Annotated in this window: 446 protein-coding genes and 10 pseudogenes; 198 read left to right on the top strand and 258 right to left on the bottom strand. The window is 72.5% G+C overall.

Annotation, left to right across the window (positions count from 1 at the left end):
* Nucleotides 1-99 precede the first annotated feature (99 nt).
* Nucleotides 100-378 (top strand): annotated as a pseudogene (locus M6G08_RS30850) (type II toxin-antitoxin system Phd/YefM family antitoxin); the annotation flags it as partial.
* Between the two features lie 362 nt (nt 379-740).
* Here M6G08_RS30850 and M6G08_RS30845 read toward each other — a convergent pair.
* A complete protein-coding gene (locus M6G08_RS30845) occupies nt 741-1,730 on the bottom strand; it encodes an ABC transporter permease (RefSeq protein ID WP_272590413.1) in 990 nt (329 codons plus the stop codon).
* 106 nt (nt 1,731-1,836) lie between these two features.
* Here M6G08_RS30845 and M6G08_RS30840 point away from each other — a divergent pair, with 106 nt between their 5' ends.
* From M6G08_RS30840 to M6G08_RS30805, 8 genes are all read left to right on the top strand, one after another.
* On the top strand, nt 1,837-2,490 hold the full coding sequence (locus M6G08_RS30840; RefSeq protein ID WP_272590412.1) for a TetR/AcrR family transcriptional regulator: 654 nt from the start codon (nt 1,837-1,839) through the stop codon (nt 2,488-2,490).
* Between the two features lie 164 nt (nt 2,491-2,654).
* Nucleotides 2,655-2,957, top strand: coding sequence for an urease subunit gamma (locus M6G08_RS30835; protein WP_272590411.1), 303 nt, complete (start codon nt 2,655-2,657; stop codon nt 2,955-2,957).
* A gap of 14 nt (nt 2,958-2,971) precedes the next feature.
* On the top strand, nt 2,972-3,283 hold the full coding sequence (locus M6G08_RS30830; protein WP_217250446.1) for an urease subunit beta: 312 nt from the start codon (nt 2,972-2,974) through the stop codon (nt 3,281-3,283).
* Nucleotides 3,276-4,997, top strand: coding sequence for an urease subunit alpha (locus M6G08_RS30825; protein ID WP_272590410.1), 1,722 nt, complete (start codon nt 3,276-3,278; stop codon nt 4,995-4,997). Before M6G08_RS30830 ends, M6G08_RS30825 begins: the two co-directional genes overlap by 8 nt.
* 8 nt (nt 4,998-5,005) lie before the next feature.
* A complete protein-coding gene (locus M6G08_RS30820) occupies nt 5,006-5,680 on the top strand; it encodes an urease accessory protein UreF (RefSeq protein ID WP_272590409.1) in 675 nt (224 codons plus the stop codon).
* A gap of 161 nt (nt 5,681-5,841) precedes the next feature.
* The gene (gene ureG, locus M6G08_RS30815) at nt 5,842-6,516 is read left to right on the top strand and encodes an urease accessory protein UreG (protein WP_272590408.1); all 675 of its coding nucleotides are present in this window, start codon (nt 5,842-5,844) and stop codon (nt 6,514-6,516) included.
* Nucleotides 6,504-7,274, top strand: coding sequence for an urease accessory protein UreD (locus M6G08_RS30810; protein WP_272590407.1), 771 nt, complete (start codon nt 6,504-6,506; stop codon nt 7,272-7,274). The genes ureG and M6G08_RS30810 overlap by 13 nt, the downstream gene beginning before the upstream one ends.
* Nucleotides 7,275-7,401: 127 nt before the next feature.
* A complete protein-coding gene (locus tag M6G08_RS30805) occupies nt 7,402-9,015 on the top strand; it encodes an alpha/beta hydrolase (protein ID WP_272590406.1) in 1,614 nt (537 codons plus the stop codon).
* A gap of 60 nt (nt 9,016-9,075) precedes the next feature.
* Here the strand turns inward: M6G08_RS30805 and M6G08_RS30800 are convergent, their stop codons facing one another.
* Entirely contained in the window at nt 9,076-10,110 is a 1,035-nt protein-coding gene (locus tag M6G08_RS30800) for an NAD-dependent epimerase/dehydratase family protein (RefSeq protein ID WP_272590405.1), read from the bottom strand.
* Nucleotides 10,111-10,187: 77 nt separating this feature from the next.
* Entirely contained in the window at nt 10,188-10,910 is a 723-nt protein-coding gene (locus tag M6G08_RS30795) for a lysophospholipid acyltransferase family protein (protein WP_272590404.1), read from the bottom strand.
* Nucleotides 10,911-11,131: 221 nt separating this feature from the next.
* Between M6G08_RS30795 and M6G08_RS30790 the strand changes: the two genes are divergently transcribed.
* Both M6G08_RS30790 and M6G08_RS30785 read left to right on the top strand, forming a co-directional pair.
* The gene (locus M6G08_RS30790; RefSeq protein ID WP_272590403.1) at nt 11,132-12,634 is read left to right on the top strand and encodes a helix-turn-helix domain-containing protein; all 1,503 of its coding nucleotides are present in this window, start codon (nt 11,132-11,134) and stop codon (nt 12,632-12,634) included.
* Between the two features lie 271 nt (nt 12,635-12,905).
* Nucleotides 12,906-16,118, top strand: a complete 3,213-nt coding sequence (locus tag M6G08_RS30785; protein WP_272591481.1) for a M20/M25/M40 family metallo-hydrolase — start codon at nt 12,906-12,908, stop codon at nt 16,116-16,118.
* A 61-nt stretch (nt 16,119-16,179) separates the two neighbouring features.
* On the opposite strand, the gene proP is transcribed toward M6G08_RS30785, so the two are convergent.
* Complete coding sequence (proP, locus tag M6G08_RS30780; RefSeq protein WP_272590402.1) at nt 16,180-17,694, bottom strand: glycine betaine/L-proline transporter ProP; 1,515 nt, start codon at nt 17,692-17,694, stop codon at nt 16,180-16,182.
* Nucleotides 17,695-17,847: 153 nt separating this feature from the next.
* Between proP and M6G08_RS30775 the strand changes: the two genes are divergently transcribed.
* Nucleotides 17,848-18,303: an RpiB/LacA/LacB family sugar-phosphate isomerase gene (locus M6G08_RS30775; RefSeq protein WP_272590401.1), complete on the top strand. Its 456-nt coding sequence runs from the start codon at nt 17,848-17,850 to the stop codon at nt 18,301-18,303.
* A 42-nt stretch (nt 18,304-18,345) separates the two neighbouring features.
* On the opposite strand, the gene rocD is transcribed toward M6G08_RS30775, so the two are convergent.
* The 3 genes from rocD to M6G08_RS30760 all read right to left on the bottom strand — a co-directional run bounded on the left by rocD (nt 18,346) and on the right by M6G08_RS30760 (nt 21,017).
* Nucleotides 18,346-19,569: an ornithine--oxo-acid transaminase gene (rocD, locus tag M6G08_RS30770; protein WP_272590400.1), complete on the bottom strand. Its 1,224-nt coding sequence runs from the start codon at nt 19,567-19,569 to the stop codon at nt 18,346-18,348.
* Nucleotides 19,566-20,387 carry a dimethylargininase gene (gene ddaH, locus M6G08_RS30765; protein ID WP_272590399.1) on the bottom strand — a complete coding sequence of 274 codons (822 nt, stop codon included), beginning with the start codon at nt 20,385-20,387 and terminating at the stop codon, nt 19,566-19,568. The genes rocD and ddaH overlap by 4 nt, the downstream gene beginning before the upstream one ends.
* 126 nt (nt 20,388-20,513) lie before the next feature.
* Complete coding sequence (locus M6G08_RS30760; protein WP_272590398.1) at nt 20,514-21,017, bottom strand: Lrp/AsnC family transcriptional regulator; 504 nt, start codon at nt 21,015-21,017, stop codon at nt 20,514-20,516.
* Nucleotides 21,018-21,094: 77 nt separating this feature from the next.
* Between M6G08_RS30760 and M6G08_RS30755 the strand changes: the two genes are divergently transcribed.
* The 4 genes from M6G08_RS30755 to M6G08_RS30740 all read left to right on the top strand — a co-directional run bounded on the left by M6G08_RS30755 (nt 21,095) and on the right by M6G08_RS30740 (nt 25,266).
* Entirely contained in the window at nt 21,095-21,856 is a 762-nt protein-coding gene (locus M6G08_RS30755; protein WP_272590397.1) for a LytR/AlgR family response regulator transcription factor, read from the top strand.
* A 5-nt stretch (nt 21,857-21,861) separates the two neighbouring features.
* On the top strand, nt 21,862-22,257 hold the full coding sequence (locus M6G08_RS30750; RefSeq protein ID WP_272590396.1) for a hypothetical protein: 396 nt from the start codon (nt 21,862-21,864) through the stop codon (nt 22,255-22,257).
* 64 nt (nt 22,258-22,321) lie between these two features.
* Nucleotides 22,322-24,052: a sodium/solute symporter gene (locus tag M6G08_RS30745; protein ID WP_272590394.1), complete on the top strand. Its 1,731-nt coding sequence runs from the start codon at nt 22,322-22,324 to the stop codon at nt 24,050-24,052.
* Nucleotides 24,053-24,060: 8 nt separating this feature from the next.
* A complete protein-coding gene (locus M6G08_RS30740; protein ID WP_073731479.1) occupies nt 24,061-25,266 on the top strand; it encodes a sensor histidine kinase in 1,206 nt (401 codons plus the stop codon).
* Between the two features lie 27 nt (nt 25,267-25,293).
* Here the strand turns inward: M6G08_RS30740 and M6G08_RS30735 are convergent, their stop codons facing one another.
* The 6 genes from M6G08_RS30735 to M6G08_RS30710 all read right to left on the bottom strand — a co-directional run bounded on the left by M6G08_RS30735 (nt 25,294) and on the right by M6G08_RS30710 (nt 31,460).
* A complete protein-coding gene (locus M6G08_RS30735; protein ID WP_019327487.1) occupies nt 25,294-25,464 on the bottom strand; it encodes a membrane protein in 171 nt (56 codons plus the stop codon).
* Between the two features lie 13 nt (nt 25,465-25,477).
* On the bottom strand, nt 25,478-27,058 hold the full coding sequence (locus M6G08_RS30730; RefSeq protein ID WP_272590393.1) for a septum formation family protein: 1,581 nt from the start codon (nt 27,056-27,058) through the stop codon (nt 25,478-25,480).
* A 58-nt stretch (nt 27,059-27,116) separates the two neighbouring features.
* On the bottom strand, nt 27,117-28,067 hold the full coding sequence (locus M6G08_RS30725; RefSeq protein ID WP_272590392.1) for a cytochrome c oxidase assembly protein: 951 nt from the start codon (nt 28,065-28,067) through the stop codon (nt 27,117-27,119).
* A 200-nt stretch (nt 28,068-28,267) separates the two neighbouring features.
* The gene (locus M6G08_RS30720) at nt 28,268-29,293 is read right to left on the bottom strand and encodes a 6-phosphofructokinase (protein ID WP_272590391.1); all 1,026 of its coding nucleotides are present in this window, start codon (nt 29,291-29,293) and stop codon (nt 28,268-28,270) included.
* 176 nt (nt 29,294-29,469) lie between these two features.
* Nucleotides 29,470-30,198 carry a type 1 glutamine amidotransferase gene (locus M6G08_RS30715; RefSeq protein ID WP_272590389.1) on the bottom strand — a complete coding sequence of 243 codons (729 nt, stop codon included), beginning with the start codon at nt 30,196-30,198 and terminating at the stop codon, nt 29,470-29,472.
* A gap of 23 nt (nt 30,199-30,221) precedes the next feature.
* Nucleotides 30,222-31,460, bottom strand: coding sequence for a Mur ligase family protein (locus M6G08_RS30710; RefSeq protein WP_073731312.1), 1,239 nt, complete (start codon nt 31,458-31,460; stop codon nt 30,222-30,224).
* 168 nt (nt 31,461-31,628) lie between these two features.
* Between M6G08_RS30710 and def the strand changes: the two genes are divergently transcribed.
* Nucleotides 31,629-32,201 carry a peptide deformylase gene (gene def / locus M6G08_RS30705; protein WP_272590388.1) on the top strand — a complete coding sequence of 191 codons (573 nt, stop codon included), beginning with the start codon at nt 31,629-31,631 and terminating at the stop codon, nt 32,199-32,201.
* Here the strand turns inward: def and M6G08_RS30700 are convergent.
* Nucleotides 32,198-32,854, bottom strand: coding sequence for a TetR/AcrR family transcriptional regulator (locus M6G08_RS30700; protein WP_272590387.1), 657 nt, complete (start codon nt 32,852-32,854; stop codon nt 32,198-32,200). The two genes, def and M6G08_RS30700, sit on opposite strands and share 4 nt — an antisense overlap.
* Nucleotides 32,855-33,023: 169 nt before the next feature.
* Here M6G08_RS30700 and M6G08_RS30695 point away from each other — a divergent pair, with 169 nt between their 5' ends.
* Complete coding sequence (locus tag M6G08_RS30695) at nt 33,024-34,250, top strand: acyl-CoA dehydrogenase family protein (protein WP_272590386.1); 1,227 nt, start codon at nt 33,024-33,026, stop codon at nt 34,248-34,250.
* A gap of 85 nt (nt 34,251-34,335) precedes the next feature.
* Here M6G08_RS30695 and M6G08_RS30690 read toward each other — a convergent pair whose 3' ends face one another.
* The 8 genes from M6G08_RS30690 to M6G08_RS30655 all read right to left on the bottom strand — a co-directional run bounded on the left by M6G08_RS30690 (nt 34,336) and on the right by M6G08_RS30655 (nt 42,293).
* Nucleotides 34,336-34,869, bottom strand: coding sequence for a cupin domain-containing protein (locus tag M6G08_RS30690; protein WP_272590385.1), 534 nt, complete (start codon nt 34,867-34,869; stop codon nt 34,336-34,338).
* Nucleotides 34,866-36,080 carry a cytochrome P450 gene (locus M6G08_RS30685; protein ID WP_272590384.1) on the bottom strand — a complete coding sequence of 405 codons (1,215 nt, stop codon included), beginning with the start codon at nt 36,078-36,080 and terminating at the stop codon, nt 34,866-34,868. Before M6G08_RS30685 ends, M6G08_RS30690 begins: the two co-directional genes overlap by 4 nt.
* On the bottom strand, nt 36,077-37,228 hold the full coding sequence (locus M6G08_RS30680; protein WP_272591480.1) for a type III polyketide synthase: 1,152 nt from the start codon (nt 37,226-37,228) through the stop codon (nt 36,077-36,079). Before M6G08_RS30680 ends, M6G08_RS30685 begins: the two co-directional genes overlap by 4 nt.
* A 128-nt stretch (nt 37,229-37,356) precedes the next feature.
* Entirely contained in the window at nt 37,357-37,593 is a 237-nt protein-coding gene (locus tag M6G08_RS30675) for a DUF6213 family protein (protein ID WP_073731305.1), read from the bottom strand.
* A gap of 25 nt (nt 37,594-37,618) precedes the next feature.
* Complete coding sequence (locus M6G08_RS30670; protein ID WP_272590383.1) at nt 37,619-39,004, bottom strand: NADP-dependent succinic semialdehyde dehydrogenase; 1,386 nt, start codon at nt 39,002-39,004, stop codon at nt 37,619-37,621.
* A gap of 99 nt (nt 39,005-39,103) precedes the next feature.
* Nucleotides 39,104-39,562, bottom strand: a complete 459-nt coding sequence (locus M6G08_RS30665; RefSeq protein WP_272590382.1) for an NUDIX hydrolase — start codon at nt 39,560-39,562, stop codon at nt 39,104-39,106.
* The gene (locus M6G08_RS30660) at nt 39,559-41,097 is read right to left on the bottom strand and encodes an ATP-dependent DNA ligase (protein ID WP_272590380.1); all 1,539 of its coding nucleotides are present in this window, start codon (nt 41,095-41,097) and stop codon (nt 39,559-39,561) included. Before M6G08_RS30660 ends, M6G08_RS30665 begins: the two co-directional genes overlap by 4 nt.
* Before the next feature lie 230 nt (nt 41,098-41,327).
* Nucleotides 41,328-42,293, bottom strand: coding sequence for an NAD(P)/FAD-dependent oxidoreductase (locus M6G08_RS30655; RefSeq protein WP_272590379.1), 966 nt, complete (start codon nt 42,291-42,293; stop codon nt 41,328-41,330).
* Nucleotides 42,294-42,369: 76 nt separating this feature from the next.
* On the opposite strand from M6G08_RS30655, the gene M6G08_RS30650 reads away from it, so the two are divergent.
* The 6 genes from M6G08_RS30650 to M6G08_RS30625 all read left to right on the top strand — a co-directional run bounded on the left by M6G08_RS30650 (nt 42,370) and on the right by M6G08_RS30625 (nt 47,648).
* On the top strand, nt 42,370-42,942 hold the full coding sequence (locus M6G08_RS30650) for a helix-turn-helix domain-containing protein (protein ID WP_272590378.1): 573 nt from the start codon (nt 42,370-42,372) through the stop codon (nt 42,940-42,942).
* 106 nt (nt 42,943-43,048) lie between these two features.
* On the top strand, nt 43,049-44,029 hold the full coding sequence (locus M6G08_RS30645) for an NADPH:quinone oxidoreductase family protein (protein ID WP_272590377.1): 981 nt from the start codon (nt 43,049-43,051) through the stop codon (nt 44,027-44,029).
* Entirely contained in the window at nt 44,026-45,207 is a 1,182-nt protein-coding gene (locus M6G08_RS30640) for an acyl-CoA dehydrogenase family protein (protein WP_272590376.1), read from the top strand. Before M6G08_RS30645 ends, M6G08_RS30640 begins: the two co-directional genes overlap by 4 nt.
* Nucleotides 45,204-46,292, top strand: coding sequence for an acyl-CoA dehydrogenase family protein (locus M6G08_RS30635; RefSeq protein WP_272590374.1), 1,089 nt, complete (start codon nt 45,204-45,206; stop codon nt 46,290-46,292). The genes M6G08_RS30640 and M6G08_RS30635 overlap by 4 nt, the downstream gene beginning before the upstream one ends.
* Before the next feature lie 185 nt (nt 46,293-46,477).
* Nucleotides 46,478-47,341 carry a phosphatidylinositol-specific phospholipase C/glycerophosphodiester phosphodiesterase family protein gene (locus M6G08_RS30630; RefSeq protein ID WP_272590373.1) on the top strand — a complete coding sequence of 288 codons (864 nt, stop codon included), beginning with the start codon at nt 46,478-46,480 and terminating at the stop codon, nt 47,339-47,341.
* Nucleotides 47,342-47,453: 112 nt separating this feature from the next.
* Nucleotides 47,454-47,648 (top strand): hypothetical protein, encoded by a 195-nt coding sequence (locus M6G08_RS30625; RefSeq protein WP_029393786.1) that lies wholly within the window; start codon nt 47,454-47,456, stop codon nt 47,646-47,648.
* 31 nt (nt 47,649-47,679) lie between these two features.
* Here the strand turns inward: M6G08_RS30625 and M6G08_RS30620 are convergent.
* The 7 genes and pseudogenes from M6G08_RS30620 to M6G08_RS30590 form a co-directional block, all read right to left on the bottom strand.
* Nucleotides 47,680-47,796 (bottom strand): annotated as a pseudogene (locus M6G08_RS30620) (DUF779 domain-containing protein); the annotation flags it as partial.
* Between the two features lie 6 nt (nt 47,797-47,802).
* Entirely contained in the window at nt 47,803-48,033 is a 231-nt protein-coding gene (locus tag M6G08_RS30615) for a hypothetical protein (protein ID WP_272590371.1), read from the bottom strand.
* Between the two features lie 95 nt (nt 48,034-48,128).
* Complete coding sequence (locus M6G08_RS36165; protein WP_443048990.1) at nt 48,129-48,530, bottom strand: hypothetical protein; 402 nt, start codon at nt 48,528-48,530, stop codon at nt 48,129-48,131.
* A 554-nt stretch (nt 48,531-49,084) separates the two neighbouring features.
* Nucleotides 49,085-49,285 (bottom strand): hypothetical protein, encoded by a 201-nt coding sequence (locus tag M6G08_RS30605; RefSeq protein WP_272590369.1) that lies wholly within the window; start codon nt 49,283-49,285, stop codon nt 49,085-49,087.
* Entirely contained in the window at nt 49,278-49,511 is a 234-nt protein-coding gene (locus M6G08_RS30600) for a hypothetical protein (protein WP_272590368.1), read from the bottom strand. The genes M6G08_RS30605 and M6G08_RS30600 overlap by 8 nt, the downstream gene beginning before the upstream one ends.
* Nucleotides 49,508-49,675 carry a hypothetical protein gene (locus M6G08_RS30595; RefSeq protein ID WP_272590367.1) on the bottom strand — a complete coding sequence of 56 codons (168 nt, stop codon included), beginning with the start codon at nt 49,673-49,675 and terminating at the stop codon, nt 49,508-49,510. The genes M6G08_RS30600 and M6G08_RS30595 overlap by 4 nt, the downstream gene beginning before the upstream one ends.
* Nucleotides 49,672-49,878, bottom strand: a complete 207-nt coding sequence (locus M6G08_RS30590) for a hypothetical protein (protein ID WP_272590365.1) — start codon at nt 49,876-49,878, stop codon at nt 49,672-49,674. The genes M6G08_RS30595 and M6G08_RS30590 overlap by 4 nt, the downstream gene beginning before the upstream one ends.
* Before the next feature lie 171 nt (nt 49,879-50,049).
* Here M6G08_RS30590 and M6G08_RS30585 point away from each other — a divergent pair, with 171 nt between their 5' ends.
* On the top strand, nt 50,050-50,796 hold the full coding sequence (locus M6G08_RS30585; protein ID WP_272590363.1) for a DUF6879 family protein: 747 nt from the start codon (nt 50,050-50,052) through the stop codon (nt 50,794-50,796).
* A gap of 10 nt (nt 50,797-50,806) precedes the next feature.
* Complete coding sequence (locus tag M6G08_RS30580; protein WP_272590362.1) at nt 50,807-51,661, top strand: helix-turn-helix domain-containing protein; 855 nt, start codon at nt 50,807-50,809, stop codon at nt 51,659-51,661.
* A gap of 45 nt (nt 51,662-51,706) precedes the next feature.
* On the opposite strand, the gene M6G08_RS30575 is transcribed toward M6G08_RS30580, so the two are convergent.
* From M6G08_RS30575 to M6G08_RS30480, 20 genes are all read right to left on the bottom strand, one after another.
* Entirely contained in the window at nt 51,707-52,045 is a 339-nt protein-coding gene (locus M6G08_RS30575) for a hypothetical protein (RefSeq protein WP_272590361.1), read from the bottom strand.
* Nucleotides 52,046-52,062: 17 nt separating this feature from the next.
* The gene (locus tag M6G08_RS30570) at nt 52,063-52,506 is read right to left on the bottom strand and encodes a hypothetical protein (RefSeq protein ID WP_272590360.1); all 444 of its coding nucleotides are present in this window, start codon (nt 52,504-52,506) and stop codon (nt 52,063-52,065) included.
* Entirely contained in the window at nt 52,506-52,862 is a 357-nt protein-coding gene (locus M6G08_RS30565; protein ID WP_272590359.1) for a hypothetical protein, read from the bottom strand. Before M6G08_RS30565 ends, M6G08_RS30570 begins: the two co-directional genes overlap by 1 nt.
* 14 nt (nt 52,863-52,876) lie before the next feature.
* Nucleotides 52,877-53,230 (bottom strand): hypothetical protein, encoded by a 354-nt coding sequence (locus M6G08_RS30560; RefSeq protein ID WP_272590358.1) that lies wholly within the window; start codon nt 53,228-53,230, stop codon nt 52,877-52,879.
* Nucleotides 53,227-54,153, bottom strand: a complete 927-nt coding sequence (locus M6G08_RS30555; protein ID WP_272590357.1) for a LysM peptidoglycan-binding domain-containing protein — start codon at nt 54,151-54,153, stop codon at nt 53,227-53,229. Before M6G08_RS30555 ends, M6G08_RS30560 begins: the two co-directional genes overlap by 4 nt.
* 65 nt (nt 54,154-54,218) lie before the next feature.
* The gene (locus tag M6G08_RS30550; RefSeq protein ID WP_272590356.1) at nt 54,219-54,713 is read right to left on the bottom strand and encodes a hypothetical protein; all 495 of its coding nucleotides are present in this window, start codon (nt 54,711-54,713) and stop codon (nt 54,219-54,221) included.
* Nucleotides 54,714-54,722: 9 nt separating this feature from the next.
* Nucleotides 54,723-57,923, bottom strand: coding sequence for a hypothetical protein (locus M6G08_RS30545; protein WP_272590355.1), 3,201 nt, complete (start codon nt 57,921-57,923; stop codon nt 54,723-54,725).
* A gap of 2 nt (nt 57,924-57,925) precedes the next feature.
* Entirely contained in the window at nt 57,926-60,304 is a 2,379-nt protein-coding gene (locus M6G08_RS30540) for a phage tail tape measure protein (RefSeq protein WP_272590354.1), read from the bottom strand.
* Nucleotides 60,305-60,417: 113 nt separating this feature from the next.
* Nucleotides 60,418-60,585, bottom strand: coding sequence for a hypothetical protein (locus M6G08_RS30535; protein WP_272590353.1), 168 nt, complete (start codon nt 60,583-60,585; stop codon nt 60,418-60,420).
* A 32-nt stretch (nt 60,586-60,617) separates the two neighbouring features.
* Nucleotides 60,618-61,139, bottom strand: coding sequence for a DUF7426 family protein (locus tag M6G08_RS30530; protein WP_272590352.1), 522 nt, complete (start codon nt 61,137-61,139; stop codon nt 60,618-60,620).
* Between the two features lies 1 nt (nt 61,140).
* Nucleotides 61,141-61,632, bottom strand: a complete 492-nt coding sequence (locus M6G08_RS30525; protein WP_272590351.1) for a phage tail tube protein — start codon at nt 61,630-61,632, stop codon at nt 61,141-61,143.
* 10 nt (nt 61,633-61,642) lie between these two features.
* Nucleotides 61,643-62,074 carry a phage tail terminator protein gene (locus M6G08_RS30520; protein WP_272590350.1) on the bottom strand — a complete coding sequence of 144 codons (432 nt, stop codon included), beginning with the start codon at nt 62,072-62,074 and terminating at the stop codon, nt 61,643-61,645.
* Complete coding sequence (locus tag M6G08_RS30515; RefSeq protein WP_272590349.1) at nt 62,071-62,421, bottom strand: hypothetical protein; 351 nt, start codon at nt 62,419-62,421, stop codon at nt 62,071-62,073. The genes M6G08_RS30520 and M6G08_RS30515 overlap by 4 nt, the downstream gene beginning before the upstream one ends.
* A 12-nt stretch (nt 62,422-62,433) precedes the next feature.
* On the bottom strand, nt 62,434-62,709 hold the full coding sequence (locus M6G08_RS30510) for a hypothetical protein (RefSeq protein WP_272590348.1): 276 nt from the start codon (nt 62,707-62,709) through the stop codon (nt 62,434-62,436).
* Between the two features lie 38 nt (nt 62,710-62,747).
* Nucleotides 62,748-63,422, bottom strand: coding sequence for a glycoside hydrolase family 18 protein (locus tag M6G08_RS30505; protein WP_272590347.1), 675 nt, complete (start codon nt 63,420-63,422; stop codon nt 62,748-62,750).
* A complete protein-coding gene (locus tag M6G08_RS30500; RefSeq protein WP_272590346.1) occupies nt 63,422-65,275 on the bottom strand; it encodes a hypothetical protein in 1,854 nt (617 codons plus the stop codon). Before M6G08_RS30500 ends, M6G08_RS30505 begins: the two co-directional genes overlap by 1 nt.
* Nucleotides 65,276-65,296: 21 nt before the next feature.
* The gene (locus M6G08_RS30495; RefSeq protein ID WP_272590345.1) at nt 65,297-65,761 is read right to left on the bottom strand and encodes a hypothetical protein; all 465 of its coding nucleotides are present in this window, start codon (nt 65,759-65,761) and stop codon (nt 65,297-65,299) included.
* 68 nt (nt 65,762-65,829) lie between these two features.
* On the bottom strand, nt 65,830-66,207 hold the full coding sequence (locus M6G08_RS30490; RefSeq protein ID WP_272590343.1) for a hypothetical protein: 378 nt from the start codon (nt 66,205-66,207) through the stop codon (nt 65,830-65,832).
* Complete coding sequence (locus tag M6G08_RS30485; protein ID WP_272590342.1) at nt 66,204-67,115, bottom strand: major capsid protein; 912 nt, start codon at nt 67,113-67,115, stop codon at nt 66,204-66,206. The genes M6G08_RS30490 and M6G08_RS30485 overlap by 4 nt, the downstream gene beginning before the upstream one ends.
* Nucleotides 67,116-67,141: 26 nt before the next feature.
* The gene (locus tag M6G08_RS30480; RefSeq protein ID WP_272590341.1) at nt 67,142-67,921 is read right to left on the bottom strand and encodes a hypothetical protein; all 780 of its coding nucleotides are present in this window, start codon (nt 67,919-67,921) and stop codon (nt 67,142-67,144) included.
* A gap of 160 nt (nt 67,922-68,081) precedes the next feature.
* On the opposite strand from M6G08_RS30480, the gene M6G08_RS30475 reads away from it, so the two are divergent.
* Nucleotides 68,082-68,282, top strand: coding sequence for a hypothetical protein (locus M6G08_RS30475; RefSeq protein WP_272590340.1), 201 nt, complete (start codon nt 68,082-68,084; stop codon nt 68,280-68,282).
* On the opposite strand, the gene M6G08_RS30470 is transcribed toward M6G08_RS30475, so the two are convergent.
* From M6G08_RS30470 to M6G08_RS30385, 18 genes are all read right to left on the bottom strand, one after another.
* Complete coding sequence (locus M6G08_RS30470; protein ID WP_272590339.1) at nt 68,283-69,398, bottom strand: phage minor capsid protein; 1,116 nt, start codon at nt 69,396-69,398, stop codon at nt 68,283-68,285.
* A 13-nt stretch (nt 69,399-69,411) separates the two neighbouring features.
* Nucleotides 69,412-70,914 (bottom strand): phage portal protein, encoded by a 1,503-nt coding sequence (locus tag M6G08_RS30465; protein ID WP_272590338.1) that lies wholly within the window; start codon nt 70,912-70,914, stop codon nt 69,412-69,414.
* The gene (locus tag M6G08_RS30460) at nt 70,895-71,113 is read right to left on the bottom strand and encodes a hypothetical protein (RefSeq protein ID WP_272590337.1); all 219 of its coding nucleotides are present in this window, start codon (nt 71,111-71,113) and stop codon (nt 70,895-70,897) included. The genes M6G08_RS30465 and M6G08_RS30460 overlap by 20 nt, the downstream gene beginning before the upstream one ends.
* Nucleotides 71,113-72,390 (bottom strand): PBSX family phage terminase large subunit, encoded by a 1,278-nt coding sequence (locus M6G08_RS30455; RefSeq protein ID WP_272590335.1) that lies wholly within the window; start codon nt 72,388-72,390, stop codon nt 71,113-71,115. The genes M6G08_RS30460 and M6G08_RS30455 overlap by 1 nt, the downstream gene beginning before the upstream one ends.
* The gene (locus M6G08_RS30450) at nt 72,380-72,925 is read right to left on the bottom strand and encodes a helix-turn-helix domain-containing protein (RefSeq protein WP_272590334.1); all 546 of its coding nucleotides are present in this window, start codon (nt 72,923-72,925) and stop codon (nt 72,380-72,382) included. The genes M6G08_RS30455 and M6G08_RS30450 overlap by 11 nt, the downstream gene beginning before the upstream one ends.
* A gap of 73 nt (nt 72,926-72,998) precedes the next feature.
* Nucleotides 72,999-73,565 (bottom strand): hypothetical protein, encoded by a 567-nt coding sequence (locus M6G08_RS30445; protein WP_272590332.1) that lies wholly within the window; start codon nt 73,563-73,565, stop codon nt 72,999-73,001.
* A gap of 189 nt (nt 73,566-73,754) precedes the next feature.
* Nucleotides 73,755-74,120 carry a hypothetical protein gene (locus tag M6G08_RS30440; protein ID WP_272590331.1) on the bottom strand — a complete coding sequence of 122 codons (366 nt, stop codon included), beginning with the start codon at nt 74,118-74,120 and terminating at the stop codon, nt 73,755-73,757.
* A 24-nt stretch (nt 74,121-74,144) separates the two neighbouring features.
* On the bottom strand, nt 74,145-74,858 hold the full coding sequence (locus M6G08_RS30435; protein ID WP_272590330.1) for a DUF4352 domain-containing protein: 714 nt from the start codon (nt 74,856-74,858) through the stop codon (nt 74,145-74,147).
* Between the two features lie 140 nt (nt 74,859-74,998).
* The gene (locus M6G08_RS30430) at nt 74,999-75,820 is read right to left on the bottom strand and encodes a hypothetical protein (protein WP_272590329.1); all 822 of its coding nucleotides are present in this window, start codon (nt 75,818-75,820) and stop codon (nt 74,999-75,001) included.
* Nucleotides 75,817-76,398, bottom strand: coding sequence for a hypothetical protein (locus M6G08_RS30425; protein WP_272590328.1), 582 nt, complete (start codon nt 76,396-76,398; stop codon nt 75,817-75,819). The genes M6G08_RS30430 and M6G08_RS30425 overlap by 4 nt, the downstream gene beginning before the upstream one ends.
* Nucleotides 76,395-76,787 (bottom strand): hypothetical protein, encoded by a 393-nt coding sequence (locus M6G08_RS30420; protein WP_272590327.1) that lies wholly within the window; start codon nt 76,785-76,787, stop codon nt 76,395-76,397. Before M6G08_RS30420 ends, M6G08_RS30425 begins: the two co-directional genes overlap by 4 nt.
* Nucleotides 76,788-76,984: 197 nt before the next feature.
* Nucleotides 76,985-77,272, bottom strand: coding sequence for a hypothetical protein (locus tag M6G08_RS30415; RefSeq protein WP_272590326.1), 288 nt, complete (start codon nt 77,270-77,272; stop codon nt 76,985-76,987).
* 8 nt (nt 77,273-77,280) lie between these two features.
* On the bottom strand, nt 77,281-77,469 hold the full coding sequence (locus M6G08_RS30410; RefSeq protein WP_272590325.1) for a hypothetical protein: 189 nt from the start codon (nt 77,467-77,469) through the stop codon (nt 77,281-77,283).
* Nucleotides 77,469-78,317: a protein transporter Sec31 gene (locus M6G08_RS30405; protein WP_272590324.1), complete on the bottom strand. Its 849-nt coding sequence runs from the start codon at nt 78,315-78,317 to the stop codon at nt 77,469-77,471. Before M6G08_RS30405 ends, M6G08_RS30410 begins: the two co-directional genes overlap by 1 nt.
* A gap of 71 nt (nt 78,318-78,388) precedes the next feature.
* On the bottom strand, nt 78,389-78,574 hold the full coding sequence (locus tag M6G08_RS30400; RefSeq protein WP_272590323.1) for a hypothetical protein: 186 nt from the start codon (nt 78,572-78,574) through the stop codon (nt 78,389-78,391).
* Nucleotides 78,575-78,648: 74 nt separating this feature from the next.
* The gene (locus tag M6G08_RS30395; protein ID WP_272590322.1) at nt 78,649-78,840 is read right to left on the bottom strand and encodes a hypothetical protein; all 192 of its coding nucleotides are present in this window, start codon (nt 78,838-78,840) and stop codon (nt 78,649-78,651) included.
* Nucleotides 78,840-79,004, bottom strand: coding sequence for a hypothetical protein (locus M6G08_RS30390; protein ID WP_272590321.1), 165 nt, complete (start codon nt 79,002-79,004; stop codon nt 78,840-78,842). The genes M6G08_RS30395 and M6G08_RS30390 overlap by 1 nt, the downstream gene beginning before the upstream one ends.
* Nucleotides 79,001-79,279: a hypothetical protein gene (locus M6G08_RS30385; protein WP_272590320.1), complete on the bottom strand. Its 279-nt coding sequence runs from the start codon at nt 79,277-79,279 to the stop codon at nt 79,001-79,003. Before M6G08_RS30385 ends, M6G08_RS30390 begins: the two co-directional genes overlap by 4 nt.
* Nucleotides 79,280-79,449: 170 nt before the next feature.
* On the opposite strand from M6G08_RS30385, the gene M6G08_RS30380 reads away from it, so the two are divergent.
* The 3 genes from M6G08_RS30380 (at nt 79,450) to M6G08_RS30370 (ending at nt 80,237) form a co-directional block, all read left to right on the top strand.
* The gene (locus M6G08_RS30380; protein ID WP_272590319.1) at nt 79,450-79,749 is read left to right on the top strand and encodes a helix-turn-helix domain-containing protein; all 300 of its coding nucleotides are present in this window, start codon (nt 79,450-79,452) and stop codon (nt 79,747-79,749) included.
* Between the two features lie 4 nt (nt 79,750-79,753).
* The gene (locus M6G08_RS30375; protein ID WP_272590318.1) at nt 79,754-79,891 is read left to right on the top strand and encodes a hypothetical protein; all 138 of its coding nucleotides are present in this window, start codon (nt 79,754-79,756) and stop codon (nt 79,889-79,891) included.
* A 76-nt stretch (nt 79,892-79,967) separates the two neighbouring features.
* Nucleotides 79,968-80,237, top strand: a complete 270-nt coding sequence (locus tag M6G08_RS30370; RefSeq protein ID WP_272590317.1) for a hypothetical protein — start codon at nt 79,968-79,970, stop codon at nt 80,235-80,237.
* Here the strand turns inward: M6G08_RS30370 and M6G08_RS30365 are convergent.
* A complete protein-coding gene (locus tag M6G08_RS30365; RefSeq protein WP_272590316.1) occupies nt 80,234-80,380 on the bottom strand; it encodes a hypothetical protein in 147 nt (48 codons plus the stop codon). The two genes, M6G08_RS30370 and M6G08_RS30365, sit on opposite strands and share 4 nt — an antisense overlap.
* 21 nt (nt 80,381-80,401) lie before the next feature.
* Nucleotides 80,402-80,596: a hypothetical protein gene (locus M6G08_RS30360; RefSeq protein ID WP_272590315.1), complete on the bottom strand. Its 195-nt coding sequence runs from the start codon at nt 80,594-80,596 to the stop codon at nt 80,402-80,404.
* A 46-nt stretch (nt 80,597-80,642) separates the two neighbouring features.
* On the opposite strand from M6G08_RS30360, the gene M6G08_RS30355 reads away from it, so the two are divergent.
* Both M6G08_RS30355 and M6G08_RS30350 read left to right on the top strand, forming a co-directional pair.
* Nucleotides 80,643-80,981 carry a DUF6233 domain-containing protein gene (locus M6G08_RS30355; protein ID WP_272590313.1) on the top strand — a complete coding sequence of 113 codons (339 nt, stop codon included), beginning with the start codon at nt 80,643-80,645 and terminating at the stop codon, nt 80,979-80,981.
* A 52-nt stretch (nt 80,982-81,033) separates the two neighbouring features.
* Nucleotides 81,034-81,522 (top strand): hypothetical protein, encoded by a 489-nt coding sequence (locus M6G08_RS30350; RefSeq protein ID WP_272590312.1) that lies wholly within the window; start codon nt 81,034-81,036, stop codon nt 81,520-81,522.
* Here the strand turns inward: M6G08_RS30350 and M6G08_RS30345 are convergent, their stop codons facing one another.
* From M6G08_RS30345 to M6G08_RS30195, 31 genes are all read right to left on the bottom strand, one after another.
* Nucleotides 81,523-82,287, bottom strand: coding sequence for a hypothetical protein (locus M6G08_RS30345; protein WP_272590311.1), 765 nt, complete (start codon nt 82,285-82,287; stop codon nt 81,523-81,525).
* Between the two features lie 97 nt (nt 82,288-82,384).
* The gene (locus M6G08_RS30340; protein ID WP_272590310.1) at nt 82,385-82,648 is read right to left on the bottom strand and encodes a hypothetical protein; all 264 of its coding nucleotides are present in this window, start codon (nt 82,646-82,648) and stop codon (nt 82,385-82,387) included.
* Between the two features lie 2 nt (nt 82,649-82,650).
* Nucleotides 82,651-83,565 carry a hypothetical protein gene (locus M6G08_RS30335; protein ID WP_272590308.1) on the bottom strand — a complete coding sequence of 305 codons (915 nt, stop codon included), beginning with the start codon at nt 83,563-83,565 and terminating at the stop codon, nt 82,651-82,653.
* A 163-nt stretch (nt 83,566-83,728) separates the two neighbouring features.
* Nucleotides 83,729-83,953, bottom strand: coding sequence for a hypothetical protein (locus tag M6G08_RS30330; protein WP_272590307.1), 225 nt, complete (start codon nt 83,951-83,953; stop codon nt 83,729-83,731).
* Nucleotides 83,950-84,207 carry a hypothetical protein gene (locus M6G08_RS30325; RefSeq protein ID WP_272590306.1) on the bottom strand — a complete coding sequence of 86 codons (258 nt, stop codon included), beginning with the start codon at nt 84,205-84,207 and terminating at the stop codon, nt 83,950-83,952. The genes M6G08_RS30330 and M6G08_RS30325 overlap by 4 nt, the downstream gene beginning before the upstream one ends.
* Nucleotides 84,204-84,398, bottom strand: a complete 195-nt coding sequence (locus M6G08_RS30320) for a hypothetical protein (RefSeq protein ID WP_272590305.1) — start codon at nt 84,396-84,398, stop codon at nt 84,204-84,206. The genes M6G08_RS30325 and M6G08_RS30320 overlap by 4 nt, the downstream gene beginning before the upstream one ends.
* Nucleotides 84,395-84,835 (bottom strand): hypothetical protein, encoded by a 441-nt coding sequence (locus tag M6G08_RS30315; RefSeq protein WP_272590304.1) that lies wholly within the window; start codon nt 84,833-84,835, stop codon nt 84,395-84,397. Before M6G08_RS30315 ends, M6G08_RS30320 begins: the two co-directional genes overlap by 4 nt.
* Before the next feature lie 117 nt (nt 84,836-84,952).
* Nucleotides 84,953-85,192 carry a hypothetical protein gene (locus M6G08_RS30310; RefSeq protein WP_272590303.1) on the bottom strand — a complete coding sequence of 80 codons (240 nt, stop codon included), beginning with the start codon at nt 85,190-85,192 and terminating at the stop codon, nt 84,953-84,955.
* Nucleotides 85,189-85,950, bottom strand: coding sequence for a hypothetical protein (locus M6G08_RS30305; protein WP_272590302.1), 762 nt, complete (start codon nt 85,948-85,950; stop codon nt 85,189-85,191). The genes M6G08_RS30310 and M6G08_RS30305 overlap by 4 nt, the downstream gene beginning before the upstream one ends.
* Nucleotides 85,951-86,026: 76 nt before the next feature.
* Nucleotides 86,027-86,611 carry a hypothetical protein gene (locus tag M6G08_RS30300; protein WP_272590301.1) on the bottom strand — a complete coding sequence of 195 codons (585 nt, stop codon included), beginning with the start codon at nt 86,609-86,611 and terminating at the stop codon, nt 86,027-86,029.
* A 56-nt stretch (nt 86,612-86,667) separates the two neighbouring features.
* Nucleotides 86,668-88,440: an AAA family ATPase gene (locus M6G08_RS30295; RefSeq protein ID WP_272590300.1), complete on the bottom strand. Its 1,773-nt coding sequence runs from the start codon at nt 88,438-88,440 to the stop codon at nt 86,668-86,670.
* Between the two features lie 12 nt (nt 88,441-88,452).
* Complete coding sequence (locus tag M6G08_RS30290) at nt 88,453-88,761, bottom strand: hypothetical protein (RefSeq protein ID WP_272590299.1); 309 nt, start codon at nt 88,759-88,761, stop codon at nt 88,453-88,455.
* Nucleotides 88,761-89,576, bottom strand: coding sequence for a DUF2303 family protein (locus M6G08_RS30285; RefSeq protein WP_272590298.1), 816 nt, complete (start codon nt 89,574-89,576; stop codon nt 88,761-88,763). The genes M6G08_RS30290 and M6G08_RS30285 overlap by 1 nt, the downstream gene beginning before the upstream one ends.
* Before the next feature lie 3 nt (nt 89,577-89,579).
* Nucleotides 89,580-89,945 carry a YfdP family phage-associated protein gene (locus M6G08_RS30280; protein WP_272590297.1) on the bottom strand — a complete coding sequence of 122 codons (366 nt, stop codon included), beginning with the start codon at nt 89,943-89,945 and terminating at the stop codon, nt 89,580-89,582.
* Entirely contained in the window at nt 89,942-90,121 is a 180-nt protein-coding gene (locus tag M6G08_RS30275) for a hypothetical protein (RefSeq protein WP_272590296.1), read from the bottom strand. Before M6G08_RS30275 ends, M6G08_RS30280 begins: the two co-directional genes overlap by 4 nt.
* On the bottom strand, nt 90,118-90,315 hold the full coding sequence (locus M6G08_RS30270) for a transcription factor WhiB (protein ID WP_272590295.1): 198 nt from the start codon (nt 90,313-90,315) through the stop codon (nt 90,118-90,120). The genes M6G08_RS30275 and M6G08_RS30270 overlap by 4 nt, the downstream gene beginning before the upstream one ends.
* A complete protein-coding gene (locus tag M6G08_RS30265; RefSeq protein WP_272590294.1) occupies nt 90,312-90,896 on the bottom strand; it encodes a hypothetical protein in 585 nt (194 codons plus the stop codon). Before M6G08_RS30265 ends, M6G08_RS30270 begins: the two co-directional genes overlap by 4 nt.
* The gene (locus M6G08_RS30260; protein WP_272590293.1) at nt 90,893-91,513 is read right to left on the bottom strand and encodes a hypothetical protein; all 621 of its coding nucleotides are present in this window, start codon (nt 91,511-91,513) and stop codon (nt 90,893-90,895) included. The genes M6G08_RS30265 and M6G08_RS30260 overlap by 4 nt, the downstream gene beginning before the upstream one ends.
* Nucleotides 91,510-91,788, bottom strand: coding sequence for a hypothetical protein (locus tag M6G08_RS30255; protein ID WP_272590292.1), 279 nt, complete (start codon nt 91,786-91,788; stop codon nt 91,510-91,512). The genes M6G08_RS30260 and M6G08_RS30255 overlap by 4 nt, the downstream gene beginning before the upstream one ends.
* Before the next feature lie 283 nt (nt 91,789-92,071).
* On the bottom strand, nt 92,072-92,824 hold the full coding sequence (locus M6G08_RS30250) for an exonuclease domain-containing protein (RefSeq protein WP_272590291.1): 753 nt from the start codon (nt 92,822-92,824) through the stop codon (nt 92,072-92,074).
* Nucleotides 92,821-93,600 carry an ERF family protein gene (locus M6G08_RS30245; RefSeq protein WP_272590290.1) on the bottom strand — a complete coding sequence of 260 codons (780 nt, stop codon included), beginning with the start codon at nt 93,598-93,600 and terminating at the stop codon, nt 92,821-92,823. The genes M6G08_RS30250 and M6G08_RS30245 overlap by 4 nt, the downstream gene beginning before the upstream one ends.
* Nucleotides 93,597-94,646: a YqaJ viral recombinase family nuclease gene (locus M6G08_RS30240; protein ID WP_272590289.1), complete on the bottom strand. Its 1,050-nt coding sequence runs from the start codon at nt 94,644-94,646 to the stop codon at nt 93,597-93,599. Before M6G08_RS30240 ends, M6G08_RS30245 begins: the two co-directional genes overlap by 4 nt.
* On the bottom strand, nt 94,643-94,885 hold the full coding sequence (locus tag M6G08_RS30235) for a hypothetical protein (RefSeq protein ID WP_272590288.1): 243 nt from the start codon (nt 94,883-94,885) through the stop codon (nt 94,643-94,645). The genes M6G08_RS30240 and M6G08_RS30235 overlap by 4 nt, the downstream gene beginning before the upstream one ends.
* Nucleotides 94,878-95,342, bottom strand: coding sequence for a hypothetical protein (locus tag M6G08_RS30230; RefSeq protein WP_272590287.1), 465 nt, complete (start codon nt 95,340-95,342; stop codon nt 94,878-94,880). Before M6G08_RS30230 ends, M6G08_RS30235 begins: the two co-directional genes overlap by 8 nt.
* A complete protein-coding gene (locus tag M6G08_RS30225; RefSeq protein WP_272590286.1) occupies nt 95,339-95,725 on the bottom strand; it encodes a hypothetical protein in 387 nt (128 codons plus the stop codon). The genes M6G08_RS30230 and M6G08_RS30225 overlap by 4 nt, the downstream gene beginning before the upstream one ends.
* On the bottom strand, nt 95,725-95,979 hold the full coding sequence (locus M6G08_RS30220; RefSeq protein ID WP_272590285.1) for a hypothetical protein: 255 nt from the start codon (nt 95,977-95,979) through the stop codon (nt 95,725-95,727). The genes M6G08_RS30225 and M6G08_RS30220 overlap by 1 nt, the downstream gene beginning before the upstream one ends.
* Nucleotides 95,976-96,098 carry a hypothetical protein gene (locus tag M6G08_RS30215; RefSeq protein WP_272590284.1) on the bottom strand — a complete coding sequence of 41 codons (123 nt, stop codon included), beginning with the start codon at nt 96,096-96,098 and terminating at the stop codon, nt 95,976-95,978. The genes M6G08_RS30220 and M6G08_RS30215 overlap by 4 nt, the downstream gene beginning before the upstream one ends.
* Nucleotides 96,095-97,375 (bottom strand): LIM domain-containing protein, encoded by a 1,281-nt coding sequence (locus M6G08_RS30210; RefSeq protein WP_272590283.1) that lies wholly within the window; start codon nt 97,373-97,375, stop codon nt 96,095-96,097. The genes M6G08_RS30215 and M6G08_RS30210 overlap by 4 nt, the downstream gene beginning before the upstream one ends.
* A complete protein-coding gene (locus M6G08_RS30205) occupies nt 97,372-97,740 on the bottom strand; it encodes a hypothetical protein (RefSeq protein WP_272590282.1) in 369 nt (122 codons plus the stop codon). The genes M6G08_RS30210 and M6G08_RS30205 overlap by 4 nt, the downstream gene beginning before the upstream one ends.
* An 86-nt stretch (nt 97,741-97,826) precedes the next feature.
* A complete protein-coding gene (locus M6G08_RS30200) occupies nt 97,827-98,018 on the bottom strand; it encodes a hypothetical protein (protein ID WP_272590281.1) in 192 nt (63 codons plus the stop codon).
* A complete protein-coding gene (locus M6G08_RS30195) occupies nt 98,015-98,257 on the bottom strand; it encodes a helix-turn-helix domain-containing protein (RefSeq protein ID WP_272590280.1) in 243 nt (80 codons plus the stop codon). Before M6G08_RS30195 ends, M6G08_RS30200 begins: the two co-directional genes overlap by 4 nt.
* Nucleotides 98,258-98,428: 171 nt before the next feature.
* Here M6G08_RS30195 and M6G08_RS30190 point away from each other — a divergent pair, with 171 nt between their 5' ends.
* Nucleotides 98,429-98,944 carry a helix-turn-helix domain-containing protein gene (locus tag M6G08_RS30190; RefSeq protein ID WP_272590279.1) on the top strand — a complete coding sequence of 172 codons (516 nt, stop codon included), beginning with the start codon at nt 98,429-98,431 and terminating at the stop codon, nt 98,942-98,944.
* 15 nt (nt 98,945-98,959) lie between these two features.
* Entirely contained in the window at nt 98,960-99,517 is a 558-nt protein-coding gene (locus M6G08_RS30185; protein ID WP_272590278.1) for a hypothetical protein, read from the top strand.
* Here the strand turns inward: M6G08_RS30185 and M6G08_RS30180 are convergent.
* Both M6G08_RS30180 and M6G08_RS30175 read right to left on the bottom strand, forming a co-directional pair.
* Nucleotides 99,402-101,063, bottom strand: coding sequence for a recombinase family protein (locus M6G08_RS30180; protein WP_272590277.1), 1,662 nt, complete (start codon nt 101,061-101,063; stop codon nt 99,402-99,404). The two genes, M6G08_RS30185 and M6G08_RS30180, sit on opposite strands and share 116 nt — an antisense overlap.
* Before the next feature lie 41 nt (nt 101,064-101,104).
* Nucleotides 101,105-101,368: pseudogene (locus M6G08_RS30175) on the bottom strand (DUF779 domain-containing protein); the annotation flags it as partial.
* 123 nt (nt 101,369-101,491) lie between these two features.
* On the opposite strand from M6G08_RS30175, the gene M6G08_RS30170 reads away from it, so the two are divergent.
* Both M6G08_RS30170 and M6G08_RS30165 read left to right on the top strand, forming a co-directional pair.
* Nucleotides 101,492-101,965: a MarR family winged helix-turn-helix transcriptional regulator gene (locus tag M6G08_RS30170; protein WP_272590276.1), complete on the top strand. Its 474-nt coding sequence runs from the start codon at nt 101,492-101,494 to the stop codon at nt 101,963-101,965.
* A gap of 155 nt (nt 101,966-102,120) precedes the next feature.
* Nucleotides 102,121-103,713: an MFS transporter gene (locus tag M6G08_RS30165; protein WP_272590275.1), complete on the top strand. Its 1,593-nt coding sequence runs from the start codon at nt 102,121-102,123 to the stop codon at nt 103,711-103,713.
* 42 nt (nt 103,714-103,755) lie between these two features.
* Here M6G08_RS30165 and M6G08_RS30160 read toward each other — a convergent pair whose 3' ends face one another.
* The 5 genes from M6G08_RS30160 to M6G08_RS30140 form a co-directional block, all read right to left on the bottom strand.
* Nucleotides 103,756-104,145 (bottom strand): luciferase domain-containing protein, encoded by a 390-nt coding sequence (locus M6G08_RS30160; protein ID WP_272590274.1) that lies wholly within the window; start codon nt 104,143-104,145, stop codon nt 103,756-103,758.
* Between the two features lie 134 nt (nt 104,146-104,279).
* Nucleotides 104,280-105,371, bottom strand: a complete 1,092-nt coding sequence (locus tag M6G08_RS30155; protein ID WP_272590273.1) for a lytic polysaccharide monooxygenase — start codon at nt 105,369-105,371, stop codon at nt 104,280-104,282.
* Between the two features lie 173 nt (nt 105,372-105,544).
* A complete protein-coding gene (locus M6G08_RS30150; RefSeq protein WP_272590272.1) occupies nt 105,545-106,681 on the bottom strand; it encodes a glycoside hydrolase family 12 protein in 1,137 nt (378 codons plus the stop codon).
* A gap of 241 nt (nt 106,682-106,922) precedes the next feature.
* Complete coding sequence (locus tag M6G08_RS30145) at nt 106,923-107,948, bottom strand: LacI family DNA-binding transcriptional regulator (protein WP_272590271.1); 1,026 nt, start codon at nt 107,946-107,948, stop codon at nt 106,923-106,925.
* A gap of 129 nt (nt 107,949-108,077) precedes the next feature.
* The gene (locus tag M6G08_RS30140) at nt 108,078-109,163 is read right to left on the bottom strand and encodes a DNA polymerase III subunit beta family protein (RefSeq protein ID WP_272590270.1); all 1,086 of its coding nucleotides are present in this window, start codon (nt 109,161-109,163) and stop codon (nt 108,078-108,080) included.
* A gap of 102 nt (nt 109,164-109,265) precedes the next feature.
* Between M6G08_RS30140 and M6G08_RS30135 the strand changes: the two genes are divergently transcribed.
* Nucleotides 109,266-110,045, top strand: coding sequence for a YqjF family protein (locus tag M6G08_RS30135; protein WP_272590269.1), 780 nt, complete (start codon nt 109,266-109,268; stop codon nt 110,043-110,045).
* A gap of 34 nt (nt 110,046-110,079) precedes the next feature.
* On the top strand, nt 110,080-110,493 hold the full coding sequence (locus M6G08_RS30130) for an SgcJ/EcaC family oxidoreductase (RefSeq protein WP_272590268.1): 414 nt from the start codon (nt 110,080-110,082) through the stop codon (nt 110,491-110,493).
* Between the two features lie 5 nt (nt 110,494-110,498).
* Here the strand turns inward: M6G08_RS30130 and M6G08_RS30125 are convergent, their stop codons facing one another.
* Entirely contained in the window at nt 110,499-111,287 is a 789-nt protein-coding gene (locus M6G08_RS30125) for an OBAP family protein (protein WP_272590267.1), read from the bottom strand.
* 1,061 nt (nt 111,288-112,348) lie between these two features.
* Between M6G08_RS30125 and M6G08_RS35935 the strand changes: the two are divergent.
* From M6G08_RS35935 to M6G08_RS30110, 3 genes and pseudogenes are all read left to right on the top strand, one after another.
* Nucleotides 112,349-112,876 (top strand): annotated as a pseudogene (locus M6G08_RS35935) (amino acid permease); the annotation flags it as partial.
* 2 nt (nt 112,877-112,878) lie between these two features.
* Nucleotides 112,879-115,500 (top strand): RHS repeat-associated core domain-containing protein, encoded by a 2,622-nt coding sequence (locus M6G08_RS30115; protein WP_524540353.1) that lies wholly within the window; start codon nt 112,879-112,881, stop codon nt 115,498-115,500.
* Between the two features lie 5 nt (nt 115,501-115,505).
* Nucleotides 115,506-116,111: an SMI1/KNR4 family protein gene (locus M6G08_RS30110; RefSeq protein WP_272590264.1), complete on the top strand. Its 606-nt coding sequence runs from the start codon at nt 115,506-115,508 to the stop codon at nt 116,109-116,111.
* 115 nt (nt 116,112-116,226) lie between these two features.
* Here the strand turns inward: M6G08_RS30110 and M6G08_RS30105 are convergent.
* Together M6G08_RS30105 and M6G08_RS30100 are read right to left on the bottom strand one after the other, a co-directional pair.
* Nucleotides 116,227-116,980 (bottom strand): annotated as a pseudogene (locus tag M6G08_RS30105) (transposase family protein).
* Nucleotides 116,981-117,126: 146 nt separating this feature from the next.
* Complete coding sequence (locus M6G08_RS30100; RefSeq protein ID WP_272590263.1) at nt 117,127-117,951, bottom strand: MBL fold metallo-hydrolase; 825 nt, start codon at nt 117,949-117,951, stop codon at nt 117,127-117,129.
* A 161-nt stretch (nt 117,952-118,112) separates the two neighbouring features.
* Between M6G08_RS30100 and M6G08_RS30095 the strand changes: the two genes are divergently transcribed.
* Complete coding sequence (locus tag M6G08_RS30095) at nt 118,113-118,496, top strand: hypothetical protein (RefSeq protein WP_443048988.1); 384 nt, start codon at nt 118,113-118,115, stop codon at nt 118,494-118,496.
* A gap of 161 nt (nt 118,497-118,657) precedes the next feature.
* Here the strand turns inward: M6G08_RS30095 and exaC are convergent, their stop codons facing one another.
* The 5 genes from exaC to xylB form a co-directional block, all read right to left on the bottom strand.
* Nucleotides 118,658-120,181 carry an acetaldehyde dehydrogenase ExaC gene (gene exaC, locus M6G08_RS30090; RefSeq protein ID WP_272590262.1) on the bottom strand — a complete coding sequence of 508 codons (1,524 nt, stop codon included), beginning with the start codon at nt 120,179-120,181 and terminating at the stop codon, nt 118,658-118,660.
* 146 nt (nt 120,182-120,327) lie between these two features.
* A complete protein-coding gene (locus tag M6G08_RS30085) occupies nt 120,328-121,578 on the bottom strand; it encodes a GAF domain-containing protein (RefSeq protein ID WP_272590261.1) in 1,251 nt (416 codons plus the stop codon).
* A gap of 130 nt (nt 121,579-121,708) precedes the next feature.
* Entirely contained in the window at nt 121,709-122,359 is a 651-nt protein-coding gene (locus tag M6G08_RS30080; RefSeq protein WP_272590260.1) for an N-acetylmuramoyl-L-alanine amidase, read from the bottom strand.
* A gap of 303 nt (nt 122,360-122,662) precedes the next feature.
* Complete coding sequence (locus tag M6G08_RS30075) at nt 122,663-123,877, bottom strand: ROK family transcriptional regulator (RefSeq protein ID WP_272590259.1); 1,215 nt, start codon at nt 123,875-123,877, stop codon at nt 122,663-122,665.
* 144 nt (nt 123,878-124,021) lie between these two features.
* Complete coding sequence (gene xylB / locus M6G08_RS30070; RefSeq protein ID WP_272590258.1) at nt 124,022-125,467, bottom strand: xylulokinase; 1,446 nt, start codon at nt 125,465-125,467, stop codon at nt 124,022-124,024.
* Between the two features lie 172 nt (nt 125,468-125,639).
* On the opposite strand from xylB, the gene xylA reads away from it, so the two are divergent.
* Nucleotides 125,640-126,803 (top strand): xylose isomerase, encoded by a 1,164-nt coding sequence (xylA, locus tag M6G08_RS30065; protein ID WP_272590257.1) that lies wholly within the window; start codon nt 125,640-125,642, stop codon nt 126,801-126,803.
* A gap of 277 nt (nt 126,804-127,080) precedes the next feature.
* On the opposite strand, the gene M6G08_RS30060 is transcribed toward xylA, so the two are convergent.
* Both M6G08_RS30060 and M6G08_RS30055 read right to left on the bottom strand, forming a co-directional pair.
* Complete coding sequence (locus M6G08_RS30060) at nt 127,081-128,349, bottom strand: SWF or SNF family helicase (RefSeq protein WP_272590256.1); 1,269 nt, start codon at nt 128,347-128,349, stop codon at nt 127,081-127,083.
* A complete protein-coding gene (locus M6G08_RS30055; protein ID WP_443049026.1) occupies nt 128,346-131,264 on the bottom strand; it encodes an SCO1167/SCO6262 family helicase in 2,919 nt (972 codons plus the stop codon). The genes M6G08_RS30060 and M6G08_RS30055 overlap by 4 nt, the downstream gene beginning before the upstream one ends.
* Before the next feature lie 220 nt (nt 131,265-131,484).
* Between M6G08_RS30055 and M6G08_RS30050 the strand changes: the two genes are divergently transcribed.
* Complete coding sequence (locus M6G08_RS30050) at nt 131,485-131,667, top strand: tail-anchor membrane protein (RefSeq protein ID WP_073731279.1); 183 nt, start codon at nt 131,485-131,487, stop codon at nt 131,665-131,667.
* Nucleotides 131,668-131,671: 4 nt separating this feature from the next.
* Here the strand turns inward: M6G08_RS30050 and M6G08_RS30045 are convergent, their stop codons facing one another.
* The 3 genes from M6G08_RS30045 to M6G08_RS30035 all read right to left on the bottom strand — a co-directional run bounded on the left by M6G08_RS30045 (nt 131,672) and on the right by M6G08_RS30035 (nt 134,634).
* On the bottom strand, nt 131,672-133,063 hold the full coding sequence (locus M6G08_RS30045) for a tannase/feruloyl esterase family alpha/beta hydrolase (RefSeq protein WP_272590255.1): 1,392 nt from the start codon (nt 133,061-133,063) through the stop codon (nt 131,672-131,674).
* 181 nt (nt 133,064-133,244) lie between these two features.
* A complete protein-coding gene (locus M6G08_RS30040; RefSeq protein WP_272590254.1) occupies nt 133,245-134,198 on the bottom strand; it encodes a hypothetical protein in 954 nt (317 codons plus the stop codon).
* A gap of 139 nt (nt 134,199-134,337) precedes the next feature.
* Nucleotides 134,338-134,634, bottom strand: a complete 297-nt coding sequence (locus M6G08_RS30035) for a hypothetical protein (RefSeq protein ID WP_272590253.1) — start codon at nt 134,632-134,634, stop codon at nt 134,338-134,340.
* Between the two features lie 66 nt (nt 134,635-134,700).
* Between M6G08_RS30035 and M6G08_RS30030 the strand changes: the two genes are divergently transcribed.
* The gene (locus tag M6G08_RS30030) at nt 134,701-135,627 is read left to right on the top strand and encodes an oxygenase MpaB family protein (RefSeq protein WP_272590252.1); all 927 of its coding nucleotides are present in this window, start codon (nt 134,701-134,703) and stop codon (nt 135,625-135,627) included.
* Here M6G08_RS30030 and M6G08_RS30025 read toward each other — a convergent pair.
* On the bottom strand, nt 135,613-136,137 hold the full coding sequence (locus tag M6G08_RS30025) for a PadR family transcriptional regulator (RefSeq protein WP_272591478.1): 525 nt from the start codon (nt 136,135-136,137) through the stop codon (nt 135,613-135,615). The genes M6G08_RS30030 and M6G08_RS30025 overlap by 15 nt on opposite strands.
* A 123-nt stretch (nt 136,138-136,260) precedes the next feature.
* Here M6G08_RS30025 and M6G08_RS30020 point away from each other — a divergent pair, with 123 nt between their 5' ends.
* On the top strand, nt 136,261-137,016 hold the full coding sequence (locus tag M6G08_RS30020) for an alpha/beta fold hydrolase (protein WP_272590251.1): 756 nt from the start codon (nt 136,261-136,263) through the stop codon (nt 137,014-137,016).
* Between the two features lie 4 nt (nt 137,017-137,020).
* On the opposite strand, the gene M6G08_RS30015 is transcribed toward M6G08_RS30020, so the two are convergent.
* Nucleotides 137,021-137,620, bottom strand: coding sequence for a class I SAM-dependent methyltransferase (locus tag M6G08_RS30015; protein ID WP_272590250.1), 600 nt, complete (start codon nt 137,618-137,620; stop codon nt 137,021-137,023).
* A 151-nt stretch (nt 137,621-137,771) separates the two neighbouring features.
* Here M6G08_RS30015 and M6G08_RS36160 point away from each other — a divergent pair.
* Nucleotides 137,772-137,909: pseudogene (locus M6G08_RS36160) on the top strand (MHYT domain-containing protein); the annotation flags it as partial.
* A gap of 169 nt (nt 137,910-138,078) precedes the next feature.
* Complete coding sequence (locus tag M6G08_RS30005) at nt 138,079-138,639, top strand: GTP-binding protein (RefSeq protein WP_272591477.1); 561 nt, start codon at nt 138,079-138,081, stop codon at nt 138,637-138,639.
* A gap of 37 nt (nt 138,640-138,676) precedes the next feature.
* Here the strand turns inward: M6G08_RS30005 and M6G08_RS30000 are convergent, their stop codons facing one another.
* Nucleotides 138,677-139,105, bottom strand: a complete 429-nt coding sequence (locus M6G08_RS30000; RefSeq protein WP_272590249.1) for a PPOX class F420-dependent oxidoreductase — start codon at nt 139,103-139,105, stop codon at nt 138,677-138,679.
* A 107-nt stretch (nt 139,106-139,212) separates the two neighbouring features.
* Here M6G08_RS30000 and M6G08_RS29995 point away from each other — a divergent pair, with 107 nt between their 5' ends.
* A complete protein-coding gene (locus M6G08_RS29995; protein WP_272590248.1) occupies nt 139,213-139,626 on the top strand; it encodes a roadblock/LC7 domain-containing protein in 414 nt (137 codons plus the stop codon).
* Between the two features lie 139 nt (nt 139,627-139,765).
* Entirely contained in the window at nt 139,766-140,716 is a 951-nt protein-coding gene (locus tag M6G08_RS29990) for a DUF6397 family protein (RefSeq protein WP_272590247.1), read from the top strand.
* A gap of 8 nt (nt 140,717-140,724) precedes the next feature.
* Here the strand turns inward: M6G08_RS29990 and M6G08_RS29985 are convergent, their stop codons facing one another.
* The gene (locus M6G08_RS29985; RefSeq protein ID WP_272590246.1) at nt 140,725-141,594 is read right to left on the bottom strand and encodes an acyl-CoA thioesterase; all 870 of its coding nucleotides are present in this window, start codon (nt 141,592-141,594) and stop codon (nt 140,725-140,727) included.
* A 19-nt stretch (nt 141,595-141,613) separates the two neighbouring features.
* On the bottom strand, nt 141,614-144,127 hold the full coding sequence (locus M6G08_RS29980; protein WP_272590245.1) for a DEAD/DEAH box helicase: 2,514 nt from the start codon (nt 144,125-144,127) through the stop codon (nt 141,614-141,616).
* A gap of 145 nt (nt 144,128-144,272) precedes the next feature.
* On the opposite strand from M6G08_RS29980, the gene M6G08_RS29975 reads away from it, so the two are divergent.
* Complete coding sequence (locus tag M6G08_RS29975) at nt 144,273-145,067, top strand: metal-dependent hydrolase (protein ID WP_272590244.1); 795 nt, start codon at nt 144,273-144,275, stop codon at nt 145,065-145,067.
* A gap of 50 nt (nt 145,068-145,117) precedes the next feature.
* On the opposite strand, the gene M6G08_RS29970 is transcribed toward M6G08_RS29975, so the two are convergent.
* The 4 genes from M6G08_RS29970 to M6G08_RS29955 form a co-directional block, all read right to left on the bottom strand.
* On the bottom strand, nt 145,118-145,390 hold the full coding sequence (locus tag M6G08_RS29970) for a type B 50S ribosomal protein L31 (protein ID WP_272590243.1): 273 nt from the start codon (nt 145,388-145,390) through the stop codon (nt 145,118-145,120).
* A 60-nt stretch (nt 145,391-145,450) separates the two neighbouring features.
* Entirely contained in the window at nt 145,451-145,921 is a 471-nt protein-coding gene (locus M6G08_RS29965) for a DUF5709 domain-containing protein (protein ID WP_272590242.1), read from the bottom strand.
* Nucleotides 145,922-146,620: 699 nt separating this feature from the next.
* Nucleotides 146,621-148,402 carry an ABC transporter ATP-binding protein gene (locus M6G08_RS29960; RefSeq protein WP_272590241.1) on the bottom strand — a complete coding sequence of 594 codons (1,782 nt, stop codon included), beginning with the start codon at nt 148,400-148,402 and terminating at the stop codon, nt 146,621-146,623.
* Entirely contained in the window at nt 148,399-150,306 is a 1,908-nt protein-coding gene (locus M6G08_RS29955; protein WP_272590240.1) for an ABC transporter transmembrane domain-containing protein, read from the bottom strand. Before M6G08_RS29955 ends, M6G08_RS29960 begins: the two co-directional genes overlap by 4 nt.
* Nucleotides 150,307-150,488: 182 nt before the next feature.
* Here M6G08_RS29955 and M6G08_RS29950 point away from each other — a divergent pair, with 182 nt between their 5' ends.
* Nucleotides 150,489-151,247 (top strand): hypothetical protein, encoded by a 759-nt coding sequence (locus M6G08_RS29950; protein ID WP_272590239.1) that lies wholly within the window; start codon nt 150,489-150,491, stop codon nt 151,245-151,247.
* A 22-nt stretch (nt 151,248-151,269) separates the two neighbouring features.
* Here the strand turns inward: M6G08_RS29950 and M6G08_RS29945 are convergent, their stop codons facing one another.
* Nucleotides 151,270-151,731 (bottom strand): MarR family winged helix-turn-helix transcriptional regulator, encoded by a 462-nt coding sequence (locus M6G08_RS29945; protein WP_272590238.1) that lies wholly within the window; start codon nt 151,729-151,731, stop codon nt 151,270-151,272.
* 163 nt (nt 151,732-151,894) lie between these two features.
* On the opposite strand from M6G08_RS29945, the gene M6G08_RS29940 reads away from it, so the two are divergent.
* Together M6G08_RS29940 and mltG are read left to right on the top strand one after the other, a co-directional pair.
* Nucleotides 151,895-153,697: an ABC transporter ATP-binding protein gene (locus M6G08_RS29940; RefSeq protein WP_272590237.1), complete on the top strand. Its 1,803-nt coding sequence runs from the start codon at nt 151,895-151,897 to the stop codon at nt 153,695-153,697.
* A gap of 43 nt (nt 153,698-153,740) precedes the next feature.
* Nucleotides 153,741-154,607: an endolytic transglycosylase MltG gene (gene mltG / locus M6G08_RS29935; RefSeq protein ID WP_272590236.1), complete on the top strand. Its 867-nt coding sequence runs from the start codon at nt 153,741-153,743 to the stop codon at nt 154,605-154,607.
* 12 nt (nt 154,608-154,619) lie between these two features.
* Here the strand turns inward: mltG and M6G08_RS29930 are convergent, their stop codons facing one another.
* A complete protein-coding gene (locus M6G08_RS29930) occupies nt 154,620-155,699 on the bottom strand; it encodes an NAD(P)-binding domain-containing protein (RefSeq protein WP_272590235.1) in 1,080 nt (359 codons plus the stop codon).
* A gap of 55 nt (nt 155,700-155,754) precedes the next feature.
* Here M6G08_RS29930 and M6G08_RS29925 point away from each other — a divergent pair, with 55 nt between their 5' ends.
* The 6 genes from M6G08_RS29925 to M6G08_RS29900 all read left to right on the top strand — a co-directional run bounded on the left by M6G08_RS29925 (nt 155,755) and on the right by M6G08_RS29900 (nt 166,237).
* Entirely contained in the window at nt 155,755-156,180 is a 426-nt protein-coding gene (locus tag M6G08_RS29925) for a secondary thiamine-phosphate synthase enzyme YjbQ (RefSeq protein ID WP_272590234.1), read from the top strand.
* A gap of 185 nt (nt 156,181-156,365) precedes the next feature.
* On the top strand, nt 156,366-159,689 hold the full coding sequence (locus tag M6G08_RS29920) for a DUF4132 domain-containing protein (protein WP_272590233.1): 3,324 nt from the start codon (nt 156,366-156,368) through the stop codon (nt 159,687-159,689).
* Nucleotides 159,690-159,697: 8 nt separating this feature from the next.
* A complete protein-coding gene (locus tag M6G08_RS29915) occupies nt 159,698-160,795 on the top strand; it encodes an AAA family ATPase (RefSeq protein ID WP_272590232.1) in 1,098 nt (365 codons plus the stop codon).
* Nucleotides 160,792-163,125, top strand: a complete 2,334-nt coding sequence (locus tag M6G08_RS29910) for a DUF5682 family protein (protein ID WP_272590231.1) — start codon at nt 160,792-160,794, stop codon at nt 163,123-163,125. The genes M6G08_RS29915 and M6G08_RS29910 overlap by 4 nt, the downstream gene beginning before the upstream one ends.
* Nucleotides 163,122-164,282 (top strand): VWA domain-containing protein, encoded by a 1,161-nt coding sequence (locus M6G08_RS29905; protein ID WP_272590230.1) that lies wholly within the window; start codon nt 163,122-163,124, stop codon nt 164,280-164,282. Before M6G08_RS29910 ends, M6G08_RS29905 begins: the two co-directional genes overlap by 4 nt.
* On the top strand, nt 164,279-166,237 hold the full coding sequence (locus tag M6G08_RS29900; RefSeq protein WP_272590229.1) for a YehQ family protein: 1,959 nt from the start codon (nt 164,279-164,281) through the stop codon (nt 166,235-166,237). The genes M6G08_RS29905 and M6G08_RS29900 overlap by 4 nt, the downstream gene beginning before the upstream one ends.
* A gap of 113 nt (nt 166,238-166,350) precedes the next feature.
* Here M6G08_RS29900 and M6G08_RS29895 read toward each other — a convergent pair whose 3' ends face one another.
* The 3 genes from M6G08_RS29895 to M6G08_RS29885 form a co-directional block, all read right to left on the bottom strand.
* The gene (locus tag M6G08_RS29895) at nt 166,351-166,674 is read right to left on the bottom strand and encodes a putative quinol monooxygenase (protein WP_272590228.1); all 324 of its coding nucleotides are present in this window, start codon (nt 166,672-166,674) and stop codon (nt 166,351-166,353) included.
* A 164-nt stretch (nt 166,675-166,838) separates the two neighbouring features.
* Nucleotides 166,839-167,498: an alcohol dehydrogenase catalytic domain-containing protein gene (locus tag M6G08_RS29890; protein ID WP_272591476.1), complete on the bottom strand. Its 660-nt coding sequence runs from the start codon at nt 167,496-167,498 to the stop codon at nt 166,839-166,841.
* A 50-nt stretch (nt 167,499-167,548) separates the two neighbouring features.
* Entirely contained in the window at nt 167,549-167,689 is a 141-nt protein-coding gene (locus M6G08_RS29885) for a hypothetical protein (protein ID WP_272590227.1), read from the bottom strand.
* 42 nt (nt 167,690-167,731) lie between these two features.
* Here M6G08_RS29885 and M6G08_RS29880 point away from each other — a divergent pair, with 42 nt between their 5' ends.
* The gene (locus M6G08_RS29880) at nt 167,732-168,121 is read left to right on the top strand and encodes an AAA-type ATPase lid domain-containing protein (protein WP_272590226.1); all 390 of its coding nucleotides are present in this window, start codon (nt 167,732-167,734) and stop codon (nt 168,119-168,121) included.
* Between the two features lies 1 nt (nt 168,122).
* On the opposite strand, the gene M6G08_RS29875 is transcribed toward M6G08_RS29880, so the two are convergent.
* Genes M6G08_RS29875 through M6G08_RS29865 form a run of 3 tightly spaced genes read right to left on the bottom strand, consistent with a single transcriptional unit; the run spans nt 168,123 to nt 171,146 of the window.
* A complete protein-coding gene (locus M6G08_RS29875; protein ID WP_272590225.1) occupies nt 168,123-169,622 on the bottom strand; it encodes a tripartite tricarboxylate transporter permease in 1,500 nt (499 codons plus the stop codon).
* Nucleotide 169,623: 1 nt separating this feature from the next.
* On the bottom strand, nt 169,624-170,163 hold the full coding sequence (locus M6G08_RS29870; RefSeq protein ID WP_272590224.1) for a tripartite tricarboxylate transporter TctB family protein: 540 nt from the start codon (nt 170,161-170,163) through the stop codon (nt 169,624-169,626).
* Nucleotides 170,160-171,146, bottom strand: a complete 987-nt coding sequence (locus tag M6G08_RS29865; RefSeq protein WP_272590223.1) for a Bug family tripartite tricarboxylate transporter substrate binding protein — start codon at nt 171,144-171,146, stop codon at nt 170,160-170,162. The genes M6G08_RS29870 and M6G08_RS29865 overlap by 4 nt, the downstream gene beginning before the upstream one ends.
* A gap of 278 nt (nt 171,147-171,424) precedes the next feature.
* Here M6G08_RS29865 and M6G08_RS29860 point away from each other — a divergent pair, with 278 nt between their 5' ends.
* Both M6G08_RS29860 and M6G08_RS29855 read left to right on the top strand, forming a co-directional pair.
* Nucleotides 171,425-173,068 (top strand): sensor histidine kinase, encoded by a 1,644-nt coding sequence (locus M6G08_RS29860; protein ID WP_272590222.1) that lies wholly within the window; start codon nt 171,425-171,427, stop codon nt 173,066-173,068.
* Nucleotides 173,065-173,862: a response regulator gene (locus tag M6G08_RS29855; protein ID WP_272590221.1), complete on the top strand. Its 798-nt coding sequence runs from the start codon at nt 173,065-173,067 to the stop codon at nt 173,860-173,862. The genes M6G08_RS29860 and M6G08_RS29855 overlap by 4 nt, the downstream gene beginning before the upstream one ends.
* On the opposite strand, the gene M6G08_RS29850 is transcribed toward M6G08_RS29855, so the two are convergent.
* A complete protein-coding gene (locus M6G08_RS29850; protein ID WP_272590220.1) occupies nt 173,825-174,415 on the bottom strand; it encodes a TetR/AcrR family transcriptional regulator in 591 nt (196 codons plus the stop codon). The two genes, M6G08_RS29855 and M6G08_RS29850, sit on opposite strands and share 38 nt — an antisense overlap.
* A gap of 196 nt (nt 174,416-174,611) precedes the next feature.
* On the opposite strand from M6G08_RS29850, the gene M6G08_RS29845 reads away from it, so the two are divergent.
* The 4 genes from M6G08_RS29845 to M6G08_RS29830 are packed head-to-tail and all read left to right on the top strand — an operon-like array spanning nt 174,612 to nt 179,452.
* On the top strand, nt 174,612-175,190 hold the full coding sequence (locus M6G08_RS29845) for a (2Fe-2S)-binding protein (RefSeq protein ID WP_272590219.1): 579 nt from the start codon (nt 174,612-174,614) through the stop codon (nt 175,188-175,190).
* Complete coding sequence (locus tag M6G08_RS29840) at nt 175,187-176,179, top strand: FAD binding domain-containing protein (RefSeq protein ID WP_272590218.1); 993 nt, start codon at nt 175,187-175,189, stop codon at nt 176,177-176,179. The genes M6G08_RS29845 and M6G08_RS29840 overlap by 4 nt, the downstream gene beginning before the upstream one ends.
* Complete coding sequence (locus tag M6G08_RS29835) at nt 176,176-178,326, top strand: xanthine dehydrogenase family protein molybdopterin-binding subunit (protein ID WP_272590217.1); 2,151 nt, start codon at nt 176,176-176,178, stop codon at nt 178,324-178,326. Before M6G08_RS29840 ends, M6G08_RS29835 begins: the two co-directional genes overlap by 4 nt.
* The gene (locus M6G08_RS29830; protein WP_272590216.1) at nt 178,319-179,452 is read left to right on the top strand and encodes an XdhC family protein; all 1,134 of its coding nucleotides are present in this window, start codon (nt 178,319-178,321) and stop codon (nt 179,450-179,452) included. Before M6G08_RS29835 ends, M6G08_RS29830 begins: the two co-directional genes overlap by 8 nt.
* A gap of 163 nt (nt 179,453-179,615) precedes the next feature.
* Here M6G08_RS29830 and M6G08_RS29825 read toward each other — a convergent pair whose 3' ends face one another.
* The 4 genes from M6G08_RS29825 to M6G08_RS29810 are packed head-to-tail and all read right to left on the bottom strand — an operon-like array spanning nt 179,616 to nt 184,120.
* Complete coding sequence (locus tag M6G08_RS29825) at nt 179,616-181,385, bottom strand: glycoside hydrolase family 15 protein (protein ID WP_272590215.1); 1,770 nt, start codon at nt 181,383-181,385, stop codon at nt 179,616-179,618.
* A gap of 4 nt (nt 181,386-181,389) precedes the next feature.
* Entirely contained in the window at nt 181,390-182,208 is an 819-nt protein-coding gene (locus M6G08_RS29820) for a polysaccharide deacetylase family protein (protein WP_272590214.1), read from the bottom strand.
* A gap of 57 nt (nt 182,209-182,265) precedes the next feature.
* Entirely contained in the window at nt 182,266-183,222 is a 957-nt protein-coding gene (locus M6G08_RS29815) for a DMT family transporter (RefSeq protein ID WP_272590213.1), read from the bottom strand.
* Between the two features lie 43 nt (nt 183,223-183,265).
* On the bottom strand, nt 183,266-184,120 hold the full coding sequence (locus tag M6G08_RS29810) for an SDR family NAD(P)-dependent oxidoreductase (protein ID WP_272590212.1): 855 nt from the start codon (nt 184,118-184,120) through the stop codon (nt 183,266-183,268).
* Between the two features lie 252 nt (nt 184,121-184,372).
* On the opposite strand from M6G08_RS29810, the gene M6G08_RS29805 reads away from it, so the two are divergent.
* The 3 genes from M6G08_RS29805 to M6G08_RS29795 all read left to right on the top strand — a co-directional run bounded on the left by M6G08_RS29805 (nt 184,373) and on the right by M6G08_RS29795 (nt 186,535).
* Nucleotides 184,373-185,545, top strand: coding sequence for an MGDG synthase family glycosyltransferase (locus tag M6G08_RS29805; protein WP_272591475.1), 1,173 nt, complete (start codon nt 184,373-184,375; stop codon nt 185,543-185,545).
* A 101-nt stretch (nt 185,546-185,646) separates the two neighbouring features.
* The gene (locus M6G08_RS29800; RefSeq protein ID WP_272590211.1) at nt 185,647-186,057 is read left to right on the top strand and encodes a DUF2267 domain-containing protein; all 411 of its coding nucleotides are present in this window, start codon (nt 185,647-185,649) and stop codon (nt 186,055-186,057) included.
* Nucleotides 186,044-186,535: a DUF1360 domain-containing protein gene (locus tag M6G08_RS29795; RefSeq protein ID WP_272590210.1), complete on the top strand. Its 492-nt coding sequence runs from the start codon at nt 186,044-186,046 to the stop codon at nt 186,533-186,535. The genes M6G08_RS29800 and M6G08_RS29795 overlap by 14 nt, the downstream gene beginning before the upstream one ends.
* A gap of 37 nt (nt 186,536-186,572) precedes the next feature.
* Here M6G08_RS29795 and M6G08_RS29790 read toward each other — a convergent pair whose 3' ends face one another.
* Nucleotides 186,573-186,971 (bottom strand): DUF5997 family protein, encoded by a 399-nt coding sequence (locus M6G08_RS29790; RefSeq protein ID WP_272590209.1) that lies wholly within the window; start codon nt 186,969-186,971, stop codon nt 186,573-186,575.
* 58 nt (nt 186,972-187,029) lie between these two features.
* On the opposite strand from M6G08_RS29790, the gene M6G08_RS29785 reads away from it, so the two are divergent.
* Entirely contained in the window at nt 187,030-187,815 is a 786-nt protein-coding gene (locus M6G08_RS29785) for a LysR substrate-binding domain-containing protein (protein ID WP_272590208.1), read from the top strand.
* 28 nt (nt 187,816-187,843) lie between these two features.
* Here the strand turns inward: M6G08_RS29785 and M6G08_RS29780 are convergent, their stop codons facing one another.
* From M6G08_RS29780 to M6G08_RS29770, 3 genes are all read right to left on the bottom strand, one after another.
* Nucleotides 187,844-188,584 carry a DUF4142 domain-containing protein gene (locus M6G08_RS29780; protein WP_272590207.1) on the bottom strand — a complete coding sequence of 247 codons (741 nt, stop codon included), beginning with the start codon at nt 188,582-188,584 and terminating at the stop codon, nt 187,844-187,846.
* A 235-nt stretch (nt 188,585-188,819) separates the two neighbouring features.
* A complete protein-coding gene (locus M6G08_RS29775; RefSeq protein ID WP_272590206.1) occupies nt 188,820-189,515 on the bottom strand; it encodes an HAD family hydrolase in 696 nt (231 codons plus the stop codon).
* A 20-nt stretch (nt 189,516-189,535) separates the two neighbouring features.
* Nucleotides 189,536-190,012 carry an Lrp/AsnC family transcriptional regulator gene (locus M6G08_RS29770; protein ID WP_272590205.1) on the bottom strand — a complete coding sequence of 159 codons (477 nt, stop codon included), beginning with the start codon at nt 190,010-190,012 and terminating at the stop codon, nt 189,536-189,538.
* A 207-nt stretch (nt 190,013-190,219) separates the two neighbouring features.
* On the opposite strand from M6G08_RS29770, the gene M6G08_RS29765 reads away from it, so the two are divergent.
* A complete protein-coding gene (locus tag M6G08_RS29765) occupies nt 190,220-191,710 on the top strand; it encodes an FUSC family protein (protein WP_272590204.1) in 1,491 nt (496 codons plus the stop codon).
* 176 nt (nt 191,711-191,886) lie between these two features.
* Nucleotides 191,887-192,924, top strand: a complete 1,038-nt coding sequence (locus M6G08_RS29760; RefSeq protein WP_272590203.1) for a lactonase family protein — start codon at nt 191,887-191,889, stop codon at nt 192,922-192,924.
* Between the two features lie 88 nt (nt 192,925-193,012).
* On the opposite strand, the gene M6G08_RS29755 is transcribed toward M6G08_RS29760, so the two are convergent.
* From M6G08_RS29755 to M6G08_RS29735, 5 genes are all read right to left on the bottom strand, one after another.
* Nucleotides 193,013-193,936, bottom strand: a complete 924-nt coding sequence (locus M6G08_RS29755) for a sirohydrochlorin chelatase (RefSeq protein WP_272590202.1) — start codon at nt 193,934-193,936, stop codon at nt 193,013-193,015.
* Nucleotides 193,937-194,074: 138 nt separating this feature from the next.
* Complete coding sequence (locus M6G08_RS29750; RefSeq protein ID WP_272590201.1) at nt 194,075-195,061, bottom strand: N-acetylglucosamine kinase; 987 nt, start codon at nt 195,059-195,061, stop codon at nt 194,075-194,077.
* Complete coding sequence (locus tag M6G08_RS29745) at nt 195,058-195,735, bottom strand: uracil-DNA glycosylase (RefSeq protein WP_073731225.1); 678 nt, start codon at nt 195,733-195,735, stop codon at nt 195,058-195,060. Before M6G08_RS29745 ends, M6G08_RS29750 begins: the two co-directional genes overlap by 4 nt.
* A 70-nt stretch (nt 195,736-195,805) precedes the next feature.
* A complete protein-coding gene (locus tag M6G08_RS29740; protein ID WP_272590200.1) occupies nt 195,806-196,960 on the bottom strand; it encodes a WD40/YVTN/BNR-like repeat-containing protein in 1,155 nt (384 codons plus the stop codon).
* Nucleotides 196,961-197,041: 81 nt separating this feature from the next.
* Nucleotides 197,042-198,724, bottom strand: a complete 1,683-nt coding sequence (locus M6G08_RS29735) for an acyl-CoA dehydrogenase family protein (RefSeq protein WP_272590199.1) — start codon at nt 198,722-198,724, stop codon at nt 197,042-197,044.
* 118 nt (nt 198,725-198,842) lie between these two features.
* Here M6G08_RS29735 and M6G08_RS29730 point away from each other — a divergent pair, with 118 nt between their 5' ends.
* Entirely contained in the window at nt 198,843-199,607 is a 765-nt protein-coding gene (locus tag M6G08_RS29730; protein ID WP_272590198.1) for a PaaX family transcriptional regulator C-terminal domain-containing protein, read from the top strand.
* Here the strand turns inward: M6G08_RS29730 and M6G08_RS29725 are convergent.
* Nucleotides 199,594-200,397 (bottom strand): pectate lyase, encoded by an 804-nt coding sequence (locus tag M6G08_RS29725; RefSeq protein WP_272590197.1) that lies wholly within the window; start codon nt 200,395-200,397, stop codon nt 199,594-199,596. The genes M6G08_RS29730 and M6G08_RS29725 overlap by 14 nt on opposite strands.
* 197 nt (nt 200,398-200,594) lie before the next feature.
* Entirely contained in the window at nt 200,595-201,674 is a 1,080-nt protein-coding gene (locus tag M6G08_RS29720) for an NADH:flavin oxidoreductase/NADH oxidase (RefSeq protein WP_272590196.1), read from the bottom strand.
* A gap of 153 nt (nt 201,675-201,827) precedes the next feature.
* Between M6G08_RS29720 and M6G08_RS29715 the strand changes: the two genes are divergently transcribed.
* A complete protein-coding gene (locus M6G08_RS29715; protein WP_272590195.1) occupies nt 201,828-202,190 on the top strand; it encodes an ArsR/SmtB family transcription factor in 363 nt (120 codons plus the stop codon).
* 16 nt (nt 202,191-202,206) lie between these two features.
* Here the strand turns inward: M6G08_RS29715 and M6G08_RS29710 are convergent, their stop codons facing one another.
* Entirely contained in the window at nt 202,207-203,559 is a 1,353-nt protein-coding gene (locus M6G08_RS29710; RefSeq protein ID WP_272590194.1) for an FAD-dependent oxidoreductase, read from the bottom strand.
* A gap of 224 nt (nt 203,560-203,783) precedes the next feature.
* On the opposite strand from M6G08_RS29710, the gene M6G08_RS29705 reads away from it, so the two are divergent.
* On the top strand, nt 203,784-204,239 hold the full coding sequence (locus tag M6G08_RS29705) for a DUF6214 family protein (RefSeq protein WP_272590193.1): 456 nt from the start codon (nt 203,784-203,786) through the stop codon (nt 204,237-204,239).
* An 18-nt stretch (nt 204,240-204,257) separates the two neighbouring features.
* Here M6G08_RS29705 and M6G08_RS29700 read toward each other — a convergent pair whose 3' ends face one another.
* A complete protein-coding gene (locus tag M6G08_RS29700; RefSeq protein WP_272590192.1) occupies nt 204,258-204,914 on the bottom strand; it encodes a DUF305 domain-containing protein in 657 nt (218 codons plus the stop codon).
* 223 nt (nt 204,915-205,137) lie between these two features.
* Between M6G08_RS29700 and M6G08_RS29695 the strand changes: the two genes are divergently transcribed.
* A complete protein-coding gene (locus tag M6G08_RS29695) occupies nt 205,138-206,640 on the top strand; it encodes an LVIVD repeat-containing protein (protein ID WP_272590191.1) in 1,503 nt (500 codons plus the stop codon).
* Here M6G08_RS29695 and M6G08_RS29690 read toward each other — a convergent pair.
* From M6G08_RS29690 to M6G08_RS29670, 5 genes are all read right to left on the bottom strand, one after another.
* Nucleotides 206,628-207,311 (bottom strand): TetR/AcrR family transcriptional regulator, encoded by a 684-nt coding sequence (locus tag M6G08_RS29690; RefSeq protein WP_272590190.1) that lies wholly within the window; start codon nt 207,309-207,311, stop codon nt 206,628-206,630. The two genes, M6G08_RS29695 and M6G08_RS29690, sit on opposite strands and share 13 nt — an antisense overlap.
* A 175-nt stretch (nt 207,312-207,486) precedes the next feature.
* Nucleotides 207,487-208,176 carry an HAD family hydrolase gene (locus tag M6G08_RS29685; protein ID WP_272590189.1) on the bottom strand — a complete coding sequence of 230 codons (690 nt, stop codon included), beginning with the start codon at nt 208,174-208,176 and terminating at the stop codon, nt 207,487-207,489.
* A gap of 54 nt (nt 208,177-208,230) precedes the next feature.
* Nucleotides 208,231-208,902, bottom strand: a complete 672-nt coding sequence (locus M6G08_RS29680; protein ID WP_272590188.1) for a phosphatase PAP2 family protein — start codon at nt 208,900-208,902, stop codon at nt 208,231-208,233.
* Nucleotides 208,903-208,989: 87 nt separating this feature from the next.
* Nucleotides 208,990-209,925: a M56 family metallopeptidase gene (locus tag M6G08_RS29675; protein ID WP_272590187.1), complete on the bottom strand. Its 936-nt coding sequence runs from the start codon at nt 209,923-209,925 to the stop codon at nt 208,990-208,992.
* A gap of 130 nt (nt 209,926-210,055) precedes the next feature.
* Nucleotides 210,056-210,634, bottom strand: a complete 579-nt coding sequence (locus M6G08_RS29670) for a DUF5134 domain-containing protein (RefSeq protein ID WP_272590186.1) — start codon at nt 210,632-210,634, stop codon at nt 210,056-210,058.
* Between the two features lie 162 nt (nt 210,635-210,796).
* On the opposite strand from M6G08_RS29670, the gene M6G08_RS29665 reads away from it, so the two are divergent.
* Complete coding sequence (locus M6G08_RS29665; protein ID WP_272590185.1) at nt 210,797-212,485, top strand: FUSC family protein; 1,689 nt, start codon at nt 210,797-210,799, stop codon at nt 212,483-212,485.
* On the top strand, nt 212,482-213,039 hold the full coding sequence (locus M6G08_RS29660; RefSeq protein WP_073731208.1) for a MarR family winged helix-turn-helix transcriptional regulator: 558 nt from the start codon (nt 212,482-212,484) through the stop codon (nt 213,037-213,039). Before M6G08_RS29665 ends, M6G08_RS29660 begins: the two co-directional genes overlap by 4 nt.
* 138 nt (nt 213,040-213,177) lie before the next feature.
* Here M6G08_RS29660 and M6G08_RS29655 read toward each other — a convergent pair whose 3' ends face one another.
* Together M6G08_RS29655 and M6G08_RS29650 are read right to left on the bottom strand one after the other, a co-directional pair.
* Nucleotides 213,178-213,942 carry a VOC family protein gene (locus tag M6G08_RS29655; RefSeq protein ID WP_272590184.1) on the bottom strand — a complete coding sequence of 255 codons (765 nt, stop codon included), beginning with the start codon at nt 213,940-213,942 and terminating at the stop codon, nt 213,178-213,180.
* Nucleotides 213,943-214,044: 102 nt separating this feature from the next.
* Complete coding sequence (locus tag M6G08_RS29650; RefSeq protein WP_272590183.1) at nt 214,045-214,437, bottom strand: VOC family protein; 393 nt, start codon at nt 214,435-214,437, stop codon at nt 214,045-214,047.
* Nucleotides 214,438-214,546: 109 nt separating this feature from the next.
* On the opposite strand from M6G08_RS29650, the gene M6G08_RS29645 reads away from it, so the two are divergent.
* Nucleotides 214,547-215,086 carry a GNAT family N-acetyltransferase gene (locus tag M6G08_RS29645; protein WP_272590182.1) on the top strand — a complete coding sequence of 180 codons (540 nt, stop codon included), beginning with the start codon at nt 214,547-214,549 and terminating at the stop codon, nt 215,084-215,086.
* A gap of 3 nt (nt 215,087-215,089) precedes the next feature.
* Here the strand turns inward: M6G08_RS29645 and M6G08_RS29640 are convergent, their stop codons facing one another.
* Complete coding sequence (locus M6G08_RS29640; protein ID WP_272590181.1) at nt 215,090-215,773, bottom strand: glycerophosphodiester phosphodiesterase; 684 nt, start codon at nt 215,771-215,773, stop codon at nt 215,090-215,092.
* Between the two features lie 227 nt (nt 215,774-216,000).
* Here M6G08_RS29640 and M6G08_RS29635 point away from each other — a divergent pair, with 227 nt between their 5' ends.
* From M6G08_RS29635 to M6G08_RS29620, 4 genes are all read left to right on the top strand, one after another.
* Complete coding sequence (locus M6G08_RS29635) at nt 216,001-217,404, top strand: DUF6421 family protein (protein ID WP_272590180.1); 1,404 nt, start codon at nt 216,001-216,003, stop codon at nt 217,402-217,404.
* A 56-nt stretch (nt 217,405-217,460) separates the two neighbouring features.
* On the top strand, nt 217,461-218,207 hold the full coding sequence (locus M6G08_RS29630) for an SDR family NAD(P)-dependent oxidoreductase (RefSeq protein ID WP_272590179.1): 747 nt from the start codon (nt 217,461-217,463) through the stop codon (nt 218,205-218,207).
* Complete coding sequence (locus tag M6G08_RS29625; RefSeq protein ID WP_272590178.1) at nt 218,204-219,274, top strand: threonine aldolase family protein; 1,071 nt, start codon at nt 218,204-218,206, stop codon at nt 219,272-219,274. The genes M6G08_RS29630 and M6G08_RS29625 overlap by 4 nt, the downstream gene beginning before the upstream one ends.
* 81 nt (nt 219,275-219,355) lie before the next feature.
* Nucleotides 219,356-219,928, top strand: coding sequence for a transglutaminase domain-containing protein (locus tag M6G08_RS29620; protein WP_272590177.1), 573 nt, complete (start codon nt 219,356-219,358; stop codon nt 219,926-219,928).
* 25 nt (nt 219,929-219,953) lie between these two features.
* Here the strand turns inward: M6G08_RS29620 and M6G08_RS29615 are convergent, their stop codons facing one another.
* Nucleotides 219,954-220,682, bottom strand: a complete 729-nt coding sequence (locus tag M6G08_RS29615) for a lysophospholipid acyltransferase family protein (protein WP_272590176.1) — start codon at nt 220,680-220,682, stop codon at nt 219,954-219,956.
* A gap of 220 nt (nt 220,683-220,902) precedes the next feature.
* On the opposite strand from M6G08_RS29615, the gene M6G08_RS29610 reads away from it, so the two are divergent.
* The 5 genes from M6G08_RS29610 (at nt 220,903) to M6G08_RS29590 (ending at nt 225,483) form a co-directional block, all read left to right on the top strand.
* The gene (locus tag M6G08_RS29610; RefSeq protein WP_272590175.1) at nt 220,903-221,331 is read left to right on the top strand and encodes a TlpA family protein disulfide reductase; all 429 of its coding nucleotides are present in this window, start codon (nt 220,903-220,905) and stop codon (nt 221,329-221,331) included.
* A 145-nt stretch (nt 221,332-221,476) separates the two neighbouring features.
* Entirely contained in the window at nt 221,477-221,986 is a 510-nt protein-coding gene (locus M6G08_RS29605; RefSeq protein ID WP_272590174.1) for a flavin reductase family protein, read from the top strand.
* A 221-nt stretch (nt 221,987-222,207) separates the two neighbouring features.
* Nucleotides 222,208-222,996 (top strand): electron transfer flavoprotein subunit beta/FixA family protein, encoded by a 789-nt coding sequence (locus tag M6G08_RS29600; RefSeq protein WP_272590173.1) that lies wholly within the window; start codon nt 222,208-222,210, stop codon nt 222,994-222,996.
* Between the two features lie 58 nt (nt 222,997-223,054).
* Complete coding sequence (locus M6G08_RS29595) at nt 223,055-224,017, top strand: electron transfer flavoprotein subunit alpha/FixB family protein (RefSeq protein WP_272590172.1); 963 nt, start codon at nt 223,055-223,057, stop codon at nt 224,015-224,017.
* A gap of 167 nt (nt 224,018-224,184) precedes the next feature.
* Nucleotides 224,185-225,483, top strand: coding sequence for a DUF6986 family protein (locus tag M6G08_RS29590; RefSeq protein ID WP_272590171.1), 1,299 nt, complete (start codon nt 224,185-224,187; stop codon nt 225,481-225,483).
* Here the strand turns inward: M6G08_RS29590 and M6G08_RS29585 are convergent.
* Together M6G08_RS29585 and M6G08_RS29580 are read right to left on the bottom strand one after the other, a co-directional pair.
* Complete coding sequence (locus M6G08_RS29585) at nt 225,464-226,297, bottom strand: hypothetical protein (protein WP_272591474.1); 834 nt, start codon at nt 226,295-226,297, stop codon at nt 225,464-225,466. The two genes, M6G08_RS29590 and M6G08_RS29585, sit on opposite strands and share 20 nt — an antisense overlap.
* A gap of 42 nt (nt 226,298-226,339) precedes the next feature.
* A complete protein-coding gene (locus M6G08_RS29580) occupies nt 226,340-227,416 on the bottom strand; it encodes a LacI family DNA-binding transcriptional regulator (protein WP_272590170.1) in 1,077 nt (358 codons plus the stop codon).
* A 245-nt stretch (nt 227,417-227,661) separates the two neighbouring features.
* Here M6G08_RS29580 and M6G08_RS29575 point away from each other — a divergent pair, with 245 nt between their 5' ends.
* The 3 genes from M6G08_RS29575 (at nt 227,662) to M6G08_RS29565 (ending at nt 230,504) form a co-directional block, all read left to right on the top strand.
* Complete coding sequence (locus tag M6G08_RS29575; RefSeq protein ID WP_272590169.1) at nt 227,662-228,615, top strand: ROK family protein; 954 nt, start codon at nt 227,662-227,664, stop codon at nt 228,613-228,615.
* 509 nt (nt 228,616-229,124) lie between these two features.
* On the top strand, nt 229,125-229,322 hold the full coding sequence (locus M6G08_RS29570) for a hypothetical protein (protein WP_217250140.1): 198 nt from the start codon (nt 229,125-229,127) through the stop codon (nt 229,320-229,322).
* Between the two features lie 138 nt (nt 229,323-229,460).
* Complete coding sequence (locus M6G08_RS29565; RefSeq protein ID WP_272590168.1) at nt 229,461-230,504, top strand: NUDIX hydrolase; 1,044 nt, start codon at nt 229,461-229,463, stop codon at nt 230,502-230,504.
* A gap of 2 nt (nt 230,505-230,506) precedes the next feature.
* Here M6G08_RS29565 and M6G08_RS29560 read toward each other — a convergent pair whose 3' ends face one another.
* Together M6G08_RS29560 and M6G08_RS29555 are read right to left on the bottom strand one after the other, a co-directional pair.
* On the bottom strand, nt 230,507-231,211 hold the full coding sequence (locus M6G08_RS29560; protein WP_272590167.1) for an MBL fold metallo-hydrolase: 705 nt from the start codon (nt 231,209-231,211) through the stop codon (nt 230,507-230,509).
* Nucleotides 231,212-231,283: 72 nt separating this feature from the next.
* Entirely contained in the window at nt 231,284-232,639 is a 1,356-nt protein-coding gene (locus M6G08_RS29555; RefSeq protein ID WP_272590166.1) for a dipeptidase, read from the bottom strand.
* Between the two features lie 145 nt (nt 232,640-232,784).
* Here M6G08_RS29555 and M6G08_RS29550 point away from each other — a divergent pair, with 145 nt between their 5' ends.
* The 3 genes from M6G08_RS29550 to M6G08_RS29540 all read left to right on the top strand — a co-directional run bounded on the left by M6G08_RS29550 (nt 232,785) and on the right by M6G08_RS29540 (nt 236,275).
* The gene (locus tag M6G08_RS29550; RefSeq protein ID WP_272590165.1) at nt 232,785-234,098 is read left to right on the top strand and encodes a geranylgeranyl reductase family protein; all 1,314 of its coding nucleotides are present in this window, start codon (nt 232,785-232,787) and stop codon (nt 234,096-234,098) included.
* 144 nt (nt 234,099-234,242) lie between these two features.
* Entirely contained in the window at nt 234,243-235,613 is a 1,371-nt protein-coding gene (locus M6G08_RS29545; RefSeq protein ID WP_272590164.1) for a sensor histidine kinase, read from the top strand.
* Nucleotides 235,610-236,275 carry a response regulator gene (locus M6G08_RS29540; RefSeq protein WP_272590163.1) on the top strand — a complete coding sequence of 222 codons (666 nt, stop codon included), beginning with the start codon at nt 235,610-235,612 and terminating at the stop codon, nt 236,273-236,275. The genes M6G08_RS29545 and M6G08_RS29540 overlap by 4 nt, the downstream gene beginning before the upstream one ends.
* On the opposite strand, the gene M6G08_RS29535 is transcribed toward M6G08_RS29540, so the two are convergent.
* From M6G08_RS29535 to M6G08_RS29525, 3 genes are read right to left on the bottom strand one after another with little or no spacing between them, the layout of a single operon-like run.
* Nucleotides 236,236-236,520 carry a DUF6332 family protein gene (locus M6G08_RS29535; protein WP_272590162.1) on the bottom strand — a complete coding sequence of 95 codons (285 nt, stop codon included), beginning with the start codon at nt 236,518-236,520 and terminating at the stop codon, nt 236,236-236,238. The two genes, M6G08_RS29540 and M6G08_RS29535, sit on opposite strands and share 40 nt — an antisense overlap.
* Before the next feature lie 54 nt (nt 236,521-236,574).
* Nucleotides 236,575-237,315: a maleylpyruvate isomerase family mycothiol-dependent enzyme gene (locus M6G08_RS29530; RefSeq protein WP_272590161.1), complete on the bottom strand. Its 741-nt coding sequence runs from the start codon at nt 237,313-237,315 to the stop codon at nt 236,575-236,577.
* 59 nt (nt 237,316-237,374) lie between these two features.
* Entirely contained in the window at nt 237,375-238,547 is a 1,173-nt protein-coding gene (locus tag M6G08_RS29525) for an MFS transporter (protein WP_272591473.1), read from the bottom strand.
* Between the two features lie 135 nt (nt 238,548-238,682).
* Between M6G08_RS29525 and M6G08_RS29520 the strand changes: the two genes are divergently transcribed.
* Entirely contained in the window at nt 238,683-239,924 is a 1,242-nt protein-coding gene (locus M6G08_RS29520) for an ROK family protein (protein ID WP_272590160.1), read from the top strand.
* Nucleotides 239,925-240,247: 323 nt separating this feature from the next.
* On the opposite strand, the gene M6G08_RS29515 is transcribed toward M6G08_RS29520, so the two are convergent.
* Genes M6G08_RS29515 through M6G08_RS29500 form a run of 4 tightly spaced genes read right to left on the bottom strand, consistent with a single transcriptional unit; the run spans nt 240,248 to nt 244,747 of the window.
* Nucleotides 240,248-241,630: a GH1 family beta-glucosidase gene (locus M6G08_RS29515; protein WP_272590159.1), complete on the bottom strand. Its 1,383-nt coding sequence runs from the start codon at nt 241,628-241,630 to the stop codon at nt 240,248-240,250.
* Nucleotides 241,631-241,661: 31 nt separating this feature from the next.
* A complete protein-coding gene (locus M6G08_RS29510; protein ID WP_272590158.1) occupies nt 241,662-242,489 on the bottom strand; it encodes a carbohydrate ABC transporter permease in 828 nt (275 codons plus the stop codon).
* Between the two features lie 6 nt (nt 242,490-242,495).
* Nucleotides 242,496-243,449, bottom strand: a complete 954-nt coding sequence (locus M6G08_RS29505; RefSeq protein WP_272590157.1) for a carbohydrate ABC transporter permease — start codon at nt 243,447-243,449, stop codon at nt 242,496-242,498.
* 11 nt (nt 243,450-243,460) lie between these two features.
* Complete coding sequence (locus tag M6G08_RS29500; protein ID WP_272590156.1) at nt 243,461-244,747, bottom strand: ABC transporter substrate-binding protein; 1,287 nt, start codon at nt 244,745-244,747, stop codon at nt 243,461-243,463.
* A 283-nt stretch (nt 244,748-245,030) separates the two neighbouring features.
* On the opposite strand from M6G08_RS29500, the gene yicI reads away from it, so the two are divergent.
* Entirely contained in the window at nt 245,031-247,301 is a 2,271-nt protein-coding gene (gene yicI, locus M6G08_RS29495) for an alpha-xylosidase (RefSeq protein ID WP_272590155.1), read from the top strand.
* Between the two features lie 8 nt (nt 247,302-247,309).
* Here the strand turns inward: yicI and M6G08_RS29490 are convergent, their stop codons facing one another.
* The 3 genes from M6G08_RS29490 to M6G08_RS29480 form a co-directional block, all read right to left on the bottom strand.
* The gene (locus M6G08_RS29490; RefSeq protein WP_272590154.1) at nt 247,310-248,512 is read right to left on the bottom strand and encodes a cysteine desulfurase-like protein; all 1,203 of its coding nucleotides are present in this window, start codon (nt 248,510-248,512) and stop codon (nt 247,310-247,312) included.
* A 91-nt stretch (nt 248,513-248,603) separates the two neighbouring features.
* Nucleotides 248,604-249,668 (bottom strand): ABC transporter permease, encoded by a 1,065-nt coding sequence (locus M6G08_RS29485; protein WP_272590153.1) that lies wholly within the window; start codon nt 249,666-249,668, stop codon nt 248,604-248,606.
* A 112-nt stretch (nt 249,669-249,780) separates the two neighbouring features.
* Nucleotides 249,781-250,374, bottom strand: coding sequence for a Dps family protein (locus M6G08_RS29480; RefSeq protein WP_073731174.1), 594 nt, complete (start codon nt 250,372-250,374; stop codon nt 249,781-249,783).
* Between the two features lie 208 nt (nt 250,375-250,582).
* Between M6G08_RS29480 and M6G08_RS29475 the strand changes: the two genes are divergently transcribed.
* From M6G08_RS29475 to M6G08_RS29460, 4 genes and pseudogenes are all read left to right on the top strand, one after another.
* Nucleotides 250,583-251,698, top strand: a complete 1,116-nt coding sequence (locus M6G08_RS29475; RefSeq protein WP_272590152.1) for a Gfo/Idh/MocA family protein — start codon at nt 250,583-250,585, stop codon at nt 251,696-251,698.
* Nucleotides 251,695-252,624 carry a DUF6807 domain-containing protein gene (locus M6G08_RS29470; protein WP_272590151.1) on the top strand — a complete coding sequence of 310 codons (930 nt, stop codon included), beginning with the start codon at nt 251,695-251,697 and terminating at the stop codon, nt 252,622-252,624. The genes M6G08_RS29475 and M6G08_RS29470 overlap by 4 nt, the downstream gene beginning before the upstream one ends.
* Nucleotides 252,625-252,648: 24 nt before the next feature.
* Nucleotides 252,649-253,255: pseudogene (locus M6G08_RS29465) on the top strand (cupin).
* Between the two features lie 169 nt (nt 253,256-253,424).
* Nucleotides 253,425-253,877: a phospholipase gene (locus tag M6G08_RS29460; RefSeq protein ID WP_272590150.1), complete on the top strand. Its 453-nt coding sequence runs from the start codon at nt 253,425-253,427 to the stop codon at nt 253,875-253,877.
* A gap of 8 nt (nt 253,878-253,885) precedes the next feature.
* Here the strand turns inward: M6G08_RS29460 and M6G08_RS29455 are convergent, their stop codons facing one another.
* The 3 genes from M6G08_RS29455 to M6G08_RS29445 form a co-directional block, all read right to left on the bottom strand.
* The gene (locus tag M6G08_RS29455) at nt 253,886-254,569 is read right to left on the bottom strand and encodes a phosphatase PAP2 family protein (protein WP_272590149.1); all 684 of its coding nucleotides are present in this window, start codon (nt 254,567-254,569) and stop codon (nt 253,886-253,888) included.
* Nucleotides 254,570-254,707: 138 nt separating this feature from the next.
* Nucleotides 254,708-256,969: a heavy metal translocating P-type ATPase gene (locus M6G08_RS29450; RefSeq protein ID WP_272590148.1), complete on the bottom strand. Its 2,262-nt coding sequence runs from the start codon at nt 256,967-256,969 to the stop codon at nt 254,708-254,710.
* Nucleotides 256,970-257,046: 77 nt separating this feature from the next.
* Complete coding sequence (locus M6G08_RS29445) at nt 257,047-257,280, bottom strand: heavy-metal-associated domain-containing protein (protein WP_272590147.1); 234 nt, start codon at nt 257,278-257,280, stop codon at nt 257,047-257,049.
* A 193-nt stretch (nt 257,281-257,473) separates the two neighbouring features.
* On the opposite strand from M6G08_RS29445, the gene M6G08_RS29440 reads away from it, so the two are divergent.
* Nucleotides 257,474-258,442, top strand: a complete 969-nt coding sequence (locus M6G08_RS29440; RefSeq protein ID WP_272590146.1) for a DUF8832 domain-containing protein — start codon at nt 257,474-257,476, stop codon at nt 258,440-258,442.
* Nucleotides 258,443-259,137: 695 nt separating this feature from the next.
* On the opposite strand, the gene M6G08_RS29435 is transcribed toward M6G08_RS29440, so the two are convergent.
* Nucleotides 259,138-259,917, bottom strand: coding sequence for a DeoR/GlpR family DNA-binding transcription regulator (locus tag M6G08_RS29435; RefSeq protein ID WP_272590145.1), 780 nt, complete (start codon nt 259,915-259,917; stop codon nt 259,138-259,140).
* A 133-nt stretch (nt 259,918-260,050) separates the two neighbouring features.
* Between M6G08_RS29435 and M6G08_RS29430 the strand changes: the two genes are divergently transcribed.
* Together M6G08_RS29430 and M6G08_RS29425 are read left to right on the top strand one after the other, a co-directional pair.
* Complete coding sequence (locus tag M6G08_RS29430; protein ID WP_272590144.1) at nt 260,051-260,932, top strand: SIS domain-containing protein; 882 nt, start codon at nt 260,051-260,053, stop codon at nt 260,930-260,932.
* Nucleotides 260,933-260,992: 60 nt separating this feature from the next.
* On the top strand, nt 260,993-261,877 hold the full coding sequence (locus tag M6G08_RS29425) for a class II fructose-bisphosphate aldolase (RefSeq protein WP_272590143.1): 885 nt from the start codon (nt 260,993-260,995) through the stop codon (nt 261,875-261,877).
* Between the two features lie 11 nt (nt 261,878-261,888).
* Here M6G08_RS29425 and M6G08_RS29420 read toward each other — a convergent pair whose 3' ends face one another.
* A complete protein-coding gene (locus tag M6G08_RS29420) occupies nt 261,889-263,022 on the bottom strand; it encodes a methyltransferase (RefSeq protein WP_272591472.1) in 1,134 nt (377 codons plus the stop codon).
* Between the two features lie 97 nt (nt 263,023-263,119).
* Here M6G08_RS29420 and M6G08_RS29415 point away from each other — a divergent pair, with 97 nt between their 5' ends.
* Both M6G08_RS29415 and M6G08_RS29410 read left to right on the top strand, forming a co-directional pair.
* Nucleotides 263,120-263,800, top strand: a complete 681-nt coding sequence (locus tag M6G08_RS29415) for an alpha-ketoglutarate-dependent dioxygenase AlkB family protein (RefSeq protein WP_272590142.1) — start codon at nt 263,120-263,122, stop codon at nt 263,798-263,800.
* A gap of 37 nt (nt 263,801-263,837) precedes the next feature.
* Complete coding sequence (locus tag M6G08_RS29410; protein ID WP_272590141.1) at nt 263,838-265,076, top strand: ROK family protein; 1,239 nt, start codon at nt 263,838-263,840, stop codon at nt 265,074-265,076.
* An 18-nt stretch (nt 265,077-265,094) separates the two neighbouring features.
* Here the strand turns inward: M6G08_RS29410 and M6G08_RS29405 are convergent, their stop codons facing one another.
* Nucleotides 265,095-265,493 (bottom strand): VOC family protein, encoded by a 399-nt coding sequence (locus tag M6G08_RS29405; protein ID WP_272590140.1) that lies wholly within the window; start codon nt 265,491-265,493, stop codon nt 265,095-265,097.
* Between the two features lie 191 nt (nt 265,494-265,684).
* Between M6G08_RS29405 and M6G08_RS29400 the strand changes: the two genes are divergently transcribed.
* Together M6G08_RS29400 and M6G08_RS29395 are read left to right on the top strand one after the other, a co-directional pair.
* Nucleotides 265,685-265,969 (top strand): SHOCT domain-containing protein, encoded by a 285-nt coding sequence (locus tag M6G08_RS29400; protein ID WP_272590139.1) that lies wholly within the window; start codon nt 265,685-265,687, stop codon nt 265,967-265,969.
* A pseudogene (locus tag M6G08_RS29395) lies at nt 265,966-266,559 on the top strand (ABC transporter ATP-binding protein); the annotation flags it as partial. The gene M6G08_RS29400 and the pseudogene M6G08_RS29395, both read left to right, overlap by 4 nt.
* Nucleotides 266,560-267,080: 521 nt before the next feature.
* On the opposite strand, the gene M6G08_RS29390 reads toward M6G08_RS29395, so the two are convergent.
* A complete protein-coding gene (locus M6G08_RS29390) occupies nt 267,081-267,629 on the bottom strand; it encodes an ATP-binding protein (protein WP_272590138.1) in 549 nt (182 codons plus the stop codon).
* 183 nt (nt 267,630-267,812) lie between these two features.
* A complete protein-coding gene (locus tag M6G08_RS29385; protein ID WP_073731154.1) occupies nt 267,813-268,136 on the bottom strand; it encodes a hypothetical protein in 324 nt (107 codons plus the stop codon).
* Nucleotides 268,137-268,487: 351 nt separating this feature from the next.
* On the opposite strand from M6G08_RS29385, the gene cds1 reads away from it, so the two are divergent.
* The gene (gene cds1 / locus M6G08_RS29380) at nt 268,488-269,612 is read left to right on the top strand and encodes an L-cysteine desulfhydrase Cds1 (protein WP_272590137.1); all 1,125 of its coding nucleotides are present in this window, start codon (nt 268,488-268,490) and stop codon (nt 269,610-269,612) included.
* 21 nt (nt 269,613-269,633) lie between these two features.
* On the opposite strand, the gene M6G08_RS29375 is transcribed toward cds1, so the two are convergent.
* Nucleotides 269,634-270,107 carry an SRPBCC family protein gene (locus M6G08_RS29375; RefSeq protein WP_272590136.1) on the bottom strand — a complete coding sequence of 158 codons (474 nt, stop codon included), beginning with the start codon at nt 270,105-270,107 and terminating at the stop codon, nt 269,634-269,636.
* 141 nt (nt 270,108-270,248) lie between these two features.
* Nucleotides 270,249-271,076: a DeoR/GlpR family DNA-binding transcription regulator gene (locus M6G08_RS29370; protein WP_272590135.1), complete on the bottom strand. Its 828-nt coding sequence runs from the start codon at nt 271,074-271,076 to the stop codon at nt 270,249-270,251.
* Between the two features lie 288 nt (nt 271,077-271,364).
* Here M6G08_RS29370 and M6G08_RS29365 point away from each other — a divergent pair, with 288 nt between their 5' ends.
* Nucleotides 271,365-273,908 carry a hypothetical protein gene (locus M6G08_RS29365; RefSeq protein WP_443048987.1) on the top strand — a complete coding sequence of 848 codons (2,544 nt, stop codon included), beginning with the start codon at nt 271,365-271,367 and terminating at the stop codon, nt 273,906-273,908.
* On the opposite strand, the gene M6G08_RS29360 is transcribed toward M6G08_RS29365, so the two are convergent.
* The 4 genes from M6G08_RS29360 to M6G08_RS29345 form a co-directional block, all read right to left on the bottom strand.
* On the bottom strand, nt 273,875-276,316 hold the full coding sequence (locus tag M6G08_RS29360; RefSeq protein ID WP_272590134.1) for a right-handed parallel beta-helix repeat-containing protein: 2,442 nt from the start codon (nt 276,314-276,316) through the stop codon (nt 273,875-273,877). The two genes, M6G08_RS29365 and M6G08_RS29360, sit on opposite strands and share 34 nt — an antisense overlap.
* A gap of 108 nt (nt 276,317-276,424) precedes the next feature.
* Nucleotides 276,425-277,030 (bottom strand): Rv1733c family protein, encoded by a 606-nt coding sequence (locus M6G08_RS29355; protein WP_272590133.1) that lies wholly within the window; start codon nt 277,028-277,030, stop codon nt 276,425-276,427.
* Nucleotides 277,031-277,169: 139 nt separating this feature from the next.
* Complete coding sequence (locus tag M6G08_RS29350) at nt 277,170-277,997, bottom strand: MOSC domain-containing protein (RefSeq protein WP_272590132.1); 828 nt, start codon at nt 277,995-277,997, stop codon at nt 277,170-277,172.
* Between the two features lie 42 nt (nt 277,998-278,039).
* Nucleotides 278,040-278,480, bottom strand: a complete 441-nt coding sequence (locus tag M6G08_RS29345; RefSeq protein WP_272590131.1) for a DUF6643 family protein — start codon at nt 278,478-278,480, stop codon at nt 278,040-278,042.
* Nucleotides 278,481-278,776: 296 nt separating this feature from the next.
* Between M6G08_RS29345 and M6G08_RS29340 the strand changes: the two genes are divergently transcribed.
* Nucleotides 278,777-280,108 (top strand): TerD family protein, encoded by a 1,332-nt coding sequence (locus M6G08_RS29340; protein WP_272591470.1) that lies wholly within the window; start codon nt 278,777-278,779, stop codon nt 280,106-280,108.
* An 18-nt stretch (nt 280,109-280,126) separates the two neighbouring features.
* Here the strand turns inward: M6G08_RS29340 and M6G08_RS29335 are convergent, their stop codons facing one another.
* Nucleotides 280,127-281,380 (bottom strand): glycosyltransferase, encoded by a 1,254-nt coding sequence (locus tag M6G08_RS29335; RefSeq protein ID WP_272590130.1) that lies wholly within the window; start codon nt 281,378-281,380, stop codon nt 280,127-280,129.
* 39 nt (nt 281,381-281,419) lie between these two features.
* Between M6G08_RS29335 and M6G08_RS29330 the strand changes: the two genes are divergently transcribed.
* From M6G08_RS29330 to M6G08_RS29305, 6 genes are all read left to right on the top strand, one after another.
* Nucleotides 281,420-282,205: a glutamate racemase gene (locus tag M6G08_RS29330; RefSeq protein ID WP_272590129.1), complete on the top strand. Its 786-nt coding sequence runs from the start codon at nt 281,420-281,422 to the stop codon at nt 282,203-282,205.
* Between the two features lie 79 nt (nt 282,206-282,284).
* Nucleotides 282,285-282,827 (top strand): hypothetical protein, encoded by a 543-nt coding sequence (locus M6G08_RS29325; RefSeq protein ID WP_272590128.1) that lies wholly within the window; start codon nt 282,285-282,287, stop codon nt 282,825-282,827.
* An 83-nt stretch (nt 282,828-282,910) separates the two neighbouring features.
* A complete protein-coding gene (lnt, locus tag M6G08_RS29320) occupies nt 282,911-284,524 on the top strand; it encodes an apolipoprotein N-acyltransferase (RefSeq protein ID WP_272590127.1) in 1,614 nt (537 codons plus the stop codon).
* A gap of 68 nt (nt 284,525-284,592) precedes the next feature.
* Nucleotides 284,593-285,072, top strand: a complete 480-nt coding sequence (locus tag M6G08_RS29315) for an NUDIX hydrolase (protein ID WP_272590126.1) — start codon at nt 284,593-284,595, stop codon at nt 285,070-285,072.
* A 54-nt stretch (nt 285,073-285,126) separates the two neighbouring features.
* The gene (locus M6G08_RS29310) at nt 285,127-285,927 is read left to right on the top strand and encodes a 3-hydroxybutyrate dehydrogenase (protein WP_272590125.1); all 801 of its coding nucleotides are present in this window, start codon (nt 285,127-285,129) and stop codon (nt 285,925-285,927) included.
* A gap of 75 nt (nt 285,928-286,002) precedes the next feature.
* On the top strand, nt 286,003-287,973 hold the full coding sequence (locus tag M6G08_RS29305) for a helix-turn-helix domain-containing protein (protein WP_272590124.1): 1,971 nt from the start codon (nt 286,003-286,005) through the stop codon (nt 287,971-287,973).
* 42 nt (nt 287,974-288,015) lie between these two features.
* On the opposite strand, the gene M6G08_RS29300 is transcribed toward M6G08_RS29305, so the two are convergent.
* Nucleotides 288,016-289,407, bottom strand: coding sequence for an MFS transporter (locus M6G08_RS29300; protein ID WP_272590123.1), 1,392 nt, complete (start codon nt 289,405-289,407; stop codon nt 288,016-288,018).
* A 1,279-nt stretch (nt 289,408-290,686) separates the two neighbouring features.
* On the opposite strand from M6G08_RS29300, the gene M6G08_RS29295 reads away from it, so the two are divergent.
* From M6G08_RS29295 to M6G08_RS29280, 4 genes are all read left to right on the top strand, one after another.
* Nucleotides 290,687-292,882, top strand: coding sequence for a discoidin domain-containing protein (locus M6G08_RS29295; RefSeq protein WP_272590122.1), 2,196 nt, complete (start codon nt 290,687-290,689; stop codon nt 292,880-292,882).
* A 339-nt stretch (nt 292,883-293,221) separates the two neighbouring features.
* Nucleotides 293,222-295,318, top strand: a complete 2,097-nt coding sequence (locus M6G08_RS29290) for a discoidin domain-containing protein (protein ID WP_272591469.1) — start codon at nt 293,222-293,224, stop codon at nt 295,316-295,318.
* A gap of 80 nt (nt 295,319-295,398) precedes the next feature.
* Entirely contained in the window at nt 295,399-296,475 is a 1,077-nt protein-coding gene (locus M6G08_RS29285) for a DUF1996 domain-containing protein (protein WP_272590121.1), read from the top strand.
* Between the two features lie 130 nt (nt 296,476-296,605).
* Complete coding sequence (locus M6G08_RS29280; RefSeq protein ID WP_272591468.1) at nt 296,606-299,041, top strand: glycoside hydrolase family 3 C-terminal domain-containing protein; 2,436 nt, start codon at nt 296,606-296,608, stop codon at nt 299,039-299,041.
* 6 nt (nt 299,042-299,047) lie between these two features.
* On the opposite strand, the gene M6G08_RS29275 is transcribed toward M6G08_RS29280, so the two are convergent.
* Nucleotides 299,048-300,364 carry an ROK family protein gene (locus tag M6G08_RS29275; RefSeq protein WP_443049025.1) on the bottom strand — a complete coding sequence of 439 codons (1,317 nt, stop codon included), beginning with the start codon at nt 300,362-300,364 and terminating at the stop codon, nt 299,048-299,050.
* Between the two features lie 202 nt (nt 300,365-300,566).
* On the opposite strand from M6G08_RS29275, the gene M6G08_RS29270 reads away from it, so the two are divergent.
* The 4 genes from M6G08_RS29270 to M6G08_RS29255 are packed head-to-tail and all read left to right on the top strand — an operon-like array spanning nt 300,567 to nt 305,171.
* Nucleotides 300,567-301,883: an ABC transporter substrate-binding protein gene (locus tag M6G08_RS29270; RefSeq protein ID WP_272590119.1), complete on the top strand. Its 1,317-nt coding sequence runs from the start codon at nt 300,567-300,569 to the stop codon at nt 301,881-301,883.
* A 14-nt stretch (nt 301,884-301,897) separates the two neighbouring features.
* On the top strand, nt 301,898-302,890 hold the full coding sequence (locus M6G08_RS29265) for a carbohydrate ABC transporter permease (protein ID WP_272590118.1): 993 nt from the start codon (nt 301,898-301,900) through the stop codon (nt 302,888-302,890).
* Between the two features lie 28 nt (nt 302,891-302,918).
* Nucleotides 302,919-303,758: a carbohydrate ABC transporter permease gene (locus M6G08_RS29260; RefSeq protein WP_272591467.1), complete on the top strand. Its 840-nt coding sequence runs from the start codon at nt 302,919-302,921 to the stop codon at nt 303,756-303,758.
* Between the two features lie 57 nt (nt 303,759-303,815).
* Entirely contained in the window at nt 303,816-305,171 is a 1,356-nt protein-coding gene (locus tag M6G08_RS29255) for a GH1 family beta-glucosidase (RefSeq protein WP_272590117.1), read from the top strand.
* A gap of 408 nt (nt 305,172-305,579) precedes the next feature.
* Here the strand turns inward: M6G08_RS29255 and M6G08_RS36155 are convergent.
* Together M6G08_RS36155 and M6G08_RS29250 are read right to left on the bottom strand one after the other, a co-directional pair.
* Nucleotides 305,580-306,001: pseudogene (locus tag M6G08_RS36155) on the bottom strand (CocE/NonD family hydrolase C-terminal non-catalytic domain-containing protein).
* 102 nt (nt 306,002-306,103) lie between these two features.
* The gene (locus tag M6G08_RS29250) at nt 306,104-306,712 is read right to left on the bottom strand and encodes a hypothetical protein (protein WP_272590116.1); all 609 of its coding nucleotides are present in this window, start codon (nt 306,710-306,712) and stop codon (nt 306,104-306,106) included.
* A 1,076-nt stretch (nt 306,713-307,788) separates the two neighbouring features.
* Here M6G08_RS29250 and M6G08_RS29245 point away from each other — a divergent pair.
* From M6G08_RS29245 to M6G08_RS29225, 5 genes are all read left to right on the top strand, one after another.
* Nucleotides 307,789-308,679 carry an aminoglycoside phosphotransferase family protein gene (locus M6G08_RS29245; RefSeq protein WP_272591466.1) on the top strand — a complete coding sequence of 297 codons (891 nt, stop codon included), beginning with the start codon at nt 307,789-307,791 and terminating at the stop codon, nt 308,677-308,679.
* A 296-nt stretch (nt 308,680-308,975) separates the two neighbouring features.
* A complete protein-coding gene (locus tag M6G08_RS29240) occupies nt 308,976-309,326 on the top strand; it encodes a hypothetical protein (RefSeq protein ID WP_272590115.1) in 351 nt (116 codons plus the stop codon).
* A 108-nt stretch (nt 309,327-309,434) separates the two neighbouring features.
* Nucleotides 309,435-310,811 carry a CoA transferase gene (locus M6G08_RS29235; RefSeq protein ID WP_272590114.1) on the top strand — a complete coding sequence of 459 codons (1,377 nt, stop codon included), beginning with the start codon at nt 309,435-309,437 and terminating at the stop codon, nt 310,809-310,811.
* 107 nt (nt 310,812-310,918) lie between these two features.
* Complete coding sequence (locus M6G08_RS29230) at nt 310,919-311,704, top strand: dienelactone hydrolase family protein (RefSeq protein WP_272591465.1); 786 nt, start codon at nt 310,919-310,921, stop codon at nt 311,702-311,704.
* A 95-nt stretch (nt 311,705-311,799) separates the two neighbouring features.
* Entirely contained in the window at nt 311,800-312,603 is an 804-nt protein-coding gene (locus M6G08_RS29225; protein WP_272590113.1) for an aminoglycoside phosphotransferase family protein, read from the top strand.
* A gap of 64 nt (nt 312,604-312,667) precedes the next feature.
* On the opposite strand, the gene M6G08_RS29220 is transcribed toward M6G08_RS29225, so the two are convergent.
* Nucleotides 312,668-313,009 (bottom strand): hypothetical protein, encoded by a 342-nt coding sequence (locus tag M6G08_RS29220; RefSeq protein WP_272590112.1) that lies wholly within the window; start codon nt 313,007-313,009, stop codon nt 312,668-312,670.
* On the bottom strand, nt 313,006-313,626 hold the full coding sequence (locus tag M6G08_RS29215) for a DUF6232 family protein (RefSeq protein ID WP_443048986.1): 621 nt from the start codon (nt 313,624-313,626) through the stop codon (nt 313,006-313,008). The genes M6G08_RS29220 and M6G08_RS29215 overlap by 4 nt, the downstream gene beginning before the upstream one ends.
* Nucleotides 313,627-313,788: 162 nt before the next feature.
* On the opposite strand from M6G08_RS29215, the gene M6G08_RS29210 reads away from it, so the two are divergent.
* The 3 genes from M6G08_RS29210 to M6G08_RS29200 all read left to right on the top strand — a co-directional run bounded on the left by M6G08_RS29210 (nt 313,789) and on the right by M6G08_RS29200 (nt 317,069).
* Nucleotides 313,789-315,333 carry a fused MFS/spermidine synthase gene (locus M6G08_RS29210; protein WP_383141705.1) on the top strand — a complete coding sequence of 515 codons (1,545 nt, stop codon included), beginning with the start codon at nt 313,789-313,791 and terminating at the stop codon, nt 315,331-315,333.
* Between the two features lie 47 nt (nt 315,334-315,380).
* Nucleotides 315,381-315,764 (top strand): ribosomal maturation YjgA family protein, encoded by a 384-nt coding sequence (locus tag M6G08_RS29205; RefSeq protein ID WP_383141708.1) that lies wholly within the window; start codon nt 315,381-315,383, stop codon nt 315,762-315,764.
* 78 nt (nt 315,765-315,842) lie between these two features.
* Nucleotides 315,843-317,069: a TolB family protein gene (locus M6G08_RS29200; RefSeq protein ID WP_272590108.1), complete on the top strand. Its 1,227-nt coding sequence runs from the start codon at nt 315,843-315,845 to the stop codon at nt 317,067-317,069.
* 30 nt (nt 317,070-317,099) lie between these two features.
* Here M6G08_RS29200 and M6G08_RS29195 read toward each other — a convergent pair whose 3' ends face one another.
* On the bottom strand, nt 317,100-318,140 hold the full coding sequence (locus M6G08_RS29195) for a LacI family DNA-binding transcriptional regulator (protein ID WP_272590107.1): 1,041 nt from the start codon (nt 318,138-318,140) through the stop codon (nt 317,100-317,102).
* Nucleotides 318,141-318,277: 137 nt separating this feature from the next.
* On the opposite strand from M6G08_RS29195, the gene M6G08_RS29190 reads away from it, so the two are divergent.
* The 5 genes from M6G08_RS29190 to M6G08_RS29170 all read left to right on the top strand — a co-directional run bounded on the left by M6G08_RS29190 (nt 318,278) and on the right by M6G08_RS29170 (nt 324,187).
* Entirely contained in the window at nt 318,278-319,582 is a 1,305-nt protein-coding gene (locus M6G08_RS29190) for an ABC transporter substrate-binding protein (protein ID WP_272590106.1), read from the top strand.
* A 10-nt stretch (nt 319,583-319,592) separates the two neighbouring features.
* Nucleotides 319,593-320,549, top strand: coding sequence for a carbohydrate ABC transporter permease (locus M6G08_RS29185; RefSeq protein ID WP_272590105.1), 957 nt, complete (start codon nt 319,593-319,595; stop codon nt 320,547-320,549).
* Nucleotides 320,546-321,364: a carbohydrate ABC transporter permease gene (locus tag M6G08_RS29180; RefSeq protein WP_272590104.1), complete on the top strand. Its 819-nt coding sequence runs from the start codon at nt 320,546-320,548 to the stop codon at nt 321,362-321,364. Before M6G08_RS29185 ends, M6G08_RS29180 begins: the two co-directional genes overlap by 4 nt.
* Complete coding sequence (locus tag M6G08_RS29175) at nt 321,361-323,742, top strand: beta-xylosidase/alpha-l-arabinosidase (protein ID WP_272590103.1); 2,382 nt, start codon at nt 321,361-321,363, stop codon at nt 323,740-323,742. The genes M6G08_RS29180 and M6G08_RS29175 overlap by 4 nt, the downstream gene beginning before the upstream one ends.
* Before the next feature lie 85 nt (nt 323,743-323,827).
* Entirely contained in the window at nt 323,828-324,187 is a 360-nt protein-coding gene (locus M6G08_RS29170) for a DUF6463 family protein (protein WP_272590102.1), read from the top strand.
* 6 nt (nt 324,188-324,193) lie between these two features.
* Here the strand turns inward: M6G08_RS29170 and M6G08_RS29165 are convergent, their stop codons facing one another.
* The 3 genes from M6G08_RS29165 to M6G08_RS29155 form a co-directional block, all read right to left on the bottom strand.
* A complete protein-coding gene (locus tag M6G08_RS29165; RefSeq protein WP_272590101.1) occupies nt 324,194-324,766 on the bottom strand; it encodes a dihydrofolate reductase family protein in 573 nt (190 codons plus the stop codon).
* Between the two features lie 100 nt (nt 324,767-324,866).
* Entirely contained in the window at nt 324,867-325,562 is a 696-nt protein-coding gene (locus tag M6G08_RS29160) for a GOLPH3/VPS74 family protein (protein WP_272590100.1), read from the bottom strand.
* A gap of 119 nt (nt 325,563-325,681) precedes the next feature.
* Nucleotides 325,682-327,328, bottom strand: coding sequence for a PucR family transcriptional regulator (locus M6G08_RS29155; protein WP_443049024.1), 1,647 nt, complete (start codon nt 327,326-327,328; stop codon nt 325,682-325,684).
* A gap of 283 nt (nt 327,329-327,611) precedes the next feature.
* On the opposite strand from M6G08_RS29155, the gene M6G08_RS29150 reads away from it, so the two are divergent.
* From M6G08_RS29150 to M6G08_RS29135, 4 genes are all read left to right on the top strand, one after another.
* The gene (locus tag M6G08_RS29150) at nt 327,612-328,880 is read left to right on the top strand and encodes an aspartate aminotransferase family protein (RefSeq protein WP_272590098.1); all 1,269 of its coding nucleotides are present in this window, start codon (nt 327,612-327,614) and stop codon (nt 328,878-328,880) included.
* 20 nt (nt 328,881-328,900) lie between these two features.
* Entirely contained in the window at nt 328,901-330,346 is a 1,446-nt protein-coding gene (locus M6G08_RS29145; RefSeq protein WP_272590097.1) for an NAD-dependent succinate-semialdehyde dehydrogenase, read from the top strand.
* Between the two features lie 46 nt (nt 330,347-330,392).
* Nucleotides 330,393-331,838 (top strand): argininosuccinate synthase, encoded by a 1,446-nt coding sequence (gene argG, locus M6G08_RS29140; protein ID WP_272590096.1) that lies wholly within the window; start codon nt 330,393-330,395, stop codon nt 331,836-331,838.
* A 373-nt stretch (nt 331,839-332,211) separates the two neighbouring features.
* The gene (locus tag M6G08_RS29135; RefSeq protein ID WP_272590095.1) at nt 332,212-335,604 is read left to right on the top strand and encodes a CARDB domain-containing protein; all 3,393 of its coding nucleotides are present in this window, start codon (nt 332,212-332,214) and stop codon (nt 335,602-335,604) included.
* A gap of 38 nt (nt 335,605-335,642) precedes the next feature.
* Here M6G08_RS29135 and M6G08_RS29130 read toward each other — a convergent pair whose 3' ends face one another.
* Nucleotides 335,643-337,895 carry a phosphoinositide-specific phospholipase C-related protein gene (locus M6G08_RS29130; RefSeq protein ID WP_272590094.1) on the bottom strand — a complete coding sequence of 751 codons (2,253 nt, stop codon included), beginning with the start codon at nt 337,893-337,895 and terminating at the stop codon, nt 335,643-335,645.
* A gap of 352 nt (nt 337,896-338,247) precedes the next feature.
* Between M6G08_RS29130 and M6G08_RS29125 the strand changes: the two are divergent.
* Nucleotides 338,248-338,376 (top strand): annotated as a pseudogene (locus M6G08_RS29125) (acetylxylan esterase); the annotation flags it as partial.
* A 127-nt stretch (nt 338,377-338,503) separates the two neighbouring features.
* On the opposite strand, the gene M6G08_RS29120 reads toward M6G08_RS29125, so the two are convergent.
* Both M6G08_RS29120 and M6G08_RS29115 read right to left on the bottom strand, forming a co-directional pair.
* Entirely contained in the window at nt 338,504-339,958 is a 1,455-nt protein-coding gene (locus M6G08_RS29120) for a glyceraldehyde-3-phosphate dehydrogenase (protein ID WP_272590093.1), read from the bottom strand.
* A gap of 128 nt (nt 339,959-340,086) precedes the next feature.
* On the bottom strand, nt 340,087-340,419 hold the full coding sequence (locus M6G08_RS29115; protein WP_272590092.1) for a DUF2795 domain-containing protein: 333 nt from the start codon (nt 340,417-340,419) through the stop codon (nt 340,087-340,089).
* 216 nt (nt 340,420-340,635) lie between these two features.
* On the opposite strand from M6G08_RS29115, the gene M6G08_RS29110 reads away from it, so the two are divergent.
* Nucleotides 340,636-341,037 carry an SseB family protein gene (locus M6G08_RS29110; protein WP_073731113.1) on the top strand — a complete coding sequence of 134 codons (402 nt, stop codon included), beginning with the start codon at nt 340,636-340,638 and terminating at the stop codon, nt 341,035-341,037.
* Here the strand turns inward: M6G08_RS29110 and M6G08_RS29105 are convergent.
* Entirely contained in the window at nt 341,034-341,441 is a 408-nt protein-coding gene (locus tag M6G08_RS29105) for a MarR family winged helix-turn-helix transcriptional regulator (RefSeq protein WP_272590091.1), read from the bottom strand. The genes M6G08_RS29110 and M6G08_RS29105 overlap by 4 nt on opposite strands.
* A gap of 163 nt (nt 341,442-341,604) precedes the next feature.
* Between M6G08_RS29105 and M6G08_RS29100 the strand changes: the two genes are divergently transcribed.
* Nucleotides 341,605-341,892 carry an ArsR family transcriptional regulator gene (locus M6G08_RS29100; protein ID WP_272590090.1) on the top strand — a complete coding sequence of 96 codons (288 nt, stop codon included), beginning with the start codon at nt 341,605-341,607 and terminating at the stop codon, nt 341,890-341,892.
* A gap of 83 nt (nt 341,893-341,975) precedes the next feature.
* Entirely contained in the window at nt 341,976-342,812 is an 837-nt protein-coding gene (locus M6G08_RS29095) for an undecaprenyl-diphosphate phosphatase (RefSeq protein WP_272590089.1), read from the top strand.
* 30 nt (nt 342,813-342,842) lie between these two features.
* On the opposite strand, the gene M6G08_RS29090 is transcribed toward M6G08_RS29095, so the two are convergent.
* The gene (locus M6G08_RS29090) at nt 342,843-343,901 is read right to left on the bottom strand and encodes a fatty acid desaturase family protein (protein WP_272590088.1); all 1,059 of its coding nucleotides are present in this window, start codon (nt 343,899-343,901) and stop codon (nt 342,843-342,845) included.
* Between the two features lie 130 nt (nt 343,902-344,031).
* On the opposite strand from M6G08_RS29090, the gene M6G08_RS29085 reads away from it, so the two are divergent.
* Nucleotides 344,032-344,964, top strand: coding sequence for a glutaminase (locus tag M6G08_RS29085; protein WP_272591464.1), 933 nt, complete (start codon nt 344,032-344,034; stop codon nt 344,962-344,964).
* A gap of 22 nt (nt 344,965-344,986) precedes the next feature.
* On the opposite strand, the gene M6G08_RS29080 is transcribed toward M6G08_RS29085, so the two are convergent.
* The 3 genes from M6G08_RS29080 to M6G08_RS29070 all read right to left on the bottom strand — a co-directional run bounded on the left by M6G08_RS29080 (nt 344,987) and on the right by M6G08_RS29070 (nt 348,179).
* Nucleotides 344,987-346,168, bottom strand: coding sequence for a D-alanyl-D-alanine carboxypeptidase family protein (locus M6G08_RS29080; protein WP_272590087.1), 1,182 nt, complete (start codon nt 346,166-346,168; stop codon nt 344,987-344,989).
* Nucleotides 346,169-346,266: 98 nt separating this feature from the next.
* Entirely contained in the window at nt 346,267-347,406 is a 1,140-nt protein-coding gene (gene rho / locus M6G08_RS29075; RefSeq protein ID WP_272590086.1) for a transcription termination factor Rho, read from the bottom strand.
* A 362-nt stretch (nt 347,407-347,768) separates the two neighbouring features.
* Nucleotides 347,769-348,179 carry a nuclear transport factor 2 family protein gene (locus M6G08_RS29070; RefSeq protein ID WP_272590085.1) on the bottom strand — a complete coding sequence of 137 codons (411 nt, stop codon included), beginning with the start codon at nt 348,177-348,179 and terminating at the stop codon, nt 347,769-347,771.
* A 92-nt stretch (nt 348,180-348,271) separates the two neighbouring features.
* Here M6G08_RS29070 and M6G08_RS29065 point away from each other — a divergent pair, with 92 nt between their 5' ends.
* The gene (locus tag M6G08_RS29065) at nt 348,272-348,865 is read left to right on the top strand and encodes a PadR family transcriptional regulator (protein ID WP_272590084.1); all 594 of its coding nucleotides are present in this window, start codon (nt 348,272-348,274) and stop codon (nt 348,863-348,865) included.
* Between the two features lie 111 nt (nt 348,866-348,976).
* A complete protein-coding gene (locus tag M6G08_RS29060; RefSeq protein ID WP_272590083.1) occupies nt 348,977-349,702 on the top strand; it encodes a class I SAM-dependent methyltransferase in 726 nt (241 codons plus the stop codon).
* An 18-nt stretch (nt 349,703-349,720) separates the two neighbouring features.
* On the opposite strand, the gene M6G08_RS29055 is transcribed toward M6G08_RS29060, so the two are convergent.
* The 6 genes from M6G08_RS29055 to M6G08_RS29030 form a co-directional block, all read right to left on the bottom strand.
* Nucleotides 349,721-350,464, bottom strand: a complete 744-nt coding sequence (locus M6G08_RS29055) for a GntR family transcriptional regulator (RefSeq protein ID WP_272590082.1) — start codon at nt 350,462-350,464, stop codon at nt 349,721-349,723.
* Between the two features lie 200 nt (nt 350,465-350,664).
* Entirely contained in the window at nt 350,665-351,633 is a 969-nt protein-coding gene (locus M6G08_RS29050; protein ID WP_272590081.1) for an acetylxylan esterase, read from the bottom strand.
* A gap of 147 nt (nt 351,634-351,780) precedes the next feature.
* The gene (locus M6G08_RS29045) at nt 351,781-352,365 is read right to left on the bottom strand and encodes an Rv1733c family protein (RefSeq protein WP_272590080.1); all 585 of its coding nucleotides are present in this window, start codon (nt 352,363-352,365) and stop codon (nt 351,781-351,783) included.
* Nucleotides 352,366-352,479: 114 nt separating this feature from the next.
* Complete coding sequence (locus M6G08_RS29040) at nt 352,480-353,256, bottom strand: ferredoxin reductase (protein WP_272590079.1); 777 nt, start codon at nt 353,254-353,256, stop codon at nt 352,480-352,482.
* Entirely contained in the window at nt 353,249-353,854 is a 606-nt protein-coding gene (locus M6G08_RS29035) for a sulfite oxidase-like oxidoreductase (RefSeq protein ID WP_272590078.1), read from the bottom strand. Before M6G08_RS29035 ends, M6G08_RS29040 begins: the two co-directional genes overlap by 8 nt.
* Nucleotides 353,855-353,903: 49 nt before the next feature.
* Nucleotides 353,904-354,440, bottom strand: a complete 537-nt coding sequence (locus tag M6G08_RS29030; RefSeq protein WP_383141762.1) for a MarR family winged helix-turn-helix transcriptional regulator — start codon at nt 354,438-354,440, stop codon at nt 353,904-353,906.
* Nucleotides 354,441-354,543: 103 nt separating this feature from the next.
* Between M6G08_RS29030 and M6G08_RS29025 the strand changes: the two genes are divergently transcribed.
* Together M6G08_RS29025 and M6G08_RS29020 are read left to right on the top strand one after the other, a co-directional pair.
* Nucleotides 354,544-355,611 carry an ABC-2 transporter permease gene (locus M6G08_RS29025; RefSeq protein ID WP_272590077.1) on the top strand — a complete coding sequence of 356 codons (1,068 nt, stop codon included), beginning with the start codon at nt 354,544-354,546 and terminating at the stop codon, nt 355,609-355,611.
* A 172-nt stretch (nt 355,612-355,783) separates the two neighbouring features.
* Complete coding sequence (locus tag M6G08_RS29020) at nt 355,784-356,677, top strand: putative protein N(5)-glutamine methyltransferase (protein WP_272590076.1); 894 nt, start codon at nt 355,784-355,786, stop codon at nt 356,675-356,677.
* A 103-nt stretch (nt 356,678-356,780) separates the two neighbouring features.
* Here the strand turns inward: M6G08_RS29020 and M6G08_RS29015 are convergent, their stop codons facing one another.
* Complete coding sequence (locus M6G08_RS29015) at nt 356,781-358,907, bottom strand: SpoIIE family protein phosphatase (RefSeq protein ID WP_272590075.1); 2,127 nt, start codon at nt 358,905-358,907, stop codon at nt 356,781-356,783.
* A gap of 276 nt (nt 358,908-359,183) precedes the next feature.
* Here M6G08_RS29015 and M6G08_RS29010 point away from each other — a divergent pair, with 276 nt between their 5' ends.
* From M6G08_RS29010 to M6G08_RS28995, 4 genes are all read left to right on the top strand, one after another.
* Complete coding sequence (locus tag M6G08_RS29010; RefSeq protein ID WP_272590074.1) at nt 359,184-360,059, top strand: hypothetical protein; 876 nt, start codon at nt 359,184-359,186, stop codon at nt 360,057-360,059.
* Between the two features lie 83 nt (nt 360,060-360,142).
* Entirely contained in the window at nt 360,143-360,511 is a 369-nt protein-coding gene (locus M6G08_RS29005) for a hypothetical protein (RefSeq protein ID WP_272590073.1), read from the top strand.
* 63 nt (nt 360,512-360,574) lie between these two features.
* Nucleotides 360,575-362,590 (top strand): NADPH-dependent 2,4-dienoyl-CoA reductase, encoded by a 2,016-nt coding sequence (locus M6G08_RS29000; protein ID WP_272590072.1) that lies wholly within the window; start codon nt 360,575-360,577, stop codon nt 362,588-362,590.
* A gap of 31 nt (nt 362,591-362,621) precedes the next feature.
* The gene (locus M6G08_RS28995; protein ID WP_272590071.1) at nt 362,622-363,176 is read left to right on the top strand and encodes a PadR family transcriptional regulator; all 555 of its coding nucleotides are present in this window, start codon (nt 362,622-362,624) and stop codon (nt 363,174-363,176) included.
* 61 nt (nt 363,177-363,237) lie between these two features.
* On the opposite strand, the gene M6G08_RS28990 is transcribed toward M6G08_RS28995, so the two are convergent.
* Together M6G08_RS28990 and M6G08_RS28985 are read right to left on the bottom strand one after the other, a co-directional pair.
* On the bottom strand, nt 363,238-363,789 hold the full coding sequence (locus M6G08_RS28990) for a hypothetical protein (RefSeq protein WP_272590070.1): 552 nt from the start codon (nt 363,787-363,789) through the stop codon (nt 363,238-363,240).
* A 165-nt stretch (nt 363,790-363,954) separates the two neighbouring features.
* Nucleotides 363,955-364,968 (bottom strand): fibronectin type III domain-containing protein, encoded by a 1,014-nt coding sequence (locus M6G08_RS28985; protein WP_272590069.1) that lies wholly within the window; start codon nt 364,966-364,968, stop codon nt 363,955-363,957.
* Nucleotides 364,969-365,188: 220 nt separating this feature from the next.
* Between M6G08_RS28985 and M6G08_RS28980 the strand changes: the two genes are divergently transcribed.
* Nucleotides 365,189-366,031 carry a glycoside hydrolase family 75 protein gene (locus M6G08_RS28980; protein WP_272590068.1) on the top strand — a complete coding sequence of 281 codons (843 nt, stop codon included), beginning with the start codon at nt 365,189-365,191 and terminating at the stop codon, nt 366,029-366,031.
* Nucleotides 366,032-366,106: 75 nt separating this feature from the next.
* Here the strand turns inward: M6G08_RS28980 and M6G08_RS28975 are convergent, their stop codons facing one another.
* The 5 genes from M6G08_RS28975 to aztA form a co-directional block, all read right to left on the bottom strand.
* Nucleotides 366,107-366,517 (bottom strand): PTS-dependent dihydroxyacetone kinase phosphotransferase subunit DhaM, encoded by a 411-nt coding sequence (locus M6G08_RS28975; protein WP_073732022.1) that lies wholly within the window; start codon nt 366,515-366,517, stop codon nt 366,107-366,109.
* Entirely contained in the window at nt 366,510-367,109 is a 600-nt protein-coding gene (gene dhaL / locus M6G08_RS28970; protein WP_272590067.1) for a dihydroxyacetone kinase subunit DhaL, read from the bottom strand. Before dhaL ends, M6G08_RS28975 begins: the two co-directional genes overlap by 8 nt.
* A gap of 49 nt (nt 367,110-367,158) precedes the next feature.
* Nucleotides 367,159-368,151, bottom strand: coding sequence for a dihydroxyacetone kinase subunit DhaK (dhaK, locus tag M6G08_RS28965; RefSeq protein WP_272590066.1), 993 nt, complete (start codon nt 368,149-368,151; stop codon nt 367,159-367,161).
* Nucleotides 368,152-368,908: 757 nt separating this feature from the next.
* Entirely contained in the window at nt 368,909-369,040 is a 132-nt protein-coding gene (locus tag M6G08_RS28960; RefSeq protein WP_272590065.1) for a hypothetical protein, read from the bottom strand.
* A 16-nt stretch (nt 369,041-369,056) separates the two neighbouring features.
* Nucleotides 369,057-369,800: a zinc ABC transporter ATP-binding protein AztA gene (gene aztA, locus M6G08_RS28955; RefSeq protein WP_272590064.1), complete on the bottom strand. Its 744-nt coding sequence runs from the start codon at nt 369,798-369,800 to the stop codon at nt 369,057-369,059.
* A gap of 14 nt (nt 369,801-369,814) precedes the next feature.
* Here aztA and aztB point away from each other — a divergent pair, with 14 nt between their 5' ends.
* From aztB to M6G08_RS28925, 6 genes are all read left to right on the top strand, one after another.
* Nucleotides 369,815-370,672: a zinc ABC transporter permease AztB gene (gene aztB / locus M6G08_RS28950; protein WP_272590063.1), complete on the top strand. Its 858-nt coding sequence runs from the start codon at nt 369,815-369,817 to the stop codon at nt 370,670-370,672.
* A gap of 16 nt (nt 370,673-370,688) precedes the next feature.
* Nucleotides 370,689-371,924 carry a hypothetical protein gene (locus M6G08_RS28945; RefSeq protein WP_272590062.1) on the top strand — a complete coding sequence of 412 codons (1,236 nt, stop codon included), beginning with the start codon at nt 370,689-370,691 and terminating at the stop codon, nt 371,922-371,924.
* Nucleotides 371,921-372,901 carry a zinc ABC transporter substrate-binding protein AztC gene (gene aztC / locus M6G08_RS28940; protein ID WP_272590061.1) on the top strand — a complete coding sequence of 327 codons (981 nt, stop codon included), beginning with the start codon at nt 371,921-371,923 and terminating at the stop codon, nt 372,899-372,901. Before M6G08_RS28945 ends, aztC begins: the two co-directional genes overlap by 4 nt.
* A 99-nt stretch (nt 372,902-373,000) precedes the next feature.
* Nucleotides 373,001-374,212 (top strand): zinc metallochaperone AztD, encoded by a 1,212-nt coding sequence (gene aztD / locus M6G08_RS28935; protein WP_272590060.1) that lies wholly within the window; start codon nt 373,001-373,003, stop codon nt 374,210-374,212.
* 121 nt (nt 374,213-374,333) lie between these two features.
* Nucleotides 374,334-375,275 (top strand): TerC family protein, encoded by a 942-nt coding sequence (locus tag M6G08_RS28930; protein WP_272590059.1) that lies wholly within the window; start codon nt 374,334-374,336, stop codon nt 375,273-375,275.
* A gap of 105 nt (nt 375,276-375,380) precedes the next feature.
* The gene (locus M6G08_RS28925) at nt 375,381-375,590 is read left to right on the top strand and encodes a hypothetical protein (RefSeq protein WP_272590058.1); all 210 of its coding nucleotides are present in this window, start codon (nt 375,381-375,383) and stop codon (nt 375,588-375,590) included.
* 15 nt (nt 375,591-375,605) lie between these two features.
* Here the strand turns inward: M6G08_RS28925 and M6G08_RS28920 are convergent, their stop codons facing one another.
* Nucleotides 375,606-376,487: a DUF3152 domain-containing protein gene (locus tag M6G08_RS28920; RefSeq protein ID WP_272590057.1), complete on the bottom strand. Its 882-nt coding sequence runs from the start codon at nt 376,485-376,487 to the stop codon at nt 375,606-375,608.
* 113 nt (nt 376,488-376,600) lie between these two features.
* On the opposite strand from M6G08_RS28920, the gene M6G08_RS28915 reads away from it, so the two are divergent.
* The 7 genes from M6G08_RS28915 (at nt 376,601) to ctaF (ending at nt 385,797) form a co-directional block, all read left to right on the top strand.
* Nucleotides 376,601-377,290, top strand: coding sequence for a response regulator (locus tag M6G08_RS28915; RefSeq protein ID WP_272590056.1), 690 nt, complete (start codon nt 376,601-376,603; stop codon nt 377,288-377,290).
* Nucleotides 377,291-377,301: 11 nt separating this feature from the next.
* Nucleotides 377,302-378,798, top strand: a complete 1,497-nt coding sequence (locus tag M6G08_RS28910; protein WP_443048985.1) for an ATP-binding protein — start codon at nt 377,302-377,304, stop codon at nt 378,796-378,798.
* Entirely contained in the window at nt 378,795-379,403 is a 609-nt protein-coding gene (locus tag M6G08_RS28905; protein WP_272590055.1) for a hypothetical protein, read from the top strand. The genes M6G08_RS28910 and M6G08_RS28905 overlap by 4 nt, the downstream gene beginning before the upstream one ends.
* A gap of 113 nt (nt 379,404-379,516) precedes the next feature.
* Entirely contained in the window at nt 379,517-382,315 is a 2,799-nt protein-coding gene (locus tag M6G08_RS28900; RefSeq protein WP_272590054.1) for an alpha/beta hydrolase, read from the top strand.
* 107 nt (nt 382,316-382,422) lie between these two features.
* Nucleotides 382,423-383,592 (top strand): CaiB/BaiF CoA transferase family protein, encoded by a 1,170-nt coding sequence (locus M6G08_RS28895; RefSeq protein WP_272590053.1) that lies wholly within the window; start codon nt 382,423-382,425, stop codon nt 383,590-383,592.
* A gap of 58 nt (nt 383,593-383,650) precedes the next feature.
* Nucleotides 383,651-385,336, top strand: coding sequence for an aa3-type cytochrome oxidase subunit I (ctaD, locus tag M6G08_RS28890; protein WP_443048984.1), 1,686 nt, complete (start codon nt 383,651-383,653; stop codon nt 385,334-385,336).
* A complete protein-coding gene (gene ctaF, locus M6G08_RS28885) occupies nt 385,336-385,797 on the top strand; it encodes an aa3-type cytochrome oxidase subunit IV (RefSeq protein WP_272590051.1) in 462 nt (153 codons plus the stop codon). Before ctaD ends, ctaF begins: the two co-directional genes overlap by 1 nt.
* On the opposite strand, the gene qcrB is transcribed toward ctaF, so the two are convergent.
* Genes qcrB through M6G08_RS28865 form a run of 4 tightly spaced genes read right to left on the bottom strand, consistent with a single transcriptional unit; the run spans nt 385,722 to nt 388,578 of the window.
* Complete coding sequence (gene qcrB, locus M6G08_RS28880; RefSeq protein ID WP_272590050.1) at nt 385,722-387,338, bottom strand: cytochrome bc1 complex cytochrome b subunit; 1,617 nt, start codon at nt 387,336-387,338, stop codon at nt 385,722-385,724. The genes ctaF and qcrB overlap by 76 nt on opposite strands.
* 55 nt (nt 387,339-387,393) lie before the next feature.
* A complete protein-coding gene (locus M6G08_RS28875; RefSeq protein WP_272590049.1) occupies nt 387,394-387,744 on the bottom strand; it encodes a DUF8129 domain-containing protein in 351 nt (116 codons plus the stop codon).
* Between the two features lie 35 nt (nt 387,745-387,779).
* Nucleotides 387,780-388,136: a DUF6479 family protein gene (locus tag M6G08_RS28870; RefSeq protein WP_272590048.1), complete on the bottom strand. Its 357-nt coding sequence runs from the start codon at nt 388,134-388,136 to the stop codon at nt 387,780-387,782.
* Between the two features lie 37 nt (nt 388,137-388,173).
* A complete protein-coding gene (locus M6G08_RS28865) occupies nt 388,174-388,578 on the bottom strand; it encodes a ChaB family protein (protein ID WP_272590047.1) in 405 nt (134 codons plus the stop codon).
* Nucleotides 388,579-388,731: 153 nt separating this feature from the next.
* Between M6G08_RS28865 and M6G08_RS28860 the strand changes: the two genes are divergently transcribed.
* From M6G08_RS28860 to M6G08_RS28840, 5 genes are all read left to right on the top strand, one after another.
* Complete coding sequence (locus M6G08_RS28860) at nt 388,732-389,109, top strand: four-helix bundle copper-binding protein (protein ID WP_073732046.1); 378 nt, start codon at nt 388,732-388,734, stop codon at nt 389,107-389,109.
* A gap of 42 nt (nt 389,110-389,151) precedes the next feature.
* Nucleotides 389,152-390,024, top strand: a complete 873-nt coding sequence (locus M6G08_RS28855; protein WP_272590046.1) for an oxygenase MpaB family protein — start codon at nt 389,152-389,154, stop codon at nt 390,022-390,024.
* Between the two features lie 70 nt (nt 390,025-390,094).
* On the top strand, nt 390,095-392,266 hold the full coding sequence (locus tag M6G08_RS28850; RefSeq protein ID WP_272590045.1) for a serine/threonine-protein kinase: 2,172 nt from the start codon (nt 390,095-390,097) through the stop codon (nt 392,264-392,266).
* A 70-nt stretch (nt 392,267-392,336) separates the two neighbouring features.
* Entirely contained in the window at nt 392,337-393,914 is a 1,578-nt protein-coding gene (locus M6G08_RS28845; RefSeq protein ID WP_272590044.1) for a phytoene desaturase family protein, read from the top strand.
* A gap of 82 nt (nt 393,915-393,996) precedes the next feature.
* Nucleotides 393,997-394,188, top strand: a complete 192-nt coding sequence (locus M6G08_RS28840; protein ID WP_061446259.1) for a DUF2795 domain-containing protein — start codon at nt 393,997-393,999, stop codon at nt 394,186-394,188.
* 9 nt (nt 394,189-394,197) lie between these two features.
* Here M6G08_RS28840 and M6G08_RS28835 read toward each other — a convergent pair whose 3' ends face one another.
* Nucleotides 394,198-395,973: a serine hydrolase domain-containing protein gene (locus M6G08_RS28835; RefSeq protein ID WP_272590043.1), complete on the bottom strand. Its 1,776-nt coding sequence runs from the start codon at nt 395,971-395,973 to the stop codon at nt 394,198-394,200.
* Nucleotides 395,974-396,133: 160 nt separating this feature from the next.
* A complete protein-coding gene (locus M6G08_RS28830; RefSeq protein WP_272590042.1) occupies nt 396,134-398,551 on the bottom strand; it encodes a penicillin acylase family protein in 2,418 nt (805 codons plus the stop codon).
* 151 nt (nt 398,552-398,702) lie between these two features.
* Between M6G08_RS28830 and M6G08_RS28825 the strand changes: the two genes are divergently transcribed.
* The 5 genes from M6G08_RS28825 to M6G08_RS28805 all read left to right on the top strand — a co-directional run bounded on the left by M6G08_RS28825 (nt 398,703) and on the right by M6G08_RS28805 (nt 403,340).
* Nucleotides 398,703-400,208 carry an acyl-CoA synthetase gene (locus M6G08_RS28825; protein WP_272590041.1) on the top strand — a complete coding sequence of 502 codons (1,506 nt, stop codon included), beginning with the start codon at nt 398,703-398,705 and terminating at the stop codon, nt 400,206-400,208.
* Between the two features lie 89 nt (nt 400,209-400,297).
* Complete coding sequence (locus M6G08_RS28820; RefSeq protein ID WP_272590040.1) at nt 400,298-400,540, top strand: DUF397 domain-containing protein; 243 nt, start codon at nt 400,298-400,300, stop codon at nt 400,538-400,540.
* Nucleotides 400,541-400,623: 83 nt separating this feature from the next.
* Complete coding sequence (locus M6G08_RS28815; protein ID WP_272590039.1) at nt 400,624-401,529, top strand: universal stress protein; 906 nt, start codon at nt 400,624-400,626, stop codon at nt 401,527-401,529.
* Nucleotides 401,530-402,175: 646 nt separating this feature from the next.
* Complete coding sequence (locus tag M6G08_RS28810; RefSeq protein WP_272590038.1) at nt 402,176-402,784, top strand: CGNR zinc finger domain-containing protein; 609 nt, start codon at nt 402,176-402,178, stop codon at nt 402,782-402,784.
* A gap of 58 nt (nt 402,785-402,842) precedes the next feature.
* Nucleotides 402,843-403,340: a hypothetical protein gene (locus M6G08_RS28805; protein ID WP_031021076.1), complete on the top strand. Its 498-nt coding sequence runs from the start codon at nt 402,843-402,845 to the stop codon at nt 403,338-403,340.
* Between the two features lie 9 nt (nt 403,341-403,349).
* On the opposite strand, the gene M6G08_RS28800 is transcribed toward M6G08_RS28805, so the two are convergent.
* Nucleotides 403,350-405,284, bottom strand: a complete 1,935-nt coding sequence (locus tag M6G08_RS28800; RefSeq protein WP_272590037.1) for an N-acetylmuramoyl-L-alanine amidase — start codon at nt 405,282-405,284, stop codon at nt 403,350-403,352.
* A 280-nt stretch (nt 405,285-405,564) separates the two neighbouring features.
* Nucleotides 405,565-406,707 (bottom strand): aminoglycoside phosphotransferase family protein, encoded by a 1,143-nt coding sequence (locus M6G08_RS28795; RefSeq protein ID WP_272590036.1) that lies wholly within the window; start codon nt 406,705-406,707, stop codon nt 405,565-405,567.
* A gap of 286 nt (nt 406,708-406,993) precedes the next feature.
* On the opposite strand from M6G08_RS28795, the gene M6G08_RS28790 reads away from it, so the two are divergent.
* On the top strand, nt 406,994-408,502 hold the full coding sequence (locus M6G08_RS28790) for a DNA-binding protein NsdB (protein WP_272590035.1): 1,509 nt from the start codon (nt 406,994-406,996) through the stop codon (nt 408,500-408,502).
* A gap of 53 nt (nt 408,503-408,555) precedes the next feature.
* Here the strand turns inward: M6G08_RS28790 and M6G08_RS28785 are convergent, their stop codons facing one another.
* The 4 genes from M6G08_RS28785 to M6G08_RS28770 form a co-directional block, all read right to left on the bottom strand.
* A complete protein-coding gene (locus tag M6G08_RS28785; protein ID WP_272590034.1) occupies nt 408,556-409,881 on the bottom strand; it encodes a PAS domain-containing protein in 1,326 nt (441 codons plus the stop codon).
* A gap of 273 nt (nt 409,882-410,154) precedes the next feature.
* Nucleotides 410,155-411,174: a Gfo/Idh/MocA family protein gene (locus tag M6G08_RS28780; RefSeq protein ID WP_272590033.1), complete on the bottom strand. Its 1,020-nt coding sequence runs from the start codon at nt 411,172-411,174 to the stop codon at nt 410,155-410,157.
* A gap of 114 nt (nt 411,175-411,288) precedes the next feature.
* Nucleotides 411,289-412,383 (bottom strand): baeRF3 domain-containing protein, encoded by a 1,095-nt coding sequence (locus tag M6G08_RS28775; RefSeq protein ID WP_272590032.1) that lies wholly within the window; start codon nt 412,381-412,383, stop codon nt 411,289-411,291.
* A 94-nt stretch (nt 412,384-412,477) separates the two neighbouring features.
* A complete protein-coding gene (locus M6G08_RS28770; protein ID WP_272590031.1) occupies nt 412,478-414,088 on the bottom strand; it encodes an alpha/beta hydrolase in 1,611 nt (536 codons plus the stop codon).
* A gap of 231 nt (nt 414,089-414,319) precedes the next feature.
* Between M6G08_RS28770 and M6G08_RS28765 the strand changes: the two genes are divergently transcribed.
* Nucleotides 414,320-415,024 carry a chaplin gene (locus tag M6G08_RS28765; protein WP_272590030.1) on the top strand — a complete coding sequence of 235 codons (705 nt, stop codon included), beginning with the start codon at nt 414,320-414,322 and terminating at the stop codon, nt 415,022-415,024.
* Nucleotides 415,025-415,382: 358 nt separating this feature from the next.
* Here M6G08_RS28765 and M6G08_RS28760 read toward each other — a convergent pair whose 3' ends face one another.
* On the bottom strand, nt 415,383-415,868 hold the full coding sequence (locus tag M6G08_RS28760) for a nucleoside deaminase (protein WP_272590029.1): 486 nt from the start codon (nt 415,866-415,868) through the stop codon (nt 415,383-415,385).
* Between the two features lie 160 nt (nt 415,869-416,028).
* Between M6G08_RS28760 and M6G08_RS28755 the strand changes: the two genes are divergently transcribed.
* On the top strand, nt 416,029-416,994 hold the full coding sequence (locus M6G08_RS28755) for an NAD-dependent epimerase/dehydratase family protein (RefSeq protein ID WP_272590028.1): 966 nt from the start codon (nt 416,029-416,031) through the stop codon (nt 416,992-416,994).
* Nucleotides 416,995-417,024: 30 nt separating this feature from the next.
* On the opposite strand, the gene M6G08_RS28750 is transcribed toward M6G08_RS28755, so the two are convergent.
* Nucleotides 417,025-417,294 (bottom strand): GlsB/YeaQ/YmgE family stress response membrane protein, encoded by a 270-nt coding sequence (locus M6G08_RS28750; protein ID WP_272590027.1) that lies wholly within the window; start codon nt 417,292-417,294, stop codon nt 417,025-417,027.
* A gap of 138 nt (nt 417,295-417,432) precedes the next feature.
* Nucleotides 417,433-417,873 (bottom strand): SPW repeat protein, encoded by a 441-nt coding sequence (locus M6G08_RS28745; RefSeq protein WP_272590026.1) that lies wholly within the window; start codon nt 417,871-417,873, stop codon nt 417,433-417,435.
* 205 nt (nt 417,874-418,078) lie between these two features.
* On the opposite strand from M6G08_RS28745, the gene M6G08_RS28740 reads away from it, so the two are divergent.
* The 4 genes from M6G08_RS28740 (at nt 418,079) to M6G08_RS28725 (ending at nt 421,722) form a co-directional block, all read left to right on the top strand.
* Nucleotides 418,079-418,246, top strand: coding sequence for a DUF8839 family protein (locus M6G08_RS28740; protein WP_272590025.1), 168 nt, complete (start codon nt 418,079-418,081; stop codon nt 418,244-418,246).
* Nucleotides 418,247-418,361: 115 nt separating this feature from the next.
* A complete protein-coding gene (locus M6G08_RS28735; protein ID WP_272590024.1) occupies nt 418,362-419,684 on the top strand; it encodes an aldehyde dehydrogenase family protein in 1,323 nt (440 codons plus the stop codon).
* Between the two features lie 217 nt (nt 419,685-419,901).
* Nucleotides 419,902-420,792, top strand: coding sequence for a glycoside hydrolase family 19 protein (locus M6G08_RS28730; protein WP_272590023.1), 891 nt, complete (start codon nt 419,902-419,904; stop codon nt 420,790-420,792).
* Nucleotides 420,793-420,837: 45 nt separating this feature from the next.
* Complete coding sequence (locus M6G08_RS28725; RefSeq protein ID WP_272591461.1) at nt 420,838-421,722, top strand: aldo/keto reductase; 885 nt, start codon at nt 420,838-420,840, stop codon at nt 421,720-421,722.
* A 57-nt stretch (nt 421,723-421,779) separates the two neighbouring features.
* Here M6G08_RS28725 and M6G08_RS28720 read toward each other — a convergent pair whose 3' ends face one another.
* On the bottom strand, nt 421,780-422,235 hold the full coding sequence (locus M6G08_RS28720) for a pyridoxamine 5'-phosphate oxidase family protein (RefSeq protein WP_272590022.1): 456 nt from the start codon (nt 422,233-422,235) through the stop codon (nt 421,780-421,782).
* 147 nt (nt 422,236-422,382) lie between these two features.
* Between M6G08_RS28720 and M6G08_RS28715 the strand changes: the two genes are divergently transcribed.
* Together M6G08_RS28715 and M6G08_RS28710 are read left to right on the top strand one after the other, a co-directional pair.
* Nucleotides 422,383-422,775, top strand: a complete 393-nt coding sequence (locus tag M6G08_RS28715; RefSeq protein WP_272590021.1) for a VOC family protein — start codon at nt 422,383-422,385, stop codon at nt 422,773-422,775.
* Between the two features lie 45 nt (nt 422,776-422,820).
* Entirely contained in the window at nt 422,821-423,900 is a 1,080-nt protein-coding gene (locus tag M6G08_RS28710; RefSeq protein WP_272590020.1) for an adenosine deaminase, read from the top strand.
* On the opposite strand, the gene M6G08_RS28705 is transcribed toward M6G08_RS28710, so the two are convergent.
* Both M6G08_RS28705 and M6G08_RS28700 read right to left on the bottom strand, forming a co-directional pair.
* On the bottom strand, nt 423,882-424,397 hold the full coding sequence (locus M6G08_RS28705) for a mycothiol transferase (RefSeq protein ID WP_272590019.1): 516 nt from the start codon (nt 424,395-424,397) through the stop codon (nt 423,882-423,884). The genes M6G08_RS28710 and M6G08_RS28705 overlap by 19 nt on opposite strands.
* A 25-nt stretch (nt 424,398-424,422) precedes the next feature.
* A complete protein-coding gene (locus M6G08_RS28700) occupies nt 424,423-425,307 on the bottom strand; it encodes a LysR family transcriptional regulator (protein WP_272590018.1) in 885 nt (294 codons plus the stop codon).
* A gap of 145 nt (nt 425,308-425,452) precedes the next feature.
* Here M6G08_RS28700 and mgrA point away from each other — a divergent pair, with 145 nt between their 5' ends.
* Nucleotides 425,453-426,445: an L-glyceraldehyde 3-phosphate reductase gene (gene mgrA / locus M6G08_RS28695; protein WP_272590017.1), complete on the top strand. Its 993-nt coding sequence runs from the start codon at nt 425,453-425,455 to the stop codon at nt 426,443-426,445.
* 336 nt (nt 426,446-426,781) lie between these two features.
* Nucleotides 426,782-427,192, top strand: a complete 411-nt coding sequence (locus M6G08_RS28690) for a hypothetical protein (protein ID WP_272590016.1) — start codon at nt 426,782-426,784, stop codon at nt 427,190-427,192.
* 34 nt (nt 427,193-427,226) lie between these two features.
* Here the strand turns inward: M6G08_RS28690 and M6G08_RS28685 are convergent, their stop codons facing one another.
* From M6G08_RS28685 to M6G08_RS28675, 3 genes are all read right to left on the bottom strand, one after another.
* Nucleotides 427,227-428,507 carry a streptophobe family protein gene (locus M6G08_RS28685; RefSeq protein ID WP_272590015.1) on the bottom strand — a complete coding sequence of 427 codons (1,281 nt, stop codon included), beginning with the start codon at nt 428,505-428,507 and terminating at the stop codon, nt 427,227-427,229.
* 232 nt (nt 428,508-428,739) lie between these two features.
* Complete coding sequence (locus tag M6G08_RS28680; protein WP_272590014.1) at nt 428,740-429,156, bottom strand: PRC-barrel domain-containing protein; 417 nt, start codon at nt 429,154-429,156, stop codon at nt 428,740-428,742.
* Nucleotides 429,153-429,737 (bottom strand): PRC-barrel domain-containing protein, encoded by a 585-nt coding sequence (locus M6G08_RS28675; protein WP_272590013.1) that lies wholly within the window; start codon nt 429,735-429,737, stop codon nt 429,153-429,155. Before M6G08_RS28675 ends, M6G08_RS28680 begins: the two co-directional genes overlap by 4 nt.
* Nucleotides 429,738-429,894: 157 nt before the next feature.
* Here M6G08_RS28675 and M6G08_RS28670 point away from each other — a divergent pair, with 157 nt between their 5' ends.
* Nucleotides 429,895-430,350, top strand: coding sequence for an ATP-binding protein (locus tag M6G08_RS28670; protein WP_272590012.1), 456 nt, complete (start codon nt 429,895-429,897; stop codon nt 430,348-430,350).
* 16 nt (nt 430,351-430,366) lie between these two features.
* Here M6G08_RS28670 and M6G08_RS28665 read toward each other — a convergent pair whose 3' ends face one another.
* Nucleotides 430,367-431,254: an RNA polymerase sigma factor SigF gene (locus tag M6G08_RS28665; RefSeq protein ID WP_272591460.1), complete on the bottom strand. Its 888-nt coding sequence runs from the start codon at nt 431,252-431,254 to the stop codon at nt 430,367-430,369.
* A gap of 248 nt (nt 431,255-431,502) precedes the next feature.
* Here M6G08_RS28665 and M6G08_RS28660 point away from each other — a divergent pair, with 248 nt between their 5' ends.
* Nucleotides 431,503-431,943: a helix-turn-helix domain-containing protein gene (locus M6G08_RS28660; protein ID WP_272590011.1), complete on the top strand. Its 441-nt coding sequence runs from the start codon at nt 431,503-431,505 to the stop codon at nt 431,941-431,943.
* A gap of 50 nt (nt 431,944-431,993) precedes the next feature.
* On the opposite strand, the gene M6G08_RS28655 is transcribed toward M6G08_RS28660, so the two are convergent.
* Complete coding sequence (locus M6G08_RS28655) at nt 431,994-432,596, bottom strand: ClpP family protease (RefSeq protein WP_272590010.1); 603 nt, start codon at nt 432,594-432,596, stop codon at nt 431,994-431,996.
* Nucleotides 432,596-433,252 carry an ATP-dependent Clp protease proteolytic subunit gene (locus tag M6G08_RS28650; RefSeq protein WP_272590009.1) on the bottom strand — a complete coding sequence of 219 codons (657 nt, stop codon included), beginning with the start codon at nt 433,250-433,252 and terminating at the stop codon, nt 432,596-432,598. Before M6G08_RS28650 ends, M6G08_RS28655 begins: the two co-directional genes overlap by 1 nt.
* A 227-nt stretch (nt 433,253-433,479) precedes the next feature.
* On the opposite strand from M6G08_RS28650, the gene M6G08_RS28645 reads away from it, so the two are divergent.
* From M6G08_RS28645 to M6G08_RS28625, 5 genes are all read left to right on the top strand, one after another.
* Nucleotides 433,480-433,962 carry a VOC family protein gene (locus M6G08_RS28645; protein ID WP_272590008.1) on the top strand — a complete coding sequence of 161 codons (483 nt, stop codon included), beginning with the start codon at nt 433,480-433,482 and terminating at the stop codon, nt 433,960-433,962.
* A gap of 6 nt (nt 433,963-433,968) precedes the next feature.
* Nucleotides 433,969-434,760: a VOC family protein gene (locus M6G08_RS28640; protein WP_272590007.1), complete on the top strand. Its 792-nt coding sequence runs from the start codon at nt 433,969-433,971 to the stop codon at nt 434,758-434,760.
* A gap of 45 nt (nt 434,761-434,805) precedes the next feature.
* Nucleotides 434,806-435,510 carry a ribonuclease H family protein gene (locus M6G08_RS28635; RefSeq protein ID WP_272590006.1) on the top strand — a complete coding sequence of 235 codons (705 nt, stop codon included), beginning with the start codon at nt 434,806-434,808 and terminating at the stop codon, nt 435,508-435,510.
* 117 nt (nt 435,511-435,627) lie between these two features.
* Nucleotides 435,628-436,845, top strand: coding sequence for an FAD-dependent monooxygenase (locus M6G08_RS28630; protein ID WP_272590005.1), 1,218 nt, complete (start codon nt 435,628-435,630; stop codon nt 436,843-436,845).
* Between the two features lie 61 nt (nt 436,846-436,906).
* The gene (locus M6G08_RS28625) at nt 436,907-437,890 is read left to right on the top strand and encodes an aldo/keto reductase (RefSeq protein ID WP_272590004.1); all 984 of its coding nucleotides are present in this window, start codon (nt 436,907-436,909) and stop codon (nt 437,888-437,890) included.
* A 16-nt stretch (nt 437,891-437,906) separates the two neighbouring features.
* Here M6G08_RS28625 and M6G08_RS28620 read toward each other — a convergent pair whose 3' ends face one another.
* A complete protein-coding gene (locus tag M6G08_RS28620) occupies nt 437,907-438,254 on the bottom strand; it encodes a hypothetical protein (protein ID WP_272590003.1) in 348 nt (115 codons plus the stop codon).
* Nucleotides 438,255-438,410: 156 nt separating this feature from the next.
* Here M6G08_RS28620 and M6G08_RS28615 point away from each other — a divergent pair, with 156 nt between their 5' ends.
* Nucleotides 438,411-438,908, top strand: a complete 498-nt coding sequence (locus tag M6G08_RS28615; RefSeq protein WP_272590002.1) for a DUF6328 family protein — start codon at nt 438,411-438,413, stop codon at nt 438,906-438,908.
* 16 nt (nt 438,909-438,924) lie between these two features.
* Here M6G08_RS28615 and M6G08_RS28610 read toward each other — a convergent pair whose 3' ends face one another.
* From M6G08_RS28610 to M6G08_RS28580, 7 genes are all read right to left on the bottom strand, one after another.
* On the bottom strand, nt 438,925-439,350 hold the full coding sequence (locus M6G08_RS28610) for an SsgA family sporulation/cell division regulator (protein WP_272590001.1): 426 nt from the start codon (nt 439,348-439,350) through the stop codon (nt 438,925-438,927).
* Between the two features lie 109 nt (nt 439,351-439,459).
* Nucleotides 439,460-440,437, bottom strand: coding sequence for an LLM class F420-dependent oxidoreductase (locus M6G08_RS28605; RefSeq protein ID WP_272590000.1), 978 nt, complete (start codon nt 440,435-440,437; stop codon nt 439,460-439,462).
* Nucleotides 440,438-440,508: 71 nt separating this feature from the next.
* Nucleotides 440,509-442,134 carry a serine/threonine protein kinase gene (locus M6G08_RS28600; RefSeq protein WP_272589999.1) on the bottom strand — a complete coding sequence of 542 codons (1,626 nt, stop codon included), beginning with the start codon at nt 442,132-442,134 and terminating at the stop codon, nt 440,509-440,511.
* A gap of 116 nt (nt 442,135-442,250) precedes the next feature.
* Entirely contained in the window at nt 442,251-443,210 is a 960-nt protein-coding gene (locus M6G08_RS28595) for a threonine/serine dehydratase family protein (RefSeq protein WP_272589998.1), read from the bottom strand.
* 121 nt (nt 443,211-443,331) lie between these two features.
* Nucleotides 443,332-444,009, bottom strand: a complete 678-nt coding sequence (locus tag M6G08_RS28590; RefSeq protein WP_272589997.1) for an AIM24 family protein — start codon at nt 444,007-444,009, stop codon at nt 443,332-443,334.
* A 59-nt stretch (nt 444,010-444,068) separates the two neighbouring features.
* Nucleotides 444,069-445,397 (bottom strand): CAP domain-containing protein, encoded by a 1,329-nt coding sequence (locus M6G08_RS28585; RefSeq protein ID WP_272589996.1) that lies wholly within the window; start codon nt 445,395-445,397, stop codon nt 444,069-444,071.
* 103 nt (nt 445,398-445,500) lie between these two features.
* On the bottom strand, nt 445,501-448,458 hold the full coding sequence (locus tag M6G08_RS28580) for an ATP-binding protein (RefSeq protein ID WP_272589995.1): 2,958 nt from the start codon (nt 448,456-448,458) through the stop codon (nt 445,501-445,503).
* Nucleotides 448,459-448,499: the final 41 nt, after the last annotated feature.

The raw sequence follows: 448,499 nt of genomic DNA, 5'->3' as shown, positions 1-448,499 counted from the left end.
CGGCCGGTGGCCTGTGTGCGCACGCCCCTGCCCCCATCGTCCTCCCCGCCGCACGGTGGCGCAGCCGGTCGTCCGGCCCCGGACCGTGCGCTGGAGGGCATGGCCTACGGGATTCCGGTGACGCAAGCCAGGGCTGAGCCGGCGGACCTGATCGACCGAGTGGTGTACGGCGGTGAGCGGGCCGTCGTGACCCGCCACGGCAAGCCGCTCGTCGCCCTGGTCTCCGCCGCCGACCTCGAGCGCCTCAAGGCTCCTCAGGAGCAGGCCGGGGCCCAGGTGGTCGCCTCGGTCTCCCGTGCCCGCGACACCACCGCCTCCGCACCCGCGGAGCCTCGTCGCCTCGGCATCGCGGCGGAACACCGGGGGCCGAACCCGTCCTGGGGGAAGCTCGAGCACATCGCGGTACGGGGCGCCGCGGTCCGTTGCCGACGGCGGCGTTGCGCGAGGCGGGGCTGGGGTGTCCCGTGCTGGGGTCAGGTCGGGGGGTCGGGGTGGTGGTCGGCGGGGTGTGGCGTTCGTGGTCCGGTGAGGGTGTCCGCGCTGTGTGTGCGGGGCGCCGCGCGGGTACCGTGCGCGGCGCGCCGTCGGCGGCGGAGTTCCGCGAGGCGGGCCCGCGGTGTCCCGTGCCGGGAGCCGGCCGGGACACCGGGGTGGTAGTCCACGCGGCGCGGCGGGGCCTGCCGCTCGCGGTCGGCGCGCCGCCGTGCCGGACGTACGCGCGGCCCGGGTGGCCAGGCTTCTCAGGCGACCGGGGCGGGTGCCGGTGCCCGGTCCGGTGCCGGGATCGTGCCGCGCGTGCGCCGTCGCAGGGCACCGCCCACCAGGATCGCCCCCAGGCCCAGCAGCGCCCACCAGGCGAGGGTCAGCGCCGGGCCGGTGGCCGCCGCACCGTCGAAGAACGACACCGAGCGCAGCAGCGAGGCGCCCGCACCCGGCGGCAGCCACTGCCCGATCACCCCGGCCGGCTCCGGCAGCATCTCCGGTGCCGAGGAAGCCGCGGAGAAGGGGTTGCCCAGCAGCATCATCACCGCTCCGCCCAGCGCGAGACCCGCGCGGCCGAGCAGCGCCGCCAGCCCGGCGACGCCCGCGGCCACGGCCAGGGTCGACAGTCCGAACACCCCGGCCACGATCCACCAGTCCCCGGTGAGCGCACCGAGCCAGCTGTGCGCGATCGCCGCCGCGACCAGCCCGGTCAGGGCCGCCGCGCCGACCAGTGCGAGGACCGCGCGCAGGCCCCGCAGCCCCAGCAGGGTCGCCACCGCGCCCGTCGCGATCCCGGCCAGCGCCAGCGGCAGCACACTCGCGCTCAGTGCCGCGCCGCGCGGATCCGCACCGGGTGCGGGCACCACGTCGACGACCTGGACGGCGGACCCCGTGGCGGACGCCTGCCCGGTCACCGCCTGCCGCAGCGACTGCGCGACGGCCGGGCTCGCGGCGGACGCGGTGAGCAGCTTCACGCCGTCACCGCCGGTCACCACCGCGCCGTACACGGTCCGGTCCTCGACGGCGTCGCGGGCCGCGGCCTCGTCGGCGTAGCGGTGGAGCTCGAAGGCGCCCTCGCGCTGGGCGAGCCGCTGCTCGACCCGCGCCACCGCGGCCGGCGGCCCCGCCACACCGAGCGGCAGATCACGGGGCGCCGTACGGGAGGCCGGCCACGCGAAGGCCCACAGGGCCAGGGAGACCAGCACGGGGACCAGGACGATCACGGCGATCAGGCGACGCGTGTCCATGAGGACTCCTCAAAAAAGAAGGATCGTTCGTTTTTAACTGTGGTTCCACCGTGCGGCCGCCGGGCTCCCCTTGTCAAGAAGGAATGTTCGTTTTAGATTTGGTGTCATGGCTCGCGTATCCCAGGAACACCTCGACGCCCGCCGCCGGCAGATCCTCGACGGCGCCGCGCTCTGCTTCGCCCGCAACGGCTTCCACGCCACGTCGATGCAGGACGTGCTGAAGGAGGTCGACCTCTCGGCGGGGGCCGTCTACCGCTACTTCAGCGGCAAGGAGGAGCTGATCGAGGCCGTCGTCGCCGAGGTGCTGGGCGCCATCCGGGACGTGTACGAGCGGGCGGCGCAGGAGGACCCGCCGGCCATGCCCGACGAGCTCATCGCCCGCACCCTGGCGCACATGGCGCGGGAGCGGCCCGCGCTGACGGAGGACGGTCGTTGGCTGTTTCCGCGGCTCATGATCCAGGCCTGGACCGAGACGCTGCGCAACGAGACGCTGTCCGCCCTGCTCGACGAGGGCTTCGCCAAGGTCCTCGCGTCCTGGGCGAAGGTCGTCGTCCGCTATCAGGAAGCGGGCATGATGCGCGACGACGTCGACCCGGACGCGGTGGCCCGGACGCTGATGGCGACGGTGCAGGGCTTCGGGGCCCAGTACGCGCTGTTCGGCAGCTTCTCCCCGGAGGCTCTCCAGACGGGTGTGCGAGGGCTGTTGAGCATGCGGGAAGCCACCGACGGCACCGGTAATCAGTCGGTCAAGAAAGCGTGACGCGGCGGAAACACTCTAGCCCTACTCTCCACCCCGATCCACCTGCGGTTTTCGAGCACCGGCGTGTGCATTCCAGCGCATTCATGTGTGTTACATCTAGAGCCGTCGCGGTGGCCGCGGCAGCCGGACGCCCGGTCCTGGCGTCATGCCCTGTGAGGTGGTAAATGCAACTGACCCCGCACGAGCAGGAGAGACTGCTCATCCATGTGGCCGCGGACGTGGCCGAGAAGCGCCGCGCACGTGGCGTGAAGCTCAACCATCCCGAGGTGGTCGCCCTGATCACCTCGCACATCCTCGAAGGTGCCCGGGACGGCCGCACGGTCGGCGAACTCATGGCCTCCGGACGCAAGCTGATCCAGCGTGGCGAGGTCATGGACGGGATCCCCGAGATGATCCACGACGTGCAGGTCGAAGCCACTTTCCCCGACGGCACCAAGCTGGTCACCGTCCACGATCCGATCATCTGACGGGGACGGCAGCCATGATTCCCGGAGAGATCCTCTTCGCCGACGAGCCGGTCGCCTTCAACGAGGGACGCCCGAGCGTCCGCCTGACCGTGCTCAACACCGCCGACCGGCCCGTCCAGGTCGGCTCCCACTACCACTTCGCCGAGGCCAACCCCGGTCTCGACTTCGACCGCGCCGCGGCCCGCGGCAAGCGGCTGAACATCGCCGCCGGCACCGCCGTCCGCTTCGAGCCCGGTATCCCGGTCGACGTGGAGCTCGTGCCCCTCGCGGGCGCCCGCGTCGTCCTGGGGCTGCGCGGCGAGACCGGAGGTGCCCTCGATGCCTGAGCTTTCCCGTACCGCATACGCCGACCTGTTCGGCCCGACCACCGGCGACCGCGTCCGCCTCGCCGACACCGACCTCCTCGTCGAGATCGAGGAGGACCGCTCCGGCGGCCCCGGCCGCTCCGGCGACGAGGCCGTCTTCGGCGGCGGCAAGGTGCTGCGCGAGTCCATGGGCCAGTCCCGGGCCGGCCGAGCCGACGGCGCCCCCGACACCGTTGTCACCGGCGCCGTGATCATCGACCACTGGGGCGTCGTCAAGGCCGACATCGGCATCCGCGACGGCCGGATCACCGGCATCGGCAAGGCCGGCAACCCCGAGACCATGGACGGCGTCCACCCCGACCTCGTCATCGGCCCCGAGACGGAGGTCATCGCGGGCAACGGCAAGATCGTCACCGCGGGCGGCATCGACACGCACGTCCACTTCATCTCGCCGGTCGCCGTCGACGAGGCCCTCGCCTCCGGCATCACCACGCTCATCGGCGGCGGCACGGGCCCCGCCGAGGGCAGCAAGGCGACGACCGTCACCCCGGGCTCCTGGCACCTGGCACGGATGTTCGCCGCCCTGGAGTCCAGCCCCGTCAACATCGGCTTCCTGGGCAAGGGCAGCACCATGGCCAAGGAGTCCATGCGCGACCAGCTGCGCGCCGGCATCCTCGGCTTCAAGATCCACGAGGACTGGGGCGCGACTCCGGCGGTGATCTCCGCCTGCCTGGACGTGTGCGAGGAGTCCGGCGTCCAGCTCGCCGTGCACACCGACACCCTGAACGAGGCCGGCTTCGTCGGCGACACCTTCGACGCGGTCGCCGGCCGCACTCTGCACGCCTTCCACGTCGAGGGCGCCGGCGGCGGCCACGCGCCTGACATGATCACGGCCGTCTCGCTGCCCAACGTGCTGCCGGCGTCCACCAATCCGACCCGGCCGCACACCGTCAACACCGTCGAGGAGCACCTCGACATGCTGATGGTCTGCCACCACCTGAACCCGGCGGTCCCCGAGGACCTGGCCTTCGCCGAGTCCCGCATCCGGCCCAGCACCATCGCGGCCGAGGACATCCTCCACGACATGGGGGCGATCTCCATCATGGCGTCGGACGCCCAGGCCATGGGCCGCATCGGCGAGGTGATCCTGCGCACCTGGCAGACGGCGCACGTGATGAAGCGGCGCCGCGGCTTCCTCCCCGGTGACCTCCGGGCCGACAATCTGCGCGCGCGTCGCTATGTCGCCAAGTACACCATCAACGCCGCCGTCGCCCAGGGTATCGAGCACGAGGTCGGCTCCGTGGAGACCGGCAAGCTGGCCGACCTGGTGCTGTGGGACCCGAAGTTCTTCGGGGTGAAGCCGCAGCTGGTGCTCAAGGGCGGACAGATCGCGTACGCGCAGATGGGCGATGCCAACGCCTCCATCCCGACCCCGCAGCCGGTCCTGCCGCGCCCGATGTTCGGCGCCCATGGCACGGCGCCCGCCGCCAACTCGGTCGCCTTCGTGGCCGAGGCGGCCATCGAGGACGGACTGCCGGAACGCCTGGGCATCGGACGCGAGCTGGTGCCCATCCGGTCGACCCGGGGCCGCACCAAGGCGGACATGCGGCAGAACGACGCCCTGCCGCGCGTCGAGGTCGCCGCGGACTCCTTCGCGGTGACCATCGACGGCGAGCTCGTCGAACCCGCGCCCGTCGCCGAACTGCCGCTCGCGCAGCGGTACTTCCTCTTCTGAGCGGCGACGTGAGCCGCGCAGCGCTGCTCGTCCTCGCGGACGGCCGCTTCCCCGCCGGAGGGCACGCCCACTCCGGCGGGGCGGAGGCCGCCGTCCGGGCGGGACACATCACCGACGCCGCGAGCCTGGAGGAGTTCTGCCGGGGGCGGCTGCACACGAGCGGGGCCGTCGCGGCATCGCTCGCGGCGGCCGCGTCCCTCGGCGTCGACCCCGGCGAACTCGACCTGGCCGCGGACGCCCGTACACCGTCGCCCGCCCTGCGGGTGGCGGCGCGCAGACTCGGGCGGCAGCTGATGCGGGCCGCTCGCACCACCTGGCCGCATCCGGAACTCGACGCGCTGGCGCGGAGATTCCCCAAGGGCGCCCACCAGCCCGTCGTCCTCGGGCTGACCGCCCGCGCGGCCGGGCTCGGGCCGCTGGACGCGGCGTACTGCTCCGCCTACGAGGGGGTGAGCGGGCCGGCGACGGCCGTCGTGCGGCTGCTCTCCCTCGACCCGTTCGACGCGACCGGCGTACTCGCGCGGCTCGCGGCCGACCTCGACCGGGTGGCGCGGGACGCCGTTCAGGCGGGGCGGGCGGCCGTGACCGAGGGGGTCGACGTGCTGCCCGCGCGGTCGGCGCCGTTGCTGGAGACCGGGGCGGAGGCGCATGCCGCTTGGGCTGTGCGGTTGTTCGCCTCGTAGCGGCGTTCTTCTTCGCCCCCGCCGCCCTTTCCCATCCCCACCCCCAGGGGGCTCCGTCCCCTGGACCCCCGTCGGCCTGAACGGTCTCGTCCTCAAACTCCCCCAGAGGGGCCCAGGACGGGCTGAGAGGGCCGGCCCCCTACTTCGTCAGGAGCCGTATCGTGCATCTTGGTGATCACCACGCCACCCCCGCCGTCTCCGCCGACGCCCACCGGCCCGACGGGAGCCGACGGGCCCTGCGGATCGGGCTCGGCGGGCCGGTCGGGTCGGGCAAGACCGCGACCGTCGCCGCGCTCTGCCGGGCGCTGCGCGAGGAGTTGTCCCTCGCCGTCGTCACCAACGACATCTACACCCGCGAGGACGCCGAGTTCCTGCTCCGCGAGGCCGTGCTGCCGCCGGAGCGGATCAGCGCCGTCGAGACCGGCGCCTGCCCGCACACCGCGATCCGGGACGACATCTCCGCCAACCTCGAAGCGGTGGAGGACCTCGAGGAGGAGGTCGGCCCGCTGGACCTGGTCCTGGTCGAGTCCGGCGGCGACAATCTCACCGCCACCTTCTCCAAGGGCCTGGTCGACGCCCAGATCTTCGTGATCGACGTGGCCGGCGGTGACGACATCCCGCGCAAGGGCGGGCCCGGCGTCAGCACCGCCGACCTGCTGATCGTCAACAAGACCGACCTCGCGCCGTACGTCGGCTCCGACCTCGCCCGGATGGCGGCCGACGCCAAGGCGCAGCGCGGTGAACTGCCGGTGATCCTGCAGTCCCTGCGCGGCGCGGACGGTGTCCGTGACGTCGCCGACTGGGTGCGGGGCCGGATCGCCGCGTGGGCCGCGTGACCACCCCGGGCGGTGTCCGGGCGCGGGCGCGCGTTCTCGCCCGGGGCGACGGGCGGGGCGGCACCGTCCTGCCCGTCCTGGAGGGCGAGGGGCCGCTCGCGGTGCGGCGGACCCGGGGGAGCGGTGCCGAGGCCCACGTCATGCTGGTCGGCGCGATGAGCGGGCCGCTCGGCGGCGACCACTTCGAGGTGGCCGCCGAGGCGGCCCCGGGCGCCCGGCTGCGGGTCGGCTCGGCCGCCGCCACCCTCGCACTGCCCGGCCAGGGCAAGGCCGGGGCCCGCTACGACGTGCGGCTCACCGTCGGGGAGAATGCCGAACTGCGCTGGCTGCCCGAACAGTTGATCTCCGCGCGGGGCAGCGAGCTGGCCGTCGCCACCCGGGTCGACCTCGCCGCCGGCGGACGGCTGCTGCTGCGCGAGGAACAGGTGCTCGGGCGGTCCGGGGAGGAACCCGGACGGCTCAGCAGCCGTCTCACCGTACGGGTCGCCGGCCGGTGCGTCCTCGACCAGGAGCTGGCCTGCGGGCCCGGCGCCCCGGGCGGCTGGGACGGTCCGGCCGGGCTGGCGGGGCGCCGTGCCGTCGGTCAGCTGGTCGTCGTACGGCCGGAGTTCGCCGCCGAGCCGCCGCGGGCGTGCGCTTTCGCGGAGGGCGCGGCCGTGCTGCCGCTCGCCGGGCCCGCCGCGCTGGTGACGGCCGTGGCGCCGGACGGACTGCGGCTCAGGCGGCTGCTGGAGGAAGGGCTGGCCTCGCTGGGCTGAGGCCCGGCGACCGAACATTCATATCCGTTTATCGGATTGGCAAAGAAGTAGTACTGGCTCTGTTCTCAGGGAACGCACAGCCGCGAGGATCCCCGTACTTGTCGCGAACACGTACGGGGAGGCCCACTTGAGGAAGAGCAGACTGGGGCGGAGGACGGCGGCGCTCGGTTCGGCCGGAGCGCTCGTCACCGCCACGCTGATAGCCGGCGCCCTCGCGGCGCCCGCCGCGAGCGCCGCTCCGTCCGCCGGCCAGGGACACGGGAAGGGCTGGGACCGCGAGGCCTGGGGCACCGCCGTCGCCGCGGCCCGCGCCGCGAGGGCGGGTGTCGACTGGCAGGACTGCCCGGCCGACTGGAATCTGCCGAAGCCGATCCAGTGCGGGTACGTCACGGTGCCGCTCGACTACGCCAAGCCGTTCGGCAGGCAGATCGAGATCGCCGTCGACCGCATCGGCAACACCGGCACGAAGGCCGAGCGGCAGGGCGCACTCATCTACAACCCCGGCGGCCCCGGCGGCTCCGGTCTGCGCTTCCCGGCCCGCGTGACCGGCAAGAGCAAGGTGTGGGCGAAGACGGCCGAGGCCTACGACTTCGTCGGCTTCGACCCGCGCGGCGTCGGCAAGTCCACGCCCATCTCCTGCGTAGACCCGCAGGAGTTCGTCAAGGCGCCCAAGATGGACCCCGTGCCCGACTCCGAGGCCGACAAGCGCGCCCAGCGCAAGCTCGCCCGCGAGTACGCCGAGGGCTGCTACGAGCGCAGCGGCTGGATGCTGCCGCACATGACCACGCCGAACACCGCGCGCGACCTCGACGTCGTCCGCGCCGCGCTCGGCGAGAAGAAGCTCAACTACCTGGGCGTCTCCTACGGGACCTACCTCGGCGCGGTCTACGGCACGCTCTTCCCGGACCACGTGCGCCGCATGGTCGTCGACAGCGTCGTCAACCCGTCCCGCGACAAGATCTGGTACCAGGCCAACCTCGACCAGGACGTCGCCTTCGAGAAGCGCTGGAAGGACTGGCAGGACTGGGTCGCGAAGAACGACGCGACCTTCCACCTCGGCGACACCCGCGCCGAGGTCCAGGACCAGTGGCTGAAACTGCGCGCCACCGCCGAGAAGGCACCCCTCGGCGGGGTCGTCGGCCCGGCCGAGCTGATCTCCTTCTTCCAGAGCGCCCCGTACTACGACTCGGCGTGGGTGCCGATCGCGACGATCTTCAGCAAGTACGTCGCGGGTGACACCCAGGCCCTGATCGACGCCGCCGCCCCCGACCCGTCCGACACCGCGGGCAACGCCTCCGCGGAGAACGGCAACGCCGTCTACACCGCCGTCGAGTGCGCCGACGCCAAGTGGCCCACCAGCTGGCGCGAGTGGGACCGGGACAACACCCGGCTGCACCGCGACCACCCGTTCATGACCTGGGCCAACGCCTGGATGAACCTGCCGTGCGCCACCTGGCCGGTCAAGCAGCACACGCCGGTGAACGTCAAGACCGGCAAGGGACTCCCGCCGGTGCTGATCGTCCAGTCCGAGCGGGACGCGGCCACCCCGTACGCGGGCGCCGTCGAACTGCACAAGCGGTTCGAGGGCTCGCGCCTGATCACCGAGCGGGACGCCGGCTCGCACGGTGTGACCGGGCTGGTCAACCCGTGCGTCAACGACCGGGTGGACACCTACCTGCTCACCGGGAAGGTGGACGCCAGGGACGTGACCTGCGCCCCGCACGCCACGCCCGAGCCGTAAGGAACGCGACGCGCTAGGGAGGGGCGGCCGGTCCGATCCGGCCGCCCCTCCCCCCTAGCGTCAGTCCTGCCGCGCCGCCAGCCAGGCGTCCTCCGCCGCGTAGTCGAAGAGGTCGCCGTAGTTCCGGAACATCTTCGGGAACGCCTCGCGCCAGTCGCGCCCGGCCAGTCGCTCCTCGAGGAAGGCGACCGTCTCCGGCAGGGTCTCGGCGTACCGGACCACCGGGCGGTAGCCCAGCTGCCGTCGCGCCTCGGCCATGTCGCACACGACCGGCACGGGCACCGTCCACGGCGTGTCACCCACGCCGTCCGCCGCCGACGGGCCGTCCAGCAGGACGTCCTCGCTCTCCACGCCCATCACCGCGTCGATCGCCGCCGCGATCTCGGCCACCGTCGGCGCGTCGGGGTCCACGGCGTTCAGGACGCGGGTGCCGGGACGTGGCGCGGCCAGCCGGATCAGCTCGGCGATGTTGTGCACGCTCGCCGGGTGGAAGCGGCTCGCACCGCCGTGGGACAGGACGCGCCGCCGCCGTCCGTCGAGATTGCGCTTCACGAAGTACAGCTCGCGCGGGGTGCGGCAGTACGGCCCGTGGACCGCGCCCGCGCGCAGCACCGTGACCGGCAGCCGGTCGCCCGCCGCGAGCAGCTCCCGCTCCAGCGCCGCCTTGCGGGTGCTGTACGAGGTGTCGCCCGGACGGACCGTGCGCTGCTCCTCGGTCACCGGCACCGGGTACCGGGGGAAGCCGTCCGGTTCGGCCTGCGTGTCGAAGTTGCGGCCCATGTCGTCCTCGTAGACCGACACGCTGGAGATCACCACCGCGGAGCCGACCCGCCCCGCGAGCGACACCAGTTGCCGCGCATGGCCCTCCCCGAAGGCCACCATGTCCACCAGTACGTCACAGCCGTCGCCGACCGCCGCGGACAGGGCCGCGTCGTCCTCCCGGTCGGCCCGCACCACACGCACGTCCCCGGGCCGGCCCGCGTCCCGGTCGCCGCCCCGCGAGACGGCCGTCACCTCCCAGCCGTCCCGGGCCAGCGCCCCCACGGCCGCCCGTCCGATCTGTCCCGTCGCTCCGAGCACCACAGCACGTGTCATACGGCGACCGTAGGCGCACGCCCGGCCGCCCGGCCACGGGCTTCTGCCGACGGCAGACAGCGGGCTCCCGCGATGCCCTAACGGGGCGGCCGACGCGGGAACCTGGGTCCCTTCGCCGCCCTCTCGGCCTCCTCGGCCTTGACGTCGGCCGCGTACCGGTCGACGTACTCCTGGCCGGACAGCGACATGATCGCGTACAGGATCTCGTCGGTGACCGCGCGCAGCACGGCCTTCTCGCCCTCCATGCCGGCGTAGCGGGAGAAGTCCAGCGGCTCGCCGAACCGGATCACCACGGGGTGCAGCCTGGGGATCCTGCGGCCGGGGGGCTGCGCCTCGAACGTGCCGATCATCGCGCAGGGCACCACCGGCACCCCCGCCCTGAGCGCCATGACCGCCACCCCGACCTTGCCCTTGTAGAGCCGGCCGTCGTGCGAGCGGGTGCCCTCCGGATAGATGCCGAGCAGTTCGTCCTTGCCCAGGACGCCGAGGCCCTCGCGGATCGCGGCCTGCCCCGCCTCCTTGCCGGAGCGGTCGACGGGGATCTGCCCGGCGCTGCGGAAGAAGAACGCGGTCAGCCGGCCCTTGAGGCCCGGGCCGGTGAAGTACTCGGCCTTGGCGAGGAAGGTGATGCGGCGCCTGAGCACCGCGGGCATCAGGAAGTGGTCCGAGAAGGAGAGGTGGTTCCCGGCGACGATCGCCGCCCCCGACGCGGGCACGTGGTCCAGGCCCTCGATCCTGGGCCGGAAGACGACTCTCAGCAGCGGGCCCAGCAGCACGTACTTGAGCACGTAGTAGAACACGGTGTGTCTCCCACTCTCCCGGTCGGCACGGCCGCTGACGGCAGCCGCGGCACGGCCCCGCGCCGGACGTCCGCGTCCGGTGATCGATCGTAGCCCGGACCGCGCCGGCCGGACCGGGAACGTCCGGCCGGAAACGGTCCGGCCGCTCTTCGGCCAACCCGATTGACGCGGCGCGTCCCCTGCTCTGTGCTGACCGGTAGCGACCGGGGGGAGGGCGGCACATGTCCGGTGAATCGGCCGGTACCTGGGCGGAGTTCGGGCGGCGGTTGCGTTCCTTGCGCAGGGCGGCCGGGCTCACCCAACTGCAGCTCGGCCTGCGGGTGGGCTACCACCACACCGCCGTCAGCAAACTGGAGGCCGGGCTGCGGGAGCCGCCCGCCGGTCTGGTGCGCCGCCTCGACGAGGTCCTGGACACCGGCGGGGAGCTGGCCGCGATCGTCGCCGCGCCGCGCGAGGCACCGCACCGTCCGGGCCGGGTCCCGGCCGACCCGGCGCTGTTCTCGCCGCTGCCCGGAGCGGACGCCGCCGCGGCGCCGTGGGTGGCCGAGCCCCGGCTGTGGCCCGCCCGGCTGCCCGCCGAGGGGCTGGTGTGCCCGCTGCACGGCACGGCGGGGTGTCCGGTGCCCGACCCGGGGGACTTGCCGGCCCTGCTGAACGGGTCGGCGGTGTGGGACGGGCCGGCTCCGTCGAGGGGGTCGGGGCCGTGGAGCGGGGCGGGATCGCCGGGCGGTCCGGGACCATCGGGACCGGCGGACGCGTCGGGGTCACGGGGCGGGCCGGGGGCGTTGGACTGGACCGGCCGGGCGGCGGACGCCGAACTGCTGCACGCGCTCACCGCCGTACTGGCGTGGCTGATCCGTGAGGCGTTCCGGCACGGGGGCCGGGTGGCCGCCGTCGAGGGACTGCTGCGGTCCCTGGCGCGCTGGGCGGACGCGGTCAACTCCACCGGCCGGCTGCCGTACGGTCAGCTGCGGCTCGCCGCGCAGTACGCCCAGGTCGCCGGCCGGCTGCGGATGGAGCGCGGTCAGAACGCCGTGGCCATGGGGTGGTTCGGCCACGGCCTGCGCTGGGCGGACGCCGTCGGGGACGCCCCGGCCCGCGCGACGCTGCTCAGCGACATGTGCACCCTGGTCCGGCTCGACGGGGACGCCGGGGCGATGCTCGGATACGCGCAGGGCATCGGCGCCGGGGAGGCGCGGCGCCGGTGGGCGGCCACCCTCTCGGACCTCTACCAGGCCCGCGGGCACGCCCTGGCCGGTGACGCGGCCCAGTGCCGCCGTCACATCACCCTGGCCCGGCGCGGGTTCGCCCGGCTCGACCGGCGCGACCACCTGGAGGCGCCCTGGCTGGCCGGGGCCGAGGGCGCGATGCGGGTCGACTCCGCGATCGGGGGCGCGCTGCGCGACCTCGCCGTGCAGACCGGCGACCGGCGGGCCGCCCGGCGCGCGGTGGACGCCGCCGCGCGGTCCCGTGCGCAGGTGCCGCCGCGGATGCGCGGCGCCCGGCTGCTGCTCACGCTGCGCCTGGCGGACTGCTGGGCCTGTGCCGGCGACCCCGGTGCGGCCGTCGCCCTCGCCTCGCCGGTGCTGGTGGAGGCGGTGCGCTCACGCGAGTCCATGGTCACCGCCGAACTGCGCGGACTGCACAGCCGGCTCACTGGAAGGTGGGGCGACCTGCCGGAGGTCAGAGAGTACCGGGAGCGGCTGCTGGACGCGGGGGAGTGAGCGGGCGGCCACCGGCACCCCGGCCGCGGCGGCCCGGCCTCCTTCCACCGCGGCCGGGGCGGAACTTGCCGGAATTTGACAGGACGCGACCACGCCTGCGGTTCCGTTGCTTCCGACGCCCGGCGGTGTGAGGGTTCCGCCCAGCCCGCGACATGACATGCAACCGTCATTCGGTCGACGGGCGCGCCGCCACCACCCCGCGGCGGCGCGTTCGGCATGCCCGTGGCCGGGCCGGCCCGCAAGGGCCTCCCCACTCTCACAAGGAGCCATGATGCTCAGACGCACCGCGGTGGCCGGGACAGTCCTGGCCATGACCCTCGCCGGGGTGGTGGTACCGGCCTCCCTCGCCTCGGCCTCGGAGCGGTCCGCATCCCCCGCGGCCGAGTCCGCCGCCGAGCCCACCCCCGCCGCGAGAGCCGTCGCCGCCGCCGACCGGGCCGTCCGCAGCGGCCTGGACGCCCTCGTCGCGGGCGGCCCCGACGAACAGTACGACCGCCACCAGGTCACCCCCTGGGGCGAGGACCTCTACTCCGTCGCCTACGAACGCACCTACCACGGTCTGCCCGTGGTCGGCGGCGACGCCGTGGTCCTCGCCGACGGCAAGGGCAGGGTACGTGCCGTCCAGTCCGCGACCGGAGCCGCGATCGCGGTGCCCACCGAGGCCGAGGTGCGGGCCGAGGACGCGGTCGCCACCAGCCGTGAGCGGCTCGCGTCGGTCGACGAGGTCGAGTCCGAGCGGCTCGTGGTCCACGTCAGGGACGACGTCCAGACCCTCGCCTGGGAAACCGTGCTCACCGGCACCACCGAGAAGAAGAAGCCCAGCCGGCTGCACGTCTTCGTGGACGCCCGCTCGGGCGAGGTCGTCGACAGCTACGACGAGGTGCGCGCGGGCACCGGCCACAGCGAGTGGAACGGCCCCGGCCCGCTGACCATCGACACCTCCCGCACGAGTGGCGGCTACGCGCTGCGCGACACCACCCGCCCCGGCCTCCAGTGCTCCGACTACAACGGCGGCCTGTTCACCGGCCCGGACGACGACTGGGGCAACGGCGACGCCTCCAGCAGGGAGACCGGCTGCGTCGACGTCATGTTCGCCGCGCAGAAGCAGTCGGACATGCTCCGCGACTGGCTGGGCCGCAACGGCCACAACGGCAACGGCGGCAGCTGGCCCGTGCGCGTGGGCCTCAACCAGCTCAACGCCTACTGGGACGGCTCGACCGTCACCATCGGACACAACACCGCCGGCGAATGGATCGCCGGCATGGACGTCGTGGCCCACGAGTTCGGCCACGGCCTGGACTCCTACACCCCCGGCGGCGCCCGGCACGAGAGCGGCCTCGGCGAGGCGACCGGCGACATCATGGGCGCGCTGACCGAGGCGTACACCGACCAGCCGGCACCGTACGACACCCCCGACTACACCGTCGGCGAGGTGGTCGACCTCCAGGGCCGCGGCCCGATCCGCAACATGTACGACCCGCGGCAGGTGAGCAACCACCCCAACTGCTACTCCGCGTCCATCCCGAACACGGAGGAGCACGCGGCCGCCGGGCCCATGAACCACTGGTTCTACCTTCTGGCCGAGGGCTCCAGTCCCGGCGGCGGCAAGCCCTCCAGCCCCACCTGCGACGGTGGCGAGGTGACCGGCGTCGGCATCCAGAACGCCGGCAGGATCTTCTACGGCGGCATGCTGCTCAAGACCAGCGGCATGACCTACAAGCGGTACCGCACCGCCACCCTCACCGCGGCGAAGAACCTCGACACCTCCTGCGGCCTGTTCAACGCCACCAAGGCCGCCTGGAACGCCATCGACGTCCCCGCGCAGAGCGGCGACCCGGCCTGCTCCGCACAGCAGACGGACTTCTCGCTGGCGCTCAGCCCCGCCACGGGCGACGTCGACGCCGGTTCCTCGGTCGAGGCCACCGTGCGCACCACCACCGTCTCCGGCAGTGCCCAGCGGGTGACGCTGACCGCCTTGGGCGCCCCGCAGGGCGTCGGCGTCGGCTTCAGCCCGTCCACGGTCACCTCGGGCGACAGCTCCACCATGCGGATCAGCGCCTCGGCGGGCACGGCCGCCGGAACCTACTCGATCACCGTCAAGGGCACGGCGGGCACCAAGTCCCACACCGCCCAGTACACCCTCACCGTCGGCGGCGGCACCGACCCCGGCACCCCGCCCGACGTCGACGTCTCCGAGGTGCGGGCGCACCTGGCGCAGTTCGGCACCATCGCCGCGCAGAACGGCGGCAACCGCCGCGCCACCGGCCCCGGATACGACGCCTCGCTCGCCTACGTCAAGGGCAGGCTCCAGGCGGCCGGGTACACCGTCACCCAGCAGACCTGCACCTCCGGCTGCTCCGCCGGCGCCGGCGACAACCTGATCGCCGAGTGGCCGGGCGGCGACGCGAACAGCGTCCACATGTTCGGCGCCCACCTCGACGGCGTCTCGGCCGGGCCCGGCATCAACGACAACGGCTCCGGCTCCGCCGCGCTCCTGGAGGCCGCGCTCGCCCTGGCCCGCGAGAACCCGGACATGGCCAACCGCGTCCGGTTCGCCTGGTGGACCGACGAGGAGCAGGGCCTGAACGGCTCCGACTTCTACACCAGGACCCTCTCCGCCACCGAGCGCTCCAGGATCAAGGCGTACTACAACTTCGACATGGTCGGCTCCGTCAACGGCGGTTACTTCATCAACAACATCGGATCGGCGGCCTCCGCCCCGATGCGCGAGTACTGGGCCTCCCTCGGTCTCGCCCCGCAGGAGAACGTCGAGGGCCGGGGCCGCTCCGACGACTACTCCTTCCAGCGGGTCGGCATCCCCACCTCCGGCTACGCCACCGGCGCCTCGGCCCGCAAGACGGCCGCCGAGGCCGCCAAGTGGGGCGGTACCGCGGGCCGGTCCTACGACCCGTGCTACCACTCCGCCTGCGACACCACCGCCAACATCGACGCCACCGCACTGAACCGCAGCGCGGACGGCATCGCCTACACCATCTGGAAGACCTCCGTCGGCGACACGCCCGCCCCCGCGGACGACTTCTCGATCTCCGCCGACCCGTCCTCGGGCACGGTCGACCCGGGCTCCTCCGCCACGGTCACCGTCCGCACCGCCACCACCAGCGGCGACGCCCAGAACGTGCGCCTGTCGGCGTCCGGCGCCCCGACCGGGGTGAGCGTGGACTTCACGCCGGACTCGGTCACCTCGGGCCAGTTCTCGACGGCCACCGTCGAGGTCGCCGCGGGCACGGCCGCCGGCACCTACACGCTGACCCTCACCGGCACCGGCACGGTCACCCACACCACCACGTACACCCTCACCGTGTCCGGCGACGGCGGCGGCGAGACCACCTGGCGGCTGGGAGCCACCTACGCGGCCGGTGACACGGTCGCCTACGACGGCGTCCGCTACCGGTGTCTCCAGGGCCACACCGCCTACCCGGGCTGGGAGCCGCCGAACGTCCCCGCCCTGTGGCAGCGCCTGTGACGCACTGACGCAGTGACGAGGCGGTGGGGGCCACGCACCCCCACCGCCTCACCACGTCCGCTCAGAACTTCGGCGTCGGCGCCTGCGCCTCGACGATCTCCGCCGCCTCCTCGTCGGTCTGCACCGAGGGCGGGGACCCCTCCAGGGGCTGCTGCGCCGTCTCCTTCATGCAGGCCACCGCCACGATGCCGACCAGGGCCGCGGCCATGGCGTAGTACGCGGGCATCATGTCCGAGCCGGTCACGCTGATCAGAGCGGTGATGACCAGCGGCGTGGTGCCGCCGAACAGGGAGGCCGACAGGTTGTAGCCGACCGACAGGGACCCGTACCTGACGTTGGTCGGGAACATCGCCGGGAGCGCCGCCGACATCGTGCCGAGCAGGCAGACCAGGGACAGGCCGAGCATCAGCATGCCGGCCGAGACGGCGAGCAGGCTGCCCTCCTGCACCAGCACGAAGGCCGGGGCGGACAGCACGAAGAAGCCGATCATGCCGGTCATCAGCAGCGGCTTGCGGCCGAAGCGGTCGGACAGCCGGCCGATCTGGTTGATGATCAGCATCAGCAGCACCATGGTCGCGACCAGGATCATCAGGCCGTGGCTCTCGCTGTAGTGCAGCTCGTCCGACAGGTATGTCGGCATGTACGACAGCAGCATGTAGTCGGTGATGTTGTAAGCGCCGACGAGCGCGATGCACAGGATCAGCACGCGCCAGTGCGTGCGGAAGATCTTCGCGAGGTCGCCCCGCGCGGTGGTCTCCACCGCGGTCGCCGCCTCCGAGATGTGGACGTTGGAGTCCTCCAGCTTCAGGAAGGCGGGCGTGTCGTCCAGCCTCAGCCGCAGATAGATACCGACGATGCCGAGCGGCGCCGCCACCAGGAAGGGAATGCGCCAACCCCAGGCGTCCATGGTGTCGCTGCCCAGCCAGGCGGTGAGGCCGGTGACGAGGCTGGCCGCGCCGGTGTACCCGGCCAGCGTGCCCAGCTCCAGGAAGCTGCCGAAGAACCCGCGCCGCTTGTCCGGCGCGTACTCGGCGATGAAGGTGGAGGCGCCGCCGTACTCGCCGCCGGTGGAGAAGCCCTGGAGCAGGCGGAAGACGATCAGCAGGACCGGGGCCCAGAAGCCGATGGAGTCGTAGCTCGGGATGAGCCCGATGGCGGCCGTGCCGATCGCCATGAGGATCATCGTCAGCGCCAGCACCTTCTTGCGGCCGATCTTGTCGCCCATGGGCCCGAAGACCATGCCGCCGAGCGGGCGCACCAGGAACGCCACGGCGAACGTGGCGAACGAGGAGAGCAACTGCGCCGTGTCACTCCCGGACGGGAAGAAGACGCGGCCGATGGTGCCCGCCAGATAGGCGTAGATGCCGAAGTCGAACCACTCCATGGCATTGCCGAGCGAGGCCGCCTTCACGGCTCTCTTGACCGCGGCCTCGTCCGTGACCGTGATGTCCGACCGGCGCAGTCGGGGGTTCTGCCGACGCCTGATGGCCCGGAACAGGGCCGGGTGGCGGCGGACCGCCGCGGCGTCGGATTCCTGGCCGTTCTCGTTGGGGGACGTGGCGGCCTCCCTTTCCACGTGCGGACACCCCTGGCGGGGCGCCGCTCGGTCGTACGATTCTCAGCTCGTACCCGTTCCCCCGATCATCCTGGGTATGGCCGTGGCGTCAGTCATATGGTTGGGCCGATGAGGTGAGGGACGGCCCATCGGGGCCTGCTCTAGGCTTCGCACATGCGGATCGCCGTCTCCTCCGACATGGACGAACCCGTCGCCCGCCTCCTCGTCGAGGAGCTGCGCCGACGCGGACACGAGGTGCTGGCCCACGGCGCCCTGGACCCCGGGGCGGACTCCCGGTGGGCGGTGTGCTCCGAACGGGCCGCGCGCGAGGTCGCCGACGGGACCGCCGACCAGGCCGTGGTCTGCTGCTGGACCGGCACGGGCGCGTCGATCGCCGCCAACAAGGTGCCGGGCGTACGGGCTGCCCTGTGCACCGACGCCTGCACGGCGGACGGCGCCCGCCGCTGGAACGACGCCAACGTGCTCGCCCTCAGCCTGCGCCTGACCTCGGCACCGCTGCTGGGGGAGATCCTCGACGCCTGGTTCGCGGGCGCGCCCAGCACGGACGCCGAGGACCGGGACAACGTGACGCACGTGGAGCGGCTCGACCGGGGACGGACCGCTCCGTGACTCCCGTGCGCGCGCTGAGCGCACTCAGCGCACTGAGCGCAGTCAGGACGTCAGGACCTTCTCCAGGGTCTTGAGCGCGCCCTCCAGCTCCTCACCCGTGACCGTCAGCGGCGGGGCCAGCCGGATCGTCGAGCCGTGGGTGTCCTTGACGAGGACGCCCTCGCGCATCAGCCGCTCGCTGACCTCGCGGCCGGTGCCGAGCGCCGGGTCGACGTCGACGCCCGCCCACAGCCCCCGCGCCCGGAAGCCGACCACGCCCCTGCCGACCAGGGCCGCCAGGCCCTCGCGCAGCACCGCGCCCAGCTCCGCCGCCCGGCGCTGGAACTCGCCCGTCTCCAGGAGCTCCACCACCGCCGTGCCCACCGCGGCCGCCAGTGGGTTGCCGCCGAACGTCGAGCCGTGCTCACCCGGGTGCAGCACACCCAGCACCTCCCGGCTGCCGACCACCGCCGACACCGGCACGATGCCGCCGCCCAGCGCCTTGCCGAGCAGCACCACGTCCGGCACCACCGACTCGTGCTCGACGGCGAGGGTGTGCCCCGTGCGGCCCAGCCCCGACTGGATCTCGTCGGCGACGAACAGGCACCCGGCCCGGCGGGTCAGCTCCCGCACGCCCGCCAGGTAGCCGTCGTCCGGGATGTTCACCCCCGCCTCGCCCTGGATCGGCTCGATCAGCACCGCCGCCGTCGTCTCGTCGACCGCCGCCTCCAGCGCCGCCAGGTCGTTGTACGGGACGACCTTGAAACCGGGCGTGAAGGGGCCGAAGCCGGCGCGGGCCGTCTCGTCCGTCGAGAAGCTCACGATCGTCGTCGTACGGCCGTGGAAGTTGTCCGCCGCGACCACGATCGTCGCCCGGTCGGCCGGGACGCCCTTGACGTCGTAGGCCCACTTGCGGGCCACCTTGATGCCGCTCTCCACCGCCTCCGCGCCGGTGTTCATCGGCAGCACCATGTCCGTGCCGGTCAGCGCGGACAGCCGCTCGGCGAACTCCGCGAGCCGGTCGTTGTGGAAGGCACGGGAGGTGAGGGTCAGCCGGTCCAGCTGGCGGTGTGCGGCCTCGGTCAGCGCCGGGTGGCGGTGGCCGAAGTTGAGCGCCGAGTAGCCGGCCAGCATGTCCAGGTACCGGCGGCCCTCCACGTCCTCGACCCAGGCGCCCTCGGCGCGGGCCACGACGACGGGCAGCGGGTGGTAGTTGTGCGCGAGGACGGGCCCCTCGGCGCGGATCAGCTCCTGGGAGCCGCGGGTGGTGCGGGCGGGTGCGGTCATGAGCGGGCCTCCCGGATCTCCTGGGTGCAGCACTTGATGCCGCCACCGGCCTTGTGGAACTCGGACAGGTCGACGGGGACGGGGACATAGCCGCGGCCGCTGAGGCGGTCGGCGAGTTCCCCGGCCTCGGGGGCGATGAACACGTTGCGTCCGTCACTGACGGAGTTCAGCCCGAACGCCATGGCGTCCTCGCGGGTGGCGATCACCGCGTCCGGGTACAGCCGCTCCAGCACCTCCCGGCTGCCGGGCGAGAAGGCCCCCGGGTAGTACGCCACGTTCTCCTCGTCGAGGACGAACAGCGCCGTGTCCAGGTGGTAGAAGTACGGGTCCACCAGCGTCAGCGAGACCACCGGAACGCCGAAGAACTCCTGCGCCTCCCGGTGCGCCTCGGGGGTCGTGCGGAAGCCCGTGCCGGCCAGGATCCACCGCCCGGCCGGAACCAGGTCCCCCTCGCCCTCGCAGACCGCCTCCGGATGCTGGACCTCGAAGCCCTCCGTCTTGAACCACGCCTCGTAGGCCACGGACTCGCCGCGGCGCTCGGGCGCGTGGAAGCGGGAGCCGAAGACCCGGCCCTCCACCACGACCGCGCAGTTCGCGGCGAAGACCATGTCGGGCAGGCCCGGCACCGGCGCGACGGTGTCGACGGTGTGGCCGCGGGCCCGGTAGGCGTCGACCAGCGCCTGCCACTGGTCCAGAGCGCGGATGACGTCGACCGGCCGGCCGGTGCTCATCCAGGGGTTGATCGCGTACTGCACGGCGAAGTGTCTGGGTTCGCAGACCACGAAGCGCCGCCGGCGCGGCACACGGTTGTCGGCCACAGAGGGGCACCTCCGCTTCCTCACGGTGTGTGACTGGGGGTTGACACCACGGTAGGAAGCGGCGACCGCGCCCGACAAGCGACGAAGGCTGCGCGTACACGCACCATCGCTGCGTTGTTCACCAGGTCAGCGCACGTCTGCTGCGCCTTCGGGGGCGAGGAGGCCGGTTCCCGCCTCCGGACTGTCCGGGATCAGGTGGGACAGCACCATCACGCTGATCGTCTTGCGGATGAACGGCTCCGCACGGATGCGCTCCAGCACCTCCTCGAAGTGCTCCACGTCCCGCGCCCGCACGTGCAGCAGCGCGTCCGCGCCGCCCGTCACCGTCATCGCCGCCGTGATCTCGGGATAGCCGCGCACCACCTCCGCCAGCCGCCGCGGCGGCGCCGCCCCCTCGCAGTACACCTCCACGTACGCCTCGGTGCGCCAGCCCAGCGCCGAGGGCCGCACCGTCGCCGTGAACCCGGTGATCACGCCGGTCTCGCGCAGCCGGTCCACCCGGCGCTTGACCGCCGTCGAGGACAGCCCGACCTCCCCGCCGATCTCGGCGAAGGACGTCCTGGCGTTCGCCATCAGGGCGGTGACGATCTTCCGGTCGAGTTCGTCGAACGGGCTGGGCCTGCTGTTCATGCGGGCACTGTATCCAGCGGATACGTCCACGTCGGGGGCGTGTTCAGGCGTACGGATTACTCCTACACTCCACCTTCATGCTGCGCGCCCTGGCTGTCGACGACGAACGCCCCACGCTCGAGGAACTCGTGTACCTGCTGAACGCCGATCCCCGCATCGGCACGGCGGAGGGCGCGGGCGACGCGACCGAGGCGCTGCGCCGCATCAACCGGGCCCTGGAGTCGGGTCCCGACGGACCGGACGCCATCGACGTCGTCTTCCTCGACATCCAGATGCCCGGCCTCGACGGACTGGACCTCGCCCGGCTGCTGACCGGGTTCGCCCGGCCGCCGCTGGTCGTGTTCGTCACCGCGCACGAGGACTTCGCCGTCCAGGCCTTCGACCTGAAGGCCGTCGACTACGTGCTCAAACCCGTCCGCAGGGAACGGCTGGCGGAAGCGGTCCGCCGGGCCGCCGAACGGCGTGGCACCGAAGCCTCCCCGGCCCCCCGCATCCCCGTGCACGAACCCGACCCCGACCACGTCACCGTGGAGCTCGGCGGCGTCACCCGCTTCGTCCCCGTCGACGACATCACCCACGTCGAGGCCCAGGGCGACTACGCCCGCCTGCACACCGACAGGGGCAGCCACCTCGTCCGCATCCCCCTGTCCACCCTGGAGGAACGCTGGCGCGCCCGCGGCTTCGTCCGCATCCACCGCCGCCATCTCGTCGCCCTGCGCCACATCGGGGAGCTCCGCCTGGACGCCGGCAGCGTCAGCGTCCTGGTCGGCACCGAGGAACTCCAGGTCAGCCGCCGCCACGCCCGCGAACTGCGGGACCTGCTCATGCGGAGGCCGTGAGTCCCATGCCCCAGGACCCCACCGAGCGCCGCGTCACCGTCACCGGCCCGCCCAGGCGCACCCTCCCCCACGCCCGGCTTCGCTCGCGCGGGCGGTACCCCCACGCCTCGGGCTACTACCGCCCGCGCACCGAGATCGACGAGCAGACCACCCTCGGCCACACCTACGTCCGCTCCCTGATGCGCAGCCAGCTGCGCGCCGGTCTCGCCGCCCTCGCGGTCCTCGGCCTCCTGGTCGGGCCGCTGCCGCTGCTGTTCGCGGCGATGCCCGACGCCCGCCTCCTGGAGTGGGCCGTCCTCGGCTTCGGCCTGTACGCCCCGCTCGTCCTCCTCGCCCGCTGGTACGTGCGCCGCGCCGAGCGCAACGAACGCGACTTCGTGCGCCTGGTCGAGGACCGATGACCCCGCCGGACCCGGCCCTGAAGGCACCGAGGGAACCGAAGGCACCGAAGGCGATGAACGCACCGTGAACTCCAGCTACGCCATACCCGCCGTCGCCCTCGTCGTCGTGGCCACCGTCCTCGTCGGCGCCTTCGGCCTGCGCATCTCCCGCACCACCTCCGACTTCTACGTCGCCTCCCGCACCGTCGGCCCCCGCCTGAACGCCGCCGCCATCAGCGGCGAGTACCTCTCCGCCGCGTCCTTCCTCGGCATCGCGGGCCTGGTCCTCGTCCAGGGACCCGACATGCTCTGGTACCCGGTCGGCTACACCGCCGGCTACCTCGTCCTGCTCCTGTTCGTCGCCGCCCCGCTGCGCCGCTCCGGCGCCTACACGCTGCCCGACTTCGCCGAGGCCCGGCTCGCCTCCCAGGGGGTACGGCGGCTGGCGGGGGCCTTCGTCGTCGGCGTCGGCTGGCTGTACCTGCTGCCCCAGCTCCAGGGCGCCGGACTGACCCTCACCGTGCTCAGCGGGGCCCCCGACTGGCTCGGCGGGGTGATCGTCGCCGTCGTCGTCACCGCCATCGTCGCGGCCGGCGGCATGCGCAGCATCACCTTCGTCCAGGCCTTCCAGTACTGGCTCAAGCTCACCGCCCTCCTCGTCCCCGCCCTCTTCCTGGTGCTGGCCTGGCAGGGCGACGGCGCCCCCGGCCGTCCCTTCGAGGAACCCGCCACCTTCCGCGAGCAGCGCTCGGTACGGGTCGACGACACCCTCACCCTCAAGCTGGAGCGGCCGCTCACCGTCACCGTCGACGGCACCGTGGACGGCCGCGCCCACGACGGCTCCCGCGTCGACCTGCCCACCGGCACCCACCGCATCGAGGCCGGCACCCGCCTGACCTTCGCCGAGGACGCCGCCGTCCCGGCCGCCGGACGCGGCGCCGACGACGCCCTGTCGCCGTCGCGGGCCGAGAGCCGCACCGAACGCCCGCTGTACGCCACGTACGGCCTGATCCTCGCCACCTTCCTGGGCACCATGGGCCTGCCGCACGTCGTGGTCCGCTTCTACACCAGCCCGCACGGCGTCGCCGCCCGCCGCACCACCGTCGCCGTCCTCGGCCTGATCGGCGCCTTCTACCTGCTGCCGCCCGTCTACGGCGCCCTCGGCCGCATGTACGCCCCCGAACTGACCCTCACCGGCGACGCGGACGCCGCCGTCCTGCTGCTGCCCGACCGGGTGATCGGGGGAGTGGGCGGCGACCTGCTGGGCGCGCTGGTGGCGGGCGGGGCCTTCGCCGCGTTCCTGTCCACCGCGTCCGGGCTGACCATGGCGATCGCGGGCGTGCTCACCCAAGACGTGCTGCCGTCCCGGGCGGTACGGCACTTCCGGCTCGGCACGGTCCTCGCCATGGCCGTGCCGCTGGCGGCGAGCGCCCTGGTCGGCGGTCTGCCTATCGCCGACGCGGTGGGCCTCGCCTTCGCGGTGTCCGCATCGTCCTTCTGCCCGCTGCTGGTCCTCGGCATCTGGTGGCGGCGGCTGACCCCGCCCGGCGCGGCGGCCGGGATGCTGGTGGGCGGCGGCTCCGCGCTGCTCGCCGTCGCCGCCACCATGGGCGGCTTCCCGGACGGCGACGGCGCGCTGCACGCGCTGCTGGCCTGGCCCGCGCTCTGGTCGGTGCCGCTGGGCTTCCTCACCATGGTGCTGGTCTCGCTGGCCACCCCGGCGCGGGTGCCGGCCGGGACGGCGGCGATCCTGGCCCGCTTCCACCTGCCGGAGGAGCTGCGCGCGGACGAACTGCGCAAGGAGGTGTCCCCGTGAGCGGCTCCGTGAGCGGTTTCCTGGCCGGCCTGGCCGTCGCCGTGCTGCCCCTGCTGGCCGCGGGCTTCTGGCTGGGGCGCCGCACGGCCCGCCCGCAGAACCTGGGCGGGCTCGGCACCCCGGTCGAGCACGCCACCTTCCAGACCCTGCACACCGCCTCCCTGGCCACGCCCCCGCTCAGGGCCGGTCTGACCGAGGAGACGGCCGGCAAGTCCGCCCGCAAGCTGCGCTCGCTGCTCGGCACGGACGCGCTGTGCCTGACCGATCTCAAGGAGGTGCTGGTCTGGGACGGCGCGGGCGCCCACCACCGCACCGAGATCATGGAACGCCTGGCCGGCCCGCTGGAGACCGGCCGCGGCGAAGCCTTCCCGCTCACCTGTGACACCCCGGACTGCGCGGTGCGCTGGGCGGTCGTCGCCCCGCTCACCGTCGACGACCGGGTCCACGGCGCGCTGGTCGCCTGCGCGCCCCGCGAGTCCGCCGTGCTGGTCCGGGCGGCGGGCGAGGTCGCCCGCTGGGTCTCCGTCCAGCTGGAGCTGGCCGACCTCGACCAGTCCCGCACCCGGCTCATCGAGGCCGAGATCAAGGCCCTGCGCGCCCAGATCTCCCCGCACTTCATCTTCAACTCGCTCGCGGTGATCGCGTCCTTCGTCCGCACCGACCCCGAGCGCGCCCGCGAGCTGCTGCTGGAGTTCGCCGACTTCACCCGCTATTCGTTCCGCCGGCACGGCGACTTCACCACCCTCGCCGACGAGCTGCACGCCATCGACCACTACCTGGCGCTGGTGCGGGCCCGCTTCGGCGACCGCCTTGCCGTCACCCTCCAGGTCGCCCCAGAGGTGCTGCCGGTCGCCCTGCCCTTCCTGTGCCTCCAGCCGCTCGTCGAGAACGCCGTCAAGCACGGCCTGGAGGGCAAGTCCGACCGCTGCCGCATCCAGATCACCGCGCAGGACGCAGGCGCCGAGGCCCTGGTCGTCATCGAGGACGACGGCGCCGGCATGGACCCCGGCCTGCTGCGCCGCATCCTGGCACGCGAGGTGAGTCCCTCGGGCGGCATCGGGCTGTCCAACGTCGACGACCGTCTCCGCCAGGTCTACGGGGACGACCACGGCCTCGTCATCGAGACGGCCGTCGGCGCGGGCATGAAAATTACCGTCCGGCTGCCGAAATACCAGCCGGGCGTGCACTCGGCGGGCCGCGTCGGCCGCGAGTGAGACAACGCGTACGCCCCTGCGCGGGGCTCAGGCGCTGCGCGTGGCGACCATCCCCACGGTGATCAGCCCGAGCACGACCCAGCCGAACCACAGCCAGCCGTTGCTCCCGAGCGCCACCGTGTAGGCCGTCACCGCGACCAGGCCTCCGATGGTGAGCGCCCCCATCGTCTTCGTCGAACTGTCCGTGGAACCGGGCATCGCAACACCCTCCTCATGGTCCGTTCCCCTCCATGGTGCCCCCGTTCTGCCGTTGTACGGTGCAGACGACCAGATGTGACCCGGATTTCCAGGAACCCTCGGCCGTCCGGGACCCGGCCTCGTACAGGGAGGGATCGAACCCGTAGTCGCGCGGCGGCACCTCCCGCGCGCACGCCCCGTCCGCCGCCGCGGGTGCCTCGGCGAGCGTGACGCCGGCGGCCAGCCGGGTGAAACCCAGCACCTGGGCGTCGTACCGGCCGCCGCAGGACACCAGCCGGACCTCCCGCGCGGAGCGCACGTCCAGACAGTCCCGGCGCTGCATGGTCGCGGTGTCCGCGAACACCGCCCCGGGCTCCCGGTGCCGGCCCAGCGGCCCGTACACCGGCCCGTACGCCCCCAGCACCAGGCAGGCGGTGCGCCGCCGGGCGGTCTCGAACCCGTCCTCGACGGGGACGACCGCCACACTCCGCACCCCGGCCAGCCGGCCCCGCAGCTCCCGGGTCCGCTCCTCGCAGCGGGCGGGTCCCAGCTCGCGGGCCTCCCCGGCGGAGGAGGCGGGCACGAAGGCCATCACCTGCCCGTCGGGCGCCCCGCCCCGGCAGTCCGCGTCCACGGCCAGGCGCGGGGTCCCCGCGAACCGGGTGCCGCCGGGCCAGCGGGCGCGCACGCAGTCCCCGTCCTCCAGCGGCGCGACCAGCCCCACGGCGGCGCCGTACGGCGCCCCGGCCCCGTCGGTGCCCCGGTCGGCCAGTGCGTACCAGACGCCGCTCAGGGCGAGCAGCACACCGAGCCCGCCGGCCAGGGCGGCACGCGGCGCGCGCGGACGCCGCCGCCGATGTCCGCCGTTCGGGGGAAGCGGCCCGGCGACGGGCGTGGGCGCCGAGGACCAGGGCGGCTGTGATCCGGGGTCGGTCCGGGGCCGGACGTACGTCTCGGTCTGCGGGGTGACGATCCACGCCAGTTCCGCCTCCGCCTCGGCCACTGTGACGCGGGGCGGGGGACCGGCGAGCAGCCTCTCCAGCAGCGGCCCGAGCGCACCGGCCCGCACGGGAGGCACCGCCAGGTCCCGGCCGGAGGGATCGCGGCCCTCGACGGCGTGGTGGAGCGTGCGGCCCAGCGAGTTCAGACCGTCACCGTCCAGCGGGGCGGCCGTGCCGGGGCCCGTCAGCAGAATCCGGCCGTACGGCGCCCCCAGGCGGTCCGGCGCCAGCAGCACCCCCGCCGGCTCCACGGCCCGCTCGTGCCCGGCGGCCCACGCGTCGAGCACGGCGAGCCCGATCCGGGCGCACTCGGCAGGCGCCAGCGGCCCGCTCCGGGCCACCAGCTCCCTCAGAGTGACGGCACCGGGGACGTACTCCATGACGATCCACGAGACGCCCTCGTGCTCCACCACGTCATGGACGGTGACCATGTGCGGATGGACGCGCGCGGGCGGCAGGGCCCGGACGCCGCTGCGGGCGGCCCGCAGCGCGACCTCGCCGCCCAGCCGCCGATCGCGGGCGAGCCACACGCGGCCCGGCCCGCCGGCGCCCAGCGGGCGCAGCAGCAGATAGCGACCGGCCACCACCTGGCCGGAAAACGCGTGACGCGTCATACCGCTCCCCCCGGGCGGTTCCCCCGACGCGCCACATGCTACTGAACGAAGCCGCCGCTCAGCCGCCGCGTGTGTTCAGTGCGGCCAGATAGGCGTTGTACGCCTCGAGTTCCTTGTCACCGTCGCGGTCGGCGGCGCGGTCCTTGCGGCGGGCCTGCCGCTCCTCGGAGGCGTACCACTGGAACAGCAGGGCGAGCAGCACCAGCACGGACGGGACCTCGCTGAAGGCCCAGGCGATGCCGCCGGCCGCGTTCTGGTCGGACAGGGCGTCGATACCGAGCGAGGCGGGCGGGTTCTGGAACGTCTCGACCATGGGCGAGGACGCCATCATCAGCGCGATGCCGAAGAACGCGTGGAACGGCATGCCCGCGAACAGCTCCAGCATCCGCATCACATACCCCGGCCGGTGCGGGCCCGGGTCCACGCCCATGATCGGCCAGAAGAACACCAGCCCGACGGCGAGGAAGTGCACCATCATCCCGATGTGCCCGACCTTGGAGCCCATCAGGAAGTCGAAGAGCGGGGTGAAGTACAGCGCGTACAGGCTCGCGATGAACAGCGGGATGGTGAACGCGGGGTGCGTGATGATCCGCATGTAGCGGCTGTGCAGCAGCTTCAGCAGCAGCTCGCGGGGTCCCTTGCGGCCACGGCCCGCCGTGGGCAGAGCGCGCAGGGCCAGGGTGATCGGCGCGCCGAGCAGCAGCAGGATCGGCGACACCATGCTGATGATCATGTGCTGCACCATGTGCACGCTGAACATGACCATGCCGTAGTCGTTGAGCTTGGTGCACATCATCAGCACTACGCTCAGCACACCGACGACGAACGACACGGTCCGGCCGACCGGCCACTTGTCCCCGCGCCGGGTCAGCCGGACGACTCCCCAGCCGTAGAGCGCCAGTCCCAGGAGACAGGCGATGAGGAAGAAGGGGTCCGCCGACCACGCGAGACCTCGCCCCAGCGTGAACGGCGGCAGATCCATCATCATGCCGTGCCCGCTGTGATCCATCCGCCGGCTCCTGTTTCGTGGGGGTTGAGCGCGGTTGAGCGCTGTCTGTCCGAAGCAAGACTAGAACCGCCCCCGGCCACTGTTGTGACCGGGGGCGGTGAAGCGCGCCCCCAAGGGGCGCGGGGCTGTATCGATGTGCGGCTCCGCCGCGTGGGCGCGAACAACCACGTACCAGCCGCGGACGGCGTGTCACAGCAACCTCAGAGAACGCACTCCGCCTCTGCGTAACGAGCACTCGGCACCGTCTTCAACGACGCCACCGCCTCCGCGAGCGGCACCATCCGGATGTCCGTCCCGCGCAGCGCCGTCATCATCCCGAACTCCCCCCGGTGCACCGCCTCGACCGCGTGCCACCCGAACCGAGTCGCCAGCACCCGGTCGTACGCCGTGGGCGTCCCGCCCCGCTGCACGTGCCCGAGGATCACCGGCCGGGCCTCCTTGCCGAGTCGCTCCTCCAGCTCGATCGAGAGCTGGCGGGCGATCCCGGCGAAGCGCTCGTGGCCGTAGACGTCCTTGCCGCCCTCGTCGAAGTCCATCGTGCCGGGCTTCGGCTTGGCGCCCTCCGCGGCGACCACGATCGCGAACCGCTTGCCCGCCGAGAACCGCTCGCCGACCTTCGCGGTCAGCTCGTCGATGTCGAAGGGCCGCTCCGGGACGACGACGGCGTGCGCGCCGGCCGCCATGCCCGAGTGCAGCGCGATCCAGCCGGTGTGACGGCCCATGACCTCGACGATCAGCACCCGCTGGTGGGACTCGGCGGTGGTCTTCAGCCGGTCCAGGGCCTCGGTGGCGACGGTGACCGCGGTGTCGAAGCCGAAGGTCACGTCGGTGACCGCTATGTCGTTGTCGATGGTCTTCGGCACGCCCACGATCGGCAGGCCGTTGTCGGACAGCAGCCGCGCCGCCTTGAGCGTGCCCTCGCCGCCGATCGGGATGATCGCGTCCAGGCCCAGCTGCTCGACGTGGCCGCGGGCGCGCTCCACGCCGTCCCGCAGGTGCTCGGGACGGACCCGGGAGGAGCCGAGGATGGTGCCGCCGCGGGCGAGTATGCCGCCGACCGCGTCGAGGTCGAGCTTGAGGTAGTCGCACTCCAGGAGGCCCTTCCAGCCGTCCCGGAAACCGATGACCTCGTCGCCGTGGTCGACGACGGCGCGGTGCACGACGGACCGGATGACGGCGTTCAGGCCGGGGCAGTCGCCGCCGGACGTGAGGACACCAATGCGCATAGCCCGAAATACCTTCTCAAGTGGCACGGGTCCGGACCGCGCTGTCCGGCTCGATCCCCGCCACCCTAGCGGCATCGGGGGGCGGGACCGAACCGTGCGTCCGCCTACTGGACGTGCCCGCTCACCTGTGCGGATGAGTCATCAGACGGGCCGTCGCGGCAGGCTTCGGGCAGCCGTCAGGCGGGCTGCTGCGCCGCCGCGATCCGCTCGTTGCGGAGCGCCTCGTACCACCGGTCGTCGGTCGGCGGCAGCGCGTTCACGTCGAGGGCCAGCTTCAGCAGCAGGTCCGCGATCTGCGGGTTGCGTGCCAGCACCGGGCCGTGCATGTACGTGCCGAAGACCGTGTCGTTGTACGCGCCCTCCGTGCCGTCCCCGGTGCCGTTGCCGTTGCCGAAACGGACCTGGGCCAGCGGGCGGGCGCTGGGGCCCAGATGGGTGACGCCCTGGTGGTTCTCGAAGCCGGTCAGCGGGGGCAGGCCCAGGCGCGCGTCGATGTCGCCGAGCACGTCGCCGACGCACCGGGCGCCCTCGCCGCGCGTGGAGACCACGTCGAGCAGGCCGAGGCCCGGCTCGCGCTGGCCGAGGTCGTTGATGAACTCGTGGCCCAGGATCTGGTAGCCGGCGCAGACGGAGAAGACGATCGCGCCGTTCTCCACCGCCCGGTGCAGGCCGCCGTCGCGGCGCAGCCGCTCGGCCGCGAGCCGCTGCGGGCGGTCCTCGCCGCCGCCGATGAGGTAGATGTCGCCGGAGGTCGGGATCGGCTGGTCGCTGCGCACGTCGAGCCGGGCCACGTCGAGGCCGCGCTGCCGCGCCCGGCGCTCCACGACGAGGGCGTTGCCCTGGTCCCCGTACGTGCTGAGCAGGTCCGGGTAGATCCAGACGATCCGCAGTTGGTTGTCGCTCACGAAAGTCCCCTGAAATCTCGCGGTCAGTTGCCGACGCGGCGGCGCAGGTCCTGGAAGGCGGTGTAGTTCGCGATGACCTCGATCCGGCCGGGCGGGCACAGCGACACCGCCTGGTCGAGGTCCTCGCACACCTGGAACTGCTGGTTCGCGACCTCCAGGCGCACCGCGAGGTCCAGCTTCCGGTCGCCGATCACACAGATCGGGTGGCCGGACAGCCGGGTGTAGTCGACGTCCCACAGCCAGGAGGTGTCGGTGCCGTCGGCGCCGCGCGCGTTCACCGAGAGGATCACCGGGGCCGGCGGCGGGTCGATCAGGGAGAAGGTCTCCAGCCAGCCCGCCGGGTTCTTGGCGAGCAGCAGGCGCAGGTCGCGGCCCTGGAACTGGACGACGTCGTAGCGTCCCGCGACCGCCTGCACTTGGTACATGCGCTCCAGCGCGACCTGCGGCGGTACCCCGAAGACGGCGGCGACGGCGGCCGACGAGGCGGCGTTGGCCTTGTTGGCGCGGCCCGGCAGCTGGAGGTGGATCGGCCAGGCGGAACCGTGCGGGTCCAGGACGTGGTCGCCGGAGAGCGCCCAGCTCGGCGTCGGGCGGCGGAAGCCGCACTCACCGCAGAACCAGTCGTCGCCCGGACGCTGCATCACGCCGCCGCAGGACGGGCAGGACCAGGCGTCGTCCTTCCACATCTGCCCGGCGGCGACCCAGATCACGTTGGGGGAGGACGACGCGGCCCACACCACCAGCGGGTCGTCGGCGTTGGCGACGATCACGGCCTTGGAACCGGCCAGGCCCTCGCGCCAGTTCTCCGCGAGCATCCGGGTCTCGGCGGCGCGGTCGAGCTGGTCCCGGGAGAGGTTGAGCAGGGCGATGCACTTCGGCTCGGTGGCCTGGGCGACGCCCACGAGGTACTTCTCGTCGACCTCGATGACGCCGTACCGGGCCTCCGAACCGGCCGCGAGGGCCGAGGTGATGCCGGCCGGCATGTTGGCGCCGAGCGCGTTGGAGACGACCGGGCCGGCCGCCTTGAGCGCCTCGGCGATGAGCCGGGTCGTGGTGGTCTTGCCGTTGGTCGCCGAGACCAGGGTCACGTCCAGGTGCCCGGCGAGCCGGTGGAGGAGGTCGGGGTCGAGTTTCAGCGCGACCCGGCCGCCGATCACCGAACCGCTGCCGCGCCCGGCGGCGCGAGACGCCGCCGCGACCGCCTTGCCCGCGGTCACGGCGATCTTGGCCCGCGGCGTGAGCGGGTCCGAGTTGCCTGCCATCAGTTCTCGATCCTCCTTGCGTACGCGCCGCGCCTTAGCCTGACCGGCCACGTGGTGGGACCTCAGCCTATCGAGATCCATTCGCACTCCCGAATCGCGGCACCGGCCACGGGGCTCCGGCGGTGGGCGCGCGCCGCCGGGGGACACAGGGACCTTACTCTTGCCGCCATGCGACACGGCTCCATCCCGGGCGCCCACGGGCGCGTCCGGCCCCTCAGTCTCCTCGGAGATCCCGTCCTGCACGCCCCCTGCGAGGAGGTGACGGACTTCGGTCCGGAACTCGCGGCGCTCGTGGAGGACTTGTTCGCCACGATGTACGCCGCGCGCGGTGTGGGGCTGGCCGCCAACCAGATCGGCGAGCGGGTCCGGGTCTTCGTCTACGACTGCCCGGACGACGAGGACGAGCGCCACCTCGGCCACGTGGTGAACCCGCGGCTGGTGGAGACCGGCGGCGTGGTGGTGCGCGGGCCCGAGGGCTGCCTGTCGCTGCCGGGGCTGGAGGCCGGGACCGAGCGCCACGACGAGGCGGTGGTGGCCGGTTTCACGGTGACCGGGGAGCCGGTCACCGTGCGCGGCACGGGGTTCTTCGCGCGGTGCCTCCAGCACGAGTGCGACCACCTGGAGGGCGGCATCTACGTGGACCGCCTCACGGGGTGGCGCAGGCGGCGGGTGCTGCGGCGGGCGGCCAGGGCGCCATGGGGACGCGCCGGGGCGCCGGAGCGGGTGGAGGGGCGGGCCTAGAACCCGGGGCCGCCCGCCTTGTCCCCGGCCTCGGCGAGCCGGCCCCACAGCAGGTCGGCCAGACTGCGCACCAGCTCCGCCCGGGAACACGGGCGTTCGCCCAGCCACCAGTCCCCGGCGGCGTGCATCATGCCGACGATCCCGTGGCCCCAGACCCGGGCCAGCTGCTGGGTGCCCGGCCCGACGTCCAGGCGCTCCTCGATGACCTGGGCCAGCTCCTCGCCCATGCGGCGCAGCAGCGGCGCCGAGTGCTTGCCGACGTCGAAGCCGGACTCGGCCTGGTCGCCCGGAGCGGTGGCGCCCTCGGCCGGATGCATCAGGAAGCGGTACACCTGCGGGCGTGCCTCGATGGCCGCCAGATAGGTGTCCAGGGTGGACTCGACGCGCCTGCGCCGCTCCGCCGGGGCGTCCAGGGCGGCCCGCAGCGAGGAGAGGAGCGCGTCGGTGTGCCGCTGCGCGAGGGCGGCGTAGAGTCCGCCCTTGTCGCCGAAGTGGCGGTAGAGGATGGGCTTGGTGATGCCGGCCTCGGCGGCGATGGCGTTCATCGAGGCCTGCGGGCCGTCGCGCAGCACCACCCGGTCGGCGGCCTCCAGAAGCTCGCGCCGTCTGCGGTCGGCGGACCGCTGCTGATCGGTCCGCTGTGTGGTGTCCATGTGCTCTCCCCACCCGTGCTCGTTCGGTGACGCCTGCGCAAACTAACACTCACAGGGCGTGGGACATCGAACGGGAGGGCGACGGGTTCTCGGGAGTTGACTTTTCTTACCCGTCGGTAACAGACTCATGTTACCGCAAGTAACATGCACGTGCGTCACTGGAGGGGACATGGCCGAGTTCACCATGGAGCTCAACGACGAACAGAAGGAGGTCCGGGACTGGCTGCACGGCTTCGCGGCCGACGTCATCCGTCCCGCGGCCGCCGAATGGGACGAGCGTGAGGAGACTCCCTGGCCGGTCATCCAGGAGGCCGCCAAGGTCGGCATCTACTCCCTCGACTTCTACGCCCAGCAGTACTTCGACCCCACCGGCCTCGGCATCCCCATGGCCATGGAGGAGCTGTTCTGGGGGGACGCCGGCATCGCCCTGTCCATCGTCGGCACCGGCCTCGCCGCCGTCGGCGTCCTCGCCAACGGCACCGAGGAGCAGATCGGCACCTGGATCCCCCAGATGTACGGCGACGCCGATGACGTGAAGGTCGCCGCGTTCTGCTCCTCCGAGCCCGACGCCGGCTCCGATGTCGCCTCCATGCGCACCCGCGCGGTGTACGACGAGGCCAAGGACGAGTGGGTGCTCAACGGCACCAAGACCTGGGCGACCAACGGCGGCATCGCCAACGTCCACGTCGTCGTCGCGGTCGTCGACGCGGAACTGGGCTCCAAGGGCCACGCGTCCTTCATCGTCCCGCCGAACACCCCGGGGCTGTCCCAGGGCCAGAAGTTCAAGAAGCACGGCATCCGCGCCTCGCACACCGCCGAGGTGATCCTCGACAACGTGCGCGTCCCCGGCTCCTGCCTGCTCGGCGGCAAGGAGAAGCTGGACGCGCGCCTGGCCCGCGCCCGGGAGAAGGCCAAGAAGGGCGGCGAGCGTGTCAAGAACGCGGCGATGGCCACGTTCGAGGCGTCCCGCCCGGCGGTCGGCGCCATGGCGGTGGGCACCGCGCGTGCCGCGTACGAGGTGGCGCTGGAGTACGCCCAGACGCGTGAGCAGTTCGGCCGCCCGATCATCGACAACCAGGGCGTCGCCTTCCAGCTCGCCGACATGCGCACGTCGATCGACGCGGCGCGGCTGCTGGTGTGGCGGGCCTCCTGGATGGCGATCAACGGCAAGCAGTTCACAGCGGCCGAGGGGTCGATGTCCAAGCTCTTCGCGAGCGAGACGGCGAAGAAGGTCACCGCCCAGGCGGTGCAGATCCTGGGCGGCAACGGCTACACGCGGGAGTACCCGGTGGAGCGGATGCACCGGGACTCCGCGATCTACACGATCTTCGAGGGGACGAGTGAGATTCAGCGGTTGGTGATTGCGCGGACGCTCGCCGGGATGCCGATTCGTTGAGCGCCGTTGTGGGTTCTGTGTGATGCGGGGTGCGGGTCCGTTGTGGCTGGTCGCGCAGTTCCCCGCGCCCCTGAGGTCGGGACGCTCACCGGTGCTTCAAAGGTGTGAGCTGTTCGATGTCGTAGCGCTTCCTCAGCGCCTCGATCGCCTCATGGTCCGGCGGGCCCCCGTTCCCGAGGATCTCCAGTAGTTCCTCGAAGTAGCGCTCGTGGTCAGGGGGCGGGCTGGCCTGGAAGAACATCTTGGCCGGCTCGCCCGTCGGGTTCGCGAACGCGTGGGGGCACCCGGGCGGTACGACGATGACCGTGCCGGGCGTGGCCCGGACCACCCGGTTGCCGGAACTGGATTCCCACTTCTGCCAGTTGTCCGGCGTACGGACGCGCGGCTCGAAGGCGAGCACGTCCAGCTCGCCCTCCAGCACGTAGAACAGCTCCTCGCTGCGAGTGTGCACGTGGGCGCCGACGTCGAAGCCCGGCGGCACGATCACCTCGAAGGTCGAGGCCATGCGCGAGTGCGAACCGGTCACCTTGAAGGTGACGTGCTGGGCCGGCGCCTGGACGACCCGCCCGTGCCCCGGCGGCACCAGCAGCCCCTCGGTCGCCGCCGCGAGCGCGCTCACCAGGTCACCGGCAGGGCCTCGGGCCCGCGGATCAACGCCCCCTTCTTGAAGGGCACGTCCTCGGGCGGCACCGCGAGCTTCATGCCGGGCACGCGGTCCAGAAGGGTGTCGACCAGCAGCTCCGACTCCAGGCGGGCCAGCATGCCGCCGGGGCAGTAGTGTGGGCCGAAGCCGAAGGACACGTGCGGGTTGGGGTTGCGGGAGAAGTCGATCGCGTCCGGGTCCGGGAAAACCTCCGGGTCCCGGTTGGCCGCAAGGTACGACACGTAGACCGCGTCGCCCGCCCGGATCCGCACCCCTCGCAGCTCCACGTCCTCCAGAGCGATCCGGGACAGCCCGACCGCGTTGCGATGGGGAATCCAGCGCAGCAGCTCGTCGATGGCCCGCGGACGGATCTCCGGCTCGGAACGCAGGCGTTCGGCCAGTTCCCGGCGGGTCAGCAGCAGGTAGAACATCTGCCCGCTGTTGTTGGTGACCGCCTCGCCGCCGATCTGGAGCAGGACCGCCAGTCCGACCGCCTCCGCCGTCGTGACCTCGTCCCGGGCGACGGCGGCACCGAGGAGCGAGGTGACGTCCTCGCCGGTGCCGTCGGACCGCGCACCGATGAGGTCGGCGAAGTAGTCGTTCATCTCCTGCTTGGCCCGCTCGCTGACCTCCGCGCCGTGCGACGAGGACAGGATCAGCTGGGTCCAGGTGTGCATGCTGTGCCGGTCGGCGGCCGGGACACCCATCAGCTCGCAGATCACCGCGATGGGGAAGGGGCTGAGGACCGCCTCGGTCAGGTCGGCCGGCGGGCCGGCCTTCAGCATGGCGTCGACGAGTTCGTCGAGCATGGAACGGGACCGGGAGCGCACCCGCTCGACGCCCCGCGCGGTGAACGCGGCGGCGACCGAGCGGCGCAGCCGGGTGTGATCCGGCGGGTCCAGGAACCCGACCGCGCCACGCGCCGGGATGAAGTGCGGGGCGAGCCGGGTGACCTGCCGGTCCATCACCGCCTCGCGGCCGAACCGGGGATCGTTGGTGACCAGGCGGACGTCGTCGTGCCGGGTCACCAGCCACGCCCAGCCCTCGCCGTTGGGCAGCGAGATCCGGGTGACGGGCCCCTCGCGCATCAGCTCGGTCAGGACGGGGTCGAAGTCGGTGCCCGGCAGGTCGACGGCCGGCCAGTCCCGGACCGGCGGTGCGGTCCGGTCGATCGCTTCTTCAGTCACGCTTGCCTCACGCCTTGCAACTCGTCGGAGGTCCGCTCGTCGGAGGTCTGCCAGCGACCCAGGGACATCTCCGCGGTGATGCCCGGACCGAAACCGGCCAGCAGCCCGCGCGCCCGGTCGTGGACGCCGCCTTCGTCGAAGAGCCTGCGCAGCGCGTCCAGGACGACGGCGCTGGCGATGTTCCCGTACTCGGTGAGTGTGGCCCGGCTGAACCGGAACGCGTGCGGATCGACCTTGAGGAACTTGCTGAGGTCGTCCAGGATCCGCGGCCCGCCCGCATGCACCACGTAGAAGTCCAGGTCGGAGGCGTCCCACCCGTGGGTACCCGCGAGATCCGTCAGGGCCGGCGCGAGCGGCTCCATGGTGGCCGGCACCCGCTTGTCCAGCAGGAAGTGGAAGCCCGTCGCCTTCACGTCGTACATGATCCACTCCTCGGTCTTGGGGATCAGGTACGAACCGTTGCGCTCCAGCCGGACACCGGTGCCGCCCCGGCCGCGGACCACCGCGGCGGCGATGCCGTCGCCGAAGAGGCCGTTGGAGAGCAGGGAGCCCACGCCGATGTCGGTGGGCTGGTAGCACAGCGAGCAGAACTCGCAGGCCACGATCAGCGCGTTGGCCTCGGGATAAGCGGTGCAGAAGTCGTGCGCCCGGTTGATGGCCGCACCGCCGGCCGCGCAGCCGAGCTGGGCGATGGGTATCTGCCGCGTGGTGCTCTCGAAACCCATCTCGTTGATCAGCCACGCCGTCAGCGACGGCATCATGAAGCCCGTGCACGACACGTAGATGATCACGTCGATGTCGGTGGTGAGCAGTTCCGCGTCGTCCAGGGCCCGCTGGACCACCGCCGGGACCCGGGCCTTCGCCTCCCGCTCGTAGAGCCGGTTGCGGTCCTCGAAGCCGGGGTGCTTCAGGGTCTCCTCGATGGGCTGCACGATGTGCCGGGTGCGGACCCCGGTGTTCTCTATCAACCGGAGGGCCAGCGGCAGTTGGGGGTGGTCGGCGTGGCGCTCGCGCGCCAGCTGCAGCGTCTCCTCCATCGTGATCACGTGCTCCGGAACGGACACCGAGGGTCTGCACAAAGTCGCCATGTACCGTGCCTGCTTTCGCCTCGCGGAAGGCTCGCGCCCCCCGGCCGGGAAGTGCCGCACCCTTTTCGGGGCGCACACCCACGATCACTCACGGGGGCGGCGATCTCTCGCCGGGCTACTCCGTCTCGGGGAACGGGCGGGGACGTGCAGGGGTGGGCGGGGACGAGCAGGGACGGGCGGGCGTGGCGTCAGGTGGACTGGCCGCTGCTGTGGGCGATGCAGGCCACGTCGATCCGGTCGGCCAGCTTGGCGAGCTCGATGGTCAGGGCCGCGACCGTGTCCTCGTCCAGACTCTCCTCGCCGGCCTCCACCAGGTGCAGCCAGCGCCCGCCGACCGTGCGCAGCAGCTTGCTCACGTCGGACGCGGCGACCTGGAGCGTGCCGCGGTCGTCGACGATCAGAGGCAGGGTCACTTCGCGGTTCACAAGGGGGATCGTAGTCGCGGAAGGCTCACGCCCCGTGCCACACGGTGGTGATGTTGCAGAACTCCCGGATTCCGTGCCCGGACAGCTCACGCCCGTAGCCCGACCGCTTGACCCCGCCGAACGGGAACGCCGGATGGGACGCCGTCATCCCGTTGACGTACACGCCGCCCGCCTCCAGGTCCCGTACGAAGCGGTCGACGTCGGCGTCGTCGCGGGTCCACACGTTGGAACTGAGTCCGAAGTCCGTGTCGTTGGCGATCAGCACCGCCTCGTCCAGGTCGGCCGCGCGGTACAGCGTGGCGACCGGGCCGAAGGCCTCCTCGCGGTGGATGCGCATCTCGCGGGTGACGCCGGCCAGCACGGTCGGCGGGTAGTACCAGCCGGGCCCGTCCGGGCGTTCGCCTCCGCACAGCACCTCGGCGCCGCCGCGCACCGCGTCGTCGACCAGCTCGACGAGGTCTTCGACCCCCTGCTCGCTGGAGAGCGGGCCCACCTCGGTCTCCTCGTCCATGGGGTCGCCCACCTTCAGCGCCTTCATGCCCTCGGTGAAGCGGGCGACGAAGGCGTCGTACACGTCGGTGTGCACGATGAACCGCTTGGCGGCGATGCAGGACTGACCGGCGTTCTGGGTGCGCGCGGTCACAGCGACTTCGGCGGCCCGGTCGACATCGGCGGACGGCATCACGACGAACGGGTCGCTGCCGCCCAGCTCCAGCACCGTCTTCTTGATCATCTCCCCGGCGGTGGAGGCGACCGCGCGGCCGGCCGGCTCGCTGCCGGTCAGGGTCGCGGCCCGCACGCGCTCGTCGCGCAGGACGTCGTCCACGGCCGCCGAACCGATCAGCAGGGTCTGGAAGCAGCCCTCGGGGAAGCCCGCGCGGTGGAACAGGTCCTCCAGGTACAGGGCCGTCCGCGGCACGTTCGAGGCGTGCTTGAGCAGGCCGACGTTGCCCGCCATCAGGGCCGGGGCGGCGAACCGGACCACCTGCCAGAGCGGGAAGTTCCACGGCATCACCGCGAGCACCGGGCCGAGCGGACGGTAGCGGACCAGGGCCCGGGAGGCGCCGGAGTCCTTGACGTCGGACGCGGCGGGCTCCTCGTCGGCCAGCAGCTCCGCCGCGTGGTCGGCGTACCAGCGCATCGCCTTGGCGCACTTGGCGGCCTCCGCGCGGGCCTGCTTGACCGGCTTGCCCATCTCGGTGGTGATCACCTTGCCGATCTCGTCCCGGTCCGCCTCCAGCAGGTCGGCGGCGCGGTGCAGCAGCCGCGCCCGCTCGTCGAAGCCCGTCGTCCGGTACGTGCGGAAGGTGGCCTCCGCGAGCTGGAGCCGGCGCTCGATCTCCTCCTCGCCCATGGCCTCGTACGTCCTGAGCGTCTCGCCGTTCGCCGGGTTCACCGTCGCGATGGGCATGGCCGACCTCCTGGGGTGCGCGTTCGTGCCTCGACCTTGGCGCGCGGCGGGGCAGGCCGCAACGCGGACGGGGTCCGTCGCCGCCGGTCGACTCTCTCCTCAGTGCGAGTGCTCAGCCAGCCGGTCGAGAAACGCGGCCTGCGCCCTGACGATCACCTCGCGCGCCCGGGCGAGCGGGAACCACGCCACCCGGTCCAGCTCCGGGAACTCCGCGATCCGGCCCGACCGCGGCGGCCACTCCATGCGGAAGGTGCCGGGGACGACCGTCGCCGGGTCGAGGTCGGCCTCGACGGCCCACGCCGTGACGACCTTCCCGCCTGCCTGCCGCACCTCGCCGAGCGGAACGGCTCCGCCCTCCGGCGGCGGCAGCCCCAGTTCCTCCTCGAACTCGCGCCGGGCCGCGTCCCAGGCCTGCTCGGCAGGGTCGTACTCGCCCTTCGGGATCGTCCACGCCCCGGCGTGCCGGCGGGTGTAGAAGGGGCCGCCCATGTGACCGAGCAGCACTTCGGTGCCGTCGGCGCCGGGCCGGTGCAGCAGCAGGCCCGCGCTGCGCCTCACGGGGCCACCCCGGGGTGGGCGGCGAGCAGGGCGTCCACCGTGTCCGCGTCCTCGGGGCGCTTGTCCTCGCGGTAGCGGACCACGCGGGCGAAGCGGAGGGTGACGCCGGCCGGGTAGCGGGTGGAGCGCTGGAGGCCGTCGTAGGCGATCTCGACGACGAGTTCGGGGCGTACGGTCACGCCCCAGGGGTGTTCCTGGACGGCCAGCTCCTGGAGCCGTCCGGTCTGCCAGGCCAGCAGCGCGTCGGTCATGCCCTTGAAGGTCTTGCCGAGCATGGCGTAGGCGCCGTCGGCGGTGCGGGCGCCCAGGTGCAGGTTGGAGAGCTTGCCGGTGCGGCGGCCGTGGCCCCACTCGGCGGCCAGGACGACCAGGTCGAGCGTGTGGACGGGCTTCACCTTGAGCCAGGACGCGCCGCGCCGGCCCGCGCTGTAGGCGGCGTCGAGCCCTTTGACCACGACGCCCTCGTGGCCGCGCTCCAGTGTCTCGGCGAGGAACTCCTCGGCGGCCGGCGCTCCCTGCGGCCCGTCCACGACAGTGCGCCGCACGCGCGTCGGCTCGGGCACCAGCCGGGCCAGCTCCGCGTGCCGCTCGGTCAGCGGCAGGTCGAGCAGGTCGCGGCCGTCGACCAGGAGCGCGTCGAAGAACACGACGGAGACGGGCACCGCCCGCGCCGCCGTGGCGACGTCCGTGCGGGAACCGACCCGTCCGGCGGTCTCCTGGAAGGACCTGGGGCGTCCGTCCGCGTCGAAGGAGATCACCTCGCCGTCGAGGATGAACCGCTCGCCGGGCAGTTCGAGGGCCGCCTCGGTCACCTCGGGGAGCCGTTCGGTGATGTCGTCGAGGGTGCGGGTGTACAGCCGCACCGAGCCGCCCTCGCGGTGCACCTGGACGCGGATGCCGTCCAGCTTCTCCTCGACCGCGCAGGCGCCCAGCCTGCCGACCGCCTCGGCGACCGAGGAGGCGCTGTGCGCCAGCATCGGCAGCACCGGGCGGCCCACGGTGAGGGAGAACCGGTCCAGGGCGCCGGGGCCGTCGGCGAGCAGGACCTCGGCGACCGTCTGCAGCGAACCCGCGAGCATCACGGCCCGCCGTACGTCCGCGGGGGGCGTGCCGGTCGCCGCCGCCAGGCCCTCGACGGCCGCCGCGTCCAGGGCGCCCTGCCGGACCTCGCCGGTGAGCAGGCCGATCAGGAAGCGCTGCTCCTCCTCGGTGGCGGCGCCCATCAGCTCGCCGACCTGCCGCGACCGCTCGGCCTGCGAACCGGCGCCGGACACCGCGCCGAGCAGGGTGAGCCGGGCGTCCACGTCGCGCACCGTCAGGGACGGTTCGGCGGCCGGGGCGACCGGGCGGCTCAGCACCTTCCAGCCGACGCCGATCCGGCCCTGGGGGAGCCGGCCCGCGAGATAGGGGATGACCACGGGCACGTCCGCCGCCTCGGCCTCCCGGAACAGCTCCGCGAGCAGGGCGGTCTTCCGGGAGCGCGCCGAGGTGGCGGCGACCTCCCGGGACACTCGGGCCAGGCGGGCGAGCAGCATGCAGCCATGGTGCACCGGGGAGGCCGGGTCCACACCCGAGAACGGGCTTCGGGTCCTGCGGGCCCCGAGGTCCTGTCCGGCGGATCATGCCGCAGACGCGGGGTCCGCCACGCCCATCTGCGCCGATCAGTCGCCGCGCCTTTCCCGCGACCTGATCCACCGGACAGAGCCGAGAACGCGCCTCGGGTCCCGCGGGCCACGCGGACCCCGAGGCGCGCGCCCCGGCTGCCTCACCCCGCGATCGCCGCGTCCAGGTCCGACATGATCAGGTCCCCGACGATCGCCGACGCCGCGCGGTAGCCGCCGCTCGCCGCGTGGACGACCTGCTCGGCGAAGCCCATCGCGTTGCCGGCGGTCCATACGCCGGGCACCGAGGTCCGCCCCGTCGGGTCCACCACGGGGTACGCCCCGAACGGGGTTTCCTGCAGCTCGGCGCCGAGCCGCTCGATCAGGCCGGTCTGCGGCACGGCCTTCGGGGCGACGAAGACCACCGAGCGGTCGTGCACCGTGCCGTCCGCCAGCCGTACGCCGGTGAGCCGGTCGTCCTCGGTCCGCAGGCCGGCGACCTCGCCGGGGACCACCTTGACCCCGGCGGCGGCGAGCCGGCGCAGGTCGTCGTCGGACAGGTCCGCCTCGGCGACCGTGTGCAGGAAGAGCGTCACGTCGTCGGACCAGCCGGACACCATCAGCGCCTGGTGCACGCTCATCGGGCTCGTGGCCAGCACACCGAAGCGCTCGTCGCGCACCTCCCAGCCGTGGCAGAACGGGCAGTGCAGCACGTCCCGGCCGAACCGCTCGGCGACGCCGGGCACCTCGGGCAGTTCGTCCCTGAGTCCGGTGGTGACGATCAGCCGGCGCGCCCGTACGGTCCGCCCGCCGGCCAGCGACACCGCGAAGCCGTCGCCCCGCGTCACGTCCACCGCCCGGTCGCGGACGAGCTCCACGCCGTAGCGGGCGATCTCCTCCCTGCCGAGCTCCAGGAACTCCGCCGGCGCCATCCCGTCCCGGGTCAGGAAGCCCTGCATGTGGGCCGAGGGCGCGTTGCGCGGCTCACCGGCGTCGACGACCAGGGTGCGCAGTCGCGAGCGGCCCAGGACGAGGGCGGCGGACAGTCCGGCCGCGCCACCGCCCACGACGGCGACGTCGTACCGGTCGTTGTTGTTCGGGCTGTCGTTCAGGTCCTTGTTGCGGGTCACGGTGACCACCTCCACGGACAAGGTCGCTCGACAGCGCGGTATTGACAAATGAACTTGCCGGTTCTGCAATAAACACATGACTGCAGACGACGTTCTCGCCGGTGTCGGCCCCAGGCTCCGGCAGGTGCGCAAGGAGCGGGAGGTGACCCTGGCGGCGCTGTCCGAGACGACCGGCATCTCGGTGAGCACCCTGTCGCGGCTGGAGTCGGGGCTGCGCAAGCCGAGCCTCGAACTGCTGCTGCCCATCGCCCAGGCCCACCAGGTGCCGCTGGACGAACTGGTCGGTGCCCCGCCGGTCGGCGACCCGAGGGTGCGCGCCAAGCCGATCGTCCGGCACGGCCGCACCCACTGGCCGCTGACCCGCCAGCCGGGCGGACTCCAGGCGTTCAAGGTGCTGGAGCCCCGGCGCAAGGAGGAGCCGGACCCGCGCACCCACGAGGGGTACGAGTGGCTGTACGTCCTCTCCGGCCGGCTGCGGCTGGTGCTGGGCGACCACGACGTGGTGCTGTCGGCGGGGGAGGCCGCCGAGTTCGACACCCGGGTCCCGCACTGGTTCGGGTCGACGGGGGAGGGGCCGGTCGAGTTCCTGAGCCTGTTCGGCCCGCAGGGGGAGCGGATGCACGTACGGGCGCGCCCGGCGCGGGAGTGAGGGCGGGGGCGTGGCGCACGGCTGCCTTCGACCTGTTCCCTGATCGGCAAGCGACCGCTTAGTATGCGGGGGACCGGTCGGACGACGCAGTCGGTGGAGGCCCCGCATGCAGGCATGGCAGGTGCACGAGAACGGCGAGCCGGGCGAGGTGATGCGCCTCGCGGACGTGGCGCCGCCGAGCCCCGGCGAGGGCCAGGTCCTGCTGAGGGTCCGCGCCGCCAACATCAACTTCCCGGACGCGCTGATGTGCCGGGGCCAGTACCAGGTCAAGCCGCCGCTGCCCTTCACGCCGGGCGTGGAGATCTGCGGGGAGACCGAGGACGGACGCCGCGTCCTCGCCAACCCCGCGCTGCCGCACGGCGGTTTCGCCGAGTACGCCCTCGCCGACGCCCGGGCCCTGCTGCCCGCGCCGGACGCCCTGGACGACGCCGAGGCCGCCGCCCTGCACATCGGCTACCAGACCGGCTGGTTCGGCCTGCACCGCCGGGCCCGGCTGGAGGCCGGCGAGACGCTGCTGGTCCACGCCGCCGCCGGAGGGGTCGGCAGCGCGGCCGTGCAGCTCGGCAAGGCCGCCGGCGCCACCGTCATCGGTGTCGTCGGCGGCCCCGAGAAGGCGGCCGTCGCCCGCGAACTGGGCTGCGACGCGGTCGTCGACCGGCACGCCGAGGACGTCGTCGCGGCCGTCAAGGAGGCCACCGGCGGCCGGGGCGCCGACGTGATCTACGACCCGGTGGGCGGGCAGGCCTACGCCCAGTCCGCCAAGACCGTCGCCTTCGAGGGCCGGATCGTCGTCGTCGGCTTCGCGAGCGGCACGATCCCCAGCCCCGCGCTGAACCACGCCCTGGTGAAGAACTACGCGATCCTCGGCCTGCACTGGGGCCTGTACAACACCAAGAACCCGGAGCTGGTCCGGCACTGCCACGAACAGCTCACCGAACTCGCCGCGCGGGGCGCGATCAAGCCGCTGGTCAGCGAGCGGGTGCCGCTCGCCGACGCGGCGGACGCCGTGCAGCGCGTCGCCGACGGCAGGACGACCGGCCGCGTGGCCGTCGTACCGGAGCAGCAGGAGAAGGGAGCCGCCGCATGACCGACGCAGCGGAACTGCGCCGCCGTACCCAGGAGTTGCTGGCCGCCCACCCGCCGACGAGCACCGAGCGCCTGGACTTCCTGCGGGCCCGCTTCGACGCCGGACTCGCCTGGGTGCACTACCCGGAGGGCCTCGGCGGACTCGGCGCCCCCCGCTCCCTCCAGGCCGTCGTCGACGCCGAACTGGCGGCCGCCGGCGCACCCGACAACGACCCCCGGCGCATCGGCATCGGCCTCGGCATGGCCGCCCCGACCATCCTCCAGTACGGCACCGACGAGCAGAAGCGCCGCCTGCTGCGCCCGCTGTGGACCGGCGAGGAGGTCTGGTGCCAGCTGTTCAGCGAGCCGGGCGCCGGGTCCGACCTCGCGGCGCTCGGCACACGGGCCGTGCCCGACGGCGAGGACTGGGTGATCAACGGCCAGAAGGTGTGGACCTCCAGCGCCCACCTCGCCCGCTGGGCCATCCTCATCGCCCGCACCGAGCCGGACCTGCCCAAGCACAAGGGCATCACCTACTTCCTGTGCGACATGACCGACCCCGGCGTCGAGGTCCGGCCGCTGCGCCAGATCACCGGCGAGGCCGAGTTCAACGAGGTCTTCCTCACCGACGTACGCATCCCCGACGCCATGCGCCTCGGGGAGCGGGGCGACGGCTGGCGGGTCGCGCAGACCACGCTCAACAACGAGCGCGTCGCCATCGGCGGTTCCGCGATCCCCCGCGAGGGCGGCATGATCGGCAAGGTCGCCGCCACCTGGCGCGAACGCCCCGGACTGCGCACCCACGACCTGCACCAGCGGCTGCTCGGCCTGTGGGTCGAGGCCGAGGTCGCCCGGCTCACCGGAGTGCGGCTGCGCCAGCAGCTGGCGGCGGGGCAGCCGGGGCCCGAGGGCGCCGGCATGAAGCTGAACTTCGCCCGGCTCAACCAGGAGATCAGCGGTCTGGAGGTCGAACTCCTCGGCGAGGAGGGCCTGCTGTACGACGACTGGACCATGCGCCGCCCCGAACTGGTGGACTTCACCGGCCGCGACGCGGGCTACCGCTACCTGCGCTCCAAGGGCAACAGCATCGAGGGCGGGACCAGCGAGGTCCTGCTGAACATCGTCGCCGAGCGTGTGCTGGGCCTGCCCGCCGAGCCGCGCACCGACAAGGACGTCGCATGGAAGGACCTCGCCCGATGAGCGCACAGCCGGATCTGCTCTACTCGGAGGAGGAAGAGGCGCTGCGCGCCGCCGTCCGGGACCTGCTCACCGACCACTGCGCCCCGGCGGACGTCGTCGCCCGCACCGAGTCGGACACCCCGCACGACCTGCCGCTGTGGAAGACGCTCGCCGGCTCGATGGGCCTCGCGGGCCTGCTGGTCCCCGAGGCGCTGGGCGGCCAGGGCGCCACCCACCGCGAAGCGGCCGTGGTGCTGGAGGAGCTGGGCCGGGCGGTCGCCCCGGTGCCGTACCTGACCAGCGCGGTCGTCGCCACCGAGGCCCTGCTGGCCTGCGGGGCCGACGACCTGCTCACCGGACTGGCCTCCGCCACGACCGTCGCCGCACTGGCCGTCGGACTGCACGTCGCCCCCGGCGGCGCCGTCCCGCACGTCCGGCTCGAAGGCGGCACCCTGCACGGCGAGTCGACCGGCATCGCGGACGCGGCCGTCGCCGACGTGCTGCTGGTGCCCGCCGACGACGGGGGCCTGTACGCGGTCCGCACCGCCGACGCGGGGGTGACCGTCACCCCGCAGGTCTCCCTGGACCTCACCCGGCCCCTGGCCGCCGTGTCCCTCGACGGGGCGGCCGGGCAGCGGCTGGGCGAGGCCGGACCGGCCGTGCGCCGCGCCCTGCGGGCCGGTGCCGGCCTGCTCGCCTCGGAGCAACTGGGCCTCGCCGACTGGCTGCTGACCGAGACGGTCCGCTACCTCAAGGAACGCAGGCAGTTCAACCGTCAGGTCGGCGGGTTCCAGGCCCTCAAGCACCGGCTCGCCCGGCTGTGGCTGGAGGTCGCGGGCCTGCGCGCCGCCGCCCGCAACGCCGCCGACGCCCTGGCGACCGGCACGGACACCGACGTGGCGGTCGCCGTGGCCCAGGCGTACGCGGCCCGGGTCGCCGTCCACACCGCCGAGGAGGCGCTGCAACTGCACGGCGGCCTCGGCATGACGTGGGAACACCCGGTCCACCTCCACCTGAAGCGGGCCAAGGCCGACTCGATCGCGTACGGCACGGCGGGCACCCACCGGGAGGTCCTGGCCGAGTCGGTCGACCTGCGAGCCCCCTGACATCACACCGTTCCCCTCCGGTCCTGCCCGTCCCGCCAGGGGCGGGCATTTCCGTGTCCGCCCCCGGCGGACCCGGTGAACGACCGGCGGCGGTCCGGCCAACTCCCCGCACGGCTCTGCTCCTCACCGGCATCGGGACCCCATACTCACAGGCGTCCCGTACGGCATCTCCAGGGAGGCAGAGCATGGCCCTCACCACCCGACGCAGAGCCCTCACCACCCTCGGCGCCGCCCTCGCGGGCGCGGTCGCCCTGCCCGCCGGCACCGCGTCGGCGAGCGGGAACAGGCACGGACCGCGCCCGTTGTGGCGCGCCCACGCCCACAACGACTACGAGCACCCCCGGCCCCTCCTCGACGCCCTCGACCACCGCTTCGGCAGCGTCGAAGCCGACATCCACCTGGTCGGCGACCAACTCCTCGTCGCCCACGACCCCGAGGACCTCGACCCGTCCCGCACCCTGGAGTCCCTCTACCTCGACCCGCTCGCCGCCCGCGTCCGCGCGAACCACGGCCGGGTCTACCGACGAGACCGCCGCGCCCTGCAACTGCTGATCGACATCAAGACCGAGGGGGTGTCCACCTACCTCGAACTCGACCGCCACCTGCGCCGCTACCGGCGCCTGTTCACGACCTACGCCCACGGAAGGGTGTTCCCCGGCGCCGTCACCGCCGTGATCTCCGGCGACCGGGCGGCCCGCGCCCCCATGGCGGCCCAGCGCACCCGCCGTGCGTTCTACGACGGCCGGCTCACCGACCTCGGCACCTCCGCACCGGCCTCCTTCGCACCGCTGATCAGCGACAACTGGACGCGCCACTTCACCTGGCGGGGCGTCGGCGCCTTCCCGGCGGCCGAGCGGCGCAAGCTGCGGGACATCGTCGGCGCGGCACACGCGCGCGGGCAGCGGGTGCGGTTCTGGGCCACGCCCGACCTGGCGGGCCCCGCGCGGGACGCCGTATGGGGCGAACTCCTCGCCGCCGGCGTCGACCACCTCAACACCGACGACCTCGCCGGTCTGGAAGCGTTCCTCGACGCCCACCGCTACGCGTAGGCCCCTCTGACACCACTCGTTCGGAGGACAGGTCAGCCGCCCGGACGAACCCTCCGCTACGCCACACTTGCGGCCGAACGCCGCGAAGTGGACGTGGCGGAGGAGGTTGACGATGGCCGTTTCCATCTCTGTGGTGCTGTTGCTGTCCGTCCTGGCGGTGATCTTCCTGCGCAACGGCGGGCTGAAGGTCTCGCACGCCCTGGTGTGCCTGCTGCTCGGCTTCTACCTGGCCGGCACCAGCATCGCCCCGACCATCAGCAGCGGGCTGACCGCGACCGCCGACATCGTGGGCAGCCTCAGACCGTGACGGACGGGCCGGTGCGGCGGACCGGGGACGGTTACGCGCCGACGAGGCGCGACCGGATGAGGAAACGCACTCCCTCGGGCGCCTCCAGCGAGAAGCCGCTGCCCCGGCCCGCGACGACGTCCACGATCAGCCTGGTGTGGCTCCACAATGTGACTTACTGATGGTTACCCATGGGAGGCTGGCCGTCGGGGTGAATCTCGTCCAGTAGGCCCAGGACGTCGTCGAGGCGGCTGCGGAGCCGTTCGACCATCAGGATGAGGCCGTCGGCGGGCAGCTGGGCGAGGTCTTCAGCGCGGGCGGAGTCCAGCTCTCGTCGAGCGAAGTCGATGCGGGTTCGCTGGAGGTCGGTGAGGGTCCCCGCGGGGAGGGACTGCTCATCGGTCATGTGGTGCCACCTGCTGATCTGCCGTGCTGGGGGTGCGGGGGAACGGGGTCATCGTGGGTTGGACTATTGCGTAGTGCAACGAATTGAAGCGTACGTCACTCGAACGAGTGTTTTAATTCGTTCGCGACCTCGGCGGCTCTGACGCCCGCCCGACCCCGCTGGTCGGCCTCTGCTCCAGAAATGCCCACTTTAACGTGCTGACTTAGGATGATCTTCGTCAGACGGTTTGTCGAGTGCACGCACCCGACGACGACACCTGGCTCCATGAGCACAGCCGTGTCCTCGGCGAGCGCATTCGCCTCGAACGCAAGGCCCGGCGCATCACCCAGGAGCAGCTGCACCTCCGCGCCGGCCTCAGCCGGAACGTCCTCCAGAAGATCGAATCCGGCCGTCAGAATCCGACGTTCTTCACGCTTCTGCGGATCGCCCGCGTCCTCGACGTGCCCCTCGCCGACCTCGTCCGTTGACGGGCGGCTGCCCTGGTGTTGCTTCGGCACGGGCAGCCGCCCTCTTCTGGATGGAAGGCCGACACCTCGGAGAGGAGCCCTCCCCTGGCTGGCTGCCAGGAGCCTGAAGGTGAGCGGCCCGCCCCCGACGGGGAGGCGGAGGCAGGCCGCTCGGGAGTCGCCGGCGCGATCGGCGGAGTGCACGCCAGCGACGTTCTGGTGTGGGCGGCCGCCCCACCCGGCACGACGGCCGCCCGCCCGCTGGCGCTTCACGGTCGCCGAACCACACCAGCGGGAGTTTCACATGAGCCGGGCGACGTGCGCGGGCATGAACAGGTCGCGGGCCCGGTGTTCGGCCCAGAGACGAATCGACGTACTGTCCTGCTCCAGGGCGTAGGACGGGCACGATTGACACCCCTTGGCATGCGCAGCTGGCACCTCGCCCGGGTGGTCACTGGCGATGTGCCGGGATAAGGCCTCCCGCTCGTACCAGCAGCCAGCAGGAGCGTCCGCCTGACGGATGAGGCTCAGCCGCAGCTCCCTGCACTGTAGGCACTCCTGCATGAACGGCGGCGGGAGCGGCCAGATAGAGGCGTGGTTGGTGGTCATTCGCTCGCCCTGCGCCCTGTGAGCCGGGAGCGCCACTCTGTGGGGCCGCCGCCGTAGGGCGTCCAGTGGCCGCCCTTGCCGTCGTCGTCGGAGTGGTACGGCTCGCGGCAGCAGTGCAGTTGCCTCTTGCCGAACTTGATCCAGCAGTAGCCCATCTCGTGGCCCGGGAGGCGCGGGCGGTCCGGGTCTTCAGGCATGGTGGCGTCCTTCCGTGGTCGATGCGGGCTGGCGACGGTGGCCGGAGCAGCCGGTGCCAGGGCGGCACTGGTAGACGTCGACATCCATGCGGACGGAGCCGATCCGTCCGACGGCCCGGCCGGCGGGGATGCCGCCCTTGGCGAGGGACGCTCCGCAGCGGACGCAGGCCCACCCGGAGTACACGGCGCGGCTCAGGCGGGCAGCGTCGGGGAGCCCGGTGCTCACTGGTCGCCGATCGGGGTCAGGCCATGCCGCTCGACGCACGGCTGGCAAGCGAGGCGGTGCCCGGCAGCTCCGGAACCCTGCTCCTCGATGTAGATAACGCGGACGGTCTCGGCGAACTCCTGGTGCCAGGCGCACCAGCCGAAGCCTCGACGGTCGGTGTTCATGCCGCGGTCTCCTTCGCGAGCGCGGCGGCCAGGCGCAGGGCGACGTCGGCGCGGACCCGGCCGAGGTCGACCAGGGCCAGGCTCGGAGAGCCCACGTCGACAGCGAGGGACGGCAGGACGATGTCGGCGCCGTCGAGTGCTGTTCGGAGGGCTTCGACGGCCGTGAAGGGATCGACCTCGGGAGTCGTCTGCGTGTTGGCCATGCGGGGACCGTACGGAGCTCGCGCAGGGCTCTGCCATGCAGTGTTCTCGAATGTTCTCGACGTCTGGCCGGATGTTCTCTCGTGTTCTCACGAAGTGGCGAGGACTCTGTAGAACGCGGCCTCCAGCGTGGTCATGCTGAGGTGACAGCGATCTACGGGAGGGACGGACCCATGGCGCGACGCCTGCGCTTCACCGGCACCGACAGCAAGAACGGCGGCTGCCCGGCCCTGCACGAGGACACCCGCAGCGGTGAGATCATCGTCCAGGGGCGGCCGGTCACCGACTCTGAAGACTTGGACAGGCTCCAGCACTTCGGGCCCGACGACGCTGCGGTGGCCGTGCCCCGCAAGCTGCTCGTACACCACGGCCCCAAGGAGCTGGACCGCGTGCCCGACATCATCAGCCTCGACGAGTTCGGGCAGCTCTTCGAGACGTTCGAGCACACCGCCTGGCGGCTGGAGACCCGCCGCGGCTACGCCTCCGACCGCGAGGACCCCACCTACCTCGAGTTCGTCGAGACCGGCAGCATCGCCCTCGACTACGACGACGACTGGTCCCAGAACATCCGCGCCCAGGTCGCCGCCGGGAAGACCATCGGTCGGGTCCGCATTCTCGACGAGCCGCCCACCGAGGGCCAGCTGTTCCTCCTCGCCGACTCGCCCCGCAACACCGCGGCCGGAGAGGACATCCGCTGCCTGCCCCGCAGTGAAGCGGAAGCCCGGCTCCTCGGCGACGACGACTTCTGGGTCTTCGACAGCCGTCTCGTGGCCCGGCTCCGCTTCGACGAGGCGGACGTCTTCCACGACGTCGAGGTCATCACCGACCCGGTCGAGGTGCTCCGCTACTGCCAGCTGCGGGACGCTGCAATGCACGGCGCAGTCCCCTGCGCTGAGTTCGCCGAGGGACTGAAGGGCTGACCCAGCGCCGGTGAGCACGGACTACCAGCAAGCGAGAGAGGCCCTCGGCGCGCGCCTGCGCGAGCTACGTCTCTCCGCTGCCGGTGGCCGTCTCACCGGCCCTCTGCTCGCCGGGCGACTCGGCTGGCCCCACTCGAAGGTGTACAAGCTGGAGGGCGGCCGGCAGACCGCCACCGGCGACGACCTTCGCGCCTGGGCCGATGCGGTCGGGCACCCGGACGCCACCGACGAACTCCTCGCCCGCCTCCGCGGCTTCGAGTCCCACATCCGGTCCTGGCGCCGCCAGCTCGCCGCCGGCCACCGGCCCGTCCAGGACACCTGGAACGTCGCCGTCGACAAGGCCCGCACCATCCACGCCTGGGAAGAGAGTGTCGTCCCCGGCATGCTCCAGACCGCGGACTACGCGCGGCACATCTTCCTCCGCTACGCCGACCTGTACGGCACCAAGCGGGACACCGAGGCCGCGGTCCGGTCGCGGATAGAGCGCCAGGCGTGGCTGTACCGGGGCGGCCGCCGGTTCCACGCCCTCGTGTGGGAGCCAGCGCTGCACGCCCTGGTCTGTCCGCCCGCGGTGCTTGTCGCGCAGCTCGATCGGCTGGCTGGGGTGATCGGCATGGACACCGTCGAGCTGGGCGTCATCCCACTCGGGGCGTCGCTGAAGGTGCCGGCCGCGAACGGGTTCTGGGTCCTCGACCGGCAGCTGGTCATCGCGGAGGACTGGCACGCCGAGCTGTGGCTGGACGATGCGGAGACGGTCGCTTCGTACGTGCGGGTGTGGGAGACGCTGCGGGAGTCGGCGGTGTACGGGGCGGACGCACAGAACGTCATCGGTCGGGCCCGGCGGTCGCTACATCCACGGGCATGACGAAACGGCCCCCACCGCCCCGCGAAGGGGCGATGGGGGCCAGGCTCACACTCCAGTTCGGTAGTAGTCCTCCACATCCTGCGGCGTCTGCGGAGGCTGGCCGCCCAGGTCCACCACCTGGTCCCGCAGGGCCAACGCCCACCGCGAGATCGACCACAGCACACCCCGAACCCGCTGCACCTCCAACTTCGTCTCCGCGAGATCCGACTTCAGCTCCGTCTTGATGGCCTCGAACGCGGCCCGGTCCTGCTCCCGCTGCGACGGCTCCGCCTGTGCCAACGCCGCCGCCCGCGTAGCCTCCGACGTTGCCGCAGCCGCTCGCGTCGTCGCCCGCGCAGCGAACAGGCCGGCCACCACCATGCCGACCGTGCCGAACGCGGCCACGAGTCCAGCCCATAGGGTCACGGCTCCCGCCCTTTCCGGGCGGAACGCGGCACGTGGGGGACCGAATGCTCGGGCACCGTGCTCGCCCACATGATGACCCCGACGTGCGAGGTGAGGTACCAGATCGCGACCCACAGGCCGCGGGAGTAGGTGCCGCTGACGACAGCGGCGGTGTAGGCGATGGCCCACACGGTGGGGGGAGCGAGCGCGGCGAGGAACCCGTAGCGGTCGCGGCCGACGCGGAGGAACGCTGACCCTGCGGTGACGATGCCGCAGATGATCCACAGCCAGGCCCAGTGCCGCAGGGAGCACCAGCGCGTGAGTAGCTCCAGGCCGTGGGGGCTCGGTGGGGAGAAGAGGAAGCTGAGGCCCCAGCAGGTCTTTCCGACGCCGAGCACCAGCAGGAAGGTGCCGCGGCGGCCCAGCGTCTTCCGGGTCTGCCGGACCGCCCGGCACGCCATCAGACCGCCGTCGGGCCGGTCGGGGCCGACGGTCGGGACGGGGTGACCTGCACCCGGGTCAGGAGTGTCAGCGTGGCGAGGACGACCGTGTTGATGGCGCCGACGGTCTCCTGCGACACCTCGAAGCCGAAGGCAGCGACCGCGCTGGCCCCTGCGGCGACAATCGCCGTGAACGCCTGCGGGGCGATAGGCCTCGTCATGGCGGCGGCGATACCGCCGAGGACCGCGGACACGACGGCGACGACCGCACCCGCCTGCTCGGCGGTCAGGCTGGTGACGCCGAGGGTGACGATGAGGCCGAGGACGGCGGACAGGGTGTTGAGAACGACGACCGGTTCTCTGCCGAAGATCTTCATCGGGGGCTCTCTTCTTAGACGGGCTGCGCCAGTTGGCGGCAGCCGATGACGGTCCCGGAGGCGTTGCGGACCTCGCGGTAGGGGACGAGCAGATCCGAACGGCGCGGAGCCAGCGCCAGCGCGACCGGCAGCGACACCACGTAGGAGACGCTGGCCCGTCGCCGGGGAAGGCCCTGCGCGTGCCCGTACTGAACGAGCTCCACCGGGATGCCCTCGCGGTACTCGGTGTGGAGGGCAATCACGCCGAGCCGGGCGGGTTTCTCCTCCGGCTCGATGACGTAGCGGAGGCCGGGCTCCAGGTCGTCGAGGCCGTCGGGCCGGTCAGGCGCGTAGATCCGGATGGGGTGCGGGGTGAGGTTGACGATCACTTCTTGGGCAGCCGGAGCTTCTGGCCGACGCTCAGCGCGTCCGCGTCTCGGAGGCTGTTGAGCTTGGCGATCTCGCCCCAGCGGCCGCCGTCGCCGAGGCGGTCGTGGGCGATGCCCCACAGGGTGTCGCCCTTCCGCACCGTGTACGTGGTCACCGTGCTGCCGGTCAGCTTCAGCTTCTGCCCGATGGCCAGCTTGCTCGGGTCCCGCAGGTTGTTCGCGTCGACCAGCGCCGCGACCGTCACGCCGTGCGCGCGGGCGATCGACCAGAGCGTGTCGCCCTTCCGCACCGTGTACGTGCCCGCCGAGGAGCCGCCGCCGGTAGACGGCTTCTTCCCCAGCCGCTTGCTGATCCGGGAACGCATCGACGACATGGTGAAGCCGCGCGGGTCGACCTTGCCGGGCTGCCACTCCAGGTGGCCGATCACCGATTCCTCGTTCCAGCCGTAGTGCCGGCAGATCGCGGCCGCCGCCTTCTCGATCGCGAGGAGCTGCGCCTCCGGCCAGGGGTCGTCGCCGTCGCCCATGTTCTCGCACTCGAATCCGTAGAAGTGGCGGTTGCCGTCGGTGTTCGCTTCGTTGTCGCCGGGCAGCGCGCGTTCGGCGATGACGGCGCGGAGGACGTCGTCGTCACCCGACCCGGCGTGGTTGGCGCGGCCGTAGCCGACGAGGTGGACCTTGCCGTCCTTGGTGATGACGCCGTGGCAGAGCGGGCCGGGCAAGCCGGAGTAGCCCCGGCGGCAGATGTCGACGGTCCGGGCGGAGCCGTGGGTGACGGTGTGGTGGATCATCACCCCGTGGACGGGACCCCAGGGGCCCTTGTGGTTGCGGTTGTGGTCGTCCCAGTCGCCGACCTCGACGACGACCAGGCCCTCGTCGCGGAGCGCGTCGAGGAACGAACCTGCGGACATGGGTGAGGCCATGGGTCCTCCAGAGATGAGGAAAGCCCCGGGCCAGGACGGCGCGGGGCGGACGGAGTGAATGGGGGTCAGCCCCGTTGGTACTGGCCACTGCCTCGGATGGAGTAGCCCGAAGCCCAAGACCACGGGGACGCGGCGTCGGCGATGCCGCCGCCGGCGACGGCGGTTCCGTCGACCCTGCCCGAGGAGATCTCGATGGAGACGTCACCGGTTGTGAAGCAGCGTCCGCGCCCGACCACGCGCATGTCGATCGTCGCGTTCAGCTCGAAGAACCCGATGCAGGAGGGGATTCCGGCCGCGGGGACGGGCAGGCTGAAGAGCCAGTTGTCGCTGCTTCCGCCTCCACCGAAGTTCGTACTGGCGCCAAAAATGATCTCCATCTGCCAGAACACGGTGTCGGCTGACTCGGCATACGAGCAGTCGATCGCGGCGTCTCCGAAGGACGGCAGGAAGTTGCCGCTGCTGGTGGTCCAGGTGGGCGTCCAGGCGCGCCATGTCGGCGAGATCGACGCAAGACGGTTGGCGGTCAAGACCATGCCCGGCTGCCAGGGCTCATAGGCCACAGGGTCCTCCTACAGGGCGAGTCGGGTGGGGTGGGCGAGGCGGACGTCCGTCCCAGCGGTGTGCGGCTTGGTGATGCCATTGACGGACCGGACGACATGCATCAGCTGCGTGGTCGCCCCGCCAGTTGCCGTGATGGCAGTGACGGTCGCCACCTCCCCACCGACCCGGACAGCGAAGGGGAAGTCGCGGGGTGAGCCGCCCCCGAGGCGCAGCGTCAGGTTGTGCGCCCACAGCACATCGGTGGGTGGCGGGAAGTCAGCCACGGTGGGGGCGATGTTCGCTGTGGCGGCTCCGGCCGGGGCGGTCGTGGTCATCTCGGACCACGACCAGGTGCCGGCTTCCACGTCGAGGCCGTTGGGGGCCGTGGTCATGTAGGTGCCGGCGGCGTCGAACCAGTTCACGTTGAGCCCGACGTTGCGCGTGGTGGCGCAGCGCAGCCATCCGGAGACGGTGTACTGCTGGCCGGGCACGACCGGGATGTGCTCGCTGCCCGCGTTGGGGAACTGGGACAGCCCGTCGGGGGTGAGCCGCAGCGCCCATCCGCCGGCGAATGGCTTCGAGGTCGGGGCGGGTACCCGTTCGATGACGGCCCCGGCTGCCGTCCACCCGGTGAGGTCGTCTGCGAAGAGCGGGTTGGCGTTCAGGACGGGGTTGGCGGAGATCCACGTCGGTCCAGCGGTCACGGTGACCGGCAGCACCGTCTCGGCGGCGTCCACGTCCACGGCGAGCTCGGTGCCGTCGGTGTCCACCCGGCCCAGCAGCCCATCACCGACGACTCCGACCTGCCAGGGCCCGGCCGGCACGCAGTTGAAGGTGATCTCCCACTTGCGGGGCAGGAGGGTCTCCTTCAGGCCCATGACCATCAGGTCGACGTCGCCCGGTGCCACCCAGTTCGGCATGTTCGTCAGGCGGATGATGTCGCCCTCGCGCATGGCCAGCACCGCGGGGATCAGCTCGGGGTGTCGGTGGAGGTTGACGGTGACGGCCGGGTAGCGGGGCTCGTCCCATGTGCCCAAGTGCAACTCCCACCAGGCCTTGGGCTCGGTCTGGGTATCGTCGTGCAGGGAGAGAGTGATGGCGTCGTCGTAGACACCGACGCCATCCGGAGGCTCCAGCACGGACAGCGGGCCTTCGGCGAGGATGACCCGGGTGGCGCTGCCGCCGTCGCGGGTCACCGTGACGTCGTTGCGGATGTTCGAGTCGTCGTCGACCGGATCCAGCGGTCCGGCGATCTGCCCCTGCGCGTAGTCCAGGACCAGTGCGGGCTCCTGCGAGTACAGCGTCGCCCGGGGCCGGTACAGGAGCCGCAGTGCCGTCTGGTCCTCGGTGAGGAGCCCGCTGTCCGCGTCGGCGGCCGTCCGGATGAGTCCCAGAACTGGTGCCATGTCCTGGTAGCCGACCTGCTCTGTGGTGGACGACGGCCCGGTCAGCGTGACAGGGAGGCCTTCCTCGGCGGACAGGCGCAGCATCCGGGCGCCGGCCGTCTCCCCGGTCCAGGCGGACATGGCGTTGTCGTAGGCGACGGTGTCGTACTCCGTCCATGCGGAGATGTGACCGATCGCCATGCCGTTGATGTCGGGGTGGAAGCCGCCGGGCGGTGAGCTGACGCCGGTCGGGCGGCCGATGACGCCGGGCAGGGTGTTCTCGTAGTGGATTGCGTCGCCGTTGATGTCCTGCCACACCAGGATGTAGCGGACGGTGTTGCCCTCCTGCTCGATGGAGAACCGGGCCTTAATCCACTTGCCGAAGATGACGCTCGCGGGCGTCAGGATGGTCCGGTCGACGAGTGTCTCGCCCTCGTAGCCGACCCCGAGGAGGCGAGTGTTGTCCGGGCCCATTTGCACGTACCAGTCGCGGACGGTGCCCGTGGACCGGATCAGCATGAACGTTCTGCGGGTCGTGGGCACTTGCGGCATGCGGTACATCCAGATCACCGACCACACCGGCACAGGCGCCCACGACAGGTTCCGGATCATGCCGGACATGTGGGAGAGGGCGCCGGTCTGGGATGCGATCGTGGGCAGCGGCGCCGAGGACGGGAGGCTGCTGTCGGCGGCCCACTGCACCTGTGTGAAGTACAGCGGGTCCATCCTGGCGATGGGGGTGGAGGCGTGGTCAGCGTTCTGGCCTTCCTCCATCGGCCAGTACGCCATCGGCCCGTACGACGGGATGCGGCGACGGAGCGCGCTGTCCAAGGCTTTCGTGCCCTGGCCGAGGCGGCGCAGGATGCCCGCAGCCTGCACGGGCACCCACGCGTCCGCTCCTGACGCCACCCACTTCTGCGGCCACTCGCTGATTTCACCGATGAAGCGGTCCACCCTGTCGCGGATCTCAGCGGCACCCGACAGGGTCCAGGCGCGGCCGGCCGAGTCGGTGAAGCTAGTCGCGTCGGGGGTCTGCGTGCGGAAGTCCGGAGCAGCGACGAGGGGGCCGTCGATGCCGGCGCGGACCTCGGCCCGGTAGGTGCGGCCCGCCATCGGCTGGCGAGGCGGGTTGGAGTCGAGGGACGTGGGCGCGATGTACAGCGGTGCCGTGGTGCTGGCGATGGTGACGGGGGCGGACACGGCGATGTCGCCGCTGATGGGAGTCCACGGGTCGTCCAGGGTCGGCGCCCAGTACAGGCGAATCACGCCGGTGCCGGCGTCCAGCGTGGCGCGTAGCGCGGCACGGCGGGGCAGCACGGGAAGCGGCGCCTGGCCGAAAGGGCCGCTGGCCAGACCCTCGCGGAGGGCCTGCACGCGGAGGTTTCCGTCCTGCAGCTGCAGGATGTACGACCGGGCTGCGGGGTCGGTGTCCCACTTGCCGATGAGGGTGTGCACCCCGGTGGCGTACCAGTCGGCTTCGCCTTCCCAGCGGATGTCGAGGTCGCCGGTGATGTCGAGACTGGCGTCGTCGGGGGTGGACGCGTAGCTGGTCGGGTCGCCGTCGAGCTGGAGGTAGGACTCCTCGCCGGGAAGGGACAGGCGTACGCGCGTGTTGCGGCCGATGAGCCCGTAGTACGGGGACATGGGGTTGCGGTTGCTGTACTTACCGGACTTGTTGTTCAGGGTCATCGGCACGGCCGCCGGATCCGCGGCCGTGCCCTCGTTACGAATGCCCCGCTGGTGGGTGATCGGGTCCCGGGTGTAGACGTCCGCAGTGATGTCCGTCCAGGTGCCATCGATCAGCAACTCAACCCGCAGCCCGAGCGAATCCTCCGGGAACGCCACTGCTACCTCCTGTTGTTGCCGAGGACGACCTGGACGTCGCCGCCGTTGATGCCGACCTGCTTGCGGATGATGGTGAGGATTTGGTCGCTGAGCGCGTCACCAGCAGTGAGTGTGGCCGTCCGGACAGAGCCGCTGCCCCCGCCGCCGCTCGCGCCCACGGCCGAACCGACAGCGCCGGCATACGAAGCAGACGGCGTCGGCGTGGACACAAGGCCCGCCATCGTGCGGTCGACCTCGCCCTGCGTCGACTCGATACCGGCGACGATGCCCCGTGGGATCCACCGGCCGACGGACTTCGCCATCACCTTCGACGGCGAGGAGATCCCCAGCGCCTTGGCCACCGGGCCCGGGATGATGGACTTGGCCCAGCCGATCAGCGTGGACTTCAGCCAGCCGCCCATGGAGCGGATGCCGCGCCACAGGCCGAGCACGACGTCCCTGCCCTTGCTCGTCAGCAGGTTGCCCAGGTGGCCGACGCCTTGGGAGATCAGTCGGGGCAGGCTCCGCACCCAGCCGACGAGTTCCATCGCCCGTCGCACCGTCGTGTCCCGGAAGCCCCGCCAGGCCGCCGACGCCCGCGCCGCGATCATTGGCCCGAGCGCGGACAGGGCAGCACTGGCCTTCCCGGGCAGGGCCTTCACCGACGCGATGAACGACGCCCATGCCCGGCTCACAGGCCCGGACACGTACGTCGACCACAGGCCGCCGAACCAGTTACTGATCGACGTGCCGAGCTCCGGCAGCTTCTCACCCGCCGCGCTCAACAGCCGCGACACGAACCCGTACATCATCACGACGGCCGCGCCACTGAGCGCCAGAGCCACCAGGGCAGGCAGCGCGGCGATGGCGATCGTGAGCGCGCCCGCGATGGCGACGGCCTTGAACACGGACGTGGGGTTGGCCATCACGTACTCGGCGACCCGCTGGCCGGCGGTAGTGAGCCCTTCGATGATCTTTGGCGCAAGCTCCTGCGCCTTCACCAGGAGCCGCTCCCCGAGAAGCGGGATGAACGCGACCAGGCGGTCGGCGAACGCCGAACTGGAGGCCTGTGCACCCGCCTCGTCCCAGATTCCGCCGAGTGCCTTTCGGAACGTCTCGATACCGGGGATGACGGTGCCGCCGAGGAAGTCCACGACACCCTGCTGCATGCCGCGCTGCCACTGCTTCACCCGCGTACCCGCGCTGTCCCGCAGCGCGGCGCCGAGCTTGTCGGCCTCCCCGGCGGCGTTGCCCATGGACTTGCCCGCCTTGTCGACGTCCAGGGCGAACAGTGCCGCACCCAGGTCCTCACCGGGCCCACCGAACAACGTCTGCACGGCTTGTTTCACGCCCTGCGTTTCCGGGCCCATCTCCACCAGCGCGTCGAGGACGAGGTCCATGGCCTTCTCGCCCTTGGCGCCGCCCTCGGAGATGTCGTCCATGACCTGCTGGGCATCGAGACCGAGGCCCCGCAGCGCGTCCTGGACGTCCTTGGCGCCGCCCGTGATTCGCAGGTTCAGTTCCTTGAAAGCATCGCCGATCTTGTCGGTGTCCTTGCCCCAGCCGCCCTGCACGGCCTGCCGGATGAGGCCCATCGCCGTTTGCCCGGACAGGCCCGCGGCCTTGAAGACCGGCGAGTACTCGGTGAACGTCTCCAGCAAGTCCTCGCTGGCGATACCGAGGCCCCGCGAGCCCTTCACCAGCAGGTCGAACGCCTCGCGCCCGTCCTTGGCGAGCCCGTTACGGATCATCGTCCCGGCCGCGCTGGCCGCCTGCGACACGTCCACTTCGAGCAGATCCGCCAGGTCCGACGCGTTCGAGGCGATGCTCATGATCTGCTTGTTCGTCGCCCCGGGCGGGATCAGACCCGCCGACGCGATCGCCTTGATCGTGTCCGCGCCCTGCTGGAAGTCATCCACCACGGCGGACGTATACAACCGCCCGGCCAGCTTCCCGTACCGCTGCGCTTCCGCCGGCGTCGTGGCGAGCTGGGCGCCGAGCCGGGCGGTGATCTCCCCTTGGCTCAGGGCCTCAGTGAAGGACTGCATGAGCAGCAGGCCGGCGGCGGCACCGATCCCGGCTGCGGCCGCGGTCATGCGGCCCTTCATCTGCTCGCTCATGCCCGTCGCAGCAGCGTCGGCGCCCTGCTCGCCGCCGTCCTGGAGGCCGTCGCCGACGGCTTCCCCCGCCTCACGGCCGGCCGCCACGAACCGGCCGCGTCCGTCGCGGAGGCGACCATCGACCCCGCGCACGATGGCGTCGCCGAGTTCCTCACCGGCCTGACGCCCGGCCTGAGCGGCATCGCCCTGCACGCTGTTAAGGCCGCCGGTGACGCCGTCCGCCACGCCGTCGCCGAGGGCCTGGCCCGCGCGCTGCCCGGCCCGTTCGGCGTCGTCGCCCATGGCCTGCCCGGCGTTGCGCATGGCGCGTTCGGCCTGGGTGAGGCCACGGGTGACGCCGTCCGCGTCGAGGCTGATGACGCCGGTGAGTTCGCCTACGACGAGGGCCACGACGGCTACCTCCTACGTTGCTTGGGGGGTGGAGGAGCGAAGTGCCGCGCGACGCGGGAGTCGGCGGAGACGAGGCCGTAGAGGCGGGTCTGGAACCAGCGCCACGACCGGCGCGCGAGCAGCTGCTCGTCGTTGAGGTCGAGGCCGTAGGTGTCCTGGAAGTCCGCCTCCACCAGCGGCCACTGCTCCAGCAGCTCGACGCGGGTTACCCGCCGGCCCTGTTGCCGCGCTTGCGACGCTGGCGGGAGCCCGCCTTCGTACCACTCGTAGAGCCCCGTGACCGGGTCCCGCTCGCCGCAGCCGACGCCGAGGGCGCTGACTTCTGCTGCCGACGGGCTGCCCGGTTCGGGGCCAAGAGAGAAGGGTCGCCACCGCTGGACCAGAAGCGTGCGGCGGTGTCGCGGTCGTTGAGGACCCACACCATCGTCGTCATCGCGACGTGCCGGAAGCGGGTCCAGGACAGGTCGGCCGCGATCTCGTCGTGGACCGGGCCGAGGACGAGTCGGAAGAGATCCTTCTCTTCGTCGTCGTTCAGCATCTCCTCGTCCGGCGCGGCGCCGCCGAGGAAGAGCTGCGCCGCCGCTTTCGTGATGGCCTCGACGCGCAGGCCCGCTTCGGCGGTCGGTGACGGGATCCGGTACACGCGCTTCTGCCCGCCCTTGGTGAGGACGGGCAGTTCCAGGTAGTCGTCGAGGAAGTCGCCGAGGGCCTCGAACTGTGCAGCCATATCAGGGGGTCTCCGGCTCGTTCAGCGGATTGTCGATCACCAGGCGGGGGCCGTCACCCGTGAACGTGATCTCCACCTCGCCCAGCGCGGAGTACTCGCCGCCGGCCGGGGCCCATGTCGGGATGGCCTTGCCCTCGTACGCCTCGGGGAGACCGTTGCGGTTCATCCACCGCAGGTGGACGAGGTTCGCGTCGCCGTACTCGTCGGCGGCCAGGCGGATCGCCTCGTGCACGGGCGAGTAGACCTTGCTGGCCTTGTTGGCCTTGCGGCGGATCGTGACCGCCAGCTCCCACGCCTGCGCCGTCTTCGTGTTTCCGGCCCAGCCGTCGGAGTCGTAGTCGCTGGAGTCCTCGATGTTGGGCTCGGCGGACGGCTGGAACTCTCGGACTCCGGGGCAGAGCTGCCAGTCCGCCACCTCGCCGGTGCCCATGTTCACTTCGAGCCGCCATTCGCGTGCCAGCTCGTTCTCGTTGGTCTCGACGGGTGTCGACATGGTTCTCTCCTCAGTCGATCAGGTGGGGTCCGGTCCGCACGGTCCGGAAGTAGTAGTTGCTGACCAGCTCCATGCGGCCGCGCGTGTCCTGGCCGATCCAGGCCTGGCTGTTCCGCCAGGAGATCTCCACCCACACCCCGCGCAGCCGGTAGCTGCGGCGGTTGTGGAGGACGTTGAAGACGTCGTCGGCGAGGGCCACGAGCCCGGTCGCGTCCGTGCCCCAGCGCATGCGGGCCTGGATGCCGGTGATCGAGTCCGTGCTGTCGTCGTCGGCGACGGGATAGAGGGTGAGGCCCAGCACCCGGTCCGGGCCGTCCGGCGACTTGCCGAGGACGATGCCAGTGACGTCGGCCGGCAGGACCGCGTCCGGGGCGTAGGTGCCGACTCCGTCGGCGTCGAGGAGCTCGGCGACGCCCTGGAACAGGTCCGCGTCGTGGCTCATCGCATGGCCCGCCTCAGCTCGGCCGCGATGAGCCGCTGCACGGGTCCGCGGTTGGCGTTGAGCGGCTGCTCCAGGTACTTGGCCTGCCGTCCCGGCGCGTGCCGCCAGTCCAGCTCCTCGTGCTGGCGCACGGCGTACGGGCCGTCAAAGCTCACGGCGGCGGTCAGGTCGCCCTCGTCCACGGAGGCGGTGCCGGTGGACTGGAGGTAGCCCTCGTCGAGCGGCACCACGTCCTGCGCCTCGGCCAGTACGTGTTCGGCGCCGAGGAGCAGGCCGCGGGCGGCAGCGGCGCGGAGTTCCCGCTCGACCGCTGTGCCGTTGAAGTCGAGTCGGAAACGCTGCGCCACAGCGGGCCCTCCCTACTGCAAGAACACCTGCGTGTTGTTGGGTACGGGCAGCCCGACAGCGTTGATCCGGCCGACCTTGATGACCTTCGTCTTGCGGCCGTCCGGCAGCGTCACCCGCGAGTTGAGTGGCGGCTGATGGTCGGGCCAGGCGATGTATGAGGAGGACGACGTCACGTTCTCCCCGCCCGGCGTCGTCACCTGTTGCGTCGACTCGTCCAGCAGGCAGCGCACGATCACCGGGGAGCCGTACACGTCACCGACGCTGGACGACCCTCCGTACGGCTCCACCGTCAGACGGTGCCGCAGCACCCTCCTAGGGACTCGCCTCACCACGGCGTCGCCACCATCCCGAGCCGCAGCTTCTCCGGCGGCAGACGTCGAAGCGCCGCAGCAGCGCGAGGCGGAAGGTGCCCGTTGCCCACCGGTTGTGCCGAGTTCGAGTTCGAGCCCCGCGACATGGACACCGGTCCCGCACTGACGGACTGCCAGTCGCTGTCGACGCCCAGTTCATCGCCGGTCTCGTCCCACCAGTCGACGATGTCGCACACCGCTTCAGCGAACGCCGCTTGCACGTCCGGATCGGTGGGCATGCCCGCGCTGTCGGTGTCGTACACGGCGGTCAGGAGGGCGTCGTCGAGGGCTTTGGAGGCGTCGACGAGTTGCCGTGCAGCATCAAGGGGCGGCGCTGCCTGTAGCTGGTTGGCGAGCTGCGTCGTGGTCGCGTAAGAGTGGCCGGTCAGCCCGGCCCCTGGGGTGGGAGCCACGGCGATCTGCTGGTTCTCCACCGAGGCGCCCGTCCCGGTCACCGTCCATCGCAGCAGCCACACGCCGGCAGCCGTGTAGGTGAGCGGCGCCGTCCACGTCTGCCCGCCGTCCACAGTTGACGTGACCGGTGTGGACAGTGTGCCGTCCGGCGCGGTCACGACCAGGACGGCGGACGTCGAGCTGTCGTACGGGGCCACCGTCAGCCGCGCGGTGACCACGTCTCCCACGTCGGGCATCAGCCACCTCCAGAAGTCGAGGGCGTCAGGGACGGCCCGGATACGGACGCGGCCAGCTGCGGGCCGGACGTCGAGGGCGTGAGCGTCGGCCCGGCCACCGACGGCGTGAGCGTGTCGGCGGGCTGCCGCTTGCGGCCCTCGATGGGGCCTGCCAGGTCGTGCGCGCGGGCGAGACGGAGGCGCCGGGTCTGGAAGGGCTGCCGGATGGAACCGGCGACCTCGCCGGTCGTGGCAGCGCCCACGGTGTGACGCTTGCTGCCCGTGACGGCGGCCGCGCGGTCGGTGCAGCGGGCCACACCGAGTCGGTACGCCTTGCCGCGGGCCACCTGCCGAGCCCTGTCCGCTGCTGGCGCGGCACCGAGCCGAGCCACGTGGCCCGCAGTCAGCCCGCCGCCGGTGACCGCCGCACGAGCAGTACCGAGGAGCAGCTGCTTGACGGCCGCCAGCCTGCGAGCCCCGTCCAACGTCCAGGCGGCACCGAGGTCTCCGAAGGCGTGCAGGTGCAGCATCCCGCCGCGGCTGCCGTCGGCGGCCACACCGAGCGTCACCCGCTTGCCCACCGCCAGGCGGCCGGCGCTCTCCCGGCTGTGCGCGTCGGCGAGTGGTACGTCCCGGCCTGGAGCCAGCGAGGCAGCGGAGTCCGATGTGGCCGCGGCGCCGACGGGCTGGTCCTTGGCCGCGGTGACCGGCAGCGCGGTGTCCCCGGCCGCCGCCAGGAGCCAGGGAGCCGTCTTACTGCCGGTCACCGGGTGCCCGCTGTCCACCGTGCGGGCGTCTCCGAGCCGGGTCTCCCCGGCGGTCATGACGGGCCGTGCCTGCTCGCTGCTGTGTGCCGTGCCGAGGACCGTGGCCTTGGCCGAGGTGATCGGCTCGGCCGTCGTCTGCTCGGAAGCGGCGCCCAGCGACGCGCTACGGGCGTACCCGACAGCGCCCGCAGCCGTGACCTCCCGGGCCGGGCCGACAGCCGCCGTCCGTGCGTGGCCCACCAGACCGGTCGCTGACTGCTCGACGGCCGTGCCCAGCACGGTGTGCCGAGAGATCGTGAGCCCGCCCGCCGCATCCGCCGCGCGCGCAGCAGTCAGCGGGCGCGCTTTGGCTCCGGCCAGTGGTGCGGCCTGGTGGGCGTCGGCGGCCTCGTCCAGCGGCCGGTCCTTCGCCGCGACGTACTCGGCAGCGCCGGCCTGCTCGGTGGCGGTACCGAGCGGCACCACCACGATGGCCGGGACCACGTTGACGTCGTCGAACTCCGCGATGTCGGGGGTGCCGTCGTCGCGGTGGGCGATGAGCTGCATCTGAAGCGTCGGATCGGACACCCACGCCGGAGCGGCCACCGTGCGGCGGACGGTCCAGGCCACACCGTTCGGGCTGGTCTCCCACAGCAGGTCCGTGCCGGTCTGTCGGATGCGGAGGTAGGCGTGGTCGTGCGGGTCGTACGGGATCGCCGTGTACTCAGGGTCGGCGTATCCGACGCGGAGGGCCATGCCGAGGGTGTCGGCGACCGCGTTGTGCTCGATGACGACGTCGGTGCCCGGGGTGGTGGTCTGGATCAGGACCTGCGACCAGCAGGCCACCACGGAGTCGCCGAGCGGCGCCGGGTACATCCGGCAGGAGAACTGGCTGTCGCGCAGGGTGTAGATGGTGGCGGAGGCGTAGGCGGCGTAGTCCAGGCCGCACGGCACCTGCGCGCGGCCGCCGGCCTCTGTGATGCCGCCGTACGAGTCGGGCCACAGGCCGAGGTCGACGGTGTTGTCGTTGAAGTCGTCGACCAGGGCGACGGTCGGTGTGGCGATTCTGCCGGGGAGGGGTGCGGCCGTGGCCGTCTCCTGGGCAGTGCCGAGGGGAACGATGGGCACGGCTGCACCGCCTCCTTTCGACTACTCCGGGGGTTTGTCCTCGGAGCTGGCGATGCCGCCCGCGCCGACGGACGCGGTGATCGACGTGCCGTCCGGGGTGACCGCGAAGTCGTGCACGGTCAGCGGGATCAGATCCGCGTCCGTTCCGGCCCCGGTCGGGTCGAAGACGATGACGATCTTCCCCGTGGGGTTGCCCGTCGCGTCCGCCCACACCAGGTCCCCGGCCGTCCAGCTGACTGCGTTGCCGACGTCGTCCACGGTCACCGTGACCCCGGTCAGCGCCTTCCGGCCCATCACCGTCTGCTCGTTGCTGGCGCCAGCCAGCAGCGCGGCGAGCGTGTCGTAGTCCTGGAGCGCGTCATCGCCCTCCAGGCCCGTCGCCTCCAGCACCACCGCCCGCAGCACCGCACCACCCGTACCGGCCTGGGCCTGCGCCGCGTAGTACACGTGGCGGCCCTTGCCGATGTTCGTCACGAGATCAGCCATGCGGCCTCCCTCCTATCGACATGCGAGAGGGAGGCCACGGCGGGCCTCCCTCGCTCGCGACGAACCTGTCAGGTGGGCTGCTCGCCGTACTTGGCGATCAGCATGTCCTTCGTCAGGGACGGGATCTCCGCCCGCTCCTCGTCCGAGACGGCGCGAGCCTGCGCGTACTCGACCCACGCCTCCTTCGACGCCGACTTGGCCGGCGGGTCCCCGGCCTCCTCCTGCTGCTCGGCGAATTCCCGCTCCGTCTCGGCCTGCGGGCTCTCCGGGTCGGTCGGGGCTGCACCGGGCGAGGCCTGCGGCCGGGACAGAACACCGTCCGCCTCGACCGGGCCCGGCTTCTCGTCGCCCGCGAGACGCTCCCAGTTCGGCAGCATCTCCAGGCGGGCGTCCTCCTGGCGTCGCTCGACGACGTCCCCGGTGTTGTGGTTGCGGTAGCGGATCATGCGGCGTCAGCCCCCTTCAGCAGCACGGCGCGCTGCGCGTCGAGCGTCTTGGTGCCGTAGAGGCAGTCGACGCTGACCATGGTCTGCTTGTACTTGATGTCGTAGTCGTAGACCACGCGGAGCCCGAACCCCTTGTAGGACATGATCGTCGCGTCCTGGGCGCCCGGCGGAACCTCCAGCGGACGAGTGACCAGAGCGAACGCGGTCCGGTGGAACGCGACACCGACCTCGGTGGTCGGCTCGCCCGTGGTCGGCGTCTCCTCCGGCTGCTCGACGTTCTGCGTCCAGTACGGGTCGAACCCGAACAGGCGCCGTCCGATGTACGCCTCGCGCAGCGCGTCCGTGGAGCCGGACTCGTTGACCTTCTTCAGGATGTCCGAGTCGAGCCACTCGCCGTTGGTCTGCGGGCCGACGACCGCGTAGCGGTTGGTGGTGGGCACCTTGTTGAGGTTCAGCTGGGTGCCCGCGTCGATGAGGACCTCCGGGTCCGCCAGGGTCCGCCCGGCCGCCTGACCGACCTCCTGGCTGATGTCGGACCGCAGGGCGAGGATGTCCCGGTCGATCTTCTGGGCGATGGCCTCCATGGCCGGGTCGAGGAGCTGCTCGCCGAAGTCCTGGATCTCCAGGTTGAGCTGCTCGGTGGTGACCGTGAAGGAGACGTCGGCGAAGTGGTTCAGCGTGACGTCCACCGATCCCTCGGTCGCGTTCTGCGGGACCACGCCGGTCGCCCGGTTGAACTCGCTCGCGGTGAACACAGCGGGCTTGCGGACGGTGACGGTGTCGCCCTGCTGTCCGCGGAAGTCGCCGTCGAAGTCCCTGTGCACGAGCTGGGCCATGACGGTCGTCTCGTACAGGGTGGCGAGCGCCCTCGTGGCGATGATGTTGGGGGTGAGGAAGGTGTTGGCCACAAGGGCCTCCTTGTCTACGGGGAGGCTCAGCCGCGCGCCTTGCGGCGGGCTTCGCGCTGGGCCTCGATGCTGTTGCCGTTCTTGGGCTTCTCGGAGCTGCCGGAGAAGTCCCCGCTGGTCCGCGCGGGCGCCTGGCCCTGCGCCTTGAGCTTCGGGTTGTCCGCGACCGCGGCCTTGATGGCGGCGGACACGGCCTTGTCGAACCCTTCGTCGGACGGGTCGAGGTCGGCGATGGACTTCAGGAAGGACCGGGAGTCGGTGAGCGCCGACGCGTCCGCACCGTGCTTGCCCGCGCTGCGGAACACGGCCAGCTCGATCGCGGTCTCGCGGTGCGCCTTCTGCGTCCGCTCGATCTCGGCGGTGAGCTTCGCCGGGTCCGGTGCCTCGTCCTTGTCGTCCTTGACCAGGCCGAGGGCCTTGCCCATCTCCTGGACGAGCTGCGCCTTGGCCTCCTCGGCGGCGTTCTTCTTCGCCGTGGTGCGGGCCTTCGCGGCGTCCGCGTTGGCCTGCTTCAGCTCCTTGCGGAGCCGTTCCAGCTCGGCCGCCGGGTCGTCGCCCTTCTTCGCGGGCGGCTTCGGCTTGGGCTTCTCGTCCTTCGCCTGATCGTCGTCCTGGCCGTCGTCGCCGGTCCCGCCGGCGTCGTCGTCCTGGGCGTCGTCCGCGCCGTCGTTACCGCTGTCGCCGCTGTCGGATCCGGAGTCGTCTCCGTCCCCGCCGTCGGCGTACAGGTACGGCGCGAAAGGGCCGTGGCCGTAGGGGTGTGCCCAGCCAGCACCGGCCAGCCAGGGAAGGGTTCGCTTCTGCATGCGTGCACTCCTGGTGCGCGTCGGGATGTTCGGCCCCGCGCCTGGCGGGGGTTGTGCGATCCGGCCCGCGCCTGGCGGGCGGAAGTTCAATGAGAGGCGTTGACCTGCGGCAATGCGGGAGGGGGGAACACCCTGCTGACAAAGGTCGTACGGTCTGCTCATGACTGAGAACCAGAGTGAGCCGCAGCTCGCAGACCAGGCCCGTACCGCACTCCTCGAAGCCATCACGCAGGCCGCTAATGGTGGCAATGGAGAGACCGCCCGGCAGTTCGCCGAGGCGTACTCGATCCTCAAAGCGAACGCACCCTCCGAAGCGAAGGGGACCACCGTCGTACGGCCGCCTCTGGCGGGACGCCGGTAGTCACCGTGCGGTCGTGAGCTGCTCGCGGTGACGCTTGCGAGGCAGGCCCGTCTCCGCGACCAGCTCACGCACCCGCGCCTGATACGCGCGCACCCGCGCCCGCGTCAACGCCCGGCGAGCGTCATCCATCGCGGCCTCCTCCAGCCGCTTCCACTTCCGGATCTGCCGCTCGTAGTACCGCTGCCGCTGCGAGTCCTCGTACGTCCCCCGCGACGGCTGCACCGCCGGGATCCGAGAGACGCCCGGCAGGTACGCGGACACCGTGTGCCGGCAGTTCGGGTGCATCAGCCCCGCCGCCCGCGCCTCGGGCAGCGACCCCGCCACCCGCACGGTGACCATCTCGCCGTCCTCCGTCGCGTGCTCCACTTGCACCGACCGCGCCCCCGGCTGCCCCGTCCTCGTGAGGATCTTCCGCTCCCACGGACGGCACAGCTCGCACTCCTCCGGCGCCTGCGACACGATCACCAGATCCACGCCAGCAGCGCCGAGCCGATCCGTGTGCGCCTCAACAGCCGCCCGGCCAACAGCGGAGCGCATCGCCATCTCGACGTACGTGCGCAGCTCCCAGCCGTGGCCACGGGAGTCGACGAAGCCCTTGATGCCCCGCCCGGCGAAGTCGTCCAGTGCGGCCTGCGCGGCCTGGCGTCGGGTCTGCGCGCCGAGCACGGGTGCTGCGGCGGCACGGGCTACGACGTCGCGGTACGCGTCCATCGTGGCCCGCAGCATCCGCAGATGGACGGGTCCGGTGTCGGCGATGACGGCCTGGGCGAGGCGGTCGACGACTGGGGCGGTGGGCAGGGCGGTCGCTGCGGCGGCGGCCTGGCCGACGCCGACCGCCCCCAGCTCGGCGACGGCCGCCTGCTGCCCCCGGTCGTACGCCTCGGCGAGGGCCTGCCCGATCGCTCCGGACGCGTCGGCCTGGAGCGCGGCGATCACCTCGTCGATCGCCGCCTGGAGGTTGCCGACCGCGGCCAGCTTCAGCTGCACCCACACCGGGGAGTTGATGCCCTCGGCCAGGGCGCGGCGGATCTTCTCGATCAGCACGCCCTCGGCGGCCTCGTACAGGTCGGCGACGGCGGTGGCGAGGTCTTCGGCCATGGCCGGGGACACGGGCATGGCCGATCACCTCCTACGGCAGCGCGCCGGTCTGCATCGGATCAGGCACCGCCATGCCCTGCTCCTGCCGGATCCGGTCCACCTCCACAGACACCTGGTCGTCGTCCCACTCCGGGTGGGCCATCCGCACCAGCGTGTCCGTCGAGGCCGCCTGCGCCCGCCGTAGAACGTCCGCGGTGTTCGCCAGCGACAGCGGGTCCTCCTGCACGCTGTCCTCGAACTCGACCGTCGGACGCTGCGGCTTGAGCCCGCCACCGAACGCGTACAGGTCGACCGCGAGGAGCGCCTCCACCAACTGGGACAGTTCCGGCCGCCAGCGGAGGATCTTCTTCCCGCGCGTCGTCATTGATCGACGCTCTTTCGCCACCGTCTCCGTCGCCGTGATGGCGATGTCTCCGCCGAGACCGAACGTCTGCCCCGAGTAGCCGGCCGAGCGGAGGATCTGGTTGACGAGATCCTCCGCCGTATCCCGGTGCTCCTGCACGCGGATCGCGAACTGGGCGATGGTGAGCTGCATGTCACCCAGCACGTTGACCCCGGCGAATGCCTCCTGGTCGGGGTTCCACGAGGCGCCGCGGCCGGGCCCGCTGGACTGCAAGTAGCTGTCGGGGACGACGAGGCGGCCCTTGCCGAGGCGGATGTCCCGCATCCAGCTGGAGTAGGTCTCGTCGAGGGCGTCCATGAGTGGCTCGACGCCGTCCAGGTCGCTGCGTCCCCAGTCCTTGAGTTTCTGGTGGCAGCGCCACCGACGGCTGTTCTGGTTGGGGATGTAGACCACGTCAAGGCCGGCGTATCCGGTGTCGACGGCGCCCTCGTCGTTGACCAGGGCGGCGAACCCGGCGGTCTCGTCGGAGTCCTCCAGCGGGACCGGTCTGCCCAGCTTGTCCTTCGTGCCCTGGTAGAGGCCGTGGATGATGACGCCCGGCTCGTGTCGCTGAAGGTGCCGCCACACCTGGCCGTCGTCTTCGCGGACGATCTTCCAGAACGTGACCGCGCGGAGCCTGCCCCAGGTGAACTCCGGCAGCGCGCGATCGGGATGCTCAGCAGTGATCCATGCGCGGTCGGCGACGTCCTGGTCGTACACCGGCCGCAGGTAGATCCCGCCTAGTGCGGCACCGATCTCTGCGGCGGTCTGGAGGGTGGCGAGCAGGCCGTCGTCGGTGAGGACGTCGAGTCGCGCCTGCGTGGTCTCGTCGTCCACGGTGAACCGCGGCGGTTCGGAGAAGAGGAGGTCCGCTGAGCCGCCGCAGAGGTCGCCGGCGATCGGCACGTGCATCTTCGTCCGCCGTTCGCCGGGTGCGGTCGGCGTGCCCCACCACCAGCGGGCAATGCGACCGACAACACCGCCCGCGTACTGCATGCGCTTGGGGTCGGGGCCGCCGCCGGTGCTGCCTCCGTACAGGGTCTCCAGGCGGTCGGGGTCGCCGGACCACCAGGTGTCCCACGTGTGCATGGCGTCGAGGGCGGGGCCGAGGTACGGGGGCGGCCAGGCCATGTCACCCGTCGGCAGCGGCATCCGACACCTCCTCGTCCTTGCTCACGGGCCCCTGCCGAAGGTCGACTTCGCGGGCGACGATCTCCAGCTTCACGACTGGACGGCAGCCCACTTCGGTCACCACCTCGACCGCACGGACAGCGGGGATACGGAGGCCATCGAGGTCGACCGTCCCTCGCCCTGTCTCGTCGATCTGAACCTTCGCGAGCCGTACGGGCATTACGCGGCCACCTCCAGAGCACTGCGAACGAGAGGCCGCCACAGCGGCTCAGTGGTCACGACCGCGTACCGGCCGCCATCAAGCGAGTGGTCCGCAACCTTGATCGGCTTGTCCTCGCCCGCCTCGGTCGCCTTCGGGTCCCACGAGTAGCCGGGCGCCTCCCGGATGAAGCCGGAGCAGCGGTCCGACACCACGAGCTGCCCTTCGGACAGGAGCGTCGCCATCAGGCTGATGCCGCGAGACACGTCGTTGTCGGCGGCCTGCGGCGTCACACCGTCCCGGTACAACTGCAAGCGCAGCGACGCGGCCGACGGGTCGACGACCCACCACTCCGGCCGATCCGGGCCCCCGGCCGGCAGATGCCGCTCACGGGCCCACGTCCGCAGCCCGGTGGACAGCTGCCCGTCCGTCATCCGCTGCTGGTCGTGCTTCGGGTCGTGCCGCCACTCGTCCACCAGGTATAGGCGCTGATCCCGGCCGACGCCCAGCATCAGGCCCGCGGTCGCGTTCGTCGTGCCGTAGTCGATGCCGAGCGCGAGGAGCCGGTCCATCGCCGGGAGCTGCGCCCACGGCACCACGTGCCGGGCCGGGTCCCACATGTCGAAGACGGCGCCCTCGGCCGCAACCCACTCGCCGAGGATGAAGCGGCGGTACCACAGGCCGGTGTACGTCCGCCGGTAGCGGTCCTTGACGGTCTGCGACAGGACCGGGTTGTCGTCCAGCTGGAAGTGCCACACCCGCCAGTCCGGCAGGCGACCGAGCCGGTCGAGGAACCGGGTCCGGACCCAGTGCGCCGGCGAGTCCGGGTTGGTCGTGCAGAAGATCTGCGCGCCGTCGACGGAGCAGCGGCCCATCAGCTGCTGGAAGAACTCCTCCGAGATGACGGTCAACTCGTCCACGTAGGCGCCCGCGCAGGTGAGACCGCGGAGCACCTTCTCCGCCTTGGCGTCGGAGGCGCCGAGGACGTGGATCGTACGACCGAGGATCGTCGCCGTGCTGGCCCCGTTGGTGTACTTCGTGAACTTCGCCATCGGCCCCATCAGCGCGGGGTCCATGAGCGGCCCGAACACGTTGCGGTTGAGGCTGTCTCGGGTGCGGCCGACGACGACGAGCTCCCCACCGCGGGGCGCGGTGGCCACGTACATCAGCCAGCGCAGCAACGAGGAGGCGGTCTTCCCGGACCGGATCGAGCCCTCAGCCAGGTTCACGAAGGCCGTGGAGTTGACGACGTAGTCGAGCTGCTTCAGCGACAGAGGGACGGGGAGATCACGAAGCATCGTCCCCCTCGTCTCCGCGGGTGGCCGCCTGCTGCTCGTTCCAGACCTGCTGGAGGCCGGTCATCATCTTGCCGAGCATCGAGCGGGCGTCGTCCTCGCCGGTCTCCGTGACCGGGGGCACGAGCCGCATCGACTTCTCCAGCGCGATGCCGGCCGCGGCCATGAGGTTCTTCTTGTCGATGGCCGGGGGCTCATCGACGTCCTTGTCGCGGTAGATGTTGTCCTTGCCGCCGAAGTTGAAGATCTTGCCGGGCTCCCACATCTGCTGGGTGAGGCGCATGGCGTCGAGGTGGAGGTCCATGGCGGTCTCGGTGCGGAGCGCGGCGAGCTGGGCGACGCGGGCGCGGGTGGCGTCCTCGGTCATGGTGACGTCGAAGACGAGGCTTTCCTCGGCGCAGATGAGGGAGACGGTGCGGAGGCTGCGGCGGGTGAGCCGGGCGATCTCGTTGCGGCCCTTGCCCTCGCCGTGCAGGCGGATGATCTCGGCGCGTTCTTCGTCGGTGACGGGGCCGCCCTTGCTGAACTTCGGCTTCATGGGGCTCCCTTCTCCGGACGTACGAAGGCCCGACCGCGGGACGGTGCGGCCGGGCCAGTCAGTGGGTGTGGGTCTACTTCGCGGGGCAGCTCCGGCCCTCGTTCGGTTCGAAGTCGCTGCCGCCCTCGTCCAGGCCAGTAGCGGCCGAGCCCATCCGGCCGACGGCGTATCTGCCGTTGGCGAGGCGGTTGTCGACCTTGTCGGTGCCGCCGGTTGAGCAGTTGATCTCTACGAAGTAGCCAGCCTCGTCGGTCAGGTCCTTCGTGACCGCGTCGAACACGGCGCGGAGGTTCTTCGTGTTGTCGACCTCGACGACGACGATGCGTCGGTTGCCCTCGACCTCCTGCTCAACCACCGTGTACGCGGGTGGCTTCGCGGCCGGCGTCTTCTCCTTGGCGGGCTCGTCCTCCCCGACGATGGCGCCGATGGTCAGGGCGATGACGAAGAAGCCGACGACGCCGATGGCGATGATGCCGAGTGTCTTGCCGGCCTTGTTCTTCGGCTTCGGTGGCCGGGGTGGAGGCGGTGGTGTGCCCCACTGGGGCGGCTGCGGTGGCTGCTGCGGGCCGTGCTGGGGCGTTCCCCAGGTGACGGGCTGTTGTGGCGGCTGCCATCTTGGTGGCTGCGGCGGCTGGCTCATGTTCCCCCCTGGAACGGATGTGAGATACGGGGGTCATGATGCCGTGTCCGGCGCTTCCGGTTCCGGGCATGCCAGATCTGCGGCTCAGTGTGCATGATCGCTGCCGGGAATTCAACACGTGATGAATGACGGCACGGCTACGGCCCCGCCCGGACATTCCCGGACGGGGCCGTAGCACGGTCACTTCATCTACTGCCGGGCGCGCGGATCGTCTGCCATCTCAAGTCCGGCGAGCAGAGCATCCATGAACGCCCGGTTTCCCCGAGGCGGGTTCGCCTCATCCGCCAACAACAGGCAGACCTCTGGCGTCCGCGGATCGTCCTGCCAGCCGCCCGGACTGTAGTTCCAGTCCTGCCAGCCTGGCGCGGCCTCCGAGATGGCGTCGCTGCACTGGCGCGCGATCTCGTCCTGGCTGAGCGCTGGCGTGGCGGTTGGCGTCACGGTGGCGGTGACGGTCGCGGTTGTCTTCGCTGATGGCTTGTCGTCGGACGAGCTGGAGCAGCCGACCAAGGTGAAGCAGGCGGCGGCGAGGATGGCGAAGGTGCGGCGTTGCATGGTCCCCCCAAGGTTGGCGTGGCGCTATGAGACGTTGATGCGGATCGGGTCGCCGAACAAGCCGTCAGTGAAGGTGACGTACTTCGCCGTGAACTTGCCCTTGCCGGTGACCGTGCCGGAGATGTTCTCGCCCGGGGCGAGGTCCACGGTGTCGATCTGGTTCTCATCGGCGGCCAGCTCAACCGTGTGCTTCGTGCCGTCGGTGTCAGTGATCGTGAAGTACAGCGGGTTGACGTCCACGGTCTCCTCACCGTTGTTCGTCACCGTGATGAGGACGCTGGTGTAGTCGCTGCCGTCGGCCAGGATGCTGCCCTTGAAGGTCGTCTTCTTCGCCGTGATCTTCACGGGGCCTTCCTGCGGTGCCGCTTCCTCTTCCTTCTCCTCGGCGGGTGCTTCCTCCTTCGGGGCGGGCTTCACCTTGTCCTTCGGTGCGGCCTCGGCGGACGCGCCGGCCTCTTCCTTCTTCCCGCTGTCGGAGTCGTCGCCGCCTGCGATGGCGCCGATCACGCCGAGGAGGAGGACCAGGAGGAGGATGCCACCGCAACCGAGGCCGATGGCCTTCGCGGTGTTGTTCTTCTTCGGCGGCTGGGGCATCGGCCCGCCCGGATAGCCGGGCTGGGGCGGGTAGCCGTAGCCCGGCTGCTGCTGGGGGTAGCCGTATCCGGGCTGGCCCTGCTGCTGGCCGTAGGGGCCGGGCTGCTGCGGCTGGTTGGGCTGCTGCGGGTACTGGTGACTCATGGTCCCCCCTGGGGATGTACGTGTGTGGCAGGTGTGTGACTGGTGAAGACGTCGTGTGGTTGCCTCAGAACGGCGATAGTCACCTGACTGTGATGAACCGGTCATTGGGCTGGGGACGTGGCGACCACCCCCTAGGTTCTTCAGCGACCGACGATGCCCCGTCGGCGGTGGGTGTCGGCGAGGTCATAGATGACCAGCCCTCCATCGGTGCGCCGTACAGCGATCCCCTTCTGGGGCCCCTGCCCGTCGCTGTCGTCGTCGTCGTTGTCGTCGGCGGCCTGGCCTGCACCGACGACACCCGGAGAGGGGATGATCGGGGCAGGAGAGGGGCACTCATCCCAGCGCAGCCCCGCCGACGCCGAACGCCCCTGCATGCGCACGTCCTTGACCGGCCACCCCATCCCGGCCGCCGCCGCACGCACCACGTCGGTGGTCGTGGACAGGTGCTCGGCGATCGGCTTCAGCTGAGCGTGCGGGGTGCCGATATCCCGGACCGCAGCGATGAGCGCGACGGGCGACACCGGGGGCGGCCCAGCAGGAGACTGAGCGACATCGGGCTCAGCGTTCGCGCCGCCCGCCAGCTGCTCGCCGTCGGCCGGCTCCTTGGAGGCCGGGCGGCTCGGCTCCCAGTCCTCCCGACCGCACCGGTACGCGGCCACCAGCCAAAGGACGGCGACGCCCCACATCAGCCACGGCGCCGCGCCGGACTCGACGCGGGCGTACACCGCTGCTGCGACGGCCGTGATGATCTTCCGAAGGAGCGCAGTCGCGGCGATGAGCACGGCCAGGCGCAGGAGCCAGCTGATGCCGGACGCCTCCCCGAGCCAGCCGGTGGCGCGGCGCCACACTTGGAGGGCGGCGTGCAGGGCGCGGCTGGCGAGATTGGTGGCGAGTCGCGCGGATCCGGTGGCGATGCGCTGTGCGGCCTGGCGGATCCACTGCATGGTCGACGGGGCGGTCATGCGATGTCGCCCTTGGCGATGCCGTTGATGGCCCAGGCGCCGAGGCCGTTGGCTCCCTCGACGACCTGCTGCGCGATGAGGGCGGCGGTGCCGGTGGAGACGCACAGCAGGCAGCCGATGAGGACGCCCTTCCACCACTTGCCCTTGACTGCCTTGGCGATCTGCTTGCGCAGCAGCCAGAGGGAGACGGTGAGGGCGGCGACGACGATGGCGCCGTAGCCGTCGATGCGGGGGGTGGCGGCGGTGCCGAGGGTCTGGGAGGGGGCGCCGGTGAGCCACTTCATGGCGACGTCGCCCACCGAGTTGCCGCCCCAGCGGAGCATGCTGGCGAGGGTGCCGAGGAGCCCGGCGGGGCAGGCGATCATCAGGATGCCGGAGACGATGCCGAACCCGAGCGGGATCAGCGCCTTCGGGTCCTTCGCGGCGCCGCCCCCATCGTCTCCCTTGCCCTTCCCGCCGCCCTTGCCGCCCTTGTGCCAGCGCCACAGCTCGGCGCCGAGGAGGGCCAGGCCGAGGGCGAACCCGGCGGTGCTGATCGTGGTGGTCGTGTACTGGCCAGCAGCCACGGTGACGTTCATGCGGGCTTCACTCCGGTGAGGACGTAGACGAGCGTGGTGATCGGGAGGGTGAGGACGGTGCCGAGGACCGCGGCCCACAGCAGGAGCCGGACGCAGGCTGCGCGCCACTTCGGGGCCCACAGGTCGGGGTCGGCTCCGGCGGCTTCGGCACGGCGGGCGTTGTCGAGGAACGCCAGGACGACGAGCGGGATGAGGGCCATGACCCAGGCGCCGGCGAGGGGCTCCTCGTCGCGGACGGAGGCGAGGACCGCGCCCCACGGTCCGGCGAGCGTCAGGGACAGGAAGGCGAGGGCGAGGTTGTAGCCCCACCGGATCTTCTGCCACCAGCGCGGACCGGGCTCCGGATCGGGGACGGACAACCATCCGCCCTGGTCAACGGTCACCGTCACGTGGACGTCGACCGGTACGGGCGGAGGCGGTCCGGACGGTCCGGGCCCGGTCCGCCACCAGTCCGGGCCGGGATCCGGTGCAGTCGGCGGGGCCGGAGGAGCAGGCGGCGGAGGCGGCGGAGGCGGCGGGGAAGCAGGAGCGGGCAGCGTCTCCCCGGCCGGGATGACCCGCGTCGGCGTGATCGGCGTCCGGTCGGTCACAGCACACCTGCGCAAGCGAACGAGGCGACCACGACCAGCACCCACGCGGTGCCGACCAGCACCCGACCTTCGTCGTACGCCTTGACCGCGATCGCGGCCGAGCAGGCGGCGACGACGTAGCCGAGCGGCGGCATGGCGACCATGGCCAGGATCAGCAGGCAGGGCAGGGCGAGGGTGACGGCGAGCCCGGCGAGGGTGGCGAGGAGCCAGCCGCGGTGGCGCAGGAGTAAGGCGGTGGTGATGCCGGGGGCGAGTCCGGCGATGCAGATGGCGAGCAGCAGCATGGCGGCCTTCAGGTCAGGAGGTTGGTGAGCCCGTGGAGGGCGGCGAGGAGGAAGCAGCCGCCGGCCACGCTGGCGCCGAGGGCGACGACGGGGCCGGGGAAGGTGCGGGGCTGCCAGGCGACGAGGGCGAGGGCGAGGCCGGCGGCGACGATGGAGAGGCAGACGAGGGCGAGGACGAGTCCGGCGGCCGCGATCATCAGCTGGCCATGCCGTTGCGCAGCAGCCGCATGTAGCGGGCGACGGTGTCCGGGGAGGGCGCCTTGCCGGTGGTCTTAGCGACGTAGCGGGCGGCAGCCTCGTCGTCGCGGACCCCCGAGTCCCAGGCGATCCGGACTGCGTCCTTCGTGGTCACGGCGCCGGGCCGGATCCCGATGACCTCGGCGTCCGGATCGTCCGCAGACTCGTCCGGACGGTCCGGATCGGCGGATCCGCTGTCCGGACCGGCGATCGCCGCGCGCTCCGCGGACACCTGAGCCTGCGCGCGCTGGAGTTGACGGCGCACCGGGATCAGGGCGAGGGAGGCGCCGGCGTCGGCCAGCTCGCCCTGGATCCAGGCGCGGGTGCGGGCGTCGAGCGGCGGCGTCTGATGCCGGAGAACGACGGTCCACAGTCCCTTGGCGAGCGCGGACACGGCGGCGCCGATGAGGCCGATCTCCCAGTACCCGGCGACCTTGCCGTGGGCGCCGACGGCAAGCATCGCGAGGAGCAGCATGACGTGCCCGGCTCGGCGGGGCAGCGCGGCGCGGTCCTCGTCGTAGCGGGCGAGCCACTCGATGGCCATGCACGCGATCCAGGCGAGGTCGAAGACGACGGCGGCCCCGTACGCGGCGGGCTCGACGACGGCGCGGGAGAGGAGGTCGCCGATGCTGGCGGTGGACCAGACGACGGAGGCCGTGAGGACGAGTGCGGCGATGCCGGTGACGCCGTTGAGGACGAGGTTGTCCCAGTCACGCGGGGGCGCGGGGGCGTCAACTCGGATGGGGACCATGCGGGTCTTGCCGTCGATGGTGTGGGGGACCTGCTGAACGGTCTGGCGGGTCTTCACGGTGCTGCTCCTGGGCGAAGGGGAGGCCGGGCCCGCGTGGGGGATTTCGCGGGCCCGACCGGTCTGGGTGGTCAGCGACGGAGTGCGGCTCCGGCGACCATGGCGAGGTAGTGGGCCTGCGCGATGGCGGCGTAGGCCTGAGAGGTGGCGGCGTACGCCTGCGCGCGCTGGGCGGCGTGCTCGGTGTTGGCCTCGGCGAACTGAGCGGCCTGGTCGGCGTACTCGATGGCGAGCTGCTCGGCGCGTTCGATGTCCACGGGTTCCTCCTCGGTGGGGCCGGGCTGTCCGGCTCCCCTCACCGCCCGGACGGGCCGGGCGGATCGGGCAGCCGTCAGCGGGCGGGCCGGTACCAGCCGCCGCGGCGCTCTCCGGCGCGGTCGCGGTCCTCCCACGCCTGGCCCTCCCGCGCGGCGCGGCGGGCGCCGGTGGTCTTGTGGCGGCGGAAGCGCCGGGCGTCGCCGGAGACCGAGGTGCCGGCGGCGGGGTAGTCGCGGCTGGACTGCGCGCGGGAGAACCAGCCCATCAGTGGGCACCTCCCGGGAGGATGCCCTCGCGCGCGCCCGTGCTGCCCTGGTCCTGCTTAGCGCGGGCGGCGGCAAGCGTGGCGGCGTAGTCGGCCGCGGCGCGCTGCTGGAGTTCGGTGGTCGTGGCGTTCGCGTCCTCGGTAACCGGCGTCGGCTCGCTCACGCGGTCACCGCCGTGGCGTCCTCGGCGGTGAACACGAAGATCGTGTCCAGCCAGTCCGCGTCGGGGATGCGGACGACGCGGAGGGGTTGGCCGTCGCGGTCGGTGGTGTCCCACTCGTCAATCGAGGCGCCGGCCTGGCGCTCGTTGGCGATGAGCGTCTCGGCGTTCTCGACGCTGTTGGTGCCCCAGCGGCTGCCGTGGTTGTCGTAGGCGATGGCCACGGCGTGGTCCGTCGGGCTGGGCTGGTGCTGCTCCTGGTCGGTACGGTGTCCCATCAGGGCCTGCCTTTTCGTGATGGTTGAGGTGGGCCTGGCCCCGACCCATGTGGAGCTGCAACTCCGGGTCGGGGCCGTTGTGCATCAGCAGTGCGGACTGCTTCCCACGAATGTATGGGGTCCCATACACTCGTGGCAAGCGGCCCGCCCGAAGAGAAGTGAGGCCGGGTGTGACCGAGGAGGCTCAGCGGGTGATCGACGCTATGGATGCAGTCGAAGCGATCGCCGACCCGGAGGTGCGAGCGAGAGCGATCGGCGAAGTGTTGGCCGACCAGGAGGCGCGCGCGAAGAGGTGGCGGCAGCAACGCCGCGAGGTCGTACAGGAGATGCGCGCGCAGGATCCGCCGGTGTCCTATCGGAAGATCGCGGCCCGGCTCGGCGTATCGCTGCGGACGGTTCAGGACATCGAGGCGGGCTACTCCGGGTCAGGGAAGAACCGACCTCGGAAGGCGGAAGCGACGGATGGTTGAGCCGGTGCCAGCCTTGGCGATCTACCTGCCGGAGTCCGGCAGTCTCCCGTCATGGGTGGGCATCGTCGTGGGCGCCGTGGTCTTGGCGCTGGCCGGTCTGCGGGTCTACCTGCTGTGGAGGTCATGGCGGCGTAGGCGGTAGTGCCGGCGCGCACCAATGCCCCCGCCTCGACCTGCTGAGGCGGGGGCATCGTCATGCCGCCGTACGATCGGCACCCGTGGCACACACACTCGAAGAACTCGTGGCGATGCAGCGCGCCGCCGACCAGGCGCACGCCCAGGTCCAGCAGCTCCGCGACCAGTACGGACCGCCCACCACGACACCATGGTCGGAGCAGCAGACCGAGACCTATGAGACCGCGTGGCGGGCCTGGCGCGACCTCGCCCGCGACATCCAGGCCGCGGTCACCGAGCACGCGAAGGCGGAGGGACGGCTACGGTCGGAGGTCGAGGCCGCGGTGAAGAAGCAGGCCCGGCATCCGGGCTAGCGGTCGGCGCGCGCCGAGATCCGGTACTCGCCGACCGGGCCGTGTGATGGAGCGGCCGGCGAGTGTGCGGGCCGCTCGTAGCGGTAGCGGCGGAGGATCTGCCGCCAGGCGCGGGCGGCGACGGGGTACGGACGGTGGGCCATGGCGGACAGGATGGCAGACGGTCACCGCGGGTCCGGCCACTCCGTCAACTTGGTGCCGGTCTCCTCGTCAGTGAGGGTGATCCGGGCGTCGGGCCGGTCGCTGTGCTGTCCGACCCAGGAGGTGAACTTGCGGCGCGCCACATTCTCGTCGTTCCACCAGCCGTGCATCAGCGGTTGCGCGAGGGCGGTGAGGGTGAGGTGGTAGCGGCCGGCCATGGCCCCAGGGTGCCACGTCCCACGTCTCGAACGTACAATCGAATCTATGCCTGATCTGCCGCCTGACCTGCCCCGCCTCCGGACCCTGGAGACGTGGCTCGCCTACACCCTGGCGGAGGTGCGGGAGGCGATCGGGCGGGCGGAGCAGCGGGAGCGGGAGAAGCAGTACGCGGCCGAGCACCGGCCGCCGCCACCGGACTGGCTTCTGGAGCAGGGCCTGAACAGGGATGCGCCGCCGGTGCAGGTGCACGTCGGCGGCTGCTGGAACTCCGGTAAGCGCGTGAAGGGCGTGGCCCGGGAGGATGCGCTGCGTACACTCGCGGCCGGGGTGCGGGCGTGCTCGGCGTGCCGGCCGGACACGGAGCTGGGCCACCTCGACGGCTGAGGGGGTCTCTGGACCGGACCCAGTTGTCAGTGGAGCTCGCTATCGTCCGGCCATGGAATTGGGAGACATACCTGCATGGGTCGCCTGCGCGCTCGCGGCGGCCGCCTTCGTCGTCAGCTTGAAGGCCCGCGGTGACGGGAAGAGGTCCGCGGACGCCTCCGCAACGTCGGCGGCGGCGTCTGTGCGGTCTGCTGATGCGGCCGAGGAGGCGCTCGCCCTTCAGCGGCAGGAAGCAGAGGCGCGGCGGCAAGCGGAAGAGGAAGCGGCTCGGCCGCGCCCTGACCTGAAAGTGCAGCACGTACGCGGGCAGCTCTACCGGCTGTGCAACAACGGCACCGGCCCGGCGCCGAAGCTCACCGTCCTCGACCGGGACCTGCCACCAGTGGTGCGGAACATTCCGCAGGAGGAAGATCTGCCAGCCGGTGAAGCACACGAGTTCCTCATGGCCGGGACGATGGGCGGCCCCGTACCGCCGCAGATCTACGTGACGTGGGACGGGCAGGAGACGCCCGTCCCGTTGCGAGTACCGCCGAAGGGATAGCTACGCAGCCACGACGCCGCCCTCGGTCCAGATCCGCCCGCACCCGGTGCAGTGCGCGACCGGCACCCGGCCTTCGCCGCCGTGGACGTCGATCAGCCCTCCGCAGACGCACGGCTGCGCCAGCGTCCGGCGCTGCGCCGCGATGTCCAGCGCCCGCTCGACCCGGGCGGCTGCGCCGGCCGCGACGTTCCCGATCCGCTGCTCCTCCTGCTCGGTGAGGCGCCGGCACGGGCCCGGCTTCCGCTCGACCCGGGCGAGGAGCCACAGCGCGGCGTGCGAGGCGGTGCGTCGGCCGGTGTACCGCCAGCGGCGCGGGTCGACGAGGTCCGCCTGGGCCAGCTCGGCGCGACGCTGCCGGTCGGCGGCGGCGATGTCGGCTTCGCGCTGGGTGAGGTACGGGTGCGTCGCGGTCCGGCGCGCGGTCGGCCCGGCGATCGGTGCGCGCTGGGCTGTGTGGGCGATGTCGTCGGCGCACTGGACGAGGGCAGCCTCGACGGCGCGCATCGTGTCGAGGATGTGGAGGCGGACCGGCACGGGGCGCTCGCCGATCTGGAGCGGGTCGCGCTCCTGGGCGCGGAGGTGCGCGGCCTGGTGGCGTTCGTACTCCAGCTGCTCGGCGTCGGCCTGGTCGAGGCGGGCGAGGTAGCCGCGGAGGCCGAGACCGAAGGCGCCGACCTGGGCGGGTTGGCCGGCGGCTTCGTGGAGGTCGGTCCAGTGGAGGGCGCAGGTGCGGAGGTTCGTGGTGGTGCTGGCGGTGGTGTTCATCGTGCGCTCCGGTGTGCTGGGTGGGGCGTAGGGTGAAGCCACCGAGTGGGGCGTGCCGTGGAGCTGGGGAGTTCGAGGGCACGCCCCTTCGTCATGCTCAGTGCCGCCGAGGCGGCGGCCCGTACGGCGACTGCCACGCGGGCCGGTCCCGACGCGGACGGTCGGGATTTCGGCCCAGGACGGGCGCGTTGAGGCGACGCTCGTACTCGTCGATCTGCATCAGCGCGAAGTCCCGGACCGAGACGAGGACTGCGTCGTCGAGGTCGGCGGGTTCTTCCTCCACCAGCTCGATGGAGGTGATGCCTTCGAGTTCGTGCCACTCGCCGTCCTCGTTGAGGATCTCGACGCGGGTTGCCCGCATGGTCACTTCTCCGTGGTCTGGTCGGCGGACGGGGCGATGGCCTGGGCTGTCGGGCACGGCCACGGCACGAGGTACTGGTAGCCGTCGCCTCCGTCGCGGCTGCACGTCCGGCACTGCTGGCCGTCGGGGAAGCCAGTGCCGTCGGGCTGGGGCTCGTGCAGGGAGGCGATGGCCGTGAGGCGCTGCTCGGCGTCGCGAAGTTGGTCGCCGAGGAACTTGCCGTGCGGGAGGACGGCGGACAGGGCGGCTTCGGCGGCTTCGTAGCGGGCGGCCTTGTGCCACGCGGGCAGGTTGGTCCGGCCGATGGCGTTGGCAATCTCCTCGCGCAGCGGTGACGCGTTCACCGGGTGCTGTGGGTGGTCGAGGTCGGCCGTGGGCCCGTACGCCTGGGCGAGCGCGGCGACGGCCCGCTCCGTCTCGGCGTCGTGCTGCCGGATGGCCTCGGTGAGAATCGGCGGGACGAGCGGGCCGTCGTGTTCGTCCTCCGGGGCGGTCGCTTTGGTCGCTGCCGGGGCGGCTGCGGGCTGCTCGCCGTGCTCATCGGCCACGTGCCGCTCGCGCTCCAGCAGCGCCGAGGTCTCCGTGCGGTGACCGAGTCCGAGCCAGCCGTCGCAGGTGTCGGTGCCCCAGCAGCGGAACGCCCACAGGATGCGGCCGTGCTCGCGGTACTCCTGCACGCTCATCGCGCCGTCGGGGTCGAACGGGGCGACGCTGATCTCGGCTCGGAGTGCGCGGGCGTAGGGCTTGTCGGGGGCGAGGGCGGTGTCCCAGCGGTCGGCGAGGGCGTTCATGCGCTGGCGGAGGCGGTCGCGTTGGGCGGCGATGGTGGCGGAGTGCTGCCGGGCTTCGTCGCGCTCGCGGTACAGCTGGTCGAGTGCGTCGCTGGTGATGGTGTCGGCGGTGAGGCGGTCGGTCACGTGGTCCTCCGTGCTGCGCGCTTGAGGGCGCGGCGGGTGGCTCGGTTCGGTCGGGGGTCGGGTGCGTCGTCGTCCACCAGCTGCTCGACGCGCACCAGCTCTGTCTGCCACGTGGCCCCCGGGCGAGGCGTGTGCTCGCCCCGGGGCGCCGACGACGGGCCGCTCACGCCTCGTGCTCCGTGCTGCTCGCCCGGAGTGCGTCGGCGACGGCGAGCAGCGCTGAGGCGATCGCCAGGTTCGACCGGGCAGTGAGCACGGCGTTCGTCGTAACCGGGTCGATCGGTCGAGACGACTCACCAACCCCGGTCACACGGTTCGTCTGGTCGCTGACCTCGTTGATCTGGTGCACGGCGTGTTCGTACGGGGTGCGGGCGGTGGGCTGGCTCATGCTGCGCTCCGGGAGTCGTGGTCGGTTGGGAGGAGCTGCTCGTCGGCGGCGGCCGCGGCGTCCAACTCGGCGTGCCGGGCCTGCTGCCGTTGCTCGTCTCGGCCGTACGACGCGGCGACGCCGAGGAAGAACGCGGCGACGATCAGGCCGGGGACGACGTAGTACGGATGGTGGGTCGCGGAGTAGCCGGCCACGATGGCGGCGACGAACGCGGCGAGTTTGCAGGCGGCGGCGGTGCGTTGGGCGTGGGTCACAGGTAGCTCCCGACGATGGGCACGGTGCGGATCGAGTGGCGCTGTACGGCGGTGAGGCCCTGGCCCCATAGGTCGGTGTCCAGCGGCCAGCGGGCGGGACGGCGCTTCGGTCGGCGGGTGAGGGTGCAGCGGCAGGCGTCGGTGGGTGCGGTGGCGGGGATGAAGTGCCCGCGGGTGCACCGGCGGCTCACGAACGGGCCTTCGGGTCGATGAGGTCGGCCGCGTAGTCCGTGACCTTCGAGGCCTGCGTTGCGCTGCGCGTCTCGTCTCGGGTGTTCCGGATCTGAGTGGCGAGGTGGTGGGCGTACGCGTCGATGGCCTGCGCCATCTCGTCCTCGCTGACGTCCTCGTGCCGCAACGCCAGCAGGTAGGCGGCGGGGTCCTTGGCGTGCTCGGCGCGGCAGCAGCGCTTGTCGGAGAGGTGGACGCCCTTGTCGGCGAAGGCCTTGACGATGGCGGGGTCGTCGAGGAAGTCCTCCAGGCTCTCGTCTTCGGTGTCCCAGTCGCCGTCCTGGAGTTCGCTGATGAGGTCGCCGAGTACCTTGCGCTTGGTGGTGTCGTCGGCGCCGGTGTCGATGAGGGCGCGGGCTACGGGGTCGAAGATGCGGTTGGCGCTGTTCCAGCCCATGTCAGGTGTCCTTCCGGGTGGCGTGGTGGGCGAGGGCCCGCCCGGCCCGGCCGAGGCCGAGCAGGGCGAGGCTGATGAGCGGGAGGGCGACGACGGCGACGCCCAGGAGGCGGGCCATCAGGCGGCTTCCTCGTAGTCGGGCTCGCGGCGGGCGTACCGGCGGGCGGCTGCCCGGCTGCGGGCCCAGGTCGGCCGGTCGGGGCCACGGAGGGCGCGCCGGGCGAGCCGGAACGTGCCGTAGATGATCGCGGCGATCGAGTACAGGGAGAGGGTGGTGACGGCGGCGATGGCGAGGAGCCAGAGTCCGCCGGCGAGGAGGAGGGTCCAGAGGGTGTCGAGGGCATCGGCGATGATCACAGGGCCTCGTACTCCTTGCAGACGAGGTTGTCGGTGCTGTCGGGGTCGCAGACGCCGCAGAGGAGACGGCCGCTGACGGTGCCGTGTTCGCCGCGGGTGTGGCCGCAGATGCAGATCTCGCGGGGATTGGGCCGCTGCGCCCCGTCCTGCCGCGCCCCGGCGGCGAGCAGTTCCCGCAGCGTCTCGGCGACGTGGTGCGCGCCGACCGGGTGCGACGCGGGCCAGCCGTCAGGGCCCTGCTCCTGGCGGCGCATCTCGGAGAAGGGGTTGCCGAGTGCGGTGTAGCGCTCGGTCAGGGCGGCTTCGAGGCGTGCGGGGAGGTCGGCGTCGGGCGCGGCCTGGGCTGCGGCTCGGCGCTCCAGCTCGGCGAGCGCGCCCTTCGTGCCCGGGTAGCCCTTGGCGATCACGAAGTTCCGCAGGTGCTCGGTCGGCATTTCGGTCTCGCAGGTGAGCCCGCAGTGCGTGTGGTCGCCTCGGGCGTGGTCGCGTTCGGTCTCCTCGCGGTCGGCGCGCTCCTCGTCGGTCTCGGTGGCCGTCGACCCGTCGCCCACGTGGCGCGCCTCTGCGCCAGTTCGGCGACGCAGGTCGGCGGCGACCTGCGAGGCGGCGAGGACGGTCTTGCCCTGCTGGGCGTACCAGTCAGCGGCTTCAAGGAGCGCGGCCCGGGCGGCGAGGTACGCCCGGAAGCTCTCGACGACGCGGCGGTCGCCGTCGCTCATCTGGTGGTGCGGGTTGTTGCCGCAGGCTGGTTCGGTCATGGTCTTCTCCTGGTGGGTGTGGTGGACTCGGGGACACCGGCCGCCCGCAACTCGACTGCGGGCGGCCGGTCTGTGCTCAGCGGCAGATGGCGCAGACGTGGAAGGCGTCCGTCGACTCGTGGCAGCGGTCGACGCAGCGACGGCAGAACGGCGTGCTCTGGTGCTGCGCGCGGCCGTCGAAGCTCGTGTCGGCCGGGTCGAACGGCTGGCGACACTGCCCGCAGGTGGACGTCTCCTTGGGGTCGTCCCCCGCGATGACACGCAGCTGTTGCACACCGGCCGGACCGCTCTTCACGAGGGCGATCGCGGCCGCGTACTCAGGGAAGGCAACGGCGAGCCGGTCAGCGTTGTCGGTGTCGGCCGACGTCCAGAGGCTGAGGAGCTTGGTGGCGAAGGTGCTCGGCGGCCATCCGCCGAGGCGGTCCTGCCAGAGGACGTGCGCGGCGGTCTCCATGGGGATCTCGGCGGCGGGCTCCCCGGCGGTGATCGCGTCGAGCATCTCGGCGGCCTCGGCGACCAGCTCGGGGTAGTGGTCGAGGCCGTCTTCCTCGCCGCACTCGTAGCCCTTGTGGATGTCGTAGTCGACCTCGTTGACGAGGGCGCGGACGAACAGGTCGAGGGTGCGCGGGGTGAGGTGGTAAGTGGTGGGCTGGTCGGTCATGGCGTGCTCCTTTGTGGGTGTATTACGCGTGATGGGCTGTAACCGGATGACCGCGCTCAGGCGGCGTCGTGGGGTTGGTCTGGGTGGCTGCCGGTTTCGGGGTCGCATCCGAGGTGGGTGTCGTAGCCGCGGTCTCGTCGGTAGCCGGTGAGGGGCTTCTCGCAGACGGTGCAGAGGGGTTCGTCTGGGGTGTCTGTGGCGGGGCTTCCCTCCCCCTTCCCCTCTCCTAGAGGGGGGGAAGGGGGGGAAGGTGGGGTTCCCTGGGGTTCCCGCGAGGTTCCCGGGGAATGGTTGACCTGGGGTTTTTCGGTTCCCGTGGGGGTTCCCGGGGAACGTTCCCCGGGAAGGTCGTCGGGGAAGGTCTGGGGGAACCCATTCCGGGAACCCGAGTTGTCCCGGTTTTTCCGGGTGCGAACGGCGGCTTCGATCTTGGCTTTGGCGGCCTTGATTCCGGCGTTCGCGAGGGCCGTCTTGGTGCGGGGGTTTCCGGCGTCGTCGGGGAGGCCGAGGCGGTCGATCTGGGCGACGAGCCACTCGACGGAGCCTTCGATGGCTTCCTGCATCTGCTCGTACTCCATGAGCACGTGCCGGGTGCCGCCGGGCATGTAGTGGTCGCCGTGGCGGCGGGCCTGGCGGACGATGATGAACTGGTCGGGGCCGATGCCGGTGCGGGTGTGGGTGCGCTTGAGGAGGAGGGTGCCGCCGCCCTGGGCGCGCAGCTCCCAGACGTGGTCGACGTCCTGGGTCTTGGCGGAGGAGCCGCGGGCGCCGCGTTCGCCGTCCTTGCCCATGTGGTCGAGGCGGATGGAGGAGATGCCGGCGCGCTTCAGCGGGAGGAGGGTGTGCCGGTAGAGGGCGAGCCAGGTGTCGGCGTCGTTTTCGGGGCCGGAGATGAACCGGGAGACGGTGTCGAGGCAGACGATCTGTGCTTCGGCTTCGCCGACCATGGCGAGGAGGTCGGCGCCGCCGCCTGCGGTGTCGAGGGGCCGGATGGGCGGGAACGACGCGTAGGTGAGGAGGCCCATGCGGCCGGGTCCGCCGCCGTAGGAGAGGAATCGTTCCTGGATGTCCTGGTGGCCGTTCTCGGCGTCCACGTACAGGACGCTGATGGGGGTTTGGGGGCGGTCGCCGAGGAACGACTGGCCGGTGGCCACGCGCCACAGCCACTCTTGGACGAGGAGGGACTTGCCGGCCTTGCCGTCGCCGACGACGGTGATCTGCTGGCCGGGCGCCATGAGCTTGCCGGGGAGGAGTTCGACGTTGCCGAAGTCGGTGGCGAAGTGTTCGTTCCAGTCGAGGAACGCGGCGGTGAGGTGTGAGGGGCCCTGACCGAGGGTGGATCGGCGTTCTTCCTGCTGGCGGTGGTTGTCGGTGAGCTTGTCGAGTTCCTCGGCGGTGGCTCCGGCGAGGACGGCGGCCTTGACCTTGTTGGCGTACTCGTCGTGGCGGCGGATGCGGGCGACGTCGGCGATGCGTTCGGCGAACGCGGCGGCCATGACGCCGGGGATGGTTTCGTAGCCGAGTCGGAGGATGAGGTTGCCGCCGTCGACTTCGCGGAGTCGCTTCTGCTTCTCGAGCTCGGCGCGGACGGTGACGGGGTGGAGCTGCTTGTTTTCGGCGACCATGCCGCTGACGGCGTCCCAGATGGCGCGGATGCCGGGGAGGTAGATGTCCTCGCGGGTGATGAGCCGTGCGCACTCCAGGTAGGCGGTGCGGTCGTTCATGATGACGCCGGCGACGTATTCCTCGGCTTCGGCGTCGTGGGGGGCGGTTCGTGTGAGGCCGTCCTGGTCCGCCGGTTCGCGGGTCATGTGGCGGACGTTGTCCACGGGGCGGTCTCCTCAGAAGAGCGTGGTCGGTTCGGTGGGGCGGCACTTGTGGCTGGTGAGGTGCTGGTGGGGGCAGTCCGGTGGGTGCCGGTGGTGGGTCCAGCGGAGCCGTGTTGCGCGGTGGGGGCCGCGGGGCAGGCACCAGACGAGGTCGTTGGGTGTCCGGTCCTTCAGCGCCTCGCGGTAGGGGAGTTGGGCGTCGGCCGGTGGGAGGGTGACGGTCGCGCGGATGGCGGCGGTGTCTCCGACCCACTGGACGAGGAGGGGCTGGCCGCAGCCGGAGCAGCGGGAGTTGGCGCCGCCCCGCCTGCGGCCGGCCATCAGGCCGCGGTCCCGTTCATGACCGAGGTGTCGATCTGCTCGCCGATCGCCTTCACCACGTCCGCGAACGCGGTCTTGCGGATCTCGTCGGGGCGCTCCAGCTTGTAGCCGAGACGCAGGCCGTTCTGCCCGATGCGGTGACGGAGGCGGGCGGTGAGCCGGTAGCCCTCGCTGCCTTCGAACGGCACCAGGCCGATGGTGAAGACCTCGGGCACCGACAGCTGGCCCTTCTGCCCGGCCTTCGCCGTGGTGGTCTCGACGTACTGGAACTGCCGCTGCCCGGAGGTGAGGCGGGTGGCGGACTGGAAGTCGACCTTCTGCGCGGCCTGGAAGGACTGGGCGATCTCCAGCATCTCCGCGGCCGACGGCTCCAGGAGCTCGGGCAGGTGGTCCTCAAGGAACTCGGCGAACGTCTCCTGGTCGAGGAGCTGTCCATCGTTGTGTAGCCACTGCTTCCAGGCCGCGGTCTCGCGGAGGGCGAGGTGGAGGCGGTGCTGGGCCCAGCGGGCGCCGTCGGCCTGGTGGGCGTCGAGGACGGCGGTGACGGTGAGGCGGTCGCTGTCGGCGTAGACCTCGGAGGCGTCGTCGTGGTGCTTGTCCCAGTAGGTGAGGAAGGACTGGGCGTCGCGGACGGTGGTGGTGCCGGCCTTCCGCTGCAGCTGGCCCGTGTGCTCGGGTCCGGTGAGGTTGATGGTGTCGACGCGGCCGTCGGCGGTGGCGACGAGGTAGATGCTGCCGGGCTCGACCTGCTTGGGGGCGAGGGCCTGCTGGGCGTAGGCGGCGATGGCGCGGACGCCGGTTTCGGTGTTGGTCACGGGTCAGGCCTTCTTGTAGTCGGTGGTGGAGGGGGCGGTGCGGAACTCGATGGACATCTGGCGGGGGTCCTCGCGGACGGGGAGGCCCTCGTCGTCGAGGAAGTACAGGGACTTGACGGGGGTCGGCTTCGGCGCCTTCACCGCGGACTCGACGCCGATCGGGAGGGGCGCGCTGTCGACGCCGTTGGCCGGGGGCTCGACGACGATCTTGATGGTGAGTTCGCCCTTCTTGCCGTGGGCGCGGACGGCGTCGAGGAGGGTGTGGAACTCGGCAGACAGCTCTTCGTCGGTGCGGCCGTTGAGGTGGGAGGCGAGGAAGGCGGCGACGGGGGCCTGCTGGATCTCACCGGTCTCGTGCTGGACGGTCATCGCTGGGTGGTGCCTTTCTGGGTGTGGTGCTGCGGGTCTCGGCTCTGGAGGTCGACCTGCTGGCCGTTGATGCAGTGCCGCCACCAGCCGGGGTGTCCGGGGATTCGGACGGGCGGCCAGTCGGGTGTGGCGATCACGTGCCGGGGCGGCTCGCGGGCGGTGTCGGAGTCGCTCATGCGGCTGCTCCTCGTTTCGTCGGGCGGCAGGTGGCCCGGTGGTCAGCGACGGGGTTGGCGCGGACGAAGTCGCGGACTTTGTCGCGGCCGGTGATGCGGCGGTAGGTGCCGCAGGCGGTGCAGAGGAAGTCGGCGACGGGGGTCTGTCCGCGGTCGGTGCGGCTGATCTGGAGGCCGCCGAGCCAGCCGCTCATGCCGCCGCCTTTCGGGTGCGGCGCTTGAGGCCCTGGGGCTTTTCGTCGGGGTCGTCGATGTCGTCCCAGGCGAGGGCGGACACCCAGCCGTTCTGGGCGGCGATGGTGCGAGTCCGCTTCGACGGGCCGGGCTTCAGTGCCTTCTCGCGGAAGATCCGTGCGACGGCCTCGGCCTGGTCGCGGGGGATTCGCTGGCGGCGGCCGACGACGATCTCGGTGACCTGGGTGCCGTAGATCCCGGCTTCCGTGCCGATGTGGGAGATGGGCCAGCCCATGACGGCCAGAGCTTCGAGACGGCGGCGGGTGCCGATGGCGGGCACTCGGTTGGGGGCGTCTTCGGGGCGCAGGTTGAGGATTGAGGTGATGGTGCGCTGGTGCACGGTGGCGACTTCGCCGTGGAGGATGTTGTGGATGGTGCGGCGGTCGACTCCGGCGGTGTCGGCGATCTCGATGTTGGTCCAGCCGCCCTTGCGGAGGGCGTGGATGTGCTGGATGGCGGGGGTGGTGGGGACGTAGCCGGGGATGCCGCGGAGGCGGCGGAGGCGTGCGGCCTTCTCACGGCGGGGGATGTAGGTGCTCATCGGGCCACCGCCACGGTCTGCGTCGGCCACTTCACGCTGTCCAGCGCGCGGCGCTGCTGCTGCGGCAGGTGGAGCAGCGGGTAGCCGAGCCAGTCCAGGCCCATCGCGGCGAACACCGCGGCGTCGGCGGCGTCGTACTTGCCGGTGCCCTCGCACCAGATGCCGAGCTGCTCGTTGACGAAGGTGCAGACGATGCCCTTGCAGATCCGGGCCCGCTTGTCCCGGGGCTCGGCCTTGGCGGGGTTGGGCACGCCGGTGACGTAGGTGTAGCGGCTCTGGGGGTTGGCGACGGCGAAGGGGATCCCACGGCGGTGGATCTCTGTGGTGAGGACCCACCACAGGCCGGCGAGCTGGTGGACGGCGGAGCCCTTGGCGCCGCGGGCGATGTCCTCGATGACGACGAGGTCGGCGGCCTTGACGCGGTCGGCGACCTCGCGGCGGAGGTAGTCGATGCGGGCGTGGCCGTCGAGCTTGGGGTGGCGTACGGCTTCGGCCCAGTCGGCTCCGGCGATGCCGAGACTGTTGAGGCTGGCGTCGATGCCGATGACGAGGGGCCGGGGCCCGGCCGCCGGGCGGGCGGCCGGTGCCTCGGTGGTGACGTGGAAGAGGGTGCTCACTGGGTGTCTCCCAGGCTGATCGGTGTGGTGTGGCGGCATTCGGTGCAGCACATGCCGCCGGTGGCGAGACGGAGCTGAAGCGTCGGCCGGTCCTGGACCGGGCAGTGCGCTTCGGTCTGGTCGAGGGCCTCGACCGGGCGGAGCAGCTGCTCCTCGTCAGCCGGGCGGGTGGCGCGGTGCCGGCCGGTCGGGACGGGCCAGGAGCGGGCGATGACGACGGCTCCGACGCCGACGGCGGTGACGGCCGCGCCGAGCGCGGTGGCGAACTGGCTCACGACGCCACCCGCTTTCCCGTCTTGCGACTCATCGCCTGATAGGCGCGACGTCGGTCGTTCTCAGCGGTCAGGCACTCGGTGCACGCCTGCTCGCCCCGATAGCGGTGCTGTCGGTACCCAGCCGGGGTGCCGTGGACGATCGGCTTCCTACGGGTCGGGGTGGGCGTACCGCGGGTTCGCTTGGCTTCGCGGTTCGCGCGGGTGCAGTCGTCGCAGGGGATTTCGCGGTGCCGGAGGTGCCGGGCGTAGGCAGCGAGGGTGCCGCACGGCTTCGGGAGGTTCGTCACGACGCCTCACCCCCGCGCTGTGCCGGGATCAGCGGCCAGGAGCCGTCGATCACCTTGTCAGGGGCGCCGCCCTGTTCCGGCGTGGCCTTCGTGCGGAACCACTGCTGGAGGCTGGCCTGCTGCTCCGCACGCCACTTCTGCTGCGCGCTGAACAGGCCCTGGGGGTCCCAGCCGTTGAGGTGCGGGTGGCGGTCGAACTGCGCCTCGGCGATCAGCAGCGCGGCGAGGGCGTCGGCCTCGGCGGTGTGCCAGTCGTTTAGGGCGACGCCGTACCGGTCCGCGGTGGGCTTCAGCTTGCGCTGGCCGGAGCCCCTGACGCGCTGGTTGACCTGCTTGTCGATGACGTGGGGGTCGATCAGGGGCAGGGGGCCGGGGCCGACGCGGTCGGTCATGGTGGGCAGGCCGTGGCGGAGCAGGTCGTAGTGGAGGATCGACCAGTCGAAGGACTGGTTGAACGCGATGACCGGCATGCCCCACTCGATGGCCCGGACGAGGTTGGTGGCGATCTCGTCGAGAGCGGTCTTCGGGTCCTGGCCGTCGGCCTGGACCATGGCGTCGGTGATGCCGTGGACCTCGGACGCCTCGGCCGGGATCGGCACGCCCGGGTTGATGAGCCAGGAGAAGAGGCGGTCGTCCCGGCCGCCGCCGCGGACGATGAACGCGGCGGTGACGATGCGGTCTTCGAGGGGGTTCGGGCCGGTGGTCTCGGTGTCCCAGGCGGCCTTGCGGACGTTGGCGAAGCTGCTCACTGGTCACCGCCGGTGCGCTCGCCGTGGATCCGCCGGCCGAGGTCGCCGAGCGTCTCCCACTCGCCGGTCTCGTTCTGCACGCGGGCGCCGAGCATCCGGGCGTTGGACACCTCGTAGCCGATCTGCTGGATGCGGCCCGGAGAGGTCTTCGGGTGGAGCAGCTCGTCGCGGTACGACTCGGCGGACCGGGCGGGCGCGTCCATGCCGCGCTCGATGCGGTCGGCGTCCGGGTCGCGGTCGCCGGTGGGGACGAGTCCAGCGGTAAGGAGCAGCGTCCGCAGGGCCACCGTCTGTGCCTTGGTGGTGGACTTGTCGGAGGTGTCGAGGGCCTCGCCCGCCGTCTGCAGGGTGAGGGTGTCGCCGAGGGGCCCCATGATCTGCCAGGTGACCGTGACGGTGCACTCGCGCATCATGCTGCCGCTCTTGGTCTGCTTGCCGCCGTACGACGTCGCCACGTTGATCGGCAGGACGTGCACGCCGTGCTTGAGGGTGACCGGGCCGAAGTGCTGGACGACGACGTCGGCGCCGCGGAAGTTGTACTTGGTGCGGCCTTCCTCGTACTTCTGGCCCTTGGCGATGGAGCGGATCTCGCGGCGGACGCGGAGCCACGCGATGTGGACGGGCACCATGTCCGGGTCGTCTTCGCCGGGCTCGTAGTCGGCCATCGGGTCCGGCATTGGGGTGAAGTCGTCGGCGGGCGGCGCGTCTTCGGCCGGGCCCATGGGGGCGTCGGCGCGGCCGGCGGCTGCGGCGGCCCGCTCAGCGATCGTGGTCATGCGGCGTGCTCCTCACGGACAGAGCGGGGAATCGAGATCTGGCGGTAGGTGGAGTCCTCGACGCAGTCGGCGTAGGCGTCCGGGTAGCGCTCGGCGAGCCGCTCGAAGTCGCAGTTGCGGCGGGAGCGTTCGTCGAGGGACACGTACGGCTTGTCGAGGACCGTGGCGGCCTCGGCGCCGCCGAGCCCGGCGAGGATGCGGGCCTTCGCGGCCTTCTTCCGGCGCTCGGCGACGACGACGTCCTGGTGCGCGTCGAGGTACTCCTCGACGGCCTCCTGCGTGTCGATGTCCCGGGTGATGTCCACGACGCCGTCGCGGTCCGGGTGGAGCCGGTCGTACAGGTCGAGGAGGACGTCCGGGTCCGCGTCCTGGGCGAGGACCGGCGGGCGCCGCTCGGTGATCTGCTGCCAGGCGAGTTCGCCCGCGGCGCGGAGGTCGTCGACGAGCTGGGCGTGGTCCCGGACCCGGATCACGTACTGCCGGTAGTCGTTGCCACCGATCAGAACCGCGGCGTGGACGTGGTCGAAGCCGCAGGTGTCGGCCTGCCACAGCGTCTGCACCAGGACGTCGTCGGCGACGCCGGCACGGAAGGCGCTCGCCTTCATCTTGTCGCGGCACTTGATCTCGACCGCGCACTTCTCGGCGCCGTCGGCGAGCGGGCACTCCAGGACGCGGCGGTCGAGGGTGCACATCTGCCAGGGGCGGTCGATGTTCTGGACGAGGCCGACGCGGCGGACGTAGCTGCGGTTGCGGCGGGCCCACTCGCGGGCGACGGTCTCCTCGAACGCGCGGCCCCAGAGGGCGGGTTCGCTGTCGTCGGACTCCAGGGGGAGGCCGCCGGTCTTGTCGTGCCAGACGGACAGGGCGTTGCCGTAGCGGCTGATGCCGAGGATGGCGGCGATGTCGCTGGAGCCGATGCCGGAGCGGCGGGCCTGGAGCCACTTCTCGCGGTCGGCGTCGGCGGGGAGGATGAGGCGGCCGGTGGGGGTGACCCGGCGGCCGGCGGCCGGGGCCGTGATGGCCCCAGCCTGCGCGGTCGTGCTCACGTGCTGTCCTCTCCGGTGGTGCTGATCAGGTGGTAGGTGGTGCGGCCCTCGACGTCCTCGCCGACGATGAGGAGCCCGCGCCCGGCGAGGGCCCGGAGGTCCTTCCGCGCGGTGTTCCGCTTCGTGGTGGGCCAGGGGCTGTCGGCCATGAGCTGCTCGGCCAGGCCCGTGGTGACGGGGCGGCCGTGCTCGCGGACGGCCTCGTAGAGGTACTCGCGGCGGGTGAGGAGGTCAGCCACGGTCGGCCCCTCCCTCGGTGACGTCGGTCCAGCGCTCGCCCCACTCGGCGGCGCTGTACGCGTATGCCGTCCAGGAGCCGTCGCTGACGCGGATCCAGCCGATGGCCTGGCGCTCACCCGTGGTGGGGTGGGCGGCGACGGCGGCGCAGTGGAACCGCCAGATCTCCAGGGCGTACCGGTGGCCGGGCTGGAAGAAGTCGGGGCTGCTCTTCTCCCCGGTGACGGCCGCGCGGACCACGGACGCCTCCAGGCGGAGGAACCGCAGGACCGTGTTCTTGCTGACGGTGCGGGAGGTACCGGCGGTCAGTCGCGTCTCGGCCTCGGCCGCCAGGTCCGTGATGACCTCGGCGCGGACGAGGCCGTACAGCTCCTCGACGCGGGCGTCGGTCGTCTCCCGGGAGGTCCACATGTCGGCCAGCAGGTGTACGTACTTGCGGAGTTCGGCGCGGGCGTTCATGCGGCGGCACCACCCTCGCGGCGCTGCGCCGGGATCGACGCCACCGGAGCAGCCGGAGCCACCGCCCGCAGACGATCCGCCAGCGCGGCCACCGCATCCCCGTACACCGGCACCTCGTAGCCCACCCCGGACAGCAGTCGCTCCATCAGCAGCTGCTCCGGCGCCCACCCGTCGTACTCGCCCTTCGTGCCGCGCTGGTCGGAGATCTCCAGCAGCAGCGCCATCAGGTCCGGGTCGTCGGCGATCGCGGTGAGCCGGTCGGTGAGGAAGTGCTCCAGGTCGAGGACCGCGCCGGTGGGGATGCCGCGGACGTAGATCCGGGTGGGGCCAGTGATGGTCGGCCGCCGGAGGACGCGGTGGAGGATGAGACGAAGACGGTTCATCACTCGTCGTCTCCTTCCGGGATCGTGACCCCGGCGGCGGCGTCCCACGCGTGACGGTCGGTGCGCACGGCGATGTTGGTGGCGCCGCGGTCCGGCGCGGACAGCGCGGTGGCGGCGGCGAGGGCGAGCGTCGCATGGGCCTGGGCGATCCCGATGACCTGCTCGTTGCCCTCTTCGACGTAGACGTTGCCGCGCTCGGTCATGAGCCCCTGGAGGAGGCGTTCGGCTTCGCGGTAGTGCTCGGGTCCGGTCATCGGGCGCCTCCACGGCGGTTGCGCAGGTGAGAGAGGGCAGAGGGGACGTCGGCCGCGCAGTAGGCGAGGAAGACCGTCCAGGCGATCGCGAACCACATGAGGGCTTCGAGGGCGCTCACTCGTCGGCCTCCGCGTCGTACTTGGCGGCGACCTCCAGGGCCTCCACCACGTAGTTGGTGGTGGACTCCTCGTTCTGGCCCGCGGTGACCACCAGCTCGGCGCCGCCGTCGTCCTCGATCCAGTCGAAGGAGAGGGTGGTGCCAGCCATCCACGAGCGGCGCTCGTCGGCCTCGCAGTGGGCGCGGGCCTCGGCGGCCGTGGTGTACAGGCCCATCGGGATCGAGTCGTGCGACGCGCGGTAGACGGTGCGCGGCGCGGCCTCCAGCTCGGCCCGCAGGTTCGTCAGCAGCAGCCCGACCGCCAAGTCCGGCCGGGACAGTTCCCCATAGTGCGCGAGGAGGATCGCCTGCACCTGACCGAGGGCGGTCTCTGGAACGTCGCCCTGGTCGGTGAGTGCGTAGGCGATGGGGTCCTCGTCGGCCGGCCGCTCGTACTCGGCGAGCTTCGCCTCCAGCTCGGCGACCCGGGCGCGGAACTTGGCGATCATCTCCAGGCACCAGCGGAGATCACTGCCCGCGTAAAGGACCATCTCCAGGTCCGCAGGCGACACGTTCGTGAACTGGCCCACCATCCGGGGATAGCCGTCGATGCGGGTGCGCACCGTGCCCGGCGTCACCCCCAGTTCCGTGGCCGGAGCCCGGTACCAAGGGCCGGGCTTCGCCTCGTCCACACGTGCCTGGATCTTGGCGACCCAGCGGTCCACCGCCTCGGGCACGTCCGTCCAATGCGCGCCCATCGGGAGCAGCGGGCGGCCGTCCTCGCCACGCCCCCACGGGGCCTTCGTGCGGTCGTCCGTCTGCGGCTCCGGGCCCACCGGCATCGGCAGGGCGCCCAGCTCACGGACCGCAGCCTCACGCACCCACGCCTCGTGCATCCGGTCCCGGCACGGCACGCAGATCACCGGAGCCCCGCGACCCCCCAGCCGCACGAACTGGTTCCCCGCGTCAGCCAGAGGCGTCGCGCACGTCGCGCACCGCTCCGGCACCACGTACCGGTCCACCGGCCGCAGGTACCAGACCTGCCCCGTCACGCCGTCCCACTCGAACGGCACCTTCACCAGGCGGCCGTCATCCGAGTGCGCGGACGGGGCCCGCTCCATCATCGGAGCCAGCAGCCGGAAAGCCTCGGCCTCGCGCGGGTCACCGGCGAGTTGGCCGCTCAGGATCCAGGTGTTGCTGTCCTCGGCGATCTCCCAGTGGTCCACCTGCGGCAGCCACGACGGGGCGGTGTCGAGGAGGGACGCGAGGGCAGTCGCGACAGTCGAAGGGGCGCTCATGCAGCCACCGCCGAGGACTCGTCCGCGGTGGCCGACGTCTCGACGGTCACGATCGTCCAGGCGCGGAACGGCACGCCGTCGAGGGCGCCCTCCGCGAAGGCGTAGGTGGACGTGGCGTCGTGGGGACGGTCCTGCACGTCGAGGCCGAACACTTCGGCGAACTCTCGCACGCTCTCGGAGCTGCGGTGGAAGTAGAAGAGGACGCCCATCGGCCGCTCGTACGTCCCGGGGACGTAGTCGAAGTGCGCGCTGTTGAGGTCGACGGACGCCGGGATGACGGGGACGCTCGAAGCGACCTGTTCGGCTGCCGAGAGGGCGGCCATGATGCCTTCGAGTCCGGGACGGAAGGTAATCTCTGTGGCCACGGGGGCCTCACTTTCTGGATTGGTGTGGTCGCCGAGTCGGGGGGTCGCCGGGCCTGCAAGCGGGCGGCCCTTCGGCGTTGATGGGATCAGGCGGCCGTCGCGGCCGGCGAGGTTTCCCTCACGGGAGCGGCCTGCGGCACGAGGCCAGCCGGGCGCGTCATGATCCGGCGGAGCTTCTCCACCAGTTCGTCGCTCGGCTCGGGGGCCTGGGCGACGCGCTCGTGGATCTCCGCGATGACGTCGTCACCGAGGAGCGCGCGGCGCTCTTCGCGGGTCATGCGGCGACTCCGGCGGGCTCGTCTTCCTCGTCCTCGACCAGGTCCATGACGGTGCGAATGTCCAGGTCATATGCCTGTGCGAGCCTGAGCGCCGAGTTCAGGTCAGGTTGTGCGGACCCGTCGACGTATCGATAAGCGGACGAGATGCTCACGCCGGTGCGCTTGGCGATGGCGTAGGGCGTCCTGTCGCCGTGTTCGGCGGCGATCTGGCGGAGGCGGGTGACGTTGAGTCGGTACACGTGGATGTCCCTCCCTTCGCAGGTGGCGGGGTGGTTTCCCTGATGAGGGAAACTAGACCACAGGGAATCCCTCTCTGGCAAGGGAATGCGCGAGGTCGGGAAGGGTGAAGTTGCATTCGCACGCGCGTTCGAACGTACGAGTGACCTGTGTTAATGCAGGTCAGTGGCCGAATGGCCGCTTTCCCGCGAGAGGGAAGCGTCGACTATTCCCTCTCCAGGGAAGTAGAGTTCACAGACATGACGGATGCCCCCACAGGGCGCGAGGAGAGGTTCTTCGCGCTCGTCCTCCCCGCCCTGGAAAGGGCCGGCTACGCCGCCTACGGCATGCAACAGAAACTCGTGGCCGACACCGGTATGAACAAGTCGACCGCCAGCAGGCTCCTACGCGGCGAGACAATCCCCCACGTCAAGTTCTTCCCCGCCCTGGCCAAGGCCGTCGGGCTCGACCCCGTCGAGCTCCTCGTGGCCGCCGAGGTCGTGCCCCGCGAGTATCTCGAGTCTCAACAGACACTGTCCGAAACAGATCGGTCACAGGTAGGCTCGGAGCCGATCACTCCGGAGGAGGCGGCGGAGCGGCTTGGCATCAATGACGACGTGGGGCGGTTCACCTTCTTCGCTGTCGTAGAGAAGCTCACCACCGACAACGCCGACGAAGACTCCTCCGGAGGCGCGACAGCACAGGCGTAATACCCGGGGGTGTACATGGATCTCACGGCTCGCAGCAAAGCCGCGGTCGCAACAGCCGTAGGCATCCTGCTCGCAGGATTCGCCGTGATCATCCGCAGTGCTTCAGCGCAGAACGCGGCAGGCTCCATCGGTGGGGCCTGCCTCGTCATGGTGGCCCTGACCGTTGTCATCCTGGTCCTCGTGCGCGCCTGGATCTGCAACACCAACGAGGAGCGGCGGATCCTCGCCGCCGCCCAGCGCGAGGCACAGTCCGAACGCACCCGCTACATCGCCGCCCAGGCCGGCCTCACGAACGAGTCGACCCGACTCAACCGCGAAGCGATCGCCGAGCGAGCCCGGCTCACCGCCATGATGAAAGCCGAACGCGCCAAGATGCAGGCAGAGTTCGAGAACACCCGCGCCAAAGAGCTCAGCGAAGCATTCCAGACCGGCGCCGAAATGGAACGCGCCGGCGCCTTCAAGAAGCGCCAGCAGCCCCCGCGAGGGAACCTTCTGACGTTCCCGAAGAAGCAGCCCGCGGCCCCGGAAGCCGAGCGGGAGCGGTCGCGGGAGCACGGAGTGGTCGGTCCCTGAACCCGCGCTCCCCGGCGAACGCAAGCCGAATGCGGTCGCCTGGAGTCTTCACCTTGTACAGGCGCACGGTCACAACGCTCTGGATGATCTCCCGCTTCTGTTCCAGCGTCAGCCCGGGCGCCGCCGGCCGGTCCGCCGACGCGGGCCGCCCATTCCACACCGTCTCCGGATCCTCGTCCAGCATCCGCAGGAGCAGCGGCGAGGTGCCAGTGAAGCTCTGCAGCTTCTTCCGCTCCGCTTCCAGCTTCGGCTCGATCCGGGCTTCCATCCCCGCGAGAGACGTCGCCGACAGCTTGAAGCGGCCGGCCTGATCGTCGAAGGTCTCAGCGAGATGCCGGGCCTCGGCGAGCTGCTCCTCATACGAGTTGATCAGCCGCTGTGTGGCGGTCACCATCTCCTCGACCTTGCCGTCGGATGGGACGAGAGCAGCCCGAGCCTTGGCCTTGTTGCTGAACCAGGCGATGATCGCCTCTTCGACGTACGCGTTGAGTACGGCCTCCACGATGGACGTGTCGTACTTCTCGGTGCAGGCCAGCGTTGCGTTCTTACGGCCTCTGGCTGGGGTGAGGTATCGCAGGCGCGCGTGGTCGCCGCACTCTCCGCACAGTGGGATGTAGGTCAGGAGATGCGCGACTTCGGTCCCGCGGTGCTTGGTCCGGGTGGGGTCGGTGATTCTCGCTGTGACCCGGAAGAACATGGCTCTGCCCTGAGGGGTCTCAAGCCCCTTGATGGGCGCCCAAACTGCCTTGATGTACTGGCCTTGGTGGAGGCGCTCACCCAAGTACGCGCGGTTGAGGACGGTCATCCTGACCGACTGCTCCGTCCACGGGTGTCCGTCCAGTCGCGCGGCGTCCGGCTCAGACCTGAGCCAGCGCTTCACCGCTCCGAGGGTGTGGCCGGAGTCCAGGCGGCGCAGCATCTCCAGCACGTAGGGCCCGCGCTCGTCTTCTTCCTGTCCGGTGCAGCGCTTGCGCCCGTTGACCATGTCGTACGTCCGCGTATACCCGTAGATCGACTTGCCGTGCGGCATTCCCGCCTGCGCCTGGAGGCCGGCGGTGCGCAGGTTCCGGTCGCGGATCCCCTCCGCTTCGTCCTCGGCGGCGATGGCGTCCTGCGCGGTGGCCTTCCGGTCCTCCCTCTTGCTGAGGTCGAAGACCTGGCCGTTGTAGCAAAGCAGCGTGTCCGTCGACATGCAGGCCGCACGGAGCCGCACGTACGCTTCGAGGTCGCGGTAGTAGCGGGAGGCTTCGAACGCGACGACGACTCGTCTTGCGCCCGGGGGAGTCGGCTCCGACTTGATGTAGGTGATCAGCGCTTCGAAGTCGTCGCGGGCCTTGCGGCCGTGGCGGCTGGCGGACATGTCGGTGTCTTTGAACTCGCGGACGATTTTCCAGCCGTGCTGGCCGCACAGGGTGCGTCCGTTGGTGAGTTGGTCGTCGACGGAGTTGCCCCTGCCTATCGCGTCGTCCGAGTTGCGGCCGTAGAGCAGGGCCTCGAAGGTGACTCCGGGGATGACCAGGTGCAGGTACTCGGGCGCGTAGGGCATGCCGTCATGCTAGCGAAGTGCTGCCATCAGTAAGCGGTTTTGTGGCTCCACGCCTCGTACTGGCTCCGTGACATCCAGAACCCCACCGGCTCCCCGACGCCCTCGACGTCCAGCTCGGCCAGCAGGACGTCCGCCGCGCCGGTGCGGAACTCGCCGGCCGGGTAGCACATGGGGGCGCTGCCGTCGCAGCACCCGCCGGACTGGTGGAACATCAGCGGGCCGTGCGCCTCCCGGAGCCGGCGCAGCAGCGCGGCCGCCTCGGGGGTGAGCTCGACGCGGGGAGTCTCCTCGTATGTGTCGCGCATGCCTCGCATACCAGCACGGGGAGGGTTGCGACAGGGTTGCACGCTTCCCCGGCGGAGCGGGCCGATCCCTTTACCTCTTTACCTCTTTTGACATACCTATCTCCACATACCTAATGTGTCGGAGTGACCGACTCCAGCACCCCTCGCCGGGACATCGACCGTGTGGCCGCCGGCCTCGCGGCATGCCTCCCCGCGCTGCACCGGGCGCTGGACCGGCAGGTCACCGTCCGGTACCCGCACCCCAAGCCCCCCGAGGGGCAGCTCGCCCTGCTGCGGTTCGTCGCCCAGCACGAGGGCGCCACGGTGCGCGAGGCCGCCGAGGCCCTGCTGATGAAGCCGAACAACGTCAGCGCCCTGGTCTCCCAGCTCACCGAACGGGGCGACCTGGAGCGCCGGCAGGACAGCGCCGACAAGCGGGTCGCCCACCTCCACCTGACGGCCACCGCCCGAGAGCGGGTGACCGAGGTGCGGGCACTGGAGACCGCGTTCGTCCGCCAGGCCCTGACCTCCCTCACCGAGGGCCAGCAGGGCGCGCTCGGCTCCGCCCTGGACGCCCTCGACGCCCTGACGCGGCACCTGAACCCCACCACCCGCTAGCGGGCCCGGACCAGGCATTCCCGCCGGCCGCGGGCACACCGCCGTGCCCGCGGCCGTACCGCCGTGTTCCCGGACGCCGCCCCGCCGTGCTCCCGGGTGCCGGCCCGCGCGTCCCTGCAACACCCTCCGAACCTCCCGGAAGAGAAGGCCCACCCATGTCGTCCACGTCCGTGGATCGCCCCTCCGCGCCCGCCGCCGTGACCGCTCCACCGGCCTCCGGCCGCGTGCGCTCCAACCCCTGGCTGACCCTGCTCGCCGTCGCCTTCGGACTCTTCATGGTCCAGCTCGACGGCTCCGTCGTCGCCATCGCCAACCCCGAGATCGGCAGCGACCTGCACGCGTCCACCGCCGAACTGCAGTGGGTGACCAACTCCTACCTGCTCGCGCTGGCCGCCACCCTGATCCTCGGTGGCAAGCTCGGCGACCGGTTCGGCCGCCGCACCTACTACCTGGTGGGCGTGGCCGGCTTCACCCTCGCGTCGACAGCCATCGGCCTGTCCGGCTCCATCGAGGGCGTCGTCGCCTTCCGCGCCCTCCAGGGCGCCTTCGGCGGACTGCTCATGCCCAACACCCTCGGCCTGCTGCGCTCCGTGTTCCCGCCGAGGAAGTTCGGCATGGCCGTGGGCATCTGGGCCATGGTCTCCGCCGTCGCGACGGCCCTCGGCCCCATCGTCGGCGGACTCCTCGTGGAGCACGTCGACTGGGAGTCCGTCTTCTACATCAACGCCCCCATCGGCGTCGCCGCCATCGCCTTCGGCCTCCTCGTCCTGCCGGAGAGCCGCAGCGCCACCGGAAAGGAACGCTTCGACATCCCCGGCCTGGTCCTGCTCGCCCTCGGCCTGCTCGCCGTCGTCTTCGGCGTGGTCAAGGGCGAGACCTGGGGCTGGACCTCCGCCGGCACCCTCGGCTCCGTCGCGGCCGGCCTCGTACTCCTGCTCGTCTTCGGCTGGTACGAGACGCGGGTGGAGCACCCCCTGCTGCCGATGCGGCTGTTCCGCAGCCGCGCGCTGACCGTCGGCGCGATCATCACCGCGCTGAACTTCTTCGTCATGCTCGGCGTGATCTTCTTCGTCATGCTCTACCTGCAGAACGTGCGCGGCTTGACACCGGTCGAGGCGGGCGTGCGGACCCTGCCGCTCAGCCTCGCCTCGTTGGTCGCCTCGCCGCTCGGCGCCGCCCTGACCCAGCGCTTCGGGCCCCGGCTGACCATGCCGCTGGGCATGCTGCTCCAGGCGGCCTCCTGCTTCGGCATGCTCACCTGGCAGACCGACTCCTCCTACGCCACGATGTGGCCGCCGTTCATCGCGCTCGGCCTCGGTGTGGGCATGGTGATGTCCGCCTCCTCCGACGCCATCGTCGGCAACGCCCCCGTCCGGGACGGCGGAGTCGCCGGTGGTCTGCAGGCCACCACGCTGCAGATCGGCGGCGCGCTCGGCACATCCGTGCTGGTCTCCCTGATCAGCGGCAAGGTCGGCGCCACGCTCACCGGCGAGCTGACCGACGCCGGTGTGCCCTCGGCGGTGGCCGACGGCATGCGGGAGGCCAAGGACGCCGTGGCGATGGGCGTCGCACCCGTCTCCGGAGACATGCCGGCCGGCCTGCGGGCCGCCGTGGTCGAGGGCAGCGGGCAGGCCTTCATGAACGGCGTCCACGTGGCGGTGGTCGTCACCGGCGTGCTGTGCCTGCTCGGCGCGGCCCTCGCCGCGGCCGGGATCGGGCGCAGGGCGCAGCGGCCGGCGGACCACTGAGACCGGGAACGGCAGCGCCCGCCGCGCCGCCGCCGGCCCGTCTCAGGCCTCCCCGGCCACGGCGCGGGGCAGCACCGTGACACGGCGGAAGTTGCACTCCGAGAGCGGCTCCGCACCGGGCCGGGCCTGATGCGCTTTCAGCGCGATGCTCACCAGGCTCAGCAGCAGGTCGACGTCGGCGTCGCAGTCCAGGTGCACCGTCACCCAACGCGAGCCGGGGAGCAGGCGGATGGCGCTGGAGCCACCGAGGTCGTACTGGAAACGCTGGAGGGCCCGGCGGGTCAGGTGGAGGTCCACGTCCCGGCCCGAGTGGAAGTGGACGATCTCGTCACGGACGGAGCGCACGGCCCGTCCGGTTCCGCAACTGGCCGGACCCGTGGTGAGGTCGGGCCAGGCTTGCAGCCGCTCGAGGGCACGCTGGGCCAGAGTCATGCCCCCATCGTGGCCCGATCACCGCGCCGCAACCAGAGGTTGAGCGATTTGTAACCGGCACGTGAGGTGGGTGGGGCTCCCGAAGCCCCGGGGAGGCTTCCCGTCGGCGGGCGAGGCACCTCCCCGGGACCGGTCTACGGCAGCACGCAGCCGATCGTGCCCACGGGGAAGTCGTTGCCCGAGGACGTGGCGGTGAAGCCGAAGGCCACGCTGCCGTCCGGTGGGATCACGCGGTTGTGGTCCACGTTGCGCACCGTGACCGTGCCGTCGGTGCCACCGGAGAGCGAACCGTTCCACACCCCGCCGAGCGTGGTCCCGTCGCCGGGCTGCCACCGCACGGCCCAGCCGTCCAGCGGCTCCGTGCCGTGGTTCATCACCTCGACGGAGCCCTGGAACCCGCCGCTCCAGGAGTTCTCCACGTTGTAGACGGCCATGCAGTCGCCGGAGTGGGTGGGCGGCGGGGTCGTCGGGTCCGTCGGGGTGGGCGTCGGCTCGGGCGTGCCGTCCGAGCCGCGGATGCCGGTCACCTCGCCGTTGCCGCCGTCGAAGACGACGTCGGAGCAGGAGAAGAAGTTCTCCTGGCTGTCCGAGCGCACCCACTGCATGAAGATCAGCGCGTCACCGGAGCGGCCCGAGGGCAGCGCCAGGTCCCAGTAGTAGTGGCCCCCGTCGCCACCGGCCGAACCCCGCTGCGGCGGGTCGGTCACCGTCTGGATCAGCTCCAGGTCGTCCCAGCCCAGCTCGGAGGTGGGCGACCAGCCGGGCTTGGTCAGGTAGACCCGGAAGTCGCCCGGGTGGGCCGCCCAGTTGCTGTAGTTCACCTGGATCGTCGAACCGGACGTCAGATGCGTACGGGGCCAGTCGCCGCGCGGCGCGTTGTAGGCGGAGAAGTCGTACGGGGAACGGTCTCCGGCGCTGCACAGGGTGCCGTCCGGCACGTAACCGGCGCCGCGCCCGCCCGCGTTGGAGTCGAGGACGGCGAACCAGTTGTACAGCGCCGTCGCGCCGCTCTGGTCGAGCGCGGCCTGACAGGCGGGGTTGGTCGGGTCGAGGGCGCCGGTGCCGGTCTTGGCGTCCAGCTGGCACAGGTAGGTGCGGGAGCCGGGCATCATCGCCACGCCGTGCGCCTCGGCGCGTCCCTGTCCGAGCAGGAAGGTCACGCCGAGCGCGCTGAGCAAGGTGGCCAGCACCGCCGCGAGGGTGAGGGATCTGTTGCGTCGAGCCATGGGTTCTCCTGTTCTTGACGATCAGGGCATGACGATCAGGGCATGAAGGTCAGGGCATGAAGGTCAGGGCGTGACGATCTGCGCATGACTTCGAGAAGCTGCGTTGGAACCCCCGCCCGTCCGGGGAAGGCGTGGTCGGCCGGACGGGCGAGGGGGCATGGGGGGGTGGGACGCTATGCCGTGGCGCAGGAAGTGCCGTTCAGGGTGAAGCCGCCCGGTTCGGCGAACGCGCCGCCGTGCGTGCCCTGGAAGCCGAACGTGACGCTGCCGCCGGAGGCGATCCGGGCGTTGTGGCCGACGCCGGTCGCCGTGACCGCGCCCGTGGCGGGGCTGACGGAGGCGTTCCAGGCGTTGGTGATCCGCTGGCCGGAAGGCAGAGTGAAGGCGAGACTCCAGGCGTCGACGGCGGCCGGCCCGGTGTTGCGCACGGTGACGTCCGCGGTGAAGCCGTCCTGCCAGACGTTGGTGCCGTACGTCACCTCGCACGCCACCGGGTCACCGGGGTCGGGGTCGGGGCCGCCCGGGGTGCCACCGGTCTCGACGGTGGAGGAGAAGGAGTTCACGGTGAGCCCGGCCCCGTTCTGCCACGGCTCGAAACCGGCCTGGACGCTGGTCAGATACCAGTCGTCCTCGGCGAGTCCGCGGGCGACGGTCGCCCGGACGAAGTCCATGACGTCGAAGCTCCAGTCGGTGATGGCCGAGGGGGCCACGAAGGACAGGACGTCGTTGGTCCCGTTGCTGCCCGTCCACAGTTCCCAGTTCCGCCCGCCCACGGTGGCCGTGCCGACCTGGGAGCCGATGGGCTGGATCGGGCCCACCCTGTTGAACCAGATCATGATCTCGGTCTGGTTCACCCCGTCCGTCCGGGGCGTCGGGTCCAGCCAGATGTCGTACGAGGCGTTGTAGACGGCGTCGCCGACGTAGCCGTAGGAGATGCTCGACGGTGCCTCGGAGACGGTGCTGAGCCGGGCGGGCAGGTTGGTGCCCGGCGAACAGTTGGTGTAGTGGCAGCCGTTGAAGACGGACGGGTACGACTTGGGTGCCCCGTTCGTCGGCACCGAGCCGTCGGCCCGGCTCACCCGGAAGCCGGTGTCGGTGGCGGTGACGCACTGGTCCGCGCTGGTGCCCCAGCGGTTGTTCTGGACGACGTAGCGTCCCTGGATCGTCGTCGTCCCGAACGGCTCACAGAGGGTGGTGTCGGCCTGCGCCGGTGCCGCCGCGGTCACCAGCGACGTGACCAGCGCGAGGATCGCGATCAGTGCTCCTGCGGCACCGCGCAGGGGACGGACTTGGGGGCGTAACGGTCGCATGGGGGCCTCTCCGGGAGGGTGCGGGGGGATGGAGGGACCGGTGCGGGAGCGCTCCCAACTCCCCACTGATGGGAGCGCTCCCACTTACCGGTTGCAGGGGACTGTAGAAGCCGTTCATGTTCCTGACAAGACTGTGCGCACCGGCATCGTCGAAGAATTTTCGAAGCGGCAGGTGGGAGCGGTGCGGCCGGGAACGCCCCGGGAGCGCTCCCGGGGCCGTCGGTGAACGGGGCGGCGAGCGTCAGGCGGAGGCCCGCAGGACCAGCTCCGTACGGAGGATGACATGCCGCCAGGCGACGGGGGAGTCCTCCATCTCCTCCAGCAGCAGCCGCACCATGGTCCGGCCGATCTCCTCCAGCGGCTGCCGGACCGTCGTCAGGGGCGGCTCCGTGGGACGGGCGGGATGGAAGTCGTCGAAGCCGATCACCGCCACGTCCTGCGGCACCCGCCTGCCCGCCGCGCGCAGCGCGCCCAGCGCCCCCGCGGCCAGGGTGTCCGAGGCGGCGAAGACCGCGTCGAGGCCGGGATGCCGGGCCATCAGCTCGGTCGTCGCCCGGCGTCCGCTCTCCTCCGTGAAGTCGTCACCCTCGACGACCAACGAATCCCTGACCTCCCGCCCCGCCAGCTCCAGGGCCTCCCGGTAACCGCGCAGGCGGCACTGGGCGACGTACATGTCGAGCGGTCCGGTGACGGCCCCGATCGTGCCCCGGCCGCCGTTCAGCAGGTGGGTGACCGCGCAGCGCGCGCCGCCGGCGTTGTCCGCGTCGACGTATGTGACGCTCTCGTCGCCGGAGCGCCGCCCCAGCATCACCGTCGGCAGTCCCGCCTTGGCGAGCATGTCCGGCAGCGGGTCCTCGGCGCGCACGGACATCAGCAGTACGCCGTCCACCCGGCCGCCGCGCGCGTACTCGACGAAGCGCTGCCGCTCGGTGTCCGTGCGGACCAGGGTGAGCAGCAACTGCACCGGCGTGTCGGTGAGGGCGTCGCCGACGGCATGCACGATCTCGGTGAAGAACGGTTCCCCGAACAGCCGCCAGTCGGGCTCCGTCATGACCAGCGCGACGGCGTCCGCACGGTGCCCGGCCAGGGAACGGGCCGCCAGATTCGGGACGTACCCCAGTTCCGCGATGGCCCGCTGCACGGCGCGGCGCGTCGAGTCCCGCACGCCCGCGGCGTTGTTGACGACCCTCGAGACGGTGCCCCGCCCCACACCGGCGAGGGCGGCCACCTCCTCCAGTGTGGGCGTACCGGGACGCTGCCTGCCCATGCGCGCCTCCCCCCGACGAGATCGTTCGATACTACGGTCACTTTCCCGGCCCGGCCGACGGATCGGGGAGGAGGTGGCCGAGGACCGACTCACGGAACCGGCGTGTGCCGGGCCGGCGGCGCCCGGCCGTCAGTCGTCCAGCCGGACCGGCATGAGCAGCGTGAACGTCGTCTCGTCGGCCGCACGGCGGATCGCCACGGGAGCGGTGGGGGCACCGAATTCCAGCACCAGCCGGTCTCCGCCCGCGGCGGCGATCGCGTCCAGCAGGAATCCCCGGTCGACGGCGACGCGGCTCCCGTCGCCGTCCTTGTCCTCGCGGACGGTGACCGTGCCGTCGTCCGCGATCCCGAGCACACTGACGTCGCCGGACGTGTCACCCTGCTCGCGCGCCACGCCCGGGCGGACGGGACCGGACTCCAGCTCCTCGCGGAAGGCCGCCGTCCCGACGAGGGACCGCCGTCCGGCCGGCAGGTGGACGAGCCGGCGGTAGTCGGGGAAGTCCTGGGCGAGGCACTGCCCGGCCGCCTGACGGTCCCCGGCCTCCAGCGCCACCCGGTCACCGTCCACGGTGAGACCGACGGGCTCGTCCCCGTCCAGCAGCGCGCGCATCGCGTCGGCGAGCGGGACGGGCACGGTCACCTGCACGCGCGGCCCCGTGTGACCGACGGTGCCGATCCGGGCCACGGCCATCCGGTAGCGGTCGGTGGCCACGAGGTGAAGGGTGTCGCCCTCCACGTCGAACAGGACACCGCCGAGCATGGGCAGCCCGGGGTCGGAGCTCGCCGCGTAGCGGACCGCGTCCAGCGCGGCGGCCAGCTCGGGCGCGGACACGGACAGGCGGGCGGTGGTGGTGCGCGGAGCGGTGGTCATGGGGTTCTCCCTCTGGTCGAGCAGTGTCCGGATCGCGGAGAACTCGGTGCGGGCGGCGGCCAGCCCTCCTTCGAGTCGGCCGAGGTGCGCCTGGAGGAGCCCGCGCACCAGGTCGGTGTCGGAGCCGGACCAGCCGGCCAGTACCAGCCGGATGTCCGCCAAGGGCATGCCGGCCCGGCGCAGCCGCGCCAGCAGCCGCGCCTCGTCCAGCTGCTCCGGCGCGTACCAGCGGTAGCCGCTGACCGGGTCCACCCAGGCGGGGACCAGCACACCGGCACGGTCGTAGAACCGCAGGGCGCTCACGCCCAGGCCGCTGTCGCCGGCCATCTCCCCAATGCTGCGCATCTCGCTCTCCACGTCCGTGACTGTGGGCCCTTGACCAGGTCGAGGGTCAATCCCGTCCCCGAGAGCCCCGCGCCCGTCCCGGTCGTCTGCCATTCTGGCGCCGTGCAGAAGCCCACCCCCGTGACTCCCGACGCGCCCGAGCCGACAAGGACACCGCTGCTCACCCAGGAGTGGCTCGACCTGGCCTTCGTCCACTGGGCCGTCGAGCCGGCCGCCGTGGCGCACCTGATGCCGCGCGGCACCGTCCCCGACACGTACGACGGGCCGACGTACGTCGGACTCGTCGCCTTCCGGATGCACCGGGTCGGCTGGTTCCGGCTGCCCGGGGTGCCCTACCTCGGCTCGTTCCCGGAGACCAACGTGCGCCTGTACTCGGTAGACGCCCACGGCCGACGCGGGGTGGTCTTCCGGTCGATGGACGCCTCGCGGCTGGTCCCGGTGGCGATGGGGCGCCTCCTCTTCCGGCTGCCCTACGTGTGGTCCCGCATGAGCGTCCGCTCCGCCGGTGACACTCTGACCTACACGAGCTCCCGCCGATGGCCCGGCCCGCGCGGGGCGTACAGCCGCGTCGTCGTCCGCACCGGTGAGCACATCCGCGAGCCCACGGGGCTGGAGCACTTCCTCACGGCCCGCTGGGGCATGCACAACGCGTTCCCCGGCGGGGCGGCGTACCTGCCCAACCACCACCCCCGCTGGCCCCTGTACGGCGCCGAGCTCCTCACCTGCGACGAGAACCTGGTGGCGGCCGCCGGGGTCCCCACCCCCACCGCCGGGGTCCCCACCCCCACCGCCGCCCCCGTCAGCGTGCTGTACTCGCCGGGCGTGCGCGTCCGCCTCGGCCGGCCCGCGCGGCCCGCCGCCCTCCTGCCCCTCGGCCCTTGACCTCAACCGGACTCGAGGTAGCACGCTGGCCCGCATGAACACCGACACCGCACAGAGCACCGCCGCCGCGGCCGACATCGAGGCGATCCGGCAGGTCGTGGCCACCGTCCAACGCACCCAGCGGGCCAAGGACGCCGAAGGCTTCCTCGCCCTCTTCCACCCGGACGCGCTGTGGACGACCGCCCACGGCAAGGTCCTCCTCGGCTTCGACGCGATCGCCGACTTCACCCGCGCCGTGCTGCCGAACGCCACGTGGGACGGCGACGTCACCTACGAGGCCGTCCACGTGCAGTTCCTGCGGCCCGACGTGGCGGCGGTGAAGGTCCGGCAGGTCTACCACTCGGCCGAGGGCGACACGGAGGGCGCGCCACTGTACGTCATGACAAGGCAGGACGACGGGCGCTGGCTGCTGCACGCCGGCCAGAACACCGAGGTGCTGGCCGGCTGAGCGGATCAGCGCTTGAGATCCGTCTCCTCGACGCGTGTCTGCACCGTCCGGCCGCTCTCCCACGCGTTGGCACCGGGAGCCACCTCCGGCATCGGGATGTCCTCCCGGTTGCGCCGCTTGCGGGCCGTCGAGAGGCCGAGCCGCTCGTCCCGCGCCCGCACCATCTCGTCCGAGGCCTGCCCGTCCTCGGTGAATCCCATCATCAGCTGCGGGATGCCGTACGGGAAGTCGTCGCGGTCGTACTGCCACGTGTGGAAGGTCTTCCCGTAGGTGGTCACGAGGTCCTCGAAGTAGGCGTGCTCGGCCAGGTCGGGGATGCCGGGCGCGGTGAGGATGCCGGACTTCACCTCGTAGTGGTGGCTGTGCCACAGCCGCTTCTCGTTCTCGGGCAGACTGCGGAAGCGTTCCTCGCTGATGATGTACTCGATGCCGATCAGCCGGGCGTCGGGGGCGTTGCGGTCGAAGATCACGCACTGGTGCAGGTCGTGCTGGAGATGGATGCAGAAGTGCGTGGCCTCCACCTGCCTGCCCATGTCGTCGGCGTACATGTGGAAGCCGTTGAGGTAGGTGCTCATCGCGTCGATCGGGTACTTCGGCTGCATCGCGCCGGCCGCCAGGTCCAGCGCGCGGTGCTTGAGGGGGTGGCCCTTGCCGACCTTGCCGATCGTGGCCGCCTTGCGGCCGAGCAGGAGCCCGGCGGCGGCCGTCACGCCCGCCGCGGCACCGATGCCGAGGGCTGCGGCCTGTCCCCGGCCGACGCCGCCCGAACGGTGCGTTCCGTGTGTGAATGCCATGGCCGCCGGGTGCCCTGCGCCCGGTGGCCGTAACGGCCCGCCGGGACACGCCGGGCTCGCGCCGCTCACGTGCGTCGGACCCCCGGCTCGTTCCCCCGGTACGGGTGGCTGGGCGGGCTCGCACGCCGGGCGGAGGGTGCCCTCACGACGGTCGGCCACACTCCTTCGCGGGCCGAGGAAGGCGCCTGCCGGGCGTTCTCCCCCGTCAGGCGCCCTTGTCCGAGTCTCTCGAAGAAGCCCAGCTTCTTCGGTGAGTACGACACCAGGAGGTTCTTCGTCTGCTGGTGGTACAGCGCTTGCGCGCCCCTGACCAGTGGTGATGGCGCAAAAGGTAGCCTTCGTGGCTCAGTTGGTCCGCGTATGGTCCGGATCTTGCTGAAAGGGTGACGTCGGATGGGAGTCGCCGCATGTGCGGTACCACATGGCACAGGTTGTAGAAGCCGTCTATGGACGTCTACGCCAGTCCACGGCGGCCATAAGAGTGCAGGTCAGAGCTTCCTGGGTGGGTATGGGCCGCCCAGTTCGTGATCGCTGTGTGATAGGCGGGTGATCGGTGGGGCACCGCCGCGAGCCGCTCTGACGGACCACCGCACGAATCTCGCGGACGACGAAGCCGCGCCGGAACGCTACGGCGCGGCTTCGTCATGTAGTCGGCAGCGCTTGCAAGCACGGTGTGGTTGGCACCTCATGCGGTCCGCGTTCCGGTGAGGCTTCCGGGGTGCGCGTGCTTTGCAATTGCGCTCGACCAGGCGTGCATCAGGACGAGTCCCCGACGTCTCGCGAAAGGAGCGGGCATTCACGAGTGGTACCGCGGTTCCGTGGGCCGGTCGGAAGCGATCACAGGGACCATCGGCCTTCGTCGGTGGACCGGTAGCCACTGATCGGCGCGCTCACGCCGCAGCAGGATCAGTCATAGATCGACTCGCCTGCTGAAAACGGCCGACACCAGGAGTGCTGCCATGCCCTCGACCTCAAGAGAATCCGAGTCCCCGGGTGGGACAGGCACGGATCGCCGTCCCAGTGCGAAATCCTCGCTGGGCTTGCCGGCAGCCACCGCCCTGGTGATCGGCAGCATCATCGGGACCGGCGTCTTCGCGCTTCCGTCTGCACTCGCGCCGTACGGGCCGATCTCCCTCGTGGCTTTCGCGGCGGTCACGGTCGGCGCCCTGGCGCTGGCAATGACGTTCGGAGCGCTGTCCAAGCGCACCTCGTCCAGCGGCGGACCTTACGTGTACGCCCGGGAAGCGTTCGGGGAGTTCGCCGGGTTCCTCAACGCCTGGTCGTACTGAATCACCGCGTGGGCCGGCAACGCGGCGATCGTGGTGGCCTGGGTTGGGTACGTCGAAGTGTTCGTCAACACCAGCCACCAGGTGGGCGGTTCGGTGTTGATCGCCCTGGTGGGACTGTGGATCCCCGCAACCGTCAACCTCACCGGCGTGCGGAACACGGGCGTCTTTCAGGTGATCACGACCGTGGTGAAGTTCGTACTGCTGATCTTCATGGCCACCATTGGGCTGTTCGTCGACCCGGACAACTTCGGCCCCTTCAACGCCAGCGGACAGTCCACGCTGGGGGCGATCTCGGCGGCACCATCGAACCACCCACCACCGCACACCCTGACGCCGCAGACCGCACCTGGACCACCGTCTACGACAAGGCCGACCAGGCCGTCACCGAACACCTTCCGGGCGGCGTCAAACGACAGAGCACCTACGACGGCCTCGGCCGCCTCATCCACGAGACCGGCACCGGAGCCGAGGCGACCACCGCGGACCGCACCCTGGGCTACGACCTCGCCGGCCGGCTGACCTCCGTCGGCGTCGCAGGCCCCCTCAGCCACAACACCTACACCTACAACGACCGCGGACAGCTCCTCACCGCGGACGGCCCCTCCGGAACGGTCAGCTACACCTACGACGCCGACGGCAACATGACCGAACGCACGGACGCCAAGAACACCACCAGCTACGGCTACGGCCCCGCCGGGCGGCTCGAGTGGCTGTGGAATGAAATGACCGGCGCCGACATCTGGTACTCGTGGGACGCCGCAGGCCGACCCCTCATGGAGCAGTACGCCATCCAGCCCGAAGGCTCCACCGAGTGGACCGAGTCAGCCCGGCGCAGCTACGGCTACGACAGCCTCGGACGCCTCACCGACGACATCGTCACCACCCCCGACGAGCAGACCCAGATCACGGCCACCACCTACGCCTACGACCTGGACGACCAGCTCACCTGGAAGGACACAAGCGGCACCGCGGGAGCGGGAGAACACGTCTACGGCTACGACCAGGCCGGACGCATGCCCTACTGGACCCACGGCGACACCACCACCCACTACACGTGGGACGCCGCCGGAAACCGCACCAAAGCCGACACCGCCACGGCCACCTACGACGCACGCAACCGCCTGCTGACCGACGGCTCCTCCACCTACGCCTACACACCACGCGGCACCCTCAACACAGTCACCACGGGAACCACCGCACGGTCACTCACCTTCGACGCCTTCGAACGCAAGATCACCGACGGCACATCGACCTACACCTACGATTCCCTCGACCGCGTTGCCCAGCACGGAACCACCACCTTCCGTTACGACGGCGGCTCCAACAACCTCCTTGACGACGGCACCACCAACTACAGCCGCACCCCCGCCGGTGCCCTGCTGGCCAGCAGCAACGACACCACCACGCAGTGGTCGCTCACCGACCGGCACACCGACCTCGTCGCCGGCCTGTCCACCGACGGCCTCCAGGTCACCGGCTCCAGCGCCTACGGCCCCTTCGGCACCACCACCGCCACCGACGGCGACATGCCCGACCTTCGCTACCAGTCCGGCTGGACCGACCCCGCCAACGGCGACGTCAACATGGCAGCCCGCTGGTACCAGCCCGGCACCGGCTCCTTCGCCTCCCGCGACACCTGGCAACTCAACCCATCGCCCTCGGCACGGGCCAACCGCTACGGATACGGCATCGCGGCTCCGCTACTCCACATCGACCCCTCCGGTCACGACGTCATCGCTCCCGGCCGCACAAGAGTGCCCTACAGCGGCAGCTCCGGCGGCTGGTATACCTCCAGCGGTTGGGGGCAGCTCTGGAGCGCAGCCAGCTGGGGTTGGCGCTGGGGAAAGAAGCGCAGTGCCTGGGGCATGATTCTCAGCACCGCCCTCCAAGGGTGGTCGGACAGCTCTGTTACCTCTGCATGGCGTGGCATAACCAGACCCGACCCCAATGGCACCGGTAGAACCCCGAGAAGGCCCAGCCAGCCCGGATTCAAGTGGGCACTCGTATACACCGGCAACGGCAACAGGGGCGGCGCATCCCCAGTCGGATACCCCGGCTCATCCAGAGGCCAAGGCGGCGGCGGAGGCGGCTGCAGCCGCAACTGCACCGTCACACCTCCCCCGCCTCCCATCGACCAGAATCCCAACAATGGACGCAACCCGGAGCCAGCCCCCTCACGACCTATACCCAAGCCGGACTGGGACCCCAAGCGCGGTGGATGGGAACCCGGAGACGGCTGGCAGTTGGTCATCGGTGCTCTTGACATGCTCGACACCACAGACGGCGGGGAGCAGTACGCACCAGCTCAAGCACTCAAGGCATTGCCCGCGCCCGTCAACAAGCCCGGAGGGAAGAACGATGGCCGCGGCCGCAGTGACAACAAGTGTGATATTGGCCCTGGTGTGAGCCCGACTGGGCATGCGGTATACCTGCCTCGTGAGCGCTACTACGACAGCTTCGAGAAGAGATATGAGTGTCGGGCAACAGGGGTATACGGCCTATTGGATCTGAGTGATTACAACAAGGGGCGGAAGGCGCCTGGAACGAACACCAACAGTTCCACGAAGCCTCCTGAAATGAATGAGATCGAGGCCCAGGGGCATGCTTCCGCCAACGGCCATCTGATTCCCGCGGCAGCAAGTGGTTCTGGAATAGATCTGCGGAACCTGGTGGCGGAGTACAGGGAGACCAACACCCCGTACCTCAACCATGGCGTGGAGAAGGAGATCAGAAACGCCATCAAGTCGGGCAAGCACCTGGCCATATCTGTTGTCCCGCACTACGGCAACAGCAGCAGTGGTATCCCCACCCAAATCGAGTACAACTACGGAACTATTGAAACTGGCATGATGAAGCCCTGCGTGATCACTCAATCGCCGCAGGGCGGAACGACCCATGGCAGCGCCGACTGCCCGAAGAGGTGACATGAATGAAAGATGGCTATCTGGAACGTGTGTTGCAGATGCTCGGCGAGCCGTCATGGCGGTACCGGGATGCCGGAGCATGGACCATGCTGGAGGAAGATCTGGGCGTGAGCCTCCCGAAGGACTTCAAGGAGATCGTGGACGCCTACGCTCCTGTCCAGGTAAACGGTCATCTTTCTCTGAGCCATCCGGCGACCGAACGCTGGAACCTCGCTGAGCGTGTCCGCAGCACGTCCCATGCTTGGTCGCAAATTGAGTGGGATGAAGGCGAGCCTGAGGGCGACCCCCGCGTCTCGCTCGGTACTCCCGATCTCGCCTTCGGTACCCCAGACGGCCTGATTCCGATCTGTAGCACCGACCGGGGTGAAGAGGTCTTCTACGCGCCCCGGGGTGCTGTGGGGCAGGGATCCCTCTTCATCGAAAACGGCGAGGGTGAATTCTTCGAGTACTCATTCTCGTTTGCGGAGTGGCTCTTCCGCTGGTTGATCGGCGAGGAAGTGACTGGCCCCGGCGGCAGCGCCTTCTACCCAGGTCCTGTGGCCTTGAGGGATTTGCCCATGTCTCCGGAGGAGCGGCCCGAGACCCGGTACGGCCCACCGCGTGGGATGTAAGTGCGCGCTGCTGAAGGGAAGCGCAGCTGCCGGCAGAGCTGCCACCGGGGTGGGCGCCGGGTGTGCGGCTCTCGGCTACGGGGCCAACAAGTTGATCACTGAGCGTTGTCCAACCTCACGCTGATGCGTGGTGAAGGACGACTACTGCCTTCACGACGTTGGTGATGCGGTTGGTGCTGCAGCGGAGTTTCCGCAGGAGTCGCCAGCCCTTGAGGGTTGCTATGGCCTGCTCGCCAAGGCAACGGATCATGGCGTGGGTGGTGTTGTGGCGGCGCTTCCACTGCTTGAGGCGACGGCCGAAACGGGACCCGGACGTGCCCATCGGCTCCTTGGTACGCCTTGTCCGCCCAGCACCTGAGCCCCGCTGCGGCGAGGGCGTCGATGATCCCGTGCTGCCGGGCGGCGGTCAGATCGTGGGCCGAGCCGGGCAGAGCCGGCGAGGCCCAGAGCAGCCGTCCGAACGGATCGGTGAGAATCTGAACATTCATGCCGTGGCGTTTGTGTTTCCCGGAGTAGTACGGGGTGTCGGCGGCGATGCGGTCGATGGGCAGCAGGGTGCCGTCGAGGATGACGAACGCCTTGGTCCGTATGGTCTTCATCGCTTGGGTCAAGGTCGGGGCAAGGGTGGCCAGAACCTCGATGGCTTCACGTATGTAGCGGTAGACGGTGGCGATCCCGATGCCGAACCCCGCTGCGAGCTGGGCGTAGGTGTCACCGCACCGCAGGTGGGCCAGGGCGAGTAGGGCCTGACGTGCCACGGGAAGCCGCCGCCACCGCGTCCCGATGTTCCGGCGCCTGGCCCTCAGTTCTCTGGCCAAGAACCGCAAGGTGCTGGTGGACAAGTCGATAGAGGATGGATAGACAATCACGCGAAGCTCCTGGCGAACACGGGTGATCTTGGTCGAGAATCCATCTACCAGGAGCTTCGTCGTTGCGCACGACAGTCCGAGACGTTTAGCGCTGCCAGCGCTAAAGAGGCTCACAGACAGGGGCGTCTTGCGGCGGAAGCAGCGTGCTAGCCGGGCGTCCCGTCGCGCTGGCTTCGTCGGGCGAGGTTTCGAGCCTGCCCTTCGTGGATGTCGCTTGCCCACTCCCAGCCGGGTTTGGGCGATACGACCCGCGGGTCGCTGGACACCCGGGCGTCACGTAGGTCCTCCACGTACGCGCGATCCAGTTTGATCCTGGCGCGTACCTCCTCATCCCTGGCGAGGGAGCCATGTCCGGGGATGACGACATCGACGTCGTCCGCTACGCCCTCGAGCAGCTCCAGCCCGACCAGGTAGTCCTCAATCGGCTCAACGGTGTCGTCGAGCATGGGAACGAAGACGTCGGAGAGCATGTCGCCGGCGATGAGAACTCGGCGTTCTTCGATCAACAGGGCCGCATGGCCCTGGGCATGCGCCGGATGCTCGATGATTCGCACCTTGGGGCCGTCCCAGGGAAGCTGCGCAGTTTCAGCAGGCAGACCAGTGATCAGGCCGTACAGGTCGAGCGGTGTGTCCTCGGCGATTTCCGGCGGCAACCCCTCAGCGACGCCGGCCTTCCAGTCCGCGTTCGACAACACATCCTGCATGAAGTCCGCGCAGCGGGCTGTGCCGTAACGAGGTGCTTCGCCGAGTTCGGCGTGCCAGAGCACGTGATCCCAATCAGGATGCGTCGAGAACCCTGCCACCACGGGCCGGCCCAGCTGTCGAAGGTCGTTTGCCAGGCAGGTCATTTCGGCACCGGTAATCCCGGCGTCTACGAGTAGCACGCCGTCCCTGCCCTGTACGACAACGGTGTTGTTCTCGAGCAACTCACTCTGGTGGATCAGCACGCCGTCGACGACTTGCTTCAGCATGGGTCCCTCCCCGTTTGATGTCCGCACCCTGCCAGAGGGTCTGGCGCACATCAACACAACCGGACGGGGCGCGTGATGGCGACTCTGCGGCGAGACCGTCCACGGAGGCTTCTTCAGGGGCCAGCCCGAGTCAGCTGAGGACCCGGAGATGGGGCTTCAGGTTGGAGGAGACTCAGTGCAAACCGGACGTCCGCCGCGCATACACCGGTCGGCACGTCCTCCTCGAACCCGACGGCCTGATCCCCGCACCCCTCGTCGACGCCGCGGCGTACGGCACAACGTGGCACCGAGCGCGTGAGGCGGCGCTGACTCTGGACGAGCTCGCCCTCGAACTCGCGCAGCGGCCGTACGACCTGCGCCACGCAGGTGTCTCCTTCTGGCTGGCCTCCGGGGTCGAGTGCGCGCGTCGGGCAGGGCAGAGCATTCAGGTGCTCTTCCGCTACTACGCCAAATTCCTCGCCGAGGCGCGTCATCGTGCGAACCGACTCATCGAGGACTCCATGCGGAGGTGGGACGAGCGCGGGGACGATGCTGCTGCGCGTTAGTCCGGGCTTGGCCCGGAAATGCCCCGGAACAGCTGGTCGGAGGTGGGAGACGGGTGGGACAAATCAGGGGTTAGGTTGAAATTCGCTTCGCGACTCAGACTGAGTGCGACAAGGGTGCCTCACGAGGCAAGTTGCCTGGTCAGGCACCCTTGTTGGGGTCTCTAGAAGAAGCCCAGCTTCTTCGGTGAGTACGACACCAGGAGGTTCTTCGTCTGCTGGTAGTGCTCCAGCATCATCTTGTGGTTCTCCCGGCCGATCCCCGACTGCTTGTAGCCGCCGAACGCGGCGTGCGCCGGGTAGGCGTGGTAGCAGTTGGTCCAGACGCGGCCCGCCTGGATCGCGCGGCCCGCGCGGTAGGCGGTGTTCATGTCGCGGGTCCACACCCCGGCGCCGAGACCGTACAGGGTGTCGTTGGCGGTCTTGATCGCGTCGTCGAAGTCGTCGAAGGACGTGACCGACACGACCGGGCCGAAGATCTCCTCCTGGAAGATCCGCATGCGGTTGTGGCCCTCGAAGACCGTCGGCTGGACGTAGTAGCCGCCCTTGAGCTCTCCTTCGTGCTCGACGCGTTCGCCGCCGGTGAGCACCTTGGCGCCCTCCTGCCGGCCGATGTCGAGGTAGGAGAGGATCTTCTCCAACTGGTCGTTGGAGGCCTGGGCGCCGATCATCGTGTCGGTGTCCAGCGGGTGGCCCGGCTTGATCAGCTCGGTGCGGGCGACGGCGGCCGCCATGAAGTCGGCGTAGTTGCCGCGCTGGACCAGCGCCCGGGACGGGCAGGTGCACACCTCGCCCTGGTTGAGGGCGAACATTGTGAAGCCCTCCAGCGCCTTGTCGCGGAAGTCGTCGTCCCGGTCCCAGACATCGTCGAAGAAGATGTTGGGCGACTTGCCGCCGAGCTCCAGGGTGACCGGCTTGATGTTCTCCGAGGCGTACTGCATGATCAGCCGCCCCGTGGTGGTCTCCCCGGTGAACGCCACCTTCGCCACCCGCGGGCTGGACGCCAGCGGTTTGCCCGCCTCCACGCCGAAGCCGTTGACGATGTTCAGGACGCCGGGCGGCAGCAGGTCCGCCACCAGGCTCAGCCAGTAGTGGATCGAGGCGGGAGTCTGCTCGGCGGGCTTCAGGACCACCGCGTTGCCGGCGGCGAGGGCGGGAGCGAGCTTCCAGGCCGCCATCAGGATCGGGAAGTTCCACGGGATGATCTGCGCGACGACCCCCAGCGGCTCGTGGAAGTGGTACGCCACGGTGTCCTCGTCGACCTCGCCGAGCGAGCCCTCCTGGGCGCGGATCGCGCCCGCGAAGTAGCGGAAGTGGTCGACGGCGAGCGGGATGTCGGCCGCGAGCGTCTCGCGCACCGGCTTCCCGTTCTCCCAGCTCTCGGCGACCGCCAGGCGTTCCAGGTTCGCCTCCATGCGGTCGGCGATCTTCAGCAGGACCTCGGAGCGCTCGGTCACCGACGTCCGGGCCCAGCCCGGGGCCGCCTCGTGCGCCGCGTCGAGCGCCCTCTCCACGTCCTCCGCCGTACCGCGCGCGACCTCCGTGAACGGCCGGCCGTTCACCGGCGACGGGTTCTCGAAGTACTGCCCGCGCGCCGGCGGCGCGTACTCGCCGCCGATGAAGTGGTCGTAGCGCGACTGGTAGGAGACGATCGCGCCCTCGGTGCCGGGCGCCGCGTAACGGGTCATCCTGTCTGCCTCCCTCGTCGAGTGCCGCCCGCCGTTGGACAGCTCTGCGCGCGAGGCTAGGCAGCGGGACGTTGCGGACAGGTTGCGTCCGCGGCGGCAGGCGCCCGCTACCGGGCCGCGCCCGGTCGGCCCATGGCCATCACGTCCTACGGGGCCGTCAGTTCGGACTCCAGCGCTGCGAGCCGGGACCGGGCCGCGGCCGTCGGCCGGACCGCGGCCAGGGCGCGCCAGACGTCGAGGTCGTCCTCGCCCCACGGGGAGTGCGCCCAGTCGGCCAGCAGGTCGGGATCGCCGCACGCGATCAGCGCGGCGCGCAGCCCGTCGGCGAGCCGGCGCCTGAGCCGCGCGACCGCCGGGGCCCGGGAGCCGGGCAGCAGCGGACCGGCGTACGCCGTCGCCGCCGCCGTCACGGCACCGGACCGCAGGCGGCGCTCGACCACCGTGGCGTCGGACTCGACAGGCGTCGTCAGCCGGTAGGGCCGGGACACCAGCCGGCCGGGGCCCAGGATGCCGCGCAGCCGGGCGAGTTCGGCACGCAACGTCACCGGCGGCACCGACTCGTCCTCGTACAACGCGCACAGCAGCTCGTCACCGGTGAGGCCCTCCGGGTGGTGGGCCAGCAGCACGACGATCTCGCTGTGCCGCCGGCTCAGCCGCACTCCGCGGCCGCCCGAGGTGAGCAGCGCCTCGTCGCGGCCCAACGCGGTCAGCTCGGCCCCCTCGGCAGCGGAGGGCTCCGGGGCGAGCAGCGCCAGCTGAGACTCGGCGGCACGCGCGACCGCCTGGACGAAGCCCAGACTGTGCGGGTGCGCCAGGCCGTTTCCGCCGGTGATGTCCACCGCGCCGAGCACCCGTCCGGTGCGGGGATCGTGCACCGGAGCCGCCGCGCACGTCCACGGCTGGACCCGGCGGATGAAGTGCTCGGCCGTGAACACCTGGACCGGCCGGCCGACGGCCACCGCCGTGCCCGGGGCGTTCGTCCCCACCGCCGACTCCGCCCAGCGGGCGCCGGGCACGAAGTTCATCCGGCCCGCCCGGCGCCGGGTCGCCGGGTGCCCCTCGACCCACAGCAGTCTGCCGTGCGCGTCGCAGACCGCGAGCAAGTGCTCGCCGTCGGCGGCGAAGGTCCCGAGGAGCTCCCGGATCAGCGGCATCACCCGCGCCAGTGGATGCTCGGCCCGGTAGGCGCCCAGGTCGTCCTCCATGAGCTCCACGCTCGCGGTACCGTCCGGGCCGACACCGGCCCGGACCGAGCGTCGCCAGGACTCCGCCACCACGGGGCGCACGGGCCGCGGCACCGTACCCGCCTCGGTGAAGGCCTCGTGCGCCCGCCGCAGGGTCCGGGCGCGTTCGACAGGGTCGGCCCCCGGTTCCAGAGCCAGCCACGCATCAGTCAACTCGGCCTCCCCGGAAGGTGTCGCGACGGGGCCATCGTCACTCCGTGGACGGGAGCGGACAACCACTTCGACCGGTCCGATCACCCGAATGTAGCCCTCCGCTGAGGCTTTCCGCCGGGAACCGGCTCTGTCAGGCGAAGTTGACCAGTCTGATGTAGCGGGTCCAGTCCCACAGCGGCCCCGGGTCCGTGTGGTCGCTGCCCGGTACCTCGTGGTGCGCGATGATGTGCTCGCGGTCCTTGGGGATGCCGTAGGTGGTGCAGATCGCCGCGGTGAGCCGGGCCGACTGCTCGTACATGGCGTCGGTGAAGTACTCCGGCCGGTCCACCCACCCCTCGTGCTCGATGCCGATGCTGCGGGTGTTGTAGTCCCAGTTCCCCGCGTGCCAGGCGATGTCGGCCTCGCGGACGCACTGCGCCACGTGCCCGTCCGAGGAGCGGACGACGTAGTGCGCCGAGACCTGCCTGTCCGGGTTGCGGAAGATGGCGAGGGTGTCGGCGTACGTCTCCTGCGTGACGTGGACGACGACGTGATCGACGGGGTAGGCGGAGGGACGGGTCGACCGGGTGTAGTTGGACGTGCTCGCCGGCTGCCACTCGACGGAGGGGTACTCGGCGGCACGGGGGTTCGGGTGAGGGTCGGACGCGGGTTGTGCGCCGGTGCCGGAGTGCGCCGCGGCACGGGTGCCGGAGAACAGGGCGAACGGGACGGTGGCGAGCGCGGCGCCCTGCAGCAGGCGCCGCCTGGTCGGTACTGGGGCGGCTGTCCTTTCCCTTTCCATGGACTGACCTTTCGTCGTGGGGGCCTCGGCCCGGTGAGGGGGGGAGGGGGGGGGCGGCGCGACGGCCGCCGAGTGGGGCGAGGTGATCGGTGACGCGGACGTGGTCCGCCGTTCGTCGCGCCGGGTGCGTCCGCGTGAATCACCGTACGGGCAGCGGGGATTGCGCAGAAGAGCGCCGCGCCGTTCCGTGGACAGCCGCCGCCTTGTGGACATTGCGCTCACTCGAACGAGTGAGGAAAGGGTGGGAGGCGGAGGTCGCGGTGTTTCGCGCCGCGAGGGAACGGTGTGCTGCCCGGCTCGGGCTCAGGCCCGTTCCGCCACCACCGCCGGATCGTCCAGGACGCCCCGCACCACCGAGTGGGCGGCGCCCAGCAACGGCCCCCGGGAGCCGAGTTCCGACACGGAGACCGGGCACACCGGGCCCGCCGTGCGCCGGGCCAGCTCGTCGTTGAGTGACGGCAGCAGCCAGGGGGCGAGCCCGGCCAGCGCTCCGCCCAGCACCACACCCTCGGGGTCCAGCAGGTTGACCGCCCCGGTCAGCGCGATGCCGAGTGCCGTGCCCGCCTCGCGCAGGGCACGCCGTACGGCCTCGTCCCCCTCGGCCGCACGTTCCGCGAGCATGCCCACCCGGTCCTCGCCCGGCTCCAGACCGGCCGCGCGCAGGACCGCCTTCTGGCCGGCGTACTGCTCCAGGCATCCCCGTCCGCCGCAGGCGCACTCCGGCCCGTCGGGCCGGACGGGCACGTGGCCCAGCTCGCCCGCGAAGCCGCGGGTGCCGCGCAGCAGGCGCCCGTCGACGACGACGGCGGCACCGATGCCGATCTCGGCCGAGACGTGCAGGAAGTCCCGCGGGGTGCCGTCGCCGAGCCAGAGTTCGGCGAGCGCGCCGAAGTTGGCCTCGTTGCCGACGGTCAGCGGCAGGTGTTCCGGCAGCAGCGGGCCCAGGTCCGTGTCGTGCCAGTCCAGGTTCGGGGCGTGCACGACGGTACGGGCGTCGCGCGCCACGAGTCCCGGCACGGCCAGTGCGAGCCCGGCCGGCCACAGTCCCTCGGCCTCGGTCTCGGAGACGACCTGCCGCACCAGGCCGTTGAGCTGTTCGAGCACCGGCTCCGGGGAGCGGCCCCGGTTGCTGCCGTGGCGCACCACCCGCGCCCGCACGCTGCCGCGCAGGTCGACCGCGCAGACCGCGAGGTGGTCCACACCGACCTCCGCACCGATGCCGGCCGGCCCCGTTTCGCTGACGGCGAGCGCCGACCCGGGCCGCCCCACGCGGCCGGGACGCTCAGGGCCCAGTTCCTCCAGGAGTCCCGTGCGGATGAGCTCGTCGACCAGGGTCGACACCGCCGCACGCGTCAGCTTGATCCGGGAGGCCACGGCGGCCCGCGACAGCGGGCCCTCCGCGCTGACGGTGTGCATCACACGGGCGAGGTTGCGCCGGCGCATGCCCTGCTGGGTGTCCGGCAGGGCCCGCCCGGGACGGGCCGGGTGGCTGTGGGCTTCGTGCGGCGGTGCGGTCATGCCTCCGTCAGTCCTTGGTCGGTCTCTCCGTAGTCCGTTCGGTCACGCCTTCGGTGCCGTCGCCGTGCGCTGCCGACGGCACCCGGCCGGGGCGGCCCGCGACGGTCGTCGGGCGACGCCCGCGCCGCCTGGACAGTCGCGTCCTCAGCCGGAGCCCACTCCCCGCTCCAGCAGGGGTGCCGCGTCGGAGAGTACCCCGGAGATCCTGGTCAGCGCCGCCTCGTCCCGTTCCACGGCGTCCAGCACCGGCCCGGCGGCCGTGTTCCAACGGCGGGCGACGGCCGCCGCGTCCTCGCCGGTCAGCAGGCCGGCCGCCTGTGCGGCGGCGCCGAGTGCCACCAGCTCCCTGGCTTCGGGGATCTGCACGGGCCGTCCCGACAGCCGCCGTACGGTCTGCTGCCAGGCGGTCCCGCGCGCGCCGCCGCCGATCAGCAGCAGCGGCGCGTTCGGGTCCGCGTCGGCGTCCAGGACCAGACCGAGCGCACCGAGGAGCGAGTGGACGGCACCGTCGTAGGCGGCCTGGAGCAGCTGGCCGGCGGTGGTGTCGTGACGCAGCCCGTGCAGAAGACCGGAGGAGTGCGGCAGGTTCGGTGTGCGCTCACCGTCCAGGTAGGGCAGGAGCGTGACGTCGGTGCCGGGCTCGACGGCCTCCCGGTCCAGGCTCAGCAGGGCCGCGACGCGGTCGACGGCGAGCGTGCAGTTGAGGGTGCAGGCCAGCGGCAGCCAGTCGCCGCGCGCGTCGGCGAATCCGGCCACGGTGCCGGTGGGATCGGCGGAGCGGTGCCGCGACACGGCGTAGACGGTGCCCGAGGTGCCCAGGCTCATCACCGGGACGCCCGGGCGCAGTCCGAGGCCCAGCGCGGCGGCCGCGTTGTCGCCGGTGCCGGCGGCGACCAGGGTGCCCTTGGAGAAGGGCAGGCCGTGGCCGTCGCGCACGGTTCCGGCCACCTCGCCGGGACGGACCGGGCGGGGCAGCAGCGCCGGGTCGAGGCCCACGTGTGCGAGGACCTCCTCGTCGTAGGCCTCCGTGCCGGAAGCCCACCAGCCGGTGCCGGACGCGTCGCCGCGGTCGGTGGTGCCCTCGCCGGTGAGCCGTTCGGTGAGGTAGTCGTGGGGGAGCCGTACCGCCTTCGCCGCACGGGCCGCATCCGGTTCGTGCTCGGCCAGCCAGGCCCACTTGGTGACCGTGAACGAGGCGCTGGGCACGCTGCCCGTGCGCTCCGCCCAGCTCTCGGGGCCGCCCAGCTCCTCGATCAGGCGGCGGGCCTGCGGGGCCGAGCGCACGTCGTTCCACAGCAGGGCCGGGCGCACCGGCTCGCCCCGGGCGTCCAGTGTGACGAGCCCGTGCTGCTGACCGCCGACGGACACCGCGGCGGCCTCCCGCGCGGCGTCACCGCACTGGTGCAGGGCCTCGCGGAGAGCGTCCCACCACTGACGCGGGTCGCTCTCGCGGCCGGCCCCTGAGGACACCGTGTGGGGTGCCTGGCCGCTCGCGACGACCTGGCCGGTGGCCGCGTCGACGACCAGTGCCTTGGTGGACTGGGTGGACGTGTCCACGCCGACGACGAGCGGTCCCTCGGCTGCTGACATCGGGTTTCTCCCTCTTCCGCGGCTCTCTGCGGGATCTGACTGGACTGCCTGGACTGGCTGACTGCCTCGACCACTCCTTCGGGGACGCCTTGTCCCTTCCCAGGAGCGTGTGTGCATACTAATTTGTAAAGCGCCATGACGAAATAGTCGGCAGCGAGTGAGGAGCCGCGGAATGAACTACCAGCCCACTCCCGAGGACAGGTTCACGTTCGGCTTGTGGACGGTCGGCTGGCAGGGCCGGGATCCCTTCGGCGATGCCACCCGGCGTGCGCTGGACCCGGCGGAGTCGGTGCGCCGCCTGGCCGAGCTGGGCGCGTACGGGGTCACCTTCCACGACGACGACCTGATCCCGTTCGGATCGAGCGACACCGAGCGCGAGGAGCACGTCAAGCGGTTCCGGCAGGCGCTGGACGCGACCGGCATGAAGGTGCCGATGGCGACGACGAACCTGTTCACGCACCCGGTGTTCAAGGACGGCGCGTTCACGGCGAACGACCGGGAGGTGCGCCGGTACGCGCTGCGCAAGACGATCCGCAACATCGACCTCGCGGTGGAACTGGGCGCGAGCGTGTACGTCGCCTGGGGCGGCCGTGAGGGCGCGGAGTCCGGCGCGGCCAAGGACGTGCGGGACGCCCTGGACCGGATGAAGGAGGCCTTCGACCTGCTGGGCGAGTACGTCACCGAACAGGGCTACGACCTGAGGTTCGCGATCGAGCCGAAGCCGAACGAGCCCCGCGGCGACATCCTGCTCCCGACGGTGGGACACGCTCTGGCCTTCATCGAGCGGCTGGAACGCCCGGAGCTGTACGGCGTGAACCCCGAGGTCGGCCACGAGCAGATGGCGGGACTGAACTTCCCGCACGGGATCGCGCAGGCGCTGTGGGCGGGCAAGCTGTTCCACATCGACCTCAACGGCCAGTCGGGCATCAAGTACGACCAGGACCTGCGCTTCGGCGCGGGCGACCTGCGGGCCGCGTTCTGGCTCGTCGACCTGCTGGAGAGGGCCGGTTACGCGGGTCCGCGGCACTTCGACTTCAAGCCCCCGCGGACCGAGGACCTCGACGGTGTGTGGGCGTCGGCGGCCGGCTGCATGCGCAACTACCTGATCCTCAAGGACCGGGCGGCGGCCTTCCGCGCGGACCCGCAGGTGCAGGAGGCCCTCGCGGCGGCCCGGCTGGACGAGCTGGCCCGTCCGACCGCCGAGGACGGCCTCGCCGCCCTGCTGGCCGACCCGAGCGCCTACGACACCTTCGACGTGGACGCGGCCGCCGCGCGCGGTATGGCCTTCGAGCACCTGGACCAGCTCGCCATGGACCACCTCCTCGGCGCCCGCTGACGCGTCTGTCCAGGCACCTGCCCAGCGGGGGAGTCACCCCTGCGCGAAGGTTCCGGCCCCACCGTCCGGTCGACGGACGGGGGGCCGGAACCTGTCGGCACGTCAGGTGCCGGCGGGGAGTCAGCCGTTGGCGGCGGCAGTGACACGGGCCGGCATCGGTTGTTCGCGGCAGCGTCCTCATGGGCGCCCGCTCCGGTTGTTCGCGGCAGCGCCCTCATGGGCGCCCGCTCCGGCTGTTCGCGGCAGCAGCGTCAGGGGCGCCCGCCCGCACCGGTTCTCAGGGTTCGTCCCCGACCGCCGGTGCCGCCGACGCCAGGGCCGTCGCCGGGTCGTGGGCCGCGCCGCCCGCGGGGACCCAGCGGCCGCGCTCCTTGCGGTACGGCCACCAGCGGCCCTCGCGGTCCAGGCGTAGCTGGTGCGGCGCGCCGACGACGGTCCAGCGGTTGCCCCGCGCCCGCAACGCGGGCCGCTCGTCCTCGTCCCAGGCCGACTCGAGTGCCGCACGCGCGCGTGCGAGCGTGTCGCCCTCCACCGTCCACTCCTGCTCCAGCACGTACAGCGCCGCCCCGCCCCCGAGCCGCCACGCGCGGACGGCGGCATCCAAGGACTCCGGTGTGCGGCCCGAGCCCTCGCCGAGGCGGCGCGACACATCCGGTGCCGGGTCGCCCGCGGCCAGGCGCACGGCGTCCTCGGAGACGTCGGGTTCCGTGCCCACGGCCTGCCGTTCGTGCCCGCCGCGCAGGGCTGCGGCGAGCAGGCGGTGTGCCTCCGCCGCGGCCCGGGAGGCCAGGAAACCCAGGGCGGCAGGGTCGACGCCGGGCGGTGGCGCGGTCCCGGTGTCCAGCGACGGCGGTACACCCGGGGCGTCCGGGACAGCGGGCGGAGCGGGCAGCGGAGGCAGCACGTGCCCCGTCGCGTACGCCTCGGCCGCGTCCACGCCGTCCGGAGGGCGGGCGCCGTCCTCCGCGGGCGCTCCACCGTGCGACTGGAGGGCGTCGAGTACGGCGCTCTCCGCGCGGCCGCGCATCAGCAGCAGCACGAAGGGGTCCTGGTCCAGAAGCCTGGCGACCTGGTAACACAGCGCCGCCGTGTGCCCGCAGTGGTCCCAGGCGCCGCAGTCGCACTCCGGCTCCAGGTCGCCCATGCCCGGCAGGAGGTCGATGCCGGCCGTCGCGGCGTCCTCCACGAGGTGCGGCGGCATGTCGCGGTCCAGCAACGCCGCCACATGCCCGGACCGCTCGATCGCCAGGTCGACGAAACGGTCCCACTGGGTGTCGGACAGCTCCTCCAGCAGGACGTCCGCCCGGTGGGCCGTACGGTCCCGGTCCTGGACGACGGCGGTGATGCGCCCCGGTCGCACCGACACCGCCCCGACCGCTCCCGCGCGCGCGAGCCGGCGGCCCGTCTTCACCTGCGCCGTGTCCATCGCCGCGTCCTCCAGCGACTTCAGCCAGGCCCGCCCCCACCAGGTCCGCGCGAAACCACGGCCCTGCGCGGGCGGCAGCGCGGCGAACGTCCGCTCGGTGTCCTCGTCGTACCGGTTCATCCCGTGCCCCCTCGCAGCTCGACCAGGTCGGCCAGTTCCGCGTCCGTCAGCTCCGTGAGCGCCGCCTCGCCCGCTCCCAGCACCGCGTCGGCCAGTTCCCGCTTGCGGTGCAGCAGGGCCGCGATGCGGTCCTCGACGGTCCCCTCGGCGACCAGCCGGTGCACCTGCACCGGGCGGGTCTGGCCGATGCGGTAGGCACGGTCGGTGGCCTGCGCCTCCACTGCCGGATTCCACCAGCGGTCGTAGTGCACGACGTGCTCCGCGCGCGTGAGGTTCAGTCCGGTGCCCGCCGCCTTGAGGGACAGCAGGAACACCGGCACCTCGCCGTCCTGGAACCTGCGCACCATCGACTCCCGGGCCGTGACGGACGTACCGCCGTGCAGGAACAGCGAGGCCACGCCTCGGGCGGCCAGGTGCTGTTCGAGGAGCCGGGCCATCTGCACGTACTGCGTGAAGACCAGCACACTCGCCCCCTCGGCGAGGATCGTGCCGAGCAGTTCGTCCAGCAGCTCCAGCTTCCCCGACCGGCCCGTGATCCTCGGCCGTTCCTCCTTCAGGAACTGCGCCGGGTGGTTGCAGATCTGCTTGAGTCCCGTCAGGAGCTTCACGATCATGCCGCGGCGCGCCATGCTGTCCGCCCCGGCGATCTCCGCGAGCGCCTCGCGCACCACCGCTTCGTAGAGACCGGCCTGTTCCGTGGTCAGGGACACGGGGTGGTCGGTCTCGGTCTTCGGCGGCAGCTCCGGGGCGATCCCCGGGTCCGACTTGCGGCGCCGCAGCAGGAACGGCCGCACGAGCCGCGCCAGCCGCTCCGCCGCCGCCGGGTCCTGGCCGCCCTCGACGGCCTGCGCGTAGTGCCTTCGGAAGGTGCCGAGCCGGCCCAGCAGTCCCGGGGTGGCCCAGTCGAGGACGGCCCACAGCTCCGAGAGGTTGTTCTCCACCGGAGTGCCGGTGAGCGCCACGCGCGCGCGTGCGCCGATGGAACGCAGCTGCCGCGCGGTCTCCGAGTACGGGTTCTTCACGTGCTGGGCCTCGTCCGCCACGACCAGGCCCCACGGCACGGCCGAGAGCCGTCCGGTGTCCAGGCGCATGGTGCCGTAGGTGGTGAGCACGAACTCGCCGTCGGTCAAAACCTCCAGGTCGCGTTTCGTGCCGTGGAAGCGGCGGACGGGCGTGCCGGGCGCGAACCGCTCGATCTCCCGCTGCCAGTTGCCCATGAGGGACGTCGGGCAGACCACCAGAGTGGGTCCGGCGGCCGACGCGTCGGTCTGCCGGTGCAGGTGGAGGGCGATCAGCGTGATGGTCTTGCCGAGCCCCATGTCGTCGGCGAGGCAGCAGCCCAGGCCCGACGACGTCATGCGCACCAGCCAGTCCAGCCCCCGGCGCTGGTAGTCGCGCAGCGTGGCGTGCAGGCCGGCGGGCTGCGCGACGGCGTCCTGCGCCGCAGGATCGGTCAGGCGCTCCCGCAGGGCCGCCAGCCATCCCGTGGCACGCACCTCGACACGGCTGCCGTCCACCTCCGTCGAGCCCGTCAGAGCGGCGGCGAGCGCGTCGACGGGCGTGACCTTGCGGTCCTGTCGTGTGCGGGCCCGCCGGGCTTCCTCGGGATCGACGAGCACCCACTGGTCACGCAGGCGCACCACAGGGCGGTTGGCCTCGGCGAGCACATCCAGCTCCGCGCGCGTGAGCCGCTCGTCGCCCAGGCTGAACGACCAGTTGAAGGCGAGCAGTGCGTCGGCCGACAGGAAGGACGGGCCGGCGTCCGACGAGGCCGTGCGCTGCGCCGGCCCGTCGTCGGCCGGACCGACCTCCGCGCGGGTGGTCAGGCCACGCGTCAGCTCGCGCGGCCAGTGCACGTCGACCCCCGCGCCGGCGAGCGCCCGGGAGCCCGGGCCGAGGAGTTCGGTGACGTCTTCGTCGGCGAGTTCCACGGAGTCCGGCACGGCGGCCGACAGCAACGGCGTCAGCGCGGACCAGGCCCGTGCCGCACGGCGCAGCGCGAGCAGGGCGTCCATCCGCGCGCGCGTGCCGAACGCCTCCGCCCCGGTGCCCGCCCACACCTCGGCGGCGTCCTTGACGAGCGCGGGATCGCTCACGCTGTGCACCTGGAGCACGGCCCGGAACGCCGGCCGGGTGTCCGGGGACACGGCGTCCGTGAGGCCGCGCACCTCGACACGCAGCGACAGCCGTACGCCCATGTCGTGGCCGGCGGCGACATCGGCGGTCCACGTGCGGAGCCCGGGTTCCCGCCGCGGTTCCCGCGCGGCGTACGCGGGTCCGGTCGTCACCAGCTCGGCGGCGGGGGAGCGGGGCAGTGTGTCGGCGACCGAGTCCAGGAAGTCGCGGACCAGCCGTTCCGGGTCGGGCAGCAGCAGGGGCTCCGCCCCGTCGACCGGGACGGCGTGCGCCTCGGGCGGCATGGCGGCGGCCAGGTGGCGCACCCGCTCGGTCTCCTCTGCGCCGAGCGGACCCGTGCGCCAGGCGTCGTGGTCGCCCGCGGACAGACCGGGCAGCAACAGCCCGCGCGCGACGAGATGCAGGGCCTCGAGCGCCACCGCGCCCCAGAACACGGTCGCCCGGTGGGCGTCGGCGCCGGAACGCGCGCGGGTGAGGACGGGCAGGGCCGCCCGCACCGGCAGCAGCAGGGCGGGAACCGTCGCCGGTCGTACTCCGTCGCCGTCGGGCAGGGCGACCGCCAGGTGCTCCACCGACCCCGACGAGAGGCCCACGGGGCTCTCGCCGTCGGTCCGCCAGAAGGCGACCCGCCCGGCGCGGGCGGGATCAGCGGGCAGGAAGACGGCACAGCAGTGGGCGAGTTCGGACACCTCGGAGGGGGTTGCCGGAAGAACGGTCTGCGCAGCGATGACGTATTCCTCAAATTTGACTAGCCAGGTATGCAATTGGCGATTATACATCATCATTCGCGGCAGACGGTGTCTTCAGGATGTCGATACTGTGTGTTTTAGGTCACTACTCAAGTGAGAAGGTGTTCTCCGGGCAGAGCCGCCGAAGTGTTCTCGGGGACGCGTCAGGGCTCGGTCTCAGGGACGTCTCAGGGGCGCGGTACGGAACCGCCGCGAGCGCGGGCCCGTTTTCACAACAGAGAGCGGCAGTGGCCGCGAAGGAGGCGACACCATGTCGAAGAACGCCAAGGTCGCAGCGGGGGGTGTTGCGGTCGGGCTCATCCTGCTGATCTGGCTGCCCTGGTGGGCCGCCCTGCTGATAGTCCTGGGAGTCCCGGCCGCCGCGTACCTCACCCTGGACCCCTCGCAGCGGCGCAGGCTGCGCCGCGTCACACGCAAGGAGATCGGACGCTGAGGCGCTAACGCCGCGTCGCGGCGGTCCCGCCCAAGACGCAGGAGTTGACCACGTCACCGCCCGCGGGCCTGCCGACCGTGTGGTCCGCGGGCGGTGCGGTGCCCTGCGCCGCCCAGGCGGTCAGCGCGTCGAACGCCGAGCGGAAGCACGGCAGGATCGGCCGCAGACGGTCGGGGTACGCGTCGTACAGCCCGTCGACATGTGTTCCGCCCGTGATCGTGTAGTAGCGGTGCAGCCCGCCCCGCCCGCTCGCGTCGACCATGCGCGTGTACACGTCCGAGTCGGCGGCCTTGGGCAACAGGGCGTCCAGATCACCGTGCAGGGTGATCAGCGGCTTGCCGATGTGTCCGGTCAGTGCCACCCGGGCCACCGCCCGGTGGACGGAGGCAGGGCGTCGTGCGTAGTCGTAGGCCGCGTCCGAGGGGCACGGCGCCAGGATCTCCTGCGGCGTCGACCCGGCGGTGGGGCCCGGACAGCGGGGATCGTAGGCCGGGTCGAACTCGGCGCGGTAGATCTTCTGAGTCAGACCCCAGTAGGCCTTCTCGTGGTACGGCCACAGGAACTCGGAGCCACGTGCGAAACCCGCCGCGTACAACTCCTCGTCCCGTGCCGCGCCGAATGCCCGGGCGACCGTGACCGGCAGGGATGTGAGCAGACTCGGGCCGTCCGCGGTCCACAGCGCGCCCTCCCAGTCCACGCCGCCGTCGTACAGCTCCGGGTGGTTCTCCAACTGCCACCGGGTGAGGTAGCCGCCGTTGGAGATACCTACGACGTAGGTGCGTCGCGGCGCGTGACCGTAGCGCTGGGAGGCCACCCGGCGGGCGGCCCGGGTCAGCTGCGTGGTCCGGGCGTTCCACTCCGCGACCGCGTCCCCGGGCCGGGCGCCGTCCCGGTAGAAGTCCGTTCCGCTGTTGCCCTTGTCGGTCGCGGCGTACGCGTACCCCTGGGCCAGGACCCCGTCGGAGATCGCCTTGTCCGTGGCGTACTGCTTGCGCGTGCCCGGCGCCCCCGTCACCACGAGACCGCCGTTCCAGCGGTCCGGCAGCCGGATCACGAACTGCGAGTCGTGCCGCCAGCCGTGCGTGGTGTTGAAGCGGGAGGGGTCCGGGAAGTACCCGTCGATCTGGAGACCGGCGACTTTGGACGGCGTTCTGGTGCCGCCGGCGGTCAGCCCGGCCTGGTCGGCCAAGTCGGTGTACCGGGTGCCCGCGAGGCCGGTGGTCGTCAGATCGTCGAGGCAGGCGGTGCGCTGCAGGGCAGCTCCCGGCACCCGCACGCGCTCCTGGCGGGCGCAGTGCCCGCCGCCGTCGGCCGCCGCGGCGGCGGGCGCCGGCCCGGTGAGCGAGACCGCCGTGAGAACGGCGGCGAGGAACGGAACACCACGGAGCCTGCGCATCGGGACCTCCAGGCACGACGGGGGAGTGGAGCTCGGAGCTGCCCCATCGTGCAGGCCGTCTCCGGCGTCTTCCATGTGTCGGAGCCACATGTGAAGAGAGCCGGACATGGGGGCCGAGGACGGTCGGGGACGCAGGCCGTCCCGACTGTCGCCGCCGCGCGTCCCGGTCTGCCGCCCCCGGTCAGCTCGGCCGTACGGCCATCCTGTCGAGGGCTTCCAGGAGCCCGGGCAACGAGGGGCCCCTGCCCACGGGCAGGACCTCGCCGGGCTCCTCGTCGAGCAGGACGAAGGCGATGTCGTCGGTCCTGGCGACCAGCGACCAGCCCGGACCGTCGGCCCGCAGCGTCCGCGCGTCCCCTGACGCGAACGACGACCGAACCCGGCCCAGTGGCGGCGGCGTGTCGATGTAGGCGCGGGCCTGGGCGAGGGCGCGCCGCACGCCGCTGTGCCCGAAGCGCCCGGTTCCGGTGCCGTCCGTGTCCCCGGCCCGGCCGGTGACACCGTCCCGGCCCGCGGCTTCGGCGCCGTCACCGGAGGCGGGCTCCGCCTCGCCGCCGCCGGTGTCCCCTCCTGACTCCGGCCCGTCTTCCGGACTGCCGTCCACGGAACCGGCGCTCCCGGCGGGCGCCTGAAAGTCGGCGTCGTCGATCTGCTCCCGCCACTGCGCCCACTGCGCCGCGATCTCGTCGGCCCCCATACGCCGTTGCGCGGGGCCCCAGACACTGGTGTCCGGCGGCGACAGGGCGGGCTGGTCGGCGGACTCGGGGACGGGATCGTGCGGTGTGGGAACACCGGGGGCGGCCACGGCAACCGAGAGGGGCCAGCCGGGCAGCGCGGCGACGACCGTACGCTCGTCCGGTGACAGGTCGTACTCCATGCCGCAGTCCCAGGACGCCACGGCGACGGCGACCAGCGAGACGTCGTCGACGACGACCGTCCACCGGGCGCCGTCACCGTCCTGGCCGAGCACCAGGCCGTAGCCGTCGGCCAGCGGAGGGAGTCCGAGCGCCGCGCACGCCTCCACGTAGTCGTCGCCCAGCACGCTCGGGAACTTCGCCGGCGTCAGCAGCACCGCCGTGAGCACGTAGAGCGCATCCTCCGCGGCGGCGACGGCGTTCTCGTCCGTCCCGGCCATCCCAGCCTCCCCATCGGTTCGTCCAATGGCGCGCACCCTAGTGCGACCGGGAAGCCCTTGTCACGACTCCCAGACGCACCCGAGCTGCAGTTTTCCGGCTGGACGGGGGCGAATCGACCACTCCGCCCGCGCTCGCCCGTCAGGTCGCGGGCAGTCCCAGCAGCGCCCGGGCCACATCCCGGGGCGACTCGTCGCGCTCCCGCGCGAGCGCGATCACGGCCCGGCACGCCAGCTCGTTCACGCCGAACGACAGTGCCTCCGGCGACACCCAGCCCGTCGCCTCGTCGATCCTCTCCTGGTCGTCCTCCGCGCACGCCGAGACGTAGGCGGCGGCAGCCTCGAACAGGTTGTGCGAGCGCGGCTCCCCTTCCGCCTTGCCCACCGTGCGCCGAGCGGCGCGAGATCTGCTCCAGGCCTCGCGGATCCTTCCGGACAAACGGATCACCCTCCCCTGCCGATTTCCTGGCGGATCGTGCATCTACCGCTACTCAACGTAGAGTTGATGTCTCGACGGCAGAAGGGGAAGGCCACGGTGAAGCGTTTCGAGCGCCTGGAGCAGATCCGGCGGATGGACCCGTACGAGGACGCCTCGGAGATCTACCGGCTGTCCTCGGCCTACGAATTCCCCTGGGACTTCGCCCGCGCCCTGGAACTGGCGCTGTACCGCACCTACGCCGTCCCGAGCATCGGCCGGCTGCTGGCCGAGACGGCCGAGTTCACCGGCCGGCCGCAGAAGCGGTACGACGACACCGCGCTGCTGCTCGACGCCATCGTCGAGCACGGCTTCGGCAGCGAACAGGGCCGTACGTCCGTCCGGCGCGTCAACCAGATGCACCGCAGCTACGACATCTCCAACGACGACATGCGCTACGTCCTGTGCACGTTCGTCGTGATCCCCAAGCGCTGGATCGACAGCTATGGATGGCGCAGGATGTCGCGCCACGAGACCGTCGCCTCGGCGGTCCATTACGGCACGCTGGGCCGGTACATGGGCATCAAGGGAATCCCCGGCTCGTACGAGGAGTTCGAAAGCTGCCTCGACGCCTATGAGGAGGCCCACTTCGCCTGGGACGAGGGCGGGCGCCGCGTCTCCGACGCCACACTCGATCTCATGGCCTCCTGGTACCCGGGCGCCCTCGCCCCGCTCCTGCGCGCCGGGACCCTGGCCCTGCTCGACGAGCCCCTCCTGCGCGCCTTCCGCTACCCCGCGCCGAGCCCGGCCGTCCGCGCGATCGTGCGCCGCGCGGTGCGGCTGCGCGGGCGGACGGTCCGGCTGATGCCGCCGAGGCGCGCCCCGCACCACGCCCGCCAGAACCGGGAGATCAAAGGTTACCCGAACGGCTACCGGCTGGCGGAGCTGGGCACCCGCCCCGTTCCGGGCGTCCGGGGCTGCCCGGTCCGGCACATCGACACGTCAGCCGCCGAGTGAGCCGATCGTCTCCCGCAGCCAGCTGAGTTCCGCGCGGGAGGTGGCGCGCGCGATGGTCACAACGCCGCGCCGGAACGGGTCGTCCAGCTCCTCGGCGCGCATCGGGCGGTCACCGTCGTAGAAGAAGCTGGCGGGTTCCTCGAGGAAGGCCAGCCGCCGGCGCAGTACAGCGGCCTGGGCGGCAGAGTCGTCGAGGTGCCGGAGGAAGGCGAGCACCGTGAACCAGCGGTTCTCGTCGGTGATGTCGCGCCGCGCGGGCTCCGCCAGCCGGCGGCGCAACTCCCGCCGCCCCTCGTCGGTGAGGGTCAGGACGTGACGCGGTGCCGCCACGGCGCCGGGCCGCGTGGCCCGCGCGAGGAAGCCCGCCTTCTCCAGGCGCTTGATCGCGGGATACAGCGTGCTCTCGGCGACGGGGCGCACGTGCCCGGTCAGAGCGGTGATGCGCTTGCGCAGTTCGTAGCCGTGCAGCGGGGCGTCGTAGAGGAATCCGAGGATGGCGAGCTCCAGCATGCCCGCATTCTCGCCCATGGGCGTTGTACCTCTGACTCTGTGTACTGCGCCAAGTCTGTACATCGGTGACGATGTATCCTCCTTGCGGTCGTGTGAGAGTGCGTGATCCAGAAGGAGGACGCAATGAGGGAGGCCCGGTTCGACGGTCGGGGCAGCCGCATCCGCTGGACGGAGGTACCGGGCGCGGAACCGGCGAGGGTGTACGTGCACGGGCTCGGTTCGGTCTCGTCCGTCTACCACGCGCACGTCGCGGCCCGCCCCGGACTCACGGGCCGCCGCAGCCTCTTCGTCGACCTGCCGGGCCACGGAATCAGCGACCGGCCCGAACGCTTCGGCTACACGCTCGAGGACCACGCCGACGCGCTGGCCGCCGCGCTGGACGCGGCGGAACTGACCGGCGCCGAGCTGGTCGCGCACAGCATGGGCGGCGCCGTGGCCATCGTGCTCGCCCACCGGCGGCCCGAGCTGGTCTCCCGGCTGGTCCTCACGGAGGCCAACCTCGACGCCTGCCCGCCGCCGGACGCGGGCAGCAGCCGCATCGCCGCCTACGAGGAGGACGATTTCGTCGACGTCGGTCACGCGCGCGTGCTGGAGGACGTCGGTCCCCCGTGGGCGGCGACGCTGCGGCTGACCGACGCGCGTGCCCTGCACCGCTCGGCGGTCGGACTGCGCCGGGGGTCGGAGCCCGTGATGCGCACCCTTCTCGAAGGGCTTCCCATGGACCGCGTGTACGTGCAGGGCGGTCTCAGCGGCGAACTGGAGGGCCGGGCGGAGCTGGAGGCCGCGGGAGTGCGCGTGGTGACCGTCCCCGGCGCCGGGCACAACGTCATGCTCGACCGGCCCGACGAGTTCGCGGCGGTGGTCGCGCAGGGAGGCTGAGCGGTCAGTCCTCCCGCACGGCCAGGGCCAGGAAACGGGCGTCCTCGTCCACGTACGACGTCATGCGCCAGCCGGAACCGGCCAGCAACGGCCGGAGCCTGGGCTCTGCGCGCAGATCGTCCGGGGTGATCCGCCGTCCCTGCCGGGCCGCCAGCGCCGCCCGCCCGATCGGGTGGAACAGCGCCAGCACACCACCGGGACGCACGACGCGCGCCAGCTCCCTCAGGTTTCCGGCGGGATCGGGCAAGTGCGCGATGAGTCCCGCGGCGAACACGGCGTCGAGCGACCGCGACCGCAGGGGCAGCGCGGCGACGTCGGTCAGCAGCAACCGTCCGACGCGGTCCCGCCCGGCCCGCACGGCGGCCTGGAGCATGGCGGGCGTCAGATCGGCCCCGACGACCAGGCCCGAGGGGCCCACGGCCGTGCGCAACGGCGGCAGAGCGCGTCCGGTGCCGCAGCCCGCGTCGAGCACGCTGGCCCCCTCGCGCAGCCCCAGCTCCGCGACCGCGGCCGCGTAGGCGGGGCCGTCGTTGGGGAACCGGCTGTCCCAGTCGGCGGCGCGGACGCCGAAGAACTCCTGGACGTGTGTGTGGTCGTCGCTCATGCTCCGCATGATCCCCCAACCGCACGGACGATGCCGGGGTGCACACGTTCGAGTGTGACGCGATCGTTCCAGCGCTCCTCTGTGTCAGATAGCAACACCTTTCGAAACGCGCCCCCGTTGTACGCCTCTCCGGGGCTAGCGTCCCGGGGTCATGGGACACCTGGACCACGCCGCCCTGGGCTGGCTGACCCCCGTGCTGCCGTACGCGATGGCCTGTACCGGCGCCGCCCTCGGACTGCGCTGCACCGTGCGCGCCCTCGCCGCCACCGGCCGTACGCGCCGCAACTGGCCGAACGGCTCGGACCGCTGCGCACCGCCGTCCTCGACCGCAGCGCGGACTGGGCGGACGCCTACAGCCAGTACACGACGACGATTTCGGCGGCCTTCCGCGTGGGCGGGGCGTTGAGCGGCATCCAGGACGCCAGCAACCCGACGCCACTGACGGCGACACGACCGCGCTGGCGTTGAAGATCCTGGTCGCCGGAGGGTTCGGCGTGGGCAAGACGACCCTGGTGGGCGCGGTCAGCGAGATCAGGCCGCTGCGCACGGAGGAACAACTCAGCGAGGCGGGCCGGTTGGTGGACGACACCGACGGCCTCGACCGCAAGGTCACCACCACCGTCGCCATGGACTTCGGGCGCACCACCGTCCGGTCCGGGCTGTCCCTGTACCTCTTCGGCACACCGGGACAGGACCGCTTCTGGTTCCTGTGGGACGAACTGTCCCAGGGAGCCCTCGGTGCCGTGGTCCTCGCGGACACGCGGCGCCTGGCGGACTGCTTTCCCGCCGTGGACTACTTCGAGCACCGGCACATCCCGTTCGTGGTGGCCGTCAACTGCTTCACGGGGGCGCGCCGCCACGAGACACACGACGTCCTGCGCGCCCTCGACCTGGACCGGGGAACGCCCGTGGTGCTGTGCGACGCAAGGGGCCGCGACTCGGGGAAGGAGGTGCTGATCCGGCTCGTCGAGTACGCCGGGCGGATGCACACCGCCCGGCTGCTCGACTCCGTGCGCTGAGGTGGTCCAGCCCTCCCATGCGCACTCCGTCGGACTCTCAGTCCGCCACGGCCTTCTGGGCCAGGACCTTGTCGACGGTGACGCGGACGAGGAGCTCGCCCGGAACACCGTTGCGGGTCCCGAACTCCTCCGCGCGTTCCTCGCCCATGTACCGGGCCCCGATGCGGGCGGCCCAGTGCCGGAGTTCGCCGAGGTCCTCCGAGATCCGCGCGCGGCCCTGCAGCACGACGAAGTCGAAAGGGGGCCGGTCGTCGTCCACGCAAAGGGCGACCCGGCCGTCACGGACCAGATTGCGTCCCTTCACGGTGTCCTTGCCGGTGTTGAACACCACGTCGTCCCCGTCGAGCAGGAACCAGACGGGTGCCACGTGCGGGCCGCCGTCCGCACGGACGGTCGAGAGCTTGCCGGTGCGGGTGCCGTCCGAGACGAACGCCCGCCATTCCTCGTCGGTCATCTTCTGTGCCATGCCCACATCCTCCTTGCCCGGAGCACGGCCTTGGTGAAGGCTGGCGGGCAGATCCTCCGGTACGGGGGAGACACACGCACACGGGGACGACACGGGGAGATCGGATCATGGCGCAGATTCAGGGACTCGGCTGGCTGCTGGACGACCTGACCGAGCGCGTCGAAGACGTCCGGCACGCGTTGGTCCTGTCCAACGACGGGCTGGTGACCGGGGCCAGTACGGGACTGCGGCGGGAGGACGCCGAGCACCTGGCCGCCGTCTCGTCCGGACTGCACAGTCTGGCCAAGGGGTCGGGGCGCCACTTCGGCGCGGGGCAGGTGCGGCAGACGATGATCGAGTTCGACGACGCCGTCCTGTTCGTCACCGCGGCGGGCACGGGCAGTTGCCTGTGCGTGCTCAGCGGGGCGGAGGCCGACATCGGGCAGATCGCCTACGAGATGACGCTGCTCGTGAACCGGGTGGGCGAGCATCTCGACGTCGATGCGCGACAGCCTGGACGAATATCACCGACAGAGCTCTGACCTGGGCAATTCGTCCTCTCGCGAGGTCGGCTGCGGAGTTTTCCACAGGCTTGCCGCGGAGATCGCGGCAGCGGCTACCGTTCTGTGTCAGACGGGCGCGGACCGGCGCCCTGCCGCACACTCCACGGGGGAGACGACCATGTCCGGCAGCACTCTCACGCACCAGCCCACGACCACCGGCCGACGTGTCGGCCCGACCCGCGAGACCACCCTCGCGCCCGGCCACGCCGCGAGGGAACTCTGCCTCAAGCGCAGTGAGTTCGACCTGGCCGTGCACCTCGGCCGTATCCGCACCGTACCCGGTGCCTGCGACGGCGACGGCGACGGCGACGACGGGGGCGGCGGCCGCCGTGTCGCCCGCGAGGAGATCGAGCGGATCCGTGCGACGGAGGGTTTCCCGCAGGCTCTGCGGGAGCGCGTCCGGACCGTCGGAACCACGGAGGGCGCGGCCCTCATGGCAGTGACCAGGGCCCGCTTCACCCGCCTCGCACGTCTGGGCCTCCTGGTGCCCGTGCGCTTCTACGTCAACCGGTACCGTGCCGTCGTCTGGCTGTATCTGGCCGACGAGCTGCGGCAGTTCGCGCAAGACGAGCAGCACGCCGCACTGGTGAAGGGCCGTACGCCCGAGGGCCTGCGCGACCAACTGACGGACGGCCTGGATCTGCGCCCCCGCAACTGGCGGGGACGGTACCTGGGTTTCCTCCTCCGCCAGGCCGGCGACCCGTGGGCCCGGGCCGCGGCGGTCGCGTCGCTGCTGGACCCGGTCGAGGTGTCGCAGGCCGTCCGGGACCCCTACGAGCGTTCGCGGCTCAGCCAGTTGCGCCGAGTGCCGCCGGCCCCCGGATCGCCCGGCTCCCCGGCCGCCGCGCTCGCCGAAGAGATCATGACCGCGGCCGACCCCGACGAGATCGACTGGCTGCGCACCAATCTGGCGGGTGAGCTGGAGGCGGCACGGCGGTACCTTCCCGCGCCGCGCCCGGCCTCTTCCCCCATGCCGTCCCCGCCCGGCCGGGAAGCGCCACGGCACGAGGCGGAGCAGGCCGGACGGTTCCGCGGCCTGCTCGGTCGGCTGTGGCGCAAAGACCTCTGACCGGCGCCCTACTTCAAGGCCCGGAACAGCCCTTCCTGGACGACGGACACCAGCATCCGTCCCTCCCTGTCGTAGATCCGCCCCCGTGCCAGCCCCCGGCCGCCGGTCGCGATCGGTGACTCCTGGTCGTACAGGAACCACTCGTCCGCGCGGAACGGCCGGTGGAACCACATGGCGTGGTCCAGCGACGCCATGTCGAAGCCCCGCGGGCCCCACAGCGGTTCCACCGGAATGCGTACCGCGTCCAGCAGGGTCATGTCGCTGGCGTAGGTCAGGGCGCAGGTGTGCACGAGCGGGTCGTCACCGAGCGGCCCGACCGCGCGCATCCACACCGCGCTGCGGGGCTCGGCGTCCTCGACGTCCTGGGCGCTCCAGCGCAGCCGGTCCACGTAGCGGATGTCGAAGGGCTGGCGGCGGGCCATCCGCTCGAACTGCTCGGGCAGTGCGCCCAGGTGCTCCCGCACCTCGTCGGCGACCTTCGGCAGGGATTCGGGGTCCGGGACCTTGCGGGCCGGCGGCAGCTGGTGCTCGAAACTCCCCTGCTCAGGCTTGTGAAAGGAGGCGGTGAGCGTGAAGATCGTGCGGCCCTGCTGCACCGCGGTGACCCGGCGGGTCGTGAACGACCGCCCGTCCCGGTCCCGTTCGACCTGGTACACGATCGGCACGCCCGGGCGTCCCGGGCGCAGGAAGTACGCGTGCAGCGAGTGCACCGGGCGGTCGCCCTCCGTGGTGCGGCCCGCGGCGACCAGCGCCTGGCCGGCCACCTGGCCGCCGAAGACCCGCTGCAGCGACTCCTCGGGACTGCGGCCGCGGAAGATGTTGACCTCGATCTGCTCCAGGTCGAGCAGGGCGACGAGGCTCTCGGCCGGATTCGTCATGGGTGGGATTCTCCTGTGCTCACAGCTGGCCGACATCGGTGACGCGGACGACCGCCCGGCCCTCCGCGTCGGAGGCCGTGAGGTCGACCTCGGCGCTGATGCCCCAGTCATGGTCGTCGTTCGGGTCGTCGAAGATCTGCCGCACGCGCCACAGGCCGTGCTGCGGCTCCTCCTCGATGATCAGCAGCTTGGGGCCGCGTGCGTCGGGACCGGTGCCCAGGTCGTCGTACTCGTCCCAGTACGCGTCCATGGCCTCGCCCCACGCGTCGGCGTTCCAGCCGGCCTCGCCGTCCATCTCGCCGAGTTCCTCGACCTGGTCGAGGGCGGCGAGCTCGACCCGGCGGAACATGGCGTTGCGGACCAGGACGCGGAAGGCGCGCGCGTTGGCGGTGACCGGCCGCACCTGGTCGGCCTTCTCCTGCGCCTCCTCGGCGGTCATCTCCGCCGGGTTGGCCAGCTGCTCCCACTCGTCCAGCAGGCTGGAGTCGACCTGGCGCACCATCTCGCCGAGCCACTCGATCAGGTCCTGCAGGTCCTCGGACTTCAGGTCGTCGGGGACCGTGTGGTCGAGGGCCTTGAAGGCGCTCGCGAGGTAGCGCAGCACGATGCCCTCGGTGCGGGCGAGTTCGTAGTGGGAGACCAGCTCCGTGAAGGTCAGTGCCCGCTCGTACATGTCCCGGATGACCGACTTCGGCGACAACGGGTGGTCACCGACCCAGGGGTGGCTCCTGCGGTAGGTGTCGTAGGCGTGGAAGAGCAGTTCCTCCAGCGGCTTCGGGTACGTGATGTCCTGGAGGCGCTCCATGCGCTCCTCGTACTCGACGCCGTCGGCCTTCATCGCGGCCACGGCCTCGCCGCGCGCCTTGTTCTGCTGGGCGGCGAGGATCTGCCGCGGGTCGTCCAGCGTGGACTCCACGACGGAGACCATGTCCAGCGCGTACGACGGCGACTCCGGGTCCAGCAGTTCGAACGCGGCCAGTGCGAAGGTGGACAGCGGCTGGTTCAGGGCGAAGTCCTGCTGCAGGTCCACCGTGAGTCGCACGATGCGTCCCTCGGCGTCCGGAGCGTCGAGCTTCTCGACGATGCCGCCGTCCAGCAGCGACCGGTAGATGGCGATCGCCCGGCGGATGTGCCGCAGCTGCTGCTTGCGCGGCTCGTGGTTGTCCTCCAGCAGGTGCCGCATGGCCGCGAAGGCGTTGCCGGGCCTGGCGATCACGGACAGCAGCATGGTGTGCGTCACCCGGAACCGGGAGGTCAGCGGCTCGGGCTCGGAAGCGATGAGCTTTTCGAACGTGTTCTCCGACCAGGCGACGAAGCCCTCGGGCGCCTTCTTGCGGACGACCTTCCGGCGCTTCTTCGGGTCGTCACCGGCCTTGGCGAGCGCCTTCTCGTTCTCGACGACGTGCTCGGGCGCCTGGGCGACGACGAAGCCCTCGGTGTCGAAGCCCGCCCGCCCGGCCCGGCCGGCGATCTGGTGGAACTCGCGGGCCCGCAGCGTGCGCACCCGGGTGCCGTCGTACTTGGTCAGGGCCGTGAACAGGACCGTGCGGATGGGCACGTTGACGCCCACGCCGAGCGTGTCCGTACCGCAGATCACCTTCAGCAGACCGGCCTGGGCGAGCTTCTCCACCAGCCGCCGGTACTTGGGCAGCATGCCGGCGTGGTGGACACCGATGCCGTGCCGGACGTAACGGGAGAGGTTGCGGCCGAACTTGGTGGTGAAGCGGAAGTTGCCGATCAGCTCGGCGATCCGCTCCTTCTCCTCGCGCGAGCACATGTTGATGCTCATCAGCGCCTGCGCCCGTTCCACGGCCTGCGCCTGCGTGAAGTGCACGATGTAGACGGGCGCCTGCCGGGCCTCCAGCAGGTCGGTGAGCGTCTCGGTGAGCGGCGTGTAGCGGTACTCGTAGGACAGCGGCACGGGCCGGGTGGCCGATCGGACCACCGCCGTGGGACGGCCGGTGCGGCGCGCGAGGTCCTGCTCGAAGAAGGAGACGTCGCCGAGGGTGGCCGACATCAGGACGAACTGGGCCTGCGGAAGCTCCAGCAAGGGAATCTGCCAGGCCCAGCCGCGGTCGGGTTCCGCGTAGAAGTGGAACTCGTCCATCACGACCTGGCCGATGTCCGCGTGCTTGCCGTCGCGCAGCGCGATCGACGCCAGGACCTCGGCGGTGCAGCAGATGACCGGCGCGTCGGCGTTCACGGAGGCGTCGCCGGTCAGCATGCCGACGTTCTCGGTGCCGAAGACCTTGCACAGCTCGAAGAACTTCTCCGACACCAGCGCCTTGATCGGCGCGGTGTAGAAGGTCACCTCGTCGCGGGCCAGGGCGGCGAAGTGGGCGCCCGCGGCGATCATGCTCTTGCCGGATCCGGTGGGCGTCGACACGATCACGTTCGCGCCGGAGACCACCTCGATCAGCGCCTCCTCCTGATGGGGGTAGAGCGTGAGACCGCGTTCCTGGGACCACGCCTCGAAGGCTTCGTACAGGGCATCGGGGTCGGCGGTCCGCGGCAGCTGATCGATGAGGGTCACGCCCCCATCTTGCCTGGCCTCGGCCGAGATGGGGGAATCGGCTGTCCGCGTGAAGATCACGAACGCTACGCTGGGTCGCCGACGGGCCTTCGGCGCACCGGGACAACTGCACAGCGGCACACGAGGAATGGGGCGGGCAACGGCGATGATGGGACCAGCACACTCACTGTCGGGCGCCGCGGCGTGGCTCGGCGTCGGAGCGGCGACCGCCGCGGCGGGACACCCGATGCCCTGGCCGGTCCTGCTCGCCGGAGCGCTGATCTGTGCCGGAGCGGCGCTCGCCCCGGATCTCGACCACAAGGCGGCCACCATCTCCCGGGCCTTCGGGCCGGTCTCACGAGGACTGTGCGAGATCGTCGACAAGCTGTCCTACGCCGTCTACAAGGCCACGAAGATGCAGGGCGACCCACGCCGCTCCGGCGGGCACCGCACGCTGACCCACACCTGGGTGTGGGCGGTCCTGATCGGTGGGGGTACCTCGGTGCTCGCCATCACGGGCGGCCGCTGGGCCGTGCTGGCCATCCTCTTCGTGCACATGGTGCTCGCCATCGAGGGCCTGCTCTGGCGGGCGACCCGCGGTTCCAGCAGCGACGTGCTGGTCTGGCTGCTGGCGGGGACCAGCGCGTGGATCCTCGCCGGGATACTGGACAAGCCGGACGGTGGCTCGGACTGGCTGTTCGCCGCACCCGGCCAGGAGTACCTGTGGCTGGGGCTGCCGATCGTGCTCGGCGCCCTGGTGCACGACATCGGGGACGCGCTGACCGTCTCGGGCTGTCCCATACTCTGGCCGATACCCGTGGGGCGCAAGCGCTGGTACCCCATCGGCCCGCCGAAGGCCATGCGGTTCCGGGCCGGCAGCTGGGTCGAGCTGAAGGTGCTGATGCCGGCGTTCATGCTGCTCGGCGGAGTGGGCGGCGCGGCGGCGCTCAACTTCATCTGAGCGGCACGCGGCCCCGGCCACCGGGGCGCGGACCGAGTCGTCGGGACTGCTCAGCCTGTCCCGCCGACGCCCTGCCCCTCGTCCCCGCCGTAGCGTCGCTCGAAGCGTGCGACACGCCCCTCCGAGTCCACCGTCCGGGCCTTGCCCGTGTAGAAGGGATGGCTCTCGGAGGAGATCTCCACGTCCACCACCGGGTACGTCTCGCCGTCGTCCCATGCGATGGTCTGGTCGCTGGTGGCGGTGGAGCGGGTGAGGAAGGCGTATCCGGCGCTGCGGTCACGGAAGACGACCGGCCGGTACTCGGGGTGCTTGTCCTGCTGCATGGCTGCTCCTGGTGCGGCGCGGATGATGGACGCGACGGCGGCACACCGTCGCGGGTGACGTCAGCCGGGCAGGGAGTCCTCGTCGACGACGTGCATCGCGGCCTCCTCGGCGGAGGCGGCGGCACCGTCGATGCCCACGTCCGTGGCGACCAGCGCCGGCTCCTCGTCCTCGTGCGTCCCCTCGTCGGGTGCCACGAGCCGGCCGGAACGATCCCCGCCGACCTCGTTGTCGAGCAGTTCCCCGTCGGTGCCGTCGGAATCGCCCAGTCCGTCACCGTCCGGCGGGAGCACGTCCGGCCGCTCCTCGGAGAGCCGCTGCTCCAGTGTTTCGCCCCGGTGGCGTTCGGCGGCCGTCACTCCGGTGTGCTCCACCGCCCAGGGGCGTTCGGGCGGGGACCAGCCACGATCGAGGGGATCGTCCACCCCGTCGTACTCAAGGGTGTCCTCGCCGTCGAGCAGCCCGGTGTCCTCGTGCTGCTCGGACCCGTCGGGCTGGTAGACGTCGTCACCCCATCCACCGACGCTGTTCACAGGCACCTCCAGGGGGTGGGGCCGAAGCCCTTCTCGCCGTGGTCCGCGGCGGGCCGCCGCTGCACGGGGCACAGGCGTCACCCCTGGCGGAACCGCACGGTTCCCGGGGCCACCCCGAGCCGGTGCCTTCTCCCAGCCTTCCACTCCCGTTCGGGACCGCGCAACGGCACGGCCGTCGACCGGGTCCCCGGCGCCCGTACCCGCAGGCCCAGCCGGAGCCCGGTCCCCGCCTGCCTGAAGTGCCGGCTCCCTCTCCCCAGGTGGCGGCCCCCTCCGTGGGCACAGGGGTGCCCGAGACACTCGGCGGCGCGGCCCAGCGCCTCTTGGCAGGGACCCGGTGCCAGTCCCCAGGCAGGCGCGGGAATCCGTTTGATGCGCCATCGGGCGGCGTGGGGAGCGGTGGCCCATCGGTCCCGCCCCGAGTCGACGGCGGGGCACCCGCCCCCCAGGCGCAGCCCCGCCCGTCCCGGCCCGACCAGTGCGGGACCTGCGGCGGAAGTGTGCCCCGCCCGGCGCCGGGCGGGGCGGCACGCCGCAGGAGCATGCGCCCCACTCAGTACGGGCGACGCGGCACCAGGCAGGAGTGTGCCGCTGCCGCACCGGGCGACGCGGGAGCGGGAGGAACTCGCGCCACCCGGCACCCGACGCGGTGCACGCTGGAGCCCGCTGCTCCTTGCCTCGGCGGCCGAAGGCGCGGGCTCACCCGTGCCACGACCGCCACAGCGCCGCGTACGCGCCGTCCGCCGCGACCAGTTCGTCGTGGCTGCCCAGTTCGCTGATCCGTCCGTTCTCGACGACGGCGATGACGTCCGCGTCATGGGCGGTGTGCAGACGGTGGGCGATCGCGATCACCGTGCGGCCGTCCAGGACCCGGGCCAGGGAGCGTTCGAGGTGACGGGCCGCGCGCGGGTCGAGCAGCGACGTCGCCTCGTCCAGCACCAGCGTGTGCGGGTCGGCCAGCACCAGGCGGGCCAGCGCGATCTGCTGGGCCTGGGCCGGGGTGAGCGCGAAGCCGCCCGAGCCGACCTCGGTGTCCAGGCCCTCGTCGAGCGCCCGGGACCAGTTGTCCGCGTCGACCGCGCCCAGCGCCGCCCACAGTTCGGCGTCGGTGGCGCCGGCCCGGGCGAGGCGGAGGTTGTCGCGCAGGGAGCCCACGAAGACGTGGTGCTCCTGGTTGACGAGGGCGACGTGGGAGCGGACGCGTTCGGCCGTCATCCGGGACAGTTCGGCGTCGCCGAGAGTGATCCGGCCGTCACGGGGGCCGTAGATGCCGGCCAGCAGCCGGCCCAGCGTCGACTTGCCCGCCCCGGAGGGACCGACCAGCGCGAGCCGCGTGCCGGGGGCCACCTCGAGCGACACCTCGCGCAGGACGTCCACGCCCTCGACGTAGCCGAAGTGCACGCGTTCGGCGTGCACGTGCCGGCCGGCGGGTGCCAGCGAGGCGTCACCGGCGTCCGGCTCGATGTCCCGGACACCCACCAGCCGGGCCAGGGACACCTGGGCCACCTGGAGCTCGTCGTACCAGCGCAGGATGATGCCGACCGGGTCGACGAGCATCTGTGCGATCAGTGCCGCCGTGGTCAGCTGCCCGACCCCGATCCAGCCCTGGAGGACGAACACACCGCCGATCAGCAGAACGGAGGCGAGCACGGTCACATGGGTGACGTTGATGACGGGGAAGAGCACCGAGCGCAGCCACAGTGTGTAGCGCTCCCAGGCCGTCCACTCCTTGACCCGGCGTTCCGACAGCTCGATGCGGCGGGCGTCCAGCCGGTGGGACTCGACGGTGCGACCGGCGTCCACGGTTTCCGCGAGCGCGGCGGCCACGGCGGCGTACCCGGCGGCCTCCGAGCGGTATGCGGAGGGAGCCCGCCGGAAGTACCAGCGGCAGCCGATCACCAGCAGCGGCACCGCGAGCAGGACCGCGGGCGCCAGCGGCGGTGCCGTGACGACGAGCCCGCCGAGCAGCAGCACCACCCACACGGCCCCGATCGCGAGCTGGGGCACGGCCTCGCGCATGGCGTTGGCGAGCCGGTCGATGTCCGTCGTGATCCGGGAGAGCAGGTCGCCGGTGCCGGCCCGCTCCAGGACGCCGGGCGGCAGTCCGACCGAGCGCACCAGGAAGTCCTCACGCAGATCCGCCAGCATCCGCTCCCCAAGAACGGCTCCGCGCAGCCGCACCTCCCGGACGAACACCGCCTGGACGACGAGCGCCAGGACGAAGAAGGTGGCTGTCAGACCGAGGTGCAGTTCGCGGGCACCGTCCGACACCCGTTCGACGAGCCCGCCCAGCAGGTAGGGGCCCGCCATCGAGGCGATCACCGCGACGGTGTTGACGGTGACCAGGAGGACGAACGCGCGGCGGTGCCGGCGCAGCAGCTCGCCGGCGTAGGCGCGTACGGTCGAGGGCGCGCCGACGGGCAGGGTGCTCGCCGTCGTCGGGGCCGCCGGGTCGTACGACGGTGGCGCGACGCCGATCATGCCGTCTCCTCGATCTCTTCCAGTCGGTGCAGTACGTCGTCGCCGAGGACATCGCCGTCCGGCGCTCTGTCGCGGTCCACGGTCTGTCCGCCGTCCAGGGACCCCGTGTGCCGGCCGGCGGTCTTCGCCGGCCCGCCTCCGGCCGGGCTCGCGTCCCGGTGCGGCGCGGTGTCCTCGTCGGTCTCGCGGGTCACCACGGCCCGGTACCGGGGCTCGCTGTGCAGCAGGTTCCGGTGGGTACCGGTCGCGACGGCCTTCCCGTCGTGCAGGAACACGACGTGGTCCGCGCGGTCGAGCAGCAGGGGCGACGAGGTGAAGACCACGGTGGTGCGTCCGGCGCGCAGGGAACGCACGCCCTCCGCGATCCGTGCCTCGGTGTGCGAGTCCACGGCGGAGGTCGGTTCGTCCAGCACCAGCGCCTCCGGGTCCGTGATCAGGGACCGGGCCAGCGCGAGCCGCTGGCGCTGCCCGCCGGACAGGGACCGGGCCCGTTCGGTGATGCGGGCGTCCATCGGGTCGTCCGCGCCGAGCGAACCCTGCACCAGCGCCGCCAGCACGTCGCCGCACTGGGCCGCGGCCAGCGCGTCCTCGGCGCCGACCTTGCCGGAGGCGGGCACGTCGAGCAGCTCGCGCAGAGTTCCGGAGAGCAGCACCGGGTCCTTGTCCTGGACCAGGACGGCGGTGCGCGCGGAATCCAGGGGCAACTCGTCGAGCGGCACCCCACCCAGCACGGCGGAGGTGCCCGCCTCCGAGGGATGCCCGCCGAGCCGCTCCGCCAGACGCCCGGCCGTGTCCGGGTCGCCGCACACCACGGCGGTGAAGCGGCCGGTCGGGGCGAGGAGCCCGGTGTCGGGGTCGTACAGGTCCCCGGCCGGGACCTCGGCGGCGCGCGATCCGGCCGTGTCGGTCGCCCGCTCCAGAGCCAGCACCCGCGCCGCCCGCTTGGCGGAGGGCCGGGAGAAGGAGTACGCCATGGCGATCTCCTCGAAGTGCCGCAGCGGGTAGGTGAGGATCATGACCGAGCTGTAGACGGTGACGAGTTCGCCGACGCCGATGCGGCCCTCGCGGGCCAGGTGGACGCCGTGCCAGACCACCGCGATCAGCAGCAGCCCGGGCAGCAGCACCTGGATCCCGGAGATCAGGGCCCACATGCGGGCGCTGCGCACTGCGGCGTGGCGCACCTCCTGGGAGGCGTCCCGGTAGCGGTCGAGGAAGAGTTCCTCGCCGCCGATGCCGCGCAGCACCCGCAGCCCGGCGACGGTGTCCGAGGCGAGTTCGGTGGCGCGGCCCGCCTTCTCGCGCTGCACGTCGGCCCGCCGGGTGGCCCGGGGGAGGAGGGGCAGCACCGCGAGGGCCAGCACCGGCAGGCCCAGGATCACGACGACGCCGAGGGCCGGCTCGTAGACGACGAGGGCCACGCAGACCAGCACGATGGTCAGGGCCGCCGCCGTGAAGCGGGAGACGGCCTCCACGAACCAGCCGATCTTCTCGACGTCACCGGTGGAGACGGCCACGACCTCTCCGGCCGCCACCCGGCGGGTCAGGGCCGACCCCAGCAGAGCGGTCTTGCGGGCCAGCAGTTGCTGGACGCGGGCCGCCGCGGTGATCCAGTTGGTGACGGCGGCGCGGTGCAGGAAGGTGTCGCCGAGCGCGTTGCCGACGCAGCACAGTGCCAGCAGGCCACCGGCGAGGGCCAGTCCGGTACCGGAGCCGTCGACGACGGCCTGGATGGCGAGACCGACGCAGAAGGGCAGGGCGGAGACGGAGGCGAAGTGCAGCAGGCCCCAGGCCAGCGACTTGAGTTGTCCACCGAGCTGGTTGCGGAAAAGCCACCACAGGAATCGGGGCCCGGAGCGCGCGTCGGGCACGCCCGGGTCGGGAAACGGAAGGTCTTGGATCTGCATGACGTCCCAGTGGCTCGTGTCAGGGGGTGCCGTTGACCACGGCATGAAGAAGCTGCAAACCGTGAAAGGTTCGCGTCGCGACGTGCCCAAAATCAAGCGGTTTTCCGCGGCTGGGTACGAGTCCGGCTACCGCCCGACGACCGCCTTGCCGGCCGGATCGGCACGGGTGCGACCATGGAGTGATGCTCAGTGGTGCTGCACGGCGTACGGCGGTCGCGGCGGCGGCCCTCGGTTTCCTCCTGACGGCGGTGTCCGCCTGCGGCGGTCCGTCCCCGTCCGGGCCCGCACCGGAAGACTCGGCGGGCGGGCGTCCCCCCGCGAGCCGGAGCGGCGGCATCACCGCCGACCCGACACGGATCCCGGGCGTCGGCGACCGGCTCCTGAGGCGCATACCCGCCGACTCCCGCCAGGTCGTGGCGGTGTACGGCGACGGCAGGGACTCCGCCGACGCCACGGTCGTGCTGTACACGAAGCGGGGCTCCGCCTGGCACCGCGCGCACAGTTGGGCGGCGCACAACGGCAGGAAGGGATGGACGACCGATCACCACGAGAACGACAGGCGCAGCCCTGTCGGCGTGTTCACCCTCAGCGACGCGGGCGGTGTCCTCCCGGATCCGGACCCGGCTCCCGGCGCCGGGCTCCCGTACACCCGTTCCGACGCCTTCGCGGCACCGCGGTCGTGGACCAAGGCCTACTGGCACGACTTCGACTACGTGATCGCCATCGACTACAACCGGGTCGAGGGCACCCCGCCGAACGACCCCGCCCGCCCCGAGGGAGCGTCCAAGGGCGGGAGCATCTGGCTGCACATGGACCACGGCAGCGGCACGTCGGCCTGCGTCAGCCTCCCCAAGGCGGGGATGGAGTACCTGCTGCGCACGCTCGACCCGGACCTGCACCCCGTGGTCGTCATGGGCGACAGGGCGCACCTCGCGGCCTGACCGCGCGCGACCGCGACCGCGGTCACGGTGCCCGGTGAACCTCTTCCGCCCCCGGGCCGTCGATGAGCGTGCCCAGAAGCCCGCCCAGCACCGTGCGCTGATCGTCCGTCAGCGGGGCGAGGATCTCCTCCGCGGCCGCGCGGCGTCCGGCGTGCAGTTCGCGCAGGGCCGCGCGCCCGTCGTCGGTGAGCTCGATCCGGATCACCCGTCGGTTGCCGGGGTCCGGGACGCGGCACACCTTCCCGCCTGCCTCCAGCCCGTCGACCAGCGTCGTCACCGCACGGGGCACGACCTCCAGGCGCTCGGCGAGATCGGCCATGCGGGGCGGCGAGCCGTAGTGCGCCAGGGTGCGCAGCAGCCGGGACTGGGCCGGTGTGATGCCGAGGCCGCGGTGCTCGAGGTGGCGCTTCTGGATGCGCTGCACCCGGCGGGTGAGGCGCAGCAGCTGCTCGGCGAGCAGGCCGTCGGGATCGGGGGCGGTCATGCGGGAACAATATCAGGACGACGTTCATTGTGAGTATAGGTAACAATGAGCTATGGTCCGTAAGGTCGGCGCGCTCCTGCCGCGCCCCCGCCGTCCGGCGTGTCCATGCGTCCCGTGCGGCCGGCCCGCCACCGCCGCACCCACCCGAACTCCGTAGGAGCCCATGCATCCCGATCGCGAACCCGCCTGGCAGGCGCCCGCCGAAGCGAAGGAACAACCCCGGCAGGTACGCCGCATCCTGAGACTGTTCCGCCCCTACCGCGGGCGTCTCGCGGTCGTCGGGCTGCTCGTCGGCGCCGCGTCGCTCGTCTCTGTCGCCACCCCCTTCCTGCTGAAGGAGATCCTCGACGTCGCTATCCCCGAGGGGCGTACCGGTCTGCTGAGCCTGCTGGCCCTCGGCATGATCCTCGGCGCCGTCCTCACCGGCGTCTTCGGCGTGCTCCAGACGCTGATCTCCACGACCGTGGGCCAGCGGGTCATGCACGACCTGCGCACCGCTGTCTACGGCCGCCTCCAGCGGATGTCCCTCGCCTTCTACACCCGCACCCGCACCGGCGAGGTCCAGTCCCGCATCGCCAACGACATCGGCGGCATGCAGGCCACCGTCACCTCCACGGCGACCTCCCTGGTCTCCAACCTCACCAGCGTGGTCGCCACGATCGTCGCCATGGTGGTGCTCGACTGGCGCCTGACCGTCGTCTCGCTGCTCCTGCTCCCGGTGTTCGTGTGGATCAGCCGCCGCGTCGGCCGGGAGCGCCGCAAGATCACCACTCAGCGGCAGAAGCAGATGGCCGCGATGGCCGCCACCGTCACGGAGTCGCTCTCCGTCAGCGGCATCCTGCTCGGCCGCACCATGGGCCGCTCCGACTCGCTGACCCGCGCCTTCGCCGACGAGTCCGAGGGCCTGGTCGACCTGGAAGTGCGGTCGAACATGGCGGGCCGCTGGCGGATGGCCGTCATCACGATCGTCATGGCCGCCATGCCGGCCGTCATCTACTGGGCCGCCGGCATCGCCCTCCAGCTCGGCGGCCCCGACGTCTCCCTCGGCACGATCGTCGCCTTCGTCTCGCTCCAGCAGGGCCTGTTCCGTCCGGCCGTGAGCCTGCTGTCGACCGGCGTCCAGATCCAGACCTCGCTCGCCCTCTTCCAGCGCATCTTCGAGTACCTCGACCTGCCCGTCGACATCACCGAGCGGGACGACCCCGTCCACCTCGACCGCGTCAAGGGCGAGGTCCGCTTCGAGGACGTCGAGTTCCGCTACGGCGACGAGGGGCGCCCGGTCCTCGGCGGCATCGACGTCACGGTCCCCGCCGGCAGCAGCCTCGCCGTCGTCGGCCCCACCGGCGTCGGCAAGTCCACGCTGGGCCACCTCGTGCCGCGGCTGTACGACGTGACCGGCGGCCGGGTCACCCTCGACGGGGTCGACGTGCGCGACCTCGACTTCGACACCCTCGCCCGCGCGGTCGGCGTCGTCTCGCAGGAGACGTACCTCTTCCACGCCTCCGTCGCCGAGAACCTGCGCTTCGCCAAGCCGGACGCCACCGACGCGGAGCTGGAGGAGGCGGCGCGGGCGGCGCAGATCCACGACCACATCACCGCGCTGCCCGACGGCTACGACACGGTGGTCGGCGAACGCGGACACCGGTTCTCCGGCGGCGAGAAGCAGCGCCTGGCCATCGCCCGCACCATCCTGCGCGACCCGCCCGTCCTGGTTCTGGACGAGGCGACCAGTGCCCTGGACACCCGAACCGAGGCCGCCGTGCAGGCCGCCATCGACGCCCTCTCCGCCGACCGCACCACGATCACCATCGCACACCGCCTGTCCACCGTCCGGGACGCCGACCGCATCGTGGTCCTCGACTCCGGTCGCCTGGCGGAGCAGGGCACGCACGAGGAGCTGCTGGCGCGGGACGGACGGTATGCCGCCCTGGTCCGCCGGGACGCCCGACTGGAGCCGACAAGCTGACGATATGCCAGGTTTGTCCGCTTATCGGGGTTACCGTGCCCGCATGCAGACGAACACACCGCCGCGCAGCGCGAGAGGCACCAGGAGAACGATCAGACTGACGCGCCGGGGCCGCATCGCCCTGATCGCGACCGGCGCCATCGTGGCCGGTACCGCCGTGGCGGTGCCGCTGCTCATGACGGACGACGAGGGAGAGTCCCGTCCCACGTCCCTCGTCATCCCGGAGGGCTGGCGCGCCACCCAGGTCTACGAGGCCGTCGACAAGACCCTCGCCCTGCCCGCGGGCACCACCAAGAAGTCCCTGGCCAAGGCCAACCTCAAGCTTCCGAACGACGCGGGGGGCAATCCCGAGGGCTACCTCTTCCCGGCGACCTACCCACTCGGCGAGGACCCCGCCCCCGAGAAGCTGTTGACGGCCATGGTCGACACGGCGAACAAGAAGTTCACCGGCGCGCCCATCGCCGCGGGCGCCCAGCGCAACGCGCTCAACGTCTACCAGGCGGTCACCATCGCCAGCATCGTGCAGGCCGAGGCCGCCACCAAGGAGGACATGGGCAAGGTGGCCCGGGTGATCTTCAACCGGCTGGAACGCGGCATGCCGCTCCAGATGGACTCCACCATCAACTACGCCCTGGGCCGTTCCACCCTGAAGACCACCACCAAGGACACGAAGATCGACAGCCCGTACAACTCGTACCAGCGCATGGGGCTGCCGCCCACGCCCATCGCCAACCCGGGCGAGGACGCGATGCACGCCGCGATCAACCCCACGCCGGGAGACTGGCTGTACTTCGTCACCGTCAAGCCCGGCGACACCCGGTTCACCGCCGACTACGCGGAACACCAGCGCAACGTCGCCGAGTTCAACCGCCTGGGGCAGAGCGCCTCGGGCCAGGCACAGGACACCTGACCCGGCGGGGCGTCACGCGGCCACCGGCTCCTCGTCGGCCAGCAGCCGCCTGATGCCCCGTACGGCCGCGCGTCCGGCCCGGTTGGCGCCGACGGTGCTGGCGGACGGCCCGTAGCCGACGAGATGGATGCGCGGGTCGGCGACCGAGCGCGTCCCCTCGACCCGTATCCCGCCGCCCGCCTCCCGCAGCCGCAGCGGCGCCAGATGGTCGACGACGGGCCGGAACCCGGTCGCCCACAGGATCACGTCGGCGGCCACCCGCCGTCCGTCGTCCCACGCCACGCCCTCCTCGGTGACCCGGTCGAACATGGGCAGGCGGTCCAGCACACCGGACTCCAGCCCCGCCCGGATCGCGTCGTTCAGCGGCAGTCCGGTCACCGACACCACGCTCTTCGGCGGCAGCCCCTGCCGCACCCGCTCCTCCACGAGCGCCACCGCGGCGCGGCCGGCCTCCTCGTCGAAGGGCCCCTCGCGGAAGACGGGGGGCCGCCTGGTCACCCACGTGGTCGCGGCCGCGTACGGGGCCAGCTCCAGCAGGTGCTGCGTCCCCGAGGCGCCTCCGCCCACCACGACCACCCGCTGTCCGGCGAACTCCTCGGGGCCGGCGTACCGCGCGGTGTGCAGCTGCCGCCCGCGGAAGGTCTCCTGCCCCGGGTAACGCGGCCAGAACGGACGGTCCCAGGTGCCGGTCGCGTTGATCAGCGCCCGCGTCGACCAGGACCCGTCCGACGTCTCGACCAGCAGCCGCCCGTCCGTCCCCTCGCGCACCGCGCGGACGTCGACGGGCCGCCGTACCCGCAGATCGAAGGTCTCCTCGTACGCCGCGAAGTACTCGCCGATCACCTCGGCGGACGGCCGGGCGGGGTCCGCCCCGGTCAGTTCCATGCCCGGCAGCGCGTGCATGCCGTGCACCTTGCCGTACGTCAGCGACGGCCAGCGGAACTGCCAGGCGCCGCCCGGCCCGGGGGAGTGGTCCAGCACCACGAAGTCGCGCTCCGGCTCGAACCCGGTGCGCCGCAGGTGATGGGCCGCGGCGAGTCCCGCCTGACCGGCTCCGATGACGACGACCTCGACCTCACGTGTGTGGTTCACATTTCTACCAACGGCGGAGCGCGCCTCGGTCTTCCCCCGGTGTCAGGATGGAGGCATGCCAGATGCTGCCTTCACCACCCGGGTCCTGAACCTCGCCACCGGATCGACGGAGCGGGTCGCCGACATCACGGGCGACTGCGAGTCCTTCCTGCGCGAGGCGGCGGCCGGCCGCGACGGTCTTCTCAACGTCTTCGTCCCGCACGCCACCGCCGGCATCGCGATCATCGAGACGGGCGCCGGCAGCGACGACGACCTGCTGACCGCCCTGCACACCCTGCTGCCCGCCGACGACCGCTGGCAGCACCGCCACGGCAGCCCCGGCCACGGCCGCGACCACGTCCTGCCCGCCTTCGTGCCGCCGCACGCGACGCTCCCCGTGATCGGCGGCCGGCTGGAGCTGGGGACCTGGCAGTCGGTGTGCCTGGTGGACACCAACGTCTCGAATCACAACCGTCAGGTGCGGTTGAGCTTCCTCGGATAAGGCGCCGGCTCGCTGCCGGCACTCTGGCAGGGCGAGGCGAACGGCAATATGGGGCAGGGGCCGGCGATGCGGATCTGCCGCTGCCCGGGCGAGCACGGGCCCGACCGTTGTCAGTGCCGAGGTCTAACGTGATCGGCAACTGCTCATGAGGTCCCCGTGCACCGGGGGCGGGGAGGAACAGCGCCATGCACCAGGACATTGCCGACGAGGACCGGTTCGAGATGCCCGCCGCCTGGCTGCGGGCGCTGCCGCCGCCGCGGGCCGCCGCGAAGCCGGCCGAGGACGCGGTGGAGAAGGCCGCTCGCCGCTACGCGCAGGAGGCGGCCTGGTTCGAGGGAATGTTCTCCTCCTCCGGCAGCGACCCGGAGCTGGTGAAGGAGGGCCGGGCCCACCGGGAGGGCAGGCCCTCTCCGCTCGGAGCCGCCGTGGAGATCGCCGTCGGCTGGCACTACACGATGGTCGACGTGCTCGTCGACGCCTGCGTGACCGAACACGGCCTGCCGTTCGCCGCCCGTGCCGTCGTTGAGCTGGGATGTGTCGACCCCCATTACAAGCAGTCGGGTTCCCGACGGTACGACGCGGCGCTGCGGCGAGCGACCGGTTACCGGACCTACTACGTGTGGGAGACCGCTGCCCGTGTCCGGGAGCTGCTCGCGGCGGTCGACGAGGAGACCCGACGGCGGACCGTCGAGGCCCTCACCGGCCTCCGGGACAGCGTCGAGCGCCGCATCGTGGTCTCCTACCTGGTACCCGAGGAGCATGCCTGGGTCGACGAGTGCTGCGACGGTCCGATACCGAACGACTCCGCCCTGCGGCGCATGCTCCTTCTCTCCCTGTACCGGCCGGAGCAGATCGCCCGCATCGGCGAAGGAGTACGACTCGGCTGGAACGGCTGGAAACTCCCACTGCTCGCCACCCTCGCGAACCGGCTCGGTCCCGCCGTCGGGTCGCTGCTGGAGGACGCGTTCGACGGAGCCTACGGATCCGACGGACACCGGGACGTCGCGGGCTGGGCCGCCGAACTGCCCACGGACGACGCCTTCCGCCTGCTCCTGAAGAAGGGCGGCAACCGCCACGTCCGCCCCGCCCTGCTCGACGCCATGAACCGCTACCCGCGGCGCGCCCTGCGTCTGCTCTCCGCCGCAGCGGCGGGCGACGGCGAACAGGCGTCCCTCGCCCGGATGCTGCTGCCCCTGCACGTGGTGACCCACCCGGAGCTCACGAAGGAGACGTTGCCCGCTCTGCCCGAAGCCTCCGCAGCCGTCGTCGCCCCGCTGCTGAAGCGGGGCGAGCGGGACGCGGAAGCGCCTGCGGAGGCGCTCCCCGCCCTGCTGATCGCCCCGCCGTGGACGCGGAAGCGCACCCGCCGCAAGGCCCGCGTGGCCCGCGACGTCCCCGGGGCGCCGCAGGCCGAGGTGGCCTGGAAGCCCGGGGAGCAGGAGGCCTGGGCGGCCACCCTCGCCGCCGAAACCCCCTGGTGGCGCGAGCACGACTGGTCCCGCGAGATCCGGCAGATGCAGCAGGGGACATGGCGGGGCAACATCCACGCCGCCCGGCTCTTCGTCACCGGCCCCGAGGACGTCGTACGCCCACTGCTCGACACCTTCGCCCCCGAGCACGTCTGGGACACCGAGAGCCACCTCAAGCCAGTCGCCGCCCGCCACGGCGTGCACGCCCTGCCGATGCTGAGCCGGCTCGCCGCCCGGTATCCGGCCACCGTCTGCGGCCTGCTGCTGCCCTACCGCAGCGTCGAGGTGGCCCGGCAGATGGCCGAGTGGCTGGTGCGCCGCCAGTCGCTGAGGCCCACGGTTCTCGCCTGGCTCCGCCGCCACGGCCGGGCCGCGGCCGCCCTCCTCGTTCCCGACGCCGTCGGCCCGGCGGGCACGCCCCGCACCCACGCAGAACACGCACTGAGGCAACTCGCCGCAGAGGTGGGCGCCGAGACCGTCCGGGAGATCGCCGCGGGCTGCGGCGCCGAGGCCGAGGAGATCGTCGCCGACCTCCTCGCCGGTGATCCGCTGGAGGCCGCCCTCCCGGCGAGGATGCCGTCCCCCTGCACCTGGGCCGACCCCGCCCTCTTCCCGCAGATCCGGCTCACCGACGGCCGCGGCGCCCTGCCCCCGGACGCCGTCCGCCACCTGACGACCATGCTGCAGATCTCCAAGCCCGGTGACGTCTACCCCGGCCTCGCCATCGTCACCGAGCAGTGCGACGCCGGCTCGCTCGCCGAGTTCGCCTGGGCCCTGTGCGAGACGTGGCGGTTCCACGGCATGCCGGCCAAGGACAGCTGGGCCCTCCACGCCCTCGGCCTCCTCGGCGACGACGAGACCGTCCGCCGTCTCACCCCCGTCGTGCGTGCCTGGCCCGGTGAGAACGCCCACCACCGGGCCGTCGAGGGCCTCACCGTCCTCGCTGCGATCGGCACCGACACCGCCCTGCGCCATCTGCACGGCATCTCCCAGCGGGTGCCGTTCAAGGCCCTCAAGAAGCGGGCCCGGGAGAAGATCGACGAGGTCGCCGAAGGACTCGGCCTCACCACCGACCAGCTCGCCGACCGGCTGGTCCCCGACCTCGGCCTCGCCGACGACGGCAGCACCGTCATCGACTACGGCCCGCGCCGCTTCACCGTCACCTTCGACGAACAGCTCCGCCCCTGTGTCCGCGACGAGACCGGCAAGCTCCGCAAGGCGCTGCCGGCCCCGGGCGTCAAGGACGACCCGGAACTAGCACCCGCCGAGCGCAAGCGGTTCGCCGCCCTCAAGAAGGAGGTCCGGACCATTGCCTCCGACCAGCTGCGCCGCCTGGAGGCCGCCATGGTCACCAGCCGCTCCTGGACCGCCGCCGAGTTCCGCGAACTGCTCGTCGAACACCCCCTGCTGCGCCACTTGGTACGCCGCCTGGTCTGGCTCGGCGACTGCGACGGTGACGGTGACGGTGACGGTGACCGCACGGTGACCGCGTTCCGTGTCGCCGAGGACCTCACCCTCGCCGACGTCCACGACGACGCATGGGCCCTCCCCGCCGACGCCGCCGTGCGCCTCGCCCACCCCCTCCATCTGGGAGACGAACTCGAGGCGTGGGCCGACCTCTTCGCCGACTACGAGATCCTCCAGCCCTTCCCGCAGCTCGGGCGTCCCGTGCACGCCTTCACCGACGAGGAGGCCACCGGCCACCGGCTGACCCGCTTCGAGGGAGTCACCGTCCCCGTCGGGAAACTCCTCGGCCTCACCAAGCGCGGCTGGGAACGCGGCACGCCCGAGGACAACGGCGTGGAACGCTGGTTCTCCCGCCCGATCACCCGCGACCGCCACCTCGTCATCGCCCTCGACGAGGGCATCGCCGTCGGCATGGTCGACGTGTTCCCCGACCAGACCCTCGAGACCATCTGGATCGACACCGCCCCCGGCGACTACTGGCGCGTCCACGCGTACCCGCACCGCCTCGGCGAGATCGACCCCGTCATCGCCTCCGAGATCCTCGCCGACCTGACCGACATCACCGCCAAGTGAGCCCCGACATGACCACAGTGAGCGACCCGCATCCGCCCCGCCTGCAGCGCCCGCCCGCAGAAGTGCGCCACGCCGGCGAACTCGCCGTGCTGCGTGCCGGGGACACCGACCCGCGGCCGCCCGGCTGGCAGCTCAGTCTCCGTGCCGCCCTCCGCTTCGTGGTCGGAGACCCCGACGCCGGCATCAGCCGCAAGTTCGTCGGCAGCCCCTCGCTCGTCGAACGCGCCCTGGTGACCCTGGCCACCAACCGGGGGCTGATGCTCGTCGGTGAACCCGGCACGGCCAAGTCGCTGCTCTCCGAGCTCATCGCGGCCGCCGTCAGCGGCACGTCCACACTCACCGTGCAGGGCGGCGCGGCCACCACCGAGGATCAGATCAAGTACTCCTGGAACTATGCCCTGCTGGTCTCTGAAGGCCCCTCCCGCCGCTCCCTGGTTCCCGCCCCCATGCTCCGCGGCATGGGCGAGGGACGGATCGTCCGCTTCGAGGAGATCACCCGCTGCCCCCTCGAGGTCCAGGACTGCCTGCTCTCCCTGCTCTCCGAACGCGTCGTCGCCGTTCCCGAACTCGACGGCGACGACGGCATGGTCTTCGCCCGCCAGGGCTTCAACGTCATCGCGACCGCCAACACCCGCGACCGCGGCGTCAATGAGATGAGCGCGGCGCTCAAACGCCGTTTCAACTTCGAGACCGTCTTCCCGATACCCGACCTCGACACCGAACTCGCCCTCGTGGAAGCCGAGTCCACCGCGCTGCTCCGCGAGTCCGGAGTCGAGCGGGCACCCGACCGGGACGTCCTCGAGGTACTGGTCGGCACCTTCCGCGAACTGCGCGGCGCACCCGGCCAGAGCGACCGGCCCGCCGCGGTGATGAGCACCGCCGAAGCCGTCTCCACGGCCCACGCCGTCGGCCTGCGCGGCTGGTTCCTGCGCGGCGAGGCCGGCAACGCCGCCGACATCGTCTCCTGTCTCGCCGGCACCGCCGCCAAGGACAGCCCCGAGGACCTCGCCCGCCTGCGCCGCTTCCTCGAACAGCAGGCCCGCCTGCGCCGAGGCCCCCAGTGGCAGGCCCTCCACGAGGCCCGGCACCTGCTGGACCAACGGTGAGCGATGCCCGCGTCACCTTCCTGGGGGTACGCCACCACTCACCGGCCTGCGCCGGCCTGGTCCGCCGCACGATCCGTGAACTGCGCCCCGCATACGTCCTGGTCGAAGGCCCCGCCGACATGAACGACCGGATCGGCGAACTGCTCCTCGGACACGAACTGCCCATCGCCGTCTTCAGCCACTACCGCGGCACCGAACGGGTCGCCACGTCCTGGGCCCCGTTGTGCGCGTACTCCCCGGAATGGGTGGCACTCACCGAGGGCCGTACCGCGGGCGCCGAGGTCCGGTTCATCGACCTGCCCGCCTGGCACCGCGCCTTCACCGACCGCCCCGACGGCGCGGCCAACCGCTACGCCGACGCCGAGGCCCGCTACAGCCGCGCCACCGAACGGCTCCGCGCCCGATACCGGGTCGACACCGTGGACGCCCTGTGGGACCGCGTCTTCGAGGTCGCCGATCCGGACGGGCTGCGCGACCGCCTGGACGCCTACTTCGCCCTGGTGCGCGGCGACACCGAGGCCGACGACGGGGACCGCGCCCGCGAGCAGTACATGGCCTCCTGGGTCCGTGCCGCGGCCGCTCACGCCGGCAACCGGCCGGTCCTGGTGGTGACCGGTGGCTTCCACCAGCCCGCCCTGCGCGCCCTCACCGCCGCCCCCGGCACGTCTGCGGGCGCGGAACCCGCCGCATGGCCCCCGGTGCCCGCCCCGCCCGACGGGGCCGTGGGCGGCAGCTTCCTGGTGCCCTACTCCTTCCGCCAGATGGACGCCTTCGCCGGTTACCAGTCCGGCATGCCGTCCCCCGGCTACTACCAGCACCTGTGGGACGAAGGCCCCGACGCGGCCGCGGAAATCCTCCGTCGCACCGTCGTGGAACGGCTCCGCGCCCGCCGCCTCCCCGCCTCCACCGCCGCCCTGATCTCCGCCCACACCCTCACCGAAGGCCTCGCCGCCCTCCGCGGACACCGCCACCCCGCCCGCGTCGACGTCCTGGACGGCCTCGCCGCCGCACTGATCACGGACGACCTCGACCAGCCGCTCCCCTGGAACACCGACGGCCCCCTGCGGCCCGGCGCCCACCCCGCCGTCGTCGAAACGGTCGTCGCCTGCACCGGAGAGCGCACCGGCCGCCTTCACCCCGACACCCCGCTGCCACCCCTGGTCCACCACGTGACCGCCGAGGAGATCCGCCTCGGCCTCGACGGCGACCGCACCCTCGACCTCGACCTCACCAACCCCCGAGGGCTCGAACGCAGCCGTTTCCTCCACCAGCTGCGCATCCTCGACATCCCCGGCCACACCCGCCTCACCGGCCCCGATCACGGAGCGGACCCCCGCGACCACGAAACCTGGGAACCCGGCCCCCGCACCGGCCGTGACGCCGCACTGACCGAGGCCGGCGCCTACGGAGCCCGCCCCGACGAGGCCGCCACAGCCCTCCTCGCCCACCGCGTCCGCGACACCGGTACGGCCGCAGACGCCGGGACCACCGCCGCCCTCCTCTTCGACGCCGTCCTCTGCGGAGCCGGATCCCTCTCCCGCGACCTCCTTGACGGCCTCGCCCACCGGATCCGTACCACCGCCGACCCCGACCCCCTCGGGCGGGCCCTCGCTGTGGCCCTGGGACTCTGGCGCCACGACCGCGTCTTCGGTACCGCCCGTGACCCGCTGCTCGGCGCCGTCCTCGACCACGCCGTCGACCGGCTCTTCCACCTCGTGGAGGGCCTCCCCGGCGGCCCGCCCGGCGTCGACGTCCCCCGTCTGCGCGCCCTGACCGCCGCCCGCGACGCCCTCCTTCACGCCGCACCCGCCGTTACCCTCACCCCGGAAACCGCTGCCGCGACCGCCGCCCGCATCGCCCGCGACCGGCACGCCCCCGCCGACCTCCGCGGCGCCGCCCTCGGCCTGCGCCGCGCCCTCGGAGCCCCGGCCGAACCCGCCGGCGAGGCCGAAGCGTTCGCCGCCGCGGCCGACCCGGCCGTCCTCGGCGACTGGCTGGCCGGCCTGCTCGCCCTCGCCCGAGAAGAAGTCCTGCGGCCCGCCCCGAAGGGCGGACAGTCCCTGCTCGACACCCTGGACGGCGTCGTCACCACCATGACCGACGAGGTCTTCCTCCACGCCCTGCCCGCCCTGCGCCAGGCCTTCGCCTTCTTCCCGCCCCGCGAACGCGAACGCGTCGCACAACTCCTCCTCGACCGCCGGAACCTGCACGGCTCCGCCCGCACCCTGCTGCGCACCACCGCCGACCCGCTGCTCCTCGCCCGTGCCGCGGCCCTCGAGGAACACACCGACCTCCTGCTCGACCGGCACGCCCTCGGAGCACCCCGATGACCCCCGACGACCCCCGCGCGGGACTGGAACGCTGGCGGCTGATCCTCGGCGCCCCCGCCGAACGCCGCACCGGCGGCCTCGACGGCCCGGACGCCGCCCGCGACACCGCCCTCCAGTGGCTCTACGGCCGCGACGAGGACCTCGCCCGCCGTGGTGAACGCCGCGGCACCGCCGATGGCCGGGAGGGCGGCGACGGCCCCTCCACGCTCGCCGTCGTCGACTGGCTCGACGACATCCACCGCCTCTTCCCCCGGGAGACGGTCGAACGCCTCGAACGCGACGCCGTGGAGAGCTACGGCATCGACGAGATCGTCACCGATCCCGATGTTCTTCTCCGCGTAGAACCGAGCACCAGCCTGCTGCGGGCCGTGCTGCGCACCAAACACCTGATGAACCCGCGGGTTCTGGCCGCCGCCCGGCGCATCGTCGAAGCCGTCGTGCGCGACCTGACCGAGCGGCTGAGGCCGGAGATCCGACGCGCCCTCACCGGAGCCCGCTCCCGCCGCCCCAGCCGAACCCCCCTCGCCCGGAACTTCGACTTCAGGGCCACGATCCGCGCCAACCTCGCCCACTACCGGCCCGAGGACCGCCGCATCCTCATCGAGCAGCCGCACTTCCACTCCCGCACCCGCCGCCACCTCGAGCAGTGGCAGCTGATCCTCCTCGTCGACCAGTCCGGCTCCATGGCCGGATCCGTGATCCACTCCGCCGTCACCGCCGCCTGCCTCTGGGGCCTGCCCGGACTGCGCACCCAGCTGGTCGCTTTCGACACGCAGGTCGTCGACCTCACCTCCGACGTCACCGACCCCGTCGAACTCCTGATGAAGGTCCAGCTCGGCGGTGGCACCGACATCGCCCGCGCCGTCGACTACTCCGCCGGTCTCGTCGGCAACCCGCGCCGCACGATCATCGCCCTGATCACCGACTTCTACGAGGGCGGCGACGCCCACCGCCTGACCCGTACCGTCCGCGACCTGACCGGACAGGGCGTCACCGTCCTCGGCCTCGCGGCCCTCGACGAGGAGGCCGCCCCCTCCTACGACCGTGACCTGGCCGGCCGCCTCGCCGAGGCCGGCGCACACATCGGCGCCATGACCCCCGGCCACCTCGCCGAATTCGTCGCCGAGAGCATGGCCCACGGAGGACGAACGGCATGACCCGCACCGACCTGCTCGCTCTCACTCCCGACACCCTCGCCGCCCTCGCCAACCGCGGTCTGGTCAAACGCGCCGCCAAAGACCTCGACGCCGGAGCGGGCCCCGACCTGGAGGTCACCGGCGACCACACCGTGCACGGCTGCTTTCCCGACGGCACCGAGACCCGGCTGCCGCCCGGCACCACCCTGCAGGACGCCCGCTGCAGCTGCGAGGCCCACGGAGTCTGCCGCCACCGCATCGGTCTCGTCCTCGCCTACCAGCGCACCGCGACCGCGTCGGACATCCCGCCGCCGTTCATCGACTGGTCCCCAGGGAGCATCGACGACACCGCCCTTGCCGAGGCCTTCGGCCGTCCCGCCCTCACCGCGGCCCGTCGCACCCGCGACCGCGGCTACCGGGCCGTTCTCCACCGCCCCACCCCCGCCGACCCCGTTCCCGCCGTCGAACTCCCCGCCTGCACCGTCCGCTTCCCCGTGCCCCACAGCCCCGGCTTCGCCGTCACGGACGCCGCCGAGCCGCTGCGCGGCGCGACGGTCGTACTCGCCGTCTGGTCCTTCCGAGCCGCCGACACCGAGGGCAGCGACCGAGTCACCGTCGGAGGAAGGGAAACAGCCCCGGACAGCGGCGACAGCGCCCACCGCGCAGCCATGGACCTCGTCGACGAACTCCTCGTCGACGGCGTCCCCCAGGCCGGCCCCGTCCTGGACGGAACCCTCCGCCGTGCCGGCGCCGCTCTCACGGCCGCCGGCCGCCACTGGCCCGCCGCTGCCCTCGAGGGGATACGCCAGCAGCTCGCCGAGCACGCCGCCCGCGGCGCCCGCCACGACCGCGAGACCCACGCCCTGCTCCTCGCCGAACTCCACGCCCGTCACCGCGCCGCCCCCACCGACCCCGCAGCCGTCCTCGGCACTGCCGAAACGGCCCGCACGGCCTTGCGCCGAATCCGCCTCGTCGCCCTCGGCTGTCACGTGGACGGCACCGCCCGCGACCGCACCGCCGACGTCTTCTTGGCCCACCCCGATGCCGGTGTCGTCCTCGTTCTGCACAAACGCTGGGAGCTGCCCGACGGTCATGCGCCCACCGGCCACGACCTCGGCTCCCGCAGGATCCTCGGTACGAACCTGCGCACCCTTGCCGCCGCCAACGTGGTCAGCGAGGCCACCTCCCGCACGGCCGGCCGCGCCGTGGAGATCTCCCGCGGCCGGATCGCCACCACCTCCGTCACTCCCGTCGGTACCGCCTGGGACGACCTGCCGCCCGGGTTGCTGGTCACCGACCTCGCCACACAGTTCCCGGCCCCGGGCACCCTCCCTCCCCGCCTCGTCCGCCCTCGGGTGGAAGCCGAGTCCATACGCGTCCTCGCCGTCGCGGAGGCCGGACCCGTGCGGTACGACCCGGCCGCGCAGCGCCTCGAGGCCGTCCTCCACGACCCGGCCGGCAACGAGGTCCTGCTGAGCAGCGCGCACAACCCCCACTGCCCCGGCACCCTGGACGCCCTGGCCGACACCCTCGCCTCCGGCACCGCCGACCGGATCAGCGGTTCCCTCCGCCACGACCGGGGCAGGGTCCTCCTCGCCCCTCTCGCCGTCCGCACCTCCCACGGCGTCCTCGTCCCCGACCTCGCCCCCGGCGACGGCGACACCGCCCTCCCCGTCGCGCCGCACCCCCCGGGAGACCCCCTCACCACCGCCCTGGAACAGGCCCTCGCCGCCCTGGCCGAGGCCGCCCACCACGGCTTGAAGAACCTGACTGCCACCGACCACGACACCCTCGAATCAGCGGCCGCCCTCCTGCACCGAACCGGTTTCCGCACCACCGCGGACAAGGTCTCCGCCGTGACAGCCACCCTCCGCACCCACGGCCCGGCGGCCGCCGCCTCTCGCTGGCACACCGCCGTCATCCGTCTCGCCACGACCCTGGAACTGCACCGGACCGGCCCGTACACAATGCCGTGACCGGACATGACGGTCCGGTGCACCCGCGTCGGGTCACGAAGACCGGCGGACACCGACGGGGACAACCCCGACCGCCGGGTCCGGCCCTGCTTCCTCGGCTGGCGCGCGCCGCCCTACTTCACCGCCATCTCGCCCAGCTCCGACCAGCCGTCCTGGTCGAGCGTCGTGTTCACGATGCGCGGCGTGCGCGCCAGGTAGCGCGGCAGCTTCTCCTGCGCGGCCCGGAAGTGCGCGGACTGGACGTGCGCGGCGCCGGCCTCGTCGTCGCGGAACGCCTCGACCAGGACGTACTCGGACGGGTCGTCGATGCTGCGGGACCAGTCGAACCAGAGGCAGCCGGGCTCCTCGCGCGTCGCCCGGGTGAACTCGCCGGAGATCTCCGGCCACTGGTCCGCGTGTTCCGGGAGCACCTGGAACTTCGCCGTAATGAAGATCATGACGTTCGCTTTCTGTGAGGGGTGTACCGGAGCCGTCCGGTCACGGCACCAGGACGGCGCGCCCGCGGACCCGTCCGGCGCCCAGTCCGCCAGCGCGTTCTGGAACCGGTCGAGCGGATACGTCGCCGTGTGCAGCCCTACCCGGCCCTGCGCCGCGAGCACCATCAGCTCGCACAGGCCGGTTTAGCTGTCAACGAGGTTACCGATGAAGTTGATCTCGGACGAAATGGCGTCGATCGTCGGGGCGTCGATGTTCTCGCCGTACCCGACCAGGTGGTAGTCGCCGGGCCAGCGCGGCATGCCGACGCCGTCGCGGGTGGCACCGCCCCAGCCGAGAAGTCGACGACGAGCTCGACGACGGTGAGGGCCTTGAGCACCTGGATGCCGATGTGGCCGAGGCCGCCCGCGCCGATGACCGCGCACCGGTCGCCGGGCCGGAGTCGGCGACGTCGGCCGGCTCGAGGGAGTCGTCGAGGCGGACGACACTGCGGGCCGTCGTCCTGAGGTACTCGGCGTAACCGCCCGCGGTGTCGATGCCGGGGAACAGCGACTGCTCGCAGTGGACGTCGCCGCCCGCCCGCCCGGCAGGCCATCAGCGGGTGGACGATGACCTTGTCGCCCTCGGCGCCGCTCGTGACGGCGCTGCCGACGGCGTGCGCCCAGCCCGCGTTCTCGTGCCCGATGGCGTACGGCAGGCACACGCCGGACTGCTCCGCCCACTGCCCTTCCGGGATGTGCGGGTCGGTCCGGCGCACCCCGGCTGCGCCGATCCGCACGATCACGTCGTGCGGGCCGGACACCTCCGGGGCGGGCACCTCGGCCATGCGGACGTTGTCGAGCGGGTGGTCGCCGTACCGGACGACCTGGACTGCCCTCATGCGGTGCTCTCCTTGATCGTCGTCCGGTGGGCCGCGGGGACGGCGTCCTCCGGGTTCCCGTCGTCACGGGACCGGGGCGCCTGGTCGGCGGCGGACCACTCGTCCGTCCCGTCCGGGCCGGCCCCGCTCGTGGACACCGTCGTCTAGGTGCCCGCGCCGCGGGACCGCCAGGACGACGTATGCCGCTCGCCCGGCACTTCGCGCGCCGCCACCGAAGCCACGAGGTGACGTTCACACCGGCCGCGGTCCGGGCCCTGACCTCGTACGAGTGGCCGCAGAGCGTGCGTCGGCTCAGGCGTTTGGTGCGCGGCGCGGCATCCCGGGCCGACGTGGTCGACGCGCGGCACCTGCCCGCGGAGGTGTGCACCGGCGCCCGGTGCGGGCGGAGCCGCCTCCAGGAACTGGAGCGCGACGAGACCCTGCGCTGCCTGACCGAGCCCGGCACGGCCATGGCGGAGGTGGCGGAACGGCGCGGTATGAGCCGTGCCACGCTCTACGCAAGACGGCCCGGCACGGAATCGACGTACCGGGCCGTGGGAGCCACCGTTCCTGATCTCCCGGTCCGATGACTCAGGCGTCGGTGCGCGCCCGCTTGCGAACCACCAGCCGCTTCAGCAGCGGCCACGCCAGCAGCAGCACGATCACCGTGTACACCGTCACCGCGAACGGCGTGTTGACCAGACCCGTCACGCTGCCGTCGCTGATCTGCAGGGCCCGGCGCAGCTGCTGCTCGGCGTTGGGGCCGAGGATGACGCCGATCACGGCCGGCAGGATCGGCAGGCCGTAACGCCGCATGCCGAACCCGACCAGGCCGATGACCAGCAGGGTCACCAGGTCGATCACCTCGCCGCCGACCGCGTAGGCGCCGACCGCCGCGAAGAACATGATCCCCGCGTAGAGGTAGGGCCGGGGGATGCGCAGCAGCTTGGCCCACACCGGCGCCAGCGGCAGGTTGAGGGCGAGCAGCAGCACCATGCCGACGAAGAGGGAGGCGATCAGGCCCCACACCAGCTCGGGTTCGCGTTCGAAGAGCAGCGGTCCCGGCTGGATGCCGTACTGCTGGAACGCGGCCAGCATGACCGCCGCGACCGCCGTCGTCGGCAGGCCCAGCGTCAGCATCGACACCAGAGTGCCCGCCGCCGAGGCCGACGCCGCCGACTCCGGACCGGCCACGCCCTCGATGGCGCCCTTGCCCCACTCGTCCTTGTGCTTGGACAGGCGCTTCTCCGTGACGTACGACAGGAACGTGGGTATCTCCGCGCCGCCCGCCGGGATCGCGCCGAACGGGAAGCCGATGAACGGGCCGCGCAGCCACGACTTCCAGGTGCGCCTCACGTCACCGCGCCCGAGCCAGGGACGGCCCACCGGGATCGGCTCCGCCGCCCCGCGCCGCAGATGGGCCGCCACCCACAGCGCCTCGCCGATCGCGAACAGTCCGACCGCCACGATCACCACGTCCACGCCGTCGGCGAGTTGCAGCGAGCCGAATGTCAGCCGCTGCTGGCCGGTCATCTGGTCCAGGCCCACCAGGCCGATCGTCAGTCCGATCAGCAGGGAGGCCATGCCTCTGACGCGCGAGGAACCCAGCACCGAGGTCACCGCGATGAACGCCAGCACCATGATGGCGAAGTAGTCCGGCGCGCCGATGTCCACCGCCAGGTCGGCGACCGTCGGCGCGAGCGCCACCAGCAGGACCGTGCCGATCATGCCGCCCGCGAAGTGACCGATGGCGGCGGCGGCCAGCGCCTGCGCGCCGCGCCCCGCCTTGGCCATGGGGTTGCCCTCCATGGCCGCGACCACGGCGGCGCTCTCGCCGGGTGTGTTGAGCAGGATGGACGTGGTGGAGCCGCCGAACATCGCGCCGTAGTAGATGCCGGCGAACATGATGAACGCGGCGACCGGATCGAGCCCGTACGTCACCGGCAGGAGCAGCGCCACCGCCATCGCGGGGCCGATGCCGGGCAGCACGCCGATGGCCGTGCCCAGCAGCACCCCGAGCGCGGCCCACAGCAGGTTGACCGGGGTCAGGGCCGTACCGAACCCGTCCATGAGGGAGTTGAGGGCGTTCATGTCAGAGCACTCCCATCAGCGGACCGCCGGGCAGCGGCACGCCGAGCAGCTTGTCGAAGACGACGTAGGTGAGCAGGGACAGCACCGCGGCGATCAGCGGGTCCCGGTCCACACGGCGACTGCCCAGGGCGAACGCCGCGCCCCAGAACAGCAGCGCGCCCGCGACCGGGAAGCCGGCCGGCTCGATCAGCACGGCCGAGCCCAGGAAGATCCCGGCGAGCAGCAGCACCGTGCGCCAGTCGGCCGGTTCGGACAGGTCGATGTCCTCGCCGCCCTCGGCCTCGCCCCGGCCACCGCGCAGGACGTCCACCGCGAGCAGCGCGGCGATCACCAGCAGGCCGATACCCACGACGACCGGTACGGTCTTGGGGCCGACCGGGCCGCGCTGGGTGATGTCGACGTCCATGGTGAGCGCGTCGGTCAGGACCAGCGCCCCGAGGGCCAGCAGCAGGACGCACACGCCGAGTTCGGAGTGTTCGCGCAGCCACGACCGGCGGCCGGTGGCCGTTCCCGTGGAGGATTCGGTGGTCGGCGTCGTCACAGTCCCAGCTCCTTCAGTACCGACACCACGCGCTTGTCCTGGGCGTCCAGGAAGGTGCCGAACTCATCACCCGTGAGGAAGGCGTCGTCCCAGCCGTTCTTCTCCAGGGACTCCTTCCATTCGGGGGAGTCGTGCAGCTCCTCGAACAGGCGGGTCAGCTTGTTCCGCTCCGCCTCGGACAGCCCGGGCGGGGCGACGACGCCGCGCCAGTTGGTGAAGTCCACGTCGTAGCCGGACTCCTTGAGGGTCGGCGCGTCCTTGAGGTCGTCGACCCGCTCCGGGCCGGTCACCGCGAGCACCCTCAGCTCGCCCGCCTTGATCTGGTCCAGGTACTCGCCGACGCCGGAGACCCCGAAGCCGACCTTGCTGCCGAGGATCGAGGCGAGCAGCTCGCCGCCGCCGTCGAAGGGGATGTAGTTGACCGACTTGGGGGAGATTCCGGCGGCCTGTGCCATCAGCATCGGCGCGAGGTGGTCGGGCCCGCCCGGCGACGAACCGCCGCCGACCGGGATCTTGCCCGGGTCCTTCTTCCAGGCGGTGATCAATTCGTCGATCGTCTTGTACGGCGAGTCCTTGGCGACCACCACGACGTCCTGCTCCTCGGTGAGCCGCGCGATCGGCGTGGTGTCGGCGAGGGTCTTCGGCGCGTGGTTGGAGCGGGCCGCGCCCACGACGCCGAGGCCCATCGACATGGCGAGCTTGCCGTTGCCGTGCTCGCTCACCAGGCGGCTGAGGCCCACGGTGCCGCCAGCGCCGGGCAGGTTGAACACCTCGATGTTGTGCGTGAGCCCGGCGTCCTCGGCGTTCTTCGCGGCCGTGCGGGCGGTGATGTCGTAACCGCCGCCGGGCGTGTTGGGAACCATGAAGCGCAGGCCGGGGATCTGCGTGCCGGTCTCGGAGTCGCTGCCCGTGGAGAGCAGCGGCGGTCCCGCGAGCACGAGCACGGCGGCCCCGAGCAGGGCAAGGGGGGTGCGCAGGCGCACGTATGACACCACCTGTCGGTTGGGTAGAGCGGTACGGGGGCAGCCCTGTGGGGGGAGGTGACGTGGGCCACATGGTGCCCGCGAGCCTGCCTCCTGTCTTCCTTGCGGAACCAAGGGAAGTTGTGTTCATTGCGGTCGCCGGTTCATTGCGAAGACGGCACATCCCTTTCCTTCGCCGCAGGTGAGCGCCATCATGGCGACCCGGCCCCCCGCCCCTCCGTCGCCGTCCGAGACCCCAGCCCAGACCCAGCCCAGACCCAGCCGAGAACGAGTCCGCCGTGGCCCCCACCTTCCGCCGTCAGACCCTCGCGGGCGAGATGCTGGTGCTCCAGCTCGCCATCGTCGTGGTGGTCCTGCTCGCGGTCGCCGCCGTCTCGCTCGCCCAGTCCAGGGCCACCTTCAACCGCGTCGAGGGCCGCCGGGTCGCCGCCCTCGCCGAGCAGCTCGCCGCGACGCCACTGGTCCGCAGCCAGCTCCTGCGCCCCGTCCCGCAGGAGGCCCTCGCCCCGCTGGTCAACTCCACGCAGACCCAGTCCGGCGTCACCTCCGTCACCGTGGCCGACGCCGACGGCCGTGTCGTCAGCTCCACCGACCCCACGCTGATCGGCGGCCGGCTGCCGCGCGGCGAGGACGCGGCCGCGGGGCGCGGGTGGTCGGGGCCGCTGACGGTGCGCGGCAGCCGCGAGCTCGTCGCCCAGGTCCCGGTGCTCGGTGCGACCCGCCAGAGCCTCGGCCGGCACCTGGGCACCGTGATGGTCGGCGAGGCCGACCCGACGGTGTGGCGGCGCCTGAGCGGCGCCTCCTCCTACCTCCTCGCCTACCTCGGCATCGCCAGCGGACTCGGCGTGGCCGGCTCCTGGCTGCTCGCCCGGCGGGTGAAGCGGCAGACCCTCGGCCTGGAGCCGCGCGAGATCGCCGGGCTGGCCGAGCACCGGGAGGCGCTGCTGTACGGCATCGCGGAGGGTGTGGTCGCCCTCGACCCGCAGCACCGGCTCACCCTGGTCAACGAGATGGGCCGGCGCCTGCTCGACCTGCCCGCCGGCTGCGTCGGCCAGAGCCTGGACGGCCTCGGCATCGACGGGCGGCTGCGCGACGTCCTCGCCGGTGCCACACCGGAAGCGGCCGAGCCGCGCGACGAGGTGGTCGTCCGCCACGGCCGGGTCCTGGTCATGAACCGCATGACCGTCACCAAGGACGGCCGCCCGCTCGGCTCGGTCACCACTCTGCGCGACCGCACCGAACTGGCCCGCCTGGAGCGGGAGATCGGCTCCTTCCGCTCCACCGCCGAGCTGCTGCGTGCCCAGGCCCACGAGTTCGCCAACCAGCTGCACACCATCTCCGGGCTCATCCAGATCGGCGAGCGGGACGAGGTGGTGCGCTACGTCCGCGCGCTCAGCCGGCACCGCCAGTCCCTCGACGTCACCCTCAGCCGCCGGGTGCGGGACACCACCGTCGCCGCGCTGCTGACGGCGAAGTCCTCCCTCGCGGCCGAGCGCCGGGTGGCCCTGCGCCTCTCGGACCGTACGGCGCTCGACCGGCTGGCCCCCGAGGACGCCGCCGACGTGGCCACCGTTGTCGGCAACCTCGTCGACAACGCCGTGGACGCCGCCGCGTCGCCCGGTGACGACGAGGCCTGGGTCGAGGTCGAGCTCGGGCAGGACGCCTCCGGCGTCGAGATCGTGGTCCGCGACTCCGGTCCCGGCGTGGCGCCCGAACTGGCCCGCGAGGTCTTCTCCCACGGTTTCACCACCAAGGCGGCCCGGCAGGGCGAGCGCGGCATCGGCCTGGCGCTGACCCGGCTGGTCTGCGAGCGTCACGGCGGTGAGATCTCGGTGGCCAACACGCCCGAGGGGGCCGTGTTCACCGCACGCATGACCGTCAGCCACCTCACCGACGCGGTGGCGGAAGGAGCAGCACCATGACCGCTTCGAGCGGCCTGTCCGACGCGACCGCCACGACCGCCGAGTCCGGAGCAGGGGATTTCCGGACCCACGGCTCCGCGATCGGCGTGCTCGTGGTCGACGACGACTTCATGGTGGCCCGGGTCCACCGCGCCTTCGTCGAGCGCGTCGAGCCCTTCCGGGTCGTCGGGGCCGCCGGCACCGGCGAGCAGGCCCTCGCCGCCGTCGGCGAGCTGCGCCCCGACCTCGTCCTGCTCGACCTCTACCTGCCGGACGTCTTCGGCCTCGACGTCATCCCCAAGCTGCGCGCCGCCGGCCACGACTGCGACGTCATGGTCATCAGCGCGGCCCGGGAGGCGGACGCGGTGCGCGGCGCCGTACGGCACGGAGTGGTCGACTACCTGCTCAAACCCTTCGAGTTCGAGGACCTGCGGGTCCGGCTGGAGCGCTACGCCGCCCAGCGGGGCCGGCTGCTCGGCACGGTGGTGCGCAGCCAGGCGGACGTCGACCGCGTCCTGGCCGGGGCGGCGGCGCCCACGCCATCCGTCCCGGCCCTGCCCAAGGGCATGAGCGTGGAGACCGCCGAGCTGGTCGAACGGGTCCTCCGCGGGGCCGACGGCACCCTGTCGGCCAGCGAGTGCGCGGCGCTGACCGGCGTGTCCCGGGTCAGCGCCCGCCGCTACCTTGAGCACTTCCACACCGTCGGCAGCGTGGACGTCTCCCTGCGCTACGGGGTGGCCGGCCGCCCCGAACGCCGCTACCGCCTGCGTGACGCGGTCACCGGCCGGGCGCTCCCGCCCGCAGCCCGTCCATGACGAAGTCCAGGAACCGGGTGACCCGCGGCTGCCGGTCCTCGCCGGGGCCGATCAGCCACAGACCGCCGAGGACGAGGAAGAAATCGTCGCCGGTCACCCCGGGGCGGATCGTGCCGGCCTCGTCGTTGGCACGGAGCAGGAGCTCGGCCGCCTCCTCCAGCGGGGTGGGGCGCGGCTTCTCGGGCGCTCCGGGGGCACTGGTGACCAGCCGGATCGCGTCGGCCAGACCCGCCTTGGTCATGGCGAACTCGGCGAGGCGGTCCATCCACTCGCGCAGGGCCCGGTCGGGCTCCAGGGAGGCCAGCATCTCGGGCGCGGCCTCGGCCACCTGTTGCATCCCGTAGCGGTAGATCTCCAGGACGAGCGCCTCGCGGTTCGGGAAATTGCGGTAGAAGGTGCCCTGCCCGACCCCCGCCTTCTTGGCGATGGCACTCAACGGGACGCTGGCGCAGTGCGTCAGTTCCTCCGTGGCCACTTCCAGGATGCGCTCGCGGTTGCGCTGGGCGTCCGAGCGCAGGGGAGTGTCCGGCTTGTCCTTCTTCTGCTGCGGCACTCGTCCTCCTTCCGGGTTCATGACCGAATCCCGGCCTTGCTAAGCGGACAGCTGTCCGTTACGTTTTCCAGTGAGCGGACAGTTGTCCGGTTGTAGTCCACTCTAGCGGTGGACGCGGCCGGTCGCCCCTGCCCATGGACGAAAGCACCGCCTACAGCCAGTTTTCCCGGTCACGAGACACCAAAGAAGGCTGATCATGGCCCCAGCGCCCTCGTCGACGTCCAGCGGCGTCATCCTGAACATCAACGGTGAGAAGCACCAGCTGACCGTCGACCACCGCACCACCCTGCTCGACGCCCTGCGCGAGCGCCTCGACCTCACCGGCACCAAGAAGGGCTGCGACCAGGGCCAGTGCGGCGCCTGCACCGTCCTGGTCGACGGGCGTCGCACCGTCTCCTGCCTCTCCCTGGCCGTCGCCGCCGAGGGACGCGAGATCACCACCATCGAGGGCATGGCCGAGGGCGACAGACTGCACCCGGTGCAGCAGGCCTTCCTCGACCTCGACGGCTACCAGTGCGGCTACTGCACCCCCGGCCAGATCTGCTCGGCGATCGCCGTCATCGAGGAGCACGCGGCCGGCTGGCCCAGCGCCGCCACCGACGACGTCCGGCCCGAGGCCGGACCGCCCGCCCTGACACCGGATGAGATCCGGGAGCGGATGAGCGGCAACCTGTGCCGCTGCGGCGCCTACGTCTCCATCGTCCAGGCGGTCGTCCGCGCGGCCGAGGCGTACGGCGAGGCGGACACCGAAAGCACGAAGGGGACGGCCGCATGAGGGAGTTCGGATACCAGCGCGCCGACGACGTCACAGGAGCGGTGGCACTGCTCGCCGCCGACCCCGACGCCCGCTACCTCGGCGGCGGCACCAACCTCGTCGACCTGATGAAGACCGGCGTCGAGCGCCCCGCCCGGCTCGTCGACGTCCGTGAACTCCCCCTGGACGGCATCGAGGACACCCCCGACGGTGGTCTTCGCATCGGCGCCACCGTCACCAACAGCGACCTCGCCGCCCACCCCGACGTGCGCCGCCGCTACCCGGCGCTGACCCAGGCGGTCCTGGCCGGCGCCTCCGGCCAGCTGCGCAACATGGCCACCGTCGGCGGCAACCTCCTCCAGCGCACCCGCTGCGGTTACTTCGCCGACGTGAGCAAGCCCTGCAACAAGCGCGTCCCCGGCAGCGGCTGCCCCGCCGTCACCGGCGAGCACCACAACCACGCCATCCTGGGCGCCACCGACCACTGCGTGGCCGTGCACCCCTCGGACATGGGCGTCGCCCTCACCGCCTTCGACGCGGTCGTCACCTACGAAACCACCGACGGACCGGCCGAGTCGCCGCTCGCCGACTTCTACCTCCCCGTCGGCGACACCCCGCACCGCGAGACCGCCCTGCCGCCCGGCGCGCTGATCACCGGCGTCGTTCTGCCGCCCACCCCGGCCGCAACCCGCTCCCGCTACCGCAAGGTCCGCGAGCGCGCCTCGTACGCCTTCGCCATCGGCTCGGTCGCCGCCGCGCTCGACGTCGAGGACGGCGTCGTACGCGATGCGAAGCTGGCCCTCGGCGCGGTCGCCTCCCGGCCCTGGCGCGCCCACGCGGCCGAGCGGGTGCTGACCGGCGGTCCCGCCGACGGCGCGGCCTTCGCCGCCGCGGCCGATGCCGAACTCGCGGCCGCGAAGCCACTGCCCGACAACGGATACAAGGTGACCCTCATGCGCAACCTCATGGTGGCCGTCCTGACCGAACTCGCCGAGGAGGCCGCCCGATGACCACCGCCACGACCGGCACCGCGACGGTCAGGGGCGCCGTCGGCACCGCGCACACCCGCGTGGAGGGCCGCGACAAGGTCACCGGGGCGGCGCGTTATGCCGGCGAGATCCCCTTCGCCGACCTCGCGCACGGCTGGCTCGCCCTGTCGACCGTCGCCCGTGGCCGTATCCGCTCCCTCGACGCCGACGCCGTCCTCGGCATGCCGGGCGTGCTGGCGGTGCTCCATCACGGCAACGCGCCGCGCGTCGACACCGACTACATCGGCATGCTGGGCATCCTGCCGGACCCCACCGCCGCCGTCTTCCAGGACGACCGGGTGCCGCACGCCGGCTGGCCGGTCGCCCTCGTCGTCGCCGAAACACCGGAGCAGGCCAGGGAGGCCGCCGAGGCCCTCGTCGTCACCTACGACGAGGAGCGGCACGACACCGCGCTCACCTCCGACCACCCCGGCGCCTACCCGGCCGACGGGCACATGCCCGCCGAGACCGAGAAGGGCGACCTGGCGGCATCGCTCGCCGCGTCCGCCGTCGTCGTTGACGAGGAGTACACCACCCCCGAAGAGCACCACAGCATGATGGAGCCGCACGCGGTCACCGCCCTGTGGGAGGGCGGCCGCCTGGAGGTCGTCGACTCCAACCAGGGCACCACCTGGGTCCAGAGCGAGCTGGCGAAGATGTTCTCCCTGGACGAGTCGGCCGTGCGAGTGCGCTCCGAACACATCGGCGGCGGCTTCGGCAGCAAGGGAGTGCGCGCTCACCAGGTCGCGGCCGTGATGGCCACGACGGTCCTGCGGCGCCCGGTGCGCGTGGTGATGACCAGGCGTCAGATGTTCTCGCTGGCCGGCTACCGCAGCCCCACCGCCCAGCGCGTCCGGCTCGGCGCCGACGCCGACGGCCGGCTGCGCGCCCTGGAACACCGCTCGCTGAACCAGACCTCGACGGTGTACGAGTTCGTCGAGCCCGGCGCCGGCGTCGCCCGGGTGATGTACGACGCCGACGCCCACCGCACCGCCAACCACGTCGTACGGCTCGACGTGCCGTCCCCGACCTTCATGCGCGCCCCGGGCGAGGCGCCGGGCTCCTTCGCGATCGAGTCCGCGCTGGACGAACTCGCCGAGCGCGGCGGCATCGACCCGATCGAGCTGCGCCTGCGCAACGAGCCGGAGACCGGCCCGGTCTCCGGACTGCCCTTCAGCAGCCGCAACCTGGCGGCCTGCTTCCGGGAGGGTGCCCGCCGCTTCGGCTGGGCCGAGCGCGACCCACGCCCCGGCATCCGGCGTGACGGACGCTGGCTGGTGGGCACCGGCACGGCCGCGGCCTCCTTCGGCGCGGGCGCCGGCCCCTCCACGGCCCTGCTGACCGCCGAGGCCGACGGCACCTTCACCGTGCGGATCGCCGCCGCCGACATCGGCACCGGCGCCCGCACCGCGCTCACCCTGGTCGCCGCCGACGCGCTGGAGGTCACGCCCGAGCGGGTCCGGGTCCGGATCGGGGACAGCGACTTCGGACCGGCGATGATCGCGGGCGGCTCGATGGGTACCCGCTCCTGGGCCTGGGCGATCACCGAGGCCGCCCGCGAACTGCGCGAACGGCTGGCACTGGGCGCATCCGTCCCCCCGGAGGGCATCACCGTGCGCTCCGACACCACCGCGGCCCTCGGCGCCCTCGCGCAGAAGGAACGGCACTCCTACGGGGCGCAGTTCGCCGAGGTCGCCGTGGACACCGCCACCGGCGAGGTGCGGGTGCGCCGCATGCTCGGGATCTTCGCCGCGGGCCGCATCGTCAATCCCCTCACCGCCCGCAATCAACTCGTCGGCGGCATGATCTGGGGCATCTCCATGGCCCTGCACGAGGAGGCGGTCCGGGACCGCGCCACCGGCGGTCTCTACGCCCCCGATCTCGCCGGCTACCACGTGGCCACGCACGCCGACGTGGGCGTCGTCGACGCCGACTGGGTGGACGACCACGACCCGGAGGACCCGGTCGGCATCAAGGGCGTCGGTGAGATCGGCGTCGTCGGCGCGGCGGCGGCCGTCGCCAACGCCGTCTGGCACGCGACAGGCGTCCGCCACCGCCGCCTCCCGATCCGCCCCGACCGCGTGCTGTCGGCGACGGTGCCCACCGCCGGGGGCGGGACGGATGCTTGACATCGCCGACGAGCTGAACGGCTGGCTGGAGGAGGGCCGGGAGTTCGCCGTCGCCACGGTCGTCTCCGTCGGGGGCAGCGCGCCGCGCGGGCCCGGCGCCGCTCTCGCCGTCGACAGCGAGGGCACGGCGATCGGCTCCGTCTCCGGCGGCTGCGTGGAGGGCGCGGTGTACGACTTGTGCGCCGCCGCCCTGAACAGCGGGGAGGCGGTGCGCGAGAGCTTCGGCTACAGCGACGAGGACGCCTTCGCGGTCGGCCTCACCTGCGGCGGGGTCATAGACGTGTTGGTCACGCCGGTGGGCGCGAAGGCGCCTGCGCGGGAGGTGTTCCGGGCGGCGCTGTCCACCGCCGCCCGGGGCGGTACCGCCGCCCTGGCCCGGGTCGTCGAGGGCCCGTCCGGCCTCCTGGGCCATGCCCTGATGGTCCGCGCCGACGGTTCGTCCGAGGGCGGCCTCGGCGGCCACCCCGACCTGGACCGTAGGGCGGTCGCCGAGGCCGGGGCGCTACTGCACGCCGGCCGGACCGGCACGGTCGGCCTCTCGGAGGACGGCTCGCACTGCCCCGGTGGCCTCACACTGCTCGTCGAGTCCAGGGTGCCGCCGCCCCGCATGATCGTCTTCGGGGCGGTGGACTTCGCGGCGGCGCTGGTACGGGCCGGCAAGTTCCTCGGCCACCACGTCACCGTGTGCGACGCCCGGCCCGTCTTCGCCACGCCCGCCCGCTTCCCCGAGGCCGACGAGGTCGTGGTCGACTGGCCGCACCGCTACCTGCGGAGCACCCCGACCGACGAACGCACGGTGCTGTGCGTCCTCACCCACGACGCCAAGTTCGACGTGCCGCTGCTGACGGAGGCCCTGCGGCTGCCGGTCGCGTTCGTCGGGGCGATGGGCTCGCGCCGCACCCACGAGGACCGGAACCGGAGGCTGCGCGAGGCGGGCGTGACCGAGCGCGAGCTCGCCCGCCTGCGCTCACCGATCGGCCTGGACCTGGGAGCCCGCACCCCCGAGGAGACCGCGCTCTCCATCGCGGCGGAGATCGTCGCGCTGCGGCACGGCGGGACCGGCGCGCCCCTGACGGGCGGCGCGGCGCCCATCCACCGGGGGCTGAGCGGGGCGGCGGCGGCCTGACGGGAGCGGGTGGCGGTGGCGGTCGCCTCGGGAGCCCCTCGCGCGTCGGCCCACTGGGGCGCGGTCGCGAAGCGCCGGTCGACCGCCCGAGCCTGCGCGGTGACCGTGCACGTCGGCGCGGGAGAGCCGGACCCCCGGCAGGCCCGTGCCGAGCGCCGCGGGCTCAGAGCAGTGCCGACTCGCCGGCCAGGCGCACCGCGCACTCCAGCATCATGGCGTGCACGAAGGCCTGCGGGAGGTTGCCGCGCAGCTGCCGCTGGCGCACGTCGTACTCCTCCGCGAACAGGCCGGGCGGTCCGCACGCGGCCCGGGTGCGTTCGAACCAGCGGAACGCGCCGTCCCGGTCACCGACCCGGTGTGTCGCGAGGGCCATGGTGAACCCGCAGAGCAGGAACGCCCCCTCCGCCTCACCGAGCGGCACGCCGGGATGTTCGAAGCGGTACAGGTAGCCGTCCTCGGCCAGCCGGGACTCGACGTACCCGCGGGTGGCGGCGCCGCCGTCGTCCCCGAACGCGCAGCCGCGGGCCATCGGCACCAGCAGGGCGGCCTCCGGCCCGTCGTCGTCGGCGGCCCGCCGCCAGCGGCCGTCGGCGTTCAGGCACCGGCGCCGGGTCTCCCGCAGCACCGTGTCGGCGAGCCCGGCGCAGCGGCGCCCCGCCTTCCCGGGCAGCACCTCCGCCATCCGTCGCAGCCCGCACACCACGCTCAGCCGCGAGTGGGTCCACCACCGGTCCTCCAGCTCCCACAGCCCGGCGTCCGGTGCCTGCCACCGCCGCTCCACGACGTCCACGGCGACGGCGGCGGCCCGCTCCGCGTCCGCCGTGAGCCGGTCGTGCCCGGCCGCCGCGGCGAAGAGCTGAAGCGCCTCACCGAAGGTGTCGAGCTGGAACTGGGCGCCCGCGTCGTTGCCGACGTGGTCGGTGCCGCCCGGGTAGCCCGGCAGCCGCAGGGAGCGCTCGCCGCCGACCGGCTGCCCGTCGACCGTGTAGGCGGGCCGGACCTTGTCGCCGTCCTCGAGGACGCGTTCGGCGACGAAGCGCACGGCGTCGTCGACCAGCGGATGCGGGCCGTGCGCGGCGACCGCCAGTCCGGCGTAGCACTGGTCGCGCAGCCACGCGTAGCGGTAGTCGTAGTTGCGCCCGCTGTTGGCCCGCTCCGGCAGGGACGTGGTGGCGGCGGCGACCATGCCGCCGGAGACGCTGGTCAGCCCGCGCAGCACGGCGTACGCGTGCCGGGCGTCGCGCGGCGCGATCAGCCGAGAGCAGTCCGGGACGGCCCGCCGCCACTCCCGCTCCGTGGCCCGCCACAGCGCATCGGCGTCGAGCGGCCCCGTCTCCCGTCCGGTGCCCAGTTCCAGCACCAGGTCGTGGGTTTCGCCCTCGCGCAGCCGGAACTCGCCGCACAGTCCGGCACCGTCCCGCCACACGGCCTCCGGGGCCCCGGCGAGCCGCATCCGCAGCCCTTGCGCCCCGGCCGTCCAGATCCCGTCCTCCTGCCGCGGGTCGCGCATCCGGACGCCGCCGAAACCCGGCCGCGGGTCCAGGTCCAGCCGCAGCCGTGCCTCGCCCCGCTCCACGCGCATCCGGCGCAGCAGCACCAGCCGGTCCGTACGGGCCGGCAGCGCCAGGGCCTCGCGGCATTCGACCACGCATTCCGAGGTCACCCACCGGCTCACCCGGATCAGCGTGCCCTCCTCGTAGTAGCCGCCCCAGACGTGCCACGGGTCGGCCGGCTCCACCGTGAAGTGCCCGGCACCACCGACGAGCGCGGAGAAGACCGCGTCGTCGTGCCAGCGCGGGGCGCACAGCCACACGATCCGGCCCCGGGGATCCAGGACCGCCCCCCGCTCACCGTCGGCGAGCACGGCGTACTCGCGCAGCACCCACGGAGGACACGACAGGTCGGGCACCGTGCGCAGATCGTCGTCCTTCATGACGCTACGGCTGTCCCGGCGCCGGTGACCGAAACGGAGCGGTCCCCGGAGTCCCCGGTACGCGCCGTCCCGCCTCCCGGTGGCCGGCCGCACCGGCCGTCCCGTGCTCCAGCAGCGGCCCGACCTCCAGCCCGGCCTCCCGGCAGTCGCGCACGATGCCGGGCAGCGCCGCCAGGGCGGCCCGCCAGCTGCCGGGGGCGGACGCATGGTCGGTGTCGTGCAGGAGGACGGTGCCGCCGCCGCGCAGGTCCGCGGCCACGGTGGCCCGGACCGAGGCGGACGTGGCGTCCCGCCGCCAGTCCTTGCCCCACGCCGTCCACAGCACCGGCCGCAGCCCGGCCCGGCGGGCCGCGGCCCAGCGGCCGGAGGTGAGGATGCCGTAGGGCGGGCGGTACCAGAGCGGGGCCTGCCCGGTCACCTCGCGCACCGCACGGACGGTCCGTGCCAGCTCACGCGCGTCCCGCGCCGGTGACGGCAGCCAGGGGCGGTCGTGCGTCCAGCCGTGGACGGCGATCTCGTGCCCCCGCCGGGCCAGCTCGCGGGCCTGAGCACGGTGGCGTACGACGTTCTCGCCCAGGACGAAGAACGTCGCCCGTACCCCGAGCCCGTCCAGTACGTCGAGGAAGTGCGGCGTGGACACCGGTCCGGGGCCGTCGTCGAAGGTGAGGGCGACGTGGTCGGGGCGGCCCAATCCGGCCAGTCCGGGGAACCGCCACCGGCGCAACCCGGGCAGCCAGGTCGCGGCGGGACCGATATGGGCCAGCGCGGCGACGGCCGGAGCGACGGCGCACACCGCCGGTCCGGCACGAAAGCCCTCACGCATGTGTCCGCTCCTGTCCGAGTCCCCTCCGCCTTCGTCGACGGCCGGTGACGCCCCCGCTCACGTCTCCCGCCGCCCTTGCCCCCGCCGCCCTTGCCCCCGGCGTTCCTGCCCCCGCCGGCCCGACCCGGGCCCGTCCCGCGCCGCGGGCGCCGTGTCCCAGGCGCCGTGCACCGACGGAGCCCGCGCCAGCCCCACGCTGCCGAGACCGATCAGCGCCACGCCGACCAGCTCGGGCAGCACCCGCACCCCGAGCGCGATCTCCTCGCCGAACAACGCCCAGCCCAGGGCCACGCTGGTCAGCGCATCGCCCAGGGTCAGCGCCGGCTGGGACGCCGCGAGGGTCCCCGCCCGCAGCGCGCTCTGCAGCAGCAGGAAGCTGATCACGCCGACCACGCCCGTGGCGTACACCGGCCACTGCGCCAGCACCGCGCCCACCCCTTGCGGAAGCCGCCCGGTGACCTCCTTCAGCAGCGCCGCCGTACCGCCGAACGCCACGGCCGACGCCGACCCGAACAGCGCGGCCCGGGGCGCGCCCCGCACCAGGCTGCCGACCGAGGCCAGGGCCGTCACCACGACGAACAGCGCCAGGCCCGCCCAGCCCCACCGGCCGGAGTCGGCGGTGTCGTGACCGGCCGAAGGCGCGGCGGCGCCCAGGAACAGGGCGAGCCCCACGGCCAGCGCCACGAACGCCAGCCAGGTCCGCGGGTCGGGACGCCGGTGGAAGACCAGACTGCCCACCATCAGGGTGAACAGCAGCTCACTCGCCATCAGCGGCTGTACGACCGCCAGACTGCCCACCGCCAGCGCGGCCCCCTGGAGCACGGTCGTCAGCGCCAGCAGCAGCGCTCCGCCCACCCAGTAGCGGTCACGCACCAGCCGCAGCAGCGAGCGCACCACCGTGTGCCGGGCGCCCGCCCGGTCCTCGTCCTGTGCCGCGGCCCGGCGCTGCAGCACCGACGCCGCCGCGTTGGACAACGCGGCGAACAAGGCCAGGACGACGGTGAGGGCACTCACCGCCGCGCACGCCCGCTCATCCGGAACCGGTCCTCACCGCACGTCATCCGAACCGTGCGGCCAGCCGCCGGTACAGCCCCGGCGCCGCGCCCCGCACCCGGCACGGCAGCCGCAGCCAGCCGGGCACGTACACCTCGTCCCGGCCCCGCGCCACCGCCGTTCGCACCGCCTCGGCCACCCGTTCGGGCGGCACCGGACGCGGCCGGGACCGCCGGTAGGGAGTTCCCCGCCGCTCGAAGAACGGGGTGTCGACCACACCGGGCACCAGATGAGTCACCCCCACACCGGTGCCCCGGAGTTCGTAGCGCAGGGCGTCCGCGAAGCCGCCGATCGCGGCCTTGGCGGCCGAGTACACGGCCTCGTCGCGCACCGCCACACTGCCCGCCAGCGACCCGATGAGCACCACGCGGCCCGACCCGGCCGCCACCATGCCCGGCAGCACCAGCCGCACCAGCCGCAGCGTGGCGGGCACGTTGACGGCGAGCACCTCGTCGATGGCGTGCACGGGCATGTCCAGGAACTCTCCGGCCCAGCCGACCCCTGCACCGGCCACCAGCAGGTCCACCGGCCCCACCGTGGCCAGCGTGAAGTCGGCGAGCTGCCGGTCCGCACCCGGCAGGGTGAGATCCGCTGCGAAGGCGGTCGCCGAGGCGTCCTCGGCGACCTCACGCAGCCGCGACGGGTCACGCCCGCTGAGTACCAGCCGCCAGCCGCCCTCGTCGCTCAGCCGGCGTGCGACGGCCGCGCCGATGCCGGAGGACGCACCCGTCACAAGCGCCGTGCGCGTCCGCGGCCCCCGCCCGCCGACGGGCTCCCGTCGGGGCCTGGCGCGGTCCGCGTCGGGCGCGACGACCTGCTCCCCGGCAACCGGCCGGGAGCGGGAGAACGCATGGGCCATGAGGACCACCTTGGCTCGGGGCGGACGCCTGAACCCGGCCGGCCGAGCTGTCGGGCTCGGCTGTCCGGCCGGTCGGGCGGTCACGGAGTATCCCTGGTGATGCGCCCGAAACACCCGCTTGTGCGGTGGTTTGGAAGATGGCGGGCGGGTAACTGGAGGGCCGTGCTCGCCCACCGTTCGCCAAAGACCCGCCGGCCCGCCTCCGCGCGCCCGCCGCGGGGAGGCGGGCGGGTGCTCGTGGTCAGCGCGAGCATGGGCGCCGGGCACGACACGGTCGCCGCGGAACTGGCCCGCCGGGCCCGGGAACGCGGCGGCGACGCCTGGATCGTCGACGTCCTCGCGCTGCTGCCGTACGGCCTGGGCACCGCGCTGCGGCATTTCTACCGGGGGTCGGTGCGCCACTTTCCCTGGGCGTACGCCGCCCTCTACCGCTTCTTCCTGCGCCCCGGCAGCGGACACCGCCCCAGCGGGACCCCCCTGGCCCGACTCGCCGCCGGCCGGCTGCGGGAGCTGGCCGAACGTTCGGGCGCCGATGTGGTCGTCCCCGTCTTCCACCTCGGCGCCCAGCTCACCGGCCACCTCCGCGCCCGAGGGCTGCTGTCCGTGCCCAGCGTGGTCCTCGTCATCGACTTCGCGATCCACCGGCAGTGGCTCCACCCGGGCAACGACCGCTGCCTGTGCCTGACGGAGGACGCGGCGCGCGAGGTGCGGGAGAGTACCGGCACCCCCGCGCAGACGTGCGGTCCCGTCGTCGCCCCGGAGTTCTTCGCCGACGCGCCCGGCGCCGACGGGTGGCGGGAGCGTTTCTACCGGCTGGCGCCCGGGCGGCCCGCCGTGGTGCTCTCCGCGGGCGCCTGGGGAGTGGGATCCCGCCTGGACGCCACCGTCCGGCTCCTGGCGGGGAACGGGTTCCTGCCGGTCGTGCTCTGCGGGGACAACGAGCGGCTGCGCCGCGGCCTGTCCGGCACACCCGGCGTGCTCGCGCTGGGCTGGGTGACGGACATGCCCGGCCTGCTGCACGCGGCGGGCGCCCTCGTTGACAACGCCGCCGGCCAGACCGCCGTACAGGCGCTCGCCGCCGGGCTGCCGGTCGTCGGGCACCGTCCGATCCCCGGGCACGGCGCGGACGGGGTCCGGCGGATGGCCGCGCTGGGTGTGTCGGAGGTCGCCGAGGACGACACCGCGCTGCTCGGCGCACTGCGCCGACTCACCACGTCCGGCCCGGCCCGGCGGCAGCGGATCGCCACCGGACACGCGCTGTTCACGAACGACGCCCTGACCCGGATACTCGCCGAAGTCGAAGTCGAAGCCGAAGCCGAAGCCGAAGCCGAAGCCGAAGCCGAAGCCGAAGCCGAAGCCGAAGCCGAAGCCGAAGCCGAAGCCGAAGCCGAAGCCGAAGCCGAAGCCGAACGCGCCCGGCCGTGAGGGGCCCCGCGGAGGGAACCCGGCCGCGAACGCGCACCCGTTTCTCCGTCCAGCCGCGGGGCACCCGGCCGACGGCGAGAACCGGCCGAGGAGGCGACGCCGTGCGGCTCGACGAATTCCTGACCCTGGTCCGCGACCGCGGTGAGTACCACAGCGCGGACGAGGCCGAGCAGGTCAGTACTGCGGTCCTGTGGGTGGTCGCCTCCCGCATCGGGCCGGAGGAGGCCGCGAGCCTCGCCCCCGACCTGCCCGCACCCCTGGACGAGGCGCTGCGCCTGGAACGGGGGCGTCCCGAGACGTTCGGCCGCGAGGAGTTCCTGCGGCGTGTGGCCCAGCAGACCGGCGCCCGGCCACGCACCGCGGAATGGGACGCGGGCGCCGTGCTCTCCACCCTCGGCGAAGCGGTGCCCGGCGACCGCGTAGAGCACCTCCTCGCCCAGCTGCCCGAGGACTGCGCCGACCTCTTCGGCCGAAGGGGCGGTTCCCAAGGAGGTACCCATGACGGACGGTGAACGGCACTACGACGGCGGGGAGGACACCCCGCTCGGGGGATACGCGGCCCTTACGACGACCTTCGCGGCGGGGGCCGGGGTTTTCGCCGTGACGGCGTGGCGCCGCGGGCTGCGACTGCCCGACACCGTCCCCGCCTGGGACGTGGCCATGCTGGGGGCGGCGACGTTCAAGGTGTCCCGGCTGCTGACCAAGGACAAGGTCACCAGCTTCCTGCGGGCGCCGTTCACCCGGCGTGAGCGCGAGGGCGAGGCCAGTGAGGTGATGGACGCCCCGCGCGGCAAGGGCCTGCGGCGTGCCGTCGGCGATCTGGTCTCCTGTCCGTTCTGCGCGTCCACCTGGGTGGCCGGCGGGCTGGTCGGCACCTACGCCGTCGCACCCAGGGCCGCCCGGCTGGTGGCCGCCGGCCTCAGTGCCGTCGTGGTGTCGGACTGGCTGCAGTACGCGTGGAGCGTGACGGAGCAGGAGGCCGAGGGATGAGCGGGACCGAACGAGGCTGACCCGGCGTGGCGGCCGGTCAGTCCCGCGCGGCCCGCTCCGCGCGCTCGGCGTGCAGCTTCTTCACCCGGGCCGCCTCCTTGCGCACATCGGCCTGGACGGCGCGCTCCCGCTCCAGCCACTCCGGTCGCTCCTCCTTGAGCGCCTCGATCTGCTCCGTGGTGAGCGGCTCGGCCACCCCGCCCCGGTGCAGCCCCGCGATGGAGACGCCCAGTTTGGCCGCCACCACCGGTCGCGGGTGCGGGCCGTCGCGCCGCAGGTCCCGCAGCCAGGCGGGCGGGTCGGTCTGGAGCGCGTTCAGCTCGGCGCGCGTGACGACGCCCTCCCGGAACTCGGCGGGTGTGGCCTCGAGGTACACACCCAGCTTCTTCGCCGCGGTCGCGGGCTTCATGGTCTGGGTGTTCTGGTGCGACGTCATGGTGTCAAGGGTATCGAGCATGTGAGCGGCCTCGGACCACGCCCGGTAACCTGGCCCGGTGACAGGCTCGGAAGAAACCCCCTCGTTCCGGCTCGCGTACGTCCCGGGGGTGACGCCCGACAAATGGGTGCGCATCTGGAACGAGCGGCTGCCCGACGTCCCGCTGGCCCTGACCCAGGTCCCCGCCGCCGAAGCGGGCGGCGTACTGCTGGGCGGCGACGCCGACGCCGGGCTGGTGCGGCTGCCCGTCGACCGGACCGTGCTCAGCGCGATCCCGCTCTACACCGAGACCACCGTCGTGGTGATCCCGAAGGACCACCTCGTCACGGCGGCCGACGAGGTGACCGTCGAGGACCTGTCCGACGAGATCGTGCTGCACCCCCTGGACGACGTCCTCGGCTGGGAGCGGCCACCGGGCCGGCCCGCGTTCGAGCGCCCGGCCACCACCGCGGACGCCGTCGAGCTGGTCGCCGCCGGCATCGGCGTACTGCTGGCGCCCCTGTCGCTGGCCCGGCTGCACCACCGCAAGGACCTCACGTACCGGACGGTCACCGACGCCCCCGGGTCGAGCGTGGCGCTGTCCTGGCCCGAGGACGCGCACACGGACCGGGTGGAGGATTTCATCGGCATCGTCCGGGGCCGGACCGTCAACAGCACCCGGGGCCGGCAGCCCGCGCCGGCACCGCGCAAGGGCGAACGGACGGAAGCCGCCCCCGCGCGGCGCAAACCGGCGGCCGGGAAGCAGACCGGAGGGGCCCGGCGCGGCACGGGCGGCAAGCCGGGAAGCGGCGGGAAGAGCGGCGGCGGCAAGGGCGCCAGGCGCGGCAGGCCTCGCCGCGGCTGACGCTTCCAAGCGTCCGCCCCCCCCCGCCTCACCGGACCGTCGGACTCGGACTGGGCGCCGAGGTGTTCACCTCGAGACCGGGCGGCGCGGTGAGGGAGAGCACCGGCTCGCCCGGCTGCGGCGCCGGCGGAGTGAGCTGCGCCTTGGGGAGGTTCGGCGGTGCCGACTGCTGGAAGTTGACCTGGTCGAAGTTGACCAGGCCGGTCTTCTCCAGCACCGTGATGTGGTCCAGCACGGTGTCGTTGGCCTGGTCGGCCAGTTGCCGCACCAGGGAGTTCTTGGTGTTGGCGCGGATCTTGGCGATCACCGGGAAGATCTGTCCGTGCGTGATGCGCATGATGTTGACCGCGGTCGTGTCGAACTGCCTGCCCGTCGTCCCGTCCACGGTCGACACGAACTGCTGTTGCTGCGGGGAGGCAAGGTTGGGCAGGGTGATGCCCAGCTCCGGCGCGATCCGGCGGCAGGTCGCGTCGAGCCGGGCGTGCCCCACGACCAGGTGCTCGCCCGCCTCCTTCATCTCCGGTGTCGTCCCCCGCTCCATCGCCATCAGCCCCAGGGGGTGCTCCCACAGCCCCGCCGCCCGCACCTTCACCACGAAGTCCCGGTCGGCCTCGGTGAGCGGCCCGTACACGGTGTTGGTGATGATGCGGGCCTGGTCGCTGCCCGTGTTCCGCACCCCCAGCATCGTCGGGTAGGCGAGCGCGGTGAGGGTGAGGACCAGGGCGCCGGCCGTGAAGGCGGCCCCTGCCCTGGTGCGCGTGATGCGCATCGTGCCTCCTGGAGCGAGGACAGGCTCGGACACCAGGAGATACGGACACGGACGGCGAACGGATCACTTCCCCGGGCAAAAAATCGGCGAGACCAGGGAAACCGCAGAGACCGGAGAGACCAAAAAGATCAGAGAAACTGCAGAAACCGCAGAGACCGCAGAGACCGCAGAGACCGGAGAGACCGGAGAGACTCGGGGAAGGTGCCGCCCGATCCGGTCCGCGTACGACGCGCGGTCAGGCGGCCCGCACCGTCCGCACGAGCCACTCGTACGCCGCCCGGGCGGTGAACTCCGACTGGCCGCCGCGCACCAGCAGCCCGGCGGTGGCGAACTCCGGGGCGTCCGCCTGCGCGGCGACGTACGGGATCGCGATGCAGCGCATGCCGGCCGCGTGCGCGGCGGCGGCACCGGGTGCGGCGTCCTCCAGGACCACGCAGTCGGCCGGGTCCGCGCCCAGCCGGCGGGCCGCCTCCAGGAAGACGTCCGGGGCCGGCTTGCCCCGCGCGACCTCGTCGGCCGAGACGACCGTGCGCAGCCGCGCGTCGAGCCCGGTGCGGGACAGGATCGCCTCGATGGCCTCGGGCGACGACCCCGACGCCACCGCCAGCGGCACCCCCTCGTCCGCCAGCAGCTCGACGAACTTCCGCATCTCGGGGTAGGCGTGCGCGGAGGTGCGGGCCAGCTCCAGATAGTGGCGGTTCTTGACGGCGAGGAGTTCCTCCACCGGGGCGCGCAGGCCGTAGCGCCGCTTCCAGTCGGCGACCGTCTCCTGGGTGCTGATGCCCACGTACTCCTCGTGCTCCGCCCAGGTGAAGCCTGGGACGCCGTACTCGGCGAGGGTCCGCCGGCCCGCCTCGTAGTAGTTCGGCTCGCTGTCCACGAGAGTTCCGTCGAGATCGAAGACGACCGAGATGCCACCGAGAGTGCTCATGGGGTCCAGGATGCCAAGGGTCACTTCCGCGCCGAACGCCCGATCGACTCCACCAGGGGCAGCAGCCGGTGCGGGACGCGCTCACGCAGGGCCACCTCGGTGCGGGTGCGCACCACCGCGGGCAGGCTGATCAGCTTCTGGACCACGTCCTCCAGGTGCGCGTTGTCGCGGGCCACGACCCGGGCCAGCAGGTCCCCGCCGCCGGTGGTGGAGAAGGCCTCGACGATCTCCGGCACGCCCGCCAGCGCCTCGCCCACATCGTCCAGGTGCCCCTGGGTGACCTCGATGTGCACGAACGCGAGCACCGGATGACCCAGGGCGGCGGGGGAGAGGGCCGGTGCGGTGCCGGTGATCACTCCGTCTCGCTCCAGGCGGTCCAGGCGGGCCTGGAGGGTCCCGCGGGCGATCCCGAGGACGCGGGCGTACTCGCGCACACTGGTGCGCGGCTGCTCCAGCAGCAGTCGCAGGATGCGGGTGTCCAGCTCGTCCACGGCCACGGCGTACGCGACCTCCTTCGTCGGCCATTGGCTCGTTCGTGGCCGTAGGGGTGCCGTGAATACTGTACCAATGGCCCACTCCTGGATGAGCCTGTTGAGCCACTGGTGGAAGAGATGCTCCTATAGGAGTGTCGATGGCGCTGCGGACTCCGCGGCGCCTTTTTCATGCCAGTGACTCGGGGCCAGTGTGCGAGGGGGCGGTAATCAGTGCTGAAGAGGGTGTTCGTGAGCCCGGACCCGGGACGGTCCCGGCTGCGGTTCGCCGCGCGGGCCGTCCTCGGCATCGGGCTGGCCGTCGTCGTCTGCGGCCTGGCCGGCACCTCCCTGGTGGGCGCGGTGATCGGCGGGCTCGCCGCGCTGCTCGCGCTCTTCACCGTCACCGACGCCACCGTGCGCGGGCAGGTGGTCACCACCGTGCTGCTGCCGGTGGCGGGCCTGCCCGTGCTCACCGCCGCCGCCGCGCTGCACGACCACCCCGTGGCACGGGACCTCACCTTCCTCGCCGTCGTCGGTGCCGGTGTGTACGCCCGGCGCTGGGGCCCGCGCGGACACAGCCTCGGCGTGTTCGCCTTCATGACCTTCTTCATCGCGCAGTTCCTGCACGCGACCACGGACCGGCTGCCCGAGATGTACGCCGCCGTCCTGCTCTCCGTCGCCACCGCCGCGGCGGTGCGCTTCGGCCTGTGGTGCTACGAGCGCCGCCTGCCGCCGCCCGCCGCGCCCGCGCCTCCCGCCGGCACCGGGCTCGCCCGCATCACCACCCGCCAGGCCGTCCAGGCCACCGCGGGCGCCGGCTTCGCCCTGGTCGTCGGGCAGCTGGTGTCCGACCAGCGCTGGTACTGGGCGGTCGGCGCCACCTGGTGGGTCTTCGTCAACACCACCTCGCGCGGCGAGACCCTGGTCCGCGGCTTCCGCCGGGTCCTCGGCACGGTCGTCGGCATCGCCCTCGGCTTCCTGATCGCCTTCCCGCTGGCCGGGGCCGCGGTGCCCACGGCCGTGCTCGCCGCCGCCTGCGTCTTCGGCATCTTCTACACCGCCGCGGTCTCCTACACCTGGATGATGCTCTGCGTCACCCTGCTCGCGGAGCTGCTCTACGGTCTGCTGGGCTTCCTCAGCCCCGGGCTGCTCGCCCTGCGGCTCGTCGAGACCGGCGTCGGGGCGCTCGGTGCCGTGCTGGCCGTGCTCTTCGTCCTCCCCGTCACCACGCACGCCGTGACGGACGCGTGGATCCAGCGCGCCCTGCGCTGCGTCCACGCCTGCACCGCCGAGGCCGCCGCCCGGCTCGCCGGCACCGAGGGCGCCGACCCCGCGCCGCGCGTGGCCGAACTGGAGCAGCTGCTGGGACGGGTACGGCTGTCCCTCGCCCCGCTCGTGCACCCGCTGAACCCGGTGCGCGGCCGCAAGCACCGTGCCCGCCGCGTGCTCGCCCTGCTCGACGACTGCGCCCGGGAGATCCGCGGCCTGGTCGCCGTCGCCGCCGACCCGGAGGCCTCGCACGACGCACGGCTCACCGCCGCCTGCTGGCGTGTCGAGAACGCGGTCGAGGCGCTCACCGGCGGCGGCTCCGTCCCGGCCCGCGCGAGCGGACCCCGAGCCGCCGAACCCGCCCTCGCGCACCTCCACGGCCTGGAACACGCCCTGGCCGAACTCGCCGCGCCCCTGCGCGCCCCCTCGGGATCGCCGCTCGCCGGAGCCTGAGCCGTCCGGCCCGCATCACCCATTTGGTCTAGACCTGAGCTGATCGACTGCTACCGTCGCCCCGGGGCAGACGACGAGTCGACACGATCGTCCGGCGCCCGGCGAGGTGCCGGACGAACGGCACGGCACGGCACGGGGCGGGACGGCGGCACGAGGCGAGACGAGAGGGGTCACTGGTGACAGACGACGGCGAGACGCGGCGACGGCGGGCGTTCATCGGATCGTTCACGGCGGCCGGCGGGCCCGGCATCGTCACGGCGATCGTCGCGCCCGGCACCGGCGCGCTGACGGTCCTGAGCGGTACGGACCGCCTGGCCGACCCCTCCTACCTCGCCCTGGCCCCCGACGGCGGCACGCTCTACGCGGTCAGCGAGACGGCCGAGGGCACGGTGGCCGCCTTCCACGTGACCGGGGACAAACCCGAACCCGCCGGCCGCCCGGTGCCCGTCGGCGGCGACGGCCCCACCCACCTCGGCCTCTACGCCGGACACGTGCTGACCGCCAACTACGGCTCCGGCAGCGTCACCGCCGTGCCGGTCCGCCCCGACGGCACTCTCGCCCGGGCCGCGTCCGGCATCCTGAAGCACACCGGTTCGGGCCCGCACGCCCAGCGCCAGCAGGGGCCCCACGCCCACCAGGTGCGGCCCGACCCGAGCGGGCGGTGGGCGGTCAGCGTGGACCTCGGCACCGACTCGGTGCGGGTCTGCACCCTGGAGGACGGCGCCCCCGCCGTGCACCGGGAAGTCGCGCTGCGCCCCGGTTCCGGCCCGCGCCACCTGGCCTTCCACCCCGACGGCACCCGCGCCTACGTGGTCAACGAACTGGCGCCCACCGTCACCGTCTGCCGCTGGGAGGCCGCCGACGGCGTACTGCGACCGCTCACCGAGGTGCCGGTGCTGCCCGGGGCCCCGGCCGGTGACGCCTGTCCCTCGGGCATCGTGGTCTCGCCCGACGGCCGCTTCGTGTGGACCGCGACCCGGGGCGAGGACGTCCTGTCCGTCTTCGCGGTGGAGCCGGACGGACTGCGGCTGACCGCGACCGTGCCGTGCGGTGGGCACTGGCCGCGGGAGATCGCCGAGTCGGGCGGCTTCCTGTACGCCGCGAACGAACGCTCGGGCGACGTGACCTGGTTCGCCCTGGACCCCGAGACCGGGGTGCCCCGACGCGCCGGCTCCCTCGCGCTGCCGGCGGCGTCCTGCATCGTCTTCGGCTGAAGAACGGCCGAGGGCCCGCTCCGTCGCCGGAGCGGGCCCTTCGCCCTGCGTGTCCAGTGCGTCCTGCGTGTCTCGCGCGCGGTGCGCGTCAGCGTACCGGCGCACCCTGCGGCTGCTGCGGCGAGATGCCGAGCGCCGTCGTGTACCTGGCCAGCGTCAGCTTGCCGATCGCCGGGTAGGGGCCGAGCGGCTCGGCGGTGGAGCAGCCCGCCTCCTTGGCCGCCTCCTCCAGCAGGGACGCCTCGATCTCCGGGCCGATCAGGTACGGCGCGAGCGCCAGCTGCTGGGAGCCCGAGGAGCGCAGCTGCTCGGCCACGGAGGTGATCGAGCCCTCCTCGTCCAGGGCCGCCGCCATCACCGGCACGGCGAGGCGCGCGGCGAGCAGCATGCCGGTGATCCCGGCCGTCTGCACGGCCTCGTCACCGCCGACGGACGCCAGGATGATGCCGTCCGCGGCGGTCGCGACGGTGAACAGCCGGGCGCGGTCGGCGCGCGCCAGGCCCGCCTCGGAGAGCCGCACGTGCAGCGCCTCGGCCAGCAGCGGGTGCGGGCCGAGCACATCGGTCAGCTCGGCCGCGACCTTGCTGTCCATCACGGCCTGGCGGATACGGCGCAGCAGCGCCCCGTCCGGGCCGGCGAGCAGCGGCACGACGACGGCGACGGGGCCCTCGGGCTCCTTCACCTCCAGGCCGGCGGCGACCGCCTGCTCGTAGCGGGCGGTGCGCTCCTCGGCGGCCAACGCGAGGACGGTCGTCAGGGTGAGGAACTCCTCGTCGTCCCCGTCGAGCCAGCCGACGCGGGCGTCGAGGCCGGGGAGTTCGGAACGGGCGATGCTGATGACCTCGTCGGCGAGGCCCCGGGTGGCGCTACTGGGCGTCCCCGGAACCGCGAGGACGAGCGCCGGCGCGCCCTCGGGAGCCACCAGAGGTTCGGGACGGCGGTGCCGTCCGGGCTGGCGGGGGCGCGGCATTCGTACTGGCAGGCCGGACGCGGGCCCAGTGGGGGAGCTCATGGCGCCGCATGTTACTGGTTTCCCGGGTTTCCCTGTTCGGGGAGGGTGCAGGTGAGCGGTATCCGTCCGTTTTTGTCTGAAGAGTGATGTACGGATCGGCCGACATCGGCACGATTCACCTCGTCGGAACACCGATTCTCAGCCGTCCGGGTCAGTCGTCACCCACAGCATGCTGTCATCACCCGGAAGGGTGAATGGGCCGGTCGTGAGGTCGTTCGCGATCCGCACCGAGCCGTCCAGCGGATCACCCGCGGCCGCCGTCCGCCGCGCATGCGGCAGCCGCCTCGCCAGCTCCTCCTCCAGCGGTACGACAAGAGGGTCGCCCAGCTTCAGCAGACCACCGGTGACGGCGACCCGGGGCTCGCCCCCCGGCGGGCACACGGCGGCGGCCGAGTCGGCCATGTGCCGGGCGGCGGTCCGCAGGACGCCCGCGGCGACGGGGTCGCCGACCGCGCACGCGGCCACCTCCGGCGCGAAGGAGGCGAGGACGGCGGGACGGTCGGTCCGCGGATACACCTGGCCGGGCAGCCCCGCCACCGGGCCGAACCGCTCCTCGGCCCGGGCCAGCAGCGGCGCGGAGCCGCCCTCGCGCCCGTCGTGGGCGCGCAGCGCCGCCTCCAGGCCGGCCCGGCCGATCCAGGCGCCGCCGCCGCAGTCGCCCAGCAGGTGCCCCCAGCCGTCCGCGCGGCGCCAGCGGGTCAGGTCGGTGCCGGTCGCGATCAGGCCGGTACCGGCCGCCACCACGGCGCCCGCCCGCGGCCCCAGGGCACCGACGTAGGCGGTGACGGCGTCCGCGACCAGCGCGACCGTCCGCACTCCCAGCTCCCGGGCCAGCGCACCCGGCAGCTCGGCGCGCAGCGCGTCGCCGAGGGTGGCCAGTCCGGCGGCCCCGACGACGACGGTGCCGAGCCGGTCCACCCCGGCCTCCTCACCCAGCGCCCTCGCCATGGGCAGCAACTGTCCCAGCAGGTGCCCGGGATCGATGCCCCGGGCACCGGTGCGAACCGGCTCCCGCGACGCGCGCCGCCCGGTCACCCGCGGCCCCTCCGCGCCGTCGCCGGCCGTGCCGAGGACGACCCGCAGCCCCGAGCCGCCGGAGTCGACGGCGAGGAAGCCGGTGCTCACGGCAGGCGCCAGTCGACCGGCTGACCTCCCAGACGGACCAGCAGGTCGTTGGCCCGGCTGAACGGACGGGAGCCGAAGAATCCCCGGTCGGCCGACATCGGGGACGGGTGGGCGGACTCCACCGAGGGCAGCTCGCCGAGCAGCGGGCGCAGATTGCGGGCGTCGCGGCCCCACAGGATGGACACCATCGGCTTGCCGCGCGCCGCCAGCGCCCGTATCGCCTGCTCGGTGACCTCCTCCCAGCCCTTGCCGCGGTGGGCGGCGGGCTTGCGCGGGGCCGTGGTGAGCGCCCTGTTGAGCAGCAGCACGCCCTGCCGGGTCCACGGGGTCAGGTCGCCGTTGGAGGGCTGCGGGAGGCCGAGGTCGGTGTTCAGCTCCCGGAAGATGTTGACGAGGCTGCCGGGCAGGGGACGCACCTCGGGCGCGACCGAGAACGACAGCCCCACCGCGTGTCCGGGGGTGGGATAGGGGTCCTGACCGACGATCAGGACCCGGACGTCGTCGAAGGGCTGCTGAAAGGCCCGCAGTACGTTCGCGCCGGCGGGTAGATAGGTGCGTCCGGCGGCGATCTCCGCGCGCAGGAACTCACCCATCGAGGTGATCCGCCCGGCGACGGGTTCCAGGGCGTTCGCCCAGCCGGCTTCGACGATCTCATGCAAGGGTCGTGGTGCCACGGGCGTCACCCTACTGCCGTACGGGCGACGCCGATCAACCGGTGGCCAGGGCCGGTCCCCCCGGTCCGCTTCATCCGACGACCGCGGCCCGCACGCACAGCACGTCCGGCAGGTGGGAGGCCAACTGCCGCCAGTTGTCGCCGTCGTCGTCCGACGCGAACACCTCGCCGTTGCGGTTGCCGAAGTAGACGCCGGCCCGTTCCGCGTCGTCGGTGGACAGCGCGTCGCGCAGCACCGTGCCGTAGTGGTCCTCCTGCGGCAGTCCCGACGACAGCGGCTCCCAGCTCCTGCCCGCGTCGGCGGTGCGGAAGACCCGGCAGCGGCGGTCCGCCGGGACCCGGTCCGCGTCGGCGTTGATCGGGAAGACGTAAGCGGTGTCCCCGCGATGCGGATGGGCGGCGACCGCGAAACCGAACGTGGACGGCAGCCCCTCGCCGATGTCCGTCCAGTGCGCGCCGGCGTCGTCGCTGCGGTACACACCCCAGTGGTTCTGCAGGTACAGCCGGTCCGGGGCCGCCGCGTCCCGCGCCACCTTGTGCACGCACTGGCCGAACTCCGGGTTCGGGTCCGGCAGGAAGACCGCGGAGACACCGGAGTTGGACGGTGCCCAGCTCGCGCCGCCGTCCGTCGTGCGGAACACGCCGGCGGTCGAGACGGCGACCGTGACGAACCCGGGGTCCCGGGCGTCGGTGAGGACGGTGTGCAGCCCCTCGCCACCGCCGCCCGGCACCCACTGCGACCGGGACGGGTGCTCCCACAGGGGCCGGACCAGCTCGAAGCTCTCGCCCCGGTCCTCCGAGCGGTACAGCGCGGCCGGTTCCGTGCCCGCGTAGACCACGTCCGGCTCGGCGGCGGCCGGGTGCAGCTGCCACACCCGCTCCAGCGAAGCGCCGGTCTCCTTGGGGAACTTGACGGCCGGCTGCGCCGGCTCCGTCCAGGTCCGTCCCAGGTCGTCGGAGTGGAACACCGAGGGACCCCAGTGGGCGCTGTCGCCGCCGGCCAGCAGCCGCGGGGTGTCGCCGCGGGTGTCGAGGGCGACCGAGTAGACGGCCTGCGCGTTGAAGTAGGGACTCTCGTCGAACTCCCAGGTGCCACCCCGCCGGCGCCCGATGAACAGGCCCTTGCGGGTGCCCACGGCGAGCAGTACCTCGGTCATGCCGATCACCTCCGCGGCGTCCTCGTCGACGCCTTCGTCTCGGACACGGGCCAGTCTGCACCCCGGCACTGACAGTCACCTCTGGAAAGGGCGCCGCCGCAGGTCAGCGCGGTGATGTCGAGGTCCGCGGAGGTTGTGCGGCGCGGGCCGTCAGTCCTCTTGCGGCAGGGCGCGCTTCAGGATGCCGCCGAGGTCGGCCCCGGACGGCAGCGTGCCGAAGGCGTGCCCCCAGTCGCCGCCGAGCCGGCTCGCGCAGAATGCGTCGGCGACCGCGGGCGGGGCGTGCCGGACCAGGAGGGAGGCCTGGAGGGTGAGGGCCATCAGCTCCACCAGGCGGCGGGCACCCGTCTCCGACGCCTCGGCCAGCCCCGCCTCCAGTCGGGCCACGGCCGCGTCCAGCCGGGCGTCGGCCCCGCGAGCGAGGGCCAGTTCGTCGAAGAGGGCGTGCGCGGTGGCGGGGGAGCGGCCGAGCGCCCGCAGCACGTCGAGGGCGTTGACGTTCCCCGAGCCCTCCCAGATCGACAGCAGCGGAGCCTCGCGGTAGTGGCGGGGCATGCCCGACTCCTCCACGTAGCCGTTGCCGCCCAGGCACTCCAGGGCCTCCGCGGTGAACGCCGGTCCCCGCTTGGTCACCCAGTACTTGCCGACGGCGGTGGCGATCCGCCGGAACGCCACCTCACCCGCGTCCCCGCGCACCGCCCGGTCCGCGGCACCCGCCAGCCGCAGCGTGAGCGTCGTCGCGGCCTCCGACTCCAGCGCCAGGTCGGCCAGGACGTTGCGCATCAGCGGCTGGTCGAGCAGCCGGGCACCGAACGCGCTGCGGTGCCGTACGTGGTGTCCGGCCTCGACGAGCGTCTTGCGCATCAGCGTCGCCGACGCCATGACGCAGTCCAGCCGGGTGCAGTTGACCATCTCGATGATCGTCTTGACGCCCTGCCCCTCCGGCCCGACCAGCCAGGCCACCGTCCCGTCGAACTCGGGCTCGGACGAGGCGTTGGACCGGTTGCCGAGCTTGTCCTTCAGGCGCTGGACGCGGAAGGTGTTGCGGGTGCCGTCCGGCAGCACGCGCGGCACCAGGAAGCACGACAGGCCCCCGGGTGCCTGGGCCAGCACCAGGAACACGTCGCTCATGGGCGCCGACGTGAACCACTTGTGCCCGCGCAGCGTGTACACCCCCGACTCCGCCGTCGGGGTGGCCGCCGTGGTGTTGGCGCGGACGTCGGAGCCGCCCTGCTTCTCCGTCATCCCCATGCCGGCCAGCAGGCCCCGCTTCGCGCTCGGCGTACGCAGCTCCGGCTCGTACTCCCGGCTGGTCAGCAGCGGCTCGTAGACCTTCGCCAGCTCCGGCTCGGCGCGCAGCGCGGGAACGGCGGCGTAGGTCATCGACGTCGGACATCCGTGCCCCGCCTCGGTGTGCCCCCAGACCAGCCCGCCGGCGGTGCGGGCGACGTGCGCACCCGGCCGGTCGTCCGCCCAGGCGGAGCCGGCCAGGCCCTCGCCGACGGCCACCCGCATCAGATGGTGCCAGCTCGGGTGGTACTCGACCTCGTCGATCCGGTTGCCGTACCGGTCGTGGGTGCGCAGCACGGGTTCGTGCCGGTTGGCCAGGTCGCCCCACTCCTGCGCCTGGGCGCTGCCGGCCCGCAGGCCGAGCCGCCGCAGCTCCTCCTCGGCCCACCCGGCGCCCTCCCGCCGGAGCCCCTCCAGCAGGGCCGGGTCCTCGCAGGCGTCGTAGGGAGCCAGGGGAGGGGGCTGATTGGTGACGTCGTGCGTGGCGTACCCCTCAGGGTGGCCCGCCGACTCCCCGTACGGGTCCTGCGCGAGTGTCGTCATACCGTCGAGTGTTGCACTATTGCTGCGGGCGCAGCAATAGTGCAACACCGCGAACGCGCGTAGAGTACGTGTCCATGTGCAGCGACGACCGGTACGTGCTCAGGGAAACGCGCGACGCGTGCCCGCGCCCGTGAACGAGCCCGCGCCCCCGGACGACCCCGCACTGCGCCCGCTGTCCGCGCGGTCGGTGGTCCTGAGCCTGCTCCTCGGGGCGCATCCTCCCGAGCTGTCGGCCCGGGAACTGGTGCGGCTGGTGGAGGGCTTCGACGTCGGTGGGTCCACCGCGCGCGCGGCGCTCAGCCGGATGACCGCCGCCGGTGACCTGCGGCGCACGGACACCGGTTACCGCCTCAGCGAGCGGCTGCTGGAGCGCCAGCGGCGCCAGGACGAGGCCGTGCGCCCGCACACGCGCGCCTGGGAGGGCGACTGGGAGATGGTCGTGGTCACCGCCACGGGACGCGGCGCGGCCGAACGCGCCGACCTGCGGGCCCGGCTGACCGCCCTGCGCCTGGCCGAACTCCGGGAGGGCGTGTGGCTGCGCCCCGCCAACCTGTGCCGTACGCTCCCCGCCGAGCTGGACCGGGTGGCCGAGCGCCACGCCTCGCGCCCGGCCCGTCCGGCCCGCGACCTGGCGGCGGAGCTGTGGCCGCTGGACGCCTGGTCAGCCACGGCCGGGGCGCTGCTCGACCGGGTCGGCCGGGTCCGGCGGCCGGCCGACCGGCTCACCGCCTTCGCGGCCGTCGTGCGCCATCTGCTGGCCGACCCGGTCCTGCCTGGCGAACTCCTCCCGTCCGACTGGCCGGGTGCGGCCCTGCGGGAGGCCTACGCGCGATACCAGCGGGAGCAGACCGGGCAGGTCCGCATGCGCGTCACTGGTAGGTGATGTCCGACGACGCGTACCTGCAGTGGGTGCCGTCGGGGCCCGAGCCGTTCGAGTCCGGTTCGTCGCCGTCGTCGTTGCCGATGTACTTCTGGCACGGGACGATCTTCCCGTCGTCGTCCCCGACGACGGTGATGTCGCGCAGCGTGGCGCTGTCGCCGTAGTTGGTGTTGATGCCGGCGATCCGGCTGCCCTTCCAGCCCACCTCGATCGAGTCGAGGTTGATGGTCCGCTTGTGCTGCGTCGAGCAGTTGCCGCAGGAGCGGACGAAGGTGCCGAAGTTCCGCACGGCGAAGTCCGACACGTTGAGCGTCCCGGCGCCGTTGAACTGGAAGACCTTGTCGCTGGCCTCCTTCGCGCCGCCGCCGGTGACCGTGTAGACGTTCGACGACGAGGAGCCGCGGAAGGTCGCCGCGTCCTCGCCGACATCCTCCCACCAGACGTTCTGCAGGGTGCAGCTGCCCTTGCAGTGGATGCCGTCGGCGGCCGGGGCGCCGATGATCACGTTCTTGAGGACGGCGCCGGGAGCCAGTTCCAGGATCGGCCCCTGGTCCTCGTCCTGGCCGCCGGAGCCGAGGTCACCGGTGCCGTAGAGGCGCTTCATCCCGTAGTCCTTGGTGCCGGAGACCGGGATGGTGGCGGAGACGCCCTCGCTGCCGTTGGGCGTCGGCCAGGTGGCGGCCTGCGCCGAGGCGGCTCCGGTAGTCATGAGCATGCCAATTAATAATCCGAGTGCGGCCAGTGCGCCGGTCGCGGTGCGTCGCCGCCCGTGGGGGCGTGTCGCGGCAGTCATGTTCGGGTCCCTTCCGTGGGGGGAGTGGGGGTGGAACGGAACATGTGTGTGAACGCTGTGCATGGTGCTCGACGCCGCGTGGACGCGATGGGGCAGGCGTGGAGCCTTGCCGGACATCGCGTCCGCAGCGGTCATGCTGATGAACGGACCGTAGAGGGTAAGCGCTTTCTGGTCAACGTCTGGCACGCCGTTCCGCCTCAGACGGCCCACCCGTACTGGTCCGGCATCCGGACCGCGTCGCCCAACTCCCGCGCCGCGTGCTGCCCCCACGAAGGCTCGCGCAGCAACTCGCGGCCCAGCAGTACAGCGTCGGCCTCGCCGTTGGCCAGGACCTTCTCGGCCTGCCCGGCGTCGGTGATCATGCCGACGGCGGCGACCGGCAGCGTGGTCCCGGCCTTGACGCGCTCGGCGAACGGCACCTGGTACCCGGGGCCGGTGGGGATCCTCACGCGCGGGGCGTTGCCGCCCGTGGAGACGTCGAGGAGGTCGATGCCGTGGGTCTGGAGGTCGCGGGCGAAGCGGACGGTGTCCTCGGGTGTCCAGCCGCCCTCCTCCAGCCAGTCGGTCGCCGAGATCCGGAAGAACAGCGGCTTGTCGTCCGGCCACACCGCCCGTACGGCGTCGACGACCTCGAGGGCGAAGCGGGTGCGGTTCTCGTACGAGCCGCCGTAGGCGTCGGTGCGGTGGTTGGAGTGCGGCGACAGGAACTCGTGGATCAGGTAGCCGTGGGCGCCGTGGATCTCCACGATCTCGAAACCGGCGGCGAGGGCCCGGCGGGCCGCGTCCGCGAACTGTCCGACGATCTCCTGGATCTGCGTGGAGGCCAGCTCGGTCGGCGCCGGGTGGCGGTCGTCGAAGGGCAGCGCGCTCGGCGCCACCGGCTGCCAGCCGTGCGCCTCCGGGCCGACCGGCGCCCCGCCCTTCCAGGGCTGCGCGGTCGAGGCCTTGCGGCCCGCGTGGGCCAGCTGGATCGCCGGCACCGTCCCCTGCGAGCGCAGGAAGTCCGTGATCCGCCGGAAGGCCTCGGTCTGGGTGTCGTTCCACAGGCCCAGGTCCTGCGGGGAGATCCGGCCCTCGGGCGACACGCCGGTGGCCTCGACGACGATCAGCCCGGTGCCGCCGACCGCGCGGGCGCCGTAGTGCGCGAAGTGCCAGTCGCCCGGGACGCCCGCCATGGGGCCCTCCGGCGCGGCGGAGTACTGGCACATCGGCGACATCCAGATCCGGTTGGGAATCGTGGTGTCGCGCAGCTGGAGGGGCTGGAAGAGGGCGTTCATGGCGGGCTGCTCCCTTGGTCGGGGCGGAAGGAACGGTCGTACGATAACCCTCGTAGTACGACGGGTGTCAAACTACGATGCCTTTCGTACAATGAGGCCTCAGTCGGAGCCCCTGCCGGACAGTGGGCCCCTCCCGGACCAACTGGAGCCGCCGTGACCCCCGCCGTTCCCGCCGCCGGCACCCGCGCTCTGCCCCACCCGGCGCGCGACGACATCCGGCTGGAAGGAGTGCTGCACGCGCTCTCCGATCCGATGCGGCTGCGGATCGTGCGGGAACTCGCCGCCGACAGTGACGCGCTCCTGTCCTGCTCCCACTTCGTCCTGCCGGTGACGAAGTCCACGACCACGCACCACTTCCGGGTACTGAGGGAGAGCGGGGTGATCCGGCAGACCTACCGGGGCACGGCCAAGATGAACGGCCTGCGCAGGGACGACCTGGACGCGCTGTTCCCGGGGCTGCTGGACGCCCTGCTGGCGGCGGCGGCCCGTCAGGCCGCCCGTCTCGGCACCGGCTGACGGCGTTCGCGAGGAGCTATCGGACCGCCGCCCCGCGCGCCGCCGCCAGCAGCGACTTCCAGTCGGACAGCTTCACGACGTGCCGCCCCAGTGAGGCCCCGAGTTCCGCCTCGGCCCGCTCGATGCCCCGCCAGCCGCTCCACTCGACCGGCTCGACGCCTTCGGCCCGCAGCGGTCCGAGGGGATCACCCGTGGGGAGGTCCCGCCGTACGAGTGCGGGGGCGTCCGCCAGCAGGGACGTCACCGTCTCCTTCGCGCAGGGCCGGTTGGTGCCGATGACCCCCGTCGGGCCCCGCTTGATCCAGCCGGCCACGTACTCGCCGGGCGCGACGGCATCCGCGCGCAGCACCCGCCCCGCCCGGTGCGGCACCGTCCCGCTCGCGGCGTCGAACGGCAGTCCTTCCAGCGGCACTCCGCGGTAGCCCACCGACCGCAGCACCAGCCCGGCCTCGATCTCCTCGTAGCGCCCGGTGCCGGTGACTCCTCCGCGCCCGTCCGGCCGGGTCCGCTCGAAGCGCACGGCGCCCACCCGGCCGTCGGCGCCCGCGATCAGCTCCACCGGGCGCAGGAAGAAGCGCAGGCGGAGCCGGCGGGCGGCGTCCGGTGCGGGCCGGCCGGCCCAGCCCCGCAGCACCTCCACGTTGCGGCGCCGCGTGCCGGGCAGCCCCGAGGGGTCACGGAACGCCGGGTCCAGCGCCGGCTCGGCCGGCTCCACCAGCACGGCCGTGTCCGGCAGGGCGCCCAGCTCGCGCAGTTCCTTGGTGGTGAAGCGGGCCTGCGAAGGCCCCCTGCGGCCCACGATGTGCACATCGGACACCCGGCCGGCGGCGAAGGTGTCCAGGGCGGCCTGCGGAACGTCGGTACCCCGCAGCTCCGCCGCCCCGCGCACCAGCATCCGCGCCACGTCGACGGCGACGTTGCCCACCCCGATCACCACCGCCGACCGCACACCGCTCAGGAACCCCGCGTCCACGGCGTCCGGATGGGCGCTGTACCAGGACACGAACTCGGTCGCCGACCAGCTGCCCGGCAGGTCCTCGCCGGGGATGCCCAGCCGCCGGTCGGCGGCGGCGCCCACGCAGTACACCACCGCGTGGTACAGCTCCCGCAGCCGGGCGGCCGGTACTCCGCCGCTGCCGACCGGGACCGCGCCGAGGAACCGCACCCGCTCGTGCTCCAGCACCGTACGCAGGGCGTTCTGGAGTGACTTGATCTTCTCGTGGTCGGGGGCCACGCCGTACCGCACCAGCCCGTACGGGCACGGCAGCCGGTCCAGGACGTCGACGCGCACCTCCTGGCCGAGCTGGACGAGGCTCTGCGCGGTGTAGCACCCGCTCGGTCCCGAGCCGACGACGGCGACACGCAGCACGGCGGAACTCCTTGTCCGGGGCGGGCGGAGTCAGGTCGCTGGGTCTCCAGCATCCCACCGTCCCCGCTGCGCTGACAGGGTGCTGCGCCCGGTGAACGGCGCGTGTTCCGTGCGTGTTCCGTTCGTATGGAATGTGATCATGCGGTTACTTTCTGTGTATGCCCGACGCATCGATCGTTGATCGTTCTCTTCAGCTTTCCGATCGCTGTCCGGACGACGGCGAGATGTCCGTGCGGCAGACCTGGGTGGTGCGCGAGGGTGCCACCGCCACCGCGTGGTTCGACGTCCGGCTCACCTTCGCCGACGGCGCCCGGCTGGAGGCGCTCGCCGTGCTGTCCGGTCGGGGGGTGCGCGTCGAGGACGTGCGGGCCCGGCCGCCGCTGTCCCTCGACGACCTCGCCGTACTCGCCGATTGGCTGGAGAGTCCGCTGTTCGACGCCTGCGTGCCGGGCGGTTGTGCGGCCGCGTCGCCCGGTTCGCGGCGCGCCCGCCCCGCCTGGCCGGGCGGCAGGGAGGGGCGCCGGCTCGTCGCGCGGGAGTACCGGGCGGCCCGGGAGGAGGGCGGCGACCCGGTCCTCGCGGTGATGCGCGCTACCGGGCACAGCCGGCGCAGGTCGCTCAGACTGATCGGCCAGGCGCGCGACGAGGGTTTCCTGGCCCCGCGCCGCGCGCGTCGCTGACGGTCGGCCGGCGGACCGTCACAGCATCCGGCGCATCCGCGAGATCTCGCTGGTCTGCTGGGCCACCACGTCGTCGGCCATCTCCTCGATCCGCACGTTGTTGCCCTGCGACTTGACGTCGGTCGCCATGGTGATCGCACCCTCGTGGTGAGTGATCATCAGCGTCAGGAAGAGCTGGTCGAACGCCTCGCCCCGGGCCTCGCGCAGCTTCTCCAGCTGGGTCCCGGTCGCCATGCCCGGCATCGCGGCGTGGTCGTGCCCGCCGTCCGTCTCCTTCTCGCCGTGGGTCTTCAGCCAGCCCCTCATCGCACCGATCTCCGGCCCCTGGGCCGCGGAGATCCGTTCGGCGAGCTTCTTGACCTGGCTGGAGGCGGCCTGCTCCGGCGCCAGCTCGGTCATCTCCAGGGCCTGGGCGTGGTGCTGGATCATCATCCGCGCGTAGGAGACGTCCGCCGAGTTGGGGGAGTCGTCGTCGGCGCGCTGCTTCTGGGCCTCCTCGGCGGAGAGCGTCCGGTTCTCACCGCCCGGCTCGCCGGGAGCGATCACCGAGGGCCCGGCCGCGGCCGCCTTCCCCCCGTCGGTGCCGGACTCGCAGGCCCCGAGCCCGAGTACGGCCAGCGTGGTCAGTGCGGCCGTGACGAGCGACGCGCGGGTCGACGCGGAGCGGAAGGACACAACGACCTCCTGTGGCTTGTTCGTCCCCCTGGGGCAGGGGCGTGGAGCGCCTCGTGCGGCGGAGCACCTCGTGAGTGCGATGACCGTCTTAGCACGCTTCCGCGTGTCACTGATCAAAAAACTTCATCACGAGCCCGTTGCCCCCTGTTGGTATGAGCATGGCGAAGACGATACTGCGGTGGTGCGTGAACCGTTCCGTCGGAACGGACGTAGGGAGGAAACAGTGATCCTGTTGAGCGACCCGCGAACGCGGCGCAGACGCCTGGGAGTCGCGGCGGCCGCCGCCGGTCTCCTGTCCGCGCTGCTCACGGCCGGTCCGGCCGTGGCGACCCCCGACCCCGGGGACGCCCCGGCGAAGTCGAAGGAGGTGTCCAAGAGCGCCCGCGCCGAAGCGCGCGACGCCATCGAGGGCGGCGAGATACCCGGCGTGGACCGGATAGTCCACTCGGACAACATCGAGCACCTGGCCAACATCCCCAAGGACGCGCTGCCCGGCACCAATTCGGACCTGGCCTTCCAGGGCCGGTACGCTTTCGCCGGCAACTACGACGGCTTCCGCATCTTCGACATCAAGAACCCGAAGAAGCCGAAGACCGTCGCCCAGGTGCTGTGTCCCGGCTCGCAGAACGACATCTCCGTCTCCGGAGACCTGCTCTTCCTGTCGACCGACTCCTCGCGCAGCGACAGCAGTTGCAACAGCACCACGCAGCCGGCGACCGAGAAGTCCTCCTGGGAGGGCATGAAGGTCTTCGACATCAGCGACAAGCGGAACCCGAAGTACGTGGCGGCCGTCGAGACCGCCTGCGGTTCCCACACCCACACGCTGGTGCCCGAGCGCAGGAACGTCTACGTCTACGTCTCCTCGTACTCGCCGAACGCCGCCTACCCGGACTGCCAGCCTCCGCACGACGGCATCTCCGTCATCAAGGTGCCCCGCAAGGCGCCCGAGCGGGCGGCCGTCGTGGACTTCCCGGTGCTGTTCCCGGGGGAGGGCCCCGACGGCGGCGGCAACCCGGGCGGCCCGGTCAACCCGGGCGTCTCCAAGACCACCGGCTGCCACGACATCACCGTCCTGCCCTCGAAGGACCTCGCGGCGGGCGCCTGCATGGGCGACGGCATCCTGTTCTCCATCAAGGACCCCGAGCGCCCGAAGGTCATCGACCGCGTCCAGGACAACGTCAACTTCGCGTTCTGGCACTCGGCGACCTTCAACCAGAAGGCGGACAAGGTCGTCTTCACCGACGAGCTGGGCGGCGGCGGCGCCGCCACCTGCAACGCGGAGGTCGGCCCGAACCGCGGCGCCGACGGCATCTACGACATCGTCGGCCGGGGAGACCACCGCGAGCTGGTCTTCCGCAGCTACTTCAAGATCCCCCGCCACCAGGCGGACACGGAGAACTGCGTCGCCCACAACGGCTCGCTGATCCCGGTCAAGGGCCGCGACATCATGGTCCAGGCCTGGTACCAGGGCGGCGTCTCCGTCTGGGAGTTCACCGACTCCGAGCACCCGAAGGAGATCGCCTACTTCGAGCGCGGCCCGCTGAGCACGGAGACCATCTCCACCGGCGGCTCGTGGTCGGCGTACTACTACAACGGCTACATCTACTCGAACGACATCGCCAAGGGCTTCGACGTCCTCAAGCTCAGCGACCGGCGCACCGACCCGGCCAAGCGGGTCCACCTGCGTGAGCTGAACACGCAGACGCAGCCGGACTACTTCGACTGAGCCGGCCGGCCGGGCCCACCGGTCGCGAAGAACCGCGACAGGTCCGTGTCGCACGTCGTCCCGCCGGGCGCCTCGGCGTCCGGCGGGGCACCCAGCCCCCATTCCAGCCGGTAGCGCTTGAACAACTCGGCGCGCAGCACCGGCACGGGCATCGGCACCCCCGGCACCAGGGCGGCGAACACGGCCCCCATCAGCAGCGCCCGCAGCATCGGGTAGTCCCGGTCGACGTCCCGCGAGCCGTGCCGGGCCACGGTGTCCCGCAACAGCTCGGCCAGCCGCCGCTGCTCCGGGCACGGCACGAAACCAACCTCGGCCTGGAGCAGGCCCGCCATGTGCTGGCGCATGAGCACGGGCCGGTCCCGGGCGAGACCCAGGACCGCGTCGATGGCCCGTGCCATCCGCTCCGGCCCCTCGTCGGTGCGCGGCTCGCGCTCCAGGGCCTCCTCCAGCGTGCGGTGCATCAGCCGGTGCACGGCGGACTGCACGAGCTGCCGCTTGCCGGGGAAGTAGTACGAGACCAGACCGCGCGCCGAACCGGCCCGGTCGGCGATGGCGCCCAGGGTGGTCGCCTCGTACCCGTGCTCGCCCACCAGCTCCACCGCGGCATGCAGAAGCCGCTCCTTCGAACGCCTCCGCAACTCTTCATTGACCGAGGCGCTGCGCGGGGACATCCTGTACTCCTGCGTTGACTGGCTGCCAGCCAACTATACTCGGCGCAGACGGACGGGCCCTGTCGGGTCCGCTCCGGCACCGTCTGCCTCGGGCGACACGGGGGATCGTCCGAGGCGGACGGGCGCCGTCCTCGGTTGCCTCGGGCCACCGGCTTGCCGGGCGCGCCGGCGGCGGTCAGCGCACCAGGTCCAGCACCGGCCGCAGCCCCGCCGCGCGCTCGGTCACCGGCAGGTGGTCCACGAAGTGCACGGCGCAACCGAGGGCCGCCGCGCCGCCGTCCGCCCGCCGGTCGTCTCCGACCATCAGCGTCCGGCCCGGCTCGGCCCCGAGCGCCGCGCAGGCGGTCGCGAACAGCCGTGGGTCGGGCTTCTGGATGCCGTGCTCGTACGACAGGACGTACGCGTCGACGTACCGGTCCAGGCCGTGCGCACGGAAGACCGGGCGCAGATCCCAGCCGATGTTGCTGACCACCCCGACGGCGATTCCCCGCTCGCGCAGCGCGCCCAGCACCTCGGCGGCGTCGGGGTAGGGGGTCCAGGCGTCCGGCGTCATGTGCCGGTCGTACAGCACGTCGTGCAGTTCCGGGTCCGGCAGCCGCACCTGCCGGGACAGTCCGGTGTAGGCGGCCCGGTGCAGCCGGGCGCTCTTGTCCCGGACCGCCCATGTCCCGGCGAGTTCCTCCGGTATCCGCGCCGGCGGGGCTCCGCCGGGCAGCGCTCCCGCCTCCTCCAGCGCGCGGGCCGCCGCGGCGAGCTCCGGTCCGGTGAGCGTCGTCCCGGTGCCCGTCAGCGCCCCGCGCAGCCAGGCGTCGGTGGGTTCGATGCGGAAGAGGGTCCCGGAGAAGTCGAACAGTACGGCAGTCATGGGCGGATGCTACGAGGCGACGGTGGACGCGGCGAGGGCCGGGCGCCGGCGTTCTCAGCGGTGACGGCGCTCGTGGACCAGCGCCGCGACGGCCACCACCAGGGCACCCAGGAGCCAGCCCCCCGCGACGTCCGTGGCCCAGTGGACGCCGAGCCACACCCGGGTCACGCCGACGCCGACGACGGAGACCACCGCCACGGCCAGGGCGGTCAGGCGTACGCCGCGGCTGGTGCCGTAGTGGTGGAGCAGCCATACGAGCAGGCCGCACACGAACGTGGCCGTCATGGCGTGCCCCGAGGGGAAGGCCGCGTAGTGCGCGGAGTCCACGGGGTCGGGCCAGACGGGGCGGGCCCGGTCCACGGCCGCCTTCAGCGCCTGCTGCAGCAGGCTTCCGAGCAGACACGTCATCCCCAGCCACACGGCCGTCCACCGGTCCCGGCGCCGGAACCAGAGCCACAACACCACCGCCGCGCACAGCAGTCGCATCGTCCACGTGTCCCACACCCAGTCGGTGAGGATCCGCATGGCGTGCGTGATGCCCGGTTCGTCGACCGCCCAGCGGTGCGTCGTGTCCGCGATGTCGTCGTCCACGCCGACCAGCGGACCCCATTCGAGGGCCACCAGGGTGAGCAGGAGCGCCGAGCACGCGGTCAGTACCCGGGTGACGCGGAGGGCGGTGCGCGGCTGCGGGGGACTGGGCGGGGAGTCGACGGAGGGCGTCTGCATGCTGCGATACTCGCCGACCCGGGCGGTCCGGGGCCAATCCCGGGGCGGTTTCCGCGATGCGGGAGGGGCGTAGCGCCGCGCGCGGGGCTATCCCAGCGCCCGCAGCCCCGGTACGAACGCCACCAGCACCGGCACCACCGGCACCAGCGCGGCCGCCGCCGTCAGTCGCAGCCGGCGGGCGGCCGACAGGCGGTTCGGTGGCGTGAGCAGCCGGTGTACGCGTTGCGGGACATGGGCGTGCGTCGTCGGGCAGGGGCCGAACACACCCCGGTCCTCGTTGAGTTCGACCAGCGCGAGCGCGGTCGTCAGCCGGCCGAAGCGGCGGGAGGCCACGTCGTCGGCGGCGAGTTCCACCAGGCGGTGCATCTCGTCGCGGAACGCCGCGAACACCGGAACCTGCGGGAAGCCGTCCGCCAGGGCGGCCGAGCAGTGCAGCAGCCAGTCGTGCCGCGCCTGCGCGTGCCCCTTCTCGTGCGCGAGCACCGCGTCGAGCTGGCGGCCCTTGAGGCGGCGCAGCGCGGCCGTGGTGACGACCAGCCGCGGGGGAGTGCCGGGCAGCCACCAGGCGTCCGGCCGGTCGCCCTCCAGGACGACGAGCCGGTCCGAGCGGGGCGCCTCGCCCGGCAACAGCGGCGCGCGGTGCAGCAGTTCGGCGCGGCGCCGCCGACGCCGGATACGGGCGCGCGCGATTTCGCGGGCCAGCATGGCGGCGCTCCACAACCCGCCGCAGGCCAGCGCGACGGCGGTGGTGTCCGCCCAGAGTCCGGACGTGCCGAGCGCGTACGCCTCCACCACCGGGCGCGGCGCCGTCGCGAAGACGTGTCCGCCCACCGCGTGCCACGCCGCCGCCGCGCTGAACGTCATCGACAGGGCGCAGCACACGAGTACGGCCGCCACGACGCACTGCCACACCCACAGGGCGACCACCGGTTCACGGTCCGGCCAGTCGGCGCGGGCGAGCAGCCTCGGGGCGAGGACGGCGGTGAGAGCGCCGAGCAGCAGCAGCGCCGCGGGGAGAATCATGGCAGCAGCCTATGAGCGCAGCATCCGCCGCAGTGCGGCCCGCCGCACAAAGTGACGCAGGCAACGATTGCGTCCGGGGTGTGCCGGGTAGCGCCGGGCGTCGTCGCCGGGCCCTCTTGAAGGACGGCTGTCACATGGTCAGCAGCATGGCCAGCATCGCGATGCCCATGGAGAGCCGGCACGCCCGCGCCAGCTCCGGACGGTCGCCCCAGCCGTCCGCCGCGCCGCCCTCCGCCGCACCGTCCCCGGCCGTGCCGTCCCCCGCCACGGCGGCCACCGGCAGCAGACGCACGCCGCTCAGCAGTACATACCCGGTGAAGTAGAGCAGCAGCAGCCCGGTGAGCAGGGGAATCCCGGACGAGCCGTGCGCGTGACCGTGCGCGGACGTGCCGGTCATGACGAGAGCCATGTACACCATGGCCGCGGCCCCGACCAGATGGTGCAGGTGATGACGTCCCGACCGGGCAGCCCACAGGGCGCGCAGCCCGGCGGCGCCGAACACCGCCGCGTAGGCGGGCCAGGCCCAGGCCGGCGGGGTGAACACCGCCGCGGGCACGGCCATGGCGGCCATGCCGAAGCCCATGAGCGCCTCGCCGCCCGCGGCGCGGCGCTGCTCCTCCACACCGCTGCGCATCCGCAGCAGGCAGTACGCGCCGGTCGCCGCGCACAGCGCGACCAGCAGCCACCCCGACGACGTCGGTCCGTGCACACGTGCCTCCCCCGCTCGCGCTTCGACGGCCGCTGCCCGCCGGTCGGTCAAGGACTGCCCGGGCCGTGCGGCGCGCACGCGAGCGCAAGGGAGTACACGAGGGGCATTAGGGGGAGCACGGCCCTTTTTATTTACAGGTAAAACACCTGTTAATCTTTTCGTATGAGCAGTGCGACCCCCACCCCCGGCACCTCACTCGGCCGCCGCCTGTCCCTGACCGGCGTGCTGCGCCTGCGCCGCCCCTCCGAGATCTGGTTCAAGCCCGCACTGAGTTCGGTCGCCGCCGTCGCCCCGCCCAACCTGATCCTGCTGGCGCTCGGCCGGCTCGATCTGGCGATGTACACCATGGCCGGGTCCCTGTGCGCCCTCTACGCCCACAACCGCCCCTACGCCGCCCGGGCCCGCGTGCTGGCCTGGGTCGTCGTCGGCATGCTCGGTGGCGTCGCCGTCGCCCTGGTGACCGCCTCGCTCACCCGCGACGCGGTCGTCCTGGTCACGGTCGGCGCCCTGCTGGCCGCTGTCCACAAGGCCCTGTGCGACGCCACCCGCGTCGGCCCGCCGGGCAACGTGGTCCTGACCTTCATCAGCTCCGCCGCCCTCTTCGTCCCGCAGACCTTCGGGCAGATCCCCGGCCACCTGGCCCTGGGCGCCGCCGCGGGCGCCTGGGCCTGGATCGTCGGCATGGCACCCGCCCTCGTCCGCCCGCACGGCCCCGAGCGCCGGGCGACCGCCCAGGCGCTGAACGCCGCCGCCGCGTACGCCGGCACCCGGGGCACCGGCGACGGCCACACCGCGGCGCGCGCCGCCGGGTACGCCGCCGTCCAGGCCGCCTGGCAGACGCTGCTTGCCCTCCCGGCCACCGGCACCCGCGCCACCACCCGGCAGGCCCTGGAACGCCTCGTCGTCCGCGCGGAGGTCGCGCTCGCCGCACCCGCCGACACGGACCCGGAGCGCCTGCGTGACTGGGCCCGCGCCCTGCGCGGCACCGGCCGCGTCCCCCGCACCGGCCCCACTGAGGGCGCCGCCGACGAACTCCTCGGTGTCGACACCGAGCTCGCCGCGCCCCCCACCCCGCTGTGGCGGCGACTCGGCCCGCTGGGCCCGATCGCCCTGCGCACCGCCCTCGGCTGCGCCCTCGCCGGCTACGCCTCCCTCGCGCTCGGCATCGGCCGCCCGTACTGGGCCCTGGTCACCGCCGCCGCCCTCTACCAGGCCAACATGACCCTGACCTGGAGCCGGGCCGTCCAGCGCGTCGTCGGCAACGTCGCCGGGGTGCTGGTGTTCGCCGCCATCGCCCCGCTGGCGCACCTCGGGCAGGCTCTGCTGGTCCTGTTCTGCCTCGCCCTCAACTTCGGGGCCGAGGCGCTGATCACCCGCAACTACTGGCTCGGCAGTGTCTGCGTGACGCCGATGGCGCTGCTCATCACCGAGTTCGCCCGGTACCAGCAGCCCGGTGAGCTGATCACCGAACGCGTGGTGGACACCCTCGTCGGCGCCCTGGTCGGCTTCCTGGCCGCCGTCGCCGTCACCAACCGGCGCGCCGGCAGCCGGGTCGGGCAGGCGGTGACCGCCGCCGACCGCGCCCGCGAGCACGCCGCCCGCCTCCTGGCGGAGCCCGACCCGGCCCCCGGCGCCCTGGAGGCCGCCCGCCGGGGCCTGGCCGCCGCCCTCACCGACCTGCGGGCCACCGTCGACGCCGCGGCCGGCGAATGGTGGGGGCGCGCGCTGCCCCAGGAGAGGGTCGTGCTCGCCGAGCAGGCCGGACACCGTACGCTCGCCGCAACGGTGCGACGCCGGCAGGCGCGTCCGGACCGGGAAACGGGTACGAGAACGGAGGACGTACGGCCATGACCGCAACCGACGGGGGATCGGCGACCGGGGGCGACGCGAGGGGCGGACCGGGCGGGGACACGGTCGCCGCGGTCGTACGGCAGTGGCGGGCCGTGCACCCCGGACTCGACACCGGGCCGATGGAGATCATCGGCCGCATCAACCGCTGCGCCGCCCTCCTCCAGCAGGCCGAGGACGCCCCGCTGCGCCGGGCCGGGCTCACTCGCGCCGAGTTCGACCTGCTCGGCGCCCTGCGCCGCACCGGGCACGAGCTGACCCCCGGCGACCTGGCGCGTGAGACCTTCTCCTCCGGCGCCGCCGTCACCAAACGCCTCAAGCAGCTCACCGAGCGCGGACTGGTGGAGCGGCGCGGCGACACCCGCGACCGCAGGGTCGCCCACGTCCGCCTCACGGACAGCGGCCGCGACCTGGTCGACGGCATCCTGCCCGAACAGCTCGCCTACGAGTCCGCCGTCCTGTCCGGCGTCGACGGACCGGACCAGGAGGAACTGGCGGCACTCCTAGGGGCGCTGCTGGGCCGGCTCGAGAGCAGGCCGCAGGCACTGCGGGTCTGAGGCGGTCCGGGGTCGCCGGACCGCCGTCGGCCGCCGAGTCCGACGGGAGTCCGGCCCCTGCGAAGCGGAGGCGGGCCCGGCGCCCGCCGCCGTGCGCGGTCGGCCGGCCCGAAGGCCCCGCGTCGCCCCCGGCAGGGCTCAGCGCTCGTCGCCCGCCCGGTACACGCCGAACATCGCCCCCTGCGGGTCCCGCAGCACCGCGATGCGCGGTCCGTCCGGAGGGGACGTCGGCTCCATGAGCACGGTGCCCTCGCTGTCGGTCGTGTCGACGGCGGCGGTGTCCACGTCCGCCACGGCGAAGTACGGCAGCCAGTGGGCGGGCACCTCGTGCGGGAACTTCTCGTCCATCGTCACCATGCCGCCGAAGTCCGCGCCGTCGATTCCCCACTGCGGATAGCGGTCCGACGCGGACACGCTCCAGCCGAAGACCGTGGTGTAGAAGTCGGCGGCCCGGCCGGGCTCCCGGGTCAGCAGCTCCACCCAGCCCAGCGCGCCCGGCGCGTTGAACAGCCCCGCGCCGGGGAACGACCGTGCCTGCCACAGCTGGAAGACCGCGCCGCCCGGATCGGCGGCCACGGCGAACCGGCCGGAGTCGAAGACGTCGACGGGCCCGTGCAGGACCGTTCCGCCGGCCGCCGTCACCTGCCGCACGGCGGCGTCCGCGTCCCGGACCGCGAACGACACGTTCCAGGCGACCGGCTGCCCCTGCTGGTACAGCGGCGTCAGGGCGGCGACCGCCGCGTCGCCGAGACGGGCGATCGTGTAGCCGCCCGCCTGCTGCCGGGAGTCCGTCCCGGGACGCCAGCCGAACAGCTTGGTGTAGAAGCGCTTGGCCGCCACCAGGTCGCTGGTCCCCAGCTCGGCCCAGCAGGGCCCGCCGGGCACCGGTTCGTGGAGCTTCATCGCGTGAGGCGTCCTTCCACTCGGCCGCGGACCGTCCGTCCCCCTCCAGCACGCTAAGGCCGGGCCCGGACCGCGGCCATCCGGCGCGTACCGGCCGGTGGCTCAGATCCCGGGCCGGTAGCGCAGCGGATGGTCCGCGGGGATCTCCACCAGCACGATCTGTGTGCCGTCCGGGTCCGCGATCCACATCTCCACCAGCCCCCACGGCTCCCGCACCGGCGGCCGCACGATCCCGACGCCCTTCGCGCGCAGTTCCTCGTGGGCCGCCGCCGCGTCCTCGACCTGGAGCCACAGCTTGAGGGCGGGAGTCACGGGTGCGTCGGCGCGGCCGGAGACCTCCAGGAAGCCGCCGCCGAGGAAGTACACGGTGCCCCGCTCCGGTCCGGTGCCGAACTCACGGTGGACGGCGAGACCGAGCTGTTCGCCGTAGAAGGCCCGGGAGCGGTCGGGGTCGGTGGGGCGGAGCAGGGTTCGGCTGCTGAGTACATGCACCATGCGGACCGACCCTACTGGCAGCGTTACTCTCATCGGTGCCCCCGCCGCGCCGCAGAACGCACGCGCCCCAGAACGCACGCGCCCGAGAACGAACCGGAGACGCCCCAAGATGGACACCACCGCCGGCCGACTGACCTACCGCGACGCCACCGACTACGACGTGGACGAGATCGTGGCGCTCATAGAGTCCGCGTACCGAGGCGATTCCAGCCGGGCCGGGTGGACCACCGAGGCGGACATCCTCCAGGGGCAGCGCACGGACCCGGAGGGCGTGCTGGAGGTGATCAAGTCGCCGGACAGCCGTCTGCTGACGGTCGAGCGGGACGGCGGGATCGTCGCCTGCTGCCAGCTCGAGCACCGTGGTGCGCACGCCTACTTCGGGATGTTCGCCGTCAGCCCGGCGCTCCAGGGCGCGGGTATGGGCAAGGAGATCATCGCGGAGGCGGAGCGGCAGGTCCGCGAGGCGTGGGGTGTCACGGAGATGCACATGACCGTCATCTCCGTGCGGGAGGACCTGATCGCCTGGTACGAGCGCCGCGGCTACCGCCGTACGGGAGAGACGACCCCGTTCCCGTACGGCGACGAGCGCTTCGGCATCCCGCAGCGCGACGACCTCCGGTTCGAGCTGCTGGTCAAGCCGCTGGTGTGAGCCTCAGGCCGTGAAGCGGCCGGTGCGCTTGATCTCCGGGTAGTCGGTCGTCGCGCCGTCGAGCCCCAGGGCGCGCACCAGCCGCAGGTGGTCCTGGGTGTTCACGGTCCAGGAGAAGACCCGCAGACCCGCCTTGCGGGCGCGCCGCACGATCTCCAGCGTGATCCGCTCGATGTCCAGGCAGAGGGTCCCGGCGCCCGCCGCCACGGCCCGGTCCACGACCTCGGGACCGTAGTACTGCGCGACCAGCGCGGTCCGTACCCCCGGCACCAGCCGGGCGATCTCGACGATCGCCTCGTCGTGGAACGAGATGACCTCCACCCGGTCCACCAGGTCCCGCCGCAGCATCACCTCGGCGAGCGTGCGCGCGGCCGCCACGTCCTTGATCTCGGCCTGCAACGGCGCCGAGACCGCGTCCAGCACCTCTTCGAAGACCGGGATCCGCTCCCCGCGGCCGGCGTCCAGCGCCCGCAGCTCCTCCAGGGTCTTGTCGGCGATCGCGCCGGTGCCGTCCGTGGTGCGGTCCACGTCCGCGTCGTGCATGACGACCAGCGCGCCGTCCTTGCTCAGGTGCAGGTCCAGTTCGACGACGTCGAGGCCGGCCCGCTCGGCGGCGACGAAGGAACGCAGGGTGTTCTCGGGTTCGACACCCATCGCTCCGCGGTGCCCGATGGTGAGGAAGTTCAAGGCTCGACTCGCTTCCGTAGACGGCGGCGATGGCAGGGCGCAGCCTAACGGCCCTGCCGGACCGTTTCCCCTCTGCCGCGCTGGGTATACGGAATCCGGCATCCCGCAGGAAAAAATGCGGTGAAGCCCCGGGTCCGGCAGGATAATTTGCGGAGGTCCCCCTTGAAGGGAGGAACCTCGTATGCATACGGTGTCCTGACGCGAGCTTCTCCCGTGGAGGATGGGACATGACGGAAATTCTTGTGCAGGTGGGTGCGGAGGAGAAGGTTCCTCCGGTGAGCAGGGTGGTCGAGCACCCGGCATGGCCCGTGCTCAAGGATGCCGTGGAGCGCATCCGGCCCTGGCAGTCCAAGGACGGGTCGATCGACTTCGACGCCGAGGGCGCCCCGGAGCGGGCCGCCGCCGAGGACGCCGTACGTCGTGTCGCGGGCGCCGTCGAGGAGCTGTCCCCGCTGCTCCCGCACGACCGCGCCTACCACGAGGCCCTGCTGAGGGACCTCGGCCGCTGGGCCGACGGCGGCTTCGAGGTGCCCGACTTCCTCGACTCGCTGCTGGCCTTCCAGCCCGCCGCGGGCCGCGCGGACGGCCTCCAGCACCTGGTCGTCTTCCCGATGTACACGCAGAACGGCAACCCGGACCGCAACCTCGAAGCGGTCGTGCTGCGCATGGTCTGGCCCGACTGGCTGGCCGAGCTGGAGCGCACCCGCTACGACAACCCCCTGTTCTGCGGCATCACCTTCGAGGACTTCACGGCCGGCTACGACACCAACTCGGCCGTGCTCTTCCCGGAGACCATCGCCGTGCGCGAGGCCCCCGAGCGCTTCTCCTGGGGCGGCATCTTCTGCGACCGCGAGGCCGCCCGCTTCCGCCGCGTCACCGACGCCGCCGTCGGCATCCTGGGCCTGGAGCTGCCCGACGACGTCGCCGCCATGGTCCACGACCAGAAGCGCTGCGAGGAGGCCTTCGTCCTGTGGGACATGGTCCACGACCGCACCCACAGCCACGGCGACCTGCCGTTCGACCCGTTCATGATCAAGCAGCGCCAGCCGTTCTGGATGTACGGCCTGGAGGAGCTGCGCTGTGACCTCACCGCCTTCAAGGAGGCCGTGAAGCTGGCGGACGACGGCGTCCCGCAGGCCCGCGACGTGCAGTACGCCGTCCTCTTCGACCGCATGTTCCGCTTCCCGGTCACCGGCGAGCGCGTGCGCAACTACGACGGGCTCGGCGGCCAGCTCCTCTTCGCCTACCTGCACAAGCACGACGTCGTCCGCTGGACCGACAACAAGCTCTTCATCGACTGGCAGCGCGCCCCGCAGGTCACCAACCAGCTCTGCGCCGAGATCGAGACGCTCTACCGCGACGGCATCGACCGCCCCAAGATCGTCCACTGGTTCGCCGGTTACGAGCTGGTCTCCACCTACCTCGCCCCGCACCCGGGCTCGAAGTGGGCGAAGGGTCCCGACGCCCTCGACCTGACCCTGCCGCCGCGCAAACTCGTCGACGACGTGCTTCCGGACGAGTTTCCGCTGAGCATGTTCTACGAGGCCCTGTCCAAGAAGCTGAAGAACGTGATCGCCTCCACCAAGGGCATCACGGCCTCGGCGGACGGCGCCGAGCGGGCCGCCGCGTGAGCGACGGCACCGGTGGGCAGGAACAGGCACGGCAACAGGCTCGGGAGGCGAGGACCATGGGGAACGGGGCGCTCGACGGCGCGGTGATCGCGGTGGCCGGGGCGGGCGGACCCGCCGGACGGGCCGCGCTGCTGCGGCTCGCCGAGGCGGGGGCGACGGTCGTCGGCTCGGACAACGACCCCGAGCGGCTGGCGGAGGCGGTCGACGCGGCGCGCTACGCGCACGGCGGCGCCACCGTCACCGGCGAGACGGTCGACCTGCTCGACCTCGACTCCACCCGCGCGTGGGCCGACCGCATCGAGAAGGAGCACGGCCGGGTCGACGGCCTGGTCCACCTCGTCGGCGGCTGGCGCGGCAGCCAGAACTTCACCAAGACCGACCTGGACGACTGGGACCTCCTGGAGAAGCTGCTGATCCGCACCGTGCAGCACACCTCCCTCGCCTTCCACGAGGTACTCCAGCGCAGCGACCGCGGCCGCTACGTCCTGATCAGCGCCGCCGGCGCCTCCAGGCCCACCGCAGGCAACGCCGCCTACTCGGCCGCCAAGGCCGCCTCCGAGGCCTGGACACTGGCCATGGCGGACTACTTCCGCAAGGCGGGGGGCGAGCAGGGGCCGACGTCGGCGGCTGCGATCCTGGTGGTCAAGGCGTTGGTGCACGACGCGATGCGCGCCGAGCGCCCCAACGCGAAGTTCGCGGGCTTCACGGACGTGCGCGACCTCGCCGAGGCCGTCGCCGGTGTCTGGGACAAGCCCGCCGCGGAAGTGAACGGAAACCGTCTGTGGCTGACCGAGAAGCCGTGAACCCCCCGAAGACCGACGCGCGTCGCCACCACGACCCCGAGGTCCGCGGTTTCGCCAGTGACAACTACGCCGGCGCGCACCCCGAGGTGCTCGCCGCGCTGGCCCTGGCCAACGGCGGGCACCAGGTGGCGTACGGCGAGGACCAGTACACCGAGAACCTCCAGCGCGTGATCCGCAGCCACTTCGGCTCGGGCGCGGAGGCGTTCCCGGTCTTCAACGGTACCGGCGCCAACGTCGTCGCCCTCCAGGCGGTCACCGACCGCTGGGGCGCGGTGATCTGCGCCGAGAGCGCGCACATCAACGTCGACGAGGGCGGCGCCCCCGAGCGCATGGGCGGCCTCAAGCTGCTCACCGTCCCCACCCCCGACGGCAAGCTCACGCCCGACCTGATCGACCGGCAGGCGTACGGCTGGGACGACGAGCACCGCGCGATGCCGCAGGTCGTTTCGATCACCCAGAGCACCGAACTCGGCACGCTCTACACGCCCGACGAGATCCGGGCCATCTGCGAGCACGCCCACGCGCACGGCATGCGGGTGCACCTGGACGGCTCCCGGATAGCCAACGCCGCCGCCGCCCTGGACGTGCCCATGCGCACGTTCACCAACGCGGTCGGCGTGGACCTCCTCTCGCTCGGCGGCACCAAGAACGGCGCGCTGTTCGGCGAGGCGGTCGTGGTCCTCGACCAGGACGCGGTGCGGCACATGAAGCACCTGCGCAAGCTGTCCATGCAGCTCGCCTCGAAGATGCGCTTCGTGTCGGTGCAGCTGGAGGCGCTGCTCGCCAAGGACCTGTGGCTGCGCAACGCCCGGCACTCCAACGAGATGGCCCAGCGCCTGGCCGAGGGCGTGCGCGCCGTGCACGGCGTGGAGATCCTCTACCCGGTGCAGGCCAACGCCGTCTTCGCCCGGCTGCCGCACGAGGTCAGCGAGCGCCTGCAGAAGAGGTTCCGCTTCTACTTCTGGGACGAGGCCGCCGGCGACGTGCGCTGGATGTGCGCCTTCGACACCACCGAGGACGACGTCGACGCGTTCGTCGCCGCGCTCAAGGAGGAGATGGCCCGCTAGGCAACTCCATCGATGCATAGGTATGCGGTCACCTGAAAAGTCATTGACTATCGGGTGATCGCTTTCCTATGCTCTGCGGACATGGAGCTGATCCAGCAGACCCCCGATTTGTCCGCCTATCTCGCCGCCGACGAAGCCATCGACCACGAGCACCCGCACGTACGGGAGGTGGCCGCGAGGCTCGCCAAGGAGGCGGAAGACTCGTATGACTATGCGCGGCTGGCCTTCGAGTTCGTGCGCGACACCGTCCCGCACTCGCAGGACTCGGGCGACCCGCGCGTCACCTGGCGGGCCTCCGACGTCCTGGAGAAGCGCACCGGCATCTGCTACGCCAAGGCCCACGCGCTGGCCGCGCTGCTGAGGGCCGAGGACATCCCGACCGCCCTGTGCTACCAGCGGTTCGACGTGGTGCACGGGCTGGTCGCCGTACGGTTCGACGGGGCGTGGCACCGGCAGGACCCGCGCGGCAACAAGCCGGGCGTGGACGCGCACTTCTCCCTGGGGCAGGAGCGGCTGGCCTTCACGCCGGACCACGAGGCGGGCGAGGCGGACTGCCCGGAGCTGTACGCCGCGCCGCATCCGGCCGTGCTGGAGGTGCTGAAGGCCGCCACCGACCGGTCACACCTGTGGGCGACGCTCCCGGCCTCGCTCTGAGGCGCCCGCCCTGAGGCACCCGGGCTCAGTGGGCCTCGGCGGTGCGCACCTGGTCCGGGGTGGGGGCGGTGCCGCCGAGGTGGGCCGGCATCCACCAGGTGTCGTCCGCGCCCTTCGGGCGCACGGGGTAGGCGCGCTGAGCGGCCTCCAGAAGCTCCTGCACCCGCTCGCGCAGCCGGCGGGTGAGGGCGCCCGCGTACTGCTCGCGGGAGGCCTCCATCGCCTCGCCGACCCGGATGGTGATCGGGATGTGGCTGCGCTTGAAGTTGCGCGGGTGGCCCTTGGTCCACAGCCGCTGGGTGCCCCACAGCGCCATCGGGATCAGCGGGACGCCCGCCTCCTGCGCCAGGCGCGCGGCACCCGACTTGAAGCTCTTCAGCGTGAACGACTCGGAGATCGTCGCCTCCGGGAAGACCCCGACGATCTCGCCGGACCGCAGCGAGTCCAGGGCGTGCGCGTACGCCGCCTCGCCCTGCTTGCGGTCGACCGGGATGTGCTTCATGTTGCGCATCAGCGGACCGGAGACCCGGTGCCGGAAGACCGACTCCTTCGCCATGAAGCGCACCAGCCGCTTCTGGGGCAGCGCCGCCAGGCCGTCGAAGATGAAGTCCAGGTAGCTGATGTGGTTGCTCACCAGCACGGCGCCGCCCGAGCGCGGGATGTTCTCCGAACCCTGGCAGTCGATCTTGAGGTCCCACACCTTGAACAGGGTGCGGGCGAGACCGATGGCCGGGCGGTAGGCGAGTTCTGCCATGGGCGGGTCGGACCCTTCCTTGTCAGCCTGGGAAGGGGGCTCCCAGTCGAAAGTTACGCAGCCGTAGGTTTACGGCTTGTCGAGATCGTGCCCCAAGAACGGCCGGTGTACCAGCCTTGGTGCCCGCCCGTGGCGAGATCCTCATCACGTCGTCAGCCGATTCGTGGCCGAAAAGTGACGGCGGAGCGGGAATCGCCGCGGTCCGGGGAACGCTGAACCGATGGATGAACGGACCGGTGGTACGCCCGAGGCGTGCCCACGAGTGCCGCGGTGGCGGCGGAACGAGGACACGCGGGTGCACGGGCAGGGCGACGGAGGCAGCAGTCCCGATCGATCGTCGGCCCCCCGGCTCGACGCGGCCGGTCTCGGCGCGGAGCTGGGCGCACGGGCCACGCTCGTGCAGTTCTCCAGCGCCTTCTGCGCCCCCTGCCGGGCCACCCGGCGCGTCCTCGGCGAGGTCGCCCGGATGGTCCCCGGCGTCGCCCACGTCGAGATCGACGCCGAGGCCCGCCTGGAACTGGTGCGCGCCCTCGGCGTGCTCAAGACCCCGACCGTGCTGGTCCTCGACGCCGGCGGCCGGGTCGTGCGGCGCGCCGTCGGGCAGCCGCGCAAGGCGGACGTGATCGCGGCGCTGGGCGAGGCGGTGTGAGTACCGTCACGCCGTCCGTGAGGTCTTCTCCACAGCTTCCGAATCCGGGACGTAATTGACTGTGTGTGCCACCCGTCGTCAGCCTGCCCGAACGGCCTCGCTCCCGGCTCCGCGGACCGGGGCGCAACGCAGAAGGACTTCCCGTATGACGGCCACACCCGGCCTCACCGCGCCGCCGCTCGCCACCGCCGAGCTGTTGCGGTCCGCCTTCCGGCGGCACGCCGCGGGCGTCGCGGTGATCACCGCGCGCGGGGACGCCGGCCCGGTCGGCTTCACCGCCACCTCCCTCACCTCCGTCTCCACCGAGCCGCCGCTGCTCTCCTTCGGCATCGGCACCGGCTCCTCCAGCTGGCCCGCGGTCTCCGCGGCCGAGTACGTCGGTGTGCACGTGCTCGGCGAACACCAGGAGGACGTGGCCGCCACCTTCGCCCGCAGCGGCGCCGACCGCTTCGCCGAGCCCACCTCCTGGCACGACGGTCCCGAGGGCGTGCCGGTGCTGGACGGCGTCCTCGCCTGGCTCGTGTGCCGGGTCGTCGCCCGCGTGCCCGCGGGGGACCACCGCATCGTGCTGGCCGAGGTGCTCTCCGGGGATCCCGGGGGCGCCGGCCGGCCGCTCCTCTACCACCAGGGGCGTTACGACCGCCTGCGCGACTGACCGGTCACCGGGACGGCTTCTGCGGAGCGGTCGAGTTCCGGTTACGCTGCGTTGCGAAGGTCACAGTTCAAAGCGCTTGCTTAGCGGGCATGAACTGGGTGTACTGACGAGTAATATTCCGGGGCGGAGCGCAGGTCGCCCCGCCCGGGATCGGCCGCTTGGGGCGCCTATGCTGCCTGCAAGAGGCAGCACTGAAATGTCGACGCAGTAGGAGAGCCGGCGTGAGCTTGAGGATCGTTGTCACCGTGAAGTACGTGCCCGACGCCACTGGCGACCGGCACTTCGCCGATGACCTGACCGTCGACCGCGACGACGTCGACGGTCTGCTCTCCGAGCTGGACGAGTACGCGGTCGAGCAGGCGCTGCAGATCTCGGAGAACTCCGACGACGACGTGGAGATCACCGTCCTGACGGTGGGCCCGGAGGACGCGAAGGACGCGCTGCGCAAGGCGCTGTCCATGGGCGCGGACAAGGCGATCCACGTCGAGGACGACGACCTGCACGGCACCGACGCCATCGGCACCTCCCTGGTGCTGGCCAAGGCGATCGAGAAGGCCGGCTACGACCTGGTCGTCTCCGGCATGGCCTCCACCGACGGCACCATGGGCGTCGTTCCCGCGCTGCTCGCGGAGCGCCTGGGCGTGCCGCAGGTGACGCTGCTGTCCGAGGTCTCGGTCGAGGACGGCACCGTGAAGGGCCGCCGCGACGGCGACGCCGCCACCGAGCAGCTGGAGGCCTCCCTCCCGGCCGTCGTGTCGGTCACCGACCAGTCCGGCGAGGCCCGTTACCCCTCCTTCAGGGGCATCATGGCGGCCAAGAAGAAGCCGGTGGAGTCCTGGGACCTGTCCGACCTCGACATCGACGAGGACGAGGTCGGTCTCGAGAACGCCTACACCACGGTCGAGTCCGCGACCGAGCGCCCGGCGCGCACCGCGGGCACCATCGTCAAGGACGAGGGCGAGGGCGGCAAGCAGCTCGCCGAGTTCCTGGCGGGCCAGAAGTTCATCTGAGCCTCGCTGGTTCCGCCGACCGCCCCTCACATCTCGCAAGCAGGAGAGAAGAAGTCCCATGGCTGAAGTTCTCGTCTACGTCGACCACGTGGACGGTGCCGTCCGCAAGCCCACCCTGGAGCTGCTGACGCTGGCCCGCCGCGTCGGCGAGCCCGTCGCCGTGGCCCTCGGCAGCGGTGCCGGTGACACCGCCGCCGCCCTCGCCGAGCACGGTGCCGTCAAGGTCCTGACCCACGAGGCCGCCGAGTACGGCGACTACCTGGTCGTACCGAAGGTGGACGCCCTCCAGGCCGCCGTCGAGGCCGTCTCCCCGGCCGCCGTGCTGGTCCCGTCCTCCGCCGAGGGCAAGGAGATCGCCGCCCGCCTGGCGCTGCGCCTGGGCTCGGGCATCATCACCGACGCCGTCGACCTGGAGGCCGGCGACGAGGGCCCGGTGGCCACCCAGTCGGTGTTCGCCGCCGCCTTCACCACCAAGTCCCGCGTCTCCAAGGGCACCCCGGTCATCACGGTCAAGCCGAACTCGGCCGCCGTGGAGCCCGCCCCGGCCGCCGGTGCGGTCGAGGCCCTGTCGGTGTCCTTCTCCGCCGCCGCGACCGGCACCAAGGTCACCTCGCGCACGGCGCGCGAGTCGACCGGCCGCCCGGAGCTGACCGAGGCCGCGATCGTCGTCTCCGGCGGCCGCGGCGTCAACGGCGCGGAGAACTTCGCGATCATCGAGGCCCTCGCCGACTCCCTCGGCGCGGCCGTCGGCGCCTCGCGCGCCGCGGTGGACGCCGGCTGGTACCCGCACACCAACCAGGTCGGCCAGACCGGCAAGTCCGTCTCGCCGCAGCTGTACATCGCCTCCGGCATCTCCGGCGCGATCCAGCACCGCGCGGGCATGCAGACCTCGAAGACGATCGTGGCGATCAACAAGGACGCCGAGGCCCCGATCTTCGAGCTGGTCGACTACGGCGTCGTCGGCGACCTCTTCGACGTCGTCCCGCAGCTCACCGAGGAAGTGAAGTCCCGCAAGGGCTGAGCGTCCAGCGGTACCGCTCCGGCCGAGGCCCCCGCGACCCTCCGTGGTCGCGGGGGCCTCGGCGTCTGCGCAGGATGGGTGTTGACCGGCGGGGAACCGACAGATAACTTCACTATACGGATTGTTGATTCCGTGCAGCGGAAAAGTGGACATCAGGAGGGTGTGGGATGGGTCAGCAGGAGAAGGTGGCAACGAGCCTCGCGGGCGCCGTCGGCGAGGAGATCAGTGCCTCCCTCGCACCGGTCGACGCGGAGCTGGAGCGCCGCTACCCCGGAGACCCGGGCACCCGCCAGCCCGTGCACACCGTCTACGTACCCGGTGACGTCTTCGCCGCCGACACCGTCCGCTCCTGGGGCGACCGGGCGCTGGCCGCCCTCGACGAACACGCCCCCGACGCCGCGTCCTTCGCGGCCGTCCTCGGCCTCGGTGACGACCTCGCCGAAGCGGTGTACAGCCGCGTGCGCGCCAAGCTGGAGCGCGAGCCGATCGAAGACCTCCGGGTCGACTTCGAGGACGGCTACGGCAACCGCTCCGACGCCGAGGAGGACGAGGCTGCGGCCCGCGCGGCCCGCCTGATCGCCGAGGCGTACGAACAGGGCACCGCGGCCCCCTACATGGGTATCCGCATGAAGTGCATGGAGGCCCCCGTGCGCGCCCGGGGCATCCGCACCCTCGACGTCTTCCTCAGCGGCCTGATGGAGGCCGGCGGCCTCCCGGACGGCCTCGTCCTCACGCTCCCCAAGGTGACCTACCCCGAGCAGGTAACCGCCATGGTGCGGCTGCTGGAGGCCTTCGAGAAGGCGCGCGGGCTCGAGCCCGGCCGGATCGGCTTCGAAATCCAGATCGAGACCAGCCAGTCCATCCTGGCCGCCGACGGAACCGCCGCCGTCTCCCGAATGATCCAGGCCGCCGAGGGCCGCGCCACCGGCCTGCACTACGGCACCTTCGACTACAGCGCCTGCCTCGGCGTCTCCGCCGCCCACCAGGCCAGCGACCACCCCGCCGCCGACCACGCCAAGGCGGTCATGCAGGTCGCCGCCGCCGGCACCGGCGTCCGGGTCTCGGACGGCTCCACCAACGTCCTGCCGGTCGGCCCCACCGAGAAGGTCCACGACGCCTGGCGGCTGCACTTCGGCCTCACCCGCCGTGCCCTGGCCCGCGCCTACTACCAGGGCTGGGACATGCACCCCGGTCACATCCCGACCCGCTACGCGGCCGTCTTCGCCTTCTACCGCGAGGGCTTCGAGCAGGCCGCCGCCCGCCTCGCCCGCTACGCCAACCGCACCGGCGGCGACGTCATGGACGAGCCCGCCACCGCCAAGGCCCTCAGCGGCTACCTGCTGCGCGGCCTGGACTGCGGCGCCCTCGACATCGGCGAGGTCGCCCGGCTGACCGGCCTGACCCGCGCCGACCTGGAGGGCTTCTCGTCCCCGCGGCGCGGCGACCTCACGGCATCGGCGCAGTAGGCGGCGGCAGCGCTTCGTCCGGCGTCCGGCCCGAGTCCACGTACCGCTCCAGTCCGGACGCCGTCACCCGCCCCTCCTCGGCGAACAGCCGCGTCCCCCGCTCGCACAGCCGCCGGTCGGAGCGCGCCCGCGCGCAGAACTCCTCGGGCGTCGCCCCGAACAGTCCCCGCAGCCGGGCCGACTCCCGGAGGAGTCCGGTGATGAGGGGCCGTTGCCCGCCCGGGTGCCGGCGGGGTGCCCCGTCGCCGTCGTGCAGGACGCCGTGGCGGTTGACGTAGGCGTACGCGCCGCGCAGCACCGTGCCGTCGCCCGGTTCGACGCGTACGTCGGGTGCGGGGAGCCAGGCGCGGTCGAAGTTGCCGGACGCCATCGGCACGCCCTCGCTCGCGTCGATCACGGCGAGCTGCTCGGCGTCGAGCCAGAGCACGAACAGTTCCCGCACGACGCCGGGGGCGCACACCGGCGAGGCGGACACGTATCCCATGCGACTCACATGAGCGGACACTCCGATGTCGAGACCGGTGACCCGCGACCTCACCATCGGGAGCGGCGAGTCGATCCCGAACTCCGCCATCTTGTGCCGCAGCTGAGCCGGACTGCCGTTGGAGCCGATCGCCAGCACCGGCTCCCGGTCCCCGTGCACCACCCGGTCCAGCGGCAGCAGCCGGTCTCCCTTGAGCACCCCGGACTCCCGGGGCCACGCGCCCGGGTAGAGCAGCGGTTCCTCACGGGGCACCCCGTCCAGCCCGAGTGCGCGCAGCGTCCGGTCCGCGCCGTCCGGGCCAGTCCGTGCGGGCCCGCCGGGCGGCGACACGTCCGCGCGCCCGGCGTCCCCGGGCTCTTCCACCACGGCCGCTCAGTCCGCGGGCGGCAGTTCGCCCGAGCCCCGGGTGACCAGCCTGGTCGGCAGTTCGATGCGGTCGGGGGCGAGCAGGGTGCCGTCCAGCTGCCGGAAGAGCCGTTCGGCGGCGGTGCGGCCCAGGGTCGCGGCGTCCTGGGCGACCACGGTGACGCCCGGCTGGAGCAGGTCGGCCAGCTCGATGTCGTCGAAGCCGACCAGGGCGACGGGGCGGTCGTGTCCGGCGAGGACGCGGATCACGGTGACCGTCACCCGGTTGTTGCCCGTGAAGATCGCGGTGACCGGGTTCGGCCCGGTGAGCATCTCCTCGGCCGCCCTGCGCACCCGCTCGGGGTCGGTGACGCCCAGCGACATCCAGGAGTCCTCGACCGGTATCCCGGCGTCCTCCATCGCGGCCCGGTAGCCGCGCAGCCGCTCGGCCGCCGTGTGGATGCGGGGCATGTCGCCGATGAAGCCGATCCTCCGGTGGCCGTGCGCGATGAGGTGGGCGACTCCGTCGCGGGCGCCGCCATGGTTGTCGGACAGCACCACGTCCGCGTCGATCCGCCCCGGCGGACGGTCCACGAACACCGTGGCGACGCCGGCCCTGAGCTCCGGCTCCAGGTACCGGTGGTCGTCCCCGGCAGGGATCACCACCAGCCCGTCCACCCGTCGCGCGCACAGGGCCAACACCAGCTCCTGCTCGCGGTCCGGGTCCTCGGCGCTGGACCCGTTGATCAGCAGGGCGCCGTGCGCGCGGGCCACCTCCTCCACGGCGCGGCTGAGCGGCCCGTAGAACGGGTCGGCCAGGTCCTCCAGCACCAGCCCGATGCTGGCGGTACGGCCCTTGCGGAGCACCCGTGCGCTGTCGTTGCGGCGGAAGCCGAGCGCGTCGATGGCCTCCTGGACACGCCGCTCGGTCTCCGGCGTGACGCCCGGCTCCCCGTTGACCACCCGGGAGACGGTCTTGAGGCCGACCCCGGCCCGGGCGGCGACGTCCTTCATGGTCGGGCGATTGCCGTAACGGTTCCCGGGGATGCGGTCTGCGCGGCGGGGCGTGTCGGGCACGGTGCGGTGTCCTGTCCTGTCGTCCACGGGGAAGCGTCGGCTCCTGTCGTCCACGGTGTTCAGTCGTCCACGGTGCTCAGGGGGATGTGTCGGTCATGCGTTTGTATGAGGATGTGGCGTCGAGCATAGAGCCTGGACAACGTTGTCAGATGCGGGAGACACTGTCCAACGCACTCTCCGGCCCCCGTCCCCACCGCGGGACCGGTCTGCTGTGCGCTCTCGTGTTCGTGCTCTTTCGTCTTTTTTCGGCCCAACGGGGAGATCCGACTCTGATGCACACCGACCTCGTGGCAGCGCTGGACATCGGCGGCACCAAGATCGCCGGAGCGCTGGTGGACGGCCACGGCCGCATCCAGGCGCGTGCGCAGCGTGCCACGCCCGCCCGGGAGGACGGCGACACCGTGATGGGGGCCGTGGCGGCCGTCCTCGGAGAGCTGACGGCGTCGCCGCTGTGGGGGCGGGCCACGGCCGTCGGCATCGGCAGCGCGGGCCCGGTGGACGCCTCCGCCGGCACGGTCAGCCCGGTCAACGTGCCGGGCTGGCGGGACTACCCGCTCGTCCGCCGGGTGCGAGAAGCCGTCGGTGACCTGCCCGTCGAGCTGATCGGCGACGGGGTGGCGATCACGGCGGCCGAGCACTGGCAGGGCGCCGCGCGCGGGCACGACAACGCGCTGTGCATGGTGGTCTCCACGGGGGTCGGCGGCGGTCTGGTCCTGAACGGACGGCTGCATCCCGGCCCGACCGGCAACGCCGGCCACATCGGGCACATCAGCGTGGACCTGGACGGCGACCCCTGCCCGTGCGGCGCGCAGGGCTGTGTGGAGCGCATAGCGAGCGGCCCCAACATCGCGCGACGCGCCCTCGACGGGGGCTGGCGGCCCGCCCCGGACGGCGACACCTCCGCCGCCGCGGTGGCCGCCGCCGCGCGCCGGGGCGACCCCGTCGCCGTGGCCTCCTTCGAACGGGCCGCGCAGGCGCTGGCCGCCGGGATCGCCGCCACCGCGACCCTCGTCGAGATCGACATCGCCGTGGTCGGCGGGGGAGTGGGCAAGGCGGGCGACGTACTCTTCGCCCCGTTGCGCAAGGCGCTGACCGACTACGCGACCCTGTCCTTCGTGCGGCGCCTGGCGGTCGTGCCGGCCCAGATGGGGACGGACGCGGGCCTGGTGGGCGCGGCCGCGGCGGCCCTCACCAGGACGGCGGACGCGAGCCCGGCACGGGTCTGAGCCGTGCCGTCCCGGGTGGCTGCCCGGGCCCGGCGTCGTACCGCACCGGCCGAGCGCCCTGCCCGGGTCGTCCCGGAGCGTCCGCCGGTTGCGAGGCGCGTGTCGGTGACGGGCCGTATGGTCTGGGCCGTGAGCCGTGAGCCGTGAGCCGTGAGCCGTGAGCCGTGAGCCGTGAGCCGTGAGCCGTGAGCCGTGAGCCGGGGGCCGGGCCGTCCGCCCTGTTCTGCGTCGACTGCCTGCCTGCGGTGGTACGGGCCCGCGTGCCGGTTGCGAGGCGTGCGGGCCGGTTACGTGCTCGTGCGGTCCGGTCGTGCGCGGCGGGGGCTGGGGCGACCGAGTCGCTCGCGCCGACCGGGGCTTCCCGCGCCGGTTCCGCAGCGTCGCGGTTCGGTGGCGGCTTCGTTCGGTCCCGGGCCCGTAGGCGGACGCCCCCGGCCGGGGGACGGGGCCGGGCGCGGCTCCCGTGTCCTCACCCGTGACCCCCGCGCCCCGGCGCAGTTGAAGCAGGCATGAAGAAGCGCAGCATGCTCGCCATCGCATCCCTGGCCACCGGGTTCGTCGTCGCGGCCGTCAGCCCGTCCCACGGTGCCCCGGCCGAACTCCCCCTCGGTCTCGACGTGGAGGACACCGTCAGCACCGTGGAGGACACGGTCGCCGTCGAGAGCCTGTCCGTGGACGACGACACGCTCGGGCAGCTGGGCCGCTGAGCCGTACCGCCCGGACCGCACGGCGCCGGTGCCCCTCCGGGGGCGCCGGCGCCGTCGTCCTACGCCCTCAACTGGACCTGGTTTCCGTGGCAGGGTGTTGCGGGCAAGCCACAGGGGGCCAACAGAAGAGGGGGACCTGTGACCGTCGTCTGGATCAACGGCGCGTTCGGTGCGGGGAAGACCACCACCGCACGGGAACTGATCGAACTGATCCCGAACAGCACACTCTTCGACCCCGAGGTCGTCGGCGGGGCGCTCGCGCACCTGCTGCCGCCCAAACGCCTCGCCGAGGTCGGCGACTTCCAGGACCTGCCGATCTGGCGCCGCCTGGTCATCGACACGGCGGCCGCGATGCTCGCCGAGCTCGGCGGGACCCTCGTCGTCCCCATGACGCTGTTGCGCCAGGAGTACCGGGACGAGATCTTCGGCGGCCTCGCCGCCCGCCGCATCTCGGTCCGGCACATCCTGCTCGCCCCGGCTGAAACGATCCTGCGCAAGCGGATCGCGGGCCGTGAGATACCGGAGGGCCTGCCCGACGGCGAGATACGCGTACGGCAGTGGTCGTACGACCACATCGAGCCGTACCGGGCCGCCCTCGCCTCCTGGCTGACCGCCGACGCCCACCCGGTCGACACCGGCGCCCTCACCCCCTACGAGACCGCCGCCCGGATCGCCGAGGCCGTGGGCACCGGCTCCGTGCCCGCCTGCGACATAGTCCAGACGCCCGAACCCACCGCCGAGACCCTCGCCGCCGGCGTCCTGCTCTTCGACGAACAGGACCGCGTCCTGCTCGTCGACCCCACCTACAAGCCCGGCTGGGAGTTCCCCGGCGGCGTGGTCGAACCCGGCGAGGCACCCGCCCGGGCCGGGATGCGCGAGGTCGCCGAGGAGACCGGCATCCACCTCGACGACGTACCCGCCCTGCTGGTCGTCGACTGGGAACGGCCCGTGCCCCCCGGCTACGGCGGTCTGCGCCTGCTCTTCGACGGCGGCCGGCTCGACTCCGCGGACGCCGGCCGGGTGCTGCTGCCCGGCCCCGAACTGCGCGGCTGGCGCTTCGTCACTGAGGACGAGGCCGCCGACCTGCTGCCCCCCGTCCGCTACGAGCGGCTGCGCTGGGCCCTGCGGGCCCGGGAACGCGGAACGGTCCTCTACCTGGAGGCCGGCATCCCCGTCGGCTGACCTCAGCCGTCCGCCGGGCGCGCCCGCGCCGACGCCCGGAGCGACTGCCCGGCCCCCGCGGTCACCGGGTCCCCGTGCCCGAAGCAGGCCGTCTCCGTGTCGAGGCCGGCCAGCCTGCCGAACGAGGTGACGGCCCGGTCCCGGTCGGTGTTGAACACGCCGGGCGTCACACCGCCGTCGACCGGCGGCGCGGCGACGGCGTCCCCCGTGAACAGCACGACGTGGCGCGGGAGGCGCAGCCCGATGCTGCCGTCCGTGTGGCCCGGGGCGTGGGCGACGCGTGCACCGCCGCCGAAGTCGAGGACGTCGCCGTCGGACACCTCGGTCACCCGCGCCGGCCGCTCGAATCCGCCCCGTGGAAGCCGCCGGACGGCGTCGGCGTGCAGGGGGCGCTCCCACTCTTCGAACACGGGCGGCGGCCCCGGCACCTCACCCCGCACCACCGGCGCCTCCAGAACGTGCGCCACCACCTCCGCCCCGGTGAGTGCGGCCAGCTCACCCGCCCCGCCCACGTGGTCCTCGTGGAAGTGGGTGTGGACCACCCGCCGTACGCGTCCGACACTGCCCGCCGGCGCGCCGATGCGCGCCCCCGACCCGGCCGGACCGGCGTCGATCAGCGTCAGGTCGTCGCCGTCGCGCCACAGATAGGCCTGGCCCACCGGGAAGCGCAGCAGGTGGAGGCGGGGGACGAGCTCGATGACGTCCATGGCACGACCGTAGGCAGGGCCCGCCCGGTGGCGAGGCCCCACTGCCGACGGCGGAACCGGGACCGGCCGGGCTCAGCCCGCCGCGTAGTTGCGCAGGAACAGCGCCTCCGCGACCGACAGCCGCTCCAACTCCTCGGGGGACACGCTCTCGTTCACGGCGTGGATCTGGGCCTCCGGCTCGCTCAGGCCGATCAGCAGGATCTCCGCCCGCGGGTACAGCGCCGCCAGGGTGTTGCACAGCGGAATGGAGCCGCCCTGACCGGCGTACTGCATCTCCTCACCCGGGTACGCCACGGCCATCGCGTCCGCCATGGCCTGGTACGCCGGGCTGGTGGTGTCGGCGCGGAACGGCTGGCCCTGGCCGATCTGCTCCACGGCGACCCGCGCGCCCCACGGCGTCCGCGCCTCCAGGTGGGCCTGGAGCAGCTTGGTGGCCTCGGCGGCGTCCACGCCCGGCGGCACCCGCAGGCTGACCAGCGCGCGGGCGCTCGCCTGCACCGACGGGGTGGCACCGACGACCGGCGGGCAGTCGATGCCGAGCACCGTGACGGCCGGGCGCGCCCAGATCCGGTCGGCGACCGAACCCGAGCCGATCAGCTGCACGCCGTCCAGCACCCGGGCGTCCCGGCGGAACTGCTCCTCGTCGTAGGCCAGTCCCTCCCAGCCGCTGTCCGCCGCCAGGCCGTCGACGGTCGTCGAACCGTCCTCGGCGCGCAGCGAGTCCAGTACGCGGATCAGGGCGGCCAGCGCGTCGGGCGCGGCGCCGCCGAACTGGCCGGAGTGCAGGTTGCCCTCCAGCGTGTCGACCTTCACGCGCACCAGCGTCATGCCGCGCAGCGTCGAGGTGACCGTCGGCAGCCCGACCCGGAAGTTGCCCGCGTCGCCGATGACGACGGTGTCCGCGGCCAGCAGCTCCGGGTGCTGCTCGGCGTACCGCTCCAGACCGCCCGTGCCCTGCTCCTCCGAACCCTCGGCGATGAACTTCACGTGCACCGGCACACCACCGTTGGCCTTCAGCGCGCGCAGCGCCAGCAGGTGCATGAGCACACCGCCCTTGCAGTCGGCCGCGCCGCGCCCGTACCAGCGGCCGTCGCGCTCGGTCAGCTCGAACGGCGGGCTCACCCAGCCGGCCTCGTCGAGCGGCGGCTGCACGTCGTAGTGGGCGTAGAGGAGCACCGTCTTGGCGCCCTCGGGCCCGGGCAGGTACCCGTACACCGACTGCGTGCCGTCCGGCGTGTCGAGCAGCTCCACGTCCTGGAATCCCTCGGCACGCAGCGCGGCCGCCGTCCAGTTGGCGGCGCCCACGCTCTCGCTGCGCGGGAACTGGTCGAAGTCCGCCACCGATTTGAAGGCCACCAGCGCGGTGAGCTCCTCCTTCGCCCTGGGCATCAGCGAGGAGACGGTCTCGGCGACCGGATTCGACGACATGGGCACGCTCCTTGTAGGTGCGACGTTGTACCGAGGAGTACTTGGATTGGTAGGGCCGATCCTCCCACAGTGGCCTGCGGCGATGCCCGCCGTAGGATGCGGGGGTCAGGTGCGGCATGCGGTTTGTTGGGAGCAGTAGACCATCGTGAGCAGCGAGAACTCTTCGGCGGACGACACGCGTCAGGTCTGGGACGTGGTCGTGGTGGGCGCGGGACCGGCGGGGGCCTCGGCCGCCTACGCGGCGGCGGTCGCGGGGCGGCGCGTGCTGTTGCTGGAGAAGGCGGAGCTGCCCCGCTACAAGACGTGCGGCGGCGGCATCATCGGCCCCTCGCGCGACACCCTCCCGCCCGGCTTCGAGCTGCCCTTCCGGGACCGCGTGCACGCGGTGACGTTCTCGAACAACGGCCGCTTCACCCGGACCCGGCGTTCCCGGCAGATGCTGTTCGGCCTGATCAACCGGCCCGAGTTCGACCAGCAGCTCGTCGAGCACGCCCAGAAGGCGGGCGCCGAGCTGCGCACCGGGGCCACCGTGACCCGGGTGGAGCAGCACGGGGCGGCGGTGCCGGACCGGCGCACGGTCGCCGTCGTCCTCCAGGACGGCGAGACGGTGCTGGCGCGGGCCGTCGTCGGCGCGGACGGCAGCGCCAGCCGGATAGGCGCGCACGTCGGCGTGAAGCTCGACCAGGTCGACCTGGGCCTGGAGGCGGAGATCCCGGTGCCGGACACCGTCGCCGAGGACTGGAAGGGACGGGTCCTCATCGACTGGGGGCCGATGCCCGGCAGTTACGGCTGGGTCTTCCCCAAGGGCGACACCCTCACGGTCGGCGTCATCTCGGCGCGCGGCGAGGGCGCGGCGACCAAGCGGTACCTGGAGGACTTCGTCGGCCGCCTGGGACTCGCCGGCTTCGAACCGAGCATCTCCTCCGGCCACCTGACGCGCTGCCGCGCCGACGACTCGCCGCTCTCCCGCGGCCGGGTACTGGTCTGCGGCGACGCGGCCGGGCTCCTGGAGCCGTGGACCCGCGAGGGCATCTCCTTCGCCCTGCGCTCAGGTCGGCTCGCGGGCGAATGGGCGGTCCGCGTCGCCGAGGCGCACGACGCCGTGGACGCGCGCAAGCAGGCCCTGAACTACGCCTTCGCCGTCAAGGCCGGCCTCGGCGTCGAGATGAGCGTCGGCAAGCGCATGCTGGCGATCTTCGAGCGCCGTCCGGGGCTGTTCCACGCGGCCCTGACCGGGTTCCGTCCGGCCTGGAGGGCGTTCAAGGACATCACGCAGGGTTCGACCTCCCTGGGCGAGCTGGTCCGCAGCCACCCCCTGGCCCAGCGCGCGCTGGCGGCGATGGACCGCCGGCCGGCGCGCGCGGCGGAGCCGACGGGCACTGAGGACGCACCGGCGGGCGTGGGCACACCGGACACCTCGGGCGCCGCGCGCCGTGCGGACGACGAGACCGGGGCCTGAACACCGCCCCACCATCCTCACGGGCGCCGCTCACGCACACCGTGCGAGCCCTGGGAGCGACCGGGGCGTACTTCCCCGGGAGTACGCGTGATCACCACGCGCGGGTGACGTCGTTCCCGTCGCGCGGCGTCTAGCGTGGCGGTCATGGACGGACAGCGCGGGCGCACGGGCGGGCCGCCGCAGTGGTGGCGGCACGGGCCCCCGTGGTGGCATCGCCGGGACGAAGCGGAGCACCGCCACCGGTGGCCCTGGCGCTCCACGGCACTGCTCACGGCGTTCGTGCTGGTCGGTTCCAACTTCGCCGCCCATTCCCAGGAGGGCGAGCGCGCCGACCTGGACCTCTTCGCGCGCGTGCTCCTGCTCCTGACGGGCGCGGCGCTCCTGTGGCGGCAGCGGTACCCGGTGGCGGTCGTGTTCGCCGCGTCGGCCACCACCCTGGTCTACCTGGCCGCCGGATACCCGTACGGGCCGGTCCTGTTGGCCGTGGCGCTGGCCTGCTTCAGCGCCGTCGTCTCCGGGCACCGCAGGGCCGCGTGGTCGGCCCTGGCGGCGCTGTGGGCGGGACACGTCCTGCTGGTGCACTGGCTGTACCGCTGGCTGCCACCGTCGTCGGACTCCGCCGCCTCCTGGGGCGAGGAGATCGTCGTCGCCGTCTGGGGGGTGGCGATCGTGGCGGTGTCGGAGCTGGCCCGGACCCGGCGCGAGCAGTGGGCGAGGGAACGGGCCGAGCGGGCGCAGGCGGCCCGGCGGCGCGCGGACGAGGAACGGCTGCGGATCGCCCGCGAGCTGCACGACGTCCTCGCGCACAGCATCTCCGTCATCAACGTCCAGGCGGGCGTCGGACTCGCGCTCCTCGACACCGACCCGGAGCAGGCGCGGACCGCACTCACCACCATCAAGGCCAAGAGCAAGGAGGCGCTCGGCGAGGTGCGCCAGGTCCTCGACACCCTGCGCACCCCCGGCGCCGCGCCGCGCACGCCCGCCCCCGGCCTCGACCGCCTGCCCGAGCTGGTCCGGCAGGCGGCGAGCGCGGGCCTCACCGTCGAGGTCGAGGGCGAGCCGCCGGCGCTGCCGCCCGGTACCGACCTCGCCGCCTTCCGCATCGTGCAGGAGGCCCTCACCAACGTCGTACGTCACTCCGGTTCGCGGCACGCGCGGGTGTGCCTCGCCCGGGACGGCGGCGCGCTGCGGCTGCGCGTCGACGACGACGGACCCGCGACCGGCGCCGAGGCCGGCGGCAGCGGCAACGGGCTCGCCGGAATGCGGGAGCGGGCGACGGCACTCGGTGGCACCATCGAGGCGGGCCCGCGCCCCGACGGCGGTTTCCGGGTGCTGGCGACACTGCCCATCGGCGGCGGGGGTGCCACGAACACCAAGAGCACGCAGAAGCCCCAGAATCCCCAGAACCCCCAGAACCCCCAGAACCCCCAGAACCCCCAGAACCCTCAGAACCCTCAGAACCCTCAGAACCCCCGGGACGCCGAGAACGCCCACGCCACGGAGGAGGACCGGTGATCCGCGTACTGCTCGCCGACGACCAGTCACTGGTACGCGCCGGTTTCCGGGCGCTGCTGGACGCGCAGCCCGACATCGAGGTGGCCGCGGAGGCGGCCGACGGGGAGGAGGCGGTGCGCGCGATCCGTGAACTGCGCCCCGACGTCGTCCTGATGGACATCCGCATGCCGGTGCTGGACGGCCTCGCGGCGACCCGCAGGATCACGGGGGACGCCGCGCTGAGGGACGTGAAGGTGGTCATGCTCACCACCTTCGAACTCGACGAGTACGTCTTCGAGGCGATCCGCTCCGGCGCCTCCGGCTTCCTGGTCAAGGACACCGAGCCGGAGGAACTGCTGCGCGCCGTGCGGGCGGTGGTCGCCGGAGACGCACTGCTCTCGCCGGGGGTGACGCGCCGGCTGATCGCCGAGTTCGCGGCCCGCTCCAAGGAACCCGCGGCGGCCGGGCAGCTGGCCCGGCTCACCGAACGGGAGCGGGAGGTGATGGCCCTGGTCGGCATCGGCCTGTCCAACGAGGAGATCGCCCGCCGCCTGGTCGTCAGCCCGCTCACCGCCAAGACCCACGTCAGCCGCACCATGGTGAAGCTGGGCGCCCGCGACCGGGCACAACTGGTCGTACTGGCCTACGAGTCCGGATTGGTGCGACCGGGCTGGCTGGGCTGACCGGCACGCGCGAAGCGCAGCAGCACGCTCGCCACCCGCACGAAGAACACGACGACGGCCAGCACCGCGCCCGCCCCGACGAGCACCCGGCGGACGCCGCCGGTCAGCCCGAAGAGATACGCAGGCCCGGCCACGGCCCCGAAGAGCACGGCCGCCGCGAACGCCGCGCTGCACAGCGCGTAGCCGATCTCGACCGTGATCGCGTCCCGCTCGCCCTGCGTACGCCGTCCCCCGTAAGTCGTCATGGCGTCCAGTCTCCCAGACGGACGACCCCGGCCCTTGCCCGCGGTGCGGCCGGTTCACTTCCAGGTGACGCAGGACTTCTCGCGCCACAGCGCGGCGAGGGAGGCGTCGCCGGCCACCTCGGGAAACGGCAGGCGGTTCCACAGCGCCGGGTAGAGCAGTGCGGCGGGCCCGGAGAGTTCGCAGTCGGCGTCACCGTCGCCCGTCCGATCGGTCACGGGCGGCTCGGCCGACAGCCGTACGGTCCACACCGCGCCGGGCACGTCCGTCGCCCGCACCCGCAGCGTGCGGGGCTCCTCGGTGCGTACGGCGCTTTTGGGGCGGGCGTGGAAGGCGCACAGCAACTCGTCGATGCCGTCCACCGCGAAGTCCGCACCGACGGCCGTCGGCGCGCCGCCCAGGGCCGACTCGGCGTCGACGCGGTGCACGGTCGTCTCGTGGGCCTGCCGCCGTGCCCAGAACGCCAGCGGGGACGGCGCGGGCAGGAAGTGCCAGCAGCGCATGTCGGGTGCGGCAGCGGTGAGGGTGTCGACCAGCCGTCCGTGTCCCTCCCGGAACCAGGCCAGCAGGTCGCCGCCGTCGAGGTCGGGCAGGCCGCCGTCGGGGCGGGGGCCGGTATGCCCCTCGGCGACGATCGTCTCCGCCCAGCGGTGCACCGTGCCCGTGTGCCGCAGCAGGTCCCGCACCTGCCAGCCGGGGCAGGTCGGCACCTTGGCGTCGGTGCCCGCCGACTCGGCGGATTCGGCGAGCAACACGCCCTCGCGGGCCAGGACATCGATGTACGAGGCAGTCTCCATGGCGGTGAGTGTGCCGGATCGAGGGCGCTCGAAGGGAGTACTGCGCGGAACTGGACGGCTCAGCCCGGTGCCGCCGCCCGACGGGTCGCGACCGCGACGAGGACCGCCACCGCCGCGAGCGCCGCCACACTGGTGAGCGCGGCGGGCAGCGAGAACCAGTCGGCCATGAAGCCGATCGCGGGCGGCCCGAGCAGCATGCCGCCGTAACCCAGGGTGGAGGCGGTGGCGACACCGGCGGGCCCGCCCAGCGCGCCCGCCCGTTCGATCGCGACCGGGAAGACGTTGGCGAGCCCGAGCCCCGTGACCGCGAAGCCGAACAGGGCCGCCCACACGGAAGGGGCGAGCGAGCCCAGCAGCATGCCGGCCACGGCGGTCGTGCCGCCGGCCACCACCGTGGTCGTCCGGCCCAGGCGCTCCAGCAGGGTGGTGCCGGTCAGCCTGCCGACCGTCATGGCGAGCGCGAAGCAGGAGTAGCCCGCGGCCGCCACCCCCGGGGAGGCGTCGAGATCCTGTTCCAGGTGCAGCGCGCCCCAGTCGGCCATGGCGCCCTCGCCGTAGGCCGTGCACAGCGCGATCACGCCGAAGGTGACGACCAGGCGGCGCGTGCGGCGGTCGAGCCGGCGCGGCGCACCCTGGTCCCGGTCGGCGCCGTCCGGGGGCGCGGCGGGTTCGCAGCGCAGCAGGGCACGGCCCGCGAAGAGGGTCACGACGAGACCGATGAGGGTGAGGCAGAGCAGGTGCCGCACGGGCGGCAGCGACCCGGCGACCAGCCCGCCGAGCCCCGCGCCGATCACGCCGCCGAGACTGAACGCGGCGTGGAAGCTGGGCATGATGGGGCGCCGCAGTACGGCCACCAGGTCGACGGCGGCGCTGTTGAAGGCGACGTTGATCCCGCCGTACGCGCTGCCGAAGACCAGCAGGACCAGGCCGAGGGCGAGCGCGGAGTGGGTGAGCGGGGGCAGGGCGACGCTGAGGCAGAGCAGGACCGCGCAGGCGACGGTGACGGGGTGGCTGCCGTAGCGGCGGCAGAGCCGTCCGGTGAGCGTCATGGTGACGACGGCACCCGCGGAGACGCCGAGCAGCGCCAGGCCCAGGGCACTGGCCGAGGCGCCGGTCTGCTCCTTGATGGCGGGGATGCGTACGACCCAGCCGGCGAAGACGAAGCCGTCGAGGGCGAAGAAGGCGGTCAGGGCGGCACGGAGACGGGTGAGGTCGTTGCGGGAGCCCGGCACGGCGCTGTGCGAACGGGGTTTGTTTATTTGTGGCACAAAGTCAGGCTAGAGGCGCGGACGAGCACGGGCAAGGGTGCCCCGGGACCACAGCGGCGCAGGTCGCAGCCCTGCCGGTCGCATACGCTCGACACCACCATGAAGAACAACCTCACCCCCCTGGAGCCGAAGGCCGACAAGGCCACGGTCAGACGGCACAACCTCAGCCTCGTCCTGAGGGCCGTGCACGACGCGGGGGAGGCGACCCGGGCCGGGATCGCCGCGCACGTCGGACTGACCCGCGCGGCCGTCTCGTCGCTGGTCGAGCAGTTGCTGGAGTACGGCTTCGTCTCCGAGGGCGGCAAGACGAGCAGCGGTCAGGCGGGGCGGCCCGGTACCGTCCTGAAGGTGTCCAGGTCGGGTCCGGCGGGGCTCGGCGTCGAGATCAACATCGACTACGTCACCGTGTGCGTCGTCGACCTCGCCGGCACCGACCGGGTCCGGCTCGTCGAGCACGTCGACAACCGCGGGGTTCAGCCCTCCGAGGTGCTGGCCCGCGCGGCCCGGCTGGCGGCACGGGCCATCGGCTCGGCTACCGAGCAGGACCTCGTGCCGGCCGGCGCGCACGTCGCCCTGCCCGGCCTGGTGACCGGCGGCACCGTCCGCCAGGCCCCCAACCTGGACTGGCGGCGCGTCGCGGTGGAGGGTCTGTTCGCGCAGGCGCTCCTCGCCCTGCGCCCGGCCCACCGACCGCTGCCGGTCAGCTCCGACAACGAGGCCAACGCCGCCGCCCTGGCCGAGCTGTGGTTCGGCGCCGGCACCGAGGGCGTGCGCAGCTTCCTCCACCTGACCGGAGAGATCGGCATCGGCGGCGCCCTGGTGCTCGAGGGGGAGTTGCTGCGGGGAGCGCACGGCTTCGCCGGGGAGATCGGCCACATGGTCGTCGACCCCGACGGGCCCCTGTGCCGGTGCGGGGCGCACGGCTGCCTGGAGCAGTACGCCGGACAGGCCGCCCTGCTCGAAGCGGCCGGCATCGACGCGGCCACGGGTGTGCGGGGCGTCGCGGAACTCGGAGGCCGCGCCCGGCGGGGTGAGCCGGCCGCGCTGGCCGCGATCGAGCGGGCGGGGCGGCATCTGGGTGTCGTCGTGTCGGGCGCCGTGAACCTCTTCGACCCCGACGCGGTGGTGCTCGGGGGCGTCTACCGCGAACTGATGGACTGGCTGGCGCCCGCCGTCGAGAGCGAACTCGCCCGCCGTGTCGTCTCCGGGCTGTGGCGGGAGGACGGCAAGCGGCTGCGGGCCTCCTCGTCCCTCGGCGACGCGGCCCGGGGCGCGGCCGGCACGATCGTCCGCGAGGTGCTGGCCGACCCGGCGGCGTATGCGGAGCGGGACGGCGGCTGACGGGGCCGACGGGGGACCGGCAGGGACGATGCGGGCTGAGGGGGGCTGAGGCGGGTGCGCGGCTGGGCGGCCTTCGCGCCTTCGCGTCACCCGGGGTGGTTCGCGGGGGTCGGCCGGGGCGACGGTCCGTGAGGTGCTGGCCGATCTGGGGCGGGGATGCCGGGCGGGACGGCGGCCGGCCGGGCCGAGGGTCGCTGACGCGGAGGTCGCGGCGCACGCCCCCGCCCCCCTCGGCGGCATACGCCGAGCGGGGCGCGGGCTGTCCAGGCCGGCGGTGGCAGACGCGGGGGCCGCGGCCGGAAGTGGCCCCCCGCGTCGCGGCGTCACCCCCGGCGGTTCGCGGCGATCATCTCCCGGTACCAGCGGTAGCTGTCCTTCGGCGTGCGCTCCTGCGTCTCGTAGTCGACGCGGACGATGCCGAAGCGCTTGTCGTAGCCGTACGCCCACTCGAAGTTGTCCAGCAGCGACCACACGTAGTACCCGCGCACGTCCACGCCCGCGTCGATCGCCGCCCGCAGGGCAGTGAGGTGATCGCGCAGGTAGGCGACGCGGTCGGCGTCGTGGACCGTGCCGTCGGCGGTGGGGGCGTCGTCCTCGGCCGAGCCGTTCTCCGTGATGTGGACGGGCGGCAGCGCGTCCCCGTACTGCTTCTTCAGCCGCACCAGCAGTTCGGTGAAGCTGTCGGGGACGACCGGCCAGCCCATCGCCGTCTCGCGGACGCCGGGCAGTCGTACCTCCTCGTAGCGGTTGTCCGTCGCCACCCGCCGCGCCGGGTCGCTCTCGCGGTGCGGGGCGTCGGCGACCACGATCGGCCGATAGTAGTTGACGCCGAGGAAGTCCAGGGGCTGCGAGATCAGCTCCAGGTCGCCGTCGCGGCGGAAGTCCGCGCCGGTGATCAGCTCGCCCCAGGTCTCCTCCTCGGTGGCCGGGTACCGGCCCGCGAGGATCGGCTCGGTCCACACCAGGTTGTGCTGCGTGTCGGCGCGGACCACGGCCCCCAGGTCGGCGGGGGAGTCGGTGGCCGGCAGGTTGCGGTCCAGGTTGAGCGTGATGCCGGCCTCGCGCACCCCGGCCGCCCGCAGCGCCGTCACCGCCAGACCGTGCCCGACCAGCAGGTGGTGGGCGGCTGCCAGGGCGGGCCGGCCCTCCTTGGCGCCCGGCGCGTGCCGGCCCACCGAGTAGCCGAGGAAGGCGCTGCACCACGGCTCGTTGAGGGTGATCCAGCGCGGCACCCGGTCGCCCAGGCGCTCCGCGACCACGGCCGTGTACTCGGCGAACCGCTCCGCCGTCTCCCGCACCCGCCAGCCGCCCCGGTCCTCCAGGGCCTGCGGCAGGTCCCAGTGGTACAGGGTGGCGGCCGGCTCGATGCCCGCCGCGAGCAGTTCGTCGACCAGGCGGGAGTAGAAGTCCAGACCCTTCGGGTTCACCGCGCCCGATCCGTCCGGCACGACGCGCGGCCAGGCGATCGAGAAGCGGTAGGAGTCCACGCCCAGGTCGCGCAGCAGCGCCACGTCCCCGCGGTAGCGGTGGTAGTGGTCGCAGGCCACGTCGCCGGTGTCGCCGTTCACGACCAGGCCGGGCGTGTGGCTGTAGGTGTCCCAGATCGACGGGCCGCGACCGTCCTGGCGGGCCGCCCCCTCGATCTGGTACGAGGCGGTCGCGGCGCCGAAGACGAAACCGGGCGGGAGGCCGGGGTACTCGCTCATGCTGTGCTGCTCATCTCCTGTTCGGGGGTGGTCACTTGACGGAACCGCCGGTGATCCCGGCGGCGATGTACTTCTGGGCCAGGACGAGCAGGATCGCCGCCGGCACCGCGGAGAGCACGGAGGCGGCCATCACCGAGCCCCAGTCGCCGACGTGCGCGCCGATGTACTGGTAGATGCCCAGGGTGATGGGCTTGACCTCGTCGGTCGTGTTCAAGGTGAGCGCGAACATGAAGTCGCTCCACGAGAACAGGAACGCGAACAGCCCCGACGTGATCAGCGAGTTGCGGCTCATCGGCAGCACCACCCGCACGAACGTCCGCACCGGCCCGGCACCGTCGATCTGCGCCGCCTCGATCACCTCGCCGGGGATCGACACCATGAACGAGCGCATCAGCACGATCGAGAACGGGATGCCCAGCGAGGCGTCAGCCAGCATCAGACCGAAGTAGGAGTTGACCAGACCGAGGTCGACGTACGAGTTGTAGAGCGCGTTGGCGATGACGATGCCCGGCACCATCTGGGTGATCAGCGTGCCGAACACGATGGTGCGCGAGCCCCGCAGCCCGAACCGCGCCAGCCCGTACGCCGCCGGTGCCGAGATCAGCAGGCAGATGGCGACCGCGCCGAGCGACACCGCGAGCGACGTCAGCAGGTGCCCGCCCTGGTCGCTGACGGCCTTCGAGAAGCCGGACAGGTCCAGGCTCCCCGGCACCGGATCGACCTTCAGCAGCCCCGACTCCGGCTGGAGCGCGGTGTTGAGCATCCAGTACAGCGGGAACAGCATCACCGCGAGGACGAGCACACCGGCGACGGTGGAGCCCCAGCGGCGCCGGGACGCGGTGGGCGTGTGGGTGGCCATCGTCGGTCACTTCCCCTCGGTGCGGTTGGCCCGCAGGTAGAACACCGCGAACACCGCGGAGATCAGGATGAGCACGTTGCCGACCACGGCGCCCGCGCCGAAGTCCAGCTGGACGAAGGAGTTCTGGTAGGTGAGTGTGCCCAGCGTCTGGGTCGCGTCGGCCGGGCCGCCGTCGGTGAGGGCGAGGATCAGGTCGAGGATTTTCACGGTCGACATGAACCCGAGCACGAGCACCACCGTGATGACCGGCTTGAGCACCGGCAGGGTGACCGACCGGAAGGTCCGCCACGCCGAGGCGCCGTCCAGCGCGGCCGCCTCGTGCAGTTCCTTCGGGATCTCCTGGAGACCGCCGTACAGGATGACCATGTTGAACGGGATGCCGATCCAGATGTTGACCAGGATGACCGAGAGCAGCGCCATCCCGGGGCTGGTCAGCCAGGGTGTGTGACCGCCGATGCCGATGGTGTCCAGGAAGGAGTTGAGGACCCCGGTGTCCTGGTCGAGGATGCGTCGCCACACGATGCCGGACACCACCATGGGCACCAGCCAGGGCAGCAGGATCAGCGAGCGCAGCACCCCGTTCAGCGGGAACCGGCGGCTGAAGAAGACCGCCAGTGCCATGCCGATGCAGAACTGCCCGAGCAGCGAGCCGGCGGTGAAGACGAGCGTGTGCCACAGCGCCTTGCCGAAGAGCGCGTCGTGGAAGACGTTCGACCAGTTGTCGGTGCCGTTGAAGGGGGCCTCACCGGTGAAGAAGGTCTTCGGCGTGTAGTGCTGGAAGCTCATCACGACGTTGCGGACGAGCGGGTAGCCGAAGAAGAGCAGCATGAAGACGACGGCGGGGGCGACGAACCCCCACTGGGCGAGCCGGCGCCGGCGCGCGATCCGGGCGGGGTCGGGAGCGGCGGCCGGCTCGGGGGTCTTCGCGGGCGTCTGTGCGGTGACGGTGGACGTGGTCATGGGCGCGTACCTCAGTTCCCGCTCGTGGCCCGCTGCTGGGCGCGCTTCAGGGCGGTCTCACTGGACTGGCCGGTCAGGGCGGACTGGAAGGCGCTCTGCAGGGCGAGCGACACGCTCGACCAGCCGGCGCCGAGCTTCGCCGTCCGGGACCGGGCGACGGCCACCTGGTCGGCGAGGGAGTCCAGCTCCGGCACCTTCTCGCGCCAGACCGCGGCGGCCTCGGCGTTGGCCGGGACCATCCAGCTGTTGAGCGCGTACGTCAGCTGCTCCTGCTCGCTCGACAGACACGCGACGATCTTCCCGGCGGTCTTCTCCCGTGCCTCGTCACCGGTGTCCGGCACGGTGAGCACGGCACCGCCCAGTGGACCGACCGAGTCCGCGCCGGCCTCGGGCACCGGGATCGGCGCGATGCCCCAGTGCAGGGACTTGTCGCTGTTGAGGGTCTCCACCTGCCACGGACCGTTGATCATCATCGCCGCGTTGCCGGCCATGAACTGGTCGTTGACGTCGGCCTGCGTCCAGTTGACCGTCGACTTCGACAGCGAGCCGTCCCCGAGCAGGCCCTTCCAGTAGTCCAGCGCCTCCACGACCCGTGGACCGTCCAGATCGGTCTCGTCACCGCCGTTGGACCACATGAACGGCAGGAACTGGAAGACGCCGTCCTCCGCGCCGCCCGCGCTCAGCGCCAGGCCGTACCGCTTGCCCTGGGTCAGCTCCTTCGCGGTCTCCCGCAGTTCCGCCCAGGTGGTGGGAACCTCGACGCCGGCCTCGTCGAGCACGTCCTTGTTGTAGAAGAGCGCCAGCGTGTTCACCGACCGGGCGGCGCCGTAGTACGTCCCCTCATACGAACCGAAGTCGACGATGCCCTGGGGGACGTCCTCGGTGCTCAGCCCGAGGGACCGCAGGTCGGTCAGGCCGCCCGCGTCGGCGAAGGTCGGCATCTCGGACGCGTCGAACTGCACGATGTCGGGCAGCGACTTGGACGAGGCCATGCGCAGCGCCTTCGTCATCACCTGCGAGGCCGGGACGCTCTGCTGCTCGATGGTGATGCCCAGCCGCTCGCCGCACCGGGCCATCGCCTCCGCGTCCCAGCGGTGGTAGGACTCGTCGGTCGAGGAGTTCAGCACGGTGTACACGTCGGGGTCCCGCTGCTGTCCGCAGCCGGTGAGCGCGGCCCCGGCGACCAGGACACAGACGGCGGCGACGGGGGCGACGACTCGGCGTGAGCGTCCTCGCCCGGGTTGCCCGGCGGCAGGAGGGTGTGCTGTCAAGGCGAGCGAGGTGAAGCGCTTCGACATGGTGCGGCCCTTGCTGTCGTACCGTCCGGCTTCGTCGCCGGACCGTTTTGTTTGGTGTGATGACTAATACGTCACGAGAGTGCTGCCGCGCTAGAGGAAAGTGGCCCCGGTCTCTTCGTTCCGTGGCGTGAAGAGATTGTTCTTTTCGGTGATCATGCCTGGTCATCGCGGTGAACTTCGGCGCGGCCCCTCGGCGGCCGGATTTGTTGTGTGTACGATCAAAACGCTGCGGGACGGTCCCCGTTCGCCCATCCGACAGCTCCCGTCCCATCCGAGGAAGATCATGAAGTTCACCGACGGCTTCTGGCTCATCCGCGAGGGCGTGCAGATCTCGTACGCCACCGAAGTGCGCGACGTGCGCCCCGAATCGAAGCGCTTCACCGCCCATGCCGCCGTGAAGAAGGTGACGCGCAGGGGCGACACCCTCAACGCGCCGCTCCTCACGGTCGAATGCTTCTCTCCCGCCGAGGGCGTCATCGGCGTCCGGGTCACCCACCACGCCGGCAAGCGCCGGCCCGGACCCGACTTCGCCCTCGCGGCCGACGCGGACGGCGCCGGCACGGTCCGCCAGGACGGCACCGTCACCGAGCTGACCAGCGGCCCGCTGACCCTCCGCCTGGACCGCGAGGGCCCCTGGGGCCTCACCTTCCACGACGCGGACGGACGCGAACTGACCCGCGCGAACGCCAAGAGCACCGCGTTCGCCACCACCGGCGACGGCGCCCACCACATGCTGGGCCGCCTCTCCCTCGGCGTCGGCGAGCAGGTCTACGGTCTCGGCGAGCGCTTCACCCCGTTCGTCAAGAACGGCCAGGTCGTCGACATGTGGCAGGCCGACGGCGGCACCAGCAGCGAGCAGGCCTACAAGAACATCCCGTTCTACCTCTCCTCACGCGGCTACGGCGTCTTCGTCAACCACCCGGGAGCCGTCTCCTTCGAGGTCGGCTCGGAGTCCGTCGGCCAGGTGCAGTTCAGCGTCGAGGACCAGACGCTGGAGTACTACGTCGTCGCCGGCCCCACCCCCAAGGACGTGCTCACCCGCTACACCGCCCTCACCGGCCGCCCCGCCCTGCCGCCCGTCTGGTCCTTCGGGCTCTGGCTCACCACGTCCTTCACCACCTCCTACGACGAGCACACCGTCACGTCGTTCGTCGACGGCATGGCCGAGCGCGGCATCCCGCTGACCGTCTTCCACTTCGACTGCTTCTGGATGCGCGAGTACCAGTGGTGCGACTTCCAGTGGGACCCGGACGTCTTCCCCGACCCGGACGGCATGCTCGCCCGGCTCAAGGCCAAGGGCCTCAGGATCAGCGCCTGGATCAACCCCTACATCGCCCAGAAGTCCCCGCTCTTCGACGAGGCCGCCGCCCTCGGGCACCTGGTGCGCCGGCCGGACGGCGACGTCTGGCAGTGGGACCTGTGGCAGGCCGGCATGGGCCTGGTCGACTTCACCAGCCCTGCCGCCCGCGACTGGTACGCCGCGAAGCTCAGGCCGCTGCTCGACCAGGGCGTGGACTGCTTCAAGACCGACTTCGGCGAGCGCGTCCCCACCGACGTCGTCTGGCACGACGGCTCCGACCCGGAGCGGATGCACAACTACTACACCCACCTCTTCAACCGCACCGTCTTCGAACTCCTCGAGAAGGAACGCGGACAGGGCGAGGCCGTCCTCTTCGCCCGCTCCGCGACCGCGGGCGGCCAGCAGTACCCCGTCCACTGGGGCGGCGACTGCTGGTCGTCCTTCGAGGCGATGGCCGAGTCGCTCAGGGGCGGCCTGTCCCTGTCGCTGAGCGGCTTCGGCTTCTGGAGCCACGACATCGGCGGCTTCGAGGGCACCCCCGACGAGGCGGTCTTCAAGCGCTGGCTGGCCTTCGGCCTGCTCTCCTCGCACAGCCGCCTGCACGGCTCCTCGTCCTACCGGGTGCCGTGGGAGTTCGGCGAGGAGGCGGTCGACGTCGCCCGGAGCTTCACGCACCTCAAGCACCGCCTGATGCCCTACCTGTACGGCGCCGCCGCCGAGGCCCACCGCACCGGCGTGCCGATGATGCGGCCGATGCTCCTGGAGTACCCGCACGACCCGGGCTGCCGGACGCTGGACCGCCAGTACATGCTCGGCCCCGACCTGCTGGTCGCCCCGGTCTTCACCGAGGACGGCGAGGTCGAGGTGTACCTCCCCGAGGGCACCTGGACCCACCTCCTGACCGGTGAGCGCGTCACCGGCCCCCTCTGGCGCACCGAACGGCACGGCTACGACAGCCTGCCGCTGTACGTCCGTGAGGGCGCCGTGCTCCCGCTGGCCGCGGACGACAGCCGCCCCGACGGGGACTGGCTGGACGCCCCGACCCTGCTGGTCCACCCGCCCGCCGGGTCCGGCTACGAGGCGGAGGTCACCGTGCCCGACCTGCTGGGCACCCCGGCCGCGGCCTTCCGCGTGCGGCGCGACGGGGACGTCCTGCGGGTCACCGCGACCGGCACCGACCGCCCGTTCACCGTGCGGGTCGCGGGCGGGGCGAGCGCGGAGGGCGCCGGTGAGGTGACGGTGCCCCTGGGGTGAGCCTCGGGTCAGCGGGCGAGGGTGCCCAGCGCGGTCAGGAGGCGGTCCACGTCGCCGGCGTCGGTGTACGGCGCGAGTCCCACGCGTACGGCGCCCTCGTCGCCCAGTCCCAGCCGGCGTGCGGCCTCCAGGGCGTAGAAGGAGCCGGCGGGCGCGTCGATCCGGCGTTCGGCGAGCCGCCCGTACACCTCGGCGGGGCTGAGGCCCGCCACGGTGAACAGCAGGGTCGGGGTGCGCCGGGCGGCCCGTGAGTACACGGTGATCCCGCCGAGCTCCGACAGTCCCCGCTCGATGCGCTCGCGCAGGGCCGCCTCGTGCGTCTCCAGGGCGGCGAACGAGGCCCCCAGACGGTCCCGGCGGCTGCCGCGCGCGTCCGGCTCCAGACCCGCGAGGAAGTCCACCGCGGCGCGGGCCCCCGCCAGCAGCTCGTACGGCAGCGTGCCCAGCTCGAAGCGCTCGGGGACGGCGTCGCTGGAGGGCAGCAGCTTGTCCGGCCGCAGTGTCTCCAGGAACTCCGGCCGGGCCGCCAGCACTCCCAGGTGCGGACCGAGGAACTTGTACGGCGAGCACACCAGCGTGTCCGCGCCGAGCACCGTCAGGTCCACCAGGGCGTGCGAGGCGTAGTGCACCGCGTCGACGTGCAGCAGCGCGCCGACACCGTGCGCCAGGCGGGCGACGGCCGCCATGTCGGGCACGGTGCCGATCAGGTTGGACGCGGCGGTCGCCGCGACCAGCCGGGTGCGCGGGGAGAGCACCGCCTCGATGTGCTCGGGCAGCAGTTCCCCGGTGGCCGGGTCGAAGTCGGCCCACCGCACGGTCGCGCCGGCCGCCTCGGCCGCCTGGACCCAGGGCCGGATGTTGGAGTCGTGGTCGAGGCGGGTGACGACCACTTCGTCGCCCGGCCCCCACGTCTTGGCGAGCGTCCGGGACAGGTCGTAGGAGAGCTGGGTGGCGCTACGGCCGAAGACGACGCCCCGCGGGTCGGCGCCCAGCAGGTCGGCCAGGGCGCCGCGGGCGTCGGTGACGATGCCGTCCGCGTTGAGCTCGCCCTCGGTCGTCCGGCCCCGGTTGGCCAGCGGATGGGCCAGCGCCTCGGCGACGGCGTCGATGACGGGCTGGGGGGTCTGGGTGCCGCCCGGGGCGTCGAAGCGGGCGGAGCCGGACTTCAGGGCGGGTATCTGCGCGCGGATCGCGTCGACGTCCAGGGCCATGTGCTCTCCAACCGAAGGCGGGCGTTGCCGCCTCATGATCGCAGCGGGGCGCCGATCGGAACAGACGCCCTGGAGGGACGCGTACCGGCGGTCAGGAGTCCGCGGCGTGGGCCGGCTGCTTCTCGCGGCCACCGGGATGCCGGTGCCGCCAGATCCAGAACACCGAGCAGGACAACAGCGCCCAGCCGCCCAGCACCAGGAACGGGAAGAGGTGCTGGTGGCCCTGGAAGTACACCGCCGTGTGCTGCGCGTTGACCGAGGCACCCGGCGGCAGCCACTGCCCGATCGCCCCCAGCGGAGAGGGCAGCAGGGGCCAGGACACGGCGCCGCCGGACGAGGGGTTGCCGAGCAGGACCATCAGGCCCCAGGTCGGCAGCATCGCCCAGCGTCCGAACAGGGTGTTGAACATCGTGAAGACCATGCCCGACGCGAACATGGTGAGTGCCAGGATCATCCACGACTCGACGAACGGCAGGTCCAGCGCGTTCAGCAGCCAGTCCACCGTCGCGGCGATGGCGAACCCGCCGAGCAGCGCGTAGGCCGCCGTGAAGAGGATGCGTTCGAACGGGGTCAGGGCGCGCGCGTGCACGCTCAGCTGGATCGCGCCGACGAAGCCGATGATGACCGCGGCCAGCGAGATGTAGAAGATCGCGAGCCCGCGCGGGTCGCCCTCCTGGAGGGGGTTGATGTCCCGGACGGTGACCTCGACGCCGGTCTTCTTCCCCACGGCCGGTGCCGTGTCGGCCAGTACCTCGGCGACCGAGGCGCCCGACGCGCTGGACAGGTCGAGCACGGCGGTCCGCCCGTCGTCGCGGATCTCGAAGATCCCGAAGACCTCCTGGTCCTGCATCGCCTCCCGGGCCTCGGCCGTGCTCTCGTAGGGGTGCACCTTCACGGAGGCGTTCAGCGCCTTCTCCAGGCCGTCCAGGAAGGCCTGGCCGCGTGCCTGTTCGTACGAGCCGACCACCGCCGTGGGGATCGAGTGCGGCGTCGGATCCGCCATCGAGTAGGTGTACGAACCCGCGAAGAGCCCCGCGGCCGCCGCGAGGATCAGTACCAGCACGGTGGCCGGCCAGAACGGCGACTGCCGGAACGTGGACCACCGCTGCCCGTGCGTCGGGGGCTCGGCGTGGGCGCCGTGGGACGAGTGGGCCATGTGCCGGACGCTTTCACAGAAGGGGGGCGGGGGCATCACGGACGCCCCCGCCCGGGTGCACGGAGGGTGACGGCAGCCCGTCGCGGGGCCGCCGTCGTCACGTGACGGGAACTCAGGCGTGCACCAGCGGCGTGTCCACCAGGTGCTCGGCCACGAACCAGGCCTGGAGCTCGTTGGTGCGCACGACGTCGGAGACGAGGATGTCGTTGGTGCCGTCGTCGCCCATCTCCTGGGTGCGCGCGGCCGCGTCGTGGCAGTCGGCCAGGATCAGCTCGTGCGCCTCCAGCAGCCGCGACAGCATCGCCGGGACCTCCTCGACGCCGTCCGGGGGACGCGGCACGGTGGTGATCTCGGCGACGTGCCGGGGGTCGCCGATGGCGACGCCGCCGAGCGTCTGGACTCGCTCGGCGACCGTGTCGATCAGTTCCAGCTGCTCGCCGGCGTGCTTGTCCAGCAGCAGGTGCAGTTGGTAGAACGTCGCCCCGCGCATCAGCCAGTGGTACTTCTTGTACAGGTCGTGCAGGATCCGGGTGTCCGCCAGCACCTTGTTCAGCCGCTGGCAGGAGTAGAGCCGGGTGTCCATGGTCAGCGCCACGGGGAACTGCTTGACGGTGCCGAACTCCTGGATGGTGCGGCCCTTCTGGTGCAGCCAGGGCTGGCTGCCGTCGGACCTGTGCTCCACGGACGACGACTTCGGGTTGCTCACGCCTGGTTCCCTTCCGGAGGACTGAAGACTGCGCCGGCGCGGTGCGACCGGCCCCGGTCCCCCCGGCGACAGTCGACCAGCCGTCCGCCGTGCCCGCAAACGCTGGGGGGTTGTCCGGTCGTCCGGCCGCCGCTTAGGGTCTGCCCGAGTGAAAGCGCTTTCTGCCCGCGTACGCGCCCCTCGTGCGCCGGCGTCCGAGGAGGACCGCATGGCCCCACGTCCCGACCGCCGCCGTGTCGCCGTGATCGGCACCGGTGCCATCGTCACCGGCGGCCACCTGCCCGCCCTGAGAGCCCACGCGGAACGGACGGAACTGGTCGCCGCCGTGGACGTGGACCGGAGGCGGCTCGACGCCTTCCGGGCCGAGGCGGGCGGGGACGTCGCCGGGTACACGTCGGTGGGCGACATGCTGGACGCCGTACGGCCCGACCTGGTCCTGATCGGCACGCCGCCGTCCCTGCACCGGGAGCAGGCGGTGGCCGCGCTCAAGGCGGGCGCCTGGGTGCTGTGCGAGAAGCCGCTGTGCCTGTCGCTGGCCGAGTACGACGACATCGCGGCGGCCGAGGAGGCGTCGGGGGCGTACGCGTCCGTCGTCTTCCAGCACCGGTACGGCTCGGGCGCCGCGCACGCCCGCGACCTGATCGCGAGCGGGGAGCTGGGTGTCCCGCTGGTCGCCCACTGCCAGACCACCTGGCACCGCGACGCCGCCTACTACGCCGTGCCCTGGCGCGGCCGCTGGTCCACCGAGGGCGGCGGCCCGACCATGGGCCACGGCATCCACCAGTACGACCTGCTGCTGCACCTGCTCGGCCCCTGGGCGGAGGTGCGGGCCATGGCGTCCCGCCTGGTCCACGACACCGAGAGCGAGGACGTGTCCACCGCCCTGGTGCGGTTCGCGAGCGGCGCCCTGGCCACCGTCGTCAACAGCGTGCTCTCGCCGGACGAGGTGAGCCGCGTCCGCGTCGACTGCGCCGACGCCACGGTCGAGCTGACGCACCTGTACGGGCACCGCAACGACGACTGGAGCTACACCCCGGCCCGGCACGTGGACCCCGCGCGCGCCGCCGCCTGGCGCGTCCCGGCGGCGGACGTGCCCAGCTCCCACACGGCGCAGCTCGGCGCCGTGCTGGACGCCTGGGACGCGGGCGAGCGGCCGCCCGGCAGCGGCGTACAGGCCCGCGCCACGCTGGAGTTCGCCGCCGCCCTCTACAAGGCGGCGTTCACCGGACGGCCGGTCCTCGCCGGCGAGATCGCGCCCGGCGACCCCTTCCACGGGGCCATGCACGGCGACCACCCCGACTGGGCCCCGAAGGAGCGCGCATGAGCACCCTCCGCGTCACCCACACCCACGGCGACCACATCGCCGTCACCGCCGCCGGCGGCACCGAGATCCTCCGCTACGTCTACCGTCCCGACCCCGACGCCTTCGAGTCCCGCAAGCCCTACGCCCACCCGGTGCGCACCCTCGCCGGACGCACGGTGACCGGCTACCGCCCCAGCGACCACCGCTGGCACAAGGGCCTGCAGATGACGGCCAGTCATCTCTCGGGCCAGAACTTCTGGGGCGGCAACTGCTACGTCCACGGCGAGGGTTACCGGCCGCTGCCCGAGCGTGTCGGTTCGATGCGCCACGACGGCTTCGCCGGCCTCACGGCCGAGGACGACCGGTTCGCGCTCACCGAACAGCTCACCTGGATCGAGAACGGCGGCGCCGAGTGGGCCCGCGAAGAGCGGGGCCTGACCCTCCACTCGGTCGACGAGGAGGCCGGCGCCTGGGTTCTGGACTGGTCGATCCGCCTCACCAACACCCGCACGGAGGCACTGGCGTTCGGCTCCCCGACCACCGCCGGCCGCGAGATGGCCGGCTACACCGGACTCCAGTGGCGCGGCCCCCGCGACTTCACCGGAGGCACCGTCTTCGCGCCGGACACCGAAGCGGACGCCGCCGGACTGATGGGCACCCAGAGCCCCTGGCTCGCCTTCACCGCCGAGCACGACGAGGTCGACGCCCGCTCCACGCTCGTCTTCGCGCATGCGCCCGAGAACCTCGACGAGGAGCGGGCGATCCACCCCTCGCACTGGTTCGTGCGCGCCGACCCCGTTCCGAGCGTGGCGTTCTCCTGGGCGTTCTTCGAGGAGTTCGAGCTGCCTGAGGGCGAGTCCTTCGCCTACCGCTACCGCGTCCTGGTCGCCGACGGCGCCTGGGATCGCGACCGGATCGGCGCCCACCTGGACACACTGGCCTGGTGAGCGCCCCCGGGCCCCGGCCCGCACCTGCACCTGGTCCGCACGGAGACCTACGTCGTCACCGGTGGACACGGCGCGGTGCAGACGCTGAGCCCGGACGGCCACCGGGACGTCCCGCTGGGGCCGGGCTCGGACGCCTGGTCCACGCCGGGGACCGTGCACCGCATGGTGCAGGGCGGCGGCCGCGCGTCACCGGGCTGATGGAGAACAGCGGCCTGCCCGAAGCCGGGGACGCCGTCCTCACCTTCCCGCCCGTGGTGCCGGCCGACCCGGAGGCCGCGGCACGGCGCCGCAGGGACCTCGCCGTCCGGGGCTACCTGGTGCTGCGCGAGGCCCTGGCCGCCGGGGACGACGGCCCGTACCGGAGTTCCAGCGGGCCGCCGGGCACCTGGTGCGGGACAAGGTGCCCGGCCGGCGGGAGTTGTGGCGGTCCGGCGCGTCGGCCGCCGCCGGCCGCACCGGCGCGCAGCTCGACGCGCTCGCCGACGGCGACCCCGGGTACCTCGCCGACGCCACCGCGTACGGGACGGCACCCACCAGGCTGGGCGGCTACGGCATGTGCGGCCGCCGGGACGAGTACGCACTGCCGGGGCCGACGCCTCAGCTCGACGCGTCCCGCACGGAGGGGAGTTGAGAGGCAGATGGGACCGGGCGGGCGGCTGTTCACTTCCCGATCCCTTGCCAGGCCGAAGAGTTAAGGGGCCATTAGGGCAGCGGAAGTGTGAAGCGGTGGTCGAAATGCGCATCATCTTGGCATGAACCTGCGGCCCGAGGGGCGGGCCGCAGCCTCATGGAGGTGTGGAATGCACCGCAGACTCGCCACCGGGTTCGCCGCCACGGCCCTGTCCGTGACCACCGTCCTCGCGACCGCCGCGACGGCCGACGCCGCTCCCGCCGACAAGCCGCGGGTGCTCGCGAGCTGGACGCAGACCAGCGCGTCGAGCTACAACGCCTGGGCCGCCGCGCGGGCGAACCAGTCCGCCTGGGCCGCCTACGAGTTCGACTGGACCACCGACTACTGCTCCTCCTCGCCGGACAACCCGTTCGGCTTCCCCTTCAGCAGCTCCTGCGCGCGACACGACTTCGGCTACCGCAACTACAAGGACGCCGGCACCTTCAGCGCTAACAAGTCCCGGCTCGACAGCGCCTTCTACGAGGACCTCAAGCGAGTCTGCGCCCGCTACGGGGGCGCCACCAAGGCCGCCTGCAACAGCACGGCGTGGACGTACTACCAGGCCGTGCGGGCCTTCGGCTGACGCAGCCGTCACCGGTTGGCGCAGGACGGTGCCCGCGATGGCGAGCAGACCGACCGCAGGCCCGGCACCGGGGAGGCCGCCGCTGCCGTCAGGGCGGCGGCCGCCCCGGCGATGCCCAGTACGGCGCCCGCGGCCACGTCGCCGGGATAGTGCACGCCGGTGTGGACCCGGGAGTAGGCGACGGCGCCCGCCAGCGCGCCGAGAGGTACGGCCGCCTCGGGCAGGACCACGCCGACCGCCGTGGCGAACGCGACCGCGGAGGCCGTGTGACCGGACGGGAAGGACGCCGACACGGGCATCGGCACGTGCCGGTCGACCGTCACCCGCGCCGCCTCCCGGTCCGGCCGCGCCCTGCGCACCAGACGCTTGCCCAGCAGGTTCGCGGCGGCCGACGTCACGGCGACCGCGGCGAGCCCGACGAGGGCGGCCCGCCGGGGCCGCGCACCGGCCGGCGCGAGTGCGGCGGCGATCCCGAGCGAGATCTTCGAATGGTCGGCCGCGCGGGACAGCCGGCGCAGCGCACGGTCGAGCGAGGGGGTGGAGGTGGCCGCCACCGCCGCGTACAGCGCGCCGTCCACAGCACGCAGATCACCGAGTACGGCGTCGAGGGCCCGGCGGCGGGGCCGGACGGGCACCGGGGCCGGCGAGAGCGGGCCGCTGGTGTCCCCGTCGGCGTTGGTCGGTTCGGTCATGGGCTCCTGCTCCGCGGGGCGAGGGGACGGCCTGGGCGAGGGCGAGGCGGCCGAGGGGCGCGCGGTCCGTCGGCGTACCAGCCTGTCCCGTTCCCACGCGCACGGCGCGCCGACGGGGCCCGTTCGGCGTGCGGCGGCTCAGCTCGCGGCCTTGAAGCCCCGCAGCCGCAGCGAGTTGCCCACGACGAAGACCGAGGAGAAGGCCATGGCCGCTCCGGCGATCATCGGGTTGAGCAGCCCGGCCGCGGCGAGCGGCAGGGCGGCGACGTTGTAGGCGAAGGCCCAGAACAGGTTGGACTTGATGGTGCCCAGCGTCTTGCGGGCCAGCCGGATCGCGTCGGCGGCCGCCCGCAGGTCGCCGCGGACCAGGGTGAGGTCGCCTGCCTCGATGGCGGCGTCGGTTCCGGTGCCCATGGCCAGCCCCAGGTCGGCCTGGGCGAGCGCCGCGGCGTCGTTGACCCCGTCGCCGACCATCGCCACCGAACGGCCCTCGTTCTGGAGGCGCTTGACGACGTCGACCTTGTCCTCGGGCATGACCTCGGCGACGACGTGCTCGGGAGCGATGCCGACCTCCGCGGCCACCGACTCGGCGACGGCCCTGTTGTCGCCGGTGAGGAGCATCGGGGTCAGGCCCAGGGCGCGCAGCCGGCCGATGGCCTCGGCGCTGGTGTCCTTGACCGCGTCGGCGACCTCCAGGACCGCCCTGGCCTCGCCGTCCCAGGCGACGGCGATCGAGGTACGGCCCGCCGCCTCGGATTCGGCCTTGGCCCGCGCCAGCTCGGCGGGCAGCTCCATGGCCCACTCGGCGAGCAGCTTCTCGCGGCCCACGAGGACGGCGTGGCCGTCGACGACGCCCTGCACACCGAGCCCCGGGACGTTCGCGAAGTCCTCGGGCGCGGGCAGCGCGCCCAGCTTCGCCAGCGCTCCGTCGGCGACGGCGCGGGCGATCGGGTGCTCGGAGGCGTGCTCCAGGGCGCCCGCCAGCCGCAGCACGTCACCCTCCTCGGTGCCGTCGGCGGTGTGCACGGCGAGCAGCGTCATGCGGCCGGTGGTGACGGTGCCGGTCTTGTCGAGGACGATGGTGTCGACCTTGCGGGTGGACTCCAGCACCTCGGGGCCCTTGATGAGGATGCCGAGCTGGGCGCCGCGCCCGGTGCCGACCATCAGCGCGGTCGGCGTGGCCAGGCCCAGGGCGCAGGGGCAGGCGATGATCAGGACCGCCACGGCGGCGGTGAACGCGGCCGTCAGCCCGGAGCCGTTGCCGATCCAGAAGCCCAGGGTGGCCAGCGCGAGGACGATGACGACGGGCACGAAGACGCCGGAGATGCGGTCGGCGAGCCGCTGGGCGGCGGCCTTGCCGTTCTGCGCGTCCTCGACCAGCTTCGCCATCCGTGCCAGCTGGGTGTCGGCGCCGACCCGCGTCGCCTCGACCACCAGCCGGCCGCCCGCGTTCACGGTCGCACCGGTGACCGCGTCACCGACGCCGACCTCCACCGGCACCGACTCACCGGTGAGCATCGACGCGTCAATGGCCGAGGTGCCCTCGACGACCGTGCCGTCGGTCGCGATCTTCTCGCCGGGACGGACCAGGAAACGGTCCCCGACCCTCAGCCCGGCGACCGGGATCTGCTCCTCCACCCCGCCCCGCAGCACGGTCACGTCCTTGGCGCCGAGCTCCAGCAGGGCCTTCAGGGCGGCACCCGCCTTGCGCTTGGACCGGGCCTCGAAGTAGCGGCCCGCCAGGATGAACGCGGTCACCCCGGCGGCGGCCTCCAGGTAGATGTTCCCGGCGCCGTCGCTGCGGGCGATGGTCAGCTCAAAGGGGTGGGTCATGCCGGGCGTGCCCGCGGTGCCGAGGAACAGCGCCCACAGCGACCACAGGAACGCCGCCGACGTCCCCACCGAGATCAGCGTGTCCATGGTGGCCGCGCCGTGCCGGGCGTTGGTGAAGGCGGCCTTGTGGAAGGGCCAGGCGGCGTACGTCACCACGGGCGCCGCCAGGGTCAGCGACAGCCACTGCCAGTACTCGAACTGCAGCGCCGGCACCATCGCCATCGCGATGACGGGGACGGCCAGCACCACGGCGGTGACCAGCCGCTCCCGCAGCGGCCGCAGCTCGTCGGCGGCCTTGGCGCTCTGAGGGCCGGACTCCGGCTCGGAGCGCACCGGCTCGGGCTCGCGGGCCGTGTAACCGGTCGCCTCGACCGTGGCGATCAGCTCGGGGACGGACACGTCGGCGCCGTAGCTGACCTTCGCCTTCTCCGTCGCGTAGTTGACGGTGGCGGTGACCCCCTCCATCCGGTTGAGCTTCTTCTCGATCCGGGCGGCGCACGAGGCGCAGGTCATGCCGCCGATGGCGAGTTCTACCTCGGTCGGTGCGCCGGTCGTACTGGTGGACATGGCTGCTCCTGATGCGGGTCGTCGGCCGGGACCCGGTCCTGCGGGTCCCGGCGGTGCGGCGGGGGAGTTCGGGGTGGTCAGACGCGGCCGGTCAGCTCGTAACCGGCCTCGTCGACGACCTCGGCGATCACGGCGTCGTCCGGCTCGGCGGCCGCGGTGACGGTGACCAGGCCGGAGCCGACCTGGACGTCGACACCGGTGACCCCGTCCAGCTCACCGATCACCCGGGTGAGCGTCGCCTTGCAGTGACCGCAGCTCATGCCGGCGACGGCGTAGGTGGTGCTGACGGGGGTGGTGATGGTCGAGGTCATGTCTTCCTCCGAAGGTGCGGTGCCGTACGGATACGGGCCCGGGGTATCCCCTGCCCTATGTCATGTATACCCCTAGGGGGTACCTAACGCAAGTCTCGGCCGCCACTTGACTCGGTACCCCCCAGGGGTATGGTGAGGTGCATGAAGAGGTCTCCCGTGAGCCGGAGACCCGGGATGCGAGGAGACGACCGCCATGAACACCGGACTGAGGATCACCGCGTTCACCGCCGCGCTGGCCGCCGCCTTCGGCTCCGCCTACGGCGTCGGCACGACGGTCGAACCGGTCGTCGCGGAGAGCGCGCCCGCGCCGCACGACGAGCACGGTCGGCCCTCGGCCGAACCCGAGGAGGGCGGCGGTCACGTGGGCCACGAGACGGCACCGGCCGGCGGACTGCAGATCTCCGAGAAGGGGTACACCCTCGACCTGGCCACCCCGCGCGTCACCGCCGGAGAGCGCACCGAGCTGCGCTTCACCGTCCGGGACGCGCGCGGCGACGCCGTCACCGCGTACCAGCGCGAGCACGGCAAGGAGCTGCACCTCATCGTGGCCTCACGCGACCTGGTCACCTACCGCCACCTGCACCCCACCCGAGCCGCGGACGGCACCTGGCGCACCCCCGTCGACCTGCCCGGCGCTGGCGGCTACCGCGTCTTCGCCGACTTCACCCCGGCGAAGAAGGGCGCGGAGAACCTCACGCTCGGCGCCGACCTCGCCGCTTCCGGCCGCTACGAGCCCGCGCCCCTGCCGGCCCCGAACGCCGCGGCCACGACCGGCGGTTACCAGGTCGAGCTCGCCGGCTCCCTGAGCCCCGGGCGCCCGAGCGAACTGAGGCTGAAGGTCTCCCGCGACGGCGAACCCGTCACCGACCTCCAGCCCTACCTCGGCGCCTACGGTCACCTGGTCGCCCTGCGCTCCGGCGATCTCGCCTACCTCCACGTCCACCCGAACGGCGAACCCGGCGACGGCACCACCAGCCCCGGCCCGGAGATCTCCTTCACGGCCACCGCCCCCACCGCCGGCACCTACCGCCTGTTCCTGGACTTCCAGCACGGCGGCGAGGTGCACACCGCGGCGTTCACCGTCCGGGCCGGAGCGGCGCCGGGCACACAGGACCCGGCCCCGGCCACCACGACGGAACACACCGACGGCCACGGGCACTGACGACCGACACCCTCGACGGGCACCGGTGGGCGGCCGAGGTTCCCGTCAGGCCGCCTGGTGAAAGCTCGTCGGCCAGAGGGCGGCCCCGGTCGGGCGCCTGCCGGGTCCTTCGGGAGGTCGGCGGACCCTGTCGGGCGGCTGTCGGTTCTCTGCGGGCGGACGGAGTTCCGGAACCGGCGTGCGGTGGTCTCGTCGAGCGGGTCGTGGTCCCCGCCGGGCGGTTGACGGTCCCGGTTGGGCGTGTGGTGGGGGTCGTCGGGCGCGCGTTGGCCCCGGTCAGGTGCGCGGTGGGAGGTCGCCGGGCGCACGTTGGCCCCGGTCGGGCCTGCGGTGAAAGCTTGCCGAGTGCACGTCGGCCCTGGTCGGGCGGGTGCCGGTGCTCGTCGAGGACGGCGTGCCGGAGCCGTTGGGGCTGAGGGTGATCGCGCGTTCCGCCTCCGGGACAGAGGCGCGCGGCGGCGCGCGTCCCACGGTGCGGCGCTGGCCCCGGTCGGGCGGATGCCGGGCGTCGTCGGTGGTCGGCAGGTCCTGTCGGGCGGCGGACCGTCGCTGACGGGTGAACGGTGGCTACAGCCAGGCGCGGTGGAACCTCGTCGGGCGGGTCACGGCCCCCGTCGGCCGGCCGGGGGCCCGGGCCGGACAGCCGGCGGTCCCGTCGGGCGGCCGCTGGTCCCGGGCGGCCGGCAGTCCTCCCGTCAGGCCAGCACGACCCGGACCCCGCACTCCTCGAACCGCCGCACCAGGTCCGGATCGGCCGACCCGTCCGTGACCAGCGTGTCCACCGACTCGGTCGCGCAGATCCGGGCGAAGGCCCGCCGGCCCAGCTTGCTGGAGTCGGCGGCGACGACCACGCGCTCGGCGCGCTCGCACAGCAGCCGGTTGATCGCCGCCTCCGCCTCGTCGTGGGCCGCGGCGCCGTGCGTGACGTCGAAGGCGACGACCCCCAGTACCGCCATGTCGACCGTCACCTGGCCCAGTACCCCGTCCGCGAGCGGCCCGATCAGCTCGTACGACTGAGCCCGGGCCACCCCGCCCGTCACCACGATCTTGAACTGCGGCCGGACCGCCAGCTCGTTGGCGATGTTGAGCGCGTTGGTGACCACGGTCAGCGCCGGCGTGCCCGAGGCGAGGTCCGCGCGCACCGCCAGCGCGCGCGCCACCTCGGTGGTGGTCGTCCCCCCGGTCAGTCCCACCGCCTCGCCCGGCGCGACCAGGGCGGCGACCGCCTGGGCGACGCGCTGCTTCTCGGAGGCGTTGCGGGCCGTCTTGTACCGCAGCGGCAGTTCGTACGACACCCCGTGCACGACCGCGCCACCGCGGGTGCGCACCAGCATCTGCTGCTCCGCCAGCCGGTCGAAGTCACGGCGGATCGTCGCGGCCGAGACCTCCAGTTCGGCCGCCGCCTCCTCGACGTCCAGCCGGCCGCGTTCGACGAGCAGCTCCAGCAGCGCCTTCCAGCGGGCGTCGCGCGACATCCGCGCCTCCGTTCTTCGATCTCCCGCCGACCCTAGCGCACCGCACAGTTCCCAAGATTGCTTGAGTGTGCTCGAAAGATGGCTATATCTTGCAGGAACAATCAGACCGTTCGGTGATCGGGGAGTGTGCGGCATGACGTATGTCGAAGACGAGCTCAACAGCCAGCCCGAGTGCTGGACACGCGCCGCCGCCGAGGCGGCACGGCACGCGGCGGCGCTCCCGGCGGCGGGGGAGCGGGTGGCGATCGTCGGCTGCGGAACCTCGTACTTCATGGCCCAGTCGGCGGCGGCACTGCGCGAGGACCAGGGCCAGGGCGAGACCGACGCGTTCGCCGCCTCCGAGTTCCCGCGGGGTCGCGCGTACGACCGGGTCGTCGCCCTCACCCGCTCCGGCACCACCACCGAAGTACTGGAGCTGCTCGCCGAATTGAAGGGCCGTACCCGGACCGTCGCGCTCACCGCCGACCCGGCCACGCCGGTCATGACCGCCGCCGACGACGTGGTCGTGCTCGACTTCGCCGACGAACGGTCCGTCGTACAGACCCGGTTCGCGACCACCGCCCTGACCCTGCTCCGCGCCCACCTCGGCCTGCACACGGACACGGTCGTCACCGACGCCCGCACCGCCCTGACGGCCGAACTGCCCGAAGGACTCGTCGAGCGCACCCAGTTCACCTTCCTCGGCCGGGGCTGGACCGTCGGACTGGCCAACGAGGCCGGCCTGAAGATGCGCGAGGCCTCCCTGTCGTGGACCGAGGCATACCCGGCGATGGAGTACCGACACGGCCCCATCAGCATCAGCACCGCGGGCACGGCCACCTGGATGTTCGGCGAGGCGCCCGAGGGGCTGGCCGGACAGGTCCGGGACACCGGTGCTATGTGGGTGCCCGGTGATCTCGACCCGCTCGCCGAGCTGGTCCGCGCCCAGCGGCTCGCCGTCGCCGTCGCCGCCTCCCGGGGCCTCGACCCGGACCGGCCCCGCCACCTCACCCGCTCGGTGATCCTCGCCCCCTGACGACCGCCCCCACAGCCGCCACCCGGCGCCCGGGGAAGAACCCGGGGGAAGAGAGAGACCGTGCCCCTCGCCAACACCGGCGACCTGGTGGCCCGCGCCGCAGCCGCGCGCTCCGCCGTCGCCGCCTTCAACGTCATCACCCTGGAGCACGTCGAGGCCGTCATAGCGGGCGCCGAGGCCGTGCGCACGCCCGTCGTCCTCCAGGTCAGCGAGAACGCCGTGAAGTACCGCTACGGCCGCCTGCTGCCGCTGGCCCGCGCGGCCGTGGCCGCCGCCGAGGGCGCCGCCGTGCCCGTCGCCCTGCACCTCGACCACGTCCAGAGCGACGGCCTGCTGCGCCAGGCCCCGGACGCCGGATTCAGCTCAGTGATGTACGACGCCTCCCGGCTGCCGTACGCCGAGAACCTCGCGGCGACCCGGGCCGCCGCCGACTGGGCGCACGCCCGGGGGCTGTGGATCGAGGCGGAGCTGGGGGAGGTCGGCGGCAAGGCCGGGCCGGGCGGGCGGGGGAGAGCCGCCGCACCGCCGCTCGACGCCCACGCGCCCGGCGCCCGCACCGACCCCGCCGAGGCGCGGGCCTTCGTCGCCGACTCCGGCGTGGACGCCCTGGCCGTGGCCGTCGGCAGCTCCCACGCCATGACGACGCGCACCGCCATCCTCGACCACGACCTGCTCAAGGCCCTGTCCGGCGCCCTGGACGTGCCGCTCGTGCTGCACGGCTCCTCGGGGGTCCCGGACGACGAACTCGCCACGGCCGTCGCCGGCGGCATCGCCAAGGTCAACGTCGGCACCGCGCTCAACCTCGCCATGACCGGCGCGATCCGGGAGTACCTGGCCGCCCGCCCCGAGGCGGCCGACTCCCGCGGCTACCTCACCGCGGGACGGGATGCCATGGTGCGGACGGTGTCGACGCTCATCGGGGTGATCGCCCGTACTACGGGGTGACCGCCCGCGCCCTACTTCCTGACCGCCCTGAGCACCACGAACTTGGGGTCGCTCGCGACCACTTCACTGTTGCCGAACAGCCGCCGCAGTGCGACGTGGTAGCCCAGGTGCCGGTTGCCGACCACCCACAGCTCACCGCCGGGGCGCAGCACGCGCCGCGCCCCGGTGAACATCCGCCGGGCGGTGGCGCCGGTCGTCGCCTGGTGGGAGTGGAAGGGCGGGTTGTTCAGCACCAGGTCGACACTGCCGTCCGGCACCCCGGCCAGCCCGTCGCCCACCCGGAACCCGGCCCGCCCCGCCGCCCCGTTCGCCTCGCACGTCGCCCGTGCCGAGGCCACGGCCTGGAACGACTCGTCGGTGAACAGCACCTCGGCGTCCGGGTCGGCCAGCGCCACCGCCGTACCGACCACGCCGTTGCCGCAGCCCAGGTCCACCACCCGCCGCAGGCCGCCGGTGTCCGGCAGGTGCCCGAGGAAGAAGCGGGTGCCGATGTCGAGCCGGTCCGCGCAGAAGACACCGGCGTGGTTGACGACGGTCCGCCCGGAGACCGGTCCGACGTCGTCGGGGAGCCGGTAGCTCAGCGGCCAGGGATTGGCGGGCCGCTTCAGCGAGAGGTCCGGCGTGGCGAAGATGAGCCGGGCCTTCTTCACCGCCAGGGAGGTACGGGTCGGGCCCACGATCCGCTCGAACAGCCGCAGCGTCGAGGTGTGGATCTCCTTCACCATCCCGGTGCCGACCACGACCGTGCCCTCGTGCAGCGCCGGCGCCAGCCGCAGCAGCTGGTCCTCCAGCAGTGCCAGGCTCTTGGGCACCCGCACCAGCAGCACGTCGATCCGCTCCGGCGGGGTGTCCCGCGTGGTGAGCAGCCGTACGCCGTCAGGCTCGACGCCCGCCCGCTTCAGATTGGCGCGGGTCGCCTCCCGGGCGAGGTGGGAGTCGGTGATCTGCACCGGCCGGTGCGCGGCCAGCGCCGTCACCAGCGCGCCCCAGCGGTCGCCGACGACCACCACCGTGCCGGACAGCGGCACGTCCTGGTCCGCGAGGTGCCCGAGCAGGTACTCGTCGGAGGCGTCCCAGGCCCGGAGCCGGTCGCGGGGGTCCTCGGGAAAGCGGGAGAGCACCTGCTCGCCCCACGGGGTCGTCATCTCGCCCCACGGGGCCGTCGTAAGGTCGCTGCGGTCGTTCATCGTGCGTCCAGGCTAGCCGAGCCGCAGCTCAGGCCGTGTCGGGCAGGATGGGGGCATGGAGGCCGAGCTGTTCCCCAGGGCACGCGCCGAGATCGCGCCCGGCGCCGTGCACGTCCCCGACTGGCTGGAGCCCGCGCTCCAGCGCGAGCTGCTGTCCGCGTGCCGCGAGTGGGCCCGCCCGCCGGCCGGGCTGCGCACGGTCCGCACACCCGGCGGCGGAACCATGACCGCGAAGCAGGTCTGCCTCGGATGGCACTGGCACCCGTACGCGTACGCCCGCACCGTCGTCGACGGCGACGGCGCGCCCGTGAAGCCCTTCCCCGCCCGGCTCGGCGAACTCGCCCGCCGGGCGGTCACCGAGGCGCTGGACATCGATGCGCTGGGCGCCGACGCGGCGGCGGACCCGCCCTACGACATCGCGTTGATCAACTTCTACGACGCCGACGCCCGGATGGGCATGCACCGGGACGCCGACGAGAAGTCCGGCGCGCCCGTGGTCTCCCTGAGCCTCGGCGACACCTGCGTCTTCCGCTTCGGCAACCCCGGGACCCGGAACCGTCCCTGGACCGACGTCGAGCTGCGCAGCGGCGACCTCTTCGTCTTCGGCGGGCCCTCCCGGCTCGCGTACCACGGGGTGCCGCGCGTGCACCCGGGCACCGCACCGCCCGAGTTGGGGCTCACCGGGCGGCTGAACATCACGCTCCGGGTCAGCGGGCTCCAGGACCACGGGCTTTAGGACCACCGCACCCGCGGATCATGGGAGACTCCCCCTCATGAGCGGCAAGGCGGACCCCCGGGCGGCGGGGGAAGGGACCACCTCGAGGACGCGGCTGGACCGGGGGCGCGGTGCGCTCGGACCCGCGTTGGAGCTCGTGCACACCGGACGCGCCCCCACCCGGGCCGTCCTCACCGCGGAACTCGGCGTGACCCGGGCCACCGCCGGCGCGGTCGCCGCCGAACTGGAGGCGCTCGGCCTGATCCGGGTCGACGCCCGGCCCGGCGCGGCCGCCGGTTCCCAGGGGCGGCCCTCGCACCGTCTCGCGGTCGCCGAGGACGGGCCGGTCGCCCTCGCCGCGCAGGTCCACGCCGACGGGTTCCGCGCGGCCCTGGTCGGCCTCGGCGGCCGCATCGTCGCCACCGCCCCCGGCTGCGAGGTCGTGGACGCCGACCCGGCGAAGGTGCTCGGCTCCGTCGTCGAGGCGGGCGCGGCACTCCTGCGGGAGACCGGCCGGCGCTGCGTCGGCGCGGGACTCGCCGTGCCGTCCGCCGTGGCGGAGCCCGAAGGCCTGGCCCTCAACCCGCTCCACCTCGCCTGGCCCGCGGGCGCCCCCGTGCGGCGGATCTTCGCCGAACAGGTGCGCGCGGCCGGCCTCGACGGCCCCGCCTTCGCCGCCAACGACGTCAACCTCGCCGCGCTCGCCGAGTACCGGCACGGCGCCGGACGCGGCGCCCGCGACCTGCTGTGCGTGGCCACCGGCCACCGCGGCGTCGGCGGCGCCCTCGTCCTCGACGGCCGCCTGCACAGCGGCAGTTCCGGCCTCGCCCTGGAGGTCGGCCACCTCACCGTCAACCCCGACGGCGGCCCCTGCCACTGCGGCAGCCGGGGCTGCCTGGACGTGGAGACCGACCCGCTGGCCTTCCTCACCGCGGCGGGCCGCGAGCCGGGACCGGAGGTCTCCCTGCTCCAGCAGTCGTACGACCTGATCCGCGGCCACTACGCCGACCCGGCCGTCCGCACCGCCACCGAGACCCTCATCGACCGCCTCGGCCTCGGCCTCGCCGGCCTGGTGAACATCCTCAACCCGGACCGCATCGTCCTGGGCGGACTCCACCGCGCGCTCCTCGACGCCGACCCCGAACGGCTGCGCGCCGTGGTCGCCGACCGCAGCCTGTGGGGCCAGAGCGGCGGCGTGCCCATCCTGCCCTGCGGCCTGGACCACAACAGCCTGGTCGGCGCCGCCGAGCTGGCCTGGCAGCCGGTCCTGGACGACCCGCTGGGCGCGCTGGCCTGAGGACGGCACCCGACCTCCTCAGGCCGCCGGGCGGTCACCGCCGCTCGGCGCGTGGGCGAGGTCGACGACGCAGAAGATGTTGCCGTCCGGGTCGGCGAGGACGACGAAGTCCGGGTCGGGCGGGTACAGGTCCCAGTCGACGGCCCGCGCACCGAGACCGGTCAGCCGCCGCACCTCCGCCTGCTGCTCCTCGGCCGAGTCCACGAAGAGGTCCAGGTGGATCCGGGGACGCGGCTCGGCCGGCGATTCGCTGTACAGCAGCCCGAGGGCCCGCCCGGAGCCGTCCGCGTGATCCAGCGTCCGCCAGGTCTCGCTCGCCCACTCCTCGGAGACGACCAGGTTCAGGGCCGCCGTCCAGAACTCCACGGCGCGCGGCACGTCCGTGACGCCGATGACAGGGATGCCGAGTCTCAACATGGACCCAACCTAGGTGATGACACGTACGTGGTCGCGGACGCCGAGGGGCGCGCGAAGAAGCACGGCCGGGCGGCCGCGGTACTCCCCGCGGGGTACGCGCGCTGCCGCTGGCCGTACGACGCCACGGACCCCCTGACGGGACGACGCTCGGAAACGACACGCAGCACATCGCGACCGAGGAGTTGGACGACATGCAGACCCTGGCACACTTCGGCGACGGCGGGCCCGGTCCCTGGGTCCTGCTCTTCCCCCTGATCTGGGCCCTGGTGATCGCTGGCGGCGTCACACTGCTCCGCCGCACCGTGTGGCGCGGCCGTCGCGGCCCCGGCCGACCGGCCACCGCCGAGGACAACTCGCCCATCACCGTGCTCGGCCACCGCTTCGCCTCTGGCGAGATCGACGAGGAGGAGTACTGGCGCCGGCTGTCGGTGCTGGACGAGCGGTTCGGCCGCCCGGGCAAGGGCGGTGCGGCATGACCACGACGACCGCCGTCCGGGCAGCCGCCCGGGTCGTCGACGCCGTGAAGGCGTACGGCGGTGGCGACACCGCCGTACGCGCCCTGGACGGGGTGAGCGTGGACTCCCCGGCCGGCCGCTTCACCGCGATCACGGGACCCTCGGGCTCCAGCAAGTCGACCCTGGTGCACCGCGCCGCCGGACTGGACACCCTCACCTCGGGCACGGCCCGCATCGGCGACACCGACCTCGGCACCCTCGACGACCGCCGCCTCACCCGACTGCGCCCCGACCGCGTCGGCTTCGCCTTCCGGGCCTTCGCCCCGGTGCCGACGCTCACCGTCGCCGAGAACGTCACCCTTCCTCTAGACCTGGCGGGCCGCCGGGGCGACACCGAGTGGGTCGACGCCCTCGCCGACCTCGTGGGCCTGCGCGACCGCCTCCGCCACCGGTCCGCCGAACTCTCCGGCGGTCAGCGGCAAAGGGTGGCCGTGGCCCGCGCCTTCGCCGCGCGGCCCGACGTCGTCTTCGCCGACGAGCCCACCGGAAACCTCGGCTCCCGCTCCGGCGGCGAGGTGCTGGGCCTCCTCGGCCGCACCGTGCGGCAGACGGACGTGCCGCGGGCCGTCGCGAACGAGTGACCTCACGGCCGCGGCCGGGCCGCCGTCATCGGCCAGCGGCCCGCGTCCAGCGGGCCCCGCTCGCGTGGCTCCAAGTCCTCAGCGGGGCCCGCCGCCGTGCGGACACCACTCGGTCCGGCAGCACTACGGGCCCCACTTGGGCGCCGGTGCGCGGCCGGCCGGTGCCACCGGTCGGCGCACGGCCGGGGCCGCACCCGCGAGCCCGGCACCTCGGCCGGTACGGCGGGCCGGGGCGTCCAGGGTGGATCGTCCTCACCGGCGCGGATCGCCGGCGCGAGTCACAAGGCGCGCGGTGTCCTCGCCCGTACTGATCGCCGGAGCGCGGGACGAGGCGGGACGCCCCGCCGGTACCGACCGCCGGAGTACACCACGAGACCCGATGGCGGGCCCGGCGCTGCGGAGACCGGCACCACGAGGCGCGTGGCGCCCCCGCCGTCGTCGCCGGTGGGCAAGGCTCTGTCGGCCCGCGGCGGCGAAAGGTCACCGCCCGGTCAGCCGGCAACGGCCGACCGGGCGGGAGCGGGTTGGGGTCTGCCGACGTCGACCGCGTGCTCGACCTCCGCGAACGCGGCGGCCGGCACTTCCTCGACCAGACGCCGGGGCGGGTGCGCGGTGACGGGTGGAGCGGTGACCTGCGCGGCGGGCAGGGCCGTGGGGAGCGTGAACCAGACGACCTTGCCGGACTCACCGTCCGGCCGGGCGCCCCAGCTCTCACTCATCGCGGCCACCATGGAGAGCCCGCGCCCGCACGTCGCCAGCGGTGCGGCGTCGTCCACCACGGGCAGCCGCGGATCGTGGTCGCGCACGGAGACGGTGAGCCGGTCAAGGAGCAGCTCTATCTCCACGGTGCACATCTTGTCGGGACGGGCATGCAGGTGGACGTTGGTCAACAACTCCGTCACGCCGAGCGCGGCCCGGTCGATCAGGGGGTCCATATGCCAGTAGCGCAATTGCGCAGATACGATTCTGCGGACCTGGCCGATCCGCGACGGCAGGGCTTGGAGCTCCACCGTGCAGTGTCTGCTTGGGTGACTGATCACGGCTGCGACTCCCCGACTAGAGGTCCGGAAGAACACGGAGTTCGGATCCAGCAGGTCGCACGCGGCGCGCCGCCGCCTGCTGTCATGGCCGGCGGGCTGGTTCGCAGCGTTATCGCCGGTAAACCCAGAGTGACGTGAGACCAGCGTGACGCAAGGGGTGAGGCACCGCAACTTACGGACATCTCAAGCGCGTCGCCCGGCCGCCCTGCGCACCGCCTCGATGAAGCGGCGGGCCGCCGGCGGACCCGGCTCACCCGGCGCGGGGTCCCGCTCGCCGAGCGTGAGCAGGTACCGCTTGCCGTTGAGGTCGGCGAGGGCGCGGTCCTCGGGCGCGAACCAGGGCCGGGAGGCGCGCACCGCCTGCACCGGGGCGCTGTCGATCTCACTGCCGTAGCTGGTCAGCAACTCCACCCTGCCACCGCTGATCCGGACCGTCCCGGCCCGGGTGAGTGAACGCAACCGCTTGCCGATCCGCACCCCCGTGGCCCTGAACTCCGGCTCCGCCATGCCGTCGCCCCCTCGTGCCCGTCGGTCGCCGGACCGTGCTCCTCGCTGGGCCCGGTACCGGCTCGTGTCGTGCTCCAGTGTGCGCCCGCGGCGGGAACCCCCGGGAATCCCGTCCCGCCCGCTGGCAGTCTGCCCGCACCGCGCGCCGAGCACCAGTACGCGCCGCCCCTTTCCGGAGGCGACCGGAGCACTCGCGCGAATGCGCCCCCGCCCGGCCGCCCGACGCGCCCCAGTGCTGCCTTTGAGGCGCCCAAAGGTGTGTTTATGCAGGTGAGAAGCGTGCTGAAGGCGCATATGATCGAGGCGTCGGCCGCGCGAAGCGTCGTCGGCGCGAGCGTAAGGAGCCTCGTCGTGAGCACCCCCCGGCAGACCCGCAGCGGCGCCAACCTCGACGTCGACCACAGCGACACCGAGTACCGGGCCTGGCTGAAGGAAGCCGTGCGCAAGGTCCAGGCCGACAACAACCGCTCGGCCGACACCCACCTGCTGCTCTTCCCGTTGCCGGAGCGCTGGGGCATCGACCTGTACCTGAAGGACGAGTCCACCCACCCCACCGGCAGCCTCAAGCACCGGCTCGCCCGCTCGCTCTTCCTGTACGGCCTGTGCAATGGCTGGATCCGGCCGGACCGCCCCGTGATCGAGGCGTCCAGCGGCTCCACCGCCGTCTCCGAGGCGTACTTCGCGAAGCTGATCGGCGTCCCCTTCATCGCCGTCATGCCGCGCACGACCAGCACCGAGAAGATCCGCCTGATCGAGTTCCACGGCGGACAGTGCCACTTCGTGGACGACTCCCGCCGGATGTACGAGGAGTCCGCACGTCTCGCGGCCGAGACCGGCGGCCACTACATGGACCAGTTCACCTACGCCGAACGCGCCACGGACTGGCGCGGCAACAACAACATCGCAGAGTCGATCTTCCGTCAGCTGCGCCTGGAGCGGTTTCCCGAACCGGCGTGGATCGTCGCCACGGCCGGCACCGGCGGCACCTCGGCGACCCTCGCGCGCTACGTGCACTACATGCAGTACGACACCCGCGTGTGCGTCGCCGACCCGGAGAACTCCTGCTTCTTCGAGGGCTGGACCACCGGCGATCCGGACGTCGTCTGCGACCGCGGCTCGCGGATCGAGGGCATCGGCCGGCCCCGGATGGAGCCGAGTTTCGTGCCCGGCGCGATCGACCGCATGATGAAGGTGCCGGACGCCGCGAGCGTCGCCGCCGTCCGGGCCCTGGAGCGGGCCATCGGCCGCAAGGCGGGCGGCTCCACGGGCACCGGGCTGTGGAGCGCGCTGAGGATCGTCGCCGAGATGGTGGCCGAGGGACGGCAGGGCAGCGTGGTGACCCTGCTGTGCGACCCGGGGGACCGGTACCTCGACAAGTACTACTCGGACGCCTGGCTCGCCGGACAGGGCCTGGACATCGGGCCGTACACGGCGACGATCGAATCCCTGCTGCGGACGGGCACCTGGGCCGGCTGACGGCGAGCGGCGGCGGACCCGCTACGGGCGGGCGAGCCGCCTGTCCAGCGACGTGACCGCGTTCCGGAAGGCCCGTCCCAGCCCGGGACGCGCACGGTTCAGCACGAAGCGGAACAGCGGCGTGCCGTCCGCCGCGAACGTCCACTGCACACGCGTGCCGTTCCCGGCCGGCGCCAGCCGCCACTCCTCGACCATGGCCCGGGCCCCGGGCGCGTTGGTGACGTCGACGCGGTACGCGTACACCTCGGGCCGCTCGGCCGTCAGCACCGTCTCCAGGAAGCGCGTACCGCCCCTGAGCCGGATCTCGCGCCCGGCCCCCTCGCGGACCGGCCGGGCGTACGTCACCGCCGAGAACCAGGCGGTCCAGCCCGGCACGTCCTCGGCGAGCGCGCGGAAGACCAGGTCCGGGGCGGCGGAGATCTCGCGGGCGAAGACCAGCCGTACCGGCGCGGTCTCGACGAAGCCGGTCCCCACCGGACGCAGACGGTGAGCCATGGACGCAACAACCCCCTTGAGCGAAGCCGCGGACGCGGACGGTCGGACGGGTGGCGCCACGATAGCCGGGGGCACGCCGGGTGTCAGCGGGGCCGGGGAGGCCACGGGCGGTCCACGGCCGCCGGCCCCCGCCGCCCGGGATCAGCCGGCCGCGTCCGTCTCCGGCTCGCCCGCCACCACGAGCCCCAGATGCTCCGAGACCTCCGCACGGGCGTCCGCGGGCAGACCGGCGTCGGTCACCAGCGTGTCCACCTGCTCCAGCGCGGCGAACGAACTCAGGCCCACGACACCCCACTTGGTGTGGTCGGCGACCACCACCACACGCCGCGCCGACTGCACCAGCCGCCGGTTGGTCTCGGCCTCCGCGAGGTTCGGCGTAGACAGGCCGGCCTCCGCCGATATCCCGTGCACACCGAGGAACAGCACGTCGAAGTGGAGCGTCGCGATCGCCTGGTCGGCGACCGGCCCCACCAACGAGTCCGACGGAGTGCGCACACCACCGGTGAGCACCACCGTGGCCGTGCCCTGCCGCGCCCCCGAGGTGCGCTGCGCCACGTGGAACACGTCCGCCACCCGCACCGAGTTGGTGACCACCGTCAGATCCGGCACGTCCACCAGCCGGTGCGCCAGCGCGTACGTCGTCGTACCGCCCGACAGAGCGATCGCCGCGCCCGGCGCGACCAGTTCCGCCGCCGCCCGCGCGATGTCCTCCTTGGCGGTCGGCTCCAGACCCGACTTGGCCTCGAACCCCGGCTCGTGCGTGCTCGCCTCCATCACGGGGACCGCGCCGCCGTGCACCTTCTCCAGCACGCCCTGCCGGGACAGCGCGTCCAGATCGCGACGGACCGTCATGTCCGACACGCCGAGCTTGCGGGTCAGCTCGTTGACCCGGACCCCGCCCCGGCGGCGCACCTCGTCCAGGATCAGGGCGCGCCGCTGCTCCGCGAGGAGGTTCGGATTCTCACTCACGTACGCTCCCGGTCCTTTCGCCGCAAAACCGCCCGACTCGCCCGGCGCACCCGCTCCGACCGGGGACTCACCCCGCACCGGTGCGCGGACGTCCCATCCTCGCACGCCCCGGCACGGGCCGCGCCACCGCCTGTCCGTCGCGCACATGTCACGGCAGTCCCGTCCCGGCGTCACCTGTCACACAGTTCTGGGAGATTCCGTGCCGAGGGGTGTACGGCGCCCGCTGAGCGGAGATCCTTGTGCCCGCACATACACAGCCGACGGCACGTCACCGGGGGAGCGAAGACAGTGGACCAGGCGCAGGAGCGGGCCGGGACGGGCGGGCGGGCCGCGCCCGGACCGCGTGACGGGGCGGCCGGGAGAGGCGACGGGAGCAGCGACGGGAGAAGCGGCACCGCCCTGGAACTCCTGGTCCACGGAGTGGGCGGCACCACGCCCGCCGAGATGCTGGACGATCCGCGGACCGTGCGGGTCACCGGCGACCACATCGCGGCCGTCTTCCGGCGCGCCGAGGACGCCGACGCCGAGTCCCGGCCCGAGGACTACCGGGGCAGGCCGGTGCCGGAGGCGTACGTCTGGTGCAACCTCACCTCCGGCAACGGCACCCGCGCGCTGTGGCTGCTGCTCCTGCCGTTCATGGTGGTCAACCTCGCCCACTGGATGCGGCCCACCGCGCACGGCCGGACCCGGACGGTCCGCCTCTACGGGCTGCTGGTGCGGCTGGCGGGGCTGACCCTGACGGTGATGCTGGTCGCCGGGGCCTGCGAGGTCGCGCTCGACCTCGTGGCCTGGCAGTGCGCGGGCACGCGCGCCTGTGCCGAGCGGCACTCCTGGCTGGGCTTCCTGTCGCCGGTGATGTCGGACGGCGGCTGGTGGAGCACGCCCGGCCGCAGGCTCGCCCTCGCGGCCGCGGTGCCCGCGGTGCTCACCGGCCTGCTGTGGTACCTGTCGCTGCGTACCTGGCGGGCCTACGAGTCCCAGCAGCCGATGGACCGCGAGTCCGGCCCCGAGTCCGGCCCCGAGCCTGGTCCCGAGTCCGGCCCCGAGCCTGGTCCCGAGTCCGGCCCCGAGCCCGGTCCCGGGTCCGGTCCGGAGTCCGGGCCCGAGTCGGCTCCGGGGGAGGACCCCGCCCGTACCGCCCTCGGCCGGCCCGGGTTCTGGTACGGGCGGCGGCTCGTGGCCCGGCTGCGCGCCGCGCACACCGCCGCCGCCCTCCTGACCGTCGCCGCGGCGGTCGGCGCGCCCGCGGCCCGCTTCGACCGACGGCCGGGCGGACCCGCGGCCCTCGACACACTGGGCTGGCTCCTGGTGGCGGCACTGGCCGCCGGGGCGGTCGCCGTGGTCGCGGTGGTCTGCCGCCGGGGCCGCAGCGAACGGCGCCTCGACCGGGAACTCGACGAGCGCCTCGTACGGCTGCTGCCGCTGGCCGCCCTCGTGCTGTTCGCCCTCGCCGTGCTGTACGGCGGCTGGTCACGCCCGCAGTGGTCGTCCGCCGGGCGGCTGCCCGGGGACATGACCTTCGGCGGCATCGCCCTCGTCCAGGGCCTGCTGGTCCTCGTCCTCGCCGTGGTCGCCCACGTGCTGCACCGCAGCAGCCCCGACACCCGGGCCGCCATCCGGGGTCTCGGCGGACCGTCCGTCGCGATGCTGGCCTGCGCGCTGGGCGGGGTGATGTCCGGCGGCGTCGCCCAGCGCGTCGCCGACTGGCTGGACGGCACCGGCACCTCCATCGACGGGCCGCCGGTCCTGCTGACCTGGCAGGCGTCCGTCATCCCGCCGCTGCTCGTCGTCGTCCTGCTGCTGTGCGCCGTGCTCGCCCGCCACACCTGGCGCCTGGCCCGCGCCGAACGGGCCGACATCGAGGACGACCACCCCGGCGAGGCCGGGGACTCCGGGCGCACCCGGCGCATCGCGCTCACCCGCGCCCTGGCCACCCTCACCGACCGGGCGCCTCTCCTGGTCGCCGTCGTCTCCGCGACCACGCTGCTGCTCGGCACCGCGGCCCTGGCCGGCGCCCTGGTGACCGACCAGGTGCCCGCCGACGCCGCGCGCGGGACGTACGCCGTCGTGCACGGCGCCGTCCAGACCGCGCAGGCACTGGGGTCCTGGCTCATCGGCCTCGGCTTCATACTGTTCGTCACCTGGGGCAGGCGCGCCTACAAGGACGCCTCCGCGCGGCGCACCATCGGCATCCTGTGGGACGTCGGCACCTTCTGGCCGCGCGCCGCCCACCCCTTCGCGCCGCCCTGCTACGCGGAGCGCGCGGTGCCCGACCTCACCTGGCGGATGGCGACCTGGACCCGGGCCACCGGCGGACGGCTGGTCATCTCCGGGCATTCGCAGGGCAGCGTCCTCGCCGCCTCAGCCGCCTGGCAACTGGAGCCGCCCGCCCGCAGACGGGTCGCACTGCTCACCTACGGCTCCCCGCTGGAGCGCCTGTACGGCCGCTGGTTCCCGGCCCACTTCGGACCGGCGGCGCTCGGCTCCCTGCACGAGGAGGTCGACTGCTGGCGCAACCTGTACCGGCGCACCGACCCCATCGGCGGCCCGATGCGACTGCCCGGCGACTCGGGCCCCTCGGTGGACCACCCACCCCTCAAGGACCCCCTGACGTACGGCCGCACGGGACTCCACCCGCTGCCCGCGCCGATCCTCGGCCACTCCGACTACCAGGCCGACCCGGCCTTCGCCGAGGAACGGCGGCGGCTGCTCGCCCGCCTGCGCCCGGAGGTGCCGGCACCCCGTCACACCGGCGACCCCTCCTCGGTCCCCGCGGCGGACGACGGGACGGCGGACTGTCAGGACCGCACGTCCGGCAGGTCCTCGGCGTAGAGCAGGGTCAGGTCGTCCTTGCTCGGGTCGGCGAGCTGGGCGACCCGGCTCGCGTGCCGCTCCACCATCGCCTCGAACGTCTGGCGGGCGGTACGGCCGTTGCCGAAGGCCGGGCCCTTCGGGAGCGCCGTGAAGTACTCCGTCAGCGCCTCGGCCGTGCCCGGCGCCAGCCGGTACTCGTGCTCGTCGGCCTGCTGCTCCACGATCCGCAGCAGCTCCCCGGGGCCGTAGTCGCCGAAGGTGATGGTGCGTGAGAAACGGGAGGCGACGCCGGGGTTGACGGACAGGAAGCGCTCCATCTCCGCCGTGTACCCGGCGACGATCACCACGACCGCCTCCCGCTGGTCCTCCATCAGCTTCACCAGCGTGTCGATGGCCTCCTTGCCGAAGTCCCGGCCGGCGTCCTCGGGGGAGAGCGCGTACGCCTCGTCGATGAACAGCACACCGCCGTGCGCCCGCTGGAACGCCTCCTGGGTGCGGATCGCCGTGGAGCCGATGTGCTCACCGACCAGGTCGACCCTGGACACCTCGACGAGATGCCCCTTCTCCAGCACGCCGAGGGAGGCGAGGATCTCGCCGTACAGCCGGGCGACCGTCGTCTTGCCGGTGCCGGGGGAGCCCGTGAACACCAGGTGGCGCTTGACGGAGGCGGCCTTCAGACCGGCCCGCTGCCGCCGCCGGCCCACCTCGATCATGTCGGTGAGGGCCCTGACCTCGCGCTTGACGCTGTCCAGGCCGACGAGAGCGTCCAGTTCGCCCAGTACGGCCTTCGAGGTCCGTGCCGGTTCCAGTGGTTCGGTACCGGCGATCAGGGGCTCCTGCTCGGTGCTGCGCTGCCCGGGGATGGAGCCCAGCAGGCCGGGTGTCTGGCTCACCGTCTGCACGGCCGGCTCCGGCGAGGCGGGCGCGGTCAGGCCGGCGCTCTCGTCGCTGGTGCAGTCCTCGACGAGTGGACCGGCATCGCGGCCCGCCTCCGCGCCGCCGTCCGCGAACTCGTACCCGCCCCGCGCGCACCGCTCCGTGCGGCACTTCCGGAGCGTCGTACGACAGCCGTCGATCACGTGGAAGCCGTACCCTGCGCTGCCGGTCACGCGGCAGTTCAGGAAACTCCCGCGGCCGCCGGCCGACACGTAGACGCCGGCCTCCGAGGGGGAGTCGACCGTGCAGCGCTCGATGGTGGGGTCGGCGCCCTTGGTGACGATCACACCGGTGCGGTTTCCGTCCAGGGTGCAGTTGTTCAGCGTGCCGCCGCTGCCGTGGTCGCGGAACCAGGCGCCCGTGGCGGCGTCCCGGATGCGGCAGTCGTCGAGCTGGGCGGTGGCGCCGTCGCTCACCGACACGGCCGTGTTGCGCACCTGGGAGAGGTCGCTGTCCACGACGTCCGCGCGCGAGCCGCGGTCCAGGACGAACAACGCGTCCGGCACGTCGTGCACCCGGCAGGAGTCGAGCACCGCGGTGGCGCCGTCGCTGACCCAGACCGCCGGGTAGTCACCGGTGCTGTCGAAGATCTCGCACTGGTTGGCGTCCACGCGGGTGCCCGGGTCCCACACCGACAGTCCGTTGCGCCCGAACTGCCGCACGCTGGTGCGGGTCAGGGTGAGGACGGAGCGGGAGCGCAGGTCGACCGCGTTCTCCGGGACGTCGTGGATACGGCAGTCGGCGAGGGTGAGCACCGCGTCCGTGTCGAGGGTGACGCCGTCGCCGGTGGTGCGGTGCACGTCGCAGTCGGTCAGGTGCGCGGTGGCCCGGTTCGTCACCTGCACGCCGCTGCCCCGCACCTCGTAGACCTCGCAGCCCACGGCCTCCAGCGCGGAGCCCTCACCCGTCACCGTCAGGCCCGAACCCGAGGCGTGGTGCACCCGGCAGCGGTCGAGCCGGGGGTGCGCGCCGGAGCGCACCGTGACACCCGCCTGCCCCGCGGAGACGATCTCGCACTCCTCGAACACGCCGCCCCCGCCGTCCACGACGGCGACGCCGGCACCGGCCGGATTGTCGACGACGCAGCGCCGCACCGTGGGACGCGCGCCGCCGCGCACCTCTATCCCGGAGGCGGAACGCGCGACCACCCTCAGCCCCAGCAGCTCCGGCACGCCGTCCTCGACGAGCACCGCGGGCGCCGCCGCGTCCTGGCCCTCCACGTGCAGGTCCTGGATCACCGCCGAGGCGCGCACGGTCAGCGGAACGCCGTCCACGGGGGCGATCCGGACCGAACCCTGCCCGCCCTCGGGCCCGCGCAGGGTCACCGCCCGGTGGACGAGGAGATTCTCCCGGTAGGTCCCGGGGGCGACGGTGAGGACGTCACCGTCGGCCGCGGCCTCCAGGGCGGCGGCGAGCGATGCGTACTCACCCGTGCGGCGCCGCCACCGCGAGGTGCCGGTGTGCGTCACCTGGACCGTGCCCTGTGCCATGGCGTTGCTGTGCCCCCACCTCGTCGTACGCGGGTCGTCGCCGATTCGGTTCGGCCGGTCCACCGTAGCGTGCGCGCAGGTGGTGAGTTGACCGGAGGCGGAAGCCCGTCAGCTGTCCGCGCCGGTCCTGCCCCAGTCCGGGCCGGCCCGCTCCCACTCGCGCTCCAGGCGGGCGTGGCGGCGGTGGACCATGCGGCGGACGGTGATGCGCCGGCCGACCTCGACCAGGGCCGCGGCCGCCAGTCCGGCGCCGACCCCGGCGAGCACGGCGTGCGTCGTCGCGGTCGCGGAGTCCAGGGGGCGGGGCACGGTCCGGCCCTGCCCGTCGGTCCATATCGCGAAGTGGTCGCCGGGGGCCGGGGCGTCGAGGCCCGCCGTGAGGGAGGCCTCGTGCCGTGTGCCGTCCGGCCCGGTCCAGCCGGCGAGCACCCGGCTGCGCAGGTCCGAGCCGGAGGCACCCTCCGGGTCGACGGTCAGTGGTGCGCCCTCCAGGGGACGGACCACGGTGGCCGTCACCCGGTGCCGGGACTCGTGCTGTTCGCGCACCGACCGCTGCAGCGTGTCCTGCGCCGAGCCGCCCACGAGCGCGCCGGCCAGAGGAGCGGCGGTCAGCATCAGCAGCAGTCCGGCCAGGGCCACCCACGCCTCGGCCAGGTCCGTCGGACGGCACAGCGGATTGTGCCGCCAGCGCCGGAGCCCTGCCATCGCCCGCACGTTCCGCGCCCCCTTCCCGCTCCCCGCCGGGTCCTCTCACGAACCTCTCACAAAGCCCAACGCGCGGTCCGTGGGCCGGGTTCCCCCGCCGCGGCCGGTGACCGGAACCGGTCGTAGGACGAGCCGGACGACCGGGACGTCATCCGGAGATCCGCACCGGGTCGCCCACCCGGATCGTGCCCCGGCCGAGCGGCACCAGGTTCTGCCCGAAGACCAGCTTGCCGTTCACACGGCGGTGCTGTCCGAGGCTGTGCAGGGGCTCCCTGCCGCGTTCCGCGGTGCCCTGGTCGGTGGTCGTCACCACGCAGCGCCCGCACGGTTTGGCGACCCGGAAGGCCACGTCGCCCACGGTGACGCTGGACCAGCCGTCCTCGGCCCAGGCCTCGGTGCCGGAGACGACCACGTTGGGCCGGAAACGGTCCATGGGCAGCGGGCCCTCTTCGGCGTGCTCCCCCCGCGCGATCAGGGCGTTGAGGGCCTCGAGGGAGGCAGTCGTGGTGAGCAGCAGCGGGAAGCCGTCGGCGAAGGTGACGGTCTCGCCCGGCAGGGCGTACCGCGGGTCGACGGGACGGCGGGTGGCGGGATCGTCCAGGTGCACCAGCCGGACGTCCGCTTCGAGGAATTCGCTGCACCAGGCGTGCACCGCCTCGTCCTCGGCGGGAACCGCCTCCACCTTGTCCCGGAAGATCTGTACCGGCACCGTGCCCCCCGCGCGCGGAACCGGCACCGTCAGCGGCTCCCGGCCGGGCGCGGACAGCCGGACGCCGCCGCCGGGCAGTGGCTCGGCGGCGGCCAGGGCGATCCGCGGCCGCCCGCGTTGTGTGACGACCTTTCCCCCGTCGTCGACCATCATCCAGCGGCGGTCTCCGGCCAGCCCCCAGGGCTCCACGACGGCCTCCCGGAGCGACAGGCTCCGGAACGCCTTGACCGGATGGACGTGAATCGACTGCAGTCGCGCGTTCCCCATGGAGCCATCGTGCCAGGTGGCACCGACGGCCCCGGGGACGGCTCAGTAGCCGCGGTACTGCTGCTGGTTGTACGGGTCCTGATACGGCGCCGGGGCCGGCCGGGGGGCCGCGGGGCGCATCGCCTCGTACCCCGCGGGGCCGGGCGCGGCCGGGCGGGGAGGCTGAGGCTGCTGGGGCCCCGGGTACCCGCGCGGCGCGGTCGCCTGGTGCGGGATGTATGCGGCGGGCGCCTGCTGCAGCGGGGCGGGCTGCGGCACCTGCTGCGGGTATCCGTAAGAGGGCTGGGAGGGGCCGGCCGGGAGGGCGGGCACGGCCGACGGGAGCGCAGGCAGGTGGCTGCCCGGTGCGTCGTACGCGGCGGGGACCCGGATCGGGGCGATCTGCGGGGTGCCCCGCTCGGCCACGAGCGAGTCGTAGATCGGGGTGTCCGGGAAGGAGGCGGAGTAGTAGCCGCCACCATAAGTGGAGCGGGGGGAGGTCATGGCACATAAGTTAAGCCCACGATGTGCTGGTTGGGGAGACCGATAAGAGGGTTGTTTTCCGTGTCCGCGGTGACCCGGCATCCCCAATGTGAGCGAATTCGGCGAAAAGGGGGCGACACGCCGCGCGATCTTGGGGTAAAGGCCAAGTTCCGGGCGGGTTACCGGCGGTTGTCGCCACGTCTTCCCGTACCTCCCGTGAACGACGGGCGGCCGGGGAATAGGTTGGGCGCGGTAAGCCAGGCGAAGCGCCGGGACTCGGCCCGGCTCGGTGACACGCGATGGGGGCGGACATGTCAATGTCGAAAGGCTCGAACACCCCGGTGCCGACGACGGCGCTCCGGGTCGAACTGGGCTGGCGGACCGGCCCCGGCGTACCCGACGTGGACGCCTCGGCGCTGCTCCTGGTGGGCGGAAAGGTCAGGTCCGACGCGGACTTCGTCTTCTACAACCAGCCGGGGCACTCCTCCGGCGCGGTCCGCCACGAGGGCAAGCGGGACGCCGGCGGCCGGGTCACCGACAGTCTGCTCGTCGACCTCGCGCGCGTGGAGCCCACGATCGAGACGGTGATCCTCGCCGCCTCCGCGGACGGCGGGGCGTTCGGACAGGTACCCGATCTGTACATCGAGGTTCGCGAGGCCGCCGGGAACACCGTGGCCGCCCGCTTCGACAATCCCGGCGCGACCGTGGAAACGGCCTTCGTGCTCGGCGAGTTCTACCGCCGCCAGGGTGCCTGGAAGTTCCGTGCCGTGGGCCAGGGCTACGACAGGGGGCTCGAAGGACTGGCCACCGACTACGGCATCTCGGTGGACGAGCCGCAGCAGGCGCCCCCGATCGCCCCGCAGACCCCGATCGCCCCGCAGACCCCGATCGCCCCGCAGACCTCGGCCGCCCCGCAGACCCCGGTCGTCCCGCAGGCGCCCCCGGTCCCACCCGCGACCCGGCCGGCCGCCACCCCGCCGCCCCCGCCGACGGCGCCCTCCGCCGAGCCGGTCCGCCTGACCAAGGTCACGCTCACCAAGGCCGCTCCCTCGGTCTCGCTGACCAAGCAGGGAGGCACCTCGGGCGCCATGCGCGTCAACCTCAACTGGGAGGTGCGCAAGCAGTTCTCCGGATGGGCCCGCAAACTCGGCCGCCCGGTCGCCATGCACGACGACCTCGACCTCGACCTGTGCTGCCTGTACGAGCTCACCGACGGCAGCAAGGGCGTCGTCCAGGCGCTCGGCAACGCCTACGGCGCCCTCGACCGGCCGCCGTTCATCCACCTAGACGGCGACGACCGCACCGGGGCCGTGGCGACCGGGGAGAATCTCACGATCAACCTCGACCACAAGCAGTACTTCCGACGCGTCCTCGTCTTCGTCACCATCTACGAGGGCGCCCGCTCCTTCGCCGACCTGCACGCCACGGTGACCCTCCAGCCGCAGTACGGCGCCCCGATCGACTTCTCGCTCGACGAGTGCACGGTCCCCTCGACGGTGTGCGCCCTCGCCCTGATCACCGCCGACGGCAACGACCTGGTCGTCCAGCGCGAAGCCCGCTACCTCGTGCCGGAGCGCGGAGTGAGCCCGCAGCGGACGGTGGACCACGCCTACGGCTGGGGCATGAACTGGACCCCCGGCCGGAAATGACCCGCCCCGGGGGAGCGCTCAGGCTGCCCGGCCCTCCTCGGGCACGGCGTCCGGACGGGCGTAGGTGCGGCCCTTCCAGGCCGCGCCGCGCCCCCGGTAGTGCCGCACCGCGGAGTCGACCGTCATGAGGAGATAGAGGAACGCGGTGAACGGCAGCAGCGGGGCGAGCCACAGCGGCTGCCGGTAGTACCGCAGCATCGGCGCGTACGTCCCCGCCATCACGAGCCAGGCGGCGGCGCCCGGGACCAGTGCCGACGCGCCGCCCGTCGCCGCGCCCACGACGACCGCCGCGGGCGGTACCAGGTACACCAGCGCCAGGCCGGCCACCGTCCCGGCGAGCACCAACGGGTTGTGCCGCAACTGCGCGTACGCGCTGCGCGAGACCATCCGCCACAGGTCGCGCAGCTGCGGATACGGACGGACGCTGTCCACGCCGTCCGCCAGACCCAGCCAGACCCGCCCGCCGACGCCCTTGACCGCCCGCGCGAGGGCCACGTCGTCGATGACGGCGTGCCGGATGGCGTCCGGGACACGGGCCCGCTCGGCGGCGTCCGCGCGCAGCAGCACGCAGCCGCCCGCCGCGGCCGCCGTCCGCGTCCTCCCCTTCCGGCCCGTCCCGTCGCTACCGGCCCGGCCGCCGCCGATCCACCGGAACGGGTACAGCTGCGCGAAGAAGTAGACGAAGGCCGGCACGACCAGCCGCTCCCACACACTCTCCACCCGCAGCCGGGCCATCTGCGAGACGACGTCGAAACCACCGGTGCGGGCCGCCGCCACCAGCCGGCGCAGGCTGTCCGGCGCGTGGGCGATGTCGGCGTCCGTCAGCAGCAGGTACTCGGGCTCACGCGCCCGGGCCAGGCCGATGCCGTGCCGCACCGCCCACAGCTTGCCGGTCCACCCGGCCGGCGGTTCCCCCGGCGAGTCCACGGTGAGCGGCAGTCCCTCCCGCCGCCGGGCCAGCTCGCAGGCCAGGTCCGCCGTGCCGTCCGTGCTGCCGTCGTCGACCAGGAAGACCTCCGCCCGCCCCGGATAGTCCTGGGCGAGCAGGGACGGCAGGCTCGCGGGCAGGACGGCCGCCTCGTCGCGCGCCGGGACGACGACGCAGACGGAGGGCCACACATCCGGATCCTCCCGGGCCGGCAGCCGGACGTCCGTGCGCCAGAAGAAGCCCCGGGCGAGCAGCAGCCACAGCCAGGCGGCGAACGAGAGGGCGGAGACGACGGTCACGGCGGCAGTCCACACATCGGCGCTCACGTGCGCAGTCTGCCCCACGGCACGAGCCCGCGACGGCGCATCGACTATGGTGGCCGGGTGAAGATCGCGCTCATGGACTCCGGAATCGGTCTGCTGGCGGCCACCGCCGCGGTACGGCGCCTGCGACCGGACGCCGATCTCATCCTGTCCCTGGACCCCGACGGCATGCCCTGGGGCCCGCGCACCCCCGAGGACCTGACCGGACGGGCCCTCGCCGTCGCCGAGGCGGCCGCCGAGCACCGTCCGGACGCCCTCATCGTCGGCTGCAACACCGCCACCGTGCACGCGCTGCCCACGCTGCGCGCGCGCCTCGAGCCCGCACTGCCGGTCATCGGCACCGTCCCGGCGATCAAGCCCGCGGCGTCCGGCGGCGGCCCGGTGGCGATCTGGGCGACACCCGCCACCACCGGCAGCGCCTATCAGCGGAACCTGATCAAGGAGTTCGCCGGGCAGGCGAAGGTCACCGAGGTGCCGTGCCCGGGGCTCGCCGACGCCGTCGAGCACGCGGACGAGACGGCGATCGACGCGGCCGTCGCCGCCGCGGCCGCCCTGACGCCCGACGACGTAACGACCGTCGTCCTGGGGTGCACCCACTACGAACTGGTCGCCGAACGCATTCGGGCCGCCGTCCAGCGCCCCGACGGCCCGCGCCTGGTCCTGCACGGCTCCGCGGGCGCGGTCGCCACCCAGGCGCTGCGCCGGATCGGGGCCGCTCCCGACCCGGGCGCCCCGGCCGCGGGCACCCTCACCGTGCTGCTGAGCGGCCGCGAGGGCACGCTGCCCGCCCCCGCGCTCGCCTACGACGAGGGCCGGCTGCTGCAGGCGGTCACGCCGGCCCGCTGACCGGCGGGGCCGCCCGGACGGCGCAGTCACCCTGCGCGACGGGATACCGGCGCAGCGAAAGCTGAGTAACCTCATATCCATGAGGCGTCGCCGCGGCGAGAGCATCCCCCCACCGCACGTCTGGACCGGACGTGCCACCAACCGGGTCCAGTGGTTGCTGGCCCTCATCGGTGCCGCCTGCCTGGCGTTCGGCATCGCGCTGGCCGTCGAATCGGCCTGGGAGTCCGGCGGCGCCCCGCTGGTCATGGCGGTCGTCGGCTGCATCGCGGCGGGGCTGCTGGTCCTCTTCGGCACGCTCGCCTTCGTGCACGTCGCGCTGAGAGTCGACGAGGAGTGTCTCGAGGTGCGCTGCGGCCACATCGGCGTGCCCCGCCGCCGCATCCCCCTCTCCCAGGTCGCCGGCGCCGAGTTCGCCCCGCACGTCACCCCGCGCCACTGGGGCGGCTGGGGCTACCGCTGGCGACCGGAGAAGGGCACCGCGGTCGTCGTACGCCGCGGGGAGGGCCTGGTCCTGCGCCTGTGGGACGGCCACACCTTCACCGTCACCGTCGACGACGCGGAAGCGGCCGTCCAGGTCATCAAGGACCGCCTGCGGCCGAAGGCCCCCGGCTCGGCGCGCTGAACACGCACTCCCGGCGCGAAGGCCGGTCGCCGGCCGTGGACCGTGCTGTGGGCCGCGCGGTCAGCCGCCGTACACTCCGGGGGGTGACAGCCACCGCAACCTCCGTCGGCGAGCCGGACCGGACGCAGCACCAGGAAAGCCCCTCCTCGCGCGCCGCCACGCGGCTCCTGCGCCTCCTCCCGGCCGTCGCCGCCGCGCTCTCCGGAGTGCTGCTCTACGTCAGCTTCCCGCCGCGCACCCTGTGGTGGCTGGCCCTGCCCGCCTTCGCCGGCTTCGGCTGGGCGCTGCGCGGCCGCGGCTGGAAGGCGGGCCTCGGCCTCGGCTACCTCTTCGGTCTCGGCTTCCTGCTGCCGCTGCTGGTATGGACCGGTGTGGAGGTCGGCCCCGGCCCCTGGCTCGCCCTGGCCGCGATCGAAGCGGTCTTCGTGGCGCTGGTCGGCGCGGGCGCCGCTACGGTGTCGAAGCTGCCCGGATGGCCGCTGTGGGCGGCGGCCCTGTGGACCGCCGGGGAGGCCGCCCGCGCGCGGGTGCCCTTCGAGGGCTTCCCCTGGGGCAAGATCGCGTTCGGTCAGGCGGACGGCGTGTTCCTGCCGCTCGCCGCGGTCGGCGGCACACCGGTGCTCGGCTTCGCGGTGGTCGTGTGCGGCTTCGGCCTCCACGAGGCCGTCCGACTGGCCGTCCGGGCACGGCGCACCGGCGAGGTGCGCCGCGGCGCGGCGACCGTGGCACTCCTGAGCCTGGCCGTACCCGTCGTGGGCGCCGTCGCCGCACGCCCGCTGGTCAGCGACGAGGCGGAGGACGGCACCGCGACGATCGCCGTGATCCAGGGCAACGTGCCGCGCGCGGGCCTCGGCTTCAACGCCCAGCGCCGCGCCGTACTCGACTACCACGCGCGCGAGACGCGGCGCCTGGCCGCCCAGGTCGCGGCCGGCGAGGTGGACCGGCCCGACTTCGTGCTCTGGCCGGAGAACTCCTCCGACATCGACCCCTTCGCCAACCCCGACGCCCGCGCGGTCATCGACCGGGCCGCCAAGGCGATCGGCGTGCCCATCTCGGTGGGCGGTGTAGTGGAACGCGACGGCAGGCTCCTCAACGAGCAGATCCTGTGGGACCCGGACAAGGGGCCCGTCGACACCTACGACAAGCGGCAGATCCAGCCGTTCGGCGAGTACCTGCCGCTGCGCTCGCTCATCGGGGCGATCAACGACGAGTGGACCTCCATGGTCAGCCAGGACTTCAGCCGGGGCTCCGAGCCGGGCGTGTTCACCATGGCCGGCACCCGGGTGGGGCTCGTCACCTGCTACGAGGCGGCCTTCGACTGGGCGGTGCGCTCCGAGGTCACCGACGGCGCCCGGATGATCTCGGTGCCCAGCAACAACGCGACCTTCGGCCGCAGCGAGATGACCCACCAGCAGCTCGCGATGTCCCGCGTCCGCGCGGTCGAGCACAGCCGGACCGTCGCCGTGCCGGTGACCAGCGGCGTCAGCGCGATCATCATGCCGGACGGCACGGTCACCCGGAAGACCGGCATGTTCGTGGCGGACTCGCTGGTCCAGGAGGTGCCCCTGCGCTCCTCCCAGACACCCGCCACCCGGCTGGGCGTGGCCCCCGAGATCGTCCTGGTGCTGGTCGCGGCCGGCGGGCTCGGCTGGGCCGTCGGGTCCGGTGTGCGCGGCCGACGCGCCGGTGGCGTGTAGCCGTACGCCCGCCGCACGCCCCGCGACACCCCAGGGAGCGGTCCGGACCGCCCGTTAGGGTCGTGCCCATGGCTACTCCCGACTTCATCCGCGACCTGCGCGTCACCGCCGGACACCAGCTGCTGTGGCTCCCCGGGGTCACCGCCGTCGTCTTCGACGACGAGGACAGAGTGCTGCTCGGCCGGCGGTCGGACAACGGCCGCTGGTCCCTGGTCGGCGGTATCCCGGAACCGGGGGAGCAGCCCGCGGCCTGCGCCGTGCGCGAGGTCGAGGAGGAGACCGCCGTACGGTGCGTCGTCGAACGGCTGGTCCTCGCACAGGCGCTCAGCCCCGTCACGTACGACAACGGGGACGTCTGCCAGTTCATGGACATCACCTTCCGCTGCCGGGCCGTCGGCGGCGAGGCCAGGGTCAACGACGACGAGTCGCTGGAGGTGGGCTGGTTCGAGGTGGACGCCCTGCCGGACCTCGGGGAGTTCGGGCAGTTCCGGATCAAGCAGGCACTGTCCGACGCTCCCACATGGTTCGACACCACTGGTTCACTCTGAAGTATGGAGCGCGCCCACATGTGGTGAGCGGGGCGGCCTGCCTAGGGTCGGGACATGACCTCGCCCAGTGTCCTCCCGGCCCCCCACGCCTCCTCGCTCGACCTGCGCGGCCGTACCGCCCTCGTCACCGGTGCCGCCGGCGGTATCGGACGTGCCTGTGCGCAGCGGCTCGCCGCCGCCGGGGCCGGGGTCAGGGCCCTCGACCGGGACGCAGCCGGGCTGGACGCGCTCGCCGAGAGCTGCGGCGACCTGGCGGGCGGCGTCGAACCGCACGTCCTGGACCTGACCGACCTGGACGCCGCCGAACGCGCCGCGGCCGGCACCGACATCCTCGTCAACAACGCGGGCCTGCAGCTGGTGCGCCCCATCGAGGAGTTCCCGCCGGACGCCTTCCACACCGTGCTCACCGTGATGCTGGAGGCCCCCTTCCGCCTCATCCGCGGCGCCCTGCCCCACATGTACGGGCAGGGGTGGGGGCGCATCGTCAACATCTCCTCCGTCCACGGCCTGCGCGCCTCGGCCTACAAGGCGGCGTACGTGGCCGCCAAGCACGGCCTGGAGGGACTGTCCAAGACCGCCGCCCTCGAAGGCGCGGCCCACGGCGTCACCTCCAACTGCGTGAACCCCGCCTACGTACGCACCCCGCTGGTGGAGAAGCAGATCACCGATCAGGCCCGCGCCCACGGCGTCCCCGAGGAGCAGGTGCTGAACGACGTGCTGCTGAGGGACAGCGCGCTGCGACGCCTCATCGAACCCGACGAGGTCGCCGAGGCCGTGGCCTACCTGTGCGGCCCGCAGGCGTCCTTCGTCACCGGCACGTCGCTGGTCCTGGACGGCGGCTGGACGGCCCACTGACTTGGGCGGCGGCCGGCGGACCCGGGTTTTCCACAGGGCTGCCGCGACGACCGCACGATGGGGAATCCTGTGAGCATGTCCCGCGATCACGTGCAGTCCGCCGAGCGCACCGCCCACGACGCGGCCGCACCGGCCGGTGCCGCCGCGCGGCCGGCGCCCGCGCCCGTCGAGACTCCCTTCCTGGAGCTGCTGGCCAGGGGCGCCTCCGCCGACGCCTACGAGCAGCCGGTGCTCCTCGCCCGCGCGGAGTCGGTCCCCGCCGAGCGGATCACCGCGCTCGAACGGGCCAAGGACCTCGCCCTGCGCGTCCGCTCGGAGCTGGAGGGCAGGCGCAGGCGTGAGGCCGAGCTGTCCGCCCTGTTCGAGACCGCCCACGACCTCGCCGGACTGCGCGACCTGGACGCCGTGCTGCGCGCGATCGTGCAGCGGGCCCGCTCCCTGCTCGGCACCGACGTGGCCTACCTCAGCCTCAACGACCCGGCCCGCGGCGACACCTACATGCGGGTCACCGAGGGCTCGGTCGCCGCCCGCTTCCAGCAGCTTCGGCTCGGCATGGGCGAAGGACTCGGCGGCCTCGTCGCCCAGACCGCCCGCCCCTACGTCACCGACGACTACTTCAAGGACGCCCGCTTCCAGCACACCCGCACCATCGACGCGGGCGTGAGTGACGAGGGGCTGGTCGCCATTCTCGGCGTCCCCCTCATGCTCGGCCACCACGTCATCGGCGTGCTCTTCGCCGCGGACCGGCGCGCCCGGGTCTTCGGACGCGAACAGATCGCCCTGCTCGGCTCCTTCGCCGCCCTGGCGGCGGCCGCCATCGACACCGCGAACCTGCTCGCCGAGACCCGTTCGGCCCTGGCCGGCCTGGAACGGGCCAACGAGATCATCCGGGACCGCAGCGGCGTCATCGAGCGCGCCTCCGACGTCCACGACCGGCTCGCCGAACTCGTGCTGCGCGGCGGCGGCGTCCACGACGTGGCCGCCGCCGTCTCCCAGGTGCTGGACGGCACCGTCGAGTTCACCGAGGCCGCGGCCGCACCGGCGCGCGCCCTGGAATCGTCCCGTGCCGAGGGCCACGCGGTGCGCCAGGAGGACGACTGGATCGCCGCCGTCGCCGCCGGCGACGAGCTGCTCGGCGCCCTGGTGCTCCGCGGCCACCCCGGGCTCGACCCCGTCGACCAGCTCACCCTGGAGCGGGCCGCGATGGTCACCTCGCTCCTCCTGCTCGCCCGCCGCTCCGCCGCCGAGGCCGAACAGCGTGTCCGCGGCGAGTTGCTGGACGACCTGCTCGACGCCCGCGACCGCGACCCGCGCCTGCTGGGCGACCGCGCCCGACGGCTGCGCGCCGATCTGGCCGCCACCCACGTCGTGCTCGCCGCCCGCCTGGACGCCACCGCGCCCGACGCCGACCAGGAGGCGGACGCGCGCAGACGACTGTGGGCCGCGGCCTCCCACCTCGCCGCGACCCGGCACGGCCTCGCCGCCGCCCGCGACGGCGGCACCGTACTGCTGCTGCCCCTCACCACCGGGGACGGCGCCACGGACCTGGCCCGCCGCACCGCCCGGCACCTGGGCACGGCCGTGCACGAGGCCGTCACCGTCGGCGCCTCCGCCCCCGTGGAGGACCTCGCCGCCCACCCGGACGCCGTGGCCGCCGCGTACGCCGAGGCCAGACGCTGCCTCGACGCCCTGAGACTGCTGGGCCGCTCCGGAGACGGCGCCGCCGCCGAGGACTTCGGCTTCCTGGGCCTGCTGCTGGCCGGCGACCAGAACGTCTCCGGTTTCGTCGACCGCACCATCGGCCAGGTCGTCGCCTACGACGAGCGGCGCGGCACCGAGCTCGTGCGCACCCTCGACGCGTACTTCGCCTGCGGCATGAGCCCCGCCCGCACCAAGGACGCGCTCCACGTCCACGTGAACACGGTCGCCCAGCGCCTGGAACGCGTCGGCCGTCTCCTGGGCGACGACTGGCAGGGCCCCGAGCGCGCACTGGAGATACAACTGGCCCTCAGACTCCACCGCCTGTCGATACCGGCACAGCACTGACCCCCGCACGCACGGCGTGCGGGGGCCGGTGCCGGGGCCGGATCAGAGGGCGCGGGCACCCGGGGCACGGGAGGCGGTCGCCGCGGTCCCGTCCGGATCGGCGTCCTCGGGGGAGGCCGCGACATCGGCGAGGTCCCGGTTGCGCGTCTCCTTGGCCACGCCCACGGCGATCAGCGTCAGCACGGCCGAGGCGATGACGTAGAGGGAGATCGGAGTGGAGCTGTCGTACGCGGACAGCAGGGCGGTGGCGATCAGCGGGGCGGGCGCACCGGCCGCCACGGAGGCGAACTGGGCGCCGATGGACGCACCCGAGTAGCGCACCCGGGTCGCGAACATCTCGGAGAAGAAGGCCGCCTGGGGCGCGTACATCGCACCGTGGAGCACCAGTCCCACGGTCACCGCGAGCAGCAGGGCACCGAAGCTCCCGGAGTCGATCAGCGTGAAGAAGGGGAACATCCACAGCCCGACCCCGGCCGCCCCCAGCAGGTACACGGGGCGCCGGCCGATCCGGTCCGACAGGGCGCCCCAGACCGGGATCACCGCGAAGTGCACGGCCGAGGCGATCAGCACGGCGTTGAGCGCGGTCTGCTTGGAGACGTCGGCGGCGGTGGTGGCGTAGACGAGGATGAAGGCAGTGATGACGTAGTAGCTGATGTTCTCCGCCATCCGCGCGCCCATCGCGATCAGTACGTCGCGCCAGTGGTGCCGCAGCACGGAGACCAGCGGCATGGGCTCGGCCTTGGCCTTCCGCGTCTCGGCCTTGGCCAACGCCTTTTTGAACACAGGCGATTCATCGACGGACAGACGAATCCACAAACCGACCATGACCAGCACGCCGGAGAGCAGGAAGGGAATCCGCCACCCCCAGCTGTTGAACGCGGTGTCCGACAGCACGGCCGTGAGCAGCGACAGCACACCGGTCGCCAGCAACTGTCCGGCCGGCGCTCCCGTCTGCGGCCACGACGCCCAGAACCCGCGCCGCCGCGCGTCCCCGTGCTCCGACACCAGCAGCACGGCCCCGCCCCACTCGCCGCCGAGGGCGAAGCCCTGCACCAGCCGCAGCACGGTCAGCAGCACGGGAGCGGCCGTGCCGATGGTCGCGTGCGTGGGCAGCAGCCCGATCGCGAAGGTCGCCCCGCCCATCATCAACAGGCTCAGCACCAGCAGCTTCTTGCGCCCGAGCCGGTCACCGTAGTGCCCGAAGACCAAGGCCCCCAGCGGCCGTGCGGCGAACCCGACGGCGTACGTCAGGAACGACAGCAGCGTGCCGACCAGCGGGTCGGAGTCCGGGAAGAACAGCTTGTTGAAGACGAGCGCGGCGGCGGAGCCGTAGAGGAAGAAGTCGTACCACTCGATGGTGGTGCCGATGAGGGACGCGGCGACGATGCGCTTGAGGTTGTTCGGGGCTGGTGGAGCGGTTGCGGGCGACGACATCGGCACCACTTCCTGGGGTGTGACGGGGACGTTTGCGTGTCGCCACACCGTAGGAATCCGCAGGTCAGGCGCACATGTGGCGGGGCAACATAGTTCGCGGGTCGGCTATGCGCGCGGCCACCATGCCGACTCGCGGGAAGGTGATTCAGTGGATCGGTGATGCTCGAAACGAGTGCCATGCGGGACGCGTAGTTCGTGGCGGTTTGACGGTGCGGTGCTGACTCCCGTGCTGGTTTGGTGATGACCAAAAGCCCACGTCATCACCCGTCCTCCCCTGTCCCGTGCTGACTTGGTGCTGACTACACTCCGTTGAACTCGGGCATCTGGGATTGATCCACTCGGATTCGTTGCGTGGTAGATGACCGGACTGAGCCCGAGTCCGGCCTTGCCGCTCAACCGCCGTCGGTAGGGCAAGCACTGTGTCTCGGTGCGGGTGCAGTGCACGTTGATTCCAGTAGGTTCTTGGTCTACTGGTGGTACATCACGAGCAGCGTCGTGACCAGGGCTCACTGTGAGCTAGATGCTGGCCCGTGTGTGGTCCGGATCTTCGTCTTGATCGATTTGGTGGGCGCAACCCGGAGATGGGTCCCACACCGAAGGCAATTACGGACGAGCGAGTGCGGCTCGCGGTTACAACCAGCCCGAATAGGCTGCGTGGCGGTAGCCTCGGCGCCCAGGTGCACGCGCGCACAGTGGCGAGCGCCGTCGACCTCGGTAAGCTCGTCCCCCCGACCGTCGACGCTCCTCGCCCTCGACAACGCCGCCGCCCTGTCCCGCACTTTCCGGCTCTCTCCGCCGAAGCGATGGCCGACGTCGAGTAGCAGATCGACGCCACCGGCCGGGCCCGCTCCGCCGTCCAGGCCGTGCTCGACGTTGCCCCGTACGGCAGCGCGCCCTCAACGTCCTGGGGAGCTGAGTGACGTCTGCGGGCCTGCTCTCCATGCTCGTCCTCACCGCGGCCGCTATGCGCGCCGTGCTCCTCCTTCCCTGCCTGAGCACGTCCGAAGGGGCCGCCCGTACACGGCTGTGCAGGCCACCGTCGCATGCTCAGGTCACTCCTGCGCCTGGGCGTGCCGCTGCCCCCTGCCCGAAGAGCTGGATGCGAAGTGGCCGCAGTCGGCGGCCGGGAGGTGTGTCCAGTCCTCGGCCGCGCACACAACCGGCACTTAATGAAAGCTGAAAGATAAGTGATGACAGATCCCTTGACCGCCCGTGCCGTTACGGGCAAGGTTCCGGAGAGTGCTCTCCCGTTTCCGTATCGTTTCCAAGGGGACTCCGCATGCCCAGAATTGACGTGACGTCAGTTGCGCCACCGCCACCCCGCAGATCCGTTCGCCGAGGAGTCGTCGGCGCGGTGGTCACTGCTCTCGCCGCCGCCCTCCTCACCTTCGCTCCCGCTCAGAAGGCCGAGGCCGCGCCCGTACTGCTGTCCCAGGGCAAGCCGGTCACCGCCTCCACCCAGGAGCACTACGGCACCCCGGCGACCGCCGCCGTCGACGGCGACAACGGCACCCGCTGGTCCAGCGCCGCCTCCGACCCGCAGTGGATCCGTGTCGACCTCGGCGCGACAGCCACGATCAGCCAGGTCGAGCTGCGCTGGGAGGCCGCGTACGCCAAGTCCTACCGCATCGAGACGTCCCAGAACGGTACGGACTGGTCCACCGCGTACTCGACCACCACGGGCACCGGCGGCACGGAGACGCTGAACGTCTCCGAGACGGCCCGCTACGTCCGGATGCTCGGCACCACCCGGGCTACCGGGTACGGGTACTCGCTGTGGGAGTTCAAGGTGTTCGGCACCATGGGCGACGGCGGTCCCACCCTGCCGGGCGGCGGTGATCTCGGCCCGAACGTCCACATCATCGACCCGTCGACCCCCGACATCCAGGGCAAGCTCGACACGGTCTTCGAGCAGCAGGAGTCGGCACAGTTCGGCAGCGGCCGGCACGCGTTCCTGTTCAAGCCGGGCACGTACAACAACCTCAACGCGCAGATCGGCTTCTACACCCAGATCGCGGGCCTCGGCCTGAAGCCTGACGACACCACCATCAACGGTGACGTGACGGTCGACGCGGGCTGGTTCAACGGCAACGCCACGCAGAACTTCTGGCGGGGAGCCGAGAACCTGGCGCTGAACCCGGTGAGCGGGACCAACCGGTGGGCGGTTTCCCAGGCGGCCTCGTTCCGGCGCATGCACGTCAAGGGCGGCCTCAACCTCGCGCCCAGCGGCTACGGCTGGGCCAGCGGCGGCTACATCGCCGATTCGAAGATCGACGGCCAGGTCGGCAACTACTCGCAGCAGCAGTGGTACACCCGCGACAGCTCCATCGGCGGCTGGTCCAACTCCGTGTGGAACCAGACCTTCTCCGGCGTCCAGGGCGCCCCGGCGAACAGCTTCCCCGAGCCCCGCTACACGACCCTGGACACCACGCCCATCTCCCGCGAGAAGCCGTTCCTGTACCTGGACGGCAACGAGTACAAGGTGTTCGCGCCGGCCAAGCGCACCAACGCGCGCGGTACGACCTGGGAGAGCGGCACCCCGCAGGGCGAGTCGATACCGCTGAACCGGTTCTACGTGGTCAAGCCCGGCGCCACCGCCGCGACCATCAACGCCGCCGTCGACCAGGGGCTGCACCTCCTGTTCACCCCGGGCATCTACCACGTCGACCAGACCATCGAGATCGACCGGGCGAACACCATCGTCCTGGGCCTCGGCCTGGCCACGATCATCCCGGACAACGGCGTGACCGCGATGAAGGTCGCCGACGTCGACGGCGTGCGGCTGGCCGGGTTCCTCATCGACGCCGGCGTGGTCAACTCCCCGACGCTGCTGGAGGTCGGCCCGCAGGGCGCCTCCGCCGACCACGGTGCCAACCCCACCACGGTCCAGGACGTCTACATCCGGATCGGCGGCGCGCACGCCGGCAAGGCCACCACCAGCATGGTCATCAACAGCCACGACACGATCATCGACCACACCTGGGTGTGGCGCGCCGACCACGGCGAGGGCGTGGGCTGGGAGACCAATCGGGCCGACTACGGCGTCCGCGTCAACGGCGACGACGTCCTGGCCACCGGCCTGTTCGTCGAGCACTTCAACAAGTACGACGTCGAGTGGTACGGCGAACGCGGCCGGACGATCTTCTACCAGAACGAGAAGGCGTACGACGCCCCGAACCAGGCCGCCGTCCAGAACGGCGACACCCAGGGTTACGCCGCCTACCGCGTCGACGACTCCGTCGACACCCACGAAGCCTGGGGCCTGGGCAGCTACTGCAACTACAACGTCGACCCGAACATCCGTCAGCACCACGGCTTCAAGACTCCGGTCAAGCCGGGAATCAAGTTCCACAGTCTGCTGGTGGTGTCCCTCGGCGGCATGGGCCACTACAACCACGTCATCAACGACACCGGAGCGTCCACGGTCCCCGCGGGAACCACGACCGTGCCGTCCACCCTCGTGTCCTTCCCCTGACAGTCCGTCCGTCGGCAGCCGGATGATCCGGCAGCGCAGGCCCCGATTCCCCTCCGGTCCGGGTGACACCCCGCGCCCCGGTCCGGAGGGGCCCCGCGGCCCGGTGCCCGCACCGGGCGCCCGGGGCAGCACCCCCCGTAACGCCCCCATGTGACCGTGCCGTTCCGATCCGGGCGGCACGCCGCGGCCATGCGCCGAACGGGGACCGGGGATCCACCCTGGAGAGCGCTCCCCGCCAGGCACTCCGACCTGCCAGGAGCAGATGTGTTCAGACCTCCGTCACCACTCGCCCTGTCCCGCCGCCGGGCCGGCCTCTCCGTGCTGGTTCTCGGCGCGCTGATGATGTCCTCGCTCACCCTCGCCGTTCCGCCTGCTCAGGCGGCCGACATCCTGCTGTCGCAGGGCAAGCCCACCACCGCCTCCTCGCAGGAGGGCGACGCGTACGCCCCCTCGGCGGCCGTCGACGGCAATCTCACCGGGACCCGCTGGGCCAGCCAGTGGAGCGACCCGCAATGGTTCCAGGTGGACCTCGGGCAGCGGGCCGACCTCAGCCGGGTCGTGCTGACCTGGGAGGGCGCGTACGGCAAGAGCTACCAGATCCAGGCGTCCGACAACGGCACGGACTGGCGGACCCTGAATACCGTGACCGGCGCAGACGGCGGCACGGACGAGGTCACCGTCTCCGGCTCCGGCCGCTACGTCCGCATGCTGGGCACCGAGCGTTCCGGCGGCTACGGCTACTCCCTGTGGGAGTTCCAGGTGTACGGGACCACGGACGGCACACCTCCGGTCGGAGGAGGAGCGGTCGAGGTCACCGGCTCCCAGGGCAACTGGCAACTGGCCGTCGGCGGCCAGCCGTACACCGTCAAGGGCCTGACCTGGGGCCCCGCCATCGCGGACGCCCCGAAGTACATGCCCGACGTGAAGTCCATGGGCGTCAACACGGTCCGCACCTGGGGCACCGACGGCGGCACCAAGCCGCTGCTGGACTCCGCGGCGGCCAACGGCATCCGGGTGATCAACGGCTTCTGGCTCCAGCCGGGCGGCGGTCCGGGCAGCGGTGGCTGCGTGAACTACGTGACCGACACGACGTACAAGAACGACATGCTGACCGAGTTCGCCAAGTGGGTGGAGACCTACAAGTCGCACCCGGCCACGCTGATGTGGAACGTCGGCAACGAGTCGGTGCTCGGCCTGCAGAACTGCTACAGCGGCACTGAGCTCGAGAACCAGCGAAACGCCTACACCTCCTTCGTCAACGACGTCGCCAAGAAGATCCACAGCATCGACCCCGACCACCCCGTCACCTCCACCGACGCCTGGACGGGAGCCTGGCCGTACTACAAGCGCAACGCGCCCGACCTCGACCTGTACTCGATGAACTCCTACGGCGACATCTGCAACGTCCAGGAGGACTGGGAGGAGGGCGGCTACACCAAGCCATACATCATCACCGAGGGCGGGCCGGCCGGTGAGTGGGAGGTTCCGGACGACGCCAACGGCGTCCCCGACGAGCCGACCGACGTGCAGAAGGCGGACGGCTACACCCAGGCGTGGAACTGCGTCACCGGCCACCGGGGCGTCGCGCTCGGCGCCACCCTGTTCCACTACGGCGTCGAGCACGACTTCGGCGGCATCTGGTTCAACCTCCTGCCCGACGGACTGAAGAGACTCTCGTACTACTCCGTCAAGAGGGCCTACACCGGGTCGACGAGCGGCGACAACACGCCCCCGGTCATCTCGGACATGGCCGTCAGCGCCGCCTCCTCGGCCCCTGCGGGCAGTGAGTTCAGCGTGCGTGCCGACGTGCGCGATCCCGACGGCGACCCGATCACGTACAAGATCTTCCTCAGCGGCAACTACGCGAACGGCGACAAACGCCTGGTCGAGGCCGAGTGGCGGGCCACCGGCAACGGCACCTTCGCCGTCACCGCGCCCGAGAAGCTGGGCGTGTGGAAGGTGTACATCCAGGCCGAGGACGGCCGCGGCAACGCCGGCATCGAGACCAAGTCGGTCAAGGTCGTCGCCCCGCCGGTCACCGGTACCAACGTGGCGTTGAACAAGCCGACCACCGCCTCCTCGTTCCAGCAGTCGTACGGCGACTGCCCCTGCGAGCCCACCAAGGCGACGGACGGCAGGGCCGACACCCGCTGGGCCAGTGACTGGAGCGACCCGCAGTGGATCAGCGTCGACCTCGGCGCCCCCACACCCGTCCGCAAGCTCCAGCTCGTATGGGACCCCGCCTACGCCAAGTCCTACGACGTACAGGTCTCCGACAACGGCACCACCTGGCGCACGGTCCACACCACCACCGCGGGCAACGGCGACATCGACACCATCGACGTCGCGGAGACCGCACGGCACGTACGACTGCACCTGACGGCCCGCGGGACGGGCTGGGGCTACTCGCTCCACGAGTTCGGCATCTACAGCTGACGCACCACCCCATACCCCCGGCAGGGGGCAGCGCTCAGCCCCCTGCCGGGTCACTACTCCCCATGGGCTGGAGGCCCTCCATGAGATGGCGCTCGAAAAGACTCCCCGCGCTCCTTCTCGGCAGCGCACTGATCGCAAGCGTGCTCGGCATCGGTACCGTCGCCACGGCGGCCGATGCGGAGAATTCCACCCCGGCCGGCAGCGACACCGGGCACACGACGGCGGTGTCGACCCAGGCGTCCGGTGACGACCCCGACGGGGACGGCTACATACCTGCCGTCCCTCCGGTCACCGGCGTCACACCGTCCACGCACACTCCGCCGCCGCGCTACCACAAGGAGTTCCAGGCCAACTGCGCGGTCACGCACACCGCGCCGGACGACCCGATCGTGTACCCGGGGCAGCCGGGCAAGTCCCACGACCACACCTTCATGGGCAACACGTCGACGCACGCAGGCAGCACCACGGACAGCCTCTACGGTGGCAACACCGCGTGTCTCGCGCCGGCCGACGCCTCCGCGTACTGGATGCCGTCCCTGTACAAGGGCGACCGTAAGATCCTTCCCGTCGGCCCGCAGGTCATCTACTACAAGGCCGGTGTCACCGACTACACCAGCGTGCGTCCCTTCCCCAGGGGACTGCGGTTCGTCGTCGGCGACCCCATGCAGAGCGCCGAGGAGTTCCGCGGCCACAAGGGCTTCGTCGAGGGCTGGGAGTGCGGTGACAGCTTCTTCAACACCGACATCCCGGCGAGCTGCCCGGAGCGGCGCGACGTCCAGCTCAACCTGCGCATGCAGGCGCCGAGTTGCTGGGACGGCAAATACCTCGACACGCCCGACCACAAGAGCCACATGGCCTATCCGGTCGTCAAGCCGGGCACGAACGACAACATGTGTCCGGCGTCCCACCCGGTCGCCGTGCCGATGATCGAGTTCAAGATGGCCTGGCCGGTCAACGGCGACATGAGCGACGTGCGGCTGGCCAGTGGTCGCGGCTACTCCTTCCACTACGACTTCTTCAACGCCTGGGAGGAGCGGACCCTCGAGGCGCTGGTCGACGGTTGCATCGTGGGCGGCTTCCAGTGTGACGCGCGCGGCTACGACCTGTACCACCCGGAGCGGGACGCGGTCCTGAACGCGGACTACCGACTGCCCTGACCGGCCGGAGTACCCGGGCCCGGCCACTCCCGCACATGCGGGAGCGGCCGGGTCTCCGCCCTGCTCGGCGGCCCCCGGCAGGGCCTTGACCGAGCAGTCGTGAAAGAAGGACGGGACATTGGACGACAGGATGTTCGACCGGCATATCGGCAAGCTGACCCTGGAGCAGAAGGTACGTCTGCTCACCGGTGCCACGACGTGGCGCGCGGCGGGGGAGGGTGGCATCGCACTGCGGGAGATCGTGATGTCCGACGGGCCGGCCGGCGTCCGCGGGGAGGCGTGGGACGAGCGACGTCCCTCCGCGCTGCTGCCCTCCGCCTCGGCCCTGGGAGCCTTGTGGGACGAGGCACTGGTGGAGGAACTCGGTGGGCTGCTGGCCGCGGAGGCTGTCCGCAAGGGCGTCGACGTGGTGCTGGCTCCGACGCTCAACCTCCACCGGACTCCGCTCGGCGGCCGGCACTTCGAGTGCTTCTCCGAGGATCCGGAACTGACCGGCCGTAACGGGGCCGCGCTGATTCGTGGCGTCCAGGCCCACGGTGTGGCGGCCACGGCCAAGCACTATGTCGCGAACGACTCCGAGACCGACCGGCTGACCGTCGACGTCCGGGCGTCCGAGCGCACTCTGCGCGAGGTGTACCTCGCCCCCTTCGAGGCGGCCGTCGAGGCGGGCGTATGGCTCGTCATGGCGGGCTACAACTCCGTCAACGGCGTGACGATGACGTCCCACCCCCTTCTCGACGAGCCCCTCAAGGGGGAGTGGGGGTTCGACGGAGTCGTCGTGTCCGACTGGGGCGCGGTGCGGTTCACCGAGGGGCCGGCCCGCGCCGCCCTCGACCTGGCGATGCCGGGGCCGCAGAGCCCCTGGGGAGCGGCGCTGGTCCAGGCGGTCAAGGAGGGACGGGTTCCGGAGAAGGCCGTCGACGACAAGGTACGTCGACTGCTCCGGCTCGCCGACCGGGTGGGCGCCTTCGCACCCCGTCGTCGGCGTCACCTGCCGGTGCGGGGCTCCCTGGACACCCGGGCGCTGCTGCGCAGGGCCGCCGCGGCCGGTTCCGTCCTCCTCTGCAACCAGGGGCTGCTTCCCCTCGGTCCGACGGAGCTTTCCACCGTCGCGGTCATCGGCGCGCACGCCGCGTCGCCCCGCACGCAGGGCGGCGGCAGCGCCGGCGTCTTCCCGTCTGCGGTGGTGACCCCCTTGGCCGGTGTCCGGGCCCGGCTGAGAGGCCGCGCCCGGGTGGTGCACGCTCCCGGTCCGACGCCAGGCGCCGCTGCCGCCCCGCTCGGCACCGACCGGTGCGACGACCCGAGGTCGGGCGCCCCCGGGGTGCTGCTGCGCGTTCTGGACGAGTCGGGGAGAGAACTGCTCGCCGAGCATCGCCTCTCGGGCCGCCAGCTGGAGCCGGATCTGCCTCCCGGAGCCCACACGGTGGAGATCAGCGCCCTGCTGCGGCCGCAGCGGACGGGGGAGTGGACGGTCGGCGTCGGTGGTTTCGGCCGGATGACGCTGACCGTCGACGGAGACACGATCCTGGACGGCGTGTTCCCCCGCGAGACCGACGACCCGGCGGTCGTCCACGTCAACCCACCCGTCCAGCAGGCACGGACGGAGCTGACCTCGAAGCGGCGGCCGGTCCACCTCGTGGCGCGGCGCGAGCTGGTCCCCGGCTGCGGGCGAGCCACCGTCGTCACCGCGGCGCCGCCGGAGCCCGCCCCGGAGAGCGCGGTGGCGGCCGCGGTGGAGGCGGCCCGCGAGGCGGATGCCGCGATCGTGGTCGTCGGCACCACCGAGCAGGACGAGACAGAGGGGCGCGACCGGGGCGACCTGTCGCTCGGCGGGTGCCAGGACGACCTCGTGCGGGCGGTGGCCGCGGTCAATCCGCGCACGGTCGTGGTCGTCAACAGCGGCGGCCCGGTGGAAATGCCGTGGCGCAACGACGTGGGCGCGGTACTGCTCATGTGGTTCCCAGGGCAGGAGGCCGGCGCGGGGCTTGCCGACGTGCTCTTCGGACTGCAGGAGCCCGGCGGCCGGCTTCCCACGACGTGGGGTACCTCTCTCGCGGACACGCCGGTGACGCGTACGCGACCGGCGGAGGGTCGTCTCGACTACGCCGAGGGTCTGCACGTCGGCCATCGGGCCTGGCTGCGGGCCGGACGCGCACCGGCCTTCTGGTTCGGCCACGGACTCGGGTACACCACCTGGGGGTACGAGGCCGTCGACGCGCCGGCAAGGGTCACGGCGGGCGAAGCTTTCACCGTGCGGGTCCGTCTGCGCAACACCGGGGCCCGCGCGGGGCGGGAGGTCGTTCAGGTGTACGTGGCGCGGCCTGGGTCTGCCGTGGAGCGGCCCGTACGCTGGTTCGCTGGCTACGCGGCGGTCCGGGCGGAGGCGGGCCGGACGGTGACCGCCGAGGTGGAGGTGGCGCCCCGTGCACTGCGCCACTGGTCGGAGGAGGAGTGCGCCTGGTCCACGGAGCCCGGTCCCTACCGGCTCATGGTGGGCAGGTCGGCGGGGGACCTGCGGTGGGAAGGAGAGGTGACGGTGGAGCGACGGGCGTGCACCGGCTGAGCTCCCTCACTGCGCCCCCCGTCCCCGCAGGCTGGTCTGCCAGACGGGACTCTGTTGTTCCGGACCGGTCTCGGGGCGGCGGCCACCACGGGCGAAGAAGTCGGCGAGCGGCAGGATCGCGGCTCCGACGGTGACGGCGTCCGGGCCGAGCGTGCCGAGGTCGATCTCGACGTGCGCGGCCGGGTACTTCAGCGAGTACGAAGCGGCGTACGTCCGCACCGTGTCGAGGAAGCGCCGGCCGAGCTGGAGCCCCGCCCAGCCGCCCACGAGGATCCGTTCGGGCTGGAAGAGGTTGATCAGGTCGGAGAAGCCCGCGCCGAGGTACTCGGCGGTCTCCTCCAGGACGGCCAGCGCGGTCGCGTCGGCCCTCGGAGTCACTCCCTCGGCGTCGGGGACGGGGTACGCGCCGGCGAGCATCGCGGTCAGCGCCGTTTCCTCGTCCGCGCCGGTCGGTGGCCGCCCGCCCGCCTCCACCCACCGGTCCAGGAGCGCTTCGGACCCGGCGTACGCCTCCAGGCAGCCCTTCGCGCCGCAGCGGCACTGACGGCCCCGTACCCGTACGGTCAGATGCCCCCACTCCAGGGCCATGCCGGACCGCATGTCGTCGGTGACGACGCAGGCGCCGACACCGGAGCCGAAGAGGACCACCACGGCGTTCTGCGCGCCGCGCCCGGCGCCGAACCACATCTCCGCCTGGCCGAGCGTCTTGGCACCGTTGTCGATGTAGTACGGCACGGTCTCGGGCAGCAGCCGGGACTCGCGCAGCAGCCGCTCCAACGGGACGGCGTCCCAGCCGATGGTCTGCCCGTGCACCACGGCGCCCTGCTCCGCGCCCCCCGCGACGATTCCCGGCACGCCGATGCCGACGCCCAGCAACCGCTCCGCCGGGATACCGGCCTGGCTCAGCACCTCGGGAATGCCTTCGCGGAGATGACCGACCACCACACCGACGTCGTAACGGTCCACGCGGCGCGGACTCTCGGAAGTCAACAGCCGTTCCACCCGGGCGAGTTCGGCGAGAGCCAGATCGAAGAGCTCGATCCGCACCCGCGTCTCCCCGACGTCCACGCCGATCAAGTAGCCGCTGTTCGCGCTGATGCGCAGGAGCGTACGGGGACGACCGCCGGCCGAGTCCACGCTGCCGGCCTCCTCGACCAGGCCCTCGGCGACCAGTTCGGACACCACGTTGCTCACGGAGCCCGAACTCAACCCGGTGACGGGGCCGAGCGAGAAACGGCTCAGAGGCCCGTCGAAATACAACCGTTGCAATACCGCGGTGCGGTTCTCCCGCCGCAGGTCACGCACCGTCCGGCCGCTGCGCATCTTCACTGTGCCACCTCGTCTCCGACGTCCTGCGTGCAACTTACATGGGTTCGAGACCTTGACGCGACCTTCACTTGAGGTTTAACTCACAGCGTGAATTAAGCGGCGGGATGCTTCAGGGATCGAACGCGGGACGCCACTCGTGTCGCACCCTCCCCGCAGGCGAAGTCCGTTCACCTCCCCCGAAGGGCCACCTGAAGTCATGCGCAGAATCAGAGCAGCAGCCGTCGGCGCCGTCACCCTCTCACTAGTTCTCACCGCGGCCGCCTGCGGCGGGGGCACTTCCGGCTCGGAGGGCTCCAACGAGCAGCCGAGGACGCTCACCTACTGGGCCACGAACCAGGGGGCCAACCTGGAGGTGGACAAGAAGGTCCTCCAGCCCGAACTCGACAAGTTCGAGAAGCAGACCGGCATCAAGGTGAAGCTGGAGGTCGTGCCCTGGTCCGACCTGCTGAACCGGATCCTCACCGCCACTACGTCGGGCCAGGGCCCGGACGTCCTCAACATCGGCAACACCTGGAGCGCCTCCCTCCAGGCCAGCGGCGCCCTGCTGTCCTGGGACGCGAAGAACTTCGAGGCGATCGGCGGCAAGGACCGATTCATCGAGTCCGCCCTCGGCTCCACCGGCACCCAGGGTCAGGACCCGGCCGCCGTACCGCTGTACTCCATGGCCTACGCGCTCTACTACAACAAGAAGCTCTTCGCCGAGGCCGGGATAGCGAAGCCGCCGGCCACCTGGGACGAGCTGGTCGCCGCCGGCAAGAAGCTCACCGCCAAGGGCCACAACGGCCTCGGCGCCGAGGGCTCCAACCTCTCCAACAACATCCACCAGGTCTTCGTCCTCGGCAAGCAGCACGGCGCCGACTTCTTCACCTCCGACGGCAAGCCGGACTTCACCTCCGACGGCGCGGTCGCCGCGGTGAAGCAGTACGTCGACCTGATGGCCAAGGACAAAATCGTCGCGCCGGGCAACGCCGAGTACGCGCAGAACCAGTCCCTGAGCGACTTCGCCAAGGACAAGACGGGCATGGTGCTGTGGCAGACCGCGTCCGCCACCTTCAAGACCCACGGCATGAACGACGACGAATGGGGAGTGGCCCCCGCCCCGGTGCAGTCCGGTGAACCCGGTCAGGGCGAGGCCACCAACTCCATGGTCGGCGGCATCAACATGGCCGTTTTCAAGAACACCAAGAACATCGACGGCGCCAAGAAGTTCGTGAAGTTCATGACCAGCGACGAAGAGCAGGTCATCCTCAACAAGGCCTACGGCTCCATCCCGCCGGTCAAGACCGCCCAACAGGACCCGGCCTTCAACACCCCCTCACTCGCCGTCCTGCGCGAAACCCTCACCAACAGCGCCACCGCACTTCCGCAGGTCCCCGAGGAGTCCCAGTTCGAGACCCTCGTCGGCACCGCGGTCAAGGAGCTCTTCGCCGACGCCGCCGCGGGGCGGCCGGTGACCACCGAGTCCGTGCGGGCGGGGCTCGAGAAGGCCCAGCAGCAGATGCCCACGAAGTGAGTACGGACACCACCATGACCACCACCGCTGCCCTGGAAACAGGCGAGCGGACGGCACGCAAGAGCGACCCCGGGGCCCCGCGCAGGCGGCGCTCCGGGCGGCTGCGCCGCATCGGACTGCCGTATCTGCTGCTGCTCCCCGCACTGATCCTCGAACTCCTGGTCCACCTGGTGCCGATGGTGATCGGCATCGTCGTCAGCTTCAAGGAGCTGACCCAGTTCTACATCCGCGACTGGAACACGGCGCCCTGGGCCGGTCTCGACAACTACTCCCTCGCCGTCGACTTCAACGCCCCCGTGGGCGAGGCGCTGCTCAGCTCCTTCCTCACCACCTGCCTTTTCACCGTGCTCTCCGTCGGCCTGTGCTGGCTGCTCGGGGTGGCCGCGGCCGTCTTCATGCAGGAGTCGTTCCGCGGCCGTGGCTTCCTGCGCACGCTCTTCCTCGTCCCGTACGCGCTGCCCGTCTACGCCGCCGTCATCACCTGGGCGTTCATGTTCCAGCGCGACAACGGCCTGGTGAACCACGTCGTGCACGACCAGCTGGGCCTCACCGACAGCGCGCCGTTCTGGCTGATCGGTGACAACAGCTTCTTCGCCCTGCTCGTCGTCTCGGTGTGGAAGGGCTGGCCTTTCGCCTTCCTGATCGTCATGGCCGGGCTGCAGAACATTCCCCGGGAGATCTACGAAGCCGCCGCTCTCGACGGTGCCGGAACCTGGCAGCAGGTCCGCCGCATCACCCTGCCGGCGCTGGGCCCGGTGAACCAGGTCCTCGTCCTGGTGCTGTTCTTGTGGACGTTCAACGACTTCAACACGCCGTTCGTCCTCTTCGGCGAGGCGGCGCCCGAGGCAGCTGACCTCATCTCCCTGCACATCTACCAGTCCTCGTTCCAGACCTGGAACTTCGGCACCGGATCCGCCATGTCGGTCCTCCTGCTGCTGTTCCTGCTCGTGGTGACGGGCGCCTACCTCTGGTTCACGTCCCGAGGAAGGAAGGCCACCGATGCCTAGCCAGTCCCGGCGGCAGGTCCGTTCCCCGATGGCTGCCCCGCAGTCCTTCCTGTGGAGCCGACGAATCTTCCTGACCCTCCTCGCCGGCTTCGTACTGCTGCCGGTGTACGTCATGATCTCGAGCTCGCTCAAGCCGCTCCAGGACGTGTCCGGCAAGTTCCAGTGGATCCCTTCGGGCCTGACCGTCCGCCCGTACTTCGACATCTGGGACACGGTCCCGCTGGCCGACTACTTCATGAACTCGCTGATCGTGGCCGGCGCGGCGACCGTCTGCTCCGTCACCATCGCCGTGTTCGCCGCCTACGCGGTCAGCCGCTATTCCTTCCGCGGCAAGCGCCTCTTCACGGTGACGGTGCTGTCGACGCAGATGTTCCCCGGGATCCTGTTCCTGCTGCCGCTGTTCCTCATCTACGTCAACATCGGCAATGCCACCGGTATCGCGCTCTTCGGCTCCCGCGGCGGCCTGATCCTCACTTATCTCACCTTCTCGCTGCCCTTCTCCATCTGGATGCTGATCGGCTACTTCGACTCGGTGCCCAGGGACCTCGACGAGGCCGCCAAGGTGGACGGCTGCGGGCCGCTCGGCGCCCTCTTCAGGGTCATCGTGCCCGCTGCGATCCCCGGCATCGTCGCCGTCGCCGTCTACGCCTTCATGACCGCCTGGGGAGAGGTCCTCTTCGCCTCCGTCATGACCAACGACACCACCCGCACCCTCGCCGTCGGCCTTCAGGGCTACTCCACCCAGAACGACGTGTACTGGAACCAGATCATGGCCGCCTCACTCGTCGTCAGCCTGCCCGTCGTCGCCGGCTTCCTGCTGCTCCAGCGTTACCTCGTCGCCGGACTGACCGCCGGTGCCGTCAAGTAGCGGCCCGTGTCCTCTTCCCTCACTCACTTCTCCGATCACCCCAGAGAGGCACCCTCTGTGTCCGATTCGATAGACCTCGCCGCCTTTCCCTCCGACTTTGTGTGGGGCACGGCCACATCCGCCTACCAGATCGAGGGCGCCGTCACCGAGGACGGCCGGGCACCGTCGATCTGGGACACCTTCTCCCACACCCCGGGCAGGATCGACAACGACGACCACGGCGACGTGGCCTGCGACCACTACCACCGGTGGCCCGAGGACATCGCCCTCATGAAGGAACTGGGGACCGACGCCTACCGCATGTCCGTCGCCTGGCCCCGTGTGATGCCCGCCGGTGACGGGCCGGTCAACGCGGTCGGCCTCGACTTCTACGACCGTCTCGTCGACGCCCTCCTCGACGCCGGCATCACCCCCAACATCACCCTCTACCACTGGGACCTCCCGCAGGCCCTCCAGGACCGCGGCGGCTGGATCGTACGCGACACCGCCGAACACCTCGCCGCCTACGCCTCCGCCGTCGCCGGACGGCTGGGCGACCGCGTCACCCGGTGGGCCACCCTGAACGAGCCCCTGTGCTCCGGGTGGATCGGCCACCTGGAAGGCAGGATGGCTCCCGGCCTGACCGACCTCACCGCCGCCGTGCACGCCTCGTACCACCTGCTCCTCGGCCACGGACTGACCGCGCAGGCGATCCGCGCGGCGGCCCCGGGCGCCCAGGTCGGCCTTGTCACCAACCACTCGACCGTGCAGGCCACGTCGACCCGCCCGGAGGATCTCGCGGCGGCCACCCGTATGGACGGCCACACCAACCGCTGGTGGCTCGACCCGGTCTACGGCCGCGGCTTCCCCGCCGACATGCGCGAGCTGTACGGCGTCGAACTGCCGGAACGACCGGGCGACCTGGACACGATCGCCGCGCCGCTCGACTGGCACGGCCTCAACTACTACTTCCCGGTCACGGTCGCCGACGACCCGGCCGGCCCGGTCCCGTACGCCCGCGAGGTCCGCCTGCCCGGCGTGCCCCGCACCGGCATGGACTGGCAGATCGACGCGGAAAGCCTGGAGGCGTTCCTGATGCGGCTGACCGACGACTACGGCGTCCGCCGGCTGTACGTCACCGAGAACGGATCCGCCTTCCCCGACACCGTCGGCCCCGACGGAACCGTCGACGACACGGAACGGGCGAGCTACCTGGAGCAGCACGTCAGTGCCTGTGCCCGCGCCGTGCGCAAGGGCGCGCCGCTCGCCGGCTACTACGCCTGGTCCCTGCTCGACAACTTCGAGTGGGCCTACGGCTACGACAAGCGCTTCGGCATCGTCCACGTCGACTACGCGACTCAGGCGCGCACCATCAAGTCGAGCGGTCGCCGGTACGCGGACATCATCCGCGCCCACAGGCAGACCCGGGCCTGACCCGAGGCCCGAACAACGAGGAGGCTCCTGCCGGTGGACACACGGGCGTCGGTGACACGGCGGTCCCCCTCGGGATTCATTCGACGGGACCGCTACGCAAAGCCGTGAGATGGAGAAGCCACGCCGGAGCACTCCGGCGCGGCTTTTCGTGAGATCGAACGCGCTGGTGGGCGAGGCAGTCGAAGCCGCGTGCGGTCCGCGTGGATGTAACTCCTCCGGGATGCCGGATCTGCGACTGGACCTGCCGACTCATCCGCGTGACGGCCATCCGACCGTCACGGCGCGCCCCAGTGGGCCTCTTGGCCTACGCCGTCTTGACGGGGGCCTGCAGATATGACACGTGGGCCCCTCCGGTGTGGATGATGTGCTGTCCCTTGTCGGCAGGGACGTACTCGCGGTTGCCGGGCATCATCGTGCCCAGGAGCGAGCGGCCTCTGATGACGAGGGGAGCTGCTCGCCCGGGTGGAAGGTGAGCCCGATGGGGAGCAGGTCCGTCTCGACGTCGACGACTTCGCCGGGGGAGAGCTTCTCGACCCGGTCGAAGGTGTGGCAGGGATCTCCTCGGTCGACAGCTTCTCGTCGAGGTGGCGCATGGAGACGCGCCGGCGTCCGTCGGAGCCCTCGTAGCGAAGGATCGAGGCGCTTCGTTCGGTGACGTCCTGGATCAGCGCGCCCTGGTTGGGGACGGTGAATTGCTGCAGCGGCGTGCCGTACGCGTCGAGCTTCTGGACGAGGATGAACAGGTCCATGTCGTCGGAGCCCTTCGCCTCCACCCACAGGTGTGCCTTCGGGTGTCCGACGAGCTTGGCCCCCTGGTCGAAGCGCGTCACGAGCGTCCCTGGCGCTCCGCCTTCCGGCGGCCGCCTGCCGCTCAGGGGTCGACCGGCTCCGGCGCATTCGTCTCTCGGGCCGCGACGAGAGGTGATGCCGCCTCAGATGGTCGGGGTGTCGTCAACGATGGGCTTGTGAATCTCAACGACCGGCTTCCACCCCGCGGAGAACTCGATGAAGTCCGCACGGGTGGGGTAGGTGTCGATCACGCGACGGTCACGCTTGGGGTTGTCGCTCGCCTTGCGCCCCCGGGGAACCTGCTCCTCGAAGATGTCGACCTTCACGTCGGGAACCTCCTTGAGGCCCTGGCGCCAGATCTGAACGACGTCGGCGCCGAACGCCTGCCGGGCCGCAGCGTAAAGGGCCGTGAGGGACCCCTTGTCCCCGCCGGGGACGAAAAGTGCCAGGTCCAGCACGACACCGGCGGACTGGAGGACCTCGATGGTCACCGAGCCGTTCTCGTCGGCCAGGTAGATTCCGGCTTCATTCTCGTCGTCGGGAAGGCAGGAGACCTCTTCCCGGAACACGGTCCTCGCCGTGATCGAGCCGCCCTCGAAACCCTCACCGGGCTTGGTCAGAAAAGCAGGGACATAGCAGTCGGGAAGTTTGAGTTCCGCCGTGTCGGCGGAAACGAATATCCTGTCCTTCACGCCGAGTTTCGTCACCTCTTCCAGCGAGAGGCGGCGAGCGGCGATCTTCTCCGTGTTCACGATTTCCCTTTCAGGTCGCGCTGTCCCTTCGAGTAAGGACGCTACCACGAAACCCTGAGGTCAACTGCCCAGTAATCTATGGGTAGATGACCTCCGGTGACCTGTGGGGGAGGATATTGAAGCGAGTGCCGCTCGGTCGGGAACGTGTATCCGCCAGGTAGTATCCCTCGTCGAGGTGTTGAAGATCAACTGGCGATTGCATTTCGGTGCGTTGGGTGGCGCGGAGGAAGCAGAAGAGAGTTTGCGGTAGATGTCGCCCATATCCCTTTCGGGGAGTTGGCGGCGAGGTAAGACGGTCCATTCTCCGTGCATCTCTCGCCGGGCGTCTTCGCCGGCTTCCCGAGGGTGGCACGGGCCTTGTCCTCGTCGACCCGCAGGGCCGGGCTCGATGTTGCCGCCCGAGCGGAACAGCCCGCCGATCACACTGACGGTTCGGCGCCGGTGGGCGCCGCCCGGTCCGCCTCCGGTCTCGCCGCCGGTGAACAGCGGCCCGGCGATACAGGTCGCCGATGCCTACGGTCAGCGCGTCGCCCTCCAGGGCGACGGGCGGGCTATCGACCTGAGTGTCGAGCTCAGCGGCACCGGCGTGCTCGGCGCCCGGCTGACGCCCGAGCCTGACGTCAGATCTGGACCCAGATCCGCGACTGGGCCAACTCCCACCACATCGGACGGCTGGCCTTCTGGTCGCTCAACCGCGACCGCCCCAACTGGCAGTTCACCTCCATCACGGCCGGCTTCACCGGCTGATCCGTCCGCGGCAGGGCACGGCGGACACCGCCGTGCCCTGCCGCACGGTGACCCGGCCGCCGCCAGGGACCACCGCACCTTCGACACGCCTGCCCCGGCGGCGCCGGAAACGCCTGAGACGCCGGCCAGCCCGCGCTCGACGGTCCGTGCCGAGAGCCCCGCTTCACCGTCCCCGAGCCGGACGCACAGGGAACCTCCCGTGGAGCGGGCAGTTGGTCGGAAATGGGTAGCGTATTGCCGAGGGCGTCGGGATACTGCCGCGGTGCCCCTGACCGAACTGCCTCAACTGCTGCGGTCTCGTGCCCTGGAGCCCGGAGACCTGCTTGACCATGCACGATGACCAAGTGGACGTGACCACCGAAATCGTTGCGGCCCTGGTCCGGGAACAGTTCCCTCAGTGGGGCGGCAAGGCGATCCAACCCCTGGTGTCGACCGGGACGGTCCACGCCATCTTCCGCGTCGGGATAGACCTCTCCGCACGTTTCCCACTGCGTCTGAACGATGCCGCCGAGACACTGGCGGTTCTGGAACAGGAGGCCCAGGCGAGCGCCGAGCTGGCACAGGTCTCCCGGTTCCCCGTCCCGGAACCGGTCGCCTTGGGAAAGCCTGGAGCGGGTTACCCCATGCCCTGGTCGGTCCAGACGTGGCTGCCGGGAACGATCGCCTCTGATGCCGACCCGGGTGGGTCGGACGCTTTCGCCGAGGACCTTGCGGCCTTCATCGCGTCTCTCCGGGACGCCGAGACGCGGGGACGACTCTTCAGCGGCGAGAATCGGGGCGGCGTTCTCGCTCACCATGACGATTGGATGGCGAAGTGCTTCGAGGAGAGTGAGGGACTGCTGGACGTGCCCCGGCTGCGCCGGGTGTGGAGCCGCTTTCGGGAGTTGCCACGCACGGGTGCCGACGTGATGAGCCATGGTGACTGGATCCCCGGCAATGTACTGGTCACGGGAGACCGGCTGAGCGGCGTACTCGACACCGGCGGCTTCGGCCCGGCCGACCCCGCGTTGGATCTGGTCGGCGCCTGGCACCTGTTGCGGCCAGGCCCGCGGGAAGTGCTCCGGCGGACGCTGGTCTGTGACGATCTGGAGTGGGAGCGCGGCAAGGCATGGGCGTTCGAACAGGCGATGGGTCTTGTCTGGTACTACATCGAGAGCAATCCGGCGATGAGCAGAATGGGGCGCCGGACACTCGACCGCGTTCTGGAGACGACGGAGTGACGTCGCCCAGGCCGTAGGCCCGCTCGCCGCCCCACCGACATCAGCACCGACGGGAACGGATCGGCTCCGGCTCCGGCTCCGGCTCCGGCTCCGGCGACACGATGCCCCACGGCCCCTCGTCGTACTCGAACCGTCGGTGGACGTCGGGCTCAGCCGCACGATCCGTACGGGGCCGTTCCGGGGCGGGCGGCGGGCAGGCGGCGTATGCGTGCGGACGTGGCAGTTGTGACGGCCCTGTGACCCAAGGAGTGGCTGCGATCACAGTGTGTTCGGCCGTGCCTTGGTGAGGTGGCCGGATGCGTAGCGTCCTCCCCGTCCTGCGCGGCTGTCTTCCGCCGCTTGTGGTGCACCTGTTGATAGGTGTCCCCACGTTCCTCACCATCCTCTGCGCGCGCTGGTACGCGGCTCACGGTCACTGCGGGTACGAGGACCTGCGCCGCCGGGACCTGGACGGCTGCACCTACGACCAGATCGAGGCCGGCGGGTTCGTCCTGAGCGCCCTTTTCCTGCTCGGCGCCTTCGTCCTCGTCCTGCTCCTCCTCTACGACCTCCGCCCCCTGCGCACCGGCCGCCCCCTCGGGCCACGCCTGCTGACTTCGCCGGCGGTCCTGGTCCCGTACGCGGGGTACGTGATGGCCGGAGGGTGAGCGCGTCGGAGCTTCTCGGCGTCCGCGAGGTGTTCACGCGGCGAAGAAGTGACTGCGCAGGTCAGAGCCGAGCGAGACGCCATCCTGGTGGTGTCGCACAATGGGCGGATGACGCATACCGAGGACGCCGAGGACGCGGCCACCGCACACGCCTGGGAGGTCCTGGGCGGCCGGAGCCAACTGGTTCAGCACGTGTCCTTCGTGGGAGCGGGCGCTGTCCTGCCGTCACGCCTGCCAGTGAGGGAAATGGCGCGGGCCGGCGTCGGAGTGTGTTCGCTGGCGGCGGCGGAACTGCTGGCGCTGCGCAACCGCGTGCCGGTGCCCGCGGTGCGGGTGAACGAGGCGGCGGTGGCCACCGCCTTCGTCAGTGAACGCCACCTGCGAATCGACGGCCGGGCCCCGACGTCCTTCGCCCCGCTGTCCGGGTTCTGGCCGGCTGCCGACGGCTGGGTTCGCACCCACGCCAACTACCCGCACCACCGGGCCCGGCTGCTCAGCGCCCTGGGCATCGCGGACAGGGGAGGGGACCGGGAGCTGGTGGGCGTGCTCTCGAAGGAGTTGGCATCGCGTCCGGCCGAGGAGGTCCAGGAGACCGTCTACGCGGCAGGCGGCCTGGCCGTGGCCGTGGCTGGGGCACCCGCCGCTGCCGGGCCGGCCCTGGTCGAAAGGCGGCACGTGGGCCAGGGCAGTCCTCGGCTGCCGGCACCCGCACCGGTGCCGGCCCAGGACGTGCGGGTCCTGGACCTGACCCGTGTCATCGCCGGCCCCGTCGCCACACGGACACTGGCGCTGCTGGGCGCGGACGTGCTGCGCGTCGACGCCCCTCAGCTCCCCGAGGACGCGGATGCCCACGCCGACACCGGTGCGGGCAAACGCTCCACGTTGCTGGACCTCGGCAGCCCCGGCGACCGGCACGCCTTCGAGGACCTGCTCGGCCGGGCGGATGTCGTGGTGACCGGCTACCGCCCCGGTGCCCTGGACCGGCACGGACTGACTCCCGACGTGCTCCTGGACCGGTACCCCGACCTGATCGTGGCCCAACTGTGTGCCTGGGACTGGTCCGGTCCCTGGGCCGGGCGCCGCGGCTTCGACAGCCTGGTCCAGGCCGGTACCGGAATCGCCGCGATGGAGGCCACGGCCGACGGCCGTCCCGGTGTACTGCCCGCACAGGCGCTGGACCACGGAACCGGTTACCTGCTCGCCGCCGCCGTCCTACGTGCGCTGAGCGATCGTCAGGCCACCGGCGGTGGATGTCATCTGCGCCTCTCCCTGGCAGGCACGGCGTCCTGGCTGCTGCACGACATCCGCCCCACCCCTGCACAGGGTGAAGCCGGCACCTACGATTCCGGATCCTGGCTCGCCGAGACCGAATCGCCCTACGGTCGGCTGCGTCACGCCCTGCCCCCGGTCCACTACGACGGCGCACCCACGAACTGGGACCACGCACCGACGCAATGGGGCACCGATCCGCCGAACTGGGCCTGAGGACACGCGACGGCCCTTGGGCTCCGCTTCGAAAGCCCGTACTGCCGACGGCAGAAAGGCGGCCGGATCGGGCTCGCCGGTCAATACAGTCCAGTCTCATGACGACGATTACGACGATTACGACGCGTACGGTCGAGTATCCGGCCGACGGTTTGACGATGGTCGGGTACCTCGCGCTCCCGGCCGGTGCCGACCGCCGGCCCGCAGTGCTGCTCGGACCGGAGGGCATGGGGCTCAGCGACGTCGAGCGCCGCCGGGCCGACGCACTCGCCGAACTGGGATACGTGACGCTGGCCTTCGACCTCCATGGCGGGCGCTATCTGGGCGATCCCGAGGAGATGCTGGCCCGTTGCCTGCCGCTGCTCGCCGATCCCGGCCGGATGCGGGGCATCGGCCATGCGGCGCTCGAAGTGCTGCGCACCGAACCGCGGACCGACCCCGACCGGATCGCCGCCGTCGGCTACGGCACCGGGGGCGCCGTCGGGCTGGAACTCGGGCGCGACGGCGTCAACCTGCGCGCGATCGGCACAGTCAACGCAACCACCACGGGCCGGCCGGGCGAGGCGGCGCGCATTCGCTGCCCGGTGTGGGCCGGAGTCGGGTCGGAGGACCCGATCATGCCGCCAGCGCAACGGAACGCGTTCACCGCTGAGATGCAAGCCGCGGGCGTAGACTGGCGCCTCGCGGTCTACGGCGGCGCCTTGCACGCCTTCCACCATCCGCCGGTCGATCACCCCACGGTCCCCGGCGTCGGCTACCACCCGCGGCACGCGCGGCGAGCCTGGCGCGACGTAGTCGACCTGCTCGCCGAGTGCCTGCCTTTGACGGAGGAGCCGACAGCATCACGAACTCCAGAATGTAGGCGCATCCACCACTCACGGGGGACAAGTTGAGAGAGCTGCTCTGCGTCGCGCCAGAGGTCCGGGACCGGCTCGTCGTTCGGTTCGGAGCTGAGGTGCTGGCCTGGTGTGATGAGTTGCCGACGCTCGTGGACGAACTCGCTGACCGCTGGGACCTGGAGCTTGTCGCGGCGGGCGGAGGAGGCACCTCGCGGGTGTTCCGCTGCTTCAAGCGGGACACCGGCACCTCGGCATGGCTGAAACTCACGCCGGAGACCGGGATCGCCCAGGAGGAGGCCGAAGCTCTGCGGGCCTGGGAGAAGACGCCGTCGGTTGTCACGCTGCTGGCACAGGATCTGACCGTCGGGGCCCTGCTGCTGGCGGACGTGGAGCCGGGTGTGCAGCTGAGCCGGAGTGCGTGGAATCCGGCCGAGGTCGCCGTGTTGCTGCGGGACCTGCGGGACCCCGCCCCCGTGCCGGGCGAGCACTCGGTACTGCGGCGCCTCTCACACCGCGTCGACTTCGTGTTCGACTTGACCGACCGCAGGCTGGCGGCGCGCGCCGTGAACGATCCGGCCGTCACGAAGGTACTTCGGCAGGCGCGAGCGGCGGCCCTGGAACTGGCAGCCAATGGGCCGGTGGGACTCGTGCACGGCGATCTTCATCCGGCCAACGTGCTGTCTGGCCCGGGTGCCCGCCTGGTGGCGATTGATCCGAGGCCGACGTGGGGCGACCCGGACTTCGACGCCGTGGACTGGGTGCTTGAAGGAGTCGCGGATCCAGCCGTGCTGGAGCAGAGGGTCGAGGAGCTGGCGGCGCTGGTTCCCGCCATGTCTCCTCGTCGGGTGCTGGGCTGGTGCCGAGCCCTGGCCGCCCTCGTCGCGGTCCCCAGAACGTGTGCGGGGCGGGACGACGCGGAGACCCGGTTCCTCATGGCTCTGGCCGGCAGCTGAGTGCTCCGTCGGCCTCGACCGAACGGCGTGGAAGTCTTGCAGCCGGCACCGGGCCGCCGGGAAGTCAGCCCAGCAGCGCCAGCAGCCTCCCGACCGCCTCCGTCGCGGGCCGGCCCACCTCGCCGACGGCGGCCGCGATCTGCGCCACGGACGCCGGCACGACGCCCCGCTCGCGCAGGGCGCCCCTGTCGGCGGTGAGCTCGGGCAGTGCGTCGTCGACGGTCCGGGCCTGCTCCGTGCCGAGGCGGGGGCGCAGCTCCCGGAGGAGACGGGTGAGGTCCTCGACGGCGGCACGGAGCCCGGCATCCTGGGGAGCACCGCCGACGGTGCCGTAGTTGATGCCGACGTTGTCCTTGCCGCCGTTCATGTTGACGGTGGGACCGTAGTAGTTCGCCGCGTCGCTCACAGCTTGAACCCCGTGTTCCCCCGGCCGTCCCTCATGTTGACGACCGGACCGTAGTTGTTCGTGTGGCTGTACTGCACTGCTGCACCAGGGCGGCGAACTCGGCTTCCGGATTGTCGATCGTGCACGATCCGTCCGGCTGTCCGGCGCAGCTCGTCCATGCTCGGCAGCGTCACCATCACCTTGGAGCCGCTTGCCATCTCGACCGCCAACACCGGCTTGGCCGACGTGAACAGGCCCTTGCAGACGACGGCCAGGCCGATCACGACGATGACGACCACGAGGTTGCCGTTCTCTCCGGCGCGTGGTTCGCCGTCACCCGCGGAGTCGAGCGCGGCGTAGACCAGGACGGCGCCGATCAGCAATGCCAGCAGGCGGGCGGCGGCCACGCCCCAGGCGCGCTTGAGCCGGAAGGCGTTCACCCAGGTGATGTTGTGCAGTGGGATGGCCACCGACCCCACCCAGAGCATCCGACGGCTGACGCGGAGGACCAGGGGGTCTCCCTCGGCAGGCGCCGGCGGAAGTGGAGGAGGCAGGTATGAAGCGGGCGGTCGGGAAGGCAGGGGAGGTCGCAGTGGCGGCCCGGGCGGTGACGCGCCGGTGCCTTCCGTGCGGTCCATCGCTCCCCCATGCCGTCGCTGCCACCCGAATAGCGCGGGAGCACCATAAAGCGCCGGGAGATGGTCGTGAGGCAGACGAGAAATGGCCAACTCACCGATCGACGGCCTGTGGACGACCCCACGCCGCCGCGTCGGCCGCCACCCGGCCGGCCCCGTGCGACGATGTCGTCCGTGACCGGACCGCTTTCCTCGCCCGCCGCCGGAGACGCTCGCCGCCACCGCGGCCTGGGCTCCCGCTCCGCCGCCGCGCTGGTCTTCGGGTCGTCGGCCGCGGTCCTGGTCGTCGAGATCGTCGCGCTGCGGCTGCTCGCTCCCTACCTCGGCCTCACCCTGGAAACCAGCACCATGGTGATCGGTATCGCCCTCACCGCGATCGCCCTCGGCTCCTGGCTGGGCGGGCGCCTCGCGGACCAGGTCGACCCGCGCCGGCTCATCGGCCCCTCGCTCGGGGTGTCGGGCGCGGTCGTGGCGCTCACCCCCGCCGTGCTGCGCTCCACCGCGGAGTGGGCGCCCGTGCTGCTCCTGATCGTCGCGGGCCTGACCATCCTCGTCCCGGGCGCGCTGCTCTCCGCCGTGACGCCGATGGTGACCAAGCTGCGCCTGACGAGCCTCGACGAGACCGGGACGGTCGTCGGCCGGCTGTCCGGCGTCGGGACCGTCGGAGCCATCGTCGGCACCGTCCTCACCGGCTTCGTCCTCATCTCGCGGCTGCCGGTCAGCGGCATCCTCATCGGCCTCGGCGCACTGCTGATGGCCGGCTCGGCACTCGTGGCCTGGCGAGCGCGCGGGTGGACCGGCACGCCCGCCCTCACCCTGGTGGTCGTGGCCGGCGGCCTCGCCACCGTCCCCGCGCCCGGCGGTTGCGACGCGGAGACCAAGTACCACTGCGCACGGATCGTGGCGGACCCGGGCCGGGACGGCGGACACACGCTCGTACTGGACGGCGTGCGGCACTCCTACGTCGACGTCGACGACCCGGCATTCCTGAAGTTCACCTATGTGCGGGCCCTGGCGTCGGTGGTCGACACCGCCTTTCCCGAGGGCGAGCCGATCACCGCCTATCACCTGGGAGGCGGTGGGCTCACCTTTCCGCGCTACCTCGCGGACGCCCGGCCGGGCACGCGCAGCCTGGTGTCCGAGATCGACGGCGGCGTCGTGCGCATCGACCGCGAGCGGTTCGGGCTGAGGCCGGACTCCGGGATCGACGTGCGCACGGAGGACGGCCGGCTCGGTCTGCGGCGGCTGGAGACGGACAGCCGCGACCTGGTCGTCGGTGACGCCTTCGGGGGCGTCAGCGTGCCGTGGCACCTCACCACGGTGGAGGCGATGAGCGACGTGCGGCGGGTGCTGGACGAGGACGGCCTGTACGCCGCCAACCTGATCGACCACGGTGACCTGGCCTTCGCGCGTGCTGAAGTCGCCACGCTCAGCGAGACGTTCGAGCACGTCGTCCTCGTCGGCGACCCCGTCGACATCGGTTCGGACCGGGCCGCCGCCCCCGACGGCGGCAACCTGGTGGTGCTCGCCTCCGACCGCCCGGTGGACCTGCGTGCGACCCAGGAAGCACTCGACGCCCGGCGAGTCGGATGGCAGCTCGCGACCGGCGACGACCTCACCTCCTGGATCGGCGACGCCCGGCCGCTCACCGACGACCACGCTCCCGTCGACCAGCTCCTCCAGCCCTACGACTCGCGGGGCGGCCGGTGACGGGCACCCGCCGCGGCGGGGCGAGCCGGGTCCGTCCGACGGCTGCCGTGGCCGCCCTTTCGGTCGTCGGAGCGGGACTGGGCCTGCGTTCCGTGGCGGCAGGGGACGTGGCCAAGTACGGCGGGGACAGCCTGTACACCCTGCTCATCTTCACCCTCGTCCTCCTGGCGGCGCCGCGCACGCCGCCCCTGAAGGCCGCCGCGCTCGCGCTGGCCGTGAGCTGGGGCGTCGAGTTCCTCCAGCTCAGTGGCGTGCCGGCGGAGCTCTCCCGGCACAGCACCGCCGCCCGCCTGGTACTGGGTTCGACCTTCAACGCGCCGGACCTGTTCTGGTACGCGGTCGGTGCGCTGGCCGGGTGGCTCGTCGTCGCGTCTTCGGGAGCGGCCGGTGGTGGGCGTTGTTCGTCGCTCGTACGGCGTCGAGCGCATTGACCGGACGTTCGCGAGCGGCTTCCATGACTGGGGGTTCCGGCCGCGGGGCCGGGGGAGGCGTGTCGACCGGGGGGAAGCATGCGTCTTGGGGGAAGAGCGGCCGCCGTCGCCGCTGTGGCCGTGGTGTGCGCCGCCGCACAGACGGTGCCCGCGGGGGCCTTGGAACTGAAGCCCGGCACGGAGCACGTGAACGTCACGTCCGACGACGTGATGGGGAACGAGCGGAGCCGGTACGCCGTGATCAGCGCCAACGGCCGCTACGTGGCCTTCTGGTCGTACGCCTCGAACCTGGCGCCCGGCGACACGGACGTAGCCGCTGACGTCTACGTGAAGGACCTGCGGACCGGACGGGTGCACTGGGCCAGCGACCTGGCCGAGGGCATGGACCGGGGCACGCCGGCCGTCGCCCCGTCCATCAGCGCCGACGGCACCCGGGTCGCCTACCCGACGCTCGACGGGACCGAAGCACACCTCTACGACGTCCGCACGGGCCGCACCGAACGGGTCAGTGACGGCACCGACGCACGGTTCGGCAGCGCCAACGCTCCCGCGATCAGCGGGAACGGACGGTACGTCACCTTCACGGCGCGGCCGGAGCGGGAGCCGTACGCCGATCCCCGCATCCGGGTGCGCGACCTTCGCCGGGGGACCGGCGAGTGGGCCGACGACCCGACGGCCGGGGACGGGCAGCAGGTCGCGCGGCCGACCCTGAGCCACGACGGCCGGCACCTCGCCTACCTCGCCTCCGACCCCGCGACGGCCGACCCGGCCACCCATGTCTACGTGCTCGACCGGCGGGCCGGCCGGCGGACCCGCGTCGACCCCGAGTGCCTGGACGATCCGTCCGAGCACTGGGTCACCGACCCGGTGATGGGAGCGGACGGCCGGCACGTCTCCTTCCGCCTCAACTGCCGGACCTTGCCGCCGCGGGGCACCAACGCCACCGGTGACGTCTTCGTCAAGGACCTGAGGAACGGGGTCCTGCGCCATGTCCTGGGTCCCAGACCGCAGTTCGCCACGCACTCCGGGCGGCTGAGCGCCGACGGCCGGCACGTCGTGTTCGTGGCGGCCGAGGAGCGGGTGCCCCGCGGCCCGCTCCAGGTGGTCTACCTGATGGAGCTGCGCACCGGCCGCACCACGACGGTCACCGCCCGGCCCGACGGCACCGTGAACCAGAGGCCGGCGTCCGGCCCGTCCACCGACGCGCACGGCCGCGCGGTGGCGTACGACGCCGAACCGCTGGACCTGCTGGGGAAGTCGTCCACCGCGACCGAGCGGCAGGTCCTCGTCACGCGCCCGCGCTGATCCGCGTCCCGGCACGGGCACTCCGGCCCCTCACCCGGTCCCCGGTGCGGCGGCCCGGGCCGCTCCTCCCGGTGGCGCGGTGCTCTGCCGTACGACCAGGCGCGTGGCCAGTTCGATGCGCCGGGCCGCCCCGCCGGGGCCGAAGAGCATGCGGGTCGCCTCCTCGGCCATGTGCCGCAGGGGCTGGTGGACCGTGGTCAGCGGCGGGCTCGACCACTGGGCCGGCGGCACGTCGTCGTAGCCGACCACCGAGAGGTCCTCGGGGACGCGCAGGCCCTGGAGGCGGGCCGCCTCCAGTACGCCCAGGGCGTGGAGGTCGCTGCCCGCGAAGACGGCGGTGGGCCGGCCGGGGCCGTCCAGCAGGTCCATGGCGTGCTCGAATCCCCCGCGCACCTGGAAGTCGCCGAAGCGGATCAGACGGGGATCGACGGGCAGGCCCGCCATGGTCATCGCCGAACGGTAGCCGTCGAGGCGGGCCCGTGAGCACAGCATGTCCTCGGGGCCGGTGACGATCGCGACGCGCTCGTGCCCGTGGTCGGTGAGGTGGCGGGTCGCCGCCAGGCCCCCGGCCCAGTTGGCGGAGCCCACGGAGGGCACGTCCGGGTCGGGGTCGCCGGCCGGGTCGACGATGACGAACGGGATGTCACGCGAGCGGAGCCGGTGCTTCACCTCCGCCGGGAGCGAGGAGAAGACCAGCACGACCCCCAGCGGCCTGCGGCGGAGCACGCCCTCGATCCAGTCGGGAGCGGGCGCGTGCCGCGTGCCGCTCCTGGTGAGCACCACGGTCGCCCGGTTGGCCTTGGCAACGTTTTCCACCCCCTTCACCAGCTCCACCGCCCAGACGCTGTCCAGTTCGTGGAAGACGAGTTCGACGAGCGGGAAGCGCGGCCGGTCCGACGTCCGCCGACGGTAGCCGTGCACCTCCAGCAGCCGCTCGACCCGCGACCGGGTGGCGCGGGAGACGTCCGAACGACCGTTGATCACCTTCGAAACTGTCGGAGGTGAGACCCCCGCCTCTTTCGCCACCTCGGCCAGCGTCACCCTGGTGCCCACCTCAACTTCACCGTGCATGCAAGGAGGATAGGTCATGCGATCGATAACGTTTTGGGTCGTCCCGCGCAGGGCCATTGACCGTAAATCCCGACTGACTTTACTGTCCGACGGCATGGACTTTCGGTGATGGAGCCGAAACTTTCGAAAGGCGAACGATGAAGACACGTGCGCGCTTGCCCAGACTGGTCGCCACCGGCGCGACGCTCGCCCTGGCGCTGAGCCTCGCGGCCTGCGGTGACGGGAACGGCGGGGCGTCGTCGGACGACGGCAAGATCCATGTCCTGGTCTACGGGGACGCCACCAACAAGGTCGAGCAGCAGATCGTCGACACCTTCAACAAGACGTCAGACGTCAAGGCGGTGCTCGACACCATCCCCGGTGCCGACTACCAGAAGAAGCTCCAGACGATCATCAACACCCCCCAGGCTCCGGACATCTTCTTCAACTGGGGCGGCGGCAGCATCAAGCCGTTCGTCGAGGCGGACCTGCTGATGCCGCTGGACGACCTGATCAAGAAGAACCCGGACCTGGAGAAGAAGTTCCTGCCGACGGTCTTCGAGAACGCCGTCGTCGACGGCAAGCCGTACGGCATCCCGATGCGCGGCACCCAGCCCGTCCTGCTCTTCCACAACAAGAAGGTCCTCGAAGAGGCGGGCGTCCAGCCGCCGAAGACCTGGGACGAACTGCTCGACGCGGTGGAGAAGCTCAAGGACGAGGGCGTCACGCCGATCGCGCTCGGCGGCGGTGACGTCTGGCCCACTCAGATGTGGTTCCAGTACCTCTACGACCGCATAGCCGGACCGGAGCTGTTCGCGAAGGCCGTCGGGGGCGACAAGAGCGCCTGGGAGAGCCCGGACAGCAAGAAGGCCCTCGACATGATCAGGCAGCTCGTCGACTCCGGCGCCTTCGGCAAGAACTACGACTCCGTCAAGTACACCAACGGCGGCTCGGTCCAGCTGGTGGCCTCCGGCAAGGCCGGCTTCGAGCTGATGGGCTCCTGGTACTACTCCCAGCAGCTCACGGACCACCCGGAGTTCGCCGAGAAGGACCTCGGCTACACCGCCTTCCCGGCCGTCGAGGGCGGCAAGGGCGACCCGGCAGGTGTCGCCGGCAACACCAACAACTACTACTCGGTGATGAAGAAGACCGAGCACCCCGAGGCCGTCGCCGAGTTCCTGAAACTTATGTACTCCGACGAGTTCGTCAAGGCGCAGCTGGAGATCGGCAACCTGCCGACCACCACGAACACCGACAAGTTCATCGACACCTCGGGCACCCCCGAGTACTCGCGCTTCCAGTACGAACTCGTCGCCGACGCCCCCTCGTTCCAGCTGTCCTGGGACCAGGCGTACCCGCAGAAGGCGAGCTCGGACATGCACAAGGCCGTCCAGCAGTTCTTCAACGGACAGCTCGACACGGACGGCTTCATCCAGGCCATGCAGGCCCTCCCGACCGAGTGACGAACGGCTCATGACCACTCAGATCACGAGCGCCCGGCCCGCCGCCGGACCCCGTAAGGAGTCCCGGCGGCGGCCGCCCGCCTCGTCCACGACGAAGGTGGGCCGCCCCGGCTTCGCCTGGGCGCTGCCCGCCGCAGTGTTCTTCGCCCTCTTCGCGATCGTGCCGCTGATCATGGTGGCGGTGCTGTCCTTCATGAGCTGGGACGGGCTCAGCTCGCCCGAGTTCGTCGGCACGGACAACTGGTCGCGCCTCCTCGACGACCCGGTCATGCTCAAGAGCGTCTGGCTGACCCTGCTGCTGACCGCGCTCGGCGTGGTCCTCCAGACCCCGCTGAGCATCCTGCTCGGCGTCTGGGCCGCCGGTCACCAGCGCAACCGCGCCGTCCTGTCGGTCATCTACTTCATCCCGCTGCTGCTGTCCGCGACGGCCGTGTCCGTGCTGTGGCGGGCGCTGCTCGACCCGAACTTCGGCATCCCCGCCGACGCCACCTGGCTGTTCGGCGACGGCAACCTGTTCGGTGAACAGGCCACCGCCATCGGAGTGCTGGCGTTCGTCAGCACCTGGCAGTTCACCCCGTTCCACACGCTGATCTACCAGGGCGCCGCCCGCGCGATCCCGCCGGTGCTGTACCAGGCGGCGGAGATCGACGGGGCGGGCCGCTACCGGCAGTTTTTCCACATCACCCTGCCGCAGCTGCGCACCTCCATGATCACCTCGATGATCCTGATGATCGTCGGCGGTCTGACCACGTTCGAGACGGTCCTCATCCTGACCCAGGGCGGCCCCGGCACCGACACCACCATCAGCGCCTACTACATGTACGACAAGGCGTTCAAGAGCTTCGACTACGGCACCGGCTCCGCGATCGCCCTGACCCTGGTCGTCGCGGCCACGATCATCTCGCTGATCGTCGTCCGGGTCTCCGGCTACGACAAGATGCGCAGTTCCATGGAGGGTGTGTCATGAGGCGCCGACCGAACTACGTGGCCGGCGCCGGCTCGCTCGTCTGGCTGGTCCTGGTCGGCCTGCCGCTGTACGTGATGCTCGCCGCGACCCTGCGCACCCGTCAGGACTACGCCGAGAACGGACCGGTCTCGCTCCCGGACAGCTTCACGCTGGACAACTTCACCGGTGCCTTCGACTCGGGCTTCGGCCAGTACTTCTTCAACACGCTCGTCGTCACCGCGTGCGTGATCGGCATCGTGCTGCTGCTGGTCCCGCCGCTCGCCTACGCGATCGTCCGCAGCCGCGGCCGGGCCACGTCGGCGATCTTCCGGCTGTTCCTGCTCGGTCTCGCCATCCCGGCCCAGGCCGTGATCGTGCCGATGTTCTACCTGATCAGCGAAGCCGGACTCTACGACAACCTGCTCGGCGTCATCCTGCCCACGGCCGCGTTCTGCCTGCCGATGTCCGCCCTCATCCTCAGCGGTGCGATGCGCGACATCTCGCCGGAGCTGTACGAGGCCATGGCGATGGACGGCGCGAGCCCGCGGCGCATGTTCTTCCAGCTCGTGCTGCCGCTGTCGCGCGGCGGACTCTCCACCATCGTGGTGTTCTCCGCGCTCCAGGCGTGGAACGGCTTCCTGTTCCCGCTCGTGCTGACCCAGTCCGACTCCACCAAGGTGGTGACGCTGGGCCTGTACAACTTCCAGACCGCGCACGGCATCGACATCCCCGGTCTGCTGGGGGCCGTGGTGCTGTCGATGACGCCCATCCTGCTCGTCTACCTGTTCGCCCGTCGCGCCCTGGTCCAGGGCCTGATGGGCGTCGGAGGAAAGTGATCGACAACGTGGCCGTTGAGACCGCCCCTGAAGTCCCCCTCTGGAACGACCCCGCCCACCCCGTCTCCACCCGGGTGTCCGCGCTGATCAAGGCGATGACCGTGGAGGAGAAGATCGCCCAGCTGTACGGCGTGTGGGTCGGCGCGTCCGACGAGGGTGGCGACGTAGCCCCCCACCAGCACGACATGGAGGAGGCCGTCGACCTCGACCTGCTCGTGCCCACCGGACTGGGCCAGTTGACCCGTCCCTTCGGCACCGCCCCCGTCGACCCCGCGCTCGGAGCGCTCTCGCTGCTGCGCACCCAGGCGCGCATCGCCTCGGCGAACCGGTTCGGCATCCCCGCCGTCGCGCACGAGGAGTGTCTGGCCGGCTTCGCCGCCTGGGGCGCGACCGCCTACCCCGTCCCGCTGTCCTGGGGCGCCACCTTCGACCCGGACCTCGTCCACCGCATGGCCACCGCGATCGGCCGCGACATGCGCTCCGTCGGCGTCCACCAGGGCCTCGCACCCGTTCTGGACGTGGTGCGCGACGCCCGCTGGGGCCGCGTCGAGGAGACCATCGGCGAGGACCCCTACCTCGTCGGCACCATCGGCACCGCCTATGTGCGCGGTCTGGAGGGAGCCGGAATCGTCGCCACCCTCAAGCACTTCGTCGGCTACTCGGCCTCCCGGGCCGGCCGCAACCTCGCCCCCGCGCCCATGGGGCCGCGCGAGCGCGCCGACGTGCTGCTGCCGCCCTTCGAGATGGCGGTCCGCGAGGGCGGCGCCCGGTCGGTGATGGCGTCCTACACCGACACCGACGGCGTGCCCGCCGCGGCCGACGAGGACCTGCTGACCGGACTGCTCAGGGAAACCTGGGGCTTCGAGGGCACCGTCGTCGCCGACTACTTCGGCATCGCCTTCCTCAAGACCCTGCACGACATCGCCGCCGACTGGGCCGGTGCCGCCGGGGCCGCGCTCGGGGCGGGCGTCGACGTCGAACTGCCCACCGTCAAGACCTTCGGCGCACCCCTGACCGAGGCGGTGGCGGCCGGCCGGGTCCCCGAGGAGGTGATCGACCGAGCCCTGCGCCGGGTGCTCACGCAGAAGGCCGAACTCGGCCTGCTCGACCGGGACTGGGACCCCGTACCGTCCGCGCTGGACGGCGCCGACCTGGACGACCCGGAATCCCTGCGCGGCCGGATCGACCTCGACGGCCCGGAGAACCGGGAGCTGGCCCGCACGGTCGCCGAGGAGGCGGTCGTCCTCCTGAGCAACGACGGCACCCTGCCGCTCGACCGGCCGCGCCGCATCGCCCTGGTCGGACCCAACGCCGACGAGCCCACCGCCGTACTGGGCTGCTACTCCTTCCCCCAGCACATCGGCGTCCACCACCCCAAGACCCCCCTCGGCATCGACCTGCCCACCCTGCGCTCCACGCTGGCCGCCGAGTTCCCCGACGCGGAACTCACGGTCGTACGGGGCACCGGCGTCGACGACGGGGACCTGTCCGGCATCCCCGACGCCGTCCGGGCGGCCCGCGACGCGGACGTCGTCCTCGCCGTGTTGGGCGACCGGGCCGGGCTGTTCGGGCGCGGCACCAGCGGCGAGGGCTGCGACGCGGAGTCGCTGAGCCTGCCCGGCGCGCAGCAGCGGCTCCTCGACGCGCTGCTCGACACCGGCAAGCCGGTCGTGACCGTGCTGCTCGCGGGACGCCCCTATGCCCTGGGCCGGGCCGTGCGGGAGTCCGCGGCTATCGTCCAGTCGTTCTTCCCCGGCGTGGAGGGCACCGCCGCCCTCGCCGCGGTAATCGGCGGACGGACCAACCCCTCGGGCCGGCTGCCGGTCAGCGTGCCCCGCGGTCCGGGTGCCCAGCCGACCACCTACCTCGGGGCCCGGCTCGCTCACGCCAGCGAGGTGTCCAACATCGACCCGACGCCCGCCTTCGGCTTCGGGCACGGCCTCACGTACACCACGTTCGAGTGGTGCGACCTCGTCGTGGACGACGTGAAGGCGCCCACCGACGGGGAGTTCCGGCTGGCCCTCACCGTCCGCAACACCGGCGCGCGGCACGGCACCGAGGTCGTCCAGCTCTACCTGCACGACCCGGTCGCCTCCGTCGTCCAGCCGGTGCGGCGCCTCATCGGTTACACCCGGGTGCCGTTGGAGGCGGGGGAGGAGCGCCGGCTGCGCGTCACGGTCCCGGCCGACCTCGCCGCGTTCACCGGCCGCGACGGTCACCGCCTCGTCGAACCGGGCGATCTGGAACTGAGGTTCGCCGCCTCCAGCACCGATCCGCGTCTGACGGCGACGGTCACCCTCACGGGCCCGACGCGCCGCGTCGACCACAACCGGCGACTGCACGCCGACTTCGGCGTCGAAGGCGCCGCCGACGCCTGATCCGCCGGCGGATCACGAGGGGCGCAGTCGGCAATTCGCCCGGGTGCGCCGCTCGTCGGCGGTTGTCCGCCCGTACGATGAGGCCATGACGCGATGCTCAGCCGGACGCCAGCTCCAGTTCGTCGGCCTCGCCCACGGCGCCGTCGGCGCCGTGGTCTACCGCGACGTGCTCGCCGATCTGGCGCGCGGGAACCTCCTGGGCTCCGTGCCGGACCGGGGCGATGGGGCCACCGCCTTCTGGTTCCTGGCCGCCGCGCCCGCCCTGTGGATGGGCGGCCGGCTGCTGCGGTCCGCGGAGGAGCACCGGGACGTCCCCGCCCAGCGCGCCGCCGGGGCCGTGCTGGCCGCCGTCGGCGTGGCGGGAACCGCGGTGATGCCGAAGGGCGGCTTCCCCGCCCTCTTGGCGATCGGCGGCCTGGTGCTGCGCAGGACGCTGCGCGGCTGAGCCGGGTCAGCGCACCACGTCGAAGACCTGCTTCTGCAGGCCGTTGGCGTAGACCTCGTGCTCGACGAGCTTCAGCTTCTGGGTGTCCTTGTCCGTGGTGCTGAACAGCCGCTTGCCCGCGCCGAGCAGGAGCGGGAAGACCAGCAGGTGGTACCGGTCGATCAGACCGGCGTCCGACAGGCTCCGGTTCAGCGCCGCGCTGCCGTGGACGATGATCGGGCCGCCCTCGGTCTCCTTCAGCGCGGCGACCTCGTCGAGCGAGCGCAGGATGGTGATCTCGTTCCAGTTCGAGACCAGGTCGTCCTCGCCGAGGGTGGTGGAGACGACGTACTTCGGCATCACCTTGTAGTCGGCGAACTCCTCCATGTCCGGCCACACCGGGCTGAACGCCTCGTAGCTGACCCGGCCCATCATCAGCGCCGTGGCCTCCTTCTGCTCGCGGCCCTTGATGCCGTACGCCTCGGGCAGGAACTCCACGTCCTTGAAGGTCCACCCGGAGTTGCGGTAACCGGGCTCGCCGCCCGGGGCCTCCACGACGCCGTCGAGCGAGACGAAGGCGGTGCTGATCAAGGTACGCATCTCGGGTTCCCCACTGTCTGTCTCAGGTCCGGTTTCCAGCACGTTCAGGATGTAGGACCGGCGGTCGGCGGGAAACTCATCGCCGCGTCTCGCATGGACCTCAGACGGTCGTCACGACCGTCGTCGCCGCCGTCACCGCGACGATCACCGCCAGCGCGTCCTCCGTGGCCTTCACCACGTGGCGCACGGCCGCCGCGGACCAGCGTCCCTGCGAGACCGACTCCATGGCCGCCACCACGCGGCGCGCGTCGGCGTCCGGGAAGGCCAGGCGGTGCAGCTTCGCTCCGTGCAACAGGGCCACCAGGGACGCCGTGCGCTCGTCCGGTGCCGCACCGCCCAGGACGACGGCCTCCAGGCGCCGGCGCACCGCCGCCTCCACGGAGCCGTCGGCCTCCGGGTAGCGGCGTACCGGGAAGAGCCCGAGCACCTTCTTGCGCTCCTCGCGGATCAGGCCCTTGACGATCAGGCCGGTGTTCGCACGGTCCGCCGGGTCCGTCTTCAGCCGCTCGATCCAGTCCTTGGCCGTGCCCGGCTCGCCGTCGCCGACGGCCTCGAGCGCGGCGTCCAGGGCGGGCTCGCCCAGCGGCGTCGCGTCGACGACGGTGACCTTCTCGTCGGTCACGTCGACGCGGCCGGCCAGGGACAGCTCCACCAGCGCGGCCGCGGCGATCGCCGGCGCCACCCGCGCCGTCTCCCTCGCGGTGCCGGACTCGTCGTCCAGCGAGAGGAGCAGGAGCTGCTCCCCGAGGGTGGTGGGGATTTCCGGTACTTCACGGATCTCAGTGGGGGATGTCATGCGTTCGGTCCTTCGGGGTCTGGCCGGGCGGGCGGTCGCGGGCGAGGCTTTCGCCTGTGTCTTCACGGACGCCCCTACCCGTGCCCGCCGTTCCCGCACCGCCGATTCCCCCGGCGCGGTCAGCGCCCCCGCAGGGCGTCGAGTGCCTGGAGCGCCACGTGGAGTTCGGTGCGCTGCTCGCCGGATTCCAGGTCGCGGCCGAGCACCCGCTCGATGGTGCGCAGGCGTTGGTAGACGGTCTCCCGGGACACGCCAGCCGCGCGGGCGGCGACGGTCTTGTTGCCGGCGGCGTCCAGGTAGTTCCGCAGGGTGGCCAGGAGGCCGGTGCCGTGCCGTGCGTCGTGGTCGAGGAGGCGGCCCAGCTGCCGTTCCGCGTACTCCTGGACCCGGGTGTCGTCGCGGAGCGCGAAGAGCAGGCGGCGCAGGCCGATGTCGGACCGTTCGTGGAAGGAGCGGTCCGGGGGCAGGGGCTGCCCGGGCCCGGTCGCCTCGGCCACCCGGGCCGCCTCGCGGAACGAGCGGGCGACGTCGGCGAGGTCCCCGGCCGGGGAGCCGACGCTCACGGTCGTCCCCGGGGCCGGGTCCAGGACGGTCCGGCTCACCCGCTCGACCGCCTGCCGCCACGGCTGGGACGGGCGCAGCGCCAGCAGCACGCCGATGCGGGCGGGGGCCAGGAGGCCGACGAGCGCATGTGCTCCCGACGCGTCCAGCTCCTCGGAGAGGCGGGCCTCGGTCCTCGCGGTGTCCGATTCGGCCGGGACGTCGGCGAGGACGGCGACGAAGCGGGTGTGCTCCGTGGGCAGCCCGAGCGCCGCGACGCGGGCGCGCGCGTCCGCGGGGGAGTGGTGGCGCTGTTCAGCGAGGTCGCGCAGGGCGTTGCGGTGCGCGGCGCGTTCCCAGGGCGTGGGATGGGTGAGGCGGGCGATGGTGAGGGCCATCGCGGTGCGCTCCAGGACGGTGACGTCCTCGGGACCGAAGGGCGGGGGAGCGGCCGTGCGGGCCGGGGCGGACGTGCCCGACGGGTCGTGGAGCATGGCCACCCGTCCCCAGGTCTCGCCCTGGTACTCCACCGGCGCCACGAGCCAGCCCTCGGACCCGCGGATTCCCGCCCGGTCGGCGGCGGGGGTGGACCGGGAGCGCCGTTCCCAGTCGGTGAGCACGGCTTCCGCGGTGCTGCCGGAGGGCTCGCAGACCAGTGCCCGGTGGACCAGGTTCTCCAGTACGACCGTGCGTCCGCTCATCTCCGCCGCGGCGCGCAGCACGTCCTCGGGACCGGCGCCCCGCAGGGTGAGGGCGGTGAACGCCTCGTGGACGCGCTGGGTCCGACGCATCGCGTCCGCCTGGTTGCCGAGGAGCAGCGCGTGAACGACCTGCGTGACCTCCAGGAAGTTCACGTCCTTGGCCAGCGTGACCAGGGGCAGACCGCGCGCCCGGCAGGCGTCGACCAGCGCGTCGGGCGGCCGGTGGTACCGGCGGACGAGCTCGATGACCAGGGCCGCGGCGCCCACCGCGGCGAGTTCGTCGACGTAGCGGCGCACCCCGCCGGTGTCATCGGGCAGCGGCATGCCGGTGGTGAGGACCAGTTCGCCGCCCTTGAGGAAGGAGGCGGGGTCCGTCAGCTCGGTGATGTGGACCCAGCGCACCGGGCGGTCGACGTGCTCCATTCCGGTCACCACGCGCGGGTCGCCGTCGGCCACGACCGGCAGCGCCAGCACGTCGGCCACGGTGAGCGGACGGCCCCCCGGGCCCGGGTACGGGGCGGGCACGGGGGTGGCCGTGCCGGCCGGGACGGGTCCCGGAGCCGGGTCCCGGTTCTCGCTCACGGTGCCTCCCTGCGCGCCTGTCGTCACTCTGACAAGCGTCACTGACCTGCGCAAGGGCGCCCGGGCCCCGCCCCGGACAACCAAGGGCGCGGCACGGTGGAGCACACCGGTTGACACAACGTCCGAAGACCGCGCCCCGCCCGGACAGTTCACGCGTTGTCCGGGCGCGCACCGCGGGCATGCTCGGGGGACGCAGCAGAACCGACGACCAGGCCGGGAGACGAGCATGACCGCACTGTCGCCGCACCTTCGCCAGGCCACGCCCGTGACGGCGGTCCGGGGCGAGGGCGTCCACCTCTACGGCGAGGACGGCCGCCGCCATCTGGACTTCACCGCCGGCATCGGCGTCACCAGCACCGGGCACTGCCACCCCAGGGTGGTGGCCGCCGCCCAGGAGCAGGTGGGCACGCTGATCCACGGCCAGTACACGACCGTCATGCACCAGCCGCTGCGCCGGCTCGTCGAACGGCTCGGCGAGGTGCTGCCCGCCGGGCTGGACAGCCTGTTCTTCACCAACTCCGGCAGCGAGGCGGTGGAGGCGGCGCTGCGCCTGGCCCGCCAGGCCACCGGCCGGCCCAACGTCCTGGTCTGCCACGGCGGGTTCCACGGCCGCACCGTGGCCGCCGCCTCCATGACCACCTCCGGCACCCGCTTCCGGTCCGGCTTCTCCCCGCTGATGAGCGGCGTGGTCGTCACCCCTTTCCCGACCGCGTTCCGCTACGGCTGGGACGAGGACACCGCCACCCGCTTCGCCCTGAGGGAACTCGACTACACCCTTCAGACGATCTCCTCGCCCGCCGACACCGCCGCCGTCATCGTCGAGCCGGTCCTCGGCGAGGGCGGGTACGTGCCCGCGAACCGCACCTTCATGGAAGGCCTGCGCGAACGGGCGGACCGGCACGGCTTCCTGCTGATCCTGGACGAGGTGCAGACCGGCGTGGGCCGCACCGGCCGGTTCTGGGGCCACGAGCACTTCGGCGTCACCCCCGACGTCCTCGTCACGGCCAAGGGGCTGGCCAGCGGCTTCCCGCTGTCCGGGATCGCCGCCCCCGAGGAACTGATGCGCAAGGCCTGGCCGGGCTCCCAGGGCGGCACCTACGGCGCCAACGCGGTGGCGTGCGCGGCGGCCTGCGCCACCCTCGACGTGGTGCGCGACGAGAAGCTCGTCGAGAACGCCGAGGCCATGGGGGCGCGGCTGCGCCACGGACTGGAGGCGGTGGCGGACCGCACGCCGGCCATCGGGGACGTGCGCGGGATGGGGCTGATGCTGGCCTCCGAGTTCGTCACCGAGGACGGCGAGCCCGACCCCGAAACCGCCGCCCGGGTCCAGCGGGCCGCCGTCGACGAGGGCCTGCTGTTGCTGCTGTGCGGCGCCTGGAACCAGGTGGTGCGGATGATCCCGGCGCTGGTGATCGGCGAGTCGGAGATCGACGAGGGGCTGCGGGCCTGGGCGGCCGCGGTGGAGGCCGGCACGTCGCGGGGCGCGGACCGGTGAGCACGGCGAGGAGGAGCGCGATGACCGACGACACACCGACCCGGCTGTTCATCGGCGGAGCGTGGGCGGACGCCGCCGACGGCGCCGTCATGCCCGTGGACGACCCCGCGACCGGCGAGGTCCTCCGCCACGTCGCCGACGCGGGACCCAAAGACGCCCGGCTCGCCGAGGAGGCGGCGGTCCAGGCGCAGGAGGAGTGGGCCCGGACGGCGCCCCGGGCCCGCAGCGAGATCCTGCGCCGCGCCTACGAGATCATCCTCGACCGCACCGACGCGCTCGCCCGCCTGATGACGGCCGAGATGGGCAAGCCGCTCGCGGAGGCCCGGGGCGAGGTGGCGTACGCGGCGGAGTTCTTCCGCTGGTTCTCCGAGGAGGCCGTCCGCGTCGACGGCGGTCACGGCGTCCTGCCCGACGGACGCAACCGCATGCTGCTCTCCCGGCGACCGGTCGGCCCCTGCCTGCTGATCACGCCGTGGAACTTCCCGCTGGCCATGGGCACCCGCAAGATCGGTCCGGCGGTCGCGGCCGGCTGCACGATGGTCCTCAAACCGGCCCCGCAGACACCGCTGTCCAGCCTCGCCCTCGCCGCGATCCTCCAGGAGGCCGGGCTGCCGGACGGCGTCCTCAACGTCGTCACCACCTCCCGGGCGGGCGAGGTGTGCGAACCGCTGCTGCGCGGCGGGCGGATCCGCAAGCTGTCCTTCACCGGCTCCACGGCCGTCGGGCGGCTGCTCCTGGCCCAGTGCGCGGACACGGTCGTGCGCACGTCGATGGAGCTGGGCGGCAACGCGCCGTTCATCGTCTTCGACGACGCCGACCTGGACAAGGCGGTGGACGGCGCGATGGTCGCGAAGATGCGCAACATGGGCGAGGCGTGCACCGCCGCGAACCGCTTCTTCGTCCACAGCTCGGTGGCCGGAGAGTTCGGCCGGCGTCTGGCCGAGCGCATGGGAGCCCTCGTGGTCGGCCCCGGTACCCGGGACGGCGTCGACGTCGGCCCGCTGATCGACGCCGCCGGACGGGCCAAGGTGGAGGCCCTGGTCGCCGACGCGGTGGAACGCGGGGCTCAGGTGCTCGTGGGCGGCCGCACCCCGGACGGGCCCGGCTGCTTCTACCCGCCCACCGTGCTCACGGGAGTCTCCCCCGGCAGCCGGCTGATGGAGACGGAGATCTTCGGACCGGTAGCCGCGATCCTCACCTTCGACGACGAGGACGAGGTGGTGCGCCGCGCCAACGACACCCCCTGGGGACTCGTCGGCTACCTCTTCACCGAGGGCCTCGACCGCGCCCTGCGCGTCGGCGAGCGCCTGGAGGTCGGCATGGTCGGTCTCAACACCGGCCTCGTCTCCAACCCGGCCGCGCCCTTCGGGGGGATCAAGCAGTCCGGGCTCGGCCGTGAGGGCGGGACGGTGGGGATCGAGGAGTTCCTGGAGTACCAGTACATCGCGGTGCCGACGGCCCGGTGACCATCCGGGCTTTGCATGGCCATGCGTTGTCATGCATACTCTTCCTATGTCCAAGGTCCTCACCTCCCTCCCCACCGGCGAGCGCGTCGGTATCGCCTTCTCGGGCGGCCTCGACACCTCGGTCGCGGTCGCGTGGATGCGTGACAAGGGCGCCGTCCCCTGCACGTACACCGCCGACATCGGCCAGTACGACGAGCCCGACATCGCCTCGGTGCCCGACCGCGCCAAGACCTACGGCGCCGAGATCGCGCGCCTGGTCGACTGCCGTGCGGCGCTGGTGGAGGAGGGGCTGGCCGCCCTGACCTGCGGGGCGTTCCACATCCGCTCGGGCGGGCGCGCCTACTTCAACACCACGCCGCTCGGCCGTGCCGTCACCGGCACCCTGCTGGTGCGGGCGATGCTCGAGGACGACGTCCAGATCTGGGGTGACGGCTCCACCTTCAAGGGCAACGACATCGAGCGGTTCTACCGCTACGGCCTGCTGGCCAACCCCCAGCTGCGGATCTACAAGCCCTGGCTGGACGCCGACTTCGTGACCGAGCTCGGCGGCCGCAAGGAGATGTCGGAGTGGCTGCTCGCCCACGGCCTCCCCTACCGGGACTCGACGGAGAAGGCGTACTCCACCGACGCCAACATCTGGGGCGCCACCCACGAGGCCAAGACGCTGGAGCACCTCGACACCGGCGTGGAGACCGTGGAGCCGATCATGGGCGTGCGGTTCTGGGACCCGTCCGTAGAGATCGCCGCCGAGGACGTCACGATCGGCTTCGACCAGGGCCGCCCGGTGACGGTCAACGGCAAGGAGTTCGCCTCCCCGGTCGACCTGGTGATGGAGGCCAACGCCATCGGCGGCCGCCACGGCATGGGCATGTCCGACCAGATCGAGAACCGGATCATCGAGGCCAAGAGCCGCGGCATCTACGAGGCCCCCGGCATGGCCCTGCTGCACGCGGCCTATGAGCGCCTCGTCAACGCCATCCACAACGAGGACACCCTCGCCCAGTACCACACCGAGGGACGGCGCCTGGGCCGGCTGATGTACGAGGGGCGCTGGCTCGACCCGCAGTCCCTGATGATCCGGGAGTCGCTGCAGCGCTGGGTCGGCTCGGCCGTCACCGGCGAGGTCACCCTCCGGCTGCGGCGCGGCGAGGACTACTCGATCCTCGACACCACGGGCCCGGCCTTCAGCTATCACCCGGACAAGCTGTCCATGGAACGCACCGAGGACTCCGCGTTCGGTCCGGTGGACCGGATCGGGCAGCTCACCATGCGCAACCTCGACATCGCCGACTCCCGCGCCAAGCTGGAGCAGTACGCCGGGCTCGGCATGATCGGCACCGCCAACCCCGCCATCGGCGCCGCCCAGGCCGCCGCCACGGGTCTGATCGGCGCCATGCCGGAGGGCGGCGCCCAGGCGATCGCCTCGCGCGGTCAGGTCTCCGGCGACGACGAGCTGCTGGACCGCGCCGCCATGGAGTCCGGCACGGACTGACCGCGTCCCCGGGGACGCCCCCACCGGCGCAGGCCGGCTCGACGCCTACGGGCGCCGGGCCGGCCTTTCTGTTTCTGCTCCCGGTGCACGACTTGCGTGCCGTACAACGTTGATGCGATGTCGCGGGGGCGTAGGGGCGCGACATGGGCAGGTCAATGCCAACGCAAGACGACCGCAAGCAACGCAAGGCATTTGCGTGCCGAATTCGGTCGTGGCGAGGACCGTTGACAAACAGGTGACGCGCTAGAAACCTGATGACGCACTTTCCGCAAAGAATCGACTGTCCAGCTCAATTGACGCGCATGGTCGGTGCTTCCCCTTTGCTCGCCGGCCTGTCGTGCTCCCCGACTCCCCACCGAACAAGAGGACCCCCATGAGATGGAGATCTCTCGGCCGACGGTCGCTGACGGGCGCCGTCGTGGCCGGGCTGATGACGGTCGGGCTGCTCCCGCTGCCCTTCGCGGCCGGCGCACAGGCCGCCACCGCCACCGCCACCGCCGCCGACGTGAACCTCGCCCTCGGCCGCCCCGCCACGGCGGGCGGCTCGCACGGCGCCTACCCGGCCGGCAACACCACCGACGGCACCCAGGCGACCTACTGGGAGGGCCCGGCCGGTTCCTTCCCGCAGTGGGTGCAGGTCGATCTCGGCGAGGCCCGCGACATCGAGCGGGTGGTCCTCAAGCTGCCCGCCGGCTGGGAGAGCCGCAGCCAGACCCTCTCCCTGCGGGGCAGCACCGACGGCTCCACCTTCCGCACCCTCGACGCCTCGGCGCCGCGCGCCTTCGACCCAGCCCGCGCCAACACCGTCGCCCTCGACCTCGACGCGCCCGCCGGCACCCGCTACGTCCGCGTCCACGTCACCGGCAACACCGGCTGGAACGCGGCCCAGTTGTCCGAACTGGAGGTGTACGGCGACGAGGTGGTCACCGAGCCACCGCCCACCGGCACCAACCTGGCCCGCAACAAGCCGGTCGAGGCCACCTCGTCGGTCCACTCCTACGTCGCCGCCAACGCCACCGACGACTCCACCTCCACCTACTGGGAGGCCGCCGGCCACCCCGCCGACCTCACCGTGAAGCTCGGCGCCGACGCCGACGTCAGCGCCGTGGTCGTCAAGCTCGACCCGGACCCGGTCTGGTCCGCCCGGACCCAGGGCATCCAGGTGCTCGGCCGCGCGCAGGGCGAGAGTGACTTCACCTCACTGCGGGCCCGCGCCGACTACACCTTCAACCCCGGCACGGACAACACCGTGACCATCCCGGTCACCGGCCGCGTGTCCGACGTACGGCTCCGCTTCTTCTCCAACACCGGCGCGCCCGGCGGCCAGGTCGCCGAGTTCCAGGTCGTCGGCGCCGCCGCGCCCGCGCCCGACCTGACCGTCACCGGCCTCGACTGGTCGCCCGCCGACCCCTCCGAGCGCGACGAGGTCACCGTCGACGTCACGGTCCGCAACGCCGGCACCGCGCCCTCCGCCCCCACCACGGCCGAGGTCACCGTCGAGGGCGCCACCGCCGGCAGCGCGGAGGTGCCCGCGCTCGATCCCGGCGAGTCCGCCGAGGTGGAGATCGCCACCGGCACCCACGCGGCCGGCAGCTACGCCGTCGCCGCCGTGGCCGACCCCCGGGACACGGTCGCCGAACTCGACGACTCCAACAACAGCCGCACCGCCTCCGGCCGGTTGGTCGTCGACCGGGCCCCCGGACCCGACCTGGAGGTCCGCTCCATCACCACCGACCCGGCCAACCCGGCCGTGGGCGCACCCGTCACCTTCACCGTCGCCGTGCACAACCGCGGCACCAGCGCCGTCGAGGCCGGTTCGGTGACCCGGCTCCAGGCGGGCACGACCACCCTGAACGGCACGACCGGCGAGGTGGCCGCGGGTGCCACCGTCAACGTGCCGATCAGCGGCACCTGGAAGGCGACGAGCGGCGGTGCCACGCTCACCGCCACCGCCGACGCGACCGGCGTCGTCACCGAGACCAACGAGAACAACAACGTGCTCGCCAAGTCCATCGTCGTCGGACGCGGCGCCGCCGTCCCCTACACCGAGTACGAGGCGGAGAACGGCCGCTACGACGGCACCCTGCTCACCACCGACGCCAAGCGCACCTTCGGGCACACCAACTTCGGCACCGAGTCCTCCGGCCGCGAGTCCGTCCGGCTCGACTCCACCGGACAGTACGTCGAGTTCACCTCCACCGCGCCCACCAACTCCATCGTCGTACGCAACTCCATCCCCGACGCCCCCGGCGGCGGTGGGGCCGAGGCCACGATCAGCCTCTACGCCGACGGCGAGTTCGTGCGGAAGCTGACCCTGTCCTCCAAGCACAGCTGGCTGTACGGCGACACCGACGACCCCGAGGGCCTCACCAACCGGCCCGGCGGCGACGCGCGGCGCCTGTTCGACGAGTCCCACGCGCTGCTGGACCGCACCTTCCCGCAGGGCACCGAGTTCCGCCTCCAGCGCGACGCGGGCGACACGGCCGCCTTCTACGTCATCGACCTGATCGACCTGGAGCAGGTCGCGCCGCCGAAGACCAAGCCGGACAACTGCGTCTCGATCACCGAGTACGGTGCCGTCCCCGGTGACGGACTCGACGACACCGACGCCATCCAGCGCGCCGTCACCGCCGACCAGGACGGCGACATCCCCTGCGTGTGGATCCCGGCCGGGCAGTGGCGCCAGGAGCAGAAGATCCTCACCGACGACCCGCAGAACCGGGGTCAGTTCAACCAGGTAGGCATCCGGGACGTCACCATACGTGGCGCGGGCATGTGGCACTCCCAGCTGTACACCCTGACCCCGCCGCACGAGGCCGGCGGCATCAACCACCCGCACGAGGGCAACTTCGGCTTCGACATCGACGACAACGCCCAGATCTCCGACCTCGCCATCTTCGGCTCGGGCACCATCCGCGGCGGCGACGGCAACCACGAGGGCGGCGTCGGCCTCAACGGCCGCTTCGGCAAGGACACCAAGATCAGCAACGTGTGGATCGAGCACGCCAACGTCGGTGTCTGGGCCGGCCGCGACTACTCGAACATCCCCGAGCTGTGGGGCCCCGGTGACGGCCTGGAGTTCACCGGCATGCGCATCCGCAACACCTACGCCGACGGCATCAACTTCGCCAACGGCACCCGCAACTCCACCGTCTACAACTCGTCCTTCCGCAACACCGGCGACGACTCGCTCGCCGTGTGGGCCAGCAAGTACGTCAAGGACACCTCGGTGGACGTCGGCCACGACAACCACTTCCGCAACAACACCATCCAGCTCCCGTGGCGGGCCAACGGCATCGCGGTCTACGGCGGCCACGGCAACACCATCGAGAACAACGTCATCTCCGACACGATGAACTACCCGGGCATCATGCTCGCCACCGACCACGACCCGCTGCCCTTCTCCGGGCAGACCCTGATCGCGGGCAACGCCCTGCACCGCACCGGCGGCGCGTTCTGGAACGAGGCGCAGGAGTTCGGCGCCATCACCCTCTTCGCACAGGGCCAGGACATCCCGGGCGTCACCATCCGGGACACCGAGATCCTCGACTCCACCTACGACGGCATCCAGTTCAAGACGGGAGGCGGAGCGATGCCGGACGTGAGGATCGACAACGTCCGCATCGACAAGTCCAACAACGGATCGGGCATCCTCGCCATGGGCGGCGCCCGCGGCAGCGCCACCCTGACCGACGTCACGATCACCAACTCGGCCGAGGACGACATACGCGTCGAGCCGGGCTCCCAGTTCCAGATCAACCAGTAGGACCGGCCGGCGGATCCGCCGAGGAACCGTCGGCCGTCTCAATCCCTCGGCGACGCGGCCACCACCGCGTCGCCGAGCCGCTCCGGCGACCGCTCGACGGGGAAGCGGCCGTCGTCCTCACGGCGTTCGGCGTTCAGCTCCTCGACCGCGCCGAGCGCGTCGCCGATCGTCGCGTAGTCCACCGCGACGAAGTTCACCGGTCTGCCGCGCTGCCGCTCGCAGTTGTGCGCCCGTTCCAGCACCCGCTCCCGGGAGTTGACGGTCCCGGCGTCCAGCCGCCGTCCACCGCCGGCCGTGACGAAGTGGTTGAGCAGGAACAGCCGCTTGTTCGTGCCCCCCCGGTTCGGCAGGCAGGACATCTCGTCCGGGCTGCGGAACGCGAACGGCGTCTCCATGCCGTACCGGTAGAAGTTGCGGTACCACGGCGCGGGCCCGTCGGCCTTCTCCGCGAAGACGACCAGTCGCCGGCCCTCGTCGATCATCTCGCCCAGCTCCGGCCACGGGCGGTCCGGGTCCGGGTCCGGCTCGTACAGCAGGTCCGAGAGCCCGGCCTGCTCGAAGGCGGCCTGACTGTCGACGGCACCGATCCCGTCCTGAAGGATCAGCGTGACCACCTCCGTGGGGTTCGCCCGCAGCCAGTCACCGATCTGACGCAGCGTGGGCGCCAGTTCCAGTGCGCCGGCCCCGCACACCGAGTGGCACAGCCACAGGCCCGGCTCCGGAGGGTTCACCCGCTCCAGGATGCCGGTGAGCCGTCGGCGCAGCGCGGGGGAGAAGTCCGAGGTGCTGAGCCGGTCCGCGACCTCCTCGGGCCGCTCCCAGCGGTGCGTGTCCAGGAGCAGGACGCGCACCCCGGCGTCGAGCTGGCCGACGATGTCCGGGTCCTGGAGGGGGCCGATGAACCGGTCCGCCGTCGTGGCCATCGCGTTGTGCGACGCGAGCTGCGCGATCTCGTCGTACCGGGCGTCGCACAGCTCGGCGCTGCCCTGGCAGATGCGCGGCGAGGAACCGGTGACGGCGACCGGCGCCAGCATCGTGCCGACCAGCGCGCAGGCCGTGACGGCGAAGGTCAGCGTCGGACCGTGCCGCGGATCGGTGAGGACCGGCATGCCGGGCCTGGTCTCCCAGGCCCATCCGACGGTGATCAGCAGGGCGCCCGCGGCGAGCAGGATCACCGCGACGAGCACGGCGGTCGTCAGGAGCTGGTCGACGGCCGTGGCCTGGACGTCCGTGAGGAGTTCCGCCGCCGACGGGGGCCACGAGGCCGGAGTCCCGAACAGGGCGTCGACCGGCATGAGGCGCAGCAGCGCCACGGTCAGGGCCGTCAGCGAGGCGGCGGCCGCGAGCACCCACCCGAGCGGCAACAGCCGCCGTCTGACGGGACCGGGCCTGGACAGCCACAGCAGGGTGAGCGCGGCGGCGCACAGCACCGCCGCCGCCGGTTCCACCACCTCCTGGAACAGGCGGGTGACGGAACGGGCGCGGTCCACCGGGGCCAGCGCCTCCCGCGCCGGATCGACGTCGACCGTGATGACCCAGGTGCCTTGCCGCGCCTCCCGCAGGAACTCCGCGGCCGCGGCCCGGACCCGGTCCGTCAGCGCGACCGGTGCGACCGACGCCAGTGCCCCGGCCACGTCCCCGCGGACCAGCGCCGCCTGCACGGTGGGCCTGACCCCCGCGCGCGCGTCCGCCGGCACCAGGCGCATCAGCACCTCGGTCGCCGCGATGGCCTGCCCGTGGGACAGCGGCAGCGACGGCAGGCCCTCGAGCGGCGCCTCACCGGCCACCACCTGCGCCGCCAGTTCCGACAGTCGCTGCACGAAGGCCTGGAAGTCGGGCTCGGAACGCTGTTGCAGGGCGGCGACGGCGTCACCGAAGTAGGCCTGGCTGAGCCGTTCGACGTTCGCCACGACGGGCTCCAGGTCGACCGTGATCCGCAGCCGGTCGCGGTTCCCCTCCAGGTAGTGGATCACCTCCGCGATCTGCCGGTCGCCCATGGCCCGCAGCGTCTCCGGCGGGATGGCCACCTTGAGGTTCGAGGTGATGGTCGACTGCGGGACGGGCAGCCGGTCCAGGAGCTCCTGGGTCAGCGGCGTACTGGCCGGGTCGACCAGCACCTCGTCGTAGAACCGCTGGTAGGCCCGCTCGTCCTCCAGTACCCGGGAGTAGAACTTCGGGTCGAGGACGGTACTGCGCACCACCGCCGCCGCGGCCAGGACGGACAGGCTCAGCACCGCCACGCACCAGATCAGCACCCCGACCCAGGGGGAACGCCGAACCAGTCCGTCCATGACCCCATTCTCGTTTCGGCCGACCGTCGTGCGACACGGCGTACGGGTGGTACGCCATGTCGCACTCATGCCCCGGCCCGGTCGGCCGATGCGGGTCAGCCACCGCTCGGGGCCGCCTGCCCGGCGTCGCTCCGCTGCGGGTGCACACAGTGCCAGCGGTGTCCGCCCGGACCGTCCATCGCCGACGGGGCCGGGCCGTGGACTTCTCCATGACGATCTCGTCCTCGTGGACCGCCGACAAGAAACCGGTACGGGCCCGAGCCGACCGGCTTGGAGGCGAAGGCCTGGGCATCGGCGCCGGCGATCTTCTTCGGCACGGTCCGGACCACGGATATCCGGGAGGGAAGGGCGGGCCGGCTACGCGCACCTCGTCATGGGCACCCGCGGCCAGGGCTGGTCCACGGCGGGCGGGGCCACCCCCGACACCGCCGCCCTGACCGGCGCCGTCCCCGGCTTCCTCACCCGCGGTCACGGGCGCCCGGCCCGGCGGCGATCGGCGCCGATCGTGCTGACCCTGCTGTTCGTGGACGGCCTCACTTCCTGACCCGGCATGCGCGAGGGGCGGTGGGAGACAACTTCCCACCGCCCCATTCCACGTACCGCGGCGATCAGACCGCCGGCGCCGGGTACGTCGGGTACTCCACCCCGGATACGTGCTGGACGACGCGGACGACCTGGCAGGAGTAGCCGAACTCGTTGTCGTACCAGAGGTAGAGGATGGCGTTGTCACCCTCGACCTTGAGCGCGCCGGCGTCGACGATCGAGGCGTGGCGCGAGCCGATGAAGTCGCTGGAGACCGCGTCGGGGGCGCTGATGAAGTCGATCTGGCGCTTGAGCGGCGAGGTCAGCGACACCTCGCGCAGGTGGTCGAGCACGTCCTCGCGGGTGGTCTCGCGGGAGAGCTGGAGGTTGAGGATCGCGATCGACACGTCCGGCACGGGGACGCGGATGGAGCTGCCGGTGATCTTCGCCTTGAGGTCCGGGAGGGCCTTGGCGACGGCGGAGGCGGCACCCGTCTCCGTGATCACCATGTTCAGCGGCGCGCTGCGGCCGCGGCGGTCCGACTTGTGGTAGTTGTCCAGCAGGTTCTGGTCGTTGGTGAACGAGTGCACGGTCTCCACGTGGCCGCGCTCCACGCCGTACTCGTCCGCCATCGCCTTCAGCGGCGGGACGATCGCGTTGGTGGTGCAGGACGCGCAGGACAGGATCCGCTCGTCCGGCTTGATGGTGTCGTGGTTGACGCCGTGCACGATGTTGGGGACGTCGCCCTTGCCCGGCGCGGTCAGGACGACCTTGTCGATGCCGGGGCGCAGGTGCTTGGACAGGCCCTCCCGGTCGCGCCACTTGCCGGTGTTGTCGATGAGGATGGCGTTCTTGATGCCGTACGCCGTGTAGTCGACCTGCGTCGGGTCGTCGGCGTAGATCACCTTGATCGCGTTGCCGTTGGCGAGGATCGTGCTGTTGTCCTCGTCGACGGTGATCGTGCCCTGGAACTGGCCGTGCACGGAGTCGCGGCGCAGCAGCGAGGCCCGCTTGACGATGTCCTCGGCGGCCCGCTCACCGCCGCCCCGCACCACGATGGCGCGCAGCCGCAGACCGTTGCCCGAGCCCGCCTTCTCGATGAGCAGGCGGGCGACGAGCCGGCCGATGCGGCCGAAGCCGTACAGGACGACGTCGCGCCCCTCGCCACGGTCGATCTTGTTGGCGCCGGTGGCCCCGGCGACGGCGTCGGCGGTGAACTCCTCCACCGACAGCCCGCGGTCGTCGCTCTTGTAGGTCGCGGCGAGCATGCCGATGTCGATCTGCGAGGGGCCGAGGTCCAGCGTGGTGAGGGCCCGCAGGAAGGGCATCGTCTCGGTGACCGACAGCTCCGCGCCGGCGATCTGCCGGGCGAAGCGGTGGGTCTTGAGGATGCTGACCACCGACTTGTTCACCAGGGAGCGGCTGTGCAGCAGGACGGTGACGTCCCGCTCACGGTGCAGCTTCCCGATCATCGGGATCATCGACTCCGCGATCTCCTCGCGGTTCTTCCAGTTGGTGAACGAGTCGTCGTTGACAGTCACGTCTCTATCTTTCGAGCTAGGCGGCGCTCATATGCTAACCCCATCGCCCTTATGATCGATCAAGTGGGCCTCCCTGTGATCAGATGATCAGGCCGCGGTGCCGTCTGTTCCCGTCCCGGGCCGGGGCGTCAGCGGTCCCGGCCGCGGTCCAGTTCCTCCTCCACCGGCGGCTTCGGCACCTCACGCAGGTGCTGCGACTGGCCGGGTTTCCCGCCCGCGCGGGCCTGCTCGGCGCGCTGCGCGCGGGACGTGCCGAGGTCGGACGCGGGATCCACGCGCACCGACCGGGCCACCTCCTCGCGATTGGCGTAGCTCTCGGACGGAATGCCGCGCAGCGCGGCGACGGCGTCCTGCGAGGCGCCCGCCTCGCGTGCCGCCCGGATCAGATCGTCCTTGCCCGCGGGGAAGTCGGCGTCCTTGACGGCGTCGGCCACCTCTCGGGCGCTGGTGCTGTGGGACATGAGGTCTTCTCCCGGTCCGTGGATCGACCCCTGCGGGTCCGTGGGGCCCGCGGGGGTGTTCGGATTCTCCGGGTAACCCCCTGGGTCCCACTCCTCACATTCCGGGGCGAATCCTCGAACGGGATTGCGGCCTGGGCGATCGGGTACGCGAGGCTGGACCGCCCCCGCGCCGATCGTTCGGGGCGGGAACCCCACCGCCGCGACCAGGGAACTGTCATGGAAACACCCGCGAACGACAACTCCGTCTCGCCCGCCCAGCGCGCGCTGGACGCGCTCGCCGAGAACACCGAGGACACGGCGGCGCTGGACACGCTCGCGAGCAGCGACGTCCTCGTCCCCGTTCCCGACGACGCGAACGACCAGGACGCCGCCGACCCGGGGATGCTCGCGCTTCCGGTGCTGGAACAGCAGGGCGGCCGGCAGGTGGTGCCGGTCTTCACGTCCGAGCTCCAGATGGCGGACCTGCTGCCGTACGTCTCCCGCTACCGCATGGTGCCGCTGGGCGCCCTCGCCGCGCAGTGGCCGGCCGACGACCTGTCACTGTCCATCGACGCGGGCTCCGAGCACCGCCTCACGCTCACGTCGGACGGCGTACGCACCCTGCTGGCCCGTCCCTAGAGCGGAGCGCCCGCGTCGTCGCCGAGCATGCGGGCCAGTACGGCCCGCTGCAGCGGCAGCACCTCCGCGTGCAGGTCGCGGCCCCTGCGGGTCAGGGCGACGTACACACCGCGCCGGTCCTCCGCGCACATCGAGCGCACCACCAGCCCGTCCTTCTCCAGCCTGGCGATGAGACGGGACAGCGCGCTCTGGCTCAGGTGGACGTGGCCGACGAGGTTCTGCACCCGGCACTGCGAGCCCTCCTCGGGGCCCTCGGCCGCGAGGATGTCCAGCACCTCGAAGTCGCTGGCGCCCAGACCGTGCGGGTGCAGCACGCGGTCGATCTCGCACAACGTGCGCGCGTGCACCGTGAGGATCTCCCGCCACCGTTCCCCGAGCCGCGCACCGGCCGTTCTGGCTGCCATGTCTGCACGGTAACACCGGAGCCACGGTTCGTTTCCCGTGCAACCAGTGCGCGCGCAAACGGGAGCCGGTGGGGCAAGGTGCCGGAGTCCCGGACAACGGGGCACCTGCTGCGGGACAGTGGGAGGACACGGTACGGGCGGGCCCGGAACCAGGGAGGGCGAGATGCTCAGGACCCCCGTGCGCGGTACGCGCCTCGCCATCCTGGAATGGCTCTCGGCCCCGGCCGCCCACTTCCCGCCGCGGCACCACGAGGACGTCGTCGCCCACGGCGTCCGCGCGGAACTGGTCGGCGCCAAGCTCGGCGTGTCCCGCCGGGTGGCCGTCACCCACCTCGAACTCCTCGCGCGGCTCGGGCTGCTCCGCGCCACCCGCGTCCGCCGGCGGACGTACTACCGGCGGGACGAGGTGCGCGTCGCCGAGGTGGCGCGGATGTTCGAGAAGGGCTGGTAGCGGCGCTCGCGGGGGTGACGGAGGCCGACGCGCTCCGGCGGTGACCGGGAGCCGCTCACCGCTTGTAGTAGGACATGGATGCCATGAGCGCCATCAGCATCGGTCAGGCCGTCGTCCTCGGAGCCGTCGAGGGGGTGACCGAGTTCCTCCCGGTCTCCTCGACCGGCCACCTCAAGATCGCCGAGGGGCTGATGGGCATCCCCGTCGACGACGACGCCGTCATCGGATTCTCGGCGGTCATCCAGGTCGGCGCCATCGCCGCCGTCCTCGTCTACTTCCGCAGGGACATCGCGCGGATCGTCTCCGCCTGGCTGCGCGGGCTGACCGACCGGGAGGAGCGCTACCACCACGACTACAGGTTCGCCTGGTGGGTCATCGCGGCGACGATCCCGATCGTGCTGGTGGGACTGGCCGCCAAGCCGCTGATCAAGGGGCCGCTGGCCTCGTTGTGGGTGGTCGCCGGCTCGCTGATCGTCGGCAGCGGCGTGATGTGGGTGGCCGACCGGACCGGCCGGCACAAGCGGGGGGAGGACGACACGTCCTTCAAGGACGCGATGCTGGTCGGCAGCTCCCAGATCCTCGCTCTACTCTTCCCCGGCTTCTCCCGCTCCGGCGCCACCATGTCCACCGCCCTGATGCTCGACCTGGACCGGGTGGCCGCCACCCGGCTCTCCTTCTTCCTCGGCATCCCCGCCCTGACCGGCGCCGGTCTCTACGAACTGAAGGACGCCCTCGGCGCCGGGACGGGCGCCGCGCCCCTGGCGGTCGGCACCCTCGTCTCCTTCGTGGTGGCCTACGCCTCCATCGCCTGGCTGCTGAGGTTCGTCGCCAAGCACTCCTTCAACGCGTTCGTGATCTACCGGATCGCGGTCGGCCTGCTGCTGTTCGGGCTGCTCGGCACCGGCGTACTGCAGAGCTGACCGCGGCACGCCGGGACACCGCACGGGTGCTCAGCGGGCGTTGCGCAGCGGCTCCCCGACGCTCCTCATGTGGCGCAGCGCCTCCCGGTGCGAGGCCAGCAGCCCCGTCTGGTGGTACGGGACGCCCAGTTCGGCGCAGTACCGCTCGGTGATGACCTGAGCCCTGCCGAGAGCCGGGGTCGGCATGCTGGGGAAGAGGTGGTGCTCGATCTGGTAGTTGAGGCCGCCCATGAACGCGTCGACGAGGAATCCCCCGCGTACGTTGCGGGAGGTGAGGACCTGGCGGCGCAGGAAGTCGAGCCGCGTGCCCTCCTCGATCATCGGCATGCCCTTGTGGTTGGGGGCGAAGACCGAGCCCAGGTAGATCCCGAACAGGCCCTGGTGCACGGCGACGAAGGCGAGCGCCTTGCCGGGGGAGAGGACCGTGAACAGGCCGCCGAAGTAGAGGACGAAGTGGGCGACGAGCAGCGTTCCCTCGAGGACCGGCCGTTTCATGGACGGGCTGCGCAGTGCCTTGAAACTGTTGAAGCTGAGGTTGAGCCCCTCCAGCGTCAGCAGTGGGAAGAACAGCGCGGCCTGGTGCTTCCCGATGAAGCGCGGGATCCCCTCGGCCCGGCTCGCCTGGCCCCGGGACCAGACCAGGATGTCGGGCGCGACGTCCGGGTCCTTCTCCTCGTGGTTGGGGTTGGCGTGGTGGCGGGTGTGCTTGTTCATCCACCAGCCGTAGCTCATGCCCAGCAGCAGGTTGGCCACCAGCAGTCCGCCGGTCTCGCTGGGGCGCCGGCGGGTGAAGACCTGCCGGTGGGCGAGGTCGTGGGCGGCCAGTCCGAGCTGGCCGAAGACGACGGCCATCCCCACCGCCACGAACAGCTGGCTCCAGCTGTCCCCCAGCAGGAGGAAGGCGGCGACACCGCCCGCGAGCGCCAGGGCGACCAGACCGAAACGGACCGTGTAATACAGCGGGCGGCGCCGCAGCAGCCCCGCGTCGGCCATACGCCGGTTGAGTTCGGAAAAGTCGCTCCCCTTCTCGCGTCCCTTTTCCTGTCCACGCGGGGGCGTGCTCTCGACGAGCACCGTTGAATTGACCATGTACTTCAGTATGTGAACGGCCGTCCGGTCGCAGAATGGCGTTGGCACCCGAGCCCGGGGTGTGGCCAGCCCCACCCCCGACCTGGGGTTCCTCCCCGCCGCTGCGCGCCGGGACGCGCCCGCGTGGACAATGGCGATCATGAGTACGCCGACGACCTTCCTGCCGGTCCTGGAACGCATCGCCGAGGAGATCGAGCGGACCCCGGGCAGCGGCCGGCCCGCGGACTACATCCCGGCGCTGGCCGCCTGCGACCCGCGCCGCTTCGGCATGGCCGTCGCCGAGCCGGACGGCACGGTGTATGGAGTGGGGGACTGGCGCGAACCCTTCTCCACGCAGTCCATCACCAAGGTGTTCACCCTCGCCCTCGACCTGTCCCGCGAGGGCGACGCCCTCTGGGAGCACGTGGGCCGCGAGCCGTCCGGCAACCCGTTCAACTCCCTGGTGCAGCTGGAGTACGAGAACGGCATCCCCCGCAACCCGTTCATCAACGCCGGCGCCCTCGTCGTCACCGACCGCCTGCACACCCGCACCGGCGACGCGGCGGGCGAACTGCTCGCCTTCCTGCGCGCGGAGAGCGGCAACCCGGACCTGACCCACGACGAGGAGGTCGCCGCCTCCGAGACCGCGCACGGTGACCGGAACGCCGCCCTCGGCCACTTCATGGCGTCGTACGGCAACATCGACAACCCGGTGCCGGTCCTGCTGGAGCAGTACTTCCGGCAGTGTTCCGTGGCCGCCTCCTGCGCCGACCTCGCCCTGGCGACCGGTTTCCTGGCCCGGCACGGCATCCGTGCCGACGGCACCCGGCTGCTGAGCCGCAGTCAGGCCAAGCAGGTCAACGCGGTGATGCTGACCTGCGGCACGTACGACGCGGCCGGTGACTTCGCCTACCGGGTGGGTCTGCCGGGCAAGAGCGGGGTCGGCGGCGGCATCATCGCGGTGGTGCCCGGCCGCTGCACGCTGTGCGTGTGGAGCCCCGGCCTGGACGAGCGGGGCAACTCGGTGGCCGGGGTCGCCGCCCTGGACCGCTTCACGACGCTGACCGGCCTCTCGGTCTTCTGAGGCGGGGGCCGGGGCGGGGCGGTCAGTCCTTCTCCACCCGGACCAGCTTGAGCCGCAGGGCCAGTGCCATGGCGCCCGCGCCGAGTCCGGCGACGCCCACGATCGCACCGGTCTCCGCCCAGCCCGCGTCGTCCGGGGCCGGCCGGGCCGTCGTGACCGACGCCGGTACGGCCCCGGGGCCCGGCCGGGGGCGGGCGGAAGCGGGCGCCAGCGATCCCACCGGGTCGACGCGGCCGTCCGCCTCGAATCCCCAGTCGAGCAGGGCGCGGGCCTCCTCGTACACGGCGTGGCCGCCGCCCTCCTGCGGGTTCATCACGGTCACCACCAGGGTCCGTCCGTCGCGGCGGGCCGCCGCGATGAGGGTGTTGCCGGCGTTGCTGGTGTAGCCGTTCTTGATGCCGATCAGCCCCGGGTACGGCTCCACGCCGTCCGCCCCGGTGAGCAGCCGGTTGGTGTTCATGATCCCGTACGAGTCCCCGTCGCGGCCGGGGAACATCGCGTCGATCTTCTTGCAGTACCGGGCGAAGTCCGGGTTCCTGAGGCCCGCCCGGCCGAAGACCGCGAGGTCGTACGCCGACGACACCTGTCCCGGCGCGTCGTAGCCGTCGGGGGAGCGCACGTGGGTGTCACGAGCGCCCAGGGCCCGGGCCTCCGCCTGCATGCGGGCGGCCGTGGCGCGCCAGCCGCCGGTGAGCGAGGCGAGGACGTGGACCGCGTCGTTGCCGGAGTTCAGGAAGACGCCGTTCCACAGGTCGGAGACCCGGTACGTACGTCCTTCCACGACACCCACCAGGCTGCTTCCGGGGCCGATGCCGGACAGTTCGTCCGCATTCACCTCGTGGCGGATGCCGCCCGGCAGGACCGGCAGCACCGTGAGGGCGAACAGGGTCTTGAGGGTACTGGCCGGCGGCAGCTTGCGATGCGCGTCGTGCGCGGCCAGCACCTCGCCGGTGCCGGCGTCGGCCACCACCCAGGACAGCGCGGAGACATCGGGGACCTCGGGTGCGCCCCGCAGGGGCCGGACCTGGGTACCGGAGCGGTACAGGAGCGCCTGCCCGGGCGCCGCGGCCCGTGGTCCGCCGGGCGGACCGGGGTCCGGCCGTTCCGCGCGGGCGGCCGCGGCGGCGGGCATGAGCGTCAGCAGCCCGGCCGCGCAGAGCACACAGGTGGCGCGAACCGCCCGGGATGAGAATCCGATAGTCATACCGCAAACGTAGGAACGGCCCCCCGGACCGCCACGCTGCCCGGGCCGGGTCGTACCCGCAAGCACCCGGATGCCGTAGCGGGGAGCGACGGCGGACGTCAGTCGGCGGGCAGCGTCGGCTGGACGGTGCGCAGGAACGTCGCGTTGTCCGGGGTCCGGCGCATCCGCTCCAGCAGCGTCTCCAGACCGGACTGCCCGTCCCGGGTCCGCAGGGCCCGCCGCAGCCCGGTCACGGCGGCCGACTCCGCGGGGGACAGCAGCAGTTCCTCGCGGCGGGTGCCGGAACCGGTCAGGTCCACGGCGGGGAAGACGCGCCGGGCGGCGAGCTCGCGGCTGAGCCGCAGCTCCATGTTGCCGGTGCTCTTGAGCTCCTCGAAGTAGAAGTCGTCGGCGCGCGAGCCGGTCTCCACCAGGGCGGTGGCGAGGATGGTGAGCGAGCCGCCCTCCTCGACCTGCCGGGCGGCGCCGAAGAACCGCTTGGGCCCGAGCAGCGCACCGGCGTCGACCCCGCCGCTGAGGGTGCGGCCGCCGGAGGAGGCGGCGTTGTTGTGCGCCCTGCACAGCCGGGTGAGGGAGTCCAGGAGGACGACGACGTCCTCGCCGGCCTCGACCAGCCGCTTGGCCCGCTCGATCACGAGGTCGGCGAGCGCGATGTGCTGCTTGGCGCCGCGGTCGAAGGTCGAGGCGTACACCTCGCCCCGCACGGCCCGGCGCATGTCGGTGACTTCCTCGGGGCGCTCGTCCAGGAGCACCACCATGAGGCGGGAGCCGGGATGGTTGCCGGCGACCGCGGCGGCGATCTGCTGGAGGAGGACGGTCTTGCCGGTCTTCGGCGGGGCCACGATCAGGCCGCGCTGCCCCTTGCCCACCGGGGCGAGCAGGTCGACGAGGCGCCCGGTCGCTCCGGCCGCCGGGTGTTCGAGCCGCAGCCGCGTGTGCGGGTGCAGCGGCGTCAGGTCGCCGAAGCGGCGCCGGCCGCCCTGCCGGTCGGGGGCGCGGCCGCCCACCCGGACGACGTCGGACAGGGCGCGGCGGTCGCCGCGCACGCCCTCGACCAAGTCGCCCTTGCGCAGGCCGTGACGGCGGATCAGCGCGGGGGAGACGGACAGGTCGGCCGGCTCGGGCTGCAGGCTCGGGCCTCGCAGATGTCCCTTGCCGCCCGCGTCGATGTCGAGGACACCGCTCACGGTCTCGGCCGGGGACTGACATGCAGGGGGGTGTTCGAGTGTGGTGGTCATGGTGGTCGGTCCTTTCGAGGACGCGGGCACGGAAGATGCGGAAGGAAGGGGTGAGAGGCCGCGCGAGGGGTCGGACGACACTCCTCCGGACGGCGGGAACAGCACCTCGGACACAGCGGTACGAGACGTCCGCTCACGAGGTTGTGCTGGGAAGCCGACGCGCCGGTCGACTGGACGGGCGGGTCGGCGAACCGAGGGAGAAACAGGCACCGGCGCCCGGGACCGGGCGTACACAAGTGCTTTACGCACCGTACCACGGAAGCCGTGGTACGGCGGAGAGGCGGGCGCCTTCTCCGGCTCCCGCCCTCCTCAACGCCGTGGACGCGCCGGATGTTCCGTCATCCGCGTGTGCCGCGTGGGGCTCAGGTTCCCGGACGCGCCTCCGCCTCCTGCGCCTCCCGGGCGATCCGCTCGAACTGCGCGCCCATCGCCGCCTGCAGCGCCCGCGCGCCCGACAGCGGTCGTACCATCACCGTCAACTCGTCGATCCGTCCGTCCTCGTCGAGGTGCAGGAGGTCGCAGCCGCCGATCTCGCGGTCGCCCACCCGTGCCGTGAAGACCAGTGCGTGGTCCCGGCCGTCCGCCTCGCCGATGACGCGTTCGTAGCGGAAGTCCTCGAAGACGCGGGTGACCGCACGCAGGATCGCCGCCGTGATCGCCTTTCCGCGGTAGGGCTTGAACACCACGGGACTGGTGAAGACCACGTCCTCGGCCAGCAGTGCTTCGACGGCGTCGAGGTCGTGGGCCTCGACCGCCGCACGGAATGCCCGCATCGCGACTCCTGAGGTCAGTGGGCACCTGACGGTGTACCCAACTTTTTGAATAGGTGCGGAGTAGGCTAGCTCCTGCTTGCTAGCGTGTCGACATGTCTCTCAAGTACGCCGTCCTGGCCGCCCTGCTGGAGGGCGAGGCCTCGGGCTACGAGCTGTCCAAGGTGTTCGACGTCTCGCTCGCCAACTTCTGGCCGGCCACGCCGCAGCAGCTCTACCGCGAGCTGGAGCGCCTCGCGGGCGACGGACTCATCGAGGCCAGGACGGTGCCGCAGGAGCGCCGGCCCACCAAGCGGCTCTTCTCGCTCACGGCGGCCGGCCGCGAGCAGTTGGGCGCCTTCGCCGCCGAGCCGACCCGGCGTCCCACCGCCGTCCGCGACGAGTTCCTGATCAAGATGCAGGCCATGGACGGCGTCGATCCGGAGCGGGTCCGCGCGCTGGTGGAGGAACGCAGGGCCTGGGCCCTGGGCAAACTCGCCCGCTACGAACGGGTCCGCGAGCGCCTCCTGGACGGCCGCACCGAGGAGGAGCACCTGCGGGAGTCCGAACGCGTCGGGCCCTACCTCACCCTGCTCGCCGGGATCACGTTCGAGCGGGAGAACGCCGGCTGGTGCGAGCGCGTCCTCGCGGTGCTCCGGGAGCGGCGCGCCCCGGCGGGCCCGACCGGGCAGGCCCGAGGGCCTGTCTGACAGTTCCCGTCTGCCCCGCGACGCCATGCACGCGCTCTCGCCGCGCCTGACGCCGCGCGGCCGCCCTTCGGGCGACGACGCGAAGCGTCGGACAGGCCCTAGGCTGACCTGATGTTCAGCCCCGAAGGCCCCACCCTGCGCGAACTCGCCGTCCAGGCGCTGTCGTCGGTCGAGCGCGGCTACGATCTGCTCGCGCCGAAGTTCGACCACACTCCCTACCGGACGCCGGACCGGGTGCTGGGCGCCGTGGCCTCGGCCCTGGAACCGGCGGGGCCGTTCGGTGCCGGGCTCGACCTGTGCTGCGGCACCGGCGCCGGCGTGGACGTGCTGTCCCGGGTGTGCCGGGAGCGCGTCACGGGCGTCGACTTCAGCGCGGGCATGCTCGCGGTCGCCCGGGAGCGCGTCGTGCCCGAGGGGCCCGCGGTCTCCTGGGTGCGCGCGGACGCCCGCGCCCTGCCCTTCGGCCCCGCCTTCGACCTCGTCGTCAGCTTCGGCGCCTTCGGGCACTTCCTGCCCCGCGAACTGCCGGGGCTGTTCGGCCAGGTGCGTTCCGTGCTCCGGCCGGGCGGCTGCTTCGCCTTCCCCGTCGTCGCCCCGCCCCGGCCCGGCTCCCGCGGATACTGGACGCTGCTCGGCTTCGACGCCGCGATGCGGGTGCGCAACGCGCTGTGGCGGCCGCCGTTCGTCATGTACTACCGGACGTTCCGGCTCGGGGACGTGGGCCGGGAACTGGCCCGCGCCGGGTTCCGCACGGAGCTGCGGGCCCTGCCCGAATTCGGGCTCCGGCCCGACGGCAGTCCGCGTGCCCGGCTGGTCGTGGCCAGGCGGCTGCCGTGAGGGCGGGCACGGACCGGGTCAGCCCGCCGCCGGAAGCGTGAACTCGTAGACCAGCGCGTCCTGTCGGGCGTCCACGAGGAGATCCGTGATCTCCAGGGGCCGCGCGAACTGGTCGTGCACCCGCCGGACGACCCGCACGGACTGGGTGTCCGCGAGCCGGGTGATCGTGTCCCGGTGGTGCAGGGTCAGGCCCGCCCCGCGCATCCAGTCGTACGCCCGCCGCAGCTGCGCCGAGTTGGACCCGTCGGCGCGTCCGCGGTACCGGGCCAGCTCCTCGACCTCGGCGAGGGCCACGGCGGAGAAAGAGGTCACGGCCGTCCGCCGGCCGCTCCCGTCCGCGGTCGCGGACGTGTACCGGTGCACCAGGGTCGGCCGGCCGGGCGCCAGCCCCAGCGCTTCGGCGTGCTCCCGCGACGGCGGCTCCCAGGACACGGTGGTCCGGTCGCCGGTGCACGGCTCGGCCGACCGCGCGCCGACCGGGAAGGCCAGCGACGCCGGGCTCTGCGGGGCCGGTCCCGGCAGGGCGACGTGACTGCCCCGCCGGTCGGTGGCGAGCAGCCCGTCCCGGCGCAGCACTTCGAGGGCCTGCCGTACGGTCTCCCGGCTCACGTCGAAGTGCTCGGCCAGCCGGCGTTCGCCGGGCAGCCGTCCGCCCGGCGGGAAGGTCCCGCCGTGCAGCTCGCCGAGGAGTCGTGCGGCCACCCGCCGGTACAGCGGCGGGGCGTCGGCGGGGGAGTGGTCGTACGGGGTGGCGGGGGCCATGCCGCGCCCTCCTGTCGTGACGTGCGGTAGCCGCGCGGGCTCGGTGCGCCACCAGAATTACCATTGGTCTAAACCAGCAGGGAAGAGCCGCCTGCCGGTTCGGCCGAAACCTCACCCGCGCGTCGACCGTCCGTCACCGCGCCACAAGGCGCCGTACAGGGCGCCCCGGCCCTCGTACCGGTCACAGGCCCCGGTCCCGGTCAGAGGCGGGAACGCAGCCACCGCAGCTTGGCGGCCTCCTGGAAGGGCCCGCCGCCCTCGTGGTCGTTGAAGTCGTACACCTCGATCGCCTTGTCGTCGTGCGCCCAGGCGTTGAACGCCGCGAAGACGGTCGACGGCGGGCAGGTCTGGTCCTCCAGGGCCGCGGAGAAGAGGGCGGGCGCCCGGCCGCGTGCCGCGAAGTGCACCCCGTCGAAGTAGGACAGGGTGCGCAGCGCGTCCTCGGTGCGGCCGCGGTGCGTCTTGAGGTACAGGCCGATCTCCCGGTACGGGTGCCGGTCGGTGAGCGTGGTCGCGCGCGGGAAGTCGCACAGGAACGGCACGTCCGGGGCGACAGCCGTCAGGTCCGGCACCAGCCCGCCGACGGCGATCGTGATGCCGCCGCCCTGGCTCCCGCCGAGGGCGACCGTGCGCGTCGCGTCGGTCAGCGGGTGCGAGCGGGCCGCCTCGACCGCTCGGACGGCATCGGTGAAGACGCGGCGGTAGTAGTAGTTCTCCGGGGCGTCCAGGCCGCGGGTCATGAAACCCGGGTACGCGGGGGTGCCGCCGACCGGGTCCGGGGTACCGCCACCGCCGCCCCACGCGCTGCCCTGGCCACGGGTGTCCATCACGAAGTGCGCCCGCCCGGTGGACGCCCACAGCAGGTGCTCGTGGGGCAGTCCGCGCCCGCCGCCGTACCCGACGAACTCCACGACCAGCGGCAGCGGTTCCTCGGCCGCCGCGGGCAGTGTCAGCCAGCCCTTCACCGGGTGACCGCCGAACCCGGCGAAGGTCACGTCGTGCACCCGCACCGTGGACAGTCCCGTGTCCACCGGCTCGAAGCGGACGGCCGGATCGTGCTCACGGGCCTCGGCGAGCGTCTTGGCCCAGAAGGCGTCGAAGTCCCCGGGCTCGGCCGACGCGCTGCGGTAGTCGCGGAGTTCGTCGAGCGGAAGGTCGAACAGGGCCATCGAGAACCGCCTTTGCTGGGGGCCAGTGCCGGACCGATCGGATGATCACACCGTATGTGAGCGATCCAAGGACCCGCCAGATCCTGATCGCGGCACCCCTCGCCGGCGTTCGGCCCGTCGAACCGCAGGTCAGCCGGGTGCGACCGGTCAGGCCCGCCGGTGCGTCCACTGCGGTTCGACCAGGGCCCACTCGCGCTCCCACTCCGCCAGCCGGCGCCGCATGGTCACCTTGCGTACGGCGCGGCGCGCCAGGAGCGCCGCGAGCGCCGCCCCGGCCGTCGTGCAGGCGCCGATGGTCACGCTGTGCTGGAGGACCGCGGAGTCGTGGATCGGCGCCGGTACGTTCCGGCCTCCGGAGTCCAGCCACACGTCGACCGCATCACCGTTGCGGGTACCGGCCGGGACCCGGGCGGTGCCGGTCCGCTCGGTGCCCTCCGGTGTGGTCCAGCGGACGGTCGCACGGTAGGAGTGCCGGCTGTCCGCCTGCACCGACGGGAGGGTGTCCGGGGTGCTGCCCTCCACCGTCGCCCGCACGCGTTGCCGCTCGGCCCGCTGCTCGGCCGCGACCGCTTGCGCGCCGGCGTGGCTCCACAGGGCGGCGGCCGCGCCCAGCGCCGGTGCCCCCAGGAACAGCAGGAGGGCGACGACCACCGTCGTCCACGCCTCGAAGACGTCCGACCGGCGTCGCAGCGGGTTGTGCCGCAGGCGCCGGCCACGCACCCGGGTTCGCATGTCGACCTCCGCGCCTCGTGTGCGAGTACCCGCAGGGGTCAGGTACCCCGTACGGCCGACCTCGCTCACTCTGTCTCCGTCCCGGACGCGGAGGAGCCCGAGCACGCGGCCGGCTCAGCCGAAGCGTTCGATCCGGATGCGGTCCACCGGCTGGCCGGCCGCCACCAGCAGGCGCGAGGCGTGCTCCGCGAAGGAGTTGGAACCGCACACGTACGCCTCCCAGCCCCCGGCGGGCGGCTCGGCCAGCAGCGGTGCCAGGTGGGCGGCCGTCATCCGGCCCACGGGCGTCCCGGCCGGCGCGCTCCGGGTGAAGACGGGGACCGTTTCCGGGCCCAGCTCACGGGCGTAGATCAGCTCCTCGGGGCCGCGCGCGGACACCAGCATCCGCAGCGGCACCGTCAGTCGCCGCGCCCGGTGGTGCCGGACCATCGACATCAGCGGCACGACCCCGGAGCCCGCCCCCAGCAGCAGGGCAGGCCGGTCGCCGGGCCAGGCGAAGAAGCCGCTCAGCGGGCCGCGCACCTCGACGCGGTCACCGGGCCGGGCCACCCGGTGGAACCAGCCGGACACCTCGCCGTCCTCGACGTGGTCGAGGGTCAGCTCGATGTGCCCGGAGTCGTCCGGCGCGGACGCCAGCGAGTAGTGCCGCTGGGCCGTGTACCCGTCCTCGGCGGTGAGCCGCAGCATCAGGTGCTGGCCGGGCAGGTGGCCCGCCCACCCGGGCACCGCGAGCCGGAAGGTGGACGCGCGGGGCGTCTCCCGGCGGATCTGCGCGAGGGTCGCCGTCTGCCACCTCGCGGCCACCTGGCCCGCCACCTCGATGCGTCCCGGCACGGCGAACCGCGTCGGGGGCGTGAAAGGCGCTGTCTCGTGCGTCGCCGTCTCAGTCACCGGAGTACCGCTGCTCCTCGAAGGGGTTGCCGCGCGCGTGGTAGCCGTTCCGCTCCCAGAAGCCGGGCTCGTCGTGGTCGAGGAGTTCCAGGCCGGCGATCCACTTGACGCTCTTCCAGAAGTACAGGTGCGGCACCACCAGCCGCGCCGGGCCGCCGTGCTCGGGGGCGAGCGGCCGCCCGTCGTACTCCCAGACGATCCAGGCGCGCCCGCCCGTCAGGTCCGCGAGCGGCAGGTTCGCCGTGTATCCGGTGTGCGCGTACGCGACGGCGTGCGTGGCGGACGGCAAGGGGGCCGCCGCCTCCAGGAAGGTGTCCAGGGACACGCCCGCGAACCGCACCCCGAACTTCGACCAGCCCGTCACACAGTGGATGTCGCCCGCGTACGCCGACGCCGGCAGGCGGTGGGCGTCCGCCCAGTCCCAGGTGCGCTCCTCGGCGACCAGGCCGCCGACGCGGAACGTCCAGTCGGCGGCCGCCAGCTCGGGCGTGACCTCGGCGGACAGCACGGGCCAGTCGTCGCCGGCGTCGTACTGGCCGGGCGGCAGGCCGGGCCGGGCCCCGCGCGGGCGCCCGGTGAAGCCTCGGGTGGTGTTCATGCGGTGCGGCCTTTCGGACCGGCGCGACGGGATGCCGCGGCCGGTGTGCTCAGTGCGTACCGGTCAACCGTACGTGCCCGGGGGCGCGACTCCGGTCCCGGTCCCCGCCGGCCGGAGCGGCCGGCCACGCGTTGTACCGCTCCAGGTACGCGGAGAAGCGGGCCAGGTCCTCCTCGGACCAGTCCGCGAGCCGCTCCCGGACGGCGGCCCGGCGGCTCTCGGTGACCTGGGCCAGGATGCGCCGCCCGGCGTCCGTGAGGTGCAGGACCTGGACGCGGTGGTCGTCCGGGGCGACACGGCGCTCGACGAGCCCGGCGCGCTCCAGGGCGGACACCTGGCGGCTCACGGTGGACTTGTCCAGGGCGTAGTGGGCGGCCAGGTCGGTGGCCCGGCAGCCGTCCCGCTCCTCCAGGTGCCCGAGCAGGGTGTACGACACCAGGGACAGCTCCGGGTGCATGCGCCCCGCCGACGCGCGGGCGCGGCGGGCGAAGGCCGTCATCTCCCGCTGGATCGTCTCCACGGCCGCGTCCGCGGTGCGGTCGCCGGGGGTGACAGTCGTCTCGTCGTGCGGCTCGGCGGTCGTCACGGGTCTCCCTCCTCCATTGCTAGTTGTATAGTACAACTGGAAAGAGAGTTGTATAAGCCAACTAGTTGGTGGCCGTCCGGCCGCCCATTGGAGGATGTGCGCGATGAAGTCGCACGCCCTGCGCCACGTGTTGACGCACCTGATCACCCCGCTGCTGATGTGCGTCGGCATGGGACTCGCCTACATGGGGGCTTTCGTCACCCCCGAGCCGAACCACCTCCCGGTCGCCGTCGTCGGTTCCGGGCCCGAGGCGAAGGTCCTCGCCCAGTCGGTGAAGGACGAGGCGGGCGACGCGCTGGAGGTGCGGACCGTCGCGAGCCGCGCCGACGCCGTCGACCTGCTGAAGGCCCGCGACGTCACCGGCGCCTACGTGCCCGGCGCCCAGGCGCCCGAGGTCCTGGTGGCCACCGCCGCCTCCGACATGGGCGCCATGGCCGCCGAGAAGGTCTTCACCCCGCTCGCCGAGGAGCAGGGCCTCCCGCTGAAGGTGACCGACGTGGCCACCCCGGTCGACGACGACCCCACCGGACAGGGCCTGTTCTTCCTGCTGATCGCGGTCAGCATCGGTTCCTACGCCTCCGTCGCCGCCCTCGGCGCCGCCGGAGCCGCCCTGTCCGTGCGGATGCGGGCCCTGCTCACGCTCGGTGTCTCCGTCGTCGTCAGCGGCATCGGCGCCCTGCTCGCCGGGCCGGTGTTCCACCTCGCCCACCACGACCTCGCCGGTGTGTGGGGCATGGCGTGGCTGTACGCCGCGGGCATCCTGTTCATCGGCGTCGGCCTGCACACCTTCCTCAAGCGGTGGACCACGCTCGCCATGATGGTGCTGTTCGTGATGCTCAACTTCACCAGCTCCGGCGGTCTGTTCCGCCCCGAGCTGCAGAACGGCTTCTTCGGCACCCTGCACGCCTTCTGGAACGGCGCCGGGTTCGTCGAGGGCGCCCGCAGCCTGCTGTACTTCGACGGCGACGGGCTGGGCCGCAGCGTGTGGACGCTGGCCGCGTGGCTGCTGCTCGGGTTGCTGGTGACGGCGGTCGCCGCCCTCCGAGAGCGCGCCGGCGCCGGGCCGGCGCCGGTCACCGCCGGCAAGCACGCGAGGCCGGACGGCCGGGAGGCCGGGTCCAGGGCAGAGGCGGAAGCGGACGAGGAGGCCGAGGAGTCCGTCGGCGTCTGATCTTTGGGGTAGTGTGATCGGCGGCCGGAGACAGTCCCGGCCGCCGGACATCCAGGAGGTGAGACCCATTACCGCTGTGTCGGCCCTGGTGCTCTCACTCGACGTCAGTGCGGTCCCCGTCAGCGGGTGACCCTGAGAGCGCCTCTCGGTTCTCGAAAGGCTCTCGGCTTCCATGCCTCAGCTGTTCTCCACGCCCCCCTTCCCTTCCCCCTTCTCGGCCGCCTTCCCGTCGTACGACTCCGTCGTGGCCGCGCTGCGCGCCGCGGGCTGCGTCTTCGCCGAGGACGAGGCGGAACTGATCCTGGCCGCCGCCCGCACCGCCGGGGAGCTCACCGCCCTGGTGGGCCGCCGCGCCGACGGACTGCCCCTGGAACTGGTCCTCGGCTGGGCCGGGTTCCGCGGTCTGCGCGTCGCCGTCACCCCTGGGGTCTTCGTCCCCCGCCGCCGTACCGAGTTCCTGGTGACCGAGGCCCTCGCCCACGCGCCGGACGCGGCCGTCGTCGTGGACCTGTGCTGCGGCTCCGGCGCCGTCGCCGCCGCCCTGGCCGCCGAGCTCGACCGGCCCGAGGTGCACGCCGCCGACGTCGACCCGGCCGCCGTCGCCTGCGCCCGCGGCAACCTCGCCCGCTGCGGCGGCCGGGTGTACGCCGGGGACCTGTTCGACGCGCTGCCCGACGCGGTGCGCGGCCGGGTGGACATCCTCGCGGCCAACGTGCCCTACGTCCCCACCGGCGAGGTCCCCCTGCTGCCCGCGGAGGCGCGGGAGCACGAGCCGCTGGTCGCCCTCGACGGCGGCGCCGACGGCCTGGGGGTGTTGCGCAGGGTCGCCGCCGGGGCACCGGACTGGCTCGCGCCCGGCGGCTGCCTGCTGGTCGAGACGAGCGAACGCCAGGCACCGGCGGCCGTCGACGCCTTCACCCGGGCGGGGCTCGCGACCCGTCTCGCGGTCTGCGAGGAGCTGTACGCCCATGTGGTGATCGGCGTCAGGGAGCCTGGCCCGGGCCAGGGCTGTCCGGCGGATCGGACCGCGGACGCGGGGCCCGGCACGCCCTCCACCACTGCCTGAAGGGCGTGGGCGGTGCCCCCGGCGGCGTTGTCGTCGGTTGCCGGCTCCCGCCCCCGCTCGGCCTCGCTCGCGCCGGACCCATCGCCCCGCTCACCCCCGCCCATCAGGCGCCGTCGGCTCCCCGCGCCCCGATCCGCCGGGCAGGCCCGGGCGCGTCCGGCGGCGTGGCCCGGGCGATGAGCAGGGCCACGTCGTCGGCGTTGTCCGGCTCGTGCAGGGTGCGCAGGAGCAGGTCGCACACCTCGTCCAGCGGGCGGTCCGGGCCCTCCAGCAGCGCGAGGAGCGCGTCCAGCCGCTCGTCCAGCGGATGCCTGCGGGTCTCGACGAGACCGTCGGTGTAGAACACCAGCCGGTCGCCCGGCTCCAGGTCCACGGTGGTGGTCGAGAACGGGACGCCGCCCACCCCCAGGGGCACCCCGGTGGGCAGGTCGAGCAGCTCCGGCGGGCGGCCCGCCCGCAGCCGGACGGGGGGCAGGTGGCCCGCGTTGGCGATCCGGCACTGCCGCAGGTGCGGGTCGTGGACGGCGTAGACGCAGGTGGCGATGGCCTGGTCGAGGCCGGCCGTGGTCCGGTCGAGGTGTTCGAGCAGGAACGCCGGATCGAGGTCGAGGGCGGCCAGGGTGTTGGTCGCGGTGCGCAGCCGACCCATGGACGCCGCCGCCGTGATGCCGCTGCCCATCACGTCGCCCACCACGAGCGCCGTCTTGCAGCCGTCCAGTTCGATCACGTCGAACCAGTCGCCGCCGACCTCGCTGGTGGCCTCGGCCGGCTGGTAGCGGGAGGCGACCTCCAGCCCGCCCGTGACGGGCGGATGGCTGGGCAGCAGACTGCGCTGGAGGGTGAGGGCGGCGTCGCGGGCGTTCTGGTACCAGCGGGCGTTGTCGATCTGGAGCGCCGCCCGGACGGCCAGCTCCCGGGCGAGCAGCAGATCGTCCTCGCCGAACGGCAGCGGGTTGCGCATCCGTTTCAGGTCCAGGGCGCCGAGCACCTCGCCCCGAGCGATCAGCGGCACGGCCAGGTAGGAGTGCACGCCCGCCCGGCGCAGCAGTTCGGCCGCCTCGGGGGAGCGGGCGATCCGCGGCAGGTCCTCCTCGGTCACCCGTTCCACCATCACCGGCAGCCCCGTGCGCACGCACTCGGTGACCAGGCGGTCCGGCCCGTACCGGGCGACCTGACCGGGCCGGTCGGCCGCCCGCAGCGCCTCGGGGGCGTCCTGGGCCTGCACGGCCAGGGCGCGGATCACGGCCGGCTCGGCCGGGCCGAGGGTGCTGCGCCGGCCCTTCACCACCGTCTCCAGCAGATCCACGGCCGCGATGTCCGCTAGGCCGGGCACGGCCACGTCGGCCAGTTCGTGCGCGGTACGGTCCAGCTCCAGCGTGGTCCCGATCCGGGCCGAGGCGTCCGCCACGGCGGCCAGCCGGCGCCGTGCGGCCTCCGCCTCGACGCCCGCCTCGTACTGCTCGGTGACGTCCGCCACCGACACGGCCACCCCGAGCACGGCACCGACGGCGTCCTCCAGCCGGTACAGGGAGACCGACCAGGTGTGGTCCCGGCCCGGGTCGGCGGGGGTCCGCCCGGTCGCGGCCCGGTCGACCACCGGCCGTCCCGTCTCCAGCACCAGGCGCGCCGCCTCCTCCAGCGGAGCGGCGTCCACCAGCGGCAGCACCTCGCGGACCGTCCGGCCGATGTGCTCCTCGGCCGGCAGGCCGTTCATCCGCTCCAGGGACGGGTTGACCGAGACGTACCGCAGCTCCGGGTCCAGGACGGCGAGCCCGATCGGGGACTGCCGGATCACCCGTGTGGACAGTGCCACGTCCTGCTCCAGCCGGCGCACCGTCGACCGGTCGACCGCGAGCCCCAGGGCGTAGACGTCCCCCCGGTCGTCCAGCAGGCGCATGTTGCGGAACTCCACCAGCCGCGTCCCGCCGTCCTTGCGGCGGATCGGGAACGCCCCGGCCCAGCTCCGGCCGGTCTTCATGACGTCCGCGAACAGCTTCACGACCAGGTCCAGGTGGCGCTCGTGGACCATGATGCGGGCGGCGTACTGCCCCAGCGCCTCCGGCGCCGAGTAGCCGAACAGCTCCTCGGCCTGCGGGCTCCACAGCACGATCCGGCCCTCGGTGTCCAGCACCACCGAGGCCACGTTCAGCACGTCGAGCAGACCGCTGGGCCGCACCGCCCCGCGCGGCACGGCGTCCCCGTCGAACCCGGCAGACCCGGCTGCACTCATCCCACGCCCCGCCTTCGCCGTTCCGCGCGGCACGCCCTGTCGATGCCGACTCCCTTGTTCTACCGCGTTCCACCGTGCACAGGGCCGATTCGCCGAGGCCGCTGCCGTCTCCTTCCAGCATCACCCGGCGCCGGGGCGAGCGCCGCCGCACGGGGTGCGGGCGGGGCGGCTCCGGGCCGAGGCCGGGGCCGGAGTTGGTCTGTACATGACTGCGCCGTGCGGACAGACTGTCCGCCGAGTGCGTACCGCCAGCCCCCCACCAAGGAGCGCCCGCCCATGCCCCTGCGCGCCCGGCAACGTTGTCTCACCGCCCTCGGCGGACTCGCCGCCCTCACCCTCGCCCTCGCCGGTCACTCCGCCCAGGCGGCCCCGGCCGCCGGCACCTGGACCGAGGTGGGCTCCGACCGCGCCGACCCGCTGACCGAGAGCCAGGGGCTGACCTCCGTCGAGGTCCCGGCCGGCAGCCCGAACCGCTACACCGGCATCGGCACCATCCCCCTCGGCCTCGGCGCCCGCGGCTGGAACCACGTCGGCGACCCCGACGCCTCCTACGACGGTCACTACGTCGAGCCGTACCAGCGGGACGACGGGAACACGAAGATGTTCCGCGTGCAGGCACCCGACGGCCGGTGGTCGGAGTACGTGCACACGCTGAGCCCCGGCGAGGCGCGGAACAACTCCTGGTCCGCGATCTCGCCCGACGGCCAGTGGATGCTGTCCGGCGAGTGGGGCACCATGAACCGGCTCCTCGTCTTCCCGACACCCGGCGTCAACCCGGCCACCTCACCCTCGGCGAACCTGCCGCAGGCGGCCACCGTCCACCTGGACCACGCCGTGCGCGACGTCCAGGGCTGCGACTTCCTCGACGCGACGACGCTGCTCTGCGCCTCCGACGACCCCGCGGGGACCCTCTTCGGCGTCACCAAGCCCCTGCTGCGCATCGACCTGTCCGCCGCCCCGGACGGCGCCGCGGACGTCACCGGCCACGTCACCGCCCTGCGGCAGCTGCCGTTGCGCAGCGCCTGCTCGGGCTCCTTCGAGGTGGAGGGCGTCGACTACGACCGCCGCACCGGCACCCTGCGCGTGATCGTCGTGTCGCCGGGCTTCTGCGTGCTGACCGACAGCAAGACCTACCGCTTCACCCGGAGCTGACCCGCGCCGGTAGTGCTCGGCCCCGGGTGGTGCTTTTCTGGGGATATGTGCCGCGAGTACGGGCCACGAGAGGAGCGATGACGATGGACGGTGAGCGACTGCACCCGGAGTCCGTCTCGGTGGAGCTGAGCGGGTGCAGCAAGGAGGACGCCCGGACCGTGTTCGACGCGCTGTGCGCGTGCTACGCGTCCGACCGGCGCTCGGGCGAGGTGCCCCGGGACTACCACGAGGTGCGCCCCACCGTGTGGCTCGGCACGTTCGACGTGGCCGATGCCCACGGCGAGTGCGACCCCGCCCGGCTCGCGGCGTCCGTGGACGCCGACGTGCAGGGCGGCTACTGGGCGATCGAGCGTTTTCGCACCACCCTGGACTCCCTGTTCACCGTGCACGACCTGAGCACGGCCTCCGGGGACCAGGAGCGGGAGCTGCACGTGAGGCTGGAGAGTCACTGACACGGGCCCGTCGGCGCGGCGGTCCTCTACAACAGAGGCACCACACCGCGCACGGAGGGCCCGATGAGCCGATACCCCCACCTGCTGAGCCCGCTGGACCTGGGCTTCACCACGCTGCCGAACCGGGTCCTGATGGGTTCCATGCACGTCGGCCTGGAGGAGGCCGAGCGCGGCTTCGAGCGCATGGCCGCCTTCTACGCGGCCCGGGCCCGCGGCGGAGTCGGTCTCATCGTCACCGGCGGCATCGCCCCCAACGACGAGGGCCGCCCGTATCCCGGCGGCGCCAAGCTCACCACCGAGGCCGAGGCCGAGCGGCACCGGACCGTCACGGAGGCCGTGCACCGCGAGGGCGGCCGCATCGCCCTGCAGATCCTGCACTTCGGGCGGTACGCCTACCACCCCGACCTCGTCGCCCCGAGCCCGCTCCAGGCGCCGATCAGCCCGCACGTGCCCCGCGAGATGACCGACGCCGACATCGAGCGCACCGTCGACGACTACGTCCGCACCGCCCGCCTCGCCCGCGAGGCCGGGTACGACGGCGTCGAGATCATGGGCTCCGAGGGATACCTCGTCAACGAGTTCATCGCCGCGCGCACCAACCACCGCACCGACCGCTGGGGCGGCTCGTACGAGAACCGCATGCGCTTCCCCGTCGAGATCGTCCGCCGGGTGCGCGAGGCGGTCGGCGAGGACTTCGTCCTGATCTACCGGCTGTCCATGCTGGACCTGGTCCCCGGCGGCTCCACCCTCGACGAGGTGATCACCCTCGCCAGGGCCGTCGAGGCCGCCGGTGCCACCATCATCAACACCGGCATCGGCTGGCACGAGGCCCGCATCCCCACCATCGCCACCTCCGTGCCGCGCGGCGCCTACACCTGGGTCACCAAGCGGCTCATGGGCGAGGTCTCGGTGCCGCTGGTCACCACCAACCGCATCAACACCCCCGAGGTGGCCGAACAGCTGCTCGCCGAGGGCACCGCCGACATGGTGTCGATGGCCCGTCCGATGCTCGCCGACCCCGACTTCGTCGCCAAGGCCGCGGCCGGCCGCCCCGACGCGATCAACACCTGCATCGGCTGCAACCAGGCCTGCCTGGACCACACCTTCAGCGGCCAGATCACCTCCTGCCTGGTCAACCCGCGCGCCTGCCACGAGACCGAACTGGTCCTCGCTCCGACCCGGCGGCGCAAGCGCGTCGCGGTCGTCGGCGCCGGACCGGCGGGCCTCGCCTGTGCGGTGAGCGCGGCCGAGCGCGGCCACGAAGTCACCCTGTACGACGCCGCGAGCGAGATCGGCGGCCAGCTCAACGTCGCCCGCAAGGTCCCCGGCAAGCAGGAGTTCGACGAGACGCTGCGCTACTTCCGTACGCAGCTGGCGGCGCACGGCGTCGACGTGCGCCTGAACACCCGGGTCGGCGTGGACGACCTCGACGGCCACGACGAGATCGTCGTCGCCACCGGAGTCACCCCCCGCACCCCCGACATCCCCGGCATCGGCCACCCGAGCGTCGTCGGCTACCTCGACGTCCTGCGCGACGGCGCCCCCGTCGGCGACCGGGTCGCGATCCTCGGCGCGGGTGGCATCGGGTTCGACGTCGCCGAGTACCTCACCGACGGCGGCGACAAGGCGCACGAGGACCCTCAGGCGTACTTCCGCCTCTGGGGCGTCGACACGGACTACCGGACCGCCGGCGGCCTCGCCGCGCCCGAACGCCCCGCGCCGCCGCGCACCGTCCACCTGCTCCAGCGCAAGACCACCAAGGTCGGCGCCGGGCTCGGCAAGACCACCGGCTGGATCCACCGCACCGAGCTCAAGCACCGCGGCGTCACCATGGTCCCGGGCGTGCGCTACGACCGGATCGACGACGCCGGACTGCACGTCACCGTCGACGGCGAGTCCACCGTGCTGGAGGTCGACACGGTGGTCCTGTGCACGGGCCAGGAGCCGAGTCGCGGCCTGTACGAGGAGCTGGTCGCCGCCGGCCGCAGCGTCCACCTCGTCGGCGGCGCCGACGTGGCCGCCGAACTGGACGCCAAGCGCGCCATCAAGCAGGGCACCGAGATCGCGGCGGCACTGTAGGCGGTGAGAGGGCCGTCCCTAGGATGAGGCCATGTCACTCCCGCACGCGATCCTCACCGCCCTGGTCGAAAAGCCGTCGTCGGGGCTGGAGCTGACCCGCCGGTTCGACCGGTCGATCGGATACTTCTGGTCGGCCACGCACCAGCAGATCTACCGCGAGCTGGGAAAACTGGAGGCCGACGGCCTGATCCGGGCCGTGCCGGGGCAGCAGCCGGCCCGCGGGCAGAAGAAGTCCTACGAGGTGCTGCCGGCGGGCCGGGAGGAACTGGCCCGCTGGACCGCGACCCCGCAGGACCCCAAGCCCCTGCGGGACGCCATGCTGTTGCGGCTGCGGGCGGCGGCCGTGGTCGGAACCACCGGCATCGAGACGGACCTGCGCCGCCATCTGGAGCTGCACGAGCGGCAGTTGGCCGAGTACGAGGAGATCGAGAGGCGGGACTTCCCTCCGGAGCGGGACAGCACCGAGGACCGGCTGCGACACCTGGTCCTCCGCGCGGGCATCGACCTGGAGACCTTCTGGACCCAGTGGCTCAGGCACGCGCTGGCGGAGGTCGGCGAACTGCCGGGCGAGGGCGAGCGGGCCTGAGCGCCGCACGGGCTCTCAACCGCACGGGCTCTCAACCCCACGGGCTCTCAACCGTCCGGGCTCAGAACCGGTACGGCTTCGAGCGCCGGCGCAGGAACCAGGCCGCCGCGATGACCCCGGTGCCGACGAGCGCGCCGCCCGCCACCAGGGTGGCCGTGCCGTAGTCCTGGACGGCCCCGCCGAGACCGCCCAGCACGCCGCGTGACGCGGAGGCGGTGGGCGAGGGCGACGGCGAGGCGGAGCGGGTGGGCGAGGGCGCCGGCGACACGATGACGGTCTGGGCGCCGGCGGTGCTGTTGTTGGAGCACATGACGACGACGGTGTAGGTCCCCGGGCTGATCCCCGACCAGCTGGCGCCCTGCCCGGTGCTGTTCCCGGTCAGCGCCACCTGGCGTCCCTGGGCGAAGTCCCCCTGACTGCCGGTGATGAGCGAGGCGGTGCCCCAGCTGCCGTTGAGCTGGGCGCAGGCGGTGGTGGTGACCGACACCGTGGTCCCGGTGGTGCTCACCGAGATCCCCGGGCCCGCGGCGGCGGGCCCGGCGGTCAGGGCGACGGGCAGCGCGGCGGCTGCCACGGTCAGGCCGGAGCGGAGGAGTGGCGAAGAGATGCGCATGTGGACTGCCCTCCGGCGGCACGGTCGGCGGTACGTCCCATGCGCCGCCGGGATCGGAAACGCCCGTGCTGCCTCACGGGAAGCCAACAGCGCGGCGCCCGCCCCCGCATGCGGAGCGCGACCGGCCAGGTGACGCGCTCCCCGCCCGGCGCACGGCCGCCCGTGTCACCCGCCCGCCCCCGTCGTCACCTCCCGCTCCGCCGAGAAGCCGCCCCAGGTGCCGTCCGGCAGCCTGGCCCGCACCCGCACCCGGTGCGTGACGCCGGTCTCCCGCCCCGCGTAGAAGCTGTACTCGGCCCGGTCGCGCGGCGCCTCGTCGCCGTAGACGAGGGACGTCGCCGGACGGCCGTCCAGGTGGATCTGGTACTCCGTCACCACCCCGTCCGTGCGCGGCGGGGTCCAGGTGAGGTCGATGTAGTAGGCCCCGTCGGCGTGACGGGAGGCCGCGCGCAGGGCCTCGGGCGCGGTGGCGCGGCCGTCGTCGGAGCCGGGAGTGGTGAGCCGTACGACGGCGCCGGCGGGGGAGACGTTGTCGGCGGCGTCCCGCGCCCGGACCGTGAAGGAGTAGCGGGTGCCCGGACGCAGTCCCGTGACCACGGCCGCCGTCTGTCCGCCGCCGACGCTGTGCACCTTCGTCTCGCCCTGGTACACGTCGTACGACGCCACCGCGCGGTCGTCGGTCGCGGCGGACCAGGTGAGCTGGACCGCCCGGCTGCCCACCGCCCGGCCGCGCGTGTCCCCCGGACGCGTCGGCGCCGAGTCGTCGGTGACCGCGGCGGGGGTGGTCGCCCGCACCTCGCGGCTGGGTGGCCCGAGCCGCCCGTCGGCGTCGCGGGCCCGCACGGTGAACGCGTAGGCCGTCGAGGGGGCCAGCCGGGTGACGTCCACCATGCGGTCGGCGGCGGGCACCTCCTCGACCATCGCGCCGCCGCGGTACACCTCGTACGCCTCGACCCCGTCGACCGCGTTCCACATCACGTGCACCGTCGTCGCGCTGCCCGCCTCGGCGGTGACGCCCGTCGGCGCCCCGGGGGGCGGGCCGTTCTGCCCGCCGTCGCCGCCCGTGCCCCAGCCGCAGGAGGCGACCAGGGCGAGGGATGCGCAGAGCAGGGCGCAGCGGCGAGGGACGGGGGGGAGGGGAGCGGGGGAGGGGGCGGCGGGAACGGGGACGTCTCGCACGGGCGCTGCCTCCTGGGTGACTTCGGACGGAGTCGCCGGGTCGGCTGGGCCGGCTGGGCCGGCGACGGCAGGGCGGCAATGGTCCGGACCAATATGACGTCAGTGACGCGATCACATCAAGAGGGCGTGCCCCGTCCGGCCCACAAAAGGTGGCGGCGCGAGTGATTCGGGGACAGATGTGGCCGAGTGACCGTCCATGTCCCCCAGGAGAGGCCTCAACGTGCGTGTCCAGTCGCTGACACTGGTCGCGGCCAGCGTCGCCCTGCTCGCCCCCACGACGTTTCCCGACGCCGCGTCTCCGCCCCGGCCCGGCCCCCGGGTCCCGTTCGGCTCCGGCCACCAGTCGCACGGCGGACCGGACCGCGCCGACCGCTCCGCGCGCCGGACGGGACCGGTGCCGCCGCAGGACGCGCCGGTTCCGGAGGCCGCCGTGCTCCCCGAGTACAAGGCCGCGCCCGGAGCCGGCGCCCGGAGCGAGGGACCCGTCCGCGCCGCCGACCTGCTGGCCAGAGTGCGCGACTGCGCCCCCGTCTCCAAAGGCCACTACCGCAGCGACGCCGGCGCGCCGGCCGACATCCCGGTCTGCGGCGCGCGGGGCGCCGTGTACTGGCAGGCCGACCTGGACGTCGACTGCGACGGTCGGGCCGGCGACCGCTGCAACAGCCGAACCGACCCGCACTTCACACCCGCCACCGCCTACACCCAGTCGGACGGCAGCCCCCTGGACGCCGAACGGCTCCCCTACGTCGTGGTGCCGCAGCCCAGCGACATCTGGGACCACCGCGCCGACGACGTCCGGGGCGGATCGGTCGCGGCCGTCGTCCACGGCGACCGGGTGCGGTACGCCGTCGTCGGCGACGTCGGCCCGTGCGAGCTCATCGGCGAGGCCTCCTACGCCGCCGCCGAATCGCTCGGCATCCCTGCCGACCCGCACGCGGGCGGTACCGACTCCGGCGTGACGTACATCGTCTTCAAGGGCAGCGAGGTGGAGCCGATCGAGGACGTGGCCGCCGCCGAGAAGACGGGGGAGCGGCTCGCGCGGGAGTTCGTGGACGGCGGGTGACGGGCGGGCGTCCCGGGCGCGGGGCGGGGAGGATGCCCGCCCCGCGCCCGGCGCGCGCGGCGCGGCGGTTCCGGGTCACGCCTTCCGGTAGGAGTACGCCTCCGCGGCCGCCGCCTCGACGGCCTCCAGGCCGGCGCCCGTCGAGGCCGTGACGACGGCGGCCACCGCGCCCTCGACGAACGGGGCGTCCACCAGCCGGGTGTTCTCCGGGAGTTCGTCGCCCTCGGCGAGCAGCGCCTTCACCGTGAGCACAGCGCTGCCCAGGTCGGTGAGGACGGCGACGCCGGCGCCCCGGTCCACGGACGCGGCGGCCGCCGAGACCAGCTCGGAGCTGGTGCCGAACTCCCCGGACGCCGTACCGCCCGCCGGGGCGACGGGCACCGCGGCGCCGCCGCCCGACAGGGCCTTCGCCAGTTCCGCCACCGACGCGGCGACCTGGGCGCTGTGCGACACCAGCACGATCCCGACCAGCTTCTCGTCACTCACCGGATGCCTCCTCCAGTGCGGCGAACAGCAGCGCGGCGGACGTGGCGCCGGGGTCCTGGTGCCCGATGCTGCGCTCGCCCAGATAGCTCGCCCTGCCCTTGCGGGCCTGTAGGGGAGTGGTCGCCTCGGCCCCTTCCTGAGCCGCCGCACGGGCCGCGGCGAACGAGTCACCGAGGGCGTCCACGGCGGGCACCAGGGCATCGATCATGGTCTTGTCGCCCGGCTGGGCGCCGCCGAGCGTCCGGACCGCGTCCACGCCCGTCCGCAGCGCCTCGGCCAGTTGCGCCGGGCTCACCTCGGCGCCGTCCCCGAGCGCCTTGCCACTGCGGCGCAGCAGCGTCCCGTACAGCGGACCCGAGGCGCCGCCGACCGTGGAGATCAGTTGCCGCCCGGCGAGGGTGAGGACCGCCCCGGGCGTGCCGGGTGCCTCCTTCTCCAGCGTGGCCGCCACGGCCGTGAACCCCCGCTGGAGGTTGCTGCCGTGGTCGGCGTCGCCGATGGGTGAGTCGAGGGCGGTGAGCCGTTCCGCCTCACGGTCGACCAGCGTGGCGGCCGCCGTCATCCAGCGGCGGAAGAAGTCGGCGTCGAGCACAGGATCTCCTTGCCTGGTAGGTACGTTCTGGTCCCTTCCCCGTCCACCGTCACATGCCCCACCTCAGACCCGGCGTCCGCACCGGCGCGTCCCACAGTCCGAGCAGCTCCTCGTCGATCTCGCACAGGGTGACCGAGGCACCGGCCATGTCCAGGGAGGTGACGTAGTTGCCGACGAGGGTGCGGGCGACGGCGACACCGCGCTCGCCGAGCACCCGCTGCACCTCGGCGTTGAAGCCGTACAGCTCCAGCAGCGGCGTGGCGCCCATGCCGTTGACCAGCACCAGCACGGGGTTGCGCGGGCTGAGGTCGGCCAGCACCGCGTCGACGGCGGCCTCGGCGATCTCGCCCGAGGTCATCATCGGGCGCCGCTCCCGGCCGGGCTCCCCGTGGATGCCGACGCCCAGCTCCAGCTCACCGGCCGGCAGGTCGAAGGTGGGGCTGCCCTTGGCGGGCGTGGTGCAGGCACTGAGCGCGACGCCGAAGCTGCGGGAGCCGTCGTTCACCTGACGGGCGATCGCCTCCACCCGCTCCAGCGGCCGGCCCTGGTCCGCCGCGGCCCCGGCGATCTTCTCCACGAACAGCGTCGCCCCCGTGCCGCGCCGCCCGGCCGTGTAGAGGCTGTCCGTCACCGCCACGTCGTCGTCGACCAGCACCTTGGCCACCTGGATGCCCTCGTCCTCGGCCAGTTCGGCGGCCATGTCGAAGTTGAGCACGTCGCCGGTGTAGTTCTTGACGACGAACAGGACCCCGGCCCCGCTGTCCACGGCCGCCGCGGCCCGCACCATCTGGTCCGGCACCGGCGAGGTGAACACCTCACCCGGGCAGGCCGCCGACAGCATCCCGGGCCCCACGAACCCCCCGTGCAGCGGCTCGTGCCCGGAGCCCCCGCCGGACACCAGGGCCACCTTCCCGGCGACGGGAGCGTCCCGCCGCACGATCACCCGGTTCTCGACGTCCACCGTCAACTCGGGATGGGCGGCCGCCATACCGCGCAGCGCGTCGGCGACGACGGTTTCGGGAACGTTGATCAGCATCTTCATGGGTGCCTCCTGGGAAGAGTGGCAGGCCTGGCGGCCGGGCGAGCCATGGCCGAGGTGACGCTGTCGGCAGTATCCGTCCTCCTGCAGCGAAGGTCACGCGCGCGAGCGGCACGGGCGCGCCCCGGCCCCCGCGCCCGCCGTCCGTCGTACCCGTACGGAGCCCCTCTCAGAAAGCTCCCAGGAATCACTCCGAAACCGGTCAAGAGCAGGTGCGACCCTTGCCCCGTTCAGATGGTCGGCGACATGACCGGGGGCCGCTCGTGGTGGCAGGGGTTCTCGCCTCCCGCGCCGCCGCCGGCTGTCGATCGTGCACTCCGTCGTGGCGGCCCACGGCGGCGACGCCCAGATCGACACCGTCCCGGGGCGCACCCGGAACCGTGTCTTCTCGTCGACGATGGGCCCTGGACGTGTCCGAGCAACCCGTCCCGTCGAGCGGAGGGCGCCCTGCCCGCCTCCCGAGCGGCCCGGTTGCGACCGGCGGCCCTGCGCCCGTCGTTGGTCGGGCGGCGGCACCGGAATCGGCAATCGCCGGGGTCCACGGTGTGCTGACCTGGCGCCAGCCCGAGTCGGCGGCCTTCATCAGCGTCCTGTACGCCGACGGGGCGGCCCGGCCGTTCCGACGTTCCCGAGTACGCCGCCGAGCTGTCCCGACGGGTCGAGCGGGCCCTGCCGGCCCACCCGGGCGTCGGCAGCCTGGGGGCGGCTGCTCGGTGTCGAGGTGGAACCGGTGCGTCCCTTCGGCGGGTGACGGGCGCGGTCAGCCGCCGTTGGGCTGCCCGGCCACCGCCGGCCTGACGTCCTGCCAGGAACCGGGGGTGAACGCCCCGTCCTCGTCGTCGCCTGATGACCGGAAGACCCCCGGCCCCGCGAACCGGCGTACAGCGGACATCGGTTGGGCGCGGGCGTCAGGCGGGCTGCCAGACTTCGGCCAGCGCCGACGTGGTCAGCACGCCGTCGGGGGGTCCCTGTCCGGCCAGGTGGCCGTCGCGGAGCAGGAGGCACGCGTCCGCCGAGCGGGCGGCCTGGAGGTCGTGAGTGGCCTGGACGACGGTCACGCCGTCGGCGACCAGCTCCGTGAGCAGCGTCGCGATGCGCTCCCTGGCCTCGGGGTCGAGCCCCGTGGTCGGTTCGTCCAGCAGCAGGAGGTCCGACTCCTGGGCCAGCCCCTGGGCGACGAGGACGCGTTGGCGCTGTCCGCCCGACAGTTCCCCGAGCTGGCGCCCGGCGAGGTCGGCGACGTGCAGCCGGTCGAGGGCCGAGTCCACGCTCGCGCGGTCCTGGCGGGTCAGCCGGCGCCACGGGCCGCGCTCGCCCCAGCGTCCCATCTCCACGGTCTGCCGGACGGTCAGCGGCAGGGCGTCCGCGACGGCACCGCGCTGCGGCACGAAGGCCGGCGGCCGGTCGCCGTCGTGGTGCACCTCTCCCGCTGTCGGCCCGATCACACCGGCCAGGACGCCGAGCAGCGTCGACTTCCCGCTGCCGTTCGGGCCGACGAGGGCCGTGGCGGCGAACGCCGGTATGTCGGCGGTTATGCGGTGGAGCACCGGACGGCCCGGATAGCCGGCGCTCAGCCGACTGAAGCGGACGCGTGTCGTCCGTCGGGTGGGAGGGGCCGGCGAAGGACGCGGTTTGGTGAACATGATTTTCATTGTAGTGTCCTCGCATGGAGTGGTTGACAGCCCCGTTCGAAGTGACGTTCGTCCAGCGCGCCCTGTGGGGCGGCATCCTCGTGTCCGCCATCTGCGCGCCGGCCGGTACCTGGGTGGTGCTCAGGGGGATGGCCTTCCTCGGGGACGCCATGTCCCACGGGCTGCTGCCCGGGGTCGCGCTGGCCGCGCTGCTCGGCGGAAATCCGCTGGTGGGCGCGGTGGCGAGCGCGACCGTCATGACGGCGGGCGTCACCGCGCTCGGGCGCACGCCGAGGCTGTCCCAGGACACCGGCATCGGACTGTTGTTCGTCGGCATGCTGTCGCTGGGCGTGATCATCGTCTCGCGCTCGCAGTCCTTCGCCGTGGATCTGACCGGCTTCCTCTTCGGCGACGTCCTCGCCGTCCGGGAACAGGACCTGCTTCTGCTGGGCGCAGCCCTGCTGGTGGCCCTGGCCGTCTCGGTCCTCGGCCACCGCGCCTTCCTCGCCCTCGCGTTCGACCCGCGCAAGGCCCACACGCTCGGCCTGCGCCCCCGTCTCGCGCACGCGGTGCTGCTCGGCCTGCTGGGCATGGCGATCGTCGCCTCGTTCCACATCGTGGGGACCCTGCTGGTCCTCGGACTGCTCATCGCCCCGCCGGCGGCGGCCCTGCCCTGGGCGCGCGGCGTCCGCGGCGTCATGGTCCTGGCCGCGCTCCTGGGCACCGTCGCCACCTTCGGAGGCCTGCTCCTGTCCTGGCACCTGGGCACCGCCGCCGGCGCGACCGTCTCGGCACTCGCGGTGAGCCTCTTCTTCCTCTCCCACGTCGCGTCCGGCCTCCGCCACCGCCGCGCGCGCCCCGCAGCCGTTCCCGCTCCGGCACCAGTCGACTGAAGGAAAAGCAGACGCGATGGCCCTGACCCTCCGAACGAACACCACCACGCGGGCATCGACCGCACTCGTCCTCACCGCCCTCCTCGCCGCGGGCTGCGCCCAGGGAGCCGACGACAAGTCCGCCCCGGCCGGCAGCCCACCGAGCGCCACCCCGCACGGATACGTCGAGGGAGCGAAGGAGTCCGCCGAGCAGCAGTCCCGTCTCCTGCTCGGCGACCCTGGCAGCGGCGACACCCGGGTCCTCGACCTCATCACCGGCGAGGCGCACACGACCGCGGACGTGGCGGGCGCGACCCGGCTGGCCTCCGACGGCCGCTTCGGCTACTTCGACACCCCCCGCGGTACGCACGTGGTCGACACCGGCGCCTGGACGGTCGACCACGGCGACCACGTGCACTACTACCGGGCGGCGATACGCGACGTCGGCGACCTCCCCGTGGGCCCGCGCGCCGAGGTCCGCAGCGACGCCACCGTGACCGCCGTGACCGGCCGGGACGGCAGGACCAGGCTGTACGACCGGACGGAGCTGGAGCACGGCGAGGTCCCGTCCGCCCGGACCCTCGCCGGAGTGCACTCCGGCCCCGTGGTGCCCTACGAGGAACACCTGCTCGCGCTCACCGGCGACGGCCGCTCCACGAAGCTCACCGTGTACGACCGCGAGGGCGGGCGCGTCGCCGCGCCGGACGCGGAGTGCGAGGAACCCCGCGGCGACGCGGTCACCCGCCGCGGACTGGTCCTCGGATGTGCCGACGGCGCCCTGCTCGTCAGCGCGGCCGACGGCGCCTTCACCGCGGAGAGGATCCCGTACGGCGAGGAGGTGCCCGCGAAGGAGCGGGCCACCGCCTTCCGGCACCGGGCCGGCAGCGACACCCTCACGGCACCGGCCGGCGACCGCGCCGTGTGGGTCCTGGACGTCACCGACCGCACCTGGAAGCGGGTGGAGACCGGGCCGGTCGTCGCCGCCAACACGGCGGGGGAGGGCTCCGCGCTGCTCGTCCTGGAGACCGACGGCGCGCTGCACGGGTACGACATCGCCACGGGCAGGGAGACCTCCACCACCGAGCCGCTCACCGCCGCCCCCCGGAAGACCGGCGCCGGCGGACCCGTCATCGAGGTGGACCGCAGCCGCGCCTACGTCAACGACCCGGCGGGCAAGCGGGTGTACGAGGTCGACTACAACGACGGCCTGCGCATCGCCCGCACCTTCGACCTGGACATCGAGCCCCGCCTGATGACGGAGACCGGCCGATGAGGGGCAGCAAGCGCGCCCGGGTCGGCGTCGCCCGGCTGCGCAGCCTGCTGATGGGCCTGCTCGCCCTGACCACGGCGGCCGCCGCCACCGCGTGCGCCACCACCGACGACCGGGCCCGCATCGTCGTGACCACCAACATCCTCGGTGACGTCACCCGGCAGATCGTCGGCGACGAGGCCGAGGTCACCGTCCTGATGAAACCGAACGCGGACCCGCACTCCTTCGGCCTGTCGGCGGTCCAGGCGGCCGAACTGGAGGCCGCCGACCTGGTGGTCTTCAACGGCCTCGGCCTGGAGGAGAACGTACTGCGGCACGTGGACGCCGCCCGCGAGGCCGGCGTGGCCACCTTCGAGGTCGGCGAGGCCGTCGACCCGCTCACCTTCCGCGCGAGCGAGGACGGCGGCCCCGCCGACGGGGCCGGACAGCCGGACCCGCACTTCTGGACCGACCCGGACCGGATGCGCAAGGCGGCCGGTCTCATGGCCGACCAGGTGGTGGAGCACGTGGACGGCGTGGACGAAACGGCGATACGCGCCAACGCCGCCCGCTACGACGCACGACTCGCGGAGCTGTCCACCTGGATGGCGGATTCCTTCGACCGCATCCCCGACGACGAGCGCGCCCTGGTCACCAACCACCACGTCTTCGGCTACCTCGCCGAACGCTTCGGCTTCCGCGTCATCGGTGCCGTGATCCCCAGCGGCACGACGCTGGCTTCGCCCAGCTCCTCCGACCTGCGCTCGCTCACCCGGGCCATGGAAGAGGCCGGGGTACGCACCGTGTTCGCCGACTCCTCCCGGCCCAAGCGGCTGGCCGAGGTGCTGCGCACGGAACTGGGCGGCGACGTACGGGTCGTCGAGCTGTACTCGGAGTCGCTGACCGCGAAGGGCGAGGGCGCCGACACCTACCTGCGGATGATGCGCGCCAACACCGCCGCCATGACCGACGGCCTGACCGCCTCCCCGGCCGGCGGCTGACTCCGCCTCGCCTTCCCCCACCAGTTTCCGGCCGACCGGCCGGCAGTACCCCCTCCCGCATCACACGCCGCCCAGCGCGGCCCGGAAAGGAACACACCGGTGAACAAGTCGATACGCAACAGAACCCTCACGGGGACGGCCCTCGCCCTCGCGGTGTCCACGGTGCTGACCGCCTGCGGCAGCGGCGACGGGGCCTCGTCCTCCTCGTCCGACGCCAAGGCGAAGGACACCGCGAGCGCCACGCCCGCCGCCACGGTCACGGACCCGCTGGTGGCCACCTTCGACGGCGGCCTCTACATCCTGGACGGCGAGAGCCTGAAGCTGACCCGGACCATCGAGCTGCCCGGGTTCAACCGGGTCAACCCCGCCGGGGACGACGACCACGTCATCGTCTCCACCGACAGCGGCTTCCGTGTCCTGGACGCGGCGGACCAGACCCTCACCGACATCGAGTACCCGGGCGCCAAGCCCGGCCACGTCGTACGCCACGCCGGCAAGACGGTCCTCTTCACCGACGGCACCGGCCAGGTCAACGTCTTCGACCCGGCCGGCCTCGGCACCGGCGAGAAGCCGCCGGGCCGCACCCACACCACGGCCGAGGCCCACCACGGCGTCGCCATCGAGCTGGCGAACGGCGAGCTCCTCACCACCATCGGCGACGAGGAGAAGCGCACCGGAGCCCTCGTCCTGGACGAGAACGGCGAGGAGATCGCCCGCAACGAGAACTGCCCCGGCGTGCACGGTGAGGCGGCGGCCGAGGGCGAGGCGATCGCCGTCGGCTGCGAGGACGGAGTACTGCTCTACAAGGACGGCCGGTTCACCAAGGTGGACGCCCCCGACGCCTACGGCCGGATCGGCAACCAGGCCGGCAGCGACGCCTCGCCCGTCCTGCTGGGCGACTACAAGACCGACCCGGACGCGGAGCTGGAGCGGCCCACGCGGATATCGCTGATCGACACGGAGAAGGCGGAGCTGCGCCTGGTCGACCTCGGCACCAGCTACTCGTTCCGCTCGCTGGCCCGCGGACCGCACGGCGAGGCACTCGTGCTCGGCACCGACGGCGCGATCCACGTCATCGACCCGGTCAGCGGCAAGGTCACCCAGAAGATCCCCGCCGTGGGCGCGTGGCAGGAGCCGCTGGACTGGCAGCAGCCGAGGCCCACGCTCTTCGTCCGCGACCACACCGCCTACGTCTCCGAGCCGAGCACGAGGGGCCTGCACGCCATCGACCTGGAGTCGGGCGAGAAGGTCGGGTCCGTGACGCTCCCGAAGGGCACCAACGAACTGTCGGGCGTCGTCGCCGGGCACTGACCCCGCACTCCCGCGCGGTCACGAGCGCGGCGGGCCGCCCGGTCTCCGGGCGACCCGCCCCCGTCCGTAGGGCACACTCGGACGGAGGGGGGCCGTACCTGCGGATCACTGCGAGGCCCGCATGCTCGATGTGCCGTTCTGGCTCTGGACAGTCTTCGCCGCGACCGTGGTCGTGTCGCTCGTCGTCGACCTCCTGGCCCACCGCAGCGCCCACGTCATCGGGTTCAAGGAGGCGGCGGCCTGGAGCGGACTGTGGGTGGGACTCGCCCTCGTCTTCGGCGCGGTCGTCTTCCTGGTGCTCGGCGGGACGGCGGGAACCGAGTACACCACCGCGTGGCTGCTGGAGAAGAGCCTCTCCGTCGACAACCTCTTCGTCTTCGCGCTGATCTTCGCCTACTTCAAGGTGCCCCGCGAATACCAGCACCGCGTCCTGTTCTTCGGGGTCATCGGCGCCCTGGTGTTCCGCGGTCTCTTCCTGGCCGCGGGTGTCGCCGTGGTCAGCCGGTTCACCGCTGTCCTGTTCGTCTTCGCGGCCGTCCTCTTCTACAGTGTGTACAAGATCCTCAAGGGCGAGGAGGAGAGCTTCGACCCGGGCCGGAGCTTCGCCGTCCGCCTGCTGCGCAAGTTCGTCCCCGTGCGGGACGAGTACGCGGGGCAGCATTTCTTCGTCAAGGAGGCGGGGAAGCGGGTGGCGACGCCCCTGCTGGCCGTCGTCGCCGCGATCGAGGCGGCCGACCTGATCTTCGCCGTGGACAGCGTGCCGGCCGTGCTCGCCGTCAGCGACGAGACCTTCATCGTCTACACCAGCAACGCGTTCGCCATCCTCGGCCTCAGGGCCCTGTACTTCATGCTGTCGGGCCTGCTGGACCGCTTCCACTACCTGAGTACGGGCCTGGCCGTCATCCTCGGCTTCATCGGCGTCAAGCTCATCCTCCAGGCGAGCCACGAGATGATCAGCAAGTCCATCCCCGAGATCCCCTCCACGGTGAGCCTGGCCGTGATCGTCGTGGTCCTGACGGTGTCGGTGGTCATGAGTTTGCGGCGCCCACAGAAGTCCCCGTAAGTCCCCGTGACGGCCGCGTCGGCGTCCCACTGTCCCTTTCGCCCATTCGAACGTAAAATGGCGGCAAAGGCTTTTCAAAGCTCTCGCTGGTGTTGGTGAGAAATCATGACCAGTCACATGCAGAAGACGAAGACCCAGCGCACGAAAACGCAGCACACCGATTCGCCGCGCGAGGACGTCTGCCCCCGCTGCGGCCACCACGTGCCCCCGGAGGTCTCGCGCCACAAGACCCTCGGCATCTACGTCCCGGTATGGCGCCGGGGCACCTGCCTGAATCCCGACTGCCCCGAGTCCGGCCGGGAGCGGCACCCGTAGCCCGGGGCCGCCGGCTCAGCCGACGGCGGGACCGGTGACGGCCCGGCCCTCGCGGTCGTAGGGCCAGACGTTGGTCCGGCAGCCGTGCAGGCCCTTGATCTGCTGCATCATCACCGGGGCGGGACGCCCCGCCCCGGGACAGCCCTCGTGGCCGTGGCCGAGGAAGTGCCCGACCTCGTGGTTGATGATCAGCGCGCGGTAGGACGTCACGTCGTCGGCGTAGTACTGCGTCGCCAGCAGCCACCGCTTGAGGTTGACCATGACGTCCTGACCGACGTTGCAGTTGACCTCGCCGCCGGTGTCCAGACCGTACTGGCCGCATATGTCGTCCACGGTCCCCGCCGTGGCCAGCCGCACCCGGAAGTCGGAGGTGCCGCCTGACACCCGACGGAACCCCGTCCGCCCGTCGGCCGTCCAGCCGCGCTCGTCGGCCAGGATCCGCTCCACCTCGGCCGCCACCTCCGGCGCCGCGATCCCGATGCCGTCCTCGACCTGCACGACGTAGGTGAGCGTCCGTCCGCTCCCGCCGACCCGGTCACCGCCGCCCTGGGCGGTGACGAACGTCCCGGGGCCCGACGACGGGATGGAGTCGGCCTCCACGGAGTCGTCCCCCGTTCCTTCCTCCGCCTCCTCCTCCGCCTTTTCCTCCGTCTCGGCGGCCTCGGGTGCGGACGGTGTGCCGGAGCCCGGCGCGGACGGTCCGGACGCGTCCGCGCGGCCGCCGGAGGACGCGGACCGTTCCCCGAGGACCAGGCCGCCGGCGAGCAGCAGCACGACACCGGCCACGAGCCCCGCCCACAGGAGCGGAGCCCTGCCGCCCCGCCTGCGGCGGACCCGGCTTCCGCGGCGATGGGACGCGCCGGAGGACGAGGAGGGGTTCGATCGGTGCACGTTCATGATCACGAAGCGTGCCCGGTGCGTGTGATCGCCCATGGACGGCTTTTGGACCGCTGTGTAACAGCCGTGACCCGCACGCGGGCGTTCGCACGTACATCCGCATACTGAGACCCATGCCGAGGGTTCTGATCATCGAAGACGACCGCGCCGTCCGGGAGGGCGTGCGCCTGGCCCTGCGCCGCCAGGGACACGAGGTCGCCGCGGCGGCGACGGGCGAGGAGGGGCTGGAGCAGCTGCGGTCGTTCCGGCCCGACGCCGTCGTCCTCGACCTGATGCTGCCCGGCATGCCCGGTCTGGAGGTGTGCCGCCGCATCCGCGCGCACGACCAGGTGCCGATCATCATGGCCACCGCCCGCGGCGACGACACGGACATCGTGGTCGGACTGGAGTCGGGGGCCGACGACTACGTGGTCAAGCCGGTCCGCGCCCGCGTACTGGACGCCCGCATCCGCGCGGTGCTGCGCCGGGTGGGCGGCGCCGCGGACGAGAACGGCACCGCCCGCGTCGAACACCACGGTGACCTGGTCATCGACCGGGCCGGCCTCACCGTCACCCACCAGGGACGGCCGGTCGCCCTCGGCCCCTCCGAACTCCGGTTGCTGCTGACCCTGTCCGCCTCCGCCGGGCAGGTCTTCAGCCGCCAGCAGCTTCTGGAAGCCGTCTGGGAGCACAGCTACCACGGCGACGCGCGACTGGTGGACGCCTGCGTCAAGCGCCTGCGGTCCAAGATCGGAGAACCGGCCGGCAGTCCCCGCTACGTCCACACCGTGCGCGGCTTCGGCTACCGCTTCGGGCCCCGATGAGAATGCCCCGCGTGCCGCGCGCGCTGAACGGGCTGCGCGTGCGGCTGGTCGTGGCCTTCACCCTCGTAGCCGTCGTCGCCACGGTGACCACCGGAGCCCTGACCTTCCGCGAGGCGCGCACCGGGGTCCTGCAGCAGAGCCAGGACACGGTGATCGAGGACTTCCGGCACCGCGTCAACACCCTGGTCCCCAACTACCGCTTCCCGCCCGACGAGGCGGACCTCCAGACGTTCGCCGCCGACGTGTCGCGCGGCGGCCGGTCCCAGAACTGGCGGGTGCTGGTCGCCTACCGGCAGGCGACCGCGACGTCCGAGACCGGCGACGCGTTCCGCGAACTGTCACCGGAGATGCGCGAGTCCGTGCGCACCCGCCGGGCCACGGTGTTCCAGCGCGTGACGCGGGACGGCCACTCCGCACTGGTCGTCGGGATGCCCGTCACCTTCGCCGGCGACTACAGCACCGAACGGCCCGCCTCGGGGCTGGAGGTCTACCTCACCGTGCCGCAGCGCGAGGAGCAGGGCTACGTCGACGCGCTGGTCTCCGCCATCGAACGCGCCACCGTGCCCGCCCTGGCCCTGGCCGTCCTGATCGCGCTCCTGGCCGCGCGCGGTGTGCTGCGCCCGGTGCGGGCCCTGCGGCGGGCCACCCGCAGCATCGCCGAGGGCCGCCTCGACACCCGGCTCGCGGTCCAGGGCTCCGACGAACTCGCCGACCTGTCCCGCACCTTCAACGAGACGGCGGCCGCGCTGGAGGGGTCGGTGGCGGAACTGCGGCGCATGGAGGCCGGCGCGCGCCGTTTCGCCGCGGACGTCTCCCACGAGCTGCGCACCCCGCTGGCGGCGATGTCGGCGGTCACGGACGTACTGGACGAGGACGCGGCCGGCCTGGACGAGGACACCGCGACGGCCGTGCGCCTCATCAGCGAGGAGACCACGAAGCTGGCCGGCCTGGTGGACGACCTGATGGAGATCTCCCGGTTCGACGCGGGCGCCGCCGCCCTGCACCTGGACGACATCGACCTCGCCGAGTCCGTACGGCGCACGCTCGCCACCCGCGGCTGGCCGGACACCGTACGGACCAGCCTGCCCGGACCGGGCGAGCTGCGCGGCCGGGTCGACCCGCGCCGCCTCGACGTGATCGTCGCCAACCTCGTCGCCAACGCACTGCGCCACGGCGCCCCGCCCGTCCGCCTCGGCCTGCGCGAGGAGCACGACCCCCGGGCGGGCAGGCAGGCGGTCATCGAGGTCCACGACGGCGGGGACGGCATCCCCGACGACGTCCTGCCGCAGGTCTTCGACCGCTTCTACAAGTCGGACAGCGCCCGCGTCCGGAGCGAGGGCAGCGGCCTCGGACTGGCCATCACCACCGAGAACGTACGCCTGCACGGCGGCACCGTCCGCGCGGCCAACCATCCGGACGGCGGCGCCGTCTTCACGGTCGTCCTCCCGCTGCGGCCGCGGGGCGCCGGGGACCGCACCACGCACACGGACGAGGAGGACCGGCCATGAACCCGCGACGCAGGATCGCCCTCACCCTCCTGTGCGGGGCGCTGCTCCCGCTCTCCGCCTGCGGCATCCCCGCGACCGGCGTGGTGGAGGCGGGGGAGCCCGCGACCGGCGTCCGGGGCCCGGACGGGACCCCCACCCCGACACAGGCACCGTCCGAGGCCGTGCCGGCCGCCGCGGTCCCGCTCTACTTCGTGGCGGACGGCGACCTGGTGGCGGTGACGCGCACGGTGATCGGCGCGACCGACCTCGGCAGCGCCGTCCTCATGCTGTTCAAGGGGCCGGACGCCGAGGAGCGGGGACGGGGGCTGACGACCGAACTGCCGCCGGCCGCCGAGGCGCCCACCGTCCGCGCCGACGGAGCGGCGGTCGTCGTCCAGCTGCCGAAGGGGACGGGGAGCCTCAGCGAGACGGCCGTCGACCAGCTGGCCTGCACGGTCGCCGTCGCCCGCCTGCGCCAGGACCCGGCCCTCGGCAGCGCTCAGGTGACCGTGGAACAGCCCGGCGGGCGGCTCGCCGGCCGGTCCAGCGACGACTGCCCGACCGGCGCGGACGACAGCACGGGGGACATCGGCAAAAGCACGGGCGGACACACCACCGGAGGCTGACCGCACGCCCGGGCGCGCTCACAGGCAACCCGAATCAACTCGTTCCCCTCCTCCTCCAACGAGGGCCGTCCGCACCGGCGGAGCCCCGAACCGAGGTATTGAGGAGCGGATTCTTGATACGTGCTCGAAGGACATGGGCCGCCGCGGCGGCGGCCCTGACCCTGCTGGGAGTGGCGCCTGCCGCCGCCCACGCCGCACCCCGACCGCCGAGCACCACCTCCGTCCCGGAGACCTGGGCCGGCACCGCGGACCTCCCGCCCGGCTGGCGGGTCACCGGCACCGGTGACGAGAGAGCCCTCCAGTGGCGCTCCCCGAGGAACGTCCCGCACGGCGACGCCCGGGTGGAGTTCCACGCCGGCGGCCGCCTGCTCGGCGTACCGGAACCGGACGACGACGGCCGCACCTTCCGCTTACCCCTGCACGACACCGAACCGGCCGCCCTCGACGGGCTGGCGGACCTCCAGGTCCTGGCCGCCGGCCGCCGCCTCGACGAGGAACCCGGCGCCCCGGCCCGCGAGCGCCGCCCCTCCCAGGCACCCCCGGCGAAACTCCCGCCCCGGCTGCCCGCCGGCAGCGTCGACCCGGGCAGGCCCGGCCGGTTCGCCACGACGACCGGCGAGTACACGCTCGACCCGGTACGGCTGCCCGGCCTTTCCGCGCCGGTCGAGATGCGCGGCCTGGTCGTCGCGCCGAAGGGGGCGGCCGGCAAGCGCCCGCTCGCGCTGTTCCTGCACGGCCGCCACGGCACCTGCTACGTCCCGGGCGAGGGCGAGGAGGCCGTCACGATCGACTGGCCCTGCGCCGACGGCGCCCGGCCCATCCCCAGTCACCGCGGCTACCTCCAGGACCAGAAGCTCCTCGCCTCCCTGGGCTACGTGACCGTCTCGATCTCCGCGAACGGCGTCAACGGCCAGGACGGCGGCCTCGAGGACGGCGGAGCCCAGGCCCGCTCCTCCCTGGTGCGCTCGCACCTGGCCCGCTGGGCCGACTGGGCCGCCCACTCCGCCATGGCACCCCGGGCCGTACGCCGGGGTCCGAAGGCCGACCTGTCCCGTGTCCTGCTCGTCGGGCACTCGCGCGGCGGCGAAGGCGTCGACCGGGCCGCCATGGACAGCCTCTACCCGCCACCCGCGAGCCAGGACGGCAGCCCCGGACGCTCGCGCTGGAACATCCGCGGCACCGTACTCATCGGCCCCACCGCCTTCGGCCAGAACCCCGTCCCCGACGTGCCGTCACTGACGATCCTGCCGGGCTGCGACGGCGACGTCTCCGACCTCCAGGGGCAGCTCTACGTCGACGGCACCCGCGGCGTCAGCCGGGGCCGGGCGCTGCACAGCGCGGTCCACATCACGGGCGCGAACCACAACTACTTCAACAGCGAGTGGACGCCCGGCCAGGCCGAGGCGCCCGCCTCCGACGACTTCTGGGACGACCCCGAGGACCGCGACCCGGTCTGCTCGGTGGGCAGCCCCACCCGCCTCACCGCCGAGCAGCAGCACCGCGCCGGCACCACCTACATCGCCGCCGCGGCACGGCTGTTCGTCGCCGGTGACGACCGGGTGCGCGAGCTGATCGACGGCACCGGCCGCCGGGCCCCCTCGGCCGACCCGGCACGTGTGCTGACCCACGCGGTCGGCGCCGGCCGCGGCGCCGGACTCCTGCCGGACGACGGGGTGGAGGTGACCGGCGGACGCCTGTGCGCAGCGGTCGACCCCGACCCTTCCGCCGCCTGCCTCGGCGAGGACGCCCACGGCTCCTCGCCGCACTTCGCGTACTGGCAGCCGGAACGCGAGGTCGGCCGCGGCGCCGTCGCCCTCGACTGGACCGCACCGGGCACCCCGGCCCGTATCCGCCCCGAGGCACCGGTCTCCCTCAAGGGCGCCGACAGCCTCGCCCTGCGCGTCATCGTGCCGCCGGGCAGCACCGGAACCCGGCTCGACGTGTCCGTCACCGACGCCGACGGCCGGCGCGCCACCCTCGGCGGCGTCCGCGCCGACGGACTGCCGGGCAGTGACCGCACGGCCTCCTACTGGGCGCAGGAACTGCGGGTACCGCTCACCGCCGCCGCCCGCACCGGCATCGACCTGCGCCGGATCGCCTCGCTCGAACTGACGCCGCGTTCGTCCTCGGGCAAGGCCTGGCTGATGGACGCCCACGCCTGGCAGCCGGGCACCCCCCGGGTGCGGCCGGCACCGCTGGCCCGGGTCGACGTCGGCCGGACGACGGTCGAGGAGGGCGACGACGGAGTGCGCACCTACCGCGTCCCGGTGCGCCTCTCCGGCCAGGGCGGCGGCACGGTCCGCACGTACGTCACCGATCCGGCGACCGGCGTGACCGAGCACCGGCTGGTCGACGTCCGTCCCGGCGGCTCCGGCATCGACGTGACGGTGAAGGTGGCGGGCAACAAGCGGTACGCCTGGGACACCTCGCACGACCTGCTCGTGAAGGCGGTCCGCGGAACGGTCGTCGGCTCCTACGCCGGCGGGCTCACCGTCGAGAACGACGACCCGATGCCCGAGATCGCCGTGAGTGCCGTCGCCGACGAGGTCACCGAGGGACAGCCGCTGCGCTGGCGCGTCACCTTGTCCGAGCCCGCCGACGTCCACCTCGGCACCCTGCTGCTGCCGGTGCCGGACGACACCCGTCCCGAACTGTCCACCAAGGACGTCGACCCGGACTGGCTGCTGGAGAACGCGTGGGAGGTGCCCGACGCCGAGGTCCCGCTGTCCCGGCTGGAGTACCTCTCGCTGTGGGCCCTGGTCCCGCCGGGGGAGACCGAGACGGAGGTGACGGTGCCCACGGTCCGCGACGAGGTCACCGAACCCGCCGAGCACATCGGGTGGCAGCCCACCGACGACGCGGGCGAGCCGCTGGGCCCGGTGCTGAACGGCACGGTGCTCGACGCGTCGTAGAAGACCCGGACCGGCCCCGCACGCGGTTCCGGACCCGCCCGTCCGGAGCCGCGTGCGCGTGGCGCAGGTCACGTGTGAGGGCACCGCGCAACGCGCACGATGACGCCATGCCCGATGACACCACCCTCACCGACCACGGCACGGCGGCCCTTCGGGGCGTGCGGATCGCCGACTTCTCCCGCGTCCTCGCCGGACCGTACGCGACGATGCTCCTCGCCGACCTGGGCGCCGACGTCGTCAAGGTGGAACGCCCCGGCACCGGCGACGACACCCGCGCCTGGCGCCCGCCCGCCGACGCGTCCGGCACCTCCACCTACTTCCTGGGCGTCAACCGCAACAAACGGTCCGTCACCCTGGACCTCGCCACCGACGAGGGACGCGACCGGGCCCGCGAGCTGATCGCCGGCGCGGACGTCGTGGTGGAGAACTTCCGCCCCGGCACCATGGAGAAGCTAGGCCTCGGCCACGAGGAACTGCGCGCCGCCGACCCGCGGCTCGTCTACTGCTCCGTCACCGGCTTCGGCACCGGAGCCGGCGCCGGGCTGCCCGGCTACGACCTGCTGGTGCAGGCCGTCGGCGGCCTGATGAGCGTCACCGGGGAACCGGACGGCGAACCCACCAAGACCGGCGTCGCCCTCGTCGACGTCATCACCGGGCTGCACGCCACCGTCGGCATCCTCGCCGCCCTGCGCCACCGGGAACGCACCGGCGAGGGCCAGCTCGTCGAGGTCAGCCTGCTCGGCTCACTGCTGTCGGCGATGGCCAACCAGGCCTCGGGCTACGTCGCGGCGGGCGTCGTACCGGGACGGCTCGGCAACGCCCACCCGAGCATCGCCCCGTACGAGACGTTCCACACCGCCGACCGGCCGATCGCCCTCGCCGTCGGCAACGACCGGCAGTTCGCCGCGCTGGCCACGCTGCTCGGCGTCCCGGAATTCGCCGGCGACCCGAGGTTTCGCACCAACCCCGACCGCGTGGCCCACCGCGGTGAACTCCGGCCGCTCCTCCAGGACCGGCTGCGCACCCGCGGGGCCGACCACTGGGCCGGCGTGCTGCCGGCGGCGGGAGTGCCGGCCGGCCCGGTCAACGCCCTCGACGAGGCCTTCGCCTACGCCGGTCGGCTGGGCGTCGAGGCCGTCGTGGACGTCGGCGGTACCCGCCAGGTGGCCCATCCGATCCGTCTCGCCGCCACCCCGGCGCGCTACCGCCTCGCACCGCCTGAGCTGGGCGAACACACCGCCGAGGTGTTCTGGGACGACGAGGGCGCGAGTACCTGACACCGGTCCCGGCGTGGCCGTACGACTGAGCCGGGGGCGCCTGGGTACCCTCCGCCGCATGGCGGTGGAGGAGAGGACGGAACCGCCGCGCCGGACACCGGCGCGGCAGCGGACCAACCGCACGCTCGGCCGGGCGCTCGCCCGATGGGCGACCACGACCGATCACAAAGTGATCGGCAACCTCTATATGACGACGTCCTTCGGGTTCTTCCTCTTCGGTGGCGTCCTCGCGCTGCTGATGCGCAGTGAACTGGCCCGCCCCGGGCTCCAGCTGCTCACCACGCACCAGTACAACCAGCTCTTCACCGTGCACGGCACGATCATGATGCTGCTGTTCGCGACCCCGCTGTTCGCCGGGTTCGCCAACGCGATCATGCCGTTGCAGATCGGTGCCCCGGACGTGGCCTTCCCCCGGCTCAACGCGCTCTCGTACTGGCTGTACCTGTTCGGCGGCCTGATGGTGGTGGCCGGGTTCCTGACACCCGGGGGAGCGGCCGCTTTCGGCTGGTTCGCCTACGCGCCGCTGAACAACGAGGTGTTCAGCCCCGGCGCGGGCGGCGACCTGTGGACCATGGGACTGGTGGTGACCGGGGTCTCCACCACGCTCGGCGCGGTCAACTTCATCACCACCATCCTGTGCCTGCGCGCCCCCGGCATGACCATGTTCCGGATGCCGATCTTCACCTGGAACGTGCTGTTCACGTCGATCCTGGTGCTGCCGGCCTTCCCCGTCCTCACCGCCGCGCTGCTCGCGCTGGAGGCCGACCGGAAGTTCGGCGCGCACATCTTCGACGCGGCGAACGGCGGGGCGCTGCTGTGGCAGCACCTGTTCTGGTTCTTCGGCCACCCCGAGGTGTACATCGTCGCGCTGCCGTTCTTCGGCATCGTCTCCGAGATCATCCCGGTGTTCAGCCGCAAGCCGATCTTCGGCTACGTCAGCCTGGTGGGCGCCACCATCGCCATCACCATGCTGTCCGCCGTGGTGTGGGCCCACCACATGTTCGCCACCGGCGCGGTGCTGCTGCCCTTCTTCTCCCTGATGTCGTTCCTCATCGCGGTGCCGACGGGGGTGAAGTTCTTCAACTGGATCGGCACGATGATGCACGGCTCGCTGTCCTTCGAGACACCCATGCTGTGGTCGTTCGGGTTCCTGATGACCTTCCTGCTCGGCGGCATGAGCGGCGTCCTCATCGCCTCGCCGCCCCTGGACTTCCATCTGACGGACTCGTACTTCATCGTCGCCCATCTGCACTACGTGCTGTTCGGCACGGTCGTCTTCGCGATGTTCGCGGGCTTCTACTTCTGGTGGCCGAAGTTCACCGGCAGACTCCTCGACGAACGCCTCGGGAAGATCCACTTCTGGACCCTCTTCGTCGGCTTCCAGACCACCTTCCTCGTCCAGCACTGGCTCGGCCAGCAGGGCATGCCCCGCCGCTACGCCGACTACCTGGCCGCGGACGGCTTCACCGCGCTGAACACCATCAGCTCCATCGGCGCCTTCCTGCTCGGCCTGTCCACCCTGCCGTTCCTCTACAACGTGTGGCGCACCCGCCAGTACGGCGCCAAGGTGGAGCACGACGACCCCTGGGGCTTCGGGCGTTCCCTCGAATGGGCCACCTCCTGCCCGCCCCCGCGGCACAACTTCACGTCGCTGCCCCGGGTCCGCTCCGAGTCCCCGGCGTTCGACCTGCACCACCCGGCCATCACCCGACGCGACCAGAGGCACGAGCAGAGGAAGCAGTAGTGCGCACCGAAGCCCGTCTGTTCACCGGCGTGGCGGCCTTCTTCGCCGTCACCGCCGCCGGCTACGGCTGGTTCTCCCACGAGCCGGCCGGCACCGCGGCACTGACCATCGCCTTCCTGATGGCCTCGCTCGTCGCGTTCTTCCTGCGCGTGCAGTACCGCAAGAAGGGCCTGCGCGCCCAGGACCGCGGGGACGCGGAGGTCCTGGACACCGCGGGCCCGCTCGACTTCTTCCCGCCGCACAGCCCCTGGCCCGTCACCACCGCCCTCGGCGCCGTCGTCGTGGCACTCGGCATCGTCTACGGACTGTGGCTCGCCCTCATCGGCTTCGGCATCCTCACCCTCGCGGTCCTCGGCCTCGTCCTGCAGTACGCCGGCCGGGACGCTCAGCGCTCCAGCTCACCGGGCGAGGAAGGGGACTCCTCCGGGCCCGCCTCGTCGACGTCGACCCGGTCGCCGTAATACCACTCGCTGAGCGTCGCCCGCAGCCGCCCCACGTGCGGAGCCTCGTCGTCGGACGGAGCCGGCGCCAGCGGCTCCGGCTCCCGCCGTGACCGCAGCACGTGCCGCTCCTCGGTGTCGAGGGGCGCGTGGGTCTCGACGTAGCCCCCCGCGAGCGTCTGCCGCAGCTGCCCCGTCTCCGCCCCTTCGGCCAGCCGCTCGCGCTCCCGCTCCTGCAGCGCCAGGCAGACCCGCTTGGTCACCATGAACGCCACCGGCGGCAGCAGCACCAGGGAGATCCGGAACGTCCAGGTCAGCAGGTTGAGCGAGATGTCGAAGACATGGGCGATGATGTCGTTGCCGCCCGCCAGGAGGAGCACCGCGTAGAAGCAGATCGCGGCGACGCCCAGCCCGGTCCGCACGGGCTTGTCCCGGGGCCGGTCGCACAGGTGGTGCTCCTGGTGGTCGCCCGTCACCCAGCGCTCGAAGAACGGGTAGGCGTACAGCACCGCGAACAGGGCGGCCGGCAGCACCACCGCGGGCACCAGGACGTTCCACATCACGGTGTGGCCCCAGACCTCCGTCTCGAACGGCGGCATCAGCCGCAGCGACCCCTCCAGGAAGCCGACGTACCAGTCCGGCTGCGAGCCGAAGGAGACGACGTCGGGCCGGTAGGGGCCGTACGCCCAGATGGGGTTGATCTGCGCCACCGCCCCGAGCACCGTCAGAACGCCGAAGACCATGAAGAACAGGCCCGTGGAGTTCGTCACGAACTGCGGGAACATCGGCTTGCCGACCGCGTTGCGGTTGGTGCGGCCCGGCCCCGCCCACTGGGTGTGCTTGAGGTAGAACACCAGGATCAGATGGAGCGTCACCAGCGCCAGCAGCACCCCGGGAACGAGCAGGATGTGCACCGAGTACAGCCGCGGCACGATGTCGTCGCCGGGATACTCGCCGCCGAACACGAACATGCTGATGTACGTGCCCACCACCGGGATCGACAGCATGATGCCCTGCGCGATGCGCAGCCCCGTCCCGGACAGCAGGTCGTCGGGGAGCGAGTAGCCGGCGAAGCCCTCGACGAGCGCCAGCAGGAAGAGCGTCACGCCGATCAGCCAGTTGACCTCGCGCGGCCGGCGGAACGCCCCGGTGAAGAAGACCCGCAGCAGGTGCACTCCGATGGCCGACAGGAACACCAGGGCCGCCCAGTGGTGCGTCTGCCGGATCAGCAGCCCGCCGCGCACGTCGAAACTGATGTCCACCGTCGAGCGGTACGCCTCCGACATGCTCAGCCCGAGCAGCGGCTCGTACGACCCGTCGTAGACGACCTCCGTCATCGACGGCTTGAAGAACAGGGTCAGCCAGACACCCGTCAGCAGCAGTACGACGAAGCTGTAGAGGGCGATTTCGCCCAGGAGGAACGACCAGTGCTCCGGGAAGGCCTTGCGCAACAGCCCCCCGCCCGCGGAGACGGGGAGCCGCCCGTCGGCCCACTGGACGGTGCGTTCGGCCGCGTCGCGGGCCCGCGCACCGGCGCGGGCCCTTTTCCTGTTCAACAGCACGGCGCATGGGTTCCCCGGCGCCCGTGCCGGAAACTACGCCGACGACGCGTACGGGCTACGTACGGTCACCCTTCGGCTTGCCCCGCTGGTCCGGCGTACCGTGCGGCGGCGGGGAGAACGGCTCCGGCGAGGTCGCGGGCGACACGGGGGAACCCGTGCGGCCCTGCCCCTGCTCCGGACGTACCGCTCCCGGGTCGCCGGAGGACGGCTCGGCACCGGACCGCAACTGCTCCAGCCGGGCCGTCAGCAGCTCCGTGGCGTGCACCCGGTCGCCGTGCGACCGTTCGTACGCCAGCAGCTCCTCCACCTCCTCCGCGCCCAGCGACCGGATCCGGCTCTCCAGACCGCCGATCGGCAGATGGTCGTAGTCGGGCAACGGCAGGGTGTTGCGAGCGGGGTCGGCCATGGTTCTCACTTCCCTCTGTACGGCTTCCTCGGGGCTCAGCGTCCGCCCGGCCCGCCGCTGCCGAACGAGCCGCTGCTGCCCTCGTCCCAGCGGGGCCGCTCCTGCCCGGGGGCGGTGCGGCTGCCCTGGTGACCGAGGTCGTGCGGCAGCGTCCGGTCGTCGCTGCGGGGCATCTCGTCGGGCTCCCGCCGCTCACGCACCTCGCGGACGGGCCCCTCGTCGGGCGTGCGGGGCTGCTCCTGCGGGGTCGGCGGCGGCGGCTCCTTGCGCTTGAGCCTGCTGCCGAAGGCGAACGCCCCGATCAGCAGGGCCACGACCACGACGGCGGCGACGATCAGGCCGATGCCGAGCGCGCCGGAGCCCGCGGCCAGGTCCATCCATGCGTTCGTCATGGAGCGCGGGTACCCCCGGTCCACGTCACCAACCTGCTCAGCCCGACCGGGCGGACCGCGTCCGCGACCGGTTGGCCTTCCGGATCGCCGCCAGCAGATCCGCCTTCGTCATCCGCGACCGGCCCTCCACCCCGAGCTCCTTGGCGACGCCGTACAGGTGCTCCTTGGAGGCCTTCTCGTCGACGCCCTCACCACTGCGCCCGCCTTGTCCGCGGGGCCGCCCGGACTGCGGGTCGGAGGGGCCCTTGCGCCCGCCCTCCTTGCGCTGCCAGTGATCGCCGACCTTCTCGAACTTGTGCTTGAGCGCCCCGTACGCCACCCGGTGCGCGCGCTCCCCCTCGCCGTACTCCTCCACGGCCGAGTCGTGCGCCTTGATCCAGGTCCGCTGGGCCTCCCGGGGGGAGCGTTCCAGCGTCGACGGCAGTTCCTGTCGTCCCGGCATGTCCTGCACCTCCGCAAGTCGTGGGGTTTCTCGCTGTCACCAGCGCCGGAAGGTGCACGGGTGCCCGCCGGGCCCCCCGGAAAAACGGGCCGGAACCCTTGGCAGCACAGGGCTCGGCGGTTTGCCGCAGTCCGCAGCGGCAACCCGCGCGGTGTGACATCGACGACGACTTCCCAGCAGGAACTGTTCCGCTTCCTCGAGGACCGCTTCGCCTGCGCGCAGGCCTGCACCGAGTGCGCGCGGGCCTGCGCCCTGCGGGCGAGCCTCGTGGACCCGGACGGGACCGAGAACCAGGAACTCGTGCGGCGCAAGGGCATCATGTGCGCGGAGGTCTGCGACGCGACCTGCCGGGTGCTGTCCGAACAGAACCAGGTGGACGAGGCCGCCATCCGCGTCCAGCTGGAGTGGTGCCGGCAGGTCTGTCTGGAGAGCGCCCACGTCTTCGACGCCCACCCGGGCGCCGAGGAGAGCGCCGAGGCCTGCCGCGCCTGTGCGCGCGCCTGCGGAGAGTTCCTCGCCACCCTGCGCTGAGACCCTCTGGGGGCGCCCGGCTCGGGGCGCTAGCCTGCCGGTATGAAGGTCATGCGGGCGGGTGATCCGGCGGGCGGCGATCCGGGGCTGTTCGGTCCCGGCTCGGTGACCTGGCAGGCGCACGGCGACCCGATGATGTGGATCGCCGGGGTCCGCGCCCTGTACCTCCAGGCGCTGCATCCGCGCGCCGTGCGCGGCGTCATGCAGAACAGCGACTTCCGGCGCGACGCCTGGGGCCGCCTGATGCGGACCGCGGGCTTCGTCGGCACCACGACGTACGGCACCACGGAGGCCGCCGAGCGGGCCGGGGCCCGGGTAAGGAAGATCCACCGCATGCTCGGCGCGACCGACCCCCGCACGGGGGAGCGCTACGGCGTCGACGAACCCGCGCTGCTGCTGTGGGTGCACTGCGCCGAGATCGGCTCCTACCTGCACGTCCTGCGCCGCTCCGGCTTCCCGCTGACCGACGCCCACGCCGACCGCTACCTCGCCGAACACCGGCACAGCGCCCGCCTCGTCGGCCTCGACCCGGCCGCCGTGCCCGCGAACCGCGCCGAGCTGGCCGCCTACTTCACGCGGGTGCGGCCCGAGCTGGCCGCCGGGGACGAGGCGCACGAGGTGGACGACTTCCTGCGCCGCCCGCCCACGCACCCGCTCCTGGTCCCCGCCCGCGCCCTGCTGTGGCGCCGGGTGGCACAACTGGCGTACGACTCCCTACCGACGTACGCGCACGAGCTCTACGGCAGACCGGCCCCCGATCCCGCCACCGTCACCCGGCGGCTGCGCGTCATGGGCACCGCGCTGCGCACGGTTCCCGCACGTGTGCGCTGGCAGCTGCCGCCCAGACACATCCTGCGGGCCGTGGCACGGCTCGGACCGGCCGCGCGCCCGGCACCGTACAAACTCGGACCATAAACCGCCATACTGGACCCGCCAGGGGAGGGCGCAGCTGACGGGACACAGAACTACGGGGGCGGGCGTAGTGATGGGGGACAGCACGCTGATCCAGGGCCGGTACCGGCTGCTGGAGCGAATCGGGCGCGGCGGCATGGGCGAGGTGTGGCAGGCGCGGGACGAGTCGCTGGGGCGGCGCGTCGCCGTCAAGTGCCTCAAACCGCTGGGCGAGCAGCACGACCACGCCTTCACCCGCGTCCTGCGGGAGAGGTTCCGGCGCGAGGCCCGGGTGGCCGCCGCGCTGCAGCACCGCGGAGTGACCGTGGTGCACGACTTCGGGGAGAGCGACGGCGTGCTCTTCCTGGTCATGGAGTTGCTGGAGGGGCACGACCTGAGTCGGCTGCTGGAGGACAACAAGCACCATCCACTGCCGGTCGCCGACGTCGTCGACATCGCCGAACAGGTCGCCGCCGCGCTCGCGTACACCCACGACCAGGGCATCGTGCACCGCGACCTGAAGCCCGCGAACATCGTGCGGCTCGCCGACGGCACCGTGAAGATCTGCGACTTCGGCATCGCCCGGCTCGGCCACGACGTCGGGTTCACCGCCCGGCTGACCGGCACGGGCATCGCCATGGGCACCCCGCACTACATGTCGCCGGAGCAGATCGGCGGTGACGAGGTGGACCGGCGCAGCGACCTGTACTCGCTGGGCTGCGTGCTCTACGAGATCGCCACCGGCGTGCCGCCGTTCGACCTCGACGACGCCTGGGCGATCCTCGTCGGCCACCGCGACACCGAACCGGAGCCCCCGCGCGCCCACCGCGCCGAACTGCCCGCCTACCTGGACCGCATCATCCTGGACCTGCTGGCGAAGCGGCCGGACCAGCGCCCGGACGACGCCCGGGAACTGGGCCGCCGGATCTCCGTCGGCCGCACCTCACCGGCGTACGCGCCGGCCGTGCCGGCGCCCCGGACGCGGACGCCCCAGCCGGTCGGCGGGGGCCGGGCCGCGCCGCCGTCCTGGACCGACGGCACGGCCACCGGCCACAAGGCCACCGCCACCGGCCCGCGCACCACGCGCCCCGACCCGGCGCCCGAAGCGGCCGCCGCGCTGGCCGGGCGGCACAACGCGGGCCTGAGCCTCGGACGGCTCGGCCGCTGGGAGGAGGCGGGCGAGCTCCACCGCGCGGTGGCCGGGGAACGCGAGCGCCTGCTCGGCCCCGACCATCCCGACACACTCGCCAGCCGCTACGAGATCGCCTTCGCCCTCAGCCGCACCGGCCACCCCGCCGACGCGCTGCGCGCGTACAAACGCGTCGCCGAGGCCCGCATCCGGGTGCTGGGCGCCGACCACGCCGACACGCTCGCCGTCCGCCAGGAGATGGCCTACACCCTCGGCCGGCTGGGCCGGCACACCGACGCCCACCAGGTCTACGCGTCGGTCCTCGCCGCCCGCGAGCGCGTCATGGGCGCCGACCACCCCGACACGCTGCGCTGCCGGCACAACCTGGCCTTCAACCTCGGCCGGCTGGGCCGCACCGAGGACGCCCACCGGATGGCCCGGGAGGTGGCCGCCGCGCGCGCCCGCGTGCTCGGCCCGGACCACCCGGACACCCTGGTCACCCGCTACGAGGTGGCCTACGAACTCGGCCGCCTGGGCCGCTGGCAGGAGGCCCTCGCCACCTACCGGGAGGTCGCGGCGGCCCGAGAGCGGGCTCTGGGCCCGGACCACCCCGACACCCTCGCCGCGCGCCACGAGATCGGCATCAGCCTCGGGCGTCTCGGCCGCAGCGCCGAAGCGCTGGCCCTGTACGAGGGGCTGATCGACGACCGGGCCCGGGCCCAGGGACCCGATCATCCCGAGACGCTGCGCGCCCGCCACGGCCTGGGCGTGAACCTCGGCCGTCTCGGCCGCTGGGAGGACGCGCTCGCCGAGTCCCGGGAGGTGTGCGCGATACGCGCCCGCGTGCTCGGCCCGGACCACCCGGACACCCTCGTCAGCCGCCGCGAGATAGCCGTCGCCCTCGGCTGGCTGGGCCGCTGGTCCGCAGCCCTCACCGAGTACCGCGAGGTCGCCACCGCCCGCGAACGCGTCCTCGGCCCCGACCACCCCGACACCCTCGCCGGCCGCGACGACGAGGCCCACTGCCTCGAACAACTCGGCCGCGCGGCCGAGGCCGTCGAGCTGTACCGCAGGGTGGCGGTCCTGCGCAGGTCGGGAGCGGGCCGGGCCGGGGCCGGGCACGCGGTCGGCCGCTGAGCCGGGTGTTCGGCGGGGCGCGGGGGCCGTACCTCTGGCCGCCCGTCGCCGCCCCGTGTTACCAAGAGCCATGACGCCGCCCACCCAGCCCCTCGCATCCCGCAGTTACGACGCCGTGATCGTCGGCGGTGGGCACAACGGTCTGGTCGCCGCCGCCTACCTGGCCCGCGCCGGGCGCTCCGTGCTGGTGCTGGAGCGGCTGGACCACACCGGCGGGGCAGCCGTGTCCACGCGGCCGTTCGCCGGGATCGACGCGCGGCTGTCGCGCTACTCGTACCTGGTCAGCCTGCTGCCCAGGAAGATCGTGCGGGACCTGGACCTGGACTTCCGGGTGCGCGGCCGCACCGTCTCCTCGTACACGCCCGTGGAGCGCGGCGGCCGGCCCACCGGGCTCCTCGTCGGCGGGGGCGAGCGGCGGACCCGGGAGTCGTTCGCCCGGCTCACCGGCTCGGAGCGGGAGTACGCGGCCTGGCAGCGCTTCTACGGCATGACCGGGCACGTCGCCCGGCGGATCTTCCCCACCCTCACCGAACCGCTGCCCTCCCGGGACGAACTGCGCCGCAGGGTCGACGACGAGGCGGCCTGGCGGGCCCTGTTCGAGGACCCGGTCGGCGTCGCGATCGAGGAGCACTTCGCGGACGACCTGGTGCGCGGAGTGGCCCTCACCGACGCCCTGATCGGCACCTTCGCCGACGCCCACGACGCCTCCCTGGCCCAGAACCGCTGCTTCCTCTACCACGTGATCGGCGGCGGCACCGGCGCCTGGGACGTGCCGGTCGGCGGCATGGGCGCCCTCACCGACGCCCTGGCCGGTGCGGCACGCGCGGCGGGCGCCGTCATCGCCACCGGACACGAGGCCGTGCGCGTCGACACCGACGGACGGGCCGCCGAGGTCACCTACCGCTCGGCCGACGGCGAGGGCGTCGCCGCCGCCCGCCACGTCCTGGTGAACGCCTCCCCGCGGGAGCTGGCCGCGCTCACCGGACAGGCACCGCCGCCGCCCGCCGAGGGCGCCCAGCTCAAGGTCAACATGCTGCTGACCCGCCTCCCGGCCCTGCGCGACCCCGCGGCCGACCCGCGCGAGGCGTTCGCCGGGACCTTCCACGTCGCCGAGGGCTACGAGCAGCTGGCCACCGCGCACGCCAGTGCCGCCGCCGGTGCGCTGCCCGCCGCCCCGCCCTCCGAGATCTACTGCCACTCCCTCACCGACCCCACCATCCTCGGCCCGGAGCTCGCGGCCGAGGGCATGCACACCCTCACCCTGTTCGGCCTGCACGCCCCCGCCCGCCTGTTCACGCGGGACAACGACGCCGTACGCGACGAACTGCTGAAGTCGACCCTCGCCCAGCTGGACGCCCACCTCGCCGAACCGCTCGCCGACTGCCTGGCGACCGACGCCGAGGGGCGGCCCTGCGTCGAGGCCAGGTCGCCGCTGGACCTGGAGCGCGACCTGCGCCTGCCCGGCGGCCACATCTTCCACCGGGGACTGTCCTGGCCCCACGCCCAGGACGGCACCGGCCGCTGGGGCGTGGCGACCGGGCAGCCGAACGTCCTGCTGTGCGGCGCGGGTGCGGTACGCGGCGGCGGGGTCAGCGGGGTGCCGGGCCACAACGCGGCGATGGCGGTGCTGGAACGGGCGACGGGCTGACGGGCGCATGCGCCGCACCGAGCTGGGTACCGCGACATAACGGAAATTCCGTACACGTCACCAGCACGGCAAGGAGCCCGTCATGGCCGACCTCAGCCCCATCGACCTGCAGAAGGCCCTCAACGGCATGGACTACCCGGCGGACAAGAAGTCGCTCGTCGACTGTGCCCGCAAGAACAAGGCCGACGACAAGGTCGTGAGCCGTCTCGACGGCCTGAAGGAGAACAGCTTCGACGGCCCCAACGAGGTGCAGAAGGCCGTCTTCAACGGCTAGCCCGTCCCGTCAGTCGGCCGACGCCGTCCACCCCACCGCCTCGATCCGCGCCGCGTCCGCCGGACGCGCGTCGTGGAACAGGACGTCGCCCGCCGCCTCGGCGCGCAGCCCGTCGACGTACGCCCCGCGGCCCACGTACAGCCGGTCGGTCGAGTACCGCCAGCGCAGCGTGAGGCCGCGGGCGGCCGGAAGGGCGGCGGTCAGCCGGTGCCAGACGCGGCCCGACCAGCCGCTGACCGAGCCCGCCGGGTGCTGCCGCGGTCCCTCACCGCGGCGCGTGGTGGTGAACGGCACGGGCGTCCACGTGGCGCCGCCGTCGGTGGTGGCCTCCAGGGCGAGGGTGTCCGACCCGGGCTCGGTGTCCCACCACACGGAGCAGCGCAGCCGCGCGCCCCCGCCGGAGGTGTCCAGCGGGGGCAGCGTCAGTGTGGCGGCCGTGGACCCCGCCGTCCCGGAGAACCAGGCCGTGCGCCCGTGCGCGGGACGGACCGGCACGGCCCGCGCCATGCGGGTGGCGGCCGCGACCCGGGGAGCCGACCCCGAGCGCCAGCCGCGCACCGGGTGCACCGAGTTGCCCAGCACCACCAGGAACGAGTCGGTCGTCGGGTCCAGCACCAGTGAGGTGCCGGTGAAGCCGGTGTGCCCGGCCGTGCGCGGGGTGGCCATCGCGCCCATGTACCAGTGCTGGTAGAGCTCGAAGCCCAGGCCGTGCTCGTCACCCGGGAAGGCGGTGTTGAAGTCGGTGAACATCAGCTCCACCGACTCCGGGCGCAGGATGCGCGCCCGGCCGTAGGAACCGCCGTTGAGCAGCGCCCGGCCGAGCACCGCGAGGTCCCAGGCGCAGGAGAACACCCCCGCGTGCCCGGCGACACCGCCGAGGCTGAAGGCGTTCTCGTCGTGCACCTCGCCCCACACCAGCCCCCGCTCCAGGCCGGACCAGGGCTTGCGGGCGTCCTCGGTGGCCGCGATCCGCGGCCTCCAGGAGGCGGGCGGGTTGTAGCGGGTGCGGTCCAGGCCGAGCGGGGCGGTGATCTCCTCGCGCAGCAGGACGTCCAGGGTGCGGCCGGTGACCTCCTCCAGCACCAGCTGGAGCGAGATCATGTTCAGGTCGGAGTACAGGTACGCCGTCCCGGGCGGGCTGACCGGCGCCTCGTCGTACACGAGCCGCACCTTCTCCTCGTACGTGGGCGCGCTGTACAGCGGGATCCACGCACGGAAGCCCGAGGTGTGGGTGAGGAGCTGGCGGACCGTCACCTCCTGCTTGCCGGACCGCCCGAAGCCCGGCAGGTACGAGGCGACCGGCGCCTCCAGCTCCAGCGCGCCGCGCTCCAGCTGCTGCACGGCGAGGATCGAGGTGAACAGCTTGGAGATCGACGCGAGGTCGAACACCGTGTCCCGGGCCATCGGGATCTGCTCCCCGGCCGGGAACTCGACACCGGTGTCGGTCGTCTCGTCGTAGGCCCGGTAGCGCACCGCCATTCCGATCGGCTCGTGCAGCGCCACCGTCCCGCCCCGCCCGGCGAGCAGCACGGCGCCCGCGTACCAGGGGTGCTCGGGGGAGGGGCCGAGGAACGCCTCGGCGTCGGTGACGAGTTGGCGCAGATGCCCGGCGAGCAGTCCGGCGCGGTCGGCGGAGCCGCGCCGCAGCGTGGGGCGGCGGCCCCGGTCCGCGACGGCCTCTGCCGGTCCGGCCGCGAACGGGGCGATGGCCAGGGCACCGCCCAGGGCCAGGGCGCCGGCGCCCAGTTGACGCCGAGTGAATCCGTTCGTCGCCTGATCGGCCATCGAAGAGCCTCCCGCCACCGAAGCTGAAAGTATCTTTCGTGGATCGCCGTGCGGGGTGAAACTTTCCTGTCAGAGGCGGGGCGTGTCAATGGGGCGTGCGGAGTCGACGGGCGCCGGACCCGCCCGGCAGAGGGCCGGACGGGTCGCGGGACGGCGCGGCTCAGCGTTCGCGCACCCGGACGACGCGCAGGTCCGGCGACGACCGGATGTCGCGCTCGCAGAACCGGGACGTCACCCACCGCTCGGCGGAGAACAGCCGGGTCTGGTCGGCATGGTGCCGCGAGGCGGGGTCGGACGACTGGGAGTAGGCCAGCAGCGTACGGGCCACCGGGCACCGGCTCCCGTCCCAGCCCACGGCCTGGATGTAACTGGAACCGGTGGTCACCTCCGTGTAGCCGCCGCCGGCCGGGTCCCACACCGGCTCGATCTTGTTCCAGACGCCCAGCGACTCCGTGCCGCCGCCCACGGCGATGCGCTTGCCGCCACGCACCACGAACTGGTGCTCGCCGAGGCGCGAGTCGAGCGGGATGCCCGCCGCCCGCAGCTCGCCGACCGCGTCCGCGAGGGCGGTGGTGAAGCCCGGCGCGCCGGTGTTCAGCGTGTGCGGGGTGCCCACCGGGTCCGCGGGCGAGAACGGCACCTTCCACAGCTGTCCGGCGGGCACCGTCTTCGTCAGCGCCCGCCAGAACCGGTCGAAGAGCAGCGCGCCCCTGCTGCCGGTGTCCACCGTGCGGTCCCAGTCCGCGAGCACCTGGCAGGCCTCCCGGACGTCCACGGACCTGCCTTCGGTGTCCGTCGCGGTGCCGCCGGGCAGCGCGGCGCAGGCCCGCGCCGCGTCGGCCGCGGCCAGGTCACCGGCGGGTACCCGGTCGGCGAACTGCTGCCGTTGCAGGTCCGCCACGGTCAGTCCGCCCCGGTCGGCCATCGCCGCCACGTCCTCGATCGCGCCCCGGGTGCGCATCGACCGCTGGGTGCCGACATCGCCGAAGACCCGCTCGTAGCCGGTCAGCGGCCGGTCCGCGTTGGCGAGCCAGGCGCTGTTGTTGGAGTTCTCCGCGTACGGCGCGTCCTTCAGCGTCGGCATCCGCGAGGGCCCGAAGATCCCGGGCTGTACGGCGTCCCGGTCCCGGCCCGGCGCGCACTCGCCGCGCGAGCCGTCCAGCACCGCGAGCCCCGAGGACGGGTAGGTCACCTTGCCGAGCGCCGTCGAACAGCGGTCGGCCAGCTCGTCGGTGATGCGGGGGAGTACCTGCGACTGGGTGAACAGCGTGTGGCCGCGCGAGTCGGCCGCGACGGTGTTCACCCACGGCAGACTCTGGGTGCGGCGCAGGGAGGCCAGGACGTCGTCCGTGCCCCGGGCCCGGCTGAAGCCGAGCGCCGTGTCGGAGGCGCGCAGGTTGGCGGCGTTCGGGTCGTTCAGCGCGTACGCCGATTCCGACGTCCAGGGCAGCGGCAGCGAGGCGCCGAGCGAGGTCACCACCGGGCCGTACCGGGTCCACCACTGGGTCTTCGTCACCGGGGCGCCGTTTGGCACCGGGACGGTGACGGACCGTTTCGTCATCCGTTCGCGGCGTCCGTCGACCAGATACACCGTCGGGTCGGCCGGGTCCAGCGTCAGCCGGTGGAGGTTGAGGGTGACGCCGGTGGCCACCGTGTGGCTCCAGGCGACGTGCGCGTTGTGGCCTATGGAGATCGTTGCGGAACCGAGCAGGGAGCCGCCCGCCACGTTCAGCCGCCCGGGGATCGTCTGCTGCGACTGCCAGAAGCGTCGCCCGCCGTGCCACGGGTAGTGCGGGTTGCCGAGCAGCAGCCCGCGGCCGTTCGCGGTGGTGCGTCCGCCGAAGGCGACGGCGTTGGAGCCCATGTCGGCGTCGTCGGTCGCGAAGAGCTCCCGGGCGGCTGCCGCGATCGCGTCGGCGTCGGGGTCCGGCGCGGGGGCCGTGCTGCCACCCGGCGGCCGGGCGGCGGTGATGCCGTCCACGGCACGGCCCTGCCCGCCGAGCACGGAGAGGGCGAAGCCGCGCACGGCCACGTCCAGGGCGGTGACGGGCCGCACCCAGGCGGCGTCCCGGCACGCAGGGTCGGAGATCCGGTTCTGCTCCAGCCAGGCGTTGTAACCCGCCGCGAAGCCCCGCATCAGCTCCTTCGACTCCCGGCTGGGACCGCGCGGCACCGGCTCGGCGAGCAGCTTCTCCACGGTGCCGGCCCGGCGTACGCCCCGGAAGTACAGGTCGCTGGAGAGGTTCGTGCCGGCCGAGGAGAGCGAGTGGTCGGAGGACGCGTCGGCGCCGAAGTACTGGGAGCGCTCGCCGCGCACGGTCACGAAACCGTCGGCGAGCGTGCAGACCTGGTCCGCGGCCTGCGCCCAGCCCGTGCCGAAGCCGAGGTTCGCGTAGTCCTTGGCGACGATGTGCGGAATGCCGTACTCGGTGTAGCGGATGACGGCGGACAGCCCGCCGTGGGACGGACGTTCGGGCCGGCCGCGGGCGGGCCCGTCGGCGGCGGCCGCGGGCAGTGCGGTCGCCGCGGTCAGCAGCGCGGCGGCCACCGCGATGAGCCGTCTGGAGCGCATGCGCATCGTGCCTCCCTGCGTCTTCGGGGGAAGGAGCGGCTGAGCGTACCAGTCGGTATGTGTACGTGTCAGTTGCATGACACGGCTCGTCGTGGCGGGGATTCCCGGACCGCGCAGACGACTTGACCCGCCCCGCCGACCGGCCGAGGATCGGGCCATGACGCTGACGCCCGGACACGGCAGCACGGTCGACGGGGTGCTGCGGCGCAGTGCCCGGCGCACTCCGGACCGCGTCGCGGTGGAGTACCGCGACCGCACCTGGACGTACGACGAGCTCGACACCGCGGTCTCCCGCGCGGCGAGCGTCCTGCTGGCCGAGGGCCTGTCCCCGGGCGACCGCGTCGGCGCCTACGGGCACAACTCCGACGCCTACCTGATCGCCTTCCTGGCCTGTGCCCGCGCGGGCCTGGTGCACGTACCGGTCAACCAGAACCTGACCGGCGACGACCTCGCCTACATCGTCGGCCAGTCCGGCAGCACGCTCGTCCTCACCGACCCGGACCTGGCCACCCGGCTGCCCGGGGGCGCGCGCACCCTGCCCCTGCGCGACGCCGACGACTCGCTCCTCTCCCGGCTGTCCGGGGCACCCGCGTACGACGGCCCCGAGCCGGGCGCCGAAGACCTGGTGCAGCTGCTCTACACCTCGGGCACCACCGCCCTGCCCAAGGGCGCGATGATGACCCACCGGGCGCTGGTGCACGAGTACCTGAGCGCCATCACCGCCCTCGACCTGCGCGCCGGCGACCGCCCCGTACACGCCCTGCCGCTCTACCACTCGGCGCAGATGCACGTCTTCCTGCTGCCCTACCTCGCCGTCGGCGCCACCAACACCGTCCTCGACGCACCCGACGGCGACCGCCTCTTCGATCTGATCGAAGCCGGCCGCGCCGACAGTCTCTTCGCCCCGCCCACCGTGTGGATCGGCCTCGCGAACCGCGCCGACTTCGCCACCCGCGACCTCGGCGGCCTGCGCAAGGCCTACTACGGCGCGTCGATCATGCCCGTGCCCGTCCTGGAGCGGCTGCGCGCACACCTGCCGGACCTGGCGTTCTACAACTGCTTCGGCCAGAGCGAGATCGGCCCCCTCGCCACCGTCCTCGGCCCGGACGAGCACGAGGGCCGGATGGACTCCTGCGGCCGGCCCGTCCTGTTCGTCGACGCCCGGATCGCCGACGAGGACGGCAAGGACGTCCCCGACGGCACCCCCGGCGAAGTCGTCTACCGCTCCCCGCAGCTGTGCCAGGGCTACTGGGACAAGCCCGAGGAGACCGAAGCCGCCTTCCGCGACGGCTGGTTCCGCTCCGGCGACCTCGCCGTCCGGGACGCGGACGGCTACTTCACGATCGTCGACCGCGTCAAGGACGTCATCAACTCCGGCGGCGTGCTGGTCGCCTCCCGCCAGGTCGAGGACGCCCTCTACACCCACGAGGCGGTCGCCGAGGCCGCCGTGATCGGCCTGCCGGACGAGCGGTGGATCGAGGCCGTCACCGCGGTCGTCGTCGTGCGCGGCGAGGTGACGGAGGAAGACCTGATCGCCCACGCCCGCGACGAACTCGCCCCGTTCAAGGCACCCAAGAGGGTGCGCTTCGTGGACGCGCTGCCGCGCAACGCCAGCGGGAAGATCCTCAAGAGGGAGCTGCGGGACCGGTTCGCCGGTGCCTGACCCTTCGAAAGGCTCCCCACGTGGCCTGTCGGCGGTCCGGGCCGATCGCTAGGCTGACCGCGCACGACGACACCGGGAGGAGCACGGACGTGGCCGAGAGCACCACCCACCAGCGCCCGCTCATGGGCTGGGACAAGCCGGAACTGGATCTCAGCAACGCGCAGTGGCAGTCCAGCAGCCGAGGCATGGGGGATGTCCAGATCGCCTTCGTCGAGGGGTTCATCGCCATGCGCAACAGCGGCAGCCCGGAAAACCCTTCCCTGATCTTCACGCCCGCGGAGTGGGGCGCGTTCGTGTCGGGGGCGCGGGACGGGGAGTTCGACCTCACCTGAGCCGCCGGGCTGGGCCGTCCGGCCGAACCGTAGTGTCCCGTCCCTCCCCCGGGGGAAGTCGGTCTTCCGGAGGTGAGGCACCCATGAGCACCCTGCCGGTCATCGCGGCGGTCGACGGATCGGACGACAGCCTGCGCGCCCTGGACTGGGCGCTGGAGGCCGCCCACCGGCGCGAGGCACCCCTGCGGGTGGTGCACGTACGCCAGTACGCCGTCTGGGCCCAGACCGACGTCCTGATCGCGGGCCCCCCGGACACCGGCGACGACCCCGTGCTCGACCAGGCCCGCGCCCACCTGGAGGGACGGGCCTACGCGGTTTCCACGGAGTACGTCGGCATGGAGGGCGTCCCGGGCGCCGCGCTGCCCGAACTGGGAACCGACGCCCAACTGCTCGTGCTCGGCTCCCGGGGCCGCGGCGGCTTCGCCAGCCTGCTGCTCGGCTCCAACGGGATGGCCGCGGCCCGCGACGCCGCCTGCCCCGTCGTCGTGGTGCCGCGCCCCGGACGCGAGACCCACGGCGAGGCGCCGGACGAACCAGGCCCCCGCGTGGTCGTCGGCCTGCACGTGGACAGCCCCGACGACGCCACCCTGTCCTTCGCCTTCACCGAGGCGGCCCTGCTCGGCGCCCGCCTCCAGGTGATCGCCGCCTACCCGTGGCCGGTGCAGACGTGGGCCGCTGCGGGCCAGATCATGCCCCCGGTGATCGACGAGGTCTCGATCGAGAGCGAGACCCGGGTGCTCGCCGACGGCTTCCTCGCCCCCTACCGGGAACGCCACCCCGACGTCCGGGCCCAGGCGCACGTCGTGCCCGGCGACGCCGCCGGCCACCTGGTCGCCGCCTCCCGCGACGCCGCCCTGGTCGTCGTCGGCCGCCACCGCCGGCGCCTGCTGGCCCCCGCCCGCATGATGGGGTCGGTCACCCACGCCGTCCTGCTGCACGCGGTGTCCCCGATCGCGGTCGTGCCACCGGCTCCGCCGGACGAGGGCTGAGACGGGCGGGAGCGCGAATCAGCGGAGGACCGCCGGTCCGAGCGGGACGGGTCCGGACGGGCCGCCGCCGGTTCAGCGCCGCTCAGCGCCTCGCCGCGCGCGGCGGCCGCGCCCCCGGGAGAACGAGGGCGGGTTGCTGGCGCCCGCGCGAGTGGAGTGTGCCGGGCTGCTTCGGGTCGGGTTTGTTCTGTTGTGGCCGGCCTCCGTGGGGTGGGGGTGGGATCCTGCGTTCGCCGTGGTGTGGTCGGTGGTGCCCGCGCGAGTGGAGTGTGCCGGGCTGCCTTGGGTCGGGCTTGGTCTGTTGTGGCCGGCCTCCGCGGGGTGGGGGCGGGGCCCCGCGTTCGCCGTGGTGTGGTCGGTGGTGCCCGCGCGAGTGGAGTGTGCCGGGCTGCCTTGGGTCGGGCTTGGTCTGTTGTGGCCGGCCTCCGCGGGGTGGGGGCGGGGCCCCGCGCCCGACGTGGGCCGGTCGGTGGTGCCCGCGCAGGCGGGGTGTGCCGGGCTGCCTCGGGTCGGGCCCGTCCTGCTGCGGCCGCACGCCGGGAGCCGGGCGTATCCGATCGTCGGCCGGGAGGCGGCCGGCGGGGCTTGTGTCACGAGGCCGGACGCACCGCCCTCGGGGCCACGAGCCGTGCCTATCATCGGCCCCATGCAGGACTCGACCAGCACGGACACCCGGATCGCCCTCGACCTCGCGCTGACCGTCCGGCACGACGGACACGGCGGGGTCGCCGATGATCTGGCCGACCTCGCCGGGCTCGGCGCGTGGGTCCGCGCCCACCCCGGGATCGTGCCGGACGCCGGAAGGTACCGCGCCGACGAGCCGGCCCTGGCCGCCGTCCGCGCGGTGCGCGCCGCGGCCCGTGCCCTCTTCGCCCGCGCCGTGCGCCCCGGTGAGCCGAGCCCCGCGGACGCCGCCCGACTGCTGCCCGTCCCCGAAGCCCTGCGCTGCCTGAACCGGGCCGCCGCGCGCACCCCCACCGTCCCCGTGCTGGACTGGACGGAGACCGGCCCAGCCGGACCGGTCCTGCGCAGGGAGCCCGCCGGCGACCGGCCGGACGACCTCGCCGCGGTGCTCGCCCACGCCGTGATCGGCTTCCTCGCCGGTCCCGACCGGCACCGGCTGCGGGCCTGCCACGCACCGCGCTGCGTGCGCTACTTCCTCAAGGAGCACCCGCGGCAGGAATGGTGCAAGCCGTCCTGCGGCAACCGCGCCCGCGTGGCCCGCCACCACGAACGGCACAAGCGCACCGCGTAGCCGGGACGGGCACCCGCCCGCACGCCGCGCGAAGGGCGCGGCCACGTACCATGGCGGCATGTCGTTCCTCCGCCGCCGCAGCGCCACGCCCGCCGGGCCCGACTTCGACGTACTGGCCATGGACCCGGGCGACTGGCCCGGCAATCTGGGCGCCGGCCTGCTGCCCGCGCCCGACGGCAGCTGCCAGGGCGTCTTCCTGCGCTACGACCTGTTCGGCGGCCGCGGCCCCGCGATGATCATCGGCAATCTGCCGGAGGGCTCCCCGGCCCGCGAGGTCCCCGAGGGCGAGATCCCCTTCGAGGTGGCCCAGCTGCTGCTGGCCCTGGAGAACGACGAGGAGGTGACGGTCGCCGGCGCCGAGGACGTCCCGGTGATGCAGGGCGACAACCTGCTCATCGTGCGCCGCCTCAAGCTCTCCGAGAGCCGGATCTCCTGCGTGCAGTTCGACCGCAGCGACGGCGTCCTGGTGACCATCGCCGCCTGGGACCGTCCCATCACCGACGACCTCTACGCCCTGCTGAAGCCGCTCCCGGCGGAGCTTTTCCAGCAGGGCTGAGCCGGACGGCTACCGTACGGTCGAGAGCGTGACGTCGGCGGCGCGCACGTACCCGACCCGGTGGCCGTACTGGATCTGGTAGTACACGTCCCTCCCGGTCACCACCCGGTGGGAGGCCTCGTCGAAGGTCACCGCGTAGTAGTACTCCCCGGCCACCCGCTCACCCACCACGTACCTCTGGCCCGCGAGCACCCGGTACGGCAGCGGCGACACGGCCTGGGCGGGTACGTCCGCCGGGTAGGCCGCCTTCTCCGGGTACGCCCGCCCGTACACCGGGACGCTGTCCAGGCCCTTCCTCGGAGTGATCACGCGGCCCGAGGCGGGGACCGCCGCCGGGCTCTTCCCCGGGTTGCGGAACCACGCCTTCTGCCCCAGGTACCAGATCGCCGTCCAGTCGCCCCACCGGTCGGCCACCGCGTACTGCTGTCCAGTGGAGACCCGGGAGGACAGGTCGTTCACCCCGGTCGTCGGAGTGGTGCCCAGGCCGACGTCCCTGATCAGCGGTGCGTTCACGTCATGGTCGGAGTACAGCCGGACCGCGCTGGAACCGTGGACCGCGCAGGGCTCGCCCCGCCTCTCGCAGCCGGTGTACTCCGGGCGGTTGGCGGCGTAGTCGGGGCGGATCGTCACCAGGCCGGATCCCTTGCCGGCGGTCGGTCCGAAGGGGCGGCCGAGCAGCTTGAAGTAGTGCCGCCAGTCCCAGTACGGGCCGGGATCGGTGTGCATGCCCGGGATCGTCGCCGTGGTGGTGCCCGGCACGTTGTCGTGGCCGAGGATGTGCTGCCGGTCCAGCGGGATGTCGTACTTCCTCGCCAGGTACTTCACCAGCCGCGCCGACGACCGGTACATCGCCTCCGTGTACCAGGCGTCCGGCTCCGCGAGGAAACCCTCGTGCTCCAGGCCGATCGACTTGGCGTTGACGTACCAGTTCCCCGCGTGCCACGCCACGTCCTTCGCCTTCACGTGCTGGGCGATGTGGCCGTCGGTGGAGCGCAGGGTGTAGTTCCAGGAGACGTAGGTGGGGTCCTGGACCATGTCGAGGACGCCGTTCCAGGCGCCCTCCGTGTCGTGCACGACGATGTACCGGACGCGCTGCGAGGCGGGCCGGTTCCCCAGGTCGTGATTGCCGTAGTCGCCGTCCCCGAACTCCTCGTACGGCGCCGGGACCCACTCGCAGGAGACCGACCGCGGGCACTCGGTGCCGGCGGACCTCGCGGCCCGCAGACCCGCGTCGTCCAGCTGGGACACGTCGGGCGCCACGTCGGGGCGGGCGGCCAGGGCGACCCGCTGCCCGGCGTCCGTGGTCCGCCGCTCGCCCGCGCGGATCACCTCGAACACGTCGTCCGCGTACGCCGCCGCGGTCGCCGAGTCCTCGGCACCCGAGAAGCGCGCCACCGCCCCGTACCAGTCCGCCGGGTCCGCGCTGAGCGGCTCGCCCAGGTCCCGCTGGGCGGCCGCCAGCAGCGCGGCACCGCCGGACACGTTCGCGGCCGGGTCGGTGCGCAGGGCCTCGGGGCTCAGACCGGTCAGCTCGGCCGCCCTCGGCAGGGTGGTGAGGCGCGCCGGCAGGTCGGCGGGCTGGGGGGTCGTCACCCTCGGGCGCAGCGGAGGGCGGGCGTCGTCGCCGCGCGGGTCCTCGGTGCCCTCGCCGTGGTGCGACGCCCCGGCCAGTGCCGTGCGCGCGTCGGTGAGGTGCAGCGGTCCGTAGCCGCCGGTCACGCTCGGCGCGCCGCCGTGCGCGTCCCAGCGGGACTGGAGGTAGGAGACGCCCAGCAGCACGCTCTGCGGCACCTGGTACTCGGCCGCCGCGTCGGCGAAGGCCCGCTGCAGGCGGTCCGGGGCGGGCGGTGCGTCCGGCGACCGGGAGGCGGAGGGTGCGGCGCCGAGCAGCGGCAGCAGCAGGGCCGCGGTGGCCAGGGCGGGCACGACGGGGGATCTGCGCAAAGCGGCCTCCTGTGACGGTCGGACGTGGCGGGGCGTGAGCGACGGAACGTGTGCGGGGCCGGGCGTGGGACAGTGGTACCCGGCGGTCCGACGATCCGTCAATCATGCCTTCATAGCGGCGATTTCCCACGTCAGCAGGGGGTCGGGCGAGTTTCGGGGCGGCGGCCCACGGGCCTGCGCGGCATCAGTGGCGTACACCAATGGCCCTCCCGGTCAGGGACAGAAGAAATCCGCGGTGCGCCCTCCCGGGAGGGCGCACCGCGGACCGATGGCGCGTCGCTCAGCGCGTGCCGACCGCCGCGCGGACGGCCCTGCGGGCCATCTGGCAGTCGTCGTGCAGCCGGCGCAGCAGCAGCCGCTGCTCCTCGCCGGAGGGCACGGCGCCCGGCTGGGCGGGCACCGGCTGAGCCGGGACCGTGTCCTGCATCGAGCGCTGCACGGCCGTCTCGTACGTACGGATCTCCCGGGTGAGCACCAGCATCAGGTTCACCAGGAAGGCGTCCCGCGCGGCGGTGCCGCCCGACTGGGCGATCTGGCTGATCTGCCGGCGGGCCGCCGGGGCGTCGCCGAGGACCGCCCACAGGGTCGCCAGGTCGTAGCCGGGCAGGTACCAGCCCGCGTGCTCCCAGTCCACCAGCACCGGACCGGCCGGTGACATGAGGATGTTGGACAGCAGGGCGTCACCGTGGCAGAACTGGCCCATGCCCTGGCGTCCGCTCGCGTGGGCGATGCCGTGCAGCAGTTTCTGCAGGTCGCCCAGGTCCCGGTCGGTGAGCAGCCCCAGCTCGTGGTACCGGGAGATCCGGGCCGCGTAGTCCAGCGGGGCGTCGAAGGTGCCGGCCGGCGGCCGCCAGGCGTTGAGCCGGCAGACCGCGCCGAGCGCCGCCCTGATGTCCGCCCGGGGCGGTGACTCCAGGGGGTGCCGCTGCAGCGCCGCCACCCGCCCGGGCATCCGCTCGATCACCAGCGTGCAGTTGTCCGGGTCCGCCGCGATCAGCCTCGGCATCCGCACCGGGGGGCGGTGCCGGACGAACGAGCGGTATGCCCCTATCTCGTGCCGGATGCGCTCCGCCCACGCGGGGGAGTGATCCAGTAAGCACTTGGCGACCGCGGTGCTGCGCCCGGTCGTGCCGACCAGGAGCACGGACCGCCCGGTGCGGCGCAGCACCTGCACCGGGGAGAACTCCGGGCAGATCCGGTGCACGGAGGCGATCGCCGCGCGCAACTGGGTGCCCTGGGGGCCGGACAGGTCGATTCTTCCGCTGAGCGGCTGTGTGCCGGGGCCCGCGCCGCGCCGCGCCCTGCCCGCCCCGGGCACCGGGGCCGCCGGACGCGCGGGGGCGAGGTAGGGGCCGCCGCCCGCCGCCGGGCGGGGGTGCAGTGAGCGCTGCGGGGCGGACACGGAGGACGATGCTGCGTACATGGGCGAGACAGATCCCTTCGTGTGCCTGCTGTGCCTGCCTGAAGAGCCGCGCCGGCCCCGCGAGGAGCGGGCGTCTCTTCCGATAGCCGTCGCGCCGCCCGCCCGGCCGCCCGGAGCCACCCTGGGGAGTGACCCCCGCGGCGACCGGTCGGGGTGGCGCATTCCTACCTGACACCCCGCCGCCCCTGGCACACCATCTGGCGCACCCTGGCGAACGGTGGCGAATAGTCGCCCGGCAACCCGCACGGGGCTACTGTCAACTCAGCCGAGAACCTGGGGGCTTGACGTGAGCAAAGAACCCAACACCCGTCTGTCGGACCTGTTCGGCCTGGCCGGCTGGTCCAAGGGCGAGCTCGCGAGGCTGGTCAACCGGCAGGCGGCGGCCATGGGCCATCCGCAGCTGGCGACCGACACCTCGCGGGTGCGGCGGTGGATCGACATGGGAGAGATCCCGCGCGATCCGGTGCCGCGGGTGCTGGCGGTTCTGTTCACCGAGCGTCTCGGCCGTGTCGTGACCATCGAGGACCTCGGTCTGGTCCGGCACGGGCGCGCGGGGAAACGGTCACGCGGCGGGAGCGAGGAACATCCCGACGGAGTGCCGTGGGCGCCCGAGCGGACCGCGGCGGTCCTCACCGAATTCACGGGAATGGACCTCATGCTCAACCGACGCGGCTTGGTGGGCGCGGGCGCCGCGCTCGCCGCGGGCTCCGCACTCAGCAGCGCCATGCACGACTGGCTGCACACCGACCCGGCCCTGGCGGCCGATGCTCCCGACCTCCACCACCCCCTGCACGCCGACTCCGCCGGGTTCGACCGCTACGAGGCCGCCCCCGTCGGGTCGCAGGAAGTGGAGGAACTGGAGCGCTCGGTCGAAGTGTTCCGCGCCTGGGACGCCGCCCGCGGCGGCGGCCTCCAGCGCAAGGCCGTGGTGGGCCAGCTCAACGAGGTGGGCGGCATGCTCGCCTACCACCACCCACCCCACCTCCAGCGGCGCCTGTGGGGCGTCGCCGCCAACCTCGCCGTCCTCGCGGGCTGGATGTCGCACGACGTCGGCCTGGAACCCACGGCCCAGAAGTACTTCGTCATCGCCGCCCACGCCGCACGCGAGGGCGGCGACCGTCCCCGGGCCGGCGAGGCGCTCTCCCGGGCGGCCCGCCAGATGGTGCACCTGGGCAAGCCCGACGAGGCTCTGGACCTGATGAAGCTCGCCCAGTCGGGCTCCGGCGAGCAGGTGCTGCCGCGCACCAAGGCCATGCTCTACACGATCGAGGCCTGGGCCCAGGCGTCCATGGGCAAGGGCCAGGCGATGCGCCGCACCCTGGGCCGGGCCGAGGACCTCTTCGTCTCCGACAAGGCGGACGTGCCGCCGCCGGACTGGATGCAGACGTTCAAGGAGGAGGACCTGTACGGCATGCAGGCCCTGGCCTACCGGACGCTCGCCGAGTTCGAGCCGGGAGCCGCCGCCCACGCCCAGCACTACGCGGACAAGGCCCTGGCCCTCAGGGTCGACGGCCGGCAGCGGTCGAAGATCTTCGACTACCTGTCCATGGCCTCCGCCTGCTTCATCGCCGACGACCCCGAACAGGCGGACCGGTACGCGCGCCTGGCCCTGGTGTCGATGGGGTCCAACTCCTCCCAGCGGACCTGGGACCGCCTGCGGCAGATGTACCGGCTCACCGCGCAGTACGCCGGCTACCCGAAGATCCAGGAGCTGCGGGAGGAGATCGAACTGGCGCTGCCCAAGGGGAAGACGTCCAAGGGCAGGGGGAGCGGCGGCAGGGCGGCCCAGGCGTAGCGCACGCCGCCCCCGTTTCCGCATGCCGCGCCCCTACTTCCGCGTGCCGCGCCCTACTTCCGCGTCACCCGGGCCACCAGCACGCAGGCGTCCTCCCGGCGCAGGGACCGGCCGGTCCCCTCCGACACGATCCGCAGGACGTCTCGCGCCGAGCTCGTTTTGGACAGCCGGGGAGCCAGGGCGAGGAGGCGTCGTCGCTCCGCCGGCACGAGTCCGCCGTTGTGCACCAGTAACAGGTCACCGGCTTCGAGGGTGGTCTCGGCCTGCCAGGCCGGCGCGTGCCCCGTCCCGTCGCGGAACAGCAGCGGGGCGGGGCCGTCGGCGTGCGCGCACGTCACGGTGCGGCTGTCGGGCCGGTAGCCGCAGTACACGGCACCGCGCACGGGCGGCAGGGCGGTGGACCGCAGCGACCGGGCGAGCCGGTCCGGAAGTCCGGCGGGCCGGACGCCCGCCGTCGCCAGGCCGCGCAGCGCGCCGATCACCATCGCCGGACCCTGGGCCGGGTCGCCTTCGGCGCAGGGGAGTTCGCCGACGCTCAGCAGCGTCTCGTCACCGGTGAGCGGGCACGCGTCGTACCAGACGCTGATTCGGGACGGGCCCGCCTCGGCGGGCAGGTAGCCGGCCGCCAGGTCGAGGCCGGGCCGTCCCCGGTCCGGGAACCGCAGGAGGCCGTGCCAGGGCGGTGGCACGGCCTCCCGCGGTCCGGCCGCGGGCCGTTGCCCGGTGTCCGCGGCCCGCGGGCGGTGCCGGAACGAGTCACGGGTCTCGCTCACGGCCCGCTGGCTGCGGCGCAGTGCGCTGACGTCCCGCAGCACCGCCCACATCGAGGCGGTGCTGCCGTCGGCGTCGAGCACGGGCTCGCCCATCATGTGCACGGTCCGTACGGTGCCGTCGGGGCGCACGACGCGGAACTCCCCGTCGATGGGCCGGCCGTCGACGAGGCAGTCCGTGACCATCGCGGTCAGCTTCGGCCGGTCCTCGGTGAGGACCAGGGACGGGAACTCGTCGAGGCTCAGGGGGAGGGCGGCGGGGTCGCGGCCGAGGATCTGGAAGAGCTCCCCGGACCACTCGGCCTCGTCCGTCAGCAGGTTCCACTCCGCGCTGCCGACCCTGCTGAGCAGCGAACCCGGGCGGGGCGCGGGCGCCGGTCCGTCCCGCAGCTGCGCCAAGTGCGCGTCGAGGTCGCTGAGCTGATGCAGCGCCAGGTCGTACAGGGCGCGCTGCCAGCGGCCGTGGGGGTCCGTTCCGTCGCCCTGACTGTCCCGTCGTACGGCGTCCACGTCGCCCCTGAGCCGCCGCGCCTGCGATATCAGCGCCTCGACCGAGCCGGGTCCCGGTGGCTGGGCGGCTGGGTGGTCCGCGGAGAGATGGGACGACATGACGCACTCCGATGTGCAGACGGTACGAACCGGGGCGGAACCGAGGCCGGTGGAAGGACCGTTACGACTGTTGCACAGCCCGCGAGGCCCCGTAAGGGATTTGGCAAGACACGATACGGTGGTGCTTCCGGCATATGCCACAGTCTTCCCGGAGCGACTTCGGCGCCCGATGGGCGTACGTGTGCCGGTCGCCAAGTCGTAGGAAGCCTACGGGACTTGACGGGCGTACGTCCTCGCCGGAGTCGTCGCCCGAGTGTTCGTCGGACTCCTGTTCTACGGCGCGTCGTACAGCGCGGGCCGGGGCGCCAGACCGACGGGCGTGCGCGTCCCCGTCTCCAGCGCCCGCACGCCCGCTTCGGCGACGGCGGACGCCGCGTACCCGTCCCAGGCACCCGGGCCGGTGACCCGTCCCCGCCGGGTGGCGTCGACCCAGTCCCGCACCTCGCGGTCGTAGGCGTCCGCGAACCGCACGAGGTAGTCCTGCGGCACCTCCTCGCGGGCACCGCCCGCCGCCGTCACCACCATGGCGCGTGCGTCCCCGATCCGGGCGCTGCCCGCCTCGCAGACGGCCTCGCACCGCACCTCGTAGCCGAAGCCGCAGTTGACGAAGATCTCCACGTCGACCAGGGCGCCCCCCTCGGTCTCGAAGAGCACCAGCTGCGGGTCGAGCAGTCCCTCGGGCGCCCCCGCGGACGGACGCGGCCGCAGGACGGTCACCGCGGTCAGCTCTTGCCCGAGCAGCCAGCGGGCCGCGTCGATCTCGTGCGAGACGGAACTGGTCACCAGCATGCCGGAGGTGAAGTGCGGTGGGGAGGACACGTTGCGGTGGACGCAGTGCAGCATCAGCGGCCGGCCCAGCCGCCCGCCGTCCAGCAGCGACTTCAACTGGCGGTACTCGGCGTCGTAGCGCCGCATGAACCCGATCTGCGCCAGCCTGCGGCCCAGCCGTGCCTCCGCCTCCACCACGCGCAGCGCGCCCGCCGCGTCCGGCGCCATCGGCTTCTCGCACAGCACCGGCAGCCCTCTCGCGAAGGCGGCCAGCAGAGCCTCCTCGTGCGCCTCGCCGGGCGAGGCGATCAGCACGGCCTCCACGCCCGGCGCGTCCAGCGCGGCCTCGACGTCCGTGTGCACGACGACCCCGTCGATCCCGCCCGCGGCCGCCTTCGCCCGCTCGGCGTCGGGGTCCGCGACGGCGGCGACCCTGGCGCCGCTCACCACCCGGTCGAGGCGCCGTACGTGGTCGGCGCCCATGTGTCCCGCGCCCAGCACCGCCACACCCAGAAGTTCGCTCACGCTCCGCCGGCTCCTTCCCCGTCCGCGGCGCACCCGCGGACGGCGGGTACGTGTACCGCGAACAGGGTTTCACGGTCGTCAAGAGGGGCGGGGCGCCGCACACGGGCGCCGGGGTCAGTAGCGCAGTACGCCCGCGATGCCCTCCACCTCGCCGAGCGCCCCGTCCGGGACGAAGCGGACGTCCGCGCCGGTCTCCAGGCACTGCTCGACGATCTCGTCCACGATGTCCTCGCGGGCGTCGAGGTCGCCGTCGTACGCCGGGAGCAGGTGCTCACCGTCGTCGCGCATCGTCACCTTGAAGTTCTCCTCGACGGCCAGCAGCCGGACCCGGCCGGTGTGCGCGCTCTCCCACAGTTCGTCGACGCCGGCCGCGAAGTCCTTGCGCCCGCGGGCGGCGTCCAGTTCCCTGGCGACGGCCTCGACGGAGCCGCGCGCCTCGTGGTCGAGGACGGGCGCCACCGCCTGCCACACGGCGTCGGCCGTGCCGTGCGCCAGGCCCCCGTGCGGGACGAGCACCGCGTCCCGCACGGTGTTCCCGGTCTCCTCCAGCACGGACAGCGCGGGCTGCGGGCCGGTGACGTACAGCGGCCGGGGGTGCGCGCGCAGGACCCGGCCCATCTCGGTGTCGGCGTCGCGCAGGAACCGGCGGGTGGTCTCGTCCCGGAAGGTGCTCGGCGAGTCGCCGATCCGCTCCATGCGTTCGGGGTCGAAGTCGAGCGGCGGGCGGTCCATGGGGAAGCCGCCGGTGCGGTCCTCGACGACCCTTCCCGCCCCGCCGCTCCACAGGGTGACCCGGTCGGCGGCGACCGACAGCACCCAGAACGGCCGCTCGGCGGCCTGCGCGGCGACGAGATTGCGGGTCAGGAAGGTGTCTGCGAGGACGACGCGCTCCGGGACGGAGCGGGCGAGGGTCCAGACCTGGTGCTCACCCGGCGCGGCGAAGATCGCGAGGCCGTCCTCGGTGTGTGACAGGTCGACCTCCGCCAGGGCCCGGTCGAGTTCCCGGGAGACATCCAAGCGGCGCTCACGGGTGACCGCCGGGTCGTCCTGCAACTGCTTCTTGGCCTCGGCCACCGCGTTGCGCAGCCGGACGGGGTCGCCGGCGTTGTCCGGCTCGCGGCGGTGCGTCGGCGTCAGCACGGACACGGCCGGGTAGGGGCGGGGGCGCCGGAGTTCGGCGAGGGCGGCGGGACTCAGATCGTGCTCCATGTCAGCACGATAAGACGGAAGGACGTGTCGGGCATTCGGAGCAATCCGCCTCATACGTTCAGGTGCGCTCGTCCCGGCCTCGTTCGTCCCGGCCTCATTCGTCCCGGCCCGGGGAAGCCTCGCCGCCGCAGGAGCTGCCGTCGGGCGGCAGGGAGCCGTACAGCAGGAAGTCGTCGACCTTGCGGTGCACGCACTCGGAGGACGCGTAGCCCGTGTGCCCCTCGCCCTTGTTGTCGAGGACCACGGCCGAGGGCCCGAGCCGCTCGGCCGTCTCCTCGGTCCAGCGGTACGGCGTGGCCGGGTCGCCCCGGGTGCCGACGAGGAGCATCTTCGCGGTGTCGAGGTCCTTCACGTCCTCGCGGATGTAGTCGGTGCCCTTGGGGCGGCCGTGGCACATCAGTACTTGGGTGAGCCGGTACCGGCCGAAGACCGGCGAGGCCTCCTCGTACCGGGCGCGCAGCCGGCCCAGCGACTCGGCGACCTGGCCGGCGGAGGGCCGGTCGGGGTCGTCCGCGCAGTTGATCGCCATCAGCGCGGCCGGCAGGTTGTCCATCGGGACGTCCTCCGGGTCGGTGAGGCCGGCGCCGGCCTTCTCCCCGCTGCCGGCCCGCGCCTGCGCACGGACCGGGAAAGTCACGCCGCCGGACACGAAACCCTGCAGGCCACTGGTGTCGCCGCCCTCCATCAGCTGGGCGAGCGCCCGCTGAAGCGACGGCCACAGCTCCTTGCTGTAAAGGGCCTGGCCCATGGCACCCACCATGTCCTGACCGGAGAACGGCTCGCCGAACGCCGTCGGCACCGGGTCCGAGTCGAGCGACGCGACGACCTGCTCGACCAGGCGGCGGGCCTGCCGCGCGTCCTGCCCGAACGGACAGGCGATGTCCTCCACGCACCAGTCGAGGAAGTTCTCCAGCGCCGTCTGCTGCCCGCGCGCTCCGGCCAGGCCCTGCTCGGTCAGCGGTTCCGTCAGGGTGTCCACACCGTCCAGCACCATCCGCCCGACCTTGTCCGGGAACCTGGCGGCGTAGACCGCGCCCAGCCGGGTCCCGTAGGAGAAGCCGAGGTAGTTGAGCCGGTCGTCGCCGAGCGCCTGGCGCATCACGTCCATGTCGCGCGCGGCCTCGACCGTGCCTATGTGGGGCAGCACCGGGCCGGAGTGCTTCGCGCAGTCGGCCGCCGCCTCCCGCAGCCGCCGCAGTACGTCCCGCGGGTCGGTGAGCTTCTCGTCCCCGTCCGTCGCCTCGATGATGTCGACGGTGGCCGGGCCGCAGGTGACCGGCGAGGACCGGCCGACGCCGCGGGGGTCGAAGGTGACCACGTCGTAGCCGTTGGTCAGGTGCATGAAGTCCTTGCCGCCGCCGACGAGTTCGTCGACGCCGGAGCCGCCGGGCCCCCCGAAGTTCAGCAGCACCGAGCCGCGTTTGTCGCCGGTCGCCCGGTAACGGGCGAGGGCGAGGTCGAGCGTCCTGCCCCCGGGCCGGTCGTAGTCGAGGGGGACGGTGACCTTCCCGCACTGGAGGTACTCCGGCGCCGCCATGTCCTCGCACGCCGACCACTTGACCTTCTGGTCGTAGAACCGGGACAGGTCGGGCCCGGTGTCACTCGCGGTCGCGGCGGGCAGCCCGGCGACCAGCAGCGCCAGCCCGAGCGCGCCGGTGACCGCGCAGTGCCGGACCGAGGGCCGGGACTCCAGCTTGGCCAGCATCGATGCCTCCCGGGCGCCCCGTCGTGGACCGGTGCTCGGCGCCCTCGCTCACCATAAGCGGGCCCCGGACGGCTCGCCTCCGGGCAAGGCCTGTGGGTGCATTGCCACCAGTTCGACGAAACGGTCACTCGATGGGGTGAAAGGACTATTAGCCATAACTCGGATGGTGCGTCCGCGTTTTAACCGGTGCGGGCGACTGCCCGTGACCAACTCTGGAAGGCAGGGAAACTCATGAGAAGGGTTACCCGAAACGGTGTGCTCGCCGTCGCGGCGTCCGGCGCGCTGGCCGTGACGATGCCGGCGTACGCCGCGTTCGCGTCCGACGGCGCCGCCGCGGACGGCTCCGCGGCCGGCTCGCCGGGGCTGATCTCGGGCAACACCGTCCAGCTCCCGGTGGACGTCCCGGTGAACGTGTGCGGGAACACGGTGAACGTGGTGGGGCTCCTCAACCCGGCCGCGGGCAACAGCTGCGCCAACACCGGGGCGAACGGTACGGCGGACAAGGGGAAGGAATCCTCCGAGGGGGCCGGTGCGTCGGGAGGCGCGGTCGCCGAGGGCGGCGCCGAGGACTCGCCGGGCGTGCTCTCCGGCAACGGCGTCCAGTTGCCGGTGCACCTTCCGGTGAACGTCAGCGGCAACAGCGTCAACGTCGTCGGCATCGGCAACCCGGCCGTCGGCAACGAGTCGACGAACGGCCCCGGTGACGAGCCCGAGCCCGTCGAGCCCCCCGCGCGGCCGGAGCCCGAGCCGTCGGTGCCCGAGAAGGAGCGCGCCGAGCCGAAGCCCTCCCCGCACGTCGCGGCCCCGCCGGAGGAGTCGGTGTCCCTGGCCCGCACCGGTGCGGACCAGACCCTGTCCGCCCTCGCCGGGAGCGCCGCGCTCGTGCTGGGCGGCGCCGTCCTCTACCGGCGGTTCCGGCCGGGCGCCCGGACCTGACCGACGGCGGCCGGCCGCCCCGGGCGCACCGCACGCCGGGCGGCCGGGACGTGCGCATGTCGTCGGGGCGCCGCGCGGGCCCCCAGCGGCACTCCCCGGCAGACCGGCGCGCCCGGCGGGACGGTGCGCGCGCCGCACGGGTGACCGCCGGGCAGGCCCCGGTCGGGGACGTACGCACGGGTTGAGCGGCATACACCGGCCGGTCCGAAACGCCGGGGCCGGCAAGGCGGCCGGCTGAGGCCATGCGTGCCGGCCGGCCGGCGGGACGACGCCCTGGCGGTGTGCCCGTCACCAGCGGGTCACCTGGGCCAGGACCCGCACGCCCCGGCCCCGACGCCCCCTGAGCCTCCGCTGCCGCTCAGGCCCGCCCCGTGTGGAACCGGCGGTGCAGCGTGTGGATCTCCTCGGTCAGTTCCGGCACCGGGCCGTCCACCGCCACCCCGGGCGCCACCTCCCGCACCGCCAGCGTCCGCACCGGTGGTGCGGCAACGCCCAGCTCCGTCAGCCAGCCACCGAGCTGCTTGGACGAGGCGACGTACACGATGCGCCCCAGGCCGACCCACGCGTGGGCGGCGGCGCACATCGGGCAGTGCTCGCCGGACGTGTACACCGTGGCCGCGGCCCGCTCTTCGGGGGCGAGGTGGGTGGCGGACCAGCGCGCGAGCTCGAACTCCGGATGGCGGGTGCGGTCGCCGGAGGCCACCTGGTTGCGGTCCTCGGCCAGTACCTCGCCGTCCCCGCCGACCAGCACCGACCCGAACGGCTCGTCACCCGCCGCCAGCGCCTCGGCCGCCAGCTCCACGCAGCGACGCAGGTACGGCAGTTCGACGTCCTTCACAACCATGGGCCCGGCCCTCCTCGGCGATGTGATCCTCACCGGCAGCCTATGCCGCCCCTCCCTTGCTACGGTCAATCGCAAGCGTTACAGTCTCTAACAAGAGCTACCGCCCCTCGCGGCCCGCTCTCGCAGGCACACCCGGAGAAACCGAGAGAAGGGGACCGCCATGTCCGCCGTCATCCCGCAGTCGCAGTCGCCCGCCCTGCACACCGTCCTGGGATCGGGCCCCGCCGGCACCGAACTCGCCCGTGAGCTGGTGCGCCGGGGCCACCGCGTGCGGCTCGTCGACCGGAAGGGCGACGGCCCCGCGATCGAGGGTGTCGAGCGGTTCGCCGCCGACGTGAGCACGGCCGAGGGCGCGCGGGCCGCGACGGGGCAAGCCGCCGTGGTGCACCACTGCGTCAACGTCGGCTATCACCTCCAGACCGAGGTGATGCCGCGCGTCCAGGAGGCCGTCCTCGCCGCCGTCGAGGCGACCGGGGCCCGGCTCGTCGTGCTCGACACCCTCTATCCGTACGGCGAGACCGGGGGAGTGGTGATGACGGAGGACAGCCCCTGGCTGGCGACCAGCCGCAAGGGCCGGATGCGCGCCGAGCTCGACGAGCGCTATCTGTCCGCGCACCAGGCCGGCCGGGCCCGTGTCGCCCTCGGCCGCAGCGCCGACTTCGTCGGTCCGGGGGTGCTCAACTCGTCCCTCGGTGCCGCCGTCTTCCCGGGCGCCCTGACGGGAGGCGACGTGCTGGGCATCGGCGACATCGGTCTGCGGCACAGCTACACCGACATCCGGGACGTCGCGGCCGGCCTCGCCACCCTCGGTGAGCGGCCCGAGGGCGACGGCCGCGTATGGCACCTGCCCACCGCGCCCGCCGTCAGCACGCGTGAGATCCACACGATGATCGAGAAGCGGGTGGGCCGGCCGCTGAACGTCGTGGTGCTGTCCGAGCCCCGCCCCTTCGGCCCGTTCGACGAACAGTTCATGGCCGAGTACGCGGAGATGTTCTACCAGCACACGGAGCCGCAGATCATGGACTCCACCGCCTTCGAGCGGGCCTTCGGCACGGCTCCCACGCCGCTCACGGACACCGTGGACGCCACCGTGAGCTGGTACGAGCAGTGGCTCGCCGCCCGGTGAAGGCGGCCCGGAGGCGGGTGGCCCGCTCGCTCAGCGCCGGGTGCGGGCCCGCGACCGGTCCAGCGCGGCCACGCCGAGCGCGGCGAGACCGATCTGGATGAGCCACTCGACCCAGTCGACGCCGTCCGTGTCGGCGACGCCGAAGGCGGCCGCGACCCACGATCCGATCAGCGCGGCCACGATGCCGACGAGGATCGTCCACAGGATTCCGATGCGCTGACGGCCCGGGATCACGAGCCGGCCCAGCACGCCGATGACGATGCCGATGACGATGGCACTGATGACGCCGCCGATTTCCATCTCCGCCCCTTCGTGTCGAGACCCCCGCAGTAGGGCGTGTGCCCGGTGCGGGCGCGCGTAGTCCGCGGCGCCGGTCGGCAGGGGCGTGCGAGGGTCGGCCCGCGGGACGGGCCGGCCCTCGGTGTTCCTCCCTCGTGCTCAGGGCCTGCGCATGCTCTTCGCCGCCGTGGCGGCGCACACCGTCCCCAGGGCCAGGGTCAGAGCGCCGATGACGATGTTGTTCCAGATGACGCCGGCGTCCGGGTTGGTGCCGACGATCCACGGCGAGATGATCATCCAGATCCCCATCGCGCACATCGCACCGCTGAGGCCGTACATGCGTTCCGGAGCGCGGGTGAATCCCAGGGCCAGCAGGCCGATGGCGATTCCTATGATCAGGTTGTGGGCCACGAGTGCGGGCTGGCTGGTGGTGAAGTGGACTATCCACGGGGACACGGCGCAGTACAGGCCGAGCAGGAACACCGGCCCGTCCACGAGTGCCACATCGCGGCCGCCGAGCATGCGGGCGTAACGCTCCTGCATTTCCGGGGCGTCGGGGTGACTGGAGATGTCACCTCGGGAGTGCGAGACGTTGGCCATGATTCGTCTCCTTTGACTGACCGGGTCGTCGGTGCGGTTTCGGTAGCGCCGCACGCGTCCATTCTGCTCTTATTTTTCCCTTATGTGTAGTCGGGGGGCGGCCTGCGGAGGGGGAGCGCGCGGGCTGGACATGTCCACGCGGATCGCGGGCAGGCGCACAGCGAGAGACGTCCGGGACGCAGTGACGGCGGAGGTGGCCGCGGCCATGGGTGCGAAGGTGTTGGAACGGTTCCCCGCGGGCTCGCCGCGCGGCTCGTGGCCGGCGGAGGAGTACGCCGCACGGCGGCGCGCCCAGGGCGAGCCCGCGACCGTCGTCATGGACCTGAAGTCGGACGCCTTCCTGGTGGTCGTTCCGGGCCGCGAGGAGAAGTGAACGCGTCCCGGTGACGAAACCGGGAGGGGCGGGACCGCGGGAATGTATTTCGGTACCTGAAATGTTGGCAACTACATCCATACTGTCAACGTCTTCCACCGCCAGCGAGGCACCCGTGAACCACCCCGCCCCCGAGCAGCCCGCCGACGTCGTCGCCCGGCTGCGCGCCACCTTCCGCACCGGCCGTACCAAGCCCGTCGAGTGGCGTACCGGCCAGCTGCGCCGGCTGCGCGCCCTGCTCACGGAGAACGGCCCGGAGCTGGAGGCGGCCCTCCGCGCCGACCTCGGCAAGAGTGCCGCCGAGGCCCAGCGCACGGAGATCGGCTTCACCGTCCGCGAGATCGACCACACCCTCGACCACCTCGCCGACTGGCTGCGCCCCGAGCCCGCCCCGGCCCCGGCCCACCTCGGCGCCGACGCCGCCGCCTGGACGCAGTACGACCCCCTCGGCGTCGTACTCGTCATCGCGCCCTGGAACTATCCGGCCCAGCTGCTGCTCGCCCCGGTCGTCGGCGCCCTGGCCGCCGGCAACGCGGTGGTCGCCAAGCCCAGCGAGCTGGCCCCGGTGACCTCCGCCGCGCTGGCCCGCCTGCTGCCGCGGTACCTGGACACCGACGCGGTGGCCGTCGTCGAGGGCGGCGTTCCCGAGACCACGGCCCTGCTCGCCGAGCGCTTCGACCACATCTTCTACACCGGCAACGGCACGGTCGGCCGCATCGTCATGCGGGCCGCCGCCGAGCACCTCACCCCGGTCACCCTCGAACTCGGCGGCAAGTCCCCGGCGTTCGTCGACCGCGACGCCGACCCCGACGCGGTCGCCGCACGGCTGGCCGCAGGCAAGTTCCTCAACGCGGGCCAGACCTGCGTGGCCCCCGACTACGTGCTGACCGACCCCGAGACCGCCGCCGTCCTGGAGCCGGCGTTGGTCCGTGCCGTCGAGGCGCTGTACGGGAGCGACCCGGCGCGGTCCTCGGAGTACGCGCGGATCGTCAACGAGCGTCACTTCGACCGGCTGTCCGGCCTGCTGGACTCGGGTCGGGTGGTCGTCGGCGGCGGCAGCGACCGCTCGCGGAAGTACATCGCGCCGACCGTACTCGCCGACGTCGCGCCCGACGCGCCGGTGATGCGGGAGGAGATCTTCGGCCCGATCCTGCCGGTCGTCACCGTGTCCGGGCTCGACGAGGCGATCGATTTCGTCAACGACCGCGACAAGCCGCTGGCCCTCTACGTCTTCAGCGAGTCCGACGAGACGCGCGAGCGGTTCGCCGCCGAGACATCCTCCGGCGGTCTCGGCCACGGACTGCCGCTGGCCCATCTCACCGTCTCCGACCTGCCGTTCGGCGGTGTGGGGGAGAGCGGCATGGGCAGCTACCACGGCCGGTACTCCATCGAGACCTTCAGCCACCGCAAGGCGGTCCTGAAGAAGCCGCTGGGCTGACCGGCCCGACGGCGCGCCTTCAACCCGGCCCAAAACTTGCCGGGTTGAACTGGTCTACACCCTTGACTGGTACAGACCAACGCGGTTGAGTGTGCCTCCAACACCCCCCACCACGGCCGCCCCCGACGCCGTGACCGGTCCGCCGGCGCGCGCCCATGGCTCCGATTCCTCCCTTGCCTGGTACGGGAGCGGCCGTGCTCCGCCGAAGGAGGCAGCCGTGTCGAGGCGCCGTATATCCGCCGTGGTCACCGCACTCGCCCTCGCGGGAGCCGTCCCCGCCTTCCTGCCCGCCACCGAGGCGTCCGCCGCCTCCTGCTCCAGTTACCCCGCGTGGTCGGCCGACGCGAACTACGACGCCGGCGACATCGTCCGCTACACGGACGGCAAGGCGTACATCGCCGAGCACGCCAACCCGGGCTACGACCCGCTGATCAGCACCTGGTACTGGGAGCCGTACGCCTGCGACGGCGGCTCCGAGACGCCGGTCGGCAACTTCGTGGTGACCGAGGCGCAGTTCAACCAGATGTTCCCGGGCCGGAACTCGTTCTACAGCTACGGCGGCCTGACCGCCGCGCTCAGCGCCTACCCGGGCTTCGCCAACACCGGCAGCGACACGGTGAAGAAGCAGGAGGCCGCCGCCTTCCTCGCCAACGTCAGCCACGAGACCGGCGGACTCGTGCACATCGTCGAGCAGAACACCGCCAACTACCCGCACTACTGCGACTGGAACCAGCCCTACGGCTGCCCGGCCGGCCAGGCCGCCTACTACGGGCGCGGCCCCATCCAGCTCAGCTGGAACTTCAACTACAAGGCGGCGGGCGACGCCCTCGGCATCGACCTGCTGAACAACCCCTGGCTGGTGCAGAACGACTCGGCCGTCGCCTGGAAGACCGCCCTGTGGTACTGGAACACCCAGTCCGGGCCCGGCAGCATGACCGGGCACAGCGCCATGGTCAACGGCGCCGGTTTCGGCCAGACGATCCGCTCCATCAACGGCTCCCTGGAGTGCGACGGCAAGAACCCCGCGCAGGTCCAGAGCCGCGTCAGCAAGTACCAGCAGTTCAGCCAGATCCTCGGTGTCTCACCGGGCGGCAATCTCTACTGCTGACCCCGGCCGGGCGTGTGCGGCACTCCGCCGATGACCTCGTAAACGATCACCGCGGAGTCCGCCGACACCTGGCACCTCGGCGACCTGCCCGTCCGCCGCGTCGGCCTCGGCGCGATGCGGCTGACGGGCAGCGCCGCCTTCCACCTCGGCACCCCGAGCCACCGCGAGCGCTCCCTCACCGTCCTGCGCCGGGCGGTCGAACTCGGCGTCAACCACATCGACACCGCCGCGTTCTGCTTCTCGTCCCTGCGCTCCGCCAACGAGCTGATCAACAGCGCGCTGGCCCCGTACGCCGACGACCTGGTGATCGCCGTCAAGGTCGGCCCGTACCGGGAGCGGTCGGGGGAGTGGGGCACCTCCGCCCGTCCCGAGGACCTGCGCGCCCACGTCGAGGAGAACCTGCGCCAGCTCGGCCGTGACCACCTCGACGTCGTCTACCTGCGCCGCATGCGGCAGGACTCGATCGCCGACCACTTCGGCGCCCTCGCCGAACTGCGCGCGGCGGGCCTGATCCGCCACCTCGGCATCTCCGGCGTGGAGCCGCGCCACCTCGCCGAGGCGCAGGCCATCGCGCCCGTGGTCTGCGTGCAGAACCGGTACGGCCTCGGCTTCCACGACCCCGCCGCCGACGAACTCCTCGCCCTGTGCCGCGCACAGGGCATCGCCTTCGTGCCGTTCTACGCCATCGCGGGCGAGGCGGGCCCTCGCGGCGCCGGAACCGCTCACGAGCAAGAGGTCCGCGAGGTCGCCCGGGCGCACGGCGCGAGCCCCGCGCAGGTGCGGATCGCCTGGACCCTGCGGCAGGGCCCCCATGTCCTCGCCAACCCCGGCACCGGCGACCCCGAGCACCTCGCCGAGAACGTCGCCGCGGGCGCCCTCCGGCTCACCGACGAGGAACTCGCGCGGCTCGACGCCGCCCGGACCGGCTGACCTCCCAGCGGTTGCCGTCCGGACCGTGCCGCAGACGCGGGGACCGGACGACAGCCCCTACACGGCCCAGACACCCTCCCGCATGATGTGCCGCCCCTTCAACTCGCGCTCCTCGTGCCACGCCTGGACCGCGAACGGCCGCACCCGGAACCAGGCGTACGACGCACTGTCCCCGCGAGGGTCCCAGCCGGTCTTCGCGGCGAACGCGTCCGCCGCCGAGGGTGCCTCCCGCAGGCCGAACGTCTCCGTTACGCCGTCGATCAGCACGACGTCCCGGGTGTGCCCGAACGCCAGCCGGACCCGGCCGCCGCCTCGCAGGTTGCGGCCGGTCGGGTTGGTGAGCCGGGTGCACAGCCAGACCGACTCCTCGTGCCACACGAACCACAGCGGGACCAGGCACGGCACGCCGTCGGTGTCCGCCGTGGCCACCCAGATGTCCAGTTCGCGTTCCAGGCGGTCGAGCACGTCCTGCCGGCGCTGCCCGGAATCGCGCGGCGGTGCGGTGATCTTCATGTCCGTGACGGTAGGGGGCGGGCCGCGCTCGCGCCTCGGGCCCGGGGCGGTCCTGCCCCTCGTACCCGAGGCCTAGGACCGAGGACTGGCGTTCGACGGGTTTTACGTATAACCTCTCCCGTCAATCGTCCGTCCCGAAAGGTCCCGATGCCGCACATCGCCCTGGTCGCTCTCGTCGTCGACGACTACGACGAGGCGATCCGCTTCTACACCGAGGCCCTCGGATTCCGCCTCGCCGAGGACTCCGCCCGGCCCGACGGCTCCCGCTGGGTGGTCGTCGAGCCCGGTAGGGGGAGCGGCGGCACCGCGCTGCTGCTGGCCCGGGCCAAGGGTGAGCGGCAGCGGGCCCGGGTCGGCGACCAGACGGGCGGGCGCGTCGGGTTCTTCCTGTACACCGACGACTTCGCCCGCGACCACGCCCGGATGGCGGCCGCCGGCGTGACCTTCCTGGAGGAGCCCCGGCGCGAGCCGTACGGCTCGGTCGCCGTCTTCCAGGACCTGTACGGCAACCGCTGGGACCTGCTCCAGCCCGCCGCCTGACCGACCCCGCCCTTCGCTCACCGACCCGCCGAGGAATGACCGCTCATGTCATCTACGCGCATAGACTCCGAAACCCTCCGCCGCCTCCCCAAGGCGGTCCTGCACGACCACCTCGACGGCGGCCTGCGCCCCGCCACCGTCGTGGAACTGGCCGGGTCCGTCGGCCACACCCTGCCCACCACCGACCCCGACGAACTGGCCGCCTGGTACTACGAGGCCGCCAACTCCGGGGACCTGGTCCGCTACATCGCGACCTTCGAGCACACCCTCGCGGTGATGCAGAGCCGCGAGGGCCTGCTGCGCACCGCCGAGGAGTACGTCCTCGACCTGGCCGCCGACGGTGTCGTCTACGGCGAGGTCCGCTACGCCCCCGAGCTGATGCTGAAGGGCGGCCTCACCCTCGCCGAGGTCGTCGAGACCGTCCAGGAGGGACTGGCGGCCGGCATGGCCAAGGCGGCGGCGGCCGGTACGCCGGTGCGTGTCGGCACCCTGCTATGCGGGATGCGGATGTTCGACCGCACCCGGGAGACCGCCGACCTCGCGGTCGCCTTCCGGGACGCGGGCGTCGTCGGCTTCGACATCGCGGGCGCCGAGGACGGCTTCCCGCCCGCCGACCACCTCGACGCCTTCGAGCACCTGCGCCGCGAGAACGTGCCGTTCACCATCCACGCCGGCGAGGCGCACGGACTGCCCAGCATCCACCAGGCCCTCCAGGTGTGCGGCGCCCAGCGCATCGGCCACGGCGTGCGCATCACCGACGACATCCCCGACCTGGCTGCCGGCAAGCTCGGCCGGCTCGCCGGCTGGGTCCGCGACCGCCGGATCGCCCTGGAGATGTGCCCGACCTCCAACCTCCAGACCGGCGCCGCGACCTCGATCGCCGAGCACCCGATCACGGCGCTCAAGGACCTCGGCTTCCGCGTCACCCTCAACACCGACAACCGGCTCGTCTCCGGCACGACGATGACCCGCGAGATGTCCCTGCTGGTCGAGCAGGCGGGCTGGACGGTGGAGGACCTGCGCACGGTCACGGTGAACGCGCTGAAGAGCGCCTTCATCCCCTTCGACGAGCGCACGGCCCTCATCGAGGACGTGGTCCTGCCGGGCTACGCCTCGGCGCTCTGAACGAGTCCGCGTACATAGGCGGCCTGTCCGGCGTGCTGGAGATCGTCGGACAGGACGCTGACCAGGCGCGCGCCGAGCGTGACCGGCGGGTCCCAGTTCTCGTCCACGATCCGCTCCAGGTCCTTGGCGGCCAGGGAGCGCAGCGCACCGAGCGTCTGCTCGTGCACCGCGTCGTAGTACCCGGTCAGCAGGCCGGCGGAGTCGACCCGGACCTTCCCGACCTGCGCCGGGCTGTGGCCGTACCCGGTGTCCCCGCGGGGCAGGCCCAGGCCGAAGCGTTCCTCCCAGTCGTCGGCGAGCCACACCTGGTCGAGCCCGAAGGCGTCCGCGACGTGGTCGTCCTGGACCCGGGTGAGGTGCCAGACCAGCCAGGCGACGGAGTTGGCGTCGCCGGCCGGGCGGGCGTTCAGGCCGTCGGGGTCCAGGCCCTCGACGGCGGCGTGGACTTCTTCCTGGATGCGGCCGTAGGCCTCGATGAGGATGTCCTTCGCATGCATGCGTCCACCATCGCGCAGTCCGGCCTCAGCCGCTCGCCGTTTCCAGCAGCGCCATGAGCGCCCGCGCCGCCGGGCTGGTGGCCTGGACGGGCGGCAGGAGGGCGATGGTCTCGTACGCCCTCTCGTCGCCCTCCTTGAGGGGCAGCGAGGTGAGGGAGGCCCGCTTGTGCCGGAAGTGGCGTGGTACGACCGCGATGCCGAGGTTCTCGTCGAGCAGGTCGAGCAGACCGTGCACGTCGTTCACCTCCAGCGCGACGGTCCGCCGCACTCCGGCCTCCGCGAAGGCGGTGTCGGTGACGCGGCGCGGGCCCCAGTCGGGGTGGAAGTCGACGAACACCTCGTCGGCGAGGTCCTGCGGGGTCAGCACCGCGCCGTGCGCCGCCAGACGGTGGCCGGGGTGGCAGAGCACCGTCATCGGCTCGCCGGCCAGCGACACGGACCGCAGCTGGTCCGTGTCCTCCTGCGTCCGGTAGGCGAAGGCGAGGTCGAGCCGCCCGGCCGCGACCTCCTCCGCCAGCGCGCCCGAGCCCGCCTGCCGCAGCCGGATCTCCACGTCCGGGTGCTCCCTGCGGAACGCGGCCAGCAGCGCCGCCACCGGCACCCCGGCGATGCACTGCTCGGTCCCCAGGGACAGCGTGCCGCGCAGCACGCCCTGCACCGCCGCGACGGCCTCGTGCGCGGACCGCACCTGTGCGAGGATCCGCTCGGCCTCGCCCAGCAGCGCCCGCCCGGCCTCCGTCAGCGTCACCCGGCGGGTCGTGCGCACGAACAGCGGCGCCCGCAGCTCCCGCTCCAGCGCCCGGATGGACGCCGACAGGCCGGACTGGGACACCAGCAGCCGTTCGGCCGCCCGGGTGAAGTGCTGGTCCTCGGCGACCGCCACGAAGTGCTGGAGATGACGCAGTTCCATGCCTCAGAAGCGTAGCCGCACAATCCCATCGGATTCTTCTGTTGGACCACTGCCCGCAGGTCACGCCAGAGTGGGACGCGGTTCCGCACAAGCCCGTACCTCCCATATCTCCCGTACCTCGGGTACCAACCCCTCTGGAGTCGCGTTGTACACCGCACACCCCGGCCGCTACGCGGACATGCCCTACCGGCGCACCGGACGCAGCGGCCTGAAGCTCCCCGCGCTCTCGCTCGGCCTGTGGCACAACTTCGGCCCGGACCGCCCCGTCGAGACCCAGCGCGCCATCCTGCGCCGCGCCTTCGACCTCGGCGTCACCCACTTCGACCTCGCCAACAACTACGGCCCGCCGCCCGGCTCCGCCGAGTCCGCCCTCGGCGAGGCGCTGAAGGCCGACTTCGCGCCGTACCGCGACGAGCTGGTCGTCTCCACCAAGGCCGGCTATCTGATGTGGCCCGGCCCGTACGGCGAGTGGGGTTCGCGCAAGTACCTGCTCTCCTCCCTCGACCAGAGCCTGTCCCGCATGGGCCTGGAGTACGTCGACATCTTCTACTCGCACCGCCCCGACCCGGACACTCCCCTGGAGGAGACGATGGGCGCCCTGCACACGGCGGTGCAGCAGGGCAAGGCGCTGTACGTCGGCGTCTCCAACTACTCGCCGGAGCAGACCCGCGAGGCCGCCCGCATCCTCGCCGGGCTGGGCACCCCGCTGCTGATCCACCAGCCGCGCTACTCCATGCTCGACCGCCGCCCCGAGACCAGCGGCCTCCTCGACGCCCTCGACGAACTGGAGACCGGCTCCATCGCCTACTCCCCGCTGGAGCAGGGCCTGCTGACCGGCCGCTACCTCGACGGCATCCCCGAGGACTCGCGCGCCGCGAGCGACAGCCCCTTCCTCGACTCGGACGCGCTCACCGGGGAGCTGGTCGGCAGGCTGCGCGCCCTGAACGACATCGCGGGGTCCCGCGGGCAGTCCCTGGCCCAGATGGCGCTGGCCTGGGTCCTGCGCGAGGGCCGGGTCACCTCCGCCCTGGTCGGCGCGAGCAGCCCGCAGCAGCTGGAGGACAGCGTGGCGGCCGTGCGGAACCTGGACTTCGGGGCCGACGAACTGGCCCGGATCGACGAGATCGTCAGGCAGTAGAGAGCCGGCAGGCAACACGACGTAGAGAGCCGGCAGGAAATCGGACGCGATCCCGGAGGCGGCGGCCCGCCTTCGGGATCCTCGGCATGTCCGGCGGACCGGGGCCTTCCGGTACCGCCGCCCAGCCCACACCCCGCGACGCGCTGTTTCGGCCACCAGCGGCCGTGAATATGCCAGGAGACTGGCCGGAAATTCATGGTGACAGTGGTTCAGTAGTGAACATACTCACCTACAGGGCGTCTCACCGCACGCGACGGCGCCCTCACGCACAGCACACGAGCCGCACGGACGTCACGCCCGACCGGCAGGCGGACTGCGCGACGGGGGAGGGGAGCAGTGCACGACGAGTTCCTGTGCCATGTCACCGCCTACGGTGTCTGTGACGGCCGGCGCATCGGAGTACCGCTGGGAACCTACCGGGCCCCGACCCTCCCCCTCGCCCTGTGGTGGCTGCGCGACCGGGCCTCCTGGATCGCCGAGCGGCTCGACCCGCAGCCCGACACCCCCCACTTACCGCGCGGCGCCCTGACTCCGGTCGCCGACGACGCACCCGACGTGCCGCGCGTGCTGCGCACCTGGTGTGCCGACGACGTCCAGCAGGAGCTGGTCGCCGACGAGCTGGCCGCGGGGCGCCTGGTGCGCATCGCCACCAGCGACGACACCACCGAGTACGAGCTGATGGCCGAGTCCGTGGACGCCCTGCGCATGCAGCGGGCCGCTCCGCCCCTCGTCGTCCCCGTCGCCTGAACCGCCCGGGCCTCCCCGTCCGCCCCAGGGCCTCCTAGGAACCCGCCGCCTTGTCGCGCCGCCGGCCCGCCCACCGCGCCAGCAGGGCCCCGGCGAATCCGGTGACCAGCCCCCACGCCAGGGCGAGACCGACCGCCGCCCACAGCCGGGGGCGCAGGAACAGCTGCCCGGACAGTCCGCCGCCCAGGTCGCCGATGCCGAGTACCGACAGGCCGTAGTGCGCGGAGATCCGGCCGACCAGGCCGATCATGAGAACCGTGAGCGCCAGCGCGACGGCCATGTGCACGGCGTGCAGCCAGGCGGGGGTCCCGGCCGGGGAGCGGGACGCGAGGACGAACCCGGCCGCCAGGAGCAGGACCGCCGCGACGGCCAGCAGCCACCACCACCGCCCGTCGTGCTCGGTGAGCGTCCCCAGGTTCAGGGCGGAGACGTCCGGACCGCGCAGTACCTGATCCAGCACGTGTGGCATCGGCAGCCCGAACGGTCCTTCCACGCGCCCGTCCCACGTGGCACCGAGGCCGACCGTGAGCGCGAGCCATGTCAGGTTCGGCAGGCCGAGCAGCAGGACCGCGAAGGTCTCCGCCGGGTGCCCCCGCGTCCCGGCGACGACCAGCCCCACCACGGCGCCGACGCCGACGTACGCGAGCAGCAGCGCCACCATCGCGTACGCCGCCGGCCGGGCCGAGGTGTGCAGGCGCAGCAGCCGCCCGGGCAGCGGTGCCCCGCGCGAGACCAGCAGCGCCAGCACGAGCACTCCGGCCAGCCACAGCAGCCCGAAGAGGACGGTCAACGGCACGTCCGTGGTGAAACCGACCCGCGGAGCGATCCCGAAGAGGTCACCGAGGTCGTCCAGAATGCCCTCACCGAGGGACACCTCGAAGGTCTGGCGGGCCGCGAAGGCGAGCCCCAGCAGGGCGAGCAGCCACAGGACGGCGATCCGTCCGGCCCAGCCGGCCAGCTCCGCGGCACCGGCGACCGCCCGGTGCCGCAACGGCCGCAGGAAGCCCCGGGCTACGACCAGCGCGCCGGTCAGTGTCACGGACAGCGGCAGCACGGTCAGGCCCGCGTCGGTCTCGGCGAACCCTCCCGCGTCGCCGGACACCTCCAGCGCCCCGCCCACGGCCGTGACGACGGTCGCCGCGACGACCCGGGGGAAGGCGTTGTCGGGCAGGTCCGCGGCGCCGGCCGCCCACAGCCCCAGCGCGGCCACGACCCACATGGCGACCAGCCCGGTCACCACTGTGACCAGGGCCTGCGGCCAGCCATGACGGGCGACCGCAGATCCGGAGGTGCCGGGTGGGGTTCGCGAACTCACGCTGCCACGCTAAGCAGCACCGGTCCGGGGCGCGCGCCGACGGGCCCGTCCGCGTCCGCCGGATGCGCGATCGCCACGGACGCACGAGCGGACCGCCCCGTCGCCGGTCCGTCCAGGTACGGCCCGTCGGCCCGCTCGTCGAGCGGGTGTGCGGACGTACGGGCGTGGGCCGGCCCGCCGTGTTCCGGCCCGCCCGCGCCCGAGGGGCCGCCGGGCCACCCGGCGCGGTGGCTCAGCCCGTCCGGACGACGACGGCGTGGTCGCCCAGGCCCAGCAGCCGGTCGGCCGGTACCTCGCCCCGGGTCGTGAAGAGCGCGAGGAGGCGCCCCGTCCCCGTGTCGAAGGCGGCGTCCAGCACCGTGCCCTGCTCGGTGCCGGCCTCGGTCAGGACCCGGCGGTCCAGCAGGTCGTGGCAGGGCGGGGCGGTGTCCACCGCGTCGGCGGAACCGGCCCGGACGCCCTCCGGGCCGATCGCGTGCACCTCGTCCCAGGGGAGCACCGTCTCCCTGCGGAATCGGCCGCCCCGCAGCCGGACGTGACTCACCGCCCCGGACGCGACGTCGACGGTCAGGCACGTCACGGTGCCGAGCGGTCCGGCCCGGTCCGGCACCGTCACCGGCAGTCCCCGCACCTCGGTGAAGAGCATCACGGCAGGGAGCCCTTCCAGTGGCCGGGCACCCCGCCGACCAGGGCGGTGAGACCGGAGAGGTCGTCGGCGACGTGCCGGGCGGACTCCCCGGGCAGGACGAGGGACCGGCCGTCGACCCTCAGCGAACCACCGCGCGGCACGTACACCCGCCGCCGGTGCCGGGTGTGCCCCGGAACGAACCGTCTGCTCGCCGCCACCCGGAAGCCGACGACCCGCCCCCCGGTACCGCCCTCCACCACGACGTCGAGCACGGTGCCGAGTTCCTCACCGCCCTCCGTGAGGACCCGCGCCCCCAGCACCCGGGCCCGCAGCGTCTGCTGGTGCGCCGTCATGGCCGCGGCGCTCACCAGGCCCCGCCGGTCGCGGATCATCACCGCGTCGTGCCCCAGCGCGTACACCGAGAGCCAGGGCAGCCCCTCCTTCAGAGGTCCCGACAGCAGCCCGCGTCCGGTCAGGGTGAAACCGGTGATCCGGCTCGCTTCGGCGTCGCATACGGTGTCCTTGACGTGGGCGACGGCATCGCCGCCGAGGGTGACCACCGGCCGGGTGGTGAGGCTTCGTGCGGCCATCAGTTCGTTCATCGCGCACCCTTCCCACGCCCTCTCCCGGGCCTTCGGGTTCCCCGCGCCACTGTGACGATGCCCGCAGTACGAGAACAGGGGGACTGCGAAGCCGGGCCCGGGGTACGAGGACAGGTGCAGCAGCGTCCGGCCAGTCCGGCTTCCGAGAGAGAAACGCATGACCGAGTACCTGGACGGGGCAGTGATACCGACTGGTTTCGACGTACCCGTTGAACCGCTGAGGCGGGCGGCACACTACTCCGGTGAACCGGGGTGCATAGCGCAGGCACGTTCCTTCGCCTCGCTCTTCCTCGACCAGCTCAGGACCGAGTGGTGCGCCACCGTCGGCCCGCGGGCCGACGGCGCGGTGCTGCTCGTGGTGAGCGAGCTGGTCACCAACGCCGACCGCCACAGCAAAGGGCCGTACGTCCTGGAGCTGGAGGGCACACCCGCCTCGGTGGCCGTCACCGTCTACGACAGCAGCGGTGCGGTGCCCGAGCGCTACCCCCGCGATCCCGAGCGCGTCGGCCGGCACGGTCTGGAGATCGTCCACGCCCTGGCCGAGACGGTCGTCGTCGAACGCGTACCGGTCGGCAAGCGGGTCACGGCCCAGGTGCCGCTCACCGAGACCTGAGCCCCCCCGGCAGGTTTCAGGCGCAGCCCAGCTCGCCGAGCATGCCCTCGCGCAGCCGGGTGATGATCCGCTTGATCAGCCGGGACACGTGCATCTGCGAGCAGCCGAGCTGTTCGCCGATCTCCGCCTGGGTGGCCTCCTCGACGAACCGCATGTGGATGATCCGCCGGTCGCGTTCACTGAGCTCGGCCATCAGCGGGGCGAGCGAGTGGAAGTCCTCGACGAGCCGCAGCCCGTCCTCCTCGATGCCGATGAAGTCGGCCAGCACCGATTCGCCGTTCTCGGGCCCGTCGCCGGTCAGTGCCGCGTCCAGGGAGGAGGAGTTGTAGCCGTTGGAGGCGATCTGGCCCTCGATCACCTCGTTCTCGCCGATGTTCATCAGTGTGGCGAGCTCGGCGACGGTGGGCTCGCGGTCCAGGCGCGAGGACAGCTCCTCGCGGGCCTTGGCGAGCTCGACGCGCAGCTCCTGGAGCCGCCGCGGCACGTGCACCGCCCAGGTGGTGTCCCGGAAGAACCGCTTGATCTCGCCGACGATGTACGGCAGCGCGAAGGAGGTGAACTCCACCTCGCGCGACAGCTCGAACCGGTCGATGGCCTTGATCAGACCGATCATGCCGGTCTGCACGATGTCGTCCATGTCGTCCCCGCGACCGCGGAAGCGGCCGGCGGCGAACCGCACGAGCGACATGTTCATCTCGATCAGCGTGTTGCGCGCGTACTGGTAGTCGTGCGTGCCCTCTTCGAGTTCCGACAGGCGCTGGAAGAACTGGCGCGACAGCTGCCGTGCGTCACGCGGAGCCACGGTGCGGGGGTCCACGACTCCCGGCAGCGATCCGTCACCCGTCCCGCTCCCGGTGGTCTCCTCTACGACCTGCGCCTCGGGCCGGATCACGGCGGTCTCCATTACCTCTCCCACGAAAGTCACGGTTCGGCGTCTCCCTAGGTTTTTCCCGCGGTTGCGGGTACCCGGGTCGCTGCGGCACATGCCTCTCGTTTTCACGAGTGGCGGAAAGCGGGTGCCGCGGCGCCTTCGCGGAGTGATGCGTCCAGTCCTCAGGGTAGCCCCGCGCACCCCGACCGGCACCCGGGGGTTTCCCTCTGGGCTGAACGCCGCCCCCTTTCCCCGCCCCGCCGGGCTCCTAGGCTGAGGAGGTGACCAGCCACGTGCCGAACGAAGCCCGCGTCATCCCCATCCGCCCCCGGGCCCAGCGCCCACCAGCACGCCCCGCCGCCCCGCCCGCCGCCCCGCCCCTCGCCCCGGAACGAAGGCGCCCCGTCGCCCGGGAGCCCCTGTGGCGCGATCTGGTCGGCGACATCCTGCGGCGTGAACGCCTCGCCCAGGAACGCACCCTGAAGGAGGTCGCGGAGGCCGCCCGCATCTCCATGCCGTATCTCTCCGAGGTGGAGCGCGGCCGCAAGGAGGCCTCCTCCGAGGTGCTGGCCGCCGCCGCGGGCGCCCTCGGGCTGGGCCTCGGCGACCTGCTGGCGCGGGCCCAGGGAGAGCTGGTCCGCCTCGCCTCCCGGCACACCGGTGCCGACCGGGGGCCCGGCGCGTCCGGTGCCCGGCACGACGGGATGTGCCTGGCGGCCTGACGGCCCGTCCGGGCCGGTGTCCCGCGAGCCGTGGGACACCGGCCCGGCTCTCAGAACGCCACCCGGCGCCGGCTCAGCACCTCGTCGGCCAGCCCGTAGGCCACGGCCTCCTCGGCGGTGAACACCTTGTCCCGGTCCGTGTCCGCGCGCAGCGTCGCCACGTCGTGACCGGTGTGCCGCGCCAGGACCCCCTCCACCTGGGAGCGGATCCGCACCATCTCCCTGGCCTGGAGTGCCAGGTCGGAGGCCGTGCCACGCTGTCCGCCGCTGGCCGGCTGGCCCAGCAGCACCCGCGAGTGCTCCAGGGCGAACCGCCGCCCGGGATCGCCGCCGGCCAGCAGTACGGCCGCCGTGGAGGCCGCCTGCCCGACGCAGAACGTGGAGATCGGCGCCTGCACGAACGTCATGGTGTCGTAGATGGCCATCAGCGAGGTGTACGAGCCACCGGGCGAGTTGATGTAGATGGCGATCTCACTCTCCGGGGCCGCCGACTCCAGATGGAGGAGCTGCGCGATGACGACGCCCGCGACGCCGTCGTCGATCTCGGTGCCCAGGAAGATGATCCGTTCGTTCAGCAGCCGGCTGAAGACGTCGAAGGAGCGCTCCCCCTGCGGGGTCCGCTCGATGACGTTCGGAATCGTGTAGCTCCCCATCAGCGCAGCCCCATCCTCGGTCGCGTCGCGGCCGGGCGGATGTCCGAGAGGGACTCCACGACCCGGTCCACCATGCCGTACTCCTTGGCCTCCTCGGCCGTGAACCAGCGGTCCCGGTCACCGTCCCGGGAGATGGTCTCCGGGCTCTGCCCGGTGTGCTCGGCGGTGATCCGTTCGATGGTCCGCTTGGTGAACTCCAGGCTCTCCGCCTGGATCTCGATGTCGGCGGTGGTGCCGCCGATGCCTCCCGAGGGCTGGTGCATCATGACGCGCGCGTTCGGCAGCGCGTACCGCTTGCCGGCGGTGCCGACACTCAGCAGGAACTGCCCCATGCTGGCGGCGAACCCCATGGCCAGCGTGGAGACGTCGTTGGGGATCAGCCGCATCGTGTCGTAGATGGCGAGCCCCGCGTGCACGGAGCCGCCCGGACTGTTGACGCACAGCGTGATGTCGGTCCGCGGGTCCTCCGCGGACAGGATCAGCAGCTGGGCGCAGACCCGGTTCGCGGAGACCTCGTCGACCTGCGTGCCCAGCAGCACGATCCGCTGCGCCAGCAGCTGCGCGGCCAGGTGGTCGTCGAACCGGGAGGGAGGGGTGTCCCCCTCCTCCGCGCGGGGCAGTGCGGCCGGGGCGAGACCGGCGATGAGTGGGGACATCGGTGCTCCTTGTCGGGTCGTCGGACGAGTCGTACGCGGCCGGTGGCGCCGCGCTCCCTCCACTCTTGGCCCGCCGCGGCCCCGGAAAGGCCCTTCTCTGCCCGCGGCAGATCTGCCACGGGCAGAGCGTCCCGGCGGTGGGTGAGGACAAGGGACACACGACCGATGAGTTCTCCGGCTCCGGCCGGTCGACAGTGGTGACCGTGTTCCGCGACCGGGAGGTACTCATGAACACCGACGGATTCACCACGTGTCTGTGGTTCGACGGCCGGGCGGAGGAGGCCGCCCACTTCTACGTCTCCCTCTTCGAGAACTCCGGCATCGGCGCCGTCACCCGCTACCCCGAGGGGGCGCACCAGCCCGCCGGCACCGTGCTCACCGTCGACTTCACGGCGAACGGACAGCGGTTCGTCGCCCTCAACGGCGGCCCTCAGTTCCGGTTCAACGAGGCGATCTCCTTCCAGATCACCTGCGACGACCAGGAGGAGGTCGACCACTACTGGGCCAGGCTCACCGAGGACGGCGGCGAGGAGGGCCCCTGCGGTTGGGTCAAGGACCGGTTCGGCGTCTCCTGGCAGGTGGTCCCGGGCCGGCTCGAGGAGATGTTCCGCGACCCCGACCCCGCGAAGGCCGCACGGGCCAACCAGGCCATGATGTCGATGCGCAAGCTCGACATCGCCGCACTGGAGAAGGCGTACGCCGGGGAGTGAAGTGTCATGCGACTCGAAGGAACGCCCTGCTGGGCGGACGCGATGTTCACCGACGTCGAGGGAGCCAAGCGTTTCTACGGTGAGGTCCTCGGCTGGACCTTCGGCGTGTCGTCGTCCGAGTACGGCGACTACACGCAGTGCTACGCGGACGGCAGGGCGGTCGCCGCCGTGGTGCCGCCGGTACCCGGCCAGGAGGGGCAGTCCCAGTGGTGTCTCTACTTCGCCTCCCGGGACGCGACGGCGACCGCCGCCCGGATCCGTGAGGCGGGCGGCCAGGTGGTGATGGAGCCGATGCGGGTCGGCGACTTCGGCACCATGTGCCTGGCCCGCGACCCGGGCGGCGTCGTGTTCGGTCTCTGGCAGGGCGGCGCCCACGAGGGGTTCGAGGCCGTCGCCGAGCCCGGCGCGTACTGCTGGGCCGAGGTCTTCACCCGGGAGCCGGACAAGTCGGACGCCTTCTTCCCCGCGGTCTTCGGTTACCGGGCGAAGCGGATGGAGGACGACGGAGTCGACTTCCGCCTCTTCGACCTGGGTGAGGAGCCCGTGCTCGGCCGCATGGCCGTGACGGACGACTTCCCGCCCGAGGTGCCGTCGTACATCAACGTCTACTTCACCGCCCCCGACTGCGACGCGGCCGTGGCCCGCGCGACGGAACTCGGCGGCACCCTCCGTTTCGGGCCGATGAGCACCCCCTTCGGGCGGTACGCGACGCTGAGCGACCCGCAGGGCGCCGACTTCTCGGTGATCGACACCACGCGGACCGAGGGAGAGATGCCGAAGATCACCGACGTCTCCTGAACGCCTGTCCCGTGACCCGGTCCGGACGCCCCGCCGCCCCATGGCATGATCGGGCGCATGCTTGAACGTGTGGTGGCCGCGTGCGACGGGGCTTCGAAGGGAAACCCGGGCCCGGCCGGCTGGGCCTGGGTGGTGGCGGACGCGTCGGAGACCCCGGTGCGGTGGGAGGCCGGGCCGCTGGGCCGGGCCACCAACAACATCGCCGAACTCACGGCGCTGGAGCGCCTGCTGGCCTCGACCGACCCCGGCGTCCCCCTCGAGGTCCGCATGGACTCGCAGTACGCCATGAAGGCCGTCACCACCTGGCTGCCCGGCTGGAAGCGCAACGGCTGGAAGACGGCCGCCGGCAAGCCGGTCGCCAACCAGGAGCTCGTCGTGCGCATCGACGAGCTGCTCGCCGGCCGCTCGGTCGACTTCCGCTACGTGCCCGCCCACCAGGTCGACGGCGACCGGCTCAACGACTTCGCCGACCGCGCCGCCAGCCAGGCGGCCGTCGTCCAGGAGCCCGCGGGCAGCGGACTCGGCTCCCCCGAGCCGCCGCCCGCACCGGACGCCCCGGCGAAGACGGCGAAGAAGGCACCGCGCCGGGGGCCGTCCACCGCCCGCAAGGGCGGCTCCTCCGCACGCACCATCAAGGCGAAGTTCCCCGGACGCTGCCTGTGCGGCCGTTCGTACGCGGCCGGTGAGTCCATCGCCAAGAACGATCAGGGCTGGGGCCACCCGGAGTGCCGCACGGCCGCGGCCGGCTAGTCCGCCCTTTCCCGTCGTCCGTCCGGCGCGCGACCCGCGTCGGGCGAGGTCACGCGACGGCGTCCCGTACCTCTGTACGCTGCGTAGCGATATGCCCGTTTTGAGTGCGTTCCAGGGGTGAATGTGAAGGTCGCCTGCGTCGGCGGCGGGCCCGCCGGCCTGTATCTGTCGATCCTGCTGAAGCTTCAGGACCCGTCCCACGACATCACCGTCCACGAGCGCAGCCCCGAGGGTTCCACCTACGGCTGGGGCGTGACCTACTGGCGGGGACTTCTCGACCGGCTCCACGAGCACGACCCCGAGTCCGCGCGCGCCGTCGAGGAGCACTCCGCGTGCTGGCGCGACGGCGTCGCCCACGTGGGCGACCGGACCGCCCGGCACCGCGGCGACGAGGGCTTCGGCATCGGCCGCCACCGGCTCCTGGAGATCCTCGCCGCCCGTGCCCGCTCGCTCGGCGTGCGCCTGGAGCACGAGCACGAGGTCGGCGCCGACCGACTGCCGGGCGCCGACCTCGTCGTGGCGGCCGACGGCGTGGGCAGCGCCGTGCGCACCCGGCACGCCGGCCACTTCGGAACCGAGGTCCGGGCCGGACGCAACCACTACATCTGGCTCGGCACCACCAAGGTCTTCGACGCGTTCACCTTCGCCTTCACCGACACCCCCCACGGCTGGATCTGGGCGTACGGCTACGGCTACGGCCCCGAGGGCAGCACCTGCGTCGTCGAGTGCGCCCCCGAGACCTGGACCGGGCTGGGCCTGGACCGGGCCGACGAGGCCGAGGGGCTCGTCCTGCTGGAGAAGCTGTTCGCCGACGTCCTGGACGGCCACCCGCTCACCGGCCGGGCCTCGTCCGGCTCCGGCGCCTCGTGGCTGACCTTCCGCACCCTCACCAACCGCACCTGGTCCCGCGGCAACCTGGTCCTGGTCGGCGACGCCGCCCACACCACCCACTACTCCATCGGCGCCGGAACGACGCTCGCACTGGAGGACGCCATGGCCCTGGCCCGCGCACTGCGCGAGCCCGCCCCGCTCCCGGACGCCCTCGCCCGCTACGAACGGGAACGCAAGGCGGCCCTGCTGCCGGTGCAGAGCGCGGCCCGCTACAGCGCCCGGTGGTACGAGAACCTGCCCCGCTACATCGGGCTGCCCCCGCAGGAGATGTTCGCGCTGCTCGGCCAGCGCCACTCGCCCCTGCTGCCGTACGTCCCGCCCCGGCTGTACCACCGGATCGACCGCGCGGCCGGACACTCGCGGGCGCTGCGGCGGCTCAAGCGCAGACTGGGACCCGTGATCGCGCGGACGGTGCAGGCGCGGAACCTCGCCACCCGCGGCTGAACCGCCCGCCCGTACCGTGCCGACGCGGTGCGGGCGGGCGCCGGATGACAGACTGGCCGGCATGGACGAGCGCACATTCGAACGGTCCCACCAGCACGCCTCGGTGATCGGTCTCGGCACCTGGCAACTCGGCGCCGACTGGGGAGACGTGGACGACAAGGAAGCCCTGAAGGTGCTGGAGACGGCGGCCGAATCCGGGGTGACCTTCTTCGACACCGCCGACGTCTACGGAGACGGACGCAGCGAGGAGACCATCGCCACGTTCCTGCGCGGCCGGCCCGACCTGCACGTGCTGGTCGCCACCAAGATGGGCCGCCGGGTCGAGCAGATCCCGCAGAACTACGTCCTCGACAACTTCCGTCAGTGGAACGACCGTTCGCGCCGCAATCTCGGCGTCGACGTCATCGACCTGGTGCAGCTGCACTGCCCACCCACCCCCGTCTACTCCAGCGACGAGGTGTTCGACGCCCTGGACACCCTGGTCGAGGAGGAGCGCGTCGACGCGTACGGCGTCAGCGTCGAGACCTGCGAGGAGGCGCTGACCGCCATCGCCCGGCCGAACGTGGCCAGCGTGCAGATCATCCTCAACCCGTTCCGGATGAAGCCCCTGCGCGAGGTCCTGCCGGCCGCCCGCGAGGCCGGCGTCGGCATCATCGCCCGGGTGCCGCTCGCCTCCGGCCTGCTGTCCGGCAAGTACACCCGGGACACGGTCTTCGCCGCCAACGACCACCGCAACTTCAACCGGCACGGCGAGGCCTTCGACCAGGGCGAGACCTTCTCCGGCGTCGACTTCACCACCGGCGTCCAGGCGGCGGCGGAGTTCGCCGCGCTCGCCCCCGAGGGGTACACCCCGGCCCAGCTGGCGCTGCGCTGGATCGTCCAGCAGCCCGGAGTGACCACCGTGATCCCCGGCGCCCGGTCCCCGGAGCAGGCCCGCGCCAACGCGGACGCCGCCCGGCTGCCGGAGCTGTCCGAGCGGACCCTCGCGGCGATCAGCGACCTCTACGACCGCCGGATCAAGGAGCAGGTCGAGGGCCGCTGGTAGCCGGTGCGGACGAGGCTCACGGCACCAGGAGCAGTTCGCGTTCCCGCTCCTGGTCGCCGGAGGCCGCCCCTTCGTCGCGGGTGCTGAAGGCCTGCGCCAGGGTCCGGCTCGCCGCCTCGACGGCCTGGGGCGTGCCCTGCACGGTGACCGTCACCGGCGCGGACAGCGGGGCGCCCGCCTCCCGGGTCTCCGTGGGCGCCTTCGGGGCGTCCGGGGAGTCGAAGGTCGCGGTGCGCACCGTCGCCCGGTCGTCGGCCGGCATCGCGTCGGGCGCCCCGAAGACACCCTCCAGTGCGCGCACGACCGCCCGCGCGTCGTCCACGCCGCCGCCGCTGAGCGTCACGGTGAGCTGAGTGTCGGACATCCTTCGCCATCCTCCCGGCAGCCTGCTTCGGTCCCGGCCCGTGTAACCGTCCCCCGTTCACCCAAACCGTGCGCCGTTCCCCGCCGACAGGGCGCCTGCCGGCGGGGAACCCGGGAAGAGGGAAGAGGACTCAGGGCCACGGCAACGGGAGGAAACGTGACGGACGCGGCTGACGGGCCGGCGCGGCGCAGGGGGCGCAACGAGACCGAGGAGGAGCGGGCGGACCGGATGTGGACGGAGCTGATCCAGGAGGTCCGCGTCGCGCAGATGGGCGTGCAGATCCTCTTCGGCTTCCTGCTCACCGTCGTGTTCCAGCCCAAGTACGACGACCTGTCGGACACGGACCAGACGATCTACCTGATCACGGTCGTCCTCGGTGCCGTGACGACCGGCGCCCTGATCGGGCCGGTCTCCCTGCACCGCCTCGTCTCGGGTCGGCGCGTGAAGCCCCAGGCGGTGCGGTGGGCGTCCCGGCTGACCATCCTGGGCCTGGTCCTGCTGCTCGCCACGACGGCCTGCTCGCTGCTGCTGATCCTGCGCGTCGCGACCGACGACGGTTTCGTGCCCTACCTCGTGGCCGGCGTCGTCTTCTGGTACCTGCTGTGCTGGTTCGCGATCCCGCTGTGGACCAGGTACCGCCACACGTCCCGCTGAGGACGGACCGTCGGCCTCAGCCCCCGGCCATGAGCTCCGCGAGGAAGTCGTCGACGCGCACTTCCTCCTGCCCGGGCCGCACCACCTCGTACGTCTCGCGCAGGAAGGCGTCGACCGCCGCCGCCCACACGAACACCACGGCGCGGTGGCGGTCCCCGTCCGGCCGGGCGTCGCCGAGCAGTTCGACGCGCAACTCGTCCCACATGCCCCGCGACTCGGGCCGCAGCCGCACGTCGCCCACGCCGACCGGACGGTTCAGTCCGTCGCCCACCATCTCCCGGTCCAGCGTCCACCGGGCGAGCACACGGCCGTCGTGGCTGAACACCACGGACAGCGCGAACGGGTCCGCGGCGTCGTAGCCGAGGTGGGCGAGGACCGGGCAGCGCTCGGCGTCGCCCGCCTGGAGCTGCACCACCAGCGTCTTGCGCACGAGGGAGTTCACGACAGCGGCCTCCATGGGAACGGACGTAGAGCCCTCTAGTACCCCGCACGCCGGCAAGATGCTCAGTCGGACGAGTGAATCGCCGGAGCCCGGATCTCCGGGCCGGGTCTCAGGAGTCGCCCAGCGCCTCCCGCAGCGCGGGCAGCAGGGTCTTCTCCGACCAGTCCAGGAAGGCGGGCTGGCTCTCGCCGCCGATCTGCACCAGGGCGATCTCGGTGAACCCGGCCTCGGCGTAGGGGCGTACGGCCTCCACGAAGGCGTCCGGGTCGTCGCCGCACGGGATCGACTCGGCGACGTCGTCGGGGGTGACGAACTGGGTGGCCGCCTCGAAGGAATCCGGGTGCGGCAGTTCCGAGTTGACCTTCCAGCCGCTGCCGAACCAGCGGAACTGCGCGTGGGCGCGCTTGATCGCCGTGTCCCGGTCGGGATCGAAGGACACCGGCAGCTGACCCACGCGCGGCTTGCCGCGGCCGCCGTGGCGGTCGAACGCCTCCAGCAGCCCCGGCTTCGGCTCGGTGGCGATCACCAGGTCGGCGTGCTCGCCCGCGAGCTTGCACGAGCGTTCCCCCGAGACGGCGACGCCGATGGGCGGCGGGCTGTCCGGCACGTCCCACAGCCGGGCCGACTCCACGTCGAAGTGCGCGCCCCGGTGGTTCACGTGCCCGCCCTCGAACAGCGCCCGGATGATCTCCACGGCCTCCTGGAGCATCTCGTGCCGCACGTCGACCGACGGCCAGCCGCCGCCCACCACGTGCTCGTTGAGGTTCTCGCCCGAACCGAGCCCCAGCCGGAACCGGCCCTCGGACAGCAACTGCACCGTCGCCGCCTTCTGCGCCACCACCGCAGGGTGGTAGCGGAACGTCGGACACGTCACGTACGTCATCATCGGGATGCGGGAGGTCGCCTGCGCCGCCGCGCCCAGCACACTCCACGCGTACGGCGAGTGGCCCTGCGCACGCAGCCACGGGAAGTAGTGGTCCGAGGTCACCGAGAAGTCGAACCCCACCTCCTCGGCACGCACCAGGTGGCCGACGAGCTCACGGGGGCCGGCCTGCTCGGTCATCATCGTGTATCCGATTTGCACCATAACGGCCGAGTCCCCGGCCGCACGAAGTGAAAACGGCCCCACCGGTCACGCACGCCGGTCACGCACGCCGGTCACGCACGCCGGTCCGCGTCCTCGCGGAACGTGTCGAGGGCGGTGGCGAGCGCCTTCTCGTTCGCCGCGGCCTCCCAGTCGTCCGCCGGCCCCGTCCAGCGCAGCGAGAAGCTGCGCCCCGCGCCGAGGAGGAACCCGCGGCCGAAGGTGCGCACCCGGTCGCCGTCGTCCCGGGCGACCCACTCCATGTCGGCGGCCCGGCGGCCCCGGTAGGTCGTCGCCCGGATCTCGCCGATCCGGCGGTACTCGCCCTCCGCCGCCCGGAGCCGGGGCTCCACGTCGTCGCGCCACACGGCCACCGGATCCGTGCCCGCGCGCTCGCTGTAGGTGACGGCGAGGGTGCGCGGGTCGCCGGCCGTGCCGAAGACGACCCGGTACGCCCCGTCCGGCACCCGGGACGTGTCCAGCCGCCGCCAGCCCTCGGGAAGGGCCACCGAGAACCCCTCCGGCGCGTCGTAGCGGCGGAACCCGTCCGGGACGGAGCCGCCGGGTCGGGACGGCGACGCGGAGGGTGAGGGGGGCGGCGACGCGCTCGTCGGGGGCGCGGGGGAGGAGGGGGCCGACTCACCGGCGGGCGGCGCGGCGGGGGACGGGGGGCGCCGGCCGGACCCGGTGGCGGCGTCGCCACCGGGTCCGGGCAGCCCGTGGGTGGCGGCCAGTACGGCGACCGCGACGGTGACGACGGCCAGGGCGGTACCGGCGGCCATCGTCCGCCCGCTCCACCCCCGGCTCACGTGCCGGGCGGCGGCGCACGCGCCCCGCAGCCGGGGCCGGGGCACCTCGCGCACGGCCGTGTCGGGGTCCTCCGTCAGGACCCGGGTGAGGGCCGCCCGGACCACCGGGCGGGTCAGCCGCTCCCGGGAGTTCTTGCGCAGCAGCCCCTGCACGGCCTGCGCGAGCGGACCGGCGCGCACCGGGGTGCGCAGCGGCAGCCGGTCCACGCCCCGCAGCGTCGCCTCGGGCCGGCCCCGGTCACGGAACGGCGGACGTCCCTCGACCATCGAGTAGAGGAGCGCGCCCAGCGTCCACAGATCGGCCGCGGGCCCGATCCGCTCGTCGCGGGCCTGCTCGGGCGATGCGTACGAGGGCGCGCCCAGGCGTGGGGCGAGGGTGGCGCCGGCCAGCCCGAAGCCGGTGACGACGACCGAGCCCTCCTCGCGCACGAACACCTGCCCCGGGCTGAGTTCGCCGTGCGTGACGCCCTGGCCGTGCGCCGCCTCCAGCACGGCCAGCAGTTCCAGCCCGATGCGCGCCGCCCGTACGTGGTTGAACGTGCCGTGGCGCTCCAGGAGCTCCCCGAGCGGCACACCGTCGACCCACTCGGTCACCGTCCACAAGTCACCGTCCGCGACCACGGCGTCGACCACCTCGGCGATCCGCCCGGGGCACAGCGCCTGCACGGTCTCGCAGGTACGGACCACTCGGCCGGCGAGACGGCGCGCCCTCTCGCCGGCCGGGTCGTCCTCCTCCGGCAGGGCCGTCTGCGCGATCAGGCACGGGCGGCCCGTGTGGGAGTCCTCCCCGGACCAGGAGACGCGGTTCGCCTCCCGGTGGACGACCTCGAGCAGGCGGTACCGTCCGGCGATCAACTCGTGTGTGGAGACGCGCGCCCTGCCCATGGCCATCCCTCGTTCGCACCCGCCGGCTCTCGGCTTGACCAGAGGTACGGTGAGCGGGCCGGGCCGCGTTCAACGCATGCCAGGTAACCCCAGGTAAGCGCGAGGGTCGCGCGGCGGATCCGTCAGCGCGGCCCGAAGCGGTCCGCCCAGCCGGTCATGTCGGCGACCGTGGCGTTACCGCCGCAGACCACCAGCCCGATCCGGGCACCGTCCCCGACCCGCTCCACCACCCGCCGGGCCGCGGGCAGCAGGCACCCCGCGGCCGGCTCGGTCCACACCTTCCCGTGCTCGGCGAGCGCCAGCGAACCCTCGACCGCCTCCCGGTCCGGCACCACGAACACCTCGGTGACCAGCGCCGACACATGCTCGTACGTCAACTGCGAGACGGCCGGGGCGCTGAGCGTCGTGACGACCGACGACAGGGGCACGGACCGCGGGCCGCCCGCCGCCAGGGCCTGGGACATGGCCTCGGCGCCCTCGGTCTCCACGCCCCAGATCCGCACGCCCGGCCGCCGCGCCCGCAGCGCCGCCGCCACCCCCGCGATCAGCCCGCCGCCACCGATGCTCACGAGGACGTCGGTGAGCTCCCCGGCGTCCTCGGCGAACTCCAGCCCCACGGTGCCCTGCCCGGCGACCACCACGGGGTCGTCGAAGGGGTGCACCAGGGTCAGCCCCTCCTCCCGCAGCCGGGACACGAGGGCGAAGGCGCTGTCCATGCCGTCGGTGAGCCGCACCAGCGCGCCCGCCTCCTCGGCGGTCTCCACGGAACGGGCCGGTGCCGTACGCGGCATGACCACCGTGGCCTTCACGTCGAGCGCGGCGGCCATGACCGCCACCGCGATGCCGTGGTTGCCGCCGCTGACCGCGACGACCCCGGCGGCCCGCTCGGCCTCGGTCAGCGACAGCAGCTTGGCCGTCGCGCCGCGCGCCTTGAACGAGCCGGTGCGCTGGAGCAGTTCCAGCTTCGCGGTCACCGGTGCCCCGAGCAGCGCGGACAGCCCGGGGCTGGGCACGGTCGGGGTGCGTACGACGTGTCCGGCGATCCGCTCGGCCGCGGCTTGGATGTCCGTGATCCCGATCAAGGCAGTCTTCCTTCCGAACCCGGGCGCCGGTCCGCGCCCCTTGGCACCCTTTCGCGCGGGGTGCCCCAGGTCAACACGGTTCCGGGCGTGCCGGACGCCCTGCGGAGCGGACCGGGTCGCCTCAGTGCTGCTGCGCCTTCTGCGGCGTCGCCTCGCTCGGCCGTACGACGACGAAGCCCTCGCCCTGGAGCACCAGCTGCACGGCTTCCCCGGAGCCGCCGCGCAGCATGGAGCCGATGGACTGCGAGCGGTGCAGCGAGGTCGCCAGCCCCGCGGACCAGCCGACGATCGCGTCCGTGTCGACGTACACGGGGTACTGGGGCGAGACCGGGATCACCAGCGGGCTGCCCTCACAGATGAGGCCCAGCCTGCCCTGCCCGGTGAACACGCTGTTGAACAGCCCGCCGCCGGCGATGCCGGAGCCCTTGACGGTGGAGATGCGGTACGACAACGACACGTCGAAACAGAGCACGTTGCGGCCGTTGACGGTGAACTCGTCGCCGGGCTCGACGTCCACGACGAAGCAGTTCTGCGCCTCGTGCGCGAACCAGGCCTCGCCCTGGCCGCGCACCGCCATCAGGGGCAGGCCCTCCCCGGTGACCGCGCGCTTGAGCATGCCGCCCACGCCCTGGCCCTTGCGCTCGAACTGGAGGTTGCCGCGGTAGGCGACCATCGCGCCCTGCCGCGCCAGCATCTCGCCGTCGACCGTGTAACGGATGCACTTGGAGTTCTCGACGGTCATGCCCGGCGCGGTGGCGGGCTGGACCATGTGCTCGCTGGAAAAGAGGTCACCCTTCATACGCGCATCCTGGCCCGGAGTGCTCCGTTCCGCCAAGATCGGGCGGCCCCCCGCCTCGTTCAGCCGCCGAAGAGCTGGGTCCAGTACGTGCCCGCCCGGCCGCCGCCGGCGAGGCCGATCCCGATGTGGGTGAAGTCGGTCTTGAGGATGTTGGCCCGGTGCCCCGGACTGTTCATCCAGCCCTCCACCACGTCGGCGGGGGAGCGCTGGCCGCAGGCTATGTTCTCGCCGACCGTGCGCCGGGCGGCGCCCGCGGCGGCGGCCCGGTCCCAGGGCTTGCCGCCGTCCGGATCGGTGTGGGAGTAGAAGTCCCGGGCCACCATGTCGGCGCTGTGCGCCTGGGCGGCGGCGGTGAGCCGCGGGTCGGCGGCCAGCGCCGCCAGACCGGCCCGGACCCGCTCCCGGTTGGTGAGGTCCACGACCTCGGCCGTGGTGCGGGCCAGACCGTCCGGGGTGAGCGGCACCGCCCACAGCACCGTCCAGTACGTGTCGCCCGAGGGGCCGTCGGCCGCGCAGGCCCACCCGGCGTGCGTGAAGGCGGCCTCGTGCAGCGTGCGCCGGGTCCGCTCGGAGCGCAGGCAGTACGTGACGAACTCGGCGGGCGTGCGCGGGCCGGAGACCAGGTGCTCGCCCACGGTGAGGTACGCGTACCCCGCACAGGCGACGCGCTGGTGCACCGAGACGCCGTCCCGGGTCTCGACGCTCAGCGCGCCGGCGGCGGACATGGCGGCCGCGTGCGCACGGGCCGCCGAGACCAGGCGGGCGTCGGCGGCGACGGGCCGGGAACCGGCCGCCGAACGGGCGGAGTTGACCAGCGCCAGGAAACCGTCGGAATCGCCGGCCGGTGCCGCTGCGGCCGGCACCCCGCGTCCGGCCGGCTCCCTGGGCGCTTCGCCGGCCCTGTCCGCCTCGTCGACGACGTCCACCCCGAAGTCCCGGGCGAGCCCCGCGAGCCCGTCGGCGTACCCCTGCCCCAGGGCGCGCAGCTTCCAGCCCTCCCCCCGCCGGTAGAACTCCACGAGCAGCAGCACGGTCTCCCGCCGGGGGCGGGCGGGCGTGAACCGCGCCAGCGCCCCACCCCGCGCGTCGGTGACATGGAGCGCGGGGGAGGGGAGCGCGTCCAGGCCGGTACCGGGGTCGGAGGGGCTCACCGCGACCGTCACGCGGGTGGCCCCCGGGCGCAGCCGTGCCGGATCGACGGTGAGCGTGCCGTCCCGCAGGCGCGCGCCCGGGACCCGCGGCTGGTTGTAGAAGACGAAGTCGCCGTCCCCGGTCACCTTGCCGCCGTCGTCCGTGACCAGTGCCGACACGTCGAAGGCGCCGGGCACCCGCACGCTCACGGGGCCGTCCGGCAGGGGGATGTTGCCCCCGGGCACCAGCTCGGTCATCCGCCGCCCTCCCTCCCGGTCCGTGCTCCCACGGGTGTCGGCTGCCGGGTCAACGTCCGCCGCGGACCAGGGGTTCCCGGCGCCAGGAGCCGCCGCGGGCCGGTCAGCCCGGACCCGCGGTCTGCGGGCTGATCAGACCCTGCCGGTAGGCGACCGCCACCGCCTCCGTGCGGCTCGCCGCCTCCAGCTTGGCGAGGATGTTGGAGACGTGGACGCTCGCCGTCTTGGCGGTGATGAACAGCTCCTCGCCGATCCGGCGGTTGCTGCGCCCCAGAGCGAGCAGCCGCAGCACGTCCCGCTCGCGGGCGGTCAGTGACGCGGCCCGGTCCCCGGTGCCGGCCGGCCGGGCACGGTGCAACAGGTCGTCCAGCCGCTCGCGCAGCGGCGCGGCGCCGAGCCGGCCGGCCTCCCGGTGCGCGAGGCCGGCCTCGTCGGCCGCCTCCGCACGGCGGCCGGCCGCCAGCAGCGCCTCGGCCAGCCGCAGCCGGCACCGGGACCGTTCGTACACGTCGCCGTGCGCGAAGCCGGCCACCGCCCGCTGCCAGGCCGCCGGGTCGGGTCCGGAGCCGAGCCGGGTCCACTCGGCCTCCGCTCGGGCCAGCCACGCCTGTCCCTCCAGGCCCTGCGGCCGCTCGTCCTCGCCCCTGCCGGCGGACCGGCGGGCCTGCTCCAGGAGTTCCGCCGCCGTGTCCGTCCAGCGGCGGACTCCCGCCTCGTCGCCGGTCGCGCGCAGCCCGACGACGGTGTCCGCGACCGCGGACAGCGCGAGCGCGGCGAGGCGGACGGTGACGGCCGGCGGCGTGCCCGCGTCGTCGGTGAGCGTCGCGACGGTGGACCGCGCCCACCGCACGGCGTCCTCCGCGTTCCCGCGCAGCGCGGCGGCGTCGGTCAGCACGATGCCCGCGACCAGCGTGACCATCCAGTCGAACGGCCCCTCCAGCAGGGCACGGGCGCGGTCGGCGGCCTGGAGGTCGCCGCGCGCCAGCGCCACGTACAGACCGGCCGCGACGGTGTGGGCGCCCGCGGCCGGCGGGGGACCGGCGTCGTCCTGAGCGGCCTCGCGCAGGCACTCGTCCCAGTGACCCAGTGTGTACAGCACCAGCAGCCGCAGATACCGCATCTCCCGCGGATAGGGCGAGGACAGCAGCCCCGAACGACGGGCCCGCTCCAGCCCCTCGGCCGCCCAGCTCAGGCAGTCCTCCGGCGCGCCGGCCTCGAAACAGCCGATGGCCAGGTTGAACAACGCGCGCAGCTCCACCGGCGCGTTCCCCGCCCGGCGCGCCAGCTCCCTCGCCTCCAGCAGCCGTTCCCGGCCGCGCGAGGTGGCCCGGTTGTCGTCCTCGAGACCGATCACGGAGATCAGGAGGTCCGCCCGGGCGTCGGCGACCCCCAACTCCTCGGCGACGCGCAGCGCCTGGCGGCCCACTCGGAGCGCGGTCCCGTTCTCCCCGACCTGACGGGCCGCCATGACGTGTGTCGCCGCTGCCCACACCCACGTCGGCGACGGCGGCTTTGCGGGGATCAGGGCGAACGCCTCGCTGCTGTGGGCGAACGCGGCCGACAGGTTGTCGACGCGCAGCAGGTTCCCGGCGAGCGTGTAGCGGACGCGGGCGGCGAGTTCCAGGTCCGCGTCCTGCCCGAGACCGGCCAGCGCGGACCGGGTGAGCGAGACCGCCCGGTGCAGGTCCCCGGCGTGCGCGGCGGCCGCCGAGGCGCGCAGGGTGAGCGTCACGGCGTCGGGGCCGGCGGGCCGTGCGCTCGCGTCGACCGCGGACCACAGGTCGAGGGCCGTCTCCAGGTGCCGCAGCTCCTCGGCGGGTGCCCCGATGCGCTGGGCGTGGTCGGCGGCCTCCAGGGACGCGGCGAGCGCCTGAGGCAGGTCGTGGCTCTCCCGGTGGTGGTGCGCGCGCTCGGCGGCGCTGTCGGACCGGCGGTCCGGACCGCCGAGCAGCCGGGCGAACGCGCCGTGCAGCCGGGCCCGCTCCCCGGGCAGCAGGTCGGCGTAGACGGCCTCACGCGCGAGGGCGTGCCGGAAGGAGTAGGTGTCGCCGTCGCCGGAGACGAGCAACTGCCGTCCCAGGGCCTCGCGCAGCGCCGACTCCAGCTCCTCCTCGGGCAGCCCGACGGCGTCCCGCAGCAGGGCGTGCTCCACTCGGCGCCCGGCGACGGCGGCGGTGCGCAGCACCTGCTGGGCGGTCTCCGACAGCTGCTCGAACCGGATGAGCAGGACCTCGGCCAGGCCGCTGGGCACGCCCCGGGCGGGCGCGTCCGTGGCCGCGACCAGCTCCTCGGCGTAGAAGGCGTTGCCCTCGGCGCGTTCGACGATCCGGTGCACGGTCGTCTCCGGCAGCGGCCGCTCGCCCAGCGAACGCACCAGCCGGGCCACGTCGTCGTCGGGCAGCGGGCGCAGCTCCAGGCGTTCCACGGCCGGCAGCCGCACCAGCTCGGCGAGCAGGGGCCGCAGCGGGTGGCGGCGGTGCAGGTCGTCCGCCCGGTACGAGGCCAGCAGCGCGAGGCGGTGACCGGGCGTCCCGTCCGCCGGCCGTTGCAGGACTCCCCGGCTGAGCAGGAACCTCAGCAGGTCCCGGGAGGACTGGTCGGCCCAGCGCAGGTCCTCCAGGACCAGCAGCAGCGGGGCGACGGCGGTCAGCTCGGTGAGCAGCGCGGCGACGCCCTCGAACAGGCGCAGGCGCGAGCGGTCGGTGCCGCCGCCGTCCGCCTCGTCGGGGCCGCCGCCGAGCAGCCGGCCGGCCACCGGGTGGGCGGCCAGCACGGCGGCGAACCGCTCGTCGGCCGCCAGCACGCCGAGGATCTCGGTGAACGGCAGATACGGCAGGCCGACGTCGCCCAGGTCGACGCAGTGCCCGGTGAGCACGGTCGTCCCGGTCGCGGCGGCCCGGCCGGCGACCTCGTCCAGGGTCCGGGTCTTGCCGACCCCGGCGTCCCCGGCGATCAGCACCGCGCGGGCCTCCCCGGCGCGGGCGCGCTCCAGCACGCCGGTGAGACGCGCGAGTTCGTCCTCGCGGCCGACGAGCGGACTGGTGAATGAGGTCTGCGGCACGCGTCCATCCTGGCACGCGGGTCCGACAGCGCCCCGGGTCC

Source organism: Streptomyces sp. M92 (genome assembly GCF_028473745.1).
Lineage (GTDB): Bacteria > Actinomycetota > Actinomycetes > Streptomycetales > Streptomycetaceae > Streptomyces.
This window is presented reverse-complemented; position numbering and strand designations above follow the sequence as displayed.

Bases quoted from the DNA above. Each gene is read 5' to 3' on its own strand.
- M6G08_RS28920 (WP_272590057.1), bottom strand. From the start codon at position 376,487: ATGAACGTGCACCGATCGAACCCCTCCTCGTCCTCCGGCGCGTCCCAT.
- argG (WP_272590096.1), top strand. From the start codon at position 330,393: ATGTCCAAGGTCCTCACCTCCCTCCCCACCGGCGAGCGCGTCGGTATC.
- M6G08_RS30290 (WP_272590299.1), bottom strand. From the start codon at position 88,761: ATGGCCGGCCGCAGGCGGGGCGGCGCCAACTCCCGCTGCTCCGGCTGC.
- M6G08_RS29755 (WP_272590202.1), bottom strand. From the start codon at position 193,936: ATGAGCTCCCCCACTGGGCCCGCGTCCGGCCTGCCAGTACGAATGCCG.
- M6G08_RS29905 (WP_272590230.1), top strand. From the start codon at position 163,122: ATGACCCCCGACGACCCCCGCGCGGGACTGGAACGCTGGCGGCTGATC.
- M6G08_RS28750 (WP_272590027.1), bottom strand. From the start codon at position 417,294: ATGGAAATCGGCGGCGTCATCAGTGCCATCGTCATCGGCATCGTCATC.
- M6G08_RS29015 (WP_272590075.1), bottom strand. From the start codon at position 358,907: ATGAGTGCAGCCGGGTCTGCCGGGTTCGACGGGGACGCCGTGCCGCGC.
- M6G08_RS28925 (WP_272590058.1), top strand. From the start codon at position 375,381: ATGACCAGTCACATGCAGAAGACGAAGACCCAGCGCACGAAAACGCAG.
- M6G08_RS29170 (WP_272590102.1), top strand. From the start codon at position 323,828: ATGACGCGATGCTCAGCCGGACGCCAGCTCCAGTTCGTCGGCCTCGCC.
- M6G08_RS29575 (WP_272590169.1), top strand. From the start codon at position 227,662: ATGCACACCGACCTCGTGGCAGCGCTGGACATCGGCGGCACCAAGATC.
- M6G08_RS30040 (WP_272590254.1), bottom strand. From the start codon at position 134,198: ATGGCCGGGACGGACGAGAACGCCGTCGCCGCCGCGGAGGATGCGCTC.
- M6G08_RS29610 (WP_272590175.1), top strand. From the start codon at position 220,903: ATGGATGAACGGACCGGTGGTACGCCCGAGGCGTGCCCACGAGTGCCG.
- M6G08_RS28960 (WP_272590065.1), bottom strand. From the start codon at position 369,040: ATGTCCGCTGTACGCCGGTTCGCGGGGCCGGGGGTCTTCCGGTCATCA.
- M6G08_RS29890 (WP_272591476.1), bottom strand. From the start codon at position 167,498: ATGGCCGAGGTGCCCGCCCCGGAGGTGTCCGGCCCGCACGACGTGATC.
- M6G08_RS30750 (WP_272590396.1), top strand. From the start codon at position 21,862: ATGCCCCAGGACCCCACCGAGCGCCGCGTCACCGTCACCGGCCCGCCC.
- M6G08_RS29895 (WP_272590228.1), bottom strand. From the start codon at position 166,674: ATGATCTTCATTACGGCGAAGTTCCAGGTGCTCCCGGAACACGCGGAC.
- M6G08_RS29400 (WP_272590139.1), top strand. From the start codon at position 265,685: ATGCAGACCCTGGCACACTTCGGCGACGGCGGGCCCGGTCCCTGGGTC.
- M6G08_RS29235 (WP_272590114.1), top strand. From the start codon at position 309,435: ATGACGCATACCGAGGACGCCGAGGACGCGGCCACCGCACACGCCTGG.
- M6G08_RS30225 (WP_272590286.1), bottom strand. From the start codon at position 95,725: ATGAACCGTCTTCGTCTCATCCTCCACCGCGTCCTCCGGCGGCCGACC.
- M6G08_RS29875 (WP_272590225.1), bottom strand. From the start codon at position 169,622: ATGAACGCCCTCAACTCCCTCATGGACGGGTTCGGTACGGCCCTGACC.
- M6G08_RS29115 (WP_272590092.1), bottom strand. From the start codon at position 340,419: ATGTCCCACAGCACCAGCGCCCGAGAGGTGGCCGACGCCGTCAAGGAC.
- M6G08_RS30265 (WP_272590294.1), bottom strand. From the start codon at position 90,896: ATGAGCACCTACATCCCCCGCCGTGAGAAGGCCGCACGCCTCCGCCGC.
- M6G08_RS30330 (WP_272590307.1), bottom strand. From the start codon at position 83,953: ATGAGCCAGCCCACCGCCCGCACCCCGTACGAACACGCCGTGCACCAG.
- mltG (WP_272590236.1), top strand. From the start codon at position 153,741: ATGCAGACGAACACACCGCCGCGCAGCGCGAGAGGCACCAGGAGAACG.
- M6G08_RS29350 (WP_272590132.1), bottom strand. From the start codon at position 277,997: ATGGGGAACGCGCGACTGCAGTCGATTCACGTCCATCCGGTCAAGGCG.
- M6G08_RS30470 (WP_272590339.1), bottom strand. From the start codon at position 69,398: ATGCCCGTGTCCCCGGCCATGGCCGAAGACCTCGCCACCGCCGTCGCC.
- M6G08_RS29685 (WP_272590189.1), bottom strand. From the start codon at position 208,176: ATGACTGCCGTACTGTTCGACTTCTCCGGGACCCTCTTCCGCATCGAA.
- M6G08_RS29180 (WP_272590104.1), top strand. From the start codon at position 320,546: ATGAGGCGCCGACCGAACTACGTGGCCGGCGCCGGCTCGCTCGTCTGG.
- M6G08_RS29955 (WP_272590240.1), bottom strand. From the start codon at position 150,306: ATGCAGATCCAAGACCTTCCGTTTCCCGACCCGGGCGTGCCCGACGCG.
- M6G08_RS28810 (WP_272590038.1), top strand. From the start codon at position 402,176: ATGCAGGACTCGACCAGCACGGACACCCGGATCGCCCTCGACCTCGCG.
- M6G08_RS30530 (WP_272590352.1), bottom strand. From the start codon at position 61,139: ATGGCTGCACAGTTCGAGGCCCTCGGCGACTTCCTCGACGACTACCTG.
- M6G08_RS29275 (WP_443049025.1), bottom strand. From the start codon at position 300,364: ATGCGCAGCGGCCGGACGGTGCGTGACCTGCGGCGGGAGAACCGCACC.
- M6G08_RS29160 (WP_272590100.1), bottom strand. From the start codon at position 325,562: ATGACATCCCCCACTGAGATCCGTGAAGTACCGGAAATCCCCACCACC.
- M6G08_RS29940 (WP_272590237.1), top strand. From the start codon at position 151,895: ATGCATCCCGATCGCGAACCCGCCTGGCAGGCGCCCGCCGAAGCGAAG.
- M6G08_RS30220 (WP_272590285.1), bottom strand. From the start codon at position 95,979: ATGACCGGACCCGAGCACTACCGCGAAGCCGAACGCCTCCTCCAGGGG.
- M6G08_RS29445 (WP_272590147.1), bottom strand. From the start codon at position 257,280: ATGACCTCGACCATCACCACCCCCGTCAGCACCACCTACGCCGTCGCC.
- M6G08_RS28620 (WP_272590003.1), bottom strand. From the start codon at position 438,254: ATGTCCGACACTCAGCTCACCGTGACGCTCAGCGGCGGCGGCGTGGAC.
- M6G08_RS29650 (WP_272590183.1), bottom strand. From the start codon at position 214,437: ATGGTGCATGTACTCAGCAGCCGAACCCTGCTCCGCCCCACCGACCCC.
- M6G08_RS29515 (WP_272590159.1), bottom strand. From the start codon at position 241,630: ATGAGCGAGTACCCCGGCCTCCCGCCCGGTTTCGTCTTCGGCGCCGCG.
- M6G08_RS30130 (WP_272590268.1), top strand. From the start codon at position 110,080: ATGAACACCGACACCGCACAGAGCACCGCCGCCGCGGCCGACATCGAG.
- M6G08_RS30165 (WP_272590275.1), top strand. From the start codon at position 102,121: ATGTCGTCCACGTCCGTGGATCGCCCCTCCGCGCCCGCCGCCGTGACC.
- M6G08_RS30270 (WP_272590295.1), bottom strand. From the start codon at position 90,315: ATGAGCGGCTGGCTCGGCGGCCTCCAGATCAGCCGCACCGACCGCGGA.
- M6G08_RS29560 (WP_272590167.1), bottom strand. From the start codon at position 231,211: ATGGACGTCATCGAGCTCGTCCCCCGCCTCCACCTGCTGCGCTTCCCG.
- M6G08_RS30425 (WP_272590328.1), bottom strand. From the start codon at position 76,398: ATGAACGTCACCGTGGCTGCTGGCCAGTACACGACCACCACGATCAGC.
- M6G08_RS30415 (WP_272590326.1), bottom strand. From the start codon at position 77,272: ATGCTGCTGCTCGCCATCTGCATCGCCGGACTCGCCCCCGGCATCACC.
- M6G08_RS29200 (WP_272590108.1), top strand. From the start codon at position 315,843: ATGCGTCTTGGGGGAAGAGCGGCCGCCGTCGCCGCTGTGGCCGTGGTG.
- M6G08_RS30835 (WP_272590411.1), top strand. From the start codon at position 2,655: ATGCAACTGACCCCGCACGAGCAGGAGAGACTGCTCATCCATGTGGCC.
- M6G08_RS28995 (WP_272590071.1), top strand. From the start codon at position 362,622: ATGTCACTCCCGCACGCGATCCTCACCGCCCTGGTCGAAAAGCCGTCG.
- M6G08_RS29835 (WP_272590217.1), top strand. From the start codon at position 176,176: ATGACCACCGCCACGACCGGCACCGCGACGGTCAGGGGCGCCGTCGGC.
- M6G08_RS28590 (WP_272589997.1), bottom strand. From the start codon at position 444,009: ATGAAGGGTGACCTCTTTTCCAGCGAGCACATGGTCCAGCCCGCCACC.
- M6G08_RS28805 (WP_031021076.1), top strand. From the start codon at position 402,843: ATGTCGTTCCTCCGCCGCCGCAGCGCCACGCCCGCCGGGCCCGACTTC.
- M6G08_RS30245 (WP_272590290.1), bottom strand. From the start codon at position 93,600: ATGACCACGATCGCTGAGCGGGCCGCCGCAGCCGCCGGCCGCGCCGAC.
- M6G08_RS29295 (WP_272590122.1), top strand. From the start codon at position 290,687: ATGCCCAGAATTGACGTGACGTCAGTTGCGCCACCGCCACCCCGCAGA.
- M6G08_RS29080 (WP_272590087.1), bottom strand. From the start codon at position 346,168: ATGACTATCGGATTCTCATCCCGGGCGGTTCGCGCCACCTGTGTGCTC.
- M6G08_RS29065 (WP_272590084.1), top strand. From the start codon at position 348,272: ATGTCTCTCAAGTACGCCGTCCTGGCCGCCCTGCTGGAGGGCGAGGCC.
- M6G08_RS29775 (WP_272590206.1), bottom strand. From the start codon at position 189,515: ATGAGCACTCTCGGTGGCATCTCGGTCGTCTTCGATCTCGACGGAACT.
- M6G08_RS28875 (WP_272590049.1), bottom strand. From the start codon at position 387,744: ATGGCCGACCCCGCTCGCAACACCCTGCCGTTGCCCGACTACGACCAT.
- M6G08_RS30315 (WP_272590304.1), bottom strand. From the start codon at position 84,835: ATGGGCTGGAACAGCGCCAACCGCATCTTCGACCCCGTAGCCCGCGCC.
- M6G08_RS30185 (WP_272590278.1), top strand. From the start codon at position 98,960: ATGGATCTCACGGCTCGCAGCAAAGCCGCGGTCGCAACAGCCGTAGGC.
- M6G08_RS30760 (WP_272590398.1), bottom strand. From the start codon at position 21,017: ATGAACAGCAGGCCCAGCCCGTTCGACGAACTCGACCGGAAGATCGTC.
- M6G08_RS30585 (WP_272590363.1), top strand. From the start codon at position 50,050: ATGGCGCGACGCCTGCGCTTCACCGGCACCGACAGCAAGAACGGCGGC.
- M6G08_RS29945 (WP_272590238.1), bottom strand. From the start codon at position 151,731: ATGACCGCCCCCGATCCCGACGGCCTGCTCGCCGAGCAGCTGCTGCGC.
- M6G08_RS30305 (WP_272590302.1), bottom strand. From the start codon at position 85,950: ATGACCGAACCAGCCTGCGGCAACAACCCGCACCACCAGATGAGCGAC.
- M6G08_RS29645 (WP_272590182.1), top strand. From the start codon at position 214,547: ATGGACACCACCGCCGGCCGACTGACCTACCGCGACGCCACCGACTAC.
- M6G08_RS29975 (WP_272590244.1), top strand. From the start codon at position 144,273: ATGATGGGACCAGCACACTCACTGTCGGGCGCCGCGGCGTGGCTCGGC.
- M6G08_RS29130 (WP_272590094.1), bottom strand. From the start codon at position 337,895: ATGGACGGACTGGTTCGGCGTTCCCCCTGGGTCGGGGTGCTGATCTGG.
- M6G08_RS30145 (WP_272590271.1), bottom strand. From the start codon at position 107,948: ATGGGCAGGCAGCGTCCCGGTACGCCCACACTGGAGGAGGTGGCCGCC.
- M6G08_RS29095 (WP_272590089.1), top strand. From the start codon at position 341,976: ATGAGCGCCATCAGCATCGGTCAGGCCGTCGTCCTCGGAGCCGTCGAG.
- M6G08_RS30385 (WP_272590320.1), bottom strand. From the start codon at position 79,279: ATGGGACACCGTACCGACCAGGAGCAGCACCAGCCCAGCCCGACGGAC.
- aztC (WP_272590061.1), top strand. From the start codon at position 371,921: ATGAGGGGCAGCAAGCGCGCCCGGGTCGGCGTCGCCCGGCTGCGCAGC.
- M6G08_RS29195 (WP_272590107.1), bottom strand. From the start codon at position 318,140: ATGCACGGTGAAGTTGAGGTGGGCACCAGGGTGACGCTGGCCGAGGTG.
- M6G08_RS30140 (WP_272590270.1), bottom strand. From the start codon at position 109,163: ATGCGCAGCATTGGGGAGATGGCCGGCGACAGCGGCCTGGGCGTGAGC.
- M6G08_RS29090 (WP_272590088.1), bottom strand. From the start codon at position 343,901: ATGGTCAATTCAACGGTGCTCGTCGAGAGCACGCCCCCGCGTGGACAG.
- M6G08_RS29085 (WP_272591464.1), top strand. From the start codon at position 344,032: ATGGCGATCATGAGTACGCCGACGACCTTCCTGCCGGTCCTGGAACGC.
- M6G08_RS30345 (WP_272590311.1), bottom strand. From the start codon at position 82,287: ATGAACACCACCGCCAGCACCACCACGAACCTCCGCACCTGCGCCCTC.
- M6G08_RS29005 (WP_272590073.1), top strand. From the start codon at position 360,143: ATGGACGGTGAGCGACTGCACCCGGAGTCCGTCTCGGTGGAGCTGAGC.
- M6G08_RS29410 (WP_272590141.1), top strand. From the start codon at position 263,838: ATGAGCGGCAAGGCGGACCCCCGGGCGGCGGGGGAAGGGACCACCTCG.
- M6G08_RS28740 (WP_272590025.1), top strand. From the start codon at position 418,079: ATGGGTGCGAAGGTGTTGGAACGGTTCCCCGCGGGCTCGCCGCGCGGC.
- M6G08_RS29780 (WP_272590207.1), bottom strand. From the start codon at position 188,584: ATGCGCATCACGCGCACCAGGGCAGGGGCCGCCTTCACGGCCGGCGCC.
- M6G08_RS29725 (WP_272590197.1), bottom strand. From the start codon at position 200,397: ATGACTGCCGCGACACGCCCCCACGGGCGGCGACGCACCGCGACCGGC.
- M6G08_RS30360 (WP_272590315.1), bottom strand. From the start codon at position 80,596: ATGGCCGGCCGCTACCACCTCACCCTCACCGCCCTCGCGCAACCGCTG.
- M6G08_RS29830 (WP_272590216.1), top strand. From the start codon at position 178,319: ATGCTTGACATCGCCGACGAGCTGAACGGCTGGCTGGAGGAGGGCCGG.
- rho (WP_272590086.1), bottom strand. From the start codon at position 347,406: ATGACCACCACACTCGAACACCCCCCTGCATGTCAGTCCCCGGCCGAG.
- M6G08_RS30275 (WP_272590296.1), bottom strand. From the start codon at position 90,121: ATGAGCGACTCCGACACCGCCCGCGAGCCGCCCCGGCACGTGATCGCC.
- ctaD (WP_443048984.1), top strand. From the start codon at position 383,651: ATGGCGGTGGAGGAGAGGACGGAACCGCCGCGCCGGACACCGGCGCGG.
- M6G08_RS30735 (WP_019327487.1), bottom strand. From the start codon at position 25,464: ATGCCCGGTTCCACGGACAGTTCGACGAAGACGATGGGGGCGCTCACC.
- M6G08_RS29315 (WP_272590126.1), top strand. From the start codon at position 284,593: ATGGCTACTCCCGACTTCATCCGCGACCTGCGCGTCACCGCCGGACAC.
- M6G08_RS28785 (WP_272590034.1), bottom strand. From the start codon at position 409,881: ATGTCGTCCCATCTCTCCGCGGACCACCCAGCCGCCCAGCCACCGGGA.
- M6G08_RS29055 (WP_272590082.1), bottom strand. From the start codon at position 350,464: ATGGCCCCCGCCACCCCGTACGACCACTCCCCCGCCGACGCCCCGCCG.
- M6G08_RS30630 (WP_272590373.1), top strand. From the start codon at position 46,478: ATGGCCCTCACCACCCGACGCAGAGCCCTCACCACCCTCGGCGCCGCC.
- M6G08_RS29705 (WP_272590193.1), top strand. From the start codon at position 203,784: ATGTCCGTGCGGCAGACCTGGGTGGTGCGCGAGGGTGCCACCGCCACC.
- M6G08_RS29855 (WP_272590221.1), top strand. From the start codon at position 173,065: ATGACCGCTTCGAGCGGCCTGTCCGACGCGACCGCCACGACCGCCGAG.
- M6G08_RS28770 (WP_272590031.1), bottom strand. From the start codon at position 414,088: ATGCTGGCCAAGCTGGAGTCCCGGCCCTCGGTCCGGCACTGCGCGGTC.
- aztA (WP_272590064.1), bottom strand. From the start codon at position 369,800: ATGAAAATCATGTTCACCAAACCGCGTCCTTCGCCGGCCCCTCCCACC.
- M6G08_RS28945 (WP_272590062.1), top strand. From the start codon at position 370,689: ATGGCCCTGACCCTCCGAACGAACACCACCACGCGGGCATCGACCGCA.
- yicI (WP_272590155.1), top strand. From the start codon at position 245,031: ATGAAGTTCACCGACGGCTTCTGGCTCATCCGCGAGGGCGTGCAGATC.
- M6G08_RS30670 (WP_272590383.1), bottom strand. From the start codon at position 39,004: ATGCCCATCGCGACGGTGAACCCGGCGAACGGCGAGACGCTCAGGACG.
- M6G08_RS29595 (WP_272590172.1), top strand. From the start codon at position 223,055: ATGGCTGAAGTTCTCGTCTACGTCGACCACGTGGACGGTGCCGTCCGC.
- def (WP_272590388.1), top strand. From the start codon at position 31,629: ATGCGACACGGCTCCATCCCGGGCGCCCACGGGCGCGTCCGGCCCCTC.
- M6G08_RS30725 (WP_272590392.1), bottom strand. From the start codon at position 28,067: ATGGATCACAGCGGGCACGGCATGATGATGGATCTGCCGCCGTTCACG.
- M6G08_RS29470 (WP_272590151.1), top strand. From the start codon at position 251,695: ATGAGCACCCTCCGCGTCACCCACACCCACGGCGACCACATCGCCGTC.
- M6G08_RS28850 (WP_272590045.1), top strand. From the start codon at position 390,095: ATGGGGGACAGCACGCTGATCCAGGGCCGGTACCGGCTGCTGGAGCGA.
- M6G08_RS29590 (WP_272590171.1), top strand. From the start codon at position 224,185: ATGGGTCAGCAGGAGAAGGTGGCAACGAGCCTCGCGGGCGCCGTCGGC.
- M6G08_RS29505 (WP_272590157.1), bottom strand. From the start codon at position 243,449: ATGACCACGTCCACCGTCACCGCACAGACGCCCGCGAAGACCCCCGAG.
- M6G08_RS30110 (WP_272590264.1), top strand. From the start codon at position 115,506: ATGAAAGATGGCTATCTGGAACGTGTGTTGCAGATGCTCGGCGAGCCG.
- M6G08_RS29690 (WP_272590190.1), bottom strand. From the start codon at position 207,311: ATGTCCCCGCGCAGCGCCTCGGTCAATGAAGAGTTGCGGAGGCGTTCG.
- M6G08_RS30775 (WP_272590401.1), top strand. From the start codon at position 17,848: ATGCGGATCGCCGTCTCCTCCGACATGGACGAACCCGTCGCCCGCCTC.
- exaC (WP_272590262.1), bottom strand. From the start codon at position 120,181: ATGACCCGTTACGCGGCGCCCGGCACCGAGGGCGCGATCGTCTCCTAC.
- M6G08_RS30060 (WP_272590256.1), bottom strand. From the start codon at position 128,349: ATGAACCGGTACGACGAGGACACCGAGCGGACGTTCGCCGCGCTGCCG.
- M6G08_RS29605 (WP_272590174.1), top strand. From the start codon at position 221,477: ATGACGGCCACACCCGGCCTCACCGCGCCGCCGCTCGCCACCGCCGAG.
- xylB (WP_272590258.1), bottom strand. From the start codon at position 125,467: ATGTCAGCAGCCGAGGGACCGCTCGTCGTCGGCGTGGACACGTCCACC.
- M6G08_RS30210 (WP_272590283.1), bottom strand. From the start codon at position 97,375: ATGAGCGCCCCTTCGACTGTCGCGACTGCCCTCGCGTCCCTCCTCGAC.
- M6G08_RS29035 (WP_272590078.1), bottom strand. From the start codon at position 353,854: ATGAACACCACCCGAGGCTTCACCGGGCGCCCGCGCGGGGCCCGGCCC.
- M6G08_RS30520 (WP_272590350.1), bottom strand. From the start codon at position 62,074: ATGAGCCACGACGCGGACCTGTTCCAGGGCGTCGCCGAGCTCCTCGAC.
- M6G08_RS30555 (WP_272590357.1), bottom strand. From the start codon at position 54,153: ATGGCCTCACCCATGTCCGCAGGTTCGTTCCTCGACGCGCTCCGCGAC.
- M6G08_RS30525 (WP_272590351.1), bottom strand. From the start codon at position 61,632: ATGTCGACACCCGTCGAGACCAACGAGAACGAGCTGGCACGCGAATGG.
- M6G08_RS30075 (WP_272590259.1), bottom strand. From the start codon at position 123,877: ATGACCGCACCGCCGCACGAAGCCCACAGCCACCCGGCCCGTCCCGGG.
- M6G08_RS29970 (WP_272590243.1), bottom strand. From the start codon at position 145,390: ATGCAGCAGGACAAGCACCCCGAGTACCGGCCGGTCGTCTTCCGTGAC.
- M6G08_RS30280 (WP_272590297.1), bottom strand. From the start codon at position 89,945: ATGACCGTCCAGCACGAGACCGGTGAGATCCAGCAGGCCCCCGTCGCC.
- M6G08_RS28830 (WP_272590042.1), bottom strand. From the start codon at position 398,551: ATGCGCATGCGCTCCAGACGGCTCATCGCGGTGGCCGCCGCGCTGCTG.
- M6G08_RS29135 (WP_272590095.1), top strand. From the start codon at position 332,212: ATGAGATGGAGATCTCTCGGCCGACGGTCGCTGACGGGCGCCGTCGTG.
- M6G08_RS30160 (WP_272590274.1), bottom strand. From the start codon at position 104,145: ATGACTCTGGCCCAGCGTGCCCTCGAGCGGCTGCAAGCCTGGCCCGAC.
- M6G08_RS30340 (WP_272590310.1), bottom strand. From the start codon at position 82,648: ATGCGGGCAACCCGCGTCGAGATCCTCAACGAGGACGGCGAGTGGCAC.
- M6G08_RS30710 (WP_073731312.1), bottom strand. From the start codon at position 31,460: ATGGCAGGCAACTCGGACCCGCTCACGCCGCGGGCCAAGATCGCCGTG.
- M6G08_RS28815 (WP_272590039.1), top strand. From the start codon at position 400,624: ATGAGCACCCTGCCGGTCATCGCGGCGGTCGACGGATCGGACGACAGC.
- M6G08_RS28655 (WP_272590010.1), bottom strand. From the start codon at position 432,596: ATGGGGAGCTACACGATTCCGAACGTCATCGAGCGGACCCCGCAGGGG.
- M6G08_RS29845 (WP_272590219.1), top strand. From the start codon at position 174,612: ATGGCCCCAGCGCCCTCGTCGACGTCCAGCGGCGTCATCCTGAACATC.
- M6G08_RS28645 (WP_272590008.1), top strand. From the start codon at position 433,480: ATGAACACCGACGGATTCACCACGTGTCTGTGGTTCGACGGCCGGGCG.
- M6G08_RS30190 (WP_272590279.1), top strand. From the start codon at position 98,429: ATGGCCGCTTTCCCGCGAGAGGGAAGCGTCGACTATTCCCTCTCCAGG.
- M6G08_RS29735 (WP_272590199.1), bottom strand. From the start codon at position 198,724: ATGACGACACTCGCGCAGGACCCGTACGGGGAGTCGGCGGGCCACCCT.
- M6G08_RS29950 (WP_272590239.1), top strand. From the start codon at position 150,489: ATGCTCAGTGGTGCTGCACGGCGTACGGCGGTCGCGGCGGCGGCCCTC.
- M6G08_RS30565 (WP_272590359.1), bottom strand. From the start codon at position 52,862: ATGAAGATCTTCGGCAGAGAACCGGTCGTCGTTCTCAACACCCTGTCC.
- M6G08_RS30395 (WP_272590322.1), bottom strand. From the start codon at position 78,840: ATGGGCTGGTTCTCCCGCGCGCAGTCCAGCCGCGACTACCCCGCCGCC.
- M6G08_RS29675 (WP_272590187.1), bottom strand. From the start codon at position 209,925: ATGATTCTCCCCGCGGCGCTGCTGCTGCTCGGCGCTCTCACCGCCGTC.
- M6G08_RS30300 (WP_272590301.1), bottom strand. From the start codon at position 86,611: ATGACCGACCAGCCCACCACTTACCACCTCACCCCGCGCACCCTCGAC.
- M6G08_RS30020 (WP_272590251.1), top strand. From the start codon at position 136,261: ATGAGGGAGGCCCGGTTCGACGGTCGGGGCAGCCGCATCCGCTGGACG.
- M6G08_RS29305 (WP_272590124.1), top strand. From the start codon at position 286,003: ATGTCCCGCGATCACGTGCAGTCCGCCGAGCGCACCGCCCACGACGCG.
- M6G08_RS29520 (WP_272590160.1), top strand. From the start codon at position 238,683: ATGAAGAACAACCTCACCCCCCTGGAGCCGAAGGCCGACAAGGCCACG.
- M6G08_RS29440 (WP_272590146.1), top strand. From the start codon at position 257,474: ATGAACACCGGACTGAGGATCACCGCGTTCACCGCCGCGCTGGCCGCC.
- M6G08_RS29105 (WP_272590091.1), bottom strand. From the start codon at position 341,441: ATGGCAGCCAGAACGGCCGGTGCGCGGCTCGGGGAACGGTGGCGGGAG.
- M6G08_RS30015 (WP_272590250.1), bottom strand. From the start codon at position 137,620: ATGAGCGACGACCACACACACGTCCAGGAGTTCTTCGGCGTCCGCGCC.
- M6G08_RS29630 (WP_272590179.1), top strand. From the start codon at position 217,461: ATGGGGAACGGGGCGCTCGACGGCGCGGTGATCGCGGTGGCCGGGGCG.
- M6G08_RS28840 (WP_061446259.1), top strand. From the start codon at position 393,997: ATGGCCGACCTCAGCCCCATCGACCTGCAGAAGGCCCTCAACGGCATG.
- M6G08_RS30445 (WP_272590332.1), bottom strand. From the start codon at position 73,565: ATGAGCCAGCCGCCGCAGCCACCAAGATGGCAGCCGCCACAACAGCCC.
- M6G08_RS29985 (WP_272590246.1), bottom strand. From the start codon at position 141,594: ATGACGAATCCGGCCGAGAGCCTCGTCGCCCTGCTCGACCTGGAGCAG.
- M6G08_RS28755 (WP_272590028.1), top strand. From the start codon at position 416,029: ATGTCCGCCGTCATCCCGCAGTCGCAGTCGCCCGCCCTGCACACCGTC.
- M6G08_RS29810 (WP_272590212.1), bottom strand. From the start codon at position 184,120: ATGGCCCATGCGTTCTCCCGCTCCCGGCCGGTTGCCGGGGAGCAGGTC.
- M6G08_RS29450 (WP_272590148.1), bottom strand. From the start codon at position 256,969: ATGTCCACCAGTACGACCGGCGCACCGACCGAGGTAGAACTCGCCATC.
- M6G08_RS29990 (WP_272590247.1), top strand. From the start codon at position 139,766: ATGTCCGGCAGCACTCTCACGCACCAGCCCACGACCACCGGCCGACGT.
- M6G08_RS30480 (WP_272590341.1), bottom strand. From the start codon at position 67,921: ATGCAGAAGCGAACCCTTCCCTGGCTGGCCGGTGCTGGCTGGGCACAC.
- M6G08_RS28930 (WP_272590059.1), top strand. From the start codon at position 374,334: ATGCTCGATGTGCCGTTCTGGCTCTGGACAGTCTTCGCCGCGACCGTG.
- M6G08_RS29720 (WP_272590196.1), bottom strand. From the start codon at position 201,674: ATGAACGCCCTCTTCCAGCCCCTCCAGCTGCGCGACACCACGATTCCC.
- M6G08_RS30475 (WP_272590340.1), top strand. From the start codon at position 68,082: ATGACTGAGAACCAGAGTGAGCCGCAGCTCGCAGACCAGGCCCGTACC.
- M6G08_RS29260 (WP_272591467.1), top strand. From the start codon at position 302,919: ATGGCTGCCCCGCAGTCCTTCCTGTGGAGCCGACGAATCTTCCTGACC.
- M6G08_RS29070 (WP_272590085.1), bottom strand. From the start codon at position 348,179: ATGCGGGCATTCCGTGCGGCGGTCGAGGCCCACGACCTCGACGCCGTC.
- M6G08_RS29460 (WP_272590150.1), top strand. From the start codon at position 253,425: ATGCACCGCAGACTCGCCACCGGGTTCGCCGCCACGGCCCTGTCCGTG.
- M6G08_RS30350 (WP_272590312.1), top strand. From the start codon at position 81,034: ATGGAATTGGGAGACATACCTGCATGGGTCGCCTGCGCGCTCGCGGCG.
- M6G08_RS30590 (WP_272590365.1), bottom strand. From the start codon at position 49,878: ATGGCCAACACGCAGACGACTCCCGAGGTCGATCCCTTCACGGCCGTC.
- M6G08_RS29840 (WP_272590218.1), top strand. From the start codon at position 175,187: ATGAGGGAGTTCGGATACCAGCGCGCCGACGACGTCACAGGAGCGGTG.
- M6G08_RS29500 (WP_272590156.1), bottom strand. From the start codon at position 244,747: ATGTCGAAGCGCTTCACCTCGCTCGCCTTGACAGCACACCCTCCTGCC.
- M6G08_RS30465 (WP_272590338.1), bottom strand. From the start codon at position 70,914: ATGCCGCTGCCGACGGGTGACATGGCCTGGCCGCCCCCGTACCTCGGC.
- M6G08_RS28710 (WP_272590020.1), top strand. From the start codon at position 422,821: ATGTCATCTACGCGCATAGACTCCGAAACCCTCCGCCGCCTCCCCAAG.
- M6G08_RS30640 (WP_272590376.1), top strand. From the start codon at position 44,026: ATGACCGACGCAGCGGAACTGCGCCGCCGTACCCAGGAGTTGCTGGCC.
- M6G08_RS30830 (WP_217250446.1), top strand. From the start codon at position 2,972: ATGATTCCCGGAGAGATCCTCTTCGCCGACGAGCCGGTCGCCTTCAAC.
- M6G08_RS29210 (WP_383141705.1), top strand. From the start codon at position 313,789: ATGTCGTCCGTGACCGGACCGCTTTCCTCGCCCGCCGCCGGAGACGCT.
- M6G08_RS30495 (WP_272590345.1), bottom strand. From the start codon at position 65,761: ATGGCTGATCTCGTGACGAACATCGGCAAGGGCCGCCACGTGTACTAC.
- M6G08_RS30490 (WP_272590343.1), bottom strand. From the start codon at position 66,207: ATGATCCGCTACCGCAACCACAACACCGGGGACGTCGTCGAGCGACGC.
- M6G08_RS28720 (WP_272590022.1), bottom strand. From the start codon at position 422,235: ATGAAGATCACCGCACCGCCGCGCGATTCCGGGCAGCGCCGGCAGGAC.
- M6G08_RS30100 (WP_272590263.1), bottom strand. From the start codon at position 117,951: ATGCTGAAGCAAGTCGTCGACGGCGTGCTGATCCACCAGAGTGAGTTG.
- M6G08_RS29510 (WP_272590158.1), bottom strand. From the start codon at position 242,489: ATGGCCACCCACACGCCCACCGCGTCCCGGCGCCGCTGGGGCTCCACC.
- M6G08_RS30000 (WP_272590249.1), bottom strand. From the start codon at position 139,105: ATGGCACAGAAGATGACCGACGAGGAATGGCGGGCGTTCGTCTCGGAC.
- M6G08_RS28650 (WP_272590009.1), bottom strand. From the start codon at position 433,252: ATGTCCCCACTCATCGCCGGTCTCGCCCCGGCCGCACTGCCCCGCGCG.
- M6G08_RS29025 (WP_272590077.1), top strand. From the start codon at position 354,544: ATGAAGTCGCACGCCCTGCGCCACGTGTTGACGCACCTGATCACCCCG.
- M6G08_RS29270 (WP_272590119.1), top strand. From the start codon at position 300,567: ATGCGCAGAATCAGAGCAGCAGCCGTCGGCGCCGTCACCCTCTCACTA.
- M6G08_RS28835 (WP_272590043.1), bottom strand. From the start codon at position 395,973: ATGGCCGATCAGGCGACGAACGGATTCACTCGGCGTCAACTGGGCGCC.
- M6G08_RS30840 (WP_272590412.1), top strand. From the start codon at position 1,837: ATGGCTCGCGTATCCCAGGAACACCTCGACGCCCGCCGCCGGCAGATC.
- M6G08_RS29020 (WP_272590076.1), top strand. From the start codon at position 355,784: ATGCCTCAGCTGTTCTCCACGCCCCCCTTCCCTTCCCCCTTCTCGGCC.
- M6G08_RS29340 (WP_272591470.1), top strand. From the start codon at position 278,777: ATGTCGAAAGGCTCGAACACCCCGGTGCCGACGACGGCGCTCCGGGTC.
- M6G08_RS30785 (WP_272591481.1), top strand. From the start codon at position 12,906: ATGCTCAGACGCACCGCGGTGGCCGGGACAGTCCTGGCCATGACCCTC.
- M6G08_RS29455 (WP_272590149.1), bottom strand. From the start codon at position 254,569: ATGACCGAACCGACCAACGCCGACGGGGACACCAGCGGCCCGCTCTCG.
- M6G08_RS28670 (WP_272590012.1), top strand. From the start codon at position 429,895: ATGACCGAGTACCTGGACGGGGCAGTGATACCGACTGGTTTCGACGTA.
- rocD (WP_272590400.1), bottom strand. From the start codon at position 19,569: ATGACCGCACCCGCCCGCACCACCCGCGGCTCCCAGGAGCTGATCCGC.
- M6G08_RS30845 (WP_272590413.1), bottom strand. From the start codon at position 1,730: ATGGACACGCGTCGCCTGATCGCCGTGATCGTCCTGGTCCCCGTGCTG.
- M6G08_RS28625 (WP_272590004.1), top strand. From the start codon at position 436,907: ATGGACGAGCGCACATTCGAACGGTCCCACCAGCACGCCTCGGTGATC.
- M6G08_RS29880 (WP_272590226.1), top strand. From the start codon at position 167,732: ATGCCGCTCGCCCGGCACTTCGCGCGCCGCCACCGAAGCCACGAGGTG.
- M6G08_RS29240 (WP_272590115.1), top strand. From the start codon at position 308,976: ATGCGTAGCGTCCTCCCCGTCCTGCGCGGCTGTCTTCCGCCGCTTGTG.
- M6G08_RS30435 (WP_272590330.1), bottom strand. From the start codon at position 74,858: ATGAGTCACCAGTACCCGCAGCAGCCCAACCAGCCGCAGCAGCCCGGC.
- M6G08_RS30080 (WP_272590260.1), bottom strand. From the start codon at position 122,359: ATGGAAAGGGAAAGGACAGCCGCCCCAGTACCGACCAGGCGGCGCCTG.
- M6G08_RS29215 (WP_443048986.1), bottom strand. From the start codon at position 313,626: ATGGACCGCACGGAAGGCACCGGCGCGTCACCGCCCGGGCCGCCACTG.
- M6G08_RS29420 (WP_272591472.1), bottom strand. From the start codon at position 263,022: ATGACGACCCCGTGGGGCGAGCAGGTGCTCTCCCGCTTTCCCGAGGAC.
- M6G08_RS28865 (WP_272590047.1), bottom strand. From the start codon at position 388,578: ATGCCGGGACGACAGGAACTGCCGTCGACGCTGGAACGCTCCCCCCGG.
- M6G08_RS29310 (WP_272590125.1), top strand. From the start codon at position 285,127: ATGACCTCGCCCAGTGTCCTCCCGGCCCCCCACGCCTCCTCGCTCGAC.
- M6G08_RS29430 (WP_272590144.1), top strand. From the start codon at position 260,051: ATGACGTATGTCGAAGACGAGCTCAACAGCCAGCCCGAGTGCTGGACA.
- xylA (WP_272590257.1), top strand. From the start codon at position 125,640: ATGAACTACCAGCCCACTCCCGAGGACAGGTTCACGTTCGGCTTGTGG.
- M6G08_RS28795 (WP_272590036.1), bottom strand. From the start codon at position 406,707: ATGTACGCAGCATCGTCCTCCGTGTCCGCCCCGCAGCGCTCACTGCAC.
- M6G08_RS29050 (WP_272590081.1), bottom strand. From the start codon at position 351,633: ATGGCCCTGTTCGACCTTCCGCTCGACGAACTCCGCGACTACCGCAGC.
- M6G08_RS29795 (WP_272590210.1), top strand. From the start codon at position 186,044: ATGACGGACGGTGAACGGCACTACGACGGCGGGGAGGACACCCCGCTC.
- M6G08_RS29060 (WP_272590083.1), top strand. From the start codon at position 348,977: ATGTTCAGCCCCGAAGGCCCCACCCTGCGCGAACTCGCCGTCCAGGCG.
- M6G08_RS30455 (WP_272590335.1), bottom strand. From the start codon at position 72,390: ATGCTTCGTGATCTCCCCGTCCCTCTGTCGCTGAAGCAGCTCGACTAC.
- M6G08_RS29620 (WP_272590177.1), top strand. From the start codon at position 219,356: ATGGAGCTGATCCAGCAGACCCCCGATTTGTCCGCCTATCTCGCCGCC.
- aztB (WP_272590063.1), top strand. From the start codon at position 369,815: ATGGAGTGGTTGACAGCCCCGTTCGAAGTGACGTTCGTCCAGCGCGCC.
- M6G08_RS29300 (WP_272590123.1), bottom strand. From the start codon at position 289,407: ATGTCGTCGCCCGCAACCGCTCCACCAGCCCCGAACAACCTCAAGCGC.
- M6G08_RS29635 (WP_272590180.1), top strand. From the start codon at position 216,001: ATGACGGAAATTCTTGTGCAGGTGGGTGCGGAGGAGAAGGTTCCTCCG.
- M6G08_RS30695 (WP_272590386.1), top strand. From the start codon at position 33,024: ATGGCCGAGTTCACCATGGAGCTCAACGACGAACAGAAGGAGGTCCGG.
- M6G08_RS29535 (WP_272590162.1), bottom strand. From the start codon at position 236,520: ATGACGACTTACGGGGGACGGCGTACGCAGGGCGAGCGGGACGCGATC.
- M6G08_RS30230 (WP_272590287.1), bottom strand. From the start codon at position 95,342: ATGAACGCCCGCGCCGAACTCCGCAAGTACGTACACCTGCTGGCCGAC.
- M6G08_RS29415 (WP_272590142.1), top strand. From the start codon at position 263,120: ATGGAGGCCGAGCTGTTCCCCAGGGCACGCGCCGAGATCGCGCCCGGC.
- M6G08_RS30635 (WP_272590374.1), top strand. From the start codon at position 45,204: ATGAGCGCACAGCCGGATCTGCTCTACTCGGAGGAGGAAGAGGCGCTG.
- M6G08_RS30595 (WP_272590367.1), bottom strand. From the start codon at position 49,675: ATGAACACCGACCGTCGAGGCTTCGGCTGGTGCGCCTGGCACCAGGAG.
- M6G08_RS29615 (WP_272590176.1), bottom strand. From the start codon at position 220,682: ATGGCAGAACTCGCCTACCGCCCGGCCATCGGTCTCGCCCGCACCCTG.
- M6G08_RS29655 (WP_272590184.1), bottom strand. From the start codon at position 213,942: ATGAAGCTCCACGAACCGGTGCCCGGCGGGCCCTGCTGGGCCGAGCTG.
- M6G08_RS30440 (WP_272590331.1), bottom strand. From the start codon at position 74,120: ATGCAACGCCGCACCTTCGCCATCCTCGCCGCCGCCTGCTTCACCTTG.
- M6G08_RS30430 (WP_272590329.1), bottom strand. From the start codon at position 75,820: ATGACCGCCCCGTCGACCATGCAGTGGATCCGCCAGGCCGCACAGCGC.
- M6G08_RS30150 (WP_272590272.1), bottom strand. From the start codon at position 106,681: ATGCGACCGTTACGCCCCCAAGTCCGTCCCCTGCGCGGTGCCGCAGGA.
- M6G08_RS30625 (WP_029393786.1), top strand. From the start codon at position 47,454: ATGGCCGTTTCCATCTCTGTGGTGCTGTTGCTGTCCGTCCTGGCGGTG.
- M6G08_RS30645 (WP_272590377.1), top strand. From the start codon at position 43,049: ATGCAGGCATGGCAGGTGCACGAGAACGGCGAGCCGGGCGAGGTGATG.
- M6G08_RS29790 (WP_272590209.1), bottom strand. From the start codon at position 186,971: ATGACGTCGCACCAGAACACCCAGACCATGAAGCCCGCGACCGCGGCG.
- M6G08_RS29145 (WP_272590097.1), top strand. From the start codon at position 328,901: ATGACCGACGACACACCGACCCGGCTGTTCATCGGCGGAGCGTGGGCG.
- M6G08_RS29150 (WP_272590098.1), top strand. From the start codon at position 327,612: ATGACCGCACTGTCGCCGCACCTTCGCCAGGCCACGCCCGTGACGGCG.
- M6G08_RS29915 (WP_272590232.1), top strand. From the start codon at position 159,698: ATGACCACAGTGAGCGACCCGCATCCGCCCCGCCTGCAGCGCCCGCCC.
- M6G08_RS29485 (WP_272590153.1), bottom strand. From the start codon at position 249,668: ATGGCCCACTCGTCCCACGGCGCCCACGCCGAGCCCCCGACGCACGGG.
- M6G08_RS30730 (WP_272590393.1), bottom strand. From the start codon at position 27,058: ATGACGCGTCACGCGTTTTCCGGCCAGGTGGTGGCCGGTCGCTATCTG.
- M6G08_RS29475 (WP_272590152.1), top strand. From the start codon at position 250,583: ATGGCCCCACGTCCCGACCGCCGCCGTGTCGCCGTGATCGGCACCGGT.
- M6G08_RS28640 (WP_272590007.1), top strand. From the start codon at position 433,969: ATGCGACTCGAAGGAACGCCCTGCTGGGCGGACGCGATGTTCACCGAC.
- M6G08_RS28585 (WP_272589996.1), bottom strand. From the start codon at position 445,397: ATGACCGAGCTGGTGCCCGGGGGCAACATCCCCCTGCCGGACGGCCCC.
- M6G08_RS29660 (WP_073731208.1), top strand. From the start codon at position 212,482: ATGACCGCAACCGACGGGGGATCGGCGACCGGGGGCGACGCGAGGGGC.
- M6G08_RS28775 (WP_272590032.1), bottom strand. From the start codon at position 412,383: ATGGAGCACGATCTGAGTCCCGCCGCCCTCGCCGAACTCCGGCGCCCC.
- M6G08_RS28705 (WP_272590019.1), bottom strand. From the start codon at position 424,397: ATGCATGCGAAGGACATCCTCATCGAGGCCTACGGCCGCATCCAGGAA.
- dhaK (WP_272590066.1), bottom strand. From the start codon at position 368,151: ATGAAGATGCTGATCAACGTTCCCGAAACCGTCGTCGCCGACGCGCTG.
- M6G08_RS28745 (WP_272590026.1), bottom strand. From the start codon at position 417,873: ATGGCCAACGTCTCGCACTCCCGAGGTGACATCTCCAGTCACCCCGAC.
- M6G08_RS30125 (WP_272590267.1), bottom strand. From the start codon at position 111,287: ATGGCATTCACACACGGAACGCACCGTTCGGGCGGCGTCGGCCGGGGA.
- M6G08_RS29555 (WP_272590166.1), bottom strand. From the start codon at position 232,639: ATGTCGTCGAATCCGGTCGCCGAGACCGTCTCCTCGCTGATGCCCAGG.
- M6G08_RS30180 (WP_272590277.1), bottom strand. From the start codon at position 101,063: ATGCCCTACGCGCCCGAGTACCTGCACCTGGTCATCCCCGGAGTCACC.
- M6G08_RS28665 (WP_272591460.1), bottom strand. From the start codon at position 431,254: ATGGAGACCGCCGTGATCCGGCCCGAGGCGCAGGTCGTAGAGGAGACC.
- M6G08_RS29000 (WP_272590072.1), top strand. From the start codon at position 360,575: ATGAGCCGATACCCCCACCTGCTGAGCCCGCTGGACCTGGGCTTCACC.
- M6G08_RS30755 (WP_272590397.1), top strand. From the start codon at position 21,095: ATGCTGCGCGCCCTGGCTGTCGACGACGAACGCCCCACGCTCGAGGAA.
- M6G08_RS29190 (WP_272590106.1), top strand. From the start codon at position 318,278: ATGAAGACACGTGCGCGCTTGCCCAGACTGGTCGCCACCGGCGCGACG.
- M6G08_RS28765 (WP_272590030.1), top strand. From the start codon at position 414,320: ATGAGAAGGGTTACCCGAAACGGTGTGCTCGCCGTCGCGGCGTCCGGC.
- M6G08_RS29960 (WP_272590241.1), bottom strand. From the start codon at position 148,402: ATGATCGGCGTCGCGCCACCGTCGTACGACCCGGCGGCCCCGACGACG.
- M6G08_RS29665 (WP_272590185.1), top strand. From the start codon at position 210,797: ATGAGCAGTGCGACCCCCACCCCCGGCACCTCACTCGGCCGCCGCCTG.
- M6G08_RS29360 (WP_272590134.1), bottom strand. From the start codon at position 276,316: ATGGCACAGGGCACGGTCCAGGTGACGCACACCGGCACCTCGCGGTGG.
- M6G08_RS29100 (WP_272590090.1), top strand. From the start codon at position 341,605: ATGCTCAGGACCCCCGTGCGCGGTACGCGCCTCGCCATCCTGGAATGG.
- M6G08_RS29375 (WP_272590136.1), bottom strand. From the start codon at position 270,107: ATGGCTCACCGTCTGCGTCCGGTGGGGACCGGCTTCGTCGAGACCGCG.
- M6G08_RS30365 (WP_272590316.1), bottom strand. From the start codon at position 80,380: ATGGCCCACCGTCCGTACCCCGTCGCCGCCCGCGCCTGGCGGCAGATC.
- M6G08_RS30540 (WP_272590354.1), bottom strand. From the start codon at position 60,304: ATGGGCGACGACGCCGAACGGGCCGGGCAGCGCGCGGGCCAGGCCCTC.
- M6G08_RS29545 (WP_272590164.1), top strand. From the start codon at position 234,243: ATGGACGGACAGCGCGGGCGCACGGGCGGGCCGCCGCAGTGGTGGCGG.
- M6G08_RS29490 (WP_272590154.1), bottom strand. From the start codon at position 248,512: ATGGCCCTGGACGTCGACGCGATCCGCGCGCAGATACCCGCCCTGAAG.
- M6G08_RS29110 (WP_073731113.1), top strand. From the start codon at position 340,636: ATGGAAACACCCGCGAACGACAACTCCGTCTCGCCCGCCCAGCGCGCG.
- M6G08_RS28855 (WP_272590046.1), top strand. From the start codon at position 389,152: ATGAAGGTCATGCGGGCGGGTGATCCGGCGGGCGGCGATCCGGGGCTG.
- M6G08_RS30460 (WP_272590337.1), bottom strand. From the start codon at position 71,113: ATGCCCGTACGGCTCGCGAAGGTTCAGATCGACGAGACAGGGCGAGGG.
- M6G08_RS28715 (WP_272590021.1), top strand. From the start codon at position 422,383: ATGCCGCACATCGCCCTGGTCGCTCTCGTCGTCGACGACTACGACGAG.
- M6G08_RS28905 (WP_272590055.1), top strand. From the start codon at position 378,795: ATGAACCCGCGACGCAGGATCGCCCTCACCCTCCTGTGCGGGGCGCTG.
- M6G08_RS29825 (WP_272590215.1), bottom strand. From the start codon at position 181,385: ATGAAGGACGACGATCTGCGCACGGTGCCCGACCTGTCGTGTCCTCCG.
- M6G08_RS29820 (WP_272590214.1), bottom strand. From the start codon at position 182,208: ATGCGTGAGGGCTTTCGTGCCGGACCGGCGGTGTGCGCCGTCGCTCCG.
- M6G08_RS29435 (WP_272590145.1), bottom strand. From the start codon at position 259,917: ATGTCGCGCGACGCCCGCTGGAAGGCGCTGCTGGAGCTGCTCGTCGAA.
- M6G08_RS30720 (WP_272590391.1), bottom strand. From the start codon at position 29,293: ATGCGCATTGGTGTCCTCACGTCCGGCGGCGACTGCCCCGGCCTGAAC.
- M6G08_RS29245 (WP_272591466.1), top strand. From the start codon at position 307,789: ATGCACGATGACCAAGTGGACGTGACCACCGAAATCGTTGCGGCCCTG.
- M6G08_RS30355 (WP_272590313.1), top strand. From the start codon at position 80,643: ATGCCTGATCTGCCGCCTGACCTGCCCCGCCTCCGGACCCTGGAGACG.
- M6G08_RS28635 (WP_272590006.1), top strand. From the start codon at position 434,806: ATGATCGGGCGCATGCTTGAACGTGTGGTGGCCGCGTGCGACGGGGCT.
- M6G08_RS28600 (WP_272589999.1), bottom strand. From the start codon at position 442,134: ATGGCCATGGGCAGGGCGCGCGTCTCCACACACGAGTTGATCGCCGGA.
- M6G08_RS28605 (WP_272590000.1), bottom strand. From the start codon at position 440,437: ATGGTGCAAATCGGATACACGATGATGACCGAGCAGGCCGGCCCCCGT.
- M6G08_RS30050 (WP_073731279.1), top strand. From the start codon at position 131,485: ATGTCGAAGAACGCCAAGGTCGCAGCGGGGGGTGTTGCGGTCGGGCTC.
- M6G08_RS28990 (WP_272590070.1), bottom strand. From the start codon at position 363,789: ATGCGCATCTCTTCGCCACTCCTCCGCTCCGGCCTGACCGTGGCAGCC.
- M6G08_RS30650 (WP_272590378.1), top strand. From the start codon at position 42,370: ATGACTGCAGACGACGTTCTCGCCGGTGTCGGCCCCAGGCTCCGGCAG.
- M6G08_RS29530 (WP_272590161.1), bottom strand. From the start codon at position 237,315: ATGGAGACTGCCTCGTACATCGATGTCCTGGCCCGCGAGGGCGTGTTG.
- M6G08_RS30790 (WP_272590403.1), top strand. From the start codon at position 11,132: ATGTCCGGTGAATCGGCCGGTACCTGGGCGGAGTTCGGGCGGCGGTTG.
- M6G08_RS30200 (WP_272590281.1), bottom strand. From the start codon at position 98,018: ATGACCCGCGAAGAGCGCCGCGCGCTCCTCGGTGACGACGTCATCGCG.
- M6G08_RS28870 (WP_272590048.1), bottom strand. From the start codon at position 388,136: ATGACGAACGCATGGATGGACCTGGCCGCGGGCTCCGGCGCGCTCGGC.
- M6G08_RS29045 (WP_272590080.1), bottom strand. From the start codon at position 352,365: ATGCGAACCCGGGTGCGTGGCCGGCGCCTGCGGCACAACCCGCTGCGA.
- M6G08_RS29265 (WP_272590118.1), top strand. From the start codon at position 301,898: ATGACCACCACCGCTGCCCTGGAAACAGGCGAGCGGACGGCACGCAAG.
- M6G08_RS30505 (WP_272590347.1), bottom strand. From the start codon at position 63,422: ATGCCCGACGTGGGAGACGTGGTCACCGCGCGGCTGACGGTGGCCCCG.
- M6G08_RS30800 (WP_272590405.1), bottom strand. From the start codon at position 10,110: ATGACACGTGCTGTGGTGCTCGGAGCGACGGGACAGATCGGACGGGCG.
- M6G08_RS30155 (WP_272590273.1), bottom strand. From the start codon at position 105,371: ATGGCTCGACGCAACAGATCCCTCACCCTCGCGGCGGTGCTGGCCACC.
- M6G08_RS30055 (WP_443049026.1), bottom strand. From the start codon at position 131,264: ATGTATAATCGCCAATTGCATACCTGGCTAGTCAAATTTGAGGAATAC.
- M6G08_RS29325 (WP_272590128.1), top strand. From the start codon at position 282,285: ATGAGGCGTCGCCGCGGCGAGAGCATCCCCCCACCGCACGTCTGGACC.
- M6G08_RS30410 (WP_272590325.1), bottom strand. From the start codon at position 77,469: ATGATCGCGGCCGCCGGACTCGTCCTCGCCCTCGTCTGCCTCTCCATC.
- M6G08_RS28915 (WP_272590056.1), top strand. From the start codon at position 376,601: ATGCCGAGGGTTCTGATCATCGAAGACGACCGCGCCGTCCGGGAGGGC.
- M6G08_RS29405 (WP_272590140.1), bottom strand. From the start codon at position 265,493: ATGTTGAGACTCGGCATCCCTGTCATCGGCGTCACGGACGTGCCGCGC.
- M6G08_RS30025 (WP_272591478.1), bottom strand. From the start codon at position 136,137: ATGCTGGAGCTCGCCATCCTCGGATTCCTCTACGACGCCCCGCTGCAC.
- M6G08_RS30825 (WP_272590410.1), top strand. From the start codon at position 3,276: ATGCCTGAGCTTTCCCGTACCGCATACGCCGACCTGTTCGGCCCGACC.
- M6G08_RS29185 (WP_272590105.1), top strand. From the start codon at position 319,593: ATGACCACTCAGATCACGAGCGCCCGGCCCGCCGCCGGACCCCGTAAG.
- M6G08_RS30605 (WP_272590369.1), bottom strand. From the start codon at position 49,285: ATGCCTGAAGACCCGGACCGCCCGCGCCTCCCGGGCCACGAGATGGGC.
- M6G08_RS29995 (WP_272590248.1), top strand. From the start codon at position 139,213: ATGGCGCAGATTCAGGGACTCGGCTGGCTGCTGGACGACCTGACCGAG.
- M6G08_RS29920 (WP_272590233.1), top strand. From the start codon at position 156,366: ATGCACCAGGACATTGCCGACGAGGACCGGTTCGAGATGCCCGCCGCC.
- M6G08_RS30570 (WP_272590360.1), bottom strand. From the start codon at position 52,506: ATGGCGTGCCGGGCGGTCCGGCAGACCCGGAAGACGCTGGGCCGCCGC.
- M6G08_RS30045 (WP_272590255.1), bottom strand. From the start codon at position 133,063: ATGCGCAGGCTCCGTGGTGTTCCGTTCCTCGCCGCCGTTCTCACGGCG.
- M6G08_RS29570 (WP_217250140.1), top strand. From the start codon at position 229,125: ATGAAGAAGCGCAGCATGCTCGCCATCGCATCCCTGGCCACCGGGTTC.
- M6G08_RS28825 (WP_272590041.1), top strand. From the start codon at position 398,703: ATGACGCTGACGCCCGGACACGGCAGCACGGTCGACGGGGTGCTGCGG.
- M6G08_RS28895 (WP_272590053.1), top strand. From the start codon at position 382,423: ATGCCCGATGACACCACCCTCACCGACCACGGCACGGCGGCCCTTCGG.
- M6G08_RS29385 (WP_073731154.1), bottom strand. From the start codon at position 268,136: ATGGCGGAGCCGGAGTTCAGGGCCACGGGGGTGCGGATCGGCAAGCGG.
- M6G08_RS30700 (WP_272590387.1), bottom strand. From the start codon at position 32,854: ATGGACACCACACAGCGGACCGATCAGCAGCGGTCCGCCGACCGCAGA.
- M6G08_RS28845 (WP_272590044.1), top strand. From the start codon at position 392,337: ATGACGCCGCCCACCCAGCCCCTCGCATCCCGCAGTTACGACGCCGTG.
- M6G08_RS29010 (WP_272590074.1), top strand. From the start codon at position 359,184: ATGCCCCTGCGCGCCCGGCAACGTTGTCTCACCGCCCTCGGCGGACTC.
- M6G08_RS30450 (WP_272590334.1), bottom strand. From the start codon at position 72,925: ATGAAGCCGAAGTTCAGCAAGGGCGGCCCCGTCACCGACGAAGAACGC.
- M6G08_RS28760 (WP_272590029.1), bottom strand. From the start codon at position 415,868: ATGGTTGTGAAGGACGTCGAACTGCCGTACCTGCGTCGCTGCGTGGAG.
- M6G08_RS30615 (WP_272590371.1), bottom strand. From the start codon at position 48,033: ATGACCGATGAGCAGTCCCTCCCCGCGGGGACCCTCACCGACCTCCAG.
- M6G08_RS29900 (WP_272590229.1), top strand. From the start codon at position 164,279: ATGACCCGCACCGACCTGCTCGCTCTCACTCCCGACACCCTCGCCGCC.
- M6G08_RS29280 (WP_272591468.1), top strand. From the start codon at position 296,606: ATGTTCGACCGGCATATCGGCAAGCTGACCCTGGAGCAGAAGGTACGT.
- M6G08_RS30660 (WP_272590380.1), bottom strand. From the start codon at position 41,097: ATGCTGCTCGCCCGCCTGGCCCGAGTGTCCCGGGAGGTCGCCGCCACC.
- M6G08_RS29925 (WP_272590234.1), top strand. From the start codon at position 155,755: ATGCCAGATGCTGCCTTCACCACCCGGGTCCTGAACCTCGCCACCGGA.
- M6G08_RS29805 (WP_272591475.1), top strand. From the start codon at position 184,373: ATGGGCGCCGGGCACGACACGGTCGCCGCGGAACTGGCCCGCCGGGCC.
- M6G08_RS30030 (WP_272590252.1), top strand. From the start codon at position 134,701: ATGTCTCGACGGCAGAAGGGGAAGGCCACGGTGAAGCGTTTCGAGCGC.
- M6G08_RS28675 (WP_272590013.1), bottom strand. From the start codon at position 429,737: ATGAACGAACTGATGGCCGCACGAAGCCTCACCACCCGGCCGGTGGTC.
- M6G08_RS29290 (WP_272591469.1), top strand. From the start codon at position 293,222: ATGATGTCCTCGCTCACCCTCGCCGTTCCGCCTGCTCAGGCGGCCGAC.
- M6G08_RS29285 (WP_272590121.1), top strand. From the start codon at position 295,399: ATGAGATGGCGCTCGAAAAGACTCCCCGCGCTCCTTCTCGGCAGCGCA.
- M6G08_RS28700 (WP_272590018.1), bottom strand. From the start codon at position 425,307: ATGGAACTGCGTCATCTCCAGCACTTCGTGGCGGTCGCCGAGGACCAG.
- M6G08_RS29165 (WP_272590101.1), bottom strand. From the start codon at position 324,766: ATGCGTACCTTGATCAGCACCGCCTTCGTCTCGCTCGACGGCGTCGTG.
- M6G08_RS29680 (WP_272590188.1), bottom strand. From the start codon at position 208,902: ATGCAGACGCCCTCCGTCGACTCCCCGCCCAGTCCCCCGCAGCCGCGC.
- M6G08_RS29345 (WP_272590131.1), bottom strand. From the start codon at position 278,480: ATGACCTCCCCCCGCTCCACTTATGGTGGCGGCTACTACTCCGCCTCC.